Source organism: Marinifilum fragile JCM 15579 (assembly GCF_001310955.1).
Taxonomy (GTDB): domain Bacteria; phylum Bacteroidota; class Bacteroidia; order Bacteroidales; family Marinifilaceae; genus Marinifilum; species Marinifilum fragile.
In genome coordinates this window covers 1-330,580 of record NZ_BAZX01000002.1, presented here as the reverse complement: position 1 = coordinate 330,580, position 330,580 = coordinate 1, and the positions used below count along the sequence as shown (strand labels likewise).

At 36.2% G+C, this 330,580-nt stretch carries 295 protein-coding genes, 5 tRNA genes and 2 pseudogenes; 156 read left to right on the top strand and 146 right to left on the bottom strand.

All coding sequences use genetic code 11. The features are described from left to right. Positions 1–178 precede the first annotated feature (178 nt). The gene (locus JCM15579_RS03335; RefSeq protein WP_054715702.1) at positions 179–622 is read right to left on the bottom strand and encodes an Hsp20/alpha crystallin family protein; all 444 of its coding nucleotides are present in this window, start codon (positions 620–622) and stop codon (positions 179–181) included. A 562-nt stretch (positions 623–1,184) separates the two neighbouring features. Beyond that, positions 1,185–1,358, bottom strand: coding sequence for a lyase family protein (locus JCM15579_RS21245; protein ID WP_245625804.1), 174 nt, complete (start codon positions 1,356–1,358; stop codon positions 1,185–1,187). 647 nt (positions 1,359–2,005) lie between these two features. Here JCM15579_RS21245 and JCM15579_RS03325 point away from each other — a divergent pair. Both JCM15579_RS03325 and JCM15579_RS22205 read left to right on the top strand, forming a co-directional pair. Continuing rightward, positions 2,006–3,289 carry a hypothetical protein gene (locus tag JCM15579_RS03325; protein WP_054715696.1) on the top strand — a complete coding sequence of 428 codons (1,284 nt, stop codon included), beginning with the start codon at positions 2,006–2,008 and terminating at the stop codon, positions 3,287–3,289. A 3-nt stretch (positions 3,290–3,292) separates the two neighbouring features. Then, positions 3,293–4,015 carry a DUF6320 domain-containing protein gene (locus JCM15579_RS22205; RefSeq protein ID WP_054715693.1) on the top strand — a complete coding sequence of 241 codons (723 nt, stop codon included), beginning with the start codon at positions 3,293–3,295 and terminating at the stop codon, positions 4,013–4,015. On the opposite strand, the gene JCM15579_RS22200 is transcribed toward JCM15579_RS22205, so the two are convergent. Together JCM15579_RS22200 and JCM15579_RS03310 are read right to left on the bottom strand one after the other, a co-directional pair. Next, the gene (locus JCM15579_RS22200) at positions 4,012–4,572 is read right to left on the bottom strand and encodes a CPBP family glutamic-type intramembrane protease (protein WP_373280231.1); all 561 of its coding nucleotides are present in this window, start codon (positions 4,570–4,572) and stop codon (positions 4,012–4,014) included. The genes JCM15579_RS22205 and JCM15579_RS22200 overlap by 4 nt on opposite strands. Before the next feature lie 94 nt (positions 4,573–4,666). Further along, a complete protein-coding gene (locus JCM15579_RS03310) occupies positions 4,667–4,951 on the bottom strand; it encodes a hypothetical protein (RefSeq protein WP_054715688.1) in 285 nt (94 codons plus the stop codon). A 1,089-nt stretch (positions 4,952–6,040) separates the two neighbouring features. On the opposite strand from JCM15579_RS03310, the gene JCM15579_RS03300 reads away from it, so the two are divergent. The 14 genes from JCM15579_RS03300 (at position 6,041) to JCM15579_RS03245 (ending at position 18,903) form a co-directional block, all read left to right on the top strand. Then, positions 6,041–6,748 (top strand): hypothetical protein, encoded by a 708-nt coding sequence (locus tag JCM15579_RS03300; RefSeq protein WP_054715682.1) that lies wholly within the window; start codon positions 6,041–6,043, stop codon positions 6,746–6,748. Positions 6,749–7,368: 620 nt separating this feature from the next. Beyond that, positions 7,369–7,977, top strand: a complete 609-nt coding sequence (locus JCM15579_RS03295; RefSeq protein WP_054715679.1) for a carboxypeptidase-like regulatory domain-containing protein — start codon at positions 7,369–7,371, stop codon at positions 7,975–7,977. Next, positions 7,955–9,916 carry a DUF5686 family protein gene (locus tag JCM15579_RS03290; RefSeq protein WP_054715676.1) on the top strand — a complete coding sequence of 654 codons (1,962 nt, stop codon included), beginning with the start codon at positions 7,955–7,957 and terminating at the stop codon, positions 9,914–9,916. Before JCM15579_RS03295 ends, JCM15579_RS03290 begins: the two co-directional genes overlap by 23 nt. Before the next feature lie 50 nt (positions 9,917–9,966). Continuing rightward, on the top strand, positions 9,967–10,806 hold the full coding sequence (locus JCM15579_RS20140; RefSeq protein ID WP_157471305.1) for an LTA synthase family protein: 840 nt from the start codon (positions 9,967–9,969) through the stop codon (positions 10,804–10,806). Next, the gene (locus JCM15579_RS21745) at positions 10,701–11,270 is read left to right on the top strand and encodes an LTA synthase family protein (RefSeq protein ID WP_306305806.1); all 570 of its coding nucleotides are present in this window, start codon (positions 10,701–10,703) and stop codon (positions 11,268–11,270) included. The genes JCM15579_RS20140 and JCM15579_RS21745 overlap by 106 nt, the downstream gene beginning before the upstream one ends. Next, positions 11,192–11,845, top strand: coding sequence for an LTA synthase family protein (locus JCM15579_RS21740; RefSeq protein WP_083464508.1), 654 nt, complete (start codon positions 11,192–11,194; stop codon positions 11,843–11,845). Before JCM15579_RS21745 ends, JCM15579_RS21740 begins: the two co-directional genes overlap by 79 nt. Continuing rightward, positions 11,842–12,189 (top strand): aminotransferase class I/II-fold pyridoxal phosphate-dependent enzyme, encoded by a 348-nt coding sequence (locus JCM15579_RS20585; protein ID WP_218186042.1) that lies wholly within the window; start codon positions 11,842–11,844, stop codon positions 12,187–12,189. Before JCM15579_RS21740 ends, JCM15579_RS20585 begins: the two co-directional genes overlap by 4 nt. Continuing rightward, entirely contained in the window at positions 12,186–13,049 is an 864-nt protein-coding gene (locus JCM15579_RS03270) for an aminotransferase class I/II-fold pyridoxal phosphate-dependent enzyme (RefSeq protein ID WP_218186041.1), read from the top strand. Before JCM15579_RS20585 ends, JCM15579_RS03270 begins: the two co-directional genes overlap by 4 nt. Beyond that, the gene (locus JCM15579_RS19970) at positions 13,040–13,300 is read left to right on the top strand and encodes a hypothetical protein (RefSeq protein ID WP_083464507.1); all 261 of its coding nucleotides are present in this window, start codon (positions 13,040–13,042) and stop codon (positions 13,298–13,300) included. Before JCM15579_RS03270 ends, JCM15579_RS19970 begins: the two co-directional genes overlap by 10 nt. Further along, entirely contained in the window at positions 13,198–14,160 is a 963-nt protein-coding gene (locus tag JCM15579_RS03265) for an N-acetyltransferase (protein WP_172677352.1), read from the top strand. The genes JCM15579_RS19970 and JCM15579_RS03265 overlap by 103 nt, the downstream gene beginning before the upstream one ends. Position 14,161: 1 nt before the next feature. Further along, positions 14,162–15,160 (top strand): NAD-dependent epimerase/dehydratase family protein, encoded by a 999-nt coding sequence (locus JCM15579_RS03260; protein WP_054715662.1) that lies wholly within the window; start codon positions 14,162–14,164, stop codon positions 15,158–15,160. Beyond that, positions 15,157–15,684 carry a DUF4833 domain-containing protein gene (locus JCM15579_RS03255; protein WP_054715660.1) on the top strand — a complete coding sequence of 176 codons (528 nt, stop codon included), beginning with the start codon at positions 15,157–15,159 and terminating at the stop codon, positions 15,682–15,684. The genes JCM15579_RS03260 and JCM15579_RS03255 overlap by 4 nt, the downstream gene beginning before the upstream one ends. A gap of 214 nt (positions 15,685–15,898) precedes the next feature. Then, a complete protein-coding gene (locus tag JCM15579_RS03250) occupies positions 15,899–17,773 on the top strand; it encodes a metallophosphoesterase (protein WP_054715655.1) in 1,875 nt (624 codons plus the stop codon). Between the two features lie 26 nt (positions 17,774–17,799). Beyond that, positions 17,800–18,903: a CotH kinase family protein gene (locus JCM15579_RS03245; RefSeq protein WP_157471303.1), complete on the top strand. Its 1,104-nt coding sequence runs from the start codon at positions 17,800–17,802 to the stop codon at positions 18,901–18,903. 95 nt (positions 18,904–18,998) lie between these two features. Here the strand turns inward: JCM15579_RS03245 and JCM15579_RS20135 are convergent, their stop codons facing one another. The 3 genes from JCM15579_RS20135 to JCM15579_RS03235 all read right to left on the bottom strand — a co-directional run bounded on the left by JCM15579_RS20135 (position 18,999) and on the right by JCM15579_RS03235 (position 21,154). After that, positions 18,999–19,148 carry a hypothetical protein gene (locus JCM15579_RS20135; RefSeq protein ID WP_157471301.1) on the bottom strand — a complete coding sequence of 50 codons (150 nt, stop codon included), beginning with the start codon at positions 19,146–19,148 and terminating at the stop codon, positions 18,999–19,001. 137 nt (positions 19,149–19,285) lie between these two features. Continuing rightward, on the bottom strand, positions 19,286–19,807 hold the full coding sequence (locus tag JCM15579_RS03240) for a hypothetical protein (RefSeq protein WP_054715649.1): 522 nt from the start codon (positions 19,805–19,807) through the stop codon (positions 19,286–19,288). A 3-nt stretch (positions 19,808–19,810) separates the two neighbouring features. Then, the gene (locus JCM15579_RS03235; protein ID WP_054715646.1) at positions 19,811–21,154 is read right to left on the bottom strand and encodes a deoxyguanosinetriphosphate triphosphohydrolase; all 1,344 of its coding nucleotides are present in this window, start codon (positions 21,152–21,154) and stop codon (positions 19,811–19,813) included. A gap of 402 nt (positions 21,155–21,556) precedes the next feature. On the opposite strand from JCM15579_RS03235, the gene JCM15579_RS03230 reads away from it, so the two are divergent. The 9 genes from JCM15579_RS03230 (at position 21,557) to JCM15579_RS03190 (ending at position 31,254) form a co-directional block, all read left to right on the top strand. Then, complete coding sequence (locus tag JCM15579_RS03230) at positions 21,557–22,276, top strand: ABC transporter ATP-binding protein (protein ID WP_054715643.1); 720 nt, start codon at positions 21,557–21,559, stop codon at positions 22,274–22,276. Positions 22,277–22,297: 21 nt separating this feature from the next. After that, positions 22,298–23,551: an ABC transporter permease gene (locus JCM15579_RS03225; RefSeq protein ID WP_054715642.1), complete on the top strand. Its 1,254-nt coding sequence runs from the start codon at positions 22,298–22,300 to the stop codon at positions 23,549–23,551. Positions 23,552–23,575: 24 nt separating this feature from the next. Then, the gene (locus JCM15579_RS03220; protein WP_054715637.1) at positions 23,576–24,826 is read left to right on the top strand and encodes an ABC transporter permease; all 1,251 of its coding nucleotides are present in this window, start codon (positions 23,576–23,578) and stop codon (positions 24,824–24,826) included. 29 nt (positions 24,827–24,855) lie between these two features. Further along, positions 24,856–25,989: an efflux RND transporter periplasmic adaptor subunit gene (locus tag JCM15579_RS03215; protein ID WP_054715635.1), complete on the top strand. Its 1,134-nt coding sequence runs from the start codon at positions 24,856–24,858 to the stop codon at positions 25,987–25,989. A gap of 99 nt (positions 25,990–26,088) precedes the next feature. Continuing rightward, positions 26,089–27,486, top strand: coding sequence for a TolC family protein (locus tag JCM15579_RS03210; protein WP_054715634.1), 1,398 nt, complete (start codon positions 26,089–26,091; stop codon positions 27,484–27,486). Between the two features lie 207 nt (positions 27,487–27,693). Then, a complete protein-coding gene (tsaB, locus tag JCM15579_RS03205; RefSeq protein ID WP_054715628.1) occupies positions 27,694–28,407 on the top strand; it encodes a tRNA (adenosine(37)-N6)-threonylcarbamoyltransferase complex dimerization subunit type 1 TsaB in 714 nt (237 codons plus the stop codon). Positions 28,408–28,424: 17 nt separating this feature from the next. After that, positions 28,425–29,189, top strand: a complete 765-nt coding sequence (locus JCM15579_RS03200) for a DUF3108 domain-containing protein (RefSeq protein WP_172677351.1) — start codon at positions 28,425–28,427, stop codon at positions 29,187–29,189. A gap of 147 nt (positions 29,190–29,336) precedes the next feature. Further along, positions 29,337–29,906: an elongation factor P gene (gene efp / locus JCM15579_RS03195; RefSeq protein WP_054715621.1), complete on the top strand. Its 570-nt coding sequence runs from the start codon at positions 29,337–29,339 to the stop codon at positions 29,904–29,906. A 127-nt stretch (positions 29,907–30,033) separates the two neighbouring features. Further along, complete coding sequence (locus tag JCM15579_RS03190; RefSeq protein ID WP_054715618.1) at positions 30,034–31,254, top strand: GAF domain-containing SpoIIE family protein phosphatase; 1,221 nt, start codon at positions 30,034–30,036, stop codon at positions 31,252–31,254. A gap of 47 nt (positions 31,255–31,301) precedes the next feature. Here JCM15579_RS03190 and JCM15579_RS03185 read toward each other — a convergent pair whose 3' ends face one another. The 4 genes from JCM15579_RS03185 to JCM15579_RS03170 form a co-directional block, all read right to left on the bottom strand. Beyond that, entirely contained in the window at positions 31,302–31,766 is a 465-nt protein-coding gene (locus tag JCM15579_RS03185; protein WP_054715615.1) for a DUF4625 domain-containing protein, read from the bottom strand. A 75-nt stretch (positions 31,767–31,841) separates the two neighbouring features. Continuing rightward, positions 31,842–33,134: a tyrosine--tRNA ligase gene (gene tyrS, locus JCM15579_RS03180; RefSeq protein ID WP_054715612.1), complete on the bottom strand. Its 1,293-nt coding sequence runs from the start codon at positions 33,132–33,134 to the stop codon at positions 31,842–31,844. 102 nt (positions 33,135–33,236) lie between these two features. Beyond that, positions 33,237–34,256 (bottom strand): DUF3667 domain-containing protein, encoded by a 1,020-nt coding sequence (locus JCM15579_RS03175; RefSeq protein WP_054715609.1) that lies wholly within the window; start codon positions 34,254–34,256, stop codon positions 33,237–33,239. Then, a complete protein-coding gene (locus JCM15579_RS03170) occupies positions 34,256–34,798 on the bottom strand; it encodes a CvpA family protein (RefSeq protein WP_054715606.1) in 543 nt (180 codons plus the stop codon). The genes JCM15579_RS03175 and JCM15579_RS03170 overlap by 1 nt, the downstream gene beginning before the upstream one ends. Before the next feature lie 132 nt (positions 34,799–34,930). On the opposite strand from JCM15579_RS03170, the gene JCM15579_RS03165 reads away from it, so the two are divergent. The 4 genes from JCM15579_RS03165 (at position 34,931) to JCM15579_RS03150 (ending at position 38,569) form a co-directional block, all read left to right on the top strand. Then, the gene (locus JCM15579_RS03165) at positions 34,931–36,442 is read left to right on the top strand and encodes a GH3 auxin-responsive promoter family protein (RefSeq protein WP_054715603.1); all 1,512 of its coding nucleotides are present in this window, start codon (positions 34,931–34,933) and stop codon (positions 36,440–36,442) included. A 96-nt stretch (positions 36,443–36,538) separates the two neighbouring features. Continuing rightward, on the top strand, positions 36,539–37,216 hold the full coding sequence (locus tag JCM15579_RS03160; protein WP_054715600.1) for a hypothetical protein: 678 nt from the start codon (positions 36,539–36,541) through the stop codon (positions 37,214–37,216). A 100-nt stretch (positions 37,217–37,316) separates the two neighbouring features. Continuing rightward, positions 37,317–37,931: a deoxynucleoside kinase gene (locus tag JCM15579_RS03155; protein WP_054715597.1), complete on the top strand. Its 615-nt coding sequence runs from the start codon at positions 37,317–37,319 to the stop codon at positions 37,929–37,931. Between the two features lie 23 nt (positions 37,932–37,954). Beyond that, entirely contained in the window at positions 37,955–38,569 is a 615-nt protein-coding gene (locus JCM15579_RS03150; protein WP_054715594.1) for a deoxynucleoside kinase, read from the top strand. Here JCM15579_RS03150 and JCM15579_RS03145 read toward each other — a convergent pair. Next, on the bottom strand, positions 38,566–39,222 hold the full coding sequence (locus JCM15579_RS03145; protein ID WP_054715592.1) for an outer membrane beta-barrel protein: 657 nt from the start codon (positions 39,220–39,222) through the stop codon (positions 38,566–38,568). The two genes, JCM15579_RS03150 and JCM15579_RS03145, sit on opposite strands and share 4 nt — an antisense overlap. Before the next feature lie 86 nt (positions 39,223–39,308). Continuing rightward, the gene (gene kbl, locus JCM15579_RS03140; protein WP_054715589.1) at positions 39,309–40,499 is read right to left on the bottom strand and encodes a glycine C-acetyltransferase; all 1,191 of its coding nucleotides are present in this window, start codon (positions 40,497–40,499) and stop codon (positions 39,309–39,311) included. A 380-nt stretch (positions 40,500–40,879) separates the two neighbouring features. Between kbl and JCM15579_RS03135 the strand changes: the two genes are divergently transcribed. The 6 genes from JCM15579_RS03135 (at position 40,880) to JCM15579_RS03110 (ending at position 45,803) form a co-directional block, all read left to right on the top strand. After that, positions 40,880–40,953 (top strand) — tRNA-Asn (locus JCM15579_RS03135). 47 nt (positions 40,954–41,000) lie between these two features. Next, positions 41,001–41,074 (top strand) — tRNA-Asn (locus JCM15579_RS03130). 73 nt (positions 41,075–41,147) lie between these two features. Further along, positions 41,148–41,450, top strand: a complete 303-nt coding sequence (locus JCM15579_RS03125; RefSeq protein ID WP_054715586.1) for a GIY-YIG nuclease family protein — start codon at positions 41,148–41,150, stop codon at positions 41,448–41,450. 140 nt (positions 41,451–41,590) lie between these two features. After that, positions 41,591–42,334: a phosphatase PAP2 family protein gene (locus tag JCM15579_RS03120; protein ID WP_054715583.1), complete on the top strand. Its 744-nt coding sequence runs from the start codon at positions 41,591–41,593 to the stop codon at positions 42,332–42,334. Between the two features lie 42 nt (positions 42,335–42,376). Continuing rightward, positions 42,377–43,816 carry an MFS transporter gene (locus tag JCM15579_RS03115; protein ID WP_054715581.1) on the top strand — a complete coding sequence of 480 codons (1,440 nt, stop codon included), beginning with the start codon at positions 42,377–42,379 and terminating at the stop codon, positions 43,814–43,816. A 235-nt stretch (positions 43,817–44,051) separates the two neighbouring features. Next, positions 44,052–45,803, top strand: a complete 1,752-nt coding sequence (locus JCM15579_RS03110; RefSeq protein ID WP_054715579.1) for an endonuclease — start codon at positions 44,052–44,054, stop codon at positions 45,801–45,803. 63 nt (positions 45,804–45,866) lie between these two features. Here JCM15579_RS03110 and JCM15579_RS03105 read toward each other — a convergent pair whose 3' ends face one another. The 3 genes from JCM15579_RS03105 to JCM15579_RS03095 all read right to left on the bottom strand — a co-directional run bounded on the left by JCM15579_RS03105 (position 45,867) and on the right by JCM15579_RS03095 (position 52,099). Then, positions 45,867–46,817 carry an endonuclease I family protein gene (locus JCM15579_RS03105; RefSeq protein ID WP_054715576.1) on the bottom strand — a complete coding sequence of 317 codons (951 nt, stop codon included), beginning with the start codon at positions 46,815–46,817 and terminating at the stop codon, positions 45,867–45,869. 74 nt (positions 46,818–46,891) lie between these two features. Further along, positions 46,892–49,396, bottom strand: coding sequence for a DUF5689 domain-containing protein (locus JCM15579_RS03100; protein WP_054715574.1), 2,505 nt, complete (start codon positions 49,394–49,396; stop codon positions 46,892–46,894). A 27-nt stretch (positions 49,397–49,423) separates the two neighbouring features. Beyond that, positions 49,424–52,099, bottom strand: a complete 2,676-nt coding sequence (locus JCM15579_RS03095) for a carboxypeptidase-like regulatory domain-containing protein (protein WP_054715572.1) — start codon at positions 52,097–52,099, stop codon at positions 49,424–49,426. A gap of 576 nt (positions 52,100–52,675) precedes the next feature. Between JCM15579_RS03095 and JCM15579_RS03090 the strand changes: the two genes are divergently transcribed. Further along, the gene (locus JCM15579_RS03090) at positions 52,676–53,716 is read left to right on the top strand and encodes an endonuclease/exonuclease/phosphatase family protein (protein ID WP_172677350.1); all 1,041 of its coding nucleotides are present in this window, start codon (positions 52,676–52,678) and stop codon (positions 53,714–53,716) included. A 375-nt stretch (positions 53,717–54,091) separates the two neighbouring features. Here JCM15579_RS03090 and JCM15579_RS03085 read toward each other — a convergent pair whose 3' ends face one another. Continuing rightward, positions 54,092–54,805 carry a DNA-binding domain-containing protein gene (locus tag JCM15579_RS03085; protein WP_054715569.1) on the bottom strand — a complete coding sequence of 238 codons (714 nt, stop codon included), beginning with the start codon at positions 54,803–54,805 and terminating at the stop codon, positions 54,092–54,094. Between the two features lie 209 nt (positions 54,806–55,014). Next, positions 55,015–57,582 (bottom strand): TonB-dependent receptor, encoded by a 2,568-nt coding sequence (locus JCM15579_RS03080; protein WP_054715565.1) that lies wholly within the window; start codon positions 57,580–57,582, stop codon positions 55,015–55,017. A 749-nt stretch (positions 57,583–58,331) separates the two neighbouring features. Between JCM15579_RS03080 and typA the strand changes: the two genes are divergently transcribed. Then, entirely contained in the window at positions 58,332–60,131 is a 1,800-nt protein-coding gene (typA, locus tag JCM15579_RS03075; protein WP_054715561.1) for a translational GTPase TypA, read from the top strand. Between the two features lie 84 nt (positions 60,132–60,215). On the opposite strand, the gene JCM15579_RS03070 is transcribed toward typA, so the two are convergent. Beyond that, positions 60,216–60,437, bottom strand: coding sequence for a ferredoxin (locus JCM15579_RS03070; RefSeq protein ID WP_054715558.1), 222 nt, complete (start codon positions 60,435–60,437; stop codon positions 60,216–60,218). A gap of 207 nt (positions 60,438–60,644) precedes the next feature. Between JCM15579_RS03070 and JCM15579_RS03065 the strand changes: the two genes are divergently transcribed. From JCM15579_RS03065 to JCM15579_RS03045, 5 genes are all read left to right on the top strand, one after another. After that, positions 60,645–61,061, top strand: coding sequence for a hypothetical protein (locus tag JCM15579_RS03065; RefSeq protein WP_054715555.1), 417 nt, complete (start codon positions 60,645–60,647; stop codon positions 61,059–61,061). 20 nt (positions 61,062–61,081) lie between these two features. Continuing rightward, on the top strand, positions 61,082–61,405 hold the full coding sequence (locus JCM15579_RS03060) for a PadR family transcriptional regulator (protein WP_054715551.1): 324 nt from the start codon (positions 61,082–61,084) through the stop codon (positions 61,403–61,405). A gap of 20 nt (positions 61,406–61,425) precedes the next feature. Beyond that, positions 61,426–62,988 (top strand): PspC domain-containing protein, encoded by a 1,563-nt coding sequence (locus tag JCM15579_RS03055; RefSeq protein WP_054715548.1) that lies wholly within the window; start codon positions 61,426–61,428, stop codon positions 62,986–62,988. A gap of 106 nt (positions 62,989–63,094) precedes the next feature. Beyond that, the gene (locus JCM15579_RS03050) at positions 63,095–63,589 is read left to right on the top strand and encodes a DUF4252 domain-containing protein (protein WP_054715545.1); all 495 of its coding nucleotides are present in this window, start codon (positions 63,095–63,097) and stop codon (positions 63,587–63,589) included. A gap of 15 nt (positions 63,590–63,604) precedes the next feature. Further along, positions 63,605–63,802, top strand: coding sequence for a PspC domain-containing protein (locus tag JCM15579_RS03045; protein WP_054715542.1), 198 nt, complete (start codon positions 63,605–63,607; stop codon positions 63,800–63,802). 142 nt (positions 63,803–63,944) lie between these two features. Here the strand turns inward: JCM15579_RS03045 and JCM15579_RS03040 are convergent, their stop codons facing one another. Continuing rightward, positions 63,945–66,881: a M16 family metallopeptidase gene (locus tag JCM15579_RS03040; protein ID WP_054715539.1), complete on the bottom strand. Its 2,937-nt coding sequence runs from the start codon at positions 66,879–66,881 to the stop codon at positions 63,945–63,947. A 308-nt stretch (positions 66,882–67,189) separates the two neighbouring features. Between JCM15579_RS03040 and JCM15579_RS03035 the strand changes: the two genes are divergently transcribed. Next, positions 67,190–68,323: a lipid A deacylase gene (locus JCM15579_RS03035; protein ID WP_054715536.1), complete on the top strand. Its 1,134-nt coding sequence runs from the start codon at positions 67,190–67,192 to the stop codon at positions 68,321–68,323. A gap of 6 nt (positions 68,324–68,329) precedes the next feature. On the opposite strand, the gene JCM15579_RS03030 is transcribed toward JCM15579_RS03035, so the two are convergent. Beyond that, the gene (locus JCM15579_RS03030) at positions 68,330–68,842 is read right to left on the bottom strand and encodes a DNA-3-methyladenine glycosylase (protein ID WP_054715533.1); all 513 of its coding nucleotides are present in this window, start codon (positions 68,840–68,842) and stop codon (positions 68,330–68,332) included. 415 nt (positions 68,843–69,257) lie between these two features. Here JCM15579_RS03030 and rplM point away from each other — a divergent pair, with 415 nt between their 5' ends. The 6 genes from rplM to frr all read left to right on the top strand — a co-directional run bounded on the left by rplM (position 69,258) and on the right by frr (position 73,579). Further along, positions 69,258–69,713, top strand: a complete 456-nt coding sequence (rplM, locus tag JCM15579_RS03025) for a 50S ribosomal protein L13 (RefSeq protein ID WP_054715529.1) — start codon at positions 69,258–69,260, stop codon at positions 69,711–69,713. 5 nt (positions 69,714–69,718) lie between these two features. Then, positions 69,719–70,105, top strand: a complete 387-nt coding sequence (gene rpsI, locus JCM15579_RS03020; protein WP_054715526.1) for a 30S ribosomal protein S9 — start codon at positions 69,719–69,721, stop codon at positions 70,103–70,105. A gap of 102 nt (positions 70,106–70,207) precedes the next feature. Next, positions 70,208–71,017, top strand: a complete 810-nt coding sequence (rpsB, locus tag JCM15579_RS03015) for a 30S ribosomal protein S2 (protein WP_054715523.1) — start codon at positions 70,208–70,210, stop codon at positions 71,015–71,017. 29 nt (positions 71,018–71,046) lie between these two features. After that, a complete protein-coding gene (tsf, locus tag JCM15579_RS03010) occupies positions 71,047–71,871 on the top strand; it encodes a translation elongation factor Ts (RefSeq protein ID WP_054715520.1) in 825 nt (274 codons plus the stop codon). Between the two features lie 224 nt (positions 71,872–72,095). Continuing rightward, positions 72,096–72,806 (top strand): UMP kinase, encoded by a 711-nt coding sequence (gene pyrH, locus JCM15579_RS03005; RefSeq protein WP_054715517.1) that lies wholly within the window; start codon positions 72,096–72,098, stop codon positions 72,804–72,806. Positions 72,807–73,015: 209 nt separating this feature from the next. Then, entirely contained in the window at positions 73,016–73,579 is a 564-nt protein-coding gene (frr, locus tag JCM15579_RS03000) for a ribosome recycling factor (protein ID WP_054715514.1), read from the top strand. Between the two features lie 45 nt (positions 73,580–73,624). Here the strand turns inward: frr and JCM15579_RS02995 are convergent, their stop codons facing one another. The 4 genes from JCM15579_RS02995 to JCM15579_RS02980 form a co-directional block, all read right to left on the bottom strand. Continuing rightward, positions 73,625–74,908 carry a M56 family metallopeptidase gene (locus JCM15579_RS02995; RefSeq protein WP_083464504.1) on the bottom strand — a complete coding sequence of 428 codons (1,284 nt, stop codon included), beginning with the start codon at positions 74,906–74,908 and terminating at the stop codon, positions 73,625–73,627. Between the two features lie 3 nt (positions 74,909–74,911). Beyond that, positions 74,912–75,286 (bottom strand): BlaI/MecI/CopY family transcriptional regulator, encoded by a 375-nt coding sequence (locus tag JCM15579_RS02990; RefSeq protein ID WP_054715508.1) that lies wholly within the window; start codon positions 75,284–75,286, stop codon positions 74,912–74,914. Positions 75,287–75,516: 230 nt separating this feature from the next. Further along, on the bottom strand, positions 75,517–76,305 hold the full coding sequence (locus JCM15579_RS02985; protein ID WP_054715506.1) for a BtpA/SgcQ family protein: 789 nt from the start codon (positions 76,303–76,305) through the stop codon (positions 75,517–75,519). 72 nt (positions 76,306–76,377) lie between these two features. Continuing rightward, positions 76,378–77,388: an OmpA/MotB family protein gene (locus JCM15579_RS02980; protein ID WP_054715502.1), complete on the bottom strand. Its 1,011-nt coding sequence runs from the start codon at positions 77,386–77,388 to the stop codon at positions 76,378–76,380. A gap of 313 nt (positions 77,389–77,701) precedes the next feature. Here JCM15579_RS02980 and dxs point away from each other — a divergent pair, with 313 nt between their 5' ends. Then, entirely contained in the window at positions 77,702–79,615 is a 1,914-nt protein-coding gene (gene dxs, locus JCM15579_RS02975) for a 1-deoxy-D-xylulose-5-phosphate synthase (RefSeq protein ID WP_054715500.1), read from the top strand. Here dxs and JCM15579_RS02970 read toward each other — a convergent pair. After that, positions 79,612–79,914: a hypothetical protein gene (locus JCM15579_RS02970; protein WP_054715496.1), complete on the bottom strand. Its 303-nt coding sequence runs from the start codon at positions 79,912–79,914 to the stop codon at positions 79,612–79,614. The genes dxs and JCM15579_RS02970 overlap by 4 nt on opposite strands. A 355-nt stretch (positions 79,915–80,269) precedes the next feature. On the opposite strand from JCM15579_RS02970, the gene JCM15579_RS02965 reads away from it, so the two are divergent. The 3 genes from JCM15579_RS02965 to JCM15579_RS02955 all read left to right on the top strand — a co-directional run bounded on the left by JCM15579_RS02965 (position 80,270) and on the right by JCM15579_RS02955 (position 83,910). Continuing rightward, positions 80,270–81,880 carry a SulP family inorganic anion transporter gene (locus tag JCM15579_RS02965; protein WP_054715494.1) on the top strand — a complete coding sequence of 537 codons (1,611 nt, stop codon included), beginning with the start codon at positions 80,270–80,272 and terminating at the stop codon, positions 81,878–81,880. A gap of 407 nt (positions 81,881–82,287) precedes the next feature. Further along, entirely contained in the window at positions 82,288–82,866 is a 579-nt protein-coding gene (locus JCM15579_RS22195; protein ID WP_054715492.1) for a pentapeptide repeat-containing protein, read from the top strand. 117 nt (positions 82,867–82,983) lie between these two features. After that, complete coding sequence (locus tag JCM15579_RS02955; protein WP_054715489.1) at positions 82,984–83,910, top strand: DMT family transporter; 927 nt, start codon at positions 82,984–82,986, stop codon at positions 83,908–83,910. A 207-nt stretch (positions 83,911–84,117) separates the two neighbouring features. Here the strand turns inward: JCM15579_RS02955 and JCM15579_RS02950 are convergent, their stop codons facing one another. After that, on the bottom strand, positions 84,118–85,311 hold the full coding sequence (locus tag JCM15579_RS02950) for a C1 family peptidase (RefSeq protein WP_157471297.1): 1,194 nt from the start codon (positions 85,309–85,311) through the stop codon (positions 84,118–84,120). A gap of 188 nt (positions 85,312–85,499) precedes the next feature. On the opposite strand from JCM15579_RS02950, the gene JCM15579_RS02945 reads away from it, so the two are divergent. From JCM15579_RS02945 to JCM15579_RS02885, 13 genes are all read left to right on the top strand, one after another. Continuing rightward, positions 85,500–87,140, top strand: coding sequence for a dipeptidyl-peptidase 3 family protein (locus JCM15579_RS02945; RefSeq protein WP_054715484.1), 1,641 nt, complete (start codon positions 85,500–85,502; stop codon positions 87,138–87,140). Between the two features lie 277 nt (positions 87,141–87,417). Then, complete coding sequence (locus JCM15579_RS02940; protein WP_172677349.1) at positions 87,418–90,084, top strand: sensor histidine kinase; 2,667 nt, start codon at positions 87,418–87,420, stop codon at positions 90,082–90,084. Positions 90,085–90,091: 7 nt separating this feature from the next. Beyond that, entirely contained in the window at positions 90,092–90,736 is a 645-nt protein-coding gene (locus tag JCM15579_RS02935; RefSeq protein ID WP_054715478.1) for a response regulator transcription factor, read from the top strand. Between the two features lie 6 nt (positions 90,737–90,742). Then, positions 90,743–93,295, top strand: coding sequence for a sensor histidine kinase (locus JCM15579_RS02930; protein WP_054715475.1), 2,553 nt, complete (start codon positions 90,743–90,745; stop codon positions 93,293–93,295). 10 nt (positions 93,296–93,305) lie between these two features. Beyond that, a complete protein-coding gene (locus JCM15579_RS02925; protein ID WP_054715473.1) occupies positions 93,306–93,947 on the top strand; it encodes a response regulator transcription factor in 642 nt (213 codons plus the stop codon). A gap of 220 nt (positions 93,948–94,167) precedes the next feature. Further along, the gene (locus tag JCM15579_RS02920; protein ID WP_054715470.1) at positions 94,168–95,610 is read left to right on the top strand and encodes a carbon starvation CstA family protein; all 1,443 of its coding nucleotides are present in this window, start codon (positions 94,168–94,170) and stop codon (positions 95,608–95,610) included. Between the two features lie 27 nt (positions 95,611–95,637). Then, the gene (locus tag JCM15579_RS02915; protein WP_054715466.1) at positions 95,638–96,873 is read left to right on the top strand and encodes a hypothetical protein; all 1,236 of its coding nucleotides are present in this window, start codon (positions 95,638–95,640) and stop codon (positions 96,871–96,873) included. An 83-nt stretch (positions 96,874–96,956) separates the two neighbouring features. Continuing rightward, positions 96,957–97,193, top strand: coding sequence for a hypothetical protein (locus JCM15579_RS02910; protein WP_054715463.1), 237 nt, complete (start codon positions 96,957–96,959; stop codon positions 97,191–97,193). An 85-nt stretch (positions 97,194–97,278) separates the two neighbouring features. Then, the gene (locus JCM15579_RS22110; protein ID WP_083464510.1) at positions 97,279–99,741 is read left to right on the top strand and encodes a helix-turn-helix domain-containing protein; all 2,463 of its coding nucleotides are present in this window, start codon (positions 97,279–97,281) and stop codon (positions 99,739–99,741) included. A 224-nt stretch (positions 99,742–99,965) separates the two neighbouring features. After that, entirely contained in the window at positions 99,966–100,352 is a 387-nt protein-coding gene (locus tag JCM15579_RS02900) for a hypothetical protein (protein ID WP_110363696.1), read from the top strand. Positions 100,353–100,671: 319 nt separating this feature from the next. Continuing rightward, entirely contained in the window at positions 100,672–100,866 is a 195-nt protein-coding gene (locus JCM15579_RS02895; RefSeq protein WP_054715455.1) for a DUF1289 domain-containing protein, read from the top strand. An 87-nt stretch (positions 100,867–100,953) separates the two neighbouring features. After that, the gene (locus JCM15579_RS02890) at positions 100,954–101,562 is read left to right on the top strand and encodes a metallophosphoesterase (RefSeq protein WP_054715452.1); all 609 of its coding nucleotides are present in this window, start codon (positions 100,954–100,956) and stop codon (positions 101,560–101,562) included. Between the two features lie 32 nt (positions 101,563–101,594). Beyond that, a complete protein-coding gene (locus tag JCM15579_RS02885; protein WP_054715449.1) occupies positions 101,595–102,686 on the top strand; it encodes a 5'-nucleotidase C-terminal domain-containing protein in 1,092 nt (363 codons plus the stop codon). Positions 102,687–102,820: 134 nt separating this feature from the next. Here JCM15579_RS02885 and JCM15579_RS02880 read toward each other — a convergent pair whose 3' ends face one another. Next, a complete protein-coding gene (locus JCM15579_RS02880) occupies positions 102,821–103,612 on the bottom strand; it encodes an alpha/beta fold hydrolase (RefSeq protein ID WP_054715446.1) in 792 nt (263 codons plus the stop codon). Positions 103,613–104,001: 389 nt separating this feature from the next. Here JCM15579_RS02880 and JCM15579_RS02875 point away from each other — a divergent pair, with 389 nt between their 5' ends. The 3 genes from JCM15579_RS02875 to JCM15579_RS02865 are packed head-to-tail and all read left to right on the top strand — an operon-like array spanning position 104,002 to position 107,384. Beyond that, entirely contained in the window at positions 104,002–104,658 is a 657-nt protein-coding gene (locus tag JCM15579_RS02875; RefSeq protein ID WP_054715443.1) for a succinate dehydrogenase cytochrome b subunit, read from the top strand. A gap of 20 nt (positions 104,659–104,678) precedes the next feature. After that, complete coding sequence (locus JCM15579_RS02870; RefSeq protein ID WP_054715440.1) at positions 104,679–106,619, top strand: fumarate reductase/succinate dehydrogenase flavoprotein subunit; 1,941 nt, start codon at positions 104,679–104,681, stop codon at positions 106,617–106,619. Between the two features lie 3 nt (positions 106,620–106,622). Beyond that, the gene (locus tag JCM15579_RS02865; protein ID WP_054715437.1) at positions 106,623–107,384 is read left to right on the top strand and encodes a succinate dehydrogenase/fumarate reductase iron-sulfur subunit; all 762 of its coding nucleotides are present in this window, start codon (positions 106,623–106,625) and stop codon (positions 107,382–107,384) included. An 88-nt stretch (positions 107,385–107,472) separates the two neighbouring features. Here JCM15579_RS02865 and JCM15579_RS02860 read toward each other — a convergent pair whose 3' ends face one another. From JCM15579_RS02860 to JCM15579_RS02845, 4 genes are all read right to left on the bottom strand, one after another. Then, on the bottom strand, positions 107,473–107,910 hold the full coding sequence (locus tag JCM15579_RS02860; RefSeq protein ID WP_083464503.1) for a septal ring lytic transglycosylase RlpA family protein: 438 nt from the start codon (positions 107,908–107,910) through the stop codon (positions 107,473–107,475). 89 nt (positions 107,911–107,999) lie between these two features. After that, positions 108,000–109,172: a hypothetical protein gene (locus JCM15579_RS02855; RefSeq protein ID WP_054715434.1), complete on the bottom strand. Its 1,173-nt coding sequence runs from the start codon at positions 109,170–109,172 to the stop codon at positions 108,000–108,002. A 370-nt stretch (positions 109,173–109,542) separates the two neighbouring features. Continuing rightward, positions 109,543–109,959, bottom strand: a complete 417-nt coding sequence (locus tag JCM15579_RS02850; protein ID WP_054715432.1) for an energy transducer TonB — start codon at positions 109,957–109,959, stop codon at positions 109,543–109,545. Further along, positions 109,932–110,345, bottom strand: a complete 414-nt coding sequence (locus tag JCM15579_RS02845) for a hypothetical protein (protein ID WP_054715429.1) — start codon at positions 110,343–110,345, stop codon at positions 109,932–109,934. The genes JCM15579_RS02850 and JCM15579_RS02845 overlap by 28 nt, the downstream gene beginning before the upstream one ends. 162 nt (positions 110,346–110,507) lie before the next feature. Here JCM15579_RS02845 and JCM15579_RS02840 point away from each other — a divergent pair, with 162 nt between their 5' ends. Beyond that, positions 110,508–111,272, top strand: a complete 765-nt coding sequence (locus JCM15579_RS02840) for a hypothetical protein (RefSeq protein ID WP_054715426.1) — start codon at positions 110,508–110,510, stop codon at positions 111,270–111,272. On the opposite strand, the gene JCM15579_RS02835 is transcribed toward JCM15579_RS02840, so the two are convergent. Continuing rightward, positions 111,234–112,154: a CPBP family intramembrane glutamic endopeptidase gene (locus JCM15579_RS02835; protein WP_054715423.1), complete on the bottom strand. Its 921-nt coding sequence runs from the start codon at positions 112,152–112,154 to the stop codon at positions 111,234–111,236. The two genes, JCM15579_RS02840 and JCM15579_RS02835, sit on opposite strands and share 39 nt — an antisense overlap. A 179-nt stretch (positions 112,155–112,333) precedes the next feature. Here JCM15579_RS02835 and dusB point away from each other — a divergent pair, with 179 nt between their 5' ends. Next, positions 112,334–113,329, top strand: coding sequence for a tRNA dihydrouridine synthase DusB (gene dusB, locus JCM15579_RS02830; RefSeq protein WP_054715420.1), 996 nt, complete (start codon positions 112,334–112,336; stop codon positions 113,327–113,329). 84 nt (positions 113,330–113,413) lie between these two features. On the opposite strand, the gene JCM15579_RS02825 is transcribed toward dusB, so the two are convergent. The 4 genes from JCM15579_RS02825 to rbfA all read right to left on the bottom strand — a co-directional run bounded on the left by JCM15579_RS02825 (position 113,414) and on the right by rbfA (position 116,388). Beyond that, the gene (locus JCM15579_RS02825) at positions 113,414–114,064 is read right to left on the bottom strand and encodes a hypothetical protein (RefSeq protein WP_054715417.1); all 651 of its coding nucleotides are present in this window, start codon (positions 114,062–114,064) and stop codon (positions 113,414–113,416) included. After that, positions 114,064–114,744, bottom strand: coding sequence for a hypothetical protein (locus tag JCM15579_RS02820; RefSeq protein WP_054715414.1), 681 nt, complete (start codon positions 114,742–114,744; stop codon positions 114,064–114,066). Before JCM15579_RS02820 ends, JCM15579_RS02825 begins: the two co-directional genes overlap by 1 nt. A 78-nt stretch (positions 114,745–114,822) precedes the next feature. Continuing rightward, on the bottom strand, positions 114,823–116,037 hold the full coding sequence (locus tag JCM15579_RS02815; protein WP_054715411.1) for an ABC transporter permease: 1,215 nt from the start codon (positions 116,035–116,037) through the stop codon (positions 114,823–114,825). A gap of 15 nt (positions 116,038–116,052) precedes the next feature. Beyond that, a complete protein-coding gene (gene rbfA / locus JCM15579_RS02810) occupies positions 116,053–116,388 on the bottom strand; it encodes a 30S ribosome-binding factor RbfA (protein ID WP_054715409.1) in 336 nt (111 codons plus the stop codon). A 119-nt stretch (positions 116,389–116,507) separates the two neighbouring features. On the opposite strand from rbfA, the gene JCM15579_RS02805 reads away from it, so the two are divergent. Both JCM15579_RS02805 and trpS read left to right on the top strand, forming a co-directional pair. After that, complete coding sequence (locus tag JCM15579_RS02805) at positions 116,508–116,951, top strand: YqaA family protein (RefSeq protein WP_054715406.1); 444 nt, start codon at positions 116,508–116,510, stop codon at positions 116,949–116,951. 155 nt (positions 116,952–117,106) lie between these two features. After that, a complete protein-coding gene (gene trpS, locus JCM15579_RS02800; RefSeq protein ID WP_054715404.1) occupies positions 117,107–118,096 on the top strand; it encodes a tryptophan--tRNA ligase in 990 nt (329 codons plus the stop codon). Positions 118,097–118,142: 46 nt separating this feature from the next. Here the strand turns inward: trpS and JCM15579_RS02795 are convergent, their stop codons facing one another. Genes JCM15579_RS02795 through JCM15579_RS02785 form a run of 3 tightly spaced genes read right to left on the bottom strand, consistent with a single transcriptional unit; the run spans position 118,143 to position 120,477 of the window. Continuing rightward, on the bottom strand, positions 118,143–118,640 hold the full coding sequence (locus JCM15579_RS02795) for a YqiA/YcfP family alpha/beta fold hydrolase (RefSeq protein WP_054715401.1): 498 nt from the start codon (positions 118,638–118,640) through the stop codon (positions 118,143–118,145). A 24-nt stretch (positions 118,641–118,664) separates the two neighbouring features. Next, positions 118,665–119,738, bottom strand: a complete 1,074-nt coding sequence (gene buk / locus JCM15579_RS02790; RefSeq protein WP_054715398.1) for a butyrate kinase — start codon at positions 119,736–119,738, stop codon at positions 118,665–118,667. A 10-nt stretch (positions 119,739–119,748) separates the two neighbouring features. Beyond that, positions 119,749–120,477, bottom strand: a complete 729-nt coding sequence (locus JCM15579_RS02785) for a DUF169 domain-containing protein (RefSeq protein WP_054715396.1) — start codon at positions 120,475–120,477, stop codon at positions 119,749–119,751. A 131-nt stretch (positions 120,478–120,608) separates the two neighbouring features. Here JCM15579_RS02785 and hemN point away from each other — a divergent pair, with 131 nt between their 5' ends. Further along, on the top strand, positions 120,609–121,973 hold the full coding sequence (gene hemN, locus JCM15579_RS02780) for an oxygen-independent coproporphyrinogen III oxidase (protein ID WP_054715732.1): 1,365 nt from the start codon (positions 120,609–120,611) through the stop codon (positions 121,971–121,973). Positions 121,974–122,024: 51 nt separating this feature from the next. Here the strand turns inward: hemN and JCM15579_RS20130 are convergent, their stop codons facing one another. The 5 genes from JCM15579_RS20130 to JCM15579_RS02755 all read right to left on the bottom strand — a co-directional run bounded on the left by JCM15579_RS20130 (position 122,025) and on the right by JCM15579_RS02755 (position 126,750). Continuing rightward, positions 122,025–122,180, bottom strand: coding sequence for a hypothetical protein (locus JCM15579_RS20130; protein ID WP_157471295.1), 156 nt, complete (start codon positions 122,178–122,180; stop codon positions 122,025–122,027). 154 nt (positions 122,181–122,334) lie between these two features. After that, on the bottom strand, positions 122,335–122,571 hold the full coding sequence (locus JCM15579_RS02775; protein WP_157471293.1) for a hypothetical protein: 237 nt from the start codon (positions 122,569–122,571) through the stop codon (positions 122,335–122,337). A gap of 1,138 nt (positions 122,572–123,709) precedes the next feature. Beyond that, positions 123,710–124,570, bottom strand: a complete 861-nt coding sequence (locus tag JCM15579_RS02765; RefSeq protein WP_054715388.1) for a Spy/CpxP family protein refolding chaperone — start codon at positions 124,568–124,570, stop codon at positions 123,710–123,712. Between the two features lie 247 nt (positions 124,571–124,817). After that, a complete protein-coding gene (locus JCM15579_RS02760; RefSeq protein ID WP_054715385.1) occupies positions 124,818–126,422 on the bottom strand; it encodes a S41 family peptidase in 1,605 nt (534 codons plus the stop codon). Between the two features lie 10 nt (positions 126,423–126,432). Continuing rightward, positions 126,433–126,750, bottom strand: a complete 318-nt coding sequence (locus tag JCM15579_RS02755; RefSeq protein ID WP_245625801.1) for a deoxycytidylate deaminase — start codon at positions 126,748–126,750, stop codon at positions 126,433–126,435. 554 nt (positions 126,751–127,304) lie between these two features. Here JCM15579_RS02755 and JCM15579_RS02750 point away from each other — a divergent pair. Both JCM15579_RS02750 and JCM15579_RS02745 read left to right on the top strand, forming a co-directional pair. After that, entirely contained in the window at positions 127,305–129,563 is a 2,259-nt protein-coding gene (locus JCM15579_RS02750; protein ID WP_054715383.1) for a T9SS type B sorting domain-containing protein, read from the top strand. Positions 129,564–129,575: 12 nt separating this feature from the next. Next, entirely contained in the window at positions 129,576–131,162 is a 1,587-nt protein-coding gene (locus JCM15579_RS02745) for a PorP/SprF family type IX secretion system membrane protein (RefSeq protein WP_054715380.1), read from the top strand. Between the two features lie 54 nt (positions 131,163–131,216). Here JCM15579_RS02745 and JCM15579_RS02740 read toward each other — a convergent pair whose 3' ends face one another. Together JCM15579_RS02740 and JCM15579_RS02735 are read right to left on the bottom strand one after the other, a co-directional pair. Next, positions 131,217–131,663 carry a hypothetical protein gene (locus JCM15579_RS02740; protein ID WP_054715377.1) on the bottom strand — a complete coding sequence of 149 codons (447 nt, stop codon included), beginning with the start codon at positions 131,661–131,663 and terminating at the stop codon, positions 131,217–131,219. Positions 131,664–132,164: 501 nt separating this feature from the next. Next, positions 132,165–132,842 carry a hypothetical protein gene (locus tag JCM15579_RS02735; RefSeq protein WP_054715373.1) on the bottom strand — a complete coding sequence of 226 codons (678 nt, stop codon included), beginning with the start codon at positions 132,840–132,842 and terminating at the stop codon, positions 132,165–132,167. A 423-nt stretch (positions 132,843–133,265) separates the two neighbouring features. Here JCM15579_RS02735 and JCM15579_RS02730 point away from each other — a divergent pair, with 423 nt between their 5' ends. Together JCM15579_RS02730 and JCM15579_RS02725 are read left to right on the top strand one after the other, a co-directional pair. Further along, complete coding sequence (locus tag JCM15579_RS02730) at positions 133,266–133,802, top strand: TetR/AcrR family transcriptional regulator (RefSeq protein ID WP_054715370.1); 537 nt, start codon at positions 133,266–133,268, stop codon at positions 133,800–133,802. Continuing rightward, entirely contained in the window at positions 133,799–134,308 is a 510-nt protein-coding gene (locus JCM15579_RS02725) for an HPP family protein (protein WP_054715368.1), read from the top strand. The genes JCM15579_RS02730 and JCM15579_RS02725 overlap by 4 nt, the downstream gene beginning before the upstream one ends. Positions 134,309–134,918: 610 nt before the next feature. Here JCM15579_RS02725 and JCM15579_RS02720 read toward each other — a convergent pair. Then, positions 134,919–135,785 (bottom strand): S24 family peptidase, encoded by an 867-nt coding sequence (locus JCM15579_RS02720; RefSeq protein WP_054715365.1) that lies wholly within the window; start codon positions 135,783–135,785, stop codon positions 134,919–134,921. Positions 135,786–136,539: 754 nt separating this feature from the next. On the opposite strand from JCM15579_RS02720, the gene JCM15579_RS02715 reads away from it, so the two are divergent. Beyond that, positions 136,540–136,746 carry a hypothetical protein gene (locus JCM15579_RS02715; RefSeq protein ID WP_054715362.1) on the top strand — a complete coding sequence of 69 codons (207 nt, stop codon included), beginning with the start codon at positions 136,540–136,542 and terminating at the stop codon, positions 136,744–136,746. 199 nt (positions 136,747–136,945) lie between these two features. Here JCM15579_RS02715 and JCM15579_RS02710 read toward each other — a convergent pair whose 3' ends face one another. Further along, positions 136,946–137,368, bottom strand: a complete 423-nt coding sequence (locus JCM15579_RS02710; protein WP_054715359.1) for a hypothetical protein — start codon at positions 137,366–137,368, stop codon at positions 136,946–136,948. 491 nt (positions 137,369–137,859) lie between these two features. Here JCM15579_RS02710 and JCM15579_RS02705 point away from each other — a divergent pair, with 491 nt between their 5' ends. The 23 genes and pseudogenes from JCM15579_RS02705 (at position 137,860) to JCM15579_RS20375 (ending at position 172,784) form a co-directional block, all read left to right on the top strand. Further along, the gene (locus JCM15579_RS02705; RefSeq protein WP_054715356.1) at positions 137,860–138,108 is read left to right on the top strand and encodes a hypothetical protein; all 249 of its coding nucleotides are present in this window, start codon (positions 137,860–137,862) and stop codon (positions 138,106–138,108) included. Between the two features lie 11 nt (positions 138,109–138,119). Then, the gene (locus tag JCM15579_RS02700) at positions 138,120–138,365 is read left to right on the top strand and encodes a hypothetical protein (RefSeq protein ID WP_054715353.1); all 246 of its coding nucleotides are present in this window, start codon (positions 138,120–138,122) and stop codon (positions 138,363–138,365) included. 2 nt (positions 138,366–138,367) lie between these two features. Next, positions 138,368–138,772 (top strand): M15 family metallopeptidase domain-containing protein, encoded by a 405-nt coding sequence (locus JCM15579_RS02695; RefSeq protein ID WP_054715350.1) that lies wholly within the window; start codon positions 138,368–138,370, stop codon positions 138,770–138,772. 10 nt (positions 138,773–138,782) lie between these two features. Beyond that, positions 138,783–139,076: a hypothetical protein gene (locus JCM15579_RS02690; RefSeq protein WP_054715347.1), complete on the top strand. Its 294-nt coding sequence runs from the start codon at positions 138,783–138,785 to the stop codon at positions 139,074–139,076. A 442-nt stretch (positions 139,077–139,518) separates the two neighbouring features. Next, the gene (locus tag JCM15579_RS02685; protein WP_054715346.1) at positions 139,519–144,744 is read left to right on the top strand and encodes a collagen-like domain-containing protein; all 5,226 of its coding nucleotides are present in this window, start codon (positions 139,519–139,521) and stop codon (positions 144,742–144,744) included. 134 nt (positions 144,745–144,878) lie between these two features. Beyond that, positions 144,879–145,385 carry a hypothetical protein gene (locus JCM15579_RS02680; RefSeq protein WP_054715344.1) on the top strand — a complete coding sequence of 169 codons (507 nt, stop codon included), beginning with the start codon at positions 144,879–144,881 and terminating at the stop codon, positions 145,383–145,385. Between the two features lie 321 nt (positions 145,386–145,706). Continuing rightward, positions 145,707–145,919 (top strand): hypothetical protein, encoded by a 213-nt coding sequence (locus tag JCM15579_RS02675; RefSeq protein WP_054715343.1) that lies wholly within the window; start codon positions 145,707–145,709, stop codon positions 145,917–145,919. A 226-nt stretch (positions 145,920–146,145) separates the two neighbouring features. Continuing rightward, the gene (locus tag JCM15579_RS02670; RefSeq protein WP_054715341.1) at positions 146,146–153,387 is read left to right on the top strand and encodes a neuraminidase-like domain-containing protein; all 7,242 of its coding nucleotides are present in this window, start codon (positions 146,146–146,148) and stop codon (positions 153,385–153,387) included. A 298-nt stretch (positions 153,388–153,685) separates the two neighbouring features. Further along, positions 153,686–155,166: pseudogene (locus tag JCM15579_RS22190) on the top strand (Tc toxin subunit A-related protein). Positions 155,167–155,397: 231 nt separating this feature from the next. After that, positions 155,398–156,750, top strand: a complete 1,353-nt coding sequence (locus JCM15579_RS02655) for a SpvB/TcaC N-terminal domain-containing protein (RefSeq protein WP_054715334.1) — start codon at positions 155,398–155,400, stop codon at positions 156,748–156,750. Then, positions 156,647–162,487, top strand: a complete 5,841-nt coding sequence (locus JCM15579_RS02650; RefSeq protein ID WP_157471289.1) for a toxin TcdB middle/N-terminal domain-containing protein — start codon at positions 156,647–156,649, stop codon at positions 162,485–162,487. The genes JCM15579_RS02655 and JCM15579_RS02650 overlap by 104 nt, the downstream gene beginning before the upstream one ends. Then, a complete protein-coding gene (locus JCM15579_RS02645) occupies positions 162,484–163,356 on the top strand; it encodes a tetratricopeptide repeat protein (protein ID WP_054715331.1) in 873 nt (290 codons plus the stop codon). Before JCM15579_RS02650 ends, JCM15579_RS02645 begins: the two co-directional genes overlap by 4 nt. A 113-nt stretch (positions 163,357–163,469) precedes the next feature. Then, on the top strand, positions 163,470–164,783 hold the full coding sequence (locus JCM15579_RS02640) for an RHS repeat domain-containing protein (protein WP_054715328.1): 1,314 nt from the start codon (positions 163,470–163,472) through the stop codon (positions 164,781–164,783). Further along, entirely contained in the window at positions 164,758–165,132 is a 375-nt protein-coding gene (locus JCM15579_RS02635) for a hypothetical protein (RefSeq protein WP_054715324.1), read from the top strand. The genes JCM15579_RS02640 and JCM15579_RS02635 overlap by 26 nt, the downstream gene beginning before the upstream one ends. Before the next feature lie 291 nt (positions 165,133–165,423). Next, positions 165,424–166,596, top strand: coding sequence for an RHS repeat domain-containing protein (locus JCM15579_RS02630; protein WP_172677348.1), 1,173 nt, complete (start codon positions 165,424–165,426; stop codon positions 166,594–166,596). After that, complete coding sequence (locus JCM15579_RS02625) at positions 166,589–167,110, top strand: hypothetical protein (RefSeq protein WP_157471287.1); 522 nt, start codon at positions 166,589–166,591, stop codon at positions 167,108–167,110. Before JCM15579_RS02630 ends, JCM15579_RS02625 begins: the two co-directional genes overlap by 8 nt. Before the next feature lie 229 nt (positions 167,111–167,339). Beyond that, positions 167,340–167,897, top strand: coding sequence for a hypothetical protein (locus JCM15579_RS02620; RefSeq protein WP_054715317.1), 558 nt, complete (start codon positions 167,340–167,342; stop codon positions 167,895–167,897). Positions 167,898–167,989: 92 nt separating this feature from the next. Further along, entirely contained in the window at positions 167,990–168,649 is a 660-nt protein-coding gene (locus JCM15579_RS02615) for a toxin-antitoxin system YwqK family antitoxin (RefSeq protein WP_054715315.1), read from the top strand. A gap of 797 nt (positions 168,650–169,446) precedes the next feature. Beyond that, complete coding sequence (locus tag JCM15579_RS02605) at positions 169,447–169,662, top strand: hypothetical protein (RefSeq protein WP_054715306.1); 216 nt, start codon at positions 169,447–169,449, stop codon at positions 169,660–169,662. Next, on the top strand, positions 169,631–169,987 hold the full coding sequence (locus JCM15579_RS02600; protein ID WP_054715304.1) for a hypothetical protein: 357 nt from the start codon (positions 169,631–169,633) through the stop codon (positions 169,985–169,987). Before JCM15579_RS02605 ends, JCM15579_RS02600 begins: the two co-directional genes overlap by 32 nt. A gap of 469 nt (positions 169,988–170,456) precedes the next feature. Further along, positions 170,457–170,840 (top strand): hypothetical protein, encoded by a 384-nt coding sequence (locus JCM15579_RS02595; RefSeq protein ID WP_157471284.1) that lies wholly within the window; start codon positions 170,457–170,459, stop codon positions 170,838–170,840. Between the two features lie 141 nt (positions 170,841–170,981). Further along, positions 170,982–171,695 carry a hypothetical protein gene (locus tag JCM15579_RS02590; RefSeq protein WP_054715301.1) on the top strand — a complete coding sequence of 238 codons (714 nt, stop codon included), beginning with the start codon at positions 170,982–170,984 and terminating at the stop codon, positions 171,693–171,695. A 756-nt stretch (positions 171,696–172,451) separates the two neighbouring features. Further along, positions 172,452–172,784 (top strand): hypothetical protein, encoded by a 333-nt coding sequence (locus tag JCM15579_RS20375; RefSeq protein WP_172677347.1) that lies wholly within the window; start codon positions 172,452–172,454, stop codon positions 172,782–172,784. Between the two features lie 236 nt (positions 172,785–173,020). On the opposite strand, the gene JCM15579_RS02580 is transcribed toward JCM15579_RS20375, so the two are convergent. Both JCM15579_RS02580 and JCM15579_RS02575 read right to left on the bottom strand, forming a co-directional pair. Beyond that, positions 173,021–173,102 (bottom strand) — tRNA-Leu (locus JCM15579_RS02580). Positions 173,103–173,289: 187 nt separating this feature from the next. Continuing rightward, positions 173,290–174,828 (bottom strand): AbgT family transporter, encoded by a 1,539-nt coding sequence (locus JCM15579_RS02575; protein ID WP_054715297.1) that lies wholly within the window; start codon positions 174,826–174,828, stop codon positions 173,290–173,292. Positions 174,829–175,134: 306 nt separating this feature from the next. Here JCM15579_RS02575 and JCM15579_RS02570 point away from each other — a divergent pair, with 306 nt between their 5' ends. The 12 genes from JCM15579_RS02570 to JCM15579_RS02515 all read left to right on the top strand — a co-directional run bounded on the left by JCM15579_RS02570 (position 175,135) and on the right by JCM15579_RS02515 (position 194,323). Then, positions 175,135–176,130, top strand: a complete 996-nt coding sequence (locus JCM15579_RS02570) for a dihydroorotate dehydrogenase-like protein (RefSeq protein WP_054715290.1) — start codon at positions 175,135–175,137, stop codon at positions 176,128–176,130. 395 nt (positions 176,131–176,525) lie between these two features. Further along, the gene (amaB, locus tag JCM15579_RS02565; protein ID WP_054715287.1) at positions 176,526–178,085 is read left to right on the top strand and encodes an L-piperidine-6-carboxylate dehydrogenase; all 1,560 of its coding nucleotides are present in this window, start codon (positions 176,526–176,528) and stop codon (positions 178,083–178,085) included. A gap of 198 nt (positions 178,086–178,283) precedes the next feature. Beyond that, positions 178,284–181,034 (top strand): DUF3352 domain-containing protein, encoded by a 2,751-nt coding sequence (locus tag JCM15579_RS02560; protein ID WP_054715284.1) that lies wholly within the window; start codon positions 178,284–178,286, stop codon positions 181,032–181,034. Positions 181,035–181,189: 155 nt separating this feature from the next. Then, positions 181,190–182,839, top strand: coding sequence for a hypothetical protein (locus JCM15579_RS02555; RefSeq protein ID WP_054715281.1), 1,650 nt, complete (start codon positions 181,190–181,192; stop codon positions 182,837–182,839). A gap of 25 nt (positions 182,840–182,864) precedes the next feature. Further along, positions 182,865–184,337 carry a DUF5723 family protein gene (locus tag JCM15579_RS02550; protein ID WP_054715278.1) on the top strand — a complete coding sequence of 491 codons (1,473 nt, stop codon included), beginning with the start codon at positions 182,865–182,867 and terminating at the stop codon, positions 184,335–184,337. Positions 184,338–185,148: 811 nt separating this feature from the next. Further along, positions 185,149–185,394, top strand: a complete 246-nt coding sequence (locus JCM15579_RS02545) for a DUF4834 family protein (protein WP_054715275.1) — start codon at positions 185,149–185,151, stop codon at positions 185,392–185,394. A 160-nt stretch (positions 185,395–185,554) separates the two neighbouring features. Next, a complete protein-coding gene (locus JCM15579_RS02540; protein ID WP_054715270.1) occupies positions 185,555–187,108 on the top strand; it encodes a glycine--tRNA ligase in 1,554 nt (517 codons plus the stop codon). Positions 187,109–187,421: 313 nt separating this feature from the next. Continuing rightward, entirely contained in the window at positions 187,422–188,654 is a 1,233-nt protein-coding gene (locus JCM15579_RS02535; protein ID WP_054715268.1) for a carcinine hydrolase/isopenicillin-N N-acyltransferase family protein, read from the top strand. A 184-nt stretch (positions 188,655–188,838) separates the two neighbouring features. Further along, positions 188,839–191,448 carry a YfhO family protein gene (locus JCM15579_RS02530; RefSeq protein ID WP_054715266.1) on the top strand — a complete coding sequence of 870 codons (2,610 nt, stop codon included), beginning with the start codon at positions 188,839–188,841 and terminating at the stop codon, positions 191,446–191,448. Then, complete coding sequence (locus JCM15579_RS02525; protein ID WP_054715264.1) at positions 191,441–192,667, top strand: CDP-glycerol glycerophosphotransferase family protein; 1,227 nt, start codon at positions 191,441–191,443, stop codon at positions 192,665–192,667. Before JCM15579_RS02530 ends, JCM15579_RS02525 begins: the two co-directional genes overlap by 8 nt. Next, positions 192,668–193,897 carry a CDP-glycerol glycerophosphotransferase family protein gene (locus JCM15579_RS02520; protein ID WP_054715257.1) on the top strand — a complete coding sequence of 410 codons (1,230 nt, stop codon included), beginning with the start codon at positions 192,668–192,670 and terminating at the stop codon, positions 193,895–193,897. It abuts the gene before it with no gap. Between the two features lie 36 nt (positions 193,898–193,933). Further along, positions 193,934–194,323 (top strand): FAD synthase family protein, encoded by a 390-nt coding sequence (locus JCM15579_RS02515; protein ID WP_054715729.1) that lies wholly within the window; start codon positions 193,934–193,936, stop codon positions 194,321–194,323. Positions 194,324–194,389: 66 nt separating this feature from the next. On the opposite strand, the gene JCM15579_RS02510 is transcribed toward JCM15579_RS02515, so the two are convergent. Next, entirely contained in the window at positions 194,390–195,859 is a 1,470-nt protein-coding gene (locus JCM15579_RS02510) for a lipopolysaccharide biosynthesis protein (RefSeq protein WP_054715255.1), read from the bottom strand. A 231-nt stretch (positions 195,860–196,090) separates the two neighbouring features. Between JCM15579_RS02510 and JCM15579_RS02505 the strand changes: the two genes are divergently transcribed. The 6 genes from JCM15579_RS02505 (at position 196,091) to JCM15579_RS02480 (ending at position 200,370) form a co-directional block, all read left to right on the top strand. Beyond that, the gene (locus JCM15579_RS02505; RefSeq protein ID WP_054715253.1) at positions 196,091–196,963 is read left to right on the top strand and encodes a cell division protein FtsX; all 873 of its coding nucleotides are present in this window, start codon (positions 196,091–196,093) and stop codon (positions 196,961–196,963) included. A gap of 101 nt (positions 196,964–197,064) precedes the next feature. Further along, a complete protein-coding gene (locus JCM15579_RS02500; RefSeq protein ID WP_054715251.1) occupies positions 197,065–197,310 on the top strand; it encodes a DUF3098 domain-containing protein in 246 nt (81 codons plus the stop codon). Between the two features lie 55 nt (positions 197,311–197,365). Further along, positions 197,366–198,154 carry an undecaprenyl-diphosphate phosphatase gene (locus JCM15579_RS02495; protein WP_054715249.1) on the top strand — a complete coding sequence of 263 codons (789 nt, stop codon included), beginning with the start codon at positions 197,366–197,368 and terminating at the stop codon, positions 198,152–198,154. 25 nt (positions 198,155–198,179) lie between these two features. Next, the gene (gene truB, locus JCM15579_RS02490) at positions 198,180–198,884 is read left to right on the top strand and encodes a tRNA pseudouridine(55) synthase TruB (RefSeq protein WP_054715247.1); all 705 of its coding nucleotides are present in this window, start codon (positions 198,180–198,182) and stop codon (positions 198,882–198,884) included. Positions 198,885–198,967: 83 nt separating this feature from the next. Then, positions 198,968–200,017, top strand: a complete 1,050-nt coding sequence (queA, locus tag JCM15579_RS02485) for a tRNA preQ1(34) S-adenosylmethionine ribosyltransferase-isomerase QueA (protein ID WP_054715245.1) — start codon at positions 198,968–198,970, stop codon at positions 200,015–200,017. Between the two features lie 128 nt (positions 200,018–200,145). Further along, a complete protein-coding gene (locus JCM15579_RS02480) occupies positions 200,146–200,370 on the top strand; it encodes a TM2 domain-containing protein (protein ID WP_054715239.1) in 225 nt (74 codons plus the stop codon). A gap of 44 nt (positions 200,371–200,414) precedes the next feature. Here the strand turns inward: JCM15579_RS02480 and JCM15579_RS02475 are convergent, their stop codons facing one another. Then, a complete protein-coding gene (locus tag JCM15579_RS02475) occupies positions 200,415–200,846 on the bottom strand; it encodes a globin domain-containing protein (RefSeq protein WP_054715237.1) in 432 nt (143 codons plus the stop codon). Positions 200,847–201,085: 239 nt separating this feature from the next. Between JCM15579_RS02475 and JCM15579_RS02470 the strand changes: the two genes are divergently transcribed. Continuing rightward, complete coding sequence (locus tag JCM15579_RS02470; RefSeq protein ID WP_054715234.1) at positions 201,086–201,781, top strand: TapB family protein; 696 nt, start codon at positions 201,086–201,088, stop codon at positions 201,779–201,781. A gap of 61 nt (positions 201,782–201,842) precedes the next feature. Here the strand turns inward: JCM15579_RS02470 and JCM15579_RS02465 are convergent, their stop codons facing one another. After that, a complete protein-coding gene (locus tag JCM15579_RS02465) occupies positions 201,843–202,787 on the bottom strand; it encodes an NAD(P)-dependent oxidoreductase (RefSeq protein WP_054715232.1) in 945 nt (314 codons plus the stop codon). A 277-nt stretch (positions 202,788–203,064) separates the two neighbouring features. Between JCM15579_RS02465 and JCM15579_RS02460 the strand changes: the two genes are divergently transcribed. Continuing rightward, positions 203,065–204,288, top strand: a complete 1,224-nt coding sequence (locus JCM15579_RS02460) for a hypothetical protein (RefSeq protein WP_054715230.1) — start codon at positions 203,065–203,067, stop codon at positions 204,286–204,288. 364 nt (positions 204,289–204,652) lie between these two features. Here JCM15579_RS02460 and JCM15579_RS02455 read toward each other — a convergent pair whose 3' ends face one another. Next, a complete protein-coding gene (locus JCM15579_RS02455) occupies positions 204,653–205,261 on the bottom strand; it encodes a phosphoadenosine phosphosulfate reductase domain-containing protein (RefSeq protein ID WP_054715227.1) in 609 nt (202 codons plus the stop codon). A 92-nt stretch (positions 205,262–205,353) separates the two neighbouring features. Beyond that, positions 205,354–206,535 (bottom strand): winged helix-turn-helix domain-containing protein, encoded by a 1,182-nt coding sequence (locus tag JCM15579_RS02450; RefSeq protein ID WP_218186040.1) that lies wholly within the window; start codon positions 206,533–206,535, stop codon positions 205,354–205,356. Positions 206,536–206,764: 229 nt separating this feature from the next. Between JCM15579_RS02450 and JCM15579_RS02445 the strand changes: the two genes are divergently transcribed. Both JCM15579_RS02445 and JCM15579_RS02440 read left to right on the top strand, forming a co-directional pair. Continuing rightward, positions 206,765–207,490, top strand: coding sequence for a DUF8692 domain-containing protein (locus tag JCM15579_RS02445; protein ID WP_174888097.1), 726 nt, complete (start codon positions 206,765–206,767; stop codon positions 207,488–207,490). Between the two features lie 10 nt (positions 207,491–207,500). Then, positions 207,501–207,728: a hypothetical protein gene (locus JCM15579_RS02440; RefSeq protein ID WP_054715223.1), complete on the top strand. Its 228-nt coding sequence runs from the start codon at positions 207,501–207,503 to the stop codon at positions 207,726–207,728. 144 nt (positions 207,729–207,872) lie between these two features. Here JCM15579_RS02440 and JCM15579_RS02435 read toward each other — a convergent pair. The 5 genes from JCM15579_RS02435 to JCM15579_RS02415 form a co-directional block, all read right to left on the bottom strand. After that, positions 207,873–207,944, bottom strand: a tRNA-Arg gene (locus JCM15579_RS02435). 67 nt (positions 207,945–208,011) lie between these two features. Further along, entirely contained in the window at positions 208,012–208,743 is a 732-nt protein-coding gene (recO, locus tag JCM15579_RS02430) for a DNA repair protein RecO (protein WP_054715220.1), read from the bottom strand. A gap of 6 nt (positions 208,744–208,749) precedes the next feature. After that, positions 208,750–211,005, bottom strand: a complete 2,256-nt coding sequence (porZ, locus tag JCM15579_RS02425) for a type IX secretion system anionic LPS delivery protein PorZ (RefSeq protein ID WP_054715216.1) — start codon at positions 211,003–211,005, stop codon at positions 208,750–208,752. 9 nt (positions 211,006–211,014) lie between these two features. After that, on the bottom strand, positions 211,015–211,596 hold the full coding sequence (locus JCM15579_RS02420; RefSeq protein ID WP_054715213.1) for a non-canonical purine NTP diphosphatase: 582 nt from the start codon (positions 211,594–211,596) through the stop codon (positions 211,015–211,017). 79 nt (positions 211,597–211,675) lie between these two features. Continuing rightward, positions 211,676–212,503: a universal stress protein gene (locus JCM15579_RS02415; RefSeq protein WP_054715211.1), complete on the bottom strand. Its 828-nt coding sequence runs from the start codon at positions 212,501–212,503 to the stop codon at positions 211,676–211,678. A 194-nt stretch (positions 212,504–212,697) separates the two neighbouring features. Here JCM15579_RS02415 and JCM15579_RS22150 point away from each other — a divergent pair, with 194 nt between their 5' ends. The 5 genes from JCM15579_RS22150 to ahpF all read left to right on the top strand — a co-directional run bounded on the left by JCM15579_RS22150 (position 212,698) and on the right by ahpF (position 218,226). Next, complete coding sequence (locus JCM15579_RS22150; protein ID WP_306305805.1) at positions 212,698–213,207, top strand: adenylate/guanylate cyclase domain-containing protein; 510 nt, start codon at positions 212,698–212,700, stop codon at positions 213,205–213,207. After that, the gene (locus JCM15579_RS02410) at positions 213,095–214,204 is read left to right on the top strand and encodes an adenylate/guanylate cyclase domain-containing protein (RefSeq protein WP_306305804.1); all 1,110 of its coding nucleotides are present in this window, start codon (positions 213,095–213,097) and stop codon (positions 214,202–214,204) included. Before JCM15579_RS22150 ends, JCM15579_RS02410 begins: the two co-directional genes overlap by 113 nt. A 164-nt stretch (positions 214,205–214,368) precedes the next feature. Next, a complete protein-coding gene (locus JCM15579_RS02405) occupies positions 214,369–215,592 on the top strand; it encodes an aminotransferase-like domain-containing protein (protein ID WP_054715209.1) in 1,224 nt (407 codons plus the stop codon). Positions 215,593–215,899: 307 nt separating this feature from the next. Next, positions 215,900–216,463, top strand: a complete 564-nt coding sequence (gene ahpC / locus JCM15579_RS02400) for an alkyl hydroperoxide reductase subunit C (protein ID WP_054715206.1) — start codon at positions 215,900–215,902, stop codon at positions 216,461–216,463. 203 nt (positions 216,464–216,666) lie between these two features. Beyond that, entirely contained in the window at positions 216,667–218,226 is a 1,560-nt protein-coding gene (ahpF, locus tag JCM15579_RS02395) for an alkyl hydroperoxide reductase subunit F (RefSeq protein WP_054715204.1), read from the top strand. Positions 218,227–218,311: 85 nt separating this feature from the next. Here the strand turns inward: ahpF and JCM15579_RS02390 are convergent, their stop codons facing one another. From JCM15579_RS02390 to JCM15579_RS02375, 4 genes are all read right to left on the bottom strand, one after another. Next, a complete protein-coding gene (locus JCM15579_RS02390) occupies positions 218,312–219,328 on the bottom strand; it encodes a branched-chain amino acid aminotransferase (RefSeq protein WP_054715199.1) in 1,017 nt (338 codons plus the stop codon). A 108-nt stretch (positions 219,329–219,436) separates the two neighbouring features. Then, entirely contained in the window at positions 219,437–220,210 is a 774-nt protein-coding gene (locus JCM15579_RS02385; RefSeq protein WP_245625800.1) for a DUF2797 domain-containing protein, read from the bottom strand. Between the two features lie 24 nt (positions 220,211–220,234). After that, entirely contained in the window at positions 220,235–220,738 is a 504-nt protein-coding gene (locus JCM15579_RS02380) for a TlpA family protein disulfide reductase (protein ID WP_054715195.1), read from the bottom strand. Between the two features lie 48 nt (positions 220,739–220,786). After that, on the bottom strand, positions 220,787–222,043 hold the full coding sequence (locus JCM15579_RS02375; protein ID WP_054715193.1) for a peptidase U32 family protein: 1,257 nt from the start codon (positions 222,041–222,043) through the stop codon (positions 220,787–220,789). A gap of 483 nt (positions 222,044–222,526) precedes the next feature. Here JCM15579_RS02375 and JCM15579_RS02370 point away from each other — a divergent pair, with 483 nt between their 5' ends. Then, positions 222,527–223,804, top strand: coding sequence for a KamA family radical SAM protein (locus JCM15579_RS02370; RefSeq protein WP_054715191.1), 1,278 nt, complete (start codon positions 222,527–222,529; stop codon positions 223,802–223,804). Positions 223,805–223,859: 55 nt separating this feature from the next. Here JCM15579_RS02370 and JCM15579_RS02365 read toward each other — a convergent pair whose 3' ends face one another. The 7 genes from JCM15579_RS02365 to JCM15579_RS22460 all read right to left on the bottom strand — a co-directional run bounded on the left by JCM15579_RS02365 (position 223,860) and on the right by JCM15579_RS22460 (position 229,390). After that, complete coding sequence (locus JCM15579_RS02365; protein ID WP_054715189.1) at positions 223,860–224,357, bottom strand: TlpA family protein disulfide reductase; 498 nt, start codon at positions 224,355–224,357, stop codon at positions 223,860–223,862. A 120-nt stretch (positions 224,358–224,477) separates the two neighbouring features. Then, positions 224,478–225,272, bottom strand: a complete 795-nt coding sequence (locus JCM15579_RS02360; RefSeq protein ID WP_054715179.1) for an alpha/beta hydrolase — start codon at positions 225,270–225,272, stop codon at positions 224,478–224,480. Between the two features lie 336 nt (positions 225,273–225,608). Further along, a complete protein-coding gene (locus JCM15579_RS02355; protein ID WP_054715177.1) occupies positions 225,609–227,168 on the bottom strand; it encodes a M81 family metallopeptidase in 1,560 nt (519 codons plus the stop codon). Between the two features lie 173 nt (positions 227,169–227,341). Further along, on the bottom strand, positions 227,342–227,575 hold the full coding sequence (locus JCM15579_RS02350) for a zinc-ribbon domain-containing protein (protein ID WP_054715175.1): 234 nt from the start codon (positions 227,573–227,575) through the stop codon (positions 227,342–227,344). Between the two features lie 5 nt (positions 227,576–227,580). Then, positions 227,581–227,871, bottom strand: a complete 291-nt coding sequence (locus JCM15579_RS02345) for a hypothetical protein (RefSeq protein ID WP_054715173.1) — start codon at positions 227,869–227,871, stop codon at positions 227,581–227,583. 182 nt (positions 227,872–228,053) lie between these two features. Beyond that, positions 228,054–228,890, bottom strand: coding sequence for a YihY/virulence factor BrkB family protein (locus tag JCM15579_RS02340; protein WP_054715171.1), 837 nt, complete (start codon positions 228,888–228,890; stop codon positions 228,054–228,056). Continuing rightward, positions 228,890–229,390, bottom strand: a complete 501-nt coding sequence (locus tag JCM15579_RS22460) for a YhjD/YihY/BrkB family envelope integrity protein (RefSeq protein WP_054715170.1) — start codon at positions 229,388–229,390, stop codon at positions 228,890–228,892. Before JCM15579_RS22460 ends, JCM15579_RS02340 begins: the two co-directional genes overlap by 1 nt. Positions 229,391–229,533: 143 nt before the next feature. Between JCM15579_RS22460 and JCM15579_RS02330 the strand changes: the two genes are divergently transcribed. The 10 genes from JCM15579_RS02330 (at position 229,534) to JCM15579_RS02285 (ending at position 239,930) form a co-directional block, all read left to right on the top strand. After that, positions 229,534–230,616, top strand: a complete 1,083-nt coding sequence (locus tag JCM15579_RS02330) for a serine hydrolase domain-containing protein (protein ID WP_054715168.1) — start codon at positions 229,534–229,536, stop codon at positions 230,614–230,616. Between the two features lie 65 nt (positions 230,617–230,681). Further along, positions 230,682–231,365 carry a response regulator transcription factor gene (locus JCM15579_RS02325; protein WP_054715164.1) on the top strand — a complete coding sequence of 228 codons (684 nt, stop codon included), beginning with the start codon at positions 230,682–230,684 and terminating at the stop codon, positions 231,363–231,365. 2 nt (positions 231,366–231,367) lie between these two features. Then, complete coding sequence (locus JCM15579_RS02320) at positions 231,368–232,624, top strand: sensor histidine kinase (protein WP_054715159.1); 1,257 nt, start codon at positions 231,368–231,370, stop codon at positions 232,622–232,624. A gap of 66 nt (positions 232,625–232,690) precedes the next feature. Beyond that, positions 232,691–233,419, top strand: coding sequence for a glycosyltransferase (locus tag JCM15579_RS02315; RefSeq protein WP_054715156.1), 729 nt, complete (start codon positions 232,691–232,693; stop codon positions 233,417–233,419). Next, positions 233,416–234,060, top strand: a complete 645-nt coding sequence (locus JCM15579_RS02310) for a lipid-A-disaccharide synthase N-terminal domain-containing protein (RefSeq protein ID WP_054715154.1) — start codon at positions 233,416–233,418, stop codon at positions 234,058–234,060. Before JCM15579_RS02315 ends, JCM15579_RS02310 begins: the two co-directional genes overlap by 4 nt. Positions 234,061–234,209: 149 nt before the next feature. Further along, positions 234,210–235,805, top strand: coding sequence for an ArnT family glycosyltransferase (locus JCM15579_RS02305; RefSeq protein WP_054715151.1), 1,596 nt, complete (start codon positions 234,210–234,212; stop codon positions 235,803–235,805). After that, a complete protein-coding gene (locus JCM15579_RS02300; protein WP_054715148.1) occupies positions 235,795–236,796 on the top strand; it encodes a GDP-mannose 4,6-dehydratase in 1,002 nt (333 codons plus the stop codon). Before JCM15579_RS02305 ends, JCM15579_RS02300 begins: the two co-directional genes overlap by 11 nt. A 273-nt stretch (positions 236,797–237,069) precedes the next feature. Beyond that, positions 237,070–238,641: an LTA synthase family protein gene (locus JCM15579_RS21730; protein WP_054715141.1), complete on the top strand. Its 1,572-nt coding sequence runs from the start codon at positions 237,070–237,072 to the stop codon at positions 238,639–238,641. Next, on the top strand, positions 238,620–238,979 hold the full coding sequence (locus tag JCM15579_RS21725) for a hypothetical protein (protein WP_054715138.1): 360 nt from the start codon (positions 238,620–238,622) through the stop codon (positions 238,977–238,979). The genes JCM15579_RS21730 and JCM15579_RS21725 overlap by 22 nt, the downstream gene beginning before the upstream one ends. 75 nt (positions 238,980–239,054) lie before the next feature. Beyond that, the gene (locus JCM15579_RS02285) at positions 239,055–239,930 is read left to right on the top strand and encodes a diacylglycerol/lipid kinase family protein (protein WP_054715135.1); all 876 of its coding nucleotides are present in this window, start codon (positions 239,055–239,057) and stop codon (positions 239,928–239,930) included. Positions 239,931–239,966: 36 nt separating this feature from the next. Here JCM15579_RS02285 and JCM15579_RS02280 read toward each other — a convergent pair whose 3' ends face one another. The 6 genes from JCM15579_RS02280 to JCM15579_RS02255 all read right to left on the bottom strand — a co-directional run bounded on the left by JCM15579_RS02280 (position 239,967) and on the right by JCM15579_RS02255 (position 247,276). Then, positions 239,967–240,632 carry a glutathione peroxidase gene (locus JCM15579_RS02280; protein ID WP_262493477.1) on the bottom strand — a complete coding sequence of 222 codons (666 nt, stop codon included), beginning with the start codon at positions 240,630–240,632 and terminating at the stop codon, positions 239,967–239,969. A 79-nt stretch (positions 240,633–240,711) separates the two neighbouring features. Next, entirely contained in the window at positions 240,712–241,749 is a 1,038-nt protein-coding gene (locus tag JCM15579_RS02275) for a glycosyltransferase family 9 protein (RefSeq protein ID WP_054715132.1), read from the bottom strand. Between the two features lie 159 nt (positions 241,750–241,908). After that, positions 241,909–242,148, bottom strand: a complete 240-nt coding sequence (gene atpC, locus JCM15579_RS02270; protein WP_054715129.1) for an ATP synthase F1 subunit epsilon — start codon at positions 242,146–242,148, stop codon at positions 241,909–241,911. A gap of 71 nt (positions 242,149–242,219) precedes the next feature. Next, positions 242,220–243,731: a F0F1 ATP synthase subunit beta gene (atpD, locus tag JCM15579_RS02265; RefSeq protein ID WP_054715126.1), complete on the bottom strand. Its 1,512-nt coding sequence runs from the start codon at positions 243,729–243,731 to the stop codon at positions 242,220–242,222. Between the two features lie 94 nt (positions 243,732–243,825). Further along, on the bottom strand, positions 243,826–244,800 hold the full coding sequence (locus JCM15579_RS02260) for a polyprenyl synthetase family protein (RefSeq protein WP_054715123.1): 975 nt from the start codon (positions 244,798–244,800) through the stop codon (positions 243,826–243,828). A gap of 52 nt (positions 244,801–244,852) precedes the next feature. Next, positions 244,853–247,276, bottom strand: a complete 2,424-nt coding sequence (locus JCM15579_RS02255; protein WP_054715120.1) for an efflux RND transporter permease subunit — start codon at positions 247,274–247,276, stop codon at positions 244,853–244,855. A gap of 437 nt (positions 247,277–247,713) precedes the next feature. Here JCM15579_RS02255 and JCM15579_RS21205 point away from each other — a divergent pair, with 437 nt between their 5' ends. The 3 genes from JCM15579_RS21205 (at position 247,714) to JCM15579_RS02245 (ending at position 250,206) form a co-directional block, all read left to right on the top strand. Then, on the top strand, positions 247,714–248,301 hold the full coding sequence (locus tag JCM15579_RS21205) for a Na/Pi cotransporter family protein (protein ID WP_262493476.1): 588 nt from the start codon (positions 247,714–247,716) through the stop codon (positions 248,299–248,301). Continuing rightward, on the top strand, positions 248,271–249,404 hold the full coding sequence (locus JCM15579_RS21720) for a Na/Pi cotransporter family protein (protein ID WP_262493475.1): 1,134 nt from the start codon (positions 248,271–248,273) through the stop codon (positions 249,402–249,404). Before JCM15579_RS21205 ends, JCM15579_RS21720 begins: the two co-directional genes overlap by 31 nt. A 298-nt stretch (positions 249,405–249,702) precedes the next feature. Beyond that, positions 249,703–250,206, top strand: coding sequence for a peptidase associated/transthyretin-like domain-containing protein (locus JCM15579_RS02245; RefSeq protein WP_054715117.1), 504 nt, complete (start codon positions 249,703–249,705; stop codon positions 250,204–250,206). 136 nt (positions 250,207–250,342) lie between these two features. Here the strand turns inward: JCM15579_RS02245 and JCM15579_RS20575 are convergent, their stop codons facing one another. The 21 genes from JCM15579_RS20575 to JCM15579_RS02150 all read right to left on the bottom strand — a co-directional run bounded on the left by JCM15579_RS20575 (position 250,343) and on the right by JCM15579_RS02150 (position 271,020). After that, complete coding sequence (locus JCM15579_RS20575) at positions 250,343–251,887, bottom strand: glycoside hydrolase family 92 protein (RefSeq protein ID WP_218186039.1); 1,545 nt, start codon at positions 251,885–251,887, stop codon at positions 250,343–250,345. Positions 251,888–251,948: 61 nt separating this feature from the next. After that, positions 251,949–252,908 carry a hypothetical protein gene (locus JCM15579_RS20570; protein WP_218186038.1) on the bottom strand — a complete coding sequence of 320 codons (960 nt, stop codon included), beginning with the start codon at positions 252,906–252,908 and terminating at the stop codon, positions 251,949–251,951. Continuing rightward, entirely contained in the window at positions 252,905–253,468 is a 564-nt protein-coding gene (locus JCM15579_RS20565; protein WP_218186037.1) for a polysaccharide lyase family protein, read from the bottom strand. The genes JCM15579_RS20570 and JCM15579_RS20565 overlap by 4 nt, the downstream gene beginning before the upstream one ends. 18 nt (positions 253,469–253,486) lie before the next feature. Beyond that, entirely contained in the window at positions 253,487–255,274 is a 1,788-nt protein-coding gene (locus JCM15579_RS02235; protein WP_245625799.1) for a class I mannose-6-phosphate isomerase, read from the bottom strand. Next, positions 255,258–256,550 carry a GH36-type glycosyl hydrolase domain-containing protein gene (locus tag JCM15579_RS02230; protein WP_054715114.1) on the bottom strand — a complete coding sequence of 431 codons (1,293 nt, stop codon included), beginning with the start codon at positions 256,548–256,550 and terminating at the stop codon, positions 255,258–255,260. Before JCM15579_RS02230 ends, JCM15579_RS02235 begins: the two co-directional genes overlap by 17 nt. A gap of 11 nt (positions 256,551–256,561) precedes the next feature. Next, entirely contained in the window at positions 256,562–258,910 is a 2,349-nt protein-coding gene (locus JCM15579_RS02225; protein ID WP_054715718.1) for a GH92 family glycosyl hydrolase, read from the bottom strand. A 41-nt stretch (positions 258,911–258,951) separates the two neighbouring features. Continuing rightward, positions 258,952–259,890 carry an ROK family protein gene (locus JCM15579_RS02220; RefSeq protein ID WP_172677346.1) on the bottom strand — a complete coding sequence of 313 codons (939 nt, stop codon included), beginning with the start codon at positions 259,888–259,890 and terminating at the stop codon, positions 258,952–258,954. A 10-nt stretch (positions 259,891–259,900) separates the two neighbouring features. Further along, entirely contained in the window at positions 259,901–260,629 is a 729-nt protein-coding gene (locus JCM15579_RS02215; RefSeq protein ID WP_054715110.1) for a GntR family transcriptional regulator, read from the bottom strand. A 321-nt stretch (positions 260,630–260,950) separates the two neighbouring features. Beyond that, positions 260,951–261,820, bottom strand: a complete 870-nt coding sequence (gene atpG / locus JCM15579_RS02210) for an ATP synthase F1 subunit gamma (RefSeq protein WP_054715108.1) — start codon at positions 261,818–261,820, stop codon at positions 260,951–260,953. 79 nt (positions 261,821–261,899) lie between these two features. Beyond that, positions 261,900–263,501: a F0F1 ATP synthase subunit alpha gene (gene atpA, locus JCM15579_RS02205; RefSeq protein ID WP_054715103.1), complete on the bottom strand. Its 1,602-nt coding sequence runs from the start codon at positions 263,499–263,501 to the stop codon at positions 261,900–261,902. Between the two features lie 143 nt (positions 263,502–263,644). Next, positions 263,645–264,193, bottom strand: a complete 549-nt coding sequence (gene atpH, locus JCM15579_RS02200) for an ATP synthase F1 subunit delta (protein ID WP_054715099.1) — start codon at positions 264,191–264,193, stop codon at positions 263,645–263,647. An 82-nt stretch (positions 264,194–264,275) separates the two neighbouring features. Then, positions 264,276–264,770, bottom strand: a complete 495-nt coding sequence (locus tag JCM15579_RS02195; RefSeq protein WP_054715095.1) for a F0F1 ATP synthase subunit B — start codon at positions 264,768–264,770, stop codon at positions 264,276–264,278. A gap of 99 nt (positions 264,771–264,869) precedes the next feature. Next, positions 264,870–265,127, bottom strand: a complete 258-nt coding sequence (atpE, locus tag JCM15579_RS02190) for an ATP synthase F0 subunit C (RefSeq protein WP_262493474.1) — start codon at positions 265,125–265,127, stop codon at positions 264,870–264,872. Positions 265,128–265,190: 63 nt separating this feature from the next. Continuing rightward, entirely contained in the window at positions 265,191–265,775 is a 585-nt protein-coding gene (gene atpB, locus JCM15579_RS20560) for a F0F1 ATP synthase subunit A (protein WP_054715092.1), read from the bottom strand. Next, complete coding sequence (locus JCM15579_RS20555; RefSeq protein WP_054715089.1) at positions 265,775–266,272, bottom strand: hypothetical protein; 498 nt, start codon at positions 266,270–266,272, stop codon at positions 265,775–265,777. The genes atpB and JCM15579_RS20555 overlap by 1 nt, the downstream gene beginning before the upstream one ends. A 624-nt stretch (positions 266,273–266,896) precedes the next feature. Continuing rightward, complete coding sequence (locus JCM15579_RS02170) at positions 266,897–267,133, bottom strand: AtpZ/AtpI family protein (protein WP_054715084.1); 237 nt, start codon at positions 267,131–267,133, stop codon at positions 266,897–266,899. After that, the gene (locus JCM15579_RS02165) at positions 267,117–267,488 is read right to left on the bottom strand and encodes a bactofilin family protein (protein WP_054715711.1); all 372 of its coding nucleotides are present in this window, start codon (positions 267,486–267,488) and stop codon (positions 267,117–267,119) included. The genes JCM15579_RS02170 and JCM15579_RS02165 overlap by 17 nt, the downstream gene beginning before the upstream one ends. A gap of 302 nt (positions 267,489–267,790) precedes the next feature. Next, positions 267,791–268,789 carry a beta-ketoacyl-ACP synthase III gene (locus JCM15579_RS02160; protein ID WP_054715082.1) on the bottom strand — a complete coding sequence of 333 codons (999 nt, stop codon included), beginning with the start codon at positions 268,787–268,789 and terminating at the stop codon, positions 267,791–267,793. Between the two features lie 213 nt (positions 268,790–269,002). Beyond that, positions 269,003–269,188: a 50S ribosomal protein L32 gene (rpmF, locus tag JCM15579_RS19960; protein ID WP_083464500.1), complete on the bottom strand. Its 186-nt coding sequence runs from the start codon at positions 269,186–269,188 to the stop codon at positions 269,003–269,005. Between the two features lie 16 nt (positions 269,189–269,204). Then, positions 269,205–269,741 (bottom strand): YceD family protein, encoded by a 537-nt coding sequence (locus JCM15579_RS02155; RefSeq protein WP_054715079.1) that lies wholly within the window; start codon positions 269,739–269,741, stop codon positions 269,205–269,207. Between the two features lie 190 nt (positions 269,742–269,931). Then, positions 269,932–271,020, bottom strand: a complete 1,089-nt coding sequence (locus tag JCM15579_RS02150) for a sensor histidine kinase (RefSeq protein WP_218186035.1) — start codon at positions 271,018–271,020, stop codon at positions 269,932–269,934. A gap of 273 nt (positions 271,021–271,293) precedes the next feature. Here JCM15579_RS02150 and JCM15579_RS02145 point away from each other — a divergent pair, with 273 nt between their 5' ends. After that, positions 271,294–271,818, top strand: a complete 525-nt coding sequence (locus JCM15579_RS02145; protein WP_054715073.1) for a YceI family protein — start codon at positions 271,294–271,296, stop codon at positions 271,816–271,818. Between the two features lies 1 nt (position 271,819). On the opposite strand, the gene mnmH is transcribed toward JCM15579_RS02145, so the two are convergent. Together mnmH and rsgA are read right to left on the bottom strand one after the other, a co-directional pair. Beyond that, complete coding sequence (mnmH, locus tag JCM15579_RS02140) at positions 271,820–272,851, bottom strand: tRNA 2-selenouridine(34) synthase MnmH (RefSeq protein WP_054715070.1); 1,032 nt, start codon at positions 272,849–272,851, stop codon at positions 271,820–271,822. 124 nt (positions 272,852–272,975) lie between these two features. Further along, complete coding sequence (gene rsgA, locus JCM15579_RS02135; RefSeq protein WP_054715068.1) at positions 272,976–273,902, bottom strand: ribosome small subunit-dependent GTPase A; 927 nt, start codon at positions 273,900–273,902, stop codon at positions 272,976–272,978. A gap of 146 nt (positions 273,903–274,048) precedes the next feature. Here rsgA and JCM15579_RS02130 point away from each other — a divergent pair, with 146 nt between their 5' ends. Beyond that, positions 274,049–274,816 carry an exodeoxyribonuclease III gene (locus JCM15579_RS02130; protein WP_054715065.1) on the top strand — a complete coding sequence of 256 codons (768 nt, stop codon included), beginning with the start codon at positions 274,049–274,051 and terminating at the stop codon, positions 274,814–274,816. 404 nt (positions 274,817–275,220) lie between these two features. Here the strand turns inward: JCM15579_RS02130 and JCM15579_RS02125 are convergent, their stop codons facing one another. The 6 genes from JCM15579_RS02125 to JCM15579_RS02100 form a co-directional block, all read right to left on the bottom strand. Further along, complete coding sequence (locus JCM15579_RS02125; RefSeq protein ID WP_054715062.1) at positions 275,221–276,807, bottom strand: aspartate:alanine exchanger family transporter; 1,587 nt, start codon at positions 276,805–276,807, stop codon at positions 275,221–275,223. 106 nt (positions 276,808–276,913) lie between these two features. Then, positions 276,914–277,624, bottom strand: coding sequence for a dipeptidase PepE (gene pepE / locus JCM15579_RS02120; protein WP_054715055.1), 711 nt, complete (start codon positions 277,622–277,624; stop codon positions 276,914–276,916). A gap of 46 nt (positions 277,625–277,670) precedes the next feature. Further along, a complete protein-coding gene (locus tag JCM15579_RS02115) occupies positions 277,671–279,677 on the bottom strand; it encodes a tetratricopeptide repeat-containing sensor histidine kinase (RefSeq protein WP_054715053.1) in 2,007 nt (668 codons plus the stop codon). Positions 279,678–279,797: 120 nt separating this feature from the next. Beyond that, positions 279,798–280,856: an outer membrane beta-barrel protein gene (locus JCM15579_RS02110; protein ID WP_054715051.1), complete on the bottom strand. Its 1,059-nt coding sequence runs from the start codon at positions 280,854–280,856 to the stop codon at positions 279,798–279,800. Positions 280,857–280,920: 64 nt separating this feature from the next. Further along, positions 280,921–282,021 carry a hypothetical protein gene (locus JCM15579_RS02105; protein WP_054715048.1) on the bottom strand — a complete coding sequence of 367 codons (1,101 nt, stop codon included), beginning with the start codon at positions 282,019–282,021 and terminating at the stop codon, positions 280,921–280,923. Between the two features lie 11 nt (positions 282,022–282,032). After that, entirely contained in the window at positions 282,033–282,518 is a 486-nt protein-coding gene (locus JCM15579_RS02100) for an RNA polymerase sigma factor (protein WP_054715045.1), read from the bottom strand. A 153-nt stretch (positions 282,519–282,671) separates the two neighbouring features. On the opposite strand from JCM15579_RS02100, the gene JCM15579_RS02095 reads away from it, so the two are divergent. From JCM15579_RS02095 to JCM15579_RS02075, 6 genes are all read left to right on the top strand, one after another. Further along, the gene (locus JCM15579_RS02095) at positions 282,672–283,481 is read left to right on the top strand and encodes a 5'-nucleotidase, lipoprotein e(P4) family (protein WP_054715042.1); all 810 of its coding nucleotides are present in this window, start codon (positions 282,672–282,674) and stop codon (positions 283,479–283,481) included. A gap of 108 nt (positions 283,482–283,589) precedes the next feature. Then, the gene (locus JCM15579_RS02090) at positions 283,590–284,480 is read left to right on the top strand and encodes a DUF4271 domain-containing protein (protein ID WP_054715039.1); all 891 of its coding nucleotides are present in this window, start codon (positions 283,590–283,592) and stop codon (positions 284,478–284,480) included. A gap of 37 nt (positions 284,481–284,517) precedes the next feature. Beyond that, positions 284,518–285,276 (top strand): uroporphyrinogen-III synthase, encoded by a 759-nt coding sequence (locus JCM15579_RS02085; RefSeq protein ID WP_054715037.1) that lies wholly within the window; start codon positions 284,518–284,520, stop codon positions 285,274–285,276. A gap of 79 nt (positions 285,277–285,355) precedes the next feature. Next, on the top strand, positions 285,356–285,802 hold the full coding sequence (rnpA, locus tag JCM15579_RS02080) for a ribonuclease P protein component (protein ID WP_054715034.1): 447 nt from the start codon (positions 285,356–285,358) through the stop codon (positions 285,800–285,802). Then, positions 285,786–285,983: a membrane protein insertion efficiency factor YidD gene (gene yidD, locus JCM15579_RS19955; RefSeq protein ID WP_245625798.1), complete on the top strand. Its 198-nt coding sequence runs from the start codon at positions 285,786–285,788 to the stop codon at positions 285,981–285,983. Before rnpA ends, yidD begins: the two co-directional genes overlap by 17 nt. Before the next feature lie 268 nt (positions 285,984–286,251). Continuing rightward, positions 286,252–287,940 (top strand): S41 family peptidase, encoded by a 1,689-nt coding sequence (locus JCM15579_RS02075; RefSeq protein WP_054715031.1) that lies wholly within the window; start codon positions 286,252–286,254, stop codon positions 287,938–287,940. Positions 287,941–288,050: 110 nt separating this feature from the next. On the opposite strand, the gene JCM15579_RS02070 is transcribed toward JCM15579_RS02075, so the two are convergent. From JCM15579_RS02070 to JCM15579_RS02055, 5 genes are all read right to left on the bottom strand, one after another. Then, positions 288,051–288,632: a GNAT family N-acetyltransferase gene (locus JCM15579_RS02070; protein WP_218186034.1), complete on the bottom strand. Its 582-nt coding sequence runs from the start codon at positions 288,630–288,632 to the stop codon at positions 288,051–288,053. A gap of 3 nt (positions 288,633–288,635) precedes the next feature. Next, positions 288,636–289,862 (bottom strand): DNA polymerase I, encoded by a 1,227-nt coding sequence (gene polA / locus JCM15579_RS21195; RefSeq protein WP_245625797.1) that lies wholly within the window; start codon positions 289,860–289,862, stop codon positions 288,636–288,638. Further along, complete coding sequence (locus tag JCM15579_RS21190) at positions 289,862–291,361, bottom strand: 5'-3' exonuclease H3TH domain-containing protein (protein ID WP_245625796.1); 1,500 nt, start codon at positions 291,359–291,361, stop codon at positions 289,862–289,864. The genes polA and JCM15579_RS21190 overlap by 1 nt, the downstream gene beginning before the upstream one ends. Before the next feature lie 212 nt (positions 291,362–291,573). Beyond that, positions 291,574–292,023, bottom strand: a complete 450-nt coding sequence (locus tag JCM15579_RS02060) for a 6-pyruvoyl trahydropterin synthase family protein (protein WP_054715025.1) — start codon at positions 292,021–292,023, stop codon at positions 291,574–291,576. A 44-nt stretch (positions 292,024–292,067) separates the two neighbouring features. Further along, positions 292,068–292,367, bottom strand: a complete 300-nt coding sequence (locus JCM15579_RS02055) for an ArsR/SmtB family transcription factor (RefSeq protein WP_054715022.1) — start codon at positions 292,365–292,367, stop codon at positions 292,068–292,070. A gap of 203 nt (positions 292,368–292,570) precedes the next feature. Here JCM15579_RS02055 and JCM15579_RS02050 point away from each other — a divergent pair, with 203 nt between their 5' ends. After that, positions 292,571–293,557, top strand: a complete 987-nt coding sequence (locus JCM15579_RS02050; RefSeq protein ID WP_054715019.1) for a polyprenyl synthetase family protein — start codon at positions 292,571–292,573, stop codon at positions 293,555–293,557. Here JCM15579_RS02050 and JCM15579_RS02045 read toward each other — a convergent pair whose 3' ends face one another. The 4 genes from JCM15579_RS02045 to dtd all read right to left on the bottom strand — a co-directional run bounded on the left by JCM15579_RS02045 (position 293,558) and on the right by dtd (position 297,445). Further along, complete coding sequence (locus JCM15579_RS02045; protein WP_054715016.1) at positions 293,558–295,468, bottom strand: PAS domain-containing protein; 1,911 nt, start codon at positions 295,466–295,468, stop codon at positions 293,558–293,560. It abuts the gene before it with no gap. A 130-nt stretch (positions 295,469–295,598) separates the two neighbouring features. Continuing rightward, positions 295,599–296,498, bottom strand: coding sequence for a deoxyribose-phosphate aldolase (deoC, locus tag JCM15579_RS02040; protein ID WP_054715013.1), 900 nt, complete (start codon positions 296,496–296,498; stop codon positions 295,599–295,601). A gap of 152 nt (positions 296,499–296,650) precedes the next feature. Next, the gene (locus tag JCM15579_RS02035) at positions 296,651–296,992 is read right to left on the bottom strand and encodes a nucleotide pyrophosphohydrolase (protein WP_054715011.1); all 342 of its coding nucleotides are present in this window, start codon (positions 296,990–296,992) and stop codon (positions 296,651–296,653) included. Next, entirely contained in the window at positions 296,993–297,445 is a 453-nt protein-coding gene (dtd, locus tag JCM15579_RS02030; protein ID WP_054715006.1) for a D-aminoacyl-tRNA deacylase, read from the bottom strand. 182 nt (positions 297,446–297,627) lie between these two features. On the opposite strand from dtd, the gene lplA reads away from it, so the two are divergent. After that, positions 297,628–298,611: a lipoate--protein ligase gene (gene lplA, locus JCM15579_RS02025; protein ID WP_054715004.1), complete on the top strand. Its 984-nt coding sequence runs from the start codon at positions 297,628–297,630 to the stop codon at positions 298,609–298,611. 70 nt (positions 298,612–298,681) lie between these two features. On the opposite strand, the gene JCM15579_RS22455 is transcribed toward lplA, so the two are convergent. From JCM15579_RS22455 to JCM15579_RS01925, 25 genes and pseudogenes are all read right to left on the bottom strand, one after another. Beyond that, positions 298,682–298,834, bottom strand: coding sequence for a helix-hairpin-helix domain-containing protein (locus JCM15579_RS22455; RefSeq protein WP_245625805.1), 153 nt, complete (start codon positions 298,832–298,834; stop codon positions 298,682–298,684). 105 nt (positions 298,835–298,939) lie between these two features. Continuing rightward, positions 298,940–300,483 (bottom strand): annotated as a pseudogene (gene uvrC / locus JCM15579_RS02020) (excinuclease ABC subunit UvrC); the annotation flags it as partial. Positions 300,484–300,504: 21 nt separating this feature from the next. Beyond that, positions 300,505–300,927, bottom strand: coding sequence for an adenine deaminase C-terminal domain-containing protein (locus tag JCM15579_RS20550; RefSeq protein ID WP_218186033.1), 423 nt, complete (start codon positions 300,925–300,927; stop codon positions 300,505–300,507). Further along, the gene (locus tag JCM15579_RS20545; RefSeq protein WP_218186032.1) at positions 300,896–301,855 is read right to left on the bottom strand and encodes an amidohydrolase family protein; all 960 of its coding nucleotides are present in this window, start codon (positions 301,853–301,855) and stop codon (positions 300,896–300,898) included. The genes JCM15579_RS20550 and JCM15579_RS20545 overlap by 32 nt, the downstream gene beginning before the upstream one ends. Continuing rightward, positions 301,852–302,145, bottom strand: a complete 294-nt coding sequence (locus JCM15579_RS21710; protein WP_218186031.1) for an amidohydrolase family protein — start codon at positions 302,143–302,145, stop codon at positions 301,852–301,854. Before JCM15579_RS21710 ends, JCM15579_RS20545 begins: the two co-directional genes overlap by 4 nt. Positions 302,146–302,278: 133 nt before the next feature. Next, a complete protein-coding gene (gene mnmG / locus JCM15579_RS02010) occupies positions 302,279–304,156 on the bottom strand; it encodes a tRNA uridine-5-carboxymethylaminomethyl(34) synthesis enzyme MnmG (protein WP_054715002.1) in 1,878 nt (625 codons plus the stop codon). A gap of 151 nt (positions 304,157–304,307) precedes the next feature. Beyond that, a complete protein-coding gene (gene ybeY, locus JCM15579_RS02005; RefSeq protein WP_054715000.1) occupies positions 304,308–304,733 on the bottom strand; it encodes an rRNA maturation RNase YbeY in 426 nt (141 codons plus the stop codon). Further along, positions 304,734–305,141: an ATP-binding protein gene (locus JCM15579_RS02000; RefSeq protein ID WP_245625795.1), complete on the bottom strand. Its 408-nt coding sequence runs from the start codon at positions 305,139–305,141 to the stop codon at positions 304,734–304,736. Further along, on the bottom strand, positions 305,134–308,430 hold the full coding sequence (locus JCM15579_RS01995) for a DUF4175 family protein (protein WP_054714997.1): 3,297 nt from the start codon (positions 308,428–308,430) through the stop codon (positions 305,134–305,136). The genes JCM15579_RS02000 and JCM15579_RS01995 overlap by 8 nt, the downstream gene beginning before the upstream one ends. Positions 308,431–308,453: 23 nt before the next feature. Next, complete coding sequence (locus JCM15579_RS01990) at positions 308,454–309,674, bottom strand: murein hydrolase activator EnvC family protein (protein WP_172677345.1); 1,221 nt, start codon at positions 309,672–309,674, stop codon at positions 308,454–308,456. 14 nt (positions 309,675–309,688) lie between these two features. Then, positions 309,689–310,555 carry a lipoprotein insertase outer membrane protein LolB1 gene (gene lolB1, locus JCM15579_RS01985; RefSeq protein ID WP_054714991.1) on the bottom strand — a complete coding sequence of 289 codons (867 nt, stop codon included), beginning with the start codon at positions 310,553–310,555 and terminating at the stop codon, positions 309,689–309,691. Then, entirely contained in the window at positions 310,545–312,317 is a 1,773-nt protein-coding gene (locus JCM15579_RS01980) for a tetratricopeptide repeat protein (RefSeq protein WP_054714988.1), read from the bottom strand. Before JCM15579_RS01980 ends, lolB1 begins: the two co-directional genes overlap by 11 nt. A 7-nt stretch (positions 312,318–312,324) precedes the next feature. Continuing rightward, complete coding sequence (locus tag JCM15579_RS20535; protein WP_218186030.1) at positions 312,325–312,495, bottom strand: hypothetical protein; 171 nt, start codon at positions 312,493–312,495, stop codon at positions 312,325–312,327. 35 nt (positions 312,496–312,530) lie between these two features. Further along, positions 312,531–313,328 carry a sugar nucleotidyltransferase gene (locus JCM15579_RS01975; protein WP_218186029.1) on the bottom strand — a complete coding sequence of 266 codons (798 nt, stop codon included), beginning with the start codon at positions 313,326–313,328 and terminating at the stop codon, positions 312,531–312,533. 93 nt (positions 313,329–313,421) lie between these two features. Next, complete coding sequence (dut, locus tag JCM15579_RS01970; RefSeq protein WP_054714986.1) at positions 313,422–313,856, bottom strand: dUTP diphosphatase; 435 nt, start codon at positions 313,854–313,856, stop codon at positions 313,422–313,424. 108 nt (positions 313,857–313,964) lie between these two features. Beyond that, the gene (locus tag JCM15579_RS01965) at positions 313,965–315,440 is read right to left on the bottom strand and encodes an oligosaccharide flippase family protein (protein ID WP_054714983.1); all 1,476 of its coding nucleotides are present in this window, start codon (positions 315,438–315,440) and stop codon (positions 313,965–313,967) included. 383 nt (positions 315,441–315,823) lie between these two features. Next, entirely contained in the window at positions 315,824–316,192 is a 369-nt protein-coding gene (locus JCM15579_RS01960; protein ID WP_054714980.1) for a YccF domain-containing protein, read from the bottom strand. Positions 316,193–316,204: 12 nt separating this feature from the next. Beyond that, a complete protein-coding gene (locus JCM15579_RS01955) occupies positions 316,205–317,191 on the bottom strand; it encodes a DUF3187 family protein (RefSeq protein ID WP_054714977.1) in 987 nt (328 codons plus the stop codon). 47 nt (positions 317,192–317,238) lie between these two features. After that, the gene (locus JCM15579_RS01950; protein ID WP_054714975.1) at positions 317,239–318,189 is read right to left on the bottom strand and encodes an ROK family protein; all 951 of its coding nucleotides are present in this window, start codon (positions 318,187–318,189) and stop codon (positions 317,239–317,241) included. 30 nt (positions 318,190–318,219) lie between these two features. After that, the gene (locus JCM15579_RS01945; protein ID WP_054714972.1) at positions 318,220–319,518 is read right to left on the bottom strand and encodes an HlyD family secretion protein; all 1,299 of its coding nucleotides are present in this window, start codon (positions 319,516–319,518) and stop codon (positions 318,220–318,222) included. Positions 319,519–319,640: 122 nt separating this feature from the next. Beyond that, a complete protein-coding gene (locus JCM15579_RS21705; protein WP_262493471.1) occupies positions 319,641–320,045 on the bottom strand; it encodes an ATP-binding cassette domain-containing protein in 405 nt (134 codons plus the stop codon). After that, positions 320,027–321,847 (bottom strand): peptidase domain-containing ABC transporter, encoded by a 1,821-nt coding sequence (locus JCM15579_RS01940; protein ID WP_262493470.1) that lies wholly within the window; start codon positions 321,845–321,847, stop codon positions 320,027–320,029. Before JCM15579_RS01940 ends, JCM15579_RS21705 begins: the two co-directional genes overlap by 19 nt. Positions 321,848–321,934: 87 nt before the next feature. Then, positions 321,935–322,615: a hypothetical protein gene (locus tag JCM15579_RS01935; RefSeq protein WP_054714969.1), complete on the bottom strand. Its 681-nt coding sequence runs from the start codon at positions 322,613–322,615 to the stop codon at positions 321,935–321,937. 54 nt (positions 322,616–322,669) lie between these two features. Then, complete coding sequence (locus JCM15579_RS01930) at positions 322,670–323,836, bottom strand: hypothetical protein (RefSeq protein WP_054714966.1); 1,167 nt, start codon at positions 323,834–323,836, stop codon at positions 322,670–322,672. 273 nt (positions 323,837–324,109) lie between these two features. Further along, positions 324,110–324,859 (bottom strand): hypothetical protein, encoded by a 750-nt coding sequence (locus tag JCM15579_RS01925; protein WP_054714963.1) that lies wholly within the window; start codon positions 324,857–324,859, stop codon positions 324,110–324,112. A gap of 164 nt (positions 324,860–325,023) precedes the next feature. Here JCM15579_RS01925 and JCM15579_RS20370 point away from each other — a divergent pair, with 164 nt between their 5' ends. Continuing rightward, positions 325,024–325,284, top strand: a complete 261-nt coding sequence (locus tag JCM15579_RS20370; RefSeq protein WP_172677344.1) for a hypothetical protein — start codon at positions 325,024–325,026, stop codon at positions 325,282–325,284. A 137-nt stretch (positions 325,285–325,421) separates the two neighbouring features. Here JCM15579_RS20370 and JCM15579_RS01920 read toward each other — a convergent pair whose 3' ends face one another. Beyond that, entirely contained in the window at positions 325,422–326,126 is a 705-nt protein-coding gene (locus JCM15579_RS01920) for a Crp/Fnr family transcriptional regulator (protein ID WP_054714960.1), read from the bottom strand. 357 nt (positions 326,127–326,483) lie between these two features. Here JCM15579_RS01920 and JCM15579_RS01915 point away from each other — a divergent pair, with 357 nt between their 5' ends. After that, positions 326,484–326,813, top strand: a complete 330-nt coding sequence (locus JCM15579_RS01915; protein WP_245625794.1) for an OsmC family protein — start codon at positions 326,484–326,486, stop codon at positions 326,811–326,813. Positions 326,814–326,993: 180 nt separating this feature from the next. Here the strand turns inward: JCM15579_RS01915 and pheS are convergent, their stop codons facing one another. The 4 genes from pheS to JCM15579_RS01895 form a co-directional block, all read right to left on the bottom strand. Next, positions 326,994–328,016 (bottom strand): phenylalanine--tRNA ligase subunit alpha, encoded by a 1,023-nt coding sequence (gene pheS / locus JCM15579_RS01910; RefSeq protein ID WP_054714956.1) that lies wholly within the window; start codon positions 328,014–328,016, stop codon positions 326,994–326,996. A 92-nt stretch (positions 328,017–328,108) separates the two neighbouring features. Beyond that, a complete protein-coding gene (locus JCM15579_RS01905) occupies positions 328,109–328,933 on the bottom strand; it encodes a peptidylprolyl isomerase (RefSeq protein WP_054714953.1) in 825 nt (274 codons plus the stop codon). Positions 328,934–329,142: 209 nt separating this feature from the next. Continuing rightward, complete coding sequence (locus tag JCM15579_RS01900) at positions 329,143–329,955, bottom strand: peptidylprolyl isomerase (RefSeq protein ID WP_083464497.1); 813 nt, start codon at positions 329,953–329,955, stop codon at positions 329,143–329,145. Between the two features lie 24 nt (positions 329,956–329,979). Further along, positions 329,980–330,330: a hypothetical protein gene (locus tag JCM15579_RS01895; RefSeq protein WP_054714952.1), complete on the bottom strand. Its 351-nt coding sequence runs from the start codon at positions 330,328–330,330 to the stop codon at positions 329,980–329,982. Between the two features lie 141 nt (positions 330,331–330,471). On the opposite strand from JCM15579_RS01895, the gene JCM15579_RS01890 reads away from it, so the two are divergent. Continuing rightward, positions 330,472–330,546: transfer RNA gene (locus JCM15579_RS01890), tRNA-Val, on the top strand. Positions 330,547–330,580 lie beyond the last annotated feature (34 nt).

The following is a 330,580-nucleotide window of genomic DNA, read 5'->3' as shown; positions in this document are numbered from 1 at the left end:
CTTTTTCATCAATGGAAAAAGTAGGAGCCTACCGGCTTGAGGATAAGAGAAATCTATTTCTCTTGATTCCAATTTAAATAAACCTTTTATTTTAAAGCTCATTCTAATCCATAAGCTTACCACCTACCTTTTGCAGAGTAAGTGGCAAGCATATTTTTTATAAACAGTCCAATGAATTTTAGGAAATTTTAATAATTCTTGCTGGTTTAGGCTTCGCTTCTTCTTTTTTAGGCAAGTGAATCACCAAAATTCCATCAGAATAATTGGCCTTTATTTTATCACCATCCACTACCTCCGAAGGCAATTGGAACGAACGCTGGAACGAACAATAAGAGAATTCTTTTCTGGTATATTTGTCTCCCTTATTTTCAGTCTCACTCTTCTTTTCAGAAGAAATGGTTAACTGATTATTGTCTAAGTTAATATTGAAGTCTTTCTTATCCATTCCAGGTGCAGCAACCTCAATCGTAAATTCGTTTTTATCCTCCTTAACATTCACTGCTGGTAAAGTAGTGTTTGTTGTAGAGAAATTTGTGGTATTCCAATCCATCCAATCTCTGGAGAAAAAGTTATCAAAGAAGGATGGGAAAAAATTATCGGTATTTTTCTTAACTAAAGTCATAATTATACCCTCCCTAATTTAAATTAATACATACTTATATTCTCAATAAAATTAGAATCGCGATTCACTTCATTTCTTTCAAATAAAATGCCAAATCCACCACGATTTTGTAGAACTCTGAAAATCAAAACCTCTTCAAAACATAGGCAATACTGTTAACTGACAAATTTTCATCATTCAAAATATCACCTCTGAATTTTTGACACAAAACACTGCTAAATAAGTCATTGTGTCACATCATGCAATTTTTATCTTTACCTGATTTGTTTCAATATCGCTCTGATTAATCAATTGAATGCAAAATTTCTTGAGGAGTAAATGCAGGCTTTGCAGAAACCTCTTCCCATTGCTTCCCATAATGAATATACCTCGAAGAGGCGTTAGCAATAAAGTGGGGCAACGCCATGTTTTGCTATACATATTGTTTATAGCCCTGTACCAACTGCAGTTGGGATGGTATCATTCGATGGTTGTGATTTATTAAGGTCATCGATTGGATGTATGAAACGTTCTCCATCATCAAGTTTTCCACCAAAAATAACATGACTACAATTGCAATAACCTAATTACAATTCATATTTGTATGAGTACCTGATCCTGTTTGCCAAACAACTAAAGGAAAGTGATCTTCTAATTTACCCGCAATAATTTCATCATAAACTTTGACAATTAGTGTAGATTTATCTTCAGATAACACTCCCAATTCTGTATTAGTAATAGCTGCTGCTTTTTTCAATATTTAAACTTTAAAAAAAAGACTCTTATATAGTCACTCATTATGTACTAAAAACTAATGTCATGTCGGAATCAAAGTCTTCACCTCTGTGTAAAAAATTGTATAAATAAATGACCAGGTAACTTGACCCAAAACCATATACAAGTAGCTATACTTTTTATTCCCAAAGTATTTTGTAGTAAGGAAAACCCCAATAGGAATTGACAAGACCACATGCGTGAGTAGAACTATTCCTGGGAATCCATACTTGGCTTTAAGTTTTATAATTCGCCGCCTTCTTTTTGTAAATATTCTTTTAGGTTTTATCCTATTTTTGAAAATAGCAGGTAATAAAGCATCGTAAATTTTAATTAGACCTTTTGAAGTAAAAGTAAAAAATACGAGTCCAACTATCCCACCAATATTGGTATATAGTATCGTCTCAAAAAATGACATATCAAATGCATATATGGCAATTGGAAAAACTGCGGCAAATTTCCAACTACTAAAAAAAATGATTAAAACCTCCTTCACGATATATTAAGCTTGTACTTTCAGAATTAATTACTAAAAGGTTGAATAACAAGTTAGGAATTTTAATTATTCAATAGTTTATTTTATTGGTAACTTTAATCTAAAGATTTGGTTTTCAAACAAACCATTATACCATGAAAAAGAAAGAGACCTTCTGGAGTCCTTTAGATAATGCTGCTAAAATATTTCCAGCTATTCGCAACAAGGAGCATACTACAGTTATGAGATTATCGGCAGTATTAACAGAGTCGATTGTCATAAGCAGTCTTCTAAACGCCATTAAAAAGGCCGAAGTAAGGTTTCATTATTTTAAAGTACAATTACGTAAAGGCTTTTTTTGGTATTACCTTGAACAGGTAGAAGGTTCAGTAAAAGTTATGCCTGATGATACCCTACCGTGTAGAGCATTTTATAAGAATAAAGAAAATAAACTATTACTAAGAGTCCTCGTCTTTAAAAATAAGATAAGTGTTGAGTTATCACATATTCTAACGGATGGTCACGGCCTGTTCATCTTTCTGAAATCAATTCTTATCTATTATTTTAATGAAAGAGGATTAATAAGCAATAAGCAAATAGATCATTTTTTCACCACGGATTTCGATAAAGAAGAAATTGAAGATGCATATCGTCGTTATTTTAAAGAAAACATCCCTACAATCACAAGACAAACTAAGGCATTTCATCTACCTTTCCATTTAAGAAGTAAACCACGATTTGATGTTTTGTTCGCCATTTTATCCATCAAGGAAATTCAACAAAAAATACAAGAAAAAGATGTAAGCATAACCGAATACTTAGTCGCGGTTTATCTTTTAGTTCTGCAAGACATCTATTTTGAACACAAGGGAAAAGGCATATCTCCTCGAAATAATATTGCTCGAATCCAGGTTCCTATTAATCTCAGAAAAATTTACCCAAGTAAGACAATGCGTAATTTTTCACTTTTTGTAATGCCCGAAATAGATTTTCGCTTGGGCAAGTATTCATTTGAAGAGATACTCAAAATTGTCTATCATAAAATGAAGGTTGAAACAGACGAAAAACTCATTAATAAAATAATCTCTCGTAATGTTGGTAGCGAAAAAAAAATATTACTCAGAGGAATACCCCTATGGTTAAAAAGTCTTGTGCTGCATATAAAATACTATTCAGAAGGAGCGAACCAATACAGCGGAGTAGTAACCAATTTGGGAAAAGTAGAGTTACCACCTTCAATTAGTAATAAGGTCAATTTTTTTGCCGTTACACCACCTCCCCCAAATAAAAAGCTTAAATTAAACTGTGGTGTTATTGGATATGATAATAAACTTGTTTTGAGTTTTGGAAATATTTCCAAATCAAAAGATTTTGAGCAGAAATTCCTTCACTTTCTTAGTCAACAAGGAATAAATGTAAAACTAAAAAATAAGATTTAGGATATGAGTTATTGCAATTATTGTGGTGTAGAATTGGACACTAATATGACTTTTTGCCCATTGTGCGGTTTATCCAGAGGAGAGAAACCGAGTGTCCCTCATGAATCGAAATCAAAACAATTTAATTCTGAGAATGAAATTCAGAATGGTAGTAAGAACCTGACAAATGCTCAGAAACGAAAACTATTTTGGGAAATATCTGGCATAATCTTACTATCAGGAAGTATTGCAACAATGACTATCAATCTAATTTTAAATAAAACAATCTCCTGGTCATTATATAATGTAGTTGTCTCCATAGCTCTATTTGCCAACATTAGCTGTTTCACATTCAGTCCGAACAAAGTCTTTTTTTTAGTCTTGGGTAATTTCTTTTCCAATGCTCTTCTCATTATACTTCTAGATTTGATAAGTTCAAATACGGGTTGGGGAATAAAACTAGGAATACCTATTCTTGTTTCGCTATATGCCCTCTTGGTTATGGTGTTTTGGATTGTGAAAATATCAAAACATCATGGATTTAACATCTTAGCAGTAATTTTTTTTGCAATAGGCATATTTCTGATATGCACAGAAATTTTTATATCACTCTATTTTAAAAATGCTATCCAACTTCGATGGAGTATCATTGTAGGATCATGTCTGATACCAATATCAATATTATTATTGTTTGTACATTACAGGCTCAAGGTTGAAATAAAGTTGCGTAGGTTCTTTGATATTTAGAATCGTACAAAGAGTTCTGACCATAGATCGCGATTCAAAATAAAGTACAATATAAATGTTGCAATCCAACCATGAGCAAGACCAATAGCCCACAAATTCCTCCATTTTAGATATACCGTAATAAACACCATTTCTAAAAAGAAGGTGAAAATCATAAGCGAATAACTTGGGTAATGAATTAGACTAAATAATGTTGAGACCAGAAAAATGATAAAAAACCTGTTAATTTTTACTTTTGAAATGGCTACCAGGTTATGTGAAATAATTCCCAACATCATAAATTGTTGAATAATACCCCAACATGGATAAAGTAAAAATATCAAAATAAAATGCCAGGAAAAAGACAGCTCACTATTATAACTACCATAAATAACAGATATTACAATACTTATAAAAATTATAGGAGTCAAATAAATAATTGTTTGCTTGAAATTCTCTTTCTTAAAACCCCAAACATGCAAGCTTTTGGGATTAGTTTTTACCCTAAAAAAAATATAAATCAGCCACAACAGAATAACCCCTACAGTATAGAATGCTCTATAATCTAGCCGATCCATAAGGATGAACTTAAGAATGGCAGTTATAAAAACCGCCAGTATCTCCAGGTGTTGTAGACTATTATATTTCAATTTACCTATCAGATTTGCAGACTTATGATTCTATATAGTCATCTTGATTCGAACCTTTTTCCATAGTAATATAATTCCATATGTCATCAAGAATCTTTTGCTGATCTATTTCAGAAGGCCTATCACCTTCAAGATATTGAACTTCAGCTATGTTATTAAAAAATTTATCAAAATCAGTATAATAACCTTCTGTTATTTTATATTTGACAAATACTCTTGGGTAACTAAGTTTAATAATAAATTCGTACTCAGGATAAAACAGAGTATTCTTTCCCGTATAATAGTTTTTAAATTTTTCTGGTATCATAATTCTGCTTTTAAGTGTTTAAATTCTAATGCCATTTCGCAATATCTCAACAGGTTAGATTTGTTAATCATTACTTAGATACTTTGTAAGGTAGTGCAAAATACCAAAGCAGCACAAAAAATTCTTAATTAGAATGAATTTGAGGATGTGATTTAATATCTGCACAATTCTTGTAGATAAATTTGAGCCTAAACAGAACTTCATAAAAAAGCTAATAACACCATTAGCTTCAATTCCTTAGCTACCCCACCAGGGCGTAAACTCTCACCCATTCAGGGTTTAGTATCATCCATTCAAAACACAAAAGCCGTTGCCTTTTGCTATTGCTATAAAACTTTAATTCTTTTACTAATGACATTTCATTACTCAAATTCCTCATAAAAGCCTCCTCTCATTCGTAAAGACGTATCAGTGCTACGTCTCTACCATAACACCCACAACTGCACACTCTTTCTTGGCATTGTTTCCTTCTCTCCTGTCATTGGTACACTAATTCTCCTCATCGGCAAGCTTCTATCTGCCCTTGAGCTTGTGTGAGTGAGCAAATGCAAGCTCCCACCTGCCAATGTTTGAGTCATTCCTGCCAAATGCATTGCACTTATTAACAATGAGCGTGCGGTTATCAACATTGAGCGTGCAGATGGCAGGTCTCTCGATGCAGATGACAGGTCTCACGATGCATTTATTAACATTGACGGCGCAGTTTTCAACATTGAGCGTGCGGTTCGCAGGTCTCACGATGCAGATGACAGGTATGAGCGTGCACTTATTAACATTGAGGGAAACATTGGCAAGTCTCACGCTAACATTGGCAGGTCTCATGCAAAAAATGACATATCAACTATTATTTTCGCCTTTTAAAACTCTAACAAAAAGCCATTTTAGCACCTGATTATAAGCTGAAAGCTAAAATATCATCTAACAAAATAGTCGCAAAGCTACTGTTAATCGGCATTTCAGCAACCTCCAATTACTTTTAACATATTTTAATACAAGTAAAAGCATAATATTATTAACTTAAATCTGTATTTTTTACAACATATTAATTCCAGCGGTAAAATATATCAATCACCCTAAAATTATTAAACAATGAAACAGACTAAAAAATTTACAATGGCCTATTCTGAGTTGGGACAGCGCGGCGATAGAGTTCAAGCTGTTGTTGCTCGTGATGTGGCGGAATTCGTGAAGTTTGGCTACGAAGAAACCATTCCTACCCAGGTGGCAGACAAAACCAAACAGTTTAAAGACATCCTACCCGACATGTATTGGGAAGGGCAAAAAACCTTAAAGACCAACGCCAAGGACGAATGCAGAAGTACTTTGGTAGGACTTTTAGGAGAAGTTACTTTTAAAGCCAAATTGGCTTTGGGCAGCGGAAGCAAAGAGTATGCTACTTTCCGTTTTAGCGGAGTAGATCGCAAAACCGATAATGAATTGGTAGCTTATGCCAAGCATGTTTGTCAAACTGCCGAATTCTTTAAAGAACCATTGAGCAAACGCAATGTAACTCCCGAGTTAATCACCCAAACTACCGATGCTACCATTGCTTTAGACGATGCCATTGATGCACAAGCCGAGGCCATATCAATTCGCGAACAAAAAAGTGTGGAGCGTCTTGCAATGGGTAATGAGCTTTACGAATTAATTGTTGAATTGTGCGAGGTTGGCAAAAGAATCTGGGAGCACAAAAACGAAGCTTTTTACAACGACTATGTGCTTTATGCTTCGAGCAAATCGACTACACAGGCCGAAGAGAATGAAGAAGTAGTTGAAGAAACAACAAACGAAGAATAGAAAATAGTGTTAAGTTGATATATTTACCGGGGCGAATCTCAAGAATGTTTGGGGTTCGCATTTTTATATCCGTAAAGCATAAGGATAAAATATTGATATCACCACAGAGAACACGGAGGAGCACAGAGAAAAGCCGGAAAGCAAAATCAGGAAAATATTACGGTACGCTGTACCTTGATTTACAAACCCTACTACTTCTCTACAAATATTGTGGTGCGCTGCACCTTAGCAGCATATTCAACATTTGAGGTGTTTTAAATGAAAGTCATCCACATTAAGCAGCAGAGCTGCGTAATATTTGTAGCCCCCGTGATTCAATGAAAAAACAGGTGCAGAGCACCGTGATATTCTCTGTGAAACTCTGTGCACCTCGGTGGTTAAAATAATACAACCAACATGGTAATATAGGAGGACAAAAGGAAAGATAGAATGGAGAACCACATATCGCTCTATATCAATCAAAACCAGGAGTTCTATGATATCAGAAACCAGTTAAAAAAAGTTAAAACAAAAGAAAAATTACAGCTCGCATACGTGTCCTAAGGCTGACAGATGTCTTTGTATTGAAAAAGTGAAATGGGATCATTTCACTGGAAGATGAACAAAGATTTGTAGTGAACATGATGCGAGAAAGGAATTTACAACAAGAAAACAAATATGAAGACCAGGCAATTTGCCGAAAACATGTCCTGAAATGTTTTTGCCTTGCCCTAATTCTGCTTTTCTCAATCCAGGGATTTTCCAACAACATCAAGGGAAAAATTCAGGATTCGAAAACCCTGGAGAGCATCCCATTTGCCAATGTGCTGGTAAAAAATACCACCAATGGCATGATGTCAGACAGTGATGGGAACTTTAACCTGAACATTGAGAAATTCCCTTGCACCATCATCATTAAATTTATTGGCTACAAGTCGCAGGAGGTTCGCGTTGAGAATAAAAATCAATTCCTGAATGTAATGCTTGAGGAGGATGTGGTGGCCCTGAACGAGATTACCGTGAAGCCCGACAACTCATACGAGCGCTCTCTGCTGAGAAAGGTGATTAAGAACAGGAAGAAAAATAATCCCGATAACTACCAAGCCCTGTCCTACAAGGACTACACGCGCACAACGGTATTCCTATCGAATCTGGGGGTGAAAACCTCGCAATCGAAAACATTCAGAAAATCGGCCGATGCTTTTGTAAAGAGCAGCGACTCTACTGATGATGCCTTTCTATATGGATGAAACCATCAGCGAGCACGCCCGAAAAGATAAAGAAGACAACAGCCATATTACGGCTCAGAAATCGGATGGGATTCTCTCGCAGGTCAACCCGCAAATCAAGTCGGTGCTTGACAAGAAGGTGACCACCGAATTCAATTTCTACGACAACCAGATTGACATTTTAACAAGAGGATTTCCCAGCCCGATATCGAGCACGGCCCTGATGTACTACAATATCTACCTAAGTGATAGTATTGTAAGCAACAAAGTGAAGCACTACAAGTTCAATTTCTTTCCCAAAAGCTATAAGAACATCACCTTTAAGGGACATTTCTGGGTAGAAGAAGGCAGTTGGGCCCTGACCGAAATAAAGGCTTCGCTGCCCAATTCGGCCAACCTGAATTTTGTGAAGGACTTGGAGGTACACATCAATTACGAAAAACTTTCTGATGAGCAGTGGTTCTACAAAACCCAGAAGATTAACTTGAAGCTGACCATCAACAAGAAAGAGGGAAACAAGCGCAAGAAGAAAACCTTCGATGTGCAAAAGTTAATCTGCTATCGCGATGCCAGCACCAATGATTTAGCTCCCCTCGCGGAAAAGCCCTCTTCGAGCTATGCACTGCTAAATACAGAGGCCAGCAACAATAAAATTATAGCCTTCAGGCATGAAGTGGCTCCTCTTGACACCTTTGAGCAGTCGGCCTACAAGGGAATCAAGCAATTGAAAGAAAATAAATTCATTAAGGTGGCTGATAAGTTTAGTGCCATGACCCTGAACGGCTATTATAATTTGGGCAAGCTGGATCTGGGTCCATACTTCTCTTTTTATCGCAAAAATGAAATAGAAGGGCACCGATTGACTTTGCCGTTGCGCACCAGCGAAAAACTTTTTAAGAATTTTATGGCAGGAGCTTACCTGGGCTATGGATTTAAAAACAAAGAGTGGGCCTATGGCGGAAATGTAAAAGTGATGCTTCCTACGAAAAAAAGAAGTATCCTGTCGGCCAGCTACCACTACGACTATTTTGATCTGACCAGGAACAAGTTCGTAGAGTTCATCAGGGAGAACCCTTACCAGCAGGGGGGTGGAAATATCATTTCCTCTTTTACCTCGGAGGTTCCTAATCCTTACCTGATACGCAACCGTCATGTCGACCTTAGCTATGAACACCAGATAAATACGAGTCTGGGCATATTAGTGCGCCCTGAGCTGAATAGGTTTTACTCGAATTACAATTTGGCTTTTGAGCAGGGAAACCAAAGTCTGTCGCATTTCGACACCTACAATGTGATGCTGGATGCCAGACTTTCCTTTGGCCAGGATTACGACGAGGGCTTTTTCTCACGCATCTATTACGGAAATCAGAAACCGGTATTCCATATCTCTACCCTTATGGGACAGTACAAATTGCCTGTGGAAGATGGCAAGAAAAGTGGCTACTATGCCAATGTGAACCTGTCGATGAAAAGTCGCTTTAACATGGGGCCCATGTTTTTAAAGTCGATGATTGAAGGGGGAGCAGTACTTGGAAGCGTTCCTTACCCATTGCTGCAAATGCCACGGGGAACACGCGATATTGGATCGGCACGTTACCATTTCAACCTGCTGCACCATTCCTCTTTTGCCAGCGATATGTACATGAGTGCTCACCTCTGCTTGAACGGTGGCGGTGTTCTTTTCAACAAGCTTCCGCTGATCAAAAAATTCAACTTAAGGGAGGTGGTTAGCTTTAAGGCCTACCACGGAAAACTCTTGGGAAATCACAACAAAGTAATGAAGATTCCCAATATGCTTCAGGCACCAGGCAAGGAACCCTATATGGAAATGGGCTTTGGGGTGACCAACATTTTCAAATGCCTGAGGGTTGAATATGTGAACCGAATTAACAAGGGAGCCTATTTCGACAAGTTCTCTTCCAGTCATGGTTTTAGGTTTAGAATAGAAGTGAGTTTCTAATTTGGTCTGCACCTAAAATAAATCATCAAATAATCAATCAAGATCAAATCATGAAATTACGAGTAAGTGTAAGATCCAGATTTACTACTTTAGGGTATCAGCTCATTTTGCTGATGCTCCTTTTTCAGTTTAGTCGCCTGCTGTTTATTGGTTTTAACCAGGCTTTGTTCTGCAACATCTCTTGGCACCTCTATCCCATTTATCTGGTGAATGCAATCAAGTACGATATAGCAGCTGTCTGCATGCTGAATGCCCCCTTTATTCTACTGAGTATATTGCCCTTTTCCTTTTGCGAAAGGAAGTGGTACCAATACCTGCTGATGGCTTTGTATGCCGTGGTGAATACTGTGGGATTGGTGGCTAATCTTGCCGATATCTTTTACTATCCCTACACTTTGAAACGCATCACCTGGTCGATTTTCGATTACCTGGGAACACAGGCCAATATGTCATCGCTTGGCGGGGAATTTTTGCTTACCTATTGGTATGCCTTTGTTCTGCTAGGCCTATTGATTGGCAGCTTGCTGTGGTTTTTCCGCTACAGCCTTTCGAAACTCAAGAAGACCAGAAGAGAACTTGACTACCAAACAGCATTCGGCGTTTGGTTGCTGATGGCATTGGGTACTTACCTTGGAAGCATCAATAATTTGAATCCCTTTGGCGAGTCCTTACAAATAAGCGATGCCCTTGACGATGTGGAGCAGGTGGAAGATGCCGGCATTGTTCTCAACTCGGCCTTCACCCTACTTTCCTCTTACGGCGATGATTCAGCATCCACCTTCCGGTGGTTCAGCCACAAGAGCAAAAGGTATCAGCAGGAGAATTCAGACCCGACAATGTGGTCATCATCATACTGGAAAGCTTTACCCGGGAGACTTTCGGGAGTTTAAATACGGATTTGGAAGGAGGAAGCTACAGAGGTTATGCTCCCTTTTTGGATTCCCTGATGCAGAAAAGCTTATATTTCACCCATGCCTACGCCAACGGACGCAAGAGCATGGATGCTGTACCAGCCATCCTGTCCTCGATCCCTGCCAACCAGACTCCTTTTATTCTGGCCAACCAAGCAGGTAAAAAAGTAGAAAGTTTAGCCTCCTGTTTAAAAGCTAAAGGTTACGAAACCTTCTTTTTTCATGGCTCGCACAACGCCACCATGGGCTTTGCTGATTTTTGCCAATCTGCCGATGTAGATCACTATTACGGACTGGATGAATATCCTGCCGGAAAAGACTTTGATGGCACCTGGGCATATTCGACGAGCCATACCTGCATTATATGGCCGAAAAACTGGACGAGTGCAAGAAGCCATTTTTATCGACGGTATTCACGCTGTCCTCGCATAATCCCTACGTAGTACCAAAGGAGTACCAGGGAAAATTTCCCAAGGGAAGCAATGGCATTCATGAAACCATGCTATATACCGATTATGCCCTGCGCCAGTTTTTTAAAACCGCTGCCAGCAAAGCATGGTATCAAAATACCCTGTTTGTCATCACGGCCGATCATGCCATTACTCCCTGGCACAAGAAATATGCAACCTCGGCAAATGCCTTTGCTATTCCCTTGCTGTTTTATGCACCAGGCAGGAATTTGAAAGGCAAACGAGAAGAACGGGTGCAGCAAATCGATGTTTTCCCTACGGTACTCAGCTACCTGAACTATGAGGAAAAATTTAGATCTGCAGGGAATAACCTGCTTGATCCGCACTCGCCAAAATTTGCAGTGAGCATTGTCAACCAGTGCTACCAAATGATTCAGGGGGATTACCTACTGCTCTACGATGGTAAGAAATGTAAGGCTCTTTATCAAATAGAAGCAGACCCTTATCAGAAACACGATATCAAAAATTTGAACCCTAAAGTAGTAGGTGACATGCTGTCCTTGTTACACGCCCACCTTCGTCTAATAAACCAAAATAATAAGTCATGAGTAAGTACGATTTCGTTAAAAACAGTAATTTGGTCATTCAGGCCAAACTATTACGTGAAACCAACATGTATCCCTTTTTTCGTCCCATTTCATCACCTCAATCCGATACAGCCATTATCGAAGGCCATGAGGTATTGATGTTTGGCTCGAACAACTATCTGGGACTGAACAATCATCCAAAAATTAAAGAAGCGGCCAAAGCGGCCATCAACAAATACGGCACCTCCTGTACCGGGAGCCGATTCATGAACGGAACCCTGGATTTACACCACGAATTGGAAGATGAACTGAAAGATTTCCTGGGCAAGGAAGCAGTCATCATCTTCCTACAGGATTCCAGGTGAATACGGGTGTACTTCCGGCCATGGCTGGGAAAGGGGATCATATTTTTATTGATGAGCTAAACCATGCCTCAATTATTGATGGCTGCAGAATGAGCCTGGCCCAGCGTATCAAATACAAACACAATGATATTTTTGATTTGGGCAGAAAACTGAACAGAGTAAAAAACTCTGCGGGGGTAAAACTTATTGTCACCGATGGTATTTTTTCCATGGATGGAGATATTGCCAAGCTGGACAGAATTGTAATGGAAGCAAATAAACACAATGCCTTCACTTTTGTGGATTGTGCCCATGCCATTGGAGTATTGGGAAATCATGGAGCCGGTACTGCCTCGCACTACGGCATCACCGACCAGGTTGATCTGATAGGAGGAACTTTTAGCAAGTCGATGGCTTCGGTGGGTGGTTTTGTTGCCGGTAATAAAGATGTGATTGACTATTTGAACCACGCCTCCCGCTCCTACATGTTCAGTGCCAGCTTGCCGCCAGCTTCAACGGCCAGTGTGTTGGCATCACTGCGCCTCATCAAATCAGACGACTCCTTTCGCCAAAGGTTATGGGAAAATACCCGCTATGCGTTACGCCTGATGAGGGAACACAACCTGGATATTGGTCTTGCCGAAACACCAATTATTCCAATCTATATTCGCGACAGCATTCTTACTTTCCGCGTAGCCAGAAAATTACTGGATAAAGGAATCTATGTCAATCCGGTGGTGGCTCCAGGGGTGAAAGAGAATGATGCGCTATTGCGTTTTTCTCTGACAGCAGCTCACAGCAAAGAGCAAATTGAGCATGCCATTGAGATTATTAGTCAAGTTGTAAAATCATATGTCCCGAAGGAAAGCCTATGTCACTAGAAATAAAAGAGGTGAAAACGGCTGCTGAGATGAAGCAGTTCATTCGTTTTTACACGACCCTATACAAAAACAATAAGCAGGTTGCCTTTCCCATTCATCTTGACGAATCGCATACCCTGAAAAAAAGTAAAAATCCGGCACTGGCTTTTTGCAAGGGCAAATACTGGCTGGCTTACCGGAACAATCAAGTTGTGGGGCGCATTGCAGCATCATCAACCGAAAAGAGCAAGAGAAGCTGGATCAGAAGATAGGCCGTTTTGGCTGGTTCGATTTTACCGACGACCAGCGAGTTTCGGCTGCCCTAATGAAAACCGCCATTGAGTGGTTGAAGCAAAATGATGCGGAAGTATTGCATGGCCCCATGGGCTTTACAGATATGGATCGTCAAGGCTTGCTGATTGAAGGATTTGCCTGTGAAGGCACTTTGGCCACTCAATACAACTACCCGTATTACGAGAAGCACATTGAAAACTTAGCCTTCGAAAAAAGTACCGATTGGGTGGAATATGAGATCCAAACCAACGATGCCATTGCCGGAAAAATGGAGTCTCTTGCCCAAAGATGCAAGGAAAGAAACAAGTTGGTCAGCATCAAACCCAAAGGTTCCAGGGAGGTGAAGAAGATTGCCCCGGAAATTTTCAAGCTGATTAATGAGTGCTACAAGGATCTTTATGGATTCATCCCCCTGACCAAGGAGCAAATGGATTATTACACCAAGTCGTACTTGAGTTTCATCAACATGAATCTGATCAGTTTGGTAGGCGACGAAACTGGAAAACTAATTGGTGTTGGCATCGCCATGCCTTCCTTCACAAAGGCCTTGCAAAAGGCAAAGGGCAAGCTGTTTCCTTTTGGCGCACTGCACCTGCTAAAGGCGGTGAATAAAAACGACCGCGTAGACCTTTACCTGATTGCAGTGGATGAGCAGTACCAAAACAAGGGAGTTAATGCCATTATCATGAGCGACATTATCAGCGGCGCTGCCCGCATGGGAATCTATACCGCCGAGAGCAATATTGAACTGGAGGATAACAAGAAGGTGCAAGCCATGTGGCGATTCACCCCAAACAGGCAACACAAAAGACGCAGGTGTTACTCCAAACAATTATAGGATGAGCAGAATACTTATCACCGGAGCAAATGGATTTATTGGGAGTTTCCTGGTAGAAGAAGCCCTCAGGCAAAAGCATGAAGTTTATGCCGGGGTGCGTAGCAATAGTAATTTGAAATACCTGGATGTGGATCGGTCTCACATTTTGAGGCTGGATCTTTCCGACCGTAAAAAACTAAAGCAGGAGTGGAAAAAGCTGGATATTCCCGCTTTCGATTATGTGATTCACAACGCCGGAGCCACGCAAGTCGTGGAGCCCTCTGATTTTGACCGAATCAATAATCAATATACTCAGAATCTACTGGAATCGTTGGTGGAAGCTAAGTTTGCCCCCAAGAAATTTATATTAATGAGTAGCCTGGCTGCCATGGGTCCGGGAGATGCACAAAGTATGCTTCCCATTGAACCATCTGATCAGCCTGCTCCCATTACGCATTACGGCAGAAGTAAGCTACGAGTAGAGCAATATCTGAAAAAACAGCAGGAAGTGCCTTACCTGATATTCAGGCCAACGGCTGTGTATGGCCCCAGGGATAAGGATTTCCTGTCCCTGTTCAAGGCAATCCAAAAGCATCTTGAGCCCTACATAAGCAGTCCCAAGCAGCAGCTCTCCTTCATCTATGTGAAAGACCTTGCCCGTTTGCTCATTCAATCAACGAACAGTTCGGTAAGCAATAGAAGTTTCTTTGTATCGGATGGGGAAACCTACACCTGCCGACAATTGTCGAAAATCAGCAAGAAGACACTGGGAAAATGGACCTTCCCCCTTGTCATACCAAAGCCACTGTTGTGGGGCATCTCTTTTATCTCGGAAAAGATAGCTCACACAAGGCGCAAAACCTCCTTGCTTAACAGTGACAAATACAAGGAACTGATCAGCATGAACTGGGCCTGCAACTCCCGGGAAACGCTGGAGGTTTTCAACTTTACACCACAATACGATTTGGAAACGGGCATTGCATCAAGTATTCAGTGGTACAAAAAAAACAAGCAACTATGAATGTACTATTGATCTTTCTGAGCATACTCCCCTTTTGTAAGGGGGAAGTCGCAGACTATCCTATCCCTGACAAAAAGGAGCATCACCTGTTCTATATTCAACGCACCCACAACACCAACACAGTTGTTTATGAAGCTAATTTCAAGGACAATGGGCAACTAAATGAGGAAGAACCCATTCTGGCCTACTGGATTTTATATGAGAAAAACGGGCAAACAGAACCTTTGACAAGAATGGAGAACAGCTTTGCCTATGGAGTGAAACACAAGGCAAGAGAAAACTGCTCCAACGAGTACGATATTCATTTGGTATCCTACAAAAACTTAAAACTGATACTAAAGCAGGTGGCTCCTTTCAAGGCAAAGGTCTTTTTCCAGAGCAAAAACCAGGAAGAGGTCTCTCTCGATCACATCTTTATACATGCCAACAATGCAGGTCTCTGGACCAAAGTTGATTTGCTGGAAGTGTACACAAACCTTCCCAACAGTGATAAGCTCAAAAAAGAACATATTTATATTGATTGATCGAATTAAACTGTAATCAAAAAGTAACATTGTAAATAAAAAAATTGAAAAACGATCTTATGCAAACTTGGATTAATATTTATACCTAATTTCATATGAAAGCGAATCTCAAGAATGTTTGGGGTTCGCTTTTTTAAATCATCCAAAAAATAATTTTCACATTGAATTGATCATGTTGTATCTTTAATAGAATCATTTTAAATAAGCATACAACATGAAGATTCTGAATACCATTGCCTTACTTCTGGCAACATTCTCCTTTGGCCTTGCTCAGGAGATTCCAGCTGTTTATAGTAATATCGGCTCCGATGAAAATGGCGTATTTCTTCAAATGGAAAACAGAAGAATTTATGCCTTAAAAGAAAATGATCAATTCAAATTTGAAGATTTATATGCGGCTGCCATCGGAACAAAGGAAGGATTAAGCTTTGATTTTAAATTTCCGGAACTGAATGGTACTCTTTATTACGGATTTATCAATTACAATGATGGCAAACATCCGCAACCGGTTTATTTTCGTGAGAGTTCGTCCATAAATATTGGCATTTGTCATATCCCAATTAAAAGATTTTTATCGGGCAAATATGATATGATCGATTGGGAGAAGACAGGAAAAGGTGTGATTGGCTATCGTATCGTAAACGACAAAGGCGATATGTTTTACGATGGCAGAATGGCTTTTACCTACTCCGACGAAATGTTTAAAACAGAACCCACCATAGTTGAAGGCCCTTTTATCAATCAACTTTCGCACAAAGGTGCGGTAATATCTTTTACTACTTCGGAAGAGGTTGAGGCAGGCATTCAAATCGATGGAAAGACATATAAAAACAAGAGGCCAGCTAAATATCATGAAATAAAGGTTAATGATTTACAAGCCTCTCGAAAGTATACCTATACCGTTTCGGTGGGTGATTTTAAATATGACTTTAGCTTTGAAACTGCTCCTAATCCGGGAAGCAGAAAAGCTTTTACTTTTGCCTATGGCAGTGATTCTCGCGCTGGAAACGGCGGTGGCGAGCGAAACATTTTTGGCACCAATGCTTACATCATGAAAAAGATTGCAGCTTTGGCCATGTCCGAAAATGCCAAGTTTGTTCAGTTTACAGGCGATTTAATCAATGGCTACGACACCAGCCGAGAACGCATGAACCTGCAATATGCAAACTGGAAACATGCAGTAGAACCCTGGTGGCATTACATTCCTTTTGTTCCGGGTTTTGGAAATCACGAAGCCTATAATTTTGTTTTTAACGATACCGAGGCAGGCACTTATCATGCCATCGATCATTTCCCTTTTAAAGATGATTCAAGTGAATCTTTGTTTCAAGATAATTTTACACTGCCCGAAAATGGCCCACGAAGCGAAGACAACTCAAAATATGATCCCAACTCCAATACAATAGATTTTCCTTCCTACAAGGAAAGTGTATTCTGGTATGCCTATGACAATGTGGCTGTAGTTGTTCTAAACTCGGATTATTTTTACACTCCAAGTGGCATACCCACCACTGGTGGTAATCTCCATGCTTTTATTATGGATAATCAAATGATATGGCTTCAAAAAACGCTAAAGCAGTTGGAAAAAAATAAAGATATCGACCATGTTTTTATCTCCATTCACACTCCTTTCTTTCCCAATGGCGGACATGTAAAAGATGATATGTGGTATGATGGCAACAACAACTTTAGAGCAGTTGTGAACGGACAGTTTTATAAGAAAGGAATCATCGAAAGGCGTGATGAATTGCTTGACCTCATCGTTAACCAGAGTAAAAAAACGGTGGCTATCCTAAGTGGCGATGAACACAATTACAACCTGCTTACCATTACCAACAAAATGCTAAAATATCCCCAGGAGTATCCGCACGAAAAGCTGGAATTAAACAGAACTTTCTACCAGATAAACAATGGTGCAGCTGGAGCTCCCTATTATGCACAGGAAAAAACACCATGGTCGGAAAATGTTCGAAACTTTTCTACGCAGAATGCTCTGGTGCTGATTGATGTTGATGGAAATAAAATTAAAGTTCGTGTTAAGAACCCCGATACATTGGAATTGATTGATGAATATATTCTTCGGGAATAATCTTTATGCACAACAAATTAATCAATATGAGATTCTTTTTCGTCCTGATATTATCCTTGTGTTTTACTTGGGAAATTTGTGCTCAAAATGAAACAAACAGCTCTTATGAGCCATCTCCTCTATTCGAGAGTGATGAAATTTTTGAAATCAAACTCAAAGGAGATATCAGAAAATTGTTCAACGACAGAAAAGAAAATGCAAAATATCACCCTATTGTTTTCTCATATGAAATCAATAACCAACACCACTCTATAGATATTCGTGTAAAAACAAGAGGGCATTTTCGCAAGATGAGAGTAAATTGTGCAATTCCTCCCCTTCTTTTAAATTTTGACACTTTGCCGGATTTGGCTGAAACCATTTTTAAGGGACAGAATAAATTAAAACTGGTAACAACTTGTGTTGATGAAAAATTTGTTGTACAAGAATACCTGGTTTATAAAATCTACCAGTTAATTACAGAGAAAAGCTTTCGAGTAAGATTGGTAAAAGTGATTTTTGAAGACATAAATCGAAATAAAATCAGAAATGCCGGCTATGGAATTCTCATAGAAGATCAGGATAAAATGGCCGTACGAAATTCTTCAGCTATTCGAAAGCAACTACAAGTTAATCCGGAAACAATCGACAAGGAGTATTTTCTTAAAATGTCTGTATTTCAATTTCTGATTGGCAACACTGATTGGTCGATCCAATACCTTCACAATATTAAAATATTAAACAGCGAAAACAATTCATCATTATATGCTGTTCCTTACGATTTTGACATGTCTGGAATTGTAAATACACCATATGCGGCACCTGCAGAAGCCCTTCAATTAAGCTCTGTTCGCGATAGAAGGTATAGAGGATATTGTCTGGATGACATGAGCGAATTTGAATCTACTTTCCAGTTATTTAATGAATTGAAAAAAGAAATTTATGCCATTTACGAGAATAATACCTTACTCGATAAAACTAACAAGAAAAACACACTTAAATACCTAGACCGGTTTTATGAAATTATCAATGATAAAAAATTGAGCAAAAGGGAATTTCAATATCCATGCAACCCAAATGGAACAGGCAATATTGTTATTCAGGGATTAAAGAAATACAAAGAAAATGGCAAAAAAAATTCCGACAAATAGTCGAAATCATTTTTTCATAAGGTCGCCAAACCCTCAGGCTAAAACGATTTGCCAATATCATTTCAGCCCATCTCTTTTAATTTTTACAACAAAAACTACTTTATAACCATGAAGTTTTTCTTGTTTTTTAATCGATTCCAATCTCTAGCATTCATCGATTGAATCATCTTCGTAGTAAGATCAACAACTACGAAATCGTCGTCTACCGTGTAGAACAAATCTTTTAGCTTTTTTAAAAATTTCATATCCCCTAAAGTTTACTGTTTTACTACCTTAAATTTAATAGGATTATGAATAATTTTCAAGCTGATTTTGTATGGTTTAACGATTACGTAATATGAATTCACGATTACGTAATATCAATTAACATTTACGTAAAATCTTATAAAAATTCCACTGAATTAAAGTACAAATTCTTTTTGTCAAGAAGTATTCTTTTCATGCGCGATGGCCCACCTATCGCAATTTGATAAATGTATTTGCCACGGAAGAAGAAACGTTTAAAATAGGTATACTCATGTTTGCCCACCATCTGTGTATATTCAATTTCTTTCCCCAGCATTTTTTGGTAAGCCACGGATCTTTCCTCTAACAGAATTGTCCCACTACTTACCAAACTGCCTTCTTTCATTTCTTCATAATATTCGGATGGATCTGAATAGGAAAAATCAATTCCTACTTTGGAAAAATCAGAAGCCACTATCCCAAATACCGTTACTGCATCCTTATAACTGAACACCTCTATTGAAATACCATTGAGCTCTTTGTTGTGAACAATGGGTTGATCAGGAATTGAAAATCTAATTTTTGATTTTTCTGACTCTATTTTTTTCCATTCTTCCTGTGCAACAACACCAGATATCCAAGCAAAACTAAGGACACAGATCAATATAAACTTTCTCATACTTTATTTTATTTCAGGCAACTCAATCCCTTTTATTTTTCGATACAAATCAAGAGCAAATACATCGGTCATGCCAGATACAAAATCCAACACCGACATGATTTTCTTGTAATCACTCTCACCTGACACATCGTATTGTTGAGGGATTAAGGATAGTAAGTTTTTCGAATAGAAATTATCGGGTTCCATCACCGCTGAAACGAATTCCTCCAATAAGGTTCCCAAAATTTTATAACCTGCCAACTCAATTTCAATAACCGATCGGTGTCGATAAATTCTCTGAACAGCTACTCCCGCGCAGGTTTTATACGCTTGCTTGCAAGTTGGCTCTACCTCCTTGATTAAAGTTCCGTTAAATCTTCCATTTAAAATATCATCGTAATTATCAAGAAAAACATGAACACACTCTCCCACCAGTTTACCAATTACACTGGCTCTAATAAATGCAATCTGCTCATTGGTGTCAGTTACCTCCTGGCAAGTTTCATTAATTCTATCAAGACTTGATTTTTCTTTTTCAGGATCATAAAAGTTTAGAAGGAGTTCCTTGGTTTCTGCAGTACTCAAAATGTTTAATTTGTGAGCATCCTCAATATCCATAATTTGATAACAAATATCATCGGCTGCCTCAACCAGGTAAACCAAAGGGAAACGTGCATATATTCCTTCACTTACTTCAGGAATTTCCAACTCCCTGGCAATTTTAAAGTAAGACTCCTTTTCGGTCTGAAAATATCCATACTTTTTCTTTCCAACTTCAGGAATTTTATTTGACTCCCAAGGATACTTTACAATGGATACTATGGTAGAATAGGTAAGTGCAAATCCTCCTATTCTTCTTCCATTAAATGCATGTGTCAACAGTCGTAAGGCATTTGCATTGCCCTCAAAATTGGTTAAATCGAACCACTCCTCATCGCTAAATTTATCCTTAAGCTCTGCCCCTTCTCCTTTTTCAAAATAATGCGACAAGGCTTTCTCCCCAGAGTGACCAAAAGGAGGATTACCCAAATCATGAGCCAAACATGCTGCTGCAACAATACTGCCTATTTCTCTAATCCCTGAATCAGGATCAACTTTTTTCTTCTCTATTAATTTCTCAGCGAGCAAATTACCAAGTGATCTTCCGACACTAGAAACTTCCAAACTATGAGTTAATCGATTGTGTACAAAAATACTTCCGGGTAGCGGAAAAACTTGTGTTTTATTTTGTAAACGACGAAATGGTGATGAGAATATCAACCTATCGTAATCTCTTTGAAATTGAGTTCTCACATCAACACTTGCAGGTGAGTATTTATCTTCTTGTCCGAATCTTTTCGTTGAAAGTAATTTTATCCAATCCATAATTTAGATTTAAAGCTCCTAAATTACATTAAAAAATTCTCGTTGTCCGATTTGTTTAGCAATTATTAACAATTCACCACTTTAACTGTTATACTGATACATTGAAATGTACGTATTCGTACATCCTATGTAATAACATCGTACACATAAACCATCAAAAAAGAATGTACAAATCATTCATTTTGCTGATTTAATGACAGTTCCATTATGTGGCACGAGTATTGAAAAATAAAGTATCATTGGGGTGAAGATTTTCTAATTTATTATTATGCTTATTTAATTCGACATTATCAGTTGATAATACAGGTTTGTCGATAATTGTGTACGTTGGTCTAAATAAATTTGAAATCCAATCACATAAAATTACTATTGTATATAGATTTTTTTAAATACATCAATATTATGATCCGATTACAAAACATTCACAAATCGTACATCACCGGAACCAACAAGTTGCATGTCCTTAAAGGTATCGATTTGCATATTAAAGAAGGTGAATTGGTATCAATCATGGGATCTTCCGGCTCCGGAAAGTCAACATTATTGAATATTCTCGGACTTTTAGACAACCATGACGAAGGAGTTTACGTGCTAAACAACGAGGAAATTAAATCGATGAGCGAAACAAAAGCTGCCAAGCTTCGCAATAATTTGTTGGGTTTTGTATTTCAATCATTTAATCTGATTTCTTTTAAAAATGCTATGGAAAATGTAGCCCTTCCACTCTACTATCAAAAAGTATCAAGAAAAAAGAGAAATAGCCTTGCCATAGAGTATCTTGATAAAATGGGATTAAAAGAATGGGCACACCATATGCCAAACGAACTTTCGGGTGGACAAAAGCAAAGAGTTGCCATCGCCCGTGCTATGATTACTCAACCCAAAATTATTTTAGCCGATGAACCCACCGGAGCTCTTGACTCAGCAACTTCAATTGAAGTAATGGATCTTTTAAGAGAAATCAACCAATCAGGAATTACTGTAATTATCGTTACTCACGAAAATGATATTGCCCATATGACAGATAGAATCATCAATTTAAAGGATGGTGTTATCGAATCAATCGTAGAGAATAACAAAATTAACCATACTGAATCGGTTAAAATTCCTCTTCAGGAATAAACCAAACCCTAATATCAAGCTATGTTTGACAGAGATAAGTGGCAAGAAATATTTAGTACCATTAGGAAAAACAAAACTCGTACGATCTTAACTGGTTTTTCGGTTGCAACCGGAATATTTATGTTGATTTTCCTTTTGGGGGCAGGAAGAGGCCTACGTAATGGTATGACTTCTGTATTTGCTCAAGATGCAACAAACAGTATGCAAATATTTGGTGGTAGAACTACCAAAGCATACAAAGGAACTCCAGAAGGCAAAAGGATTCAAATGGTAAATGATGATTTCCTGAATCTGAAAAAGTCAATTCAAAAGATAGATGCGATTTCGGCGATGTCATACATTCCAGGAGCTGAAACAATTTCCTATAAAAATAATTTCGGAAACTTTAATGTTTCGCCTGTTCATGATACTTACAAGGAAATTAAAAACTTTGACATCATTAAGGGAAGGTTTCTTAATCAAAAAGATCTGGATGAACACAGAAAAGTTGTAGCCATTCAGGATGAGGTAAAAAAAGTACTCTTCCCCAAAGAAACAGCTCTTAACAAATACATCAACATTAATAATATCAAGTTTAAAGTAATTGGTGTTTTTCATCAGTCAAGTTTCGATGACAACTCAAGAGAAATATACATTCCGATTACTGTAGCCCAAAAAATATTTAACAACAACGATCATATCCGTAGAATCTCTTTCACTTTAAATGATGTTTCGGTTGAGGAAAGCCAAAAGATCGAAAGGCAGATTACCTATAAAATGGCTGACAGACACAACTTCAGCAAGGAAGATAAAAATGCACTATGGATTCAGAATAATATTGAAAACTCTCAAACTTTCGCAGGTTTATTTAGTGCAATTGAAATGTTTGTTTGGATCATAGGAATATTCACCATTGTACTAGGCGTAATTGGTGTTTTCAATATCATGATGATTGTTGTTAGAGAGCGTACAAAAGAAATTGGTATTCGAAAAGCCATTGGCGCATCTCCAGGTTCAGTTGTTGGTTTAATCTTAATGGAGGCAATATTTATTACTGCTGCTTCGGGTTATATAGGACTAATTGCAGGGGTAGGATTATTGGAAGCTATCAATCAATTTGACATTATCGAAAAAGTGTATGCTCCAGCAGCAATATATTTCCTTGACCCACAAGTTGACCTTGGAATAGCAATAGGTGCAACAATTGTTTTGGTAATTACCGGTGCTTTGGCAGGATTTTTCCCAGCACGAAAAGCTGCAGCCATCAGACCGATTGAAGCTTTAAGAGACGAATAATACGAATTTATAAACGACATTAGAATGTTCGATCTAGATAAATGGCAGGAGATTACTGCCGCACTAAAAAAGAATAAACTTCGTACCATCCTAACTGGCTTAGGTGTGATGTTTGGTATTCTTATTTTGGTAACTCTTCTTGGAATAGGAAGAGGATTTCAAAATAACATTCAATCTTCTTTGGGAAACTTTGCAACCAATTCAACAGTGTTTTGGGTAGAAAGAACAACCAAAGCCTATAAGGGCTTACCCCGGAACAGATTTTACCAATTTACCAATGACGATTTGCTAGCACTCAAAAAAAATATTCCTGAATTGGAACATATCGCTCCTGACATTAATGGCTGGAGTGGTGGTGCAACTCACAATACATTTCGAAAAGAGAAAAAAGGAAACTTTAGAATTAAAGGGACATCTCCTGAAATGAACATGGTAAATCCTGTTGAAGTAGTTTCTGGAAGATTTATCAACGAAAATGATTTGAAGGAATTCCGAAAAGTAATTACCATTGGTCCTCGTGTTAAAGAACTCATGTTCGAAGAAGATGAGGATCCAATTGGACAATACCTAAAAGTGAACGGTATTTTTTTCAAAATCATCGGTGAAATTAAACCTTTAAGTAATAACATGGGGAATCGTGATGATATCATTCAATTGCCATACACTACCCTACAACAGCTTTACAATTACGGTGATAAATTCTATGTTTTTCTGGCAACAGCAAAGGTTGGTGAATCTGTAGCAGAATTAGAGGATAAAATATTTGAAATTTTAGCTCGCCGTCATTCGATACATCCTGAAGACAGACAAGCCATTGGGAATTTCAATATTGCCAAAATTTTCAATAAGATTTTTGGCTTATTTAATAGTATTGGATTCCTGTTTTGGGTCATTGGGTTTGGTGTTCTCATCACCGGAGTGATTGGGGTGAGTAATATTATGCACGTGGTTGTGAAAGAAAGAACCAAGGAGCTAGGAATTAAACGCGCAATTGGTGCAAAACCGGCATTGGTAGTTGGTCAAATCATTAACGAATCGGTATTCTTAACCACTTTTGCTGGATTTTGGGGACTAGTACTTGGAGTTGTTATTGTTGAATTAATTGGCAAAGCAACAGAAGGAAGCCCTAACCCACAAATTTTAAATCCCTACGTTGATATTAATGTAGCATTTATAGCACTCGGAGTTTTGGTGTTTTTTGGAGTTCTTGCTGGACTTTTACCAGCACAAAGAGCCATTAGAATTAAGCCCGTTGATGCTTTGAGATACGAATAAAAGTCATAAATCTGAAAATAATACAAGTCATGAAAAAAGTTCTAAGAATCTTAATGGTTGTAGGGTTAATCGTCCTTTTTGTAGGAACCATTTTTTTCCTTTATAAAAAGTCGCAAGACAAACCTGTAGTTTATAACACAAAATCTCCTGAGATTACTGACATTGTTAAAAAGACAATTGCAACAGGCTCCGTTGTGCCTAGAAAAGAAATTGAAATTAAGCCTCAAGGAGTTTCAGGTATTATCGAAACTCTATATGTTGAAGCTGGTGAAATGCTGAAAAAAGGTGATCCTATTGCTAAAATTAAGATCATTCCAGATATGATTAACTTGAATAGTGCCGAATCAAGAGTTAATGTTGCAAAGATTAACTTTGAAGATTCTGAGATCAATTACAATCGCGATAAAGCATTATACGACAAAAAAGTTATTTCAGAATCTGATTTCCAAAAAACACAGTTGGCTTTTCGTAATTCCAGAGAAGAATTGCAGGCTGCTAAAGATAACTTGCAATTGATTAAAGAAGGGGTTACCAAGAAATCGGCAACTGCAACTAACACAATTATACGCTCAACAATTGAAGGTATGATTTTGGATATTCCAATTAAAGAAGGTAATTCTGTAATTCAATCTAATACTTTCAATGATGGTACTACCGTAGCAATCGTAGCTGATATGGGTGAAATGATTTTCCAAGGTAAAGTTGATGAAACTGAAGTTGGAAAAATTAATCAAGGAATGAATCTTAAACTTACCATTGGTGCAATTGAGGATGTTAAATTCGATGCTAATCTTGAGTATATTTCTCCAAAAGGAGTTGAAGAAAATGGTGCGATTCAGTTTGAAATTAAAGCTTCGGTTAAACTAAACGACAAATATTTTATTAGATCAGGATATAGCGCAAATGCTGAAATCGTTTTGGATAAAAGAGAAAAAGTACTTGCTATAAACGAAAGTTTGTTGGAGTTTGAAAATGACTCAACTTTTGTTGAAGTAGAAACTTCTCCTCAAGAATTTGAAAGACGATTCATTAAAACCGGATTATCTGATGGAATCAATATTGAGGTTTTAGATGGTATTACCAAAGACGACAAACTTAAGGGTGAGAAGAAGAAAAAATCAGATATGATTAAAGAAAAGAAAAAAGAAGAAAAGAAAGATTAAGCAAGCTTTGTAAAGAGCTCAATATTGCTCATATTTATCATATCAAAATCGTTTTTATAATTGCCTAAACCGTAGTACGGATTATAAAACATTAAGCAAATGAAAAAATTATTATTACCGCTAATTGCGATTGCATTTATATTCTCTTCTGTAAATGCTCAAGAAAAATGGAGCTTGGAAAAATGCATCAACTATGCGAAAGAACACAATATTGATTTGCAGCTTCGAAAACTTGATGCTGAAGTTCAAGCTAACAATACAAAACAATCGAAGTTTGATCTATTGCCAAATTTAAATGGTAACACAGGGTATGACTTTAGCTATGGTCGCACCCTGACAGCAGATAACACTTATGGTGATATGAATACACAAAGTGGTTCTGTTGGATTATCAGCAAGTGTAACGCTATTCGAAGGCTTTCAAAAGTACAATTCAATAAAACAAAATGAGCTTGACTTAAAGGCCAGCCTTCAAGATGTAGAAAAAGCGAAAGAAGATTTGGCTTTAAACATTACATCATCGTACTTGAATATACTTTTCAATAAAGAACTGTTGCAAGTTGCTCAAGAAAAATTGAAAGTAACCAAGCTACAAATTAAAAGAACTGAAGCTTTGGTTGAAGCAGGAACGCTTCCAAAAGGAACTCTGATGGAACAAAGTGCACAAGCAGCTCGAGAAGAACTTGAAGTAGTTAATGCTTCAAATAATCTTGATTTGGCATTGCTTGATTTAGCACAATTACTAGATCTTGAAAATCCTACAGTATTCGACATTAGAATTCCTGAATTGCCAGTACTGAATGCAACTCGTTCTATGGTCGATCCTGAATCCGTATTCATTAATGCCTTGGAATTCAGACCTGAGATGAAAGCTGCAAGATACAGGTTGGAAAGTTCTGAAAAAGGACTTGTAATTGCAAAAGGCCAAAGAGCTCCATCGCTTTCTATGTCTGGATATTGGGGTTCAAGTTATTCTAAAGACTTTCAAGAAAGAGGACTTTTAAAAGATGAAAATGGAGATTTAATTTTAGATGATGAAAATAGACCTCAACCAATTATTATTCGTAATGAAATGAAACTTGGAGATCAGTTATCAAATCGTGAAAGAAAATCGTTTGGTTTCAATCTACGAATTCCTATTTTTAATGGAGGTATTGTTAACAGAAATATTGCCAATGCAAAAATTAATATCGATCGCTCTAAGTTGAATATGGAAAACAGAAAAAATGACTTGAGAAAAGAAATTCAACAGGCTCATGCAAATGCTAAAGCGGCAATGAACAAATATTTTTCAAGCGAAACAGCTGTTTCCTCAACCGAAGAAGCATTCCGCTATACCGAAGAAAAATTTAACTTAGGCTTGGTAAACTCCGTTGATTACAACCAGGAAAAAAACAACCTGTTTCAAGCCAAATCAAACTTGCTTCAAGCAAAATACGAATACATTTTCAGAACAAAGATTCTTGACTTTTACAATGGCATTGAGATAAAATTATAATCAAGTTTACACATAACAACTCGAAACTCCCAGCTGATTTATTAGTCGGGAGTTTTCTTTTTAAAAACGGTACAATTTAAAATTAAATTAATGCTATCCTAATATCAATAAGTTTGTTAGCAATAAATATTAGGTAATTTTATTTAAGCAATTGTAATTAGTTTCCCATTTTATCCTTTATTTTGCAGTGATTTAAAAAAATAGAACATGGCATTACTTTTAAATATCGAAACATCAACAGCAATTTGCTCTGTTGCATTAGGAAAAGACGGGAACTTATTGGCTTTAAAAGAAAACAAAGAAGGCATGAAACATGCAAGCCATCTTACTGTTTTCATCGAAAATATATTAAAAGAAAACAATTTAAGCACGGCTGATTTAGATGGTGTAGCAATTAGCATGGGACCTGGTTCATATACTGGTTTGCGAATTGGTGTATCAACAGCCAAAGGCATTTGCTACGGAGCAGGAATTCCTTTAATAGCAGTTAGCACATTACAATCAATGACAAAAGCCTTGCAAAACAGTTCTGATTTATCATCTGTGGTTAAGAATCCGGAAAAAGCTTTGTTTTGCCCTATGATTGACGCCAGAAGAATGGAGGTTTATACAGCATTCTACAACGCAAAAGCTGAATTGGTAAAAGATATTTCTGCTGATATTATTGATGAAAACTCATTTGCAAATGAACTTTCGGAGCAAGAGATTATTTTCTTTGGTGATGGTTCAGGAAAATGTAAAAATGTTATTGCAAATGAAAATGGCATCTTTCTTGATGATGTAAATGCAACCGCTGTTGGAATGATTGAATTGGCAGAGGATAAATTCAACAAAAACGAATTGGAAGATGTTGCTTATTTTGAACCTTTTTATTTGAAAGATTTTGTAGCAACAACGCCTAAAAAGAATATCTTTAAGTAAGAACAAAGACAATGCGTATGCTGAGATTTATACTATTTTTAATTTCCTTATTTGCACTATCAACAAGTGCATATTCTAATACTCCTGCAACATTAGCTGACAAAGGGGAACATTTAAAATATGTAATCCATTATGGCATTGTAAGAGGTGGAAAAGCCAGCTTAAAACTTAAATTCGATAAAATTGATGGCAAAGAAGTATATCATGCTGCTTTAACGGGACGTACTGTTGGTTTATTCAATACCCTTTACCGGGTTAAGGATACCTACGAGAGCTATTTCGATAAAGAAACATTGCTTCCGATAAAAGCTATTCGGGATATCAAAGAAGGAAGTTATAAACGATATAACGAGGTTACCTTTGACCGAGAAAAAAATCAAATTAATAGTCAACGATCGGGAATTAAAGATGTTCCCGTAGGGATTCATGATATCCTTTCAGCATTTTATTTTGCTAGGGCGTATCATTTTAATTCAGATTTAAAAATTGGTCAAATAATTAAAATCCAAACTTATTTCGCAGATGAAGAGTTTCTGCTGCAATTTAGATTTATGGGATACGAAAATATAAATAGCAAAATTGGAAATGTAAAGTGTTACAAGTTTATTCCCATTGTTCAAACCGGACGTGCTTTTAAGGATGAAGATGATATGAAAATCTGGATTTCCGCAGATGCCAACAAAATTCCGGTGCGAGTCCAGTTCGATTTATTTTTAGGATCTCTTCGTTGCGATCTGATAAATTTTTCAAATTTTTCAACAAGTTCGCTTCGTGAAAATTAAAATTCTTTATTTCTCACAGCTATCTACATCAAACAAAAACACTTAATATTTTAGATTATTAATTGTTTCAATTACTTTTGCAAAAATTAATGAGGTGGAAAGCTCATTATAAATTGAAAACGATTATAAAATTAAATTCATTATATCATGGCAAGTACTGCAGATTTTAAGAATGGAATGTGTATCCATTATAAGGATGATTTATATACAATTATTCAATTTCAACACGTTAAACCAGGAAAAGGTCCAGCTTTCGTAAGAACTAAGCTTAAAAACGTTAAAACTGGCAAAATTATCGATAACACATTTAACTCTGGAGTTAAAGTTGATGTTGCAAGAATTGAAAGACGTCCACATACGTTTCTTTACAAAGATGACATGGGTTACAACCTGATGCACACAGAAACTTATGAACAAATTGCACTTGAAGAATCTTTATTTAATGCTCCTGATTTATTAAAAGACGGAGATCCTGTTGAGGTGGTAGTACACGCTGATACTGAAACTCCACTTTATGCAGAACTACCTGCGCACGTAACTATGGAAGTTACTTATACAGAACCAGGACTTAGAGGCGATACATCATCAACCAACTCATTAAAACCATCTACCATTGAAACTGGAGCAACCATTATGGTTCCTTTGTTCATCAATACTGGTGATATTATTAAAGTTGACACTCGTGATCACAGCTATGTTGAGCGCGTAAAAGCTTAATATCTGTAATCTTATCATATAAAAAGGATTCTTAATGGAATCCTTTTTTTATTCCATTCCATCGAATTGTCTGTAGTACCATTATTTACTACATTAGTGGTAACCTTATCTTTAAAACCCCACTATAGTGATTAAGCAACGAAGCGTAAACAGTAAGTTTAAGTTAGATCTGATACTGAAAATCACACAAGCAATTAACGAAAACTTGTCGGTTGATGATTTACTAAAACAATACAAAGACATTCTTTTTAATGAGCTTAAAATAGGTAAAATTGTTGTTTTTAAATTTAATTCTGCCTGGGAGAAATTGCTCATTTTGGGCGTTAACAACGATACTATTGATACAATCAAAATCGAAACAGACTTGGCAAGACATGATGAAATTACCTATATTTCAACTGACTTTCCTGAACATCTTAGCATATTTGATTTCTTAATTCCAGTATTTCATAAAAAATCAGTTCTTGCCTATATTCTTATTGGCGATATAGATGAAGAAATGGAAGGAATGAGTCCGGCCATTAAGCACCTGACTTTTATACAAACCATTTCGAATATTATAATTGTAGCCATGGAGAACAAGCGAATGCACAAGCAATTGATCGCTCAGGAGGCTATTAAAAAAGAAATGGAAGTTGCATCTAAAATTCAGAACCTACTAATTCCGAATCAAAACTCGTTGCCGCAAAACAGGTATGTTGCATCTCAAGGTTATTACCAACCTCATTTCGAAATTGGTGGCGATTATTACGATTTTATCAATTTTAATGATCAGGAATTGGGATTTTGTATTGGCGATGTTTCCGGAAAAGGAATTCCTGCAGCCTTAATCATGTCAAATTTCCAGGCTACCCTAAGAGCTCTTTTTAACCCGGATACTCCGTTGGACGACTTGATGAATAAATTAAATCAAAAGGTTTGTGAAAGCTCTAGCGATGAAAAATTCTTAACCCTTTTCATAGGTATATACAACTATGCTACTCGAAAACTTCGATATGTAAATGCAAGTCATCATCCTCCAATTTTGTATAATTACAAAACCGAAGAGACTACACAATTAAGAAAAGGTTGTATTGGTTTGGGAATGCTTGATGAAATTCCAAAGGTATCGGTAGGAGAAGTTACCATTAAAGATCATTCAAAATTACTTTGCTTTACAGATGGATTAGTTGAATTAGAGGTAGGTGATAAAATGGAGATAGGTATGAAATTGATAAGCAACTTATTCTCAAACAATAAAAACCTGAGAGATACATTTCTTGATTTGACCAGACACATAGATCTTGGCAAAAAAAATAAAGCTGTAGTAGATGATATTTCCTTGTTTGGAATAGAGTTTAAAGCATAAAAAAAGGATCGGCTGGCCGATCCTTTTTTGTATATTTTCAATTCAAATCATTGAATCTGGAAATCCTTAGTCACGGGATCAGATGTTTTTCCTGAAGCATCGGTTAATGTAACTGTTAATTTGTACATTCCTTTTTTTGCAACAGTATTCTCTCCAAAACGAGTCGAAACTGGAAAGCTTACACTTGCTGTTTTCTTCCCATCAATACTTGGCAATTTATTTCCATCAGCATCTGTTAAGTCCGAATTTGAATCAAAAGAGAAATCTTGATAAGTTTTTACAGTCATACCAATTGCATTTTCAAATGCTATTTGTACTCTGTATGATTTAAGTTCCATATCATCGCTTGCTGAAAATGATACAGTATAATTATCGCCTGCGTTTACAGTTGCTGCACTTGAAATGCTTCCTGTTGGTTTTTTCTCATCCACAGGATCATCACTTCCACCGCCGCCACAACTCATCATTCCTGCAGAGAACAATACCATTAAGGCATACTTTAATAGTTTCATAAATTTCAATTTTTTGGTTATGATTTGGTTTTTGATTTTTACTTTATCCTCTAAAAATAAAGCAATACCATCAAATTAACAAGCCACAACTAAGAAATAATTCTTTTTCCCCTTCTGAACAAGAAAATATTTATCCGCAATAAGGTGTTCTTTTGTTACTATTAACTCTGCATTCTGAACCTTTTCCTTGTTAATACTAATTGCATTTCCTTTGAACAATCTTCTTAATTCTCCTTTTGATGGAAATACTTCAGCCTTAACTGCCAAAAGTTCCAAAACATCAACTCCTGCTTCGAATTCTAATTTATCAACATTAAATTGAGGAACTCCTTCAAAAACTGACAAGAAAGTATCCTCATCCAGTTTTTTTAATACATCAGCTGTTGCTTTACCAAACAAAATTTGAGAAGCTTCAACTGCCGTATTGTAATCCTCTTCAGAGTGAATCATAATGGTTACCTCTTTAGCTAAACGTTGCTGAAGTTTACGCAAGTGTGGTGCTTCATTATGCTCTTCAACCAAAGCAGCAATCTCATCTCTTGGAATCAAAGTAAAAATCTTGATATATTTCTCTGCATCTTCATCCGAAGTATTTAACCAAAATTGGTAAAATTTATATGGAGAAGTACGTTTAGGATCTAACCAAATATTTCCTGATTCAGTTTTACCAAATTTACCTCCATCAGCTTTAGTAATCAACGGACAGGTAATGGCCCATGCCGTTCCTCCTTCTTTTCTTCTAATTAATTCGGTACCAGTAGTGATGTTTCCCCACTGATCCGATCCACCCATTTGTAATTTACAATTCTTGGAACGGTACAACTCCAAAAAGTCTGTTCCTTGAACCAACTGGTAAGTAAACTCAGTAAAAGACATTCCTACTTTTGATTCAGAACTTAATCTCTTTTTTACTGAATCTTTACTCATCATGTAATTTACAGTGATGTGCTTTCCAATATCACGAATAAAATCAAGGAATGAAAAATCTTTCATCCAATCATAATTGTTCACCATTTCAGCAGCGTTCTCAGCATCTGAATCGAAATCCATAAACTTAGACAACTGCGCTCTTAAACACTCCTGATTGTGACGAAGAGTTTCTTCATCCAACAAGTTTCTTTCCTGAGATTTTCCCGAAGGATCACCAATCATACCTGTGGCACCACCAACCAATACAATTGGTTTATGTCCTGCCACCTGAAAGTGCTTCAACATCATTACACCAACCAAGTGACCAATGTGAAGAGAATCTGCAGTTGGGTCAATTCCCACATATGCTGATGTCAATTCTTTTTGAAGTTGTTCTTCTATTCCTGGCATCATATCGTGAATCATGCCACGCCACTGTAGTTCCTCAATAAAATTCATGTTTTCTATTTTTTTCCTTACTTGGATATATTTATCCTATTTTTTTAATCGAACGACAAAGATAAGAATTTTACCGTTTCTTTTCCCCTATTAAATTGGTTCTTAAGCTAACATTGAAATCAAGCTTATAATAATTCCTGTAAAAAATAAAATATTATAGATAAAGGAAACAAACACAAACTTAAAAAAGGTCTTTACCCAAGATTGTTTGTAATAGAATTTCATGGTCAAAAACAATTGAATTGGAATTAATAAGTAAAGATATATGGCCAATGAATTCAGAAACTCCACATTCAACATCAGTAATAATTCACTAATAATAACAAGTACAAAGATGTAAGCATGAAAGTTGAGAGAAATCAACAAATGTTCCAGCATGTAGTGTTTCCTCCTGATATACAAGAAAGCCAAAGACAATGCAAAAAGAGGCAGAATTACCAATAGCGTTTGTGATAATTTCTTGAATGCATTATCCATCATCAGAGAAGGATTTAACTTCCACATTTCAATTAATTTCTTCACCTTACTGTTTTCTATCAGGCTGTTCACATTTTTCTCAGCTCCTTTCAAAGAATCTTTGGCAACATTCTTCTTGCCAATATTAATTGTTACGATCCCACTCTTTTCATCGACCTTTGCCAAGGAGTCTACTTTCAGACTATCTACATCATACTCCTCCTCCTTTACCATTTCTTCCAAGAAAGACACCATATCCAATTTCTTACCATCATCAGTTTCAATGGCTAACTCTTTGGCTGCTGCACTTTCTGGTTTGTGATTATAGGCGAGCAACAAAAAAGCAAAAAAGGTTAAAAACAGGTACAAACGAAAAGGTGGTGTATACCTGGCTCTTCTCCCTCGCATAAACTCTCGGGTCAAATAACCCGGCTTTAAAAACAGAGGCACCAAAGTATGTATTAGCCTATTATCTACAGATAGTGCATCGCCAACAGATTCGGACACAACAGTCCAAAACGGACGTTGAAAACTCTTAGTTGACTGACCGCAATTCGAGCAAAATTTCCCATTTACAGGGAACTCACAATTGGGACAAAATCCTTCGAAATGCTGAACTCTTCTTTTAGGTAATTTCCTTATATACTTCTTAATTCTTTGCTTCATTACACTTTAACAGGTAGTTGTTTTTGGACCTCTTCTTTTATTTTTTCAGTGGTATCTCCTATATCGGAGCCAAATATATCAAATAAGGTTTCGGATATTTGGACCATTGGCTGATAGAACAAACTATCTTCCTTTTTCTCCTTCGAAATGAAATCGAATTTCTGATCTAAAAAATTCACAAAATATACCAATATACTTATTATGAGAATCCCTTTTATCAATCCAAACACAACTCCCAACAATCGATTTACCATACCTAGAGCCACGGCCTCAATTAAGGAATTCAACATCTTACCCAAAACATTTAATACAATCACTATTATTAAAAATGTAGCAATAAAAGCAATAATTCCCATGTAATTTGAATGGTAATCAAATCGATTTTCAATAAATTCTGCAGTAAAATCTGAAAAATGAATGGCGCCGTAAATTCCTAAAATTAAAGCTAGTAAAGTTGCAACTTCAATAATTAGCCCTTTAGTAAATCCTTTATATATGGCGTAAATTAAAGGCAAACCAATAAGGATATCAAGTATGTTCATAATGGGTTAGTTATAATTATCAATAGACGATCAAAGATAAGAAAAACCAACATAATGGCCTTAATTTAGAATGAACTAAGACAATATACCTGTTAAAATTATTTATATTTAAGACAGCAAAAACACTAAAAAATGGCATTTATCAACTCTCTTGTCAGCTGGTTAAATACCAAAAGACTTTCGCAGATAGATTTTTTTAAGGAGCATCCTATTGAAATCCAGAAAGAAACTCTTATCCATTTACTGAACCAGGCATCTGGTACAGAATGGGGACGAAAGTACGACTTTAAGTCGATGCAATCACTGCAAGACTTTAAGAATAGACTTCCTATATTAACCTACGAAGACATTGAAAAACAAATTGAACACCTTAGAAATGGTGAACAAAACATTTTTTGGCCTTCAGAAATCAAATGGTTTGCAAAATCATCGGGTACTACCAATTCAAAAAGCAAATTTATACCTGTTAGTAAAGAAGCACTTGAAGATTGCCATTTTAGGGGAGGCAAAGATATTTTAGCCATTTATACATCGCTTTATCCTGATACTGGAATTCTTTACGGAAAAGGATTAACTCTGGGAGGTAGTCATCAAATCAATAACATCAACAATGATTCTTATTATGGAGATTTGTCTGCCATCTTGATTCAAAATTTACCTTTCTGGGCTGATTTCATTCGTACTCCTGATACGTCAATCGTATTGCTGGATGAATGGGAGGAAAAATTGCATAAAATGACTGAGGCAACACTTAACGAAAATGTCACCAGTCTTTCTGGCGTTCCGTCATGGTTCTTGGTTCTACTGAAACATATTCTAAAAGTATCAGGCAAAAATCACATCCATGAAATTTGGCCAAATTTGGAGCTTTTCGTGCATGGTGGTGTAAGTTTTACACCTTACCGTGAGCAGTTTCAAGAGATATTACCTTCATCTCAGATGAATTACTTGGAGACATACAATGCTTCGGAAGGTTTTTTTGGGATTCAGGATAATCTGGATGATGAAGCCATGTTACTAATGCTTGATTATGGAATTTATTATGAATTTATTCCACTGGAAAATGTGAATGATGAACATCCTATAGCCATAAGCCTTGAGGATGTTGAATTGCATAAAAATTATGCAATGCTTATTACAACCAATGGAGGACTTTGGAGGTATCAAATTGGCGATACCATTCATTTTACTTCAAAAACGCCATTTAAGTTTAAAATTTCAGGAAGGACAAAACTATATATCAATGCTTTTGGTGAGGAGTTAATTATTGATAATGCCGAAAAAGCAATGCAAATAGCTTGTACTAAAACCAATTCGGTGATTAAGGAATATACTGCAGCTCCGGTTTTCATGGATAAAAACCAGCAAGGAACACACCAGTGGTTGATCGAATTCGAGCAAGCGCCACAAAACATTGATGAATTTAATTACATACTGGACAATGCATTAATGAGTCTGAATTCGGATTACGAAGCCAAACGATACAAAAACATTACACTCGAAAAGCCAATTGTAAGCATTGCCAAGAAAGGATTATTTTACAACTGGTTAAAATCGAAAGGAAAACTTGGTGGGCAAAATAAAGTTCCTCGTTTATCCAATAATCGAACATTAATTGAAGAATTGCTTAAAGACAACCAATAGCATATGCAGGTTTTACTCATCTGGTTTTTATCTGTCCTTAACTTATATCAACCTACAAAAATTAACACTACATGTGATTTCTTCGAAATTGATCACATGGAAAATGTATATGTGGTAAATGGGTCACAATTATCAAAGTACAATTCCGAGGGAAAACTAGTTTGTAATTTTTCTGATTCTTCATTCGGAAGCATCAGTTCTATTGATGTCTCAGATCCTTTGAGAATTTTATTGTTTTATCGAGATTTCAACCAGATTATTTATCTGAACAATAAATTATCAAACATTGGCAATGAAATCGATTTATATGATTTTTCGGATAACGAAACTGAATTTGTATGCAATTCTCAAATAGGTGGTTTTTGGATGTACAATTCAATAGAAAAGCAAGCCTTTCACATAACCAACAATGGCGAAATAGCTGCTCAATCGATTTTGTTGGGATCCTTTTTTGATGAAGCTGAAATCACTAAAATGTTTGAACACAATAGTTATTTGTATCTACTCTACGAAAACAAAGGCATTTTGCAGTTGGATCAAAATGGTCAATTTGTTCGAAAACTATCTTTTCAAGATATTCAAGACTTCCAGCTAATAGGAAACCACATTTATTATCAGAACAAAACTGGTATCCATATATATCATACTTTAAATCAATCCGATCAATTAATTCATACAAAAGAAGATTCTTCTAAGGCAATAATCAGATGCAATAAGGATAGAATTTTCATTTCTAATGAAAATTCTATATCAATTAAAATCATAAGTTTCTGATTAAAAACCAAGTACATTTATTCTAATTAATAAGGAATTGATATCCAAAAAAATATTACTAATTTTAGTTGCATTTTTCCACTAATAATTAAACATAAACATGCACATTGCTGTAGCGGGAAACATTGGTGCCGGAAAAACAACTCTGGCTGGATTATTAGCAAAACATTACGGCTGGGAAGCTCATTTCGAAGATGTGGACGACAATCCATATTTAAATGACTTTTACGATAATATGAATCGTTGGTCGTTCGCCTTGCAAATCCATTTTTTAAATAGCAGATTCAATCAGGTTTTAGCTTTACGCGAATCTGGGAAAGATATCATACAGGATAGAACAATATATGAGGATGCATACATATTTGCTCCAAACCTTGAATCAATGAATTTGATGCCTAAAAGAGATTTTGACAATTACTTGTCTCTCTTCAATATTATGAGTTCTTTAATTCAACCACCTGATTTATTGATCTATCTAAGAGCTTCTATTTCTACACTAGTAGAACACATTCAGGCCAGAGGTCGTGATTATGAAGAAACCATTCGATTGGATTACTTAAAGAGATTGAATGAAAGATATGAAGCCTGGATCAATGGTTATAAAAACGGGAAACTTTTAATCATTGATGTTGATGATATTGACTTTCTAAATAACCCCAAAGATTTGAGCTCTGTAATCACTAAAATAGATGCTCAACTTCATGGACTTTTTTAATTGTAACAGATAATTATAATACAATGCATATAGCCGTAGCTGGTAACATCGGATCAGGAAAAACTACTTTAACAGAATTATTAGCTAAACATTACAAATGGGAAGCTCATTATGAAGATGTGGATGAAAATCCTTACCTGAATGATTTTTACGACGACATGCAACGTTGGTCATTCAATTTGCAGATCTATTTCCTAAAAAGCCGCTTTAACCAGATTATGGAAATCCGTAATTCGGGAAAAAATGTGGTACAGGATCGTACCATTTTCGAGGACGCCAAAATATTTGCTCCTAACCTATTCGATATGGGTTTAATGTCGGAACGCGACTTTAAAAACTATTGTAACCTGTTTCAACTAATGAGTTCAATGGTTCAGGCACCCGATTTATTAATATACTTGCGTTCTTCGGTGCCTACGCTGGTTAATCAAATTCAAAAAAGAGGTCGCGATTACGAAGAAACTATCCGCTTGGATTATTTGAAGAACTTGAATAACAGATATGAAAACTGGATTTCCAACTACAAAAATGGAAATTTGCTAATTGTGGATGCTGACAACATCGATTTCCTTGAAAATCCAGCTGATTTAAACAGTATTGTGGATAAAGTTGAAGCAAAGATTCATGGACTATTTTAAAACCTGTAGAAGAAACCTATTGATAATTCGGGGAGTGATATTTTATCGAATCCTAAATAATATTGATAATTCTCTCCATTTTCATCCTTCGCTATAACCGAATCAGGAAAGTTAGGGATATATGTATACCTCAGATTCATATCAAAGCTCCATGTATCAGATATGTGATATAAAAATCCAATATTTGGAGCCAAACCAACTTTATTTTCAGTAATAGTTCGCTTATCGTTGCTTGACCCTAAGGAAGAAGCTGTATAATCTATTTCATTCCGATAATAGAAATATCCAAAAGCAAGGGAGGCATAAGGCTTAAAATCTCTGTCCCAAGCATCACAATAGTATGATGCTCGTAGCAATGCTGAACCAATATTATAGCTTACATCATAACTTCCCAAATGGCTTCCATCCCAGAATTTATCTTGTCCTAGCAGACTAAAAGACAATTCTGCACCAACACTTAATTTCTTGTTCAGCATTTTTCTCCCAGTCAAACGAAAGTTTGGACCTCCATTTGCCTGATCTCCAAAATCACCTAAAGGCAATTGATAACCCATTGATCCACCAATAAAATAGTTTTGATCTTTGTAGTACTGAGAATAAGATTCAAAAGAAAAACTCAGAACTAAAAACAAGAATAAATATCGCTTGATCATCTTCACTTCATTAATTTGATGGAACTAAATTATAAAAAAACCGGAAACTCAAATTAGCCTCCGGTTTCAATATTTTATTGTGTGTTCTATTCGATCACTTTTAGTTCTTTACCAATCTTGATAAATGCTTCCAAAGCTTTATCCAAGTGCTCTTTTTCGTGTGCAGCCGAAAGCTGAATACGAATACGAGCTTGTCCTTTTGGTACAACTGGATAATAGAATCCGATTACATAAATTCCTTCATCCAACAATTTAGCAGCAAATTGCTGAGAAAGTACTGCATCGTATAACATCAAAGCGTTAATTGCAGAATCGGATGGCTTCACATCGAAACCAGCCTTTAATAATCCTTCGCGGAAATATTGAGCATTCCAGATTACTTTATCTCTCAACTCAGTTGATTCGCTCAACATATCGAATACTGCGATAGAAGCACCAACAATTACCGGAGACAATGAGTTTGAGAACAAATAAGGACGTGAACGTTGACGCAACATATCGATAATTTCAGCCTTACCAGTAGTAAATCCACCTAATGCTCCACCTAATGCTTTTCCTAATGTAGAAGTAATGATATCTACACGATCCATACATTTGTGGTATTCGTGAGTTCCACGGCCAGTATCACCAATAAAACCTGATGCATGACTATCATCAACCATTACCAATGCATTGTATTTGTCAGCCAAATCGCAAATTTCATTCAATTTAGCGATATCACCATCCATTGAGAAAACACCATCTGTTACGATGATACGGTAACGCTGAGCTTGAGAAACTTTTAATTGTTCTTCCAAGTCGGCCATATCAGCATGCTTGTAACGGTAACGAGCCGCTTTACACAAACGAACTCCATCAATAATAGAAGCGTGATTTAACTCATCTGAAATAATTGCATCATCCTTTGAAAACAATGGCTCAAAAACACCACCATTAGCATCAAAAGCAGCTGCATATAAAATGGTATCTTCCATACCGAAGAATTTAGCAATCTTTTGCTCTAATTCTTTGTGAATATCTGTAGTTCCACAGATAAAACGAACCGAAGACATTCCATAACCATGAGAATCTAAAGCTTTTTTAGCTCCTTCCATTACACGTGGATGTGATGATAATCCAAGGTAATTATTCGCACAGAAATTTAATACTGTCTCTCCAGTGTTCACCTTAATTTCTGCTCCTTGAGGAGTTGTAATGATTCTCTCGTTTTTGTACAAACCTGCATCTTTAATGCCTTGTATCTCTTCTGCAAGATAGTCTTTGAATTTTCCGTACATGTATGTGTTGTTTTAGATATTTGAATTATCGTTTGAAAATTACTATCCAAAATTACAATAAAATTCGTCTCTGAAAGCAGGGAAATTCTGTTTTTTATATGCCTTTTTCAACATACGGAAGTAATCTTTACTGTATTTCTTAAATTTTTACTACAATCTTACTTTTCCACCCTTCACTCCCCATCAATATTGATAAACAATTAGATAGGAACAAATCCTGTTTATTCCACAGAATGCAGGGAGAAAAAAAATGAATCTTTTTTGAAAAAATATTGAAATAGCTGTTGCATTATTGAGGAAAACCTGTTAGTTTTGCATCGCAATTTTCCTCAAGAAACACAGTTCAAACGTGAGATGTAGAGGAAAATTAGGAGTTATACTCCTCCTTAGCTCAGCTGGTTAGAGCACCTGACTGTTAATCAGGGGGTCCTAGGTTCAAGTCCTAGAGGGGGAGCAAAATACCTTTCTTAATGGGTTTAAAATATATTAGGAGTTATACACTCCTCCTTAGCTCAGCTGGTTAGAGCACCTGACTGTTAATCAGGGGGTCCTAGGTTCAAGTCCTAGAGGGGGAGCAAAAGAAAAAGCCATCCAATTTGGATGGTTTTTTTCGTTTTATGAATTTAGAATTATTACTAAATTCAATGCATGTTTTGCATCTACATACTATACTCTACTTCTTCTGACAAATACTATATTGGTTATACTAACGATATTACCAGAAGGATGTTCATGCACAATAATCCTATTGACAACAAGTACACTTCTAAGCATATACCTTGGGAACTTAAAAAATGGTTTGAAGTAGGACTCAACAAAACTATTGCCTTAAAAATGGAGCGTAAAATCAAAAACATGAAAAGCCGTAAATTCATTGAAAAACTATTAATTCCAAACGAAGGCGAGAAAATATTTAAAGATCTTTTACAAAAGATCGATCCTGACTTTTAATCAGTCCCGAGGCTTCGGGATAGTTTCAAGTCCTAGAGGGGGAGCAAAAGAAAAGCCATCCAATTTGGGTGGCTTTTTTCATATCCCTCCTTTCCAATTCAAAAAATCTTCTATTTTTGTTGGGTTCAAAAATTTGACCCGTGAAAAATAAGCTACTAATACTTCTAACTCTTTTGGTCATCACAATCCAATCAAAAGGTTTTAATCCTGTTCCACAAGATTCTATTCCCTATTTTAAAAATTCAAGAAACATCCTAAACCCAGGCTTAGGCAAAGAAGTTTTTAGTAGCAAGAACCTAATTATTTTTGGAAGTTTACTTGGTGGTGCTTTCTTGATGGACGAATGGGCCAATGACAGAATTAGGCACAATCAATTTGCTTTTGGCGACAAATACACAAATTTCTTTAATGAATTTGGTGAAAAAAAGATCATTGCACCTTCGATAGTGGCTACATGGGCAATTGGTACAATTATAAAAGACGAAAGACTTTCCAATACAGCACTAAACTCTGCGAAAGCTTTGGTTACCGGAGCAATATTAACTGAAGGAATTAAAATTATTGCAGGTCGTTCTCGTCCTTATCAGATGTATGGCAGTATGCATTTTGATGCTTTTGGGGGAAACGATAACAATAACAAATCTTTTCCGTCCGGGCATTCATTTGTTGCATGGTCTGTGTTTACTCCTTTTGCCGAAGAATACAGCAAATGGATCTATGTAATTCCAGCATCGGTAAGTTTATCCAGAATGTACAGAAACAGACACTGGTTCTCAGATGTTGTTTTAGGCGGAGGAATTGGCTATTTTGCAGGCCTTTATTTTCACAAACGTAAAAATCAGAGAGTATTGTTTAGTGGAAATGGAATTGTAATCAAATTTTAAACAACAACCGAAACAACCTACACAACCAAAAACTTCTTAGTTATGAGTATCACTAAAGTATTTAAAAAATTTCCCAGAACCTTTTGGGTAGCCAACACCATTGAACTTTTCGAACGATGGGCATGGTATGGCTTTTTCATGTTATTTGCCAACTACCTGACAGGATCAACAGATATTGGAGCTCTGGGATTATCGCAAGCACAAAAAGGAATAATTATGGGAGTTGGTACAGGTATTTTATATTTCCTTCCTGTAATTACCGGTGCAATTGCCGACAAATACGGATACAAACGTGTTTTAGGGATTTCATTTGTTGTATATAGTACAGCCTTTATTGCCTTGCCTCTATTTAATACTTTTGCCGGAGTTTTTGCCATGTATCTATATTTGGCATTAGGTGCAGCTTTATTTAAGCCTATTATATCAGCTACGGTAGCAAAAACAACTGATGAAGAAACCTCATCAATTGGCTTTGGAATCTTTTACATGATGGTTAACATTGGTGCCTTTATTGGACCATTGGTAACACTTGCTTATAAAGACAGTGGATACACTACAGTATTTTATATTTCAGCTGGTGTAATCTTAATCAACTTCATCCTGATTCTGTTCTACAAGGAACCTGAAAGAGAAGTGAAACAAGAATCATTAGGAGAAGCAATTGGCAATGTATTTAAGAATATTGCAACAGCAATTAGCGATATTAAATTCGTGATTTTCCTTCTTCTTGTCGCAGCATTCTGGAGTATGTACTATCAATTGTTCTTTACCTTACCGGTATTTATTACACAATGGGTTGATACCTCTTCGATTTACAACTTCTTCGAAGGTTTTATACCAGCAGTAACTGAAACTTATGGTCAAGGTGGTCAAATGGACTCAGAATTTATCGTAAACTTCGATGCCATGTTCATCATCATCTTCCAGATTATCATTTCATCCATTGTTATGAAGCTAAAACCATTGAAGGCTATGATGGGTGGAATTTTAGTTTGTACCATTGGTATGGCATTAACTCTTTACACTCAAAATGTATTGTTTGTAATTACAGCGATCTTTATTTTCTCGATTGGTGAAATGGCCAGTTCTCCAAAAATTACGGAATACATTGGTAGAATTGCGCCAAAAGATAAAGTTGGATTATACATGGGATGTTCATTCTTGCCTGTATTTGCAGGTAGTACTCTTGGTGGTGTAATCTCGGGTAATGTATACGGTAGCATGTCAGATAAGGTAACTCTATTGGTTAAAGAAGTTGAAAAAAGAGGTTTGGATATCCCTGCTATCTCTAAAGATTTTTCTGCTACTGAATATTTTAATAGAGCTGGCGAATTAATGGGTATGAACCAAAGTGAATTGACTCAATTTCTTTGGAATACCTACAATCCAGGTAACATCTGGTATGTGATTTTAGCAATTGGTTTATTTGCCGTAGTTGCACTTTATTTCTACGATAAATTACTATTAAATAAAAAGTCTTAAGAATTACCATCGCAAAATGGTTAACAATTCTTGATCCCGCTTCGGCGGGATTTTTTTATGTCTTTTTCATCAAAATATTATTGAAAAATAAGGCCATCTAGCAGATATTTCATAATTTGGCCTCAATATTCCGTGCAACTGTAGTCACTTTTCTGTGATTTGTTCGTAGTATATACAACCACAACCATTTTTATGCTATCAACCAAGGTATTAATAACGTACTAAGGATTTGTATATGATTAGAATTCTACGCACAAAACTCTATATACTAATTTTTCTTTTAGCTAATGTATTTTCTACATTGGCACAAATTTCTGTTGAGCAATATTACCAAAATGCTGAAGGTAAATCAGGAGAAGAATTAAAAACCACTCTTCACAATATTATTAAATCACAAAAAGTACTTGGATACAGCAGTGGCAATCCAAACGTTTGGGATGCATTAAAACAAACAGATGAAGACCCAAACAATCCGGACAATCTAATTCTAATATATACAGGTAGGAGTGAAAAAAAATCGCGACAAGATGATGGGCAAAGTAACGATCCAGATTCTTGGAACCGAGAACACATTTGGGCAAAATCCTATGGCTTAGGCAATCCATATAACGATCCTGGAGCTGCCACCGATATACATGCTTTACGTCCTGCAGACAGAAGTGTAAATACCGATCGATGGAACAAGTTTTTTGATAATGGAGGAAAGCAGAACTCTGAAGCAACAGGCTGTTATTCCGATGGAGATTCATGGGAACCAAGGGATGAAGTGAAAGGTGATGTTGCCCGAATGATTTTCTACATGACAGTACGTTATGAAGGAACCAATGAAGAACCTGATTGTGAGATGACCAATAACATGAGCCTTTTCAATTCAGGTCAAACTGTTCATGGTCGAAAGTCAACCTTATTGGAATGGCACAAACAAGATCCCGTAAGTGAATGGGAACGTAATCGCAATGAAAAAATCTACGAAATTCAGGGGAATAGAAATCCGTTTATAGACCATCCGGAATATGTCAATTATATTTGGTTAAATGAAAGCCCCGACCAATTCAATATTACTTCAAGTATTCCTGTAAACAACACATCTAATGTGGAGGTGAATGCTGAATTAATAATCAATTTCACTCAGGAGGTATTGCCAGGGGAAGGAAATTTAATCATTCACAACAAGGATGATAATGGCATTTTCGAAACCATTAAAATGAGTAATACTTCATTGGTTACTTTCGATGGCAAAACTGTTAAAATACTTCCTTACAATAATTTTAAGTCTGGAAATAGTTACTATATCAAAATAGAAAGCAATGCCATTAAAAGTAACGATGGGGAATATTTTAAAGGAATAGACAACAATTACAGCTGGGCCTTTTCAACTGGTAATATGGTACTGGACCCTCTTGAAATCATAGCCAGAGTTCCTCTAAATGAAGCTGAAAATGTGAACACTGATATTAAAATCAGCATGGACTTTAATCGTTCTGTAAGTGCCGGAAATAATAGCGATGGATTCAAAATTTACAATTCTGAGAACGAACTGATACAATATTTGGGAGCTGCCAATTCAAGCATTGAATATGATGACAATGTAATTACAATTAGTTTAAGCAACGAATTGGAAGAAGGTGAAAGCTATTACATTTTAATTGATGAAAAGGCTGTGAAGGATGCCAATGGCAATTATTTTATTGGAATTTCGGATAAAACGGAATGGGCTTTTATAACAGATAGATCCACAAGTATAGATGATCATTTTGCCAATGATGCCAACCCAGCTTTCTATCCCAACCCTAGCAGCGGAACCATTTACCTGACAAATCAACAAAATGTAGAAAAAGTTAGGATTATAAACCTAACGGGGAAACCAATTCTGGAAGAAAGCGGACAAACCTCCTTAAGTTTATCCAGCCTGCCAAAAGGCATATACATCCTTACATTTGCCATGAAGGATGGAACAAGAATCTCGAAAAAACTAATCAAGAAATAAGAAAAGCGGTTGAATCATCAACCGCTTTTTCTATGTGGTAACTCACAATTATTAATTGTTTTTTTACTCTTTCCAGGCAGCATCCTTTTTGTCACCGAATACATACTTCACCAATTCAGGATGGTCGATGAATGGGTTACGATTCTTCTGGAAATCGTAGATTATATTGTTTCTTCTGATTTCATAAGGGTCAACTGGATCCAACTCATTCCACTTCAACAAATCATCCAATTTACCCATTCGAGCTTCACTATTTATTACACCACGGTTATCTACTGTAAATCCGTAACGAACTGCCATATAAAAAATAGCACGAGCAACATCGCCTTTAGCGCTTAATGGCGGCTCATAGAAATCCGTATTATATGTTCTTGCTCCATTCACATCAGCAAAGTTTTTATTGCCTCTGGTACTGTTTTCTTTACTGTAAGATGCTCTTAGGTGATGACCATCGGTACCTGCTCCTGGAGATGTTCCAAAGTCTCCATGCGATTTGGCCCAAACATGCTCTCTGTTCCACTCGTCGCTTACACCAGCACTATGATCATTTTTAGCTCTTCCAGTTTCGGTATAAATCTGCCATACTTGCCTTTCATCTGCTGGATTCTGGTCACCTGCTTCGCACATGTCCCAAACATCGTATGATGAACTGCTTGTATACTCCAATTTAATAGCGCCGGTAGAGATAATTTCTTGCAACTCCTCTCTTAAATCATTACCCTTAAGAGTAGATGCAGAGGTATAATAGTTCTTTGGAATTCGTACAGACATCATGTGCTGTCCTTTTTCCACTGTTTTCACATACTCTTTTGGAGTATAATTCACAATAATCTTACCTTCCGAATCTACATTAGGAGTCAAATAGTTCTCTCTATCCGGATTCTTATCATTATCAGGCTGATCTGGTTGTTCGATATCAGTATCTGGAGCTGAATTATCACTACTTCCTGAGTCACAAGAGAACATGAAGAAGTTGAACATTAACAGCAATAATAACAATTGTTTCATTTTCATAATAATTACCCTTTTATATTTTATGACGAAGGGCACTCCTAGGAGTGCCCCTTATAATCTATACTTGAATGGTATTAGTTCATAGTATGAGAACCAAGACCTGAAACAGTATCATTATCTTTCACTTCCCATTCAGAAGTTGTCCATGTAGTATTAGGTCCTGAAACACTTGCCTTTCTAGCTAGAGTGTGATTTGCAGTTGCTCCAGTAACACCTTCAACATCCCATGAGCTACCTGGGTCTTCGCCCTCAACTCCAAATACATCGATTACAGTACCACTTTTTAATAATGCAACAGCGTCATCACCATTAAAATAGGTAGCTGTAGAATAATCAGTTGTAGCTGTAATACCATCAGGTAAAGTCAAAGCTGCAGAAGAATTAGCAATTAAGAAAGTAGCACCATTTGGCAATTTACCACTCAATGGAATATCTGTTGCATCAGCAAACATTTTACCATTTGCACCAACTTTAATTGAATAGTTTGACAAATCAACCTCTGCACCTGTACCATTATAAATTTCCAAATATTTATTATTTGAAGATCCCTCTAAATATTCAGAAATGAATAAATCTGAAGCTCCTGATACTGTATTATCTCCTAAATTAACACCTGGGGTAGTATCTCCACCAGTGTCCCCACCACCTGTGCTATCTCCAAAAACACCAAGATTTGTAAAATCATCCATGTCAGCAACTGTCCACTCGTTAACTGCAGTTGACCAGTCAGGATTCGATTGAGTTGTTTCATTCTTACGAATCAAAGTATGATCTTTTGTTGCTGCAGTTACACCTGCAACATCCCAACCATTCTCAGGTCTTTCTCCTTGCTTACCAATGACATCAATTAAAATCCAATTTTCACCATCTTTCTTAAATAAACCTACGGCATCATCACCATTAAAGTGTACAGGACTTGGGTAAGCTAGCTCTAGGTTCGCTTTAGCTTTGATATCAGCATTTGCAGCATCTGCACAAATTACATAAACCGCGCCTTTTGCCAATGTACCTGACAATTCAATTGCATCACCCCAAGCTTCTCCATTTGGTCCTGAACGTAATGTAAAGTTAGCCAAATCAATATCAGCAGTGCTACCATTGTAAATTTCAATGTATTTGTTATTTGATGATCCTTCTGCATACTCAGAAATAAAAATTTTCTCTACTGCAGTTTGGTCAGTATTTCCTCCACCTGTGCTTTCTCCAAATACACCTAGATTTGTAAAGTCATCCTTGTCAGCAACAGTCCATTCGTTAATGTTAGTTGACCAATCAGGATTTGACTGAGTTGTTTCTAGTTTACGAATTAATGTGTGATCTTTTGTTGCTGCAGTAACTCCTGCAACATCCCAGCCATTTTCTGGCTTCTCACCTTGCTTTCCTACAACATCAATCAATATCCAATTTTCACCATCTTTTTTAAATAAACCTACTGCATCATCACCATTGAAGTGAACAGGGCTAGGATAAGATAATTCTAAGTTTGCTTTTCCTTTAATCTCAGCACTTGCAGCATCAGTACATACTACATATACAGCACCTTTTACCAATGTTCCCGTAAAAGTTGCAGGATCAGTCCATTCACCACCATTAGGAGCTGCACGAAGAGTATAATTCGCTAAATCAATATCTCCTTCAGTACCATTGTAGATCTCGATATATTTATTGTTTGAAGATCCTTCAGCATACTCAGAGATAAATACTTTATCTGTACCAGTAGTAACATCTCCACCTGTTGAAATCTCGAAACGATCTCCAGTCATGTCAACATCTTCTGTAGAACGAATCACCATTTGTTTGTCATTTCCAAATTTGCTCAATACACCAACAATAGTACCTGAACCCTGAGGTAATACTTCATCGTAGAAGTTGCTATAACCACTGTTACGAACAATTAGTTTATTTCCCTTAGGACCAATAAGATCACGGTTCACACTTTTATCTTTCTCTGCATAAGTTAAGTTTCCATCTGCATCAGCAAATTGAGCAGCAGTAATCTTCACCAATGTGCTAACCAATGAATTGTACAAGTCATTGTCTGTAAGTTCCTCAAGAGAAACTTCTTTTGGCTGTAGTTCTACAGGTAGACCATTCAAGAAAATGTGATCTTTAATCAAACCTGGATCAATACCTGCAAGGTTTGTATATTTACCATCCTGATATGTTCCACCTCCAAGTTGGATCAAACCATTGTAATCTCCCATAACCAAGCCTTTCACTTTAATGAATACCTGCTGTCCAGGTTTCATCATTGAAGAAAGACCTTTTTCATTAATTTTTACTTCGATACCACCAGTAGCACCTTCACGGCTATCCTGAACGATGATTTGTTTGTAGAAATTTCCTTCAGTATCGTCAGATACAACGTATCCTTCAATTACTAAATCTTCCTCGATCGTTTCAAACTGACCTGCTGTATGTTTTGCTTTCAAATCAGTAATTGAGGTATTTGAAGTACCTTCATATTTAGGCACCATGATCTCTGGTTGGTCAAAATCATTGTCAACACAAGCTACAAAGCTGGTTGCAAGACCCGCTGTAATTAATGCAGCGTAGAAAAACTTTTTAATGCTCTTCATTATATCTTAGTTTTTATAGATTTTAGATTAAAAACGAACACTTAGGTTCACAAAATAGGTACGACCATAGTAGTAGTACAATTTATCTCCAAAATTACGATCTGAATCTACAGCTGATCTACTCTGTTCGTATCCTCCGGTAACGATATCTGTATCATCCAAAACATTGTTTACACTTGCATTTAAGGAGATGTAGTAATCATGAATCTTCCATGATTTACCAATGTTCAAATCCAAAGTGAAAGCTTCATCAAGCTGACGCTGATTAATCGTAGCATTCCAATTTTCTGATCCTGGAGTCATGCCTTCAACAGCCTTTGATGTTCTTCTTGCAGGATGGAAATCCAAATAGATATCATCGTAATAGTTAGCATTGATACCTGCCCACCAGTATTTAGGAGAAGAATATTTCAAACCTAATGTAGCAGCCGTTTGTGGTGTACCTGGAACATAGAAATTCTTTGCATAAACCGTATTGGTCTCACTAGCCAAATCAATATCCACAGCAACCTCTTTCATTTGAGGTCTTGAGTCGTAAATGTATTGTCCTTTAGATGCTGCGAAAATCGCTGTCAAAGTAGGTGTTAGTTTTGCTTCCACACCAAGTTCAACACCCATATGTTCTTTATTAATACCTGTTAAGATTGCATTTACAAAAGCACTTTGTCCGTTTTGAAAATTACTTGTAAAGTAGTTTCTAACTTCTGTTTGATCTTCGAAACGAGTATAGAATCCTTTAATGCTTGCCTTAACAAATGGAGTACGCAATTGGTAACCTGCGTCGAAAGACATGATTTTTTCTTCCTCCAGGTTGTCAACCCATTTGTTTCTAGTTCTTGCCGATTCAAATGCATTTCTCAAGAAAGGAGCTCTGGTTTGATAAGCTGCATTTGCATTAAAGTAGTTACGCCCGTTTAACTTGTAGGTTAAACCTCCTTTAACACCAAAGTTGGTAAAATCTTTCTTGCTACTTTCGCCAAATGAATTATCAGCAAAAATGGCTTTTCTCATGTTACCTTCTCTCCACATCTTTGTCTGACTCACTTCTGCACCAATGTAACCTTCCCACTGGTTGTACACGAAATCGGTTTGAGCAAAGAATCCTGCTTTTCTCAAATGAACATCGTAATCGAAACCAAAAGTATCACCTTCTTTTACTTTTCTATCAGGATTATTCAAATCATTATCCCTCATTGAAGTTGGAGCATACTTGTCGTAATCCAATAAGTATTGAGCACCTAACAAATCATCCATTTTATTAAAACGACTACCTATATAATAGGTATAATCCAAACCAGCTGTTAAATTCCAGTTGCTGTTAATCTCTTTGGTAAATGTTGTGTTTGCCATCAATTGCTCAGCATCGTAACGATTCTCTTCCACATAGTATTGTGCATTAGGATCGTTGCTGTTCACCTGGTACATTCTATCCCAATCGATGTGACGAACTTTTGGATCAGTTTTCCAAAGCCTTGCAACTTCTTCTGGATTTGCAGAGTTACTTGGTAACTTATTGTAGTAGTCCGGACGTGGATCAGGAGCATTAAACCATCCTAACCTGGTGCTACCATTACGTCCAAAAGTATATGAAACACCTGTTTTCAGATTGGATTTCTCGTTGATTTTCCAATCATGATTCAACAAGAAAACTGGTTGGTGAGACTTACTCACTCTCGAGTTTCTTTTTTCACCATTCTGATATCCCCAATATGGGTTGTAGTAGTTATCGTCAACAAGATCGTAAACCTCCTGAGTTGATGCGCCACCTTTACCTCTTTCGCTAGGAGCAGCAAATACTGTTAGGTTTAAGCTGTGATTGTCATTCAATTGCTTGTAAGCAGATAAGAAATAGCTGTAAGCATCGTAAAAAGTTGCATCAACATATCCTTCATCACCCCAACGACGAGATCCAGATACTGTAAATGCCCAACCATTCTCCATTAATCCTGTTGAATGTGTAGCCATTACACGATTACTGTAGCTTTTGTTTGAACGAGAGTAAACCAATTTGGTTCCTACTCTTTGATCGATTGCCTTGGTATTGATATTGGTAGTACCACCAATACCTCCAAAACCAAATCCATTAGCACCCAAACCATATTGAATTTCCTGGTTACGAGTAGCATCGTTTAAACCACCCCACTTGTACCAGTATCCTCTACCATTCTCCATGTCATTCATCAGCATTCCGTTCATACGGATGCTGGTATTGTCAGTACTGTATCCACGAGTTTTGAATCGTAACTGACTGAAGACATAACCTGCATTCGAAACAAATACATCTTTAGAACTTGCCAACAAGCCAGAGATGTTCTCTTTCGAACCTTCATCATCTAATTCTTCATCGGTTAAGGAAGAAAAGTCAAAATCCTTTAAGGATTGACTTAAAGCGCTTGGCACCAATTCAACCACCTTAAGGTCAATTGTGCTTCCTGCGACAACATTTACAGCCATCGACACGCTTTTAAAATCTTGTAAAATAAACTCCAACAAGTGTTTACCTTGCGGAACTTCAGAGATCAGAAAATTACCCTCAGTATCGGTGAAAGTACTTAAATTGGTACCCAATACTTCAACCTTTACCTGAGATAGATAATTTCTGTCTACAGAGTTTCTCACCTTACCACTTACATTCCCGGTTTGGGCATGTAATGCAAAAGATGAAATTACTCCCATTAGTAGAAACAGAAGAATCTTTTTCATGAAAATAAAAAATTTGATTAGTACAGTTAGGCATTCGAAAGCTACCTACCTCTCCCCTGGTAAAAGCAAATTCCAAAAGCCATAAATTTGCTTTCAACGAAGTATTTGTTGAGGGACTATAAAATGGTGTGTCTTACGATTGCAAAACTAATAATATAAATTACAATCTCATATTAAGAATTGGTTAATTTGATTAAGTAATGCAATATCAGCTGCTAATGATCCATTTCAGGCCATAACTTTTGACTAACAGTTACATATTAAAGATTAATGTAGCTTGAAGTAATTATTAAGACGAATAATTAATGTTTTATCCTCATGTGATTTTGTACTAAAACCAAGATGTCATACGAATGCAAATATCCTTTTATTCTCTCCTAATTCATTCCGCTTTTTTAATCCCTAAAAAAGCTTTAATATTGCAACGCAATTCGTTGCCAACCATTTTGACTGTAAAATCAATCTATTCTCCCCGATTGATTGGGATAGTTTCCATTCCCTTGTTTTATATAGAAATTTAGAATTAAACTATTGCAGAGCATTTTCTGCCATAATTACAGAATTCACATGATACGAATGAGAACAATAGCAGCCTTATTATTGGCTTTTTTAATGGTTTCATCTGGTGAGTCGTTCGCACAAAAGAAGGATTACCAAGTGGCCTGCGTAGGTTTTTACAATCTGGAGAACCTTTTCGATACAATTGACGATCCAAACAAGCGTGATGAAGAATACCTACCGGAAGGAAAAAGAAAATGGAGCAAAACCAGATACGAAGACAAGCTTTTTAATATGGCTCATATCATTTCTCTAATGGGAAAAGATGGCGTACAAGAGGGAGTATCAATTCTTGGTGTTTCAGAGATTGAAAACCGTGGAGTACTGGAAGATTTGGTAAAACAGTCTCCAATTAAAAACAGAAACTACCAAATTGCACATTTCGAATCGCCTGATAAGCGTGGTATTGATGTGGGTTTGTTGTACAATCCGAAGCATTTTAAACTTTTAGATCAGAAAAAATACAAATACCAACCGCTTAAAGAAAACGGAGATACACTGTACACTCGTGATCAGTTGTTGGTAAGTGGATTATTGTTTGGTGATAAAGTACATGTAATTGTAAATCACTGGCCATCGCGATATGGAGGTGAAAAGAAAAGCCGTCCTAATAGAAACGGTGCTGCTGCAGTTACTCGTTCCATTGCTGATTCACTTCTAAAAGATGATGCCAACGCAAAAATCTTTATCATGGGCGATTTAAACGACGATCCGATTAACGAAAGTGTGAAGAAAGTAATTGGTACCAAAGCAAACAAAAAGAAGGTACAAGGAGGTTTATTCTATAATCCTTGGGAAAATCTATACAAAAATGGGATTGGAACCCTTGCCTACCGCGATAGCTGGAATTTGTTCGACCAAATTCTTCTTTCAAATCCATTGGTACACACAAAGAGTGGATTTACTTATCTGAAATCAGAAATATTAAGAGAGAAATTCATGTTTACCGAAAGTGGTCCTTATAAGGGATATCCGAAAAGAACTTTTTCATTTGACAACTACGTAGGTGGTTATAGCGATCACCTGCCAGTGTTTGTTTATCTTGTAAAAGAGAAATAAAAACACTGATAATATTTTTAGGAAGGCTGAATCTGTAGTGGGTTCAGCCTTTTTTGTGAAAACTTATACTTTCGTATTTCAACTGCTCAAGCCGCAGGGGCTCTTCCTTTTTCCATCAATGGAAAAGGAAGCTGCCGAACAAAGTGAGACTATGAGCACCCGAAATAGTATTTTGCAAATTAAATCTACGATTTCACTTCTAAATAATTTCATGGGAGACCACCATTAATAGCTATGGCAACTTGCCATTAGTAGCTATTGGATATCGCCATTAATACTTATGGGGGTCTCCCACTAGTGCTTGTGGGAGTATCCAACAAAAAAGCCGGATACGAAAACTAGTACCCGGACTCTATATGTATTGTTTTCCAACTATTATTCAACAATTAACACATGCTCAAATTGCGTTTTCCTTGGCTCTTTTAAAAGTAAATTGCTTGATGAATATTGCGTAACAATCTCCAACACATAATTTCCCGCACTTAATACAGGAACCATTACCATCAGTTGCTTTGGTTCGTTGGATATGATCTGATCGCACTTGTGGCGTGTATCATCAGATTGATTGATAAGGTAAACACCCACGGAAGCATCATCTCCAACAATTTTAAGGCGATTTCCTTTCACAATAATTACATTATTAGGAGTGATGTTACTGTCTTCCTTCTCGCTTAAGCTATCAATTACTTTTCCTACCACAGGCTCGCTGGTTAGGGTTCCAACAATTTCCACCTGTGTTTTCTTAAGTTCAGCCCTCAATTCATTACTAGAGGTAAAAGAAGCAATTAGGCGATGTTCATCAGGATTAAATCTATCGGTAGCTCCATTAAAAACTCCATTCACCGTAATGTGACTATAAAACACTCCTGTATTCACATTATAGCCTTGCGCTATCTTTTCAATAATAACTTGATTGCTGCGCGAAAGGATATCAATAATGGTTGCCTCGTTGTGCTCGGATCCCCCTTTAATAATCTCCTTGGCAATATCCTCAATTTTTATGTTCCCCATTGGCTTTACCCGGGCATAATAATCATTAGGTCTCGGCGTTAAAATATTGTCTTGTAACCATAAATTTATTTTACTCATAACATTAAATTTAAGTGATTTGATTAATATTTATTTAACACCAAACAAGTTCCTACAGTTTGCATACAATGTCAAGGATATTTATTATGTCATTAAACACAGATTTCTACACAATAAGCTTCTCATTAATACGTTATTGGGGTTTATTATAGGATATAAAAAAGCCGGACCCAAATGGATCCGGCTTTTATATCAATTGAAATTTTTTCTTAGAAGTTAACTTTAAATCCTAAGTTAAAGTTTCTCTTCCATCCTTTGAATCCAACGAATGATTCTTTGTCATGATTTCTTCCATCAAAACCTTCAGCCATGTAATCCTTATCCAATACATTGTATGCATTTAGAACTATTCTTGACTTTAATCCTTTAATTTCGAAGTTATATGAAAGTGTTAAATCTAATACATCATACGAAGGAAGCTTCCATGATTGCTCACGATCCGCATCTTTACCTTCGTTGATAATTCTATCCTTCACATCGAAGTTAGCATATAGGTCTGCGTAGTAAACCCAGTTTGCATTCAAATTAAAGTTCTCCAGGAATTTATAATTTAACGCAAACCCAACTTGCGTTTGAGGTGCATCAGCAACTTTCAAATCTTTAGTTGCAACAGTTACACCTTGCTGAACCAATTGTTGTTGATCGTCATACAAATCTGTAGAAACATCTTTGTCATAGTACCAGTCACCAACAGAAACCTGTGATTGAATATCCAGATTTTTGACAACTTGTAATTTAGCTTCCAACTCAACTCCGGTGTGAATTTCAGATACGTTGTTGTAGTTTACATTATAACTATCACCAGAAGCATCTCTATAAGTAGCACCCAAGAAACGATCTTTCCACTTGGTGTAGTAAGCATTCAAGTTCAATACTAAGTTCTTAGATTTAAATCCATAACCAAACTCAAAAGCAGATACTTTTTCATTGGTTAAATCAGGGTTTAAGTCATTTTTGTAATTCAAGAATACCGCATCAATGGTCGGAGCTTTTGAGTAGTAACCAGCATTTGCAAATACATTGTGCTTTTCGTCAATATTGTAGTTGATACCAGCCTTACCATTGTAACCAAAAACTCTTTCGGTATCACTAGTTTCAGGAACTCTGTTACCTTCAGTATCTTTATAGTTAAAGTAATCTTTTCTCTTGTACCAAGTATCAGAAATAGTACCAGCAATAAATGTAGACAAGTTGTTTTTAGAATACTCAATTTGAGTAAATGCACCAACATAGGTTACGAATGCATCATTATAATAGTCAATCTTATCATCTTTCTTAGCTCTTGCATTTCCTGATTTGAATGAATCATCCCAAAACTTAGCTCCTAAAAGATCTTTTACCTCTCTATAGTGTTCACCTTTGTAGTAACGACCATCTACACCAGAGATCAATTTGAAGTTGTCATTTAGGTCATGATTTAAAGTTGACAATAAACCTACCCATTTGTGGTTGTTCATTGAGTTTCTTAGAATCATTTCAGCACCTTCATCAGCTAAACCATTTGCACGGTTAGCATTCCAGATCTCATCGTAATTCTGTTGTCCGTTATCATTCAATTTAGGACCATACTGCCAAGTTCCTTTGTATTTCCCAAGATAACCTGAACCTCCACCAGTTCCAATTGAAGCGTAAGCCGATGTTGCCAAATTGGTTCTGTCATTAATGGTCCAGTACCAAGTTAAACCAGCTTGTGGCTTATGATAGAAGTTCTCTTTCTCGTTAATGCGTTCACCTTTTAAGTAACCCCAGTTCTTATTATAAGTAGTTCCATATTTTTCAAACTGCTCGTATGAAAGCATGTCGTACTTGCTACCTGGTCTTTGTCCGTGTTCCTGAGGAGCACCACTTACTGTGAATACCAATTTATGCTTATCACCAAAGTTTTTGCTTACAGTTAAAAAGTATGACCAAGCATCTGCCCAAGTTTCATCGATATACCCTTCACCCTCGGTTCTAGAACCTATAAAAGTAACAGCCATACCATTTGACATTAAACCAGTATTTAAGCCTAACTTGTACTTTCTAATTCCGAAATCAGTAGTAGAAATCTCAGCGAAACCTCCTTTTTTAGCTTCAGAAGCTTTAGTTAAAATGTTTAAAGTACCACCAACAGAGTTAATCGCCAATTTTGAAGCTCCAAGACCTCTTTGCACCTGCATTGATCTTGTTGCATCTGACAAACCTGCCCAGTTAGACCAGTAAACACGTCCGTTTTCCATGTCATTTACTGGAATACCGTTAATCATTACAGCTACATTCTCTTGAGAAAAACCACGAACATTAATACGAGAATCTCCAATACCACCACCTTGTTTAGTAGCGTATACACCTGGAGTCATTTTCATGATTTCAGGAAACTCCTGACTACCCAATTGAGTTTCAATTTTCTCTGCAGAAATTGTAGAAACAGCAACCGGAGTTTTTCTTTGAATAGCAACTGATGCTAAAACACTTACTTCTTTCAAACCAACAGCGTCAGACTCAAGCTTAATGGTACCTAAATCCTGAGCTCCCGATAAAGCGATTTCCTTATCAAGGAAACCTACGAAGCTAACTACAATTTTTGATGCTCCTTGAGGCACTTGCAAAGCAAAAGAACCATCAAAACCTGAAACTGTACCAGAAGCGGTTCCTGATACGACAATTGAAGCTCCTGGTAAACTTTCACCAGAACCTCCATCTACGACTACACCTTTTACGGTGGTTTGAGCAATAGCTGCAACGGACAGCATCAATACAGCTGCCATTGTCAAAATACTTCTCATTACATTTTTCATAAAATGAATTGTTAGGTTAGTAATAGTGTAGCAAAATTGCTACAAAATCATCTCACATTCCTTGGAGTAAAGAATTACAAAAATGGTTCGTTTAAAACTTATTAACAAATAATCAACAATCATTTATTTAAGGTTCATCCAATAAAATTAATAGTTCGTCTAAAAAACATTTTGATTATTAAAAATCGAGGCATCTTTTTCTAAAAAACTAATATTTAATATCAAATTATAAGTTCATAACTTTTAAAATTTAGGATGCGGAAGATAATGTTTTTCAATCATTTCACACAATCCCAACACCACTAAGTTTTTAATTTAAAAGCAAATACCCCTATTCCTATAAAACAAATTAATTCTTGAATTCGTCAATAATTCTGCGAAGGTACAGTTTTTTCCTTTTATCACAGCTTTAATTGATTTGATTCTAAATTACATTCTCTCGTTTTTAAAGAGTAGCAAATCTATCTGTAAAAATCCAAACATCATATTAAGTTAATTTTAATAAAGCAATAAGTTAAAGGGTTAATTTTTTCAAACTTTAAATTATTCCATCTAAATAGATTGATTCACAAAAATAAACCGTACTTTTGCAGCCGCATTTTTAGCAGCGCAATCGATTCTGCCACAATTAATTCACAAATTTTGTGTGCAGATCTTGACATTTACAAGGAGAAGCTTTACAATGAAAGCAGCCTTTTTCAATAATATTGATTGATTTTTAAGACACAGAGTCATAAAGAAGATACGAGATGAAGAAACTAAGAAACATTGCGATTATCGCTCACGTTGACCATGGAAAAACCACTTTGGTTGATAAAATGATAATGCACAGTAACATTTTCAGAAAGAATGAAAATCCGGGAGACCTTATTCTTGACAATAACGACCTGGAAAGAGAGAGAGGTATTACCATTTTGTCGAAAAACGTATCTCTTGAATACAATGATGTAAAAATTAACATTATTGACACCCCTGGTCACTCTGACTTTGGTGGAGAGGTTGAGCGTGTTTTGAATATGGCCGATGGAGTACTTTTGTTGGTGGATGCCTTTGAAGGAACTATGCCTCAAACTCGTTTCGTATTATCTAAAGCACTTGCATTAGGTTTGAAACCAGTAGTAGTCGTAAACAAAGTTGACAAACCAAACTGTCGTCCTGAAGAAGTACAAGAACAAGTTTTTGAACTAATGTTCAATCTTGAAGCTACGGAAGAACAGCTTGATTTCCCAACCATTTATGGTTCTGCTAAAGAAGGTTGGATGTCAAAAGATTGGAAAACTCCAACCAACGACATTACTGCAATTCTTGATGCAATTATCGAATACATACCAGAGCCAAAAGTTTTGGAAGGAACACCTCAAATGCTTATTACATCTCTTGACTTCTCGAACTATGTTGGCCGTATCGCCGTAGGTAGAGTTCATCGTGGAGAATTAAAAGAAGGTATGAATGTTAGCCTTGCCAAACGTGATGGTAGCATTAAAAAATCTCGCATAAAGGAATTACACGTATTTACCGGTTTAGGTAAAGAAAGAGTATCAAGTGTAAAATCGGGTGAACTTTGTGCTTTAGTAGGTATTGATGGCTTTGATATTGGAGATTCAATTTGTGATATTGAAAATCCTGAACCATTAGATCCAATTGCAATCGATGAGCCAACAATGAGTATGTTGTTTACTATTAACAACTCCCCATTTTACGGTCAGGATGGTAAATATGTAACTTCCCGTCACTTGATCGATCGTTTAGAATTAGAATTAGAAAAGAATTTGGCTTTACGCGTTGTTCCAACCGATTCGGCCGATTCATACAATGTATTTGGTCGTGGCGTACTTCACTTGTCTGTATTGATAGAGACTATGAGACGTGAAGGTTACGAACTTCAGGTTGGACAGCCACAGGTAATTATTAAAGATATAGCTGGTGAAAAATGTGAACCAGTGGAGATTCTATACATCGATCTTCCAGAAGATGTATCAGGAAAAGCCATCGAATTAATTACTCAGCGTAAAGGTGAAATGTTAACCATGGAACGTAAGGCTGATCGTATTCACCTTGAATTCCACATTCCATCGCGAGGAATTATTGGCTTAAGAAACCAGATTTTGACTGCAACTGCAGGTGAAGCTGTAATGTCGCATCGTTTTCACGAATATCAAGCATTCAAAGGTGAAATTCCAGGACGTATTAATGGTTCATTAATTGCTATGGAAACAGGTACTACATTTGCATATGCATTGGGTAAACTACAGGATCGTGGTAGATTCTTCGTAGCTCCGCAAACCGAAATTTATAAAGGTCAGGTTGTGGGTGAAAATACTCGTGCTGGTGATTTAGATATCAATGTTACCAAAACAAAGAAGCTAACCAACATGCGTACTTCAGGTACTGATGATAAGATTAGATTGGCTCCTCCAGTAATTTTCTCATTAGAAGAAGCTTTAGAGTATATTCAAGGTGATGAATATGTTGAAGTAACGCCAAATAACATCAGACTTCGTAAGATCTTACTTTCTGAACACGACAGAAAAAGAGCTTCGAAAGAATAAGTAAACGACATAATTCATTTACGCCGATATAATATTAAAAGAGCAACTGTTTTTTAACGGTTGCTCTTTATTGTTATAATAACTTTATTCTATTCTGATACAATTTGCGGGACATATTTCTGCAGCCTTCTGATTTTGCTCCAGCTCATCATCGAAAATATCAAGTACAAATTCGTTATTTATAAGGTTTGCTCCCAATAAATCACACTTCCCGTCTCTCTCATTCATAAGCCAAAAACCAGGCGCCACCCCTACACAATATGCACATCCAATGCACTTACTTCTTCTTTGATACACCTGTTTCATCCTCACAAAATTACTGGTTTAATAAAAAATTAAGAGAATTTCAAATATAGTATAAAATATCTTTAATTTTTTTTGTATTGATTTACAAGTATTTATGTGTTTTTCTTGAAAATATCCAGTACTATGTATTGCATATTACCTTTTTTTATCTGTATATTTGTAATACAAACTTATATGTTAGAGATAGTATTATAAAAACCTACAACAATGAAACCCTTATTAAAAGACAAAATATTGAGAATCTCATTTCTGATATTAACAGTAACAGCATTCTCCTTAGAGTCAAAGGCTCAATTGTTAACAATTGATAAATTTCTAGTGCCATTTTTTAAAATCGAATGCAATAATGGTGGTAAATCTCCTGCAGATGAAATAACCAATGAAAAAGGATATCTAGATAATGGAATCTTGATCTTTAAAGAAAATCTTAAAGTTTGTAAGGACATCGTATCCGGAAATATGGAAGATTATAACAATCCAAAACTAAATATGGATACATCAATAAGGTGTAAAGTTTATAAGGATACAATCACTGTAAAACAAAACTCAACTATAGTAACAGCAAAAAAGAAAAGGTCTAAAAACTTCAGAAATTTCCCTGGTAACATTAGATCTGCAATTTAATCAATATAAATATTCCAAGTATGAAAATAGAAAACACAAAAGCCCAAATGCGAAAAGGAGTGCTGGAATATTGTATTCTTTCCATTCTCTCAAAAAGTGATGCCTATGCATCAGACATCATTAAGGAACTTAAAGAAGCCAAAATGATTGTAGTGGAAGGGACACTTTATCCCTTACTAACCAGGCTAAAAAATGCCGGTTTATTAAGCTACCGATGGGAAGAGTCGACACAAGGACCTCCAAGAAAGTATTACACAAGTACAGAAGTAGGCAATGAATTTTTAAAGGAACTTGATGGTTCATGGCAAGAATTGGTTGATGCCGTAAATACGATTAAAAAGTAAGTCCAAAAACTGTTAACACTATGAAAAAGACATTAACAATTAATATAAGCGGAAGTATATTTCACATCGATGAAGATGCTTTTGAAAAATTACAAGATTACCTGCGAACGATCAACAGTCACTATGGTGCTGGCGAAGAAGGAAGAGAAATCATTTCTGACATCGAATCCAGAATTGCAGAGATTTTTCAGGAAAAACTAAGTAGCAAAGACCAGGTCGTAAATGTTGATATGGTTGAAGAGGTAATAACCATTATGGGTAGACCAGAAGAAATTTTCGAAACTGATGATGAAACTACCGAAGAATCACAAAACCAATCACAAACCACAACTACCAGCAAAAAGAAACGCAGGTTGTATCGCGATCCAGACAAAAGAGTATTTGGAGGTGTTTCAAGTGGTTTATCAGCATACTTCGGTATCGATGTAGTCGTATTCAGATTACTATTCGTACTATTCTTCTTTCTTGGATATGGTTTTGCTTTCCTACTGTACATTATCTTATGGATTGTTGTTCCTAAAGCAACCACTACAAGTCAAAAACTTGAGATGAAAGGCAAAAAGGTCAACATATCCAATATCGAAGAATCGATAAAAGACGAATACAAAGAAGTGAAAGAAAACTTCGATAAAATGAGAGAAAAAAACGGACCTCAGGTAAAAGATGGTTTCGATAGATCTGTTGACTTCCTTGGTTCTGCTCTCCGTTTGGTACTTAAAGTGATTATCATTTTACTGGGTATTGGATTTATTTTTGCAGGATTTGTTTCTCTTATAAGTTTTATTGGATCTATGATTTTTGCTCATAGCTTCTTTGGACCCTTTGCAGACTTCCATTTTCCAGGCACAATGTTCCCTAAATTATTCCTCGACGGAACAAGCATTACTTTATTTACCATTGGAATCATTGTTGTAATTGCCATTCCTTTAATGCTATTGATTTTTGCAGGAATTAAATTGCTTTTCAACTTTAAAACCAACAACAAGATTATAGGTTTTACAGCTCTGGCAGTTTGGCTTACAGGGATTATACTTTTAATTAGCCTAAGTTTTTCACAGATCAAAGGTTACATGCACAGCAGCACCAGATACTCTGAAAATCAACCAATCGAAAAAATAGCCAATGATACATTGTATTTACAAAGCACAAATAACATTGGCGATCATTGGTACGAAGGCCATATTGACCTGGATAATGTTAAAGTATACATGAATGATGATGAAGAAATTATTGTAGGTGAACCTACTTTGGATATAGAAAGAAGTTATTCGGATAATTTTGAAATCAAACTAAAGAAAAAAGCTCGCGGAAGAACTTTAGATAGAGCTGTGGAAAACGCAGAAGGAATTAATTACAAATGGGTTCAAAATGACTCTATAATCGTATTTAATCAATTTTTCACATTAGAAAATGATTCCAAATGGAGAAATCAAAGATTACATATTACTGTTAAAGTTCCGGAAGGAAAAGTTATTTACCTCGATGAATCAATGAGCAAAATTATTCACGACATCGACAATGTAAGTAACACCTGGGATTTCGACATGCTTGGCGAAAAATGGATCATGAAAAAGAAGGCTTAAGCCTAGTTAAATAATAAATTAGTTGTTCTATCCATGTTTTGCACCGATACCTTTTTCATCACACACAACAATAGGTGCAAACATGGCTAATTTTAAAACAAACATTATGAGAAAATTATTAGTAATTCTGATTGCAATAGCCTTACCTATTCTTTCTCAGGCTCAAACCAAAGGAGAAAAATTACATGCTAAATATTCCAATCTTGATGGCTTCAACAGCTTTAGTTTCGCAGGATCTTTCCTAAAAAACCTGGACTTTGATATTGACGAAGATGAATTGGAAAAAAACGTAACAGGCGATTGTAAAACTATTAAATTCTTAAGCTTCAAACACGAAATCGGCAATGAATCTAAATTTAAAAAGATTGTTGTATCGCAGCTTTCGAAAGGAGACTCTTACAAAGAAGTCTTGATTGAGGAAAGAGATAAAGATGATGACGATGTTCATTTCTTTGCCAAAGGAAGAGGAAAAAAGTTTAGCGAATTCCATATCCTTCACTACAATGAAAACAGAACATCATTGATTTCCTTTTTTGGAGACTTTCATGTAGATGAATTGAAAACTTTGTCACATTACAGTATCGACAAAGATGAAGAGTAATTAAAAACAGATGGCATGAAACGATTATTCAGATCAAGAGATAAAAAGATAGCAGGTGTTTGCGGTGGTATTTCTCAATACATAAATCCGGAACTCGATCCGGTAATTATTAGGGCAGGATATCTAATCCTAACATTATTCAATCCTTTAATGTTGTTGGTTTATTTTATTCTTGCAATGGTTCTACCAGATACAAACTGCGAAACAGTTTAAATTTGAATGCAATCTTTACCCCAATTTGGTGAAGAAGGGTTTGTCTTTTTCACCTGCTTTACCAAAAGTATTCAAAAAAGTAAGGCCTCTTCCATTTTTAGGAAGAGGCCTTTTCATTTAGTCATAAATACTAAACCCCTAATTAATAATTAAATACTTCTTCTAAGCTCAACTCATGAACATTACCTAATTTTTTAAGTACATTCATATTGATATCTTTCTTGTTACCAACTACCAAATAACAATGGTTTTTATTGGCAATATGTTTCTTAAAGAACTTATTCAAATCATCAATATTATGATTCTTCACCTTCTCGTAAACATCTTTTCTGTAATCATGATTCACACCTTTTCTAAGATTACTCAAATAAGTCCAGTAAACTCTTTCTTTAGTAATTCGTTCTGATTGAATCTTTTTAAGCATGTTTGTCTTGGCTTCGTTAAATTGCTTCTCCTCATAAGGCATTTCATTCAATAACTCAACCAATGCTTCAGTAGCATCTTTCACTTTATCAGCGCTTGTTGCAACAAACGAGAATGAGTAGCCAGAATCATCTAATTTTGAAGGAGTGCTGTAAGATGAAAAGGCAGAATATGCAAGAGCTCTTGATTCGCGAATTTCCTGGAAAATAATTGATGCCATACTTCCACCATAATATTCATTGAACAATCTGATTTCTGGCATAAGGTTCATATCCAATTTTTCATCTTTTGCTAACATGATAATGTTTGCCTGAACCATATCATAATTAACAAAGAAGATTTCATTTTTAGTGTAATCCAATTCAGGATATTTTGTTGGTTCCGGAATCTCTTTTAACTGCTCTGAAACTTTATGATTTGCTTTTAAATTCTCAGCTATTTGTTGCTTCCCTTCAGCTCCATAATAAAATACTCTATGCTTATAGTCTTTTAACTGAGACAACATTTCAGTTAACTGATTTGGATCCACATTTCTTAATTCATCTTCTAGTAAGATATCTGTATAAGGCGATTTTTTTCCATATTTCGCGTAACTATACATTGCTCCCCACAAAATCTCTCCTTTGTTTAACTTACTATTTGCACGCTCCTTAATAATTCCATCAACATACTTTGAGTAAGAATCACTATCAGCCTTAGCATTGGACAACACATGTTCCATCAACTCTACGCCTTTGTCGAATGATTTTTTTAATCCAGAGATATATACGTAACACCTGTCATCTCCAGCTTCAACACCAAAGGATAAACCATACTTAAACAATTCTTTTTGCAATTCAGCAGCCGAATATATATCTGTTCCAATATACGGTAAGTAATTTACAGCAATAGGCAACATTTTATCATGATTCTTACCCATTTCGTAAATGTAAATCAACTTGAACAACTCGTTCGATTTGTTTTCCAAGTAATCGTAAGTTACACCAGGCTTCAGCTCTTCTGACTGGATTTCTTTTTCAAAATCAACCCATAAAGGTTTTAATGCAGGAGTTTCTTTAGCTGTTAGGTCCTTATAAAATTCCGATTGTTTTTTGCGGTCGATTTTAACTGGAGTAATAGCCGGTTTTTCAACCTTTACAACCTTTTTATCCTCACCTTTTCTCTTGTAAACTACAACATAGTTGTTATTGTAGTGCTTGTTTGCAAACTCAACCAATTGTTCTTTTGTAACCAATTCAAGTTCATCAAGCATTTTTAGGTTGTCAGCCCAAGCTACATTGTTTGCAAAAGTAACTGCAAACTCATGAGCTCTTCCATTTGATTCTTGCCCTCTAATTTTCCCTAAGCGATAATCATTGATTACAGCCTCAAGCATCCAGTCCTCAAACTCTCCTTTCTTGATTTTTTCGATTTCACCAAGAATCAATTCTGTTACTTCTTCCATTTTTTGACCTTGACGAGGAACTCCATAAAATGAATGCATTCCATAATCAATATTAAAACTTGCGTAACAACCAGCTTTTAACACTTTTTGCTTCTGATTCAGGTTCAAATCCATTAAACCTGCTTTTGAGTTATTCAAAATACCATCAATAAGAGTTACAAATTTCTGATCTTCTGAACCAATACCATCAAATCTGAATGCCATTGATAATCTTTCTGCATCAGGACCAAAAACCTCTTTAACAATTGGCTTTGTAATTGGATCTTCTACTGGAGCAACAAACTTAGACACTTCTCTTGATTCTAGTTTTCCAAAAGTCTGATCAATTAATTTAATAGTCTCTTCAAAATCCAAATCTCCAGACATGGCAATTGCCATATTGTTAGGAACGTAGTAAGTATCAAAATACTTGTGAATATTTTCCATTGATGGATTTTTAAGATGCTCAGCTCTTCCCAAAGTAGTTTGTGTTCCGTAAGGGTGTTTTTTGTACAAACCAGACATTAGGGCATAATTCAACTTTCTAAAGTCATTATCCTGAGACATATTAAACTCTTCATAAACCGTTTCCAATTCGGTATGAAATAGACGAAGAACCAGTTTGCTAAATCTTTCCTTTTCGATATTCAACCATTTTTCAAGTTCATTCGAAGGAATATCATTCATATAAACTGTTCGTTCGTAAGTAGTATAAGCATTAGTCCCTTTAGCTCCTATTGATGACACCAGCTTATCATACTCGTTTGCTACAGCAAAATTTGAAGCCAAAGCAGAAACACTATCGATTTTTGCATAAACCTTTGCTTTTGCCTCTTTTGTAGATGCAAACTTATGCTCTTCATACAAATCAGAAATCTCATGAATTAAGGCTTCCTCTTTTTGCCAATCTACAGTACCAAAATCATCAGTACCTTTAAACATCATATGCTCTAAATAGTGAGCAAGTCCGGTAGTTTCGGAAGGATCATAGGTAGAACCAGCTTTTACCGGAATAAAGGTTTGAATTCTTGGTGCATCTCGATTAACAGATAAGTACACTTTTAGTCCATTGTCAAGAGTATAAATTCTTACTCCCATAGGATCATTGGTAACCGTTTCGTACCGATAGCCATTCTCGTCTGTGTTTTGAACAGTTTGATACTTTTCCTTTGGCGTGCAAGCAAACAAAATTACTCCCAACACAAAGGCAAAAAGAACATTAATTTTCTTCATTGTTTGTTTGGTTTTAAATGATCATGTCAATCACACAACATCCTCAACCCTTCAATTCGCATAAGTTTACAAACCTTGTGCGATTCACATAACCTGTTTTGATTTAGTTTCTTAATTCTCGAATTATATTATAATATAATCAGTAGATTGTTAAATTTACAAATTACCTTATATTTACATATCTTTTTTTACATTTTTTTTAACTAAAGCCTTCGTTATTTAAATTCGATTTAAACTTTTTATATATTATTAACAATCAATCAAGATAGATAATTGTATTTTTGCAGCGTAAAAAGTAAACTACACAGATGAAAAAACTAAATGCCCTAATATTGATATTGTCCCTTACCACAATTATCAATCACACTTTTGCCCAGGTCAATACTCCTTTTATGCACCATAAAGAGTTTCACGCAGCAGACAGCAACAAGCTATTTCTTCGTTTCGAAAACCTGAATTTTGTAAAAAACAATGAATATAGTAGTGAGTTTTCTAATGGTGCTACCTGGGTTGGATATGTTGCATCACCCAAACTAATTTATTATCCAAGTTCCAATTTTAGAATTGAAGCTGGTGTTCGTCTTCAAAAATATTCGGGTAGAGAAGATTTTACTGAAACAGAACCTATATTTTCAGCCATCTATAAACCATCGGATAGAATTGAGTTTATTATGGGTAGTTTAAATCAAAACGACAACCATAAACTTTCAGAACCAATGTTCGAACCAGAAAGATACTTTATGGAAACTGCCGAAAATGGTTTTCAATTCTTATACAATACTCCCAAACTACAATTTCAAACCTGGATTAACTGGGAGAAGTTTATTTTAGAAAATGATCCTTTTCAGGAAAGATTTACGTTTGGTTTATCAGGAAACTGGCAAGTAAATCAATCCTCAAAAACCAAATTATCCTTGCCTTTAGAAGTAATTTTTGCTCATCGAGGTGGAGAAATAGACAGTTCTGAAGGATCTGTTCAAACAATAGGAAATTATGGTTCCGGACTTGTGTTGGAAAAAAATATATCAAATTCAAAGATCACATCTTGGTATGTAAGGGCAATGGGTTATTTCTTTTCAGATAACTCTTCAGAAAAAGAATACCTATTCGATAAAGGACATGCTTTTTATCCACAAGTAGGTATCACTACAAAAAAGTCTAAGCTAAACCTAGGTTACTGGAATGCTTATCATTTTGCTTCTTCACGTGGATCGAAACTATTCCAATCCATTGCAATGGATACTCCAGGATATTTTGAAGATAGAAAAGAATTGGCTACACTAAACTATTACTACGAGCATAAAATTGCCAACGGCATTCACTTTGGCAGTAAGTTAGATGTATACTACGATCTTAAAAACTCCGCAGAAAGTTGGGCTGCTGCCATCTATTTAAGAATTAACGGTGATTTCTTTTTAAAGAAAGTAAAATGGAATAAGTAATATATACTACTTCATAATATATCTGAAAGATTTATTTTTCCAGATTTCACCAGCATAATCGATATTAATACGAGGGTGGCATGTAAAACTAAACTTATACCCGTCATCCTCAATCCATAACCTTTCGGATAAAGTTAAATCCTCACCATAAAAGCTTTTATCCAGATTTAGAGTTCGTCCTACTCTGCCAGGTCCATTTATATTCTCTACTCCCCGAATCAAAATAGCTTGAGGCTTATTTATGGCTCCTGTTACAATATTTAGTAACCAATACATTCCGTAAATCAAGTAAACATACACCAAACCACCCTCAGCATACATCACTTCGGTACGGGCCGTTCTCCCCTTAGCTGCATGACATGCTAAATCTTCTTCTCCGATATACATTTCGATCTCAGTAATTCTGTATTTTTCAACTTTACCGTTGATATTTTTGCGCACAATCAACTTCCCTATTAATTCTTCCGCAACCAATTTTATATCACGAGTAAAAAAATCTTTCCCTAATTTTTCTATCATCAGAATCTATTTCGAAATTAAACGTCCACAAAATAACAATTTCACATCTTATCAACTGCATATCAAAGAATCAGAAATCATTTTAAAATAAAAAAAGCAAGAAATTTACAGGTGAAGCAAAAATTATTTCATACTTTTGCAGTGAAATTGTGACGATGGGCTTTCTTGAGAACGAATCCCTCCCCAACATGTTGATTTGACTACCCTTAGCAAGTACCAAATTCAATACTGGGTAATATATCAATTTTGATTTTTTGATACACTTAATCACTCCACATCATCCCGATTATCCACAACTGATTAAGTATCCATCAATTAATCAAGAAAAAAATTGGTGTATTTGGGAGATTCTTGTACTTTTGCAAGCCAAATTGGAATAATTGTATTAAAGTATTAATTATTAAAAGTTTTAAAAGTGGATACATTAAGTTACAAAACCGTTTCTGCTAATGCAGCAACCGCTAACAAAGAGTGGGTTGTTATCGATGCAGAAAATGAAGTGTTAGGTAGACTTGGAGCTAAAGTAGCTAAGCTACTTAGAGGTAAATATAAGCCTAACTACACTCCTCATGTTGATTGTGGAGACAACGTGATTATTATTAATGCTGAAAAGGTTCGTATGACTGGAAACAAGATGACTGACCGTCAGTATTTCTCTTACACTGGACACCCTGGTGGACAAAGAATTAAATCTCCAGCTGACCTTTTGGCTAAGCACCCAGAGAGATTGATTGAAAAAGCTGTTAAAGGTATGCTTCCAAAGAACCGTCTAGGAAGAAAATTGTACTCTAACCTTTACGTTTATGTAGGTGGTGAGCACAAGCACGAAGCACAACAGCCAAAGAAATTAGATTTAAACACTATTAAATAAGAGGTATGGAAGTAATTAATGCTATCGGACGTAGAAAAGCAGCAGTTGCTCGTGTATACGTTAGCGAAGGTAAGGGTCAGATTACCATCAACAAAAAAGAGCTTAAAGAGTACTTTACTACCGGAACTCTACAATACATCGTTACTCAGCCATTAAACCTTCTTGAGGTTGCTGATAAGTATGACATCAAAGTAAACCTTGATGGTGGTGGTGTAAAAGGTCAAGCAGAAGCACTTCGTTTGGCTATCGCTAGAGCTCTAGTAAAAATTGATGCTGAATCAAAATCTGCTCTTAGAACTGCAGGTTTCATGACTCGTGATCCTCGTGAGGTTGAGCGTAAAAAACCAGGTCAACCTAAAGCACGTAAAAGATTTCAATTTAGTAAACGTTAATGTTTTTGTGGCAGGTTTAGTATCTAAATTGTTGAGACTTCGATTTTCGAACTACTTGACAATTGCCATAAAATGAATGTAAACGATTAAAAAAACAAAAAAATGTCAAATACTACATTTGAAGAATTGTTAGAAGCCGGATGTCACTTCGGTCACTTAACAAGAAAATGGAATCCTAAAATGGCTCCTTACATTTTCATGGAGCGTAACGGAATCCACATTATTGACCTACACAAAACAGCGGTTAAAGTTGACGATGCAGCAGCAGCGTTAAGACAAATTGCTAAATCAGGAAGAAAAATTCTTTTTGTTGCAACTAAAAAACAAGCTAAAGCTATTGTTGCAGAAAAAGTAAGTGCTGTAAACATGCCATATGTAACTGAGCGTTGGCCAGGTGGTATGTTAACTAACTTCCCTACTATCAGAAAGGCAGTTAAGAAGATGACTTCTATTGATAAAATGGAAGCTGATGGAACTTTAAACCACCTTTCAAAAAGAGAAAGACTACAAGTATCTCGTCAAAGAGCTAAATTAGAGAAAAACTTAGGTTCTATTGCTGATCTGACCAGATTACCAGCAGCATTATTTGTAGTTGATGTAATGAAAGAATACATCGCAGTTAAAGAAGCTAACCGTTTGGGTATTCCTGTATTTGCTATGGTAGATACTAACTCAAGCCCAGAAGGTGTTGATTTCGTAATTCCAGCGAATGACGATGCTTCTAACTCAATTTCTATTATCCTTGATAAAGTTACCGGAGCTATTAAAGACGGTTTAGCTGAAAGAAAAGTAGAGAAAGAAAAAGAATCTTCAGATAAGAAATCAGCTAAAGTTAAAAAAGCGACTAAAGCAGAAGCTCCAGCTGCACCAGAAGCTCCAGCTACTGAAGCAGAAAAGAATGATAAGGAGTAATTTATTCACACAAAAAAATTCGATATATCATGTCTATTAAAGCAGCAGACGTAGCCAAATTGCGTAAAGCAACTGGCGCAGGAATGATGGATTGTAAAAAAGCTCTTACTGAAGCAGAAGGAGATTTTGACACAGCAGTAGAAATCATTCGTAAAAAAGGTATGGCAATTGCTAACAAACGTGCCGACAGAGAAGCAACTGAAGGTGTTGTATTAGCAAAAGTTTCAGAAGACAAGAAAAGAGGTGCATTGATTACTTTGAACTGCGAAACTGACTTCGTAGCAAAGAATGAAAACTTTGTAGCTTTTGCTACTCAAATCCTTGATCTTGCTTTGGCAAACAAGCCAGCTGATTTGGAAGCTTTGAAAGCTTTGGAAATGGATGGTAGAACAGTTGAAGCGCATGTTACTGAGCAAACTGGTGTTATCGGCGAAAAAATCGATTTAAGTACATACGAAACAATCGAAGCTGAATCAGCAGTTGCATATATCCACGCAGGTAACAAATTGGCGACTTTGATTGGATTCAACAAAGAAGTTGAAGAACAAATGGGTAAAGACGTTGCTATGCAAGCAGCAGCAATGGCACCTATCGCAATCGATCAGAAAGACGTTGCAGAAGATGTTGTTGCTAAAGAATTGGAAATCGCTAAAGATAAAGCTCGTCTTGAAGGTAAGCCAGAACAAATGCTTGACAAAATTGCTCAAGGTCGTTTAGGTAAATTCTTCAAAGAGGTTACTTTATTGAACCAAGACTTCGTAAAAGATGGTAAGAAATCAGTTAAGCAATATCTTGCTGAAGCTGACAAAGACCTTACTGTTACTGCAATGAAGCGTTTTACTTTGAATGCTTAATACAATTATTATTACATATAAAAAGAGTTCCTTTTCGGAACTCTTTTTTTGTATACTATTAAAAGTTATTGGCAAAAAGCTAGAAGCTGGTAACTTTTAAATATCTAATTTATTTATCTTTAGAATCACAACAAACCGCTTGAAGAAAATTGCTTGAAGCCGGTAGCTAAATAATAAAACTCAAGCTTTTAGCATTATGCTTTTAGCTTACAGCTGATAAAATTATGGCAAAATACAAACGAGTACTTTTAAAGCTAAGTGGCGAATCATTAATGGGTGAACAACAATATGGTATCGATTCGCAACGTTTGAACGATTATGCAGAACAAATTAAAGAAATCACCGAACTTGGCGTTCAAGTAGGAATTGTTATTGGCGGTGGAAATATTTTCCGTGGATTAAGTGGTGCTGCGAAAGGATTTGACCGTGTAAAAGGAGACCAAATGGGTATGATGGCTACTGTTATTAATAGTTTAGCACTTAACTCTGCCCTTGATGCAATCGGATGCAAATCAAGAGTACTTACAGCCATTAGAATGGAACCAATTGGTGAGTTTTATTCGAAGCAAAAAGCCGTTGATTACCTAAACGATGGTTATGTTACCATTTTCTCTGCAGGAACAGGAAATCCATACTTTACCACCGACACCGGATCTTCTTTAAGAGGCATCGAAATTGAAGCAGATGCTATGCTAAAAGGCACACGCGTTGATGGTATTTACACCGCAGATCCTGAAAAAGATCCATCGGCAACCAAGTTTGAAAATATTACTTTCGACGAAATTTACAATCGCAACCTTCGTATTATGGACCTAACCGCTACAACCATGTGCAAAGAAAACGATTTGAACATTGTTGTGTTCGACATGGACACCAAAGGAAACTTAAAGAAAGTTATTGAAGGAGAGAATATTGGAACTGTAGTACATAACTAAAGCCTTTAGCCTTTAAGATTGGTATTTGGAAAAAAGTATTATCTTTAGTAAGGTCTAATTTCTTGATTTGTAATTAAGTTGTTAAAAAATTTAATCATTCGAAAATTAGAATGTCAGCTAATAGCTAAATACTCAAAACCAATAGCTAAAAATTTATATTTTTGTAAACACATACATTGATCAATAATTACAATTAAAATCTTTCTCCTATGACCGAAGAAGTTCAAATGTATCTGGATGATGCAAAGGAAAAGATGGAAGCTGCAGTAGACCATCTTGAAAAAGAATTACTTAAAATTCGTGCCGGAAAAGCTAGTCCTAGCATGTTAAATGGTGTTATGGTTGACTACTATGGAAGCATGACTCCTTTAGCTCAGGTTGCTAATGTGAGTGTTCCTGATCCTAGAACAATTGCTGTTCAACCTTGGGAAAAAACCATGATTTCTCCTATTGAAAAAGCAATTATGAATGCAAATTTAGGTTTCAACCCTGATAACAATGGTGAAGTTATCCGTATTAATATTCCTGCTTTAACCGAAGAGCGTCGTGGTGACCTGGTAAAACAATCGAAAGCAGAGTGTGAAAATGCCAAAGTGAGTATTCGTAACGCTCGTAGAGATACCAACGTAGAGTTGAAAAAATTAATTAAAGAAGGATTATCAGAAGATCTTGAAAAAGATGCTGAAGCAGTAGTGCAAAACATGACCGATAGTTACGGTAAAAAGATTGACGCTATGCTTGCAGAAAAAGAGAAAGATATAATGACCATATAATAAAAAGAAAGCTGCCATTTGGCAGCTTTTTTTTGCTTTATTCTTTTATTGCAATTTAAACTTAAGCTCAAATTCAAGCTTCTTCCCCATCCAAGCCTGATTAGTCAATCTTGGTAAGGATTTTAGAATCCGTGTAGTCTCTTTTTCCAAACTTTTTAGTCCTGCCTGAGCATTAATTTGAGCAGCTCCAGAAGTTTTATAGGCTGTAATTACAACCTCACCGATTTGCACCAAGTTATCCTGGCTATTCTGAGCTATTTTTACCCCTTTTACTTGTCCATTTTTATCAATAGTAACATGGGCAATTACATCGGCTTGTGTATAATTCTCTTGAGCTTTTACAGGATACTTTACGTTTCTGGCAATATACTTCTGCAAATCCAACATATTTGCGATTGTTTGTTCCGCTTTCTTTTCAACCTTTACTTCTTCATCCTGCTTAGGATTGGTAAATGCCAATAGGCTAAAAGTCAATATAGGCAATAAGAGTAATCCTTTTAATCTATCTATCGTTCTATTTTTATTTGATTTGTTCATCATGATTATCCTTTTTTTAGTAAGACTTTGATTGTAATTGTTAACCAAATGGTTTTGTCCTTGCCCACGTACAAGATTGAGTAAGGAGTATTGATAATCTTTCGGATCTGGCAGATTCTTTAACATGATGTTGTCAACACAAAATTCATGATTATTGGCAATTAAATTTCGTAACCACCATGCAAAAGGATTCCACCATTGAAAGATTAGCATACATTCAACTAAAGTAAGATCGATAGAGTGCCATCCGGCGCAATGCGTTCTTTCATGCTCCAAAATAAGTTGACTCTCTCTGCTTTTTTCCAATTCTTTAGGAATAAAAATGGTTCTGAAAAAAGAAAAAGGTCCAAGCTTTGAGTCTGGCAGAACTGCTAACGAAAATCCTTTATAGGATTTAAACTCTGCGCTCTTTTTTAAACTTAAAATAGAGGCATAACCGTAAAAAAGCCTGACTAAGAATACAACACTAATCAGCCCATACAGCACAATGCTCAAAAACTCTATCGAAAAAGAAAAATGATTTGTTGCCTGAACTGTATCCGTATTCATTTGACCTACCGATACAAAGGTATGTATAGGTACAATGGCACCCATATCAGTAAACAACATCCTTTTCATCCAAACAGGCATGGTAATCAATGGCACTATCCATGGTAATAAAAGGCTACCAACCAGCCACAACCTGTTGCGCTTAAAAAAGCTGTCATTCGATAATACGAGTACATACAAAAGAACTGATACTGCCAGTACAATTCCTCCTTTAATTTGATATTCCCAAAACATTTCGACCATAGCTTACTTCTTTTCTCCTTTTTTTTCAATCAGATCAATGAGTTCCTTAAGATCATCAACATTTAGTTTTTCTTCCTTCACAAAAAATGAAACCACATTTTTATAGGAGGATTCAAAATAATCCGATACTACATTTTTAATGAATAGTTTCCGATACTCCTCTCTTGTTATTACCGGATAATATTCATGCGTATTACCATAGGAATTGTGAGATACAAAGCCTTTTTCCTCTAATCCGCGAATGATTGTACTAAATGTATTGTAGTGTGGTTTAGGTTCTGAATGCTGTTTTAGCAAGTCTTTCACAAAACCTTTACCTGCATTCCACAATATCTTCATTACATCTTCTTCCCGTTTCGTTAATCGTTTTGTATGCATTTAAATTGCCTTTTTTATATACCATGAATAATGTTGACATTTCAAATGTAACTATTTTTTTCGTTTTACCAACTATTTTTCTCGTTCCTTAACTATTTTTCTCGTTAAAGAACGGATTTTCTAGTTTAGATTGTATAAGATCGCTTTAAATATTAGCTTGTACATACAAAAAAAGTCCAAGAGATCTTATCTCTTAGACTTTTACAATTCTATTTTTAATTTATGAAAGTCTACTTTCTAAGTTGCTTCACTTTTTCCATAAATACCTTTAAACGATCTTTAGATATTGGATTCTTCCAAAACCCATTTTCCTTAAAGTGTGAGCCAACAATAAAACCCGAAGCATAATTCCAATATTCTTCCAAATTGTCAGCAGTAATCCCTGAACCTATTAATACCGGAATCTGAACTTTATCCTTCAAACTCTTTAATTCGTGAAGATAAACTGCTTTCCCTGTTGACGATCCTGTTACAATTAGTCCATCACTCAAGAAAAATTCAGCGGCTTTTGCCGTTTCATCAATATCAACATCAGCAGTAATGGCATGCGAACTGTGTTTCTTTTTTATATCGGTAAAAATCTTCACATCTTCGGCATCTACTGCTTTGCGGTATCTCAATAGCTCACCTGCACAAGAATCTATATAACCCTCATCCGCCACATGTCCAAACACAAAGCCTTCTGCTCGAATAAATTGAAAATTCGCAGCCTTGGCAACAGCAAGGGCTTCTTTATTAGCTCCAGCCAAAATTTGTATGCCCAATGGCAAATCAACCGCTTCCCGAACGGCTTTTGCTACCACCGCCATGCTTGCAATAATTTCTGGTCCAACCGCACCCTTTAGGTAAGGAACATCATGCATGTTCTCAATCATGACTGCATCCAAACCAGCTTCTTCGTAAGTTTTAGCTTCCTGAACTGCAATTTCACAAATTTCTTCGATACTGTGCTTATTATTTGGTGTTCCCGGCAAGGCTTGCACATGTACCATTCCGATTATAGATTTTTCCAACTTCATAACTTTAATTTTTCACTCAAGCGTAAAAATAATTTTATCACACAGCCGCACAGCCGAGCGTCTCTTCAAAACCTAGTTACTTTCTAAAATCTTAAACAACTCATCCAACTTAGGAGTCAAAATGATTTCCGTTCTACGATTTTTGCTTCGACCTGCCGAAGTTGCGTTGGTTTCAACTGGAACATACTTGCTACGACCTGCAACGGTTAATCGTTTTGGAGCTACTCCCTTGTTCTGAATAATGATTCTCACAATTGAAGTTGCTCTTTTTACACTTAAATCCCAGTTATCCTTTAAAACTCCACTTCCATTATAAGGAACATTGTCGGTATGTCCTTCTATCATTACATTGATATCCTTATTTTGAGCCAATACCTTTGATAATTGTCCTAATGCTTGAACTCCGCGTTGATCAACAGTATAAGAACCAGATTTAAACAAAAGCTTCTCATCCATAGAAACATAAACCTTTCCATTCCTGGTACTAATTGACAAACCATTTCCTTCAAAACCGGTCAATGCACTCATCACTTTATCCTTCAGAGCTTTTACAGCCTCATCTTTCCTTCTTAGCGCTGATTCGAGTTCACTAAGTCTTTGATCTCTTTTACCTAATTCTGCCTGAAGTGCATCCAACTTTCGCTTTCGGGCATCCATTTGCTTTTCAAGAGCCAAAACCTCATCTTCCCGCAGTTGAAGATCGTTTTGGGCTTTACGGATTTGTTCGAGTAAAGCTTTTGTTTCTCGAGCATTTCCAGCCTGCATACCTGCCAATTGATCCATCAAATCTCGATTGCTTCGTTCTGCTCTGCTTAACCTTTCTCGCGCTGATTGTAATCTTCTGGATAAAGCAATGGTATCGGAAAGAATATTATCATACTTCCCTTTTAAAACATCAAGCTTTCCTTTCAGTTCGTTATTACTTTCACTCAATTCCAGATTTTTCTCCTTCTGCATTTCAAGTTCTTCCAAACAATTGGCCTGTTTGTTCTGAAGTTCTTGATACTGTCTGGTTGGAACACATGAGAATAGACTTATCGCTAATAACAAAGCGATTATTGATGGGTTTAATTTTTTAATCATTTTAAATAATACTTTTATTAGTAATAGAACTCTCTTACACCAATTTCATTAAAGGATAAGCTTTTTAAAATTAGAATATTTTGTGCTTGTGCAAGATAAAAAAGTAAGTCATAGCAGAGTTACGACACAGCTTTTTTAATGAAGCAGAAGTGCAAAAGAAATAATTTTATTGCTTAGTCTTTAGTTAATTTGGTATTACCTAAACAAATATATGAATACGGCGTTTTATATGCGAATAACACAGCAACATTACTTGTTAATTATTTATTATCTTCGTGCAATATTTTTAACGGTATAAGGAGGAATTTCGTACATGTCGCAAACAGATAAAAAATTATTGGATCATATTAATTATCCAGAAGATCTTAAAAAGATTTCTGAAGATGATTTGATTCAGGTATGTTCTGAATTGCGACAAGAAATTATTGAACAGGTATCAAATAACCCAGGTCACTTTGGTGCAAGTCTGGGTGTTGTTGAACTTACTGTTGCCCTTCATTATGTCTTGAATACTCCATATGACAACTTGGTTTGGGATGTTGGCCATCAGGCTTACGGACACAAAATCCTTACGGGGAGAAAAGATGTTTTCCATACCAATCGTCAGTACAAAGGAATTAGTGGTTTCCCAAATCGTAAGGAAAGTAAGTACGATTCTTTTACTGTAGGTCACTCTTCTACTTCTATCTCTGCAGCATTAGGAATGGCTGTAGCTGCCCAATTAAAAGGTGAAACTGATAGAAAAACAGTTGCTGTAATTGGTGATGGTTCGATGACGGCAGGTTTGGCTTTCGAAGGCTTGAACAATGCTGCCGGTAATAATGCTGACTTATTAGTTATACTGAACGATAACAATATGGCCATCGATCCTAATACGGGTGGATTGAACAATTACCTTCTGGATATTACCACATCGCAAACCTACAACAAGGTTAAAAACGACGTATGGAGACTTCTAGGAAAATTCAACAGAATAAATCCTAATACTCAAAAGTTGTTTCAAAAAGTTGAAAATGGTGTAAAAACTATTTTATTGAAACAAAGTAATCTTTTTGAAGCGCTTAACTTTAGATATTTCGGTCCGGTTGATGGTCACGACGTGAATCATTTGGTAAAAGTACTGAGTGATTTGCAAAAGATTCCTGGACCAAAAATCCTGCACTGCATTACCAAAAAAGGAAAGGGATTTAAGCAAGCTGAAATCGACCAAACCTATTGGCATGCTCCTGGTAAATTCGATAAGGAAACCGGAGAAATCATTCAAGCTAAAGACAATGGACCACAAGCACCAAAGTTTCAGGATGTTTTTGGGGAAACATTGGTTGATCTTGCCAAAATGAATGACAAAATTGTTGGGATTACTCCTGCAATGCCAACAGGTAGTTCAATGAACAAACTGATGGAAGCAATGCCTGAAAGAGCCTTTGACGTTGGTATTGCAGAACAACATGCCGTTACTTTCTCAGGTGGATTGGCTGCTCAGGGAAAAATTCCATTTTGTGCCATCTACTCATCATTTATGCAGCGTGCCTACGATCAGGTAATTCATGATGTTGCCTTGCAAGGTGTAAATGTTGTTTTCTGTTTGGATAGAGGTGGATTGGTTGGTGCCGATGGTGCTACTCACCATGGTGTTTACGATCTTGCTTTTATGCGTTGTGTTCCAAATCTAACCATCACAGCTCCATTAAACGAAATTGAATTGCGCAATCTCATGTTTACCGCTCAACAGGAAAATATGGGTGCATTTTCTATTCGCTACCCTCGCGGAAGAGGTAGAATTATTGATTGGAAACAAGAATTTGAAATTCTTCCTGTTGGGAAAGGCCAAAAGCTAAACGATGGCGAAGATTTAGCCATTTTATCGATTGGAGCAATCGGAACAGAAGCAATGGACGCGATTGAAGAGTTGGAAAAAGAGGGAATGTCTATCGCTCATTACGACATGAGATATTTGAAACCAATTGATGAAGACTTGCTACATGAAGTATTCTCGAAACACACCAATATCATTACACTTGAAGATGGTTGTATTGTTGGAGGTTTGGGATCAGCAATTCTAGAATTTATGAGTGATAATGGATATCAAAGCAGAATAACCCGTCTTGGAGTTCCTGACAGATGGGTTGAACAAGGAACTCAGCAAGAACTCTACAAAGAATGTGGTTACGATAAGGAAGGAATTATAGCTTCTGTAAACAAAGTGCTTGCGAAACACACAAGCTAAACTCCATCTCTGTATCCATCCGAATAAGGATCTAGTCCTTCAAAATCTCCGGTAAAAGAATCCATTTGCGATTGCATTTCGCGATCCATTTTAATTAGGTATACTGTATCTTCCGTACGTAATTCTACTACATTTATTTTCTTGCCATTCGGCGTGGTGATTTTAATTAAATCATCTTCATAGATTCCATCTGGAAAGGAATTGATCAACAACTGTAACAAATCCATTCCAATACTTTTGTAGTCCTTTATAACTCTTTTCATCACATACTGATAAATCAATTTATCAAACCAAATCATATAATCCCTTTCGGGCAAGAGTGTGAATAACAGGATTGTTTTGCTGATATCAATTTAAGGAAATTAGTCATAGCAGAAAAAATATTTTCTGCTAAAACACTGACATTTATTCATTCGAATATATTACTTGGATTTATGAGTTGATCAATTTAAGTTCAAAATTCCACATCAAGTAAAACACATTTTGTACTTATCTCATTACAAAAAATTCATTATTAATTACTCATTGTTCATTATAAATTGTCATTCCATCGTTTTCGCTCAAAATATTTACAATTTCTTGATATAAAGTGCATGCCAGTTCAAACCAAAAACCTATTTTTGCGCCCTTAATCAAAATTTTAGGTTTTAAAACATGGTAGATTTTTTCAAAAAGAAAGCTAAGAATTCTAAAGATGATATTTTATCCGGTTTAACCGTTGCCCTAGCCTTGGTTCCAGAAGCTGTTGCATTTGCATTTGTAGCTGGTGTTGATCCATTGGTAGGTTTATATGCAGCTTTTATGATTGGATTAATTACTTCGGTATTTGGAGGTCGTCCAGGTATGATTTCTGGTGCAACCGGAGCAATGGCTGTAGTCTTGGTTAATCTTGTAAAGGAAGGAAACGAAATGGGAATGGCTATGGCTACTCCTATAGAAAATATGGGACTGAATTACTTATTCGCAACAATTGTTCTTACAGGTATCATTCAGTTTTTAGCTGGTGTGTTCAAATTTGGTAAGTTTGTTCGTTTGATTCCTCATCCTGTAATGATGGGATTCGTAAATGGTTTAGCAATCGTAATTTTCCTTTCTCAATTGGGAATGTTTACCGAAAAAATAGCTGGAGAAGCAGTATGGTTGCATGGAACTGAACTTTACACCATGATTGGATTGGTAATTTTAACCATGGGAATCATGTTCTTCCTACCAAAATTAACCACGAAAATTCCAGCCGCTTTAACAGGTATTGTAGTGGTTTCAGCCATTGTAATTTTTGGTGGATTAGATGTTAGCACCGTTGGGTCATTCATTAGAGATGGTGGTGGTTCTGGTTTAAAGGGTAGTCTGCCAACATTCCAGTCACAACTATTCACCGTGGTTCCTTTCACATGGGAGACCATTAAATTTGTATTGCCTTATGCCTCTATATTGGCAGCAATTGGTTTGATCGAATCGCTAATGACATTGAACCTATTGGATGAGATTACAAATAGCCGTGGTAATGGTAACCGTGAGTGTATGGCACAGGGTGCTGCCAATATCGTTACCGGATTTTTCGGTGGAATGGGAGGTTGTGCAATGATCGGACAGTCATTAATCAACGTGAAATCTGGCGGCCGTGGAAGGTTATCTGGAATTATTGCTGCTGTTACTTTATTGGCATTTATCCTATTTGCTGCTCCATATATCGAAATGGTGCCAATTTCAGCATTGGTTGGTGTAATGTTTATGGTAGTTATCGGAACCTTTGCTTGGTCGAGCTTCCGTATTCTAAATAAAATTCCAAAATCAGATGCTTTTGTATTGATTTTGGTATCTGGATTAACCGTAATTTTCGATTTGGCTATTGCTGTTCTTGTGGGTGTTATTGTAAGTGCACTGGTATTCTCTTGGGAGAATGCAAGAAGAATTCGTGCCCGTAAATCTGTTAAAGAAGATGGAACCAAAGTTTATGAGATTTGGGGACCTCTGTTTTTTGGATCAATTACTACCTTTATGAGCAAGTTTGATGTGGCAAACGATCCGGAATCCGTAGAAATTGATTTTATTGAATCAAGAGTCTCTGACCACTCGGGAATTGAGGCCATTAGAAATCTGGTTCAGAAATACGAAAGTGCTGGAAAAACTATTAAATTGAAGCACCTAAGTGAGGACTGTATCAAACTGCTTCAAACTGCAGATGATCATTTTAGAACTGTAATTATTCGAGATATCGATGATCCTCGTTATTATGTAGTAACCGATAAAGTGAAAATTGAGTAAGGCTTTAAAATATTAGAAAATACCTGTTTGAGGAAGCTTTTTCCTCAGACTTTTTTTCACCTCCTTCCCACGCTGGGAGGAGGTGTTTTTTTTGTTTACTCCCCCTGCCCTTTATATGACATTTTCCCATTCCAAATTATTATTCAGTGAAAGTCAAGATAGTATTTTGTCGCGTTATCTTTTGAAGAAGATCTACTTTGATATGAGGTTTAGAGCACAAACCTGCCGATCTGGAAAAAACAGTCCACCTACCTTATGCAACGAAAGTCTACAAAACATTTGAAGTGTCGAAATAAATTTATTACGTTTATAATTCTTTAAAAATGGAATGGAAAAATAGTAGGAATTGATATGGAGGTTTCTGCCAAGAGTCTGAATTACTAAGTAATTAGCATAGAATAAGATTAATGACAATTGAAATAAAAATACACGAAAGAAAATTATTTGAAAATATAGACTATTCAGAAAAATCTTTAAGAAATAGAGAGTTTTTTGAATGCAAATTTGTGGGATGTAGCTTTTCAAAAAGCGACCTTATTGGTAACAGTTTTGAAGATTGCACCTTTGAAAACTGCGATTTTTCGATGGCGAAAATTAGAGGAGCGGGGTTTCGAAACGCAAAGTTCAAAGAATGTAAAATTCTTGGAGTTGATTTTTCGGAATGCAACAAATTTATGTTCTCTTTTTCATTTCACAATTGCTTCTTGGATTATTCAAGCTTCTTTGGAACAAAGTTGATGAAAACAAAATTCGATAAATGCTCTTTAAAAGAGACTGACTTTTCAGAAGTGAACTTATCATCTTCCATATTTTCCGATTGTGACTTAACAGGGGCAAGATTTTTAAATACCAATCTCGAAAAAGTAAATTTTAGAACGGCAAGTAACTTTTCCATTGACCCTGAATCTAATATATTAAAGAAAGCGAAATTTTCAGCATTTAATCTTGAAGGCCTACTGTATAAATACAAATTGGATATTGATTAAGCTTGCACCAGCAAGAGCTTTTCTTTTTGTTCCCAAATGAGATTTTGCCAGGTCAGAAGATAATTTTACTCAACATATTTTCATAGCTTTGCCCACCGTAATATAAGCAATAAAACGATGGTAAACCCACAAACCAAGGGAACGCTCATGATATTGCTCTCCGCAATATTTTTTGGCCTCATGCCCTTTTTTGCATTGAAAACCTATGCCGAAGGCTTTAGTGTGGACAATCTGCTATTGTATCGGTACAGCTTCGCCTTTATACTAATCGGCCTATTTTGCCTCATCCGGAAAATCACGCTTACAATCAACCAGAAACAATTTCTACTGATCCTGTTTCTGGCATTTGTAGGAACCATGCTCACCACCTACACATTGTTCCTCTCCTACCGGTACATATCCTCAGGTCTGGCCAGCACCTTGCATTTCGTTTACCCCATTGTCACCATATCGTTTGCAGCCATTATCTACAAAGAAAGATTTACTGTCCGGAAAACCACTGCCCTACTCCTGTCTGTAACAGGAATTGCTCTGCTGTCGGTGGGTACAGAGAGCAACATAAACCTAACCGGAATTGTTTGGGCAATTGTATCAGGTTTTCTGTATGCCATCTACATTCTGGGCATGGCGAGTGAGGAGTTAAAAAAACTTCCCCCTCTAACGATTGCCTTCTGGATATTCGGAATTACCGCCCTCCTCTTTTTTGCGAAATCCCTGTTGACCAACCAGCTGAACACCCACTTCACGCCCACTTCGTTGTTTTACACCCTAAATCTCGCGGTTTGGTCCACATTCTTCGCTGTTGTGCTCTTCTACAAGGGCATGAAATACACGGGCCCGGGAACCGCTTCCCTCCTGTCCACCCTGGAACCGCTAACCGGTGTATTCGTAGGGATATTTGTTTTCAACGAAAAAATGGATGTGAAGAGTTCTTTGGCAATTTTGCTGATACTCACCTCGGTTCTTATTGTAGTACAAATCAAAAAAAAGAGACAGCATCACCTGATTCAAAAGCTAAGGCACAAAGTGCTGAAACGCGCCTGACCCGGCCATCAACAGGAACAGAAATGTCACAGAGGGATTTTTTGCAGCTCCTAACCTCCGGGCGGGGATTATTCCGTCCTTTGAGAAAACCCCTGGCTGTCCCACGAAACGAAGTTTCCCGATAGCGCGAGCTTGCACCAGCAAGAGATAATAAAAAATGCGCTCCTTTCGAAGCGCATTCATATCGCAATTGGTAATTCCTAATTCTTACAATCCCAGTTTTGTTCTAATGGCAGCAGGAATTGCATCCTTGTGCATCATTAATCCTACAGTTTTGTACTGTACGAATGCTTTCGACGCATAAAAATATCCTTTGTGATTATTCAAATCTGTTCCCCAAGAATTCTTAATCAAATAATACTTGGTACCGTTTTGATCTTTTGCAATCCCTGTCATGTGCATCAAATGATCTTCAGTTGACTGATAGTTATCGAAAGCCATTTGGCGCATTTCCTGAGTAATTGCCTTTTCTTTTACTGGATATTCGGTTCCATAAGCAGCTTTCTGATCGCGATTCATATTTTGCCATTTTGAAATTTCTGAATCAGCCATGTTTTTCACTTCCGTATCTGGAACAACAGCTACTCCCTTTCTGAAAGCAAAACCATCTTCGCTTACATCACTACCCCAGGCAATGCTGTATCCATTTTCAATGGCTGTATCCACACATTGCATCATTTCATCCATTGGCAAGTTGTACACCTCTCCTAACGACCAGTTATCAGGACCTTCGAAAATGAATGATTCATAAAAAGGGTGATGATTGTATGATGTAATGGTGATGTAATCATCTGGATTAATACCCAATTCTTCACCAAAGGATTTTGGGCTGTATTCCTTTCCTTTATAGCTGAAGATTTCCGGAACCTCTCCCAGGTAAGCATCTAGAATTCCATCGAATCCCTTCATCCAAACAGGAGTCAATTTTTTGTTTCTGTTTTTTACAACAGCATCCACATAAGCCTTTAAAACTGCATCCATTTCCCCATGAACAGGCAATGTTTCGTCGAATGTATTTCCCGAATAAGCTTCCTGAGGAATCATTCCAAACTTTTTTACCACATTCATGGCATCCCAACCTTCGGCTCCTGCAGAAAAGCTTTTCTTGCCATGGAAACGAACGTAATCTTTTCCTCTAAGGTGATAGTTTCTGTTTACAATAAACATTTCCGATAAATCAAACTCTCCCTTACCCATACGTAATAGTTCCGATTCGATGAATGATACAGTTGCAAATGACCAACAAGTTCCCGATCTGTGCTGATCTTTAACCGAAGTTGCATCCAGCTGTTTTTCAATGGTAAATTGGTAGGATTTTTTTTCTTCCTTCTTCTTTTTTGCGCTTACAGGCAAAATAAAGGCTACTGCAAGTAAAGCGGTAAATACTACTTTAAGTTTCATGATTGTTTTGTTTGTTGTTTAAAAAAATTCAAAACTGCTGCCTTTCCATGCACAAGTCTTGATAATACAAATCTTTGCTTGTAATTTTGAATGTTTTGAAAGATCATGCAAGGTAAAAATATTCAATCAACTTTTACCCTTATTTCAAATACCAAAAACAACATTTTCTAACTAATATCATTGTAAAAATGAAAAAACTCGCATCTGTTACGTTGTTGTTAGGCCTAATTGTTGGCTTAGTAGCTTGTAATCAAAAAGAAAAAAAAGAAGTAGTGGTTTCTCCAACTCAAAAATTGGTAGATCAGTATGCTGAATTCGAGCTAACTACCGATTTAAATCTTCTGACAGAAAAAGAGAAGCAAATGCTTCCTATTTTAATTGAGGTAGCTGATATCATGGAAGAATTATTCTGGAAAGATGCTATTGGAGATAAAACAGAATTCCTTTCTCAATTAAATGATCCTGCAGCTATTGCTTATTCTAAAATTAACTATGGTGCTTGGGACAGATTAGATGACAACAATGCTTTCCTTGAAGGATTTGGAGCAAAGCCAAAGGGTGCTAATTTCTATCCAAAAGATATGACCAAAGAAGAATTTGATGCTATCGAGGATGAAATGAAAACTGACTGGTACACCAAAATCGTTCGTGATGAAGATGGCAAATTAAGAGTTGCTTCATACCACGAAGTATATCCTGAAGAAATTAAAAGAGCTGCTGAATTATTAAAGAAAGCTGCTGAATTGGCTGAAGATGCTGGTTTAAAGAAATACCTGGAACTTCGTGCTGAAGCTCTTTTAACTGATGATTACCTGGCTTCTGATTTGGCTTGGATGGATATGAAAACCAACACTCTTGATTTCGTAGTTGGTCCTATCGAAACTTACGAAGATGCTCTTTACGGATACAAAGCTTCTCACTCTGGTCAGATTTTGGTGAAAGACAAAGTTTGGAGTGAAAAACTATCAAAATTTGCTTCATTATTGCCTCGTTTACAAGAAGGTCTTCCTGTACCTCCTGAGTACAAGGCAGAAAAAGCAAATGCCAATGCAGACATGAATGCTTACGATGTAATTTACTACGCTGGTGATTGTAACGCAGGTAGCAAAAACATCGCGATTAACCTACCAAACGATCCTCGTGTACACGCTGCAAAAGGAAGTAGAAAGCTTCAGTTAAAAAATGCTATGCAAGCTAAATTCGATAAAATCTTGGTTCCTATTTCAGATTTGTTGATTGACGAAAGCCAGCGCAAAAATGTTACTTTCGATGCATTCTTCGAAAATGTAATGTTCCACGAAGTTGCTCATGGATTGGGTATCAAGTACACTTTAAAAGATAAGGTAAGCGTTCGTAAGGCTCTTAAAGATACTTACACTTCTATCGAAGAAGGTAAAGCTGACATTTTAGGTTTATACATGATTACTCAAATGGCTGAGTGGGGTGAAATGGACAAGAGCAAGCTAATGGATAACTATGTTACTTTCATGGCTGGTATCTTCCGTTCGGTTCGCTTTGGTGCTGCAAGTGCTCATGGTAAAGCAAACATGATGCGTTTCTATTTCTTCGAAGAGCAAGGTGCTTTCACAAGAAATCCTGAAACTGGAACTTATAAAGTAGATTTCGAAAAAATGAAAGCTGCTATGAACGAATTAGGAAAACAAATTCTAATTGTTCAGGGTGATGGTAACTACGAAATGGCAAAACAAATGATTGCTGAAAGAGGTTATATCCGTGAAGATTTACAAAAAGATCTTGATCGTGTAAACTCTGCGGGAATTCCTAAAGATGTAGTATTTAAACAAGGCGTTAAGGTTCTTGGACTATAATTCATTTAATAATGAGTAATTGGTAATGAATAATTAATTCTTACTATTCTATCATATAAAAAAGGCTGATTCTTTAATAAGGGTCAGCCTTTTATTATTTTAGGACTAATAATGCCCGAACTGGATCAAAAAATGGGTATTTTATAACATTGTATAACATCATTAAGCTTAGTATCTTTCCAAACATTCAAATAAATGGATACCACATTATCAGAAGGACATGAAGCTGCTAAAAAAAATATCATTAGGAATTCTGCTTATTTGCATAGCAATTTTTTTGTGCAGTTTTAAAACCGCGGCTCGAAAAAAGCAGGCTCTTGTACTTCACTCCTACCATCAGGGATTAAATTGGACCGATAATATCAGTGAAGGAATTTTATCCGTTCTTGATCAAAATGATGACATTGAAATCATCTTTGAATACATGGATACCAAAAGGCATTCCGAAGCTGAATATTTGGTTGAGTTTGCAAAACTTTACGATTTAAAACATCAAAAAAATCTGTTCGACGTTATTATAGTTTGCGATAACAATGCCCTCGATTTTGTAAGAACCTATTATCGGAGTTACTTCGATAAAATCCCAATTGTATTTTGCGGAGTCGATCAGTTTTCGTCTAATTTGATTATTGGTTTTGAACAGGTTACAGGTGTTACCGAAGAAATTGATTCGAAAAAAACCATCGAAATTGCACTTCAACTACATCCAAAAACCAAACAATTGGTAGTGATTAACGATAATCAAACCAAATCAGCAATTTTAAATAGAAATACTGTAAGAGATGTCTGGCCAGAAATTGACACCGATGCCGAATTGGTTTTTCTTGAAAATTTATCAATTGACGAACTTGTACATCAGGTAAAAAACCTTGATCCACAAAGTATCATATACCTTATCAATTTTAGTCGTGACAAAGATGGAAACTATATTTCCTATCAGGAGAGTATCGAAATCATACGCAAAGTCACAAACCTACCAATATACAGCAGTTGGGAATTTTATTTTAACGAAGGTATTGTTGGTGGGATGATAACTAGTGGGTTTAAACAAGGAGAACTGGCTGCAAAATCAGCCTTAAGGATATTAAATGGTGAAAAAGCTTCGGATATTCCAATTATAAAGGATGGCTACAATCAATTCAAGTTTGATTTCGAACAGATGAAGCGATTTAAAATCCTACCCCGACAACTGCCCAAAGGTAGCTTTATCAGCCATCAACCGCCTTCAATCATAAAGCAATATCAAACCTCATTGGTTGTAATGATTATTTTTATGGTGGTAATTATTTTCATTCTTAGATACACTACCATTAAGCGAGAAAGAAACGAAAGAAGATTAAAAAAAATTAATGAAGAACTGGATAGAAGAGTTGCCAAACGTACCAAAGAAATCATTTTTGCCAATGAAAAACTGGAATTGCAAACTGAGCAAATTATAAAACAAAACAAAGAACTCGAACATCACCGCCATAACCTCTTGGAATTGGTCAAGGAACGAACCGAAAACCTTGAACATGCAAATGAGGAATTAAAAAGTAGTAGAAACAGGTTGCTTCACATGCTCGATTCGAATTCGGATGGTGTATGGGAGCACAATTTTAAGACTAATGAGATTTTCATTAGTAAAACCATTTGGGACAAACTTGGGTACCATTCAGTAACCAAAAAAGATACCCGGAAATTACTATGTAAGGTTATTCATCCAGAGGATCTGATTATTATTAAACAAAAAGACAAGCAGAACAGATCGGGTAAAAGCGAAATGTTTGTAATCGAATTTAGAATTTGTTCCAAGGATAAAACATGGATGTGGTTCAAGGCAAAAGGGAAAATTCTGGACTATTCCGAAGATGGAAAACCCTTAAACATGGTGGGAACGCTGATTGATATTAACCAACGTAAGGTTGCCGAAGAACAAATTCGTGAGGAAGAAAAAAAACTTAGAGTCTCGGAACAACGCTGGCGCTCGCTAATTGAACAAGCTTCTGATGAAATTCTGATTTACAATATTGATGGTCAGATTTTGGATGCCAATTCTGCTGCATGCAAATGGTTGGGATACAAGCAAAGCGAATTGCTGGAATTAAATTATAGTGAAATTGATACGGTTCACAGCAGTTCAAAACTTCATACTTATCGCAAGAAACTAAGCACTTCAAATCCTTCAGTTTCATTTGAATCGGTGCAACGTCGTAAAGATGGTAGCACTTTTCCTGTTGAAATTCACCTGAGTTTAATTGAGCTTCAGGATAGCAAACTAATTCTTTCTGTTGGTACCGATATCAGTATCAGACAAGAAACCGAACGTAAGATTTTAAATGCTGTTATCAACACTGAAGAAAGCGAAAGAAAGCGATTTGCAACCGATTTGCATGATTCCATTGGTCCATTGCTTTCAAGTATAAATCTATACCTCTCATCACTGGGAAAAGTAAAAACCAAAGATGACAAGGATAATATCATAAGTGCCTCTTTAGACGCCGTAAACGAAGCATTGGTAAGTATTAAAGAAATTTCAAACAACTTGAGTCCTCATATTTTAAATGATTTTGGTTTAGAAAAAGCAATTCAATCATTCACCAATAAGATTAATGTTTCCCAGGCCATAAACATCAGTTTTTATGCCGAAAATATGAAGGAACGGTTGAATCACCAGGTAGAAGTTGTTATTTTTAGGGTAGTAACAGAGCTTATCAATAACACCATCAAGCATGCCAAGGCCACAAATATCGAAATCAACCTTTCACTTGAAGACAAACTTTTATCCTTAATTTACATTGATGATGGAATAGGTTTTGATTCTAAAAAGATAAATGCTGGTACTTCAAGCGGAATGGGATTGTATAATGTGCTAAGTCGTATCCGATCTTTAAATGGAACACACAAAATAAAAAGTAATCCGGAACGCGGCGGAATGATGGCTGTTATTGAAATAAAATTATAATTGCAAAATGGAAGAAAATAAGGTAATAATTGTTGACGATCACAAGATGTTTAGAAGCGGATTGCGTTTCTTATTAAGTAATATTCCAAACATTACTGTTATTGGAGAAGCCTCGAACGGAAAGGAGTTTCTTAAAATGGCTGAAAATGAAACAATCGATATTGCCTTAATGGATATTAATATGCCTGAGATGAATGGCATTGAAGCCACTCGAATTGCAATGGAAAAATATCCAGATCTTAAAGTAATTGTTCTTTCGATGCATGGTGAAGAAGAATACTACGACCAAATGCTGGATGCAGGAGTAAAAGGCTTCCTGCTTAAAAACTCAGATGCCGATGAACTAATCGCCGCCATCGAAGCTGTTATCGCAGGAAAATCATACTTCTCTCAAGAGTTACTTGTGGATATATTGGACCAAAAAAGATTGCAAAAACTTAGAACCGATACGGTTAAACTCTCAACCAGAGAACTCGAAGTTTTAAAGCTAATTTGTGATGGTTTTAGCAATGCAGAAATTGCCGAACACCTTTTCATCAGTCACAGAACTGTTGATCGTCATCGTGCCAACTTACTTAGTAAAACAGGTTGCAAAAACTCTACGTCATTAGTAATGTATGCTGTTAAGAATAAAATTATTGAAATAGAATGATAAGCAATGCAAAAACTACTGGGTAAATACAAGTATTTGCTACTTCTTCTGGTGGTATTCCTGATCCTATCGTGCCTTGATGCTTCTGCGCGAAGAAAAAAGATTTTGGTGCTTCACTCCTACCATCAGGGATTGAATTGGACCGATAATATTACCAAAGGTATTCTGTCGGTACTCAACAAACATGAAAACATTGAGATTCAGTTTGAGTACATGGATACCAAAAGAAGATATGACAAAGAGTATCTTGAAGAGTTTGTAAAACTATACCGACTCAAACACAAGGGAATTCATTACAACGTAGTGATCGCCTCCGATAACAATGCTCTTTATTTTACACGAGACCATCAAGAAGAGTTTTTTAAGGATATTCCCATAGTCTTTTGTTCCATCGATCAATTTGAAGACAGCCTAATCGAAGGAATGACCAACATCACCGGTGTTACTGAATTCATTGATTTTAAGCAAACCATTGAGCAGGCCCTGCGTCTACATCCAAAAGCTAAAAACCTGGTCGTAATCAACGATAACATTACTACATCTGCCATTATCAACCGGAACCATATCATTTCTTTTTGGCCTGAATTAAATACAGATGTGAATTTGATCTTTCTGGAAAACCTATCCATAGAAGATTTGGTTAGACAGGTTAAAAAACTGGATGATTCCAACATCATTTTACTCATCAATTTCAGTAGGGATAAAGAAGGCAACTACATCTCCTACCAGGAAAACATTGAAATTATCCGCGAAGCCACAAGCCTTCCAATCTACAGCTCCTGGGAATTTTATTTCAACCAGGGAATTGTTGGAGGTATGCTCACCAGTGGAGTGAAACAGGGACAATTAGCGGCTGAACTGGCTGTAAAAGTTGTAAATGGTGCGGACATCAATAGCCTTCCTTTGGTTACTGAGGGATACAATAGTTTCATGTTTGACTTTCAGCAAATGAAACGATTTGGGATAATGGTCAAGGATCTTCCCAAAAATAGTACAGTCATCAATCAGCCACCAAGCTTTTTGTCCAAACACAGAACCAGTATCAATATCATCATTGCCTTTCTCACCCTTATCGTTCTGATCGTAGTTTATTTGAGAATCAAACGCAAACGAACCGAAAACAAACTTCTGGAAAGAAACAAAAGGCTAAAAAGCAGTCGTAATAGATTGTTAAGAATGCTGGATGCCAATTCTGATGGAGTTTGGGAGCACAACTTTGTGGAGCATACCACTTACATCAGCAAAAATATCTGGGAAAAGCTTGGTTACAATCCAGATTTGGTACAAAACACTCCTGAGTTTATTGAAAATCTTATCCACCCTGACGACTTACAAAGTTTCATTTTAAACAGAGAGAAGTTAAGCTTGGGAGAAATAGACCTATTTAATGTTGAATTCAGATTATTATCGAAAAAAAACGAATGGATTTGGTTGAAAGCAAAGGCCAAAAGCCTTGACTTTGCCTCGGATAAAAAAGCCATAAACCTGGTAGGAACCCTCATGGATATTTCCCAAAGGAAAGAGGCCGAGGCCAAAATAAAAGAAGACGAAAAGAAAATACGTGCTTCTGAGAAGCGCTGGCGCTCCTTAATAGAGCAAGCCGCCGATGAAATCATTGTCCTGGATTTTGATGGGAAAATTTTAGATGCAAACCTTTCTGCCTGCAAGCTATCAGGATACAGCCGGGAAGAAATCATTGGTTCCAGCGTTACCCTTCTTGACCATAAATACAGTCTAAACCAACTAAAATCGTTTTGGAGCAAACTGAATGCTGACAATCCAGCGGTGAAATTGGAATCTATTCAAAAAAGGAAAGACAATACAACTTTCCCCATAGAAGTGCACATCAGTCTAATAGATCTGTCGGATAGCAAACTCATTCTGGCAGTAGTTAGCGATATCAGCATCAGACAAGAGACTGAACGCAAGGTTTTGAATGCCGTTATTGAAACCGAGGAGAATGAAAGAAAAAGATTTGCCACGGATCTGCACGATTCCATCGGGCCACTTCTTTCCAGTATAAACCTGTACCTATCAGCACTTGGGAAGGCCAATCTAAGTCCAAAAAATGAACAGATGATTACCGCTTCAAGAGAAATTGTGAGTGAAACCCTACTCAATATCAAGGAAATATCAAATAATTTAAGTCCCCATATCTTAAACGACTTCGGATTGGTGAATGCCATCAACTCATTCATCAACAAAATCAACCTTTCAAAAAGCATCAACATTTCGTTCGATACCCAGAATTTGGAGTCGAGAGTTAACCAGCAAGTTGAAGTTGTGATTTACAGGGTCGTAACCGAGCTAATCAACAACACCATCAAGCATGCCGATGCCGATCATATTCAGATCAAACTCTCACGGGAGAACAATTTGCTGAATTTAATATATATTGACGATGGAAAAGGATTCGAGCCGGACGAACTCAACTACGAAAGTTCAGGCATGGGACTCTACAACATTTTAAGTAGAATACGATCTCTGAATGGCTCTCATAGCATTCAGAGCAGTCCAGAGTCAGGTGGAATGATGGCTGTTGTAAATGTAAACCTTTAAAACTTCTAACATGAACGAACAAAAAATAATCATCGTTGACGATCACAAAATTTTCCGTAAAGGATTGCGCTTTTTGCTTGATGATATGAAAGGAATTCACGTGGTTGGGGAAGCTGAAAATGGACAGGAGTTTTTGGATTTGCTAAAGGTTACCTCAGCTGATATTGTTCTAATGGACATCAATATGCCTAAAATGAACGGTATTGATGCGACCATACATGCACTAAGGGAGAATCCGAATCTCAATATTATTGTCCTGTCTATGCATGGAGAGGAACAATACTACGACAAAATGGTGGAAGCTGGGGTGAAAGGTTTTCTCCTTAAAAACTCCGATGTTGATGAATTATCAACCGCCATAAACATGGTTGGAGCCGGAGGAAGTTACTTCTCTCAAGAACTATTGGTGGGTATTCTCAATAAACGCAAGCAACAAAAAAAACCCTCTGAGGTGGTTCACTTTACCGATCGCGAACTGGAAGTTCTGCAGCTAATCTGCAAAGGATACAGCAATAACAAAATTGCAGATACCCTTTATATTAGCATTAGAACCGTGGAGCGACATAGAGCCAATTTGCTGAGTAAAACCAATTGTGCCAACTCCATTGCCATGGTAATGTATGCCGTTAAAAACAATATTATTGAGATTTAAACTCAAAATCTGACACTTACAGACTTCTAATTAAATTCATTCCAAACAACAGTACAAAGATCTGACTTTAATCTACTTACAGTTCATTTGTACGTATTTACCCCCATATACTTGTGAGGGTATTTTGGCGCAATTTGCGCAAAACTACCCTTACCCTCCGCAATCGTTTCCACTTGTTTTGTAGAAGTAAAATTTAGTACTCATACAAAACAGAATTACTATGGTAACCTTTTTTATTTGTATTGTCGCTCTGATTCTTGGATATGTGGTTTACGGTAAATTCGTAGAACGCAAATTTGGAGCTGATTCAGAAAAAACTACACCTGCCATTTCGAAAGAAGATGGTGTTGACTATGTACCCATGAACTGGAAGAAGATCTTCCTGATTCAATTTTTAAATATTGCAGGACTGGGTCCTATTTTTGGAGCAATTGCCGGTGCATTATGGGGCCCTGTTGCCTTTATTTGGATTGTTATTGGCTGTATTTTCGCCGGAGCTGTCCACGATTATTTTTCAGGAATGCTTTCTGTTCGTCATGGAGGTGCCAGTATTCCTGAAGTAGTAGGAAAATATTTAGGTCCAGCCTTTAAGAACTTCATGCGTGTATTTTCGGTTGTGCTTTTGGTATTGGTTGGCGTTGTTTTTATCAAAGGGCCTGCCAGTATCCTTAATGGATTAACAGGATTCAATGTTTCCATCCTAGTAGGTGTTATATTCCTTTATTACCTGTTGGCTACCATGATTCCTATTGACAAGTTGATTGGTAAGATTTACCCAATTTTCGGTTTGTGTCTGTTAATTATGGCATTCGGAATTGCCGGAGCTTTAATTTTCGGCGGTTATGAAATTCCTGAACTGGTTCCATCGAACATCATGAACTTTCACGCCTCTCCTGATAAATATCCAATCTATCCTCTACTATTCATTACCATTGCCTGTGGTGCCATTTCAGGATTCCACTCTACACAATCGCCTCTAATGGCTCGCTGTATGACCAATGAAAAGCAGGGAAGAAAAATATTTTACGGAACCATGATTGCAGAAGGTGTTGTTGCCATGATTTGGGCCGCTGCTGCCATGACTTTCTTCGGTGGTATTCGCGAATTGGGAGAAACCATGTCGCAACCAGGACACAATGCAGCTTGGGTGGTTAATGAAATCTGTAACAGCCTTCTTGGTAAAATTGGTGGTTTATTAGCTGTTTTCGGTGTTGTTGCTGCTCCTATTACGTCTGGGGATACTGCCTTTAGAAGTGCTCGCTTGACCATTGCAGACTCTTTGAATTTCTCTCAGAAATCACTTGGTAAACGTCTGTTGATTACCCTGCCATTGTTCGCAATAGGTTTCCTACTTACCCAAGTAAACTTTGCCATTATCTGGAGATACTTTGGATGGGCAAACCAAACCTTGGCAACCGTAGTACTATGGACCGCTGCTATGTATATGGTACACAAAGGAAGAGGTCACTGGTTCATCTCTTTACCTGCTACCTTTATGACAGCAGTAATTACAACCTATATACTAATTGCTCCTGAAGGATTTGGAATCTCGCAAAGCATGGCTTACCCATTGGGAATTTTCACAGCCCTTGCAAGTCTAGGAGCATTCTTATTCGTGGCTTACAAAAAGTCTCAGGCCAAAGTGAAACTGCAACATCAATAAAACCTAACAAACTAAATCAGTACAAAAATGAAAACACTTAGATTTTTACTACCTGCATTATTGATCTGTTTTGGATCTCTTGCAAAGGCACAGGAAAAAGTGAACGTTAAAATCAAAGGCTTTGTTGCCGCTGAAACCTATTTCGATACACGCAAAACCATTAATGCCAGAGAAGGAGCAATCCTTCTTTATCCAGCTCCTGAATCTTTAGATTTGGAAGGCTATGATTTAAACGATCGATCAGAGTTCTTTATGACTACCATTCAGTCTCGTTTGAATGCTACGGTAAGTGGTTTTGAAGCTTTCGGAGCAAAAGGAACAGCCGTTATTGAAGGTGACTTTGTAGGAACCTCGAACGATAAAAGCGGATTGCTTCGCCTGCGTCATGCATTCATCAAGCTTGACTGGGACAAAGATCAACTGCTTGCGGGTAAATACTGGCATCCAATGTTCATTGAGTCTGCATTCCCAAGAGTATTGCACTGGGGAGCAGGAGTTCCTTTTGGATTGTTGAATCGTGCACCTCAGTTGAGATACACCAGAAAATTCAACAATAGCAAATTAAGCTTCGCTCTGCTTTCTGAGATGGACTTTAAAAGTACAGGACCTGAGGGTGCAAACGTGAAGTACGCTCAGCAGTCAAGTATTCCTGAGATCAGTTCTCGTTTCGAAACCAAATTGTCAAATGCAGTTTCTACAGGACTTACTTTAGGTTACCGAACCCTTATGCCTTTAACGGTTAATTCTGCCGGAATTAAAACCGATGAGAAACTGGGAAGCTACTACATGAACTATTGGTTGGGCATCACAGGCAAAAAGTTCAAGTGGAACATCCAGAGTATCTACGGACAAAACATGTACAACTTCACCATGATTGGTGGCTATGGAGTGAAAAATGTAAAGTCGAATGGCGATTATGAGTACACAAATATTAAAACCTGGAACTTGACTTCTGATATTTTCACAACAACAGGAAATGTTCGTTACGGTTTCAACGCTGGTTATAGCGCCAACCTGGGAGCAGATGATGATTTGGCTAAAAATGGAGATAGCTTCGTTGGCCTATACAGCCGCGGTTCAAACATCGACTATCTGTACCAGCTGGCTCCAAGAATTGAATTCCTGGCTGGTAAAATGAAGATTGGTGGAGAGATTATTCACACTGGTACTGCCTACGGAACAATTCAGGCCGACGGCAAGGTTGGAGACTCTGATCTTGTAAGTAGCACAAGATTTCTTCTGCACTTTAAATACGCATTTTAGATCTATTCGTATTAGCAAAAGCAAATAATCATTCTTTCGAACCCTGAGTATTGATTCAGGGTTCGATTTAAAAAATCTCGGACATGAATGAATACAAAATATTTTCTCAAGCTTTAGATATTTCATATCCCTGGATCATTTCGAATATCAATTTAAAAGAAACCGATCAGAAAGTAAAAGAACTTCATATACATGTTCAACTTAAAACCTTAAAGAAGAACGCAACACCTCAAAACTTTCCCTTAACCAAAAGGCAAGATAATTTTTTAGGATACACTTGCTATGTTCACTACTCCATCTCCGACAACTCTCGCCACTGAGTCAAAAGAAATCAATAATTCCATATAAAAACGGGTGAATCATAAACATTTTGTACTTTTAATATCTTATATTGATTTGAACAAAATGGAATCCAATTCACAACTCGAACTTGCACATAAATTCGTTAGAAATACGAATACCACAATTTTTCTGACAGGAAAAGCCGGTACTGGTAAAACCACATTTCTGAAACAACTTAAGGCTGAATTGCCTAAGCGAATGGTCGTGGTTGCACCAACGGGTGTGGCAGCCATTAATGCGGGAGGGGTTACCATACATTCCTTTTTTCAGTTGCCATTTGGCCCCATTCTCCCTGGTCAAATCCTGAATGAAAAACCCAATGCAAGCGAGGCTTCGGTGCGCAAATACCGCAAAGAAAAAATCAACCTAATTAAATCTTTGGATCTTCTCATTATTGATGAGATTAGTATGGTTCGTGCCGATTTGCTGGATGGAATAGATGAAGTGCTGAGAAAATTCAAGAACCGAAACCTGCCTTTTGGTGGCGTACAGGTACTCATGATTGGAGATTTGCAACAGCTGCCTCCTGTCGTAAAAAATGAGGAGTGGAGTTTGCTCAGCCAGCATTACGATACCGCCTTTTTCTTTAGCAGTCGTGCTTTTCGTTCCTCGCAACACATTAGCATCGAGTTAAAACATGTTTATCGCCAGAAAGATCAGGATTTTATTCAAATCTTAAACGAAATCAGGAACAACCATCTTTCCCAGGCCTCATTCAAAGAATTGGAAAAAAGATATTTGCCTGATTTTAATCCCACAAATAAGGATGGCTACATTACATTGACTACGCACAATGCGCGAGCTCAAAAAATAAACGAAGAACAACTGGAAAAGCTTAAAAGCAAAACAGAATCTTTCAGTGCCAGAATTGATGGACAGTTTCCCGAATACTCCTATCCTACCGATGAAGATTTGAAATTAAAGAAAGGTGCTCAGGTAATGTTCGTTAAGAACGATAGCTCGCCCGAAAAACTATATTTCAATGGAAAAATTGGTACCGTTACCGGATTCGAAGAAGATGCCATTCTGGTAAAATGTGAAGACGATCATTCCGAAATTGAGGTACATCCTGAAGAGTGGCAAAGCATTAAATACAGCATCAACCAGGAATCGAAAGAGATTCAGGAAGATGTGGTTGGTCAGTTTACTCAATATCCACTGAAATTGGCTTGGGCCATCACCATTCACAAAAGCCAGGGCTTGACTTTCGACAAGGCCATAATCGATGCCAATGCAGCCTTTGCTCATGGTCAGGTTTATGTGGCTTTGAGCCGATGCAAAACTCTCGAAGGTTTGGTATTAAAATCCAAATTAAGCGAAAGCGGTATCATTTGCGATCGTTCTGTTTCTCAGTTCACCCAATACATCGAGAAAAATCCGCCAAGGGAAGAACAATTGGAAATGGCAAAAAGAAGTTTCCAGTTTCAGCTGTTGGAAGAGCTGTTTACCTACTCCGATCTTTACAGGGTTTATCGAAACATCAACAAGCAACTACAAGATAACCTGAAAGCTTTCCAGGGCAATCTGCCTGAAAAAATCAAAGCTGGTTTCGATGCCTTCCAAACCGAAATTTTAACTGTTGCCGATAAGTTTATTCCAAGTTTAAAAAGGTATTGCTTTGGCGATGAAAAATTGGATGACAACAAGGAAGCACAGGAAAGAATAAAAAATGGCTGCAAGTATTTCACCGATAAGCTCGATCAGCATCTAATTTCCATCTTAAACAATCATTCGTTTGAAACCGATAATCAGGCCATTGAAAAGCTGATTGAAGAATACCTGAAGCAATTGCACGAGCTTTCGCACGTGAAACTTAGCTGTGTAAAGGCATGCCTCAATGGGTTTAAGCTTGATTCTTATTTGGATATCAGGGCCAAGGCACATTTGGAAAAAGTTCGTTTTAGAGCCAAACGAAAAAGCGATGTGGTAGATGAAAATGTGGAACATCCTACCTTGCTTCGAAAATTAAAAAGCTGGCGTAAAGAGCTATCGGAGAATATAAATGCTCCTGCTTATATGATTGCCTCGCAACGCAGCTTGGTTGATATTGCCAACCTATTGCCATGCTCGGCCGACCAGCTAAAAGCGGTAAAAGGATTTGGGAAAAAGAAAATTGAACGATATGGTGGCGAGGTAATAAAGCTGGTAATGGAATACAGGCAAGAAAAAGGATTGGGCATGCTTAATTTTACGCCCGAACCAGAAGAAAAACCAAAGAAACCCAACACCAAGGAGGTGAGTTACGACATGTATTCCGAGGGCAAAAATGTTCGGGAAATTGCAGCCCTGCGCAACTTGTCACAAACCACTATCGAATCGCACCTGGCTCACTACGTAGGCTTGGGCATGCTCGATTTAAAAGAGTTTGTGGAAAGAAAAAAAATCAAAAAAATTAAAGAGCAGTTCAAAAAACATGGCACCGATAGTTTAAACCCCGTAAAAGAAGCATTGGGGAATGATTACAGCTATTCGGAACTACGATACGTGCAGTCTTTTTTGAGAAATTCGAAGGAGAAGACGAATTGATTTGAAGCCAAAAATCCAAGGATACAACTAATAGAATAAAACATTCTAAATCAAAAATAACAGATGAGTTTTATTATTAAAGATAGCATTGAAAAGCTCTTGGAAGAAGTCATTAAAGATAAAAACACTGAAGAGCGAGCTAGAAGAATAATTGAGTTAAAGAATTAGGAACTACCAAGACAATTCGCTAGTCAGTGCAAACCAAATTGGGTAAATTAATTGCTATGGAAATAACTAAACTTTTAACGAAATATCACAAAAGCATCATTCTAATTATTGGATGTATTATTCTTGTATTTATTAATCCATTTAGCCTAAAGAAAAGAAGTTATCAGGGATTTTACAGATCAACATATAAAGCAGAAGTAATAAATAAGTATATAGATAGAAATACAAGGCAAGAATTATTTATTAGAGTGGTCAATATTGAGAGCAGAGATTCATTTTATTTTCATTCATTAAATGATAATGAAGGAATCTATAAATTGGTGGAAATTGGCGATACTCTTCAGAAAGTAGGCAACTCATATTATGTACTAATAAAAAATAAAAGCAAGAACCTTAAGTGTTTTGTGGGAGAAAATTCTGGATCTAAATTTGTGTATGAATAAGCCAAGCTATCCTATGCTTTTGTCAGCTACTGATTCAATCATTCGTATCTATTTTCAAAAAATTGTTCTAATCATCTTTACTTTTAAGGTTCATTAACTTTTGTTTAAACCATTTAGCACATTTCTACCCTACATTTGTAATATACAAAACAGAGAAGTTTTTTCATAGAATTAGATTTAGGTTAGTAAATAGTGGTTAGAAGAAAATCCCGGGCTGAACAGGTTCGGGATTTTTCTTTGGGATAAATTCAAGTTCAAATTTTGAAAAAAAGACTTTTTAATCTTTATTTGTAATGAATTTAAATAAACAAACTAAAATATGGAAGAAGTAAAATCACCATGTATTAAAATCTGTCGACAAGACAGTAACGGCGTATGTTTTGGATGTCAGCGAACTACAGAAGAAATTGGAAACTGGTCGCTTTACAACGATGATGAAAAGAAAGAGGTACTGGAAAAAGCCAGAAAAAGAACCAATGCTCCAGATACATCTTCAGGCGTATTCTTTAGATAGATCCTTATCATACATAAAATATTTTGTTCTTTTTTATAACTTTACGGTCCTTTTCAAATCACATTATCAGAAAATAAGCCAAAACGGATGAAACTAAAATCAATCTTTTATGCTATGATTATCATGCTGATGATTTCGGCATGTGGACCTCAAAAAGCAGAACAGTTACAATTAAAAATATACGGAACCAGTGATGTTCACGGAGCATTGTTTCCATACGATTTGGTAAACGAACAGGAAACTTTCAGCTCGCTAGCCCAGGTATACGAATATGTTAGCGAGCAGAGAAAAAAAGCTGATGCAGAAGTAATTTTATTAGACAATGGCGATATCCTTCAGGGCGATCCTTTGGTTTACTATTCGAACTTCGAAAAAACGGAAACCAAACACATTTGTGCTGATGTAATGAATTACATGGGATACGATGCAGCTACGGTTGGGAATCATGACATTGAGCCAGGACATGCGGTATACGATAAAGTGGTAAATGAGTTGAATTTCCCATGGATGGCTGCTAATGCGGTAAAGAACTCCGATGGGAAGCCATATTTCCAGCCTTATACCATAATCGAGAAACAAGGTGTAAAAATTGCAGTTTTGGGTTTAATCACCCCTGCAATTCCGAAATGGTTGCCAGAGAAAATTTGGTCGGGAATGCATTTCGAACCGATGGTTGAATCAGCCAAAAGTGGATAAAAATAATTCAGGAAAAAGAACAGCCTGATTTTGTGATTGGATTGTTTCACTCGGGTGCTGGTGAAGAACATGAAAATGAGATGAGTCATGAAAATGCTTCTATTCTGATTGCCAAGCAAGTTCCAGGTATAGATATGGTGATTTGTGGGCACGATCATCATGAGCAAATTGCGTGGTTCGAAAATACGGATAAAGAAAAAGTTTTGGTGATCAATCCTAAAAGTAGAGCTCAATTTTTGGCTGAAGTTGTGGTTGATTTAAAATGGAACAACGAGAAGAAGTCCTACGACAAAACTTTAAAACCAAATTTGGTACAAATTTCCGATGTTCAAAAATCGAAAGCATACGTTGAACATTTTACGCCTTTGTTTAAAGAAGTAGAGGCTTATGTATCGCGAAAAGTAGGAAGCTTCAAAAAAAGCATATCCACAAAGGATGCCATGTTTGGCGATTCTCCTTTTATTGATTTGATTCAGAACATTCAAATGGATTTGGCTGATGCAGATATTTCTTTTGCTGCTCCTCTATCCTACAACGCCACTATCGACTCGGGTGAGCTACAGGTTCGTGATCTGTTTAAGCTATATCGATTTGAGAATTTGTTATACACCATGAATCTTAGCGGGAAAGAAATTAAAGATTTTCTGGAGTTTAGCTACAACAACTGGTTTCAGCAAATGAAATCGGCAAATGATCCGATGCTATACATTTCAACAACTGAAAAAGGCAGCCGATTAACCACCATGTTTTTCAATTACGATTCGGCCGAAGGAATTGATTATACCGTTGATGTATCGAAGCCTTACGGGAAAAGAATTAAGATTTCCGGCTTGAGTTCGGGTGAAAAGTTCGATGATAATAAAATCTATAGAGTAGCTTTAAATTCTTATCGTGGAAATGGTGGTGGTAACCATCTAACCGAAGGTGCTGGCCTAACGAAAGAAGAATTAACCACTCGATTGATTAACTCAACCACCAAAGACCTTCGCTACTACCTAATGAAGTGGATAGAGGAAAAAGGAATGGTTGACATTAAATGTGACAACAATTGGAAAGTAGTTCCGGAAAAATGGCATGATACTGCCAGCAAAAAAGAATATGAGTTGCTTTATGGGGAAAGATAGAAATTAACCACGAAGTACTCAAAAGGATATCACGAAGTCTCACAAAGGTATATTTAATCCTTTAGTGAGACTTTTCAATTCATTTTACTTTGTGCTCCTTCGTAAAATACTTTGTTATCCTTAGTGGTTAAAAATCAACATTCATAAATAATACGGAAAATCTCACGTAAACATTCCTGTCGTTGCTCAATAAACCCCATGTGTCCTGATGTTTGCAATACAAAAGGAGTTAAATTATTCTCTTTGGCAATTTGCCCAGCTACCTGTAGTGGAATAAAATTGTCCATTTTCCCAATGATACTCACCTTGGGCATATCCAGAGCTTTTACCACATGATTTCGATCAGGACGATTCATCATGGCTTCCAAGGCAGCTATAATTCCTTTATCAGAAGTATTACAAGCAATTTTGGTGATTCTTTCAATTTCGTGTTCAAACTTTTTCAGGTTGTTATTCGAAAAGGTGTTAGGAATACTGGTTTTACAGATCAGCTCCTTTTTCCCATTTTTCACCAGTTCAATTTCCTTCTGTCTATTGGCTTTTTTCTCTTCGGTATCCGGATTTGGCGTTGAATGAAACAAGCAAAAGCTTTCCAATTTTTCTGTAAATAAATCGGCGTAAGCCAATGCTACGTATCCTCCCATGGAGTGACCTATGATATTAATTCGCTTCAAATTCAAATGTTCAGCCAATTGGTTAACAGCTTCTGCCATCTGATCAATACTGCAAGAATCGCTTTTTAACTCTGAGGATCCATGTCCTGGTAAATCAACGGTAATTACTCTGGCCAATCGAGAAAGATCATTGGCAAAAGTTTCAAATGTTTCTACTGATTCAAGATATCCATGAAGAAGAACTACTGTATTTCCCTTCCCATTATCTCTGTATCGTAATCGACAATTTTCCAGTTCTAAATACTGATCCATATGCAAATTTGATATTTTAACAAGTAACACACAGCAAAAGAGCAAATTGTATTCTTATCGGATAAAACAATTTTTTACAAGTTTTAATGACATTCTAAATTAGTAGAATATCAAAAAAGCTTGTTCTATAACATACAAATATTTAATAAATTGCATCGTTTTAAAAAAAAACATTACGGAAAATATTCCTTAATTGGTTTATAGCTAGAATTATACCTAGTTTTATAATTCTAATTTTCTAAAAACCTGAATCATAGGATTATCCTAGAATCAATCTAAATAAATTGTATATGTTCCTAAATATTGTTTCAGCCATGGGGAGCGTCTACATTTGCAAGGAATTATAGTAAAAGCTTATAAATAAACAGTCTAATTAAATCTTTAAACTTATGAGCAGTTTTTTAAGTTCATCTATTGGGAAAAAGTTGATAATGAGTTTATCAGGTCTTTTCCTTGTACTATTTTTATTGGTGCACTTGATCTTGAACTCCTTCTTGATGTTTGATAGCACAGGAGAGTTATTTAATGCAGGAGCACACTTTATGGCAATGCCGGTAATCCGCTTTGGTTTACAGCCAGTTTTATTTGGTGGCTTTATCGTGCACATCATCTATGCAATCATTTTGACATTGCAAAATCAGAAAGCTCGTCCTCAAAAGTATGCTTCGCAGAACTTGGGTAACAGCAGTACCTGGTCTTCAAGAAACATGTTTGTTTTGGGTGGTCTTGTGTTGGTTTTCATTGCAATGCACTTGATGCATTTCTTCGTGCCAATTCAAATTCAAGGAAATGTACATGACGATTATCAATTGGTAAAGAACCTATTTACTAATGGATCAACAGGCCTGGTATACACTGGTCTTTATGTAGTTGGTGCAATCTTATTGGGATTACACTTGGCTCACGGTTTCTGGTCAGCATTCCAATCTATCGGAATGAGTAATATTATTTGGAGAGCACGTTTGGAAAGAGCGGGTTACATCTACGCAATTATTATCTCTGGCGGATTCATTATTATTCCTTTGTATTTACACTTTTTTGCTTAATTGTTAATATTTAAACGGTTATGACAGTATTAAATTCGAAAATTCCAGCCGGACCATTAGCTGAAAAGTGGTCGAAACACAAAGCTGCTATTAAGGTAGTTAGTCCTGCGAATAAGAGAAAATTAGATATTATCGTTGTAGGTACCGGTTTGGCCGGTGGATCTGCTGCCGCTTCTTTGGCAGAAATGGGATACAACGTAAAAGCATTTTGCTACCAGGATTCAGGCCGTAGAGCTCACTCTATTGCTGCTCAGGGTGGTATTAACGCTGCTAAAAACTATCAAAACGATAATGACTCTATTTATCGTTTGTTCTATGATACAATTAAAGGTGGTGACTACCGCGCACGTGAGGCAAACGTATACCGTTTGGCTGAGGTAAGTGGTGACATCATCGACCAATGTGTTGCTCAAGGTGTACCATTCGCGCGTGAGTATGGAGGAACTCTATCTAACCGTTCATTCGGTGGTGTATTGGTAAGCCGTACTTTCTATGCTCGTGGTCAAACCGGACAGCAGCTATTATTAGGTTGTTACGCTTCTATGAACCGCATGATCGGACAAGGAAAGATCGAAATGCACGAGCGTAACGAAATGTTGGATCTTGTGATTGTTGACGGAAAAGCGCGTGGTATCATCACTCGTAACTTGGTTACTGGTGAAATTGAACGTCACGGTGCGCATGCAGTTGTAATTGCAACTGGTGGTTACGGTAACGTATTCTTCCTATCAACCAACGCAATGGGATGTAACGGTGGTGCTGCTTGGCAAGCATACAAAAATGGAGCATTCTTCGGAAACCCATGTTTCGTACAGATTCACCCAACTTGTATTCCTGTTCACGGTGAGCAGCAGTCTAAGTTGACTTTGATGTCTGAATCACTTCGTAACGATGGTCGCGTTTGGACTCCAAAGAAAAAAGAAGATGCAATTAAATTGCAAAAAGGTGAAATGGGACCAAATGATATCGCTGATGAAGATCGTGATTTCTACTTGGAAAGAAGATACCCATCATACGGTAACTTAGTACCACGTGACGTTGCTTCTCGTGCTGCTAAAGAACGTTGTGATGCTGGTTTCGGTGTTAACGCTGAAGGAAAAGCCGTTTACCTTGACTTTAAATATTCAATCGAAAGATTGGGACAAGATGTAATCGAAGCTCGTTATGGAAACTTATTCCAGATGTATGAAAAGATTACTGACGTAGATCCTTACAAAGAGCCAATGCAGATCTATCCTGCAATCCACTATTCAATGGGTGGAACTTGGGTTGATTATAACCTGATGACTACTGTTCCTGGTTTGTATGCAATTGGTGAAGCTAACTTCTCTGATCACGGTGGTAACCGTCTTGGTGCTTCTGCTTTGATGCAAGGTTTAGCTGATGGTTACTTCGTATTACCATACACAATTGGTGATTACTTAGCTGACGAAATTCAAACTCCTCGTATCGACTTGAATCACCCAGAATTCGATAAGAAAGAGAAAGCTGTTAACGAGCGTCTACAGAGACTATACAATGTAAAAGGTAGCAAATCGGTTGATTCATTCCACAAGCGTTTAGGAAACATTATGTGGGATTACGTAGGTATGGCTCGTAACGAAGAAGGTTTGAAATATGCAATTGCTGAGATTGCTAAGATCAAAGAAGACTTCTATAATGATGTTCGTATCCCTGGTGATTTCGATGCAATGAACATCGAGTTGGAGAAAGCTGGTCGTGTAGCAGATTTCCTTGAATTGGGTGATTTGATGGCTCGTGATGCTTTGAATCGTAACGAATCTTGTGGTGGTCACTATCGTGAAGAATCAGTAACTGAGGAAGGCGAAGCAAAACGTGACGATGACAACTTCACTTATGTATCAGCTTGGGAGTACAAGGGAGAAAACCAAGAGCCTGTATTGCATAAGGAAGATTTAGTGTTTGAAACTGTAGAATTGACACAACGTTCATACAAGTAAACCATGGCAGATAAAGTAATTAAAGAATTAACTATAAAGGTTTGGCGTCAAAAAAACGCTAAAACTGCAGGTAAGTTTGAAACTTACAAAATCAATGATATTTCAGGAGGTACTTCTTTCCTTGAAATGTTGGACATTTTGAATGAGCAATTGATTAACGATGGACAAGAGCCTATCGCTTTCGATCACGATTGTCGTGAGGGTATTTGCGGTATGTGTAGCTTGTTTATCAATGGACGTGCTCATGGACCAGATGATGACATTACAACATGTCAGTTACACATGCGTAAATTCAAAGAAGGCGAAACAATCACCATTGAGCCTTGGAGAGCTGGTGCTTTCCCAGTAATCAAAGACTTGATTGTTGACCGTACTGCTTTTGAAAAAGTATTACAAGCTGGTGGATACATTTCTGTAAATACTGGTGGTGTACCTGATGGTAATGCAATTCCAATCTCACAGGATGATGCAGAAGAAGCAATGGATGCTGCTGCTTGTATCGGATGTGGTGCTTGTGTTGCTACTTGTAAGAACTCTTCAGCTATGTTATTCGTTTCAGCAAAAGTTTCTCACTTGGCTAAATTGCCACAAGGACGTGTTGAAGCTTCTCGTCGTGCGAAGAACATGGTAGCTAAAATGGATGAGCTAGGTTTTGGTAACTGTACCAACACTGGTGCTTGTGAGGTAGAATGTCCTAAAGGAATTTCTATTGCAAACATCGCTCGTTTGAACCGTGAGTTCTTAGCAGCAAAAATCAAGGATTAATTAGACTGAAATCCAAATATAGTGAGCGCTATCCTTTAGGGTAGCGCTCTTTTTTATAGGCACTTATACTTTCTTATATGGAACTTTCCTAATATAAGAATAAAGATAATGATTGGTTCGGAACAGGTTTCAAAACTTGCTTAACCTGAATGTAATCCTCATCCTTTTTATGGATTGAAATCCGAACACGATAAATTCCCTCAATTAAACCTCCCAATTGTTTTGCGGCTTCTTTGGATAAATCAATAACGCGTCCTTTTACAAATGGACCTCTATCATTAATTAAGACGATTACAGAGCGTTTATTTTCCATATTTACCACTTTTACCAAAGTTCCAAAAGGAAGGCTCTTGTGAGCTGCTGTGTACTTCCTTTGGCAAAATATCTCACCAGAACTGGTTTTTCTTCCTTCAAAATAGTCAGAATAGAAACTTGCTTTGCCTTCTTCAGAATAATCCAATTTATCCTGAGAATTTACAGAGGAGAAAATGAAATTCAAGAGTAAGCTTATACAAATTATTTTCATCTGGATTATTATTGTGACAGTTGAAATAAAGATGCACAAAAAAATCCGACCTATTGGCCGGATTTTAATCTGTATTTTCTAGCTGAAATTTATTCTCCAGCTCCTTCACCCATATTAATATCGTAAGCTTCCTTTGCTACTCTGTCAACCAATTTGTTTACAAAGTACATATCGTGCATCGAGCTAAAGATCTCGTCAAGTTGTTCAAGAGTTTCCTCACCGATTAATTCTGAAAGTATTACTTCCTCTTGAGTACCATCTTCATTTGTGAAAGTAATTTTGATGTCAAGTCCTCCTCTACAGAATGCATGATCTGATTCATCTTCTTCTCCCTCGCCTGTAGTTGTATCTTCATTATGAAGAACAGTAATTACAGCATCCTCTTCTAATTCACCATTACGGTATACCATGTATTCTTCACTTGAAGAATTCTTCACAATCTTTATATTGCCTATTGTAAGAGCATATTCGTATTCTGCTTCAGCTTCTTCTGTAGAACGAATATATTCCACTTCTTCCATGAATAATACTTCACCATCTTTCTTCAAATTGTAAGCGAATTCGGTTGTATCGCCAAACTGAAACTCATGACCCACAGAATATCCATTAGGGAAGCTAAACTCTGATTCATAATCCCAGCTCATATTTGTTGACATGTTCATGTTCCAATCAACAAAAATTGCTCCCGCAGCTTCTTCTTCAATTGTAATATCAGCATCTAATAAGTAGTCAAACTCAAACCCTTCGCTATTCATTACTGTTGAAGAGTTGTATTGTGAAGCGGTAATATTAAAATCATTATCTAATTCTGAATCACCATCTTCCCCTACATACAGTTTCCAAGGTCTTGTAGCCTTTTCCTGAGGTAAATTGATTACGAAAAAATCACTATCTCCCACTCTTTCAAATGCTGAATTCCAATAACCATTACCCATTTTAGTACTAGTTCCTTCATCTGGTACAGGAAGAATATACTCATAAACACCTTTAATATCTTCAAGAGTAATGGTGTGACCATATGAAAATCTTTCGTCCGATTCTTCTTCTGTTCCTTCTTTTGTATTATCACTCATGGTGATCAGTCCATATCCTTCTGAGGCAGTAATTTCATCAACAGCAACTGCTAATGATTGAGTCTCTGAAGTAAGATTCTGTTCTAATGATTGATTCTGTTCTGGTGTTTTATCATCAGAACTTGAACAACTCCAAAGTGCGGCTGAAAAAGCCAACAACATTCCTACAGCAACAATGTTTCTTTTCATATCCTTAAATTTTAGTTGATAATCTTTCGAATGTGATTTTCCAGTATTTTACAACTGGTTTCGATTAAAAATTTCGTTTAATTTCTCATCTTAAATCCTTTACAATTAAAATACCGAAATCAAGCGAATATACCCTACTCTATTCCACAATTAAACTAACAATCTATAAACGTAGCAGTTATGCTTTTTATTACAGGTGGTCAAAAATACTTGTAAAAGAAAAAAAATTATCAATTGTGGAATTTAATGGACAAGTTCTGTGGAATTGTTCTACAATAATGAAAATCAACAAAAAACTACCTCCAAATAGAGATAGTTTTAAAATTTTAAGCCTAATCAGGTCATTTCTTGTGGACCATTGTATGAAAATTTATCGCAGCAGGAAATTCACAGGAGCTATATTATATAATTTCACTGGTTTTCCATCCTTTATCGCAGGTCTCCATTTATTGCAGGCTTTAATGGCTTCAATTGCTGCTTCATCAAGATAAGGGTCTACTTTTTTCAAAATTTGAATATCAGCAAGCATGCCTGATTCATCAACTGCAAACAAAACCAAAACACATCCAGATATTCCATTTTCCTGACAAATTCTTGGATATTCAATATTGTGTGCCAAATCTTTAGCAAATCCATCATCTCCTCCTTTATATTCGGCAATAGTATCTGCATTTGCATAAATATTGTTAGGCAGATTTCTACCTTTAAAAATAGTGTATGATTGAACCATTAATTCTTCATTAAATACCTCAATACCTACTACATTATTGTCGTATAGCTCTGCCATTGTCCAACTCTATGCAAAGGAAACATCTTTTTGCTTAAACCCTTTTTCCTTAATTTTCCTTCATAATTATACTCCTCTACCTGATAACCTCCATTTATCTTTTTATAAGATCTGATAATATTATTGGTACCACCACCGATAGCATAACGTCCATTTCTCATTCGCTTTATGATCTCTGTTTTTTCAAGCTTCCATTGGTTGTTTTTTAACTCAAAAGTCATCATAACGGACTTCTTATCATTCTTCCTTTGGAATACCACTTGTCTATCGGCACCATGTATTGTATCGCATGGAGCATGACCTTTGTAATAAACTATTGTGTCGCTCTGGGAATATAAGGTTTGAGTGAAAAACAGAGCAACAATTAAAATCAATGTATATTCCATAATTACAATTTTATTATTGCATAAAAGTATGCATAATTATTCTATGATTCACTTATAATTTTCATTTATATAAAATCTTAACTGCGAACGGTAAAATAGAAACATATATTTTTTGTATATTCGCAAATCACAATACCATTATTGCTTAAACCATATTAATTAATGCCTTACCGCAGATTACCAAATACCGACACGGCACGTGTACGTGCTCTTAAAGCAGCCTTAAGTATCAGTATGAGAGTCAATCGTTTTGACTTGGCTTTCTCCTACTCTTTGTACCAAAGAATCGAAACTTTTGTTCCTCATTACGAGCTTGCCATAAGAAATCACAGGCAGGCATTAAGTCAGCAATCGAGTAAAAGCAAAGAGTACAACGAGAAACTGAGAAAAGCTCGCTTGTATGTATCTCATTTTATACAAGTTTTAAACTTTTGCATCATTCGAGGTGAAATGAAACCTGAGGTACGTGAATTTTACGGCATTCGCAAAAATTCGAAAGCCACTCCTTCCCTATTAAAAGATTCGAAAGTAATTGAGTGGGGAGAAAAATTGATTAAAGGTGAGCAGGAAAGAACCAGAATGGGGGGAAATCCAATTTACAGTCCTTCCATTGCACTGGTGCGCGTTAATTGTGACAATTTTAAACAAGCATTCAATTATCAAAAAACACTACAAAATAATACCCATCGATTCTCCGAAAAAGTTGCAGAGTTTCGTGAAGATGCTGATAAGCTTATTCTTGATCTTTGGAACCAGGTTGAAAAGAAGTTTGGATCGCTAAGTGATGAAGAAAAGCGTGAAAAATGTTCAGAATACGGTGTTGTATATGTTTGGAGAAAAGGTGAACTTGAAAAGTTAGAACAAGTTAAAATGGCCGAGAAAGCATCTCTAAGCCTTCCTTTTACAAATGTTTCTGAAAACTCGTAGCAACAACAATACAATTATGACCGAAATTAAACCTGTGAACCAATAATTTTCGTTGGCTCCTATGGTTTCCATTTCTTTTGGAACATTTCCTTTATCGATATAATATTTGGTAATAACAGCCATTCCATTATTTACCAGATGTGCGATTATTGGCACCCATAAACTTCGTGACCAAATCAATAAATATCCGAAAAGTATTCCCATTGCCATACGTGGCAATAAGCCATAAAATTGCATGTGAAGTGCCGCAAAGAAGAATGCCGTAATAATAATTCCCCAATGAATATTATTTGTTAGCTTTCCAAAGATTCCCTGTAAAACTCCACGAAATAAAAGCTCTTCTCCAATAGCTGGAATCAATGCAATAACCACAAGATTCACCAGTAAATCCGAAGTTGAATTCATAACCAAAAACTTCTCGGTTACAACTTTTGCTTGTTCCTCACTATTTTTCATCCAGGTTTCGATACCCGACATGAATTCCGGTAAACTTAAATGGGAATTTAGCTGCGCCAGAAGGTTAATCATGGGAAGTGAAAAAATGATAATAAATGTTGCCAACAATACCTTTGATACATTTGTACTTTCGGCTAAAAACAAATATTCACGAACTTTTTTACTTACCAAAAATGCAATAATAAAAGGAGGAATTATAAACATTCCAACAGAATAAACCGACTGATAAAATTTTAAAACCGAAATATTTACAGTATCACTGTTTATATCAATTGCTTGTAAATCTGTAAAAATGTTAATGTCAAAAAATATTAATGCCAACACAGTACCTACAAACATGGCTAGCAGGAAAGATACAACTACTGCAATTAAACTAATTATCAAATGGGTAAATGGGCTATGATGACTAAAAGATCCTTTTAACATGTTTCTTTTTTTTGGTTGAAACACAAAATTAGCAACAAAAGGCAATTATCAAATTCCAAATCTCAAATCAATACTCCGTTATGAAGCAAATCATGTGTGTGGTAATTTGACAATTCGACTGTTCGAGACTTTATTATATCTTTGTGCACTAATTTTTACCGAATATAAAAAAAGCTGAAGTGAAGATAGGAAATTTGGACTTAGGGAAACAGCCAGTTTTATTGGCTCCAATGGAAGATGTTACCAATCCTCCATTTAGAGTGTTGTGTAAGCGTTATGGTGCCGATTTAATGTACACGGAGTTTATCTCAGCGGATGCATTGATTCGTTCGGTAAACAGAACCATGAAAAAACTTACCATCCTGGAAGAAGAGCGTCCTGTGGCCATTCAGATTTACGGGAAAGAGGTTGATCCAATGGTTGAAGCTGCCAAAATTGTTGAAGAAGCCAAGCCTGATTTTCTTGATTTAAACTTTGGTTGTCCGGTAAGAAAAGTTGCCAGCAAAGGTGCAGGATCTGGAATGCTTCGAAACGTTCCACAGCTTCTAAAAATCACAGAAGAAGTTGTAAAAGTAGTAGATATTCCCGTAACGGTTAAAACCAGATTGGGTTGGGATGCTGATTCAAAAATTATTGTTGAGCTTGCAGAACAACTTCAGGACGTTGGTATTGCAGGCCTTACCATTCACGGAAGAACCCGTTGCCAAATGTATAAAGGTGAAGCAGATTGGACCTTAATTGGTGAGGTTAAAAACAATCCAAGAATGCACATTCCGATTATTGGAAATGGTGATATTACCAATCCTGTAAAGGCAAAAGAGGCCTTTGATAAATATGGTGTTGATGCCATTATGATTGGACGTGCTGCCGTTGGAAAACCATGGATTTTTAGGGATGTGAAACACTATCTGAAAACTGGAGAATTGCTTCCTCCCGCAACCGTTGCTCAACAGGTAGACATGCTAAAAGAACAAATCGATGCTGCTATTGACTGGATTGATGAAAGAAGAGGAATCTTACACATGCGCAGACATATGGCAGGCATGTTTAAAGGATTGTACAATTTTAAGCAAACTCGTATCGATATGCTTCGTGCGGATCACTATGATGATTTAATGGTAATTCTGAATAAAATTACTTCAGAATGGGGCGAACTACAAATAGAAGAAGATTAAAAAAATCACAAACTAAACGACACAAAAAACGCAAAGACATCTCATCTTTGCATTTTTTGTGTTTTTTGCTCTCTTAACCAAGCACTATTTTAAAATCTTAGGAAGCTCTTTAATAAAATAATCAGGGTTAAAAACATCGTATTCTTCAACTCTCCTGCTCCATTGCATACTTGATTTTGTGATGTATCCTTTCTGTAATGCTCTAATTTGATCTTCACTTAAAGTAAGTTCAGCTTTAAATATCGTAAAACCGTAATTCGGATATTCTTTGGGCTCAAAATCTCTTGAATAATTCAGGCTTACAATTTCTCCATTAGACAATTCTAAATCGATTTTTGACCTCTTTGTGATAAAACCAAAAAATCGAAAACCTTCCTCATCCATTATCTTCCATTCGGTTTTAAGAATCACTTTTTCTTCATCTGCTACCAACTGAAAATCACATTTTACAATATTCTTGTTTTCCGAAAACTTTTTGAGTTTTAAACTGACTCCTTTTATAACTGTTTCAGATTTTAATTTGGCCTTTTTCAGTAAAATTGGTTTAGATAATTCAATGTCTGATTTAACTGGAACCTTTGGTTTAGGGTCCGACTTTTTTACTTCTTCATACTTCCATGTTCCATTGTCATAAAGTAATACAACTCTTCCATCTGGAGTTCTCAATCTCATTTGAGCATCTACTGTATAAATGCCACAAAAAAGAAGTACTGCAACAAGCAATAAGTTCTTCATTATTCAATAATTTGAGGTAATGATTTTATAAAATATGAAGGCGCAACAACTTTATATTCTTCTGTTCTTCTGCTCCAAGTCATATGTGCTTTATAAACAATCGAATTTCTCAACAAACGAATTTGTTCTTCGTTTAATTCCAGTTCTGCTGAGTAAGTCGAAAATCCATATTTCTCATACTCTTTAGGCTCAAACTCTTTGGTATAAACCAAATCAATTGTTTTGCCGCCTATTAACTCCAAAGAGATTTTGTTTCCTTCTTTTATGAATCCAAAATACGAATAGGCTTCACCGTTCATAATTTTCCAATCTGTTTTCAATACGGCTTTTCCATCTTTCGATATTAAAGTAAAATCGCAACGAACAATATTTTTGTCTTTAAAATATTTCGAAAGTTTTTCACTTTGTCCTTCAATAAATGCCATTTTTTCAAGGGTGGCATCTTTCAAACTAATAGGAGAATTATCTACAACAGATACATTGGTTGGTACTGTAACTTCTCCTGCTTTCTTTTGAATCTCCTTAGTATCTGTATTGGGAAGTTTTACATTGGCATAAGTCCAGGTTCCATTGTCGTAAAGAATCACAACTTTTCCATCGGAAGTTAAGGCTGTTTGCTGAGCATTTACAAAGATTGAAATTCCAAATGCTAGCACACAGAATACAAAAATCTTCTTCATTTCGGTAATTTTTAATAAGTTATTGCCATTAGAAATCAACTAGATTCCTATTTATTAATCGGTAGTAGGAAATACTTATCAGTTAAACTGCAAGTATCTTTTGGTAATGTATTGTACTGGAAAACGCGATGCGAAATACCCAATCAATACAACCGTTATAAAGATGATAAAAATATCAGAAAGATGCACATTTACAGGATAAGAGTTCATAAAGAAACTTCCTGCGGCCAATTTTACAAATCCGAATTTGATTTGTAGAAAACAAACTATTATGCCCAAAACTACCCCTAAAAGCGCACCCGAAATGGATATCAAACAACCCTCGATTAGAAACAATTGCCTTATGGTTTTCTCATTGGCACCCAAACTTCTTAAGGTGCTAACATCCTCTTTTTTATCCAATATCAGCATGGTTAATGAACCTATGATATTAAAGGAGGCAATCACCAAAATAAATGATAAAATGAAAAAGACTGCGGTCTTTTCTGTCTTCATCATTTTATAAATGACATCGTGTAATTCGAAACGATTTTTTACCTGAAAATCATCGCCAAGCATTTCTTGTATTTCCGATTTTACCTCATCAATATCTTCAGAATCATTTATTCCGAGCTCGATGGCACTTACTTCGTTTTGATAACTGAATAATTTTCGTGCAAAACTTAAAGGAACCAAGGTATATTGTGTATCAAAATCGGCTTGAATCTGAAAAAATCCTGATGGCCATATTACCTCGGTATTAAATGAATTCATTGGATTGTGTCCGACAGTGGCATTACGTTTTGGCACATAAAACTTAATGGGATCAACAAAGGTTAATCCTACACCCAAATCTAATGCTACACCATACCCCAACACGGCAAACTGATACTTTTTTGTATCCAACACAAAACTCCCATCCGTTATCATGGTATCAATACCTGTCATCAAGCTAAAATTCTCATCAACTCCTTTTACAATTGCAGGTCGTTGACGATTACCATATTTGAGAAGCGCATTTTCTTCCAAAACTTCGGAATAGAATGCCACTTGTTCCATGTTTTTAATTTGTCCGAAAATTGAATCGGGAACAAATGTTTTGCCTTTTGCAGGAAGTATTTTTAAATCGGGATCGAAACTGCTAAACTGCTTATCAATAAATTGATTCAAACCATTAAAGGCAGACAGCACAATCACCAAAGCCATGGTACCAACCGTAACACCAACTACTGAAATTAGTGAAATGATATTGATAACATTCTGTTTTTTCTTGGAAAACAGGTATCGCCTGGCTATGTGAAAAGGTAGATTCAAATTCGGTGGAAGAGTTTATGACAATAGGTTGTCGATATTCTCAATATAATCCAAAGAATCATCGATATAGAATGCCAATTCGGGAACCACTCTTAATTGTTTACCAACTTTGGTTCCTAGAATTCTACGGATGTTTTTGGTGTTCATTCTAACCACCTCAAGCGTTTCTTCCGACTTGTCTGAAGGGAAAATACTAAGATACACCTTTGCAAGTCCCAAATCCGGGCTAATTCTTACAGTGGTAACCGATATCATTTTTCCTCCAAATAGATTTCGTCCTTCCTGCTGAAAAATCAATCCTAAATCCTTTTGTAATAATCTTGAAACTTTGCTTTGTCTTGTGGTCTCCATATATACTTTTCTAAATTTTATACAAAGATATAATAAAGTCTTGAAAAGTCTTGAAAAGTAGAAGAGCGGAAAAGTTAAAGTTCTTTAATAAAAGCATTTGCTTTTTATACATTTGCAGCATGCTTGAATTCATCGAATATGGATATTGGGGATTGTTTCTAGCAAGTTTTCTGGCAGCAACCATTCTTCCTTTTAGCTCAGAGGCTATTCTTAGTCTTTGTGTTTATTCTGGTTTTGATATCAGCCTCACAGTAGCCATTGCAAGTTTAGGCAATTGGTTAGGTGGCTTAACGGGTTACTATTTAGGATACTTGGGTAAATTGGAGAGAATCGAAAAATGGCTAAAAATTAAACCTGATAAAGCGATTAAATCCAAAGAGTTTCTCAGAAATAAAGGAAATGCGCTTGCCTTTTTTGCTTTTCTTCCTTTTATAGGGGATATGATTCCAATCGGATTAGGATTATTACGCACCAATCCATACTGGATGGCACTTTTTATGGCGGCCGGTAAAGTTTGCAGATATGTGGTTTGGGCTTGGCTAACGGTGCAAGCTCTGTCTTAAAATCCCAAACTTCAAATCTAAAAAATCAAATTAAATTTTCAATAACGATAGAATTACCTAATACTATTTTATTTATCGGATAGGTTTCATAATTTTGTCGAACTAAAATTTTTAAGTATAAACAGCTCATATTTGAGCGATTAATGAATTGAATAATGAAGACAGTAGTAAGTGGAATTCGATCTACAGGTAACTTACACCTGGGAAATTACTTCGGAGCGGTGAAGAACTTTGTGCAAATGCAAAACGATAACAATTGCTTTTTCTTTATTGCTGATTGGCATTCCCTGACTACGCACCCAACTCCTGCAGATCTTCACATCAACGTAAAGCGCGTATTAGCTGAGTACCTGGCTTGTGGAATTGATCCTGAAAAAGCAACAGTTTACGTACAAAGTGATGTACCAGAAATTCCTGAATTGTATTTGTTGATGAACATGAATGCATATTTGGGTGAGTTGGAAAGAACAACTTCTTTTAAGGATAAAGCTCGTAAACAACCAGAAAATGTTAATGCAGGTTTGTTAACGTATCCTGTACTGATGGCTGCGGATATTTTGATTCACAAAGCTCATCAAGTTCCAGTAGGAAAAGATCAGGAGCAAAATTTGGAAATGGCACGTAAATTTGCGCGTCGTTTCAATAACATTTATGGCGAAGAAACTTTCCCAATTCCTCAACCTTATTCATACACAGGCGAGTTTATTAAAGTTCCTGGATTAGATGGATCGGGTAAAATGGGTAAATCGGAAGGAAATGCAATTTGTTTGGTTGATGATCCAAAAGATATCCGTAAGAAAGTAATGAAAGCCGTTTCGGACAGTGGTCCAACTGAAATGAACCAGAAAAAACCTGAAGCAATTCAGAACCTGTTTACACTAATGGATATTGTTTCTGCAAAGGATACTTACGATTTCTTTAACGACAAGTACAACAATTGTGAAATTCGCTATGGCGATATGAAAAAACAGTTGGCTGAAGATATTATCAACTTTACAAGCCCGATTCGCGAGCGTATTTTAGACATCATGCAAGATGATGCATACTTACACAAGGTAACCAAATTGGGAGCTGAAAAAGCACGTGAAAGTGCTGCTAAAACAATTGAAGAAGTTCGCAGATTAATTGGTTTTAGAAAATTCTAAACTCAGTATATTTAAAAGAAAAAGCCAGCTTTTAAGCTGGCTTTTTTTAATTCAAAATTTTCTCCAGAAAACTCTCAAAAATACTTTCCACTTTCTCTAAAGATGCATTCAATCGATGATCACCTTCAATTAAATGCAGTGTACATTTCGACTCTTTGGCATATCGAACCGAATGCTCGTAAGGTATAACTTCATCCGATTTTCCGTGAACAATTTGAATATTCTTACAATTAATCGGATACTCCTGTTTCGCATATCCTTCTAAATATAAAGCAGGAGCCAATAGAAAAATGGCTTTCGGATTAATCTTCTCTGAAGCTACCAAAGAAACATATCCGCCCATACTTGAACCAACCAATATAAAATCCTTCTTTTCTCCCTTTAAATAGTTTAAAAGCTGACTTGCACGATCATCGGGATTAGAATATGCCCGATAATCCAAACTATCTATTTCGAATCCTTTTTTCTTAGCGATTTCGCTTAATCTCTTTATTTTGGTTCCCCAAGGGCCACTTTCTTTACCATGTGAAAAAACAACTTTCATTTTATGAATCTAGGTTAAGTTTTTTTAATATTCCAATGCCAATTCTTTGCCATCAATTACGCGGAATGCACCTTCCGCCAGTGCTTCCATTTCATTTTCTCCGGGGTATACAAAGAATTCCGTTAAACAGCCAACATAATCCTTTAAATCTGCAATAAAACGATCGGAATAAGCAATGCCTCCTGTAATAATAATTCCATTGGCTTTGCATTTCATTGCTGTATGGTAAGCACCAATTTCCTTGGCAATCTGGTACACGAAGGCATCATAAACCAACTGAGCTTTTTCATTCCCTTCTTCAATCAATTCGAAAACATCGCGCAAATCGTCAACACCCAAATAGGCCTTCAATCCACTGTTTTTGCTTAGAAGAGTTTCCACCTCTTTTCTTGGTTTCGAGTAGCACAAATCCATAATGCCACGCGTGGGAATTGCACCTGCACGGTTCGGAGAAAATGGTCCCATTCCCATCAAAGCATCATTTACGTCGGTAATTTTTCCACCTTCAACCGAGGCAATGGAAATTCCTCCTCCCAAATGAGCAATCACATACTTGGCATCTTCATAGGCAATTCCTTGCTGAGCCGCAATTTTTCTTGCTGTCATTTTCATATTTAAGGGATGTCCCCTGCGATTCCTTTCAATACCAGGAACACCGGAAATTTGAGCCTTTTCGATAATGTTACCAGCCGAAACAGGATCAACCGTATAACTTTCATCTAAACCAAGATGTTCTGCCAATTTGTTGGCCAGCATACTTCCCAAGTTCGATGCATGATCTCCATATTTTCCTGTACGTGCATCTTCTAAAAACTCATTGCTAATGCGATATGTTCCTCCTTCCAAAGGTTTTACAATTCCACCCCTCCCTACAATACCAACCACTGAAAAATCTTTTTCAGTCAGCATACCATTCAAACAGTCTTTCAACATTTCAAATCTGTATTCAAACTGATCGGTAACATGATGAAACTGATCTAAATCCTTTTGCAAATGTCTCGCAACAAAATCTTTAACCAGTCCTTCTCTGTTGTATAGGGCAATTTTTGTTGAGGTTGATCCCGGATTAATCACAATCACTATTTCATTTCTATTCATAGTTAAAGTATTATCTGCATATTCTGTTTTTTACTTTCCCCCATTCGTCAGTTGACAAGAAACTCTCATCCATATTGGCGATCATATCAAGCATTTTTTTCATGGGAATGGCCAAACTCAAGGTATTTTCAGGTACATATGGACGAGCTGAAACATCAAACATTCCCAGAACCGCCTTCGGTTTTTCTTTTTTACTTTCCTGATAGGGAAAAGTAACTATAGAACCACAACCCGATGAAAAAGGTACAATTGTACTTTGCAAATCGGTTTGATCGTAATTGGCTAATGTAAACAAACCTGACAAAACATCGGGTTTGGCAAAAAAGATTACCACTTCGGGCTCATCTTCTTCTGACAATTGATCCCACCTTTTAAAACTGATGTATTTGGCAGGAGCATTATAAACAGGAAACTGATTAATTACTTTCTGAGCAATATCACTATTCTTAAGATATCTTTCCTTTCCTGTAGAAAGAAAGTTAGCCAATCCCGGCACAAATTCTGCAAATCCGCAATAGGTTTTTCCACCACCACAACTTACCGAATCAGCTGAAAAACTTAAGCTTTCTCCATTTCTTATCCTGTTTAACTGACCAATAATACACATCCAATTTTTCGGTCTGATTTCTTCATCTTGCAATCGATCGTTTCCGTACCAAAAAGCAATGGGAAGATTGGTTTCTTCACCAAAATACTTCTTAAACTTTTCAATAAAATTTTCTTTTACGTTGATATCCATATCTTTTGGTTTTAGGCTTATATAAAAATATTAAATTTGAGTTCAATATCATCAAACAAGAAGAATTAAATACAATAACAGAAATTGACAAAAAAAGATATCTTTGTATGAATAAGGCAAAAGAATTTTCCATGAACAAAGAGCTCTTAATCGAAAAGTACAACGTTCCTGTACCACGATACACAAGTTATCCAACCGTACCATTTTGGGGAGATAAAAGACCAGATGCAAAAGAATGGTTGAAAATAGTTAAACGCACTTTTGATGAATCGAATTCGACAAAAGGAATTAGTATTTACGTGCACCTTCCCTATTGCGAACGTCTTTGTACTTATTGCGCCTGCACAAAAGTCATCACACGCGATCATGGCGTTGAAGACAAATATATAGATGCATTACTGCAGGAGTGGAAAATCTATCTGAATACTTTTGGTGAAAAGCCTGTTCTAAGAGAATTGCATTTGGGTGGAGGTACTCCAACTTTCTTTAGTCCGGAAAACCTTAAAAAACTGATTAATGGCATTAAAGAACATGCCGTTTTGCATCCTGAATATGAATTCAGTTTCGAAGGGCATCCAAACAATACCACAAGAAAGCATTTGCAAGCTTTGTATGATGTTGGATTTAGAAGAGTAAGCTTTGGAGTTCAGGATTTCGACCCAGAAGTACAGCGTGTGATTAACCGCAAGCAAAGTTTCGAAATTGTAAAAGAGGTAACCGAAACTGCCAGAGAAATTGGCTATAAATCAGTAAATTTTGATTTGATCTACGGTTTACCTAAACAACAAATTTCTTCGGTTCGCGACACATTCGAGAAAGTTTCGGAGCTGAAACCTGATAGAATTGCTTACTATTCGTACGCACATGTACCTTGGAAAACCAAAGGTCAGCGCATGTTTACCGATGCCGATATTCCGGATAGTGCTGGGAAACGCGCTTTGTACGATCTAGGAAAAGAAAAACTGGCAGAACTAAACTACAGCGATATTGGTATGGATCACTTCTCATTGCCGCACGACGAACTGTTCGTGGCCAGGGAAGAAAAACGCCTGCACCGAAACTTTATGGGATACAACACTTCCCACACGGAATTACTGATTGGCTTAGGCGCCTCATCTATTTCTGATGCAAAATATGCTTACGCACAAAATCCAAAGGAAATTCACCTGTACAAAGCAGCTTGTGAAAAAGGTGTATTGGATTTGGTCAAAGGTTATTTCCTTACAGATGAAGATTTGACCGTAAAACGTGCCATTTTAGACATTACCTGTCGTCGTGAGTTGTTCTTTACCGATGAATTACAAAAATACCTACCTGAAAGCATTACCGAAGAACTAACAGTAATGAGAGAGGAAGGAATCATAGAGTTGGACGAGGAAAAACTAATTGTTACCGATTTGGGTATGATTTTCCTGAGAAACATTGCCAAACCATTCGATAACAAACTGCGCTACTCACAAAAAGGTGGCGATAAAATGTTTTCGAAAGCAATATAAAATTTAAGGCTGCCAATTTTGGCAGCCTTATTTAATTTATAAAAGTTTGTTTTACTCAAAATCATCAAAAACAAAAGCTGTTCCTGAACCACTTGAACCTCTATAAAATTTAACTACTGGATTAATTATAGTATATGTTTTTCTACCATCCATATTTACATATCGACTAACTGCATACAAATGACCACGATCTTTTGTATTATCCATTGCAGTTTCATTGTAATTATTTAAAAATTAATACCAACCCCTATCTTGGGTAATAATTTAAATTCATCAGCCAATTCAGTCTTGAATTCAATCCCTACCATCAATTTAAGATTATCACAAAAAACTTTCTTTTTGGTGATATAAACAGGTAGTCTCATGTATTCATCCTCTTCACTAGAATAGGAAAAACCAAGCCCCATGATAAATCAATATCCAGAGATTTATCAAGATTAAATTCATTTCTCAAAAAGAAAGAATAACTAGCATCTTTTAGTTGTTCATTTTTGGCTTCTACCCTAAATTCAGGATAAAAATTTTTGTTGTTGAATAATGCCAAACCAAACTCATTGGAATTATAATAGCTAGCTGTAATTCTTTTTTCTTGAGCCATACTAGCAATGGCAATAAAAGCAAACACTAGTATTAAAAAATTCTTTTTTATTTTTTATGATTTTAATTAATATTACAACCCTTAATTCTTGTTATGATCAAAATGTAACCCAGTTTAGAGTGTGCTGTAAAACAGTTTTAGTTATAAATTCTCTCAATCTCCCATTATGCTTAAGTTTTACTTATGGTTTAATTATAAAATTAACTATATGTTTATTTGAAATTTGTATAAATGTGTTTAATGCTAATCATTAATCTTCCTGTATTTAGGTTCCGAAATGTTCCATTTAGGTCTTTTATTGTTCCGTTTGGGTTCGAGACCGATAATTTGTGGTTCTTTAAGCTTCGGTTTAGGTTGTATAACCCAAAAATTGAGGTTTCCTAGTGTTCCATTTAGTTTCCGAATCCTAAATTTGGGGTTGCATAACCTAAACGCTTCTATAAACAACCTAAACCTTTCTAATTAGAACCTAAACGCTTCTATTGGCTATCCTTCCACTTCTATGCGGAACCTAATCGCTTCTATTGCTTACCTTTCCGGTTTTATTCGGAACCTAAACGCTTCTATCAAAAACTCAATAACACAATTGGCGAACTTATTGCTTCTCATTTGCAAGCTTCATTACCGCTAAGCTTTCTAATTATTTTGAGAAGAAAATAATTGCTTTTGTCGTCCTAATGTAAAGTATAAATTCCCAAAAAGCGATTCGATTTCTCATCAAAAAACAAGTGTTTTGGTGAGAAACTTTTTGACAAATGGAACAAATAAGCAATACAGATGAGAGAAACGTCACTATTGGCAGGTTGTAGAGATGTTTTACCAATTCTCATCAACCGATGAGAATAAAATCAGAATTTGATGAGAAAACTCATTTGCTTAAATGAGAAAAGTGAAGATTTTTTTTGAAAATTATGTAATTTACAATCGTTCTACACCAATAAAGTTCTTTTTTAATTAAAGTAGCATATAATTATTCTATTTGAAGAAAGGGTTCAACTCCAATTTACTGAAGCCTGATATTTTAAATTTCACAACTTTTCTACCTTTTCACTTTTCCAACAATTCGAGATGACTAGTCCTAAAAAAAAAGAGGTCCCAAAATGGAACCTCTACAATTTAGTTATAAGTAAAATATTTATTACCACCTGTTGTGGCCTCTATGAAAACCTTTGCCTTTGCCTGCTCTACTCATAAAGATCACCAACTGATCCTCATCAAGGATTTCGCGAACTTCCATTTGATGTTCATATCTCTTTTTTGCCAAAGCGTTTTGGATATCCGCCAAACGTTTTACGTTGGCAATTAATACTTTTTTATCTGGATTTTCATCCGTCATTAAGTTTCTTTGCTTCAATCGTAGTTCTTCTGCCTCATCGCGTAAAGATTTGGTATCCTTCATGTGAGCCAAACGCAATTCTTTCATTTTTGCCTGCTGATCATCACTCAAGTCAAGCATATTTCCTTTGCCAGCATGCATGCCTTTTTGTGCACCCATACCTTTTCTGCCTTGCATTTGTCCATGTGCATGCTTGCCATGCATTCTTCCCTGTGTCATTCCATCATTTCCTCCACGGCCTTGTTTCATTCCTTTTCGGTGATTTGGTCGGGCATCGGCGCGCAATAATTGCTCCTCGGTTAAAAACGAACGCATTTCCATTCGCATATCTAATTTCTGAAGGTGCAATTCCTTTTTTAAAGCAGTCATCTTATCGATATTGGCATAAACTTGTGATTTATTTGGTTTTTCAGCCGAAACTAAAGTTTTCTGCTTTGCTCGCAACTCATTTAATTCATTCTTGATATCTAAGCTCTGCTTGGCATACTTGACACGTACTTCTTTCATTTGTTCTTTTTGTGCATCGCTAAGATTACAACGCATCTCTTTTCTGCATTGATCGCTTCTCTGTCCGCGTTCACCTCTATTTTGTTGTGCATATAGGTTCGACATTCCAGCCACTACAAACATGCAAATCATTCCAACTATTACTGATCGTTTCATCTATCTAAAATTTTTAATGTTCTCATTTACTAATTTCAGCGCTTTTTAAAATCGAATTCGGTTCTTTGACTTTTGAAAAGTTGGAAGGTTTAATTGGCTTTGTTTTTTTATAGAATTAAAAGAAGTATCAGAATATAATAACCTTCAAGTAACAAGCCGCAAGAACAATAAAAAAAAGACTCCCTTTTCAGAGAGTCTTTACTATGCTTTTATCATTAGATTTGAAGCTTACAACTTGTAATTTAGTCTAGTTAAAATGTGTTTCTGCTTCTATCAAGGTTTTATCCAGTTCCCTAATGATTGGATAAAATCCTATATCATCAATTAAATCACGAGCAATATAAGCTTTCAATTGCGTTTCTATCACTTTACGCGATTGTCTTAATCCTTTCGAATCTGGTTTCACTCCTTTTTTATCAGCGTAAGCTACCAGATTTTTAATAATGGCTTTATCCTTCACAAAATTTAGTACATCCTTGTGAGTTTTTAAACCTTGCATTTGCTCTCTGTACTGATCTACAAAAGAAAATGCATACTGATATATGATGCCATTTCTTCTCAGATCGCGGAAATAATTCGAGTAGCCCGAAGTATCCACAGGGATGAAAACATCCGGCATGATACCTCCTCCTCCATAAACGGTATTTCCACCCGGAGTGGTATACTTTAATGAATCATTAAAGTGGATGGAATCTTTTTTCTCAAATTCACCATGAATAAATCGAAGGTTCAAATCATTGTAATACTCTTCTTTGCCATTGTTGTATGGTTTTTGAATACATCGGCCTGTTGGCGTGTAATAACGTGCCACTGTTAAACGCAATGCCGAACCATCAGGCAGTCGTCTCTGTTCTTGCACCAAACCTTTACCAAACGAACGACGTCCCACAATTTTACCTCTGTCGTTATCCTGTATTGCACCTGCAAAGATTTCACTTGCCGAAGCCGAAACCTCATCAATCAGAACAATAACCGGCAAATCCTGAAATCTACCATTCCCATTTGATTTATAATCGGTTCTAGGCTGTGATTTGCCTTCAGTATAAACCATCATTTGATTCTCAGAAAGGAATTCATTGATCATGTTGGTAGCCTCAGACAAATAACCTCCTGTATTTCCTCGAAGATCAACAATCAATTTCTTTACTCCTTCAGATTGCAACTTCTCCAATCCTTCTGAAAATTCAAAGTATGTTGTTGCTGCGAAACGGCTCACTTTAATGTATCCCACTTCATCATTAATCATATAAGCAACATCAACACTCGGAACTGGTATAGATCCTCTCAACAATTCCATTTCCAAAGTTTCATTCGTACTTCTGCGATAAACACCAACTTTTACCGGAGTACCTTTTGGCCCTTTTAATCGACTAATGATATCATTATCTTTTAATTCTTTACCAACAATGGAGGTATCATTAACGGTTACCAATCTATCGCCAGCTTTTATGCCTGCCAATTCCGATGGACCACCTGGAATAACACGAACAATTGCAACAGTATCCTGGTAACGAATAAACTGTACTCCAATTCCTCCAAAATTTCCTTTCAAATCTTCGTTTACTCTTTGCAAATCCTTTGCGGGGATATATATGGTATGAGGATCAAGATCCTTAAGCAGTGCAGGAATTGCCTGCTCCACCAAATCTGCAGAACTAACCGTATCTACATAATCTGATTCAACCATATCTAAAACAACCTCCAACTTGCTTTCTGCCTTAGGTAGCTGGAATATGGTTGATTCTCCACTACTATTCCCTTGAAACAGGGAGTTAATAAACATACCAACTATAATGGCTAAAGTCAGTAAAATTGGCAGAAATATTGCACTTCTTTTATTATTGTAACTCATGTATTTTGTTTTAATTCTCTTCGTTCAGATTGATATATTTTAATTCAACGCCGGCTCTTGACAATAAATCAATTCCATCAGAGCTATGATACTCTTCGGAATAAACCACACGAACAATTCCAGCCTGAATAATCAACTTAGCACACTCGATACATGGGGAAGCGGTAACATACAAAGTAGCATTTTCACTACTGTTCCCCGATTTTGCGACTTTGGTAATAGCATTGGCTTCTGCATGTAGTACGTAAGGTTTGGTTTTAAAGTTTTCATCTTCGCATACATTTTCAAAGCCAGAAGGTGTTCCATTGTACCCATCCGAAATGATCATTTTGTCTTTTACGATAAGGCTCCCACCTGTCTTCTTTTACAATATGAATTTTCGGCCCACACCAATGCCATTCTCAAATATCTCCTGTCCAACTTATCTTGCTTGCTTAGCACACTAACTGATTCTTCATTCATCATATTTTCAATCCATATTATGTAATTCTAACAAATGTATAAAAATATATTGGGAGTTCATCCCGATAATTTAGGAATCCTTTCAATTAACCATAATCGAATGACCCTAAAATAAAATACACTTACCTTCATTTTTTGTCATTTTGTCAATTTTTTCATCTGGGTTTAATACAACTTGTAAATCATAGCTATATGTTTTTGCTTCTATTTTTACACATTTATCCATAAGCTAGATAACAACCTAAATACCAATTTGATTAAACAATCAAACCTACTTATTTAAAGTATTAAAAAGTTGAATAGAATCTTAAAAAAATCAAAATCTTAAAGAAGAGATGCTGAATTTATATCTCATTCAACTATTTTTTCCAAAACATTTAATTGCAAGCTTTTAAATCCATTATAACCAAAACCTCTTGAATGAAGCATTTTTACCCCTACTCATATACTGCTCTTTTATTTGTTTACTTCTTATTATCTAATCCGTTAATTGCAATTAGTGCACAGATTCCACCTGACAGCACGATCGATTTAAGTATTGACAAACCAGCAATTTGTGAAGGAGAAACAATAAGCATCTTTTTAGCAAGTAGTGAAGTTGGTATTCAATACCAACTTAAAGCCAATGGTGTGAACGAGGGTACTCCAATTCATGGAACTGGCTCCCAAATATCATTTAGCTCACAACCAAGAGCAACTACAACATTTAGTGTTACAGCTACCAACACGAGTACTGGAGAAAGTGTTGATCTGTCAGAGACCATTACTGTTGCGGTAAGCGCCGGACCTAAATTAAATTTGTTAGTTACGGCCAATCACGCTCAAATTTGCGAGAGCTTAAATACACCTGTGGTAATTTCGGTTGAAAATTCTGAAGCTGGATTGTCTTATTGGTTAAAAGATCAATCCGGATCAGTTTTAGACATGGCAACAGGGAACAGCGGGACACTTAACTTTACCTCAGTTTCGCCGACAACAAGTACAACCTACATTGTAGAAACCAATATGGTTGGGTGCAATGACAGACTTGAATTAGAAAACAAATATGATTTAACAGTGGTTCCATTGCCAATCGCAACAATGGATGTTAGCATTACAGAACCAGAAATTTGTGTTGGAGAGAACACTATTATCTCTATTGATTCCAGTGAAGTTGGTGTAAAATATCAACTTTTTGATGGTGCCTATTTGAAAGGGGATATCATTGATGGAACAGGCTCAGCCTTATCTTTTCCTGAATTCTCACCTTTCCGCTCGGTAACCTACCAGGTAATTGCCACAAACCAAGCTTGTGGCACTCAGCAAAAGCTTGATGAAAGCATAAGGGTTAATGTGGGTTTACAACCTGAAATTCACCTTCATCCTACAATCGATAAACACACCATTTGCGAAGGCGAACAAGTTGTAGTTTCATTAACTCCAACCGACACAAAAGTTCAATATCAACTTTGGGATGGAAGCACAGCCATTGGATCTCCAATAACAGGTAATAACGAAGGAATTAGCTTTGAACCAACAGCACCTAGTAATTCAACCACTTACCGAATTGAAGCATTAGGTGAAAGATGTTTGGATCCGATTGACATTCGATACACCGTTGATATTGATGTTCACCATTCTCCGGATATTAGCAAAATCATTTTAAGCAATCGCGATACCATTTGTGCAGGCGAAGAGGTAATTATTTCGGTAGAAAACAGTCAAGCTGATATTTTTTATCAATTGCATGATGGCAGCCAACTAATCGAACCTAATGTAGTTGGAAATGGTGGTACCATCCAATTTCCAGAACAATATCCGAGCACTAGCAGTACATACACGGTTTATGCTCATGAAACGGTTTGTACTTATCCACTTGCTCTTGACAATACCAAATTGATCACGGTTCCCGATATCAGTACCAATTCTGTTGAAAACTTTGCTACTCCTGAAGAATTCTGTGAAGGAGAATCTATTGATATTGAATTAACCAGTACCATTTCTGGCATTGAATACATCCTTCAAGATGGCGATATCATTCTTTCGGAAATCGTTGGAGATGGCGGTCCAATTGTATTTGAAGATATTGTTCCAAACATCAACTCTAACTTGTATGTAAGCATTGGTAATTGCAATGACAAACTAATTGCAGCAAAACCTAATTATACATTACAAAGCAATCCTAAATTGCAGATTGTTAGCACCGATGTACACACGGGATACGATGGTAAGCTTGTAATTTCGGTTTCAGATGGTGTTGCACCTTATACCTACATCATTAATCCGGGAGAAACCACAACAAGCGATAATCCGGTTTATGAACTTACCAATCTTGAATCTGGCACTTACCAGGTTTTGGTAGTTGATGGAAATGCCTGTCGCTCTTCTGATGCCGGACAATTGGTTGAAATAAAACTCGATGAAAATCAGAAGATCATTGTTAACAACGCTTTAACTCCTAATGGAGATGGAATAAATGATACCTGGAAAATTCATTACGCTCCTAGTCTAGGAAATCCGGAAGTATACATTTTTAATATTTACGGTCAGGAAGTTTACCACTCCAAATCATATCAAAACGATTGGAAAGGAAGCTTTAATGGTTCAATCTTACCTAATGGTGCATACTATTATCTAATTGAATTTAAATCAGAAGAAATTAAACCTGTAAAAGGAAGCTTATCAATTCTGGGAAATTAAAACCACTCACCAATGAAACCATTTTACGTTACTAAATATATTCCGATATTCATTTTTATTCTGGTTTGTTTCTGCGGAAGTAAGCTAGAGGCACAGCAAGTTCCCTTGCTCGACCAATACTATATCAATCCAACAGTATACAATCCCGCAGCTGCAGGAGCCAACAACCTGTTTAGTGCATACTTGTTAAGGAATCAGAAATTTGCTGATTTTGATGGTGGTCAGGTTACACATGTTTTTACTGCCGATGCTGCTCTTAAAGAAGCAAAATACGGGCTTGGTTTTAGTCTGGTAAACGACAATGTTGGGATTTTTGACAACACACAAGCCCTTGCAAGCTATTCTTACAGGCTTGAAATTGCTTCCGATCACTTTTTACGATTTGGTCTATCTGCCGGAATATCCGATTTTAGGGTAAACATGAACGATTTAAGAGCAAATCCCGACGATCCTTACCTGATTAATACAGATTTTAAAAATACCGAATTCATGGCAAATATGGGTTTGTATTACACCTATAAAAATGTAGTGGTGGGTTTAACCATTCCGCAACTTTTAAACAACTCGGTAAGTGAAAGCAGAGATGGATCTGAATCATCATACAAACTGGTTCGTCATGCCATGCTAAGCGGAGGTTACGAGTTTAAAATCCCTCGAATAAGAGACTTAAGCGTTACACCATACCTTATGATGAGATATGCAGATAGCTCTCCTTTTCAGTTTGATGCAAATGTTATTGCCAAACTTGCAGACAAAGGCTGGTTCGCAGTAAATTACAGAGACGATTTTTCTGTTGGGTTAAATATAGGTGTGAATGTTTTAAAGAACTTTGTAATTGGATATTCATACGATATTGGCATCCAAAAAACAGGAAGATATTCATCCAATAATCATGAATTTCTTATCGGATATCGATTAAAATCAAAAAAGAAAAGAGAACCGGAAAGGATTCTAGACAATGATATAAGCACTTTAAAATCCTTATTGGCTGAGAAATACAAAAAGATTGACCGTTTGCGCCACGAACTGGAACAGATAGAAAAAGAAGAGAAAATGACCGATGAAGATCGGGATGGTGTGCCTGATGAAAAGGACAATTGTCCGGGTACTCCACCATTCTACATTGTTGATGAAAATGGTTGTCCTGTAGATTCCGATCAGGATGGCGTGGTAGATAGTGAAGATTATTGCCCTGAAATTCCCGGAATTGCAGCAAACAATGGCTGTCCAGAACAAAAGGAAGAAAGAATTGAAATGGAAGAGCGATTGGAGAATATCTATTTTGCCTTCGGTAAATATGAATTAACCGAATATTCTCGCAGAAAACTAACTCCCGTTATCAAAATGATGGTAGAAAATGTTTCTTACATTCTTAAAATGCATGGTCATACTGATGATATTGGTTCCGATGACTCAAATATAGAATTAGCATACAAACGTCTTACAACAGTTAAAAACTATTTACTTCTAAATAGTGTGCCAGACAATAGAATTATCATCATTCCCCACGGAGAAAAAAATCCGCTTGTCGCAAATACCGACAATCAAAGCAGAGCAAACAACAGACGTGTAACCTTCGAAATTTACGACTATCAATAAAAACAAAAACGCCGATATAAATTCATATCGGCGTTTTTAATTATTTTGATTTCTTTATTTAAAGAGAAAAACTTTTCTTTCCTGAGTTCCTGGACGACCAATAATGTTTTTGATATAGTCATTCTTTTCGTTCAAAACACCAGCTTTCTGAACATATCCTTTTCCCATTGGCATACTTGCTCCCCAAGCACCACTTGGACTGCAATTTTCAAAATCAGTAATTTTCACAATGGTATGTACACCCACCGTAATAATACAGGTTTTGTAAGTTTTTGCAAGCTCTAAAGTTTCTTTGATATTGTCTTTGGTTAAGTCAATTGTTTTATCAGCCTGTTTTTCTGCTAATTTATTAATGGTTACAATTGGCTGTCCTAAATCTGCAAATTCATCATTAAAACTAATAGAACCTGCAACAAATTCTTTCAATACCTCAAGTTTTGTATTCTGTGCACTCAATGAAAATCCAATCAGCACAAATAATATAACTATTGATTTTTTCATAGTTGGGATTTTATATTAATAAAGATTAAACTATTAATTGATATACAAATCTACAAAATATGTTCACTTTATTCCATATTTTGTTTAAAATAAATTTTATCCCAAACTAAATTCCGTGCGTATTGTAGTATTTACAAGTACTTGCAACTAACGAAAAAAGCTTAGGCACCACCCCAAGCTTTCTTTTACTAACCACTATTTACTAACCTAAATCTTAGAGAAACTTCCTGTTTGTTTTCTCTATTGTAAAACTATCTCAATTAATCGTTAAATGGGCTCAAAGGAAGTTAAAGAAACTTAAACTCTTTTTTTTTGCAATGCATATAAAATAAAAAACCCGGCTGGTAAGCCGGGCATTTTATTTAAAATCCTAATCTATTATTCTATGAAAAAACCTAATCTATCTCTTTGTCTGTAACAAATGTATTTAACATTTGAGTTAATAAATGAGAAGATGTGTTAAAGAATGTAAAAATTTTAAATACATATCGTTTTTAAGCTCTAGATCGAACAAGCTTTTAATATACTTTCAACCTGTCCACCTATTCCTGGCTTATTGGCAGAGAATGCTTGTTCAAATGCAGCTGTCCCTACAGTAAAAGCAGCAGCATTGCTTGCCTTAACCGTTTCTATCCTTTCTACACTGTCAATGCTACCGGCTACAATGATCGGTTTTTTTGATGATTTACATACATCCGTAATCAAACTAGGGATATCTTCTTCTAAATGGCGATAAGCCAATAAATCCAACCCATCTACCCCATCAATACTGGTTATTTCTTCAGCTTGAGCAGCAATTTCAGCAATTGTCCCCTTCAAAATACTTGGATGATCTTCAACTCGACCCACAAAAGGATAATATTTTAGTGGATGATCTTTCACCAAAGGAGCAATCAGTTCAGGTCTTGTTCCTCCTAACAGATAATCTACATTTAAATCCATTGCCACCTTTGCTGAGTTGATTTCGCTCTCCGAATCTAAACTTACCACTTCCAAATAAACTGTAGCTCCTTCCTGCTTCAAATCATGTGTTAACTCTTTTAGCTCTTCTAAAGGCAATCCCATATCTTTAAAACCGATATGTTTTACTCCCTCTGCCACAATTTCTTTCACATATTTTCTGGCATCTTGTACTGTTTTATCATCCCGCGTAAGCATGAATATAAGATCTATGCTCATTTATACTTAATTTGTTAATGTTAGTAATAGTGTTTTTTGTTTTTGTGAATGCAAATATACTTTATCCATTCATTTACAAAGAATTTATATGGAAGGAAGTATTCTTTATACAACGGATTTCCTCTTTTGATTGGCTATTTCATAAATCAAACTAAGGATTACACGAAATCAATTGTAAAATATCAAATACAGCCTGACATTTCTGCCAGGCTTTTTGTATTTAATAAATTGATACTAATTAAATACTCTAACTTTTATCGAACAATCTCATATTATATAAGTGGAAATACAATTGTTCTTGCAAAGCATACAAAAAGATTGATTTCATCGAACTTCCTTTTATAAGTTAGCGGATAAAAACTTTTTTGATATTTTTCTTTACAAATACAGACAGACTTTTCTGTTTTTATATACATTTGCATCATGGAAAAATTAAAACCGAAAGAAAGAATAATGAATGTTGCCATTGAACTATTCCATAGGCAAGGTTACAACTCAACTGGTGTTAATCAAATTATAAAAGAATCAAAAGTAGCCAAAGCAAGCTTTTATGACCATTTCGAATCTAAAGAAAAGTTAGCTGTTGAATACCTTAAGCGAAGACATTTGGTATGGTTTGGTGGCTTAACTGAATTTACCTGTAAAGCAAAAAATTTCAGGGAGATCATATTAAAATCATTTGAATATCTTAAATACATGAACAAGAAGGAGGACTTTAGTGGCTGTGTCTTCTTGAATATGCTTTCTGAACTTAAAAGTGAAAATAAAGAGATATACGAAATCATCAAAAGTCACAAGTTAGATCTGCAACAATTCTTTTCAAAAAATATTGCCGATAATATGAAAGCCTTTCAAATATATATGCTTTTTGAAGCTTGTTTAATTACAAGTCAAGTTTATCGAAATCAAAATCAGGTTGATAAGACTATCGACTTTTTAAAATCAGAAATTCTATCATGAGAGATTATCTTTTAAAAATAAAAACCAGCTCATCAAGTCCAGGCAGTCTGGGATTCAAATTCTCAATATTCTCTGGACTGGGAGGGTTTGTTGCTATAATGGCAGTTTCGCTCCTAACCTATCATTTTAATGCTCCGTTTTTAATGGCCCCATTCGGAGCAACCTGCGTGCTTGCCTTTGGGGTGCCAAATAGTCCGTTAGCACAGCCAAGAAACATTATTGGCGGGCATTTATTATCAACAATAATTGGTATTGGCTGTTTTTACATATTGGGGAACGAATGGTATTCATTGGCCCTTGGTGTTGGCATAGCTATTGGACTAATGCAATTAACAGGTACAACACATCCACCTGCCGGAGCCGACCCAATCGTGGTTATTCTGGGAGCAAAAGGACTTGCATTTATTGTTAATCCCGTCCTTTCAGGAGCTATTGTTATAACAATTATTGCAATACTTTTTAATAATTTGAGCAAAAACAGATCCTATCCATCCTATTGGATTTAATTCTAAAGTAAGAACATTTTGTTCTTGATAATTTTAAGAGTATAGAAGACATGATTCTATGGACCTCCCTACCGCACGAAACGAAATTCGATGAAATCAATTCTTTCATATGGTTCGGCTAAATTTAAAATTGAACCTAAACAAAAAAAGCCTGGCAGAAATGTCAGGCTTTTTTTGTATTCAAGAAAAATAATACTTTAAAATTACTAGAACTTGATTTTACCTTCTTAGAACCGATTTTTCCTTAAACATCTATTTCTAAAGGAATGTAACGTTATTTTTCTCTAGCCAAACTCACGTCGAGTAAAAAGTTGATTATCTGACTCACCCCAGAGGGTCAAAAAGTCAAAAGTTGAGCTCCTAAATTGCGACAGAGGGTCGCCGAGCAATTTTTTGAGCTGCTGGCTGACGCCAGCACATGGCCAAGGGAAAAATTGACCTCCTTGCTGGCCACAGGCAATCAATTTGCAAAAAAATGAGGCCCTGAATTGCGCCAGAGGCTGAATTTTCAATTTTTCTATAGACTGGCGCAAGAAAAATATCCTAGCTCAACAATATCCATAAAAAAAATCCTTCCGAATATCTTCGAAAGGATTTATCTTTAATAAAGTTATGAGTTATTCTCAAAATTCTCAATAATGGTAGTCAACCTTTCAATTTTATTCTCAAAATCTAACTGCTTTATTTCTAAATTATTTATCATTTGATACAAATTGGCAGAATGATTCCCTAAATCAAAGCTCATGTATGATTTTACTGCCCAAACTTCTAAAATATCTTCCTGATTAATGGTCTTAATGGGGTAGCTAGTATTATCACTCTTCAGAATTAACTGTTTACGTTCTTTCAAGCGATTTAAAACTCTTTTTACAACCACCCCAGACTTAAGCACAACAACATATACTAGGCCATCCTTTATGAATTCAGCATCATCAACTGCCATAGCAAAAACCCAAGAACTATTTGTTAAAGTGGGCTCCATACTATCTCCTGAAACTTGAAACCCTCTAAAAGTAGCCCCTTGAAATTCAGGACGTGGTATTGAAAACGCAGGTTGCTGTTCCAAATATTGGGCATTATCTATATTTTCGGGGTAGCCAGCGGATGCTCTTACATCTAGCATTAATATATTCTCTTTTTCATTGCTATCAACCGTAATACATTTAGGAATTACAAATTGCTTTTCTGATTTATCATTTTCTTTTTGATAATTTATCTCATCTCTCCCTTTTACTATAGACTTACTCTTAAAGGGTTCTCCACTACCGGTCAAAAGCCATTCAATGTTAACGCATTCAAACTTTCTTGTAATATCAGAAAGGATATCAAAGCTTGGTTTATTTTTAGCATTGAGAACATTGTATATCTTATCAGCCCGCGAATAGCCTAGAAGCCTTGAAAAAGCAAGAGGACTATATCCAAGTTTGGTTATTATTAATTCAAATCTTTGACTGTAATCATTATTATTATGACTCATGAAATATATATTGATTTTGCGAAATACAATTTTTATTGTATGTTTGTACTGATTATTTGAGCAAAGATAGTAAAAATAAAGACAATTATCAAGCAATGTATACTTATAATCATTAGTAAATCAGACACTAAGGAAATTTTTATTTTTCTAAACAACTGATTAACAATGATTGAAATAAATTTATTTAATTACAATAATTATCGAAACCAACCAAACACAATTACAATGTATTATAAAGTAAAGTTTAAAAGGGCAAGCATTTTTTTCTCCATAGTTATTTATAGAAAAAATGTATGTATAATCAGTAAAGAAAAACAATAAACAAATGACTACTAAGCATTATTATTTTTTAGAGAAGAAGCGTATTGTGAAATTTATTATAAAAAGCTTAATTAATAAACAAAGGAGACAAGTTTATTACTAAGCTCACAGAGTACTCATAAAAAATAAAGCAGAATATAATATTCAGGATCTATCAATTAAAACTCCTTATGATTTATTGAAAAAACAATAGTACACTCAATTCCAAGAAATAAAGGCAATTAACCAAACGAATGACTTTCTATCTAATTCATCATGCACCTAATAGATAGAGCTCGACCAGCAATAATGTTTATTATCAATATAATCACAGCTTTATCAATTCTATTGTAGTTTAGAATTATTCTACAATAAGCTTTATAAACTCACCAATATCGCTATGAAAAATTAACAATGGATAATCAAAATCCAACTATTTAAATTTACATTGAACATGGGATACAACAAACGAAATTTACTAATTAAGATAATCGAGGTACAAAATATATATGTAGAACATTCTAAAAGAGGAGCAACAGGGAAATGGATTTTTAATGAATTAATTCATCCGACGTTCAGAATTAGCAGAGCTACTTTTTACAATTATCTTGGAACCAATGCAAAAAAGGAATTAAAGGAATTAGATGCCAGTGATAAATGAAAAGTTTGTTTCTGTTACGAACTAAACGCCATGTGTTTATAAATTAAGGAGCTCCGGTTTTTTGATCCAATCACTAGCCGGACTTTAAATTATTCATCAGAAACGCCATGACCTTTACCATACTTCATAAAAAGACTGTTGATTTCTTCAAACCTACCAACGATTAGGAGCAAAATTGAATATAACTCACCATATCATACTAATTGATGGCTGGATAGTATGGTGTGGATATTATATACTGAAATGCATGTGTATTTTTATTTGAGTTCAATGCTTCTAGTCTGTTAATTGTAATTGGACCTGTCTCTTCACTTTGAACATTTCGAAGAAGAAAGAGTAGTTTTTTTAACAATTTGAAACCTTTGTAATCCTCCCTTTCATTTTCATCCTTTCTTTTCTTAAAAATCACCTTTATAACAAAAATCATTTTTCCTATTGGATATTTGTCATTAGGACATGGATAATCTATAGTTCTAAGTTTGAATAAAACAAGCGGTAATGCATTGTTTTTATACTCACCTTCAAATTGATTAAGATCCCACTCGTAATTTAATTGAGGTAAGAATCCATCTTCCACATGTTTGTTAATACATTTTTTAATTGATAAATACAATCCATCCATAATTATTAACATTTTAATTTATTAATACAATGTCATCTTTAACCCATACAGGTATATTACAAAAATAACACAACACAAAATTATATTATGATATTTCATTTGTCTTTGTAAAGATACTTTTACTTTTAATCGATCCTTAATACAATATCGACTCTCGCTTTTGTATAAATATGGTAAAATAAAAATCAGTACCAAGTAAAAAGTCCAATGATTAGACTATTCTATACAACTGTTATATAGTTTTTTGGAGCACATAGAAATGATTTGCAACTTTGAAATCGAAACAAAGAAAAAGTAATTTACTTATCTAGTATTCATTTAAAAAATGCGTAAAACCAAATTGAATCCTCTAATAAATTAGTTACAACCACTAATGATTTGTCATTTTTTATGTATTTGTGAAATCTAAATCAACAATCTCTATAAATTCATAGTACGGGAACAAAATAAATACATAACCAAATAGACCAATCACTAAATTTAAATGAAAAATGGACAAAAATATTATAGCAAGAATAATTAACGAAACAGCAAACAAATCGGAAGAAGACCTACTACGTAGCCTGGAAAAAAAAATTAAGGCCGCAGATAGTGCTGGTGATTTTAAAGCACAGGCCGATTATTGGAAAGAACAATATCAAAACTTACGAAAACAATGTATTCGTGCCTTAAACGGCAAAAATGGTTTAAAGCGACTAAGCAAGATTCTTGAGGAAGATGTGTACACACTAACAATTTAAAAATATAGCCAATGGAAAAAAAAGTAAACATTACACTTGGTCAAGTTTTGTCAATGGCTTTAACTGTTTTTATTATCACTCTTGGGGGCTGGATTAACATGAGCGGAAGAGTAAAAGCTCTTGAAGTAGAAACAGATATTCGCATTAGGCAATTAGAGACACAAGTGCAGAAAAACAGGGACTATTTTCACAAAATTCTGGATGAAGTACAGCAGGTGAAAATTGTTCTTGAGAACAAAAAAGACAGGGAGAAATAACAATGACATTCACTTTTAGCAAGAGGTCATTGGATCGACTTGGGAAAGTTGATCAGCGATTACAGCAACTAATGCATAACGCCATTGCCTTAAGTCCCATTGATTTTGGAATACCTGAATATGGCGGCTTAAGAACCGAAGAAGAACAACAACAATTGTATCAAAAAGGCCTGTCGAAATGCGATGGCTACAAGATCAAAAGCTATCACCAAACAGGAAATGCAATTGACATCTATGCCTATGTAAATGGCAAGGCCTCCTGGGACAAGATTCACCTGGCAATTATAGCCGGAGTAATTCTGGGAGAAGCAAATCGAATGAACCTGAATGTTAGGTGGGGTGGCACATTTGGTAGTGACGCATTTAAAGGCTGGGACATGCCACATTTCGAGCTAAGTACAGTTTAAATTATCAATCATGGGATTTTTATCAAGCAAACGATCAGAAAAAATAATTGACGGAGCCATTAAAGGCATCGATGCCCTTTTCTTTACCAAAGAGGAGAAAGCGCAGCAATCGTTAAAAGTTGCCGATGCTCAAATGCAATTCCTCAAGACAACTCTAAGTGAAAACTCGGCAAGATCATTAACCCGCAGATTCCTTGCCCTGGCAATAGTTGGTGTATTTCTACTCCTTATACTGGGAGCAGGCCTTGCATACCCTATCAACCAGGAATACGCAAAATTTCTGTTCCAGCTGTTGGTGCATTAAACACACTGGTAATGATGGTGGCCGGATTCTTTTTCGGAGCTTACATGATTGGTTCGCACATTTGGGGAAATGGGCGAGCAAGAGAAAAAACAAAGTAATCACCAAAGGCTAAGTTCTTAGCAACAATGGCATAACAAATTCATTAAAAATTGAATCCCCCCTTCTTCGATGAAATGATTTCATCAGTGCCATTACTTACATGCCACTCAAGCCAATACCAAATTATATTGGTATTCAACCAAAAATGTGGCATGCAAGAAACAATTAAATATCTACTGGAAAAAGTACATACCACTTTCGGCTAAAAAATAGAATAATGCAAAATGCAGGTAGCGACGGAAAGTTGTATGGTTTTTTCCTAAGTGGATATGATCCGGATATTCAAAAATCTTCAGATAAGGGATTATTAATTAAATGCAAGTAGCATTAAAAGATATTAATTATGGATATAAAAAATTTAATAACAAACAACGCCATTTTAGCCTTGCTCCTGGAACAACAGGAGATTGAACAAGTAAAGCAAGAAGTTGGCCTTGTTCCTGGTGAAGATGGGTATGAAACACATGCCGGAAAATTCTATACCTCTGCCGATGTCATTACCTTAAGAGAAAATGCTGACTTTGGCCTTGGTTCAACCAGTTTTACCGGGTTGGTAGCTAAAAAATACGACGGAATTAACGATGGGCAATTGGTATTTGATGCCGATGGATATGCTCGTGTAGGTGATAAAGGTAGCCTGCAAATGATTGCCACTCGTGAGGATGCTCCCTTAAGCAATGGAATTGCATTCTATGACAACGATACCCGTAAATTTAAAACCAAAGCAGAATCTACCTTGTCGGTAGCACAATCGGTAAATGCCAATAAGTTGGATAACATTGAATCATTCCGTTACTTAAGAAATGACATCAATAATCCAAAACTAAGGGTAAGTGGCGGATTAACATTTACTTTAGAGGCTGATTCCGACAACTCAAACGAATCTGATAATGTTTCATTCATCCTTTCTCAGGATGGTGGCGGAACAACAGCCACTTTAGGCTTAAACAGTTCAAACGACCTTTACCTTAATCATGGTAGCAAGCAGGTGTTCAAATATGATGAAGGCAATGAAGATGTAATATTCAATTCAACCATTCTTTCCTCGGCAAAGTTCAACAAAACAGTGTTGTATTCACCAGAAAATGCAACTGACATCATGAATATACGCAGATATGGTAGTGATCATACCCTTCTAAATGTATGGAGTCCTCCTCAAACAGCTTGGGGTGGTGCAAAAGAATCTACCCTCTCATTGGTAAGAGGAGATGGAAATGAATACTTTATGGACTTCTACAATATGGATTACGGATTGTCCGATAATGGTAATTATCTGGATTATGGAAAGCCAGAAATGGGAATCAGACTCCAGAAAAGAGGAAGTGGAACCTATACCCCATTCTATATTGAGTATGGAGATGGAACCAAAGAGTTTAAAGCAATTACAATCCTTCCAAATGGTACAGATACAGTTAACCATACTTCGGTAGAACTAAATAGATTAATTGCTAATTACGATGGAAACAGAAAGTTCGAAACGACTTCCGAAGGCACTAAAACAATTGGTAGTCACACCATTTCCAATACCAGTGGAGTTGGCGAAATAGGTAGTAAAAATAGCTCTTGGTTTCATTTTGAAACAGACAGACCAGCCTTTCATTTTAATACAGGCATACATGCAACTGACCGTTTTGCTGTTTATGGTACGAATACCTACCTCGCTAATGGAATGTTAAAGTTAAATTCAAACGATTGGATCAAACACACCGATGCTGTAAACGAAGGTTGGGAAATTGTTACTGACGGGACAAAAGATTTTGAAATTCTTAGAAATATAGGAATCATATCGCATAGAGATACTACATTTAAAGGTACTATAGGAACAGCTCCCTTTATCTCTGGAATTGGAGGCAAAGGAACCTGGAGAATATCACAAAATGCCAACGCTGAATTTGATAACCTCGATTTAAGAGAAGGCCTAACATGCAATACTTTCACCAATAATAAAATTAATATCTCAAATGGTGATTTAATAGTATCAGATACGGATACAATAGAGTATGTCGACGGTAACATTCTTTATTTCTCAAAAGAGCAACCATTCCGAGTGGGTGACATTTTAAGATGCCAGGGCTCAAGCTCTCCCGGAAACATTAAATCCTACTACATTACAGTAGAAAGTGAAGGTACATCTCAGAGTCGTACCGATGATGAAGGTGAATTGATGAAGTATATCACATTCACTGAAAAAACCGGTTCTGGTACAATTGAAATTGGAGACATTCTTCTTAGATGGAATAGTTCAGATACAGACAGAAAAGGATTACTCTATTTGAGTTCAAGCTCTACCTACGCTCCATTTTATGATGTGATATATAACGGGAAAACCAAGGCCAGATTCGGACGTTTGGATGGAATTACCAGTTCAACAGGTAAGGTTCTTTCAGGTTATGGCTTGTGGGCACAAAACGGATACTTTGAAGGTTGGCTGAATGCCAAGGAAGGTTTAATTGCAAATTGTACCATTAATTCTGATTCTGTTTCTACTCCTGGATGGACTTTACATTCCAATGGTTCGGGAAATTTAGCCAATGGTGCTATTGTGTGGGATAAAGATGGAAAAACTACACTGGGATCAGGTGTTACGCTTCAGTGGGAACATCTAAGTGCAGAATCAAAAGCCAATCTTGTTGGACCACAAGGAGTAAAAGGTGATCCGGGCAATGATGGAGTGACTACATACACCTGGATAAAGTATGCTGATAGTGCATCAGGTTCAGGTTTGTCAAATTCACCTATTGGTAAAGAATACATTGGCTTTGCATATAATAAAACATCAGCCACTGAATCAAATAACGCTGCTGATTATTCATGGTCTTTAGTTAAAGGAGACAAAGGGGATACAGGAGTGAAAGGTGACTCTGGTGCAGATGGTATCACAACCTATACATGGATTAAATATTCTGATTCTGCTGATGGAACAAATCTTTATGATACGCCAAATTCCAACACGCTTTACATCGGAATTGCCACTAATAAAACATCTTCGACTGAAAGCTCCAATAAAGCAGATTACAAATGGTCTTTGTTTAAGGGTGACAAAGGTGACACTGGATCCACCGGACCTGAAGGACCACAAGGAGTAAAAGGTGATCCGGGTAATGATGGAGTGACTACATACACCTGGATAAAGTATGCTGATAGTGCGTCAGGTTCAGGTTTGTCAAATTCACCTATTGGTAAAGAATACATTGGTTTTGCATATAATAAAACATCAGCCACTGAATCAAATAACGCTGCTGATTATTCATGGTCTTTAGTTAAAGGAGACAAAGGGGATACAGGAGTGAAAGGTGACTCTGGTGCAGATGGTATCACAACCTATACATGGATTAAATATTCTGATTCTGCTGATGGAACAAATCTTTATGATACCCCAAATTCAAACACACTATACATCGGAATTGCCACTAATAAAACATCTTCGACTGAAAGCTCCAATAAAGCAGATTACAAATGGTCTTTGTTTAAGGGGGATAAAGGTGACACTGGAGCAAAAGGTGACACTGGAGCAAAAGGCGACAAAGGAGATCCCGGAACAAATGGTGTAAATGGACAAGATGGTAGAGATGGAAAAGACGCACCTGTTTTATACGCTTGGTCAGGTTCAACTAGTGTACCTACAAATACCAATTACGCTGGAGGCTCAAAATATACCTTCACCTCGGAATGGGGAGGAAAAGCTAGTATATGGATTAAAGGTTATGATTTTGAAGGAGGTATTCACGCTGGTTTAAATAACTCTGATTTAGGAGCCATGAGTGCCCCAGATGTAGTTACCCGATGGTTCAAATTTGATGCTACTTTAAATATTGGATCCAATGAAATTTCGATTTGGTCAGTAAGTGGAGACGGAGGTAGTACAAAAGAAATAATAGTTAAAGCTGAACCTATCAATAACACTTATATTGATGCTACCGGTTTATATACAGGCACAATTCATGCGAATAAAATCAATGCTGGAACCATTCATGCTGATAGAATCGGTGTAGCCTCTATTGGTGCTTCAAAAATTAAAACCAATGAGTTAGTTGTTGGCAACAATATCGCCATGGGACCTAATGCTACCATTAGCTGGTCTAAAGTGTCCGGCACATCTGGTGTAGAGACTACAGCTGGGGCTCAAGTTAAAGCAAATTTAGCAGCTAAAATGTCTGGTGCAAAAATGTTATACCGAGATCCAAACTTTATTACTGGTTGGAATGGTACAGGAACATATAACAATGCTGCCAATGGCAACGTAATAAGAACATTAGTAACTCCTTCCTCAGACTCACCAAATAAGGTAGGTCAGATGATGAAAATTGTTACCAATGGAAGCGCATCACCAGGTCATGGTGGTTTTTACTTTTCGGTTGGAACACATGCAAACAGGGAGCTAATCTGTAAGTTTATTGCGAAAATTCCAGTAGGTTATAGTGTTGCTTGGGCTTCAAATAGCATTGGAACAGGCGCTACTAATAAATGGCTAACTCCAACATCTGGAACTGGTAGATTTGAAGAATATATCTACTACGTAAAAGCTGGTTATTCAGGTTCATTTAGTTCTACACACTATTATTATTTAAGTGGAGGAGCGGCTCCAGTTACCTGGTATGTAGCTTATGCTACTGTTTTTGATTCTTCAATTGCTGAAGGTTATACAACTACCATTGATGCAAACGGTATCTATACAGGAACAATTACTGCAAATCAAATCAACTCAGGTCATATTAGTGCTGACAGAATTGAAACAGGTAGCTTACACGGTAATAAAATTACTTCGAATACCATTACAGCTACTCAAATTGCAGCAAATGCAATTACAGCAAGTAAAATTTCTTCAAATGCTATAGAATCTGGGCACATTAAAGCTGGGACAATTACAGCAGATAAAATTGCTACAGGGACCATTACAGCGGATAAATTAGACGCAAGGGTATTGACCGCAGATAACATTAATTTCGATAATGCTGTAGGAAATAATGTAACGCTAACAGGCGAAGTTAATGCAACAGAAGGAACTATTGGTGGGTTTAAAATTTCTGGAAGAACTCTTTATGCTGGTACTACTGGTACAAACAGATACATTAATATAGAGGCTAAAAGCGATGGTACAGGATATATAGATATTAGAGGCACTAATTCTTCCTCGAATTTACTTTACATACAAGGAGGTAGAATTCAACATCAAGCTGGAGAATTTCTGGCTGCCGACATTAATGCCCGAGGAACATTATTAGTAAATCAATTACAGTTAAAAAAATATACCAGTTCAGGAAGTACAAATTCTAGTTCCCCTACTACATTAAACGCGAATGGAGCATCCTACTTTTCTATTGGAAGCAGCACAGATAGCCGAAAATTCTATAATCTAATCAATGGTGTAGATGGTCAAATCATCTATATATTCAATAGGAATGACAACGAATCCTGCTATATAAAGTATTACGTTTTAGCAGACACTTATGAATATGAAATACAAGGAGGTACTGCTGTAACTTTAATTTATGATACCAATACAAAATATGGACCAACAGTAAGTGGTGGACATTGGGTTATAGCAGGCAGATACGATCAAAATTGGTAAAAGGCTTATCTAATATTTACCTAAAGTTTTATTGACACACTATTACACTACTGAATTCAATCACTTAGAAACATTTTATAACATGCCAGCACCAACATGCTAATGTGCGGGCTTAACCAAGAAAATTTAAACATATGAAAAACAAAAATTTGTACGAGTTAAAAGAGGTAATTAACCGTGTTAACAAGAAGGGAAACAACAAGTTCAAATTGGCTTTGCTATTGAATGAAAAGATGATTGATGAGCGCATTGAGTCCATTGACAAATTGCGTGAGCAATCGGAAGAATACAAAGCTTTTGAGCAAAAGAGACATGAATTGATTGCATCTCATGCTGAATTAGATGAAAATGGACAAGTGATCGTTTATTCACAACCTGATGGAAAAGGAAGTGTTACAAATGATGGTTATGGCTACCCAAACATTGTAAAAGAGAAAAAGAAGTACGAAAAACAATTGACTGAATTGCAAGAAGAAAACAAAGAGGTAGTTGAAGCAGAAATTAAAAAACAATCCGATTTTGTGGAAACCCTTGATCAGGAAATAGATCCTGCCATTGAATTCAGCTCAATTCCTTTCGATGCTGTACCAGAAATCGAATACGAAGAAATGAAAGTCTTAATGCCTTTCATCGAAAAGTAAAAACAAACTAATGTGTTAACAACTAACACAACTTTACTATCCCTTAAATGAAGAAATGAATATCCGGATCTGAAATTTGATATTACTTTTTCTTCTTTTCCCCAACAAGAAAGTAATACCATCTCATAAACCTCTAACAAGGGATACAACTCAAACAAACAAAATAGCATACCCTTAATTTTCAATAAATAAAATTGAAAATTGGCGGACCGACAGAACTGTATGCTGGCGGCCTGCCCGGGGTATCCTATGCTATAATTTGAAACATCAAATACTGCTTTTACATTGATCCTCAGCAGTATTTAATAAACAAATATCAATATGATACATGAAAAAGATATATTTGACGATTTAGGTCCAGGAGGAGAACCTGAAAGACTTGAACCTGAATCAGGTAAACAACACAGTTCGTTCATGATTACCGGTCGCGTGTTCGATCATTCCACTTCAGGCTTGGGCAAAGGCTTGTATGTGTATGCCTATCAACACGATTCAGATAAAAAATTAATCTACAGAAAAAAAAACTGCCTGTAGAGCTGATGGTAGCTTTAGCATTCAGTTTCTTGCAAGCGAACTGATTATTAATAACAATCCAGACATCAACAATCCTGTTGAACTTTTCGTTTACCAGGGAGGCACACAACTTGGCCTGGTAGGTAATGGTAATGTAGAAATTAGAACCATACAACCCCTTTATCTAAAGAATCTGTTTATTGCTTCAAGATCATCTGTAAGTGGTGTTGTTAAGCGCCAGAACTATGTGAATGCAGCAGGCTGCCTGATTGAATTATACAGAGATGCTGACAACGACAGCTCTACTGCTACTTTAATTGATGGAGCAAAAGCTTTTACCAACATTAATGGAGAATATAAAATTCCTTATTATGGCAATGAAAAAAATGCTTTACGATTAAAATTCTATAATAATGAGGATGTTTTATCGGAATTCGCAAGTACCAATCCTTCTATTTTAGGCGATACCGCAAATGAAATTACGACAGAAGTAGTTAACGCAAGCGGCAATTACTCCGAAGGTGAGTGGTTCGAAGTAATCACAGAGACAAATCGTAAAATTTACGAATACGTTTCGAATACTTCTGAAAGTGGTAAGGTAAACGCAAGCTTGGTTTCATGGGTTGATGAAAGTACACCATTTGAAAAACTTTTTTATCGCCGTGTACTTAATGAGGATAATAATAAATATTACCGGGTACTCGATAAGAAAGTAGTTTACTATTCCGATGGAAAAGCCAGGGAAACCTATACCCGCATTCCGGAAAATGTTACTTCCGGACAGCTTATCTTGCACAATCATTATATCGAAACCTACAATTCCTACTGGTCTCCACAATTGGTAACAAGCAATCAAGAAGAGGAAATTAATTACTTATTTGAAAACAATACTCTGGACGAATACTCTCGAATAATTAATCGTGAGGAAGAATTAATTTCTGCAAGCAATACAGCAGACAGCACTACACCTGCTCGTAGCTTGATTAAAGGATACAGTGCAGAAGAGACTCCATTTGTAGCCTCACTAATTGGTGTAAGCGAAGAGGATGTGCAGAATCTAAGCCAGGCACGCGATTTTAAAAGTCAGATGAGATTGGAAGATCACGAAGCAATTCTGTTTGGACTGGTTAACAAGGGGGTAAAATTAGATGTTGCAGTTTTCTTTAGCATGTCTGACAATACTTTACGTGCAAAAATTCAGGAAGCCATTGATGATCGTACAATTCCAACAAAGGACATTACAAAAGCTCTGGAAGACATTAGAACCAAGCTACTTGATGTGGTAAGCAAAGAGTTTACCGAGGTGTTCACAGGCATTGAAAGTGATGCTGTAAAAGCAGTTATGGCTGATGCTACAAAGAAAGATGCCTTCATCAAAACAATGGCCCAATTCTCTTATGAGAATACTGATTTAACAGAGGAATTGGAGGGTGATTTTTGGCTGGCATTGCCTTTTGATGTGAATGAAGAAGTACAATTGAAGCTTGCCATTCAATACAGCGAGGTTTGCAATGCCAATGAGAAATTTGTAAACCGATTTTTGGATGCAGGATCTCTAAAGCCATTCAGCGAGTTGTTAAAAATGAACAGAACTGACATTATTGCTAAAATTAATGAGGATGCATCGACTATTCTGGCTTCTGATGATATGCCAGAAGGAATAACAACAGCAGAAGCTTACGCTAATTTTATTTACAATCAGATTGAGGATAAATTTGCTACTGAATCTCTTCTTTTTGATTTGGCACAACCGAATGTAGATTTCGCAATTGAAGGAGAGACCAATTTAACAACAATGTTCAATGCCTTAAGAGTCAAATTAATTGATGAAAGCATGAGTAGCAGCGCTCATTTCTATGGCATTGTTGATTCTGCCGGTTCCACATTTGACATTGAAAAAGGACCTGTTCGTGATTTCCTTAAAACCACCACAGTAGATAATGCTCTAAGTACATTCTATTCAAGTTTAGGAGCATACACTAAAGAAGACTTTATTAACTTCTTGACTACTATTCAGCGTGTGTACAGCATTACGTCTGAAGGTAAGTATGATACCATTAAGGCTTTAATCGATAATGCTTACCTATCGGCTTACGACATCGTAAAAGCTGGCAGAAAAAATTTCATCAATAAAATGAATGCTATTTTAGAGGATGAAGTATGCCTTAAATTATACAGAACTGCCGAGTACAAAGTAAATAAAGCACTTGCCATTTTAAACAAATATTCAGGAAGCGCCAATTCGGGAATGCCTGTTATAGTTAAAGACAAGAAACTTTCAGGCGACAATAAAAGTGAGATTCAATTGTTGAGCTTGCCTGAAATGTCAATTCTTTTTGGTGATCAGGATGTAACGAATACTAAACATGGTGAATCAGTATTAGGACCGGCTGCTTATTTAGTAGATGTACTAAATGTATTGAAACAATTCAAAGTAAGTGATACCGAGAATGAAATCACTTTATACGACAAGCTGATTAAACGTCGCCCGGATATTGCGGAAATTCCATTGAACTGCACCAATGCATTAACTCCTTTGCCATACATCGATTTGGTAATGGAAATATTGGAAAATGCAATCTATCATCATGAAAATGGAAATTATTCAATTGATAAATGGGACACCACAAAAACCGCAGAACAGCTAAAAACCGATCCTGAATACACACAATATTCCGTGTATGATAAAATCAAGAAAAACACCATTACTTCATGGCTGTCGAAACCTTTCGATTTGTTTAGTGAAGAGCTAAAGTTGTTTGGCAAAGCCTTGGGAATTAATAGAACCAAACTGGCCGAACCATACTACAAGATGGTTGAAAATGCGGTAAATCCATATTTCGACGTTTTGGGAATGACCAGTGAAGAACAGGTACTTTTCCCTGAAAACCCAACAAATACAAACACTGTACTTGACTTTGTTTTCGATTCTGTTTTTGGTGTAACCCCTAATCCTGCACCTACTAAATTACCTGTAAAAGGATTTATTGAAAAGTCAGTCATGACACTTGATGAATTCAATACCTTGATTGACTCCTACTACGTAAATCCATACGTAACAGATGGTGAAAACTATCAACGCTTTACCATCCACTACAGTGGAAAACAGGAATTGAGTACAGCTTTTCTTGATTTTGGCTCAACAGACAGGCTGAAGGCATTCTTAATGCGCATGTTCCAATTCCGCCGATTGATGATACTTACCGAATGGTCGACTCCTGTATTGGATGCAATTTTACTATTGGATCCGGCATACAAAGCCTACTACAAAACCATTAACAGCAACAACCAACTGATTACTTTCGCAGAAGTAGAAAGAATTGGTTATGCAAAAATGAAACAGGAATATCTTGGATTGTCCGACAATCAGGTTGCATGTATATTTGGTAAGGCTGTTGTATTGGAATACAATAAAACCACATCTTTCATCAACCAAAACTTTATTGACAATAATCTGCCAAAAGAGCATAAAGAAACATTAACAGAATGGTTAACCATTGGTAATGAAAGCGGAGTCCCTTTAAATGCTGCAGCTTACAATTCAGAAGGTGAAGCCCATGTATTTATGGAGTATCTACAGGAAGCAATGAACCTAACTGATGAAGAGCTATTGGCCCTTTCAAGCTTCTTGGAGCAAAATACTGACAAAAAGCCAAAATTAACTGCAAGAGGTGTTCAAAATATGATCACAGCTTGGCAGTTAGCCGAAGGCTATGGTTTAAAAATTGAGGAATTCCTAGCATACTGCAAACTCATTCAATTTGATGTTACAACAGCTTTGGTTGACAGTGTAGAAACACTAAGCAATGTTCAAAAAACCGTAATTGCTAATCAAACGAATGTAATGGAATTATTGTTCCTCTTGCAACATCACGGAAGTGCAGAAGAGTTAGAGGAATTTGAGAAGAGAGCAAAGAAAATTGTTGCTAATATTCTTGATAAAAAAGACGAGTTTTCTCCTGTTTTAGAGGAAGACCAGCAAATGAGCCAGGAACAGAAAGATGCTTTGGCCCTTGCACTGCAACCAGTCATTGAAGAACAATTGAATATTACCACAAAATTGGAATTACCATTCGTTTCAAAGGTATTGGAACAAAAATCCATTGATGGTAAGGATCTTGCCAACTATACTGCAGATCCGGGAACTGATGAGACTTCCGTTGTAGAAACCAAGTTGCTTACTGCTATCAAGTCTTGCCTGAAAAGTTTATCTCTTTCTGAGGAAATGAACATCAATCTGGAAGATTTGACTCACATAGATAGCAGTCCTGTAAACATCTTCAACTTGCCTATGGATTCTGAGCAGGCAGTTTCCTATGAAGATTTCGCAAAACTTGCTGCGGTTTGCCAGGCCAAGCAATTTCTTTTGGATGGGAAGAATGGATTTGACTTTTACAATCAAATTCTTTCAACTGATAAAGCGAACCTTGCTCTTTCAAATTATATCGACTGGCATGCTATTCTAACAGACTGGCAACACAATGACGAGTTGGAAACCAACAAGTACAACAGCAACCTGAAATGGTTCCTTCAAGCGGGAGAAATAAATCAGTTTTTAAACAGATATGGCATTCAATCTGCCGATGCACTGAAACTGATTAAATGGAACTGGACCGATCTTGCGGAAGCAGAACAATCAGTTAAAAGCATTGCCAAACTTGCACAGGAAAAAGCCAATGCTGCCGTTTACAAGGCAGAAATGAGCGCAGGACGCAACCAGCTTAGAATGAAGCAGCGAGATGCATTGGTACACTACCTGTTTGAGAAAAAGAGTGAACAGTTTACAGATATCTACGATCTGTATTCCTACTTCATGATTGATACTCAAATGACACCAGCTGTTGCAAGCAGCCGTATTCTTCAGGCAACATTAACAGTGCAGTCCTTTATTCAACGTATTCAACTGGGACTTGAAACCGACATTGCATTCACCAAAGAAGATGCTAAGAAATGGGAATGGATGAGTTTGTATCGTGTGTGGGAAGCCAATCGTAAAATCTTCCTTTACCCTGAAAACTGGCTGGAACCTGAGTTGCGCGACAATAAAACTCCATTCTTTAAAGATTTGGAAAAAGATCTTACCGGTAAAGAAATTACCAAAGAAACGGTTAACGATTCCTACATGGATTACATCTCCAAGTTTGAACAAGTAGCCAATATTGAAATCTGCCAGTTGTACAACGAAGAGCACAATAATTTCTCGGTATTACATGTAATTGGCCGTTCACGATTCGAACCTCGCGAGTATTTCTATCGCAAACTGGTAAATGAATCCTACTGGACGCCATGGGAGAAAATGGGAATTGAGATCAATTCTGAACACATAGCTCCTGCCATTATTAAAGATCGTTTGGTAGCTTTCTGGCTGGAATGTACTGATGTAGCCAAGGAACCTAGCGATGATGATTTATCTGTAAAAAATCCATCGGAAGGATCAACCATTACTCCAAAACGTGCACAAAAGCAGTTGGAGATGAAGCTTTGCTGGAGTGAACTTATCGACAACAAATGGACTCGCAAGCGTACTTGTGAAGACAAAGTATTGGTTGACAATTCAGGAACAGATCAGAAATATGATTACCGCCTGGTTTATGACAACAGCGATAGCAAGTACTTACACATTTTGAATGATCCAAAAACTTTCTTAGGCGAAAACAAAGGTCATAGCTTCTCGGTGGAATGTTTCAATCATATTCACCTTACAAAGCAAGGAAGCTTCACAGGCAAGGACTATGTAATGCCACAAGGCATGAGTACCTATGGGCAAAAAGCGCAGATGAAGAATTCCAAGAAATGGTTGTCATTACCGGTAGCTGCCACCAATGGTATTGCCTATACCAACAATGTAGTTGAAAACATTAAAGGACGCACCCGTTTGGTTTATCCTCATCAATACAAGCATTTCATCAGCAACGCTCCTTTTGTTGTAGAAACCAACCTACAATCAGTGGTATTCATTCCAAGAGTTAAAGCAGAACGAAGCTCAGTCCTTTTGAAAAAAGTGATTCGATACACCTATACAGAACCTAAATTCAGACCAATCAGAAGGTACTATCACCCTGAGTATTCATGTCGTAACTACGAAGACAGGTATTATCGTGAAGACAGATACTATCGTGAAGAGAGAAATCATGACAGGTGGAGAAGAGATGAGCGTTGTGACTACAGAATGCCTCACTACTTCACCCATGAGCATGAGTTCATGTGCGTAATTAAAGAACCACAAATTAATAAGGAAGTTATTTATGAACCAGTGAATGCTGATCTGCTAATGGCAGAACCATTAACCTTCAAGCCTGAGATGATTGCCGGACTGTCTTATCATCCATACATGGAGAGCTTACGCTCCAATCTACAACGATATGGTATTGATGGAATTCTTGATCCTTTGGGCATTGAAGATGAAAATCACCAGCTATTGCCACAGCAAGCCAATACAGATCTTTTAAAAGATTTTGAATTGAACAACGAAGTGGTGAAAAATACACTGGAAGTTACAGAACCTGAAGACAACAAGAAGTACATCGCAGAGAAATTCGAATATGATTTAGCTGGCGCCTACTCTATTTACAATTGGGAACTGTTTTTCCATATTCCATTCCTGTTGGCAAACCGTTTCTTGATTGAAGGCAATTATGAAGAAGCATTAAGATGGATGCATTACATTTTTGACCCACGAGAAACTGAAGGTGAAGATGCTTCCAGATACTGGAAATTTAAACCATTTGCCGATTACAATGCTACAACTGGTATTGAAGACCTCTTGTTCGATTTGAACATGAAAGAAGATCAGGACCCTTCGAATATAGAGTTGAACAAGCAGATTGAAATGTGGAGCAGCGATCCGTTTAAACCTCACAATGTAGCTCAGATGCGACCTGGTGCTTATATGAAAGCCGTAATCATGCGTTACCTGGATATTATTATTGCTCACGGCGATAACCAGTTCCGCATTGATACCACGGAATCCATCAACGAAGCCATGCAGTATTATATGATTGCAGCCCAGTTATTAGGTCGTAAACCTGAAGTTCTTGAAACGGAAATTTTGGTACCTAAAACCTATGGTGAAATGAACAGCGATGGCATGGGCAATGCCATTGAGTACTTTGAGGAAGGATTGATTAAGCCAGAAAATGCAGCCTACTTTGAAAAGTACGTAGAGTCGAATGAGTTGGAAATTGCTTCGAAACCATTTAGCAAAGAGAAGGATCAAAAAGGAATGCTAACCGATGTATACGGAGCAATGGAACACGATGGTAATGTGGCCAAGCTTTACTTTGGCATTCCAAAGAATGACAAAATGCTTGCCTACTGGGATCGAGTAGCCGACAGATTATTCAAGATTCGTCATAGCCTGAATATTGATGGAATTAAGCGAACCGTTGCCTTGTTTGCTCCTCCAATCGATCCGGCATTATTAATCCGTGCACGCATGGCAGGCATTAAAATTGGTGAACTTCTGAATCCAGCAAAGCAACTCAACTGATTACCGATTCCAAACTCTATTGCAACGTGCGTTGGAAATTTGTGGAGAAGTAAAATCATTGGGATCACAATTGTTATCGGCTCTCGAAAAAGGAGAAACGGAAAAGATTAGCGTACTTCGTACTCAGCACGAAAACAAACTGATTGATGAGATTACAAGTATCAAGACCAAGAGTGTAGAAGAATCCGAAGAGGCCATTGAACAACTGAAATTGCAGCAGGAAAATACCCAGTTTAGGGAAAAATACTATCGCAAGAAGAAAAAGATTAGTGGTAAAGAGCAGCAGCAGTTGAATTATATGGATGCTGGAATGGTTTTACAAACTGCATCTCAAGCTCTTCAGATGTCAGCAGGTGCTGTAAGTGCTATTCCAGACATAACATTTGGTGGATCTGGTTTCGGAGGATCCCCTCATTGGGTAGTAAAAATTGGAGGAGAAAAAGCATCTAAACCTCTTCATTATTGGTCTTCTGCTTTAAGCATGTTAGGTTCCATTTCTAGCCACATGGGTACTCGTACAGGTCTTATCGCCGGCTACGAACGCCGTAAGCAAGACTGGAATTTCCAGGCTGATATGGCAAAGCGCGAATTGGAGCAATTGAAACAACAAGAGTTATCGGCTGAAATTCGAAAGGCAATTGCCATTAAAGATTTGGAAAATCATGAGCTACAGGTAAAGCAAAATCAAGAATATTTTGATGTATTGAGCAACAAATTCACCAATAAGGATTTGTATTTCAGAATGGCAGATGCTATTACAGCTGTATATCGCGATGCCTTTAACCTGGCATTCGAAATGGCCAAGCAGGCAGAAGGAGCTTACCATTACGAGCTGACTCCTGACAAAGTAAGACAGCCATTAACCAATAACTTCTTTAATGCACAAGATAAAGGCTTACTTGCTGGTGAAAAATTGTATACCGAGCTTAAGAAAATGGAGCCGATTACCTGGCCAATAACAAGCGCAAGTATGAATTGACCAAGCATGTATCACTAGCCATGTTGGATCCACAACAAATTTTGGATTTGAGAAGCAGTGGAACCTGTCAGATTGTAATTCCTGAAGTACTTTACGATTTAGATCATCCAGGACATGTAAAACGCCGAATCAAAAGCGTATCCTTAAGCATTCCTTGTGTGGCTGGGGCTTACACTTCCATATCCGCGAATTTAAGCATTGCCGATCAGAATGTGAAAGTGAAGAACATGGCAACCAGCAGCGCAGTTAGCGATAGCGGATTGTTTGAGTTGAATTTCAACGATGCCCGATACCTGCCATTTGAAGGTGCCGATGCAGCCAACGTTTGGAACCTATCCTTGCCTACTGCCATGCGTCAGTTTGACTACAGTAGCATTAACGATGTTATTATGCATATCAATTATACTGCTGAAGAAGGATCTGCGCAAGATAAAACCAATGCAGAAAACAATCTGATTACCAGCTTAAATCAGCTTACCGAAGGCAACAGCCTGGCTTCTATGTTCAGTCTGAAAGCACAATACCCTGAAGCTTGGGCTAAAGTAGGAAGTGAGAATGTAAGCATTGAGATTAAGAGGTCGCAATTGCCATTCTACTTACAAGGAAAAACCATTGAAGTTGAAGCTGTACAAGGCATCAAATTGAAAGGTGAAACTCAGGATGATCCTATCATTCTAACAACAAGTGGTTTAAACAGCAGCAATGAATTGGCTGATAAGGTAACTGTAGACATATCAAGCAATGCGAACATTCCTGTAAGCGATGACTTTATGATTGTTATGAAATATACCATTTCATAGGGTAAGAATTCATTCTAGCAGCGGAATTTGAACTTCTCATTTTTGAATCAAATCATGCTGTAAGAAGTGTTTCCTTCCGGAAGTCCCGTCACCTAATTATACCGATAAATAATAATTGGTCTTACGAATCGCAAGGGCAACCTGCCCTTGCAACGGGACTTCCTTTTCTATGATAAAGCAGCTTGAAGCTGTCTATTCATTACTCATTATTAACTGATAATTATTATTCTCATGAACTTCAATCAATCGGAACAATCCGAACAACATAGCAATTCTCAAACATCAGCATTACCACAATCAAATATAAAACCGATTGGGCAGGCCGCTGATGCTGAGAAAAATGATGGGGCTCAAAAAGGGCCTCAATCTTTGATTAACCTCCCCAAGGGAGGTGGTGCAATTCAAGGGATTGGCGAAAAGTTCGAAACCAATCCGGTAACCGGAACCTTCTCGATGAGCGCTCCCCTGTCCATTAGTCCCGGACGAAATGGCTTTACCCCACAACTGGGATTATCCTACAATTCGGGTGGTGGAAATTCCGCTTTTGGTTTGGGCTGGAGTGTTGGCATTCCTAACATTACTCGCAAAACTGACAAAGGCTTGCCTCAATACGATGACAACAACGAATCGGATACCTTCATTCTTTCAGGAGCCGAAGATTTGGTGCCTGTTGATGAAGCAACACAAAGCCAGGGTGATTATGTGATTAAACGCTACAGACCTCGTACCGAAGGTTTGTTTGCCCAAATAGAACAATGGCGCAACACCACAAATGGCGAAGTACACTGGCGCACCATCTCCAAAGAAAATCTTACATCCATATATGGAAAAGATGCATCTGCCAGAATTGCCCATCCCAATGATTCCACAAAAGTGTTTAGCTGGTATCTGCAAGAATCTTACGACGCATTGGGGAACCTGATGCGATATACCTACCTGAAGGAAAACAGCGACAATATTTCACCTGATGTATACGAAAAACATCGTCTGGCAAACAACAAGGCCTTTACCAACATCTATCCCAACCAGGTGCTATATGGCAACACCAATATGTACGACCCTGTTGATGGAAATTATGCAGGCAATTGGCTTTTTACACTAGCATTCGACTATGGCAACTACAGCACTTACAACAGCAATGGAAGTACTGTGACACCAACGGCAAGCTGGAACAAGCGTCAGGACCCTTTTTCTGTGTACCGGGCAGGATTCGAAATGCGTACCTATCGTTTGTGCGAACGTGTCCTCATGTTTCATCATTTCACAAACGACCTGGGAGCCAATGCCCAATTGGTAAAATCTACCAAACTACAGTACAACAAGGATGAACACATGGCACAACTCATGCAGGTGGAACATGTTGCTCACGATGGCGCACAAACTGCATCAATGCCTCCTTTAAGTTTTACCTATAGCAAAGCACAGGTAAGCGACAAATTGCATAGCGTTAAGCAAGATGTGATGGACAATCTACAATGCTTTGGCAACATCAGGTTGGCAATGGGCCGATTTGCATGGCGAAGGCATCAGTTCTTTGCTAAAAACCAAAAACGAGGCCTGGTATTACAAACCAAACCTGGGTGACGCTCGCTGGACCGACAGCACCGAAACCATAACCGATCCAACTCCTGTTTTTGGAGAAGTACAACAACTTGATTTGAAACCCAATGTAAAACAAGCACGCGCAGCTTCTTTTTATCTGGGTGATGTAGACAGTGATTCGCAAGCCGAAATGGTTGTTCACGCTCCCGGCATTCATGGATATTACAGCTATGAAGATGGTGAGTGGCAAAATTTCCAGTCATTCAATAACATGCCCAATGTGGACATGAACCATCCAGATGTGAAACAAATCGACCTCTCGGGCGATGGTTTGGGCGACTTGCTAATTAGTCGTGGCAATTACTTCGAACTCTACCTTTCAGCAGGGAAAGAAGGATACAAAGGCTATCGTAAAATAGATATGGGTCATGATGATGATTTGGCACCCGTTATACTCTTCTCCGATGCCAAAAATTCCGTTTACCTGGCTGACATGACAGGCGATGGCTTGAGCGACATTGTGCGCATTACACACCATTCGGTTTGCTACTGGCCAAACATGGGTTATGGTCGTTTTGGCGAAAAAGTGTTAATGGCCAATCCGCCATTATTGGATTCGCCCGATCGTTTTAACCCATCGCGAGTACTTTTAACGGATGTGGATGGCACGGGCACAACCGATATCATCTATTTAAATGCCTCACAAGTTGCCTACTATAAAAACCAGGCTGGTAACTCCTGGAACAATGCTAACTTTATCAGCGCTTTCCCGGCTGTTGATAATTTATCACAGGTATCGGTAAGCGATCTAATGGGAAATGGTACGTCCTGTTTGGTTTGGGCTTCCCCATTACCACACCACCAGCATCACTTGCTTTTTGTGGAACTTACATCAGGCATTAAGCCCTATTTGTTAACGGCTTTCGAAAACAATATGGGCCGCAAGGTGAATTTGCAATATGCTCCCTCTACCAAATTTTACATGCAGGATAAATTGGCTGGCAAGCCATGGATCACCCGTCTCCCCTTCCCTGTTCAGGTACTGGAACGCGTAGAAGATCTTGAGCAGGTAAGCAATACCAAACTGGTAAGTCGATATGCTTACCACCACGGACATTACGATGTATACGAGCGAGAATTCCGGGGTTTTGGTATGGTAGAACAATGGGATACCGAAGACCTTGTAGATTCTACTGACGGGTATCAAGATCCTGTATACACCAAAAGCTGGTTTCACAATGGCATTTACAAAAACAGAGAGGCAATTTCTTCTCAATTTGCACAGGAATATTTTAAGGGCGACAGCCAGGCCTGGACACTTCCCGATTCTGTTTTGCCTTCAGGTTTAAGTCACGAAGAAGAACGTGAAGCATGTCGTGCACTGCGTGGACAATTGTTACGTTCCGAGATTTATGCCAAGGATGGATCAGGCAAAGAAGACCTTCCTTACATGGTGGAAGAAAAAAACATGAGAGTAAAACTCTTGCAAGCCAAGGGTCAAAACAAACATGCCGTGTTTTTGCCGATCAACAACGAGGCCATCTCTTACCATTACGAAAGAGATGCAAATGATCCAAGAATTGCCCATACGCTAACTTTAAACACCGATGATTACGGGAATGTATTGGATGCTTTTAGCATTGCTTATCCTCGTCGTTCTGCTTTGGCTACCAACGAACAGAAAAGTTTAAACGTGGTTTGTACACAAAACGCTTACATCAACCGTTCCGAAAGCAATCTGCAAATGATTGGGATTGCTTACGAAAGCAAACAACTGGAATTTACAGGCTTGGTGCATACCGGAATTCCTTTCAATAAGGAAAGCTTACAGGCTGCTTTGGATTATGCCAACGAAATTGATTTCTCTGCAACTCCATCAAGTGGATTGGAGATGCGCTGTTTTCAACACCAGAAATCATTCTTCTACGATGAGGCTTTAACAGGAAGCTTGCCACTAGGCGAAATTGCATCTCACGCCTTGCCTTACAAATCTCTTAGCGCTGATTTAACCGAAGATGTAATCAACAGCATCGATCCTTCGGGCGAGAAATACAGCATAGAACGTTTGTCAAACGAGGCGGCTTACGTGTTTGAACCGGGAACCGGTGACCAGCCTGGTACTTGGTGGATTCCATCGGAAGTAGTCAGCTTTAACAAACTGGCTTTCTACCTGCCAGGCATGCAGACCGATGCTTTTGGGAACAAAACCCACATGACATACGATACCTATCAATTGATGCTGACCGAAACCACCGATGCTCTGGGTTTTAAAAACACAGCCGAGGTAGACTATCGCGTATTGCAGGTAAAAAAACTGACCGATCCCAATGGAAATGGACAGGAACTGGCTTTTGATACCCGTGGAATGGTTAAGGCAGTGGCATTATTTGGCTCCAACGGTGAAGGCGATACCCTTGCTGACCCAAGCATGAAATACAGCTACAATTTGAATGCCTGGACAAGCAATAGAAAACCCATTCAGGGACATGTAGAAATGCGAGTTGAACATGGTGCAGGCAATACCAATTGGGTGGAAAGTTATGAATACACCGGAGGATGGGGAAACTTGGTAATGACCAAGGTACAGGCCGAAGATGGTGAAGCCATGCAGGTAATTTATGGCTATGTACAAAAAGTACAGACAACAAATCGTTGGGTAGGTACCGGACGTACGGTTTACAACAACAAAGGAGAGGTGGTAAGGCAGTATGAGCCCTACTTTAGTACCACACACGAATACGAAGATGAATTGGTATTGGTGCAACACGGTGTAAGCCCTAAGCTATTTTACGATCCTATCGGACGTAACATTCGAACCGACCTTCCGGATGGTACATTTACCAAAGTAGAGTTTACACCATGGGAACAGCGCAATTACGATCAGAATGACACCGTATTGGAGAGCCAATGGTACATTACCAATAACATCCCAGGCATGGGAGGAGGTGGTGATATAGGTAATTGGTGGGATGATCTATTTGGAGGAGGAGGTGATCCTTTTGATCCAAATGATCCATACAATCCCTATGATCCATACGACCCAACTGATCCTACAGAGTCGTCAAAAGAAAGAGCTGCAAGGCTCACAGAATCACATGCCAATACCCCACAAGTGCGTTATTTCGACAATATGGGCCGTGAGTACATGGTGGAAGACGACAATGGCAGCGATGGCAAATACCGAGTGCATACCAAGCTTGATATTGCAGGTCGACCAATAGAAGTCACCGATGCCAAAAACAGGCTGATGACCACCAATACCTTTGCCATGCAACAAGCCTTGCAAGTGCACAATATCGACTCGGGAACACACACAATGCTGAACGATGCAGGTGGGCAGCCACTATACCTATGGGACAGCTCTGCGCTGCCGCACGAATCCTTTCGTGTGATTTATACCTACGATGCCCTGCGACGCCCATTAGCTACTTACTTAAAAGAAGAAAACAATACTGAAATAAAAGTACAAGAACAGGTTTATGGTACCTCAGATTTTCTGAACAACATCGGGCAGTTGGAATTTCAGTACGACCAAAGTGGCCGCACACAAATGGTAAGCTACGACTTTAAAGGAAATCCTGAAATGACAGGGAAAACTTTTTACGTCGATTACCAAGGCTACAGAAATCTGGACAACAACCCAGGCTTTATGGCAACAACCTACACCAGCGAAATGAGTGTGGATGCTCTTAATCGCCCGGTGAGCAAAATCCTGCCTGATGGCTCGGTGGAAACCTACCAGTACAACAAGGCTGGATTGCTGGAAAGCATGAGCTCCGGCGGAAAAGCCTACATCAACAACATCAATTACAATGAGAAAGGACAGCGCACAGATATCTATTATGCCAATGGCAGTAAAACCAAATATGAATACGATGCAAAAACCTTCCGCTTAACGCGATTGCTAACCACTCGAAATACAGGGCAGGATATCCTTCAAGACTTGAATTATACCTACGACCCTGTAGGCAATATTGTAGAACAGGTTGACAAGGCACAGCAAACTTTCTATTACAGCAACTCTGTAATTGAACCCAAAGGACAATACGAGTACGATGCCCTGTACCGTTTGACAAAAGCCACTGGACGTGAATTGAACAGTTTGGCAATGCCAACGCATAGCGATTTTGCCAACAACATTGGCCTGCCCAACACGGCTGCCAATGCCATGCAAAATTACACCCACAACTATAGCTACGACCAACTGGGGAACATGCAAAGCGTAAATGCCGAAGGCAGTTGGACTCGCAACTACTTTTACAACACTCACAACAATTACCTTTTGGGACATACTGATGGAGTGACGGAGTACACCTACGATGCCCACGGCAATATGCTAAGCATGCCACACCTGCAAGCCATGCATTGGGATTACAACGATTGGTTGACCCAGGTAGAACTGGATGCCAATGGCAGCAAAGCCTTTTATGTGTACAATGCAGGAGGAGAACGTGTGCGAAAAGTAGTAATAAAAGGCAATATTCGAGAAGAGCGATATTATTTTGGTGATTTCGAAATATATCATAAATTTGTTAACGATTCACTGGTAACAGAGCGCACAACGGTTAATATCTCCGACGATAAAAAGAAGATAGCAACTGCCGAAACGCTCACCATCAATCAAGGTTCTTTGACAGTTAATCCTGTAGCAGTAATTCGCTACCAGTACGACAACCATTTAGGTTCTGCCTCATTGGAGTTAGACGAAAGTGCCGATATCATTTCTTATGAGGAGTACCATCCTTTTGGAACAACTTCATATCGTTCGGGAAGAACAGAAACTGAAACTTCCTTAAAAAGATACAAATATGTAGGCAAGGAAAGAGATGAGGAAACCGGGCTTTATTACTATGGCTTCCGTTACTATGCCGCCTGGGTTTGTAGGTTTGTTTCGGTGGACCCATTGCAGTTTGAGTATCCGCATTATACGCCATTCCAATATGCCGGGAATAAACCGATTTCTTATATTGATTTGGATGGGTTAGAGGAAGCCAAGTTAGAATATAACAGTTCAGAAATTAAGCAATTCAGAGATAGTTTAAGAACAGAACGAACAAGAGATTCCACTCTTCAAAAAATAATTAAAAGGCATTCTGTTAATATTGGTATAAACAAAACAAAAGACTTCGTTCAATCCCAATTGGACAAGAAGGCTGCCAAAAAGTTACAGGATAATATTAAAACTGGAAAACTTGTAAATAACTTCGGAAATACAGAGTATTCGTGGGGGAAAGTAAAAAGACCAAAAGATGCTTTGATGAGAGGTGCCAGCGAATGGAAAGATGTTGAGTACTCATATGCAAGAGGTAAAGTTACTACAAGAGGAATGGGACACATGACTAAAGATATAAGGAGGCTAAAGTTAATCTCAAAGAGTATAGGTGAAATATTTGGACCAATTATGGATTTAGTTGAAATGGGAAAAGCTTTGAGAAATGATGATGTTCCTTTCTCTATTGTAAATCCTTTTTCTTTTGTTTTAGATGATTATCTCAATGATCTTGATCAAGAATTGTTGGAAATGACATTTTCCGAAGGATATGATGCTGTTAAAACAATGATGGATAATAGTAGAACATATGAAGAATATTTTGAAAATAAGTCTTTTATTTATCTTAAAGATGAAGATATGATTAAACTTATGAATGGAGAATTAAATAAGGCTAGTCAGCTACCTGATGATTATGTTTTTGAAGATAATAATCCATGGGCTATATTGATTGAATGGAAGCATTCTGGAATTGAGCCTATAGCAGCATATAATATTGAAACAAAATGAAAAAAATAATACTAGGATTATTGATGATATTAATGTGTTCAAACGCAAACTGTACTGAACACAAGGAGCAAATCCAAAAATTGATTAATACACAAAATTATTCTACAGCACTACAAAAAATAGATTCATTAATACAATTAAAAGGAGATAAGTTGTGGCATTACGAATTTAAAGGATCTATTTTCGTTCAATTAGAAAATTATGAAAAAGCAATAATTTGCTTTAGGAAAGCTAGAAAGTTAGGAGCAGATAAATTTATTTCTTTGATTAACATTGGAGATGCTTTATTCAAAAATGGTCAGTATGAAAAAGCTTTTGACTATTTTCTTTTAGCATCAACCATTAATTCAAATAACTTCACAGTTAATTTTAATATGGGATTATGTCATTATTACTTCAATGAGATTGACGATGCTTTGAAATACTTCAATAGAGCTAAGGATATTAATCCTGATGATTACCTTACATATGTTATGCTAGCAGAAATATATAATATTAAAAACAACTTCGAATTGGCGTTATATAATGTGAATACTTCTATAAAATTAAATCCAGACTATGATTATGCGTATTTTGTTAAAGGGCTATCTTATTATGGAATGAAGGATTATAAAAAATCTTTTAAATTTCACACAAAAGCCATTCAATTAAACCCTTTGGATGTGCAATACTATTGTAAAAGAGGACTTAGCTATTATATGAATGATGATTATGATAAAGCTCTAGTTGATTTCTCGAAAGCTATTGAAATGGATAATTCTTGTTGTGAGGCATATATCGGTAGTGCTTATACTCATCAAAAATTAGGAAATGACTCTCTTTATCAGGTTTACTTTTTTAAAAACAGTGAATGTCTAAATGAACCGTAGTTAATCAGAGCCCCTTGATAGTCCGAGCATGCACTAACTGATGGTGCGAGTGTTCCACTCGTATCTATTTTCAAAGAAAATAATGTAAACACAACCCACTTGCAGTAATGTGAGTGGGTTTTTGTGTCTTAAAACTTTCCCTTCTCAAAATATATCATAAATTTGTTAACGGTGTACTGGAAACCGAACGAACAACTGTTCACATTTCTGATGATAAGGCTAAAATTGCCACAGTTGACAAAAAGACAGTAGACCAAAGTTCTTTGATAGAAAATCCAACTGCTGTAGTTCGATATCAATTGGATAATCACCTTGGCTCTGCAAGCCTGGAATTAGACGAAGCTGCTGATATTATCTCCTACGAGGAGTACCATCCTTTTGGAACTACCTCTTACCGAAATGGCCGCAGCGAGACCGAAACCTCTCAAAAAAGATACAAATACGTAGGCAAAGAAAGAGATGAGGAAACCGGGCTTTACTATTATGGCTTCCGTTACTATGCCGCCTGGATATGCAGGTTTGTGAGTGTGGATCCTTTGCAGTTTGAGTATCCTTATTATACACCTTTCCAGTATGCCGGGAACAAACCGGTTTCTTATATTGATTTGGATGGGTTAGAGGAGATAAAGTATGATATTAACTCAGATAGGTATTATGATACTCGTTTCCCTAATAGTGTTAGTTGTTTGGTTACTAATGAATATAGTTTAACAGGTCGACCCATAAATACAGGGAAATATGAGTCACATGAAATTCCAGGGTTAATTAAATATGGGATGCCAGCACTAATTGCAGCTCCATTATTTGTTATGGCAGCTCCTGCAATTGCATCTGAAGTTTCTTTAATTAGTGGTACATCATGGAGTAGTTTACCTATTTGGGAAAGTTTTGTAGCTGCTTTTGGAGCAAGTTCTGGAGCACGGATTATGAGTAGTACCGTCGATGTCACAGGACAACTTGTATATCAGAGCATAACTAATGATTGGAATTTTGGCAAAGCTTTTGACAAAATAAATTGGTCAAGCCCAATATATTCTGCCTTAGCTCCTACTAATTATATATTCAATGGCATGGCTTCAAATGCAATGCAATTTAACTTTGAGGAAGGATTACAATTCGGATCTGGTTCCGAAATTGCAATTGGTGCACTAGGAGAGTTTATGAGTGCAAAAGTACAACTAGAATTAAAAGTCAAATGGTTAAAACAAGTTAATGAGCAATTACAAACATTTAAAACGTATCAAGATAAAGGGTTATCAGATGAGAGGTTAGGAAAGGAAGCTGTTCTGTATATATTGATGAAATATGGAGGTGAACCGATACAATCCATAACAACTGAAACATTGGAAAATGCTCAAAATGATTATTTAAAAATATTGTTACAAGAAACAGATAAAAAAAATGATTCAAAACAAGGAACGAATTAAAGTCTTTATTTATGGTTTTATATTATTAATAATATTTGGTATATCTTCTTACAGAGGAATTAGTGAATACATTGGATTAAAGAAATATGGGAGGTATACAATAGGTATAACAACAAAAAAAGAGACAACACCCAAAGGGGGTATCGACTTTGACTATACATTTACGATAATGGGTAAAAAATATGAGGGGTTCGATGCATATAATCCCAAGATACAGGTTCCCGGAGGAAGATATTATGTCATATTTTCTTCTAAAAATCCTGAGCAGAATGAAATGTTGATTAATCAACCTGTTCCTGATAGTATAAGAGAAGTACCACCTGAAGGATGGAGGGAAATACCCAAGTAGTTCGAGTATGCCCCATATAGTCCGAGTATGCACTAACTGATGGTGCGAGCGTTTTCCGCTCGTATCTATTTTCAAAGAAAATAATTTAAACACAACCCACTTGCACTAAAAATGTGAGTGGGTTTTTGTGTCTTAAAACTTTCCCTTCTCAAAATATATCATAAATTTGTTAACGGTGTACTGGAAACCGAACGAACAACTGTTCACATTTCTGATAGCCTGTCCCGATTTTGTATCGGGAATAAAGCTAAAATTGCCACAGTTGACAAAAAGACAGTAGACCAAAGTTCTTTGATAGAAAATCCAATAGCTGTAGTTCGATATCAATTGGATAATCACCTTGGCTCTGCAAGCCTGGAATTGGATGAAAATGCGGATATTATTTCTTACGAGGAATACCATCCTTTTGGAACAACTTCATATCGTTCGGGAAGAACAGAAACTGAAACTTCCTTAAAAAGATACAAATATGTAGGCAAGGAAAGAGACGAAGAAACTGGCTTGTATTACTACGGTTTCCGTTACTACGCCGCTTGGATTTGCAGGTTTGTGAGTGTGGATCCTTTGCAGTTTGAGTATCCCCACTATACACCTTTTCAGTATGCCGGGAACAAACCTATTTCTTATATTGATTTGGATGGGTTGGAGGAATTAAGTTATAAATCAGATTTTAATATTAGACTAGGATATGTTACACTTGGTAGTGGTAAAAAGATAGTATCATATATTTTGCATGATGGGGATCGTCCAATTAATCAACAATTTACTGTAAACTCCACACGGAATAGCATGCAAAAACCAATCAGAACATATACTAATCAGAATGATAATATTGAATTACGAGATCAGGACTATGTTATTCCTGCCCCTATGAAAAAACCTAATAAAATGACAAGAGATAATAAAGCAAAATATCATTTTCGCAATAATATTATGGTTCCTTTGGATCATCGGGGAAATAAGGGGTCTTCAATTGCAGATTTTTCAAGAAATGTTGCTGAATTTATGCATGGAGCATCACAAGAATATGCTTACTTAGGTTCATTAGATATTGCAATTCAGTATAAAGCATTCGATCATGCCTACAATACTGTAATGGAGAATCGAGAAACCATGGAAGACGCTTTTTTAAATATTAAATTAAGTGCAGACTTCAAAGCTGCTGTTGAATCTGGAGAGGAAGTACTTAATATGGGTAGCTTTGTTTCAGACGTTATACAATATATTGTAGATGGAAGTACCGATTGTGTTAATTTTAGTGCTATTGGTTATTCTAGTGACTTTAAAAATTACCGACAAGCTGTATATCAAACTGGATCCAGACTTTTAAACGAGAATTTAAATTACAATATACCAAGACAAAAAACTTTTTGGAATTCAATTAACAGACCTGGTACATGGTTATGGGGATGGCAAGAGTTAATTAAACAATTTAAATCAAATGATGATCAAAATAATGAATAAAAATATTTACAGATTTTATCATCCTTTACCGATGGTCGTTTTAGCATTGTCTATTATAATACTTACCGTGTTATATTGGACTAAAGTAGGTACTTTTAATTATTTTAGTTTATTAATATTTATTATCAGCAGTGTATTTCTTTCTTCTTATAAACAACTTGTGATTAGTCATAATAGATGTGAATTTTATACACGAATATTATTTTTTCGACTTCCCAATAAAAAAATGGTGATAGGCGAAGTTCAAGAAATTATTCTTATTAGCCATGTAAATTCTACAATAATTCAAAGTTTAGGAGCAAGGGCACAGACAGGTCGAGAGATAAATAATATTTCTCATGAATTGTTTCTTAAAAACGAACATGAGAATCCAATTTCTATTTATAAGTCTGCTAAATTTAGTAAAATTAATAAGCTAGCAGTATTTTTTTCCAAGTATTATAACATACCAGTACAAATACATAAGAAGGAAAACTTTTATTCCTCTTATACTGATCCCGGAAAAGAAAAATAAATACTCTCCCCGCTACCGAACGAAACAAAGTTTTATAAAATCAATCCTTTCGTGTGACTTTCGGCAATAACTATAGTAACAACAAATACAGCCTGGCAGAAATGTCAGGCTTTTTTGTATTCATGAATTTATGTTACTTTAATACTCTAATTTATGGAACAGTTTATTTGTTCCTACAAACCCACTAAAACATTCATGTACTATCTAGAGTTAATCTTAAAAAACATTTATGCCATTTAAATTTATAAAATTGCCTCGTGCAAATTTCAGTATCATTTTAATAATGATTTATTGCATTACTGCCTGTAACTCTCCTCAAAAAGAAAATAATGAAGGATTTATTAGCAGGTTACATACCCCAAAAGAGAAAGACGATTGGTGCTATATTTTAGGACCAACAACACTTAATAAGCACTGGAAAGATTTTAAGTCTATTAATTGGGAAAAAGAATATTGGGAAGAAGATAAATCTGGAAATGAAAATGTGTCATTCCTAGAAGTTATGGATACTAAGAACAATACACATTTTTCAGTTTCAACTTTTCCGCTTAATAACAATTCCTTTCAATACTCAATTTGGGTAGGAAGTCGCAGTGTATATGATAAAAGTGGAAACGAGATCGAAAAAGGATATGTCCAATGTTACTTATTAGATTCCAATGATCCAGCTAAAGTTAAGAGACTAATGGATATTTTCTTCACTAGAAATTACAAGTTATTCTTCGATGAAATTCTAAAATTGGAGTATCGCTTTGAAATTGAAGATACCTACCAAAATTTAAATTAATTTCCCAGATAGTCAGATCTTGATATCATACAAAACAAGAGATACTTTGCCACTTATACCCAATAGATAAATTTACCTTACAAAATATATAGATGATATTCTTTAATATACAATTAACTGGTTTGTTATGCATTTTTGCATTTAATACTATTCTGAATAAAGCCAATTTATCTCAGGAAGAAATTATTAATGAATCTATAGATACTCTATATTATGAAACTGGTGAAATAAGAGCCATATTAGAAATGAAAGATTCTTTGTTACATGGTAAATTTTTCTTTGAAAACGGAAAACTGCTAGCATCGGGTGCCTATAAAAATGGGATTATTAATCTAAAATGTAATTTTAACAAAGAGGTTATCCCCCAAAAATATAGAATTGGTGAATGGGTATTTTATTACAACAATGGACAACTAAGAAACCAAAAAAGTTATACCAATGGCAAAAGAAATGGTCTCGTGAAAGAATGGTATCCCAATGGACAAATTATGATCGAGGCAATTTTTGAAAATGGAAAATACAATGGAGAATGTTATTCTTGGTTTGAAAATGGCAATATGATGGAATCAAGTCAATTTGTTATGGGTATTAAAGATGGAGAGTCCAAACAATACTTTGAAAATGGTATTTTAAAAGAAAAAGGAAATTATTCTGAAGGAGTAAAAATTGGTAGATGGGAATATTGGGACAATCAAGGTAGATTAAGAAAAACTGAAGATTATCTACCAAATAAAAACATCCCGAATAAATGAATGAACCCGATTATCGGAAAGGATTCGCTCTGTAGCAAGAGACCATCATTAACTAAAGCGATAAATTCTTATCAACATACAGTTGAAAAACAAAACATTAAAAATATGTATTTTGGTTATTTTTTAAACTTCCTAGGTTTTATAGTGCTTAGATTTCTATTCCAACGAAAAGTAAAATACCTTGGATGGGAAAGTGCTGAATGGAAATTTGTACGTGTTGGTATAGTTGTATTAATTGTATTATTTTTTTTATTTGGCAAATTAATAGAATACACCACAACTGCATAGACATAACTACCTAATAGTCCGAGCATGCACAAACTTATGGTGCTAGCTCTCCACTCCTATCCATTTTCAAAGAAAACAATGTAATAACAACCCATTTGCAGCAATGCGAGTGGTTTTTTTAATGCATTTATTACAAATACCTCTCTGTCCTTCGAGCATCTCTTCCCTATTAACGGGACAGGCTTTTTTGTATTCATGAATTTACGATACCTGTCAGGTATTTTGGCATACAACTATATCCCAAATTGCCGCAAGTCTGTGACTTGTGGCTAAAACCATAACATACAAGTCTGTTAAAATGGCTGGGTTTAATTTACTTACTGCAGAACCAACCAATTATTGCTACATTAGTAATTCCTTATTTGTACAATAATTATGAGTCGGATCTCAATTTAAAGATATACTTGTTGAAAGTTAAGAAGTATTGATGTTATTGCCACAAGTCTCAGACTTGCGGCAGTTGGGGGGACAAAAAGTAAAAGCTATTGTTAAACGAGTAAATAAATATAATGACTAGAAAAGAACTATTTTTTCATCTGCTTGAAAATGAACTTAGTAAACATGGGTTCAAATATTTTAAGTCTAAAAATAAGTTTTTAAAGAAAAATAATGGTGATGAATATATTATAGACTATGAAGTTTGGCCTAATTTCATTCAAGTTGAAGCAAATTTTAAAATAGTAATCAAGAAAATTGAGGATATTAAAAAAAAAGGCTTGGAATGATGAATACGTAAAATTTATATCAGTTGGAAGACAAAAGTCCTATCTAATTGATGATCCAGGTAGTGCCACAAGTTGGACTGATACAGAAAAGAATATAAAAAAATCTGTGAGCGATGAAATTAATTTTTATGTTGACTATGGTCAGCAATATTTTGAAGAGAAAAGTGACTTAGTAAAACTTAATAAATTACTAAACGCAAACCCAGGAGAAGAGCTTTATTTAGCCTATAATCCATTTCAAACTATCTATTTAGCAATTATTGTCGCAAAATTAAATGATCATCGAAACTATCGGAACTATATGGTATTTACAGAAATATTATAGAGAATCTAAACTCAAGTTTTTTGAATAGGTACGATAAACTAGTAAGTTATTTGGAATCCTCAGATAGTCTGAGCTTGCACTAACCGCTGGTGCTAGTGTTCCAATCGTATCAATTTTCAAAGAAAATATTTTAAACACAACCCACTTGCTGCAATGTAAGTGGGTTTTTTTGTGTATTTATTCCAAATACCTCTCTGCCCTTCGGACATCTCTTCCCGATTCTCAGGACAGGCTTTTGCATTCAGTAATTTTCCATTATTGTCTGCCAATGCAAACCTATTTCTTGATATTCCCGCACTATTTTTTGCTAGCCTTGGCTTAGGTATTGTTCTTTTTGGCCTACCAATTAAACTCGCCTATGTATTTTCTGCTCTTCTTGGGTTATTTTCTAACACTTTTGGCTTAGATACTGCCAATGCCCACTTACTTACTTCTGGCCCCGCCCTATTTTCTGTCAATCCCGTATTATTTGTTGCCATTCCCGTCGGGTTTATTAACTTCTATGGCGGGATTGGCAGATCGTAAGCCTAGATTGTTAACTTCTAAGGCAGGATTGGCTGTTCGTACGGCGGGTTTAACAATATCTATGATGGGATTGGCAGGTCGTAAGGTGGGATTGGCTACTTCTATGGCGGGGCTGGCAGATCGTAAGGCGGGATTGGCAACTTCTAAGGTGTTTTATTTGATATTCATAATCACATACCAAACAACTACTAAATTATGCCTTGCCATGTACCAAAATGCATTAAAAACTACATTCAAACAATTAAAACCACTCAATACACCAAAACTCCTACTCAAACTAAACCCAAGCATATTAAACCATTACGAAAGGATAGTTTTTCACTTTTAAGTTTTATAATATTTTCACAAAGTTTTAATGGCACAAAAACTAAATCAATCATACAATTATTACATAATTGTTTAATTTGGTTTTTATTAATAACTTAATACTTTCAAAAAATCAATACTATTACAATTGAAAATTAAAACTATGAAAGAAAACAAATCGATTAATTTAAGTTATCCTGAATTAATACAACGTGCCGATAGAGTTGCTATGGTTGTACAGCGCGATATCACAGAATTTCAAAAGTATGGCTATGCCGAAAATGTTCACGAAGAGGTTGCCGCAAAATGTCTTGCTTTTAAAGAGGTAGAATCGGATATGTTTTGGGAAGGACAAAAGGTATTGGCCACCAACAAAAAAGAGAATTGCAAAGGCAAATTGGTAGAAATTCTTGGTGAGTTTGCATTTAAATCGAAATTGGCTTTGGGTGAGCATACGAAAGAATACAAAATGTTTCGATTTACTGGTTTAAAAAAGCTTAGCGACAAGGAATTGATTCCTTATGCTTCGCATGTAATTAAAACCGCCAGGTTAATGCCTGATGAATTGGCGAAGCGGAATTTAACCATTGAAGATTTTACCGCTGCCGAATCTGCTACCAAGGCACTGGATGATGCCATAGATGCTCAGGCCGATGCCATAGCAGTTCGCGAACAAAAAAGCTTAGAACGCCTAAATAAGGGTAGCGAACTTTATAAGATGATTTCGGAGCTTTGTGATGTAGGCAAAAGAATTTGGGAACACAAGAACGAAGCATTCTATAATGACTATGTTTTGTTTGGTTCAAGCAAATCAACATCGCATAACGAAGAAGAAGAAACAGAAAGTGTAGCGGAGGAAGCAAGCACTGGGGAATAATAGTTTTTCATTGAAATACTTTGAAGTGTAAACAACTTCTAATTCCATACCTACAATATTCCACAGAGTTACACAAGCCTCTTACTATAAATAAATTGTTTGAGGCTTTTTTAACGCTTTGATATTTTTTAAATTTAAAATACCCTTGTAGAAATGTTGTTTTTCCTGAACCAAACATACTGGAAAATAAAATGCGATGATTCTCAGTAACCACAACATGATATATAAAGTTTACTAACTAACAGTTCTTCAACCGAAACTCTAACACTTCCTTCACTTATCACTTGAGATATACTTTCAACTTACTATTTTTTAACAATAAAAATCAGTAATTTTAGACTTCTATTTAGCCTATCCATATATGGAACACACTGAACACATTAGAATCTCATTAAATAAAATAAGAAGTCAATTTCAATTTGAAATTGATTACCTAAAAGAATATATTGAATTCAATGAAAAGACTCTAAAAAAAGAAGTTGCGACTTAAATATCTCTATGAAGGATGACATTAATAATAATCCGGCACATGAAAGCATCTTGAGGTCAATCTATCAACACGAATTAATAAAAATACCCTCCTACTTTTATCACTCAACCTTAATATCGGTATATTCCCTACTTGAAACTACATTAAATTTAATTTGTGAAGAATTTATACAAACTACTTCATTTCCTCTAACACTTAAACATTTTGCAGGAGGTAATATCATAGATAAATCCAAAGTATTTCTTTCAAAAGTAGCATCCTTAGATATGTCGAAAGTTAACAAACAATGGGTAGAAATAACAAAATTCCAAAAACTAAGGAATTTTATTGTGCATCAGAATTGTATCTTACAATTAGATTCAAAGGATGGAAAAATAAAATCGAATCAAATCAATCTACTGAATGGGATTGGTAATATTAAAATTGACACCAATGATGGTACTTTCATACTACTCAATTCTAAACCAATCCTTAACTTCCTTAATCACATTGATGAATTTATACATGAAATCATCATGCAGCTAGGAGAAAACTCGTACCCTGATTTTGATGATATTTTTCGAACCAGAGAACATTATGGCGATAATCTTCCATTTTGAATTGTACACCTATGATGGAATAGTCCAGCTAGTACCTATTAAAAAAATATCTTAAATACTATCTATTTGCAGAAAATATGAGTGGGATTCTATATGTGTCGATTAAAACACCTCTCTGTCCTACGGACATCTCTCCTCAAAGAGAGAATTGATTTACAACTTTAAAGAATTCACTTATTCCTAGTATCTGATAAAATAAAAAAATCCTTCCGAATATCATCGAAAGGATTTTTTAGTACCCAGGGCCGGGATCGAACCGGCACGGGTTGCCCCACTGGTGTTTGAGACCAGCGCGTCTACCAATTCCGCCACCTGGGCATTGCTTTTGAATGCGATGCAAATATAGACCTTTGTTTGATTCTCGCAAAACAAAAACTGCATTTTTTTGAAAAAAAATGAATAAAAAAATCTCAGCACCTAGGGCGGAAAGCCCTACTAGTACTGAGATTCATATTTTTACACTCAAAATAAATATTTCATTTGAGCAGCAATTTTTTTTGAAATTTTATTGCGGCATGCTGTATTCAAGGCCTGCTCCTGGTCCCAAAGGCAATCCAAGAAGAATCCAAACCATCAAAACAATTACCCAAACCACAAAAAATGCAACCGAATATGGCAACATTGTGGCAATAATGGTTCCGATACCTGCATTCTTTTCGTATTTCTGGAAATAAGCAATGATTAAAGCAAAGAAACTCATCATCGGAGAAATTACATTGGTAACACTATCCCCTATTCGATATACTACCTGCGACAACTCCGGCGAATAACCCATCAGCATAAACATCGGGATGAAAATTGGTGCCATGATGGCCCATTTTGCCGATGCCGATCCCATAAGCATATTAATAAGTGCCGATAGAAGCACGAAAAGAATCATTAATGGAATCATACCAATTTCGGCAGCCATAAGTGCTCCTGCCCCTTTAATGGCCATAATTACCCCTAAGTTCGACCATTTGAAATAGGCAACAAATTGCGCTGCAAAAAATACAAGTACATAGTATCCGGCAAGGGATTGCATCGATTTTGCCATTCCCTTCATGATATCTGCATCGTTTTTGAAAACTTTGGCTCCAAATCCGTAAGCAATACCACATCCTCCTGCTCCTAAAAATAGCAAGGCTACTACCCCTTTAATCAGCGGAGAAGTTAAAAATCCACCATCAGCACCTCTAAAGAATCCATTTTCCGGAATCAATCCCCAAAGGGTAATGGCAGTTAAGAAAATCACCACATACAAGGCCCAACGTAATCCGCGACGTTCCAAGTCTGTTACATCGTGAATTTCTTCCTTGTGTAAATCGGCATCTTTATATACACCCAAACGAGGTTCAATTAATTTATCGGTAACCAAGGTTCCCACAATGGCAATTACAAAGGTTGAAACCACCATGAAGTAATAGTTGGCGGTAGGATTTACCGTAACCGTAGGATCCACAATTCGAGCAGCCTCTTGCGAAAGACCTGCAATCAGAGGATCGATGGTCCCCAAAATCAGGTTTGCTGAAAATCCACCAGATACACCGGCAAAAGCAGCAGCCATACCTGCAATTGGGTGTCGATCAACCGCTACAAAAATAATCCCTGCCAAAGGAATCAGAAGTACATATCCAACATCCGAGGCTGTATTCGATAAGATACCAGCTAGTACCAATACGAAGGTTAGCATCTTTTTAGGAGCCGACAGTACCAGTTTGCGAATTAATGTTCCAATTAAGCCACTACTTTCGGCGATACCGATTCCCAACATGGCTACCATTACAATTCCTAAAGGAGCAAATCCGGTAAAGTTATCTACCATTTCTATCAGAATGCGATGCAATCCTTCAATGGATAATAGATTTACCACCTCGATGGTTTCTTTGGTTCCTGGATGAACTGCCTGCCATCCGAATAGGGATGCCAATCCCGATAATAAAATTGCCATTACGGCAAAAATTGCAAATAAAGTAGCTGGATGCGGCAAGGCATTTCCGAATTTCTCTGTTACATTCAGAAACCTATCGGTCCAACTTTTCTTTTTCTGTACACTCTTCTCCATTTTAATCAGTTAAGGTTGGTTTAGTTTGTTGTCAATTCATGTGAAGCCACAAAAAAAGTGAAAAAAGAATAAGGCTGCAAGAAGAATTGCAAGCTTGGTATTGTCATTCCTGTAGTAGTTTTTTATTGCCAACTTTGAGCTTACATCCTGATTTTTAGTGTAAAACTTAATTTAAACCGGCAAATACAGAACAATAATATCAGGATTTTCTATCTTAGTATAAAGATTATTGATTTGTAATAAACTATTTCCCCAATTAAATTTGATAGGAAATCAATAAAATCACACAAACAAAACTTAACTGATATGCCTAACTTAACAACAAACTACCTAGGACTTGATTTAAAGAATCCAATTATTGTTGCCAGCTCTGGTTTAACTGATTCGGTAGAAAAATTAGTGGAATTGGAAGAAAATGGTGCAGGTGCCATTGTTCTAAAGTCTCTTTTCGAAGAAGAAATTATCATGGAAATGGAAGAACAAATGCATGCCATGACAAGCCGTCCTTACGTTTATCCTGAGACTTTTGACTACATGCAGGAAGAGCCACATGAAGACATTCTTCGCAAGTACTTAAGATTGATTGAAGAGGCCAAAGCCGCCGTATCGATTCCTGTAATTGCAAGTATCAACTGTGTTAGCGCCGAAAAGTGGACCTATTTTTCGAGAGAAATTGAAAAGGCTGGAGCCGATGCACTAGAGGTTAACTTGTTTGTTTTGCCAACAGATATGAATAGATCTGGCGAAGAAAACGAGAAAATTTATTTCGATGTTCTGAAAACAGTTAAAGACCAGGTTGCCATACCTGTTGCTCTAAAAATTAGTCCTTACCATTCGAACCTGGCCAATATGGTGAAGAAATTGGATGATATGGATGCTGATGGAATTGTGATGTTCAACCGTTTTTATAGTCCTGATATCGATATTCATAACTTAGGTATCACCAACGGACAAATTCTTTCACATTCGGATGACTACAAGAATTCATTAAGATGGATTGGAATCATGTCGGATAGAGTGAAATGTTCATTGGCTGGAACTACTGGTATTCATACTTCCGAAAGTATTATCAAGCATATTTTGGTTGGTGCTGATGCCGTTCAGTTGGCTTCGGTTATCTACAAAAACGGACCAGAATACATTGATATTTTATTAAAGGAAATCTACTCTTGGATGGAAGACCAGGGATTCGAAAACATTCGTGACTTTAAAGGAAAGATGTGTCAGTCGAATGCCAATGATCCTGCCGCCTACCAAAGAGTTCAGTTCATGAAGCATTTTAGAAATTTCATTATGTGCTAGAATCTTTTATTTTCAATTAAATACAGCATGCCCGAACCCATTTATTGGTTCGGGCTTTTTTGTGAGTTGAATTCCTTAAAAACCACATAAATTTCCTGTATTAAGGATTAAATCCTGAAACTTGTAGCTTCTTATAACAGAACACATAAGCAGCTTTCCCTGTTGATATGCTTAGCATCTCGAAGATGCTTAGCATGTATAAGCACTATGAATACAACGGCATTTCAATTTTTATACCTTTTGAGAATAAAAAGACAAACCAATTGAAATTCGTGAACTTAGAATTGAACACTGATGAAATAAACTGATAAAAATCATTACTATTTAGATTTAGTTTTATTAAATTGTATTCTTCTCAAGTTTAACCCTTAATACCACAATAAATTCATAATCAAATGGAAATTACAACTTCACAAGAACTCAAAAAGAATTTCGGAGTACAAGAAACTCTAAATCGATTAGGCATAACAGAGATAAATGCCGGAGTATCAACGGGAACAGAATGGTTCGATTGTAAGGGAGATATCACAGAATCCTACTCTCCTATTGACGGATCGCTTATTGCAAAAGTTAAAAATGCTGATAAGGATGATTATGAAAAAGTTCTGGTAAAAGCTCAGGAAGCCTTTAAAGTTTGGAGAAAAATGCCAGCACCAAAACGAGGTGAAATCGTCCGACAAATTGGAAATGCTTTACGCGATGCCAAAGAAGATTTGGGCAAATTGGTTAGCCTGGAAATGGGTAAGATTTACCAGGAAGGTTTGGGCGAAGTTCAGGAAATGATTGATATTTGCGACTTTGCAGTGGGACAATCAAGAATGCTTTACGGATTTACCATGCATTCGGAAAGACCAGATCACAAAATGATGGATCAGTATCATCCCTTGGGATTGGTTGGTGTGATTTCTGCATTCAATTTCCCGGTTGCCGTTTGGGCCTGGAATGCCATGATTGCTGCTGTTTGTGGTGATGTTGTAATTTGGAAACCCAGCTCGAAAGTGCCGCTTTGTGCCATTGCCTGCCACAAAATCATTCAAAATGTACTAAAAGACAATAACGTTCCTGAAGGTGTTTTCAACCTGGTAGTTGCGAAATCATCGGTAATGGGAGATAATTTTATTGAAGACAAGCGTGTTCCGTTGATTTCCGTTACCGGATCGACTGCCATTGGCAAGAGAGTTGCCGAAAAAGTTGGTGCTCGTTTGGGAAGAACCATTGCAGAGTTGGGTGGAAACAACGCCATTATTGTTGCTCCTACTGCCGATTTAGACATGGCAATTCCGGGCATTGTATTTGGATCGGTGGGAACAGCCGGTCAGCGTTGTACTTCAACTCGCCGTTTGATTATTCACGAAAGCATTTATGATGAGGTGAAGAACCGATTGCTGAGTGCCTACAAACAAGTTGAGGCCAAAATTGGCAATCCACTTGATGAAAATACTTTGGTGGGCCCGGTAATTGATGAAGGAGCGGTTGAAGTATACCAAAATGCCATTGCAGAGGTAAAGAAAGCGGGTGGTAATATTGTATTTGGCGACAAAGTATTGGAAGGAAACTATGTATTACCAACATTCTGTGAGGTAGAAAATCACTGGCAGATTGTTCAGGACGAATCCTTTGTGCCCGTACTGTACATCATGAAATACAGTACGCTTGATGATGCCATTGAACTGCACAACAACGTTCCGCAAGGTTTATCCTCATCAATATTTACCCTGAATATGAGAGAAGCACAAACCTTTATTTCTGCCGTAGGTAGCGATTGTGGTATTGCCAATGTAAACATCGGAACATCGGGTGCCGAAATTGGGGGTGCTTTTGGTGGTGAAAAAGAAACTGGTGGCGGTCGTGAGTCGGGCTCCGATTCATGGAAGACCTACATGAGAAGACAAACCAACACCCTGAACTTTGGAACTGATTTACCTTTGGCCCAAGGAATCAAATTTGATTTATAATTCAACCATATTAGATTTTCAACATTTAGCCTCGACCTATGTCGGGGCTTTTTATATCAAAAACTCTGGCTTTCGCCTAGCAAAATCATAAATTCACGAAATATCCAGGCATTGACTCAAAAGCCTTTCACATAATTTTTTAAACACTGCATAAATTCTTATTTTTGAAGCAACACTATACCTTGCAATCTGTTTACTATGCTGAAAAAAATACTTACCTCTTTCTTCATTGTTTTGCTTTTGGCAATCATTGTTTTAGGCTACCTATATCTTCAAAAACAAAAGGAATACAAAGGCGTTTATCCTTTTTCAGCAATTCCTGTGAATTCGGAATTAATCGTTCAGTTTGAAAGTTTAGAGCAACTCATCTCAAAATTGGAGAACAATACTGGCATCTGGACAGAGTTAAGCAAGTTCGAAAAAATTGCAAAAATCAACGAGAACCTTCAGTTCATAGATAGTTTGGCCAGTAAGATTGACTCCGATCATCAATTTACGCTGGACCGATCGTTTACCATGGCCAGTCATCTGCAAGGGAAAAATGACATCGAATACCTATACATTCTGCCAATTCTGGATTACCTGGAAGAAAAGAAACTACAAACAGCTGTTTCGAATTGGATTGGGCCAGACCTGGTTTTGCGAGAACGAAACTATCAAAACACAACACTATACAGCATTCCTGCAGCCAGCAAAAAGGAAAAAGAATTGCACTTTACCTTCTCAAAAGGCTTGTTTCTGGCCAGTAGATCGATGCTATTATTGGAAAACTCCGTTCGACAGCTAAGTACTGATAATTCCATATCTAAAACCAAAGGATTTGAACAAATCAGAAGAACTATTGGTAAGAATGTTGATGCAAATATCTTCTTGAATTTAAAGACTTTTCCAAAACAAATTTCCTTTTCTTTAAACAAGGAACACAGCAAATTTATTCGCAATTATACCAACATAGGGAACTGGACTGAACTTGATTTGAGTTTCAGAAATAGAATTATCCTAATGAATGGATTTACCTATAGTGATCCAAGTCAAGGAAACCTGATGAACCTGTTTTTACAACAAGAGCCTGTAAAGATGGAAATGGAATCCATTCTACCGGCTACAACTGGTGTTTTGGCTGTGTTGGGCATTGATGACCCTCTGCTTCACAAAGGAAAATACCGCAAGTTTTTAGACCAGATGGGAAAACTTTCAGACTACCAGAAAGACATTAATGATCTGAAAAAGAAAACAGGTGAAGATTTTGAAGAGATCATCTTCTCAATCATTTATAAAGAAATTGGATTGGCCTTTGCTGAAGGAAATGCTGATAAAAAGTTTACCATTATCCGTACAAAGAGTGCCAGTATTGCAAAAGAGAAGATGTTAAAACCAATTCTTGGTTTTGCAAAAAAACAGGAACGAACCCTGTCCTACTACAAAAGAACTTACAAGCTCGATTCTGAAACTTCTTTTGATATCTACCGATTGCCAGAAGATCGACTGCCAGAAAAATTATTTGGGAGTTTCTTCAGCGATGCCTCATCGGCTTATTTTACCTTTATCGACAACTATTTGGTAATGGGTCCAAGCATTAATGCATTGTCTGAGTTTATTCAGGAATCTGTTCTGGGTAAAACTTTGGATAGCAATCAAAACTACCAGGAAAACAAAGAATATTTATCAAATAAAGCGAACTTTTTCTTTTATACTTCAACTCCGAAGGCAAACCAATTTATCACCAGTTTTCTGAACGAGGAACTACAGTCAGAGATTCAAACTCATAAAGAAAGTGTAAATAAATTTCAGGCAGTTGGCTTGCAATTGAGCTCGAACAGAAATCTGGTATACAACAACCTGTTTATTGAATATGATCCGGTTCTGGAATCTGCTCCACAAACCGATTGGGAATCGAGAATTGATACTTGTTTTCGTCACAAGCCGTACCTGGTTAAAAACCATTATACAAAAGAGAACGAAATCTTTGTACAAGATATCCAAAATCAAATTTACCTGGTAAATCCAGCAGGTAGAATTCTTTGGAAAAAGCCTTTGGATTCGCAGATTATTGGTAAGGTTGAACAGATTGATCTATTTAAAAACAATAAGCTGCAATACCTTTTTGCAACCAAAAATCATCTGCATTTAATCGACAGAAACGGAAACTACGTTAAAAATTATCCGGTTCGACTAAAAGCGGAAGCAGCTCATGGCATCGCCATTTTCGATTACGACAAGAACAAAAACTACCGCATTTTTATTCCTTGTAAAGATCAGCGTGTTTATGCTTATTCAAAAGAAGGTAAGATTATTACAGGTTGGAATCCTGCGAAAGCAGAAAATCCAATTACTTGTGAAATCCAACATTTCAGGATTGGTGGTAAAGATTACATTGTTTATGCGGATAAGTTTAGGGTTTACATCTTAAACCGTCGTGGTGTTGAAAGGGTGAAACTAAAGAAGCAATTCTCTAAATCAGAGAATAATCCTTTTTACCTTGAGGAACAAAGTAACCGACTGGTTACTACTGACAATAACGGAACCATTCATTATATCTATTTAAATGGAAAAGTAGAGTCAAAATCCTTTACTCAACTATCGGAAGCACATTATTTTTCGGCTGCCGATTTAAATTCCGACGGAAAGAACGAATATCTATTTGCTGATTACAACTTCCTTAAAATTTTCGATGCTTCTGGAAATCAAAAGTTAGAGAAGAAATTCGACTCAGGAATTAGCTACAGACCCAATGTTTACAAGTTCTCGAGAAGAAAGATTGAAATTGGCATATGCACCGAAAACGAAAACAAAATCTACTTAATTGATTTAAAAGGAAATAATCATTCCGGCTTCCCGTTAAAGGGCAATACCGAGTTTTCAATTGGCTTTGCTAAATCGGGCGACAAATCGTTTAATCTTTATGTAGGTGACAATCGCAACTTCTTATTAAACTATTCCGTACACTAGGCCGTTTGTCAACAATATCAATAAATTAATGTACCAAATCTTTTTCTTACATGTATTAATTGATTTTTTTGACCCAGATAAAATTTAACATTAAGGATAGGGTTTTATGAGTTGAATTCGGTTCAAACTAATATTGCCTATTTAATTATATTACTATGATATTTAAATCACGATTTTTGATTCCACTTATACTATGTGGACTATTGGCCATTTCAACACAATCTTGTATCGATTCTGACGACTACGATATGGATCGCTTATCGGATAAAGTTGAATGGACTCCAAACATGATTGCTCCTGTTGGATATGGAACCTATACACTTTGGTATCTTTTAAACGAACATGAGTTAGATCCAAACGATCAAACCATATTCTTGGAAGGAAACAATCTCGTGATAAGACATCGCGAAAATGATATTTTCACTTATGCAGTAGATGAAGTCTTAGACTTTCCAAATCAGGTAAGTCAGAACCTTGCCATAACACTTGGTACCTTCCCGGGTATTCCGCATTCATCGATCCCTACTAATCCAATACCTTTTTCAGAAACATTCTCTGTTGATGCCGGAAATCCTGATATCATTCTTTCTAATTTGCAGCTAAACGCAAACATCAACTTCAGCCTAAGCAACCCATTAAATACCGAAGTTGATTTAACAGTTACATTCCCTGGAATAAGCGAAAATGGAACTACGGTAACCAGAACTTTTCGCGTAGGGGCCAACGCAAGCAATCAACCTGAAAGCATTACCCTTAGCAATGCTACAGTCAATTTTAAAGCTCCATACACTACCAGTAACGAGATTGATATTGATTTTTCCGTATACATACGAGACAATGGAACTACTATCAGCGGAAGCGGAGATTTAGGAATCAACTTAACGGTGCAGAATATCGATTTTATTACTGCATCAGGTGATTTTGGCAAGCAAACAATTAACATTGGAACAGGGAGTATTGATCTAGGTGTTGACTTTTGGGATGATGTAGATGGTGAATACCGTTTTGCAGATCCTAAAATTCATGTTCATTTGCGCAATTCAGTTGGTGTTCCTTTTGCAATAAACGCAAACATCACTGGTTACAGCTCAAGCGGATCTACACAAAATTTAAATCCAGATGTATTACAACCTGTTAACTATCCTAAAACCATTGCTGATGTTTTAGACACTCCTAATGAAGAGACCATTACATATGATAAAAACAATTCTGACATTGTTGATTTAATGGCACTGCCTCCATCAGACAGGTTGGATTACTTTGGCAATGTAAGTTTAAATCCTGATCCGGTAGACATTTCCACTCAGCCAAACATTGTCAGCAATACTTCCAGAATTGATGCGGATATCGAAATTGAAATTCCGTTGGAATTTACCGCAACAAACCTAACGCTTAAGGATACAATTGATGGTGTTGATATTAACGATGCCGATAAAGTAATGAATGCCGCAGTGGTAATTACGGCAAAAAATGGTTATCCACTTGATGTTACCGTTGAAAACATCCAGCTTACTGATGCCAGCTACAATGTAATTGATGAAATTAAAGACAATGAAGTAATTGATGCTGCTTCGGTTTATACTTCGGGAGCAAACGTTGGTGTAGTTGATCCAAATTCGATTAAGGAAGTTTCCCACGAAATAAAATTAACGCAATCTCAGATTGCAAATCTCAACAAAACTGAAAACATCATTATAAATGCAATTGTAAGTACCCAAAATGGAGGAATTCCGGTGAAACTAAAAGGCGATTACGAACTAAAGTTCACCATATCGGTACAAGCACAACTTGACTTAAGCAACTAAAACCAGCACTTTAAAACATCCTATAATGACAAGATTTTTAACCAAGATATTTCTAACAGGATTACTTTTTGTGATTGTGACTATGAGCGGTGTGGCTCAAAAACTGAACAACACCTTGTATTTGATGCAGAATGTACCTCAATCGAACCAAGTAAATCCAGCCATACAGCCAGAGTGTAAGGTCTTTGTTGGCTTTCCAGCTCTTAGTTCCATCTATTTTAATTACAGCAATAGCAGCTTTGCTTACAGTGATGTAATTACCGATGGAACAGGCATTAGAAGCGATTCTTTGGTAGTAAATGTGAATAGTTTTCACGATGCATTAAAAACCACAAACTTTCTTTCTCAGCAATTCGAATTGACTCTTTTTGCTCTGGGAATTAGAGCGAAAGACTTTTATTTCACTCTGGATGTAATCGAGAAAGAAGACTCGCGCTTTAGTTTCGATAAGGAGATGATTACCTTTTTAAAGAATGGTAATTATGACTACAGAGGAAGAACTGCCAACTGGGGTGGATTAGGCGTTGATGCCAATTCATATCATGAAATTGCCTTGGGAGTTTCAAAGAAAATCAACGACAAGTGGACCGTAGGTGTAAAAGGAAAAGTTCTTTTCGGTATTGCCAATCTTCATATGGAAGAGTCAGACATGTCTGTTTTTACGTCCTTAACCGGTGACCAGGTGATACTGAACTCCAAACATCGATTGAGAGCATCCATTCCGATCAATCAAATTACTTACGATGCCAATGGTTATGTTGAGGATATCAATTTTAACAGTGATGATTTTGATGAAGATTTCTTCTTGAATACCGACAACAAAGGTTTTGCTGTTGACTTGGGTATGACATATAAAATGGATGAGAAAACAACACTTTACGCAAGTGTACTTGATATTGGTGCCATTACCTGGAAATCGAACGGTTATGAGTTTGTTCAAGACGGATCATTCACCTACAATGGTGCAGACTGGTCGCAATCGGGAAATTCAAACGATCCCAATTACAGAGAAATAGAAGATGTTTTTGATGATTTGGTGGATGATATCGAAGATGAGTTTCGTGTGTCAGATTTGACTGGCACCTACTCTGTGGGCTTACCAACCAAAATTTACTTGGGAGGTTCGCACCAAATTCATAACAAAGTGAATTTAGGAGCTTTAAGTCGTACTGAAATTTTCAATGGCAAGGTTCAATCATCGCTTACTTTATCGGCAAATGCAAGATTTTTTAGAAACCTGAGTACAAGCTTAAGTTATACTGCTGTAAACAATTCCTACAATAATTTAGGATTTGGAGTAGCTGCTAAACTTGGTCCAGTGCAATTTTATACCATTACCGATAATGTAATAGCAGCAATTCGACCTAACAGCGCTCAAGTTGCCAATGTGCGCTTTGGCTTTAACCTGTTGTTTGGCTGTAAGGATAAAAACAAAAAGAAGGATGAATGTTCATGGTCTGAACCTTTAGGAAATAAAAAGAAACCATTATACAAATAAATTGTAACTTTATATTGCTCTGTGTAAACAGAGTGTTTACATCAATTTAAATTCCGGGCTACCTTCTGTGGGTAGTCCTTTTTTTTATAATTAAAAGTGATACAACATTACACTTTTAAGTTTCATTAACTTTTGTTTAAACCATTTAGCACATTTACAAGCTACATTTGTAATATACAAAACAGAGAAGTTTTTTCATAGAATTAGATTTAGGTTAGTAAATAGTGGTTAGAGAAGATCCCGAGCTGAACAAGTTCGGGATTTTTCTTTGGTATAAACTGAGCACTGAAATGCACTTTTAAACTTTATTAACTTTTGTTTAAACCATTTAGCACATTTACATCTTACATTTGTAATGTACAAAACAGAGAAGTTTTTTCATAGAATTAGATTTAGGTTAGTAAATAGTGGTTAGAAGAAAATCCCGGGCTGAACAGGTTCGGGATTTTTCTTTGATAATACTTTAGTCTTCAGCTAAAGCAAAGAATAAAGGATAAGCCAAGGTGTTTATTAAGGCATAGTGGACTAGTGCTTACAACTTCCTTATAATCCCCTTTACCGTTTCAAGTATATGAAACAGTTCGTATCATAGGCTTGAAACGCTCCGTATCAAGTGTATGAAACAGTTCGTATTAAGTGTATGAAACACTCCGTATCAAGCTTATGAAACGGTTTGTACCAAGTACTTGATACGCTAAGAACATTTAGGTATATTTTCCTTCAATCGTAAGCCTATGGAACACCATTTCCTCAGCTCTCATTTACTCATTCGTTATAATTCTGTTATCTTTGTCATTCAAATTATAAGAATATGGCATTTATAAAGTTTATCATTATTGCTGTTGGTATTTATTACCTGCTAAAATTGATCATTCGTGCAATGTTCCCTTTTTTGGTGCAGAAAACTTTTGATAAAATGCAAAAAGAGGCCAACAGACAGCAACAAGAACAACAAAAGCGAGAAGGTGAAGTTACAATCGATAAAAATCCAAACACCAAATCTAATCCGAATAAAAAGGATGTAGGTGATTATGTGGATTTCGAAGAAGTAGATTGATTTTTTAATCTTCTGCTATGCAAACGATAGTATCACACTATCCGGCAAATAAATTATCAAAAACACTAGAAATTAATGATATGGAAAAGCCAACCAATGGCTTTTTTTGTATTTTTGTGTTTCGTTCAAATTAAAATAATAAACTCAAAATATAAGATTTATGGCTCAGGAAGATGTTTTCAAGAAACTGGTTGCCCATTGTAAGGAGTACGGTTTTGTGTTTCAATCATCAGAGATTTATGATGGTTTAAGTGCTGTTTACGATTATGCACAAATGGGTGTTGAATTGAAAAACAACATCAAAAAGTATTGGTGGGATTCAATGGTATTGCTTCACGAAAATGTAGTCGGCATTGATTCGGCTATTTTTATGCACCCAACCATTTGGAAGGCATCGGGCCACGTTGATGCTTTTAATGATCCTTTGATTGATAACAAAGACTCGAAGAAACGTTACCGCGCTGATGTTTTAATCGAGGATTTGATGGCAAAATTTGAAGCCAAAATCGACAAGGAAGTTGAAAAGGCAAAGAAGAAGTTCGGCGAATCGTTCGACGAAGAGCAATTCAGAGCTACCAATCCTCGTGTAAAAGCAAACCAGGAAAAAATGGATGCGGTACACAAGCGTTTTGTTGAGGCTTTGGACAAAAACGATTTGGAAGAGTTGAAGCAAATCATCATCGATAACGAGATTGCCTGCCCAATTTCAGGAACCAAGAACTGGACCGACGTTCGTCAGTTCAACCTGATGTTCTCTACAGAGATGGGTTCTACTGCCGATGGAAGTAGCAAAATCTACCTTCGTCCTGAAACTGCCCAGGGTATTTTCGTAAACTACCTAAATGTTCAGAAAACAGGTCGTATGAAGATTCCTTTCGGAATTGCACAGATTGGTAAAGCATTCCGTAACGAGATTGTTGCTCGTCAGTTCATCTTCCGCATGCGTGAATTCGAACAAATGGAGCTTCAGTTCTTTGTTCGTCCGGGTGAGGAAATGAAATGGTTCGAAAAGTGGAAGGAAACTCGCATGAGCTGGCACAAAGCCCTTGGATTCTCTGAAGACAAGTATCGTTTCCACGATCACGATAAGTTGGCTCACTACGCTAACGCTGCTACCGATGTGGAATTTAAATTCCCATTTGGATTTAAAGAGGTAGAAGGAATTCACTCTCGTACCGATTTCGATTTAAGCCAACATCAGGAATTCTCTGGTAAGAAAATCCAGTACTTCGATCCTGAATTGAACAAGAGCTATGTTCCTTACGTAGTTGAGACCTCAATCGGTGTTGACCGTATGTTCCTTCAGGTAATGTCTGAAGCTTATACAGAAGAGAAAATCGAGAAGGAAGATGGTAAAGTTGACGAGCGTGTGGTATTGAAATTACCAGCTGCTTTGGCTCCAATCAAATTGGCTGTAATGCCATTGACCAAGAAAGATGGTCTTCCTGAAAAGGCTCGCGAAATCATTAACGACTTGAAATTCGATTTCAACTGTCAGTACGATGAGAAAGACTCTATCGGTAAGCGTTACCGTCGTCAGGATGCTATTGGTACTCCTTTCTGTGTAACTGTTGATCACCAATCATTGGAAGATAACACAGTTACCATCCGTTACCGTGATACCATGGCTCAGGAGCGTGTTGCTATTGACAAACTTTATGATATCATGAAGAAAGAAGTAAGCATGAAAGAGCTTTTCAAAAAAATGAAATAAGCTGTTTTTACAGATATTACATGGCCATTCTATTTTTAGAGTGGCCATTTTTATTTTATAACAGTATCCCTCTTGTACAAATTCCTTCGCAAACACCTACCCTCTTTGCCTTCTGCACATTCCCTATGAGAGGAAAAAACTACACAAGCTGAGATCTTGAAAACAAAATATCAACGAAAGAGGGAGGCAAATCATCCACTTAAATAATAGATAAATTCACATTTGCCTCATCACGAATAATTCATCATTTATAATTATTTTAGGGCCTCCAATTGTTTTGATTGGAAAAGACAACTAAACCACTAACTAACACATGAAACATTTAGTAAGCCTACTGCTACTTGCAGTGGTAAGCGTATGGCAATCGCATGCCTGCACAACTGCCGTAATTTCCGGCAAATACACAAAAGATGGTCGACCAATCATTTGGAAACTTCGCGACACCGAAAGCTTTGAAAACAAAATGATGTATTTCACCGATGGAAAATATCCATACATCGGATTGATCAACTCCAAGGACGAAAAAGGGGAACAAGTTTGGGGAGGATCAAACTCAATGGGCTTTGCGATCATGAACTCTGCATCTTTTAATGTAAACATGAAGGATACGACTTCTTTGAAAGATCAGGAAGGACGTTTTATGAAGTTGGCCTTGCAACAGTGTGCAAACCTTGAAGAGTTTGAACAATTATTGAAGGACACTCCTAAACCAATGGGTTTAGCGGCTCACTTTGGGGTATTGGATGCCGATGGTAACGTTGCTTTCTACGAGGTAAACAACCATACATTTACCAAGTTCGACGCTAACGATCCGGCGCAGGCTCCAAATGGTTACATTTTAAGAACCAACTATTCATTTACAGGAAAGAAAGACATTGGATATGGTTTCATCCGTTTCCAAACTGCTCAGGATATCTTCTATCAAGCTGATGCTTGTGGTGACATGAGTGCAAAGACTGTAATCCAGAACTTCTCAAGATGTTTAAAACATCCCGTACTAAAAAGAGATTTTAGAAAAGAGTTTGAAACCATTCCATACGGTGAAAATTATGTGAATTCAGGTGATTTAATTACTCGTCATGGTTCTTCATCAATGATCATGATTGAAGGCGTGAAAGATGGTGAAGACAAAGACATGGCTACCATCTGGACTCAGGTTGGCTTCCCAAATACATCAATTGCATTACCTGTTTGGGTAAAAGGTGGTAAGAATTTGCCTAAAGTATTATTGGCTGATGGAAAAGAGAATTGTCCATTAAATGAGATGGCTATGGAACTTAAAAACCGCTGCTATCCTATTTCTCGTTCGGCTGGATACAAATACTTAAAAGTATCAGAATTGATTAATGCTGAGAAAACTGGTATTATTCAAAAACTTGAAAAAGCAGAAGAGGAACTTTTCAAAAACACAGAAGAGCATCAAAAGAAATGGCGTTCAGCTAAAGTGAATAAAAAAGAGATTGAAGAATTCTACCATTGGCTGGATGATTACACTTACAAAACTTATAAGGGGATGCTTGATACCCAAAAGTACCAGAGTTTGTAAGGAAATAAACAATCGGAAAAACATTAAGTGAAGCACAGGGCAATATTGTTCTGTGCTTTTTGTATTTTAGAGCCTGAATTTTAAAATTACGAATGATCAATTATGAATTACCAATCAGGAATATTCAAAATTGGTTTGCCATAATGCTTTATTCGTAATTCATAACTCGTAATTCATAATTGAAATGAACTTTAAGTCGATATTTAAGTCCGCATTGCCTCACCTGGTATCAATCCTGGTATTTTTAATTGTAGCATTTATGTACTTCCAGCCAGTTTTGGAGGGAAAACAATACAAAAAGGGTGACTCAATCCACGCTTGGGGAGCTAAAAAAGAAATTATTGATTTTCGAGAAAAGACAGGCGAAGATGCCTTGTGGACCAACTCCATGTTTGGAGGAATGCCCTCTTACCAAATTAATGTGGATTATCAAGCAAAAGACATGTACACTTTTAAGCAGATGATGGAGCTTTATACTCCAGATCCTGTGAAGTACATCATTCTGTACATGCTTGGTTTTTATATTCTTCTCGTTAGTTTAAGAGTTAATCCATGGCTTTCCATAGCAGGTTCCATTGCATATGCATTTTCCACTTATTTCATTATTATCATTGGAGCAGGCCACCTGTGGAAGGTAAATGCATTGGCTTTCATCCCTCCAGCTCTTGGTGGAATTTTAATGGTTCTACGAGGGCGATATCTTTGGGGTGGAATCATTGCTACATTCTTCTTGATCATGGAATTGTATTCCAACCACATACAAATGACTTATTATTTCGTGTTAATGGTTGTTTGTATCCTGATCTATGAATTCTACCATCAACTTAAAGAAAAGAATCTGAAACATTTCTTTAAAGCCATTGGGGTACTTGCCATAGCTTCAATCATTGCTTTGGGCGTTAACTTTACGAACTTATATAGCTCATACGAATACAGTAAATCCACAATTCGAGGTAAATCGGAATTGAGCTTGGGTAACAAGGACAACCAAACCACTGGTGTTGATAAAGATTACGGAACCATGTGGAGTTACGGAATCCAGGAAACCTTAAGTTTATTGATTCCCAATGCTAAAGGTGGCGGAGGATCTCCACAAGAAGGAATTCAGGTTTTGAACTATGTGAATGGTGGTCAGATTAAATCGGTTGCTGATTATTACAATATGGAACAGGTGAAAAACCACCATTACTGGGGGAATCAATTGTTTACCGTTGGTCCTGTTTATGTAGGAGCCTTTATCTTGTTACTATTCTTTTTAGGGTTATTTATTGTGGCAGGTCGCCTAAAATGGGGATTGCTAACAGCTACTATTTTGGCAATCATGCTATCCTGGGGACATAACTTCCCTGCCCTTACAAATCTGTTCTTCGATTACATACCACTTTATAATAAGTTTAGAGCAGTATCATCCATACTAATTATAGTTGAGCTGTGTATTCCACTATTGGCCATTTTAGCACTTAAAAAGCTAATTGATGAACCAGAGGTACTGAAGAAAAAGGTGAAGTTTGCTTCTCTAAACCTAAATGTATTGGTTCTGCCATTTGCATTAACAGGAGGTGTTGCGCTTCTTCTTTATCTTATCCCAACTTTTGGATTGGATTTCTTAAGCGATGTGGAACAAAATTATTTTACTCAAATTAGTGCTTCCAATCCGAATGCTATTTCCTTCATCGCTCAAATTCAGAATGATTTGGTCAATGCTCGCATCGACATGTTCAGAGCTGATGCTTTAAGAAGCTTCCTATTTATTTTGGTAGGTGCAGCTTTGGTTTGGGCATATTCGAAAGAGTATCTGAAAGCAAAATTCTTTATCCCAGCGGTAATTGTTTTGATTTTAGTCGATTTGTACCCAGTTAACAAACGCTTTACTACCAATGATGCATTTGTAGAAAAGAAAGAACTGAACCTGGCATATATGCCCAACATGGCAGATTTTCAAATCCTGCAGAACGAGCTAAAAAACAATCCTGAATTAAAGGCAATTGCCGATCAGGCAGTAAAAGATTACACCAGAAAGAACAGAAAAGCCAGCGATTACGAAAAAGTAGCAGCGCAACTTTGGGCTGTTACCTACAACACCAATTACAGAGTGTTTGAACAAATTGGTGGTCCTTTCCAGAATGCACGTCCATCCTACTTTCACAAATCCATTGGAGGTTATCATGGTGCAAAATTGCGTCGTGTTCAGGAATTGTACGAATATCATATCGACAAAGGCAACATGAAGGCTTTGGACATGTTGAATGCGAAATACATTATTAGTCAGGGAGAAAAAGGAGCTCAGGTAAGTATTAATCCAAACGCACTTGGAAATGCATGGTTCGTTAATTCTTACAAATTGGTTAAAGATGCCAATGAAGAAATCATGCTTCTAAATGGCTTTGATCCGGCTAAAGAGGCAATTGTTGATCAGCGTTTCAAAGATCAATTGAATGGCTTAAATATTATTGCAGATTCAACTGCCAACATTCAAATGACAGAATATTCGCCAAATCAGATTAGCTACCAATATCAGGCGAAAACCGAACAACTGGCTGTTTTCTCTGAAGTTTATTATCAACCTGGTTGGAATGCTTATATCGATGGTAAACCAGCAAAACACTTTAGAGCAAACTATGTTCTTCGTGCCATGAAATTACCAGCAGGAAACCACAAAGTTGAATTCAAATTTGAACCTAAGGGATACTTTGTGGGTGAGAAAATCTCATTGACCAGTATGATTCTTTTCTTTGTGGTAGCATTGGGAGCAATTGTTTTTGGAATCAAAAACTATAAAAAGGAAAATGTCTAGCGGATACACTAAACCACAACAATTTGTAAACTTTATGCAGAAAATTGTTTTTCTGCATATCGTACTGTTTTTTCTACGTTGGTTCTATTTCTTTATAGAAAAATTAGTGCCTAAGAACAAGAGAATTGCACTTTTCTTTTTGACTGAAAAAAACTATTTCGACAACTCGAAATACCTATTCGAATACATGAGGGTGAAGAACGATTTCAACAGCATTTTGTTCACGCCACACAAAGCATTATACAAGCAGTTGCAAGAGAAATTTCCGGGCGAAGTAGTCTACGCCTGGTCTTTTAAAGGTTTTCTACTGTTTTTACGAAGCAAACATGTAATTATTTCCTATGGAATTAGTGCTGCTGCTTTTGCTCCATATTACCTGCATACAAAGTGTAAAAACATCATCTATCTGGGACATGGAACTCCAATGAAAAAGATGGGTTTACAAACTGCCGTATGGAGAAAATATGGAAAGCAAAAGCAACTTCAGGGCTATTCCTACATGGTGGGGAGTTCGCCTTTAGAGCAAATCATACATGCTGCCGGATTTAATATGGACATGAATGATGTTTGGGTAACGGGTTTGCCGCGAAACGATTACTTGACTGATCCGGAACATTTAAATACTGATTTGCTTCTTAAAAATCCATTTCTGGATCGGAAAATTATACTTTATGCACCAACCTGGCGCGAGGAAGGACACAAAACTCACTTCTTCCCTTTCGAAGATTTTGATGCTGATCAACTTTCAAAATTCCTGGAGGAAGAAGATGCATACATCTTGGTTCGTGGCCATAAAGAGGATATCAAACGAAAATCCGTTCAAAAAACACATGATTTCTTTTCAATCGAAAGAGTAATAAAAGCCGATCAAGACAGGTTTGCTGATGTATATGATTTGCTTCCTTACGTGGATATTCTGGTTACCGATTATTCATCGCTTTGGATCGATTATCTATTGCTTGATCGACCAGTTGTTTTTCTACCTTACGATTTGGAAGAATACAGTCAGTACAAAGGATTTTTCATCAATTTTGATGAGAATAGTCCTGGTGCAAAATCTGAAAGTCAAAAAGAGTTTACTACTCACTTGAAACGTTATTTCGATCAACCATTGACACATGCCAAGTGGCGCAAAAAAATTCGCGACATGTACCACACTTATCAGGACAATGGCAGTTGCGAAAGAGTTTACAACGAAATTCGAAAATTGAATCAATAAATGAACCTAAATAAACATTCCAAACCTGTTATATTCTTCACCACTCTTTTGGGGTGGATTTTTCTTGTTCCTTTAAGTTATCTGATTCCCAAAAAGAAAAATCTGATAGTTTTAATGGGCGCCAAAGATGGATTCTTTAACGACAATGTAAAATTCTTCTTTCTCTATTTGGCCGAGGAAAAACCAGATCAGGAATTCTATTTGCTAACTGCAAACAGGGATGTTTTCAACGAATTGAATCAGAAATACGACAATATTCTTTACTATCCTTCATGCAAAACCTATTGGATTATGCTGAGAAGTAAAGTGTTTGTTGTAGATAATTTTTCGTGGATGGACAATTGTCGTTTTCAGTTGTTTTGGAGAGCAAAAATTGTACAAATATGGCATGGCATTGGGTTCAAGAAAATTCAGCGCAACAACAAGTTTTTCATTCAGGAAACCAGTTCATTGTACCGCAGATTCATTCTTAACTTTGTAGGTAAATTACCGAAATATCAAGCGCTTATTTCAACTGGAAAGTTCTTTACAGAAAGGTTCTTTAAACCGGCTTTTATAAGCGATCATTTTATTGATACGGGTTATCCTAGAAACGACATCATTGTAAATCCAGAAAAGTATAAAAACGCACTTTTAAACACGGATATAGAAACCATCAATAAAGTAGCGGAAATGCGTAAAAATGGAATCAAATCGATTCTATATGCTCCAACTTTTCGCGATACAGGTGGTGATGGGATTTCTGATGGGATTCTTGATTTAAAATCGCTAAATGAATTTGCCTTGCAAAACGATTTGGTATTTGTGTTTAAACTGCATCCGCTGCCACAATATCAAACCATCAGCGATGATTTTGAAAGAATTCTATGGTACGATAATGTAAAGGATGTTTATCCTTTCCTTCCGGAAACCGATGCCATGATTAGCGATTATTCTTCTATTTACATGGATTATATCCTGCTGAATCGTCCTATTTTCTTCTTGCTTTACGATCGTGAGAAGTATGAGACGAAAGATCGCGAATTACATACTTTTTTCAACGATTTTATTGTTGGAACAATTTCTACCAACCAGCAAAAATTGCAGGAAGATTTAATGGAGAACTTAAGCAATAATGATAGTTTTACAGGCAAACGAGAAGAAATTATTCAAAAATCCTACGATAACATTGATGATAAAGCTTCTGAGAGAATTTTTAATTTCATCCAAGAACATTATCTTCGCCAGTAAACAATGAACAGTCAACAAAAGATAAACAACAATTATATGAAACGCGTAATCACTTTTGGTACTTTTGATTTATTTCACATCGGACATTTAAGAATTTTAGAACGTGCCAAAGCACAGGGTGATTACTTAATTGTTGGGATCTCTACCGATGCTTTAAACTTCTCTAAGAAGCAAAAGAATCCTATTTACACGGAGAAAGACCGAATGAGAATCATCGAATCTTTAAAGGTTGTTGATGAAGTGTTCTACGAGGAATCTTTGGAACTAAAAGGCGAGTATATTAAAAAATACAATGCCGATGTTTTGGTAATGGGTAACGATTGGGAAGGAAGGTTTGATGAATTCAAATCGCTTTGCGAAGTCGTTTACCTAGAGCGTACTCCATCCATCTCAACCACTGAGATTATTGAAATCATTAAAGAATAAAGATTTTCAGGACACATTAAAGGAAAAATTCCTAGCTCATTTATCCCTGATTATATCAGGGATAAGCTAAATTCCGATTGCTTTTTTCACAAACCGATTAAAATCTTTCGATATGCCGAAAGCGAAGGATAAGAGCAAATAAACTCCTCCAACTATTGCTGATCTGATGGCAATATCGAATACGAACCAATCCATTTTTGGTAATAATGTTCCTGCGTAATAAGCTGCGGCAGCAACAAGCATCACCGTTAAATACCGGTAATTAAAGGGTTGGAATTTGTACTTCTTTAGTAAAAATAGATATTTGGATAAGTTAAAGAAGAAAGTTGCTGTTACTGATGCAACGGCAGCTCCAGTAATTCCCCAAATCGGTATCATGATTAGGTTGGTAATAATTACCAGAAAACCATATACAGTCATGAATACAGCTTGCATTTTATAGTATGGCGATGATTGAATAATTACACCACTCACTCCTGATGCCATCTGTATTACATGCCCGATACCAATGAAAAAGATAACGTACTTCCCATCAATAAATCTATTCGTTACAATTTCAATTACGTTATCAATATTGATCCAAATACCTACAAACAAAAGGCAACCCACCATAAATTGATGCAAACCGCTTTGAGAGTAAATCTGAGCAATTGTTTTCAAATCTTTCTTTTTCCATGCCTCGGCAATAACCGTACTTGCAATTTTTTTTAGACTACGGGCAGGCATCGAAACCAATACTCCAAAATTTGCCATTGTAGCATAAATTCCATTAGCACCCAAACCTACATAACTCACAATCATCACCTTGTCGATATGATTTGCTAATTTATCACTCAAGCCATTTAAAATGCCATAAAGTGAAACACTTATCATGGATTTCTTAAGTGTTGGACGAACAAATTTTAAGTCTGATTTAAATGAAATTTTGCCCCTAAACCAAAGCAGTAGAAATAGTAATACAGTTGGCAAACAATAGGCAATTACATACAACAGAACAAATTCTGAAAAATCCAATAAACTTATTGAGAAAAGCAGAATAATTGTAAGACTCAATACTTTAAATACGATATCTCTAAAAAAAGTACCTGAAACTGCATCGTATAAAACCCGATTATAAGCATCAAATAAATTGAAGAAAATGGTAAAAAATACTAACGGAATCAGATATACCAAATAGTCCAGATATAATGGAGATTCATCCTTGTAAGCATCAACAGCAAAGGGATGCAGAATGAAATAACTGATTAAAGCCAAGGCAAATCCTGCCATCCCTACCCAAAACAAAATAAACAAGTATCCATTATGGTTCCGGTTTTCATTTCGGAAATAAGGAAACAATCGTGCAGTAACATTATTAAATCCTAAGGAAGAAAACTGTGCAACAATGGCAGCCATCGGTCCTATCCAATTGATCAATCCAATCTGATCGGCTTCTAAAAATCTAGGAAAAAGAATCCCTGTATTTATAAATCCCAAAATCGCTCCGATATACGAAACGAAACTTCCCTTAATGGTTTGTTGTCGAATAATTCCCAATGTGTATTTTTCTATTTGGTAGTGATACAATCACAAATTTAACAAAAAAGACTTTGCGAATGAGTGAATGTGTCATTTTATGAAAATGTATATCGCAATACTCAATTGTTAAAAACCATTTCTCGGGCTTGAAACTTGTAACTGGTAACATGAAGCTTTTCATCAAAAAATTGTATTTTCGCAAGTGACCAATTAATGATTGATTCTAATCGGTTTAAAACAAGCTAACATATGGCACAAAAAGAAAAAGGCTCAAAGCGCCGCTTGCGCTCCTCTTATATCACTTCTGTTATTAGTATTTCTCTGGTTCTTTTCATGTTGGGACTAACAGGTTTGCTCATTTTAAATGCAAATCAACTTTCTAACTATGTGAAAGAGAATATAGGTATTTCCATTATTCTAAAAGACAACGCGAAAGAAGTGGATATAAGACGTTTACAGAAAAACCTAGATGCCACAGAATTTGTAAAATCTACTGAATTTGTTGATAAAGAAACTGCAGCAAAAGAACTACAGGAAGAGTTGGGTGAAGATTTTATTTCTTTTTTGGGTTACAATCCTCTACAGGCTACAATCGACGTAAAACTATATGCCGAGTATGCCAATCCTGATAGCATTGCGGTTATCGAAAAAGATTTTACCAGATATTCTCAAGTGCAAGAAGTTTACTACCAGAAAAACGTTGTTCATTTGGTAAATGATAATGTAAAGTTTATCAGTTTTTTTCTTTTGGGTTGCAGTGTTGTTTTATTTATTATTTCATTTACACTAATCAACAATACCATTCGATTGTCAATATATTCTCAGCGCTTAATAATAAACACCATGCAATTGGTTGGAGCTACAGGAAGCTTTATACGTAAACCATTTATGCAAACAGGTCTTCTACATGGATTTTTAGGCGCCCTAATTGCAAATTCCCTGCTTTCTGGTTTTATCTACTTTTTACAGAGAATGTTTAGACAGGTTATTACATTTGACAACACTGAATTAGTTGGTGCTTTGTTTTTACTTATAGTTATTTTGGGTTTATTTATCACCTGGATTTCCACTTTATTTGCGGTGAATAAATATTTACGATTGGAATCAAGATCATTGTACTAAAGATTAGGAGTTAACAAAACTTAAGACATTTAAATGCTGATTCAGTAAAATTTATTGTAAATTTGGCATTGATTTCCGAACACGGATAAATTTTTGAACACATGAACAAACAAAATAACAAACCAGGCTTTGCTCTTGGCAAAGAAAATTACAAACTTCTTTTGATTGGTTTTGGAATTATCATTATTGGATTTTTGCTTATGATGGGTGGCGGATCTGATGATCCTAATGTATTCGACGAAAGCATTTTTAGTTTTAGACGAATTACACTTGCTCCATTGGTTGTATTGTTCGGATTTGCTTTCGAAATTTATGCCATTATGAAGAAACCAAAAGAAGAAAAATAACATACTACCTATCTGATTCCGAATTAACTATCGGAAAAACACACTACTTAATTTTATGAATTGGATTGAAGCCTTAATCCTTGGATTACTCCAGGGACTTACTGAATTTTTACCAGTTAGTAGCAGTGGCCATCTTGAACTTGGAAAAGCTCTTTTGGGCGTTGACGCTGAAAATAATCTTGCATTTACTGTAATTGTTCATGGTGCAACAGTACTTAGTACCATTATTGTGTTTAGAAAGGATATTATTTCATTGGTTAAGGATGTTTTTCATTTCCAATGGAATGAATCTACCCAATATCTTTTTAAAATAGCAGTATCAATGATTCCAATTGGAATTGTTGGTATTTTCTTCAAAGACGAAGTATCAGCACTTTTCGATAACAATGGTATTTTGCTTTTGGTAGGTTGCATGTTATTGGTAACAGCAACTTTGCTAGGATTTACCTACTATGCCAAACAAAAAGACAAAGAAATATCCTTCAAAGATGCCTTGATCATCGGGTTAGCTCAAACTTTTGCCATTCTACCTGGTATTTCACGTTCAGGAGCTACTATCGCAACAGGATTATTGCTCGGAAATAAAAAAGCAGATATTGCAAAATTTTCCTTTCTAATGGTGTTAGTTCCTATTATCGGTGAAAATATTCTGAGTTTGGCAAGTGGCGAATTTACTTCTCATGGCAACATTGAAGTCACACCTTTAATCGTTGGTTTCTTTGCAGCTTTTATCTCTGGACTACTTGCTTGCAGCTGGATGATTAAGCTGGTAAAGAAAGGAAAACTAATCTATTTTGCCATTTATTGCCTGATTATCGGAGTAATTGCTATTTTTGCAGCCTAATTGTAAAAATGGCAAATCACTTCTAATGATTCGATTCGAAACCGACAATGACTTTCAACAAGGTGCTTTTATTCTGCTGAATAAGCCATATGAGTGGACTTCGTTTGACTTGGTGAACAAAGTAAAGTTCAAAATCAAGCACAAGCTTCGTGTGAAAAAAATTAAGGTTGGTCATGCAGGAACATTGGATCCTTTGGCTACCGGATTGATGATTGTTTGTGTTGGAAAATACACCAAAAAGATTGATACTTATCAATCGCAGGTGAAAGAATACATTGCCACTTTGCAATTAGGAGCAACCACTCCTTCCTTCGATTTGGAAACAGAAATCGATCAGGAATATCCAACAGAGCACATTACTCGTGAACTGGTTGATGAAACATTAAAAGGTTTTATTGGAAGTATTGAGCAACGACCACCAGATTATTCGGCAGTTAAGGTAAACGGTAAACGTGCCTACGAATATGCCCGAAAAGGTCAGGAGGTCGAAATCAAGAAGAAAACTTTGGTGATCGATGAAATCGAAGTTCTCGAATTTGCCAAAAATGTTCTGAAGATTAGAGTGGTTTGCAGTAAAGGAACCTATATCAGAGCTTTAGCACGTGACATTGGTCAGGCTTTAAACAGTGGTGCTCACTTAACAGCTCTGCAACGCACTCAAATTGGCGATTTCAAAATCGACGATGCTATTGAAATTGAAGATTTTATAAAATTCTTAGAAAATTTATAACTATCTTGCAACTTTTTCGTAAAAAGGAAAGCTTCGCTTTTTGCAGTAACAAAAAAATATATTTTTAAAAGTCAGTCAGCCTTATGAAGTTATCTAAGTTTAAGTATAAATTACCTACAGAACTTATTGCTTTACATCCAGCCTATAACAGAGATGAATCTCGTTTAATGGTACTTCACAAAGATACAGGTAAAATTGAACACAAAATCTTTAAAGATTTAATCGATTATTTCGATGATGAAGATGTTATGGTGTTCAACAATACCAAAGTATTTCCTGCTCGTTTGTATGGTAACAAAGAGAAAACAGGTGCCGAAATTGAAGTATTTTTGTTGCGCGAATTAAATCGCGAACAAAGACTATGGGATGTTTTGGTTGATCCGGCTCGTAAAATCAGAATTGGTAATAAATTGTACTTTGGCGATGACGATTTGTTGGTTGCCGAAGTTATTGATAATACAACCTCAAGAGGTAGAACGCTTCGTTTCTTATACGATGGACCATACGATGAATTCAAAAAAACTCTTTTCGGATTAGGAGAAACTCCACTTCCAAAATTCATCGATCGTTCAGTTGAACCTGAAGATGCTGATCGTTACCAAACCATTTTTGCAAAACATGAAGGTGCAGTTGCTGCTCCAACAGCTGGTATGCACTTTAGCCGTGAGTTAATGAAGCGTTTGGAAATTAAAGGTATCGATTTTGCTGAGGTAACACTACATGTTGGTTTGGGTAATTTCCGTACTGTTGACGTAGAAGATTTGACCAAACACAAAATGGATTCTGAGCAAATCTTTATCGAAGAAGAAGCGGTTGAGAAAGTAAACTCGGCTAAAAAGAAAAAGAAAAATGTTTGTGCAGTTGGTACAACCGTAATGAGAACTCTTGAAAGTTCGGTATCAACTATGGGAACTTTGAAACCATATGAAGGATGGACCAATAAGTTTATTTTCCCTCCATATGAATTCCATGTACCAAACAGAATGATTACCAACTTCCACTTGCCACTTTCTACTTTAATGATGATGGTTTGTGCATTTGGAGGTTATGAAAATGTAATGGCTGCTTACCAAGAGGCGATTAAAGAAAAATACAGATTTGGAACTTACGGTGATGCAATGTTGATCTTATAAGAACATCTAAAATATAATTTTAAAAAGCTGGTGATTGATTAATCATCAGCTTTTTTTATGTAGCATTAGCATTGGATGTGATAATTTTTGCTATTTTGTATATTCGTTTAACAAATTAAAATTTAACTATGGAAGTTGTTGTAGAAAGAAGCGACAAGAATTTTGTGGCAATGTTATTATTATGCTTTTTCCTTGGAGGATTAGGTGTACACCGTTTTTATGCTGGTAAAATTGGAACCGGAATATTAATGCTATTAACCTTAGGTGGGTTTGGTATTTGGACCCTAATCGATTTTATCATTATCGCAGTAGGAAGCTTTAAAGACAAAGAAGGGCGCTACATTAAGAACTAAATCATAAATAACTAAAAAGAGATCTGCAAAACAGATCTCTTTTTTTATTCCTCGGTATTTACCATCCAAGTTGAAAACACATTCAGATAATCCCAATAAGACATTAAAAGTTCATCTGAAAGTCCAAGTTCCGGTAATAATTTCTGATAGCATTCAAGCCAGATTTTCCTTCCTTCAGTCGTAATTTTAAATGGTCGATGACGACGCACCAACATTGGTTCTCCTCGATTCTGATTGAAATATTGTGGTCCTCCTAAAATTTGAATGAAAAAATCTGATGAGCGTAACTTGGCTGCTTCAAACTCTTTGTCATCAGGAGGAAACAGAGCGCCTATTTCACTTTCGCGCAAAAGATTGTAATGATCGTCTACTAATTTTCTGATTCCTTCTTCTCCCAGAATCGTTAATATTTCTCTATCAGGTCTGGTTACCTGTGGACGTTCACCAAATTGATATTCCTTTATTTCCAGTTTCATATTATTACTTGATTTAAACTTAAAAGTATCAAAGATTTTCTAAATCGCTACTTCTTTATTAAAAAAAAGACCAATCACTCTTAAATTTTAAGAATCCTGATAAAATTTATTTTTCTCACCCGTCATAATTTGATAAATTAGATAGTCAATTAAAAGATCCTATACACTCTATTGGTTGCCACTCGACAACTTGTACATTTTTACTTTAAACCACGGCATTTGTCCACAATTCAACTATCATGAAAAAGATATTTTATCTGATTCTTATTCTATGCTTGAGCATTGATATTATACTTGCCCAAGAATGTACCATTTACATTCCCAACACGGTTGGAACCGAGTTGCATTACGAAATGACTAATCAGAAAGGAAAAGTAATAGGCTCGTATTCCCAAAAACTACTATCGATTAAAAATAAAGGTGGTGAAACCATTTACTCCATGTTACAAACTACAATGGATGAAAATTCAAAAGACAAAGTAATTTTATCAGACACCATTACATTCCGTTGTAAAGGCAATGAATTTTACATTGATATGGATCAGTACCTGAATCAAAAACAAATGGAAGCTTTTCAGAATATGGAAGTTAAAGTTACCACAGATGAATTGATGTATCCGCCAAACTTAAAACCAGGACAATCATTAAAAGATGGATCAATTACCATTTCGATTGAAGGTGGAGTAATGAACATGAATATGACTACCAATATTGTAAATCGAAAGGTTGAAGCTTTAGAAAATATTGATACACCCGCGGGTAATTTTAAATGCTATAAACTTTCCGAAGAGGTTCAGAGTAAAACCGGCTTTGTGAATGTTACCATGCGCAATGTAATGTGGATTTCGAAAGATATTGGGACCATTCGAAGTGAATCCTATAATAAGAAAGGAAAGTTGACAGGAATTACACAGTTGGTAAAGATTGTAAAATAAAGCTCCAGAATACAAATCCCAAATTCCAAATGGAGCTTGGGATTTGATTTTTGGAAATTCTCTAATTCATTATATTTCTTGGTTTGCCTTGTAACCACAATTTTATATTTTCCATTACGATATCAATTCGTTTTTCGAATGATTCGTTGGTTGCATAGGCAATGTGCGGAAGCATAATTAGGTTTGGTGCAGTAAACAAAACATGTTCTTTATCCAATGGTGGTTCTTTTTCGTATACATCAACAGCTGCTCCTGCAATTTCTGATTCTTCCAAAGCCCAACACAAGGCATCGCTATTCACCACAGGGCCACGAGCTGTATTAATTAGAATTGCGTTTGGTTTCATTAATTGGAATTCTTCCTTGCCCATTAATCCTTTTGTTTCCGGTGTTAATGGCACATGCAATGATACAATGTCCGACTCCTTTAATAAAGTCTCCTTATCGACGAATTTAACGCCTTCTACGCTCTTTTCGCTTCGGCTATAGGCAAGAACCTTACAATTGAAAACTTTTGCAATTTCGGCCACCCTAAGGCCTATTTCACCAGCTCCAATTATTCCCAAAGTTTTTCCATTAAGCTCTGTTCCTAAAAAACCTCCGCGATCGCCGCCAAAACGAGTCATAGCATCGCCGCCAACAATCTTACGGTATACCGATAAAATCATACCAATGGTAAGTTCGGCAACGGATTCATTAGAAAACCCGGCAGCATTGGAAACCAGAATATTTCGATCATTACATGCCTGCATATCGATATGATCTACTCCGGTAAAAGCAACTGAAATCATGGAAAGCTTTGGACAGGCATCAATAATTTTTTTGGTAATTGGAATATTGCTAACTACAATCGCATCGGCTCCCTCTGCTCTTTTGATTAGCTCTTGTTCGTCCTCATTTCGATCTCCAAAGAACACCAACTCATGTCCCAATTCTTCGAATTCTTTTTTCAACTGACCATATTTACAGGCGGTCATTCCGATTGGTTCAAGTATTGTGAATTTCATATTTTGACAGTAATCAGTAAGCAGTGATCAGCAAACAGTAAAATGCAAAATCATTTAACTAATCTGGACTGATATCCACTTACAGTTTGATAAAATTTTAAAAATTAAACTGCTAAAGTAAAGATTTCATTTTTCAGAATCAACGAATTAAGGTCTGATATCCTGCCATAGCTGTGCAAAAAATGCATTCAGCAGGCAATTATTGGCTTTGAACGATTTAAATTTCATGCTTCGGATATTTTTCTCAATTTGTATCAGTAAATGAACAAATTACCAGATGATTGACCACACAAAAGCATACAACAAGTTTCTAAATCAATTCATAAACAAATGGCTAAATTGCATGGAAGAATTCCCTGCCAATAAGCCAAAATTCTCTTTTATTGAGAAATACATTTGGGAATTAAAGTGTGAACGATTTCTCAGCTTTGTAAAATCGAACAGCGAAAAAGAGAACCTCGAAAATGAATTGCTTTTTAAAAAGTGCAAATCCTTCTTTAAAGAGGAGTTATCGTACTCCAATGATCAATTACAACTGATTTTTTCGGATGATATGATTCATGCCACTAAAGATTTTATCCGAAAAGCCCTTCAATTTGACTCGAACTTGGGCAATGAGGAACTTTTTCAGGCCTTAAGAAACCAGTGGATTGTTTTTGGTCTTCAAGCCTTGTTTGGATATCCTGTTGAAACTACTTCATCTACTTTGGCCTATAGTCTTCTTTATCCGTATACCGATAATTTTATCGATTCCCGAAGAATCTCCCATCATGATAAAATTGAATTTTCGGAACGTTTTGAGCTGCGATTAAAAGGCGAAGAGGTAATTGCAAAAAGCGAAGCGGAAGAAAAAATCTATCAATTGGTTGGAATGATAGAGGACGATTATGATCGAAGCAATTACCCCAAAGTGTACGAAAGTTTACTGGATATTCATCATGCCCAAACCAGAAGCATTGCATTGACTAAAAAAACACTCATGAGTGATATTGAATGTTTCGAAATTGCGGTAAGCAAAGGTGCAACATCAGTTATTGCCGATGGATATTTAATTGCAGGAGAATTGAGCTATGATCAGCTTCATTTTCTTTACGAATATGGTGCATATTTACAGATATTAGACGATTTACAAGATGCCAGAGATGATTTGTATGAAGGAGTTTTTACCTGTTTCTCTAAAAACCTGCATTCACAATATCTCGATAGAATGTTGTGTAAAACCTACCATCTGGGAAAAGAAGTTTTGGCAACAGTAAAGAAAGTTTATCCAAACGAAATTGCATTCCAGGGATTGATTAAACGTAGTTTTGGATTGTTATTCGCTTCCTCGGTAATTGCAAACCCAAAAGATTTTAGTCCAGAATTTAAAGACTTATGCGAACGCCACTCCCCTTTTCGTTTTTCATTTGCAGATAAACACAAAGCCGAACTGAGTAATTTCTCGGTACTATTCGAAAAGAAGTTGGAGGAGTTTAAGAAAGAAGGTTTTTATGCAGTTTAAAGATTTCGATTGGCTTAATTCATAGCTAGGATTGATAAATCATGCTTCGGATTGGCTTTTTTATTGGTAGGATCGATATATTGGATGGTAGAATTGATTCCGCAAGCTCAAAATTGACAAATCTTATGGTAGAATTGGCAAATTAATCGGTAAAATCGATAGTTTACCTCTTCGAATGGTCTCTACTAGGTTAGATTCGTTTCCGCAAATGGTTTTATGACTCCGCATTTGGTTTTATGCCCCCGCAAATGGTATTAAGCCTTTTCATACGGTTTTAGGCACTAAAAAACGCCTCCATCCATACAAAAGGAAGAAGGCGTTTAAATATTTTGTATTAAGCTTTTAAATAAGCCTATTTAAATCACTAGGCATGTAGACCACATTCTCTGTTTCCTAGAACTTTTGTTGGATCAAAATATTTGGTTTCAATTCCCAAATTGTTCTCAGCAAGATATTTGTCCATTTCTTCGTCGCTCCAGTTGTAAAACGGGCTTACTTTTAGCATTCCATCTGCTGATAGAGAAAGAATATCAATAGAATCTCGGAAAGCAGTTTGACCTTTTCTCAAGTTTGTGAACCAAACATCTGGTTTGTGCTCTTCCATTGCTCTGCGGAAAGGCTCCAATTTTACCTGTTCGGTAAATTCTTTGTGCTTAGGATCATTGATATCAGGAATACCCATAACCACATCGCGATGTGCGGCTGTTTGCTTAGGCACATACAATTTTACATTTAGGTTCAATTGCTTAATGGTTTCTTCAGCATGACGATAGGTATTAGAAGTATTGTATCCTGAATCACACCAAATTACAGGAATATCCTTTTTCACCTCTGCACAGGCATGCAAAATAACGGCTTCGTAAGGTCTAAAGTTTGTGGTAACCACAGCCTTTTTACCATATGCAATTGCCCATTCAATAATCTCTTTTGGAGATTTTCCTCTTAATTCCTCATTAAGTGCTTTAATATCCATATCTATACTATTAATCGTTTATTTTCTGAATTATAGGGACGAAATTATAAAAAAATCTGCTTTTAATTGTTAAAACAAGGATATTACTCCTTTTAAAACTTATCCATTGCAACATGAAATGAATCAGGTGTTGTTCTGTGAACTTTCAGAGAATTGCAATCATTAAAGTCCATAAAGGCTTTCAATTCTTTTGATAAGGCTTCGGAAAAAGCATCTGTTTTCTTCAGATTGGTTTCTAATACCAAATGATTGACATGTAATACTGATGTCTTTCTATCAGCCTTACAGTCCATTCTGGCCACCAATTTTCCATCCCAAAGAATTGGCAAGGAAAAATAACCAAATTTTCGCTTGGCCTCAGGCAGGTAACATTCAATCTGGTAATCGAAATCGAATAAGGTTTGCATGCGCTTTCGTTGAATTAACAAATTATCGAATGGTGAAAGAATTTTTAGTTTGCTACGAGATAAAGGCTTATTCAACAATTCGAGAACATTGGGCAGAGCATAATAATTCATCTCTCCTACTTTTATTTGCAGTAACTCTCCGCTCAAGTGCATTTCTTTCAAATGATTTTCTACTAAGGATTTGGTATTTTTCAACAGGTAGACCATTTCTGAAGCCAATCCCAAACCGTTTGCCTCAAGGTAACGAACAATCAGGAAACGAATGTATTCCTCTTCGGATGGCATGGAAACATCAATATCATTTGGAATTACCCTTTCGGTAAGGTCATAGACTTTATGGAAATTATTTCTGCAAGGAATCATTAAATCTCCCTGCATAAACAGGTTCTCCAAAGCTCTTTTGGCAGGTTTACTCGACCAATCTCTTCTTTTTTTATCGGTATTCTCAAAATCTTTTGCCATTAAAGGACCTTCTTCCTCAATTCGCTTCATGATGGATTTCATTAAATTCTCATCTCTTTCGTACCAGTGATTTTGGGACCCACTTGCTATTGCATGCTTTCGTATTAAACTAAAACGAAAATCTCGCATAGGCAGATATGCCGCTGCATGCGACCAATATTCAAATACCTTTTTATCCGCAAGCAAGTCATCGAGATGTGAAGCTTGATACTTTGGATTTCGAGCCCAAATGGTATGATGATGTGCACGTTGAATTACCGAAATGGTATCAATTTGGATATAGCCCAAATGCTCGATAGCATCAAGCGTATTTTGAATTGCTCTCCCTTTTGTATTTACAGGTGGCAACTTTTGAGACAACAATACCAATTTTCTTGCTTGGCTTTTAGAGAGATATTCCATCATTAAATTACAGGTATGTTTGTTATATTTCTTGTGAAATGTAATAATATTTTGCCGTTTACAGAAGATGAGTTAATGCCCTAACAAAGCAATACAGCAATTATCTATCCTCATATTGTAGTATTTAAGAAGATTCTGTGACCTAACTAATTATCGTGACATTTAAAAATTTGCACAAAACTCTCACTTTAATTAAATTAGATGTACCGCACAACAAAATTAACCATAAATTATGAAAACAATTTGGTCGTTTACACAAAACACAATTCATCAATTAAAAAATCTAAGTTCTTTTTTGATTCTTAACTATCTAATTGTTTTCATAATTCTAATGGCCATTGCGATAATTGGAAACTATTTCAACATTCCTTTGTCTAAATTCACACGTGATCCAATACACTTACTTAATGGACATCCATTAACAGGAGTGATCTCAAATATTGGCATCTTATTTTGGTGTTCCACAGTCGCTATCTGTTTCTTTAGCTCAGCAGTTTGTTGGATGAATAAGAAAGTCTTAAATCCAAAATTTCTATTCTATTCGGGATTAATTACATTAATGCTACTCTTAGATGATCTGTTTATGTTCCATGAAATCATCTACCCAAAATATTTTCATATTCCTGAAATAATAGTTTACCTCATATATCTAACGCTCATTGCAAGCTACCTGTTAAAATTCAGAAAAGATATTTTAGATACTGAATATGTCTTGCTTCTATTGGCTTTAAGTTTTTTTGCCCTATCCATATTAATGGATGTTTTTATTACCGAAAATGAATTGGTTTTTCTTTTTGAGGACGGATTTAAATTATTCGGTATTGTAAGTTGGTTTTTGTTCTTTGTAAGGACTTGTTTTAATCAATTCCTTGAGATACTAAAAAGCAAACATGATCTTAAGCTTAATCAGATATATGGTATTAAGGAAGAACTCACAGAAGTAGAGATTGAAAACTAATTTCTTGAATATGTCAGAAAGTAAGAAAAGGTATAAAAACAAGCCAAGAAAATGCATTTTCTGCGGTTCAACACGCATAGCAACCTATGTGTATGGATATCCTTCTTCCAGTATTTTAAAAGATGTTGAGGCAGGTAAAATAGCTATTGGAGGGTGTTGCTTAGGAGAAGATAACCCCAGATGGAGATGTTCGGGTTGTGGACACCAATTTTACCTTAAAGCCCCATGGGAAGAATAAAACTCCAAGAAATATATTGAGGTTGATAAATTATCGAACACCAAAATTAAATACTTTACTTGAGATTTCATCCAGTAATCTAGATGATTTCGGAAGGTTAAAACAAAAAACAAGCTGACAAAATTGTCAGCCTGTTCGGTTAGGTAGCCCCACCAGGACTCGAACCTGGATCTATTGTTTAGGAAACAACTATTCTATCCCTTGAACTATGGGGCCATATAAGTCATGCAAATGTATTTAATCAGCATGGAAGATCAAAACAGAGCATAAAAAAATTTAAGAATTAGTCGTCATTAAAAAGCTCTTCAATCACTGAAAGAGATTTAAGCGAAGAGAATCCTTGGCTCTGAAGCGCATAAAAATTCAAAATTCCTCGAAGAAGTATTTTTGACGTATAGTTACTAATTTTTAATTCATTAAGCTTATCAATTGAAGTATTAAACAAATCAAACAACACTTTACTTTCTTCTTGTTTTAAACAATGAGCATGCGAATTGTATACTGATACAAATCTTCCATTGTCCATATCGAAACAAGTATCATCTTCAGACCAGTTCGTTTGTGGGTAGAAACCCAAAAAGCGCGTAAGTTTGGTTAAGAAATAAAGGTGAAATAATTCAACCGATTCATCAGACAAATCGAGGTAACGGATACTATTATACAGGAAAACAAACAGTTCCTGATTAGCTTCTTCCTCACGTAACACTTTCGAAAGGACTTCGGTTAAGAAAAGAGCAACAGAACTTTTGTGCACATCAAAAATCAAGCTATTTAAGGTTTCTGCAAGTCGTGCTTCTTTTAATGATTGGATATTTTTACCCTCGCGGTGATACACCTCCATATCCAAAAGGAAAAATGGCCGAAACAAATTACTTTTACTTTTCGATTTTTTTGAGCGACCACCTTTTACCATATAGCTTTGGCGACCAAACTTTTCGGTATAAATGTGCACTATCAGACTAGTTTCTCCATACTGAACACGATTCAACACTATGCCTTTGGTTTGATACAGCATATTGGTTTAGTTGATGAATAACAGCTTAATGACCTTAGATTTTGATCCATCAGCATTGGAACAGAATATCAGATACACTCCTGTATGCACCCTTGATCCACTAAAGTTTTTACCATCCCAAATAAATTGGCCTCCCTCCGATTTGCCTTCCCAAACCAAATTCCCGCTTACATTGGTAATTTTAACGGTCGAATTGCTCATTAATCCACTCACAGTGATATCTCCTCTGTAAGTCTCTCTAACTGGATTTGGGTACACATATAAATCGTTGTAATTCTCTGTTCCTTCAGTAACCTTTCCCCTATATGATACCATGCCTTTATCGGTAACAAAGAAAACCTCTCCTGTTTCAGGATTTACTGATATTTTTTGGATATTATTTGAGGGAAGAGGACTATTCAAAGTATTAAAATGAGTCAACTGTTTATCTCCATTTTCTGAGACCAAGAAAGCCCCGGAATTTTCTGTTCCCAGCCATTTCTGATTTGCTCCATTAACTTCAATACATTGAACTTTTTCGGTTGAAAGCAAATATTGAGTAGAGCCATCTATAGTAATAATAGGTCGATAAGCATAAAAATCTCCTGCTCTAAATAAGGCATTCGGATCAGAATAAACTGCAATTCCACTTGAAGTTCCAACCCAAACACTTCCCTGTTTATCTTCCTTAATATCGTAAATTTGTGAACTAATGCTGGAATTATTTTCGTCTCGCACAGAGAAGCTACTACTTACATCATCATCATTATTAGCAATTGTTCCATTTACATTAAAGGCAAATAATGAACTTCCAATACCCCTTAATACCCACTTATCACCATTTTGCAATGCTATAATTTTTCGTAAATCGGTTCGATTATCCAAACTACTATAGGATAAAGAAACCCAATCATTCTCATAGGTTAAGGCTTTAATTCCATGATTGGAATTTGCTTCTAAGATCCAAAGTGTTCCATCCTCTTCAGAATCCATAGAAACGATCTCAGAATTATCTAAAGGTGAGTTTGAAGAGTTGTAATAATTACTTAATTCCTGATTTTCAAATTCAAATATGCCATCGCCCCAGCTACCTGCATAAACTCTTGACTCATTTCTCTTGTTACCTGTTATGCAAATGATATCACTTTTGCCATTAAACTCTGCAAGATTGTTTTCTGTAAAATTTTGCCATTTAGAATCAACAAAATCATACAACTCTGCTGGTATATTCTCATTGGAAATACCAGAACTGGCCCAAGTGTGTTTTCCTACAGAATAAACTGATGATATCTTTGATCTAAATGGTCCGTCAGGCTTAATCTGAATAAATTCGTTTCCTTTTTGTTCCAAAAGAGATTCCTCATAATCGGCAATAAAAACTCGATCATTTGTTAATAAAACATCTCTGAAATTACCTGTTTCAGAACTGGAAATATTCCCAATTTCAACCCCCAATTTACTAAACTCTATTATCTCCTCATTTAAAACTACATATAAACTATTACCCGAAGATAAAATTGAATAAATAGAGTCTACATTTGAATAAAATTCTATCCAATTATCATTGCTGTATTGATATATTTCACTACCTGATCCAATTGCATTTCGTAGCACAAACACTTTGCCATCAAAAACACTAAGATCAACACAAGCCCTTGTATTATTTGCAATATTGGTAATTCGAGACCAGTTGTTAAAATCAGCTAGGTTGCTTGAATTTAAATTGGCTTTAAAAATTCCATTTTCTGTTGCTGCCCAAATACTCGTTTCGTCGGTAATTATATCATTTACTTGAATCTGGGATCCATTATCTCCAATCAAGTAGGTGTCTGAAATTTCTTGCTTGCTTATATTGAGAGCAATAATTCCAAAACTTGCTCCCAAATAAGCAATACCATTTCTTACATGTATGCACCTAATTTGTTTATCAGCAAAGCCAGCAAAATTCTTAATGTCATCAATATTTATAAGCTTGTTATATCTTAATAAATCAACATTTCCATTTTTATAAGCCACAATAAGAGTCTCATGATCTTCGGACCAGGCCATTGATGACACATCTGAATCAGATAAAGTATTTGTTTTACTAAATGACTTTATTTCATTATCAATTAATGAATAAGAGAACAGACCTGATTCCGTAAGACAGTAAATATAATCAGAAGATACTACCAATTGTTTCGCTTTACGATAAGGCAAATGTTCACTCCATCCTACAAAATTTTGGGCTTGAATGAAGCTAAAGTAAAAAGTCAAAACAAAAAGGATAGCAATCTTTCTCATAGCAACTTATTAATTTTTGTAATCTAATAAAAATTGAACCAGTTTCTGAACAGCCAACCCTCTATGACTAATTTTATTCTTCTCACTCATTTCCATTTCAGCAAAGGATACCTCATATCCTTTAGGTTCAAATATTGGATCATAGCCAAATCCATCCTTCCCTCTCTCCGATTCAAGAATATTACCATCGACAATTCCTTCAAACTGGTACTCTTTATTATCTAAGAACAATGAAATCACCGTTCTAAATCTTGCCGATCTATCTTCTACTCCTTTCAATTTAGCCAACACCTTTTTCATATTGGCTTTGGCATCCTTGTCTTCTCCAGCATAACGAGCAGAATAAACTCCTGGCTCATTGTTAAGTGATTTTACTTCCAAACCTGTATCATCGGCAAAGCAATTCACATTGTATTTTTTGTATATGTATTCTGCTTTTTGAGTTGCATTCTCTTCCAAAGTTTCATAATCTTCCGGAATTTCATCATTACAACTGATATCATTCAAACTTAGCAATTCAACTTTTTCTCCAAGTAAATGCTGTAACTCCTTTAATTTATTAATATTATTGGTTGCAAAAACTAATTTCATCTTTCTTTATCATTTATATCAAACAAAAAACAACGGCTAAATAACCGTTGTTCAAATATAGAGATTAATAAGATAAGCGTTAGTAAAAACTACCGTATTTAGATAAATCGGTTCTTGGGTTTACACACATTACCGGAATATGAGCCGAATTAGCAATTACAAACTGTTCGTGTGCACCAAGCATATAATCCTGGAAAGAGATATTTTTAGTGGTCATAATCAATATAATATCTGCATCAATTTTCTTTGCAAAATCAACAGTTTCCATCGCAAAATCATTACCTCCATCTGCAGTATCAATTTCATAATCTATCCCTCTACTTTCCAGATACTTTTTAGCAAAAACTAAATTGGCTTTTGTTCGTTGTAACATTTGTCCTTCAGGCATTTTAGGCGTGATAATGCGCATTTTAGCTTTAAAAAACTTCCCTAAAAATTCTGCCCAACTTAATTTCTCCTTATTCTCTTTCTTAAAATCCACAGGTAAAACAACCGAAGAGTATTTTTTCTGAACAGGTGGGGCCTGAACAACAACAAACGGAACTCTGGATCCTACAATTACCTTTAAGGCCCAACTTCCAGTAAGTTTCTGCATGCCCTTAATTCCATGAGTTCCCATAAGAACAAGCATGGCATTCATTTCCTTGGCTACATCATTAATAGTAGTAAATATGCTTCCATCACGAACAATGAATTCAGGTCGAATATTTTTTTCCTTGTAGATTTTCTCAACAGCCTCCGCCATTTTGTCTTTGGCTTCTTCTATTTGAGATTCTTTCTTAACAATATGAACTAAAACAACCTCAGCTTCAACATTTTCCGCAAAAATAGTTGCATGATCAAGTGCATATTCAGCAACAGTTGAAAAATCCCATGCTACAAGTAAAGATCTTTTTGTACTTTCCATAGTTTAGATTAAAAGGGGGAACAGTAAAAATATGTATTAACATAACTGGTATCAATTTAGGTATTTTTTGTTTAAACAACAAATTTATTACACCAGTTAAAGTTTGTTGATTATTTTCTGTTTCAGTCCGATAATTAAAAATTCTTGCCTATTTTTAGTCTCATCGTTTATATTTGGTTAACAATCGTTCTGGAATGACTTATTACACTCTCTGTTTAATTCTTGTAAAATCTAATATGATGTTGCACACATTGAGTCAAGTAGAAATTGGTTTATTTTCACAGAATATAATCCTATTTGGCTTAATTCTTTCAATAATTGTAGTGTTTCTTTTTCTGTGGTTCAGAATTGAACTTCGAAGACAAAGAAGTGAGATAGAAAGAGAATTTTACAGTAAGAATCAAGAGTTAATTTTTAAGAAAGAAAAAGCAGAAAAACTACTGGCAAACCTTCTTCCCAAACAAACTGCAGAAGAATTACAATCCAAAGGAAAAGTGAGTTCCCGAAGATTTAGAATGGTCACCGTACTTTTTTCAGATATTCATGGTTTTACAAAAATTGTAGAACAAATGAATCCCGAAGATCTAATTGATGAACTGGATAAATTTTTCATGCATTTTGATACAGTTGTTGAAAAATACAATATACGAAAAAATAAAAACTGTTGGCGATGCCTACATGTGTGCCGGAGGTATTCCAAATAAAAACAGAACCAACCCTATTGAGGTAATTCTAGCTGCATTGGAAATTCAACAATACATGAATAATATGAAGATCAATTCGAAAGATGGGAAAAAGGCCATTTGGGGATTGAGAATCGGAATTCATACCGGACCTGTTATTGCTGGTGTAGTTGGTACAAAAAAAATCAGTTATGATATTTGGGGTGATACGGTAAATACAGCCAGTCGAATGGAGTCTTCCGGTGCTGTTGGAGAAATTAATATATCAGGAATGACATACATGCTGGTAAAAGACTTTTTCATTTGTGAATATCGCGGCAGAATGCCTGTAAAATACAAAGGAAACATTGATATGTACTTCGTAAAAGGATTCTTACCAAATATGTCGGCAGATTTGAAAGGATTACTTCCTAATGAGTATTTCCTAACAAGCTTTCAAATGCTTCGTTACGATGATTTGGAAGAAACCATTCTTACAAAAATGGAAAACGAACTTCCTAAAAACTTGTATTATCACAACTTAAAACATACAATAGATGTGATTACGGAAGTAGAGATTATTGGCCGAAAAGAGGGAATTACAGAAGCAGAAATGCTTATTATCAAAACTGCCGCCCTTTTCCATGATACAGGCTTTATTCTTTCTTACAACGATCACGAGGAATTCGGTGTGAAACTAGCAAGACACATCCTTCCAAAATACAAATACAGCGAAAAACAAATTGATGAAGTTTCAAATCTGATTATGCATACCAAGCATCCACCACAACCAGAATCCTTATTGGAAATGATCATTTGTGATGCAGATTTGGATTACCTCGGAAGAACAGATTTTATTCCTGTTTCGGGAAATCTGTACAGAGAACTTAAAGAATATGGAAAAATTAAAAGTATTGATGAATGGAACAGACTGCAAATCCGATTCATAGAAAATCATCAATATTTTACAAAAACAGCCAGAAGTATGCGAAATGTTAACAAAAACAAGCAACTTGAGAAGCTTAGAGAGCTGATTTGATTGTTTTAAAGTTTTAAATGCATATTTATTATAAATTGTCATTTTAAAATCCCATTTGTTTATAATTCTATGGTTTTACCGCTATAAAAACGTAAATTTATTAGTGGCCAAAATGCCTGATTTTCAAAAAATCATAACATAAACTAATCAAAAGGGAGATCAAAATGATAACTAACTTAGAAAGCATTCTTTCCGACAGTGCAAAAGGAATGAAGCGGTCGGTAATCAGAGAACTGTTAAAATTAACCCAGCGAGATGATATCATTTCGTTTGCAGGTGGTTTACCTGATCCAAAATCTTTTCCAATTGATGACCTCAAAAAGATATCCTGTAAAATTCTTGATGAAGAAGGAAATTCAGCACTTCAATACGGTGCAACAGAAGGTGATAGTAAACTTCGTGAGATCCTTACCAAACGTTATCAAAATCAGGGTCTGCAAATTAATACAGATAACCTTGTAATCCTGACTTCATCACAACAAGGTTTGGACCTGGCTGGTAAGATATTTTTAAACCGAGGCGATAAATTTATTTGTGGATTACCCAGCTATTTAGGTGGTTTAGGCGCATTTTCAAGCTATGGAGGAATTCCTATAGGAATTCAATTCGATGAGTACGGTATGCGATCTGATTTATTGGAAGAAACACTAGAAAAAATGCAGGAAAAAGGTGAAATGCCTAAATTTATCTATGTTATTCCCGACTTCCAGAATCCTGCCGGTATCACGATGCCAGAATTTCGTCGATTGGAAATCATAGAATTAGCACGAAAATACAATATTCTAATTATTGAGGATAGTCCATACAGAGAATTAAGGTTCGAAGGAGAAGTACAAAAAATGATGTATGAACTTGATAATACAGGCCAAGTAATGAGTTTGGGAACATTTTCAAAAATCTTTGTCCCTGGCTTTAGAATTGGTTGGGTCGTTGCCCACGAGGCAATCATTGATAAATTTGTAAAAGCCAAACAATCAACTGACTTGTGCACAGCATCTTTCACACAAAAGATTGTTGCAGAATATATTGAAGAAGGTTTGTTCGATAAAAACTTGAAGAATATTATCGAAATGTATCACCGAAAAAGAGATGTAATGCTTAAAGCTTTTGAAGATTTTATGCCCGAAGGTGTAAGTTGGACTAAACCAGAAGGTGGATTATTTTTATTCTTAAAATTGCCTGAAGGTATGGATGCAGAAGAGCTTTTTAAGATTGCAATCGAAAAAAATGTAGCTTTTGTTCTTGGTTCGGTATTCCACTGCGATGGAAGTGGCAAAAACACCATGAGAATTAATTTTTCGTTCATGGATGAAGAACAAAACAGAATTGGTGTTGAACGATTGGCAGAATCAATTAAAGCATTAATGAACAATCGAGTTGAAATTTAAAAGCAATTCATTAATTTAGTAACATCGTTTGAGTTCATATTGAACCAAACATTTAATAGATTATAAATCCTAAATCTCACCTTACAATGAGAAAACGAGTACAATTCAGTTTGTACTCGTTTATTTTTTTACCCTTCCCCAACTTTCTTTAAATCATACAAACACCTATGAATAAGGGAATTGGTTTATTCTTATTGATTATTTCTATGATTTTAGAATTATTATCTATTTGATTTATATAAAATCGAAAATTAGATTTGCAGCAGATAAAAACAAAACAATAAAATAATCACATAAAAAACAAAGTATGTCACAAATTGGAAAACAAGTAGTAGATTTTGAAGTGCAAGCATTTGCAAATAATGATTTTAAAACAATTAAAAAATCAGATTTATTAGGAAAATGGTCTGTCTTTTTCTTCTACCCTGCCGACTTCACCTTCGTGTGTCCAACCGAATTGGAAGATCTTGCAAATCTTTATCATGAATTTAAAGCTGCAGATTGCGAAATTTACTCTGTATCAACCGATACACACTTCGTACACAAAGCTTGGCACGATACTTCAGATACCATCAAGAAGATTCAATATCCAATGTTAGCAGATCCAACAGGAGTTTTATCTCGTGGTTTTGATGTAATGATTGAAAAAGTAGGTTTGGCTGAACGTGGAACTTTCATTGTAAATCCAGAAGGAGAAATTGTAGCATACGAAGTAGTTGCAGGTAATGTAGGTAGAAATGCCGATGAATTGCTACGTAGATTAAAAGCTTTACAGTTTGTTGCAAAGAATCCATCAGAGGTTTGTCCTGCTAAATGGGAAGAAGGGAATGAAACTTTACAGCCTAGCATCGACTTAGTAGGCAAAATTTAAGAATAACACCGATAAGTTGCTTAAATACTCACTTATATCGTTACACTCATAATTGAGTGTTAGCAATCTATCAGCATTATACCAATGTATAAATGACATCTAAAATGGTATAAAATTACCCGGGTCTGCCTTGAAGTAGTTTTAAAATAATCCGATTAAAGTTACACTACCTTGAGGCAGATTTTCTCAAAATCAAAAAGACTATGCTAGAACAAACAATAAAAAAACAGGTAATTGATTTATTTTCATCGCTTAAAAACCAATATACATTTCAAATACAAGTATCATCAACCCACTCAAACAAGCAAGAATTAATTTCGCTTTTAGAGGATGTTGCATCATGCAGCGATAAAGTAAATTTAGAGATATCAGAATCAACTGGTTTAGCATTTACTATTCTAAAAAATGGAGCAGAAACCAATGTTCATTTTAAAGCTGTGCCTAATGGACATGAGTTTACAACATTGTTATTGGCAATTTTAAACCTTGATGGAATTGGGAAAAACTTGCCAGATGAAATGCTAACGCAAAGAATTCAAGCCATTTCTGAAAAAGTTGAATTCAAAAGTTTCATCTCTCTATCCTGCACCAATTGTCCTGATGTTGTTCAAGCATTAAACATTTTCGCCTTTCTGAATCCAAATATTTCACATGAAATAATTGATGGAGCCATTAATCAGGAAGAAGTAGAACGCTTAAACATTCAAGCTGTTCCAACAGTTTATGCAAATGGCAAACAATTGCACGTTGGTCGTTCTTCACTAGGTGAATTGCTAAGTAAATTAGAAGACCAATTAGGAACTGAATTTACACCTGCCTTGCAGCAAAAAAAAGAGTATGATGTTATTGTTGCTGGTGGTGGCCCAGCTGGAGTTTCTGCCGCAGTATATTCAGCACGTAAAGGTTTCTCTGTAGCCATTGTTGCCCAAAAAGTAGGAGGCCAGGTTACTGAAACGGTATCCATTGAAAATATGATTTCTGTTCCAAAAACAAGTGGAGCTGAATTATCAGGGAACCTAATGAAACACCTTCATGATTATCCTATTGATATCTTGGAAAATCGTGTAATAGAAAACATGGAGCTTGTTGATGGTATTAAAACCATTACCACTTCATTGAATGAAACAATCACTGCTCCTGCACTTATCATTGCAACTGGAGCTAGCTGGAGAAAATTAAATGTTCCTGGAGAAAGCGATTATATCGGTTCGGGAGTAGCATTTTGTACGCACTGCGATGGTCCATTTTATAAGGGTAAGAAAGTAGTTGTAATTGGAGGAGGAAATTCTGGATTGGAAGCTGCAATTGACCTATCATCTATCGCTTCAGAAGTACATGTGCTTGAATTTATGGATGAATTAAAAGGTGACCAGGTTTTACAAGACAAAATCAAAGAATTATCGAATGTTAGCATTACCACCAATGCACAAACTTTAAGTATTGATGGTGATGGCAATAAGGTACACTCTTTAAAATACAAAGATCGAATATCCGAAAAGGAAGAAGTCTTAACAACCGATGGAGTTTTTGTTCAGATTGGTTTAAATGCCAATAGCAAAGTGTTTGCCGATAAGGTTAAAACCAACCAAATTGGTGAAATTGAAATCGATTCACATTGTAGGACAAACCAAGCTGGTATTTACGCTGCTGGAGACGTTTCTATCGTTCCTTACAAACAAATAGTGATAGCCATGGGAGAAGGTTCAAAAGCTGCTCTTTCGGCTTTTGATGATCGAATAAAAGGATTGCTTTTGGCAAATTAATTACGAAATTACTTACAACAACGAAAAAGAGCATCAGGAAACTCCTGATGCTCTTTCTATATTTATAAAGGAACGAAATTATCGATTAAAACTCGATGATTGTATTCCAATTGTGTTTGTCTTCAACAATTCCGTACTGAATGCCACGAAGCGTTTCGTATAGCTTAAAGCTACGCTCTCCTGCCTCTTCACCATACTTGTATTCGATATTGTTATCAGCATCAACAATTTTACGGATTGGAGAAATAACAGCAGCAGTACCACAAGCACCAGCTTCTGAGAAATCTGACAATTCTTCAACAGTAATAGGACGACGCTCTACATTCATTCCTAGATCTTCAGCGATCTGACACAAACTCTTGTTTGTAATGGATGGAAGAATAGTATTTGATTTTGGAGTTACGTAAGTGTTATCTTTAATTCCAAAGAAGTTAGCTGGACCACATTCATCGATATATTTCTTTTCCTTAGCATCTAAGAACAATACTGCAGAAAATCCTTCAGCATGCGCTCTACTACCACCTCTTAACGAAGCTGCATAGTTACCACCAACTTTATAGATACCTGTTCCTTGAGGAGCAGCACGATCGTATTCACGATAAATCACATAGTCAGTTGGCTTGAATCCTTCTTTAAAATATGGTCCAACAGGCATAACAAATACTACGAAAGTATATTCTTCTGAAGCCTTAACTCCTACCTGTGCGCCATTACCAAATAATACAGGACGAATGTATAGAGAAGCTCCTGATTCATAAGGAGGAATCCATCTTTCATTCAATTTAATAGCTTTGATTACCGCCTCACGGAACAAATCTAAAGGCATTTCAGCCATCATAATACCATGAGATGAGCTTTGCAGACGCTTACCATTTTCGTCAATACGGAAAACTCTAACTTTTCCATCAGGACCTTTAAATGCTTTTAATCCTTCGAATGCTTGTTGTCCGTAATGCAAACCAGTTGATGCAATGTGAACATTGATTTGATCAGAAGAAGATACTTCTAATTCTCCCCATTTTCCATCACGATAGTGACAACGAACATTGTAATCAGTTTTAGTATAACCAAAACCAAATTCTTTCCAATTAATGTTTTCCATTTCAGATATGAATTTAGCAATAAGTGTTTTGTTTCTTTAAGTTTTTCAAGTTTATACAAATGTATTAAGAAATTTGTTCTTTTTACCTACAATTTCTTGCGTTTTTTATCAAATTACTTTCAATTCGATAAGATATCCGTTATGTTTTCGAATATTTATTACTTTTCCACCTTCGAAAATCAAGTATTGACCTTTTATTCCTTTCAAAACTCCTTCGAATTCTTTCATTTTATCAAAACCAAAGCTGGTAATCTTTTTAGGCAACTCATCTACAGGATAGTTAATGCTGTAAATTTCATCATCATCACATAGGTATTGTTTCAATTCGGGATGAAGTTTATTTTCAGCTTTCCTTTTCTCCTCCAAAAGGTCAATATCGGTTGTACCATCCTGCTTTAACATTTCGCGCCAGTTGGTCTTATCAGAAAAATACTCCTTTAAAGCCACCTCCATAACGCCAGCAATATGTCTGTTTGGGGTTTTAGCAAGCTTTATTGCCTTGCTAGCTCCCTGATCAATCCATCGTGTTGGCACTTGTGATTCTCTGGTTACACCCACTTTTAAATTGCCAGAATAAGCCAAATAAACGTAATGAGGTGTAAGAGAATTCTTTTTTGCCCATTCCATATCTCGCGAAATTCCCAAATAAGATAAATCTAATTCAGGATGTACAATGCTGGGATCGGTTTGAGGTAATGTGGTAAAGCATGAATAACAATATCCTTGAGAAAAAGATATTTTGGTTTTCTTACCACAATGGATACAATTAATCTGATCCAAAAATTTCAAACTGATCTTCTTACCAATTAGTGAGTTCATTTCAGTTAAATCATCACCAATAGGCAATTGATACTGCACTGGCTCCCCTAGATTGGTACGCATTTTTCTGATATTTCCTTGCATGGATTATAAGTTTTCCTGAATGGTTTTGATCATTTGTTCCAACTCTTTTTGATCGAATCCAACCCCTTGCCAAATGATCTTTCCTGTTTTATCGACAATAAAGTTACGAGGAATGTATTGACTAGCAAATTTTGAATAAACTTCGCGCTTCGGATCTGGTGCAATTGGGAAAGTAAAAGCTTTCTTCTGATTCCATTTCACTAATTCATCCTTTGTATGTTCGCGACCAATTGAAACCATTACAAAATTTTCATTCTTAAATTTTGGCCACAATTGTTTTTGAACTTCTGGCAATTCTTTCATACAAGGTCCGCACCAAGTTGCAAAAAAGTTGATCAATACCACTTTTCCCTTCAAATCTTTTATCGAAATTTCTTTTCCATCGAGTGTAGTGACTGTAAACTCAGGCACTTTGTCTCCATTTTTTAATAATGATTCTTTTAAATCACTAGCCCTAAGAGATAACACAGCGAACAAAGCAATAAATGTTAGAACTAATTTATTCATGTTTAACCATTTTTATAGACGTACGACCGTACGTCTTTACATTAATTATTATTGAATCAAATCATTTGTTACCTCAACAACCTTGTACAATTTGTCTGAACGACGAATCATAGTATCCAAAGCAATCGAGAAACTATCTCCCTTTACTGCTTTTTCTACTGGTTTAAGGTCTACCCTAATTTCTTTTATAGTAGTTTCAACCACGCCAGTTGTAGGTCCTGTAATCAGGATGTTATCCCCAACTGCAAGTTCGTTGGATTCCAACAAAAATTCTGCAACCTTAATCTTGGCAAAATAGTTTGTTCCTTTACCAATAAGCACTTTACGCTTGGTAGCACGGTTTCCATATTCGTTACTCCACTCACCTAGTTTTTGTCCAAGGTAATATCCATCCCAAAATCCACGATTGAATACTGTAGACAAACGCTCCATCCAATTCTCAATTTTCTCCTTATTGTAGGTTCCATCAAGGTAAGAAGCAACTGCTTCGTTGTAACAGCCAACTACAGTTTTCACATATTCCGGAGAGCGAGCACGACCTTCGAATTTAAGAACTCGAACACCTGCATCCAACATTTTATTTAAAAATCCAATGGTACACAAGTCTTTTGGCGACATGATGTATTCATTGTCAATTTCCAATTCATTACCCGATTCTTTTTCGGTAACCGTATAAGCTTTTCTGCAGGTTTGCATGCATGCTCCACGATTTGCTGATGAATTCTTCTCGTGCAGACTTAAGTAACACTTACCAGAAACTGCCATACACAAAGCTCCATGAGCAAACATTTCGATCTGTATCAATTCTCCTTTTGGACCACGAATATCCTGCTCCACAATCTGATCGTAAATGGCTTTTACCTGATTCAAATCCAACTCACGCGCCAATACAACAACATCTGCAAATTGCGCATAAAACTTCACCGCTTCGATATTGGTAATATTACATTGAGTAGATATATGTACCTCAACATCAATCGATCGCGCATACATAATTGCCGATACATCTGATGCAATAATTGCAGTTACACCACTTTCTTTGGCAGCATCAACAATTTTATACATCAACTTAATATCATGATCAAACAATACCGTATTAACGGTAAGGTAAGATTTTACATTGTTCTCTTTACAGATATTGGCAATTTTCCTTAGATCTTCGAAGGTAAAGTTATTCGCTGATCTTGAACGCATATTTAATTGTTCAATGCCAAAATATATCGAGTTAGCTCCCCCTTGTATGGCTGCCATTAAAGATTCATATGAACCTACCGGCGCCATTAATTCTACATCACTTCTTTTCATTCAATTCCTGATATGCAAAAAATACTTATTTAGAATGCAAGTATAGGCTGTTAAATTATGTATTTAACCCAATTATGCCTTCTTCCTGATCCTCAGCAAAAGTAATCTTTATCGCTCATTCCTGCAATATAAATTAGAGAGTGTATAAAGTTAAATCTACCACTAATACAAACACTTAACTGTAATACAAGCTTGTTTAAAATTTTTAAATATTATACATTTGTGCCACAGCTATTTGATACGCTGGGACATTAGTCTTCCTTTACAGCTGACATTGAACAGTTTATGTGGAAAATGTCCCAATTTTTCCTTAACTTGAATCTGGGGAATCTCATTTGTAGCCTTTAACTCTGACGAGTTACACACATACATCTGCGCTACCATATCCTAATAGCTTGATTTTGAACATGTAATTACAACCAGGGGGAGTAATCGTATTCACACGCGGTTACTTGTTTAAACATCAAAACCAGATATTAGCCTATGAAGTATAGAGCTTACACACTGAAGACCTTTAAGAATATTCCTCAGATTAGTAAACTGAGCGAAGAGCAGATTTTTGATATTGAAGTTGTTGGAGAGGTCCTTCCTTTTAAAGCAAACAATTATGTAGTTGATGAGTTGATCGATTGGGACAATTTCGAAAATGATCCGATTTTTATCCTAACTTTCCCTCAAAAAGATATGCTTTCAGCCAAGCATTACGACAGAATGGCTGAATTGATTAGAAGCGGTGCTTCACGTCCTGAAATTACCAAAGCTGCCAACCAAATTCGAATGGAATTGAACCCAAACCCGGCAGGACAAGTTCACAATGTTCCTGAATTAAACGGTGTAAAATTGGTTGGTATTCAACACAAATATGCTGAAACCATGTTGTTTTTCCCTTCACAAGGACAAACATGTCATGCATACTGTACTTTCTGTTTCCGCTGGCCGCAGTTCACAGGTATCGATGAACTGAAATTTGCCATGAAACAGGTTGATTTAATTATTGAGTACTTGCGTCAGAATCCATCAATTACCGATTTGTTGTTTACCGGTGGAGATCCAATGGTTATGAAATCAAAAGTATTCGAACAATATATCGATGCCATTATTGCTGCTGAGATTCCAAACTTGAAGACCATTCGTATTGGAACCAAAACATTAGCTTACTGGCCATATCGTTACACTAGCGATGATGATGCTCAGCATTTGTTGAATGTATTCAAAAAAATTAGCGACAGTGGCTTGAATCTATCCATCATGGCCCATTTCAACCATATTAACGAAATGAGTACCGAAGTTGTAAAACAAGCTGTGGAAAATATTCGTGCTACCGGTGCAGTAATTCGTACTCAATCTCCATTAATGAAACATTTGAACTTTGATGCAGATATGTGGGCTCGTATGTGGAGAAAGCAAGTAGACTGGGGAATGATTCCTTACTACATGTTTATTGCACGTGAAACTGGTGCTCAAGAGTATTTTGCTGTCACTCTTGAAGAAGCTTGGAATATCTTCCGAAAGGCTTACTCTCAGGTTAGCGGTGTATGTCGTACAGTTCGCGGACCAAGCATGTCAGCTAATCCTGGAAAAGTGCAGATTGCTGGTGTAAGCGAAATTAATGGTGAAAAAGTTTTTGTTCTAAACTTTATTCAAGGCAGAAACTCTGATTGGGTTGGACGTCCTTTCTTCGCAAAATATGATCCTAAAGCATTTTGGTTAGATGATTTGAAACCAGCTTTCGCTGATAAATTCTTCTACGAAGAGGCATAGACCATCAAGACATTTTATTTCAAGACCTGCCAGTTTTCTGGTGGGTCTTTTTTTCTCAATTCAACATTTCCATCACCTCATTATAAGAATGTGGAAGATTCTTAATTAAAACCTCTTGGTCTCTACTTACAAGAAAAAATACAGGAATTCCTCCTATGTAGATCTTTTCATTCGGGAAATTGGAGGAGAGAAACTGTCTGATACCAATGGATTGAAACTTACCTTTATCAGGTCCGGTAAAATCCAGAAAATAAGAATGGTTGCTTAATCCACTTGCGCTTACCAAAGAGTCCACCTCTTCCCTGTTTTTACTAACAGCAATCAACAATAATTGGTATTCTTCCCCATTGATATCTTGCATGAGCTTGGGTAATGTTTGCTTCAGGTTTTTGCGACAGCCACTACACCATGTCGTCCAGATGTATACCAGTGTTTTGTCTTTCTGCGAGATTATCTTATTAAATTTCCTCGAATCGATGATTCTTTTCTCATCAACAGGATTGCTACATGAAAATGAAAGCAGAAGCAATGTCAAAATTAATAAGTATCTCATGGTATTTCGATTATGATACTTTAAGTTACAATTTGTTCTTGGCTTCACGAAAATTTAATTCAAAAAATAGGGAACAGCACATTGCCATTCCCCTAGTCTGTGTTACTCTACTAATCCTAACTATTTCTTTATGTCATTTAAGAACTTTGTGATTGCCATCCAGTACTCCTCTCCTCCTTGCTGATTGATCCAAAGCGCACGTGAACCATGATGCCCTGGACCTTCTGGAATGAACTGCACTTGTTTTTCTCCAAGTTGATGTTTCTCCAGTAATTCCTTCACATATTTCGCTTCCGATTTTGAACTGGTTAAAAACATTGGCTTTTCAAACCCTTCCAACTTATCAGTTAATGAGCCTTTTTGATCTGCAAGATAGTTTCCCGGACTAAAAGAGATCACTGCTGAAACTTCATCTAATTCTACTCCTAGATATAAAGCCAAAGTAGATGAATAACTCGATCCCCAAAGAATAATTTTTTCAGTAAAGTTTGAATGAATGTATTGAATTGCTGCACGAATATCGGGCTCTGCTTCTACATAATCAATACCCAATCCCTTTGTAAGGGCACGTAAATAGGTCTCGTTTTGTTTTTTTCCAATTGGTCCACCCGAACGCTGATCAATTGCCATGCAATTAAAGCCCATTTCGTTCAGCTTCTCAGCAATTCCCGAATACTCGAACTTGTTGAATCTAGCCTGGTGACAAAGCAGAATGAAAGGAGATGTTTCATCAATTTGATACAAGTGAGCTGTAATGGTCAAGGAATCCAAAGATGGAAATTCCACTACTTTCGGATACTCAACTTTCTTTTCAGTTTCAGATGCTTTAGGTGTAGTATCATTTTTTGTGGTATTTTGCTGACAAGATAGCAGAAATACTCCTAGAACAATCAGAATAATAGGTAGTCTCTTCATCATTTTGTGTTTAGCGTGTAATACTATGATGATTAAATGTAAGAATACCCTATGTGAAAATGAATTTTATTTTGAATTGTCTTTACTTAATACTAATCCCTTCTATCATCACTTCCTCCTTCTTCTATCTATCAAAAATCTTCATAAGCATTCAAAATCAATCCTCCCTAAAAAACAACAATTTTAAGACTTCTAACATTTCTGCAAGTCTCAAGGAAACAAACCCAATAAAATTATCATATGAACTCAATATTCCTAAAGAATCAACCTGTATATTCATGGAAAAAAAAAGAGACGTACGGCCGTACGTCTCTACTGTATATTTTTTAATTGTGTTTATTCATTCGATAATGGAATCATTCGTGCTGATAGGTCAGGATTTTCCATATCGGCATCGAATGGGAACATTGGGCGTTTAATGCGTTTGTGCCCCAAACGTATTAAATCCTGATCAACCCCACCTGGCGTAAGAGCCATTAGCCAATCACCACGCATGTTATACAATTCTGGTACCAAATAACCAATTTTCACCATTACAATATCCGATTGACGTGGATTTAATCCCAAGTTGGTAAAATCAGCTTCGTGATGGTATGGTTTACGAATTTTGGTTACAATTACATGCATGCTTCCAACTTTCACCACCACTTCGGTTTCAGCGTGCTTATCACCATGTCTTATCTTTTCAATCTTTCCTTTCAATTTCACCGGACCCGAGTAACGTGAGTCTACATTCGCTCCAGCTTCTGCCTCAATCATGGCTCCCTCGCCTAACTTCACCGCCTTTTCAACGAATTTTGGTCCAGGAATGGATGCGTATATCAAGCTTGGACCATTCGCCTTCTTGAATTCAGGTCTCTTTAAAAGCTCTGCCAAAGTCCAGGTTACATCCCCAGCTCCTCCAGCTGTTGGATTATCACCCATATCACTAATAATAAAAGGCTTTTTATCGCTTTTAATGGCTGCTTTTAAACTTTCATCCAAACTTGCCACTGGAGCTACAAATTCGAATTCTTTTCTTACATCCCAAAAGCTTTTTGCCAGGTATTCGGCTGCTTTGGCAACCTCTTCCTTACTGTCGCCATAAGCGGTAACCGTAGCGGTATTTCTTGGTGCATCGCCCCATGCATAACCTACCCAAATTGCAGCATCAATCACACCTTCCTGTTTGGTTAAAGGATCGATTTTAGCATACAGGCTTTTTCCCGGCTCAATACGGGTACTGGTCTTCTCTCCCGGCAACAGAACCGGAACCGGAATCCATGCTTTGTATTTTGGTTTGCCTTTTCCACTCTCTAAACGATCCAAAAGATTCTTCACGGCTCTTCTTCTGGTCTCCATGGCATCCTCGTGCGGTGCCAGGCGGAAACAGGTAATTAAATCGGAATGCTTCACCAATTCAGGAGTTACATTTCCGTGTAAATCCATGCTGGTAGAAATCATACATTCCGTTCCAAGCACTTTTCTAATGCGTGTGATTAAATCACCCTCGGGATCATCCATTCCTTCCACACTACTCGCTCCATGAACATCTAAAAACATGGCATCGAAAGGACCGTTTACCTTTAGTTTTTCCAATATCTCACTTACGAAAGTTTCGTAGGTTTCCTTGGTAACTACTCCACCAGGAATGGCACGAGCTCTTAGGGTAGGAACCCATTGGGCTTGCTTTCGTAAGGTAGAATCCACACCAAAGAATGGATAGTAATCGAATATCTCATCTCCTCTTAATTGCTTAAAGGAGTTCACATCGCTTTTGGCAGGCGAAAAAGTACTCGACTCAATCCAGAATCCTGCAATGGCAATTTTAGGCAGATCTTTCTTCTCTTTCTTCGCACATGATGAGATTAGAAGCATGCAAAATGCAAAGATCGCGATAACAGACTTGTTGTTCATTAATTTGAAATTTAGGTACTCAGATTTGGCTTTTGGGATACCTTAGTCAATTCAAACTTTGGTAAAAATAGTGATTAATGCGATTCAATGGATGAAATCAGTTCATATTAGATGGAAGTTATCCTTCTCTCTAACAACTATTATTCATTGTTCATTACTCATTATTAATTGATTTACTTCATTCTTTCGTATTCCTCTTTCTCCAACTGTCTTCCATTCCTGCAAATTGGACAATAGTAGATGTACCTGGTTTTAATTGGAAAAACCGAAATAAAGAATAAACTGGCATAAGTAGCATTCTTTTCCAATATCCAATTAGACGTATTATTACAATTGTAGCAATGCTCTTGTGCGTATTGCCGTTGTTTTTCAACTACTTTATCGTTGGCTCCGAAGATGAAGATCATATTCTTTAAATTATTACTCCTGTTAATATCAATAAAATACTTACTACAACCAATATGGCATAAAATATTTTCCACACCCTAATGAATTCAATAAAATTATACTTTATATGAAACTGAGTGTACACATATCCTAATATAAAAGAAGAACAAAACTGAAACATCGCACTTCCTAAAATTAAATCGAATGAAACATCTCGAAAGAATAATTGGAAAACAACTGAAATAATAAATAGTCCAATAATAATCTTATACTTCTTTAATACATTAGTTGTCAACTCTTGTAACTTCTCATTCATTATGCTTAAGCTTTATATTAAAACACCCCTCTCCCTGTTGGGATCTCCCCTGAAAGGGAGAAAACAACAAATCTATTCTGCTATAAAATGGAAACTATCACATTATTAATTGATCATTGTTAATTACTAATTATTCTACCAAGCTGTGTTCTTCTCTCCTTTAGGAGAGAGATAGAGTGAGGTTAGATATCCTTTAATAGCATTTCTCTTCCCTCAACCGAAAAAGAATTTCTATACTCTGCCACAATGAGTTTAAGGTCGGCATAGACTTCTGTCTCCAAAACCGGAATATTGTCAGAACCGGCCTTTTCCAATAAATCAATCACCTTACTAACCGTCATCTCATTAATATCAAAGGCTGGTTGATAAGCCATTTGTTTATCCTTCTCCGTGGTTAGTTCCGAAATCAAGCCGGAATTTAGCAAATTGAATAGTATTTCACGTACCAATCGTATAGGCATTTCCAGCTGATGCGATATTTCCTGAGAGCATAATGGCTTGTTATCTTGTTTAAAGTTTTGAACAATGAGATTCAAAACATACAAGCTCAATAATCTTTTGTAATCGTAAGAGATCTCTGTGGTTTCAGCTTCATACTCGTAGTTCTCCACATTTTGCTCTGCAAAAGAAATTTCAGCTCCGAACAACACCACCAGCCAACTTAATTGCAACCACATTAAGAACAAAGGCAAGGCAGCAAAACTACCGTAGACTGCATTGTAAGTGGTTACCATTCCCTGGAACTCGATGTACAATACCTGGAACAACTGATAGATGGTTCCTGCAATAATACCGGCAATCAATCCCGATTTGAACTTCACATGCGTGTTTGGCATGAATGTATAAAGCAAAGTAAATAATATCCAAACCAAGAAGAAAGGTGCTAAATTAATCAGGAAGGTTAGAAAAGGGCCAACCGTTTCCATTAAACTACTTCCTTGTGTAATTTCTTCAATCATGGTTTTTAAAACCACCGTCACCCCACTCGATCCAATCAACAAAATCGGAGCAAATATCATCAAGGCTGTATAATCACTAAACTTTCGTCCCCAAGTTCTCGCTTTTTAATACGCCAAACATCGTTAAACGATTCCTCGATGTTGCTTAAGACCTTTACTACCGACCAAAACAAAATCACAAATCCCAAACCTGCAATTAATGATCCTTTGGTATTCTCCAACATCTTATTAGCAAACTCAATTAACCAGGTCAACACTTCTTGCTGACCAGCCAAATTGGCTTTCAGTTCTGCTTCAAGTTTTGCTTCCAAATTGAATCCTTTTGCAATTCCAAAACCCATAGCCAATACCGGAACCACCGACAGCAATGAGTAAAATGTTAGCGCCGAAGCCCTCAACTGACATTTATCTTCGTAAAATCCTTTTACTGCCAAAAGGTAAATTCGCAATTGCCTAATCAAAAAATAACGGTGTCCCGATAAATCTTTCAAACGCATGTTCCATACTCCCCTACTCAAGAAGTTCATTATAAGATCAAAATATTCGCGAATTTTACTCATCAGTAAAGCTTTTTATAATAGTTTTTATAGTTCGCAAATTAATCAAAAGCATATGATTTGACAAATGCGAAACATAACTTAAACAGTACAATCATATTTGAATTATTTTATAATTTTAACTCATATCCACCAAAACTAAACTTATGAAATTCTCAAAACCTGTACTGACATGCCTTTTTGTTCTTCTTGCACTATCATGCCATAGTCAAAAAGCAGTGTATGATAAACCTATTGAGCAAGCCATTGAATTGACAAATGACTTTATTGCAAAAAATCAAATTCCGGGATTGGCAATTACCGTTTCGGTGAAAGGTGAAAATGTTCTTTCCAAAGGATTTGGATATGGAAATCTGGAAGCACAAACAAAAGTAGATCCTGCTAAAACAAAGTTTCGTATTGGTAGTATCTCAAAACCTGTGAGTGCAGATGCGCTTATACAATTGTGGGCTCAAAACAAACTTCAATTGGATTCGTCCATTCAATTCTATTTACCCGATTTTCCTAAAAAACAAGCTAAAATCACCAGTCGAATGGTAGCTGGTCATTTGGCAGGCATTCGTCATTACAATGGAAATGAATTTTTAAGTGCCAAACATTTCGACAATATTGATGATGCACTTGAAATCTTCGAAAATGATCCTCTGATCTCATATCCTGGTAAAGAGTACCACTATTCAAGCTATGGTTGGAACTTATTGAGCCGCATTGTCGAGAAAGCTTCCGGAGAAGAATTTCTTTCCTATATGCAAAAGCATGTTTTCAATCCTTTGGAAATGCACAATACCATCGCCGATCATACCGATAGTATTATTCCCAATCGAACAGGTTTTTATCAAAGAAGTAAGAATAACAAAATTATAAACGGACCTTTTGTTGACAACAGCATTAAATGGGCTGGTGGCGGCTTTTTGTCTACCTCAGAAGATATCATGCGATTTGCCAAGGCTCATAGCAAAGCCGGTTACCTGAGTCAAAAACAAATTGATGAATTAACTCGTTCACAGAAAACAACAAAAGGAAAAGTTACTGAGTATGGAATTGGTTGGGCAAGTGGAAAAGATCGTAAAGGTCATTACTACTATGGTCATTCAGGTGGATCAATTGGAGCAACCACACACATGATCATTTATCCCAAAGAAGAAATCTGCGTAGTGATTTTAACGAATCTTTCAGGTGTAAGGTTCAGAAACTTTAGTCATGAAATTGCCAATCTGTTTATGGAATAGCAATATTTAAATCGAATTCATGTTTATTTGCAATATCGTGGCTCCGTTATTTAATTTCAACCCCTATGAATAAAAAAATTTTATTGATTGAAGATGACTTAATTTTACAACAAACCATTGCAGATTTTTTAAACTCTTCAGGATTTGAATGTATCTGTGCATCAACGGTCAAAGAGGGAAAGCAATTTTTCGATAAAACGTTTTATCCAGTTATTTTGCTTGATTTGAGTTTGCCTGATGGTGATGGTCTGGATTGTATTTCTTTTATCAAATCCATTTGGAATGATAGTGGGGTAATTATTATTTCGGCACGTGATAAGCTGGAAGATCGTGTGGATGGATTAAACCTGGGAGCCGACGATTATTTAGTAAAACCATTTCATTTATCTGAACTATATGCTCGCATAAATGCCCTTTTACGTAGAAATTTTCATTCACAGGCAAGCATTATCCATTTCGAAAATATTGAAATTGAAACACAAGATAGATCTGTAAAAATTGCTGGAGAGTATGTAGATTTCAGCAAAAAAGAATATGATCTCTTGCTTTATTTTATCGAAAATAAAAATAGAGTTCTAACCAAGGAGAGTTTATTCGAGCATGTATGGGGCGAAAATTCAGTTTTCATGGACAACTCCGATTTCATATACACTCATATTAATCGTCTCAGAAAAAAACTTAAAAAGCATACTGGCGAAAATTACATTAAAACCGTTCATGGTTTCGGATACAAACTTGAAATTCATTAAACATGAAGTTGCTTACCAAAATTAACCGTACTTATTTAAGATATGGCATCCTTGTATTTTTAATTGCTGATGTTGTAATCATTCTGTTGAGTAATTTTATACTAAAAAAAGAGATTGATCAACAATTATTACTTGAAGCAGAGGTAATTGCTGAAACCGTTAAGAAAAATAATAATTTCCCTAATGTATATCCAACCGATATCGTTAAAGAAGTTTCTCTTTCTGAAATTGGAAATACAACAACAAAAGACACAGTTATATACGAAGATGTACATAACGAACTTGTTCCATATAGGGAATTAAGCACTTATAAATCAATTAATGAAAAGCACTATCAAATTATCACTCGCCAGATGTTAATGGAGTTTGATGATATCTTTTCTCTTTATACGGCCTTAATTTCTACCGTTCTGGGATTAATATTCGTACTGGTCCTCCTTTTTACTCAAAAAATGAACACAATACTTTGGGGCACTTTTAATACAAACGTTGAATTGCTAAAAAAATATTCTTTTAACTCCAATAATCAATTGAATTTAAAGAATACTGGTATCGATGAATTTGATGACCTGAATCAAGTGATCACAAAAATGTCGTATCGATTAGAAAAAGATTACGCAGAGTCAAAAGAATTTTCAGCCAATGCTGCTCATGAACTACAAACACCACTAGCAATTATCAGAAACAAGTGCGAAAATCTATTTTCTGAAACTGACTTAAATGATAAAACAATCCAGTCAATTCGCAAAATCTACCTTTCGACAGATCGTTTATCAGGAATTGTGAAAGGGCTTCTACTTTTAGCTAAAATTGATCATGGACAGTTCAATGAAACGGAAGAACTATCATTACGCAAACTATTTACATTGCGTATTAGTAATTTAGATGATATTCTACAGGATAGAAACCTAAGTGTAGATATAAGCGCCTCAGAAGATTGTAAAGTAAAAATGGACAAACGTCTGGCTAACCTTCTAATCCAAAACATTACAGCCAATGCGATAAACCACAGCCCTATAAGTAAGATTATTGAAGTTAAAATATCTAAAAATCAATTCAGTATTTCAAACCATGGTGAAACTGCCATAAAAGAGCCTGAATTAATATTCAAACGTTTTTATAAGGAAAGTACAAACCCCAATTCTACGGGCATTGGCTTAGCCATTGTAAAAAAGATTGCAGATCACTATGGGATGAAAATTCAATACTCTTTTAAGAATTTTAAACACACTTTCACCTTCATACCACTTGACTGTTAGATTTTTGTTAGATTTAATATATACTTTCACTCCACATTCCCTAGAAATAGAAAAAAATATTAAATCATGAATTTACCGCCCCCTAAATTTGAGCTAACCATTGTGGTTCCAGTTTACAATGAAGAAGATAATCTTGAACGTGTTAAAGAGGAATTTAATTCTTATTTTTCAGTCTCTCCTTATCCCTCTAAGGTCTTATTTGTGAATGATGGATCATCAGACCACAGCCAAATGATGATTGAAAAAATTTGTAATGGATCTGATCGTTTTCAATTCATTGAGCTAAGTAAAAACATGGGCTTAAGTGCCGCACTTAAGGCAGGTATTGATCATGCAAACACAGAATTTGTAGGCTATATTGATTCTGATTTACAGACAACTCCTTTCGATTTTGATCTACTAATGGAATTTCGCCACGATTATGCTTTGGTGACAGGCTATCGAAAAGACCGAAAAGATAGTTTTGTAAAAAACATGAGCTCCACCATAGCCAACAACTTTCGTCGCTTTATGACCAAAGATAATGCCATTGATACGGGTTGTCCTTTAAAGATAATGCAAACTAAATATGCCCAGAAAATTCCATTTTTTACAGGCATGCACCGCTTTATTCCAGCTCTTATCATGCTCCAAAATGGTGAAATTAAACAGATCCCTGTTCGTCATTTCCCTCGAATTGCAGGCGAAGCAAAATACCATCTGTTCAACCGCTTGATAGGGCCATTTAAAGATTGCTTTGCCTATCGTTGGATGAAAAAAAGATATATCAATTATGAAATATCAAACCAGGGATGAAAGAAAACTTGTACATCTATGCCGTTGGATTCTTGGCTCAAGCCTTATTCTCTGCACGACTAATTGTTCAATGGATAAAATCTGAAAAAGCGGGAGATTCTCTTTCGCCCGCAATATTCTGGCAGTTAAGTATATTGGCCTCCTGGCTTTTATTTGTGTATGGATTATTACGTAACGATTTTGCGATCATCTTTGGTCAAATCATTGCATATACGATCTATATCCGTAATCTTCAATTGCAAAACCGCTGGAAAAAATTGCCTTTAATTTCGAGAGTTCTGGCCCTTGGCACTCCAATAATTGCCATTGCTAATATTTTACTAAACTGGGAATTACATCAAACCCTATTGTTTAAGAATAAGGATATTCCATTTTTACTCCTGATTTGGGGTATGGCAGGTCAAATAACCTTCACATTTCGATTTGTTTATCAATGGATTTATTCCGAGAAAAAAGGTGAATCTTGCCTTCCTCTAGGATTTTGGATCATAAGCATCATCGGATCATGTATGATTTTGTCCTATGCAGTCTATCGAACAGATCCGGTATTATTCGTCGGACAAGGATTTGGAATGATTGTTTACGCTCGAAATATCATTTTGATCCGCAAAAAAAAACTCACGGTAAAAACTGAAAAATAACAATCAATGAATTTTGAATCAATACAAGATAACAATAGATATGCACATGCCATTTTGCTAATTATTACTTGCTATGTATCGTTTTTCCTTTTCAATGAAGAGTTCTTTGTGAATATCATGGAGCTAGAAACTTTGTTACGGCCCGTGAAATGATTGAAAAAGGAAACTGGCTTGTGCCAACGATGAATGGAGAATTGCGCCTGGCTAAACCTCCACTGCCAACGTGGATTACTGCAATATTCGGAAACATATTTGGCATGGAAGATTTAAGCATGCTTAGATTTCCAGCTGGAATAATGGGTTCTCTAATGGTTTTCTTCATGTATCAATTTACCATTAGTTTAAGCGGCAATAGAATAAAAGCATTAACCAACAGCCTTGTCCTTGTTAGCAGCTTTTATGTACTTTATATGAGCAGAACAGGAACATGGGACATATATTGTCACAGCTTCATGTTAGGTGCCATCTGGATCATTCACAGCGCCTTTAAAAATCATAACAGCAAAAGTTTATGGATTAAGTTTTCGTTCATCGGTGTTTTGTTAGGATTATCCTTTCTAAGTAAAGGTCCAGTGGCATTTTTTGCTCTCCTTCTACCATTTTTAATTGCTTATTTTTCAGTTTACAGACCAAAAAACCTAAAACAATACTGGAAACCCATTGTACTTTGTTTGTTCATATTTGCAATCATTAGTTTTTGGTGGCCAGTTTACATTTCAATTGCACATGCTCAAGAGGCTGCAGCAGTTGCTAAACTTGAGTCTGGTTCGTGGATGAATCGCCACGTGCGTCCTTTCTATTACTATTGGAATTTTCCAATTCAATCTGGAATATGGACACTTATTATATTTACAAGTTTATTATTCCCGTATGCACTTAAGAACTTTAAGGCAAAAAAGGAATACAAGTTTGCCTTGATTTGGACTTTATCTTCAGTAATTCTTCTTTCGTTGATTCCTGAGAAAAAAGACAGATATCTTTTACCCGTATTGATTCCTAGCGCTTTATTGGCAGGGCAATTCCTTCATCACCTATATATTGTTTTTAAGAATGAAAGTGCTAAAAAAGCAGATCATATTTTATTTGGAATTAATATTTGGACCATTATCATTATAGCTTTTTCGATTCCTATTGTTACCTTTTTTATGTTTCAGAGACAAAATTTAATGTCTGTTCCCTCTTTTGCACTTTTCTCAATCTTTTCAGAACTCGTTGCAATGAGTTTAGTCATCTGTTGGATCAATCGAAATGTAAGAGGTATGGTATTAAGCACAACATCATTACTCTTAATTGTGGTGATCTTTATTATTCCACATACAGGAGGAATTCTAAACAGAAATCCTGATTTCAAGAGCATATCCGAGATTAGAAATATACCGGATTTACATAAATACAACTATTATAGCATCGGGAAACATGATTTCAGAATTGAGTTGGTATATGAAATTGGAAAAGAAGTAACACAATGGAATACAAAAGAAAAGATTAATTTACCGGAGAAGAAGCCATTCGTGGTCATCTCTACAGAAAACCCCAATGATGTATTCACCAAAGCTCAATTGAGTAAAATTAAACTTGAGATTATCAGTCGATATGATAATAACATGCAAAGAGTTGGAAAACGACGAAACAAGGAACACTTAAAAAAATACGTCACTTTGGTTACGCCCATTTCAATTCCTGACAAAACCTATGAAGAAACTGTGATTTTGGAAAAGAATAACTCAGAAGGCCATGAAAATTGAACAAGAGAATAGAAAGAAACAGAGCATCCTTGTAACAGGATGTGCGGGATTTATAGGTTCTCATTTGTGTGAAAAGCTTATAAATCTTGGATATCACGTAGTAGGTCTTGATAATTTTGACCCCTTTTATTCAATCGATATAAAGATTAAAAATATGGAGGGATTCAAACGAAACAAGGCGTTTAAATTTTACCAAATAGACCTTTGTAAAAGTGGTAGTTTAAACATGATAGAGGAAAATGTTTCTCTCATTGTTCACTTGGCGGGAAAAGCTGGTGTAAGACCATCAATAGAAGCTCCTCAAAGTTATATTGACAGCAATATTTCAGCTACGCGAAACATCCTTGATTTCATGAACGAAAGGGGAATTAAAAAACTAGCTTTCGCCTCATCCTCATCGGTATACGGAAACAATTTAACAGTTCCTTTTTCGGAAGATCAGAATGTTGATCATGTTATTTCTCCCTATGCCTTTTCGAAAAAGTCTTGTGAGGTTTTGAATCACTCTTATCACCACCTTTACAAGCTTGATATCATTAACCTGAGATTCTTCACCGTTTTTGGTCCTCGCCAACGACCAGATTTGGCAATTCACAAATTTCTGAAATTGATGATGAATGACGAGCCAATTCCTGTATTTGGAGACGGAAGCACAGCAAGGGATTATACTTATGTAGACGATACCGTTGATGGAATTGTTAAAACTTGTAATTACCTTTTTAAAAACGAGAATGTATTTGAAACCATAAACCTTGGCAACAGTTATCCTATCACCTTAAATCAAATGATAGAAGCCATTTCTAAAGCTTCAGAAATAATCCCAAAAATCAATCGTCTTCCAATGCAAGCTGGCGATGTATATCAAACTTTTGCGGATATAACAAAAGCAAAAAAACTAATTGGATATTCTCCTAAGGTTTCATTCGACCAAGGAATAGAACTATTTGTTCAATGGTACAAGAAATTAAATACTAAGGGAATCGTAGTATAAAATCAAGTTTGAGAACGTTTCACTTTATTATTCATATTTCTTTCTTCTATTTTTTATCATTTCCATACTAAATCTGGAGCGATAATCGAATTTTGGGATTTGATTAATTAAGCTGGTATTTCAATCGAACATTCTTTAAAAACAAGTTCGATTGAGAGAAGCTTTTAAAGTTTTTTAATTTTCTTTTTCAGGCATCTAAGCCAGATGTTAGATTTTTGTTAGAACTGTTTTGTTTTTTTGAATTAAAATTTGAAATCCCACAATTCAAAAAATATGAAGTTCAGAAACATCCTACAAAGTCGTTATGGCGGCTTGATCATATTTAGCTTTATTTTTATCGCCTTATCATTTTTGGTAAGAACCATTTTGTTAATTAAAGATTTTCAGAATGTAGAATTAAGCATCATCAGATTCTTTCAAATCTATGCATTTGGTCTGTTCTACGATTTGGTAGCCATCTCCTATTTCATCATTCCATTTGTATTCTACCTTTTAATCGTTCCGGATAAAATATTCAACAGCAAAATACACCGTTGGATATCTTATGCTTTCTTTATCGTAAGCATTGGAATTCTTGTGTTTTCAGGAATTGGAGAATGGTTTTTTTGGGAAGAGTTTAGTGTAAGATACAACTTCATTGCAGTGGATTATCTGGTTTATACACACGAGGTAATCTCCAATATCAAAGAGTCCTATCCAATGCCAATTATCATTTTTGGAATGCTTTTGCTTTCGGGAGGGATCTTTGCATTGGTTAAGAAGCAATTTGACTCATCCATTAACTCTCAATCCAAATTTGTGAGTCGATTAATCACCAGTGTTGTACTTTGGATGATCCCAACAATGGCCTTTCTTACCATTGATAAAACCTCGGCTGAAATTCAAGAAAACACCTATTCCAATGAACTTGCACACAATGGAATATATCAAATATTTTCGGCTTTCAGAAATAACGAACTAGATTACAAATCCTTCTATCAATCGATGGATGACAAGGAGGCATTCACTAATTTGCGAGAGCTTATTAAAACTTCAAATAGTGAATTTATTAGTAAGGATGTGTTTGATGTTACTCGAAAAATCAATTATCCAGGTGAGGACAAGAAGTACAATGTGATGATGATTACAGTAGAGAGTTTGAGTGGATCTTTCTTTACCCGATTTGGAGGAACTTCCAATATTACTCCAAACATGGATACCATTGCCCAACAATCACTATTTTTTACCAACTTTTATGCAACGGGAACCAGAACTGTTCGAGGCATGGAAGCTCTAACGCTTTCAATACCTCCAACGCCTGGATATTCTATTGTGAAACGTCCAAATAATGAAGGGATGTTTACTTTGGGTAATGTTCTGAAATCAAAAGGATATGACACTAATTTTATATATGCAGGTAATGGTTATTTCGATAACATGAACTATTTCTTCGGAAATAGTGGCTATAATATAGTTGACAAGAAAAATTTTGAGAAAGATGAAATTACATTCGAAAATGCCTGGGGTGTTTGCGATGAAGATCTTTTTGCCAAAGCCATGCAGGTTGCAGATAATTCATATAAATCAGGGAAACCATTCCACAATTTTATCATGACAACATCAAACCATAGACCATATACCTATCCTGATGGTAAGATTGATATTCCTTCTCATAGCGGAAGAAAAGGAGCTGTGAAATATACAGACTATGCAATTGCCAAATTTCTTCGTGAAGCAAAAAAACATGAGTGGTTCAACAATACCCTATTTGTAATTGTAGCTGATCACTGTGCCTCTAGTGCTGGTAAAACCTCTTTACCTGTAAAAAATATCACATCCCACTTATGGTTTATGCTCCAGGAATAATTGAAGCTAGAGAAGTAAATACGATGGCCTCTCAAATTGATTTTGCTCCAACTGTTATGGGGTTATTAAATATGGATTATACATCTAAATTTTTCGGTAAAGATATTCTTCTGGATCAACCTGATAGGGCTTTAGTTGGAACTTATCAGAAAATTGGATTGCTTAAAAATAATTCATTAACCCTTCAATTGCCAACCAAACGAATTGAATCCTATTCTATAGAGAATGATAATCAAAAATCGTGTGAATTAAACAAATCTGAGCTAAGAGATGCAATTACGTATTATCAAACGGCAAGCTATTTGTTTCACCACAAGGGATACAATTTTAACAATTAAATGTAGAAATGGATTTCTTTAGGAATCAAAGTAGGCTATCGCATAAAAACCTGAAAATCGCATTTGAATAACAGTATGCAAAACAAATTAAATACACTTGCCATTATCAATCCAATTTCTGGTAATGGCAAACAAAAACATATTGAAAGTTTACTGAATAAACATACAGACAAGTCCCGATTTCAATTGACAGTTAAAATGACCCAATATGCTGGTCACGCATCAGAACTTGCAAAAAAAGCCATAGAAGAAGGATTTGATCTTGTGATTGCAATAGGTGGCGATGGTACAATCAATGAGATAGCAAGCGCCTTGACTTTCTCTGATGTTGCCATGGGAATTGTTCCTTGTGGATCAGGAAACGGATTGGCTAGACATCTTGGAATACCTATGAATGTAAAAAAGGCAATTCAACACCTTAACCAGGCCAAGATCAACTCAATGGATACTGCTTGCATAAATGAGTATCGTTTTGTAAATGTGGCAGGTATTGGCTTTGATGCGCTTATCGCTCATCAGTTTGCGAAGATGAATTCTCGAGGATTTACATCCTATATTAAGGCTGTTTTAAGTAGTTTCAGAACATTTGAATGTCAAAAATTCAAATTGACAGACAATAATAATTTTTTCACAGAGGAAGGCATGATGCTTAGTTTTTGCAACTCTTCTCAATTTGGGAATAATGCATACATTGCTCCTTCAGCTAAAATTGATGATGGAAAATTAAACCTATGTCTGTTGAAGAAGCCAAAGTGGTATCAAATCCCATCTTTAACCTTAAAAACTTTCACCAGAAAAATCGAAAATTCCTCTTTGTTCAAAGAGTTTAAGATTGATGAAGTAGAAGTTGTTCAAACCTCACAGTTAGGACATGTAGATGGAGAACCCATTGTTATTGGTGAAAAAATCAAATTAAAGGTAGATTCAAAAAGTCTAAAGATACTTTCGTAGATAAAAGAAAAGAGCTCCAAATTGGAGCTCTTTTCTTTATAGTAATTTCTTAATATCTTCTTCCATGCTTTCAGGAGTAATATTTGGTTCAATTCTCTGAACCACCTTCCCTTCTCTATTAATTAAGAACTTTGTAAAGTTCCATTTAATACCATCTCCGTTGTATATTTCCGGAAATTTTTGGCTCAAAAAACCTTTAAACTTTTGACCAGATTCAGAATCATCGAATCCTTCAAATGATTTTTCCGAAGTCAACATTTTATAAAGTGGATGAGCATTTTCTCCTCTCACTTCAATCTTCTCAAACATTGGGAAACTTACACCATAGTTTTTCTGACAAAACTCTTCAATTTCCTCAGCTGTTCCAGGTTCCTGTCCCAAAAATTGATTGCAAGGAAAACCCAAAACCACCAATCCTTGGTCTTTGTACTTTTGATACAAGGCTTCCAAACCTTTGTATTGTGGTGTTAAACCGCATTTACTTGCCGTATTAACCACCAAAACCACTTTCCCTTTATATTTCTTTAGTTTTACCTCTTCGCCCTGCAGAGAGTTCATTTTATAGCTGTAAAAATTTTTGCTTTCACATTTCTTTTTGGAACAGCACTCCTTCTTACATTCTTTTTTCTCTTTGTTTTGGGCAATTGCCTGACTGGTATAAACTCCTACTAAAACCATTAGTAGTAATGCTAATTTTTTCATGAATTCTTGTTTTGATTTAAAAACTAAGATATCATTAAAAATACGAAGTAGGAAAAATTAAAATACTTATTAGTCTGATTTAAGATTCCATTAACATTTTCACCTCATCAGCAAGCCACTTAGGAGTAATATCAACCATACATTGCTGGTAAATATTCATCTTACATTTACCTGATCCGTCCTTTGTACATGGGCGACATTTCATATCAACTTCAAGGGTTTTAATGTGATCTCCTGTAGTAAAACCAAATGCAGTTGGCCCCATCAAGGAAAGTGCTGGTATTTTAAATTTATCTGCAGCATGCAAGAATCCTGTATCTCCAGAGATTACCAAGTTTGATTTTTGAACCAGGTAACAAGATTCCAACAAATTGGTTTTTCCACTCAAATTTAGCACTCGATCAGGAGCAACTTCCTCTATTTCTTTGCAGAAAACATCATCAGGTCCAGCCAAGATCATAAAATGATAATCTGGAAGAAGGCCCACCAATTTTTGCCAGTGCGAAACCGGCCATCGCTTCATTTGCCAGGCAGCCGATGGCACCAAGGTAACCAACTTGCTCTTCTCTCCTTTTAGATTCTCAAAAACTTGCTGATCCATCTTTTCTTTCAATTCAGCAGGAAAGTACCAATCCTCATTGACCTTGGAATAATCCTTAATTCCCCATTTTTCCAATGGCTTGCGAAATGAGAGCATGCCTTTAAATGGCATTGGGAAACGGTCAATTCTGAATTTGAATAGCAAGATCCTTTTGATTCGATCCTTGCTTCTCATGGTAAATTTGGGTCCTATTCCAAACCAACGCTTCCATCTTGGTACCAAAACCGTTTTCAGAATGATAGAGCGAATGTTTGAGTGCGCATCGTATACATAGTCGAACTTTTCCTGTTTAAGCTGCTTTGCTTGCTCCAGAAGGCCCTTAAATCCCTTTTGGCGATCAAATCCCCAAACCTTATGAATTCGTTGATCCATGGCTAAAAAAGAGGACATATCTTTTCTTGCAATCCAATGGATTTCTGCATCAGGATAATGATTCAAAATACCGTCAACAGCTGTCATACATTGGATGATATCTCCTATGGAGCTAAATCGAATGATTAAGAATTTTTTAGGCATTGTTTTAAGAAAAAGTTTGATGAAAATATAATCAGAATAAGTTACAGGTAATTCCTGTATACTGAATGCATGCAAAAATAATTATCAGTAATGAACTAAAAAAGGAAAGCCCGGATTATATCCGAGCTTTCATATATAATTTGCAATTAAGCTTAATTTTTAACTATCAGTCAATACTGAAATTACATTCTTCTTGCATTCAACTACTCCTCCACCAATCTCGAAGAAAACATCATCTCCTTCGTATGGTCTCAGTTTAATGGTCCCTTTTTCCAAAGTAGATACAATTGGAGCGTGATTTTTCAGTATTTCGAAAGATCCATCCTTGCCAGGAAGCTGAACCAAAACAACTTCACCTGAATAAAGACTTTTTTCTGGTGTTACTATTTCTAAATGCATATTAATGTTTAATGCTTAATGATCAATGTTCAACGCCACTAATCATTAATAATTAATAATTCATCATTAGTTTAAGCTTGTGCTTCAGCTAGTAATTTCTCACCTTTCTCAATTGCTTCCTCAATTGTTCCAACAAGGTTAAATGCTGCTTCTGGATATTGATCCACTTCACCATCCATAATCATGTTGAAACCTTTGATTGTATCTTCGATGGATACCAAACAACCTTTCAAACCAGTAAACTGCTCTGCAACGTGGAATGGCTGTGATAAGAATCTCTGAACACGACGGGCACGGTGTACCACCAACTTGTCATCCTCCGAAAGTTCTTCCATACCAAGAATTGCAATAATATCTTGAAGCTCTTTGTAACGCTGAAGAATCTCTTTTACTTTTTGTGCACAAGTATAGTGAGCATCCCCTACAACATCTGGCGTAAGAATTCGAGATGTAGAATCCAATGGATCCACCGCTGGATAAATACCCAACTCAGCAATCTTACGATTTAATACTGTTGTAGCATCCAAGTGAGCAAATGTTGTTGCTGGCGCAGGGTCAGTCAAGTCATCGGCTGGTACATAAACTGCCTGTACCGATGTAATCGATCCTCGCTTGGTTGAAGTAATACGCTCCTGCATGATACCCATCTCAGTTGAAAGAGTTGGCTGGTAACCTACTGCTGAAGGCATACGACCAAGCAGTGCAGATACCTCAGAACCTGCCTGAGTAAAACGGAAAATATTATCAACGAAGAAAAGAATATCGCGACCGCCTGATTTTTCATCACCATCACGCAAACTCTCTGCAACGGTTAATCCTGATAAAGCTACACGAGCACGAGCTCCTGGTGGCTCATTCATCTGACCGAACACAAGAGATACCTGTGACTTATCCAAAGCATCTTTGTCTACTTTAGAAAGGTCCCATCCACCTTTTTCCATGTCTTCCTCGAATTCATCTCCATAACGGATTACTTTCGATTCGATCATCTCACGAAGCAAATCATTCCCCTCACGAGTACGTTCCCCTACTCCGGCGAATACAGATAAACCATCTTGTCCGATTGCAATATTGTTAATCAACTCCTGAATCAATACGGTTTTACCTACACCAGCTCCACCGAACAAACCAATTTTACCACCTTTTGCATATGGCTCAATCAAGTCGATTACCTTAATACCTGTATAGAAAACTTCAGATTCAGTACTTAGTTCATCAAAAGCAGGAGGAGTTCTGTGAATTGGGTATCCACCTTCCTTGTCTACCTTACCAATACCGTCGATGGTTTCACCAACAACATTCAAAAGTCTACCTTTGATTTTATCACCGGCAGGCATAATTATAGGAGAACCTGTAGCAATTACATCCATTCCACGGCGTAAACCATCCGTTGAATCCATTGCAATTGCGCGCACAGTATTTTCACCAATGTGCTGTTGACACTCAACTACCAAATTTTTACCGTTTTCCATCACGACCTCAAGAGAATCGTAAATCTCAGGAAGTTTACCACCTTCCTTCTCAAAACTTACATCGATTACAGGTCCGATTACCTGTACAATTTTGCCTGTATTTTGTGACATTTACTATTAAATTTTTGGATCATTATTATCGCGTGATGACAAATTTAAAATTTTTTGCGAATAAAGGAGAATCTTATCTTAAATTTTAACACTCTTAAACGGAACGATTTACTAATTTCTTCACCAAAGAGTACAATTCCTTTTTCTTTTCGGCCGGAACATTCACCTTATCCAAATACTCTAAACAAAGGCTAAAATACTCATCGATCTTCGCTTGCGATTCATCTTTCACCTTTAGTTTTTCGTAAATGGCTCTAACGGCACTAATTTTTTCTTCCGGATTAAAATCTTTTGCCGAAATCCATCCTTCTAATTCCTTTTTATCATCACCTTTTGCCAACTCAAACGCTTTAATCAGCAGAAAAGTCTTTTTGTTGCAAAGAATATCTCCACCAATCTTCTTACCGAATACATCTTGATTGCCAAAAACATCCAGATAATCATCCTGTAATTGAAACGCCATGCCCAGGTTAACTCCAAAATTATAAAGCAACTCAGCATCTTTGGCATCTGCATCACCCATTACCGCTCCCATTTTTAAGCTTCCTCCAAGAAGTACTGCAGTTTTTAGGCGAATCATTTCCAAATACTCATTGATCTGTACATCTCTTCTGTCCTCAAATTCCATATCAAACTGCTGTCCTTCACAAACCTCAAGAGCTGTTTGGTTAAACACGGTAAGCACATCACGCAAGTGGTGATCTTCACAACTTACAATGTATTGATATGCCTTGATAGACATGGCATCACCGGAAAGAATGGCCACATTACTGTTCCACTTTTCGTGAACCGTAGCCTTGCTTCTACGAATAGGTGCATTATCCATTACGTCATCGTGCAATAAGGTAAAATTGTGAAATACCTCTATTCCGATTGCTGGTAGATAAACTTTCTTTAAATCATCTTTAAATAAATTGGCACTAAGTAATACCAAAATTGGACGAAGGCGCTTGCCACCAATCCCAAGAATGTACTTCATGGGTTCGAACAATCCTTCTGGTGGTGTAGAAAACTCCAGTCCATCAATTTCTTTCTGCACTACATCCTGGAGTTCTTTGAAACTATACATGTGAGCTATAAGTTTAGTGTGTAATTTTTACAGCTCACTAAAATATAAAAAATTAACTAGCAGCGGTTTCTTTTTGCTCCTCTTTATTTTCAATTACTGCAATTCGAAGATCATCCAATTCAATATCTTCCTCCTCATCAAAAATTTGAAGAAGTGGTTCTTTAAACGATCGGTTGGTAATTGCCTTTTCAAGAGTCAGCAACAAGGATGGCAATAACACCAAATTTGAAAGCATTGCAGAAAGCAAGGTAAGAGATACCAATACGCCTAATGATACCGTTCCACCAAACTCAGATAATGCAAAAATTCCAAATCCAAAGAAAAGAATAATTGAGGTGTACATCATACTTTGTCCCGTTTCGCGCAAAGCCAAAACAACCGATGAACGAATGCTCCAATTGGTTGCTTTTAGTTCCTGTCGATATTTTGCAAGATAGTGAATGGTATCGTCCACCGAAATCCCAAAGGCAATACTAAACACCAATATGGTAGATGCTTTAATAGGAATGCCAAAATAGCCCATTAGAGCTGCTGTAACGATCAATGGCAATAGATTTGGTATCAACGCTACCATAACCATTCGTTTGGATGAGAACATCCAGGCCATGAAAGAAGCAATCAAGAAAATGGCCAACGCCAAACTCAAAAATAAGTTTTTGATTAGGTATTGAGTTCCCTTAAAAAAGACAATGCTCGACCCGGTTACATGCACCGTGTATTTGTCTTTAGGGAAGATCTCATTCACATGTCCTAATATGGTTTTTTCCATTTCGGCCATTCTGGTTGTACCAATATCTTTCATTCTAAAACTCATTCTGGTGACAGATTGAGTAGAATCAACGAAAGTTTCCAATACTTTGGAATCGGCACCTGTTTCTGCCTTTGCCAAATAGGAAAGAATAATATCCTTGGTTTGATTACTTGGCAGTTTATAGTATTTCTCTTTTCCGTTAAAATAAGCCTGATTGGCAAATTTTGCAGCTTCTACTACCGATACAGATCCGGATATTTCAGGATAAGCCCTTAAAGAATCATTGAGCTTATTTAAACGTTTCAAAGTGGAAGTGTTTAATACACCTGCTTTTTGCTTGGTTTCTACCATTACCTCTAAAGGCATGATACCATCCATGTTCTTTTCGAAGAATTTAAGATCCTGATAAATTTCGTTATCATGTGGCAAATCATCTACCATATAACCTGTACTCTTCATTTTGATGATGCCAAATCCACCAAGAATCAAAAGTGAAATGGCAATGGAATAAACCACACTTCTGTGATTCAATACAATTTTTTCTAATCTGGCTACGAACCAAACCGTAAGTTTATTGTCGAGATGTTTTGTTGCTTTTTGATCTGGCGGAGCCAAAAAACTAAAAATAATAGGAATCAATAGTAGCGATAATACAAATACCACCATGATATTTAAAGCGGCAATTACACCAAACTCTTTCAGAATCTGACTTGAAGTCACAATAAATGTTGCAAAGCCCGATGCTGTAGTTAGGTTGGTAAGGAAGGTTGCATTACCAATTTTTGCAACTACCCTTTGCAATGCCTTTATTTTGTTGTTGTGACGGATGTACTCTCCATGATATTTGTTGATCAGGAAAACCGAGTTCGGGATCCCAATAACCACCAAAAGTGGAGGAAGCATCGCGGTAAGCAATGTAATTTTGTAATCGAACAGCACCATGGAACCTACCGCCCAAATTACACTTAGTCCAACCACCAGCATGCAGAAAAACACCACTTTAAACGATCGGAAGAACATGAACAAAATAACAGCCGTAACCAAAAGCGAAAGATAGATGAACATGTTCATTTCACCTTTAATCATTTGAGCAGTTACCACTCGAATGTATGGCAAACCTGAATATTTCATGTTCAGACCGTACTTTTCGGTAAATGCATCGGTAATTTCACGCACCTTGGCAACCATTGGTTCACGGGCCTTTGAGTTAATGATTTTAGCATTAACCGTAATCCCCATAAGGTAGGTATTGCTTTCTTTGTTAATTAAGCTTCCGTGGTAAAATGGCAATGATTCAGCCACTGCTGCCAAACTATCCAGCTCGGCTTGCGTTTTTACCTTGTGAGGAAATATGGTTCCAAATTCGAATCGTTTTTCCTTCTTATTCTTATTGATATTCCAGGTATGTGCAATAGATACCACCGCATCGATACCATCCAATGAACCAAGGCTATCACCAAGTGCAATCCAATCGTTGAATTTATCCAACTCATAAAAATCTGGATCTTGCACGGCAAAGAACATCATGTTTCCTTCCTGCCCAAAAGTATTTCTAAACTTCTCATATTCTATAGATGCAGGATCATCATCGGGAAGTAAGGCCGCATAGGTATAGGACATCTCAACAAACTGAGCCTTATAAGCCATAAATGAAGTAATCAGCCCAACTACCACCAAAAGTAAAATTCTATTTCTCAGAATTAATCCTGCAATCCTATTCCACATACTATTTTATTTAATTCCCTGTTTCTTCTAGAGTTCGGCGAAAATACGACTTAAAATCATTTTTTCAAAAGATACACAATGGCTTCAAGCCTTCTTTAGCTATATCATTCAAGGCAATGACATAAAATTAAGGAAAAAGCACCAAACCTTCTGACATTTAAATAATTAATTATAAAATAGTATCATTCTCATCAATTCTCGTCATGATTATTGTTAAGAAAAATATGAGTTTATTTGCTCCTAAATTTGGCTCATCCCTATAGTTTACTGATATACTGCATGATATCGATACGTTAAAAATCCTTAAATCGAACGAATCTAATTACCGCCTTAACGTTTACTTTTCTATTTTTTAACATTTGCTTTACATTGAAAAAGTTTTACTTTTGCCCACCTTATCAAACTAACAAATTGAATACAAACAAAATTAGTCTATTATGGATTACGGATTAGCCGATATTTTAACACTTATTGGTTCTCTCGGATTATTCCTTTACGGAATGAAACTAATGAGTGAGGCTCTTCAAAAAGTAGCTGGAGATAAAATGAGAACGATTCTTGCAGCTATGACTTCGAACAGGGTAAAAGGTGTGTTCACCGGAATTCTGATTACAGCTTTAATTCAATCGTCATCGGCAACTACAGTAATGGTGGTAAGTTTTGTGAATGCTGGATTGCTTTCACTGGTTGAATCTGTTGGCGTAATTATGGGTGCCAATATCGGTACTACCGTAACTGCATGGTTGATCTCAATTCTGGGATTTAAAGTAAGTATGAGTGCCATTTCCTTGCCATTAATTGGTTTGGGTCTGCCATTCTTATTCTCTCAAAATCGTAATAAAAAGAATTGGGGTGAGTTAATCATGGGATTCGCTCTGTTATTTATTGGACTACAGTTCTTGAAAACATCTATGCCTGATATCAAGAACAATCCTGAAATTCTTACATTCCTGACTAATTATACTGATATGGCTTTGCCTCTACCCTTTTGTTTTTGGGTATTGGTACCTTGCTTACCATCTTGATTCAATCTTCATCGGCTACCATGGCGCTTACATTGGTAATGTGTAATTCGGGATGGATTAGTTTCGAAATTGCAGCTGCAATGGTGTTGGGAGAAAACATTGGTACAACCATTACTGCTAACCTGGCAGCCATGATTGCCAATACATCAGCCAAACGTGCTGCTCGTGCACACCTTATTTTTAATACGTTTGGTGTGATCTGGATGCTAATGGTATTGCCTTATTTCCTGGATGCTGTTGCTTGGGTAAATATGAATTTCTTCGCAGGAGGTAATCCTTTTACAAATGCAGCTTCGGTACCTGTTGCACTATCTTTGTTCCATACTGGATTCAATATACTGAATGTTTTGATAATGATCTGGTTTGCCAGATTCATTGTGAAAGTGGTAACTACCTTGGTTCCTGTGCGCGAAGATGTTGAAGAAGAATTTAAGCTGCAACACATCAAAACCGGTACTTTATCTACCCCTGAAGCATCTCTTTTCCTTGCTAAAAAAGAAATTAGCACCTATGCAAAGAGTACCAAGAAAATGTTTGGTTACGCAAAACAGGCTTTTAACGAAACCAACGATAAGTCTTTCAATAAATTATTTGATAAAATCAATAAGCGTGAAGACGAAAGTGATGATATGGAGGTAGAAATTGCAAACTTCCTGACTTCGGTTTCGGAAACTCGCTTGAGTAAAGAAAACTCGGAGCGCGTACGTGCTTACTTTAAAATGGTTAGTGATATTGAAAGTGTTGGTGATTCTGCATTAAATCTTGCTAAAGCAATGAAACGCAAGCGTGAACAAAAAGCATGGTTCCCACAAGAATTACGCGATAATATCAATAAGATGTTCGAATTGATTGACAATGCCCTGGATATGATGCTTGAGAATACCAAGAAAGATTTCTCAGAAGTAAACGTGAAGAAAGCCTGGGAAATTGAACGTGAAATCAACGATTACAGAAATACTTTAAAGGCTGAACACTTGATCAGTGTTGAAGAGAACAAATACAAGATACAAGCAGGTATCATCTACAACGACATGTTCTGCGAATGTGAAAAAATAGGTGATTATTGTATCAACGTAAGTGAAGCAATGAGCGAAGTAAAATAAATTTTTACTTCTTTAGATATCGAGAATCCTCATCCTACCGGATGGGGATTTTTTTGTGAATATTACTCAAAATACTCTCAAATACTTACTAACGAATAATCCCAACCCTTACAGCCTTATTGATGATCCCTTAGGCAATATTTACTCAGCTTACTTAGTATGATTTCTGTGATTGTCAACAGTAGTTTCATTGATAAAACACTCTCATCATTCTTTATAATTAATTTATGAATATTGACTGAAAATTAGTAGCTTGAATAAGCATTAAAATCCTAAAAACTAATTTAAATCAATTAAAATGAAAAAAACTTTACTGATTTCGTGTTTAACTGGACTTGCTTTATTAATGTCTAGTTGTGCTTCAATTGTAAGTAAAAGTAGTTACCCAATTTCTATTAATAGCTCCCCATCTGAAGCTAAGATTATAATAACAGATGCTAATGGAGTTCAGGTTTATAGTGGAAATACTCCTGCTACAGTGAAACTAAAAGCTAGTGCTAAATTTTTTAAAAGAGCTCTATATCATGTGAAATTTGAGAAGGAAGGATATGAGACTAAAACTGTACCCATTCATTTTAAGGTAGATGGATGGTATTGGGGAAATATTTTATTTGGCGGTGTTATTGGCTTATTAATTGTTGATCCTGCAACAGGAGCTATGTATAAATTAAAAACCGAATTTTTAAACGAAACGCTTTCAAAATCACCAACTGCCAATATTCAAAAGAATCAACTTCACGTTATGGATATAAATAATATCCCAGACAGTTGGAAAAATCATTTGGTAGCACTAAAAAAATAAGTCTAAATAATTGCATTGGGGATACTACTTGGTATTCCCAATTTTTCAAAACTTAATTTCCGACAGTAAAATTCAAAAAACGCCCCACTCTTTCGATGGGGCGTTGCTGTATTTATAAATTGGTTTAGGCTGCGGGTTACTCCACAATCCCCCACTTCTTATTTGGTTCAGGGCCCATTTCAAGCTCTAGCTTTCCTCCTTTGAGTAATTCTCTGGCAGGAAATTTAAAGTCCTGCAGGCGCTTGCCATTGAGTTTTGCCGACTGCACATATTTGTTCAGGCGGGAGGCGTTCTTGGCTTCAATCACGAACTTTTCTCCCCTGCCAAACTGTTTGCCCAAATCAATTTCCACCTTCTTGTAGAGCGGACTGGCAATTTCATATACCGGATCAACGCAACAGCCCCCATCGGTCTGGAACAGGCCAAGGGATGCCATGATGAACCAGGCGCTCATCTGTCCCTGGTCCTCATCGCCCAGGTAGGCATTGGCAACGCCGTAACCGTAATAGCGATCGATGATGGCCCTGCTCCACTTCTGGGTTAGCCAAGGTTTTTGCACCCAGTTAAAAAGAAAGGCAAAATGCATGGATTGCTGATTTCCCTGTACAACGGGATAGTTCCAATAGAGGTCGTTCATTCCGTTGAACCTGGTTTTATAGCTTTCGCCAAATCCCCAATCCAATCGCTCCACAAATCGATCCTTGCCAATGGCTTTTGCCAAAGCGGGAACATCCTGGGGAACGAAAAAGCTTAGCTGCCATGAGTTTCCTTCCACATAGTGGTGGTTGGCTCCTGATTTGTAAGGATCGAAATCGGGCAACCATTTGCCTTTTGAATCTTTCATTCGCGCAAAGCCCATGTCTGGATCTATGATGTTCTTCCAGTAATAGCCTCGCGACAGGAACATCTTGTAGTCTGCCTTCTTGCCCAAGGCCTTGGCAAACTGTGAGACCGTCCAGTCGTCGTAGGAGTATTCCAGTGAATTGGAAAAACGTCCCTTGTCGTAGGGCACGTAGCCATATTTCAGATAGCTCACCAGGTCACGGTTACCGGCAAATCCACCACCCACTTTTTGGGCAGGAGTTGTTTGCATCTTGCGAACCGCCTCGTAGGCTTTTTCCACATCGTAATCGCGAATTCCCATTTGGTAGGCACCAACAATCAAAGGAATTTCGTGCTCTGCCACCATTACGGGAACATATTCCATTCCGGCAGGACCTTTTGCCAGCCATCCGTTGGAGTCGTACATGGCCAGTTGCGATTTTACCCAACGATTGGTCCACTCGGGAGTGACCAGGTTCCAGAACTGATTCAGGTTCCAGAAGGTGTTCCAAAATGCATCGCAACCCAGGGCCGGAGAAGAAGGATCCTCCATCTTTCGTACCTTTTCGCCTGCATCTCGCCACTCTCCGTTTACATCGCTGAAAATATTACGACTGCACAATGAGCGATACATGTTGTTGTAAAAACGCATCTTCTCGCGCTGGTCGTTGCTCGATATATTGATTCGCCCAAGCAATTTATTCCACTCAGACACATGATGGGCTCTTAGGGAATCGAAATCCCAACCGAAAGGATTGGAAACCTCGGTCTTTAAATTCTCAGCGGCATTGTCAATGCTCACATAGGAAATCCCCGTACGCACTTGCACCTGATTGCTTTCCTTGGTGCTAAACTCCACATAACAACCGGCATCCTTAACATCTTTGCATGAATGGCTTTTGCATCGCTAATTTCATCGTTTATCCATGTTCCCATCTTGCCAATGGCTGATCGAACTCAATCACATAGTAAATGGTGTATTCCTGATCGATGCCTCCGGCCCAGGTATTCTCCGTTAACTGGTGGCTAAAGCCTTCAATACGGTAATCGCTCACCTGCTTCAGCTCTATCTCCTTGTTCTGATAGGTGTATTCACAAGGGATCTGCAGGTCAATTAAGATTCTTGCATCATCGGAATCAGGAAAGGTGTATCGCTGAAAGCCACATCGTGTAGACGCTGTCAGCTCCGCCTGAATGTTGTAATCGGTCAAATCGACACTGTAGTAGCCTATGCGCGAAGTTTCAGTTGCCTTGTCAATTCTCGAACGATAGCCGCTGTCCGGGTCTTTCTCGTCGCCCACCTTGATTTGCAAAGAGCCGTTGGTCGGCATGATTCCCAATCCTGCCATGGTCCATTCGTGGATATGACTAAAACATCCTATTGATTCGAAGTTGGGGTCGTAGCCCGCCTGCCAGCTTGGATTCTGATTGTCGGGACTCAGTTTCACCATACTAAATGGCATCCATGGTCCGGGAGCAATCATCCAGCGGGAGTGACCGCTTCCCATTCTCGAATCTACATATTCAGCTGGTGTTCTTTTCTTTAGGGCGGAACGTATCACTTCCCCTTCCTGAATTTTAACGCCATCGGCCCATATCTCGTAGCTGCTCTCTTTGCGAGATTTCACAGCAGGCATGGGCGCTTCAAATTCGTACCTTCCCTGTTCAACAGTCTCTGAAAAGATGTCTTTATTATCAAGGATAACGGTCAGTTTGGGCTTTGCCTGCAGATGCTCCACATCTACCAGCAAGGGCTGGAACGATTTTCCATCGATGTCTAACTCATACTCAGCTGCCTTCACACTTCTTAGATGCACTTTGTCATCCGTTATCAAGGTAGCATCCCCGGGAGCTTCCAGCTTAATCTGGTCGAACTTCAACCATGATCCTGCAGGGTCGTCATGCTGATCTGGTTCCCCCCTTTGCGGATAAGGTCGGCAGGCAGAGGTATCTCAATCAGGTATTCCGAAGGATTTTCCGGCAAGGTATAAATGGAAGAGTTCTTGCTGATTTCCGGGATGCTGTATTTCCACGATGTACCGTTTACGGTGACCTTGAAAAGGGGCAAGTCTTTCGAATTGCAATCCAGAAGATCTACTGTCAGTTTCCAACCCCCTCGCTTAGGAAGGTTTTCAATTCCAAATAGGATGTTCAGGGTACTGGACCTCCACCCGGCTGTTCCCCAAGTGCCACCCCAGGTATCGCTAATGCCTGGGATGATGTATGGCCATTCCTTTTTTTCATCAGATTTTCCAATCAGATAGTACTTGTCTTCCCAACCAAAATCATTGGCGATATAGTCCTTGTATCCGCCGGGAGCCAAGGCAAATTCAGCACCGGAATTGTCGTTTTCTCCCAATTGCCAAAGAATCTGTTTGTCCTGGGTACAGGCACTAATAAACAAACTTGCGAGTAGGGTAAAAAAGGCTATTTTCTTCATACGTCTAATACTTAATGCTTATTTCATGAATGCTTTCACCACCATTATTTCACCTTCCGATTCATTAATGATTTTATAGGATCCTGCAGCAGCAGGGATCACGAAGGTTTCGGCATAATTAAAGCGCTGTCGCATTCCGTTCTGTGTCTCAACAATAATACTTTCCCCTTCCACCAACGAAAGGACATTGCATCTGTTCTCCGTTTCGATATCCACTTCAGTGTTCAAATGATAACGATGAACATCGTAGGTATGTTTTTCATGAGTCGGCAGGTGATAGTGTTTCCAGTCTGCTCCTTCGTTCAACAAGTAAGGATGGGAGATCAATTTGTCTTTCACATACTGCCCTTTTCTGTCGAAGCAGAGGTTTTCCATGCCACGCTCAACATTAATCGGACGGGGTTTCCCATCGAAATCTACTCGCAACCAATCGTACATCTTAAAGGTAAAGATATAGGGAGTGGTACTGATTTCAAGAACCAGGTTATCAATCCCCGACCCGTGAATGGTTCCAGGAGGAATCAGGAACAGGTCATGCTTGTTAGAATCGTGAACCTGCACATGTTTGGTGATATCAATCTCCTTTTTGTTCTGATAGCTGTATTGCAAATCGCTTTCGAATGCCTTCGGATCAATCTCTTCCTGAAAGCCCAAATAGCATTTGGCATCCTTTCCTGCATCCAGAATGTAGTAGGTCTCCTCTTGAGTGAAACTCTCGCCAAAATGCTTGTTAATATATTCTGTTTGTGGATGACATTGGATGGATAGGTTTCCCCCATCGAATGTATCCAGGAAGTCGAAACGAATGGGAAACTCAAAGCCATATTGCTGTGAATGTTTTCCCATGACTGCCTCCGTTTCCTGAAACATGATACAGTCAAAGGAAACCTCCAGAAGCTTTCCACTGCTTTCGAACAACAAGCCATTTTCAGGTACAATCAACTCGAAAGACCAGGCATAATTCACCACGTCCTTGTTCAGCCCGTCAATCTTATCCATCACCCACTGGCCTCCCCAGGCCCCAGGCTCGAACCACGGACGAACACGGAAAATGTTATTGGCCATCTCGCTTAGGCCATGTCTCAAATCATCTCCCCTCATCCAGGTCACCTCATCGATGCGCTGTTCATCGATTACAATGTCAAGCTTAGGCAGAAGCGCCTGCTTGTGCTTGTTCAGAACGATCCAATCGACAAAGTAGAAGCGCTTGTACATGGGTTTGCTCTCCTGGGCTTTGCTTGCCCCCAAATTGGTAATACTTTGTGCGCGAGCTCTAAATTGCAGCTCATTCTTTGGCAGGTCGATGTAGACCAATTTGCCTTCCCAATTGGCCAGGGCGGCTCCCGAACCGTAGATGATATTCAGGTCAGCGGTGGAGTCTTGCTGCAGGTTCTCCAGTTTCTGCTGATCGAAGAAGTCGGCAAGATCAATGGTCGCCTTGGTTCCAAATATCGGATCGTCTCCCCCCAGAAAAGGCTCTATCATGGTATCAATATCGGCTTCAGCCTTTAGAGCCTCATCAATATGCACCCAATTCACTTTCTTTCCCAGGTTTAGGAACTGATCATTCAGCTTCTCCTTTATCTGCTCGAAGAATACACCCACATATCCATCAATGATAATGGTTTTCTCATTGCTTAGCTCTTGTGCCAATGTCTCCACCCCCACAAAAACCTTCCCCTCTTCCATTTGCAAGGAAGGATAAAGATCGTATTTCCCAACTACCGATTCACTTTGTTTAAGGGGTAGCAAATACTGATCTGACTTTCTTTTGTTCTCCATCTCCATTTTATTTTTCAACTGCATCTTCCAACATTTCAATCGCCTTGTACAACACCCCTGCCGAACCACGGAAGGTGCCCGAGCCTTTTGGCTCATTCTTTTCGGTGTACCACTCATAAAAGCCATCATTCACCACCACGCGCTTTGTCATGGGAATCAATTGCTCGTAGGCTTCCTCTACAAATCCGTATTTCACCAATTGCTGAATCATTCTGCCTCCGAACCAGGTCCAGTCTCCCCCATTCTGATAGCCATATGGGTACATGCCCTTGTTTTCGAAAAATCCTTCCGGATAAGGAGGATACATGGTCAGCCCTATAGATCCGGCACCAGAAGCTTTCACATTGGCAATCATTTTATCCAGGGAAACTTTGATTTGCTCTTTGTTTAGCAAGCCTGCTTCAATGGCTACGGCTGTTCCCCCGTGATAGAAGATCTCATTCTCATTAAAGTCTTCTGGGAAAGGCGAACCATCCAAATAGACATGAGGAATGAACTTCTGATTTTGATTGTCCCACAGGTATTTCATTGTATTTTTAGCCAGCTTATCATGAATCGTTTGCCACTTCTGCTTTTTGGATGCATCCAATTCCATAAGATCAGAGATGGCAATCAAAAACATGGCATTGTCGTAGATATCAAGACAATACTTGGTATCCTCGGTGATATACACGCCCCAAGGGTGACAATGCTGCACATCGCCCCAATCAGAGGTAGTAGCTCCCCAAATCATTCCATGCTCCTTGCTCCAACGGTAATGTAAAAGAAATTCCAGGGACCACTCCATTCTGTCAAGAACGCTTTTCTCTCCAATCTTCTCCTGAAGAAAGTCTTTGTCGCCCGTTTTCTGAATGTACTTGTAAACCGCCTGCACCAGTGATGCCTCATGATCGGTTTCCACCGTATTCTTGTGACCACAGTAAGTTGGTTCCAAATCGTTGTAGATGTATGTGTATCCCCCCTCAACATTTACGGCTTTTTCTTTGGGAATGAAGCCATCAATTATATTCCCATCGCTGCCCTGAAGGCGGAAGAAAACTCGTAAGTTCTCCTTAAGAATCTCTTTTGGATATACCTCTGCCGACAGTTCAATAAAGGTTGCATAGTCGCGAATCCAAACTTCGCCATAGCCATCCCCAGCATTAAAGCCTGTTTTCACAACCTCGAGAGCTTTCTGCTTCACAAACTTAAAATCAGTATTTTCCATCACTGACTTCTTCAATTTCTCATTTTTCTCTGAGCCAGGCTTACAGCTTACCAAAAGGCTTACTGCAGCAAGAACAATCATTAACTTTCTCATTCGTATCTCATTTAGTACAGTTCGTTTTTATTCTTCTTTTCAAATTCCAGCTTTGCTCCTTTTATTAGGTCTTGAAAGGAGACTTCGGGTTTTTCCAATACTTTCCCATTCAGTTTTACTGATTTCACCAATAAGCTTTCAGGAGTGTTATTCTTCACCTTAATCTGAATGTATTTGCCAGGATAGTAATCAGGATTTAGCTTGATTTTAATTTCATCGAAGGCAGGACTCCCCAATTGCATGCCTGGGTTCTCTCCCGTTAGACCAGCCACATCAAACAAGCCAATGGAAGCCATAACGTACCAGGCCCCCAGCTGTCCCTGATCCTCATCCTGTCCGTATCCATAGCCATGGATGGGGTCAGCACCATAAAACTCATTGCAAATGGTTCTTGTCCAGTATTGTGTTTTTTCAGGTTCTCCTGAGAAGTTGTATAGCCACGGAATGTGCAAGCTAGGTTGGTTCCCGTGATTGTAGATGGTTTTTACTCCTGCAAAGGCATTAATTTCCTTTCCTCCACCAAAACCGTTCTTACGGGATGTTAGAAAGATAGAATCAAGCCTCTCATTAAATCTTTCTTTCCCGATCTTGCTCACAAGTTTCCCGGCCTCATGGGGAACATAGAAGCTGTATTGCCATGCATTTCCTTCCTGAAATCCCCGCCAGGGTTCCATAGGGTCAAAATTGGAGATGAATTCCCCCTTTTCATCCTTTGGTCGAATGAAACCTGTGGAAGAATCGAATATATTTTCCCAGCTACGAGACAGTTGCTTCAATTGATTTGCCTCCTTGCCTCTGTTTAGTTGGCTGGCAAAGTGAGAAACAGCATGAGCCGAGAAGGAGTATTCCAGTATATGAGATGCTGAAAATGCACTCGCCTCGGGTATCTCACCCCACTCTTCCTGATGGGGTATCAAGCCATTCTCTACAAAACTTTTCACATCCATTTTTCCTGCCCCAAGAGGTCGGCCTTCCCATCCCAATTCATTGTTGAGTGCAGCCTGAAGGGCAAAGTCGGTATCGTAATTTCTGATTCCGCAATTGTATGCCGAGGCAATAATGAGTCCTACATAGTTGGTTCCTACCCCCGAAACATACCTGCTATTGGCCAAGCCATCGCTAAACCAACCAGTATCCTTGTATACCTGCAAATGAGTTTGAACAAAATCGTTGTAGTATTCCGGCCAGGCCAAAGTCCACAGTTGCGTCAGGTTCCAAAATGCTCCCCAAACAGCATCGGTATTGTAGAAGCTAAATTGAGGAGTTCCATCACTTTTCATAGGTAACTGTCCAATGCTACCGTCATTTTTAGGATAGGCTCCATTCACATCATTCGCCAATCCCCTGCCCAGCAAGGCATGATACAGGCCGGTGTAGAATTTAGTCTTGTCAGTCTCGGAATCCCCTTTCACCTGTATTTTATTCAGTTCCGTATTCCAGATGCGATTCGCCTGCTTTTTCGCTTCAGCAAAAGGCAAGCTTTCGGCTTTCATATTCTCATACGCATTTTGAATGGAGGTATAGGACAAGGCCACCTGCACCTCTATACTTTCAGACTTTTCCGGAGTAAAAGAAAAGTACAATCCCGCTCCCTTTCCTGATATGTTATCCTGATTGGGAAAGATTGAATCGCCCTGAAACGTTCCAAACTCTTTCATTGCTTTGTTCAACCTGGCAACAAAGTACATGCTAACCGTTGATCCTTTTTGGTATTTCTTCACGTATTCAGGGGCAGTTTCTACCCATCCTTCCACGGTATGGTCATCCACCCTTTTTACTTCTGCATTCACAACCGCACCACTTTCGCCTTGTCGGTTTCCAATATCGAACAACAAGTTCGCCTTTTTATTGGCAGGATATGTATATCGATGAATGGCTACTCTTTTGGTTGAAGTTAATTCCGCTTTGATGCCGTAATCTGCCAAATCAACCTTATAGTAGCCTGGCTTTGCAATTTCTGACTCTTTCAAAAAGCGAGATCGGTAACCTAAATCCGGCTGTTCAAATTTTCCTGGTGTGGTAAATAGTTTTCCATTGGTTGGCATCAATACAATTCCTCCCAACTGAAACTCATGCACATTGGCAAATCCTTCTATGGATTCATGTCTGTCATCGTAACCAACAGCTTCCCAGCCCCATTTGTTTCCGTAATGACCATTTGTGGTAGGCGCTGGCTTTGCCATCCCAAAAGGCAAAGCTGCTGGCGTATAAAAGAACCACCTGCTATGTGCCGTTCCAATATTTGGATTTACATAGTCAATTGGATTAATCTGCTTACCGCAGGATAAAATCAATAACATCAATCCTGTCAATAAGAAAATCTTGCATCTATTTGTTGATATGTTTGAACATATACTCATATCCATAAATTTTTAGCTTTTAATTCTTTCAACGAATAGGCTTACATGTACTTCAATTGATCTTTAATTGACGAATAAAAACCCTCTTCCAACAGTACTGCTGCACCAATAAAAGCGGAGTCTTCGAGAAGTTGAGATGATTCCGTTTTTAATTTAATGTCCTGCTTTCGTAATTCTTGCTCCAATGGATCCTGGAACAAAGAAAATGCCTTAGAAATATTTCCACCAATCACCAGTGCATCCACTTCAAAACTTTTGATCCACGGTGTTAAAAACTGGGCCAGCTTCTTCCCAAAATCATCAAACACTTGCTGGGCCGATGCATGACTATTATACAATTCTGCAATCTGTTTTACACCTTGTACCTTAAGATGTGCACTGGATTCGAATCGATTTACCAAACCTCTGGTCGAAAAATAATTATCTGCAATTCCACTCTCGAATGGCAAATGCCATAAACAGCCTTCTTTTGGGACAGTATTTTCTGTAATTACAGGAATTCCATTTGAAAGAAATGCCGATCCAAAGCCTGTTCCTAGGGTAATTGCTAAACTCTTTGATGAATTTCTTAACTCTCCATTAAAAAATTCTCCGATTGCAAAAGCAGTAGCATCATTAATAAAGCGAATCTTTTCTTCTTCAATTTCCAATCTAATGCTTAATTCCTTTCTGATATTCACCTGATTGAGATGAATAAACTTTGCATTCTCACCAGAAAACTGTGCAATCCCATTCACATAGTCAAAAGGACCAGGCATAGCAAAACCGATCCCTGCCAAATCCTGTATGTATATATCCTGTAAAACGGGATTCAGCAGCTCCTCCATACGATTCAGGATTTCCTCTCTAGTCCCCGAATGATCAATCTTAATGCTGCAAAAAGAATTTTCCAACAATACTCTTTCAACCAAATCATAAGTTTTACAACTAATATGACTTCCTCCTACATCTACACCTAGTGCATATCGTCTTGTATCCATCATTTATTAATTAGCGCGTGATTGTAATCGAATAGGTAAACTTCTCGGCATTGTAGAAACCTATGTTGTATTCTATAGGTCTTCCTCCCGGATCGGAAACAAACCTCTCTCGGACCATTACAGGCTCTCCTTTTTTGATCTCCAACCTTTCTGCTGTAATCTTGGATGCCGATCTTGCTTTTAGATTTTCCTTTGATGTTGTTGGAATAATATGGTAATCGTTTTCAAGAATTTCGTACAAAGGACGTGAGAAATCCTCCTTACCAGTCATTTGAATTCTTGGATGGAAGTAACTTTCAAAGTAGACAAATGGTCCGTCGGCAGCACCTCTTAATCTGCAAAGACACAAAATCTCTGTATTTATTTTCACCTCAAAGAAATTGGCTAACTTCTCATCAGCCTTAACCCATTTTACCTCGATAGCATAATTTTTAAAGCCAACGCCTTTATCCGACATTTCCTGAGTAAAACTCAACCAGTTGTCTAAATTTGTGGTAATACTCTTCTCAGCCACTTTAGTTCCAATTCCTTTCTTACGTATTAGTAAGCCTTCATATTCCAATTTGTTAGTTGCTTGGCGTAGTGTATTTCTTGAAATGCCAAGTTTCTTGGCTAGATCAACCTCCTTTGGAAGTAATCCTCCATTTTGATATTCCGGCATTTCAATCAATTTACGAAGCAACATCTCCACTTGTGCGTGAAGAGGCATTGGACTTTTGTGATCTATTTTCAATTCCATTTGTACATATGTTTGAACATACAAATCTAATAAAAAAAATGATACATGTTATACCAATTGTATTTCAAAATGATTGATAATATCATTTTGCTTATTACAATGGTTAATGCCGATAGAGAATCACAGATTGATTTTTTATCAATCGTTTTGATTCGTAATCGGTATTAATGGATAAAGAAACAAATGAGTAAAAGAGTATCAAATTGGCACCCGCACCAATTTTTCATCCATAAAAAAGCCTCATCGAAACTGATGAGGCTTTGCAGCAATATAAATCTCTTAAATATGGTCTTTTTATCCCTTTTAAGCCACTTTTCTGACTTATTGGGCCAAGGCATTCGCTCCAGATACAATCTCCAAAATTTCGTTGGTAATTGCAGCCTGACGAGCCTTGTTGTAAGTTAAGTTCAGGTCTTGTAGCAAATCAGATGCATTATCGGTTGCTTTGTGCATTGCAGTCATACGAGCACCATGCTCAGAGGCAAATGAATCCAACATTGCTTTAAAGAACTGTGTTTTTAATGATTTAGGAATCAAATCCTGAACAATTTCTTCTTTGTTTGGCTCGAAAATGTACTCAGAATGAACATTGTTCTCCTCCTCTTCTTGCTGAACAGGTAAGAATTGTTCTGTAGTTAAAATCTGTACACCGGCATTTCTAAACTGGTTGTACACCAATTCTACTTTATCGTATTTTCCTTCTACAAATTCAGCCATGATTGATTCTGCCAATGTCGAAACATTTTCAAAAGTCAAATCATCGTACAAACTGTTGCGTTCGCCAATTACTTTATGAGTCTTCTTTAATATTTCATTAGCCTGCTTACCTATACAAAGCACATCAAGATTCCCTTTTTGATTTTGCTCCGCATAAATACCATCAGTAAGCACATTAACCTGCTTGATTACATTTGAATTAAAAGCACCACAAAGTCCCTTATTCGAATTAATTGCGATTAATAATATCTTGTCGGCTTTTCGTTGCACACCATACAAATTATCATCAGGATTTAAGCTTCCTGTAAGATTCGAAAGAATCTCATGTAATTTATCGGCATACGGACGAATTTGTACAATGGCATCCTGTGCTTTTTTCAATTTAGCAGCAGAAACCATTTTCATCGCTGCAGTTACCTGTTTGGTTTTCTGAACCGACGAAATACGAGTACGAATTTCTTTTAAATTAGCCATTTGATTCAATTGGTAATTAGTAATTATCAATTAGTAATGAATATGGCTTTATTACTAATTGATAATTGTTAATTGATACTTATTTATACTTTGCAGCTACTTCTTCAGCAACTTTGCGCATGATATCCTGTGCCTCTTGAGTATATTTCCCAGAACCAAGTTCGTTCAATACATCTTTGTGTTTCAATTCCATGAATTGAATAAAGTCATGCTCGAATTCTTTCACTTTATCAGTAGGAACATTTCTCAATAAACCTTGAGTACCACAGTACAGAATCGCAACTTGCTTATCCACTGTAACAGGAGAATATTGTCCCTGTTTCAAGATCTCAACGTTTTTAGCTCCCTTATTAAGTACCGATAAAGTTGCAGCATCCATATCAGAACCGAACTTAGCAAATGCTTCCAGTTCACGATACTGTGCTTGATCAAGCTTCAATGTACCAGCAACTTTCTTCATCGATTTAATTTGAGCATTACCACCCACACGAGATACAGAGATACCCACGTTAATAGCAGGGCGAATACCAGCATTAAATAAATCTGATTCCAAGAAGATCTGACCATCAGTAATCGAAATTACGTTGGTTGGGATATAAGCAGATACGTCACCTGCCTGAGTCTCAATAATTGGAAGTGCAGTTAATGAACCACCACCCTTAATGATTGATTCTCCGTTTTCATCCTTGGCATTCTTCAAGCTCTCTGGAAGATCGTTCATCTGACGTGCAATTTCATCAGAGTTAATCACCTTAGCGGCACGCTCCAATAATCTTGAGTGAAGATAGAATACGTCTCCTGGATAAGCCTCACGTCCTGGTGGACGACGAAGCAAAAGTGATACCTCACGATATGATACGGCCTGCTTCGATAAATCATCGTAAATGATCAATGCAGGACGACCTGTATCACGGAAGAACTCACCAATAGATGCACCAGCAAATGGTGCGTAGAATTGCAATGCAGCCGGATCTGATGCGGTTGCAGATACAATTGTAGTATAAGCCATTGCTCCGTTTTCTTCCAGAGTCCTGGCAATGTTCGCAACGGTTGACCCCTTCTGTCCTATTGCCACATAAATACAGTAAACAGGCTCACCTTTGTCGTAAAATTCTTTCTGATTAATAATGGTATCAATTGCAATAGCAGTTTTACCAGTCTGACGGTCACCAATGATTAACTCACGCTGTCCACGTCCAATTGGAATCATGGCATCAATTGCTTTCAAACCTGTTTGCAGCGGCTCGTTTACAGGCTGACGATAGATTACCCCTGGTGCTTTACGCTCCAATGGCATTTCGTAAGTAGTTCCTGTAATTTCACCTTTGCCATCAATCGGTTCACCAATGGTATTGATAACACGTCCCAACATGCCTTCACCAACATTGATTGAGGCAATACGCTTGGTACGTTTTACCACGTCACCTTCTTTAATACCTTGTGTTTCACCCAAAAGTACTGCGCCGACATTGTCTTCCTCCAAGTTCAAAACAATACCCAATACTCCATTTTGGAATTCGATCAACTCATTTGATTCTACATTCGATAATCCGTAAATGCGAGCGATACCATCACCTACTTGCAATACAGTTCCGACTTCTTCCAGTTCTGCTTCGGTTTTTAATCCTTCTAATTGCTGCTTTAGAATTTCCGAAACTTCTGCAGGTTTAATACTAGCCATATTTATTTGATTTTAGTGCCTTAAGTACTTAAAATACTTATAATTGTCTTAAGTTTTAAGTACATACAACTTAAATATTTTCTTATCTGAATGCCTAAACTTACTTTCTTAAACTCTAAGTACTTTAGGCACTTTAAGTACTTTTAACTTATTCTATTTGTTAGTAATTCTCGTTTGATTTGATTCAATTGACTAGCAACTGAAGCATCTAATTGTTGATCTTCAACACGAATTACAAAACCACCAATGATATCCTCATCGATCACTTCTGTTAATTCTATCTTGGAATTGAAAGATTTTTCAAGAAGATCAGACATTTTCTGCTTGCTTGCATCTTCAACTTTGCTTGCCGAGGTCAATATCGCAGAAAGAATTCCCATATCTTTTCTACAGAGAGTCAAGAAGTTTCTGGAAATATCTTTGATATAGATTTCTCTTCTGTTTTTCAGTACCAAATCAAGGAAATTCAATACCATTTCATCTATTTTACCAGAAAATATCTGCTTCACTACCTCTCTTTTCTGAAGAGTTTTCACCACAGGGCTTTCAATCATCAACCAAAAATCAGAACTTTCCTTAACCAGATCATCAATAATTTTAATATCTGATATAAAAGTTTCGATCATATTCTTCTCTTTTCCTAATTCGAAAAGAGCTTTGGCATATCGAACCGAGATTTTACTTTCGTTCATATTGTTTTTATTAGATAAGAGATCTGAGAACTACAATCTCATTAACTCTCCCGTCCCGATAGCTATCGGGAGTTTCGGGATACTAATTAAGCTTTACTTCGTCCATTAACTTCTTGAAGTAATCTTTTTGTTGCTGATCTTCGGCAAATTGCTGACGAAGAATTTTCTCAGCAATCTCAACAGAAAGATTAGCTACCTGAGCTTTAATTTCGTTTAATGCCGCTGCTTTTTCGCTTTCAATGTTAGCTCTTGCTGATTCAACCAGCTTATCTGCTTCATGAGTAGCTTTTTGCTTCGCTTCATTAACAATCTTAGAACTCATTTCTTTTGCCTCTTTAAGCATTGCTTCACGCTCTTTTCTTGCTTCCTGAAGAATTCTTTCATTGTCGGCTTGCAATTCAGCCATTTCTTCTTTGGCGCGATCAGCAGAACGTAGTGCGTCTTCAATCGACTCTTCACGCTCCTTTAAGGCATTCAATATTGGTTTCCAGGCAAACTTTTTAAGGATAAAAAGTACGATGGCAAAAGCCAAAAACATCCATATAAAAGTTCCTAATTCAGGTGTTACCAAGCCCATATCATTCTATTTTTTTCACCTTCCGGTGGATTTTAATAATCAATTGTTACCACAATTTACCTCAGGCAATCCCTTTTTGGCAAATTGTGGATAATGCTATTACAATACGATAGCCAACAAACAGATGATGATAGCAAAGAAAGCCGCACCTTCAATAAGAGCAGCAGCTACAATCATGTTTGAACGAATATCTCCAGATGCTTCTGGCTGGCGAGCAATACTCTCAAGAGCAGAACCCCCAATTTTACCAATACCGATACCAGCACCAATAGCAGCCAAACCTGCCCCGAATGCAGCACCCATTTTAGCAACTGCCATACTAGCTGCAGCCTGAAGAAGAATTGATAATGTAATCATAGTGTTTTTATATTAATGATTAAAAAACTATAAAATAGCTCCATTTTAAGGAGTTGAAAATTCTTAATGATGTTCTTCCGTAGCCATACCAAAGTACAGTGCAGAAAGAAGCGTAAATACATATGCCTGAATCAAAGCTACAAGTAGCTCCAACATATCCATAAAAATCACAAACAATACAGAAATAACCGATGTTCCATATCCTAACATTGGACTAATTTGTCCAAATATGAAGATCAAGCTCACAAATGCCAATACAATCATGTGACCTGCTGTGATGTTTGCAAACAAACGGACCATTAAAACAAATGGTTTTGTAAACACACCCATAAGTTCAACCAATGGCATCAATGGTACAGGGAATTTTAACCACCAAGGTACTCCTGGTGTATTAAAAATATGAACCCAGTAATTCTTATTTCCACTAAAAGTTGTAATAATAAATGTGAACAAAGCCAATACCATGGTTATGGTGATATTACCTGTTACATTGGCTCCTCCCGGAATAAATGGTACCAATCCCATTAAATTATTCAACCAGATAAAGAAGAAAATGGTTAAAAGGAATGGCATGTATTTTTCGTATTTCTTTTCACCAATAGCAGGTTTTGCAATCTCATCGCGCACAAATAAAATTAGTGGCTCCATTAATGATTGTATCCCTTTAGGTGCTTGCCCTTTTCTACGGTATATGCTTTTGCAACTGATATGAAAATCCACATCAGGAAGATCATACTAATCAGCATAGCAATTACATTCTTGGTCATGGAAATGTCAAAAGGTCGAACTTCTTTCCCTCCAATTTTTTCAACAACCTTTCCTCTAAACTCACCTTCCTGAGCAATATAAAACCCATTGTATTCGCTATGTCCGTGATGAAATTTACTCGACATGAACATATGAAAACCTGACTGTTCAGAAATTACAATCACCGGAAGTGGCACTGTCGCATGAAAATCACCTATAGAAAAAACATGCCAATCATAAGCATCGGCAATATGATCCATGATAAAGTTTCCTGGTTCAAATTTTTCATTTTTGTGAGTATCATGGTGAGCATGCTTGTCATGTTCATCAGATGCAAACGCAGTAACTGCGCTGGCAATAAAGAAGACGATTAGTAGAAATCGATGAATACTTTTCATACGTAGAATGACTTGCTTTAATGTTTTGTCTTTCGAAATCTATCAAAAGAAATTTAAAATGGAATTATTAGGGAAATCCCCCATGTTTATAATTCCAATAATTTATTACTTCGTTCCAAATTTAAAATAAGGATAAATTTTAATGTAACTTGAGAAGTTTTTTCTCTTATTTTTTTTGGTCCCTCAAATTTAATAAAAAAAGTTCTCCACAAAACTTTTTTGAGCTATTTAATATTTCCCGACCTTAAAGTCTTAGATAGTGTTATTACTTCAAAGGTTGTATAAACCACATAACAAAACGCAAAGAAAAGCACAAAACTCAATGCCTGCGCCCTGTTCAGCAAAACGTAAACAATTACGAAACTAAGATTGAGAAATAATTTTATTCCAAACCAAGCCATATAATTGGTATGGAAAATTCGAGGATCTCCCTTCGATAATTTTAATAATTTGAAGTGTTGAAAGGAATTGAATAAAAAAAAGTACAAAATCACGAAAGGGAAAATATAACTAAACCATGGTTTTAGAACTGTTAGGAACAAAGCAATTGACCCAATCAGTAAAAAAACTGATATTAGACTTAGTCTAAGAATATACGATTTGTATTTTTTTTCCATATATCTATTACTTCATTTTCATAAAATCTTTCAGAGCGAAATAGAGGGACAATATCACTCCCAAAAAAGCTCCTATAACGGTAAATAAGGGAAATTCTTTCTGCAGATATTCATCCAATTTCATACCTCCATATAAAACTATCAGAATTATTGCGATCATTTGAAAAGCCAAGCCAGAGTATTTTATAACCCCGCTTAGCTGCTTTCTTTTTTCATTCTTTTCAGAATTATTTTTTCTTTTCATCTTTTGCAGGTGCCGCTTCACCCATCTTACATGAACCTGTAAACTTAGCACCTGGTTCAACAGAAATCTTATCGGTAGTAATGTTTCCTAATATTAAAGCTGTTGATTTCAGATTCACCATTTCTGAAGCAATAATATTACCTTCTACTCTACCTGAAACATCAATTCTTTTACAATTAACATCTCCTTCGATTTTACCTGTATTTCCTACAACCACCTTTCCGTTCACCTGCATTTTACCATTTAAATATCCATCAATGCGGATATCTCTTGATGCTTGCACATCTCCTTTAATTGATGTTCCATCACAAATAAGGTTTACCGCGGTTGGTTGTACGTCGTTGTTTCTGCTCATTTTATTTTTTTTACTAAACATGTTTGAAATCTTATTGATTTGGACAAATGTCATAGGAAATTCATAGAATCTAAATCTAGTATTTACCTCTTTTATTGTCCCGAATTGACACCTATATCAACTCAATATTTCTAAAAAAAGTATACGAACACTCTCTTTTATCACTCCAATCTACAGCACCCATGTTCGCGGACCATACAAATATAAAAAATTGAGGCAGAAATCCCACTTCCATAACATGTTTCAAGACAAAAAAAGGCTCCCAAATGGAAGCCTTTATAATATCTTGTAGTAATAAAATTCTATTTAGGATCGTAACCCCATTTTAACAGAATAGATCCCCAGGTAAAACCTGCACCAAATCCTGAAAGAATAATATTATCTCCTTTTTTCAATTGATCTTCCCATTCCCATAAACACAATGGAATGGTAGCAGAGGTTGTATTACCGTATCTTTCGATATTAATCATTACTTTTTCCTTAGCCAAGCCCATTCTTTTAGCTGTAGCCTCGATAATACGATTATTTGCCTGATGCGGAACCAACCAAGCCAAATCATCAGCTGTCATGTTGTGTTTTTTCATCATTTCAACTGAAACATCAGCCATATTAGAAACTGCGTGTTTAAATACGTGGTTTCCTTCCTGATAAATGAAGTGTTCGCGAGCATCAACCGTTTCATGAGAAGCTGGTTTACATGACCCACCTGCTTTTTGATGTAAATGCTTGCGACCAAAACCTGCTGTGTGCAACATTTCATCCATTACACCAACATCTTCAGTTGTTGGCTCAAGAAGTACTGCTGCAGATCCATCCCCAAAAATTGGACATGTTTGACGATCAGTATAATCAACGATTGATGACATTTTTTCTGCACCAACAATCACAACTTTCTTATACATACCAGACTGTACGTATTTTGAACCAGTTGCCAATGCAAATAAAAATCCTGAACAACCTGCATTCAAATCAAAACTAAATGCATTATTAATTCCGGCTTTATCACTGATAATGTTTGCTGTAGCAGGGAATTGCATGTCAGGAGTTACAGTTGCACAAATCACCAAGTCAACTTCTTCAGGAGAAGTTCCTGTTTTTTCCAACAACTGATTAACAGCTCTCACACCTAATTCCGAAGAACCAAGTCCTTCACCTTTTAGAATTCTTCTTTCTTTAATACCAATTCGAGTCATGATCCACTCATCAGAAGTGTCAACCATGGTACTTAACTCGTCGTTGGTAAGAATATAGTCGGGAACATAAGCCCCAACTCCTGTTATAACTGCATTAATTTTTGACATTGTTTAAGCTTACTTAGTGTTCATCAGATAATTCAGCTTACAAGTATACAGATTTTTCTCTAGCAAATCATGGATTTTAAAGGTTAATATCACACCTCTATCATCAACAAACTGTGATAAAGCAAGAACGATCATGTATAACGCAAATTTGCCCCTAAGAAGAATCTGAGGAGCAAATTTATATAGCTTCAAACCTGAATAATTGTACTCAGGTTATGCTGTAACTTCTTTTTCAATAGCTAATTTGCCTCTGTAATAACCGCACTCAGGGCAAACAGTGTGATATTTAACAGTTGCTCCGCAATTTGAGCAAGATGCTAAAGTAGCAGGAGTTGTTCTAAGATGACTTCTTCTCTTATTTCTTCTCTGCTTCGACGTTCTGTGTTTTGGATGTGCCATTTTTCAACCTATTTAACTAGTTATTATCAATCAATTTTCTTAAATCATTCCATCTCGGGTCAATCTTCTCTTCCTCATTCACCGAGAGGTCATTCAATTTTTGAATCATTTTTTCATTACAAGTGCTGTTCCCTTCTTCATCATCAGGGTGAATAAAGCTTAAAGGTAAGCTCAATTCAAACAGCTCATAGATGTATTGTGCCAGATTAATCTCATTTTCCGATTCTGCAAGAACAATTACATCATCTGCCAACTCTTCGTGTTCTTCACCAAATTTCAAATATAGAGAATTTTCACCCTCAACATCAATCTCCAGATCTTCCAAACACCTGTCGCAAGCTATGTTTAACTTTCCTTTTAATTCAAACTTTAAAGTGGTTACCAGTGTTTTTTTATTAAAAGTGATTTTTACATCAGCTTCTCCCTGGTAAACATCTTCCTCTTGAAAATACTCAAAGAACTCATGATCTACTTTGAAATCGAATTCATGTAAACCATCCTTTAAGCCCTTAAAAGGAATCGTATATTTTGTTGGATATTCCAAAATATTCAAATAAAACTTTGCAAAAGTATAAAAATTAATCTTACGAATTCACAAAAAAATACATCTTTTTTGTCAATTTCAAGCAATTACTGATGCTAAACAAGCATTCAATAAGCAATCCCGCTTAAAAACGGGCTGCAAAAATAAGGAGTTCTTTTTTTGTTTCAAAACATTTCTGGTGATTTGAAAACCAGAACTTTCAGTTTATAGGCAAAATTATTCTAAAAACGGTACCTTTTCCTAGTTCTGAGCTGGCAATAAATATTTTTCCGCTATGATAATTTTCGATAATTCTTTTTGCCAAAGACAATCCTAATCCCCAACCACGCTTTTTGGAAGTATAGCCTGGTTTAAAAACGGTTTTAAATTGACCTTTCGCGATACCTTTCCCAGTATCTTTGATGTCTAATACTATTTTTTCTTTGCCTTCAGTTATAGAAAAACGAAGCTCTCCCTTTCCCTCCATTGCATCAACTGCATTTTTCGTCAAGTTTTCTATCACCCAGGAAAATAACTCTTTGTTTAAAGGTACCAACTCATTTTTCAAATCAGTATGGGTAAAAATAAATTCAATTTTATCCGATGTTCTTTTCTTTAGGTATTCTATGCTCACATCAAGAATTTCATGCAAATTCTGAGGTTTTAATATCGGTTTTGAACCAATTTTTGAGAATCGCTCGGCAATTACCTCCAACCGGGTTACATCTTTCGACATTTCTTCAACCATTGTCGGACTTGGACTTCCCAACTTCATCAATTCCATCCAGGCCATAAGGGAACTAATTGGGGTCCCCAACTGATGTGCTGTTTCTTTCGACATACCAACCCAAACACGATTCTGTTCTGCTGATTTTGAATAGGAAAAAGCCAAAAATGCAATGACAATGAAAGTAATAATCGCTCCTAACTGAATGAATGGATACCAAGCAAGGCGCTTTAGAATATTTGAATCATCGTAGTAAATGTAATTTTTACCATTAATCAATTCAATGGTAATGGAATGATTCTCATTCTTCATTTTAACCAATTCCCTTGATACTATTTTCTCTTCTTGATTCTCTGGAAAATTAATATTCCTGTGAGCAATTATGCTATCATTTTCATCAGCTATAATCATAGGAATGGTTTCGTTGTCCTCCATTATTCTTTGTATCAAGGCAATATCTTGGTTTGGATTGGTATCGAGACTCTTTAAACCAATTGCCCAAAGCTCTACTTTCTTTGCTTCTTCGTGGGCCAGTTTTTTCACCAAACTATTGGTATAAAGCAATGATACGGCCACAATCACAATTGCAACAACTAAAAAGTGGTACTTCCAATTCCGGTTATTAAGGTAAAAGTCCAATGCTGAATATTAATTGGTTTCTGATAAAGGTAACGACAAATCAATTTAAATCTTATTCGAGAGTCAAAAAATATCTCCTGCTATATTTCATTTTACATCCAATCCTATTTTACAATTCCAAATTTAGTTTTGTATTGATCATCTATTATGGATTATATTTGTTTATAAACAAAGGCTTTACATCCTATTCAAGTATTAACTCCAAAAGTATATCATATGATCAGAAGATTGATGTTGTTGGTAATGATTATTGGAGGGATTCATATTACATGCTTATCCCAGAATATTAATCCCGAAAAATCCAAAATTGAGTTTCGAGTAGCCAATCTTGGTGCAAACAAGGTAAAAGGAAACTTTTCCGGAATGAAAGGAAATGTGAAATTCGACCCAAAAGATATTTCCACGGCCTCTTTTGATGTCTGTACTGATGCAACAACATTCAGAACAAAAATGAAGAAGAGAGATCAAGTGGTAAAGGGAGAAAAATACTTAGATGTTGCCAATTACCCTGAAATTTGTTTCAAATCAACTGGTGTATTTCACAATGGAATGAATTACAAACTTACCGGAATTCTTACAATGCATGGTGAAAGCAAAGAGGTAGAAATCATTTTTAACTACTCTCGGCAAACATTTACCGGCAAACTACAAGTAAACCGCCTCGATTTTAAAGTGGGTCCTCAAAGCGGCTTTTTTGTTGGCAAAGAAATAGAAATCACAATTACCTGTGTGATAGAATAGACTACTTTTTAATCGAATTGTAAAACTCAATTACCCTCTGTGCATTTTCTGTAGGATTGTCTTTTTCCAACTCCAAATAATGAATGGTTTGGTCCTCTCGTTTTGCTAAACCATGTCTGTAAGCCTTATCGTAGTAGTTTAATGTAATATCTGCAACAGTGGCATAATCTTCTTTCTCTAGACTTTCAAATGCTAATTTTACATTTAATCCTCCTAATCTTTTCCCTATTTTAGAGATCATTTGCGCTAAAATCTCAGAGTCGAAACAAGCATATTCTTCCACAAGTCTTTTTATTCTTTCAGATTTTGGAATAAGAATTTTTACAACATCAGTTTTACGCATTCTGTGAAATAAAGCATCATTAATCCATACTGAACCTATAGATTTACTTTCATCCTCAACCCAAATTGGTTTGTTGGGATCCAATTCCAACCACACTTTAGCCAATTCATTCTCAAAATTCTCATTGGTTGGTTGATCAGCTTGTCCTAATGCTCCAAATACAGATCCTTTGTGATGAGCTACTCCTTCCAAATCCAGTACCTGTGCACCTTTCTTTTGCATTTCGAGTAAAACTTCCGTTTTTCCGCTACCTGTCATGCCTCCCAAAACTACCAATTCCGATTTTTCGGCAAACTGATTGCGTATGTATCCTCGATATGCCTTGTATCCTCCTTTTAGCAAATAAACCTTAAAGCCTGCTGTTTCAAATAACCAAGCCATACTTCCACTTCGCATTCCTCCTCGCCAACAGTGCACCATAATTTCTTTTTGCGGTGCAAATTTCTTAGCCATTTTTACAAATTTGGCCAGTTTAGGACCAACCAATTCAAGACCCAAAAGAACTGCAGCATCCTTACTTGCTCTTTTGTATTTGGTACCAACCAAAGCCCTTTCTTCATTTGTAAAAATGGGAATATTTAAAGCATCAGGAATGTGTCCTTCTTCAAATTCTGCCGGAGTTCTTACATCAATCATTGGAAGAGTTTTTCCCAATTCAAGGAATTCTTCAGGGTTCAGTATTTTTGCCATTTTTAAATATTCTTTTTTAGCTCTTTCGGTTTACACGGGATAATCATTTTAAATCGAATAGTACCGATGTAAAAAGCACGTAAAAACTACGTGCTGGATTCTATATTTTAACAGTTAACTGTAATCAAATTCTGTATTTACTATTCTCATCCTCCATTACCATTCCCAGGTAACTTTCGTAACGAGTAATACTAATTTCACCTGCTTCAACAGCAGCTTTTACAGCACATTTGGGTTCATGTATGTGACTGCAATTGTTGAATTGGCATTCTTTCGAAGTATCGAATATTTCAGGAAAAAAGTGCGACATCTCTTCCTTTTCCATATCAATGGTTCCAAATCCTCTAATCCCCGGAGTATCGATGATATAACCTCCAAAATCCAACTCAAACATCTCTGAGAAAGTTGTAGTGTGCTTTCCTTGAGAGTGAGCTTCTGAAATCTCGCCGGTTTTTAAATCCAACCCGGGTTGAATGACATTAATCAATGTTGATTTACCAACCCCGGAATGTCCGGAAAGAAGATTGATATTATCCTTTAAAGCATCTTTAATAAGATCAATATGAGTACCATTCTTGGCAGAGATTTCGTAGCACTTGTAGCCTATTTTCTCGTAAATTCCCTTCAACTCATCCAATCTGTCCATATCATTTGGGCGATATCGATCAATTTTATTGAAGATTAAGCGAACCGGAATACGATATGCTTCGGCAGCAGCTAAAAATCGATCAATAAAAGTTGTAGTGGTCAAAGGATAATTTACCGTTACAATCAAGAATGCCTGATCAACATTAGAAGCTATAATCTGACTGTGCTTCGACAGGTTTGATGACTTTCGAATGATATAGTTCTTTCGATCGTGAATACTTACAATCACTTTCGATTCATTATCATCCTCAAAATTTACTTTGTCGCCAACCGCAATAGGATTGGTAGTTCTAATTCCTTCCATTCTAAATCGCCCTTTGATACGGCAATTGTGAATTTCTCCATCGTTGGTTTTTACAGTATACCAACTTCCTGTCGATTTTATAACCAGTCCTTCTTTCAATGTCTATCTATTTTGTACAAAATAGTTGATTTTAAGGAAAAGAGTGCATTTTAAGGAATTTGTTATTTGTCAAAATACAAATATGGTACTTATCTTTACTAAATTGCATTTTGAATCATTCGTTGCTATAAACACACACTAGATACATGAAAAAAATAATTAGCTACAATGTAAACGGTATTAGAGCTGCATTGGGGAAAGACTTGATTGGTTGGTTGAAAGAAGAAAATCCTGACATTTTATTGATTCAGGAAACCAAAGCACAACCTGAGCAGATCGAATCTCAATTGTTTGAGGAGTTAGGATACCATTGCTACTGGTTTTCTGCCGAGAAAAAAGGATACAGCGGCGTTGGTATCTTGAGCAAGGAAAAACCTAATGCCATTGTTACAGGAGTGGATAACGACAAATACGATATTGAAGGAAGGGCAATAAGAGCCGATTTTGGCGATATTTCGGTATTTAGCACCTATCATCCATCGGGAACTACCGGAGGGCCAAGACAGGACTATAAAATGGAATGGTTGGCCTATTTCCAGGAATACATCAACGAACTGAAAAAGGAAAGACCCAATCTTGTTATTGGTGGCGACTTTAACATCTGCCACAAAGCCATTGATATCAGCAGACCTGAAAAGAAAAAAGGCGTTTCTGGCTTTTTACCTGAGGAAAGAGAATGGGTAAGCCAATTTCTGGAAAGTGGTTTTATCGATACATTCCGCGTTTTCGATCAATCGCCAGATAAATATAGCTGGTGGAGCTACCGCGCTGGTTCCAGAGGCAAGAACCTGGGCTGGAGAATCGACTATCACATGGTAAGTGAAAGTTTGCAGGAGAAGCTTAAAGGTGCCTCTATCCTTGCTGATGTTGTGCATTCCGATCACTGTCCTATCGTAGTTGAAATGGAGTTTTAAAGTATTTTTGCTTATTGATGCTCTCACTACAATGAGGGTATCAATTTAAAGCCAAATTGTAGGTTTTTTAGCTTTTTCTCTACAGAGAGAGCATCACTTGAAGTGATACCCCCATGAATGAATCGCTTGATTCCCTAATCTCATAGCTACCATACAGTAAGTACTACGAAAAAGACAGTAGTAAATCCTACTCTTTGGTCTTGGAACGAGAAAAACCTGTCTTGGAGGCTCCGACTGCATGTATTGGAGCAGTTCACGCTTGTCTTGGAAGAAGTTTTGATGTGTCTTGGAGCACATTACTTTGGTCTTTCTGCGCTTCCTCCATGTCTTGGAAAATCTTCCACCTTGTCTTGCTAATAATGCTTTTTGTCTTGTTGATATATTTTCTAGTCTAGAACCCAACTTTACAGCATACTCAGTATCTGTACACAAACAATTAAAAACACCATTGCAATTGGATAAACCGTTGCATAGGCTATGGATTGTGCACTGGAATCGGACATGCCATCAACTGCAGCCAAACCTGGGGTACTGGTCATACTGCCTGTTAATGCACCCAGTAAATTAAGAATGTTCATTTTTAATACGAAGTGCCCAATTAGGGTGGTAAGAATCATTGGCAATAAGGTAATTGCAATACCTATTGCAAAAAGTGCCAAACCCGATTCCTGAAAGGTTTGTACCAAATGAGCTCCCGCACTGGTTCCCACTACGGCTAAAAACATGAGTAATCCAAGCTGTCGAAGTAATTGGTTTGCCGACCCCGACATGGTCCAAAGGATAGGCCCCGTTTTTCCTATTCTACTTAAAACCAAGGCTACCATAAGTACACCTCCGGTTAGTCCAAGGCTGAAGGTAAATTCATCGGAAAAGGAAATTTTTAACTTCCCTACCAACACACCAAGTACAATTCCTGTCGCAATTGGAAAGAAATCGGTATCAGATAACTTCTTACTATCGTTCCCAAACAGGTGACGCACGTTGTTGATATTAGCGGTTCCACAAGCTACAACCAATTTATCACCAAAACGGATTTCTGATTTTGAACTGGCTACCATATCAATCCCTGCTCTACGGATACGGGTAATGCGAGCATTGTAATTGGCCAAAACATTTAGCTGCCCAATGGTTTTATTCACCACCTGCTTGTTGGTTACCAAAACCGACTCCACCACATAATCTCGGCTTAAAGGGATCTTTTCCTCTGTCTCTTCTCCAATGATCATTTTGGCTCTCTCCAAAGCCTGTTCGGTACCAATAAGCTTCACAATATCGCCAGCTTCTAAAATGGTATTTGGTGTAGGAACAATACTTTCCCCATTGTGCATGATTCTTGAGATATTGGCTTGGGTCATCGATCGAATTTTAAGCTCGGCAATGCTTCTGCCAACAATATTTTCATTCTCAACTACAAAGTTTTTATTGAATAGTTCAGGAAAATTCTGCTGAGCCTCATCTTCCAGCTTTTGTGCTTCTTTTTCAATATCCACTTTAAACAGTTTCGGATACATTCTAACAAATAGAATCACTCCAATAACTCCGAAAGGATAGGCAATACCGTAACCAATGGATGCCATTGCTGATTGGGTAGATTCGATAGCTGCAGCAAGTCCGGGAGTACTGGTTAGCGATCCCGTTAACAATCCTATGGCAATAGCGGTATCGATTTTAAAAATTAAGGCAAGTAAAATGGTAATTAAGGAGGCACTACCAACCAAAATAAAAGCCAAAACTATTAGCTCTCTCCCATTCTTTTTAAAGGATTCGAAAAAACCAGGTCCGGCCTGAATTCCAATGGTAAATATGAACAGGGTAAGTCCAATATTTTGGATGTCCTTAGGAATACTTACACCAAAGTGCCCAAAAACCAAAGCAACAAAAATAACTGCCGAAACATCCAAAGAAATTCCTTTTATTTTAATGTTTCCAACAATAAATCCGATAGCAACAATAAGAAATAGAACAAAATAAGAAGATGAAAGTAAGTCCATGAGTAAGTGTTTGTTTAAACTTTTATTTCGGCCACAAAGGTAGAAATTCAAAACAAAAAAAGCGATTAAGTCTCCCTAATCGCTTCTTTATATTTTAGTAATGATCTTATTTCAACAAGAAATTGAAATCGTCATCTGCACTTAGTTCGTAAGTTTCAATGCCGTTCTTAAAGATTCTACATTGTCTGTCACCAATTAACTTGATGTTGTCATCCTCTACCAAAAACATTGTTGCTTCTCTCAAACCAGCAATGTATACATCAGGATTCAATACCATAAATTCGTTGATACGATCTTCACGAGTTTCTCCTCCATGTCCTTCAGGATTTTTGTCCAAATAGTGTGGGTTGATCTGGAAAGGAATCAAGTTTAGTGCATCAAATCCCATAGGATCGATAATTGGCATGTCGTTGGTTGTTTTTATGGTAGGACAAGTTAAGTTTGATCCTGCACTCCAACCAATGTAAGGAGCCTTTTCGTTGATCACTTTGTTGCGAATTGGCTCGGTAAGGTTGTACTTGTGAATCAAATGAAGCAGGTTCCAGGTGCTTCCTCCACCAACAACAATTGCCTCTGCTTCTTCAACCGCTTGAATCGGATTCTCGAAATGGTGAATCGAGATGATATCGTGTCCCACTTCGTTGAATCTTTCTTTTACTTTGGCTTCGTAATCATCGAAAGATACAGTTACTCCTGCGTAAGGAATAAATAATGCTTTAACTGGTTTCTCGCCAAGAAACTCTTTGATATTGTGTTTTGGATAATCCAGATACGCTTCCCCTGGATTCGTAGAATTACTGATCAGTAATAATCTCATTTGTATTTAAATTTAGTTTATGCTAATGTGTATTTCAGCTCTAAATTTAATTATTAATCAAGAAAAGAAGAGGCTCTTTTTCTACTAATTCCAAATATTTTTCCTGATTCATTGGACGTCGTGGAATGATAAAAGCAAAAGTACTTCCCTTATCCACTTCACTACTGACAAACATTTTACCATGATTTTTATTCAAGAAATCGCGACACAGGGTTAGGCCTAAACCAGTTCCCTTCTCAGCAGCTGTTCCATCCGTGGTTTTTCCATCGTAAATGTTATCTATTTGGTCAGGCAGCATTCCAATACCATCATCAATTACCGATATCCTAACAAAGTGCTCCCCTATTTCTGATTTAATCTCCACATTACCACCTTTATTGGTAAACTTAATGGCATTGGAAATCAGGTTTCTCAAAACGGTGTTAATCATGTTCCAATCAACAAACACCTCGATATTTGGGTTCTCCGAAGTAAAGAGGTTAATGGATTTAATTTTAGCCAAATCACTCAATAAGCCAATGTTGGAATTAATGATTGAACAAGCATCAACCATTTGTTTATTGGCTGAAAGTGACGATGTTTGGTTTTTTGCCCAATACAAAAGATTTTCCAGAAGTTCATAAGCATTATCTGACGAATGAAACAAAGCTTGTAAAAACTCCTCCTTATCTTCCTCTGTAAGATCTAAATCCTCCTCGCTAAGGTACATTCTTAAGCCATTACTGATATTGCCAATTGCTCCTCGTAAATCGTGCGCTATTAATGAAAACATCTTATCCTTGGTATCATTGGCAACGCGCAGCTTATCTTCACTTACTTTAATTCTCTTCATGGCTTCAATCAGTTCTTCTTGATGCTGATGAACCAAGCTGTTCTTCAAATGCAATAATTCGTTGTCTTTCAGATTATTTCTGTACCTGATAATCAAAATAAATATCACCGAAATAAATACCATTAAAATCAATAATCCAACAATATACTGGCGAGTAATTTTTAATTGCTGTTCCTGATTTTCATCCCTTAAAACCTGATTTTCCTGGTTCTTGATGCTAATTGCATGGCGCGAATCCAACTCTTCTATCTTACTGCTTAATTTATCATCTGCAATCGAATCCTGGTATTGTTGCAACTTTTGAAAAGCCAATACAGATTCTTTTTGTTTGCCATTTTTGATATGATAATTGGCCAAAATTCTGTAATAATCACGATACAAGCGTTTAGATTTAAGATTCATCGCAATGGTGTAACCTCTGTCCAAATGTTTTTTAGCTTTGGATAACTCTCCATTTTGAATGTACAATTGAGATAAATCTAACTCGAATGCTCCACTTTTAAAGGTCGCTCCATTTGATTTATGGTATTGCAATGCATCTTGGTAGATTCCGATAGCCTTATCCGTTTCACCAATTTCTGCATACATTGATCCTAAGTCATTTAAAACGGATTGTATTATTCTTTCACGAGATAATTTTTTACCAATTTTAAGTGCTATTTCAAAATGCTTTTGAGCTTCATCGAATACACCAATTCCTTTGTAATACAAGCCTAACAAGTTCTCGCAACCTGCAATTCCACTCTCATCCCCAAAGGTTTCGTAATAATTAAAGGCTTGAATCGTATAGGAATATGATTTATTCAATCGGTTGGTTTCATAATAAACCGTTGCCAATTGCATGCTGATATCAGCTATTTCTTTCTTGAAGTTATTTTTCTCAGCATAATGGTGTGCTTGTAAAAGATAATCTAAGGAATTATCAAGTTGGTTATCATAGTAGTACGCGGTCCCAACATAGAACATCGCTTTTATAATTTCAGGAGTACTCTCAAGCGATTGTGCTGTTCCCAGCGCATGTTTAGATTTTTCTATTGCTTGGGCAGGATCGATGTTCCAATAAAATTTACTAAGATCCAGTAAAGCATTCAATTTATTTTGACCTGCCGACGAACCATATCGCTTTTGTAGGCTGTCCAAACTAACTTGAGCTTTGAAGCTGTCAAAACCAAAGGATGGTAAGCATAATATTAGTAATATATATAGGGGAAATCTTTTCATGCCCCTAATATACTATTTTATGCTAAAAATATCAATATTGGTCAAAATTGCACAGTTGCAAAAATAAAATAGCCAGACTTCAATAAAATCTGGCTATTTGTCTAAATATAAGTTTTAATCTTAAAAGCTAACTAATGTGATCCCTACTGTAAACGGTGTTAAATCGGGACCTTTACCACTTTCAAATAATTCGGTTAAACCGTAAGTTGCAAAAAAGTTTAAAGAACGATAACCAATACGAGCATGTGCTGCATATCTCAAAGTCTTCAATTTAAAATCATCATGATCTTTTACTTTATCGCCTCCATGTTTGATTTTGGTATGCGAACCTAGTCTTAAACCTCCCACAACACCAGTAGACATGTGAATTCTTCTCTTCTTATATTTTACAGGGATTTGAAATTCCATTAACAATGGAACCGTAAGGTATAAACTTGTTAGTTTTGTCTTTTTAATATTCCAATCAGGATTTTGAACGGATAAGTCAACAGGTTGTATTACTCCATTTACTTTTTGCAAAGTAATATCATTATCAAACCTGTAATTGTTCCATTCCAGCCCCAAACCAGTAACCATTCCTATTGTATTTCTCTCCTTTTGCAAGCTGATATCGTACTGCAGGAAATTCAAGTTAACAGCAATAGATTTTGCCATATCCAAATCCATAAAATCATAGGAATAACCTGTATAATCTTCATTTGCAAAACCATTTATACCCATTTCAAATCCAGCCCAGTGTCCTCTGAAATCAGGTTCTTTTTCCATAAAGAATTTATCTTGGTCCGGATCCCAAGGATGCACTTTCTCAATCTTAATTCTGGTTCCGTGCCAACCATCTATAATGTTAATCTGCTTTCCTCCAATTCTGATTTTAGTCGTATCCCGGCCTTCCTGGTAAGCAAATTTTCCAATCCTACCTACCTTAACCTTGCCTCCTTTTTCGTTTTGTACAGCCTTAACAACATCTTTATTCATAAACTCCACTTTCATGGTATCCTGGTGCTCAATCTGCTGAAAAGTTTTCTTGGTTTTGGCTTTTTTCTTTTTATTGGACCAGCTATCTTCAATTAAGATTTTTTTCTTCTTAAGTGTATCTGTTTTTAAAGTATCGATTGTATTCTGAGCGTAAGCACTACATCCAATTGCAAGTGCAAAATACATTACAAGTAATTTCTTCATAACAATGTTTTTAGATAATTCTATGGGTAAGACGAATCAACAGCCCATTAGTTACAGGTAATTTTTATTTTATTGAAGTAGAAAAGCCTAAACCTTTGGTATTGAAGTTTAAACGTGTTTTTTCTGTTTCTGAATCGTATTGTTTTTCCAACTGTACTTTTTTTCCAGCAATCTCTCCTATCTTGTCAACTCCCATTTTTGCAACTGCATAAAGCAATGAATTGCTTTTTCGTTTCGCTTTTACACTTGATTTCCAAGACATGCCTAGATTTGCCAAACCAGTATTAACTGGAACCTCATTCATTTCCTTATCCTGACTTTCAATTTTTTGCTCAATCACTTCAACATTGGCCAAAACTTTAAGTTCAGCTGTTTTAATAACTTCAGGCAAACTGATTTTTTGAGCCTCGGCTTGCTGATTTTTTGATGGGTTCTCAACAACTGCATTGGCAGTAACAATCCTATCTAATTTTTTTTCTAATGGTTGGCTCTTTGCAATCACTTTTTCAACTTCCTGATTAACTGTGCCGACTATCTCTTGCTTTGCTGTGTTAAATTCAGACTTAATTCCAACCAACTTTTCGAACCTATTGGAATCTTTAGCTGGTGCAACTATCACTTTTTTTACAGAATCATTGTAGGCAACTTTTTTAGCTGAGTCATGTTCTGCACTTGTATCTGAAATGGAAGTATTCCAAACCGAAAAAAGAAGCAATACCGATGCAGCAATTCCAACTCCGGAAATCATCCAATAAGGAATAATCTTACGTTCCTTTCTCTTGAGCTCTTCCTTATCGAGATAAATAATATCAAAATCAGCTGTAAGCTTTGTTTTTTCATACAATTGATATTGAGCTTTGCCAATAAGATTATCGTTCAAATATTTCGTGAAAGCAATCTCTTCTTCTTGCTCTAAGTCACCTTCCAATTTGGCTACACAGAAATCCTCAAAATCTGTTTCAAAAGGAATCTGTTTCAATGATGATTTATCGAAAGTTATGTTCTCCTCCTCCAACTCAATCAGGCACATTTCGTCCAACTCCTCCTTTAAATCAGGATTAAGCGCAAGGAAACTTTCCAGATTTTTCTTCTCTGAATCGTTCAAATTTCCTTCCAAATAATCAAGAAAGAATTCTTCGTAATTGTATCTGTCTATTCTTCTCATCATCAATCTTACTACACCAATGTTTCTATACTACCAATGAAACTTTTCAAATTTTTCCTGGCCCTGTAAATGTAAACTTTCACCTGTGATTCATTTAAATCGGTAATCTCTGCAATTTCTGCATATGAATATCCTTCATAATCCCTAAATAGTATTACAGATCTTTGAATATCTGAAAGCTTCTCCAATGCAATATTTAAAACCTCTTTTAAATCGCTATACTGTTCCGAATGTGAATATTCTTTTACATCAACTTTCTCAAAATCTTCTTTTCTTTTCTCTTTTCTTATCAAATCGATCATGGTATGATAAGCCGTAGTGAAAAGATATGACTTTACTTTCTGATAATTTACATTCTCAATATTACGCCACAACTTCTCGAAACTGTCTTGTACGATATCACGCGCTTTATCCTCATCTCTAATGTTTTTGAGGATAAAGCGAAACATGCCATCGGCATACTTGTCTACGCTTTTATTGTACTCTACAGTGTTCATTTAGGCCAGTTTCATATCTAGGACGCACAACATATTTGAAATGTTACAGCTATTTTTTATTATCTTCGAATTTAAACCATTTATTTTTCCTTTCCGTGTAAATCCGATCACCAAAAACGAAGGTGAAAGTTTAAAATTATAACACAAACTCACATGAGAAAAATATTTTTTGCGATTCTAATCGCTTCTGGCCTGTTTGCTTGTCAGCAAAATCCTGCAAACAAAAAGGATTCACAAAACCCAAATGAACATTTGGTAATGGCTACTCTATGGTATCAGAGAGCATCAGAGTGCAGAGCTTTATACTATCAGGCATTTAATGCTGCCAAACTATCTTTAGACAAACAATTGGCTATACCTTCGGACAAATCAAAACCTAAAGCCGTTGTGGTTGATATTGATGAAACAGTTCTGGACAATAGCCCATTTGAAACCAACTCCATTAGAAGAGGAAAATCTTATTCATCAGCAGCATGGAAAGAGTGGACCGATATGGCAAAAGCTCAAGCAACTCCAGGGGCCTTGGAATTTTTAAAATATGCAGAATCAAAAGGAGTTGAAACTTTTTACATCTCAAATAGAGATACGACTGCAACAAAGAAAACATTACAAAACCTTAAAGAACTAGGTTTTCCTTTTGCAGATGAAGCACACATCCTGCTTAAAACCAATACTAGCGTGAAAACTGTAAGACGAAATAAAGTAAGTGAAACTCATGACATTCTGATTCTTGCAGGCGATAATGTTGGAGACTTTGATGAAATCTTAGAAGATCGATCGGAAAATTATGGTTTTGGAAAAGTTGATAGCATGAAAGATCTTTTTGGAGGAAAATTTATTGTGCTACCTAATCCGATGTATGGTTCATGGGAAAGACAAATACTAAAGAGCGATAAAAAACTAAATGCTGATGAAAAAGAAAAGCTCAGAGTTAAACGCTTAGTTGGATACGAAGAAATTTAAAACCAAAAGCCCGTAAGAAATTTGCGGGCTTTCTTTTGCTTCATGTAAGAGCTCAATAAAATAAAATTATCTTTGTAATCAATTAGTGGTAATGGTACACGAATTATAATGGTTTTCATCAACTCATCAGTCTCCCCCGTTCGTAAAACGGCATTTCAAGATTCTTCTATTCAAGTCAATTTTAAGCTAGATAGCTTAAATAATGGGAAAGATACGACTGATCAGACAGCTGGCATTATTGCTGATAGTACAATAACAGACTCTATTCATCTGAATCCTATCCCTCTTCGAGATTCAATTCTTACTGATAGCATTGAAAGACCATTAATCAAAAAAGGAAAATTAATTGAGAGCTCTCAAAGTGATTGGATGGTTGGTGTTAGTCTTTTTGTGGTAATTCTGATGGCAATTATTCGATTTTCATTCAGCAAATACCTTCAACGCCTTATTGATGCGATTATAAATTATCAAGTTTCAAACAATTTGTTTCTTGAAAAAAATATGAGAAACCTTCGAGGAAACATTTTCTTGAACGGATTGTTTTTTATTAACGTCTCTTTTTTCGCAGTACTTTATTACAACTATTGGTTTAGTGGTTCTGATAATAAAAACAACTTGCTTACCTTCTTTTACACCTTAGCTGTTTTTCTGCTGATTTATTTCGGAAAATTTGTTGTTATAAGAACACTGGCATACATTTTTGATGGTGCAAAAGAAGGAAAAGAGTACCTACACACCGTTTTTATCTACAATAAAAACCTTGGAATTTTTCTTTTACCGGTTACACTTAGTGTACCTTTCATAGCTGATTTTGCTGCATATTTACTACTTAACGCAGGTATAGTTATTGCTTTAATATTTTATTTGTTTCGCCTATTTCGAGGGATTAAAATATTATTTCGCAAACATGTTTCAATATTTTATATGATTTTGTACCTTTGTGCCTTGGAAATTTTGCCCTTACTCGTGATTTACAAACTGTTAAAATCATTGGTATAAGGCGGTGTAATGAATTGTTGAACTAAACTCTAGTGTTTTGAGAATCAAGACTATACTGGTATCGCAACCTAAGCCCCAAACTGAAAAGTCACCGTATTTTGATTTGGCAGAAAAATACAATTTGAAAATTGATTTTCGTCCTTTCATCCAAGTTGAAGGTGTATCAACCAAAGAATTTAGACAGGAACGAATCAATATTCTGGATCACACAGCTGTTATCTTTACAAGTAGAACAGCAATCGACCATTTTTTCAGAGTTTGTGAAGAATTAAGAATTACAGTTCCAGATGACATGAAATATTTCTGTATTTCTGAATCAACTGCATTCTATCTTCAGAAGTATATCGTTTATAGAAAACGAAAAATCTTCTTTGGAGAAAAACGCTTCGAAGATTTGATGGATATTATCGTGAAGCACAAATCAGAAAAATTCCTGATTCCACTTTCAGATATTCATAAACAATCAATCCCTGCTTTGCTTGATAAAAACAAAATCAAGTATACGAAAGCAATTTTGTATCGTACTGTAAGTAGTGATTTATCGGATTTAGCAGATGTAAATTACGATATTCTGGCTTTCTACAGCCCTTCAGGTATTGCTTCTTTGTTACAAAACTTCCCTGATTTTGAACAGAACAATACCATTATTGCTGCATTTGGCCCTGCTACTTCAAATGCAGTTAATGAAGCGAACTTAAGACTTGATATTCAAGCGCCAATGCCTCAAGCGCCATCGATGACAATGGCTTTGGATCAATTTATCAAGAAATATAACAAAGACAATAAAGACAAATAGTCTATTGTAACATAAAAATAAAAAGGGGAATTTGTTTTCCCCTTTTTTTGTCGATTTTTGTAGTATAAGCCTGAATAGAATGACACGTAAGACACGTTTTACTTTTGAAAAAGCTGAAAGACTCACTCACAAGATTCTTATTGGCAAACTATTTTCCGAAGGGAACGGATTTACCTGTTATCCTTTTCGTGTGGTTTGGAAAGCTGCTGATCTTCATTCTGATTATCCAGCACAAGTAGCCATAACAGTATCGAAAAGAAACTTTAAACATGCGGTAAAAAGAAATCTTTTAAAGAGACGAATTCGCGAAATTTACCGTTTAAATAAGCACAAGCTTTACGAAGAACTAGAGAAAAAAGAAGTTCAAATTGCTTTTATGATTGTATACCTTCCTAAAAAAATCATGGAAACAAAGGATATGGAAGAACAATTGAAGAAAGCAATGCAACGAATTCCACGAGAATATGAAAAACATTCTAAACCTACTGAAGCAGGCAATTCTGTTCATCATGATTCTGCCGATTAAGTTCTATCAGTATTTTATTTCTCCCCTTACTCCTTCTGCTTGTAGGTACACTCCTACCTGTTCTTCCTACGCCATTCAAGCTTTAAAAAAACACGGTCCTTTTAAAGGATCCTATCTTGCCATCAAAAGAATTTTATCCTGTCATCCCTGGGGCGGACATGGTCATGATCCGGTTCCTTAAAAAAGAGAATTAAGATATAAGCAGAATAATCATCTACAATTAGAAAAAACTATTTAGCCCGTTAATCGTAAGCTTATTAGGAATTATTCTGGCACATTCATTGTAATTCAATGCAATAGGGTTAAGAAATGTTAAAGGTGTTAGATTTCCATTGGGATTGCCTATATTTGTTATTACCTACTAATAAAAAGATACTGCTAAGTAATTAGTGTGTGATAGGGAAATCTCCGCAAGGGTTAATTAAAAATATCAATTAAAAAAGAAATATATGAAGCTTCGAGGAAAAAGAGGAGCCATTTGGATGCTGGCTATTCTACTGTTTTGTAGTGCAGCATTTTTCGGGTTCAGCAGGGATGAGAGAAATTTTGAAATCAGTAAAAACCTGAATATTTACTACACTATGTTCAGAGAATTGAACTTGTTTTATGTAGATGAGATTGATCCAGGTGATTTGGTAAAAAAGAGTATGGATGCCATGCTGAAAACTCTCGATCCATATACCACATACATATCAGAATCGGAAATTGAAGATTTTAAATTGATGACCACTGGTGAGTATGCTGGAATTGGAGCTTTAATCAGCAAACATAAAGGTGAAGTCATTATTGCAGAGCCTTATGAAGGATTTCCTGCCTACACATCTGGCTTAAAAGCAGGTGATGTGATGCTTGAAATTAACGGAACTTCTGTAAAGGATAAAAGTACGGATGATGTTAGCAATCTTTTAAAAGGACAACCAAACGTTCCTCTTACCATTAAAATTAAGCGCCCTGGTGTAAAGAAAACCATGGAGAAAAAGTTGGTTCGCGAAAAAATTCAGCTAAAATCGGTTCCGTATTATGGCATGCTTACCGACTCAATTGGATACATTCATCTAAACCAATTTACTAATAAGTCGGCAGGTGAAGTTAAAAATGCATTGAAAGAGTTAAAAGAACAAAATGCAAAATCAATTGTACTGGATTTAAGAGGAAATCCAGGAGGTTTGCTTGATCAGGCAATTGAAATTACCAACCTATTTGTGAATAAAGGTGAAGATATTGTAAGTACAAAAGGAAAAGTATCGAAGTGGGACAAGAGCTACAAAGCAACAAAGTCACCTGTTGATTCAGAAATTCCTATCGCCGTATTGGTGAACAGAGGATCGGCTTCAGCATCTGAAATTGTTTCTGGAGCAATTCAAGATCTTGACAGAGGCGTTGTGATCGGTAACAGAACATTTGGAAAGGGATTGGTTCAAACAACCCGAAATCTTACTTACAACACCAAATTAAAGGTTACTACAGCCAAATATTACATTCCTAGTGGAAGATGTATTCAGGCTTTGGATTACAGCCATAGAAACGAAGATGGAAGTGTTGGTAAAATTGCTGATTCCTTGATTACAGAATACCATACAAAAAATGGCCGCTCAGTATACGATGGTGGAGGTATTCTTCCTGATGTAAAAATAGATCCTGAGACCTATAGTATTTTAAGTGTAAATATGATACGTGATTTCATGTTCTTTGATTTTGCGACCCTTTATGCAAACAGAAATGAGAGTATTGCATCAGCTAAAGAATTTGAGGTTAGTGATGAACTTTTTAATGAATTTGTAGCGTTTGTGAAGGAAAGTAAAGACTTCACGTACAAATCAGAAAGTACTGAGATCTTAAAAGCTCTGAAGGAATCGGCCAAGGGAGAGAAAAACTTTGATATCTCTACTGATGAATTTGCAGCTTTAGAGGCGAAATTAGCACCAAATTTAGATCGTGACATAGAAAGATTCAAAGACGAATTAAAAGAGCTTCTGGCTCACGAAATCGTGAAGAGATATCACTACCAAAAAGGTGGAATTGAATTCAGCTTGCGTGAGGATAAGGCTTTATTACGTGCCATCGAAGTTCTTGAAAACAATAGCGAATACACTGGTATTTTGAATGGCAGTATTGGATTACATGCAATCAATAAGTAAAAAGTAGATAAGGCAAAGAATAAAATAATTGCCTGAAGCTAATAAATTGATATTTAAAAAGCTCATTCTTTCTATGGAAGGAATGAGCTTTTTTTTTAATATTTTATCGACTAAGATGAACATCTTTTTATTTGTAAATGCTCCATCTTTTTCCCTGCCAGAATCTTTGGGCCAATGATTTCAAAGCCCAAATTTAAATACAATCTTTTTGCTTTTGGGTTATCATTATCTACTAACAAACCAATTGTTACCTGTTTTTTACAAACATATTCGTCAATCAAAAATTGAAGTAATTTAGTGCCTAAACCTTTACCTTGCCAATCAGGATGTACACCTATACAGTCGATATAATACTCTCCATTTTGTGTTTCATCCTCCGGATTGAATTCCATGTTAAACATCATCTTTATTTGATCAGCAACAGTTTTTCTAAGATCATATAAATTCCCTCCATCGTAAATATTGGCTACTGCAACTATTTGCTTGTTTTTTTCTACTACCCAACAATTTTCATAAGAATATTGATTTGCTTCTTTGCTAACCAAGTTCTCTATAAGTTGAATTGCCTTTTCAAATGAATTTTCTCCAATAAACTTATAAACAATATCCTCCATTGCCAACATCATATATGTTGCAATTGCTCCAGAATCTTCTACCTTCGCCTTTCTAATCATCATATTTTTAGATTCCATTCTTTAATGCGCTTCCAGCCAGTTCTCTCCTACTCCCATATCAACGATAAGTGGAACCGATAATTGAACTGCATTTTCCATCTCTTCACGAAGGATTACCTTCATTTGTTCCAATTCGGATTTTAAACAATCAAAGTTCAATTCATCATGCACTTGAATGATCATTTTCGACTGCATTCCCTCCTTTTTCATACGTCTATCGATATTAATCATTGCAATTTTAATTACATCGGCAGCTGATCCCTGAATGGGAGCATTAATAGCATTTCGTTCGGCTACTCCACGTACAATGGCATTGCTGGAGTTGATATCTTTTAAATACCTACGTCGTCCCATCAAAGTCTCCACAAATTCGTTCTCACGTGCCTTCTCAATGCTGGCTTCCATAAAGGCCTTTACCTCGGGATAAGATTCAAAATAGCCATCTTTAAGCTCTTTTCCTTCCTTTCTCGAGATGTCCAATCGTTCGGCCAATCCCCAGGCCGAAATACCGTAGATAATTCCAAAATTGGCAGTTTTGGCACGAGATCGCATTTCCTTGCTTACCTCTTCAATTGGCAGCTTGTAGATTTTTGCGGCCGTTGCCTGATGGAAATCTGCAGCATGATTAAAGGCATCTATCATGTTTTGATCTTTGCTCATGTGAGCCATCAAACGCAATTCTACCTGCGAATAATCGGCAGAAAGAAATACATGATCTTCTGTTGAAGGAACAAATGCTTTACGAATATATCTTCCTTGCTCTGTTCGAATTGGAATGTTCTGCAGGTTTGGATTTGTAGAACTCAATCGACCCGTTGCGGCTTCCGCCTGATTAAATGAAGTATGAATTTTGCCAGACACCTGATTAATATAGGTTGGTAAAGCTTCTACGTAAGTTGAAATCAATTTTTTCAGTGATCTGAAATCCATAATTTTTTGAATGATTTCATGCTTGCCCTTTAGTTTGGCTAGTACAGCTTCGGAAGTTGAGTACTGTCCAGACTTGGTTTTCTTGGCCTTGCTGTCTAATTCCATCCTCTCAAACAACACCTCTCCCAATTGCTTTGGTGATGCTACATTGAATTCCACACCCGCTAATTCTTTAATTTCAGCCTCAATCCCATTTACCTCTTCATTTAGCACTTTGGCGTAATCATTTAGAGTTGGAACATCTATTGATACACCATTGAATTCCATATCGGCCAAAATGCTCATTAAAGGCATTTCTATCTCATTAAACAGCTTCATTAGGCCATTAGCTCCATTTGCTTTTCAAGCTCTGATTTAAGCTCTAAACCCAGCACAACTTCTTCGCAATACTGATCATGCTTAACAGGTTCTTCATCCAACATCAAACTCAGTTGAGCTTTTTTACCCTTCCCTTTCTCTTCTTCTTGAATTACATTGTAGTTTAATACAGAATTGGCCACAAATGAAAATTCATGCTTTAATTCCGGTTGAATCAGATAATGAGCAATCATAGTATCGAAAATTGGTGCTTTTACTTCGCAACCCAACCAACGAAGTGCCAAAATGTCTTTTTTGCAATCATGTCCAATTTTGATGATTTTTTCATCTTCGAAAATGTATTTGAATTCCTGAGCCACTTTTTTGGCTTCCTCTGAATTTTCAGGAAATGGAACAAAAAAAGACTTGTCACTCTTAAATGAGAAGCACATTCCTCTCAATTTTGAAGTGTTTGGATCGGAATCAGACAAAACTGTTCTAAAAGCAAATTCTTTTTGAACACATAATTCTGCTTTCAAATCAGCTCTTACTTGCTCATTATCAAGCGTGAAAAACTTACAATTTAATGATTTTACATCTCTGAGAATCATTTCTTTTTCCTCTATCGGAATACTATCCGTAGATTTCTCAGTCTGTGAGACAAAAAGATCAGCTTGATTTTTAAATACTCTTTCAGCAATTGTAAAAAATTCCAATTCCTTAAAAACAGCTCTTAACTTGGCTTCATCGAAATCGATCAATTTAAATTTCTCTTCATCGAAATCTATAGGAGCATTCAATGCAATTTTTGCCAACTCTTTCGAAAATCGAACCTGCTCTTCCGAAGCCACAATTTTTTCTTTCTGCTTGCCTTTTAACTGATCAGTATTCTCATAGAGTCCATCTATGGATTTATACAATCCAATCAATTTTTGTGCTGTCTTTGGGCCAATACCTGGGCAACCTGGAATATTATCAGCAGAATCTCCCATCAAACCAAGGTAATCGATGATCTGATCTGGATGATCGACACCAAAGTTTTCTTTAATCTCGGGAATTCCCCAAACTTCCACCTCTTTTCCTGATCGTTTGGGCTTGTACATGAAAATATTTTCACTCACCAACTGGGCATAATCCTTATCGGGTGTCATCATGTAAACCGTATAGCCTTTCTTTTCTGCTTTTTTTGCAAGGGTTCCAATAACATCATCTGCTTCAAAACCTTCCACATCCAATTCAGGAATATTAAAACCTTGAATTATACTTTTAATGTAAGGAATGGATTTACGAAGATCCTCAGGCATAGGCGGACGCTGCGCTTTGTACTCTTTGAACATCTCATGACGAAAAGTTGGTCCAACAGGATCAAAAACAACCGCAATATGTGATGGTTTTTCTTTCTCCAAAACTTCAAGCAGAGTATTGGTAAATCCAAGCATAGCAGAAGAATTAATGCCAGTTGAAGTAAACCTTGGATTTTTGATAAATGCGTAATACGATCTGTATATCAGCAAAAGCATCTAATAAAAATAGCTTTTTGCCGGAATTACTAGCTGATGAGTGCATAAAAAATGTATGTATTAAATGTATTCAAACAAAAATACAAGATAATACTGCTATCGCAATTATCAATGAGTAAATATTAATGAATAATTCCAAGATGGAATGTAAATTAAGGGCAATAAAAAAGCCCGAATCTATAATTCGGGCTCATCCTATGTTTTTTACGGTATTATTCATTATCGGAAGCATACCACTCTGCAAAGGAGGTTGCTGTTTCGTGCAGTTTCAATGAATGAAGCTCCACTCCTTTAGGTAGTCTAGCCCTAATCCTATCCGCAAAATCGGCAATCATATTTTCGCAAGTTGGCTGGTAATCCATCACAAAAAAACGATCGAACATTTGTGGAATACTCAATTGATCGATATTTGGAGTATCCTTGCTAAGAACCAATGCATGATCAAGTTGATCAACAATTTCCTCTGATACTATTCCCTTCAATTCTCCAAAATCCATTACCATTCCCAATTTAGGATTTGTTTTATCAATAATGGGCTCTCCAATTACTGTAACAAACAAAATGTAAGAATGACCATGAATGTTTTTACACAGTCCATCATAGTTCCATAAAGCGTGTGCCATTTCAAAGCGGAACTCTTTTGTTAATCTAATTTTTGCCATTGTTTATTTCATAAAAAAAACCGGCATCATCCGGTTTTAAATCTTTATCCATGTGTGCAATTGCTGATGCAATCAACAATATTACTCAAACTACAGTGTTTTAAGAAATAATAAGTGTTTTTTCCCTCACGTTTTGATGAAAGCACACCTTTATCCTTTAAAATTCCCAAATGATGAGAAGTTGTAGATTGTTCTATTTTTAGTAATTCATGAATTTCAGTCACCGTCAGTTTCTTACCATCTTCCAGATAACCCAAAATTGCAATTCTCATTGGATGGGCGATTGCTTTTAGCATATTGGCCGCCATCTCTAGTTTTTCAGGTTCTAATTCTTTAATTTTCATACACTAAAATTATTCACGTAAATTATCAAATGCAAATATATAAATATATTCGTGAATGAAAACCATAATCATATCGAAATATTTAAATTTCTCGTTTTGTATATAATTTATTTGTAGTCTTAATAAAAACGAGATATTTGTATCTGGAAATTTAGATCCAGCATGTCTTCCATGAGAAGTTTTAATTATTAACTTTGGTTTCTATGAGTTCGAAAAAAAGCAGTATTAGTATTATAAAAGCTCCTATTGAGAAGGAAATGAAACAGTTCGATTCTTACTTTAAGAAATCGATGAAAAGTAAAGTTCGCTTACTAGATATTATCAATAATTATATTATTAAACGTAAAGGTAAAGAGGTTAGACCTATCCTTACCTTTCTTAGTGCCAAATTAATAGGTGATATTCAAGAGTCCACGTACATTGCTGCAGCATTAACTCAATTACTACACACTGCTACACTTATTCATGATGATGTTGTTGATGAGGCTTACGAAAGAAGAGGTTTTTTCTCCATTAATGCACTTTGGAAATCAAAAGCTGCGGTTTTGGTAGGCGATTTCTTGCTTTCAAAAGGCTTGTTAGTTGCGTTGGAAAATAAGGAATACGATCAGTTACAAGTTGTTTCAGATGCTGTTAGAGAAATGAGTGAAGGTGAACTTTTACAGCTCGAAAAATCGCGCAAGCTGGATATTACAGAAGATGTTTACTTTGATATTATTTACAAGAAAACGGCAAGCTTAATTGCCTCGTGTACTCAACTGGGTGCTTTATCGGTTGGTGCAACAAAAGATCAGCAAGATAAACTAAAGAAATTTGGTGAATACCTGGGAGTTGCCTTCCAAATAAAGGATGATTTATTTGATTACGAAAAACAAGGCAATATTGGCAAGCCTACAGGTAACGATATCAAAGAGAAAAAGCTTACTCTCCCATTGATTTATGTACTAAGAAATGTAGCTGATAAAGAGCGAAAATGGGCTCTTAAAATCATTCGAAAACACAACAAAGACTCTGAAAAAGTTAATGAGTTAATTCAGTTTGTGAAGGAAAAAGGTGGTATCGACTATACTCGTGATAAAATGCTGGAATACAAACAAAAAGCTTTAGATATTTTATCTGATTTTTCTGAATCTGAAGCCAATGTATCATTACAGGAACTAGTTGAATACACCATCTCAAGAACTAAATAATTAAGGAGCTTTAGGCAAACTAAAAGTGAAAGTGCTGCCTACAGCTACTTCACTTTGCACCGTAATGCTACCTCCGTTTTTTTCCACAAACTCTTTACACAGTATAAGTCCTAAGCCTGTTCCTGATTCATCTTTTGTACCCAATCGAGTATAGTTGGTATCAATTCTGAATAGTTTTTGCTGATTTTCAGGACTTATTCCTATTCCATTATCCTGAACACTGCATAAAATCTGATTCTTATCCTCAGTAATATGGATTTTTATATTTCCATCTGTTTCGGTAAACTTTAACGCATTCGAAACCAAATTTCGAATAACTGTTTCGAGCATATATTTATCAGACAAAACATTGTAACTTTCAGGATCATTTACTTCAATAGAAATATTTTTATTCTCAGCTACTGCCCTATGAAGTAGTAAATTTGATTCAAAAAGTTGTCGTAATTCAATTCTTTCGGGCTTTAATTTAATTGCCCCTGTTTGCGCCCTTGACCATTCCAAGAGGTTTTTCAATAAGTTGTATTCTTGCTTTACCGAAGAATTGATTAATTCAATCATTTCAGAAAGCTGTTCCCTTTGCATATCCAAATGGTTTTCCTTTAAAATGTGTATGATAGGTAACATCGCATTAAAAGGATTTTTCAAATCATGAGCGATAATGGAGAAGAACTTGTCCTTTGTTTTCACGGCATCTTCCAATGCCTTTTCATTTAATTTTCTAGCAGTAATATCTCTGGCTACAGCCAAAATAGTTTCAGTTTGACCCTCTTCGTCAAACTCAGGAATTAGCTGCCAATCAAAATATTTGTCTTCTCCATCGATCTGAATTGAGAACTCAACAACTTTTAACTTTGAGCTTAGAAAAACTTTTTTCATCTCTTTTTCCCAAAACTTACACATGTGTTCCGGAAAGCCAAGTTCTTCGTGTGTTTTCCCTATAAATTCCTCAGGTTCAATATTCAAAAGTGTCTTCGTTGCAGAATTGACAAAAAGATGTTTATAGTTTTTATCAAATCGCATAATCAGATCCGGAGCATTCTCTACCAAAGTTCTGAAACGCTTTTCGCTTATTTTTAAATCTTCTTCTACTTTTTTGCGTTTTTCTAAATTACGAAGAGAAACAAAAAACAACTTTTCCCCTTGCAACGGGATAAGTGTTGCACTTACTTCAACAGGTATCCTTACTCCAGATTTGCGAATTAATTCAGTTTCAAATAACAAGTGATCCTTATCCTTCATCTGCTCCTGACGACTGTCAATTTTCATAGAATAACGAGGATCATCAATATCAATTAACGATAGTTTTTTAAACTCCTCCTGGCTATAACCCAATAAAACAGGCAATTTGGAACCAAAATCCAAAATATTACCATTGGAATCATGAATTAAAAATGCATCTCCAGCTGATTCAAATATATTTTTGAAAAACTCTTCTCTTTGTCCTACTTTATCTACAAGTTGATAATAACCACTAATATCCTTACTTTCAATAACCAATCGTTCAACCACCCCCTCTTCATTTAAAATTGGGCTGACCGTTTTTTCCTCAAATTTAATGGCATTGTCAAAGTCGTATGATTTTAAAAAGCGACTTGCTTTTCTTGAGCTTATAACCTCTTTAACAGTACATTCTTTACATTCTTTATCCAAATCGTAAAAAGCTTTATAGCACTTAGTACCTATAATTTCGTTTCTTTTTTTTGTAAGTTGTTTTAAACGATTTTGGTTCAGTTCAACAACAGTGAAATCGGTATCAATTACAGATAAATACTCTTGTGTTTGGCCTTTAGCATTTCTTAATAAATGTTTTACCAAACCTGATTTTGCTCCAAATGATTGTTTTACAGCTTTTAACTCATCTTCAAGTTCTTTTATTCGTAATAGCAGATGTTCTGAGGATTCTTTGTACATCGAGTTAAATTTAACAGCAGGGTAACTTTTATATTATCAATATTTTTTTTGAAGTTAAATATTTTTTTTGCATTTAACGAAAAGAGTCGGAAAAAGTTTCCGACTCTTGTATAAAATTGTATTCACAATTTTAAAAATATGTGATTGTCTTTTCCTCTCCTGTTTCTAATTTATGAATCTCGGAAAGAAGATTGTTTGCCAAACTTGAAGCACCAATTCTTAGATACTCATTATTTAACCACTTCTCTCCCAAATTTCTATTAGAAATGGAGTAAAATTCAATGGCATCTTTTGGTGTTGAAATTCCACCTGCAGGCTTAAATCCAACCATTCTGCCAGTTTTCTCGTAATATTCAACAATTGCCTGAGTCATGATATGGGCAGCTTCTAAAGTTGCATTAACAGGAACTTTACCTGTTGATGTTTTAATAAAATCTGCACCAGCTTCCATTGCTATAATTGAAGCAGTTCTGATATTCGTTGCTGTTTTTAACTCGCCAGTTTCCAGAATCACTTTCAAGTGTCCTTTTCCACAAGCTTCTTTTTGAGCTACAATCTCATCGAATACGGTTTGGTAATCACCTGCAAGGAATGCTCCAATCGAAATAACAATATCAATTTCGTCGGCTCCTTTTTCAACAGCCATTTTGCACTCTAATGCCTTAACTTCAATGTATGATTGAGAAGATGGGAAAACACCGGCCACAGAAGCAATATTTACTCCTTCTGCTTTTAAGTTTTCATTTAATGTTGGCACCTGGTAAGGATATACACAGATGGCAGCAACATTTGGCATGTCAAAATCATTCCGGAAGTTATTTACATTATCAGCAAAACGTTTGGCTCTTTCATGTGTATCTGTAGAATTTAAAGTTGTTAAATCGATTAACGAAAAGTTCTTCTTTAAATTCTCTACACTGTACAATGAATCAAAATCAGAAGCAATAATCTCTTTTACTTGATTTGCTACCTCCTGATCGTTCAATTCCAAATTGTACGTTTTCAAGATCTCTAAAATGTTTTTCTTCATTTTTTGACGTTTCAAAAATGTAATTAATTAAATTTTAACCGGTTGCGAATATTTTCGCTGATTTTTCCATTTCGTACTTTTCAGTACTCTTCGTAAAGCCACAAAACTAAGTAAAAAAACAGTTCTTTGTGCTTGATTTTGATCTTATTTCCTTAATCCGTAGAAAGTTTCGTGTTTTCTTTGTGCCGATTCGCATCTCGATTTGTTTTCTTATCGAGATTTTTAATCAAAGCTTCATTAAGATCAACACCAGTTTGATTGGCCAAACACATCAAAACCCAAAGTACATCTGCCATTTCATCAGCCAAATCAATTTCCTTGTCCTTTTCTTTGAATGATTGTTCTCCATATTTCCTTGATATGATTCTGGCAACCTCTCCTACTTCCTCCGTAAGAATAGCCATATTGGTTAACTCACTAAAATAGCGAACACCGTATTCCTTAATCCAGTCATCCACTCTTTTTTGAGCTTCCTTAATCGTTAAATTATCCATCTATTCTTTGTTTTTAGTATCTATTAAAATCGTAACCGGTCCATCATTCACCACAGCAACTTCCATATGGGCACCAAATTTACCCGTCTCCACATTCGCACCAGATTCACTTTTTAATTTATCCACAAAATACTCGTATAATGGAACTGAAATGTCAGGTTTTGCAGCTGCTATATATGATGGTCTGTTCCCCTTTTTCGTTTTTGCATGTAAGGTAAATTGACTTACCGTTAAAATATTCCCCTTTACATCAAGCAGTGATTTGTTCATCACTCCATCTTCATCATCAAAGATTCTTAGATTACAAATCTTTTTACACAACCAATCCGCATCTTCCTTATTATCTTCATTTTCAATACCAACCAAAATCATCAAACCCTCATCAATTTTACCAACAATTTCATTTTCAACTGTTACCGAAGCTTTACTTACTCGTTGTATTACAACACGCATAACTAAATATTTATTAAGATGTTTTAATCTAATTTAAATCTTAAAGATAAGTTTCTCTACTTAAGAATCATTGATGAAATCAATCACATGTTCAATAAAAACAACTTATTAAAATTGAGTCTAAATTAAGACATTTCGCAAATATTAATCATATTTGTATTATAAAATACAAAATCATAATCATGAATTATTTCATCAGCAATTCAAACGATCCATATTACAATCTTGCCTGCGAAGAATATCTTCTTAAAAACTACGATGAAGATTTCTTTTTCCTATACATTAATCAAGATTCTTTGGTGGTTGGAAAACATCAGAACACACTTGCAGAAATTAATCTTGATCGAGTAAATGAAGAAAATATTCCTGTTGTTCGTCGTTTATCAGGAGGTGGAACCGTATATCATGATTTTGGTAATTTAAATTATTGCCTGATTAAAAAAGGTGAAAAAGGCAAGCTAGTCGATTTTAAAGGCTATAGCTCTCCAATTATTCAAGCCTTGCAAAAACTTGGAGTAAATGCTAAATTCGAAGGCAAAAGTGATTTGACAATAGATGGCAAGAAATTTTCGGGTAATGCATCACATGTATACAAAAACAAAGTGATGCAACATGGAACAATGCTTTTTTCAAGCGATTTAAAGCGTTTAAACCAGCTATTGAAGGTAAATCCTTTAAAGTTTACAGATAGAGGGGTTAGATCTATTAGAAGCCGTGTAACGAATATCTCTGACTATCTTTCTTCTCCCATTTCAATTTCAGAATTTGCAAATAAGGTGATTCAGGAATTTGCTCTAACTTATCCAAATTCCAAACTATTTTCATTTTCAGATGAAGACATCACTACCATTGAAAATTTAAAAACAGATAAATTTCAGAGTTGGGAATGGAACTATGGTTATTCTCCAAACTATAAGTTCGAGAAAATTTGTAACTACCCCTCTGGTCAAATTTTGGAAATAGAAATGCAGATTGAAAAAGGAATTATCACAGAACTCGATATTTCAGGTAATTGCATTAAAACAAAAGATTTCCATTGTTTTATAGAAACCATAAAAGGCTCTAACCACATTAATTCTTTGATTTACAGAAAACTTAATGATATTAATTTAGACTTATACTTTAATAAATTAGGCTCCAAAGAGCTTTACCAGTTATTTTTCTAAATACTTTTACTCTTCCAAGTGGTTGAAATGGAGTAAATTACAATATAGAAATAGGTTTATATTAATTATTCTAATTAAAATATTTCCAAACACTTAAGGCTTTAGAATTTCCAATTTCTTCTGATATGTCATTTAATGAAGCCTTCTTCACATTTTCTACAGACTTAAACCTTTGAATTAACTTTTGAACGGTCTTTGGTCCAATTCCATCGATTTTATCCAATTCGGAACTAATAAATGCTTTTGAACGTTTTTGTCTATGGAATGTTATTGCAAATCGATGTGATTCATTTCTCAAATGCTGAATGATTTTTAAAGTTTCAGAATTCTTATCAAGATATAGTGGATATGGGTCACCAGGGAAATAAATTTCCTCAAGTTTTTTAGCTATCCCAATTACTGAAATTTTGCCTCGCAAATCTAATTTTTCTAAACTATTCAAAGCAGCACCCAACTGCCCTTTCCCTCCATCTATCACAATTAGCTGTGGTAAACTCTGTTCTTCTTCTAATACCTTTTATATCTACGGTAGATTATTTCCTCCATCGAAGCAAAGTCATTTGCACCTACTACAGTTTTTACATTAAAATGTCGATAATCCTTTTTGTAAGGTCTGGCATTACGAAATACTACACAGGAAGCAACAGGATTTGTTCCTTGTATATTGGAATTATCGAAACATTCGATATGTACAGGACGATCTTTTAATCGCAAATCATTTTTCATTCTTTCCAGAATTCGATCAGAACTGGTTTGCTTCTTAGATTTCTCTCCCTGTTTTAACTTCTCGAGACGGTAATATTTGACATTACGCAAAGACAAGTCCAGTAATTTTCGCTTGTCACCACGTTGAGGAACCAAACATTTCACACCACTGTATGGCAAATCAATTTCGAAAGGAACTAAAATCTCCTTTGCAGTACTAAATATCTTTTGTCGAATTTCAGTAATTGCTAAAAGTAATAAATCCTCTTTGCTCTCCTCGATTTTCTTTTTTAACTCAATTGTGTGAGCTTGAATAATTGCACCATTTACTACTTTTAAGAAATTAACGTAAGCAGATTCATCATCTTCCAGTATAGAATAGACATCTACATTATCAATAGATGGATTTACTATAGTAGATTTACTTTGATATTTATCTAGTAGTTCAAGTTTTTCTTTAATAATATGTGCCTCTTCAAACTTATACACCTCGGCCAATTCAATCATCTTTTCTTTAAGATGAGAAGTAACCATTCTAATATTTCCTTTGAGTATATTTCGGATAGCTTGAATGGTATCCATGTATTCTTCATTGTCTATCTTTCCTTCACAAGGAGCATTGCAATTACCGATATGATATTCCAAACAAACTTTAAATTTCCCATTTAAAATTCCTTCTGAATTCAAGTTTAAATTACATGTTCGAAGCTTATACAAAGATCGAACCATTTCCATAAGCATTCTTACCATCTTTACACTTGTGTATGGACCGAAATATTCCGAACCATCTTTTACAAGATTTCTTGTTACAAATACTCTAGGGAAATTCTCTTTCTTTATACAAATCCAAGGAAAAGACTTATCATCTTTCAATAATACATTATACCTTGGTTGATGTTTCTTTATAAGGTTATTTTCTAACAACAATGCATCCTCTTCCGAGTCCACAACAATATGACGTATCTCAGAAATCTTCCGTACCATGATATTGGTTTTAGCATTATCATGAACTTTATTAAAATACGAAGCTACTCTTCTTTTTAATCTTTTTGCCTTCCCAACATATATGATGTTATTATTCTCATCGAAGAACTGATACACTCCAGGTTCTTCAGGTAAAGCTAAAATTAGAGATTTTAGATGGTCAATATTTTTGTTTTTAATCATCGATATTTGTGCAGAAAATTACTATTCGTTGGTAAATAAATCTACCACTTTAAACTGGTCTACATCGAACAATCCTTTATCTGATAACTTTAATTTAGGAATGACCAGAAGTGACATGAATGCAAGTGTCATGAAAGGAGATTCAAAATTAGACCCTAATTCTGATGCAAATTCGGATAATTCCGAGTATTCTTCCAAAAGTTGAGATCCTGCTTTATTTGACATTAAACCTGCGACTTCAAGTTTCACAAATTTACTGTTACTATTATTAACTGCAACAATCCCTCCTTTTAAATCTATTAAGGTGTTTATTGCATGAGTCAGTTCTTCATCACTTGTTCCAATGGCAATGATATTATGACTATCATGTGCTATACTTTCTGCAATGGCCCCCTTTTTAAATTTGAAACCTTTAACAAAACCAACTACTGGTTCCGTTGTCATACCTACTCATAACAACCATTTTTAAAAGATCATTCTCAACATCAGGAACAAGGTTTGAATTCTCAATTTTAGGATCACATAGAATTGAATCTGTAATCAAGTCCCCATCCTTGGCAACCATTACTTTTATTTTGCCGTTCTTAGGTTGAACTGAAATTTCAGATAAATCTATAGGTTTACGACTAAAATTATTCAATAGTATTTTATTGTGAACTTCAAAAGAAGGCTTGCCATTATTTAGTATACACTCCCCTTTTCGATATACTCCCTGGATGGAAAATTGTTCAAGATTATCTACCAAAATAAAATCAGCAGAATCTCCAATTTGAAGCAATCCTAAATCTAACCCATAGTGGTGAATTGGATTGTAACTTGCAGCTCGAAGTAAATTAAAAATATCATATCCGTTCTTCAATCCTTTCTTAATTAGGTAATCGATATGTCCATTCTCTGCCATATCATCGGGATGAAGATCGTCTGTACATAGCATTACTTTATCAGGATGTGATTCGAGTAAAGAAGATAGAGCATCAAAATCTCTTGCTGCACTTCCTTCTCTTATTTGGATCATCATACCCAACGAAATTTTCTCCAATGCCTCCTCAATGGTTGAACATTCATGATCAGCTGAAATTCCAGCAGCAACATATTTTTTCAGATCTGCACCTTTTAATCCTGGTGCATGACCATCGATCTTTTTTCCTAATTTTTTACAAGCAACAATTTTTTTGAGTACTTCTAAATCTTCCTCCACTACTCCAACAAAATCCATCACCTCTGCCAGGCAGACAACCTCTTCTCTTTTGAGCAAACTTTCCACAATATTACTATCTAAAACAAAACCCGAGGTTTCATGTTTCGTTGCCGGAACACAAGAAGGCACTCCGAATTTAATTTCAAGTGGAACCTTCTTTGCATCATTTATCATGAATCTACACCTATTTCGCCCAATACATTTGCAATTTCGTGAGGATCGGTAACCAAACCCAAAGTTCCACACTTCACCGCTTCGGCCGCAAATCGACTTGGAATTAACAAAGAACTTTCGATGTGCATATGAGAATCAACCAATCCTGGCAATATATATCGATCGGGAACATCTTGTTTTGGAACTATAGATTTAATGTATCCATTCACAACTTCAATTTCACCAGAAACAATTTCCCGTGAAATTACATCTACAATTTTACCCGATATTTTAAAGTTTTGATCATTCATGATAGAATTTTTATAGCATAAATACACTTACAAAAAGGCCCGAAACTTTCCCTTTGTTTACAACAAGGAGATCGATTTCGGGCGTTTTAAGGAGTAAACTTTTGAAAAATACTCCTTGGTTCCACGTGGAACATTATCGTCCCATAAGCACCAAAAGAACGTTTATATCACTTGGCGACACACCAGAAATACGTGATGCTTGCCCTATAGTTTGCGGTTGAATCTTATCTAATTTTTGTCTAGCCTCGGTGGATAAAGATTGTAATGTCATATAATCAAATCTACCTTTTATATCAATATTTTCCAAACGAGTTAGTTTATCTGCTATCAATTTCTCTCTATCGATATAACCACTATATTTAATAAGAACCTCAGCTGCCTCAATAATTTCATCCTTTCGATTTGGAATTTCCTCTATCACCTCTTTTAATGGTGTAACATCTTCAATGAGATCCTGAATACCAACTTGAGGACGTAAAATAATATCATACAACTTGACCCCTTGTTTCAAAGGGCTCGTTCCTAATTTTTCCAATACTGGATTTAAGAATTTTGGCTTACAACTAAACTCTTTACAGAATTGAAATAACTTATCTCTGTATACAATTTTTTCATTCAGTAAATCCATTCTTTCTTGATCAGCCAAACCTAACTCAAATGCTTTTGGCGTTAAGCGAACATCAGCATCATCCTGGCGAAGTAAAATTCGATATTCTGCTCTAGAAGTAAACATTCGATATGGTTCATCCACCCCTTTTGTAACCAAATCATCGATTAGAACACCAATATATGCTTCATCCCTTTTTAGAGTAAATGTTGGTTTACCTTGTACCAATAAAGCCGCATTAATACCTGCCATCATTCCTTGAGCACCGGCCTCCTCATATCCTGTAGTGCCGTTGATTTGACCTGCAAAATACAATTTTGAAATAATTTTGGTTTCCAAAGTATGATACAATTGAGTTGGAGCGAAGTAATCATATTCGATTGCGTATCCCGGACGGTACATTTTTACATTCTCCAATCCAGGAACTTTTTGCAAAGCTTTTAATTGCACATCCCAAGGCAAGCTAGATGAAAATCCATTGATATAATATTCATGCGTATGCTCTCCTTCTGGTTCCAAGAATAATAAGTGTTCATTCTTCTCTGCAAAGGTTGAAAGCTTAGATTCTATACTTGGGCAATATCTTGGACCTGTACTTTGAATGGTACCATTATACATTGGTGAATCTTCAAACCCTTCTTTCAAATTCTCATGAACTTCAGGATTTGTATAAGTAATATAACAAGGTCTCTGGCGAAGTACCTTCTCTACATGATTATTGAGATATGAGAATTGATAAAATCCTTCTTCACCACCCTGCTCTCTCATCACAGAAAAATCAATAGTTCTTCCGTCTAATCGAGCTGGCGTACCAGTTTTCATTCTTCCTACTTCGAACCCAAAAGACTTTAACTGCTCACTTATTCCAAAAGAAGCTGGTTCTGCAGATCGTCCTCCTGTTTCTTGTTTTCTTCCAATGTGCATTAATCCATTCAAGAAAGTCCCATTGGTTAATACAACAGTTTCAGAAAATATATCAATTCCAAGTTTGGTTTTTACACCTTTTACAACACCATCTTCAACAATAATTCCAACAACAGCATCCTGCCACATGTCTAAATTGTCTGTATTTTCAACAATCTTGCGCCACTCTGCCGAGAAAATCATTCTATCACACTGTGCTCTTGGACTCCACATTGCCGGTCCTTTCGATCTATTCAACATTCTAAATTGAATGGAAGAACGATCTGTAACAATACCGGTATATCCACCTAATGCATCAAGTTCACGAACAATTTGACCTTTCGCAATTCCACCTATTGCAGGATTACAAGACATTTGAGCAATCTTGTTCATGTCCATTGTTATTAAAAGAACAGATGAACCAAGATTAGCTGCCGCTGTAGCTGCCTCACATCCTGCATGTCCAGCCCCTACTACTATTACATCATATTTAGGCAACATACTATTATAAGATATTTGTATTCTTTATTCCTTATTTATCCACAAAGATAAATAAATTAAAACTAATTCGCTGAATATCAAAACACTAGAATGACTCAATAAGCTCTAACATTCTGTATTCCAGCAAAATAAATTAAAAAATTTCACAAATTTAAATAATCTTGGAAAGTAATGCTAATGATTCATCCTCCTTTTGTGTCATGATCGCCTGATCTTCATCTGTTTTATCGTCAATGCCTAACAAATGAAGTACGCCATGAATAATAACGCGATGCAGTTCTTCAAAATACTCGCATTTGTACTCTTCAGCATTGTCACGTACTGTATCAACACTTATAAAAAGATCTCCCGAGATGATATTAGCAACGGTATAATCAAAGGTTATTATATCTGTATAATAATCGTGATTTAGGTGTTCACGATTCATTTCCAACAGGTAATCATCGGAGCAGAAGTAATAGTTTATCTCTCCTATTTCGCCGCCATTATTAACGACAACGCGATTGACCCAATCGCTAATGCGTTTTTGATCAATCGCGGGAATTTCTATTTCACACGAATTATATGTAATCAACATCTATGCAAATCTAAATTTCATATCAACTAAAGCGCCATTTTCGCAAAATTCAATATCATCCGCTAAATGATTCATAAGAAAAATACCTCTACCATGTGTTTTTTCGATATTCTCAGGTAAGGTTGGATCAGGAATATTTTCAAAATCAAAACCAGATCCTTCATCTTCAATAATAAACTGAATTGATTCTTCATCGATATTGTACTCAACCTTAACGTTTTTTGAGACATCTAATCGATTGCCATGAAGAATCGCATTGTTAACAGCTTCTATGATAGCTACCGAAATTTTACCGTAAATTTCAGAACTTAAATTGTAGGAAGATGAAATATCATCAATCAATCTTTCAACCCTACTTATGTTTTCTAGTTCAGATGGAAATACCAACAAGTTTTCAGATTTAGTCATTATTAAGTTTTATCATATAATCCAAGTACAGCTTATTATAATAGTCGAATAATTTTACATTTGAGTCATAAAATACTCCTTCAAAATTTGTTCGTACTCTTTTATACTCAAATATTTCTCTAGGGTTACTCAATTTTAAAATATTTCCTGATTTACTTTCTCGTTTCTTATCAAAATCTTTTTCTTTATGTGCATTTTCGGCTTCCAATAATTTTGAAAAAATACGATTTTGGCGTAAAATCATATTCGAATTTATTGAAAAATTAGAAATGTCCGACTCCATTTGGTCAAGCATTTTCATCACTTCATGTAAGATTTTATCACTTTCGTTTCCAAGACCTCCATTTTGGAGCATTTCTTGCAAATTTTGACGATACATTTCTTGCTGCTGTAAAAATTTTCCCAACTTCTCATTGGGAACTTTTCCAAAATTTTCTTTTCTCATCTCGGAAATTAATTCTTCCAGCATCCTTTTTAACGATTTTTGATCAGATTTCAAACCTGAAAAAGATGGTTGACCTCCTTTTTTATCTCCCATTTGATCTCCAGGCATAGCATTTGCCATTTGCTCCATCATCTGTTTTAAAGCCTCCGATAAAAATACACTTAACTCGTTAACATCAGTCAAAACTTTTTGTTGCGTTGTTGCTGCCTGTATTGTTCTTCTCTCATTTACTTCGCTAATTACTTTCTCCAACTCATTTTCAATATTAAAAATCCGATTACCGATTAAGGAAGCAACTTGAGAAGATCGTGTTGATAAGGCAATTAAAGAATCTTGTATAAGAACATACTCCTCTTTTAGATCACCTTGTTTTTCAATCATTTCAGAATACATTGGATTTACATAAGCAATTCTTTTAAAGCCATTTAAAACCTCTTCTTGCTGAAATGAAAATTCGATTAGATTATTCATTAATCGAACCAAATTCCCAATATCAGCACTCATTTGAACTGATGAGCTATTGGCAATATTATCACTCAACTTTTGAGCAAAATTCTTCTGTTTGGAAGAAGTGTTTTTCATATTTTTTGCCCCTTTCCCAATTTTGTTATTCTCAAAAAGTTGATTTGATTCTTGTATCATTTCATCAATTTGGTCTTGGAGGTCGTTCAAATCTCCATCAAAATCATATGGCTTTTGGATAGAGGAATTTTTATCAAGTACATCTTTTAAATCTTCTTTGAGCTCGTTCCATTTTTGCTGTCCCAACTTCTGATCTTGCTTTATTTTTTCAGCTTCCTTTCTGTACTTACTAGCCGATATATCCTGATCTTCAGCCAATTTATTTATTCGCTCTGTCAATTGCTTAACACGAACTTCAATTTCGTATCTTTCCAGTAGTTGTAGATTTCTATCCAATTGTTTTTGAAAATCATCAACTGACATTTTTAGTTGATTTCCTAATTTATTGATGTCTTCAGATTTAAGGTCTTCTGCCAGTTTGTTAAACTCCTCGAATAATTTCTGCAGATCAGGATCCATTATTTTTTCAAGCAAATCTTCTATTTGCTTTTGCTTTTCCATTAAAAGAGGATCATCCATTCCTGCCGAATTCATCAAGCGGTTTTTACGTTGATTATCCTGAAGCACCTCTTGTAACAAATTATCTAACTGTTTTTTCTTGTTTCCTATTTCATTTAGCAATTGTTCCTGTTGCCATTTTTCTGCCGATCCATCCAAAGTGTTTTTTTGCATACGCAGAATATCTTGTTGAATGGATTCGCTTAATTGGATACTTTGGTTAATTTTACTTCCAATGCTACCCTGAATAGCAATATTCAAATCATAAAGTTGTTTCGAATCAGGTATGTAGTAATTGAACTGTTGTGAACTTACTTTCTTTACACCATTAATACCATCATTATCGAAAACTTCAAAATAATATTTTACGTTACTTCCCTCTTCAAAATTTTCAGATGCAAAATCGAAAGAGAAGAAAAACTCCTGTGTGCTCAAATTTCGATTCAATGATATAGGAATATAAACCGGAGATAAATTATCGGCTTCGTAAACAAATCTCAATTTTGAAAACCCATAATCATCTTTTATCTGACCTCGGAAATAATATCCCGATTCAATTAACGAATCTTGGATACTTGCAATTTTAATTTGCGGATACAAATCTGGGATTATATCAACATTGTATTTTGCATAGGATTCTCTATTAAATTCTTTATTACTTAGATAAATTCTATATGAATTTTGTTTCCTGATTTTTCGAGAAAACTTAAGTCTATTTCCATCTAAAATTACTGGGTTAGGGTTTAGGGAATCAGAAAAAATCAATTCTCCTGCACTTGAAAAATCAGTTTCGAACATCCACTCTAAACTAGAACCCTCTGGTACACTGATATCTCCGATGTTTTTTTCAATCCGCAAAGGCAATTTTGTATAGGCAGGAGATTTTATTGAAATAGAAAAATTTTTAATAGTTGGTTTCGAAATCACCTTAATTTTAAATTCTTCAGAAATTACTTTTCCTGATTGCAATCGAAAACTGATATCAGAGTTGATATTTCGAAATAAATAGGAAAATTCTATCGAATTTTCTTTTTTCATCAAAAATCTCGAATTGTCTGTAAGCAAGTAGACTTCGCTTGGAATGTACTTCCCTTTGGTATGAGCTTTTAAGCTGAAATTAGAGCCTTTAACTGCTATTCCTGTCCAACTATCCAACACAAAAGAAAAATCAGCAGGTGGAGTGTATTTCGTGTCGTAATTTACAAGTCTTTCCGTACTATTTGAGTACATATCTGGGATTAAAAAATGCACAAAAACAATAACAGTTAAAATGACAAACAAGTACTTTAAATATTTATAATTCGCCTTAAAAGAAACAGCTGTTCGGAAAGGGATAATTTTAACCGATTCGATTCTTTGGTTGATACTGGCCAAGAGCAAAGAATTCTCATTTTGATTAATTTGTTCGGCTTGTTCCGTTAATTCCAGTGTATTGATTAGTTTGTCCTGAAGATTTGGAAAATGTGTTGAAATAATACCAATTGCTTGTCGATACGAAATTCGTTTTCCAATTTTTAATAATCCAACAATTGGGCGAATTAGAAACTGATACCCTAAAACGATAATTAATACAACTGAAAAAAAGATTAATGTTGTTCTAACAGCTACCGATAGGTATAAGAAATACTCGGAAAAAGAGATTAGGAAAAAGTAACTTAAAAGCAATACAAGACATAGCAGAAATCCACGTAACAGTAAATTTTGGTAGTATTTGCGAATAAATCGATCCAGTTTCGCAATAAAAATATCCCGATTATTTTCCATTACTTATCTTCTACGCAATACAATCAGTTACGATACAACCATTGGGCAGGATTTAATTTGGTACTTCCTTTCCACAATTGGAATTTTAACACTGTTTGATCTTGGGCGTTATCAGTGTAAACTACACCAATTTTTTCTTTTGATTGGACTACATCTCCCTTTTTTACATTCACACTTGCCAAATTTGAATATACCGAGAAGAACTCACCATGACGGATAATCACTACATTATTTAAACCAGGCATGGAAAGAATGTGAGTAACCTCACCTTTAAACACCGACCTACAATCCGATTTGGAATCTGTGGTAATATTAACACCATCGTTTCGAACAGTAACATGCTTTAAAACCGGGTGTGGATGCTCTCCAAACTTTTCGGAAATAAAACCGGTTTTGGTTGGCCAAGGCAATTTTCCTTTATTCTTATCAAAAGATATGGAGAGTGTTTTGTCCTCTGGAGTTATCGCATATTTTCCTGAAGATTTACTCGATTTTTTGGCCAATCGCGCCTGTTGTTCTATAATTTTTTGAATTTCCTTTTGTAGTTTTTGAGCGTATCTCTTTTGCTTTCTTAAATCATCACGAAGTTGTTTTTCGCGCTTTTTTAACTTCTGAACCAGGGCTGATTGTTGTGATTTTTCGGCAGACAACTTGTTATTTTCCTCTGTTTTTTGTACCAAAAGACTAACTTTTTCGGCCTTAACTTTATTTAATTCAACAATTTTTGCCGATAAGGAATCCTTTTTAACTCCAATAGTTTTTCCTTGTTTTCTGTTGTATTCAGAAAATTGCTGAAGGTATTTGTATCTTTTGTAAGCTTGATTAAAATCCTTGGAAGAGAGTAAAAACATTAATTTTTCGTAGGAATTTTTTTGCTTGTAAGCGTAAACAATAACCTTAGCATATTGCTTTTTTAATTTCTCCAATTCATCTTCCAATTTCGAGATGTCTTTATTCTTTTGAAGAATCTGATTTCCAATATAGCCTATTTCAGCCTCAATGGAGCTTATTAAAGATTGCCTTGACTGAATTCTTTGGTTCAGTAAATTCAATCGCCCCAAACTTACTTTCTTGTCCTTTACCGTATTTATTATGAGCGTATTGGTGTATGCAATATCTTTTTCGTTCTGCTCTTTTTGCTTTTTTAGTGATGATATACTTGTCTGCGAAAATCCATCTAAAGATAAAGTTACCAGTAGAATAATTATGCATAGCAGAAAGTTAAGGAATCTTTTTATTGACACACCCATAATCTATTTTAAGGATATATTCTTTCGTACTTACTTGAAATTTTAAAAGAAAACTTCAATTCTTCGTCGAAAGCAATCTTATTAAATTTAATACTACAAGATAATAAATGTTTTGGATCAACCACCTCGAAACTTAGTCGCTGTGGGAATTTACGATCCTCATACATTTTAAAATCCCTGTATTTTACACTTACATCCTGTAAATCATCAAAATCCTTAACCAAAACATCTGTAATTCTCATTAATGACGGATCAATATCAACTCTTTGGTATCCAAATCGAGATAATCTTTTTAACTTATCCTTACGAAGTTTCCGATCGACTTTTCGTGATTTTTCGGAAGTAAAAACATACATATTATCAATAATTCGTCCATTAAAACTACGAATAAATGATTTTTCTTTTTCTCCATTTGTTGTCTGAAAAACTGAGTTGGTCAGAATTGCTTGAAGTGATTTAAAATCAAAATCTACATTCAGTTTTTCTCTAAAAAAATCATAGTCATCTATAAAGTATTTCTTTTTCAATCTGTCTATCATCTTAACCGAATCCTGACTAATCATTAAACGTGCCACCTCTAAACCTCCAACCGGAGCGGTTATTGAAATCCAAATCAGACTGTCTTTTTGAATTTTAATTGCACCTTTGAAGCTCTTCTTTACACCGTCAACAGTATAATTAGCCGAGAATTTCTTCACGAACAAGGTGTTGTAATGAATACTACTATCTATTAAATTTCTATACAACTTTGCATCCGACATTGGTTTAGCCTTTATCACACCAAGATCGTAGGTTGTTTTACACGAAAACTGAATAAAAGCCATGATTAAAACCATGGCTCCCAGGTATATTTTTGAATGTAATTTATTCTTCATCTTCTTGTTCTTCAGGAATTGTTCCTGTTTTTACTTTTTCTGCAAGGTTTTCTGAACCTTCTCCCAACTCCATTGCTTTCTTCCACTCTTCCATGGCTTTTTCACCTTCTCCTAACCTGTAAAGAATGTCGCCATAATGCTCAACTTGTACAGCAGAATCATTACCTCCAAATTGCAAGGCCTTTTCCATGATTTCCTTTGCCTCTTTGTATTCTCCCAATCGGTATAAAACCCAAGCATGAGTATCCAAATAAGTTGGGTTTTCCGCCTCCAAGGCAATACATTTTGAACTCATTTTTTTTGCCTTTTCAAGTTGTTCTCCTCGAACCGAAAGGTAATAGCTGTAATTATTGAGTACAATCACATTATCAGGCTCAAACAAAAGAACTTCATCGTAGGCTTTAAACGCCTTATCAGCAATACCATTCTGATAATAAGCATCACCCATATAAGTTCTGAACTGTATACGCAACTTTACATTATCGCCAACATACATCATTCCATTTTCGAATGCACTAATGGCGGTGTTATAATCATTCTTTTGAGCCGCTGCAACTCCTTTAAATACATACAAAAGTGGTTGACTTGGGAAGTATGTTAATGCTTCAGTACTTACTTTTAACATACCATCAAAATCCAATAGTTCATTATAAATTAGCAACAATTCCTCCCAAACTACATAATTGGATTTTTCGTCTTCCAATACCTTTTCCAGATGATATTTAGCTCCTTCGTTGTCTTTTCTTTTTCTTAAAAAGTCAGCATACAAAGCATGCACACGAACGTGTCCAGGATGTACTTTAACCAAGGTATCAAGTAAAGATTTCAAATAATCATCGGATAATTCAGGTTGATCAGGGGCCATTAACATGGCAATTAAGTATTGGATTTTCTGATCGGCCTCCACTTCTTCTTGCGCAAAAGCTTTTGCCAATGAAGTATTGGCTTTTTCTATTTCTCCCTTTTTCCTATAAAAATCTGCCAGGTAAAAGTGAACCAAACCATTATTTGGATCAATTTTTAAAATTTCCTGATACTGCTTAAAGGCTTTCTCTTCTTCGTTATCAGTCAAGTACAAATCGGCCAACATGCCATAAAAATCAGCACGATATGGATATTTTTTTATCAACTTTTGCACCTCTGTATATGCCGATTTCTTATCTCCCATTTTAATGTAAAGTCTCTCCTTTTCGAGAGAAACACCTTCCTGAATTCCTTCCTTTTTTTCCAAACGATCATAAACCTCTATTGCTTCTTTAAACTTCTCCACAGAAGCATATAAGGCGGCTTGCAAGTAAAAGAAATCATCTCTTTCCGGATACATTTCAATCAAGTCGTCGTAAACTTTACAGGCATGATCAATCATCCCTTTCTTTTGGTAAATATTAGCCAATTGAATCTGATACCAAAGGTTACGTGGCTGCTGTGATACTGCACCTCGAGCCAATTCAAGAGCACTGTTGTAGTCTTCTTTGTTTAGATAGATGTTTGCTAATTCGTATCGTACAACAGCACTCGAAGGGTCTATTTTAAGGCAGGAAACATACAAAGAAATTCCTTTTTCTACCTCACCAAGTAAAATGGCCTTGGTGGCCTCTGCAAAAGCATAATCGAATTCCAACCTTTGCTGTTCCGTTAGTTTTACTTCCTTTTGAAGCTTATCCTTTTTGGTAGATTTTACATTCTTTGCATGAGAAGGAATGCTGCATAGAACACAGCCTCCAACCAAGATTGATAATAACAACTTTCTTCCCGCCTTCATCCTTTATCTATTTTGTGAAGCTCGCAAAATCGCCAACATTTAACTCTGCAACATCACCTTGAATATCTACATGATTTCCAATCATAGAATTTTCAAGATTTAAATGTTCCAGGTACGAATTGCGTTGAACAATTGTATTGCGAACCAATGTATTACTTACTACTGTTCCTGCTCCCACAGATACGTGTGGTCCAACAATAGAGTTCTTTATTTTTACATTTTCTCCAATGTAACATGGAGGAATAACAATTGAGTTCTCAATAATCGATGAATTACATACCAACTCATCATCTTTATGATATTCAAGAATTCTTTGATTAGTATGAACTGTAGCATCCTTATTACCACAATCCATCCACTCAATAACCTGACCCGGCTTAAATACCAAGCTTTATTCTTCATGTTTTCCAACGCATCGGTTAACTGGTATTCACCATTCACAACGACCTTGTTATCCAACAAGTACTGTAATTCATTTCTTAGGTTTTCACCATCTTTAAAGTAATAAATTCCGATAATTGCCAAATCAGAAACAAACTCCTGAGGTTTTTCAACAAAATCGGTAATTCTATTTTCTGCATCAAGTTTTACTACTCCAAATGCTGATGGATCTTCAACTTTCTGTACCCAAATCACACTGTCTGCCTCAGCATCAAGTACAAAATCAGCTTTGAATAATGTGTCAGCAAAAGCAACAACAACTTTTCCCGATAGTGATTCTGCAGCACAATGAATTGCATGTGCAGTTCCCAAAGCTTCATTTTGGTAATAAATGCTCGACTTTGCTCCAATATTTTCAGCTATCGCACATAACTGATTCTCAACTTCCTTGCCAAAATCTCCAATTATGAAAGCAATTTCTTCGATGCTCTCATTCGAAACTTTTGCAATCTCTTCAACCAATCGTTGAACAATAGGTTTTCCTGCAATAGGAATTAATGGTTTTGGCACTGTTAATGTATGAGGACGCATACGCTTCCCCATTCCTGCCATAGGTACAATAATTTTCATTGCTTTGTAGTAGTAATGTTTAAATTAACTAAAATTCGGATCAAATTTAAGATTTAGGCTTAAGAATCAATCCGAATTAATATTTTTTAACGATTAAGCTTTTCCTGTGTGACCAAATCCACCAGCACCACGTTCTGATATTTCTAAATCTTCCACTGATTCCCATTGCACCGTTTCGTGTGATGCAATTACCATTTGACAGATTCTGTCACCATCTTTAATTTCCACAACCTGATTGGATAGGTTCACCAAGATCACACCAATCTCGCCACGGTAATCAGCATCAATGGTTCCTGGTGTATTCAAAACTGAAATGCCTTCTTTTAATGCCATACCACTTCTTGGACGAATTTGAGCCTCGTATCCGGCTGGTAACTCAATAAACAAACCGGTAGGAATTAATTTTCTTTCTAATGATTTAAGAAAAACTGGTTCATTCAAATTTGCTCTTAAATCCATTCCTGCTGATAATTCAGTGCTGTATTTAGGTAAATCGTGCTTCGATTTATTAACGATTTTTACTTTCATGTGCTATTATTTTGAAGTTTTTACACTCTACTTTATCGATTCGCTAAGATACATTATTCATCTCTCTTATGAAAGATAAATTCTTGATTAAGAAAGTCTGATTCCTATTTAATTTGAGCGTCTTTTTAGCACTCCCCATAATTTTTCTTTATGAATTACAATGCCAATAAAAGCCAATAATAGTGGAGTCTTTGCAAACATTTTAATCCATTGATTATCAATTTGTATTTGAGAAGCAACTGCAAAAAGAATCATAGCGAAAATGAAATAGAAAAGTATTCTCTTAATATCGTATGGAACTGGGTAATGTTTTTGTCCCAGTAAATACGAAACTACCATCATGATACCGAAACAAAGGAATACTGCATAGGCTGCACCCTGATATCCTATTTTAGGAACAAGAACAATATTTAAGACAATCGTAATTACCGATCCTAGTATCGCCATAATGGCTCCGTACCTTGTTTTATCGCTTAACTTATACCACAGCGATAATGAAAAGAAAACACCGAAGAACAAATTTCCGAGAAGTACATATGGAACAATACTTAATCCCTCATGATAATTGGATTTAATCAACAGTTTTACGATGTCAATGTAGAACATTACGCCCAAGAAAATTAATAAACAAAAAACTGTAAAGTATTTAAGAACATCTGCATAAACCTGCTGTGAGTTTTCTTGTTTTGATTGTGCAAAAAAGAAGGGTTCAAATGCATATCTGAATGCTTGAATAAACAAGGTCATAATAACCGCCAACTTATAATTCGCACCATAAATTCCGGTTTGATACATCGGATCCATAGATTCTGGAATTAAATTAGGCATCAACATTTTATCCAAATTCAAATTGATCTGCCCACAAACACTTACAACTAATATTGGCCAGGAATAAGATAGAATCTCCTTAAGCAATCCAGAATTCATTTTAAACTTTAAGGATTTAAGATCTGGCAGCAACAAAAGGAAATTAATAACGGATGCTACACAAAAAGCAATGAATATATAGCCAACACCAATATTGGGATTCCAAATTGATTCAATAGGAATATTCTGAAAGTTTTCATGTATCCACGGACATAGAACCAGGAAGAACAAATTGATACCCAAATTGGTAAATATATTAATGAGCTTCAGCCCTGCATAACGAAAAGCTCTATTCTGTAGTCGAAGTTTTGCAAATGGCAAAGCTGTTATGGCATCTAAACCCAATGTTGTGGCCAACAATAATATATACTCCTTGTGATCCGAGATTTTTAAATAATCGGCCAGGGGATTCAAAAAAATAAAAATCAATAGCCAAAAAACCAGTGTGGATACACTTAAACTTAAAAAACCAGTTGTAAATGTAATATCTGCTTTGCCTTCCTTATTTGCAAAACGAAAATATCCCGTTTCCATCCCATATGTGAGTAACACCAAAAATAAGGCTACATACGACATCAGATTGGCAACTATACCATATTCATCCGGAGCAAAAATATAAGTATACAGAGGTACTAATAGCCAATTTAAAAATCGACCAACAATAGAGCTTACTCCATAGATAGCAGTTTCTCCAGCAAGTTTCTTAAGAGGATTCAATTTTGTGCAATATTTTGATTAAAAATGCAAAGATATTAGAAAATATCATTTACAGCATTATTGTAAACCAACTGTAAATGAATCAGAAAAGACCTAAAGAATGTTCCACGTGGAGCAATTTCAATTTTTTAACAAATAAAAGACTTTACGGTATCTAAATTGAAAATAAATAAGGTGTATTCAAACGTTTTCGGTGTAAGTATTTGATATTTTTGACATTATAAGCATCAAATCATTTTTATTTCCGAAATATTTTTCTCACATTTGCTCTTCATACGCGTTAAGGAACGTTTATGTTAGTGTTTGTTGTTTAAGTATTTTGTGATTATCCCGTGCCTCTCCGGCCGGGATATTTCTTTTTTTAGAGCATGTATTCTTAAATACTATCGAATACTTTTACCGAATGGTGTTAGTGCAAAACCAGCCAGCTTAATATGCTGAGCAGCGAAAGGAATTCCGATAATGGTTATTGCAAAGATCAAAGCAAATACCAGATGCGTTAAAGCAATCCACAAACCACCGATAAAAATCCAAATCACATTCAAAATAATACTCAGACATCCTCCTGCCTGATCGTTGTATTCAACTTTCTGACCAAAAGGTGCCAATCCCAAAATGGATAACTGCATGATTTTGATACCAAAAGGAATTCCCACAATAGTAAAGCACATTAAAAGACCAGCAATTAAATATTCAAAAAATATAAAAAGGCCGCCAAAAATGATCCAAATGATATTTCCAATAATACTCATAATCGTAATAGGTTAAAGTTTATATGAAACACCAAAATGCAAAACAAAATCTGGTGCTGTATTTACAATTAAATCCTCTGAAAAAGAGAATGATAAATTCAAATTATCCGAAATAAAATAATCCGTTCCCAATACCAATTGAATAGATTCTCTACCCAACTGCCTGGTGGCAGATTTTTTATAAAAACCCGAATGAAAATCAAACTGTAATTTAGGAACCCAAGCCTTACCCAAACTAACAGCGCTCCCCAAACTTCCAAACACAATATTCTTGGTTAAAACATTTGACAGAAGTGCACCAGAACCAATATGCATATATCCCGCAGAGTAAAAAAAGGTAAATGCATTTTCTTTAACCACAGGTAAAATTCTGCCTGATACATTTGCACCCAAATCATTAGTACCGCTACCAATTAATTGTCTTTTATTTCCCGTTGCGAACTTTAAAAAAGTACCAACGGATATCATATGCTTTTTATTTTTTATTAAAGGCATATCCAACTTTAACGAAAGATCACCAAATTTCAATTTACTCTCGTTCATTAAAATTTGAGTTTCTTCGTTTTCGCGATACAAATAGGTAAGATTAAAATTAGACATAATTTCTCTGGATTTACCAGGTAAACCAAAAGTTTCATGCCAGCCGCTTATAATTGGGTCCATTACACCCGTTGAATGTCTGACAAGAGGAATACACATTTCTATCTGAAGGTTTTCTAATAATCCATATCTGAAAATTATATCATTACGATACATTTCTCCATCGAGATATATGGCCTCAGTAAGAAGTTGAGAAGATGTTGCATTATTTGCAATACCTAAGTAATTACCAAATACAAAGTCGTTTTTAGACAGTATTTCTCCTCCATAATGGTTGGGCAAGCCAAAAAAGTGAATTAATGGACTTTGATTATGGGTAGGAAATGGTTCTACCGTTCGTTGAGCATAAGCTTTGCTTATGAATAAAAAGAGAATAATGCTAACAAATCGTAGACTCATCTATTATTGTAAGGCTTTAATTTAGTAAATTCCAAAGCTACAAATAATTAAACAAGATTCCATATCATAGCTGCAGATCCTAATATTCCAGAATTTCCTTTTACTGAGCTTATTTTTAAAATGGTTTTACCTTTATAAACCGATAGTAGATTCTCTTCCATATAATATTGGGTAGGCTTTAACAACAAATCCCCGGCTTTAGAAAGCCCTCCTGCCAAAAAGATTGCCTCAGGATTGTTAATCGCAACCACATTGGCCAATGCAATTCCTAGTATTTTTCCAGTATATTCGAATGACTCGATAGCAATTTCATCACCCCGATAAGCAGCATCAGCAAGCTTTTTTGCACTCATGCGGCTAAATGGAATCTCTCTTAACTCACTTTTAAAAGAATATTTTGCCAATAGCTTACTAACAGTTCTTTTTATCCCTGTAGCCGAAACATAAGTCTCCAGACAGCCATATCTGCCACAACCGCATTGCCTTCCATCAGGGCGTGCTATTATATGCCCCAATTCACCTGCAAATCCAGAATGACCATATACAATCTCATTATTAACAACAATTCCACTTCCCAAACCAGTTCCTAAAGTCAACACCATAAAGTTCTTCATACCAACTGCACCGCCGTAAATCATCTCTGCTATTGCTGATGCATTTGCATCATTCGTAACCTTTATCGGCAAATCAAAATTATGCCTTAGCAAGTTTCCTAATGGCAAAATCCCTTCCCAAGAAAGATTTGAAGCATTTTCTATAGTCTGATTCTTATAGTCAGCATTGGGTGCACCTACGCCAATACCTATTACTTTATAGTTTCTTTGATTTGGTATTTCCAGAGATTTAATTCTTCTTGATAAGGTGGAAACAAAGTCTGAAAATGAATCAAAATCCTTGGTGTACAATCGGTTTTGGGCCAAACAATTTCCATGGTTATCCACTAAACCGAAAACTGTATGAGTTCCACCAATATCAATTCCAACTACAAGTTCTTTCATATCACCGATTTAAATTCTCGGGAGTGGAACTTACAGTCGTTCTTTTAACAATGCGCGTATTGGATTAAAAATACGTTGCAGCAATCTTAGGTTTTCTGTAATAATCTCTGCTGTACCTTCGCTATCTTGAGCAAACTTTAATTCGGTTCCGATATTCGTAACTAAACCATTTGACAAGTTAACATCCAGAGTATATTTTTGATTCTCTGGCACCTTTGAGATAGATTGTATCGTCCCTTCAAGCATCCCGTATTCAAGATAAGGATAATTATCGAGTTTTATATTCACTCTTTGCCCAACTTTTACTTTACCTGCATCGCGCATCCCTAATTCAACTCTTGCAACTATTTTTGTTGAATCATTAGGAAGTACAGTAAATACCCTTTCACCAGATTTAACATTCTGATTTGAGCTATAAAACTTATTGAAAGTAACCTTACCATCTATTGGAGTTTTAATCAGATATTTTTGCTCCCAAATATCAATTTGTGCTTTTAACTGATCGAAAGAGTGAATCATTAAATTTTGAAGATCTTTTCTTTCTCTCTCCTTTTTTAATTCAAGATCGATAATTTGTTGTTCTACATTAGAAATATTTATTTGGGTTGAAGCCAATGCCGATCTGGCACCATGAAAAGAATAGGAACTCTCAAGATACTTTTTCTTTGAATTCTGGAAGTTTTGATGGGCTATTACGCCTCTTTGAAATAATGAAGAATCCCTCTCGTATTGTTTCTTAGATATCTCTAATTCACTTTCCAATATTTTCTTTTGCTGATATTGGCGATCGTAAAACATATTGTATTTGCTGATCTGCTTCTTGTAAGAGTCTATTTTTCTGTCATAATACTCTAACTCGAAAAAACGTTGATAATCCACACAAGACTTTAAAAAGGTATTGTAATAGGATTGCACCTCACCAAGTCGAAATGTACCCTCTACAATGTTAGCATTTACATTTTCGGCTCCTGTTAAATGTCCTTGAAAAGTTTCCAGCTTGTCTTTTAGTTCAAAAATATCCTCATTAAAAGCTGCATTCTCAATAATAGCTAAAAGACTTCCCTCCTTCACTTCTTCATTATCTTTCACATACAGCTGCTGTATTTTACCACTTGATCGGGCTACCAATTCAGCAGGAGGGTTCAATGTTGTTAAAACCAACCTTGATCCAATAATATCTGGATATCGGAAGAAATAACTACCAATAACCACTGTAGCAATTACCAGAAAAAATAAAGTAGTTCCACTTCTAATAATCCAGTTTGGAACTCTTCCAAGTATTTCTTTTACTTCGTCTGACCTTAATTCTATATTGGGATCCTTTTCCATTTTTGACTTTTTTATTGACGCAAATTATTATGAATCAAATTAGTTTTCCTTACCCCTAAATCCCCTAAAGGGGATCAAAACTTGCAGCTCCAATTAAAGCCAATTTAGGAGTTTGAGATTTATCAATTACCAAGTTCTAACTGATTTTTAACCAATTGATAATATTTCCCTTCAAGAGAAGTAAGCTCTTCGTGAGTTCCTTGCTCTACAATTTCGCCTTTCTCCAATACTATGATTTTATCAGCATTTCTTACTGTACTTAATCGATGTGCCACTACCACAACCGTTCTGCCTTTATTAAATTCATCAAGGTTTTCCATAATGGCCAATTCATTGTTTGCATCCAAGGCATTGGTTGCTTCATCGAAGAACAAAAATTCAGGATTTTTATACACCGCTCTCGCAATCAATATTCTTTGCTTTTGTCCCTGGCTTAATCCGTGACCATTAGCTCCAATATTGGTATTGTAACGCAATGGCAAATTTTCAATAAACTGGTCGATACAAGCTACCTGAACTGCATACAACAATCTCTTTTTATCGATATGCTCAACCCCGACGCAATGTTCTTGGCAATGGTATCCGAGAAAATAAAACCATCCTGCATCACCACACCACAGTTTTGGCGCCACATGGCAGAGCTATAATTTTCTATCGTGGTTCCACCCAACGAAATTCTTCCTTTCGTAGTAGGATAAAATCCCAACATCAGCTTAATTAAAGTTGTTTTTCCGCTACCCGATGCCCCTACAATTGCAGTAGTTTTGCCCTCTTCCACCTTTAGGTTTACACCATTCAAAACCATTTCAGAATGAGGTCCTTCATACTGAAAACAAACATTTTCGATATCAATGGTTTTCTCATCAGAAATCTCTGTAAGCTTTTGATCATCGGCATTCTCCTCCTCTTTCATCTCATGAATCTCACCCAAACGTTCCAAGGATATTTTTGCATCTTGCCAAGAGTGGATTACCTGCACCAAATTATCAAGCGGAGAATTCAACTGACCAATGATGTATTGAACAGCAAGCATCATACCCAAGGTCATTCCACCATCTAAAACCGCTTTTGCTGCCAAGAAGGTGATAATGATGTTTTTGGTCTCATTAAAGAATACCGATCCGGAAACCTGATACTGATTTAAAGCCAATCCCTTGGTTCGAACTTTGAACAATTCTGCCTGAATTTGCTCCCACTCCCAACGTTTTTGCTTCTCGCAGTTATTTAGTTTGATTTCCTGCATTCCAGTAATTAACTGCACCAACGAATTCTGATTGCTCGACATTTGAGCGAATCTTTTTCCATCCAATTCTCTGCGCTTACGCAGAAACAGATTTACCCATAGAATATATAGTCCTGATCCCAATACAAAAACCAGGAATATTTGCATATCGTAAATTGCCAATACAATACCAAAAATCACCAGGTTGATCATGGAAAACAACACGTTTAATGTTGATGACGTTAGGAAGTTCTCAATTCGCGTATGATCTTGAATTCTTTGCAACAAATCCCCGATCATTTTAATATCAAAGAAGCCAATTGGCAGCTTCATTAATTTGATCAGGAAATCGGATATCAGAGAAATATTAATTCGAGTTGAAATATGCAATAGAATCCAGGAACGAATAAACTCTACCGACATTCTGGATATGAACAATACCAGCTGGGCAATCAATACCAGGTAAATAAAACTCAGGTTTTGGGTATTGATCCCAATGTCAACGATGGATTGGGTAAGAAATGGAAAAATCAGCTGTAGCAATGAACCAAACAGCATCCCCAATACCAGCTGAATCATGAATTTGCGATAAGGCTTCAAATATTTTAGCAAAAAACCTATGCTTTTCTTTTGTGAAACATCCTCGCCATTTGAGTTGTAAAAATCAGGGGTTGGTTCCAGCAACAAGCACAAACCTTTCAGTTCACCCTGACTTTGAGTGCTAGCCCATTGTTTGATGAACTCCTCTTTGGTAAATTTTAGCAAACCTGATCCCGGATCGGCAACATGAACAATGGTTTTGTTGCGCTTCTCCTCTACCTTATGCACCACTACAAAATGGTTTTGTCCCCAATGGCAAACTGCAGGTAGTGGAGCTTCTTTGGCCAACTGATCGTAAGAAATGCGAACTCCCATACTGCGCATTCCAATACTTTCGGCAGCATCGGCAATACCCAACATCGAAACACCTTCACGTGTTATGTGCGATTTATCGCGTAGTGATTGTAAGGTATAATTCTTACCGTAGTGCTTGGCAATCATGCGCAAACAGGTTGGGCCACAATCCATGGCATCCAACTGACGAAAGTGTGGAAATCGTTTTTTCAATGTAAGTAGGAGTTAGATTTAGTTCCAAGCCTAAAAATAAGGAAAAATGTTGGAAACCACTAAACAAAAAAATGTATGAACTCCCTGTTATAAACTAAACAATCCAAATTTCTCCTTGCATTGTTCCCAGCCAAAAGAATCCACTAGGTTCATTTTAGTAATAGATTTGTTGGTATTGTTAAACTCCATTCGTATAAATCCTAATTCATCATTAAATACACCAATCCATTTCGATTTAATTAATGCCTGATTTATCACACCAACAATCCTATAACAATCAATCGTTCGACCAAGTATATCAGAATATTCTTCAAATTTTACTTCTACAGTATAGTGCGGTTTCACTTTAACTCCTGCTGGTATATTTAATTCCTTGCTTGGCCAAACATAGCCAAAATCCGTTGTCCACTGCTTACCTACTTCTATAGGAAATCTTACTTCAGGAAAAGGAGTAAATTCATGTACAAAATAGATATCATGCCTGGGTGGATGCAACCAAATGGTGTCTCCATTATCAATAACTCCAGTATTATTATTAGGTAAGAATACATTCTTTCCTTCATCAACCCAACCAATTGAAAATTGCTTTTTTGGATCAAAAACCCAAGTTTTGCCATTACAGGCCAAATACATAATTTGCTTCTTCTTTATTCCTTCAGCCGAGGAATTTTCAACCTGGTATTTATAGATGATTTTTTTGCTATATACCTGGCTGTAAAGACAAAATTGAATAAGCAATAACAAGAGAATTATTAAGATGTATTTCATTGCATATTAAACATTAAATCACAATAATACTATAGCTCCCAAATTCAAAAACTACTATTTCTCATCAGCTGTTGGCAGGCTATTAAAACCATATGAATGTTTATCCTTTATTTCAGAATAATCATCCAGAAAAAAATTATCCAATTCGGAATGCGGAAATGAATTATAAACCTCTAATTCTATTTTCTTCGAAAGCATAACTTTATCAAGCAAACTAGCCCCTTTTGTTTTGGCAATGGAATCTTTTATTGCTTTAAAAGGATATTTAGCATACCATGTATTGGCTAAAATATCCTTATTATCATCGGATAATGGCATTAAACCAATGGCTAACCTGTTTGCGTTTTTCTCAGCAACATCTTCGGGTTTTAAACACATAAAAGGAGAAACTATTTCCTTATCGAAATCAATTTTAATGGCAGCCTTTCCAAAGGGGTTGCTATAATCGTTATACATTACAGCATCAGAATAGAACCGAGGATTGATATTTCCAGCTCTTAATTCCTTTAACAAAATTTCCTTCCAATTCAATGCATCAATCTCTTTATAGATATTGAATTTATTCTTAATCTCAGGAGTGTTGTCGGCATTGTTTTTCATCCCGAAATAATGACGGTAGAGAATAAAATACTTGGTATACATACTATCACTTTGATGGATAAAATCTGGAATGCCATCCTCTTTATAATACTCTTTTAAACGCTTTGATAATGCCAACATGGCGCTGTCATTCTTAAATTCTCCATAGCCATATTCGTTACTGGCAACTTTTTGATCTTCCAGATAAAGCTGTTGATACTTCTCTCTCAAATCGTGGTTTAAACAGCTCTCATATTTCAATCGTAATTTGGGATAAGATTTCTCAAATACTTTCCATTCAGAGCTATTTCTGAAAGATTTGAATGCCTGTTTTTCAAATCTAACTGAACTATACCCTAGACTTACTAGCTCCTGTGCCAACTTTCTTACCTCTTTAAACTTTTCACATTTTATGGCACATACACAGGCATTGTGAACATCTTTATAAAAATGCTTGGGATATTGCCTAAATACATTTTGATGGATTTCCAAAGCCTTATCATATTTTGATTGTGCAATCAATATCTTGGCTTGATTCAATTGAGTGTGATAATCAATGTAATTTAATTCTTGATTTTTTTGTGCATATCCGAATAAGACAATGGATAGAAATAGTAGGGTGTTTAATATTCGCTTTTTCATTTAAATTTAATTAGAGGAGCCGTAGCATGCTACGGCTCTACAAGGATATTGTATATTTTTGGCTATTCATCGCAAATATTAGGTAGTCCTGCGCAATATTTAAGCGCCCATAGCCTAAATCAGATGCTCCATAGCCTAAATGATGGCTTCCTGCGGGAGTTTTATTCGTCCATAGCCTACTTTTTGCAAATCATAGCCTAGTTCATGCTCTCCATAGCCTAAATTACCCATCCATAGCCTATATAGACCAATCTTCGCGAGGGTTTCAGAAGCTTATGCCTCCAATTCTTCCTCCTTTTCCTTTCTGCTATTTTCACGTAGCTCACGGAAATACTCACTACCATACAAATCAATTCTCTCTTCGTTTCTCCAGAAAACAAATCGACCTGCTGCCCGAACTGCATCCACAGCTTGTTTTAGGTAAGTATAAGCTCTATCTCTCATCTCTTTGGCATCAGCATCACTAGCAGTTCTTGCACCATGAACTTTTGCAAGCAGATCACCACATTCATTCGACATGGTTTCAGCCTGATCGAATAAAGTTAGATCGATAGAATTGGCCGTTAAAGGTTCCGGATTTTCTTTGCCAAGGTTGGCCAGGTTGGCCAAATCCATCACCAAGTCATCATGACCACTGCCATCCGCAATACGATCGATTCGATCTTTTAGATCCTTATCATTTCTGTATACATATCGACAATAGTGCAATAAAGTATCTCTTAAATCGTAAGCTTTAGGAGCCTTCTCCCTCCACAGATCTTCAGCATCCGATTTTGCTTTAAATACTTTTTCCCACATTATTTGTGCATGCTTACATGCATAGGCACGTGGTGCAAGATCATCGATAAGTGTAGCATCAAGATCGGTAGTAATCAATTGATCTTTGTCCTGCAGGGCATTCTCTTGCAATTTTAGAGCTTCACTTATGGCTGTTTGAATAGGAAGATTAGGTGATTTTATTGCATCCTTGTGAATTGCAACATACTTTTCCAATAGGGAATCGTAGCACTCTTTGTTTGTCATTTTTAAATGATTTTTGGGTTAATAAAATGGTTAGCTTTATTATAATATTCTTTTAAAAACGAGAATTAAGTTAATTTATTTTGCAAGCCCCACCAAAATGCAAGTGTTAAATATTGTTAATCTTAATTTCAGATATTGTTATTAATGAGCGCAACACCTAACTTTTGCAGGCTATTCAGAAGAATTTATTTTATGAAAGGTTATTTATTGGTATCCGCGACTATCCTTTGTCTGATTTTGGCACTGTTTGTATCATTCCGAATACCCGAAACCGATGGTTATATAGCATTCGCAATTGGCACGATAGTGTTTATTTTACTGGTTCGCGCAACAATAAAAAGCATGTGGGAGAAATACTAAATACACTCCTAAGAAGAGATAATACCGATTACCTAACCTGTACAATAGAAAATTTGACTGTTTGACCATTCGACCGTATAACTATTAGACTGTTAGACTGTTAAACCGTTCGATTGTATAACTCTTTGACTTTTCAAAACTTTCGGAAACAAGAAACCCGCTCAAATCATTGAACGGGCTCCTCACATCTATATCTTATTTTCTAAATCAAACCACCGGTTTTTCGAAGCGATTCGCTATTTAGTATCTTTATCTTTCTACCGTTTAGTTCTATCAGTTTATCGGATTTAAACTCCGACAACAATCGAATTACCGATTCGGTAGCTGTTCCAACCATATTGGCCAATTCCTCGCGCGTAAGCGATATTTTTAAGGTTCCCTCTTCACTTAGTCCGAAAGTATCCTCAAGATGGATCAGCACCTCTGCTAATCGCTCTCTTACCGTTTTTTGTGCGATATCAGTTATGTAATTGTTGGCTTCACCCAATTCAGCACAGGTAACTTTCATCAACTGCAAGGCAAAATTCGAATTTTCCTGGATCAGTTTCGTAAGTACATTAGCAGGAATAAAACATACCACAGCATCTTCGATAACCTTTGCAGAAGTACAAAAACGTTCATGGCTTAATACCGATCTAAATCCGATTAAATCGCCCTCTTTTGCAAAACGAATGATTTGTTCTTTTCCTTCCAATCCTGTTTTAAAAATCTTTAAAATTCCCGAATAAAGGAAAAAACACCCTTTGGCAAAATCACCCTCTTTATAGATTACACTTCCTCTTTTAAAGAAATGTACATCTTCATCCCAAAATAAAAGATTTTGATCATCGACACCCAGATCAGGAAACTTAACACTGAATTTCTCAGACAACTGATTGCAGTTTGGAAGATTATTATTTTGCTTCATTTCAACGCTTACTGAATAAACTTGTTATAAAATAGCTTTGCTAAACATCCTCCAAAGCGGCTTTTTTTCGGATGTTTTTAATTATTTCTTAATTCTAATTTCACCAATTTTAGAATCAGGTTTAAATATAGTAATTTAAGTTTTACTTCTCCAATAGCTCTTTACACACTTATATGATTTAATTGTTCGTAATAAATCAGCACCTTTTCAAAGCTTCACATTACAAGTTTCAAGCTATAAGATTTTTTAATAATTTTGATTGAGCACAATATTTCTTAGAATTACATACACATTAGTTATAAGTTGTGGCTTTTATAAACTTGAAAGAACCACTTGTAACTTGCAACTTCTTAAACAATGAAACACAAAGTAGAAATGAGCTGGCAAGGTAAACTTGCCTATAAAGCAGATATGGATGGACACGAAATTATAACCGATGCCAGCACACAAGTAGGTGGCGATGGCTCAGGTGTTAGTCCTAAAAAATTAATGCTAACAGCATTGGCTGGCTGCACCGGTATCGACATTGCTATGATTCTTAAAAAAATGCGCGTTGAAGTTCGCGATATCAAAGTTTCGGTTGAAGGCGAATTGACTGAAGAACAACCAAGTTATTATAAAAACATGCATATCATTTATGAATTCTTTGGCAAGGATATTCCTCATGCAAGATTGAACGAGCTGTAAAACTATCGGAAGAAGAATATTGCGGGGTAAGTGCTCTTTATAAAAAAGTAATTCCTGTTACTTCGGAGATTATTTATCACGAAGAATAAATTGGATATAGACGCATGGCCGTACGTCTCTTTATAAAAAAAATGCCTTCCGTAATGGAAGGCATCTATATTTTATATCCTTGTGATTTTCTTAGAATCCTGCTGCAGTAAATTGCTCAAGGAAACGGATATCGTTCTCGAAGAACAAGCGAAGATCTTTGATACCATATTTTAGCATGGTAATACGCTCAATCCCCATTCCCAATGCAAAACCTGAATATTTCTTGCTATCGATACCATTTAATTCCAATACATTTGGATCAACCATACCGCAGCCTAAAATCTCTAGCCAACCGGTTCCTTTACATACATTACATCCTTTTCCACCACAAAGCGAACAGGTAACATCTACCTCAGCCGATGGTTCAGTAAATGGAAAATATGATGGACGCAATCTGATTTCAGTTTTCTCACCGAAAAACTCTTTTGCAAAATAAGTAAGTGTTTGCTTCAAATCAGCAAAAGAAACTTTCTCATCTACATACAAAGCCTCAATTTGGTGGAAAATACAGTGTGCACGAGCCGAAATTGCTTCATTACGGAATACTCTACCAGGAGTTAAACAACGAATTGGCAATTCCATTTCCTGTAAATCATGAACCTGTACCGATGATGTGTGAGTTCTTAAAATCACATCCGGATTTTTCTCAATAAAGAAAGTATCCTGCATATCACGTGCCGGATGCTCTTCAGGGAAGTTCAATGCAGAGAAGTTGTGCCAATCATCTTCAATCTCCGGACCTTCAGAAATGGTAAATCCTAAACGAGCGAAAATTTCTGTAATCTCATTTCTTACCAACGAAAGTGGGTGACGAGAACCTAATTTTACAGGATCGCCAGACAATGTCAAATCCAAACCAGACTTGCCAAATTCAGCACCGGTAAAACTTTCCTTTAAAGCATTTACCTTATCCATAGCCACTGTTTTAAGCTCGTTTAAAGCTTGTCCAACAGCTTTTTTCTCCTCGTTTGGAACAGTTTTAAAATCGGCAAACAACGAAGCAATGCTACCTTTTTTACTAAGGTGTTTAATTCTGAACTGTTCTACCTCTTCCAGTGTTGTAGCTGAAAATCCATTCAACTCATCAAGCAGGTTTTTTATTTTGTCAAGCATGATATAACTTCTTTATTTATTGCAACAGTCGGCAAAGTTACAAAAACTTTTTTCTCATTGGCTAAAAGCAAATGGCTAAATACCAAAAGCATTTAATACTTTAGGATTTTTACTTTCATCTTTACATCAGTATAAGGTCGATCATTGGAATCTGTTTTTAGCTTTACAATTTTATCTAAAACACCTAATCCGCTAATAACCTCTCCAAAAACAGTATAATTATTGTCCAAATGTGGCACTCCTCCTATTGTAGTATATGCCTTTCTTTGCTCAGGAGTAAACTCTAATTTTTCAGCTGATGCATTGTAATCAAAATCAATTGATTCTTTTATTTGTTTTGCAATTTCACGAAACTCCGACACCTTTTGGGCCTTTTTTAAAGAATCCAAAATCTGTCTTTTCTTCGGAGTCAAATATCTCTTTACAATCCTTTTTCTTAATGGAACATTAACCTCTTTTTCCATGGCATCCAATTCTTCATTAGTAAATACCCTACCGTCTGCGATATAGAACTGCGATACATCCGATTCTTTAAAGATATTCACCTTATCGGGCTGACGCGGCGAAGCCAATGCTCCCTTTTTATGGAAAAACATTTTATTAAACTCCGATTGTATGGTTCTATTTGCATCCCCATATCCAATGGCTTTACCAGCTGGTGCATTTCTCGAATCTTGAGATCCTCCTTGGGCAACAAACCCTTTTATTACACGATAAAAAAGAGTGCCATCGAAATGATCATTCTCGACCAACTGCAAAAAATTCTGACGATGCTTAGGTGTTTCTTTGTAAAGCATAACTTTCATATTACCCAAATTGGTTTCAATCAAGATTATAGAATTGGTTCCCTGGGCAAAAACATTGTATGCAGAAAATTGAAATAAAAATAAAATCAGAAGTATGGTTAATTTTCTCATTGCTATTCCTTTTAAAAACCGAATTAATACCGATTATCATTTAAATAATTATATAGTTCGTAATACTTTTAAATGATGTTTAGATGTATATCGGCATTTCACCTTAATGATAAAAAAAAGTTTCAGTGGTGTAAGATAATTATCATTGAAATTCATAACAAAAAAAGCTCCGAAATAATTTCCGGAGCTCCCATATTCATATTATTCTTTTATTGAACAATCTTAATTTTCATTGATACATCCTTCAATGGGCGATCAAATTGATCCTTTTTCACTTTAGCAATACTATCAATAAACTCGATACCTTCAATTACTTCCCCGAAAACAGTATAATTACCATCCAGGTGAGGAATTCCTCCTACTGTAGTATATGCATCAATTTGAGACTGTGAAAACTTAATTTGCTGAGTAGTAAAAATGGAGTCAACTTGAATTTGGATTTTATCAACCAATTCAGATACCTTATCCATGTCCCCTTCTGATTGATATTTCATAATTTCAGTAGCCTTATCTTTTTGCACATTTTCAAAAATTCTATTTTTTACTCTATCATTCAATTTTATTAACAGAGTATCCAATCCTCCATGAGTATATACAACACCTTGAGCCAAATAAAACTGCGAACCAGATGATTTCTTCTGTGGATTAACCGCATCTCCTTCTCTTGCTGCTGCAATTACACCTCTTTTATGAAATAAAGCAGGATTGAACTCTGCATCAATTTGATATCCTGGACCGCCTTCACCTAACCTAACTCCAGGTTTAGCTGCTTTTGAATCAGGATCACCACCTTGTATCATAAATCCATCAATTACTCTGTGAAATAGAGTTCCATCAAAATAATTTGCATGAGCAAGTTTCACAAAATTATCACGATGTAATGGGGTTTCATCATAGAGTTTAATTTTGATATCTCCGTACTCTGTTTCTATTTCAACAATTCTATTTTTCTTCCCTAATTCCAATTTTTGTTGGCAAGATACCATTCCAAGTATTAAGGCCAGGTAAAGTAGTTTCTTCATTTTTAATGTATATAGGTTTGTTATTTAATCATTCAAATATCCATTGTCCTTAAAGTATTCCACAATCGATGATTTTAACAATTGATTTTCTTTGTCCTTTGAAAAGGGAGGAACCATTTTATTCTTTACAAATATAGGCCAATTGTCATCATCATATCCTTCGATAGAATAGTAATTCCATTTCATAAGCAGTGTACATATTGCTAAATCGATGTGGTCCCACTTATCCTCTTTTGAATAACTTTCCTGAAAGCCTAAACCTCGCTCTTGTATGCCAATTAAAAGTAAAGTTCCATTTAAATCGGCATCCACATTAAATTCTTCAGAAATTTTATATAACAAACTATTCCAATCTCTCTCTAAATTATTATCCATAGTATCAATTTTTTACGAGTGATAAAATTAAAGCTTTCCTCGAATATTAGGGTCATTCAGAAATATTTTTTTCATTTTTTTGAAAATTATACTTGCAGATAAAAATATTCCACCTTATATTTGCATCGCTTTTAAGGGCAAGGGCGATTAGCTCAGTTGGTTCAGAGCACTTGGTTTACACCCAAGGGGTCATAGGTTCGAATCCTATATCGCCCACAAAAAGCAAAATTTTCCAATAACAAGGGCGATT

Excerpts from the sequence above, each read along its gene's own strand:
- JCM15579_RS03335 (WP_054715702.1), bottom strand. The coding sequence starts at position 622 with ATGACTTTAGTTAAGAAAAATACCGATAATTTTTTCCCATCCTTCTTT.
- JCM15579_RS03325 (WP_054715696.1), top strand. The coding sequence starts at position 2,006 with ATGAAAAAGAAAGAGACCTTCTGGAGTCCTTTAGATAATGCTGCTAAA.
- JCM15579_RS22205 (WP_054715693.1), top strand. The coding sequence starts at position 3,293 with ATGAGTTATTGCAATTATTGTGGTGTAGAATTGGACACTAATATGACT.
- JCM15579_RS22200 (WP_373280231.1), bottom strand. The coding sequence starts at position 4,572 with ATGGATCGGCTAGATTATAGAGCATTCTATACTGTAGGGGTTATTCTG.
- JCM15579_RS03310 (WP_054715688.1), bottom strand. The coding sequence starts at position 4,951 with ATGATACCAGAAAAATTTAAAAACTATTATACGGGAAAGAATACTCTG.
- JCM15579_RS03300 (WP_054715682.1), top strand. The coding sequence starts at position 6,041 with ATGAAACAGACTAAAAAATTTACAATGGCCTATTCTGAGTTGGGACAG.
- JCM15579_RS03295 (WP_054715679.1), top strand. The coding sequence starts at position 7,369 with ATGATGCGAGAAAGGAATTTACAACAAGAAAACAAATATGAAGACCAG.
- JCM15579_RS03290 (WP_054715676.1), top strand. The coding sequence starts at position 7,955 with ATGATGCCTTTCTATATGGATGAAACCATCAGCGAGCACGCCCGAAAA.
- JCM15579_RS20140 (WP_157471305.1), top strand. The coding sequence starts at position 9,967 with ATGAAATTACGAGTAAGTGTAAGATCCAGATTTACTACTTTAGGGTAT.
- JCM15579_RS21740 (WP_083464508.1), top strand. The coding sequence starts at position 11,192 with ATGGCCGAAAAACTGGACGAGTGCAAGAAGCCATTTTTATCGACGGTA.
- JCM15579_RS20585 (WP_218186042.1), top strand. The coding sequence starts at position 11,842 with ATGAGTAAGTACGATTTCGTTAAAAACAGTAATTTGGTCATTCAGGCC.
- JCM15579_RS19970 (WP_083464507.1), top strand. The coding sequence starts at position 13,040 with ATGTCACTAGAAATAAAAGAGGTGAAAACGGCTGCTGAGATGAAGCAG.
- JCM15579_RS03260 (WP_054715662.1), top strand. The coding sequence starts at position 14,162 with ATGAGCAGAATACTTATCACCGGAGCAAATGGATTTATTGGGAGTTTC.
- JCM15579_RS03255 (WP_054715660.1), top strand. The coding sequence starts at position 15,157 with ATGAATGTACTATTGATCTTTCTGAGCATACTCCCCTTTTGTAAGGGG.
- JCM15579_RS03250 (WP_054715655.1), top strand. The coding sequence starts at position 15,899 with ATGAAGATTCTGAATACCATTGCCTTACTTCTGGCAACATTCTCCTTT.
- JCM15579_RS03245 (WP_157471303.1), top strand. The coding sequence starts at position 17,800 with ATGAGATTCTTTTTCGTCCTGATATTATCCTTGTGTTTTACTTGGGAA.
- JCM15579_RS20135 (WP_157471301.1), bottom strand. The coding sequence starts at position 19,148 with ATGAAATTTTTAAAAAAGCTAAAAGATTTGTTCTACACGGTAGACGAC.
- JCM15579_RS03240 (WP_054715649.1), bottom strand. The coding sequence starts at position 19,807 with ATGAGAAAGTTTATATTGATCTGTGTCCTTAGTTTTGCTTGGATATCT.
- JCM15579_RS03235 (WP_054715646.1), bottom strand. The coding sequence starts at position 21,154 with ATGGATTGGATAAAATTACTTTCAACGAAAAGATTCGGACAAGAAGAT.
- JCM15579_RS03230 (WP_054715643.1), top strand. The coding sequence starts at position 21,557 with ATGATCCGATTACAAAACATTCACAAATCGTACATCACCGGAACCAAC.
- JCM15579_RS03225 (WP_054715642.1), top strand. The coding sequence starts at position 22,298 with ATGTTTGACAGAGATAAGTGGCAAGAAATATTTAGTACCATTAGGAAA.
- JCM15579_RS03220 (WP_054715637.1), top strand. The coding sequence starts at position 23,576 with ATGTTCGATCTAGATAAATGGCAGGAGATTACTGCCGCACTAAAAAAG.
- JCM15579_RS03215 (WP_054715635.1), top strand. The coding sequence starts at position 24,856 with ATGAAAAAAGTTCTAAGAATCTTAATGGTTGTAGGGTTAATCGTCCTT.
- JCM15579_RS03210 (WP_054715634.1), top strand. The coding sequence starts at position 26,089 with ATGAAAAAATTATTATTACCGCTAATTGCGATTGCATTTATATTCTCT.
- tsaB (WP_054715628.1), top strand. The coding sequence starts at position 27,694 with ATGGCATTACTTTTAAATATCGAAACATCAACAGCAATTTGCTCTGTT.
- JCM15579_RS03200 (WP_172677351.1), top strand. The coding sequence starts at position 28,425 with ATGCTGAGATTTATACTATTTTTAATTTCCTTATTTGCACTATCAACA.
- efp (WP_054715621.1), top strand. The coding sequence starts at position 29,337 with ATGGCAAGTACTGCAGATTTTAAGAATGGAATGTGTATCCATTATAAG.
- JCM15579_RS03185 (WP_054715615.1), bottom strand. The coding sequence starts at position 31,766 with ATGAAACTATTAAAGTATGCCTTAATGGTATTGTTCTCTGCAGGAATG.
- tyrS (WP_054715612.1), bottom strand. The coding sequence starts at position 33,134 with ATGAATTTTATTGAGGAACTACAGTGGCGTGGCATGATTCACGATATG.
- JCM15579_RS03175 (WP_054715609.1), bottom strand. The coding sequence starts at position 34,256 with ATGAAGCAAAGAATTAAGAAGTATATAAGGAAATTACCTAAAAGAAGA.
- JCM15579_RS03170 (WP_054715606.1), bottom strand. The coding sequence starts at position 34,798 with ATGAACATACTTGATATCCTTATTGGTTTGCCTTTAATTTACGCCATA.
- JCM15579_RS03165 (WP_054715603.1), top strand. The coding sequence starts at position 34,931 with ATGGCATTTATCAACTCTCTTGTCAGCTGGTTAAATACCAAAAGACTT.
- JCM15579_RS03160 (WP_054715600.1), top strand. The coding sequence starts at position 36,539 with ATGGAAAATGTATATGTGGTAAATGGGTCACAATTATCAAAGTACAAT.
- JCM15579_RS03155 (WP_054715597.1), top strand. The coding sequence starts at position 37,317 with ATGCACATTGCTGTAGCGGGAAACATTGGTGCCGGAAAAACAACTCTG.
- JCM15579_RS03150 (WP_054715594.1), top strand. The coding sequence starts at position 37,955 with ATGCATATAGCCGTAGCTGGTAACATCGGATCAGGAAAAACTACTTTA.
- JCM15579_RS03145 (WP_054715592.1), bottom strand. The coding sequence starts at position 39,222 with ATGATCAAGCGATATTTATTCTTGTTTTTAGTTCTGAGTTTTTCTTTT.
- kbl (WP_054715589.1), bottom strand. The coding sequence starts at position 40,499 with ATGTACGGAAAATTCAAAGACTATCTTGCAGAAGAGATACAAGGCATT.
- JCM15579_RS03125 (WP_054715586.1), top strand. The coding sequence starts at position 41,148 with ATGTTTTGCATCTACATACTATACTCTACTTCTTCTGACAAATACTAT.
- JCM15579_RS03115 (WP_054715581.1), top strand. The coding sequence starts at position 42,377 with ATGAGTATCACTAAAGTATTTAAAAAATTTCCCAGAACCTTTTGGGTA.
- JCM15579_RS03110 (WP_054715579.1), top strand. The coding sequence starts at position 44,052 with ATGATTAGAATTCTACGCACAAAACTCTATATACTAATTTTTCTTTTA.
- JCM15579_RS03105 (WP_054715576.1), bottom strand. The coding sequence starts at position 46,817 with ATGAAAATGAAACAATTGTTATTATTGCTGTTAATGTTCAACTTCTTC.
- JCM15579_RS03100 (WP_054715574.1), bottom strand. The coding sequence starts at position 49,396 with ATGAAGAGCATTAAAAAGTTTTTCTACGCTGCATTAATTACAGCGGGT.
- JCM15579_RS03095 (WP_054715572.1), bottom strand. The coding sequence starts at position 52,099 with ATGAAAAAGATTCTTCTGTTTCTACTAATGGGAGTAATTTCATCTTTT.
- JCM15579_RS03090 (WP_172677350.1), top strand. The coding sequence starts at position 52,676 with ATGAGAACAATAGCAGCCTTATTATTGGCTTTTTTAATGGTTTCATCT.
- JCM15579_RS03085 (WP_054715569.1), bottom strand. The coding sequence starts at position 54,805 with ATGAGTAAAATAAATTTATGGTTACAAGACAATATTTTAACGCCGAGA.
- JCM15579_RS03080 (WP_054715565.1), bottom strand. The coding sequence starts at position 57,582 with ATGAAAAATGTAATGAGAAGTATTTTGACAATGGCAGCTGTATTGATG.
- typA (WP_054715561.1), top strand. The coding sequence starts at position 58,332 with ATGAAGAAACTAAGAAACATTGCGATTATCGCTCACGTTGACCATGGA.
- JCM15579_RS03070 (WP_054715558.1), bottom strand. The coding sequence starts at position 60,437 with ATGAAACAGGTGTATCAAAGAAGAAGTAAGTGCATTGGATGTGCATAT.
- JCM15579_RS03065 (WP_054715555.1), top strand. The coding sequence starts at position 60,645 with ATGAAACCCTTATTAAAAGACAAAATATTGAGAATCTCATTTCTGATA.
- JCM15579_RS03060 (WP_054715551.1), top strand. The coding sequence starts at position 61,082 with ATGAAAATAGAAAACACAAAAGCCCAAATGCGAAAAGGAGTGCTGGAA.
- JCM15579_RS03055 (WP_054715548.1), top strand. The coding sequence starts at position 61,426 with ATGAAAAAGACATTAACAATTAATATAAGCGGAAGTATATTTCACATC.
- JCM15579_RS03050 (WP_054715545.1), top strand. The coding sequence starts at position 63,095 with ATGAGAAAATTATTAGTAATTCTGATTGCAATAGCCTTACCTATTCTT.
- JCM15579_RS03045 (WP_054715542.1), top strand. The coding sequence starts at position 63,605 with ATGAAACGATTATTCAGATCAAGAGATAAAAAGATAGCAGGTGTTTGC.
- JCM15579_RS03040 (WP_054715539.1), bottom strand. The coding sequence starts at position 66,881 with ATGAAGAAAATTAATGTTCTTTTTGCCTTTGTGTTGGGAGTAATTTTG.
- JCM15579_RS03035 (WP_054715536.1), top strand. The coding sequence starts at position 67,190 with ATGAAAAAACTAAATGCCCTAATATTGATATTGTCCCTTACCACAATT.
- JCM15579_RS03030 (WP_054715533.1), bottom strand. The coding sequence starts at position 68,842 with ATGATAGAAAAATTAGGGAAAGATTTTTTTACTCGTGATATAAAATTG.
- rpsI (WP_054715526.1), top strand. The coding sequence starts at position 69,719 with ATGGAAGTAATTAATGCTATCGGACGTAGAAAAGCAGCAGTTGCTCGT.
- rpsB (WP_054715523.1), top strand. The coding sequence starts at position 70,208 with ATGTCAAATACTACATTTGAAGAATTGTTAGAAGCCGGATGTCACTTC.
- tsf (WP_054715520.1), top strand. The coding sequence starts at position 71,047 with ATGTCTATTAAAGCAGCAGACGTAGCCAAATTGCGTAAAGCAACTGGC.
- pyrH (WP_054715517.1), top strand. The coding sequence starts at position 72,096 with ATGGCAAAATACAAACGAGTACTTTTAAAGCTAAGTGGCGAATCATTA.
- frr (WP_054715514.1), top strand. The coding sequence starts at position 73,016 with ATGACCGAAGAAGTTCAAATGTATCTGGATGATGCAAAGGAAAAGATG.
- JCM15579_RS02995 (WP_083464504.1), bottom strand. The coding sequence starts at position 74,908 with ATGGTCGAAATGTTTTGGGAATATCAAATTAAAGGAGGAATTGTACTG.
- JCM15579_RS02990 (WP_054715508.1), bottom strand. The coding sequence starts at position 75,286 with ATGCATACAAAACGATTAACGAAACGGGAAGAAGATGTAATGAAGATA.
- JCM15579_RS02985 (WP_054715506.1), bottom strand. The coding sequence starts at position 76,305 with ATGAAGTTGGAAAAATCTATAATCGGAATGGTACATGTGCAAGCCTTG.
- JCM15579_RS02980 (WP_054715502.1), bottom strand. The coding sequence starts at position 77,388 with ATGATTAAAAAATTAAACCCATCAATAATCGCTTTGTTATTAGCGATA.
- dxs (WP_054715500.1), top strand. The coding sequence starts at position 77,702 with ATGTCGCAAACAGATAAAAAATTATTGGATCATATTAATTATCCAGAA.
- JCM15579_RS02970 (WP_054715496.1), bottom strand. The coding sequence starts at position 79,914 with ATGATTTGGTTTGATAAATTGATTTATCAGTATGTGATGAAAAGAGTT.
- JCM15579_RS02965 (WP_054715494.1), top strand. The coding sequence starts at position 80,270 with ATGGTAGATTTTTTCAAAAAGAAAGCTAAGAATTCTAAAGATGATATT.
- JCM15579_RS22195 (WP_054715492.1), top strand. The coding sequence starts at position 82,288 with ATGACAATTGAAATAAAAATACACGAAAGAAAATTATTTGAAAATATA.
- JCM15579_RS02955 (WP_054715489.1), top strand. The coding sequence starts at position 82,984 with ATGGTAAACCCACAAACCAAGGGAACGCTCATGATATTGCTCTCCGCA.
- JCM15579_RS02950 (WP_157471297.1), bottom strand. The coding sequence starts at position 85,311 with ATGAAACTTAAAGTAGTATTTACCGCTTTACTTGCAGTAGCCTTTATT.
- JCM15579_RS02945 (WP_054715484.1), top strand. The coding sequence starts at position 85,500 with ATGAAAAAACTCGCATCTGTTACGTTGTTGTTAGGCCTAATTGTTGGC.
- JCM15579_RS02935 (WP_054715478.1), top strand. The coding sequence starts at position 90,092 with ATGGAAGAAAATAAGGTAATAATTGTTGACGATCACAAGATGTTTAGA.
- JCM15579_RS02930 (WP_054715475.1), top strand. The coding sequence starts at position 90,743 with ATGCAAAAACTACTGGGTAAATACAAGTATTTGCTACTTCTTCTGGTG.
- JCM15579_RS02925 (WP_054715473.1), top strand. The coding sequence starts at position 93,306 with ATGAACGAACAAAAAATAATCATCGTTGACGATCACAAAATTTTCCGT.
- JCM15579_RS02920 (WP_054715470.1), top strand. The coding sequence starts at position 94,168 with ATGGTAACCTTTTTTATTTGTATTGTCGCTCTGATTCTTGGATATGTG.
- JCM15579_RS02915 (WP_054715466.1), top strand. The coding sequence starts at position 95,638 with ATGAAAACACTTAGATTTTTACTACCTGCATTATTGATCTGTTTTGGA.
- JCM15579_RS02910 (WP_054715463.1), top strand. The coding sequence starts at position 96,957 with ATGAATGAATACAAAATATTTTCTCAAGCTTTAGATATTTCATATCCC.
- JCM15579_RS22110 (WP_083464510.1), top strand. The coding sequence starts at position 97,279 with ATGGAATCCAATTCACAACTCGAACTTGCACATAAATTCGTTAGAAAT.
- JCM15579_RS02900 (WP_110363696.1), top strand. The coding sequence starts at position 99,966 with ATGGAAATAACTAAACTTTTAACGAAATATCACAAAAGCATCATTCTA.
- JCM15579_RS02895 (WP_054715455.1), top strand. The coding sequence starts at position 100,672 with ATGGAAGAAGTAAAATCACCATGTATTAAAATCTGTCGACAAGACAGT.
- JCM15579_RS02890 (WP_054715452.1), top strand. The coding sequence starts at position 100,954 with ATGAAACTAAAATCAATCTTTTATGCTATGATTATCATGCTGATGATT.
- JCM15579_RS02880 (WP_054715446.1), bottom strand. The coding sequence starts at position 103,612 with ATGGATCAGTATTTAGAACTGGAAAATTGTCGATTACGATACAGAGAT.
- JCM15579_RS02875 (WP_054715443.1), top strand. The coding sequence starts at position 104,002 with ATGAGCAGTTTTTTAAGTTCATCTATTGGGAAAAAGTTGATAATGAGT.
- JCM15579_RS02870 (WP_054715440.1), top strand. The coding sequence starts at position 104,679 with ATGACAGTATTAAATTCGAAAATTCCAGCCGGACCATTAGCTGAAAAG.
- JCM15579_RS02865 (WP_054715437.1), top strand. The coding sequence starts at position 106,623 with ATGGCAGATAAAGTAATTAAAGAATTAACTATAAAGGTTTGGCGTCAA.
- JCM15579_RS02860 (WP_083464503.1), bottom strand. The coding sequence starts at position 107,910 with ATGAAAATAATTTGTATAAGCTTACTCTTGAATTTCATTTTCTCCTCT.
- JCM15579_RS02855 (WP_054715434.1), bottom strand. The coding sequence starts at position 109,172 with ATGAAAAGAAACATTGTTGCTGTAGGAATGTTGTTGGCTTTTTCAGCC.
- JCM15579_RS02850 (WP_054715432.1), bottom strand. The coding sequence starts at position 109,959 with ATGGCAGAGCTATACGACAATAATGTAGTAGGTATTGAGGTATTTAAT.
- JCM15579_RS02845 (WP_054715429.1), bottom strand. The coding sequence starts at position 110,345 with ATGGAATATACATTGATTTTAATTGTTGCTCTGTTTTTCACTCAAACC.
- JCM15579_RS02840 (WP_054715426.1), top strand. The coding sequence starts at position 110,508 with ATGCCTTACCGCAGATTACCAAATACCGACACGGCACGTGTACGTGCT.
- JCM15579_RS02835 (WP_054715423.1), bottom strand. The coding sequence starts at position 112,154 with ATGTTAAAAGGATCTTTTAGTCATCATAGCCCATTTACCCATTTGATA.
- JCM15579_RS02825 (WP_054715417.1), bottom strand. The coding sequence starts at position 114,064 with ATGAAGAACTTATTGCTTGTTGCAGTACTTCTTTTTTGTGGCATTTAT.
- JCM15579_RS02820 (WP_054715414.1), bottom strand. The coding sequence starts at position 114,744 with ATGAAGAAGATTTTTGTATTCTGTGTGCTAGCATTTGGAATTTCAATC.
- rbfA (WP_054715409.1), bottom strand. The coding sequence starts at position 116,388 with ATGGAGACCACAAGACAAAGCAAAGTTTCAAGATTATTACAAAAGGAT.
- JCM15579_RS02805 (WP_054715406.1), top strand. The coding sequence starts at position 116,508 with ATGCTTGAATTCATCGAATATGGATATTGGGGATTGTTTCTAGCAAGT.
- trpS (WP_054715404.1), top strand. The coding sequence starts at position 117,107 with ATGAAGACAGTAGTAAGTGGAATTCGATCTACAGGTAACTTACACCTG.
- JCM15579_RS02795 (WP_054715401.1), bottom strand. The coding sequence starts at position 118,640 with ATGAAAGTTGTTTTTTCACATGGTAAAGAAAGTGGCCCTTGGGGAACC.
- buk (WP_054715398.1), bottom strand. The coding sequence starts at position 119,738 with ATGAATAGAAATGAAATAGTGATTGTGATTAATCCGGGATCAACCTCA.
- JCM15579_RS02785 (WP_054715396.1), bottom strand. The coding sequence starts at position 120,477 with ATGGATATCAACGTAAAAGAAAATTTTATTGAAAAGTTTAAGAAGTAT.
- hemN (WP_054715732.1), top strand. The coding sequence starts at position 120,609 with ATGAACAAAGAGCTCTTAATCGAAAAGTACAACGTTCCTGTACCACGA.
- JCM15579_RS20130 (WP_157471295.1), bottom strand. The coding sequence starts at position 122,180 with ATGGATAATACAAAAGATCGTGGTCATTTGTATGCAGTTAGTCGATAT.
- JCM15579_RS02775 (WP_157471293.1), bottom strand. The coding sequence starts at position 122,571 with ATGGCTCAAGAAAAAAGAATTACAGCTAGCTATTATAATTCCAATGAG.
- JCM15579_RS02765 (WP_054715388.1), bottom strand. The coding sequence starts at position 124,570 with ATGAAACGATCAGTAATAGTTGGAATGATTTGCATGTTTGTAGTGGCT.
- JCM15579_RS02760 (WP_054715385.1), bottom strand. The coding sequence starts at position 126,422 with ATGAGTTACAATAATAAAAGAAGTGCAATATTTCTGCCAATTTTACTG.
- JCM15579_RS02755 (WP_245625801.1), bottom strand. The coding sequence starts at position 126,750 with ATGATCATTTCGGATGGGTACAATGGAACACCTTCTGGCTTTGAAAAT.
- JCM15579_RS02750 (WP_054715383.1), top strand. The coding sequence starts at position 127,305 with ATGAAGCATTTTTACCCCTACTCATATACTGCTCTTTTATTTGTTTAC.
- JCM15579_RS02745 (WP_054715380.1), top strand. The coding sequence starts at position 129,576 with ATGAAACCATTTTACGTTACTAAATATATTCCGATATTCATTTTTATT.
- JCM15579_RS02740 (WP_054715377.1), bottom strand. The coding sequence starts at position 131,663 with ATGAAAAAATCAATAGTTATATTATTTGTGCTGATTGGATTTTCATTG.
- JCM15579_RS02735 (WP_054715373.1), bottom strand. The coding sequence starts at position 132,842 with ATGAGCATAGATCTTATATTCATGCTTACGCGGGATGATAAAACAGTA.
- JCM15579_RS02730 (WP_054715370.1), top strand. The coding sequence starts at position 133,266 with ATGGAAAAATTAAAACCGAAAGAAAGAATAATGAATGTTGCCATTGAA.
- JCM15579_RS02725 (WP_054715368.1), top strand. The coding sequence starts at position 133,799 with ATGAGAGATTATCTTTTAAAAATAAAAACCAGCTCATCAAGTCCAGGC.
- JCM15579_RS02720 (WP_054715365.1), bottom strand. The coding sequence starts at position 135,785 with ATGAGTCATAATAATAATGATTACAGTCAAAGATTTGAATTAATAATA.
- JCM15579_RS02715 (WP_054715362.1), top strand. The coding sequence starts at position 136,540 with ATGGGATACAACAAACGAAATTTACTAATTAAGATAATCGAGGTACAA.
- JCM15579_RS02710 (WP_054715359.1), bottom strand. The coding sequence starts at position 137,368 with ATGGATGGATTGTATTTATCAATTAAAAAATGTATTAACAAACATGTG.
- JCM15579_RS02705 (WP_054715356.1), top strand. The coding sequence starts at position 137,860 with ATGGACAAAAATATTATAGCAAGAATAATTAACGAAACAGCAAACAAA.
- JCM15579_RS02700 (WP_054715353.1), top strand. The coding sequence starts at position 138,120 with ATGGAAAAAAAAGTAAACATTACACTTGGTCAAGTTTTGTCAATGGCT.
- JCM15579_RS02695 (WP_054715350.1), top strand. The coding sequence starts at position 138,368 with ATGACATTCACTTTTAGCAAGAGGTCATTGGATCGACTTGGGAAAGTT.
- JCM15579_RS02690 (WP_054715347.1), top strand. The coding sequence starts at position 138,783 with ATGGGATTTTTATCAAGCAAACGATCAGAAAAAATAATTGACGGAGCC.
- JCM15579_RS02685 (WP_054715346.1), top strand. The coding sequence starts at position 139,519 with ATGGATATAAAAAATTTAATAACAAACAACGCCATTTTAGCCTTGCTC.
- JCM15579_RS02680 (WP_054715344.1), top strand. The coding sequence starts at position 144,879 with ATGAAAAACAAAAATTTGTACGAGTTAAAAGAGGTAATTAACCGTGTT.
- JCM15579_RS02675 (WP_054715343.1), top strand. The coding sequence starts at position 145,707 with ATGATACATGAAAAAGATATATTTGACGATTTAGGTCCAGGAGGAGAA.
- JCM15579_RS02655 (WP_054715334.1), top strand. The coding sequence starts at position 155,398 with ATGAACTTCAATCAATCGGAACAATCCGAACAACATAGCAATTCTCAA.
- JCM15579_RS02645 (WP_054715331.1), top strand. The coding sequence starts at position 162,484 with ATGAAAAAAATAATACTAGGATTATTGATGATATTAATGTGTTCAAAC.
- JCM15579_RS02635 (WP_054715324.1), top strand. The coding sequence starts at position 164,758 with ATGATTCAAAACAAGGAACGAATTAAAGTCTTTATTTATGGTTTTATA.
- JCM15579_RS02625 (WP_157471287.1), top strand. The coding sequence starts at position 166,589 with ATGAATAAAAATATTTACAGATTTTATCATCCTTTACCGATGGTCGTT.
- JCM15579_RS02620 (WP_054715317.1), top strand. The coding sequence starts at position 167,340 with ATGCCATTTAAATTTATAAAATTGCCTCGTGCAAATTTCAGTATCATT.
- JCM15579_RS02615 (WP_054715315.1), top strand. The coding sequence starts at position 167,990 with ATGATATTCTTTAATATACAATTAACTGGTTTGTTATGCATTTTTGCA.
- JCM15579_RS02605 (WP_054715306.1), top strand. The coding sequence starts at position 169,447 with ATGACTAGAAAAGAACTATTTTTTCATCTGCTTGAAAATGAACTTAGT.
- JCM15579_RS02590 (WP_054715301.1), top strand. The coding sequence starts at position 170,982 with ATGAAAGAAAACAAATCGATTAATTTAAGTTATCCTGAATTAATACAA.
- JCM15579_RS20375 (WP_172677347.1), top strand. The coding sequence starts at position 172,452 with ATGTCGAAAGTTAACAAACAATGGGTAGAAATAACAAAATTCCAAAAA.
- JCM15579_RS02575 (WP_054715297.1), bottom strand. The coding sequence starts at position 174,828 with ATGGAGAAGAGTGTACAGAAAAAGAAAAGTTGGACCGATAGGTTTCTG.
- JCM15579_RS02570 (WP_054715290.1), top strand. The coding sequence starts at position 175,135 with ATGCCTAACTTAACAACAAACTACCTAGGACTTGATTTAAAGAATCCA.
- amaB (WP_054715287.1), top strand. The coding sequence starts at position 176,526 with ATGGAAATTACAACTTCACAAGAACTCAAAAAGAATTTCGGAGTACAA.
- JCM15579_RS02560 (WP_054715284.1), top strand. The coding sequence starts at position 178,284 with ATGCTGAAAAAAATACTTACCTCTTTCTTCATTGTTTTGCTTTTGGCA.
- JCM15579_RS02555 (WP_054715281.1), top strand. The coding sequence starts at position 181,190 with ATGATATTTAAATCACGATTTTTGATTCCACTTATACTATGTGGACTA.
- JCM15579_RS02550 (WP_054715278.1), top strand. The coding sequence starts at position 182,865 with ATGACAAGATTTTTAACCAAGATATTTCTAACAGGATTACTTTTTGTG.
- JCM15579_RS02545 (WP_054715275.1), top strand. The coding sequence starts at position 185,149 with ATGGCATTTATAAAGTTTATCATTATTGCTGTTGGTATTTATTACCTG.
- JCM15579_RS02540 (WP_054715270.1), top strand. The coding sequence starts at position 185,555 with ATGGCTCAGGAAGATGTTTTCAAGAAACTGGTTGCCCATTGTAAGGAG.
- JCM15579_RS02535 (WP_054715268.1), top strand. The coding sequence starts at position 187,422 with ATGAAACATTTAGTAAGCCTACTGCTACTTGCAGTGGTAAGCGTATGG.
- JCM15579_RS02530 (WP_054715266.1), top strand. The coding sequence starts at position 188,839 with ATGAACTTTAAGTCGATATTTAAGTCCGCATTGCCTCACCTGGTATCA.
- JCM15579_RS02525 (WP_054715264.1), top strand. The coding sequence starts at position 191,441 with ATGTCTAGCGGATACACTAAACCACAACAATTTGTAAACTTTATGCAG.
- JCM15579_RS02520 (WP_054715257.1), top strand. The coding sequence starts at position 192,668 with ATGAACCTAAATAAACATTCCAAACCTGTTATATTCTTCACCACTCTT.
- JCM15579_RS02515 (WP_054715729.1), top strand. The coding sequence starts at position 193,934 with ATGAAACGCGTAATCACTTTTGGTACTTTTGATTTATTTCACATCGGA.
- JCM15579_RS02505 (WP_054715253.1), top strand. The coding sequence starts at position 196,091 with ATGGCACAAAAAGAAAAAGGCTCAAAGCGCCGCTTGCGCTCCTCTTAT.
- JCM15579_RS02500 (WP_054715251.1), top strand. The coding sequence starts at position 197,065 with ATGAACAAACAAAATAACAAACCAGGCTTTGCTCTTGGCAAAGAAAAT.
- JCM15579_RS02495 (WP_054715249.1), top strand. The coding sequence starts at position 197,366 with ATGAATTGGATTGAAGCCTTAATCCTTGGATTACTCCAGGGACTTACT.
- truB (WP_054715247.1), top strand. The coding sequence starts at position 198,180 with ATGATTCGATTCGAAACCGACAATGACTTTCAACAAGGTGCTTTTATT.
- queA (WP_054715245.1), top strand. The coding sequence starts at position 198,968 with ATGAAGTTATCTAAGTTTAAGTATAAATTACCTACAGAACTTATTGCT.
- JCM15579_RS02480 (WP_054715239.1), top strand. The coding sequence starts at position 200,146 with ATGGAAGTTGTTGTAGAAAGAAGCGACAAGAATTTTGTGGCAATGTTA.
- JCM15579_RS02475 (WP_054715237.1), bottom strand. The coding sequence starts at position 200,846 with ATGAAACTGGAAATAAAGGAATATCAATTTGGTGAACGTCCACAGGTA.
- JCM15579_RS02470 (WP_054715234.1), top strand. The coding sequence starts at position 201,086 with ATGAAAAAGATATTTTATCTGATTCTTATTCTATGCTTGAGCATTGAT.
- JCM15579_RS02465 (WP_054715232.1), bottom strand. The coding sequence starts at position 202,787 with ATGAAATTCACAATACTTGAACCAATCGGAATGACCGCCTGTAAATAT.
- JCM15579_RS02460 (WP_054715230.1), top strand. The coding sequence starts at position 203,065 with ATGATTGACCACACAAAAGCATACAACAAGTTTCTAAATCAATTCATA.
- JCM15579_RS02455 (WP_054715227.1), bottom strand. The coding sequence starts at position 205,261 with ATGGATATTAAAGCACTTAATGAGGAATTAAGAGGAAAATCTCCAAAA.
- JCM15579_RS02450 (WP_218186040.1), bottom strand. The coding sequence starts at position 206,535 with ATGATGGAATATCTCTCTAAAAGCCAAGCAAGAAAATTGGTATTGTTG.
- JCM15579_RS02445 (WP_174888097.1), top strand. The coding sequence starts at position 206,765 with ATGAAAACAATTTGGTCGTTTACACAAAACACAATTCATCAATTAAAA.
- JCM15579_RS02440 (WP_054715223.1), top strand. The coding sequence starts at position 207,501 with ATGTCAGAAAGTAAGAAAAGGTATAAAAACAAGCCAAGAAAATGCATT.
- recO (WP_054715220.1), bottom strand. The coding sequence starts at position 208,743 with ATGCTGTATCAAACCAAAGGCATAGTGTTGAATCGTGTTCAGTATGGA.
- porZ (WP_054715216.1), bottom strand. The coding sequence starts at position 211,005 with ATGAGAAAGATTGCTATCCTTTTTGTTTTGACTTTTTACTTTAGCTTC.
- JCM15579_RS02420 (WP_054715213.1), bottom strand. The coding sequence starts at position 211,596 with ATGAAATTAGTTTTTGCAACCAATAATATTAATAAATTAAAGGAGTTA.
- JCM15579_RS02415 (WP_054715211.1), bottom strand. The coding sequence starts at position 212,503 with ATGGAAAGTACAAAAAGATCTTTACTTGTAGCATGGGATTTTTCAACT.
- JCM15579_RS22150 (WP_306305805.1), top strand. The coding sequence starts at position 212,698 with ATGACTTATTACACTCTCTGTTTAATTCTTGTAAAATCTAATATGATG.
- JCM15579_RS02410 (WP_306305804.1), top strand. The coding sequence starts at position 213,095 with ATGAACTGGATAAATTTTTCATGCATTTTGATACAGTTGTTGAAAAAT.
- JCM15579_RS02405 (WP_054715209.1), top strand. The coding sequence starts at position 214,369 with ATGATAACTAACTTAGAAAGCATTCTTTCCGACAGTGCAAAAGGAATG.
- ahpC (WP_054715206.1), top strand. The coding sequence starts at position 215,900 with ATGTCACAAATTGGAAAACAAGTAGTAGATTTTGAAGTGCAAGCATTT.
- ahpF (WP_054715204.1), top strand. The coding sequence starts at position 216,667 with ATGCTAGAACAAACAATAAAAAAACAGGTAATTGATTTATTTTCATCG.
- JCM15579_RS02390 (WP_054715199.1), bottom strand. The coding sequence starts at position 219,328 with ATGGAAAACATTAATTGGAAAGAATTTGGTTTTGGTTATACTAAAACT.
- JCM15579_RS02385 (WP_245625800.1), bottom strand. The coding sequence starts at position 220,210 with ATGCGTACCAATCTAGGGGAGCCAGTGCAGTATCAATTGCCTATTGGT.
- JCM15579_RS02380 (WP_054715195.1), bottom strand. The coding sequence starts at position 220,738 with ATGAATAAATTAGTTCTAACATTTATTGCTTTGTTCGCTGTGTTATCT.
- JCM15579_RS02375 (WP_054715193.1), bottom strand. The coding sequence starts at position 222,043 with ATGAAAAGAAGTGATGTAGAATTAATGGCGCCGGTAGGTTCATATGAA.
- JCM15579_RS02370 (WP_054715191.1), top strand. The coding sequence starts at position 222,527 with ATGAAGTATAGAGCTTACACACTGAAGACCTTTAAGAATATTCCTCAG.
- JCM15579_RS02365 (WP_054715189.1), bottom strand. The coding sequence starts at position 224,357 with ATGAGATACTTATTAATTTTGACATTGCTTCTGCTTTCATTTTCATGT.
- JCM15579_RS02360 (WP_054715179.1), bottom strand. The coding sequence starts at position 225,272 with ATGAAGAGACTACCTATTATTCTGATTGTTCTAGGAGTATTTCTGCTA.
- JCM15579_RS02355 (WP_054715177.1), bottom strand. The coding sequence starts at position 227,168 with ATGAACAACAAGTCTGTTATCGCGATCTTTGCATTTTGCATGCTTCTA.
- JCM15579_RS02350 (WP_054715175.1), bottom strand. The coding sequence starts at position 227,575 with ATGATCTTCATCTTCGGAGCCAACGATAAAGTAGTTGAAAAACAACGG.
- JCM15579_RS02345 (WP_054715173.1), bottom strand. The coding sequence starts at position 227,871 with ATGAATGAGAAGTTACAAGAGTTGACAACTAATGTATTAAAGAAGTAT.
- JCM15579_RS02340 (WP_054715171.1), bottom strand. The coding sequence starts at position 228,890 with ATGATATTTGCTCCGATTTTGTTGATTGGATCGAGTGGGGTGACGGTG.
- JCM15579_RS22460 (WP_054715170.1), bottom strand. The coding sequence starts at position 229,390 with ATGAGTAAAATTCGCGAATATTTTGATCTTATAATGAACTTCTTGAGT.
- JCM15579_RS02330 (WP_054715168.1), top strand. The coding sequence starts at position 229,534 with ATGAAATTCTCAAAACCTGTACTGACATGCCTTTTTGTTCTTCTTGCA.
- JCM15579_RS02325 (WP_054715164.1), top strand. The coding sequence starts at position 230,682 with ATGAATAAAAAAATTTTATTGATTGAAGATGACTTAATTTTACAACAA.
- JCM15579_RS02320 (WP_054715159.1), top strand. The coding sequence starts at position 231,368 with ATGAAGTTGCTTACCAAAATTAACCGTACTTATTTAAGATATGGCATC.
- JCM15579_RS02315 (WP_054715156.1), top strand. The coding sequence starts at position 232,691 with ATGAATTTACCGCCCCCTAAATTTGAGCTAACCATTGTGGTTCCAGTT.
- JCM15579_RS02310 (WP_054715154.1), top strand. The coding sequence starts at position 233,416 with ATGAAAGAAAACTTGTACATCTATGCCGTTGGATTCTTGGCTCAAGCC.
- JCM15579_RS02305 (WP_054715151.1), top strand. The coding sequence starts at position 234,210 with ATGATTGAAAAAGGAAACTGGCTTGTGCCAACGATGAATGGAGAATTG.
- JCM15579_RS02300 (WP_054715148.1), top strand. The coding sequence starts at position 235,795 with ATGAAAATTGAACAAGAGAATAGAAAGAAACAGAGCATCCTTGTAACA.
- JCM15579_RS21730 (WP_054715141.1), top strand. The coding sequence starts at position 237,070 with ATGAAGTTCAGAAACATCCTACAAAGTCGTTATGGCGGCTTGATCATA.
- JCM15579_RS21725 (WP_054715138.1), top strand. The coding sequence starts at position 238,620 with ATGGTTTATGCTCCAGGAATAATTGAAGCTAGAGAAGTAAATACGATG.
- JCM15579_RS02285 (WP_054715135.1), top strand. The coding sequence starts at position 239,055 with ATGCAAAACAAATTAAATACACTTGCCATTATCAATCCAATTTCTGGT.
- JCM15579_RS02280 (WP_262493477.1), bottom strand. The coding sequence starts at position 240,632 with ATGAAAAAATTAGCATTACTACTAATGGTTTTAGTAGGAGTTTATACC.
- JCM15579_RS02275 (WP_054715132.1), bottom strand. The coding sequence starts at position 241,749 with ATGCCTAAAAAATTCTTAATCATTCGATTTAGCTCCATAGGAGATATC.
- atpC (WP_054715129.1), bottom strand. The coding sequence starts at position 242,148 with ATGCATTTAGAAATAGTAACACCAGAAAAAAGTCTTTATTCAGGTGAA.
- atpD (WP_054715126.1), bottom strand. The coding sequence starts at position 243,731 with ATGTCACAAAATACAGGCAAAATTGTACAGGTAATCGGACCTGTAATC.
- JCM15579_RS02260 (WP_054715123.1), bottom strand. The coding sequence starts at position 244,800 with ATGTATAGTTTCAAAGAACTCCAGGATGTAGTGCAGAAAGAAATTGAT.
- JCM15579_RS02255 (WP_054715120.1), bottom strand. The coding sequence starts at position 247,276 with ATGTGGAATAGGATTGCAGGATTAATTCTGAGAAATAGAATTTTACTT.
- JCM15579_RS21205 (WP_262493476.1), top strand. The coding sequence starts at position 247,714 with ATGGATTACGGATTAGCCGATATTTTAACACTTATTGGTTCTCTCGGA.
- JCM15579_RS02245 (WP_054715117.1), top strand. The coding sequence starts at position 249,703 with ATGAAAAAAACTTTACTGATTTCGTGTTTAACTGGACTTGCTTTATTA.
- JCM15579_RS20565 (WP_218186037.1), bottom strand. The coding sequence starts at position 253,468 with ATGAAGAAAATAGCCTTTTTTACCCTACTCGCAAGTTTGTTTATTAGT.
- JCM15579_RS02235 (WP_245625799.1), bottom strand. The coding sequence starts at position 255,274 with ATGCAGTTGAAAAATAAAATGGAGATGGAGAACAAAAGAAAGTCAGAT.
- JCM15579_RS02230 (WP_054715114.1), bottom strand. The coding sequence starts at position 256,550 with ATGAGAAAGTTAATGATTGTTCTTGCTGCAGTAAGCCTTTTGGTAAGC.
- JCM15579_RS02225 (WP_054715718.1), bottom strand. The coding sequence starts at position 258,910 with ATGAGTATATGTTCAAACATATCAACAAATAGATGCAAGATTTTCTTA.
- JCM15579_RS02220 (WP_172677346.1), bottom strand. The coding sequence starts at position 259,890 with ATGGATACAAGACGATATGCACTAGGTGTAGATGTAGGAGGAAGTCAT.
- JCM15579_RS02215 (WP_054715110.1), bottom strand. The coding sequence starts at position 260,629 with ATGGAATTGAAAATAGATCACAAAAGTCCAATGCCTCTTCACGCACAA.
- atpG (WP_054715108.1), bottom strand. The coding sequence starts at position 261,820 with ATGGCTAATTTAAAAGAAATTCGTACTCGTATTTCGTCGGTTCAGAAA.
- atpA (WP_054715103.1), bottom strand. The coding sequence starts at position 263,501 with ATGGCTAGTATTAAACCTGCAGAAGTTTCGGAAATTCTAAAGCAGCAA.
- atpH (WP_054715099.1), bottom strand. The coding sequence starts at position 264,193 with ATGAACGAAAGTAAAATCTCGGTTCGATATGCCAAAGCTCTTTTCGAA.
- JCM15579_RS02195 (WP_054715095.1), bottom strand. The coding sequence starts at position 264,770 with ATGGGCTTGGTAACACCTGAATTAGGAACTTTTATATGGATGTTTTTG.
- atpE (WP_262493474.1), bottom strand. The coding sequence starts at position 265,127 with ATGATTACATTATCAATTCTTCTTCAGGCTGCAGCTAGTATGGCAGTT.
- atpB (WP_054715092.1), bottom strand. The coding sequence starts at position 265,775 with ATGGAGCCACTAATTTTATTTGTGCGCGATGAGATTGCAAAACCTGCT.
- JCM15579_RS20555 (WP_054715089.1), bottom strand. The coding sequence starts at position 266,272 with ATGAAAAGTATTCATCGATTTCTACTAATCGTCTTCTTTATTGCCAGC.
- JCM15579_RS02170 (WP_054715084.1), bottom strand. The coding sequence starts at position 267,133 with ATGAAAAGAAAAAATAATTCTGAAAAGAATGAAAAAAGAAAGCAGCTA.
- JCM15579_RS02165 (WP_054715711.1), bottom strand. The coding sequence starts at position 267,488 with ATGAGCAGAAACAACGACGTACAACCAACCGCGGTAAACCTTATTTGT.
- JCM15579_RS02160 (WP_054715082.1), bottom strand. The coding sequence starts at position 268,789 with ATGTCAAAAATTAATGCAGTTATAACAGGAGTTGGGGCTTATGTTCCC.
- rpmF (WP_083464500.1), bottom strand. The coding sequence starts at position 269,188 with ATGGCACATCCAAAACACAGAACGTCGAAGCAGAGAAGAAATAAGAGA.
- JCM15579_RS02145 (WP_054715073.1), top strand. The coding sequence starts at position 271,294 with ATGATCAGAAGATTGATGTTGTTGGTAATGATTATTGGAGGGATTCAT.
- mnmH (WP_054715070.1), bottom strand. The coding sequence starts at position 272,851 with ATGGCAAAAATACTGAACCCTGAAGAATTCCTTGAATTGGGAAAAACT.
- JCM15579_RS02130 (WP_054715065.1), top strand. The coding sequence starts at position 274,049 with ATGAAAAAAATAATTAGCTACAATGTAAACGGTATTAGAGCTGCATTG.
- JCM15579_RS02125 (WP_054715062.1), bottom strand. The coding sequence starts at position 276,807 with ATGGACTTACTTTCATCTTCTTATTTTGTTCTATTTCTTATTGTTGCT.
- pepE (WP_054715055.1), bottom strand. The coding sequence starts at position 277,624 with ATGAGATTATTACTGATCAGTAATTCTACGAATCCAGGGGAAGCGTAT.
- JCM15579_RS02115 (WP_054715053.1), bottom strand. The coding sequence starts at position 279,677 with ATGAAAAGATTTCCCCTATATATATTACTAATATTATGCTTACCATCC.
- JCM15579_RS02110 (WP_054715051.1), bottom strand. The coding sequence starts at position 280,856 with ATGAAGAAATTACTTGTAATGTATTTTGCACTTGCAATTGGATGTAGT.
- JCM15579_RS02105 (WP_054715048.1), bottom strand. The coding sequence starts at position 282,021 with ATGAGAAGAATAGACAGATACAATTACGAAGAATTCTTTCTTGATTAT.
- JCM15579_RS02100 (WP_054715045.1), bottom strand. The coding sequence starts at position 282,518 with ATGAACACTGTAGAGTACAATAAAAGCGTAGACAAGTATGCCGATGGC.
- JCM15579_RS02095 (WP_054715042.1), top strand. The coding sequence starts at position 282,672 with ATGAGAAAAATATTTTTTGCGATTCTAATCGCTTCTGGCCTGTTTGCT.
- JCM15579_RS02090 (WP_054715039.1), top strand. The coding sequence starts at position 283,590 with ATGGTTTTCATCAACTCATCAGTCTCCCCCGTTCGTAAAACGGCATTT.
- rnpA (WP_054715034.1), top strand. The coding sequence starts at position 285,356 with ATGACACGTAAGACACGTTTTACTTTTGAAAAAGCTGAAAGACTCACT.
- yidD (WP_245625798.1), top strand. The coding sequence starts at position 285,786 with ATGATTCTGCCGATTAAGTTCTATCAGTATTTTATTTCTCCCCTTACT.
- JCM15579_RS02075 (WP_054715031.1), top strand. The coding sequence starts at position 286,252 with ATGAAGCTTCGAGGAAAAAGAGGAGCCATTTGGATGCTGGCTATTCTA.
- JCM15579_RS02070 (WP_218186034.1), bottom strand. The coding sequence starts at position 288,632 with ATGGAATCTAAAAATATGATGATTAGAAAGGCGAAGGTAGAAGATTCT.
- polA (WP_245625797.1), bottom strand. The coding sequence starts at position 289,862 with ATGAAGCTGTTTAATGAGATAGAAATGCCTTTAATGAGCATTTTGGCC.
- JCM15579_RS21190 (WP_245625796.1), bottom strand. The coding sequence starts at position 291,361 with ATGCTTTTGCTGATATACAGATCGTATTACGCATTTATCAAAAATCCA.
- JCM15579_RS02060 (WP_054715025.1), bottom strand. The coding sequence starts at position 292,023 with ATGGCAAAAATTAGATTAACAAAAGAGTTCCGCTTTGAAATGGCACAC.
- JCM15579_RS02055 (WP_054715022.1), bottom strand. The coding sequence starts at position 292,367 with ATGAAAATTAAAGAATTAGAACCTGAAAAACTAGAGATGGCGGCCAAT.
- JCM15579_RS02050 (WP_054715019.1), top strand. The coding sequence starts at position 292,571 with ATGAGTTCGAAAAAAAGCAGTATTAGTATTATAAAAGCTCCTATTGAG.
- JCM15579_RS02045 (WP_054715016.1), bottom strand. The coding sequence starts at position 295,468 with ATGTACAAAGAATCCTCAGAACATCTGCTATTACGAATAAAAGAACTT.
- deoC (WP_054715013.1), bottom strand. The coding sequence starts at position 296,498 with ATGAAGAAAAACATTTTAGAGATCTTGAAAACGTACAATTTGGAATTG.
- JCM15579_RS02035 (WP_054715011.1), bottom strand. The coding sequence starts at position 296,992 with ATGGATAATTTAACGATTAAGGAAGCTCAAAAAAGAGTGGATGACTGG.
- dtd (WP_054715006.1), bottom strand. The coding sequence starts at position 297,445 with ATGCGTGTTGTAATACAACGAGTAAGTAAAGCTTCGGTAACAGTTGAA.
- lplA (WP_054715004.1), top strand. The coding sequence starts at position 297,628 with ATGAATTATTTCATCAGCAATTCAAACGATCCATATTACAATCTTGCC.
- JCM15579_RS20550 (WP_218186033.1), bottom strand. The coding sequence starts at position 300,927 with ATGACAACGGAACCAGTAGTTGGTTTTGTTAAAGGTTTCAAATTTAAA.
- JCM15579_RS20545 (WP_218186032.1), bottom strand. The coding sequence starts at position 301,855 with ATGATAAATGATGCAAAGAAGGTTCCACTTGAAATTAAATTCGGAGTG.
- JCM15579_RS21710 (WP_218186031.1), bottom strand. The coding sequence starts at position 302,145 with ATGAATGATCAAAACTTTAAAATATCGGGTAAAATTGTAGATGTAATT.
- mnmG (WP_054715002.1), bottom strand. The coding sequence starts at position 304,156 with ATGTTGCCTAAATATGATGTAATAGTAGTAGGGGCTGGACATGCAGGA.
- ybeY (WP_054715000.1), bottom strand. The coding sequence starts at position 304,733 with ATGTTGATTACATATAATTCGTGTGAAATAGAAATTCCCGCGATTGAT.
- JCM15579_RS02000 (WP_245625795.1), bottom strand. The coding sequence starts at position 305,141 with ATGACTAAATCTGAAAACTTGTTGGTATTTCCATCTGAACTAGAAAAC.
- JCM15579_RS01995 (WP_054714997.1), bottom strand. The coding sequence starts at position 308,430 with ATGGAAAATAATCGGGATATTTTTATTGCGAAACTGGATCGATTTATT.
- lolB1 (WP_054714991.1), bottom strand. The coding sequence starts at position 310,555 with ATGAAGAATAAATTACATTCAAAAATATACCTGGGAGCCATGGTTTTA.
- JCM15579_RS01980 (WP_054714988.1), bottom strand. The coding sequence starts at position 312,317 with ATGAAGGCGGGAAGAAAGTTGTTATTATCAATCTTGGTTGGAGGCTGT.
- JCM15579_RS01975 (WP_218186029.1), bottom strand. The coding sequence starts at position 313,328 with ATGAAAATTATTGTACCTATGGCAGGAATGGGGAAGCGTATGCGTCCT.
- dut (WP_054714986.1), bottom strand. The coding sequence starts at position 313,856 with ATGAAAGTAAAAATCGTTAATAAATCGAAGCACGATTTACCTAAATAC.
- JCM15579_RS01960 (WP_054714980.1), bottom strand. The coding sequence starts at position 316,192 with ATGAGTATTATTGGAAATATCATTTGGATCATTTTTGGCGGCCTTTTT.
- JCM15579_RS01955 (WP_054714977.1), bottom strand. The coding sequence starts at position 317,191 with ATGAGTCTACGATTTGTTAGCATTATTCTCTTTTTATTCATAAGCAAA.
- JCM15579_RS01950 (WP_054714975.1), bottom strand. The coding sequence starts at position 318,189 with ATGAAAGAACTTGTAGTTGGAATTGATATTGGTGGAACTCATACAGTT.
- JCM15579_RS01945 (WP_054714972.1), bottom strand. The coding sequence starts at position 319,518 with ATGGAAAAGGATCCCAATATAGAATTAAGGTCAGACGAAGTAAAAGAA.
- JCM15579_RS01935 (WP_054714969.1), bottom strand. The coding sequence starts at position 322,615 with ATGAAATACATCTTAATAATTCTCTTGTTATTGCTTATTCAATTTTGT.
- JCM15579_RS01930 (WP_054714966.1), bottom strand. The coding sequence starts at position 323,836 with ATGAAAAAGCGAATATTAAACACCCTACTATTTCTATCCATTGTCTTA.
- JCM15579_RS01925 (WP_054714963.1), bottom strand. The coding sequence starts at position 324,859 with ATGACAAACAAAGAGTGCTACGATTCCCTATTGGAAAAGTATGTTGCA.
- JCM15579_RS01920 (WP_054714960.1), bottom strand. The coding sequence starts at position 326,126 with ATGAAGCAAAATAATAATCTTCCAAACTGCAATCAGTTGTCTGAGAAA.
- JCM15579_RS01915 (WP_245625794.1), top strand. The coding sequence starts at position 326,484 with ATGAAACACAAAGTAGAAATGAGCTGGCAAGGTAAACTTGCCTATAAA.
- pheS (WP_054714956.1), bottom strand. The coding sequence starts at position 328,016 with ATGCTTGACAAAATAAAAAACCTGCTTGATGAGTTGAATGGATTTTCA.
- JCM15579_RS01905 (WP_054714953.1), bottom strand. The coding sequence starts at position 328,933 with ATGAGAAAATTAACCATACTTCTGATTTTATTTTTATTTCAATTTTCT.
- JCM15579_RS01900 (WP_083464497.1), bottom strand. The coding sequence starts at position 329,955 with ATGAAGAAACTACTTTACCTGGCCTTAATACTTGGAATGGTATCTTGC.
- JCM15579_RS01895 (WP_054714952.1), bottom strand. The coding sequence starts at position 330,330 with ATGGATAATAATTTAGAGAGAGATTGGAATAGTTTGTTATATAAAATT.